Origin of the sequence: Aureitalea marina, assembly GCF_002943755.1 — a bacterium.
Lineage (GTDB): Bacteria > Bacteroidota > Bacteroidia > Flavobacteriales > Flavobacteriaceae > Aureitalea > Aureitalea marina.
Genome location: NZ_MQUB01000001.1, coordinates 1,273,187 through 1,734,559 on the forward strand (window position 1 = coordinate 1,273,187; position 461,373 = coordinate 1,734,559).

The following is a 461,373-nucleotide window of genomic DNA, read 5'->3' on the forward strand; positions in this document are numbered from 1 at the left end:
AGTGGATCAAGGCTAGCAAGAGGTAAATATCGTCCAGATAAAGTGGGTTCTAAAACGCTGTGATAGCGCTGGCGGATTTGATCCTTACTGTTCATCGTTTACAAAAGTAAATAAGAGTAAGTTTACAATTGTAAACATTAAATTGAACTAGTTTTGTGTACATATGTAAACAAATTCGCATTACGTTCATTATAAAATCACCATGTCAAATATTATTAATTATTATATAATTGTTTTTCAGTTATATAAATAACTTTATTTCAATTATAAGTTTATTTATCTAGGAGTGATTTCAGAGCATTACGCTAAAATACTCTACATTTGTAAACACAATTTGATCGATTTATAAATTACAATGGTCAACAGCCAGGATTTTGCCAAACGACTCCATATAATACTGGATTATTACCAGTTATCCGCCACCTCTTTGGCCGATAAATTGGAGGTAAATCGCTCTACCATTTCCCACCTGCTTTCAGGTAGAAATAAACCCAGTTTGGATTTTGTGATGAAACTCCTCTCCCACTTCCCCGAGGTAGACTTGTATTGGTTGATGAACGGGACCGGAAAATTTCCTGCTGAAAAAAATGAAGCTATCAGGTCTACCGATTCTATTTCCATGGATATGACCCCAACAGAATCCGAAGGAAACAAGTACCATCAAAAAAAAGAAGGACTGATCTCAGACTCCCAGATCGAGCGGATCGTCATCTTTTTCAAGGACGGCAGCTTTAAAGCCTACGATAGGGATTAAATTGTTCCAAAAAATTCGGAAATTCGTTTCCGATGAAACTCACACACGCTCTATTCGCTTCTGCTCTAATTTTTTTACTGGGCTCCTGTTACCAAACCGAGCGCAATTGTACAGACTTCAAGACCGGAACCTTCCAATTTGAGGCATTAGTGGGCACGGAAATGCTTACCACCACATTTGTGCGCAATGATAGCATCGAAATTGACTATTTCCAAGGAAAAGCAGACACCTCAGCTATTCGTTGGATCAATGATTGCGAGTACATCGTCAAGAAGAATAACCCCAGAAATATGGCCGAGGAGAAAGCCATACATATGAAAATCCTGTCCACAGACGGCCCTTTTTATACTTTCGAATACAATGTGGTGGGACAGGACCGTAAAGAGCGTGGCACCGCCCGCAAAGTGGATGAATCCCAGTCCAATCGGCCTGTCGACCAATAAATGACCGTAAATAGTACTATTTCTGAACAATACCATTAGTAATGTTTGATATTTTAGCCACTCCTGATGCCTTAATGGCCTTGCTGACCCTAACTTTCCTGGAGATCGTCCTGGGTATTGACAACATCATCTTTATTTCCCTGGCAAGCAGCAAGCTTCCCGCCAAGCAGCAAAAGAAAGCGACCAACATAGGATTGTTAATGGCCATGCTGATCCGGGTGGCCCTTTTATTTGGTATAACCTGGCTAACAGCCATGGAAGAGCCCTTTTGGTATATTGACCTATCCTGGATCACCGGAGGTATTAGCGGGCAGAGCCTGATCCTATTCGCAGGTGGACTTTTTCTGCTGTATAAGAGTACCACTGAAATTCATGAAAAGGTAGAAAACAAGGGCCATGACCAGCAGCAGGTTGAAAAAAAGCGATCGACCTCCCTTTTCCAAGCTATCGTGCAAATTACCTTGATAAACATCGTATTTTCCTTTGATTCCATCCTGACCGCTGTAGGTATGACTAACGGGATAGGAGAATCTCCTACAGACGCTCTGGTCATTATGGTAATCGCAGTGGTGGTGTCTGTGATCATCATGATGGTCTTTGCCCATCCCGTTGGCCGATTCGTCAACCAACATCCAACAGTACAGCTTCTGGGAATGGCTTTCTTGATCCTGATCGGATTCATGCTTATCGCTGAGTCTGCTCACCTGGCGCATTTGGTGGTCTTCGGGAACGAAGTAGGCGCCATTCCTAAGGGATATCTCTACTTTACTATTTCTTTCTCTCTGTTCATTGAATTTATCAATATGCGCTACCGCAAGAATAAGAACGGAGCTGAACCTCAGCCTCAGGCGGCGGAAATAGTGGAAAAACAGGCCGGTTAGTGTAATGAATATTGCTCTATTCCGTCCAAGTAAACGCCTTTTGTATATTTGAATATGCCCGACAACAATACCCTATCCATGGCTCGGACGCTGGAACTTTTTCAGCAGTTGGCCAACCTCATGCTTCAAAAAGAAGATCAATACGCGGTCGCTCCTTATTTGCCAGCCTCTGAATTATACGATCAATTGGACCTGAATCTATCCGAAGAACCCATGGCGGATGCGGATTATCAGGAATCATTAAGTCGTTTGTTGGAGTATACACCCAAGACCGCCACCCCGGGATTCTTCAATCAACTCTTTGGAGGCCGAAACCCCGATGCCGTTTTGGGGGATCTCCTGGCCGTAATGCTGAACAACAGTATGTATACCTACAAAGCTGCAGGACCACAGGTGGGTGTGGAGAAGGTGATCATCAACACCTTAAACCGTGTAATCGGCTGGGGTCAGGGAGGTGGTACTTTTGGCCCAGGTGGTTCTATGACGAACCTTATGGGGATGATCATGGCCAGGGACAGCCGTAATCCCAGTGTCCCATTTGATGGCATTAAGAACAAGATGACGGTCTACACCTCGGCCGAATCCCATTACAGCGTTCCCAAGAACGCTGCTTTCTGTGGTATTGGGCGGGAACAGGTACGCTACATCAGCTGCGACGAACAAGGCAGGATACAACCTAAGGCGCTAAAAGATCAGATTGAAAAGGATATTAATGCCGGTTATTTGCCTGTCCTGGTCAATTTGACAGCCGGGACCACCGTCCTGGGCTCGTTTGACCCTATAGAAGAGGTTGCCCAAACCTGCAGGGAGTACAATATCTGGTTACACGTGGATGGAGCCTATTGCGGATCGGTCCTTTTGAGTAAAAAATATAAGCATCTGATCCAGGGCATTGAAAAAGCCGACTCATTTAGCCTTAATGCCCATAAAATGCTAGGCACACCACTCTCCTGTTCCTTGTTGCTGGTAAGAGATCAGGACATGTTGTACAATTCCTTTTCCAACGATGCAGCCTATCTCTATCAGACGGATAGGGACGAATTTAACCTGGGCAAGACCAGTTTGCAATGCGGTAGGCGCAATGACGCACTGAAACTATGGACGCTCTGGAAACGAGTTGGAACCACTGGTCTTGAGCAGTTGGTGAACCATCAATTCGATCTCGCCGATCATGCCAGGAACTACATCGAGAACCACCCGGATTACACCTTATTCAGCTTCCCGGACTCCGTATCGGTCTGTTTTAACTATAAAGGGATCGATGCACCTACCCTGTGTACAGCCCTGTATGAGCAGTCCAGACTTTTGGTGGGATATGGCTCGTTTGATGGGGATGAATTTATTCGCTTAGTTACTGTAAATGGGCAGAATAGCATAGTTGACATCGACAATTTTTTTAATACAATTGAAGACTTCGTTCAGGACAACCAGGCTCTTTTTGGGCTCACTGATCCGCTGGTGAATCAAGACGATTTCTGACCCTGTTGCAGAATTTTGTTCTGCTCTTCCATTAAAGCTTCGATCCGAGACAGCAACTCGATCTCCTTGGGAGTTTTAACCTCCACATCAGTTGGATCTTCCGCCTTATTCCGAATACGATTCATGAATTTGATCACCAGGAATATCGCCAAGGCAATGATGATAAAATCCACTACGGCCTCCACGAAGACCCCATAACCAATGGCGATCTCACCATAGCTTTCCGTTGCCTCCTTTAAAACGATCTTTTGGTCCTCATAGTTGAGCTGACTGGTGAGGATCATTAGCGGCGGAGAGATGATATTCTTTACCAGGACACTGACCACTTTATTAAAGGCGGTACCAATAACAATACCAATGGCCATATCTACCACATTGCCTTTGATGGCAAACTCTTTGAATTCGTTGAAGAATTGCTTCATGAAATTAAGGATTAGAACAACTGGATCTGACCTTCAGGATCAGCTGCCGGAGGGTCGTCCGAGCCTTTATTGTCCTCTGCAGGAGCGGGACTCTCAATAGCTTCCTCGTCCACCACTTCAATATCCTCCATTTTAGGCGGCTCAGGCGGCTCATAAGGCAGGGAATCCTTTTGATTGATCTCCAAGACCTTGTATTTGGTCAACTGGTTCCCCATCGCACTTATTCCTTTGATCGAAATGAAATCCTCGATGACCACTTCCAGGTTGTCCCTTCTCTCCTTGCCTCTTTCTTTCACAAAGACGACCTCAACCACAGGCCTGTGATCTGTGTAAACCCCTTCCAGTTGAGATTTGGGGTGATCCGTGATAATCAGTTCGTCACGCTCGGGATTCTCGATCAAGAAGCGCTTGATGTAGAACAGTTGCCGATCCCCTTCCCAATAAATTGCTGAAACTGCTTTTGTTGGTTCCCATTTTTCCAAGACGATGAGATCATTGTCAAAGTGCATGGTCAGTTCCGGTATGGCCGTTTTAAGTATTCCATTTTGCCGGATCATCAACAGGCGATCCTCGCTGGTGAACTCGCCCAGTAATTCCCCTCTACCGTCCACATTTAAGCGTTGCACTGTATCGTCAAACCAGATCTTTCGGGGTTTCAAGGTAGAAAGTCCCTTTTCCTTCAATTCGATGCGCTTGATGGCATATTTGGTCACGATATTCCCCTTGACTCCTCTCCCTTTCACCATTAGATCGGCAAAATCCAGGTCAAATTTTAGTTTCTTAATGCTACCCGACTGCCTCAGGAGCACGGTAACGATCTCTGCTTCACCATTGGGGTTTGCCGTGAAGTATAGCACCCTACTGCCTTTATTCCCTGCCGTGAGGTTGTACTCCTTGTCCCTGGTGATTCCGGTTACAGCAAATCGCTTGACATAGGTAGAACCTCTTGTACCATCTTTGTAGATCATATTATAGATGGTGCGGCTATCCTTCTTCTTAAAGACGGCCACATGAATGATCCCTTTCCCAACAAAGGTCTTGGTATCCACCTTAGTAACCATCATCTTCCCATCCTTGGTAAACACAATGATATCATCTATATCACTGCAATCGGCCACGTATTCTTCCCGCCGCATGCTGGTTCCGATAAAGCCCTCCTCTCGGTTCACATAGAGCTTGGTGTTTCGGATCACAACCTTGGTCTTCTGAATGTCCTCAAACACCCTGACCTCTGTCTTGCGTTCCCGGCCGGCGCCATATTCCTTCTTCAATCGCTTGAAATAAGTAATGGAGTAGGCGATGATCTCCGCCAGGTTGTGCTTCACTTCTTCGATCTTCTCCTCCAGGGCCTCGATCTTCTGCTGGGCCTTATCAATATCAAATTTGGAGATCCGTTTGATCCTGATCTCCGTCAGCCGTACTATGTCCTCCTCTACTACAGGACGTTTCAGATGCTTGATATGAGGTTTCAGACCTTTGTCAATGGCTCTGATCACTCCTTCCCAGGTCTCCTCCTCTTCTATGTCCCGATAGATGCGGTTCTCGATAAAGATGCGCTCCAGGGAAGCAAAATGCCATTGGTCCTCCAATTCTCCTAACTGGATCTCCAGTTCCTGCTTCAGAAGCTGGACCGTCCGGTCGGTAGATCGGATCAGCATATCGGTAACCCCGATAAAGAGTGGTTTGTTGTCCTCTATGACGCAGCCCAAGGGTGAGATGGATACTTCGCAATTGGTAAAGGCATAGAGAGCGTCTATCGTCTTGTCTGGCGATATACCACTTGGTAGGTAAACCAGTATCTCTACTTCGGCAGCGGTGTTGTCCTCAATTCGTTTGATCTTGATCTTCCCTTTCTCGTTGGCCTTAATGATGGAATCGATCAGGGAGGATGTAGTGGTTGTAAAAGGGATCTCCGTAATGACCAGCGTATTCTTGTCTTTTTGTGCGATCCTCGCTCTGTTACGGATCTTCCCCCCTCTTAAGCCATCATTATAGGCAGTTGCATCCATGATCCCTCCGGTCGGAAAGTCCGGGATCAACTTGAATCGTTTGCCCTGCAGATGATTGACCGAGGCATCGATCAATTCGATGAAATTGTGAGGTAAGATCTTGGTAGAGAGCCCAACCGCTATCCCTTCTGCTCCTTGCGCCAGCAGCAACGGGAACATTACCGGAAGATTTATCGGCTCCTTTTTACGTCCATCATAAGAGGCCTGCCACTGCGTGATCTTGGGGTTGTAGACCACATCCAGGGCGAATTTGGACAATCGTGCCTCGATATACCGAGATGCCGCTGCACGGTCACCGGTCAGTATATTCCCCCAGTTACCCTGGGTGTCGATCAGCAGGTCCTTCTGCCCGATCTGAACCATTGCATCCCCTATACTGGCATCTCCGTGGGGATGGTATTGCATGGTGTGCCCAACAATATTGGCCACCTTATTGTAGCGCCCATCGTCCAGGTCCTTCATGGAGTGCATGATACGACGCTGTACGGGTTTAAAACCATCCTCTATGGCCGGCACCGCCCGCTCCAGGATCACATAACTGGCATAGTCCAGGAACCAATCCCGATACATACCCGTTACCCTGGTGATGGTTTCGGTAGGCTGGCCATTCAGATCACTTAGATCCTGCTCTTCCCCTTCCGGGGTCTCATGCTCCATTTCTTCACTCATGGATTATTCCTCAACTTTGTCCAGTTCTACTTTCAGATTATTGATAATGAATTCCTGTCGGTTCGGCGTATTCTTTCCCATGTAGAAACTGAGTAATTCCTCTATGCTCATGGCCTTGTCCAGCATGACCGGATCCAGGCGAATATCCTCCCCAATAAAGTGCTGGAATTCGTCCGGAGATATCTCGCCCAATCCCTTAAATCGGGTGATCTCCGGTTTGGGCTTTAGCTTTTCAATGGCGTCTATCCGTTCCTGCTCTGAATAGCAATAAATGGTCTCTTTTTTATTCCTGACCCGGAATAGTGGTGTTTGCAAAATGTACAAGTGCCCCTCTTTGATCAGTTCTGGGAAAAATTGCAAAAAGAAAGTGATCAACAGTAAACGAATGTGCATGCCATCCACGTCGGCATCCGTAGCGATCACGATGTTGTTGTATCTCAGGTCCTCCAGGGATTCCTCTATGTTTAGTGCGGCCTGCAACAGGTTGAATTCCTCGTTCTCGTAAACGATCTTTTTGGTTAGACCATAGCTGTTCAAGGGCTTCCCCTTAAGGCTGAAAACCGCCTGGGTATTCACATCCCGGCTCTTGGTAATACTTCCACTGGCGGAATCCCCCTCGGTGATAAAGAGGGTGGTTTCCAAACTCCTGTCATTTTTACTATCTCCCAAATGCACCCGGCAATCCCGCAACTTCTTGTTATGAAGACTCGCCTTTTTGGCTCTTTCCCTGGCCAGTTTGCGAATTCCACTAAGTTCTTTCCGCTCTTTTTCGGCCTGGACGATCTTTTTCTGGATCTTTTCTGCCACTTCAGGGTTCTTGTGAAGATAATTATCCAGTTGGGTCTTGATGAAATCATTGATGTAGGTCCTAACCGTAGGCAAACCTCCACCCATTTCTGTGGAACCAAGTTTAGTCTTGGTCTGACTCTCAAAGACCGGCTCCATCACTTTGATGCTTATGGCCCCAACAATGGATTTTCGGATGTCACTGGCATCGTAGTTACGGCCAAAGTACTCACGTACTGTTTTTACAATTCCCTCCCGAAAGGCCGCCTGATGAGTCCCTCCCTGGGTGGTGTGCTGCCCATTGACAAAGCTGTGATACTCCTCACTGTACTGGGTACGGCTGTGCGTGAGGGCTATTTCGATATCATTACCCTTTAGGTGAATTATGGGATAGAGCATTTGCTCTGCAGGCATATCATCTTCCAACAGATCTTTCAGGCCATTCGTACTCTGGAACTTCTCCCCGTTAAAATCGATGGTCAGACCGGGGTTCAGGTAGACGTAATTCTTGAGCATCTTTACCACATACTCAGGCCGATAGCGATAATTCTTGAAAATGCCGGGATCCGGCACAAAGGATACCTTGGTCCCTTTACGCTTGGAAGAATCCTCCACAGCCGGATCACTGATGAGCTCTCCCAATTCGAATTCTGCAACCTTGATCTGGTTGTCACGAACGGATTCTACACGAAAATTAGACGAAAGTGCGTTTACAGCCTTGGTTCCAACCCCATTCAATCCCACAGACTTCTTGAAGGCACGTGTATCGTATTTCCCCCCAGTGTTCATCTTGGAAACCACATCCACCACCTTGCCCAGCGGAATGCCACGGCCATAATCCCTCACCCGGACCTCATTGTCCTTGATCCGGATCTCGATGGTCTTTCCGGCGCCCATCACGAATTCGTCAATACAGTTATCTATGACCTCTTTCAGAAGAATGTAAATGCCGTCGTCCGGAGAGGACCCATCTCCCAACTTTCCGATGTACATACCGGGCCGCATCCGGATGTGTTCTTTCCAGTCCAGGGAACGGATGTTATCTTCGGTATATTGGGCTTTGGCCATAGATTAGGGGTATATGGGCTAATATAAAAGTTCGGTCAATAAATTAAAACGAACAAGCTCTAAAGTAATTAACAATGCAGCCCATTGAATTGTTAAGAAAATTAAGGGCTCGAATACACGCTTTTTCCTATTAAGAGAACGGAAAAAACCGATCAAATTTCATCAGCGAGACAAAAAAATCTTCACTGTGAAATGAACGTGAAACAAGAAAATAGGGCAGAATTAGGCCTTACAAATGGAAATATTAGACGTTAAAACGGAAGTGAACAACGTCGCCGTCCTGGACGATATAGTCCTTCCCTTCTACCGATAATTTACCGGCTTCCCTCACCTTTGCTTCACTTCCAAACTGCACATAGTCATCATAACCAATGACCTCAGCACGTATAAAGCCTTTCTCGAAGTCAGTATGTATAACTCCCGCAGCCTGAGGAGCTGACGCTCCCACAGGTATAGTCCATGCGCGCACCTCTTTCTCACCTGCGGTGAAATAGGTCTGTCGCTTCAGGAGCTTATAAGCACTTCGGATCAAACGGGAGGAACCAGCCTCCTCCAATCCTAGATCATCCAGGAAGATCTGCCTTTCCTCGTAGTCGTCCAATTCGGCAATATCAGCCTCAGTAGCTACAGCCAGAGAGATCACCTCGGCATCCTCGTGTTTCACAGCCTCTCGTACTTGTTCCACGTATGCATTACCAGAGGCAGCAGAAGATTCGTCCACATTGCAAACGTACATGACCGGTTTGTCCGTGATCAACTGAATGGGAGCTATGAACTCTTCCCTTTGCGAAGGAGTTAGCTCTATTGCCCGAACTGAGATCCCGGATTCCAATCCGGATTTGACTATTTCCAAGGCTTCTTTCTCTTTAAGCGCCTCTTTGTCGCCTGTCCTTGCCGCCCGAGTCGCCTTTTCCAGGCGTTTTTCGACCGTTTCCAAGTCTTTTAACTGTAATTCGATGTCTATCGTCTCCTTATCGCTGATCGGATCAACCCGGCCATCAACGTGAACCACATTGTCATTGTCAAAACATCTCAATACATGAATAATGGCATCGGTTTCCCTGATATTGCCCAGGAATTGATTACCGAGCCCCTCTCCTTTACTTGCACCCTTGACCAATCCAGCAATATCCACGATCTCTACTGTTGCAGGCACCACGCGCTGCGGGTTGACCAATTCCTCGAGTTTCAGCAAGCGGTTGTCTGGCACATTGACAACCCCAACGTTAGGCTCAATGGTACAGAAAGGAAAATTGGCGCTTTGAGCCCGAGCATTGGATAAACAATTGAACAAGGTGGACTTACCAACGTTGGGCAACCCAACAATACCTGCTTTCATGTGTTGAAATTTTGGCTGCAAATATACAGCTATCCTAGCGAATAGTGATGCCAATAGCCTTCTTAACAAATGGGATTTTGTAAATTAGTTGTATTCAACCTAATCAATAGCCAATAAATTAGTTATATATGAAAGCAACACTACTACTGCTGGTTGCCTCCGTGCTGTTCACCAATGGATGGAGCCAGGAAATTCAAGGTGTCCAAAAAGAAACAGTCACCAAGACCGTCGTAACTAAAGGAGTAACCACAGAGGTTAAGACCACTACTGAATCAAAAGAAACAGATTCGAAGATCATTTTAGAGAAGAACAAGTCGTCAGAGGATGCGAACTACGACTTCAAGGTCAATGATCCGGCAAGTACCACTACAGAGAATGCCAGCCAAAAAGTCAACGCCGAGAACGCCAAGGCCATAGAGGAACTTAAGCGCCAACAACAGCTGGAGATTGAACAGTCCAGAGCCATGCAACTTGAGAAAGCACGAAAGGAGAGCGAAGCGCGCAAAAAACAAATGGAGGAAGAAACACGGCTGCAAATGGAAAAGAACAAGCAGGAACTGGAGAAGCGGGGAGACAAAATGCAGAAATTGAAGAAAACGAAGAAGGACAACCGCTAAATCCTATCGCAATATTTGCCGGATTCGATCCTGGTAAATAGAGAACTCCGCCAGGTCATTGTGACCACCCTCTTCTATGAGGATGAATTCGCTGTTCTTTGGAAATTCTCGCCACAAGGCTTCACCTTGTTCCGACGGGACTACCCGGTCTTGTGTTCCGTGAAAAATCCGAATAGGACAACCCACTCCAGAAGCAAACGAATACGTCGGAAAATTATACTTTAAAAGCCTGTATACAGGTAAAATAGGATATTTATTCTTTACCAATGATTTAAGGCTATAAAATGGCGATTCCAGTACCAGACTTGACGGCGAGTTCCGAGCCGAAACATAGGTCGCGAAGGTGGTCCCCATAGAACGACCATAGACCAGCAACTGCTCCTCGCTGTACCAGTCCAAAGCTTTGACATAAATCAACTGGGCATCATCGTACATGGCCTCAGAGCTTCGCTCTCCGGTCGATTTCCCATAGCCGCGATAGTCCCAGACCAAAACGTCCCAACCTAACTCGGTAAAGGGCTGGGTCAGATCCTTCCAGCGTTCCAGGCTACCTCCATTACCGTGATAATACACAATGATCCCTCTCGGGTCTTCCGCCTTCAGTCTTAAGTAGTTCAGTCTGGCGCCATCCCTGGTAACCAGGAAGCCCTCCTCAAAAGGTGATTGCAGCTGGAAAAGATGATCCTCTTCCAGTGTTTGAGCAGGAAATATCAACGATTCCTGAAAAAAATAAAGACCTCCTAGTAGTATTCCCATGGTAATAACGCCAAAATAAATCCCTTTTCTGATCCTCCTAACCATACTGCTGATCTTGAGATTCCGGGTGGCTGGTAGATTTCAGATCGATCTGCTGCCTTTTGTAATTCATGATCTCGTGGATAACCCGGTGGTAGGATTCGAAGGTATGCAGGTTTTTATGCCCTCCACCTATAACCGGCCATAGCCTGGTCTTTTCCGAATTGATCCGCGACAACTTGACGCTGCTTTTAAAGGGAATCAGCTTATCATTGGTCCCATGGATGATATGGATCGGACATTTCACGTACTGTATCCATTTGTAGGTAGGCATAGGAAAGCGCATGATCAGGGACAAAGGCATGAAAGGGAGATAGCGTTTGGTGACCTTGGTCAGGCTGTAATAAGGTGCATCGAGAATCAACATACGAGGCGAGTTGGTCGAAGCCAGTTTCGTTGCAAAGCCGGAACCCAGGGAACGGCCATATAATATGATATACTCTTCTCTGACCCGTTCTCTGATCTTGTTATACACATATTGCAGGTCGTGTTTGATGTTCTTTTGTGTCCGCCTGCCTGTGCTCTTACCAAAGCCCCTGTAATCGACCATGATCACATCGTATTGATGCCGGGTAAAATCCACTGCAAATTTCCCCCATCCCTTGATGCTTTTTGAGTTTCCCTTTAAGTACAATACTACGCCCCTGGGGTTCTTCGCCTTAAAGTGCAAACCGTTGATCACAGCCCCATCCCGAGCCTCCAGGTTATATTCATCAACCTCCTGGTTTTCATAATAGAATTCAAATTCGGGTGGAAGTTTCTCCGGTTTGAACAGGAAATACTCCTGCAAATAGTACAACAGTATACTAATTCCGAGATAGACACTTAAAACTATGACCAATATGGAAAGCCACCAGACCACTGACCCTAAAATACAAAATGATGTACTTCAGCCGGCACGGCAATCAAAAAACTCGGAATTACGGGATGTGTTATTCGTTGTGCATGAATCGCTGCTTCCCCAGCAATTCTTCTTCAGTTTCCACATTATCCTCGTCAGGGACACAACAATCTACCGGGCAAACAGCAGCACATTGAGGCTCCTCATGGAAGCCCATACACTCGGTGCACTTATCTGGCACGATATAATAGATCTCGTCACTTACAGGTTCCTGGACTATATCCGCATTGACCTCATTACCATTGGGGAGAACGATCTGACCATTGAGGTCCGTACCATCGGAGTAACGCCAATCGTCTGCTCCTTCGTAGATCGCGGTATTCGGGCACTCGGGCTCGCAAGCCCCGCAATTAATGCATTCGTCGGTGATAATGATGGCCATAACTTTTCTTTTTCTTCTAACTTTGCGCAAATTTAAGACCTAGTCCTTCTATCTGCAAACACCTTATGGAATTACAACAAAGAATTAACGCCTTTTCCTTATTAGGCCAGCAGCTTAGAGATTATGTGGATGCCAACCAGGGCAATCATCGGGAGACTGATGAGAAACTAGACCTGGCCTTGGAGCGCTCTAGTCATGCCAATGGCTGGTTTAAGCGGGAAAGTTTACTGTTCGCCTTGAGGCAATGGGGTCAGCTACTCACCATTGACAACCTGGAAAATTGGACGGACCCTTATACATTTACTAAAACACCGCATTATAAGACGGTCGGAGTTGTAGCTGCCGGAAATATACCCTTGGTAGGTTTTCACGATCTGCTCGCCGTGTTGATCAGTGGATCAAACTTGAACATGCGGCAGTCCCGCAACGATAAGTTCTTGCTTCCAGCCCTGGTCAGTATACTGGAATCTGTAGAACCGGCTTTCAAAGGACGAGTAAAATTCACAGAAGATAAATTACAAGACTTCGATGCGGTTATTGCTACTGGCAGCAACAATACAGCGCGATATTTTGACTACTATTTTGGACGATACCCCCATATCATCCGGCGGAACAGGAATGGTGTAGCCGTGTTGGACGGAACCGAGACAAGTGAGCAGCTAGAAGGTCTGGCTGAAGACATCTTCCGTTATTTTGGCTTGGGATGCCGCAATGTTTCCAAGCTGTTCGTCCCTGAGAATTACAACTTTGACGCCTTCTTCCAGGCCATGTATTCCAAACGATCTGTGATCGATCATCATAAATACATGAACAATTACGATTACAACAAGGCTGTTTACCTGATGAGCGATATACCCTTGCTGGATAACGAATTCATGCTGTTAAAGCAGGACGAGGGCTACAGTTCTCCCATTGGCGTAGTATTCCATGAGAGCTACCAGAACCAGGATCAACTGGCGAATAAGCTTATGGAAGACAAGGAACACATTCAGTGTGTTGTCAGTGGTTTAAAACTGGATGGAGCCCTGGATTTTGGCCAGGCTCAGCAACCTGGACTGGATAATTATGCGGACGGGGTGGACACGGTTGATTTCGTGTTGAATACTTCCCGATAATTTCTCAATTTTCTGGCCCTTAATCGGGGGTAATTCACATCTTTGTATTTCCTAAATCGGGACACCTCATTAGGGCGGAATTCGCCGGAATGAAGTGATGGAAATTAAAAAACCAGAAAATGAAAAAGCATAATTTCAGTGCGGGCCCCTGCGTACTGCCGCAGTCGGTGCTACGACAAGCCTCAGAAGCCGTTCTTAATTTCAATGAACTGGATCTTTCCCTGATCGAGATCTCTCACAGAAGCAAGGAATTTGTAGCGGTAATGGAAGAAGCAAGGACACTAGCCCTTCAGCACCTTGGCCTGGAAGGAAAAGGTTACCAAGCTCTCTACCTTCAAGGTGGGGCAAGTACCGAATTCCTCATGGTAGCCTACAACCTGATGAAAAGTAAAGCGGCCTACCTGAACACAGGGACCTGGTCCTCCAAGGCGATTAAAGAAGCCGCCATTTTTGGGGAGGTAGCAGAAGTAGCTTCCTCTAAGCATCAAAACTTCAATTACATCCCCAAAGGATACGATATCCCTGCTGATGCGGATTATTTTCACTGCACCAGCAATAACACCATTTTTGGGACTCAGATCAAAGAATTCCCAAAGACTGATGCACCTTTAGTGTGTGACATGAGCAGTGATATATTCTCCCGGCAGTTGGATTTTGAGCAGTTCGATCTGATCTATGCGGGAGCCCAGAAGAATATGGGGCCGGCCGGGACCACCCTGGTTATTGTCAAAGAAGATATCCTGGGCCAGGTAGACCGGAAGATTCCTTCCATGTTAGACTACCAGGTGCATATAGGAAAGGATAGCATGTTCAATACACCCTCCGTATTTGCCGTCTACGTATCCATGCTAACCCTGAGATGGTTGAATGAACAGGGCGGGATTGCAGGTATGGAAAAGATCAACCAGTACAAAGCAGATCTGCTATATAAGGAGATCGATCGCAACCCCCTCTTCCAGGGCTTTGTCCAAAACAAAGAAGACCGGTCCCTAATGAACGCTACTTTCAACCTGGCCGAAGGCGCCAATAAGGAGATGTTCGACAGCATGTGGCAAGAAGCCGGGATCAACGGACTGAACGGACACCGCAGTGTTGGTGGATACCGGGCGTCGATGTACAATGCCCTAGAACCGGCCAGTGTCGCTGTGCTGGTGGATGTAATGAAAGAATTTGAACGTAAATCTTAATTGAATAATGAAAATACTGGCAAACGACGGAATTTCTCAAAGCGGGGTAGATGCCCTGGAGCACGCAGGCTATGAGGTGATCACAACCAAAGTGGCCCAGGAACAACTCGAAAATTACATCAACGACAATCAGATCGATGCCATTTTGGTGCGGTCTGCAACCCAGGTCAGACAAGATCTGATTGATGCCTGTCCTTCCCTTAAGTTGATCGGTCGTGGTGGTGTTGGAATGGATAACATCGATGTGGCTTACGCCCGGGAAAAGGGACTTCACGTGATCAATACCCCGGCAGCCTCGTCGGCCTCAGTCGCGGAACTGGTCTTTGCTCACCTGTTTGGCGGCGTCCGATATCTCTTCGACGCCAACCGAAACATGCCCCTGGATGGAGATACCAAGTTCAAGGATCTTAAAAAGAACTATGCGGGAGGCCTAGAGTTACGAGGAAAAACCTTGGGGATCGTAGGATTCGGACGAATTGGTCAAGAGGTTGCCAAGATCGCCATAGGCTGCGGAATGACAGTCTTGGCCCACGATCGCTTTGTCGATGAAGCTGCTATCGAATTGGACTTCTTCGATGGGCAATCTGCCACATTCAACATCAAAACAGTCGAATTGAACGAACTGCTTAATAAGAGTGACTTCCTTTCCCTGCACGTTCCAGCTCAAAAGGACTATGTGATCGGCCGGGAACAGATCGCTATGATGAAGGATGGAGCCGCTATTATCAATGCTGCTCGTGGAGGAGTTTTGGACGAGGTGGCCTTGGTGGAAGCACTTGAGAACAAAAAGCTGGCCTTTGCAGCCCTCGATACTTTCGAGAATGAGCCTAAACCAGCCATTCAGGTCCTGATGAATCAAAAAGTCTCTCTCAGTCCACATATCGGCGCAGCTACCAAGGAGGCACAGGATCGAATTGGAACGGAATTGGCCGGGCAGATCAAAGACCTTCTCGGTTAAAAAAAAACAGATATCATGAATGGAATTTTAGATCTATTACAAGGAAGTACTGGAGACATCATATTAAGTGGTCTGAGCCAGGAAAGCGGTCAAAGCAAAGATAATACTGCACAAGTCGTGCAGATGGCATTGCCCATTCTGCTCGGTGCAATGAAGAGAAACTCGAGCACGGAAGCCGGTTCCTCCGGTTTGTTGAGTGCCTTGGACAGCAAACACGATGGTTCCATCCTGGATCATTTAGACGGCTTCTTTTCCGGAGGTGTGGATGCCGATCAAATGGAAGACGGTAACGGAATTCTGGGACATGTTCTTGGTGGATCTCAAAATGGAGTAACCCAGGCCCTCTCCGCAAAATCGGGAATGGACACTGGTTCTATCGTCAAGATCCTGACTGTTCTCGCGCCTATCGTACTTGGATATCTTGGTAAGCAAAAGAGGCAGCAACAGGTGGCTGACTCCGGTGATCTAGGCGCTTTACTAGGCAGCCTGGGCGGCGATGGCAATCAACAGAGTATGATCGAGTCACTGCTGGATGGTGACAATGATGGCAGTATAATAGACGATATGGCCGGCATGTTTCTTGGAGGAGACAAAGGCAGCTCTAAAGGAAGCGGTCTTGGAGGTCTACTCGGTGGATTTTTGAAAGGCTGATCACAGCCTTCATCAGGATGTTAAATATTTCTTAGGATTTCCGCGTTCTTGTGCGGCCTGCTTACCTTTGTGCTATGCGATCCTTTCTGATAGTTCTGGGGGCCATCATAACCATGGCCAGTTGCAATTCTACCAAGAATACGGCTGCGCAATCCAATGAGCAGGTCAGCGATACCATTCGCATTGCTAACGATAGCCTAGAGTACGAGATCATCATCATCGAGAATGGTTTCTACAACTGGTTGGTGACCCAATTCCCGGAGGAGTATTACAGCCTTGGATTCCTAGAGAATCAGAACCGGTTTTACGTAGCGGAATACAATAGGCGGGTGATCAACCCTTTGAGCTTCGATAAGGACCTCTATATTTTCACCATCAATTACGACCCGAAGGTCAGTTATGGAAAGGAGGTTAATTACCTTCTGTATAACTACTTCCTGTATTTTGAAAGGACTTACGATCAGAAGTTGAAATGAAGAAGCTAAAGGCACGCTGGGGAATAGACAGCAATTGGCAGCTAACGGTTATTTTTATCGTATTTGCGATTACCGGGAGTACCTCGGCTAAGTTTGCCGCCCCAATTACAGAGGCTTTGGGAATGAACCCAGAAATGAACGGCTGGATCTACTGGCCGGTGAGAATTCTACTGATATTCCCACTTTATCAAATACTTTTGGTGTTTTTTGGTTGGTTATTCGGAGAATTTGCGTTTTTTTGGAACTTCGAAAAGAAAATGTTGAGATCCCTGGGTTTGGGATTTCTTCTAAAAGAATGAAAAAGAACAGTTTACATCCAATAATTGCTTGTCTGCTACTTGTAGTGCTAAGTTTACCATCGCTGATGGAGACTTATCACGCGACCTGGCATGATCACGCGGTTGTGGAGTGTGAATTAACTGATACCCATCTACATCAGGACCAGGTGGATTGTTCTCTGGACGATCTACAAATGAGTCCATATAACTCTTTTGTTTTCGCAAGTGACATTGAAGTCATCAATGTCGTCGAGTCTGCCGGTTTGATTCGGTACAACTCCAGGATCGAAAACACACTTCATACTCGTTTAAGGGATCGGGGACCCCCCGCGTTGCTTCTTGAGCACCGATTGTAATATTCCCTTAGAACGTAATAAATGAAACCCTTAATAATCGGGATGTTGTGCTTGTACACCACAGCCGGTCTTTCTCAAAACTGTAAGTTCACGCTCACTGGATCAGTGGTGGATTCCCATGATGGAGATCCGCTGGAAGGTGCTGTCATTACTGGTTTTTCAGAAGGTCAGGTCTTCTACACTGACCTGGATGGTCGTTTTTCCATCCCAAACTTGTGTGAGGGTACCTTGGGGTTACAAATCGCTCATCCCGAATGCAAGACACAGGTTTTCACTTTGGAAATTACTGGTGACAGGAGCCGTACTTTCAGGCTTGAGCATCATCTGGAATCGCTCAATGAAGTGATCATTACTGGTAAGTCCTACCAAACCCAGTCCGAAAGCATACTCAATAATGAAATACAACGAGATCAGATCGAGAGATACACCAGTGGGTCCTTGGGAGATGTACTGAAGACTGTTAGCGGGGTTTCCTCCCTTAATACGGGAAACACTATTGTCAAGCCGGTAATTAATGGCTTACATAGTAGTCGAATAACCATTGTGAACAACGGCGTGGTCATGCAAGATCAGGAATGGGGAGCAGAACATGCACCTAGCATAGATGTAAATACGGCCGGTAACATAACCGTTCTAAAGGGAGCATCAGCCCTACAATATACAGGAAGTGCAATTGGAGGTGTCGTTGTAGCTCAACCTCAGCGAGTCGTACTAAAAGACAGCATATACGGTCAAACGCTTCTAAGTGGCGCTACCAATGGCCGTGGAGGAAGCATTAGCAGCTCTCTGGTCTTGGGTACTGAGAAAGGTTGGTTCGCCGAAATTCAAGGTACCTTGAAACGTTTTGGAGATTTTGAAGCCCCGGATTACGTCCTAAGCAATACCGGAGTGTACGAACGGGATATTATGGTTCGTGGCGGAATCAATAAACTACACTATGGTGTGGAAGCCAGTTATTCCTACTTCAGAACAGAGATCGGTATACTTCGTGCCTCTCATTTAGGGGGAGCGGCCGACCAGGTTCGGGCCATAGAAAGTGACCGACCATTGATCATAGAACCCTTTACCTACGAGATCGATGTACCGAGACAAGATGTGACCCATCATACTGGTCGCATTTCATACTTCCAACGTTTAAAGGATATAGGGAAGCTGACGGTTCAGTACGACCTGCAAATTAATGAGCGATTCGAATTTGATGTACGACGAGGGGGACGAAGCGATCGGCCTGCCGTAGACTTATTGCTTACCACCCACCACCTGCATGCTGGCCTAGAAACTCGATTGGATGATCTCACTAGCCTGAATGTGGGATTAGAGGGACGATATCAAACCAATGAGGCAGATCCGTCCACAGGTGTACGCAGGTTGATACCCGATTATGACCAATACGATTTCGCGCTATTTGCCATTGCCGACCGACGCTTATCGGACCAATGGGTTGTCGAAGCTGGGATCCGTTACGATTATCGCTATATGGATGTGCTCAAGTTCTATCGCAAGTCCTTTTGGGAGCAAAGAGGTTATGACGAGGAGTTTCCAGAACTTGTTATTGAAGACTTCGGAAATCAGGTATTGACCAATCCCCAACCTGAATTCTCAAACTTTTCGGCAACAGCAGGAGCAAATTATAGTTTTGGTGACAGCTATGTGTTATTTGCCAACTATTCTTTGGCCATGAGGGCTCCAAATGCCTCAGAACTCTACAGTGAGGGACTACACCACAGTGCATCCAGGATAGAATTAGGTGATCTCCGTTTTGACTCGGAAATCGCAAATAGGATCAACATTACTCTTCAAAAGCAATCTGGACGCTTTAGATTCAGCGTAAATCCATTTCTGAATCTGATCGATGATTACATCCTAATCGAGCCAACTGAAGTGCAGCAAACCATTCGTGGAAATTTCCAGGTCTGGGAATATAGACAAACTAATGCATTCTTAGTTGGATTTGACCTGGACGCCCAATTCGACATCAGCGAAGCCTTTGCCTACAGTGGTCAGTTTTCATTCATCAAAGGATATGATCGAACCTTGGATCTGCCACTGATCAACATGCCCCCGGTAAACACATTGAATGAGTTGATTTGGACGCACCCTCAATTCCACGACTTAAGGATTTCATTACAAAGTCAATATGTTTTTGAACAAAATGAATTCCCGGATAACAACTTTGACGTCTTTATTCCTGAAACTGGTGAGAACGTCGAAGTGGATGTAAGCACCCCTCCTCCGGCCTATCACCTGATGCATTTGAGTGGTGATGCTACCTTTAGACTGAATGACCAGTCCAACCTAAACGTAGGACTTACCATAAATAACCTGTTCGATACCTCGTACAGAGACTACCTGAATCGACTGCGCTATTATGCAGACGACTTAGGACGCAATATTATTTTGAACCTAAAACTTAATTATTAATATTCTAAAATTTCATTCTTAAAATTATTGATTATGAAAACCCTTAAAACGCTTAGTTTAATTTTTGCATCAATCCTGGTAGTTGGATTGACCAGTTGTTCGAATGACGATGACAACACAGTAGAGCCTGTCAATGAGGAAGAAGTGATCACTACCCTGATCGTTACTATGACCTCGGCCGGTAATCCTGACATCACCCTTACGTCTGACGATCCTGACGGAGACGGACCAAATCCACCAGTTATCACTGTGTCCGGACCATTTGTAGCCGGTGCGACTTATCAGGGATCTGTCCGAGTAGAGAATCGAACAGAAGATCCTGCCGAAAATGTTACAGAGGAAGTAGAAGAAGAGGACGACGAGCACCAGTTCTTCTTTAACGCTACTGCTGGTCTGCAATTGACCACCACCTACGGTAACTTTGACGGAGACGGGAACCCACTAGGAACCCAGATCGAAACTGCAGCTGGAACTGCGAGCGCTGGAAGCTGGACCGTTACTCTTCGCCATGTGCCTAAGAAGCCTAACGATGGTACTTTGGCCGATGCAGGTGGAGAGACTGATATCCAGGTAATCTTCCCGGTAACCATCCAGTAATGGATCACTAACTAGCCAAAAAAAGCCTCCGAAATTCGGAGGCTTTTTTTAGTCTAGTATCTCTACTTCTAAAGTTTCAGTTGAAGTGTTCCTTTTCGGTGCCAGTACGAAGGTATACAACCACATCAGGGTAAAGGTTGGGATCACATCCAGACCGGGTAAGATCTCTTCCAGGAATACAACCATACTGGCTATTTTTCCACTGGTCCCGCTATACCAATCGTTCATCTTCTTGGCGGCAAAGGGAGCCCAAAACAGATCGATCACCATCCCTCCTACAGGAATGAACATAGTGGCCACACCAATGGCATCCATGATCAAACCATTTCTCAGTAATCGGTATTTATTTTCTTGCATTTATTTGTGTTTTGAGCTGATATAACGCAAGAAATGTACCAGAAATTATGATAAGTTACTGCCAATCAGTTTTAGGAACTCATTCCGTGTCTCGATCTTCTCAAACTGACCGCGGAAACCGGAGGTGGTCGTCGCACTGTTTTGCTTCTGTACCCCCCGCATGGCCATGCACATGTGAGATGCTTCAATCACTACTGCAACTCCTGCTGGTTTCAGGGTTTTGTTGATACATTCCAGAATGTCATGTGTCAATCTCTCCTGCACTTGAAGCCTTCGGGCGAAAACGTTCACTATTCTGGGGATCTTGCTCAATCCAACGATCTTTCCGTTTGGGATGTATGCTATATGGGCCTTTCCGAAGAACGGCAGCATATGATGCTCGCAAAGCGAATAGAATTCGATATCCTTGACAATGACCATATCGTGATAGTCCTCATCGAACATGGCACTTTCCAGGATCGCACCAGCATCCTGAATATATCCCGAGGTCAGGAACTGTATGGCTTTAGCTGCCCGTTCTGGTGTTTTCTGAATACCGTCCCGGCTGACATCCTCTCCGATGTCTGTCAGGATTCGGCTGAAACTTTCTTGTAGCTCTTCCGTTACTGGTTGAGCGTATTCTTCTAAGAATTTGTACGATGTCATAGCGTTATTTTTTTAGTTTATCGGAATAGAATTCCTTGATCTTTTCAATTTTCGGAGCTACTACAAATCGGCAATACGGCTGATCCTCATTGTCATTGTAATAGTTGTGATGCACTTCTTCCGCTTCGTAAAATTCATCCAGCGGAGTGACCTCTGTCACTATTGGGTCCCTAAAAACCCGACCTTCTGTCAGTAGTTGTATGAACGCCTCTGCCTCCTCGCGTTCAGTCTCGTCCGAATAGAAGATACCGCTTCTGTATTGGGTGCCCACATCATTCCCCTGTCTGTTTAGAGTAGTGGGATCATGGGTAGCAAAGAAAACTTCCAGTAAGGTCTGATAGGTGATCGCTTCTGGATCGTATTCGATGGCAATGGCTTCAGCATGCCCGGTTCTTCCACTACAAACTTCCCTGTAGGCGGGATTTTTAATATGGCCTCCAGTATAACCTGGTCGGACAGATAACACCCCTTCCAAACGTTGAAAGACTGCTTCTGTACACCAGAAGCAGCCATTCGCGAAAATAGTTTGTTTAACTCTTTTCATTAACCTTTAAACAAAATTAACAAATTTTATTTCAACTGTTTAACTCCTTAAGACATTTAACTTTTCATTAGTACGCCTGCCACACGGACTGATTTAGATTTGCGCGTAGCTTCTCATTTAGGGTAGCCTCAACCATTGCATTCATCGATCAATCCAGCAATATGCTCAAAATCAAGCTATTCGCTTTCTTATTTTGTTATTTAACCATCTGCCTGGGACAAGAGAAGAAAACGCTGGAAGCTACCCGCATAAGCACTCCCCCCAAGATTGACGGTATCTTAGACGACAAGATCTGGGAAACCTTACCCGCTTACGGGGATTTCAACATGTATCAACCGGGTAACGAAGGAGAGGTGGATGAAGGATACCAGACCGAGGTTAAGATGGCCTACGACGATAAGAATGTCTACTTCGCGGCCTTTATGTACGACCCCAACCCGGATGACATCCTATCACAATTTTCCCAACGAGATGAGGTCTTTGTGCAAGCCGACAACTTCGTGATCGCGCTAAACACTTATAATGACGGTCAAAACGAAACCCGCTTCTATGTCACCAGTGCGGGTACTATTGGCGATGCAATTGTAGGTCAGAACAATTTCGATTTCTCGTACGATGTGGTATTCGAATGCCGAACCTCCAAGGATCAAAATGGCTGGTATGCCGAATTCAGAATACCTTACAATGCCTTGCGTTTTCCAGAGGTCGAAGTTCAGGAATGGAGTGTCAACTTCTATCGTCGTCTAAACACTAAGAACGAGACTCACACCTGGAATTTCATCGATAATACCGTCGGCCGGGAAACCCAATTCAACGGCTTGGTGAGCGGTGTAAGGGATATTGACCCCCCTATCCGATTGCTGTTCTTCCCATTTGCACAAGGCCTTGTGTCTAGTTTCGACGGAGAAACCGAGACGGATTTCAGTGCGGGAATGGACCTTAAATATGGTCTGAGTGATAGTTTTACCCTAGACGCCACCTTAATTCCAGATTTTGGACAGGTTGCCTTCGATGCAGTCTCACTGAATCTCGGCCCCTTTGAACAGATCTTTGGAGAAAACAGGCCATTCTTCACGGAAGGGACCGAATTGTTTAACAAAGGGGACATCTTTTTTTCCAGAAGAATCGGTAACGGACCGACGGGAAGTATTGGTGAAATAGAAGATTCCGAGGAGATCGTAGAGTTCCCATCCAAAGTCAATCTCCTGAATGCCCTGAAGATTTCTGGGCGCACCCGGGACCAATTGGGAATCGGTATCCTCAATGCAGTGACGGAAGAAACCTTTGCGGTGATCAGAGATACTTCCACAGGAGAGAAAAGGCAGGTTTTGGTAGAGCCCCTAGCCAATTATAATGTCCTGGTGTTCGATCAGCAATTCAACGACAACTCCTCCATCTCTGTGATCAATACCAGCGTGATAAGAAGTGGGAGCGAATTCCGGGATGCCAATGTTACGGGATTTGTATTCGACATAGCGGACAAAGGGAATAAATACAGGGCCTCGGGCCGGGCCATCATGAGTAATGTCATGGAAGATGGTGTAACATCAGGCTTCTTGTCAGAATTCGATTTCTTTAAGACTCAAGGGAATTTCCGATGGCGAGTGGGACACGATTTCGCCAACACCACACTGGATATCAACGACCTGGGGCTGAATTTCCGAAATAACTTCAACAATTTTGTGGCCGGGCCTCCTATCAGATCTTTGAGCCCACCGAATGGTTTAATACCTATCGGATCAATGTTTCGGTGCGCCACCGACGTCTCTACGAACCCAATGTAAAAACCGGAAATAGCTATAACCTGAACTGGTTCTTCGCTACACCAGAGCGGTTTGCTTTTGGTGGATTCCTGAATTACAACGACGAGAATAGGGATTATTTTGAACCGCGTGTCCCGGGCGAATATGTCTTGATCCCAGAAAATCTTGGAGGACGAATCTGGGCTTCTTCGGATTTTAGAAAGAAATTTGCTTATGATGTTGGTCTGGGATGGCGAAACTGGTGGGACGACCCGCAGAGTGCGATCTTTATGGACTTCTCCCCTCGTTATCGTTTTTCGGATAAATTCCTGATGATCTTCTCCACCGATTTCTCTATCCGCGATGATAACTTTGGATGGATAGCCAACAATGAGGATGGGATCTTTTTTGGTCAACGGGATGTAACCTCTTTAGAGAATCAATTGACTGCCAGTTATAACTTCGACCCCTACAAGGCCTTCGACCTGCGTTTCAGGAATTCCTGGTCTACGGCAGACTACAGTGACGGCGTCTTTACAAGGCTGAACGAGGACGGCACTCGTACCCCTGTGGACTATGATATCAGCGAGAACGATCCCAACAGAAACTTCAATATTTGGAACCTGGACCTGAGCTTTCGCTGGCGTTTTGCACCTGGGAGTGAGGCTACCCTGCTTTATCGGAACCAGATCTTCAACCTGGACGCACAATCTACACTTGATTACGGTCAAAGCCTGGAGAATCTGTTTGATCAACCCGGGCAGCATACCGTGTCACTTCGCGTAACTTATTTTGTGGATTACAACAATATCAGGGGATGGTTCGCCAAATCCGAATCTTAATCTTGGCATTTCTGGTCCAATCTTGTAATTTCACCAGCTAAATGATGATCAAGGCAACCAATATCCAGAAGTATTTTGATGACCTTCACGTGCTGAAAGGGGTCGACCTCAATGTTAAGGAGGGCGAAGTGGTCTCCATTGTAGGGGCATCGGGGGCAGGAAAGACCACTTTACTGCAGATCATCGGAACCCTGGATACCTTCCAGGATGGCGAATTACTGCTAAATGGTCAGTCCATCAGGGGGATGAACCGAAAACAGCTGGCTAGGTTTAGAAATGAGAACCTGGGATTTATCTTTCAATTTCACCAATTATTGCCCGAGTTTACGGCCATTGAGAATGTCTGTATTCCGGCCATGATCAAAAAGACACCAGTTGCAGAAGCACAGGCTAAAGCCACAGAATTACTAAGCTTCCTAGGGCTATCGGACAGACTACATCACAAACCATCGGAACTGTCCGGAGGGGAACAGCAACGGGTTGCTGTTGCCCGGGCGCTGATCAACGACCCTAAGATCGTATTAGCCGATGAGCCTAGTGGAAACCTGGACAGTGAGAGTGCAGAGCAGCTTCACCGGCTATTCTTCCAGTTGAGGGAGAAATTTGGTCAGACCTTTGTCATTGTTACTCATAATAACGAACTGGCCGCCATGGCCGACCGTAAATTGGTGATGCAGGACGGCCGAATGAATGCATCCAACAATGGATAGCAAGGAGCTCAAAGATTTCCTGGATACCAAAGCGGACCAATACGAGCAGCCCCAATTTGTTCGGGATGACCCCATCCAGATCCCCCGCATGTTCCAATTAAGGCAAGATTGCGAGATAGCGGGACTACTATCCGCAACTATTTCCTGGGGGAATCGGAAAAGCATACTAAAGAGCGGTCACAGGATGATGGAACTGATGGATGGATCACCTTATGATTTTGTGATCAACCATAGCAAATCAGACCTGAAACCCTTGACAGGTTTTGTTCACAGGACATTCAACGGAGTGGACCTGATCACTTTCATACACTGTTTAAAACGAATGTATGTTCAATATGGTAACCTGGAAGCTGCCCTTCTCGCAAATTTGAAAGGAGATTCCTTACAAACGGCCATTCATCGCTTTAAACAGGACTTCTTTTATGAACATCCAGGCACAAGAACGCTAAAGCACTTGGGTGATCCGGCTAAGGGATCGGCCGCTAAACGGACCAATATGTTCCTACGCTGGATGGTCAGACCCGCTGATAAGGGCGTGGATCTGGGACTTTGGAAGAATATCTCTTCTGCTCATCTCTCCTGCCCCTTGGATGTACACAGTGGCCGAGTTGCTCGGAAGCTGGGTTTATTAGATCGGAAACAAAATGATGCTAAGGCTGTGATAGAATTGGATCATTCATTGAGGGAACTGGATGCGATGGACCCGGTACGCTATGATTTTGCCCTTTTTGGATTAGGTGTCTTCGAGAAATTCTAACAAGCAGGGTGTCATTTGTCTCAAAATGATAAATATTTCCTAAATGTGCCTCTCTCATTTCTGCTATCGGATAGGAAATAACGTCATTGATTATATTTGATCAATTCTACGCGGATGCAGTTTACTTACCCAACTCTTCTTTATGGCCTGTTTTTGCTGCTCATCCCTATTATCATTCACCTGTTTCAACTGAGGCGGTTCCAGCGTGTAAAATTTACCAATGTCGCCTTTTTAAAACGCGCGAAACTACAAACCAGGAAGAGTTCCGAGCTCAAGCGATGGCTAACCCTGATCACCCGCATGCTAGCCCTGGCTTGTATGGTCCTGGCCTTTGCTCAACCTTATTCTACCCAGAAAACAGATCGATCGGAACGAGAAAATACGGTCATCTACCTGGATAACTCCTTCAGTATGCAAGCCAAAGGAGAAGCCGGGAGTCTATTGGAGCGTGGAATACAAGATCTTTATGAGTCCGTCTCTCAAGCCGACGATTTTCAATGGTTCACTAATTCTGACACCTACACCAATGCCTCCGTGGACGATTTCAGAAGGCAAGTCCTGCAGGTTACTTATAGCTCAGCTCAAATGTCGACTGAACAGATGCTGCTAAAGGCCAATCAATTATTGGGATCAACAGCGGCTGGCAACAAGCGGCTTATCATGATCACCGACCTGCATCAGCCATTGGACCTTCCAGAGTCGATGCGGGACATACAACTCGATCTGGTAAGGCTGAGTCCAGTCAACAGAAACAATACGAGTATAGATACGGCATACTTGATGCGTTCGGAAGGTGAAGGAACTAGGCTTCGCGCCAAGGTTAGCCACCGTGGTTCAGAGCTAAGCGAAATACCTATATCCCTGTTCAAGGCCGATACCCTGATAGCCAAGACAGCCGTGTCGCTGAGCGATTCCGGCCCGGTATCGACCGGTGTTCAGAGCGGTTGGATCAACTTTGACCTGGAGCAGTATCCAAGCTTTATTGGGAGGTTGGAGATCAATGATGGCGGGCTGAACTACGACAACAGCCTGTTCTTTAACTGGGGAGCCCAAAACGAAGTGTCCGTTATGATCATTGAAGAATCCAATACGGATTACCTGCTACCCCTATATCAGCAGCAGGGATTTCAACTCAATCGACAGCCGGCAGACAATATCAACTTCAATGATATCAGTTCCCAGGATTTTATTGTCTTGCACGAATTGGAACAGATTCCCATGTCCTTGAGGAATTCGCTCATCGCCTATTATCAAAACGGTGGGCATCTGTTTGTGATCCCACCGGAACTGATGGATCGGGACCAGTATAACCAACTCTTGTCTGCATTAAATGCAGGAATTCTTTCTTCCTGGATCCCGGCCGAAAGGAACATTGCATCAATTAATTTTGACCATCCGTTGTTTAGCGGTGTTTTTGAGCGGGAAGTGTCCAACTTCCAATATCCTACTGTTAGTGGTTATCATCGATATAAGGGATCCAATATGTCCACTGTGATCAGTTATGAGAACGGGGACGACTTTCTGTTAGCGAAAGAAAGACTGTATGTATCCACTGCTCCGTTGAGTGCGGATTGGTCGACCTTTCAGTTTTCACCCCTTATTGTTCCGACCCTGTTCAATATGGCCCAGTTAAGCCTGCCGAACCCTGAGCTGTATTTCGAGATCGGCAGAACCAATTCCTTTGCCTTGGATATCAGTCTCTCTCAGGATGAGATCCTGAGCCTACAGGATAGCCTGGTCAATTTTATACCCCTGCAACAGGCTAAGGCCAACAGCGTTGTTTTGACGACCACAGATCAGCCCTCAAGGGCGGGAACGTATGGAGTTTATCAAAACGATGAGCGGCTGAAATCCGTCAGCTATGATTACAATAGAAATGAAAGTCTGTTGACCAATGCACAGTTACCGGAGATCGAGGGATTGAATGTCTTTGACTCTGTGCCGGAACTTTGGCAGGAGATCAACGAACGAAATCAGGTAACCGGCTATTGGAAATGGTTTGTTATTTTTGCAGTGGTCCTGTTGCTGATCGAGATGTGTATACTGAGATTCATCAAATGAAATCGGCTTTAAGCATTGTTTGATCTAGGGCACCACGAAGAAATAAAACGCATAGTCTAGATGAAATTACTCATCAAATCGGCCATCCTGGTGGATGCCAATAGCAAACACCACCTCAAAAAAAGGGATCTGCTGATTGAAAATGGGAAGATCTCCCGAATTGCTGCACAGATCAAGGACGATCAGATCAAGCAGCTCAAACTCGATAATTTACATATATCCCCAGGCTGGTTCGACCCCAGTGTATCTTTTGGAGAGCCAGGGTATGAAGAACGTGAGACTATTGCCAATGGCTTGAATGTTGCGGCCTGGAGCGGATTCACCACCGTTGGGATCAATACCAACACCAACCCGATTCCAGATACGAAATCTGGTATAGAATACATCAAGACCAAGGGCAGTAACCATGCGGTCGAGGTTTGTCCGGTAGGAGCCTTAACCGTGCAGTCCGAGGGGGTGGATCTCGCGGAGTTGTACGATATGCAACAAGAAGGTGCTTTGTGTTTTTACGACCATAAGAAACCTATTAGCAATCCCAATCTGCTGAAGATAGCCCTTCAATACGCGCACGATTTTGACGGTTTGGTTCAATCCTTCCCCCTGGAAGCAGGACTAGCCCGCAAAGGAGTTGCGAATGAACATGTCAATGCCACCAGGCTGGGATTAAAGGGAATACCGGCCTTGTCTGAAGAGGTTCAGCTAAGTAGGGATCTTCAAATCCTGGAATATACGGGCGGAAAGCTCCACATTCCTACCATATCCACAGCAGGTTCTGTAGACCTGATCAAAAATGCCCAAGCAAAGGGACTGCAGGTAAGTTGCAGTGTATCGGTGAATAACCTGGTGATGACGGACGAGGTTTTGGAGCAATTCGACACCCGCTATAAGCTGATGCCACCACTGCGCACGGAAAAGGATCGCAAGGCACTGATCAAAGGATTAAGCACCGGAGTGATCTCTGGGGTAACCAGCGACCACAATCCGATCGATGTGGAACACAAACAAACCGAATTTGACCATGCCTACTTCGGCAGCATTGGCTTGGAAAGTTGTTTCGGTGCACTAAACCGAGTCTTAGGCACAGAGGAAACTGTAAAATCATTAACAGGTCTTAAACAGGCTTTTGGTATACCGACCGTAACCTTGGATGAAGGGCAAAAGGCAGACCTGACCTTATTCAATCCGGATTCAGACTGGATCTTTGGCCGGCCAGACATTCGATCCGGCTCTTACAATGCCGCCATGATCGGCTGGCCCATGAAAGGGCGAGTTTATGGTGTTTACTGCGGCAAAAAGCTACTTCTTTCCCAATGAACCCTAAACCGAGGACTCTGGCGGTGATCTCCTATCTGACCTTTATAGGACTGATCATTGCCTACTTTATTAATCGAGAGGACAAATCCGAATTTGCCACCTGGCACATCAAGAATATGTTCGGTCTGGTTCTGATCCTCTTTTCCTCCCAAGCAATTGGTTACAGCAGTCCACTGCTGGGAACGGTACTGTGGTGGGTAGCCTTTGTGAGTTGGACCTTGTCCCTGGTGATGGCCGCTGCGGGAAAGAAGGCCGGCATACCCTGGCTAAGTGAGCAATTTCAGAAATGGTTCCTATTCCTAAATTGAAAGAACAGGCAGGCCAGAATTAATGGCTTTGAACTATCTTTAGTTACCAATCGACATGAATATGAATGCACCCGATCAGAAATCCAAGAATATTGGGATCATTGCCTATCTGACCATAATCGGATGGGTAATTGCCCTTGTGATGAACAATGAAAAACAATCCGAGTACGCCTCCTTTCACATCCGGCAAATGTTGGGCATCATGCTGACAGGCTTAGCCATCAATGCCATAACCTGGATCCAATTTGACTACGCCTATTTCCACTTTGCGGACCGGATCCTTCAGGCATTAGTCTTTGTGATTTGGTTATTCGGTTTTATTCCAGCCGTTCAGGGAGAGAAAAAACCCATCCCATTTCTGGGTGACTACTTTCAGGACTGGTTTAAAAGTATCGGTTGATCTGAATACAACCCTTTAATATGATCCTTCAATATTTGCATCGCCCCGCCAAGAATAAAGTAGGCTCCTCCCCTTCTATCTTCCTTTTGCACGGATACGGAAGTAATGAAGAAGATCTCTTTTCTTTTGCCAGTGAACTTCCGGAGCATTATGAAATATTCTCTTTCCAAGCGCCCATACCTATGGTACCATTTGGTTATGCCTGGTATTCCATCTATTTTGACCAGGACGATGGTAAATTTAGCGATGACGAGCAAGCGAAGACCTCTGCACAAGCTGTTCTCGAGAATATTGACCAGTTGGTCCAGAAATACGATTTGGACCCTGAAAGGGTTACCCTTGTTGGTTTCAGTCAAGGTGCTATACTTAGCCTGGCATTAGGATTAAATCATCCGGATCGTATCTGGCGTGTGGCAGCTATGAGCGGATATCTGAATACGGCACTGCTCACAGAAGACCGTTCTACTTTGAAATACGACCAACTGCGAATATTTGCATCCCACGGGCAGGTAGACCAGGTGATCCCGGTGTTATGGGCACGAAAGACCCAACCCTGGCTCGAAAATGAGAGCATAATATCGGAATACCACGAGTATCCTGTTGGCCACGGAGTTGCCCCACAGAATTTCTACGATCTGCTGGATTGGTTAAAACGTACCTATTAATTGGTGTACATCAACCAACTGACGGGCGTCAGATCCCATTGATTGTCTGCCGTGTAGAAGTATTCGATGATCATCTCCCCCCAATAGCGTCCATCGGTAAAATCGGCCTGTATCCAACGGTGATTCAGGAACTTGATCTTATTGATCCGCAGATCGCCATCCAGACCTTCATAGGGGATCAAGGGGTGCCCTCCGGGAGTTACATTTTGCTCGTATAAGGACTCTGCCACCAATTGCTGGACATCTGCCGCTTCAAACCCCAATCCTTCCAGGTAGCTCATGGCATTGTCGTTGGACATCAAACTGAAATAATTGGCTTCCGCCAGCTGATCCGTCAGCGAATCCATTTGTTGTTGCAAGGCCGTATTCTGTTGTCTGAGCTGATCAATATCCTTTTGCTGAGATTCGAAGATGGATTTCTGATTCATGTATTGGAACAGGATAAACAATACAGCAAAAAAGAAGAGGTACATGAAGATTTTGGAACGCATATCAAATAGTTATTGTCAGGCCGTCATAAGCCAGATTCACATGATCGGGTAATTCGTTATCCACCTGGGCATGAAAACCCATTAAATGGCTAATATGGGTAAAATAGGCTTGCCTTGGCTGTATGTCAGCGACAAATTCCAAGGCCTCATCCAGGTTGAAGTGAGTGTAATGAGGCTCCTTTCTCAGGGCATTGACTACCAAGACCTCGCAACCCCGTATCAACTTTCGCTGATCCTCACTCATGGTCTTGGCATCCGTCAGGTATACAAAATCTCCAACCCTAAATCCTAGAACTGGCAAATCCCCATGCAGCACCTCCACTGGGGTTATAGACATTTGATCTAGCTCAAAAGATTGCCCCTTAGCAATCAATTCCTCCCGAATGGCCGGTGCTCCCGGATATTTATTGACCGTCTCGAAAATGTAAGCAAATCGGTCGTGTAAGGCATCAAAAACGCGTTGTTCGGCATAAAAAGGGATCTCCCCCTGCCTGAAATAAAAAGGGCGAATATCGTCCAGTCCTGCTGTATGGTCACTGTGCTCGTGAGTAAGCAGTATTCCGTCTAATCGTGAGACACCAGTCCTTAGCATCTGCTGCCGGAAATCTGGGCCACAATCTACCACATAGGACTTATCCTTCCACTGCAATAAAACGGAAACCCGCAGGCGCTTATCCCGGAGATCCGTGCTCTGGCATACGGGATGATCACTACCTATAACAGGAATTCCCTGGGAAGTTCCGGTACCTAAAAAGGTAACAGTGAGACTGGGCTTCATTAACACAAAATTACAGTTATTTTCTTTGTTGCCCTCATGGTTTTCGTACCTTTGTAAGAGACACTTAAAGCCTTTAGAGACATGCCGGAAACCATCTCAGGGGATAAGGAATTTGAGAATATTCCTTCGATAAAGAGTAAAGCACTTCGGATAAACCTGAATACGAATATTTACGGAACCTTTGCCGAAATCGGTGCAGGACAGGAGACCGTTCGTAATTTCTTCCGGGCCGGGGCGCCTCCGGGACCATCGCCAAGACCATCTCTGCTTACGACAAGGATTTTAGTGACGCAATTTATGGTATTGAAGATGACGGTCGCTATGTAACCGAGGCTAGACTAGAGCGCATGCTTTCGCATGAGATCAACCTGATCGAAGAGCGAATTGACCGTTCCAGACACCCTGACAAGATTTTCTTTGCCTACGCTAACACCGTAGCCACTATCGATTTTGCCAAGAAATACAAGGGTCACGGCTGGTTGGGAATCAAGTTCCAGACCCACCCGGAGGAAGCCTACAGCGAGATCATTCTGCACATCCGTTTTAAAGAGAACGAAGCGGTCTTACAGCAAAACACCTTAGGTATACTAGGTGTGAATCTGATCTATGGTGCCTACTATAAGCACGACGAACCGCGTAAACTTTTGCGCTACTTATACGATCACATCGATCAGGATAAGATCGAGATAGACACCATTAATTTCTCAGGTCCTAAATTCGAAAATGTCGACAACCGTCTAATGAGCCTACAGTTGATCAAGAACGGGATGACAGAAGCGGTGATCTTTGGTCCAGATGGAAATAACATCTTACCAGCAAGAATTCTTTATAAGAAGAACGTGCTTGCACTTCGTGGAAGTTTTAGGCCGGTTACTAAGGTGAATATCGATATGTTCGAGAAATCCTATGAGATGTTCCTGGCCGAAAGTCGGGTTGATCCGAAACGTACCGTGACCATCTTCGAGATTACCCTCTCCAACCTGAGGGCTCAGGGAGAGATCGATGAGCAAGACTTTATGGATCGGGCAGAACTGTTGTGTTCGTTAGGGCATACGGTGATGATCTCCAATTTCCAGGAGTATTACAAATTGGTGGAGTATTTCTCCAAGTATACCAGGAATCGCTTAGGATTGACCATGGGGGTGAACAACCTTGTCGATATCTTTGACGAAAAGTACTACCGTCATCTCAGTGGCGGAATATTGGAAGCCTTTGGAAAACTGTTTTTCAAAGATCTAAAGGTCTACCTCTACCCCATGCATGACAGAAATAATGACATCTACATCAACTCGGAAAACCTAAAGGTTCATCCGCGAATGAAGGAACTGTACAAGTTCTTTAAGTACAATGGAAAAGTGGTGGACATTACCAACTTCAATCCAAATATTCTGGATATTTTCTCTAGAGAAGTATTGAGTCAGATCGAAACTGACGAGCCCGGATGGGAAGAAATGCTGCCGGAAGGAGTAGCTGAGATCATCAAGGAAAAGGGACTGTTCGGGTGGAGCACCAAAACAGCCCGAGTATAGTTTAGCCTAAGATCTGTGCAGCGTGATCCTTGGTCTTTACCTTTTCGATCACCTGATCTACAACGCCATTCTCGTCAATTAGAAAGGTCATACGATGGATTCCATCATATTCCCTGCCCATAAATTTCTTTGGGCCCCAAACCCCAAAAGTGTTGATTACCTCCTTTTCGGTATCGGCCAATAAGGGGAATGGAAATTCATACTTATTGCGGAAGTTGCTTTGTTTCTTTTCGGTGTCGGCGCTAACTCCCAGCAGGGAGTATCCTTGTGCTTGTAATTCCGAATAGTTATCTCTTAGATTACAAGCTTCTGCAGTGCATCCAGGAGTACTGGCTGCCGGATAGAAGAAGACGACCAATTTCTTGCCGGAATAGTCACTGAGACTTACCGGGTTTCCATCTTGATCGTTAACTGTGAAATTGGGAACCTTATCCCCTTTTTTGAGCGTGTTCATTAGCTTATTTTTGCCTAAAACTACACAAAATGACCAAATCGGAAAAGGTAGCTTTTGTTATAGATACGTTAAATGAATTGTTCCCGGAAGTTCCTATTCCGTTGGACCACAAAGATCCCTACACCCTTCTGATAGCGGTTTTATTGTCCGCTCAGAGTACCGATGCCAGGGTGAATGAGATCACACCCCTGTTGTTTGCTCGGGCGGATAACCCGTATGATATGGTAAAACTGAGTGTCGAGCAGATCCGTGAGATCATTAAGCCGGTAGGCTTGTCGCCCATGAAATCCAAGGGAATCTACGGATTGTCCCATATTCTAATCGATGAACATGAGGGAACGGTTCCAGCCAGCTTTGAGGCCTTGGAAGCCTTGCCAGCAGTCGGCCATAAAACCGCCAGTGTGGTGATGTCCCAGGCGTTTGGCATTCCTGCCTTTCCGGTTGACACACATATACATCGACTGATGTACCGATGGGGCCTTAGCAATGGTAAGAATGTAGTTCAGACAGAAAAAGACGCCAAACGTTTATTTCCTGAGGAGGATTGGAACAGACTTCACCTGCAGATCATTTATTATGGGCGAGCTTATTCCCCTGCCCGAGGATGGGATATAGAGAAAGATGTGATCACTAAGACCATTGGTCGAAAGACCGTGATCAACGAGGCGCTCAAGGCAAAAGCAAAAAAGAAGGCATAAAAAAAACCCGGGACAATCGACCCGGGGTTTTTCCAAAGTTTAGTTTAGAAGTGCTTCAAACTTCAAATTATGGTAATTATTAACACTCAAAGCCTTGGAGTAATCCAGAAGAAAACGAATGGTCTCTTCTTTCGGGAATCCTTCTTTTTTCACGCTTCCCCTACGTGATTTTTCAGAGTACAGTTTCGCCATATACGCTTATTTCAAGGTTCGTCTGGCTTAATAACGAGCGAAAATGTACTTTATTGTATCAATTGGTTAATATAATATTGTGCTTGTCAATTACTTTGCGCAAATTGATAAGTGCATAGCGCATTCTTCCTAGAGCAGTATTGATACTAACCCCTGTTTGCTCACTGATCTCCTTAAAGCTCATATCCTTGTACATCCGCATGATCAATACCTGTTTTTGATCTTCCGGCAACTCCTGGATCAGCCTTCTAACGTCCTCTTCTACCTGCCCTTTGATCATTCTCTTCTCGGCATCCATGGAATTATCACTCAGGACCGAGAAAATATTGAAATCGTCATTGTTCTCAAATCTAGGCAGCCGGTTATTCTTACGGAAATGATCGATCACCAAATTGTGCGAGATCCGCATGACCCACGGAAGGAATTTCCCTTCTTCATTATAGGCTCCCCGCTTTAGGGTCCTGATCACCTTGATAAAGGTGTCTTGAAAGATGTCCTCTGCGACATCCCTGTCCATCACTTTGGAATAAATAAAACTATAAATACGATGCTTGTGACGGGTTATAAGTGCACATAAAGAAGACTCATCTCCCTGGATGTAGGCACTAACTAGTATGGCATCGGAATTTCCACTGTGCTCCATATCATTACAACTTTAGATACTTAGCTGACAATTAGATTGCTAGCTTCGTTTTTGATTGATTATCTAACGTAATGATATGCTATAGGCAGCGGTTTAGTTGAAGGATTTAACGAGATAAATAAAGAACAATCTTTTTAGAAATGCAAGAATAATCTTCAATTTAACCATTAAAACTATTGCTGTACCCCTGCTAAAATCCTGCAAATGAAATAGTATCTTTGCAAAATTCTACCTCCTGATTTGGAAGAAAAAACAGCTCATATCACCGCCCAAAGACCACCTATCCGCATAGAAGGTGCACGCTTGCACAACCTGAAGAATGTAACCGTATCCATACCCAGGAACAAGTTGGTAGTACTTACAGGTTTGTCTGGCAGCGGTAAGTCCAGCCTGGCTTTTGATACCCTTTATGCAGAAGGGCAACGACGCTATGTAGAGAGTCTCTCGTCCTATGCCAGGCAGTTTCTGGGAAGGTTAAATAAACCCAAAGTAGATCATATTCGCGGAATAGCGCCTGCCATAGCCATCGAGCAGAAGGTGAACGCGACCAACCCGCGCTCCACCGTAGGAACCTCTACAGAGATCTATGATTATCTGAAATTACTCTATACCCGGATCGGGAAAACGATATCACCAATATCAGGAAAAGAAGTAAAGAAAGACAGGACCTCTGATGTGATAGACTATATCACCACCTTGGCCGATGGTGAAAAGCTCTTGTTAATGGCTCCTATCCATCTGGAAGAAGGCAGATCACTGGAAAATAAACTCAAGGCACTGGTTCAGCAAGGATATGCCCGTATCAAATACCAAGATGAAGTTCATCGAATTGATGATCTCGAACTGAATAGTTTGTCTGGCGATGTAATGCTGGTCGTAGACCGAGTGATCAAACGGGAAGATGAGGATTTCTACAACAGATTAGCTGACGCGGTAGAAATGGCATTTTACGAAGGCAAGGGAGAGATCTACCTGGAGCATTTGGCGGATGATCGCATCCGGGAATTCAATAATCGATTTGAGGCAGATGGAAAGTCCTTTGTAGAGCCTAATGTCCATCTGTTCAGCTTTAACAATCCGTATGGCGCCTGTCCTGAATGTGAGGGTTATGGGGACGTGATCGGAATAGACCCGGAATTGGTTGTACCCAATACAGGTTTATCTATCTATGACAATGCCATCTTTCCTTGGAGAGGTGAAAGTATGGGATGGTACCGTGATCAGTTGGTGAACAACGCATATAAGTTTGACTTTCCCATTCACAAACCGTGGTTTGAGTTAAGCGATGATCAAAAGCTTCTGGTTTGGGAAGGGAATGAATACTTTGAGGGCCTGAACGCGTTCTTTGCGGCCCTGGAAGCCAAGAGCTACAAGATCCAGAATCGGGTCATGCTTTCTCGTTATAGAGGAAAGACCAAATGCCAGACCTGCGGAGGAAAGAGACTTAGACCAGATGCCGCCTACGTTAAGGTTGGCGGTAAGTCAATTCAGGAACTGGTGGAACGTCCATTGGAAGAATTGCTGGAATTCTTTAGTGCTCTCCAGCTAAGCGATTACGATAAACAGGTGTCCAAACGTATCTTATTGGAGATCACCAATCGGCTTCGCTTTCTGACGGATGTCGGTTTGAGCTACCTAACACTGAACCGTAAATCCAATACCCTGTCAGGAGGTGAATCACAAAGAATCAATCTTGCCACCTCATTGGGGTCCAGCCTGGTCGGTTCCATGTATATCCTGGACGAACCAAGTATCGGCCTGCATCCCAAGGATACCGAAAGGTTGATCGGTGTTCTGGAATCCCTTAGAAACCTGGGTAACACTGTGATCGTTGTAGAGCACGATGAAGACATTATGAAGGCCGCAGATGAGATCATTGATATTGGTCCCGAAGCTGGCACCTTCGGGGGAGAGATAGTTGCCACAGGAAGCTTTGATGATATATTGGGGGCAAATACTTTGACCGCCGACTACCTGAGTGGCCGTAAATTGATCGAAGTGCCGAAAAATAGAAGGACATCCAATTCTCGCATCGATCTTATTGGTGCCAGACAGAATAATTTGAGGAATATCGATGTTCATTTTCCACTAGGTGTATTTACTGCCGTAACCGGAGTTTCAGGTAGTGGAAAAAGTACTTTGGTCAAGAAGATACTTTATCCCGCCCTCTTAAGGAAGATTGGTGGTTACGGAGACAAACCGGGTCAGTTTACAGATCTGCAAGGCGATCTGGACAAAGTAAAGACCGTAGAGTTCATCGATCAGAATCCCATTGGACGCTCCAGCCGTTCTAATCCTGTCACTTACATTAAGGCTTATGACGACATTCGCAATCTTTTTGCGAATCAAAACCTGAGTGAGATCAGAGGTTATAAGGCCAAGCATTTTAGTTTTAATGTTGATGGCGGACGATGTGAGACCTGTAAAGGGGAAGGCGAAGTGACCATCGAGATGCAGTTTATGGCTGATGTCCACCTGGAATGTGACACCTGTAAAGGAAAACGGTTTAAAAAGGAGATCCTGGAGGTTAAATTTGAGGACAAGAATATCCACGATATTCTCACACTTACCGTGGACGAAGCTGTTCGGTTCTTTGAAGAGCACAAGCAAAAGAAGATCTACACCAAACTACAACCTTTGCTGGATGTAGGACTTGGCTATGTACAGTTAGGACAGAGTTCCTCTACATTATCTGGTGGTGAAGCCCAAAGGATCAAATTGGCTTCTTTCTTGGTTAAGGGGAACAGTGCAGAAAAGACCGTTTTTATCTTTGACGAGCCTACAACTGGCCTACACTTCCACGATATACAGAAACTGCTTAATTCGTTCTACGCCCTCTTGGATAAGGGACACACTGTAATAGTTGTTGAACACAATCTGGATTTGATCAAATGTGCTGACCATCTCATCGACCTCGGACCTGAAGGAGGTGAAAAAGGAGGGCAACTCGTGGCCCAAGGAACGCCTGAAGAGGTGTTGCACGCAAAGGATTCCTATACAGCTCATTACCTATCGGAAAAACTTTAGTCCTAAAAGTCTTACACTTTTCAAATTAAACTTTGGCACGACTATTGAATCTAAGTTAATAGTTAGAATACAAAGTGAATTCCACTTCACTAAGTTCTTATTAGTTAAGCATTTTTGGTTGGTTAGTTTTTTTGTACAATCCACCGTCTGGCAAGTCCGGCGGTGGATTTTCTTTTGTAGGCTGAACAGTCAAATCACTTCAGCTTCAACTTTCTTCTTCAACCCTAACCCTTCACTTTTCACTCCGTATTCCTTGGGGGCCCCCAGGCCCCGTCCGGGACTAATATATCAAACGTACACCTCAGAGCCATTTGAATTTCGTTAAGGCAATCGTCATTCACGAATGGAATAACCGAGATTCACGGAGTCAAATTTTCTTATCATTGACAGGTGATTTAAAACATTTCGAATCACGATTCACCCCTCTCCTCTCTCCTCACTCTTTACCCCCCGCTCATTATCAGTTCATTACATTTTTGGCACGGTCGTTGGTTTATTTCATTCAGAACCAATCACCAAGAATGCAATGTTTAACCTAAAACCGCAAATTATGAAAATGATAACGACTTGGATAGCTCTTTTGTTCCTGGGAGGAATAACAGCTTATGGTTCTTCCATCCTGCCTATGGATGGATTTTGGAGATATGATTATAATCGCTCCTACATTTTTGTTGAAGGCGGCGTTGAATTCGCGGTTTATCCTGACGGGCAATTTGATTTTGCCTATGTTGGAGGTAACCGGGGCCGATTGAATGTGGACTACTACAATTCCGGATTGAACATTAGTTTCAATTCTGGTTATAATTACGATATGTATGTTCAGTATGACGATTATGGTGCAGTGATACAGGTAGAGAATATTCCGATCTATTACGACCATTTTGGTCGGATAGTGCGCGCCGGAAATGTAGATATTCAGTATGCAAATCGCCGTATCGTGCGGGTTGGAGGAATGAATATCTTCTATGATCGCTGGGGTTACTTCAGCTATTATACTGGTTACATAAGTCCGTGGTATCGTTTCTACATCTATCGACCATGGCACGTCTACTATGCCAGACCATTTTACAATAGCTGTATTGTTTACGATTATCCATACAGGCGATATTACAACCCCTATCGATATGAATACAATTATCACAGACGCAATTATCTGAACCGTGGACGTAGCTCTTATGCCAATGGCAGAAGGTCTTTCCACAAACCAGGAAGCCGTGTCCATTTCAAAGACGGACGAGTAGCTCGTAACAAGGACTATCGTGAGGGCCGTGAGAACACGATGATCGATCGCAAGGATAGACCAGCTCGCTCTGATCGATACGATCGCGGGGATGCTAAGACCAGACCCGTTGCCAGTAATCGAGGAGATCGTGTAGACCGGAAGGACCGCCCTGTTTCAGACAGTAGAATAGAGCGTGGTAACCGAAATACTCGCCCTGTGGCTAAGGTGGATAAGAATAAACAGAACAGAATGCGGCCTGCTGTAGATCGAAATGAGAGGCGAAATCAGGTGGATCGCAGAGATGCACGTGTGAATTCTCAGAGTAACAGATTTGGTAATGGTCGAACTGCAGAAAATGTAAGTCGCCCTAATGTAAAAAAGAACAATGCTACCCGATCAGGGAGCAATTCCAGGTCTAGGGTCACTACACCCAGAAATGACAGGAATTCAAGCTCCAGGGTAAGCAGCAATTCAAATAGATCCAAACAAAAGGCCAGAAGCAAGGCCCGATCTACTGCCTCTTCAGAGCGAAGCTCAAACAAAACGAGATCCTCCAGAGGCAAGAAACTATAACAAACTTTTGGTTGGTTGGTTAGAAACCCCTGTACTGGCAGTTGTCAGGCGGGGGTTTCGCTTATCATGGAACTTAAGATCGCGGCCATTCTTTTAGTCAGATCTTTTCGGGTGAACGCTTGAATATCGCCCTTAAAATCCCTGACTTCATCATTTTTGTAATTCAGGTATAGCGCGTAAATGTATTGTTTGATATCGTCCCCTTGTTCGTAATCAAAATATTTCCCTGCTCCAGTTTGCGCAAGGATCTCCCCTACTTCGCTTCCTTCAGGTCCCAAAGCAATAATTGATCTCTCAGCTGCCAAATATTCAAATAGCTTCCCAGGGATGATCCCTCTGGTCTCGGGCCTGTCCATTTCCACCAACAGCAAGGCGTGGGCCTGTCGTTGGGCACTCAAAACCTCTTTATGACTTACATACCCATAATCAATCACCAAATCTTGAGGAACATACTGCAGGATGGATTCCATCACTTCCGGGGATACTGCCCCATATAAGTGGAGCCTAAAATCTGTCCCAAATGAGGCGTCTTCTTTGACCAATTCGCCTATAGTCTTCCAAAGGGCGATTGGGTTTCGATCGGAGAGTAGGGTTCCCAGGTGGCTGATAACGAACTTTTCATCCTTTGAAACCTCTAAGCCATCAACTGGTTCAAATCCGTTGGTCACAACCTCAATTTCTCTCTTGCTTATAGCCTCAAACTCAGAAGCCGTAATCTTGCTGGTTGCAACTACTCTATCTGCTCTACACAAGACCTCTGATTCTAGATGTTCGTGCTTGGTTCGGGCTCTTTTATTCAGTCGCAGATCTTGGTGGTAATGGATGTTGGTCCAAGGGTCTCTAAAGTCAGCCAACCAAGGAATATGGAGCTCTTGCTTTAGTTTCATACCAATGAGATGCAAACTATGAGGGGGCCTGTGGTCACTATGGCCTTGATCTTAGCCTTAGGAATCTCTTGCTTCAAACGAGCCACCGACGGCTTAACCCAGCCTACCCTGGCATCAGGTACGAACAAGTTACCTCGTATATAGAGCATCATCTGTTCCACGGCAGAGGGAGAATCTGAGCTAATTATACCCTTGCTTAGCCTTGCAGTTTTTTTCGAGGACAATTTCCTTGCCAGACCATATGGTTCCCGGATCGGATGGGTGATCATATTGAGATCCTCCGGCACCAACTCAAGTAGATCATTGTCAGTTATGGGATAGGTTGGATTTTCCGGGATATAGACCCAGGGCTCTATCCCAAACTCCTTAAAATACCTGACAAAATGAAGCCAACGCTGAACACCCGGACCACCAGCGGGTGGCCAGTAATACGTAATGATCAACACCCTTTTCATGGAGTCGGATTAGCAGATTCTTCTTTTTTCCAGCGATAAACGGACCAGGCAAACAAGAGTACAAAGAGCACACTACTTCCTAAACTGATCATACCTCCTCGCTTGATCACCACAGGCTCAAACCTAAATTCGATCTGATGTTCACCAGCTGGAATCGCCAATGCCCTAAGCAAGTAATTCGCTCGAAAATGAGGGGTCAACTCTCCATCGATATAGGCATTCCAACCTTTTTCATAGTAGGTATCTGAAAAAACCGCCAGCTGATCCTTTTGAGCCTTAAAATCGTACACCATATGATCCGGGCGATAAGCCGTCAATTCGATGGTAGACAAGCTATCATGTAATCCTTTAACACCAGGCAAGAGCTCATTGTGTTCCTTTCGAACCACCGCGGTGGTTTTAGTATTTAAACTGTCCAAAGCCAGGATCTCCTGATCGGCATTATCTACAAGTTCTACCCTATCGACCAACCAGGCATTCCCATTAGCAAAAGGATTTCGCTGGGCTACTGCCCCACCGTTTTGGTTTTGAGCAATGATATACCGAACATTCAGCATATTGAGCACGCCAACATTACCTTCAGTGATGTAGAATTCATAGATGTCCTGCATTCTGCCGGGCTTGGCTGCGTGATAACCACCGATGGAATGATGGTAATAACTAGCCTGGGCACTATTCCAGGGATCATTAACATTGTCCAGGACCCGATAATAATCCTGATCATCTTCCAATATCTGCATATTGGCTCCATTTTGCTGAAAAGGCTCCTTCATCACCCTGGCAGCCACAAAGTCATCTTCATTGATGTAACGTCGGTCCACACCGATCAGGTCGATCAGTAAAAGCAGGGTCAATCCTCCGATCAACACTGGTTCTCTTACCTTCTCCTTGAGGAAAAACCAGAGCAGGGCAGCAACAGCCAACATCAATACCAGCGATCGCAGGGCATCCGTCTTCATTAGGCTTAGCCGGTCTTCTCGAACTGCATCCACAAACGGCAGGCCAATACGCTCAATAAAGAACTCATCATAAGGGCTACTAAAACTGAACAAGCTCCCTCCGGTCAAGTAGAACAGTGCTGTCAGACCCCCAAGAATAGCCGAGCTTCTGATCAAGGCTTTGCGTTTAAGCTCTGTGGCGATCTCTTCGGAGAACATCTTCATCAGCCCCAGTGTTCCCATGATGGGTAAAACCAGTTCCAGGATGACTTGGATAGAAGATACCGCCCTGAATTTATTGTAAAGTGGAACATAACTGATAAAGAAATCGGTCAGTATGGGGAAGTTCTTGCCCCATGATAGTAACAGACTTAGTAAGAAGCCGGATACCAACCACCACCTCATTGGGCCCTTAACCAGAAATAAGGAAAGTAAAGCGAGGAATACCACTACGGCACCCACATAGGCAGGTGCGGCTACGTAAGTCTGGTCACCCCAATACATGGGCACCTGACCAACGATCTGCCGGGCGTCCGACGGAGATGCCCCCATGGCCAGTAATTCATCGAATGCCTTCGATTTCTTTGGTGCCTCCTCCGCGGAACCTCCGCCCATAAAGCGGGAAATATAGAGGTTCAAACTTTCGGCAATCCCATAGCTATACTCCGTGATATAATCATAGTCCAGACCACTTGTCGATTGCTTGGTAGAACCGTCCGGGTTAATGGTCAATTCACTCTTGCCACGGGTAGATGTATCGGCATATTCCTTGGTGGCCATCAAATTGGTCGAATTCAATCCCGCCGCCAATATAGCCGCCCCTAAAAGAACACCCACCGATTTAAAGTATGGCTTGAGCTGTTTCTCTTTTGTTGCCTGGATAAAATAGGCCACTCCCACACAAACCAACAGTAATCCCAGGTAATAGGTCATCTGGAAGTGGTTGGCCACTAATTCCAAGGCCAAAGCAATGGTTGTTAACAGAAAACCCCACATCAAGCGACCCCTAAAACAAAGTAACACTCCACTAAGCACCAATGGCATGTAGGCAATAGCATGGGCTTTGGCATTGTGACCAACACCTAATATGATTATGAGGTAGGTGGAAAAACCAAAGGCCAATGCGCCAAGAGCAGCAAGAGGCATCTTCACTTTTAAGACTCTCATCAGTATATAGAAGCCGACAAAATATAGAAACAGATAGTCCGCTGGTCTCGGCAAGAATCTAAATAACAGATCCAGCTTCTTAATGTAATTGTGTGGGTATTTAGCACCCAGCTGATAGGTTGGCATCCCGGCAAAAGCACTGTTCGTCCAATAGGTTTCGTCCCCTGTAGCTTCCCGGAAATCGTTTTGCTCTTTGGCCATCCCGATATACTGGACGATATCACTCTGAAAGATGGTCTTTCCCTGTAGTACCGGGTTGAAATAGATTAGTGATGCCAGGACGAAAACAACTAGCACCAGCAAATGAGGCCAAAGCCCGCGTATTAAATTTTGCATGGGGTTATTCAGGATTTGAAGAGAAAATTAATCAATTTCCTCGTATTCGATGTACTCACCCTGATCGGCTTCCTTTTTTCGGGCTGCAGGACGTGGATCGACAGCTTTAGAACCTTGGAAAGACTCATCCTGGTATTGGGATTGATATGCCTCGAATTGTCTTTCGAATCGTCTGGCAAGACGACCAGCGAACCACTTGAGTATCAGTGGCCCATATAATCTGAACAATATCCTTAGCCCCAGGTATACCAGAAGTATGATTAGGAACGTTTTTAAGAATGATTCCATAAGTCGAATTGTATGTCAAAGGTAATCCAATTCGGTGGATCAGCTAAGCATTGAACCGATAAAGAAATGAAAAATCTCCTATCTTTGGCCTAAACCCATTTTGCATGAACAACCTTCGAATTCCTTTGCTACTGCTGGCTTTGCTTGTATCGCCCATGTTATTTGGTCAGTATACTGACCTGATCAACACCAACCAGCCCGGAGGATCACAAGGTGCATTCTCAGTTGGAACCCGTGTACTACAATTGGAAACCGGAGTTTCCTTCGGAAATGAAAAGCACGAACTACTGGTAACAGATACCGATGCCTTCAATTGGGATTACAGTATCCGTTATGGTGTCTGGAAGGAAGAGCTTGAAGTCAGCCTGATGGGTTCCCTGCAAAGCAATAATGTTGTGGATAGCAGAGGAGCTGTGCCGTTTGAGCAACGCCAGACCAATTTCAAGAGCAATACCCTAGGAGCCAAATACCTGATATATGATCCGTACCGAAAAAGGGATCTAGAAGGACCTAATCTGTATAGTTATCACGCCAACAACAGTTTTCAATGGAAGGATCTTGTCCCAGCCGTAGCAGTTTATGCGGGAGCTAATTTCGATTCGGCAGACAATCCATTTACCCAGGAGGACGACTTTTCCATAAGCCCTAAGGTTGTGATCGCTACCCAGAACAATTTTCTAAGTGGGTTTGTGTTAGTGACCAACCTGATTGCCGATCGTATCACTACAGATGCTCCCACTTATGGTTATGTGGTCACCTTGACCTATTCGACCAATCGATATTTTTCAGTTTTCCTTGAGAATCAAGGGTTTAAAAGTGATTTCTATTCCGATCAGCTGCTCAGGGGTGGTGCCGCTGTGCTGATCAATCAGGATTTTCACGTGGATCTTTCTGGAACCCTCAACTTTAAGGACACCCCTTCGCTGTGGTATGTTCGTGCGGGATTGGCTTATCGCCTGGATATGCACAACAAAGACGAATACATCGAGGACAAAGGTCGTTCTGGTCGAGATAAGAAACGAGAAGAAAAGGCGGCCAGAAAGGCCGAAAAGAAGAAAAAGAAGAACAAGCGCCGAGATGGAGTCCTGGAGGACGACGGTGGAAGATAGCTGATGGCCTATGATCGAAGTTGTACCCGTTTCCCCTACTAATAAGCGTCAGCTTAAACGATTTGTTACCTTTCCTTTTCAACTTTACAGGAACAATCCCTATTGGGTGCCTCCGCTGATCAAGGACGAGATAGCTACGCTCAATCCGAAGCAAAACCCTGTATTTCAAAATGCGGAGGCCCAGTATTTCCTCGCCTACAAGGACGGTACGATGGCCGGACGAGTAGCAGTGATCATCAATCATGTGGAGGTCCAGCAATTGGGCAAAAAGAAGGTGCGATTTGGTTGGTTTGATGTTATTGATGATATCGAAGTCACCCGGAGTTTGATGAACAAGGTTTTCGAGATCGGTCTTCAGCAAGGGCTGGAATATGCTGAGGGGCCGGTTGGATTCTCCAATATGGAAAAAGCTGGAATACTGACCTCCGGCTTTGAAGAGCGCAACACCATGATCACCTGGTATCATCACCCCTATTATGCTGAACATTTCAAAAAGTTAGGCTTTGACACCCAAGCTACCTGGGTAGAATATAAGATCAACGATCCGGAACAGATCACGGAGAAAGTGAGGAAGTTCTCAAAAATTGTCCGGGAAAGATATGGCTTGGAGGTCATTCGTTTTAAGAATAAGAAGGAGATCTTACCGTATGTCGATGCCATGTTTGAATTGCTCAATAATACCTACAACACACTACAGACCTTTGTTCCGGTTCAGCAATATCAGATCGACTATTACAAAGAGAAGTACTTTAGTTTTATCCACCCGGATTATATCACCTGTATCAAAGACAGCAGCGAACGTCTGATCGCTTTTTCCGTAGTCATGCCCTCCTTTTCCAAGGCTCTAAAAAAGGCCAATGGTCGCTTGCTCCCCTTCGGATGGTATCACATATTAAAAGCCCAGAAACGCAACGACACGGCTGCATTCTATCTGATCGGTATTGACCCTGAATATCAAGGGAAAGGAGTTACAGCCATCATCTTTGAAGAAATGCAGGACCTTTTCAGACAAAAAGGAATCAAAAAAGTAGAGACCAACCCTGAGTTAAGAGAAAATACGGCTGTGCAGTTGTTGTGGAAAGACTACAATCCCATTCTACATAAAGAACGCTCTACCTTCAGAAAACAACTATAGAAAAACCGCCCTCGAGAGGCGGTTTTTTATGGTACTATGCTCAGTTTATTTACTCACCCATGGCCTCGATCAAGGCCTTGGAAATTCTTTTATAGGTTCCGTTCTCCAATCGCTCCCTGATGGCCGAGAAGGCTTCAAGGGTCTGTTCGACATCCTCCGATGTATGAGAAGCGGTCGGAATCATGCGCAACAGAATCAATCCTTTTGGTATCACAGGATACACCACGATGGAACAAAATATACCGTGGTTCTCTCTAAGATCCTTAACCAAGGCCATAGCCTCCGGGATACTTCCTTGAAGATAAACAGGAGTCACACAACTTTGAGTAGTACCCAGGTCAAAACCACGCTTGCGAAGTCCACCCTGAAGGGCACGTACGTTCTCCCATAGCTTGTCCTTGAACTCGGTACTTGAACGCATCATGTCCAATCGCTTCAATGCACCTTTCACCAATTGCATCTGCAAACTCTTGGCGAACATCTGTGAGCGCAAGTTGTATTTTAAATAGTTGATGATATCCTCGTCTCCTGCGATAAACGCACCTGTACTTGCCATGGACTTGGCAAAAGTGGCGAAATAGACGTCAATATCGTCCTGAACACCTTGCTCCTCACCTGCTCCGGCACCTGTTTTCCCCAGGGTACCAAAGCCGTGTGCATCGTCTACGAACAGACGGAAATTGTATTTTTTCTTGAGTTCGACGATCTCTTTGAGTTTCCCCTGCTCTCCGCGCATTCCAAAAACTCCTTCGGAGATCACTAAGATCCCTCCACCGGTCTTTTCGGCTACTTTGGTGGCTCGCTTTAGGTTCTTCTCAATACTTTCTAAGTCGTTGTGCTTATACGTGAAACGCTGTCCCAGGTGAAGACGGACCCCGTCAATGATGCAGGCGTGAGCATCTACATCGTAAACAATCACATCATCCTTGGAGACCAGAGCATCGATGGTTGACACCATTCCCTGATAACCAAAATTAAGCAGGTAGGCAGCCTCCTTGCTTACAAATTCGGCCAATTCATTCTGAAGTTGTTCGTGCAGATCAGTGTGTCCACTCATCATTCTGGCTCCCATCGGGTAAGCAGATCCATATTCTGCAGCAGCCTCGGCATCAACTTTTCGTACCTCGGGATGATTAGCCAATCCCAGATAGTCATTTACACTCCAAGTGATCACTTCCTTGCCATTAAAAACCATTCGGTTACCAATTGGCCCCTCTAACTTGGGGAAAACAAAGTATCCCTCAGCCTGGTCCGCCCAGCGACCCAAAGGTCCTTTATCCTTGTAAATCCTATCAAACAAATCTCTCATCCAAACGCATTTTCAAATCAAGCCACAAAAATAGTTATTTTAAACTTCTGAGCACCTGATTTTTAGCACAAAAAAAGCCGATGTTCATAACACCGGCTTTCAAATACTTTATTATCAGTCTATTTGACAACCTGTACCGGTTTTTCAACCTCTTGTAGGGCATCGAAGAAACCTTGCTGTTCCATCCAACTATCGCTGTAAATCTTACTCATGTATCGCGATCCGTGATCGGGGAAGATCACCACAACAACATCGTTTGGTCCAAAGGTACCTTCTTCGTTTAATTGAGTGATTCCCTGCATGGCGGCTCCAGAAGTGTAACCGACAAACAAGCCTTCCTGCACGGCTATGGTCCGAGCCATGTGAGCACTATCCTCATCGGTTACTTTAATAAACCGATCGATGATCTTGAAATCCGTGGCCGATGGTATCAGGTTCTTACCCAGTCCTTCTATCCGGTATGGATAGATCTCGTCCTTATCTAATTTCCCGGTTTCGTGGTATTTCTGAAGTACGGACCCGTAGGCATCGATCCCGATGACCTCGATATCCGGATTTTGTTCTTTCAAATAACGAGCAGTACCCGAAATAGTTCCACCAGTACCACTACAAGCAACAAGGTGAGTAATTTGACCACCGGTCTGTTCCCAGATCTCAGGTCCTGTAGAGGCATAATGCGCCTCGATATTCAACTCGTTAAAATACTGGTTGATGTAAACTGACCCGGGAGTTTCTTTGTGTAAACGCTTGGCCACTTCATAGTAACTTCTGGGATCGTCCGCTGCAACATGAGCCGGGCATACATACACCTCCGCACCCATCGTCTTTAGCATATCGATCTTGTCGGCAGAGCTTTTTGAACTGACTGCCAAAATGCAACGATACCCTTTCAGAATACTCACCATTGCCAAACTGAATCCAGTATTACCACTGGTTGTTTCTATGATGGTGTCTCCGGGATTGATCAGTCCTTTCTTTTCGGCCTGCTCAATAATGTAAAGTGCTATTCTGTCTTTGGCGGAATGCCCTGGATTAAACCCTTCTACCTTAGCGTAAAAACGTCCGGGTATCTTCTCTGTCAAACGATTCAGTTTGATCAATGGGGTATTTCCGATAAGACTTAGGGCGTTTTCGTGGGCTTGAATGCTTTTCATACAAGGAGATTAGGTGTAGATTTCAACATGCCACTAACCATGTTAAAACGGGACAAAGTTAAAGCAAATTATTTAATTAGTCTTCTATTCCCTCCATATCAAGGAGAAAGGCAAAGTCTGTCGCAACTTCCTTCAAAGCCTCGAAGCGTCCCGAGGCCCCACCGTGACCAGCATCCATATTGGTATGCAGCAGCAGCAAATTGCTGTCCGTCTTCAATTCTCTCAATTTGGCCACCCATTTGGCTGGCTCCCAATATTGTACCTGAGAATCGTGCAAACCGGTGGTCACCAGCATATTCGGATAGTCTTTTGCGACTACATTGTCATAGGGAGAATAGGACTTCATATAGTCGTAGTACTCCTTGTCGTTAGGGTTTCCCCACTCGTCATATTCTCCTGTGGTCAGCGGGATACTCTCGTCCAGCATGGTAGTTACCACATCCACGAAAGGAACATCTGCGATCACGCCGTTGTATAGTTCCGGGGCAAGATTGACCACTGCACCCATTAACAGTCCGCCGGCTGATCCACCGCGGGCATACAGATGCTCGGCGGAGGTATATCCCTCTTCGATCAGGAATTTTGAGGCGTCTACAAAATCGGTAAAACTGTTCTTTTTGGTCAAAAGTTTACCATTTTCGTACCATTGGCGACCTAGGTACTGTCCACCTCTAACATGCACTATGGCATAGATAAAGCCTCTGTCCAATAAGCTTAACCTGGAATTGGAAAAATACGGTTCGATAGTGGCTCCATAAGAACCATAGCCATAAAGAAGTAGAGGGTTTTTACCATTGGGTTTCATGCCCTTTCGAAATACCATGGAAATTGGAACTGCGGTCCCATCGGCGGCAGTAGCCCATACACGTTTGGATTCATAATTGTTCTTATCGAAGGTACCTCCAAGTATCTCTGTTTCTTTCTTGATAGTCTTCTCCCTGGTCTCCATATTGAAATCAATGACCGAATTGGGCGTAGTCAAAGACTGGTAACCATAGCGCAAAAGCGGAGTGTCAAATTCTACGTTCTGTGTAGTATAAGCGGTGTAGGTCTCATTGTCAAAGGGAAGGTAATAATCTTCCTTCCCATCCCAGCGCATGATCCTCAACTGATTGAGGCCATTGTTGCGCTCGCTCACAACCAGGAAGTCCTTGAAGATGTCCACGTCCTCCAGCAATACATCGTCCCTATGGGGAATTACTTCTTCCCAGTTGTCCATTGATGTCTTGCCTTCTGGGGCTTTCATCAGTTTAAAATTAGAAGCCTCATCCTTATTGGTGACCACATAGAACGAATCATCATAATGGGCGATGCCGTATTCCAAACCTCGAGTTCTCTCCTGGAATACCTGGAATTCACCGTAAGGATCATCAGCCTTTAGGATTTGGAATTCTGAGGTAAGCGTGCTATAACTACCTATTACCAGGTATTTTTCTGACTTGGTCTTATAGATATAAGTTCCAAAGGTCTCATCTTCCTCAAAGTAGATCATCTCATCCTGATCCGAGCTCGTTCCCCTTTTATGACGGAAAATCTTGTCGGATCGAAGGGTTTGTTCGTCTTTGGTGGTATAAAACAGGGTCTCGCTATCATTGGCCCAAGTGGAACTGCCGTTGGTCAGCGGAATGGACTGAGGTAGTATCTCGCCCGTCTCCAGGTTTTTGATGTAAAGGGTGTATTTCCTTCGGCTCAGGGTATCTACTCCAAAGGCTGCCCATTTGTTGTCTGGGCTCACATTGATTCCTCTTAATTGGTAAAAGGCAAATCCCTCGGCCATCTGATTCACGTCAAAGAGGATCTCTTCCTGAGCTTCCAGCGAATCCTTCTTGCGGGAATAGATCGGGTAGTCCTTTCCAGTCTCGAATCGGGTCAGGTAGTAGTAGCCATTGTAGAAATAAGGAACAGATTGATCGTCTTCTTTGATACGCGATTTCATTTCCTGGAACAGATCATCCTTCAATCCCTTGGTATGGGCTGTCATCCGATCGTAATAATCGTTCTCCCTTTCCAAGTAGTCGATCACTTCTTCGTCATCCTTGTTGTTCAACCAATAGTAATTGTCCACTCGAACATCTCCGTGGATCTCCAGGTTCTTGGGAATCTTGTCTGCAAAAGGGGGGGTGATCTCGGTGGTTTCCACTGGTTTTTCGTTCTGGTTACAAGAGGCGGCAAAAATAAGAACTAATGCACAAAGCAAATAAGAATATTTCATAGTGTCGGTCAGAATTAGTCAACCGTGAATGTAGTAAATTTGCAACAAACAAAATTGTAACAGATGTTTGGAGATATTATGGGCATGATGGGTAAGCTTAAAGAAACCCAGGCCAAAGTAGAAGAGACCAAAAAGCAATTAGACCACGTTCTGATAGACGAGCAGTCTTCTGATGGACTGCTGAAGTTGACCCTGACGGCCAACCGGACGATCAAGACCATAGAAGTTGACCCGGAATTGATGCAGGACAAAGAACAGTTGGAGGACTATCTCATTCTGACGCTCAACAGGGCGATTGATCGAGCCACTGCCATGCAAGAGGCCGAATTGGCAGCAGTCGCAAAAGAAGGGATGCCCAACATTCCTGGTATGGACCTTTTTAAATAGAGTACAACTGGTCTAAAATAATGACAGACATCATGATAGGACCTATTCGTCTTAATTTCAAGCAGAAAAGCTTTTGGAATAGCCAAATTTTTGAGATATTTAACCACTCAACGATTATCTAACTTTTTTAATTAAAAACTATGTTCGAGGTAAAGAAAAGCGGGGACAAATATCACTTTGTACTAAAAGCAGCAAATGGTCAGGTCATTCTGTCCAGCCAGATGTATGCGTCTAAATCCGGCGCAATGAACGGGGTCGATTCGGTACGCAAGAATTGCGGAAACGATGACTGCTGGGAAAGAAAGACGGCCAAGAATGGTAAATTCCATTTCAACTTGAAATCCACAAATGGTCAGATCGTTGGAAGCAGCCAGATGTATGCCAGCGAGTCCGGTATGAACAACGGAATCCAATCTGTCAAAAATAATGCACCAGGTGCGGATGTGAAGGAAGTGGAATAATCCCCGAGCTACAAATAAAAAAGGCGCCAATAAGGCGCCTTTTTTATTTGTAGTTGTCCAATATTCCTAGGAATTTTTCGTGCATTTCCGGGCTATAATCCAAGTGGGTGACCAGGCGAAGTTTCCCTTCTCCCATGCTACTGAGCTTAACCTCCATCTCGGACATATCCGAAAGGAACTTTTCTTCTTTGACAGAATCCTCCAGGTAGAAGATCACAATGTTGGTCTCTGTCTCCTCCACCTTCTTTACGTACGGTCGGGATTTTAAAAGTAGGGCAATCTCCAGAGCGCGCTGATGATCCTCTGCCAAGCGTTCTATGTGGTTGTCTAAGGCATAGATGCCCGCAGCCGCCATATAGCCGATCTGCCTCATACCTCCTCCTAGTACCTTCCTGACGCGCATGGCTCCCTCCATCAGCTTGTTCTTACCAATGAGCACGGTTCCCATAGGCGCCCCCAGGCCTTTACTCAGACAAAGTGTGATGGTATCGAAAACCAGTCCATAATCCCCGGGGTCCTCATTCCTGGCAACCAGGGCATTCATCAGCCGAGCTCCATCCAGGTGCAGGCCCAGACCATTTTTGTCACAAACCGTACGGATCTTCTCAATCTCTTTCAAATCATAACAGGCTCCTCCACCCTTGTTGGTCGTATTTTCCAAGGTGACCAGGCTGGTCTGGGGACTGTGATAAAAATCCGGTGGATTGATAGCAGACTCTACCTGCTTAGCCGTCACCATGCCTCGATCTCCTTGCAATAGTTTACAGGAGACTCCACTGTTGAATGAAACGCCTCCACCCTCATAATTATACACATGAGCCCAGCGATCACAGATTAGCTGCTCACCGGGTTGAGTATGCAGCTTGATAGCGGCCTGGTTGGCCATGGTTCCAGTTGGAAAATAGAGTGCCTGATCCATCCCAAACAGATCAGCCACATACTTTTCCAGTTGATTCACTGTTGGATCTTCCTTATAGACATCATCTCCCGTTACCGCGTTAGCAATGGCTTCCAGCATACCAGGCGTAGGCTGGGTTACGGTATCACTTCTCAGGTCTATGATCATATCTTGTTATTGTTTTACCCGGTTTAGATTAGAAGTAGTCTGGTCAATTAATTGGTCCATCTGATCTTCTAATTTGATCAGGTTTAGATTCTTATTCATTTTGTAGTTCAGATTGGTATCCTCAACCAGATCAAATAGGTTGTACATCTTGTCTAATTGCTGTCCGTCTTTAGTCATAGACAATTTTCTACGGCAATTGTGGATAGCTGTTCTTAGCTCAGGATTTTCACTTCGGACTACCTCCTGGTAGGCTTTGACCTCCTCCCCTTCCAAACTTGACCAATTATCATTTAGTTGGACCAAGAGAGTGTCATCAGAGAAATCAAAAGGGTAGAATGTTCCACAGTTGTCAAATTTTTTCATGCGCATCTTACCCTCACTATGCGTGTAAAAAAGATACACTTCATAATATGTGCCCTTCGAAAAACAATTGGTCCCATCCGGCATCCGGAACATTTCTGTTCTTCCATCACAGTAGCGCATCGTCCAGATCCAGGTATCGATGCCCTGTAGGGCCAGCTCCTTGGTAAAGGCTTCTACTTGTTGGTTCACGAACGCCAAATCACGTTGAGCAAAAGCCCCATGAGCCATTAACAGTAAAACTAATAAACAGACTAGCTTTTTCATGATCTTTAGTCTTGATAACAACCGATCTCCCCGATGGGTGATCCATCAGGAATTTTCAATACAGGAATCACATTAAATTTATCTGGAGCCTTGTTAAAGGCCTCAATTTCTTTAACTACTTGTTTCGAAAATGAGTCCGTTCGATCGTTCAACATAGAACTGATCCTGCTCAAACCGGCATTGGCTTCTCCTTTTACTTGAGGTAAGGTGGCTTTGTGGGCAGCCAGATTCTTTAGATGCTCAACCACGCGGTAGGCCATCATATTGGTCACTTCTTGGTGATAGTCACTCCGGGATCGAGAGAATAAAAAGCCTTGATCGATAAGAGCATTTACTACTTCCTCTAATCCCAACTGACCGGAATCCAAGGCTTTTTGCTGGATCACGCGGTTGGCGCGCTGCGGATGCAACAATAAGCCAATGCTGAAATCTCCAGCAGTGGCGGCCGCGCTCAAGGCATCGAATGCAACTCCCATGGAGCTTTGAAAGGATTCCCGGTTGCGGTTATAGCCATAGGCCCGAGGTGGAAAGATGGCTAATAACTCCTCCGGAATGGCCAGGTTATTTGCATCTAATGTCGTTAATAAGGATTCTAAGGCACGCCGTTGTGTTTTTGCATCTACATAGGAGACTTCCTCTCCCGCTGTGCCTTTGACCCGATAATCGTATTCCATACCGCCGACCAATTTCACAGCGGCTTCCGCCTGGTAACGATGGAAGAAATACAGCGGAACAAAGACATCCTCCATTTGGGTATAGGGTTCTCCATTCCGGATATTATCCAATCCAAAGCGGTTCATAGCCTGCTTTCGGATCTGCATAACTTGATCTAATTCGGTCGCGGCATCACCGCCGTTGTCCCACAAATGAGCTTTAGCGTGTGCCCCCCCTGTGGTCTGGCATCCGGATCAGAAATGTAACGCAATCCATCGGCCTGTGCCTGGCTCAGCACGGCATCCAGGAAATCATCTTCAGATTGTCCTCCTGCTGGATCTCCGTATGAGTAATTGACGATCACCTTATCCCACTCTCCGATACCAGTATCGTAGGCCTGGGAGAAATCGATCTGCCCCCTATTCAGCCTCAAAGTTGGATGCGGGTAATCCATCACACTGGCCCTATTATTAGTACTAGCGGCAAAATTATGTGCAAACCCAAGTGTATGACCAACTTCATGAGCTGATAATTGACGTATTCTTGCCAGTGCCATCTCCAGCATGGGTTGGTAATTATCATCGCGCTCGGCAAATGGCTGATCCATCAATGCCTGGGCGATCATATAGTCCTGACGTATTCTGAGGCTACCCAGACTAACATGTCCCTTCAAGATCTCCCCTGTTCTTGGATCGATCACACTGGCTCCGTAGCTCCAACCCCGGGTCGATCGATGTACCCATTGGATCACATTGTAACGTACATCCATGGGGTCAGCATCGGCTGGCAACATTTTAACCTGAAAGGCATTGATATAGCCAGCTGCCTCAAAGGCCTGGTTCCACCAGCTGGCACCTTCTAGTAAAGCAGAGCGGACTGGCTCCGGGGTACCAGGGTCCAGGTAATAGACTATAGGTTCCACAGCTTCACTAGGGGAAGCACCAAGATTCTTTTTCTCCAGTCTGTGACGTGTAATGAACCGCTTACGGATAGGCTCCCAAATAGGGGTGGCATAATCCAGGTAATTGATCGAGAAACTGCCTGATCGAGGATCAAATTTGCGGGCTTGGTAATTATTATCCGGTAATTCAATAAAACTATGATGCTGTACGACCGAGACCGAACGAGAATCCGGGGTCACGGAACGAATATTCCTCCCAGTAGGCTCACCGGCAAAAGTCAACATGGCCTCAAATTCCACATTCTTGGGAAAGGCTTTGGTTCGCTCCATCCAAACAGCACTCCGCTTTTTATCCAGTTTGTAATTCCCCTCCTTGCGCTGTTTGAATCGCTGTGCCACTCCATGGGCATCCAGCAGGATAAAAGGAGTAAAGTCTACCAGGTAGGTGCCATTTTGGGTGTCCTTGATAGGAAATCCGAAGAGTACAGATTTAGCAAATGCTTGTTCTATAGATCTACGCTCCAGGGCATTATCCGAATTCGCTCTATAACCTAGGTTTCGTTGGATCAAAAGCAGTTTATCCCCTGCCTTTTCAAAGTAAACCACTACTTCATTTCCCAATTGGCCGCGGTCCAGCCCAATATCATTGGACCCTACGCCAGTACTGAGAGACTGCACATAAAGGAAGTCCTGATTCAGCTTGTCAACTTCCAAATAGATCTTGCCTTCGGCTTCCACATAGTGAAAGTCGAAGAATCCGTCGAATGATTGTTTCTCCGTCTTGTCGGTCAGAAATTGCGACCAGCCACAGATGCTCATCATCAAGGCAATCATTAATAGTGTAGTTCTTTTCATAAAATCGTTTTAATCATTGTAATACCAAAAAGGTATGCTCACCCTCCTGCTGTAAACCGTATCTCCTTTCTGAACCGATGGTCGTTCTATATACAAGACATGTTTTCCTTCGGGTATGCTATCCAGACTCACATAACTCTCAAATCCCAGTTTCTTCCGCTGGTTGGTAGTTGCCACAAATTGTGCCTGGACTATGGTAGTATCTATCCGGAGCCGATAGGTGGTATTGAAAGTATTGACAAATTCTCTCCTTAAACTATCCCGTCTCCGAGCGGAGCGGAATGGATTGAGCGTATTTCCGGTCAGGTTAATCTGGCTCTTTAATCCCCTGAGATCCTCATCAGGCTCCAAACCTTCATTCCAACGGATCAGGTAGTTTTCCACATTTTCTGTGTGAACCACAAACACCTTTAAGAAAGGATCCGTGATCACTTTGGCTGGAATGGTGGCTATCCTGGCAAAGACCGTCCGATCCGTTAGCATAGATTCGTAATTGCGTTGGTCTGCAAAGGAGGGACCTGAAGTGCGTTCGATATTGATAAAATTGGATTCTCTGTTCTCCAGGGTCGCCAAGAAGATGATTACAGCGTAAATAGGAACAAGTGCCCACAGCAACCGCTTCCCAAAACGATCGTCCAAGAAATTGTACACCATAGGGCGGTACATAAACGATAGCATCAGGAAAGAGAATACCCGATAGATAGGATAGTAAACAATGGCCAGGTATTTCTTCTTCTTAAACCATCCCAGAGTAAGAAAATCCAGAAGCATGATCAAGGAACCAAAGACCAAGAATAGCACGATAATTATTCCGAGCACATTTAGAAAACTCCCCTCTTCGTTGGCACTAATCAAAAATGTAGCTGTAGCCACCAAGGCCAGCAAGATCATGACGATACCAATAAAATAAAAGATGATCAAAAAACAGATCCCAAAGATGACGCTACAGTACTTTTCCAAGCGGGCAATGAAGCGATCAAAGGAGACTATCCGATTGCGGAGGAACTTATCAAAGAACTTGTGGTAGTTGAGCTTGTCAAAATCGATCTCCCCGGATACGTAACGAAGCCCAAGTGCGCCTATCCAAACTCCTCTTAACAATACGTGGAAGATCAGGTTGATCAACAGGACGGAACAGGCGATAAAGCCAATGCCATAAATAATCATATTGAAGAACTCCTGGTTGTAAAAGGCCCGATTCATCTCTACTTGTGCGGGCTCGAAGGCCTGCAACAACCCATAAATGGCGAAACCGGATATGATCAATTCCAACTGCCAGCTTTCCTGCTGCAATTTATCTAGCCAACTCTTAAAGGACGGGTCTCGGTAATCGTTACTCATACATACGTGGAAGGGAGCAGAAAGATAAGGCGTTTTCTACAATAACAGTAAGCTCTAGCAGGCTGCATTTCGTCCATACTAAATAAATTTTCGACCAAGTGCAGTCGGATCGAATTCGAACCTTTATTTTTGACAAAATTCTACACATGACCCCAACAGATCAATTGAAAGATCTACGAGATCGCCTGGTTGCGTTAAGGAGGTATCTTTGACGTCGATGGAAAGAAAATAGCCATCTCCAACGACGAAGAAAAAACCTTCGATCCCAACTTCTGGAACAACCCTAAGGAAGCTGAGGCTTTTATGAAGCAACTGCGAAACAAAAAGAAATGGGTGGAGGACTACGACCGATCGGTAAATCTGACAGACGAGGCAGAGGTCCTCTACGAATTCTACAAGGAAGGCGAAGGTACCGAGGATCAGGTAAAACAAGAATTGGACAAGGCACAGGAACTGATCGAAACCCTGGAATTCAAGAACATGATGAGCGACGAGGGGGACGACCTCAGCGCAGTACTTCAGATCACCGCCGGTGCGGGAGGGACGGAAAGCTGTGATTGGGCTCAAATGCTGATGCGGATGTACCTGATGTGGGCAGAACGTCAGGGCTTTAAGGTCCGGGAATTGAACTTTCAAGCCGGTGATGTAGCAGGAGTTAAAACAGTAACCCTCGAGATCGATGGCGAATACGGCTTCGGTTGGCTCAAAGGAGAGAATGGGGTTCATCGATTGGTCAGAATATCGCCTTTCGACTCAAACGCCAAGCGCCATACCAGCTTTGCCAGCGTTTATGTCTATCCCATGGTAGACGATAGTATTGCCATCGATATAAACCCGGCGGACATTTCCTGGGATTTTGCCCGCTCAAGTGGAGCCGGAGGACAGAACGTGAACAAGGTGGAGACCAAGGCAATCCTTACTCACCACCCTTCCGGAATCGTGATCCACAACAGTGAGACCCGTTCTCAGCTGGAGAATAGGGAAAAGGCCATGCAGATGTTGAAATCACAACTGTATGAGATCGAGCTTCGGAAACGCCAGGCAGCGCGTGATGCGATTGAAGACAGCAAGATGGCTATCGAATGGGGGTCACAGATCCGCAATTATGTGCTTCATCCCTACAAACTGATCAAAGACGTCAGGACCCAGCATGAAACAGGTAATACCGATGCCGTTCTAAATGGCGATCTGGATGGTTTTCTGAAGTCATTTTTAATGATGACGGGGCAGCCCGAAGAAGAGACCGAATTGTAGCCAAAAAAACGGGATTAATTGTTATTTTTGAGACTGGCCTTGTGGCCCGGACAAACGACTAATTCCATTTCATGAAACCATACAAAGTTGCCGTACTGGGGCCCATCCCCAGGGATACCATCACCACTCATCACGGAGAAGTGATCAAGAAGTACGGTTGCGCAACCCATACGGCCATTGCGATCTCCAACCTCTTGGGAAACAAGGGGACGGTATATCCCGTGACCCATGTCAGAAAGACGGATCATCCGGCTATCATAGAATTGCTTGAGCCCTATTCCAACATCAATACCGATTATATAAGCGACAAAGCAGATCGTGGAGATGTGATCCATTTGAAATTTGTGGACCAGAACAAAAGACTGGAGAAGCAGACCGCCTTTATGACTCCCATTCTACCTGCTGATGTTGAACCACTGTTGGACTGCGACGTATTCGTTTGTGTTCCTGTGACCGATTTTGAGGTTCCACTGGAAACCCTGAAATACATCAAAAAGAATAGTGATGCATCTATAGTATTTGATGCTCATGGCCCCACCACTGCTTTGACCAATCACGGTGAGCGAGTAACCAAGTTCTGGGTGGACCGGGATGTCTGGCTTCCGTATATCGATGTTTTGAAGATGAATAAGGAAGAGGCAAACCTGAGCTGGTTTGAGCATGAATACGATGAAGACGAACTGGAAGGTAACCACGAAATAGACGAGGCCCTTCTTCCACAATTTGCTATGCACAGCCTGAAGCACGGCTTAAAGTCGTTGTTTGTTACCCTGGATGCATATGGTGTTATGGTCTATACCATGGAAAATGGAGAGTTAAAGCAACAACATGTGCCTTCAGTTCCTGTGGAACACGTAATAGACACTACCGGTTGCGGAGATTCCTTTGCGGGTGGAGTGGCCTTTAGTCTGCTCCTTAACCCAGATGATAGCATCCGGGCAGCCCAGTATGGGAACGCTATGGGTGCACAACGTACCCAGGGAAAGACATTCGAGGTCTTTAAATCGCTGGAGGAAACCAATTTGATGTTGGAGCACGCCTATGGAAAGCCCTTATAAGACCGTCATCTTCGATCTGGGCGGAGTCCTGATCGACTGGAGCCCGGAATATGTTTTCCTAAAAGAATTCCGTGGAAATCGGGAAAAAATGGATTGGTTCCTCAACGAGATCTGTGCCTGGGACTGGAACGCTAACCAAGATGCGGGCTATCCCATTGTGCAGGCCACTGAAGATCGGGTAGCCATGTTCCCAGAGTACGAAAAATTGATCCGCATGTACTATGGCCGATGGAACGAAATGCTGGGCTATACACACGAAGACACCCTGGAAATCTTGAGACAATTGCATAGCCATCCGGATTATCAGGTATACGCCCTGACCAACTGGAGCGGTGAGCTTTTCCCAAGGGCACTGGCCAAGTTCGATTGGCTCAGTTGGTTTGAAGGCATAGTGGTTAGTGGGGATGAAAAAATGCGTAAACCATTCAGAGAGATCTACGAGCTTACCCTGAACCGCTATTCCATAGACCCGAAAATGGCTATCTTTATTGACGATAGCCCCAAGAATGTAGTGGGTTGTGAAGAAGTGGGCATTACTGGTTTACACTTTACCGGTGCCGATAAATTACGTTCGGACCTGATCCAGCTAGGAATATCAATATAGTTCGATGAAAAAATATCTACCGATCTTGGTGTTAGGGTTGCCTGGCATGGCAATAGGTCAAGACCTGAGCTTTGAAGATTATAACCCTGCCTCAGCGCCTGTTATCGGGGGCGAAGTGGTAAACCGAGCTAAATTCCCTGACTGATTTGGAAGAGATACAACAACTGGTCCAGCAACTAAGGCTACTTCCACACCCCGAAGGTGGTTATTACAGGGAGACTTACAGAAGTGATGGATTAGTTTCTGATTTTGATCTGGGCAATGGCCAGCAAGCCGTTCGCAATTACAGTACAGCCATTTATTTTCTGCTGACCCAGGGAAACTTTTCCGCATTTCACCGTATCCGGCAGGACGAGGTATGGCATCACTACAAAGGAGACAGCATTCGCTTGCATATGATCGACCCGCTGGGTGAGTATTCAGAGGTGAAAATTGGCAAGGACATAGCCAGTGGAGAACAGCTTCAATTTATGGTCCCGGCAGGCTACTGGTTTGCATCAGAAGTAGAACAAGATGGTCAATATGCTCTAGTTGGATGTACGGTGGCCCCGGATTTGACTTTGCGGACTTTAAATTGGCCAATGCCAAAGACCTCAACCAGAGATGGCCTCAACATTCCGAGATCGTCAACCGCCTGACCCGCTCCTGAATTTCGTAAATTAACGGGATGAAAGCAGCCTCGGTGGTCGAAATAAAGAAAGCCCTCAAATACAGTGACGAAACAGAGTTGATCGAACTGTGTTTGCGTTTGGCGAAATTCAAAAAAGAGAACAAAGAACTACTCACCTACCTCCTTTTCGAGTCCGGACATGAGGATAGCTATATAGCTGGAGTCAAGGAAGCAATGGATCTCTTGCTGGATCAGATCAACACAAGCAGTCCTTATTACATTCGCAAAAGCATGAGAAAGGTGTTGAGGGAGATCCGTAAATATGCCCGGTATTCAGGCAAGAAAGAGACCGAAGTAGAGCTTTTGCTCTTCTTTTGTGAACGGTTGATCCATTTTGAACCCTCCGTCAGGAATAATCGCAGCCTGATGAAATTGTATCAACGTCAAATGTTTGGCTTAAAACAAAAGATCAAAAAACTACATCCCGATCTGCAACACGATTACGAGCAGGAACTTAAAGGCCTACCTCATGCTTGACTTTAAACTGAATTTCCTGGATCACGTTGCCATTCACGTTAAGGATATAGAGACTTCTATTCGCTGGTATGAAAAGACCCTTGGCCTGAAAAGATATGAATTGCCCGAGTGGAAACCTTATCCTATTTTCCTGTTAGCTGGAAAGACCGGCATCGCCCTATTCCCAGCCGATCTGGATGATACTGAGGTGACCTTCCACAGCCGAAATGTAAAGATCGATCACTACGCCTTCCAAGTGAGCCGGGAAGATCTGGACCGGGCTATCCTGCACTATGAGCAGTTGGGATTGGAATACAATTTCCAGGATCATCATTATTTTCATTCGGTCTATACCAAGGACCCCGACGGACATACTGTCGAACTGACGGCAATTGTAGTTGCTGAAGATCAATTTTATCAAAAAGAACCATGACTACCATCTATCACAATCCGCGATGCCGAAAATCGCGAGAAACCCTAACCCTCTTACAAGAAAATGGGGAGGATCCTCAGATCATTCTTTACTTGGAGGAAGTGCCTTCTGAGGGAGAAATAAGGCAACTTCTGGACCAACTAGGAATTAGCCCTATGGAGCTGATCAGAAAGCAGGAATCCGACTGGAAAGAGAATTTTAAGGGCAAGGAATTAACGGATCAGGAAATCATTCTTGCCATGCACCAATATCCCAAACTAATTGAGCGTCCGGTCGTTGTGAAAAAGGGCAAGGCAGCCCTTGGCAGACCTCCCGAGAACGTTCTGAAAATCTTGTAATTTATTTAACAAAACTTTGGCGAAGCTCGCTTAAACCTATGGGTACTTTCGTGGTCGAACTACGAAAACCATCTTATGAGATTTTGCTTGCTATTGGCCCTCGCGCTACTGGGTCAATCAGGGATTTCACAGCGTGCTAATTCCGGAAGCACCGATCAGAAATATTCCGTCTCTGGTCAGATTATAGACCAGGAAACCGGCAATCCATTGGAGTATGCCACCGTTGCATTTATCAATTCTGAGGGTAGTATCGTAGAAGGCGGGATTACCGATCTGGACGGAAAATATAGTATAGACGTACAACGCGGAGTTTATACCATCCGATACGAATACATTTCCTACAATACCATTGAAAAGACCGAGCAGCGGATCTTTGAGAATACTCAATTACCCACCATTAGTATGTCCCTGGATTCAGAGAGTTTGGACGAGGTTGTTGTTCGGGCAGAAACTACGGAAGTCCAGATCAGACTTGACAAGAAGATCTACAACATCGGAAAGGACCTGACCACCAGTGGTGCCACTGTAGGGGACGCCCTGAGCAATGTGCCTTCAGTGACTGTCGATGTGGAAGGGGCCATTGCCTTAAGAGGGAATGAGAACGTCCAGATCCTGATCAATGGAAAACCTTCTGCCATTGCCGGTTTTGGAAGTACGGATGCCCTGACACAGTTACCCGCAGATGCTATCGAAAAAGTAGAGGTGATCACCTCGGCTTCGGCACGATACGATGCAGAAGGTACTGCCGGTATCTTGAATATCGTCCTGAAGAAAGAGAAGACCCTGGGCGTTAATGGTTCTGCCATACTGAACCTGGGTTACCCCTATTCTGCCCAATTGACCACTAACTTCAATGTTCGCACAGAGAAATTCAATTTCTTTAACACCACGGGGCTACAGTACAGAGAGGCTCCGGGTAATGGGCGCTTTGAGAATATCTTCTTCTCAAAGAATGTAGATAACCCGCTGGTTATAGAAGATCGTGATATTGAACGGATTAGACGAGGTTTCAACACCAACCTGGGAGTAGAATATTATATTGACGACAACTCATCGGTTACAGCCACAGGTTTCTATCGAAAGAGCAAAGACGACGACGAGACGGTTAACCTGACGGAGGAGTTCGATCCAAGTGGGCAACTGGACAAGTCCAGGGAACGCGTAGAATATGAGACCGAAGACGATTATACCTTTCAGTTCTCAGCTAATTATACCAACCGACTGGATGACAACGGGCAGTTATTAACCGCAGATTTCCAATGGGAGAACGGCAAAGAGACCTCTCCTGCCATTATACAGGAAGCCCAACTCTTTCCGACTCCAGAGCCCCTCCCTACCGAAGATATTACTGAGATCACGGAGGAGACCGAATACCTTGCCCAGGCAGATTACGTGCTACCCATTGGGGAGAATGCCCAGTTTGAAGCCGGATACCGAGGTAGATTTCAAAATGAGGTCACGGATTATTTATTGTTGCAACAGCTTGTCGCTGGAGGTCCATTTGTACGAAACGACAGTTTGAGCAACATTTTCGACTTCACCCAGAACATACATGCCCTTTATACCCAGTATGGGAATAAGTTTGGCAAGTTCTCTTTCCTTCTTGGTCTGAGGATGGAGACCACTAAATTGAAAGGCGAGGTTACTGGTGTGGATGTGACTTCAGAGAATGAGAATGCCCTTTTGAATCTGGGCTTCGATAAAGATTTTATCGGGCTTTTTCCCACGGTCAACCTGGTCTATGAGATCACAGAGGACGAAAATGTCACCTTTGGATACAACCGGCGTATCAATCGCCCAAGAGGATTCTTCATTAACCCCTTCCCCTCTCGCTCCAGTGAGGCCAATATCTTTCAGGGAAACCCGGATCTAAACCCGGCCTATGCCAGTGCCTTCGACCTGGGTTATCTGAAACGCTGGAGTAAAATGACCTTGACCTCATCTGTCTATTACCAATACGAGACGGACGCCTTCGAACGGATCCAGGAAGATACAGGCTTTGAAACACCCAACGGCATCCCAATCATTCGGACCATACCCATTAACCTGTCTACCAACCAACGAATGGGATTCGAGGCGGGGATGATCTACAACCCAAGCAGGAAGATCCAATTGAACGGTAGCTTTAACATCTTCCGCTTTATAAAGGATGGAGAATTCAATGGTGTGGTATACGATGCAGACGACACCAGCTGGTTTGCACGCTTAAGCACCAAAATTATGCTACCTGCGGCCATTCAATGGCAGACAAATGGCTTCTATCGGGGGCCAACCAGAAATGCACAGACTGAGAACGAAGGCATACTTTCGATCAACACGGCACTGAGTAAAGACATACTGAATGATAATGCTACCATCGTTTTCAATGTCAGGGATCTTTTCAATTCCCGGATCAGAAGAAGCTTTACAGAGACACCCACCTTCACTTCGGATAGCGAATTCCAATGGCGGGTAAGGAGTTTTAACTTATCCTTCACTTACCGATTCAATCAAAAGAAACGGCAATCAAGAGGTCGAGGAAATGATAACTTCGATGATGGTGAAGAATTTGGAGGCGGAGGAAGGGCTAATCCCTAGTCTTCATTTCAAATAAACCCATAAAAAAAGGAAGCCAAGCGGCTTCCTTTTTTGATATAGTTAAGGACGATTATCCTTCCATTTCCTTTTTCCGGGCTTCTCGTTTCATCTTCATCTTCTCGATCAATGCCCCACCTATCCAATACGGAATAAAGGAGATCAGGAAGATCATCAGCCAAAAACCGATGGTAAGTATGGTTAGGAAAGCTAAAAACCCGAGGTATTGATCAAATTCAAACATACTGGAACGATTTATTGCGCAAAGATAGGGTGAAACAAGGCTAACTTCCAACTCTAGTCCATAATTTATTCACCGGAAATTAACCGTCTCTTCCAGAGAAAAGAGGTCCGGTTTCAGTAAATTTGTAATCTAAAATTTCTATCCATGCAATACCGTATTGAGAAGGATACTATGGGCGAAGTCCAGGTACCGGCCGATAAGCTTTGGGGAGCTCAAACAGAGCGTTCCCGTAACAATTTCAAAATCGGCCGTCCGGCCTCCATGCCTCTGGAAGTGGTCTATGGATTTGCTTACTTGAAGAAAGCTGCTGCCTACACCAATTGTGACCTGGGTGTACTTCCTCAAGAGAAGAGAGACTTGATCGGGCAGGTATGTGATGAGATCTTGCAAGGTAAGCACGATGATCAGTTCCCGCTGGTTATCTGGCAGACAGGAAGTGGCACTCAGAGCAATATGAATGTGAACGAGGTCATCGCCAACCGGGCCCACCAGTTGGCCGGAAAGACCATCGGTGAAGGAGAGAAAACATTAGCCCCAAATGATGATGTCAATAAATCGCAATCATCCAACGACACCTTCCCCACCGGTATGCATATCGCTTCCTACAAGAAAGTTGTCGAAGTGACCTTGCCGGGGGTCAAGCAACTTTGGCACACGCTAAAGGCCAAATCTGAAGAATTTGCGAAAGTGGTCAAGATCGGGCGTACTCATCTGATGGATGCCACTCCCCTAACTCTGGGTCAGGAATTCTCGGGATATGCCTCTCAGCTGGAACATGGGATCAAAGCCCTGGAAAACACCTTGGATCACCTGGCCGAACTGGCCTTGGGTGGTACGGCCGTAGGTACCGGGATCAATACCCCTGAAGGTTATGATGTTAAAGTTGCCGAATATATCGCCAAGTTTACGGAACTGCCCTTCGTTACCGCTGAGAACAAATTTGAAGCCCTTGCGGCTCACGATGCCATGGTAGAGACTCATGGAGCGATTAAACAGCTGGCGGTTAGCCTGAACAAGATCGCCAACGATATCCGTATGCTGGCCAGTGGCCCTCGTTCCGGAATTGGGGAGATCATCATCCCGGCCAACGAGCCAGGATCTTCTATCATGCCAGGCAAGGTAAACCCAACGCAATGCGAGGCCCTGACCATGGTTTGCGCTCGAGTCATCGGGAATGATATGACGATGGCTGTTGGAGGCATGCAGGGTCATTATGAGCTGAATGTTTTTAAACCAGTCATGGCCGCTGCCTTATTGGAGTCGGCTCAGTTAATAGGCGATGCCTGTGTTTCCTTCGACCAGCATTGCGCCCAGGGAATTGAAGCGAATACCGCTGTGATCGAGAAGCAACTCAATAATTCTCTGATGTTGGTAACCGCCCTAAATACGAAGATCGGCTACTATAAGGCGGCAGAGATCGCTAACTGCGCCCATGCTAATGGTACTACCCTAAAGGAAGAGGCTATGCGCCTGGGATACCTTACATCTGAAGAATTCGATGCCTGGGTAAGACCAGAAGATATGATCGGTCACTAAAAATAGCGCTTCCTCGATTTGTAAGAAAAGTCAATAAACGAGACAATTTTATCGATAAAATGCATTTTTCTTAGATGAAATGTATTTTTTTCCTATATTGTCCATCCCAAATTGATTATCTTACTTATGAAGAGGTATACTATTCTACTGCTCTTAACATCCCTGCTTTGGTTAACGGGTAGTAACATCACAGGTCTGGCCAACGCCCCAAATTCTGGGCCGGATGTCCACTTATCCCAGTACAATCAGAGTATTGCGACTTATGGGGTCGTTGAGAAACCACCTGGATTCATTTCCTATTCGACGGAAGGATCTTTCGTTTCCCGCGACCAATTGACCCTATTGACCAATTCCTTTGACATGTCAAATGGAGGAGGTTCCTTTGATTCAAAATCAGTATTTTCTTACAATTTTATGGCTCCGGCCAATGCTGAATACAATAACCTGCAGCAAGAGGCATCACAATCTGGTGAAGTACTGTTTCGTCAAGGTATGTACTACGGATTCACCTTTATGGTGATACTGCTCAACCTGGTCTGTTTCTTTTTGTTCGATGAGAAAGTATTTCTCTACTACTTTCTTTCACTGACAGCTCTGACCTCGGTTTTCTTATTCAGTGATGGTCTGTTGACCCTCTTCGGAATGGAGAATTTTGCCAATGCCCGTGGTCTACAGTCTACCCTATTGATGCTGGCCATAGGATGCGCGGCCGTTTTCTCACACAATTTCTTAAGCTTACAGGACTTCTACCCTAAACTCAAATGGGTAAGCATGGTTCAGTATGGAACAGCCGGTCTTCTTATTCTAGCTTGTTGGGTTAGTGGACAGGAGATCTTTGCCAACTTGGCCAATGTGATCTTGTTCGGGATCATGGCGACCTATTTCTTTACAGGAGTCTTGTTATTTGGCCGTAAGAATTACGCTAAATTCTATGTGATCGCATATGCGATTCCCTTGTTGTTCGCAGTAGATTACTTTGTTTTGCGAAACCTGGGAATCGATTTCCTATTTACCCAATCCAGTCACGTAAAGGCGGCTGCCTTGGTTGAAATGCTGGTTCTTAGCTACGCAATCGTTTACAGAATGCAAGCTATTAAGGAAGAGAACCTGCTTCGTCAGACCGAGATGCGCATCTTCCTAAGACAACAAGAAGCGCTATCCAGCAGACAGAAGACCGAAAAACTGATAGAGGACGTATACCTGGAGAACTTGATCATGCACTACGACTTGGATGGTCTGGAGATCAAACTCCTGCAGTACATCTCTGAAGGAAAGGACAATACCAAGATCGCACGGAAGCTCAAGACAACTGAAGCCGATGTGGAAGAACTGACCAAAGAATTATATCACAAGCTGGAGATCAGCGAGCATATCAAGGAAGACTTCCGTATGGTCGAATCCCAGCCGGATTACATCTATAACTAACCCCGCGATTCAATTCGATTGTTTACTTAACTCATCGATGAAGTGACCTTAACGGGTCACTTCACGTTTTTTAGATAGAATTTTCTGTAGCGCCAGTAAGATAGCAGACTAAGCGCAATGAAGAATGAAAGGATATAGTAGACAAAGGTCGGAGTCACCGGAACATCTCCACTGGCATAACTGTGCAAACCGGTCAGATAGAAATTGACCCCGAAATAGGTCATCATAATGGAGGCATACGCAAAGATGGCCATTACATTGAAAGTCCATCGGCCTCTCAATCCAGGTACGAGCCTGGCATGAATCACAAAGGCATAGACCATGATACTGATCAGTGCCCAGGTTTCCTTAGGGTCCCAACCCCAGTATCTTCCCCAACTCTCATTGGCCCATTGACCACCCAGGAAATTTCCAATAGTCAGCATAACCAATCCAACAGTCAGGGCCATCTCGTTAATCACGGTCAGTTCCTTGATATTGAGGTCCATTTTGGCCTTATTTTTTGAATTGGTAAGTAGTATCAACAACAGGCTGGCCGCACCTAAGATCATCCCTAGGGTAAAGGGACCATAACTTGCTACGATCACGGCAACGTGTATCATTAGCCAATAACTATCCAAAACAGGTTGTAAGTTCGCGATAGAGGGATCCAGCCAACTTTGATGAGCAACCCACAATATAATGGCGGTAACAAAGGCTGTTGATGCTACTGTCAGTTCACTTTTACGACCAAATGCAAGACCAAAGAAGGTGGTCGCCCACGCCACATAAAGTATGGATTCGTAGGCATCACTCCAGGGAGCATGACCACTGATATACCAGCGCATGGCCAGACCAAGGGTCATCAAGATGAAAAAGATCCAGATGATCACCTTACACGACTTGATCAGCACCCGCATAGCCTTACTTTCTCGGAAGATCTTGATAATGATAAAAACGAACATCAACACCCCAAATAAGGCAAAATAACGGTACAGTTTATTAAAAATATCGGCCCGATTATAGGCGATCTCTGCTTTCACTTTACTGTCTGATAACATCACCTGTGAGCCAAATTTCCGCTGGAACCCCGCCAGTCCGTCAAGGATTTCTTCGGCTGTAGTATAATCTCCACTTGCCCGAGAAGTATTTAAGGTCTGGAAGTAGACCGGAAGTATATCTTTGGCCACCGTATCGGCCCCAACGTATTGGACCTGCCCAAGTTCCGGATAGGACACCCATCGGTTGTTGGGATCGTCGGGTACTGGAAACACCTTTAGGATGGTTCCGCTCAGGGCCTCATTGAGCAGATAGGATTTCTCATATAGTTTGATGAAATCCTTCTCAAACTGATTGGGATTGGTCTTGGACGTTGCCTCCTCCAGATAAGGTGCGATCTTACTGTTACCTTGCTGATCGAAAAGGTCCATAAGAGCTACCTCACTCGTCTCACTAGAGACACCGAGGATGGTCTTAATACTATCGTTACGCCAATCCAATTTAAGCAAAGGCACCTCCAACCAAAGACGGGGGAATTCTGTCATGGACATGAACACTTGGTTGGCATCCAGCCCCAGGTAGGAATTCTTCTTACTCACTTTCCTAAGCAGTTCGCTGGCAAAGGTGTTGACAGGCTTCATACGGCCATTATCTTGAATGACCAATTCTCCGAACCGAGCAGCGTGCTCAGCATCAACCGCATTGGCTACGATAATGGAATCCAACTGCTGGCCAGGTGCTCTGCTGTGGATCTCTTGAGAAATGCTGAGGGTGGGCATCAACATCAACAGAAAGACACCAAGCGCAGTCTTTTTCTTTTTGATCTTGTCCAGCATTTTCTTCAGTGATGCGAAGCGAGTGGCCCTGTCGAACAAGATGGCCATTAGCCCAAAATACAGCAGGAAGTATCCGATATAGGTGATCCATGTTCCCCAGAAATCGTGATTTACAGAAAGGACAGTTCCCAATTCGTCCGGATCAAATGAGGCCTGGAAAAACCGGTATCCCCTGTGATCCAGAACATGGTTCATATAAATGTCGTAGTCGTAGGAGCCCTCTTCGGCATCCACTACCGTCACCTTACTCTCAAATGCCGAATAGGCCCTTTCCGTACCTGGATAGCGCTCCGCAATAAAATCTCTAAGGGTTACACTGAAGGGCAATTGAATGGCCTGTGAACCATAGGCCAGGTAAACTGTTAAACCTCCAACCTCAACTCCAACCGGATCAGGGCTGGACCCTTTACCACCTACTAATGCGACCTCCTTCGTCTCTCCGCCAGACCGAACCTCCAATAGCAAGCCATCGGCATTGGTCTTTTCGGCTTCCGGAGCTTTAACCACTCCGTAGCTACCCCGGGTCAAGGTCTCGGGAATTACAAATGCCATATCGGCAAGCGTGTAGAGTGACCTCAACTGCAAGGGTTGAAGGCTATCTGCAGTTACATCTCCTCGAAATTGGTCGGCCATTCTCATGTAGTTTCCGCCAAATGCCGACTTGATCTGGTATCCTTCTTCTTCCGAATAGAAGATGTTGATAGCTCCGGGAGTCTCATTATTAAGCGAAAAGAGCATATTGTGAATATTGCTCACACCGCCTTCCTGCAGCCAATGATCGTGACGGCTGCCATCGCCTGCCTCGACGATCTTGAGATAGCGTTCTCCATTATCATCAGGGACCAGGTCCTCTTTCGCGTTTTGAATGAACTGCTTGTAAACGATCTGCACCGGCTGACCATTATAATCGCTTTCCAACACAAAATCATTATCCAAGCGCTCGGACAACATCAACTCCAGGGGTCTGACTTTTCGTCTTTGAGCAACCCCGTCAATTTCGTATTCACCATCGATGAACACATCCAGATAGGTCTTTTCTGAGAGCATGACATTAGAAGAATCCCCTTCCCGTATGTGCATCACCCCTTCGTACCCAATGTAACGGGTGACAAAGGCACCTAAGAGGATCAGAATGAATGAAAGGTGTAAGGTCAGGGTGGCCCATTTCTCCTTTTTGTACAGTCGAAATCGAAAAATATTCCCCAGGAAATTGATCACAAAGAAGACCATGATAGTTTCAAACCACCAGGCATTATAGATCAAGGTTCTGGAATAAGCCGTAGGGGAAGTTTCGGAAGAAGCGTCCAGAAATGTTCCCACGGCCATGGCCACGGCAAAAACGATAAATAGAATGGCGGTTAATCGGGTGGAAAACAGCAGCGAAGCCAGTTTCTTTTGCATCTAGCGAATTTTAGTGCAAAAATACTGAAAAGCCGAAAGAAAATTAAGGTATTGTCCTGTACTTTTCTAATCCTGATGGCTGTTGTACTTTTAAGCCGATGATACGAGTCAATCTTGTTGGAACTGGAAATTTGGGCTGGAATTTGGCCCAAGCATTACAGGATGCAAATGGAGTTGAATTGGTTCAGGTTGTGGACCGATCGGAAAGGCTAAAGGATCTGCAGGGATTGAATCGGATTGAAACTTTGGAAACAATGAACCCAGCGGACATCTGCCTGCTAGCAGTCCGAGACTCGGATATTGCAGGTCTTGTGCCTCAATTGAGGCAATTCGATATGATGATCGCCCATTGCTCCGGAGCAACTCCACTCTCCGAACTGGACGGTTTAAAGCGAGCCGGAGTTTGGTATCCTTTACAAACTTTTAGTAAAGACCTCCGTGCACCCTTAAAAAATATAACCGTCGCACTAGAATCTAATGACGATGATGATCTGGAGTTGCTCTCTGGCCTGGCCCTGGCCCTACATGCCAATCCTATTAGAGTAGACAGCGCCCAGCGCAGGGTTTTGCACCTTTCCGCCGTTCTGGTGAATAACTTTGTAAATCATTTGTTCACACTTGGTAAAACAGAACTCGACCAGGTCGGTCTGTCCTTCGATCTGCTACTACCCCTTATCCAAGAAACAGTGAGAAAGGCATCCCTCAATGGTCCTGAAGATTCTCAGACGGGACCCGCGGTGAGAAATGACCATGAAACCATCCAAAAACACTTAGATTTGTTGAGCGATCCCAAAACACGTGAGCTTTACATTCAACTAACCCAATCTATTCTCCAGCGGCATGGAAAAGAACTATAAAGAATATCTCAAAGACATCAGGTGCTTCATATTTGATGTGGACGGGGTGATGACAGATGGCCGAGTACTGATCACCACGGATGGTCAATTGTACCGGGCCATGAATATAAAAGACGGCTTTGCCCTGAAGACGGCTGTGGATAAGGGTTATGAAGTGGTCGCCATTTCCGGTGGCAACAATACCGGTGTCAAAAGCAGATTGGAAGGTTTGGGGCTCAGTGAGATCTATCTTGGGGTCTCGGACAAGATTTCCCTGATGTATGAGATCTTCTCTCGCAAGGAGATAGAAACGAACCAGGTGCTCTATATGGGAGACGATATTCCCGATCTACATGCCATGCAAGAGGTGATCTTACCCTGTTGCCCTCAGGATGCCGTGCCAGAGATCAAGGCGGTTTCCCGCTATGTATCCCACCGTAGTGGTGGGCAAGGTTGTGTTAGGGATGTGATCGAACAAGTCCTCAAGGTACAGGGCAACTGGGCTGTTAATGGCCCAACCAGCGCCAAGTACGATTAGAAAGTAAATGGCTATTCTCCAGCTGATCAGATTACCTAATCTTCTGATGCTGGCTTTCTGCCAGTTGCTGATCCGATATGGGTTCTATATTCCTATGGGAGCAGATTTCGGTTTGAGTGATCTGGACTATTTGATCTTGGTACTATCTACCTGCCTCGTAGCCGGCGGAGGCTATATAATCAACGACATTAACGATCTGGAGATCGATCGTATCAATAAGAAAAACAGGCCACTTGTCTCTGGGCTCATACAGGAGAAAACAGCTTTCAGCTTATATGTCATACTCACAATAGTCGGAGTTGGAGGAGGATTTTATTTAGCCAATTTGATTGGGCGCCCGGCCTTTGCGGGCATATTCGTAGCCGTGGCAGCTTTACTTTACTTATACGCCAGCATGCTGAATTCCATGTTGTTAGTAGGGAATTTGCTGATCTCAGTACTAGTGGGTGTAAGTTTGCTGATCGTTGTTGTCTTTGATCTTCTCCCAATAACAGATTGGAGCAATCAACAGAATCAGCAGTGGTTCTTCAGTGTGATCTTATTGTATTCGGCCTGGTCTTTTGTGATCAATCTTTTACGAGAATGGGTAAAGGATCTCCAAGACGTGGACGGCGATCGGAATGGAGGAAGACAGACCCTGCCCATTGTACTTGGAAGAAGTAGAACACGTTCTCTGGTGATTGCGGTAACCATACTGTTTATAATTAGCCTGCTGTATCAATTGTATTTTCATTGGTACAACAGGTCTTGGATGGTTCTGTACTTCCTCGCACTGGTGATAGGGCCATTGATCTTTTTCTGCATTAAATTACAGTCTTCCACCACCACGGACGATTATAGAAAGGCGTCAACAATCTTAAAGCTGATCATGTTCATGGCGATTTGTTCCATTCCGTTACTAAACCTTAACTGAAAGAACTTATGTTGAATCAATTATTGGGAGATAGAGAAGTTATCCTTGCCTCCGGATCTCCCAGGCGGGTAGAATTACTTTCTGGCCTGCTTTCCAATTTCAGGCAGGAAGTCAGACCGGTCGAAGAGGTCTATGACCCGTCGCTTAAAGGTCATCAGATCACCGATTACCTTGCACAGTTAAAGGCCGATGCCTTTCACGATATCTCTTCTAAACAGATCGTGATAACCAGCGATACCATTGTTTGGCATCAAGGCAAGGCCCTTGAGAAACCGGCCGATCACGGAGACGCATTCCGAATGATAAAAAGTCTGAGCAATGAGATGCATGAGGTCTTCACTTCGGTGTGTTTCAAGAATATCGACCAACAAATCACCTTTTACGACAGCACCAGAGTTTGGTTTGAAGAACTGACCGATCAGGAGATCGATTTTTATATAGACAACTTCAAACCCTTTGATAAAGCAGGGGCTTACGGGGTACAAGACTGGTTAGGTTATGCTGGAATCCACCGACTGGAGGGGTCCTATTTCACAGTAATGGGGTTTCCCACACACCTGGTTTATAAAAACCTTAAGGCTTTACTGGGGTCGAAATGACGTATTTTTGCCAAAAAAAGGCATGCATTCGTTTTTCCTCAATTGCTTCTTGATCATGGTTTTGATCATCGGTTTTTCTGCCTGTGATCAGGCTAGTTCGTCCGCGCCATACGGGCTGACCGATAACACAGTTCTCTCCCTACGAGATCTTCCCTCAGAATTTCAAGAGTATTGGTATTCCGGCCAGGCTGAGGTGACCAGTTATGAATTGGTACAGGAACGTTATGGAGAATTAAGGGAAGGAACCGCTGTAACCATATTTGTAACAGAAGATTTCAACCCGGAGAAACAAGTAAAGGCAGATGGTAGAGGTTCAGAAAATATTTCGGTACTAAAACTCAATCTAACTAAGAAGTTTATCACTGGAATCTACCCCTATTCCATTATGAATAGTAGTTTTCAGCCGGTTCAAAGACATGGACATGCGCTCAAACTAACACATAGTATGCAGGAGTGGTGTGGACAGGGTTTTGCTCAACTCAATAATCGGGAAGAATTTGAAATAGACTCCTATTCCTATTTTGAATCGGAATCGGATCAGGCCATCACCCTACCTAAGGTGTGGTTAGAATCTGAGCTCTGGAACCTGATGCGCATCAACCCCGGCGAATTACCTCAAGGGGATATTGATGCCATCCCTTCCTTTGAGTTTTTAAGGATGTATCACAGACCAATTAAAACCTATCGCGCCAAAACCCAAATGGATACGGCCCAGGGAATGATGCGCTATACCATTCGTTTCCCTGAACTTAAACACGCTATGAGCTGGTATGTGAATGGAAGTTTCCCTTACGAGATCATTGGCTGGGACGAGGAAAATCCGAACGGTCTTAAAACAAGGGCCATCCGAAAGAAGAAGTTGAAAACAGCTTACTGGAACCTCAATCAAAATGCGGATCAAGTTTGGAGGGATTCGCTGGCGCTCTAATGTTAAAGAATCGCTAATCCCCAGACCTAAGCAGGCATTTTGGGTATATTTGATCGTACGTCAAAAGCCATCTTCATGACCAAAAATTACCCTTGCCTGTGGCTGTTTATACTGCTGCTTTCTCCTGCAATTTGGGCACAATCACCAAACAAACCTTCAGCTTCACAGCTCTATGACGATCTCCAGAAACTGAATTTCCTGGGAACGGCCTTATATGTTGCCGCCCACCCTGACGACGAGAATACTCGCCTGATCTCATACCTTTCTAACCATGTGAAGGCCAGAACTGCCTATCTATCGTTGACAAGAGGCGATGGTGGTCAAAACCTGATCGGGCCGGAGATCCGAGAATTGCTGGGTGTGATCAGAACCCAAGAACTTTTAGCCGCTCGCAGGACTGATGGCGGCGAGCAATTTTTTACCCGTGCGAACGACTTTGGTTATTCCAAACATCCGGACGAAACCCTGGCTATTTGGAACAAAGAGGAAGTCCTTGGAGACGTGGTTCGAGCGATCAGACGATTCAAACCAGATGTGATTATCAACCGGTTTAACCATAGGAATCCAGGAACCACTCACGGACACCACACCTCTTCCGCCATGTTGAGTATGGAAGCCTTTGACTTGGTCGGAGATGCAACCAAATATCCCGAAACCGCTGAAGAATTTGGGACCTGGCAACCCAAACGATTGTTTTTCAATACGAGTTGGTGGTTTTACGGTAGCCAGGAGAACTTTGACAAAGCGGACAAGAGCAATCTGATCTCAGTGGATGCCGGCACCTACTATCCATCTACCGGCCTTTCCAATGGCGAGATTGCCGCCTACAGTCGGAGTATGCATAAATCACAGGGGTTTGGTAGCACCGGTAGTCGAGGAAGTGCAATAGAGTGGCTGGAATTCTTAAAAGGAGATCCGCTTTTAGAAAATAAAGGCATTTTCGATGGTATCGACACTTCCTGGAATCGAATACAAGGAGGACAGGCCATACTGGATATACTAGGACCTCTTGAGTCCGATTTCAACTTTGACGACCCCTCTTCCATGGTTCCAGACCTGATGCGCGCCAGGAAATTGATCATGGAGCTAGAGGACGCATATTGGGGAACCTTGAAATTGGAGCAGATCGACCAACTGATCGCTCATTGTTCCGGACTCTTTATTGAAGCAGTCGCAACATCTAATCAGATCAACCCAGGTGATGTGGCAAGTATCACCATCGAGGCCATCAACCGCAGTGAGCTCCAAATAGAGTTGATCGATGTATCTAATCTGCAAGGTGACAAACTTTTGGCCGTCAATTCGTCCTTAGGCAATAATGAGCGAAATCGACTGGAAACTTCAACGGAGACGGTTTTGCCGGAGGGTTTGGCCTATTCAGCACCCTACTGGCTCAACGAGAAAGGCAGCCTGGGGATGTACTCAGCCCCCAAAGATCTGATCGGTTATCCGGAAACTCCAGCTCCCGCTGTGATACAGGCTAACTTGACAATTGATGGTGAACCTTTCTCCCTTAGCAGAGAAGTGGTTTATAAATACAATGACCCCGTAGATGGAGAGGTCTATCAGCCCTTCGAGGTCCTGCCGGAGGTGACGGCTTCTATCAGTGAAAAGGTGATAATCTTTAGTACGGACCAAGCACATAACCTTCCAGTCAAAGTTAAAGCTGGCCGAGATAACATCAGTGGATTTATCAGTCTGCAACATCCTGAGGGATGGACCGTAGAACCGGCAGAGATTCCATTTAATATGGAACGTCAAGGTGAAGAGATTTCATTGAATTTCCGGGTAATTCCTCCAGCGGATCAGAGTGAAGGTACACTCCGACCATTGATTCGGGTGGGAGATCGTTTCCATGACCTGGAAATGATCACCATCGATTATCCTCATATTCCCTACCAACGGGTCCTGATGCCTTCCCAGGCCAAAGTGGTGCGAATTCCCATTCAAAAGAAAGGTGATTTGATCGGTTACATTGAAGGTGCGGGAGATGCTATCCCTGAAAGTTTGAAACAGATCGGTTATCGTGTAGAACGGGTTGATCCCAGCGAAATGACAATAGAGTCCCTGAAACAATACGACGCTTTGGTGGTCGGAATCCGGGCCTACAACACCGTACCTGAGCTTCAATTCAAACAAGATGTCCTCATGGACTATGTAAAACAAGGCGGCACCATGTTGGTACAGTATAACACCAACAGAAGATTGGTCACACAGAACCTTGCTCCTTTCGATCTGAAACTGTCCCGTGACCGGGTAACGGACGAGCAGAGCCCGGTGACCATACTGGCACCAGAGCATCCTGCACTAAACTATCCCAATAAGATCACCTTGAACGATTTCCATGGCTGGGTGCAAGAGAGAGGATTGTACTTTCCAAATGAGTGGTCTGCAGAGTTTACACCTCTTTTAGCCATGAATGATCCCAATGGGGATCCCAGCCAAGGATCACTCCTGATAGCGAAATACGGCAAAGGTCATTATATTTATACCGGCTTGAGCTTTTTCCGAGAGCTTCCCGCAGGTGTTCCCGGAGCTTATCGCCTATTTGCTAATTTACTCTCACTTGGAAAATAATCTTGAAGATCGACCTGTATACCGCTGGAAAGCCAGCTATACCTTGGTCCTGCTCTGTAACGCTATTTACATAGTTCTGTTTTACCTGTTGATGCAAAACTACGCCTGATATGGAGTTGATCGATTGGATCGTTCTGGGGGCGACTTTGCTCTTTATCGTGCTTTATGGCACCTACAAAAGTAGGGGTAGCAAGGATGTGACGGATTATTTGAAAGGCGGAAATAAAGCCAAATGGTGGACCATCGGACTCAGTGTCATGGCGACCCAGGCAAGCGCTATCACCTTCCTGTCTACACCTGGTCAGGCCTTTCACGACGGGATGGGCTTTGTTCAATTTTACTTTGGATTGCCCATAGCTATGGTAATCATCTGCCTGGTCTTCATTCCTATCTATCACAAGCTTAAAGTATTTACTGCCTATCAATTCCTGGAAGGTCGTTTCGATCTAAAGACACGCACCCTGACTGCCATCCTTTTCCTTATTCAGCGAGGACTGGCAGCCGGAATCACCATCTTTGCACCGGCAATCATTCTATCTGCGGTATTGGGTTGGAACCTGACCTTACTCAATATCATTATTGGTTTATTGGTCATAGTCTACACGGTCAGCGGCGGAACCAAAGCCGTATCCCTTACTCAGAAACACCAAATGGCCGTGATCTTTGCGGGAATGTTCATTGCCTTCCTACTCATACTGAATTATCTGCCCCTGGATATTACATTCGATAAGGCTTTGCAGATCGCCGGGGATAGTGGTAAGATGGAGATACTGGATTTTGGATTCAACCTGGATAATAGATATACCTTCTGGAGCGGGATCATAGGCGGAACCTTCCTGGCTTTATCTTATTTTGGAACCGACCAGAGCCAGGTACAACGATATCTGTCGGGAAGGTCAGTGAGAGAGAGTCAATTAGGATTGATCTTTAACGGTCTGCTGAAGGTTCCAATGCAGTTCTTTATTCTTTTAGTGGGAGTAATGGTCTTCGTATTCTATCAATTCAACCCCTCTCCCCTGCATTTCAATCCAACCTCGGTCAATGTGGTCAAGAATTCCAAGCAGGCAGAGGCTTATGTAGAATTGGAGAAGGAAAAGAAGCATCTGGATGAGTCCCTGATCTATGTCCAAAGTTTATTGGCGCAAACCCAAGATGAGACAGAAAGCACCAATTATAGGAAGGAAGCCTCACAGATCAGGGCCCAACAAGAACAATTAAGGGAACAGGCTCGCGAACTGATATCACTGGCCGATCCGGATGCGGAAACCAACGATAAAGACTATGTCTTCATCCACTTTATTCTGGAGAACCTACCCAGGGGTCTAATCGGGCTGTTATTGGCCGTGATCCTATCGGCAGCCATGTCTTCCACAGCTTCAGAGATCAATGCCTTGGCTTCTACCACCACCATCGATCTGTACCGCCGAAACCGGCAAGGAAGAGACGACCAGCATTATGTTCGGATTTCCAAATGGTTTACCCTTCTATGGGGATTATTAGCTATAGGGGTAGCCTGTGTTGCGAACCTCTTTGACAATCTGATCCAACTGGTGAACATCATTGGATCCATCTTCTACGGTAACGTGCTGGGAATCTTCTTACTGGCCTTTTTCATTCGATACGTCGGCTCGAAAGCAGTGTTTATTGCGGCCATCATTACCCAACTTATTATCATTGGAATCTGGTATATCGATCTGATGCCTTATCTGTGGCTTAACTTGGTTGGATGTGCACTGGTGATGATCTTGGCCATACTCCTTCAAGCCATTTTCGGTAAAACCAAGGCATAAAAGAAGGGGAGAGAATTCAGAATCCCCTCCCCTCGCAACGACTAAACGAAACTTAAAACCTAAATCCGGTCTTAATTTTGTAAGTATTCACCGCGCCGGCATCGGAAGTCAACACAAAGGTGTAGGTTCCGTTTACCGAATTGGTAAAATCAAACTGTTGTCCAATACTATTGGCACTCCCCAGTTCACCTTCGTACATTTGCTGCCCGTTGGGAGCGTAAATGACTAGGGTATAGTTGGATTCTTGAGTGTTCAGAACGGATAATTGTACCATTTGGCGATCTTCGGTAATGGTTACCTCTCCTTCTTTAGAGGTGATCACGCGTTCGGTATTGGCGTTCATGGCCAATGTACAGGTAACGGCTAGGGCTACTAGAATTCTTTTAACTGTTTTCATAACGAATGTTTTAAAGACTCAACAGTACAAAGATGCAACCAGCAACCCAGGGAAATTTCCATCTTTTTGTTCAATTTATGTACTATTTTAACCTAATTTGCCCACTTAATACACCCTGATGTTAAAATAACACATATTATGGTTAAATTTGTACCGATGGGTTCGTACAATCGAACGTAATTTTGTCTTGTGAAGAAGAAAAAACAACCTGTGCTTGAGGCGATTACACCCTCCCAGGGTGGGTCGATCAAAGTAGAACGGTATTCGGATTCTTGTAATGACTCCGCTGCGGCCTGGCATTTCCACCCGGAAATGGAGATCGTCTACGTGGATGGTGGCGCGGGTAAAAGGCACATTGGAAATCACATTTCCTATTACCAGGACGGCGACCTGATCTTTATCGGAGCCAATCTCCCCCATTTTGGCTTTACCGATCGATTAACGGGTAATAAAAGTGAAGTGGTCATACAGGCCCGGGAAGAACTCTTCGGCAATTCCCTGGAGACCATCCCTGAAATGGAACCCATCAATCGGTTATTCCGCAGAAGTCGTCAAGGGATCATATTTTACGGTGAGACCAAGAAGAAAGTAGGCGTCATGATAGATCGACTGCCGGAATTGCAGCCCTATGAGAGGCTTTTAGGATTTTTACAGATCCTGGGCGAATTGGCAGCCAGCAAGGAATACGAATTGTTAAACGTAGACCAGGTCATCCTCGAGACCAAACCTCAGGATACCCAGCGCCTGGATGGTATCTATGCCCTTGTTCGGAAAGAATTCACCCGCCCCATTGCCCTGGCAGAGGTTGCGGACCTGGTCAGTATGACCGAACAGGCATTTAGCCGATATTTCAAACAGAAAACAGGTAAGACCTTTACACAATTCGTCAACGAATATCGATTGGTACATGCCTGTAAATTACTGGCTGAAGAGAATATGAGTATTACGGACACGTGCTATGCCAGTGGTTTCAACAACTTCTCCCACTTCAACAAGAAATTCAAGGAATTCACCGGTAAGAGCCCTTCTAAATATCGGAACGAACTTCACAAAGTAGTCCAATAAAAAAGCCCGGATCACCGGGCTTAATACGTATAAGAAAGATCGTTTAAAGAGCTCCCCACTCCTTAAGTGACTTGGTGTTCAGTGAAACGTAATCGTTGTTGCCCGCCTCCTGGGCCAAACGCAAGGAAGTTTGAGCCGCTTTGATAGCTCCATTCTTATCGCCGGATTTGGCATAGATGAGGGATTGCTGACGATGATACCAGAACGCTGGGCTTTCCCTCATTTCGATGGCCTTGTCTATCCACATTTTAGCTTTTTCGATATCCTTGCCCGATTCCATATAATAAACAGCTGCCGCATAATAATCCGCCGAGGCAGGGCCGTTCATTACATTCTCAATACTGGCCATAACCGCATCGTCGGTCATAAATTTGATCGGTACAGCCACATAGGTACTCTCCCAAATGATTCCCATATTAGCGGAATCGCTCTTAAGATCGTCAAAAGTAATGGTAAAGGTCTCCACGTCCATGTTCATAGGAACAGTGCTTACCCGCACTCGTGCTGCTACCTTACTCTCATCCCATTCGGCTGGCGTCCCCCAATTGTTGGCATCGGAGTAGAACATCACTTCCCAGCTACCGGCCTCAGGCTTAGAGTAGATAGCATAAGACCCAGCCTTTAATACACCGTCGGCGATCATCACATCATTGCTAAAGGTGATCTTCGTATTGGCATTAGCTCCTGTTCTCCATACTTGCCCATAAGGAACTAGGTCCCCAAAAATGGCACGACCCTTCATGGATGGTCTTGAGTATTCCACAGTAACATCGGTCAATCCTACCTTTTGTTCGATCTTCTGAAAAGGCGAAGGTGCAGGAGTCTGTATCTGCCCATAAGTAGTAGAAATAAGCGCGGTCAGGGCAGCGAAAATGACGAATTTTTTCATAAGAAGTTGGTTTATTTTTACGTTTCCACGAATTTACGACAAGCCATCGGGCAAATCGTTAACAAAAACTTAAAATAGGATTGGCAAACTATCCTACTTTTGCAACATGAATTGGAAGGCATATACGGCAGAACTTATCGGAACTTTTGGACTGGTATTTTGCGGGACCGGGGCAATGGTGATCGATGAGTTTACCGGGGGAACAGTGACCCATGTGGGTATTGCCCTGACCTTTGGCTTCATTGTAATGGGGATGATCTATGCCTTCGGTGACATAAGTGGAGCCCACATCAATCCTGCTGTTACTATTGCCTTTGCCTATGCTAAGAAATTCCCCTGGAAGGAAGTTTTGCCTTATAGTGTTGCCCAATGTACTGGAGCCCTTTTGGCAAGCGGCCTTTTATTTTGGCTCTTCCCGGATAGCTCTACCTTAGGAGCAACCTTACCCGGTCTTGGTGTATGGAAGGTCTTTGTGTTGGAAATACTGTTGACCTTTTTCTTGATGGTGGTTATCATCAATGTTTCTACAGGGGCTAAAGAAATCGGGGTAATTGCGGGCTTGGCCATCGGTGGGATGGTCCTATTAGAAGCCATGTTTGCGGGACCCGTAACAGGGGCTTCCATGAACCCGGCTCGCTCACTGGCACCTGCAATTTGGTCTGGGAACCTAACCGATCTCTGGATCTACATCGCAGCCCCAATTATTGGAGCTCTTTTGGCTGTGGCAAGTTGTCGTTTGGTCAAGTTTGATGGCTGCTGCGACGAAGCTTGTTAATTTTTGTTTAAGCTTTTGGTATTTTTATTAAACAAAAAGTATTTTTGTGTCATAATCATGAAGATATACCAAGTTCATACCACACAAAGACTGCCCATAAACATGGACACGGCCTGGAATTTCCTGACAGATCCCAATAATTTAAAGACCATTACTCCAAATTATATGGGATTTGAGATCCTCAGTGGGGCAGACCGGGAAATGTATACGGGACAGTTGATCGAATACAATGTGACTCCGGTACTGGGAATTAAGACCAAATGGGTTACCGAGATCACTCATGTTGCTCAGAAGGAATATTTTGTGGATGAACAGCTATACGGGCCCTATGCCCTGTGGCACCACAAGCATTTCATTAGACCTGTTGATGGCGGAGTCGAAATGGAAGACCTCATCCACTACAAGATCCCCATGGGTTGGTTGGGACAGCTATTACACCCCATCCTGGTCAAGCCCAAACTGACACAGATCTTTGAGTACAGAAGAAAAAAACTAGCCGAGCTTTTCGGCGAATTACCAGCATAATGAAAAAGAATATTTTATTGATCGGCGGATCCTATGGCATTGGTCAGGGTATTGCCCAGCTCCTATCGAAAGAGAATCACGTAATTGTCGCATCCAGGACAGCAGATGGTGTTCCTCCCAATTGTCATCACTTGCCCTTCGATGCTACCCAGGATGATGTCAGTGACCTGGATCTCCCGGAATCCATAGACGGTCTGGTTTATTGTCCGGGTTCTATAAATCTCAAGCCCTTTCGTGCCCTGAAACCAGACGCTTTTCGCCGGGACATGGAGATCAACTTAATCGGTTTGGTGAGTGTTGTTCAAGGCATTCTTCCTAGGATCAAGAAGGCAGAACGTTCCAGCCTCGTCTTTTTTAGTACCGTTGCCGTGGACCTGGGAATGCCATTTCACACTTCCGTAGCTGCTGCCAAGGGAGCTGTTGAAGGCTTTGCCAGGGCACTTGCGGCAGAACTGGCTCCATCAGTGCGAGTGAATGTGATCGCTCCTTCTTTGACGGATACACCCTTGGCCGGTAAACTTTTGGCTACGGACGAGAAAAAAGAAAAAATGGCTCAGCGCAATCCATTGAAACAGGTAGGACAGATAGAAGATCTGGCTTCCATGGCCCAGTTTCTGATCGAAGATACCGGCAAGTGGATCAGCGGACAAGTCTTTCATGTAGATGGTGGGATGTCCAGTCTAAAAGTAGACTAATTGAGCATGGGGCAAGCGCTATTTTGGTTTCGACGTGATCTTCGATTAAACGACAATGTTGGCTTGTACCACGCCTTGAAGGGAGAATCGGCGGTCATCCCTATCTTTATTTTCGACCCCGATATCCTCGATGAGTTGGAACCACAAGATGCTCGTGTCACCTTCATCCACGAAAGGCTGGATCAACTCAGCAAGGAAATTGCAGCAAATGGAGGTCAACTCCAGGTCTTTTATGGAAAGGTGGAAGAGATCTTTCGGTCCATTTTTCGTGAACATGCTATCCAGGCAATCTACTCCAATAAGGACTACGAACCTTATGCCAGGCAGCGTGACGCACAAATAGCGGCAATGGCGGCTTCCGGTGACATAGCCTTCCGGCAGTTCAAAGATCAGGTTGTCTTTGAAGAGGACGAGATCGTGAAAGCAGATGGTTCACCCTATGTGGTATATACGCCTTACAGAAAAAAATGGGAAGAACGATTTGCGGTTGACAAGCCTGTTGTCTTGGGGCAACCCAATACACAAAATTGGCAAAAAGGACTCAAACCAAAACAGGTTAGCCTGAAGGAGATGGGTTTTGTAACAGCGGATATCAGTGTACCAGATTTCAGGTTGACTTCAGACCTGATCGATCAATATGAAGATCAGCGAAATTTTCCGGCCAAGGACGATGCGACCAGCCGTTTGGGCCCTCATTTGCGGTTTGGAACAGTTAGCGTAAGAGAATTGGCCAATTTTAGTAATTCCCAACGCAATTCTGTTTTTCTGCATCAATTGATCTGGCGGGATTTCTTTATGCAGATCCTGTGGCATTTTCCGCATACAACTGAACGATCGTTCAAACCAGCTTACGATCGGATCAACTGGAGGAACGATCCGGAGGAATTTGAACGATGGACAAAAGGAGAAACAGGCTATCCTATGGTCGACGCCGGAATGCGGCAATTGGTTCAGACCGGTTATATGCACAATCGGGTACGGATGGTTGTTGCTAGTTTCTTGTGTAAGCACTTACTGATTGATTGGCGATGGGGAGAAGCCTTCTTTGCGAAGCATTTGCTGGACTTTGAACTGGCTGCCAATGTAGGTAACTGGCAATGGGCCGCAGGCAGTGGAGTCGACGCTGCCCCCTATTTCAGGGTCTTCAATCCGACTACTCAGTTCAAGAAATTCGACCCGGATACTACCTATGTATCGACCTGGGTTCCTCATTGGCAGGAACTTAACTATCCAAGACCTATGGTAGATCATAAAATGGCCAGGGAACGATGTTTGACAACTTACAAGGCAGCACTACAATAATTTGTACGAATATTCCGATTTATTGCATTTTATCGACTTTTTCTATAAGTTTAACGACCAAAACAAATGCATTTTGCCCCTAAGCCCCAAATACTTATGTTATGGAAGATGCGAAAAATGTGTACAGTAATTCTGAGATCAAAGTAACCTACCACCCCGGGAAGTGTATACATTCGGGGAAATGCTACCAAGGACTTTCGGAAGTCTTTAGATCCTCCGTGATCCCTTGGGTCAAACTGGATGCGGCAGAAAGTGATCACATCATTGAGCAAATCCGTAAATGCCCATCCGGGGCGCTGCAATTTGAAAGACTGGGCTCTTTGAGCGAAGTAAAATAAGTAGCAGATCAAACAACCATGAGAAAAAAGACCCTCGTACTACTTTATATTTTCCTGATGTTAGGAGCCATTTTACTTGCCCAGGAAACTACTGAAACAGGGAACACTTTGGACGACCAATTCACCGATGTGATCGATAATTCCAATCGGTACCAAGATTACAAAGTGGTCAAGATCTATAAATTAAATGCGCTAAAGAAGAGCGTCATGGATTCTCTTGCGGCCATCGAAAAGGATCTCAATACAGCCCAGGATACCATAGCGGCTAAGGATAATACCATTGGCGGACTAAGTGCAAATCTCAAATCCACCCAGGACGAATTGGCTGTATCTCGAGAAAAAGAGAATGGAATTTCCCTGTTCGGCATACTGCTTACCAAATCCACTTACAATACCATAATGTGGTCTTCAATTGGTCTGCTGCTATTGCTTCTTGTAGTGACTGTAGTTCGCTTCAGACAGAGCAATGCTGTTACCAGAGAATCAAAACTGAAACTAGCTGAGGTAGAGGAGGAATATGAAGATTATCGTCAGCGAACCCTGGACCGAGAACAACAACTCCGAAGAAAGCTACAGGACGAGATCAATAAGCAAAAGAAAAACTAATCTGCGCTAGTCGATTCGTTCGATCTTAGCTCCGATTGCCCTGAGGCGCTCATCGATACGCTCATATCCCCTGTCGATCTGCTCGATATTGTGAATAGCGGATGTCCCTTTAGCCGACAAGGCTGCTATCAGCAAAGAAATACCTGCCCGGATATCCGGGGAAACCATGGTTGTAGCTTTTAGCTGAGAATGGAAATCGTGACCGATCACTGTTGCCCGATGCGGATCACAAAGGATGATCTTGGCTCCCATATCGATCAACTTGTCCACGAAGAACAGCCGGCTTTCGAACATCTTCTGATGGATCAACACACTTCCTCTGGCCTGTGTACAGACCACAAGAACGATACTTAAAAGATCTGGCGTAAAGCCAGGCCAAGGGGCGTCTGAAATGGTCAGAATAGAACCGTCCATATCGCTCTGGATCTCATAAGATTCCATGCTAGGAATGAAGATGTCGTCTCCTCTCCGCTCCAATTGGATGCCCAATTTGCGAAAGGTATCCGGGATAAGGCCCAGATCGTCCCAACTCACATCCTTGATGGTGATGGAAGAACGCGTCATAGCCGCAAGACCGATCCAACTGCCGATCTCGATCATATCCGGTAATACCCGGTGATTACATCCACCCAGGCTTTCAACACCTTCTATGACCAGCAGATTTGATCCTATTCCAGAGATGTTGGCACCCATCCGATTCAGCATCTTGCAGAGTTGTTGCAGATAGGGCTCACAGGCTGCATTGTAGATGGTCGTAGTGCCTTTGGCCATGACCGCCGCCATAACGATATTAGCCGTTCCTGTTACCGATGCCTGATCCAGCAGCATATAGGTGCCTCGCAAACCGTTAGGGGCCTCTACCCCATAAAAACGTTCCTCTCGGTTATATCGGAAATCCGCACCTAACTTGATAAAGCCCTCGAAGTGGGTGTCCAGTCTTCTACGACCGATCTTATCACCACCGGGCCGGGGAATATAGCCTTTGCCAAATCTTGCCAATAGCGGCCCTACGATCATAATAGACCCCCTAAGCGAACTGCCTTCTTGTTTGAAAAGTTCAGATTCCAGGTAGTCCAGGTCCAGATCGTCAGATTGAAAACTGTATTTACCGGCTGCGAGCTTTTTCACCTTAACGCCGAGATTACCCAGTATGCCGATCAGTTTGTTCACATCCCGGATGTCCGGGATATTCTCGATGACCACTTCCTCTGGAGTCAGAAGAACGGCGCATAAAATTTGCAGGGCCTCGTTCTTGGCCCCTTGAGGACGAATATCTCCTTGTAGGCTATGCCCTCCTTCGATCTGAAATGTACCCATGAAGTTGACTAATGCCGTTTACGACCTCGACCTCCTTTAAAGCTCTTTTTCGTAAATCGCTTTTTGTGTTGCAGTAAATCTTTAGAAGTGGTTAGATCCTCCTTGCTTTCACGCATATCGATCTTCCCTTCTGAGAGTTCGAACAAGTGCTCGAATATCACGCTATCCTCAACCGTATCTTTGTTCCAATTCAGGAAACTCTTTTTCATGTGGTTGGCTATGGTCAGAACCAGGCCATCCTTTTTATCTCCGTCTTCCCAAGAGTTGGCCACATCGATCATTCGCTTGATGTTATTGCCGTAAAAACGATATTTTGGGTGATTTTGTGGGTAATCCAATGGTTCCGGACGTTCGGCCAGTTCTTCCCTGGAAGGTTTTGGATACGGTGAATCCACATCCAGCTTAAAGTCTGAGATTATAAAGAGTTGATCCCAGAGCTTATGTTGAAAATCCGGCACATCCCGAAGATGGGGATTTAGGTTACCCATGACCGAAATGATGCTTTTGGCACATTTATTACGGGCTTCTCTGTCTTCCATGGCCACACATTGATCAACCATCTTTTGCATATGGCGTCCGTACTCTGGAATGATCAAATGAGGACGTTCTGTATTGTATTCTAGATCATCTATCAACATCGTAAAAAATAAATCGGAGATAAGTTAGGGCAGCGAAGTTGCTACGCCCCGCAAAATAAGAAATTTATAGGGAAATGACTCCTTCCACCTTAGAAACTTCCAGATATTTAGCGACAACGGCATCAGGGTTCTCCATGGTGACTTTAATAGAAACACTGGTGTAGGTCCCTTTGGCCGAATCCCTGGTGTTGATGGTTGCATCCAGGTCATCAAAAGCAGCTTTGATCTCGGCTATCTTTTCCTGACTGGATGGAACTATGAATTTGAACATGTAAGGTGAAGGCCAATCCGTATCAGCCTCCAACTGCTCTTTCAGTCGTTTGTAAAACTCTTCTGATTGCTTTTCCTGTGGGGTCATGGTATCATTCTTGAAGCGTCACAAAGATAGGGGTAATGGTTCAATATTATTTGCGAACTTTGTACAAAGTTCTCGAGTTTGCCCGAACGAATTGTGATCACCGGAGGACCCGGATCAGGGAAAACAAGCCTCATCAATGCACTAGGAGACAGCGGTTATTCCTTTCTTCCGGAAGTGTCCAGGGAGGTTACGGAAACGGCCCAAAGAGCGGGCATTGATCAACTCTTTCTCAAAGACCCCATTCAATTTAGTCAGGCCCTATTGGAGGCCAGAATAGAACAATTTCATTTAGGTCAGGACTGGAAATCCAACTATCTCTTCTACGACAGGGGAATACCGGATGTGATGGCATACCTGGATTATCTGGGCAGTCCCTATTCTCCGCATTTCAAGGAACTGAGCCAGAGTCACCGATATGATAGGATCTTGCTGTTACCGCCCTGGCCTGAAATCTACATCCAGGACCAACAACGGTATGAATCCTTTGATCAATCCCAGTCCATCCATGATCACCTAGTTAAGGTATACAAGAAACTAGGATACCAAAGTGTTGAGATCCCCAGGGGCAGTGTGGACCAACGTGTCGAATTTGTCAAGGATCTCTTGTTATGATCAGGGAGGAGCAACTGTATACAACCCTGACTCAAACCTGGGGTCACAAGGAATTCAGGCCCGGTCAGTTGGAGATCATCAATACTGTTCTAGCCGAAGAACATACCCTTGCGCTAATGCCGACCGGAGGTGGTAAATCTCTTTGTTTTCAACTACCCGCCCTGCTCACTGAAGGGATCTGTTTGGTGATCTCTCCCCTTGTTGCCCTGATGAATGACCAGGTCAGGCAACTTCAGAACAGGGGGATCAAGGCCATTTCCCTGGCTGGCGGTATCAGACAAGACAGGCTGACTGAACTACTGGATAATGCCCGTTATGGCAATTACAAATTCCTCTATCTGTCTCCCGAAAGACTCCGGCAGGAACAAGTTCAGCTGGCCATCAGGCAGATGAATGTCAACTACCTGGTGGTGGACGAGGCTCATTGTATCTCCCAATGGGGCCACGACTTCAGGCCAGCTTATCTCGAAATTGGGCAGATCAGGGAATGGCACCCGGGTATTCCCGTGATCGCTTTGACCGCTACGGCCACAGAGCGAGTGATGGCAGATATCAAGGAGAAACTGGTCATCTCAGAAGCTCAAGTTTATCGAACTTCATTTAACCGACCAAATCTGTCCTACCAGGTCAAAAACGAAACGGTAAAGGAAGAAGAGCTCAAAGCGTACCTCAAACAAGCAAATGGAAATTCTATTATCTATTTGCGCAATCGAGGGAAGACCATTCAATTAGCCGAACGTTTGAATAGATTAGGATTCAGGTCTACCTATTACCATGGTGGTATGGACAACAAGGATAAGGAAGCGAGCATGAGTTCCTGGATAAGTGGCGAAAACCCCATCATGGTGGCCACCAATGCCTTTGGAATGGGAATCGACCAAAGCAATGTGCGTTTGGTAGTCCACCTGCAGCTACCCGCTGACCTGGAGAGCTATTATCAGGAAGCTGGTCGCGCCGGTCGAGATGGTCATAATGCCATCGCTTTGATGCTGTTAAACGAAGAGGACAAGCAGATCGCTCGTACTCAATATGTTGAATCCATTCCCAAGTTCAAGGAGATCGTCAATATATATAAACGACTGAACAGCTATTTTCAGATCTCCTATGGTGAAGGAAGTTTTCTGGAATTCCCATTCAACTTTGCCCAGTTTTGTGCTGCCTATTCCCTGAAGCGGGGAAAACATATCAAGGATTACAAATATTAGATCGCTGCGGGATCATTCGGCTGAGTCAGCAATTTGAAAAACAGCTACGTATTCAATTCCTCTTGTCCTCTGATCGTCTGTTGGATTATTTCGAGAAGGACTTGGAAGCTTCAATGATCGGACAGTCCATACTCCGCATTTATGGGGGCATCCATGAACAAATGACGACCATCGACCTCCCTTTCCTAATGCGTAAGACCGGAGTTCATGAAGAGAAGATCCTCCAAATACTGGAGCGAATGGAGAGCCTTCAGTGCCTGCAAATGGAACTCAACAGGTCTGATGCTTCAGTAACTTATCTGTGCCCAAGAGAGGACGAACGAACTTTAAATCCCCACCGTAAACAAATTGAGAGACAGTATCAACTCAAAGAACAGCAATTGGAGCGAATGATCGAATTTGCCAATCAACACAACAGCTGCTTAAGTCAATACCTAATGTCTTATTTTGGAGATGAACAGGGCAAGCCTTGTGGAAAATGTTCCGTCTGTCTCGGTCGCATTGAAGATCGAGATAAGTACCCACCTTCGGATCTGATCACGGAGCTGAAGACACTTCTGAAAGATTCACCCCTGGACATCCACGGAATTCGAGAAAGACTTAATTTTGAGCCTCAACAAATACTGGACGTCCTGGATCACTTAACTGATCTGGGGCAACTATCACGTGATGAACAACAACGCTTTCAATTCAAGAAATGACCAATAGACCCCGGATCGTATTTATGGGAACTCCTGAATTCGCAGTTGGAGTCCTGCAACGTTTGGTCGAAGACGGGCAACAGATCGTAGGAGTGATCACGGCGGCAGATAAACCTGCCGGCCGAGGCCGAAAATTGCGGTCCTCTGCCGTGAAGCAGTACGCTTTAGAACAAGGCTTCCCAATACTTCAGCCAACTAACCTTAAGGACGAGACGTTCCTCCAGGAACTAAAGAGCTGGAAGGCTGATCTACAGGTGGTGGTTGCCTTCCGCATGTTGCCGGAAACAGTATGGAAATACCCGGAAATGGGAACATTCAACCTACATGCCTCCCTGCTGCCTCAATACCGAGGGGCCGCCCCGATCAATTGGGCCATTATTAATGGAGAAGAAGTCAGTGGAGTGACTACTTTCTTTATCGATGAGAAGATAGACACAGGTGCCATTATCGCCAGTGCGCAGATCAATTTAGACGAAGATGAGACCGCAGGTAGTTTACACGATAAACTCATGGAGTTAGGAGCAGATCTGGTGGTAAAGACCGTTGGCAGAATAGCAGCTGGTGATGCCATACCAAAACCTCAACCTGAAATACCTGATATCAGGAAAGCCCCTAAACTGACCCCCGACAATACCAGGATCGACTGGCAAAAAGATCCAATGACAATAGATTCTCTTGTAAGAGGATTATGTCCTTATCCCGCGGCTTGGTCCGAATTGGTTCAGGGAAATGATCGGTTAAAAGTGAAGATTTATCGAGGGCGATTTCAGCCAGAGGAACATCAGCTAAAAACCGGTCTTATTAGGCTAGAGAAAAAAGCCTTGGGGTAGCAGTGCAGAATGGATTCTATTGGCTGGAGGACTTGAAACTAGCCGGAAAACGCAGAATGGAAACCCAGGAGTTACTGAACGGATTCAGGCCAGAGCCAGATGCTAACTTTGAGTAATTTTTGGTCGATACGCTCCTTTTTTGATCATCGCCTGGAAATTGTTTTGTATCAAACTGAGTAGACCAATTCCAACCAGCTTGTGTATTAGGAAGTTGAACCAGCGTGAAGGCCCATAAATAGGGAATTCGCCCATTTTACTACAAATTGACGCCACCTTTATTAACAAAGGGTTGAAGTTATCAACAAAACCTCTGGATTTCCGCGCTATTCCTTGCGTGGCTCGATTATCCGTATAAATTTGTAGAGCAATTTATCGAAGTTTAACCAACATTTTAATTTTAAACTATGAACAAATCAGATTTAATCGATGGTATGGCGGAAGACGCCGGGATAACCAAAGCGGCCGCAAAAAAAGCATTAGAGTCCTTCCTTGGTAATGTAGAAGGATCCCTGAAAAAAGGAAACAGAGTATCACTTGTCGGTTTCGGTTCTTGGTCAGTATCTAAGCGTGCTGCCCGCGAAGGAAGAAACCCTCAGACTGGTAAAACGATCAATATTGCTGCGAAGAACGTTGTTAAGTTCAAAGCAGGAGCAGACCTTTCGAATAGCGTGAACTAATTGAAACTGTCATAAATTGTACAACCCTGCCAGTTGGCAGGGTTTTTTTGTTTCCAGAGTACAGAATTGTTAATTCCAAAATTAATACTTAGATTTAATACAAATCCTCGCCTTATGATCTCGCTAAAACCAGAAAAGGGAGTTCTTCTGGTAGCCGAACCATCGATCATCGGAGATGTGTCGTTCAATCGGTCCGTTGTCCTTTTGGCCGAACACAACGAGACTGGCTCTGTGGGATTCATCTTGAATAAACCCCTGGAATACAAACTGAGTGACTTCATCCCTGAGGTGACCTCTGCCCTGACCGTATATAACGGTGGGCCGGTAGAACAGGACAATCTTTACTTTATCCACCGCGTACCGGAACTGATCCCTGACAGTATCGAGATCGCCCAAGGCATTTATTGGGGAGGAGATTTCAACACCATCCTGGAGTTGCTTCAGGATAACAAACTAGTCGAGGACCAGATTCAATTCTTTCTGGGATACTCCGGTTGGGCCAGTGAGCAGTTGGACGAAGAATTGGAAGTCCAAAGTTGGGTGGTTGTCCGAAACCAGGACAAGGATCACATCATCGGCAAGTGCCAGAATGATTTTTGGAAGAAGAAGATGATCGAATTTGGCGGAGATTACCTTATCTGGTCAAACGCGCCAGAAAATCCCAATTATAACTAACCCAAACGCGCACGTGTATTGAGTTTGGCCAGGAATTCTCTTGCCACCTTATTCTCGTATTGCTTCTTTCTGTATTTACTAACCGGTTGGATTCCGACCCGGGTATTGGTAATGAACATTTCGTCGGCCTGCTGTAGCTCAAAAGGCGATACAGTTTCTTCTTCCAATACATAGTCGGGCAGTTGACCAATAATATCAACAATCTGTTTACGGATTATTCCCTTTAGACATCCATCCAGTAAAGGAGGTGTCTTGATCTTGTAACCCTTTACCAGAAATACGTTCCCGTTCAGGGCCTCGGTGACCATCTTATTTTCATTGAGCAACACGCAATTCTGGTAGTCATTCTCTTTAGCGTATATGCTACCCAAAACCGATATCAATCGATTGTTCGACTTTAGGGTAGAAAGCAGACCGGACAGCACATAGTGATCTTTGAAAAGTTCGATCTCGTAAGCTGCTTCGTCCAGGGTATAAAATGGCTGATCGATACCTTCTGCATGTATCAGGTACTCCACTTCTAGTGATTCCGGAGTGTATTTACCTCCAGGCTTTCTCCAGACCAAAATTTTAACCATATGAGCCGCCGCCTTTCCGCTTTCGGCTACCACTTGCTGGATTTGCTGCTCCAAGGATTCTGGTGTAAAATTCATCGGAATTTCCATCCGAAGAATCCTCATGCTGGACATGAGCCTGAAATAGTGGTCCTCCCAGAAGAGAACCTTCCCCGCGGACACTCTAATTGTTTCAAAAACACCATCCCCATAGTTCATGGCGCGGTTAAGCGGATGCGCTGCTGCAGAGCTGTCCTCTACCAATTGTCCATTGAGATTCATCATCATAAAAGCCCTCCGATTAGAGGGCTCAAATTTACGGCTTTCTCGGGTATCCTTAGATCAGGTTGAACCCAAAATATGTTTAAGATTGGAGATCATATTCTCCCAAAGCATTTTACCTTCATCCAATTCGTCTTCCTCTGCAAAATCGGTGACCATCAAGGAAACGTCCTTAGTGATCTCATCTACTTGTATCCGGAGTTCGAAATAGAAATCAGTATCCTCATCGGCCTCCCAACGGAATTTGATCCGTTCGTTACTCTTCTTGCCAAGTAATTTGGCACGTTCTTCACTTCCTTCCCAAATAAAGGTAAAGTACTCTCCCCTCGAATTGACATTATCGGCATACCATTCGCTCATACCGCTTGGTGTAGAAATGTATTGATAAAGAAGAGAGGGAGAGGCATGGATGGGGAATTCCATCTCGTATTTGATCTTCTCGTCCATAGGCTGTAGTTAGTTCGAGCCCAATATAGATTTTTTTTTAGTATTTGAAAACCAAAACAAGCGGGTAGTAACAAATAAACAAGAAACCAGTTGGTTCATTCAAGAAATAAGACTGTAATTAAGTCGAAAATAGGAGGCTACTGACGAAAAACTCGAAACTCAGCTCGCCGATACACACGCTGACTTTCCTCGGTGCAATTGTTGTTTTGATCCTTGCAAGGTAAACTGGCCGGATCTATACCTTTGGCCTCGCCCTGAATCCTGTTTCGGTCTACACCACGTTGCACCAGGTACTCAATGGTTCGCTCTAACCGATTATTTGCCAACCAGAGATTATAGGCCTCTTCTCCAGTTGAATCCGTGTAAGAATCGACTTCAAGGCGTAACTCGGGCTCAGAGAGCATCTTGAGCACCAATTCGTCCAACTTAACCTCTTCACCGCGCCCAAAGAAGGAAGAATTACGATCAAAATAAACTGACGAAACCAGTAATGGTAAGTCGGCCTGGGGTTCCACTTCCTCAGGCTCCTCGACAACCAGAGGGGTCACAACGACCGGTTCCGGAATCTCCTTGGGCGCCGGTTCTAAAATCGACTCCGGTTCAGACTCTGGTTCCGGTTTCGGTTTAGTTTTCAGACCCCATACCAGACCTACGCTGTGAACATAATGATTCCTGAGGGCCGACGTTCTATTCATGGCAAACTTAGCCATGGTCTGAATATTAAAGCCTACCTGATCTGATATCCAAAAGCGGAAGCCGGTGGCTCCATTCATGGAACCCTTGTCAATTAGCCCTTTTAAACTATAAATACCAGTTCCTGCGGAGAAATACCATTCTACATCGTCATTATTCCACAAATACTGATCGATGTAAAAATTAAGCATCGCATCGATACCGATGTAGAATCGACGACTTTGGTCCGCTTCTAAGTCTACTTCGTTTGACGTACCACTCAGGGATACACTCAAAGATTTATTGAACCTGCCTTCCGCGCTGAACAAGAAAGGGTTCTTGTAATTCAGGTCACTAAATGATGGGAAAGTACCAAGACCGATATCGTCTATGGCATTTGTACCAGCAGTAAGGGTAACAAAGCGATATTGCTGTGCAGTTGTAGTTGCGATACAACCTAAGATACCCAATATCATAATGGTGAGGCGCATGATGATCTATTTGAAAGAAAGTATGGCTGCATACTTTGGACATCGAAAGTATTACATTTTCTCACGTCCAATGCAGAAATCGACCAAATCTTCGATAAACGGCCTAAATATTTCGACAACAAGAAGTTAGCTCGACTATAATTGTAGGAAAATTTGCAGTATAGATGGAATCAATCCTTGGCGGAACGAACTTAATTCAACCTCTTACAGTATGTTATTGCTCAAATAATAAGAACTGTACTCGCCTATACTGACGCTGACTTTCTACCGAACAAGGTGAAGGTACATCCAGGCATTCAACACTTTCCGGATCAATACCTACAGAAATTCCTTCGATCCTGGACGCATCGATCCCTGCCGCTAACAGGTAGTCCGTCACTCGCTTCAGACGTCTATCTGCCAGCCATTGATTGTAGACGGCATCTCCACTGGCATCGGTGTAAGCCTCAGCTTTAACCCTGTATGCTCGATTAGCTTGCAGGGCAACTAATACACGATCTAGTTTCAGGGCCTCCTGTTTGTTATAATAGGAAGAGTTGCGGTCAAAATAAATAGACTCGAATTCCCTCGGTTTATTTTGGACTTCTTCTGGTTCCGGCTCAGGTACTACTGCAACTACCTCCTCTTGGGGTGGTTCTTCTGGAGTCAGGTCGACAATGGCTTTTTTACGCTCAGATGAAACAGCATCCTCTTCCAATATCTCCTGACTCTCCAGATAGGCATTTCGTTTTGGAGTTCTCGCTTTAGAGCCCCATACCACACCGAAGTTGTATTGGTAGAAATTATTGATCAACGGATCTTCTGAGAAACCAAAATTGGTTACTCCTTGAAAGCTAAACGCTATCCGTTCCGAAACCCAATAGCGAAAAATGGTATTAAACCCAAAAGTGCTTCTGGATTTCAATCGCTGTGGCTTGTATAAGCCAATTCCGGCACCTATTGACCATTCAAAATCTTCATTGTTAAAAATATACTGATCAAAATACCATTGACCACTGACCTGCCCACCGATCAGGAAAGGTTGTGTCCCGTCCTTGAGTTCAGGTTCATTTGTGTATAGACTGGCGTTAATAGCGAAAGCCTCTGTAAAACGGCCTTCGAAAATAAAGAAGAACGGATTCTTGAAATCCAGATCACTCAGGGTTGGTAGCTGCGAGCCATCGTTATTCTCCATTACGCTTAGTCCGCCCGTCATGGTAATATTTCGGAAAGACTGCCCCTGGAGAATTCCAATCGGCAACAACAATAATAGCAATAGCCCCAATTGCTTGCTTATCGTCTGCATCGATTAAGGGGTGGTTTGTAGTTGACTTTGATTAAATAATCATCCTAAATTATGAAATGTGACACACATTTCACCTCAAATATGGCAATAAATATAATAACCCACCCACGGCATTGCTTTTTTTAGTCGGGTTCAGAGCAATTTTAAATGGCCATTATTCAGTAGATAAAAGGTAAACGTATTGTCAGTCAACTCAATAGACAACTAATCGGGGCTCACTGTAGCTTGACCAAAAAAAAATGCCTTAGCATTGCCCTCACTCTAAATACTTCTTATCTTTGCGCCCGCTCAGGCACATTATGGCGAGGTAGCTCAGCAGGTTAGAGCGTCGGATTCATAACCCGGAGGTCGGGAGTTCAAGTCTCCCTCTCGCTACACCAAAAGCCCACACCGAGAAGGTGCTGGGCTTTTTTCTTTACCCACGTCAAAAACTCGTTTTTGTAAGTGGGTAAAGGAAAAAGAACAAAACAACGCGCAGCGTTGTGGGCTTTGGGATGTAGGCGACGCCCACTCAAGACTCGCGGTCGACCTTAGGGAGACCGCAATTCTCCACTCCGATTCATCCAACAGGGAAAGGAAAAAGCACATGACAGCGCAAAGCGCTGTGGGCTTTTGGAGTGTAGGCGACTCCCTTTTTAGACTCGCAGCTGACCAGAGGGAAGCTGCAATTCTCCCTTTTCAAAAATGCTACGAAAAAAGAACATGACAGCGCAAAGCGCTGTGGGCTTTTGGAGTGTAGGCGACTCCCCTTTTAGACTCGCAGCTGACCAGAGGGAAGCTGCAATTCTCCCTTTTCAAAAATGCTACGAAAAAAGAACATGACAGCGCAAAGCGCTGTGGGCTTTTGGAGTGTAGGCGACTCCCCTTTTAGACTCGCAGCTGACCAGAGGGAAGCTGCAATTCTCCCTTTTCAAAAATGCTACGAAAAAAGCACATGACAGCGCAAAGCGTTGTGGGCTTTTGGAGTGTAGGCGACTCCCCCTCAAGACTCACGAGCGAACAGAGTGAGCGAGTAATTCTCCCTTTTCAAAAATGTCACGATAAAAGCACATAACAGCGCGAAGCGCTGTGGGCTTTTGGATGTAGGCGACGCCCACTCAAGACTCTCGAGCGAACAGAGTGAGCGAGTAATTCTCCCTACGTTCAAACATAAAACCATAATCAGTGATTTGGAGACCAGGAAACTCTCTCACTTACTCGTACGTGAAAAGAGTTTTTGTGTCTACAACCGGTGCAAAGTACCTTGGTTTTATGTTTGAATCAATCCATAGAACAATCACAGTTGAACGAAGTGAAACTGTAAGTTAGAGATTGAGCAGACCTAAGATAGTCAATCCGAACATTTAGACAAGAAACCCATTTTGACTCAAAATGTTATTAGGAGAAGTCATTTATGAAGCTACCAACTTCTCCTTATCATACCATTCATCGAAAAGTTATTGCTTCCCTTATCCCCTGTTCTGGTTAGATTGGAAACCTCCAGACTGCCATTCATCGAAGAAATTGGTGGGAAACCCAAGGAGATTTAACAGTGAAAAAAATGGAACTGAGCTCGTATTTTGTAAATTGTAAGAAATTACTGATTACCCCATCGCGATGGCCGGTATCACTGGCTAAAAGAATATGCTTATCCCCATGAGCAATACGAATTGTTGCTAGAATTTAGACCTCAGTATCAACGTAAAAAAGGGTGAAATGGCCGATTTACTACAGCATCTACCAGAAAAACTGCCCAGAGTTCAAAGCCGGGTGGAACATCGTCAAACAAAAGATTTCCATGATTGGTTCTATCGGTTCCTCAAGGAACGTCTGAAGGAGAAATTCTGATCTTTAGGTTCTACCGAACGTTAGAGACGGCGTCTATGAGTTGGGTCAGATCCAATTGTTTCTGATCGCCTGTACGCATATCCTTTAAGGTAAACGTACTGCTATCAATCTCCGTAGATCCAGCCATGACAACATATGGGATATTCATCTTGTTAGCATAACCCATTTGCTTTTTCATTTTGGCAGCATCCGGATAGAGTTCGCAACTGAGCCCACCTTGTCTGATCTTGGCAATAGCCTTAGTTGCATAAAGCGCTTCATCCGGGCCAAAGTTGATAAAAAGCACACGGACAGATTCCGATAATTGTTCCGGGAAGAGCTCCAATTCTTCCAGGACCAGATAGATTCTGTCTAAACCAAAACTTATCCCTACTCCGCTCACGCCTTTAAGGCCAAAGATACCGGTCAGGTCGTCATAGCGACCTCCCCCACCAATGCTTCCCATTTTCACGGAATCTGGTGCGGCCACCTCCATGATAGCTCCAGTATAGTAGTTGAGACCCCTAGCAAGGGTGAGTTCGATCTCCAGATTGGCCGTACGCAATCCCAACTGGGTTATGGTGGTAATTAAAAAACGAAGCTCTCCTATGCCCTCTTGTCCGATCTCGGAATCGGCCAAAAGTCCTTCCAGGGAACCTAATTTGTCTACAGCGGAGCCACTTAGGTCAAACAAGGGTTGGAGTTTATTGATGGCCCCATCGGCTATCCCTTGTCCTCGCATCTCTTCGATGACCTTGTCCTGTCCGATCTTATCCAACTTGTCCAGAGCAACGGTAAATGGGATCAATTTGTCCTCTGCACCGATCATTTCGGCAAGACCGCTAAGAATCTTTCTGTTATTTAGCTTGATGGTAGTCCCTTCCAATCCCAGATTAGTGAATACCTCGTCATATAACTGGATCAGTTCTACCTCCTGCCACAAGGAATCTGACCCGACCACATCGGCATCGCACTGCACAAATTCCCGGAATCTTCCCTTCTGTGGCCTGTCCGCGCGCCAGACGGGTTGGATCTGGTATCGTTTAAACGGCAAGGTGATCTCATTTTGGTGTTGAACAACATAACGGGCAAAAGGAACCGTAAGATCATACTTTAGCGCCTTGTCGCTGATACTACCGGCTACAGCTTTGCTGTCTCTCTGGGCAAGTTGCTCGCTATCCGCTTTGGATAAAAAATCCCCACTGTTCAGGACCTTGAAGATGAGTCTATCCCCCTCCTCTCCGTATTTTCCCATCAGGGTTTGAGAATTCTCCATGGCCGGTGTGGCAATAGGTTTAAAACCAAATCGCTGAAAAGCAGACTCTATTACGCCTTGCATATAATTACGCCTGGCCATCTCGGATGGGGAAAAATCTCTGGTTCCTTTGGGTATGGAGGGTTTCAATATGTTGTTCTTTGAGGGTAAGGCTCCTATTTTCGAGCTAGGCAAATATCTGAATAATTGCCGACATCTTTGGTGTATTAATCAGAGTTAGAGAATGGATTATTCACCGCTCAAAGCAGACAAAATCAATCTGATCTGACCCAAGTGATAGATATCGTGATGCAAGACCCCCTGAAGCAACTCGGCGTAGGTCAAGTCTTTTTTGAAATCAGGATCTTGATACGTCCTTTCAAGGAAAGAATCATCCCGTTGTGACAGTTGTCCCAGATAGTCCTTCAAAACAGATGCGTATCTCAATCTGATAGCATTCCAACCCTCCACTTTTAACTGAGTGTTCGTTTTCCAATTATCCGGATCATTATCTCCTGCTTCAAATTGTCCATGGGCGATCTTGTCCAAGGCTTGTTTACGCCAAAACGTCAAATGATCCACTAATTGGGCAATGGATGGTGCTCCTTGTATTGGCTTGGAAAAGGAAACTTCCTCGTTTATTTGTAACCAGGTGGCATGAAAACTTCTTCCCATCCATGGTTGGCCGTTGTGTAAGGAATGATATTGTGCTATCAGCTCATCGATCTTACTGCTCATAAGTTGGTCGTTTTAATGGTTTTTCAAGTTAGAATAAAGTCTTGTAATTACGCTACAGATTTGACAAAGGCCGGATGATCATGAAAAAGTAGACCAATTGTGTAACTTTAACTTGAATTAATAGTCTAACTTCCCAACTACAGAACAGTTCTATGTTTGGCCTTTTTCGCGAAAACGTCCGTATAGCCCTCGATTCTATTCGAAGTCAGTTACTTCGGACCATTCTGACCATTGTGATCATGGGAATTGGAATTTGGGCCCTGGTCGGAATCCTCTCGGCCGTGAAAGCGCTGGAAAACACTATTTCCAGCGACTTTGCCTCCATGGGGGCAAATACCTTCAATATTCAACGTTACGATTTCAATGTGCAAAGAGGGGGTTCCGGAGAACGGGAAAAGATCAACCCGGTCATTTCTTATGATAACATCAGGGAATTCCAGGAGCGATACGAATTTCCTTATGCCAGAACTTCGGTGTCCTTCCGCGGTACCAGTCGGGCAGAGATCAAATACGAGAGCGAGAAGACCGACCCTGACATCCAAGTCTATGGGGTCAATGAGCATTATATTGAAAACACCGGTTCGGAGGTAACTCGAGGAAGGGAAATCAATTTGTTCGATGTACAGAACAATAATAAGGTATGTGTTCTGGGTTCAGATTTTGAAAGCGGGCTGTTTGAAGGAGCTAACCCTGTAGGCAAGACCATTAGTATCCGTGGGGTAAAATTCAAGGTGATCGGAATCTTGAAATCCAAGGGCTCAACCTTTGGAAATAACCAAGATCTAAAGGTTTTAATCCCGATCCAGGTAGCAAGGAGCTTATTTACACAACCCAATATCAACTACACCATTTCCATCAAGGTAGATGATAAAGAAATGATGGCAGGTGCCCAGGATGATGCCATTGTCACTTTCCGGAATGTCCGAAAATTAAGTCCCGTAGAGGAAAACAATTTTGGATTGGAGCGCAGCGACGACCTGATCAACCGGATTGGCAGCATTACCGAATATCTGGAATGGGCCGCCTGGATCATTAGCATTATCACCATTTTGGGATCTTCCATTGCCCTAATGAATATTATGTTGGTCTCAGTAACCGAGCGGACTCGGGAAATTGGGGTAAGAAAAGCTTTGGGAGCCAAGCGCTCGACCATTTCTACACAGTTCTTTATTGAAACAATAGTGATCGGTCAGTTTGGAAGTATACTGGGGATTATTCTAGGAGTAGCAACAGGGATCATCTTTGCATCCATATTCAGCTTTAAATTCTCCTTACCGATTGGAGCCATGATTTGGGCTACCATTATCACCTTCCTTGTGGCTATCATAGCCGGCTCATATCCAGCGCGGAAAGCAGCAAAGCTAGACCCTATCGAGAGTCTTCGATACGAATAATTATAGTATTCCCTTTAGCTGTTTGTATAGTTCTCCTGAGGTGAGAACAGCTCCTTTTTGGATAAGATCAAAGACATCGGCATGCGGGTCCTCACCGTAGGTCTTAGTCGACCTGTAAACCTGCACCTCCTCTTTGCCCAGATTTTGACCCAACCAGTCAAGTCCAGTACTGGTTGTTAGATCTACCGACGGATTAGTTACTCTAATCGCGATCAAGTGGATTTCACTGGTGTCCAGTTCAAATAAGAACAATTGTCCATTGGAACGATGTTCCAGAAATTTGGCGGCCTTCAGCACCCCTTCCCATACCAGGTCAGAAAAAACGTCCAGTTCCTGCTCGGCCACTTCGGGCTTGTCCCGCTTAATGGCTTCCCACTCCTGGGCAGTGATGGACTGAGCAGCCAGGAACCGACTGAACTCCATATGCAGTTCTTCCAATTGTTCTTTAGTGAGACGGGTGTATTTCATGGTGTATAAAAAACCCGGCGATTAAGCCAGGGTTTCCTTCTTTCTAATTAAAAATCCTATTTCTTGGCTTCCGCAACTACGTCAAATGACCATGCTGCGATAACATCCCGATGAAATCGGATTTTTGCTTCATAGGTGCCCAGTCGTTTGATGGATCCACCTGCAATGCTAATAAATTTCTTATCGATGCTCATACCAGCTTTCTCCAGGGCATCCGCAACATCCATATTGGTTACCGAACCAAAAAGCTTGTCACCCTCACCTACTTTGGCTGCGATCTTTACTTCGATCCCGGCCAATTGCTCGGCTTGAGCTTTAGCATCGTTAATGATCTTCTCTTCTTTATGAGCCCTTTGCTTCAGGGTCTCTGCAAGTACCTTTTTAGCAGAAGGGGTTGCCAAAACGGCAAATCCTTGAGGGATCAGGTAGTTGCGTCCATATCCACTCTTCACTTTTACCAGGTCGTCGGCAAAGCCAAGATTCTCTACGTCTTTCTTTAATATTAGTTCCATGATCCTAGCTGCTTATTTGTACAAATCGGTTACGTATGGCATCAGGGCCAGGTGACGGGCACGCTTCACAGCCACGGCTACCTTACGCTGATACTTCAAAGAGGTACCAGTTAGACGACGAGGAAGTAGTTTTCCTTGTTCGTTTACGAACTTAGACAGGAAATCGGCATCCTTGTAGTCGATGTATTTGATTCCGGACTTCTTAAAACGACAGTATTTCTTCGCTTTAGCAGTCTCAATGTTCAACGGGGTTAGATAACGAATATCCCCGTCTTTCTTTCCTTTAGCTTGTTGTTCAATTGAGGCCATGTCTTAAGCGTTTTGTTTGTTACGTTTTCTTCTCTTCTCTGCCCATTCGATGGCATACTTGTCTAACTTGACAGTCAGATAACGCATCACGCGCTCGTCACGACGGAAGGTCAGTTCCAGTCGGTTAATGGCATCACCTTCCACGGTGTACTCGAAAAGGTGGTAGAAACCACTCTTTTTGTTTTGGATGGGATAAGCAAGCTTTTTCAGCCCCCAATCCTCCTTGGAAATCATCTTGGCTCCACGAGTGACCAACAGGTCCTCGAACTTCTTAACTGTTTCCTTTATCTGCTCATCAGATAAAACGGGATTCAAGATGAAAACAGTTTCATAATGATTCATAAAATTTGAACTTTTTGTTATACAAAATCACGGTCCTCACCGCGAGCGTGCAAAAATACTATAATAATCACGAATATCAAACTAAGTTCAGGCCTTATTTTATTCCTACAAAAATTATCTATATACCTCATTTTTACCGACAAAAGTTAAAAAAAGTTGTAGTTCATCGATTTTTTAGTTAATATTGTTACCCTATATAAAGAAGTACAGCTTGGAGAAACCTATACTCAAATGTGCTATTGTAGATGATTCTACTTTGCAGCGTCTCTCTATAGTAAAGCTGATCGAAAATCATCCCTCGCTCGACCTGGTGGCGGAATACAACAATGCCATCGAAGCCAAATTGGGGTTGGCGAACAATGAGATCGATCTTGTCTTTCTCGATATTGAGATGCCCATCCTATCTGGTTTTGACCTGTTGGATGATCTGACCCATAAACCACAGATCATCTTTGTAACAGGCAAGACCAAGTATGCCTTTAAAGCATTTGACTACGATGCAGTGGATTATCTGCGAAAGCCAATTTCCAAGGAACGTTTCCTGAATGCCGTACACAAGGCGATCACCAATTACAAACTGAAGCACGACGATGGTTTTGACGATGAAGACTTCATCTTTGTCAAAAGCAATCTGAAAAAGCGGAAGGTATTCCTGAATGAGCTCTTGTATATAGAAGCCCTGGGAGACTATGTAAAGTTGGTTACCGAACACGACTCTCTGGTTGTCCTTTCCACCATGAAAGCCTTTGAAGCCCTGCTCCCATCGGATCGCTTCCTTCGTATTCATAAGTCCTACATTGTAAACCTGGACAAGGTACAACGCTACAACTCCAAGGTGATCGAACTGGAAACCACTCAACTACCCCTAAGCCGCAATCGCAAGGCCGACCTGGTCGAGGCACTGGCCTCCTCCATGAGGAATTAATACGGATCTACATCCATCACTATCCTGACCGTGCTGAATTCCTTCAGCCCTTTAAATCTATTCTCTGCCCTGTAAATCGTCTCTTTGATAGCATAGGCAGAAAGATCCCTATCAAATTTGATGAGTATATGGGTGAGATACTGATTACGGATTCGTCCGATCACTGGCACCTCCGGGCCTAAAATCTCTACCTGGAGTGCGTGCCTGAGCAAAGTCGCGAACCATCGTGAGGCTTGTTGCATCTTTTGACGATTTCGATCTTTGAAGGTCAATCTGATCACCCGATAGAACGGAGGATATTTGAATTGTCTCCGTTCTTCGGTCTCCTGGCTATACATAGCCGGATAGTCGTACTGGGTAACCTGCTGTAAGATGGTGTGATAAGGATTGAAGGCCTGGATCAAAACCAACCCCTGCTCGGATTGCCGCCCGGAACGCCCACCTACCTGCACCAAAAGCTGGAAGCAACGTTCGTGAGCTCTGAAATCTGGAAAGCTCAAAAGATTATCCGCATTCATGACCCCAACCAACTTGACACCTGCAAAATCTAATCCCTTGGCCAACATTTGAGTCCCGACCAAAATATCGATCTCCCGGTCTTCAAACTGGTTGATCAGCCGGCTATGAGCTTTTTTACCTCGAGTGGTGTCTTGATCCATCCTCGCCACACGATAATCCGGGAACAACTCCTTGACCTCCGCCTCAACCTGTTGGGTACCCAACCCCTTGGCATCCAGGGTCGCCGACCCACAGGCGGGACACTCCACCGGTACGGGCATGGAATAACCACAATAATGACAGCGCAATTGCTGCTGGTACTCGTGATAACTCAAACTCACATCACAGTTAGGACACTCGGAGACCACTCCGCAGGTGGAACAGGACAATACCGGAGAATACCCCCTTCGATTCTGGAACAAGATCACTTGAGAACCAGACTCCAGGCTCTCGCTCATTTGTTCAATAAGACGTTCGCTAAAATGACCGGTCATTCGCTTCTTCCGATAGCCTTCCCGGATATCGATCAACTCCATTTGGGGCATCAACATCTTATTGTAGCGATAAGGCATCTTGACCAGTCCGTAATTACCCTTATCAGCCAGATAACTGGACTCCAGCGATGGTGTTGCCGAACCCATTACCACCCTGGCTCCATGGTGTTGGGCCAAAACTAAGGCAGAGTCTCTGCCATGATATCGCGGTGCCGGATTGTGTTGCTTAAAAGATGGCTCGTGTTCTTCATCTATAACCACCAATCCTAGGTTCTGAAATGGCAAGAAGATGGCTGATCTCGCACCAATTATAAGACGGGCCTTTTGTTTCTTCGCCGCCACGTTATGCCAAACCTCTGCCCTTTCCTGCAGATTGTATCTGGAATGATAGACACCGAGAAATTCACCAAAAAAGGCTTGCAGGCGCTGGATCAATTGAGTGGTCAAGGCGATCTCTGGCACCAGGTAGAGCACTTGATTTCCCGCCTCCAACTGCCTGGCGATCAGATGAATATACAAGGCTGTTTTTCCACTACCCGTTACACCGTGCAATAGAACCGGTAATTCTTGCCCGTGATAATCCTCAATCTCCTCCAGAGCAGTCAACTGATGAGACGAAAGCTGAGGCAGGTTGGCGACTGAGCCCGGATAAAAATCCAATCGGTCCATCTGTTTTACATATTGCTCCATCAAGCCTTTGTCCAAGAGTGCTTTGATCACCCCCGGGCTGACTTCGCTGGCTTTCTGCAAATCCACCTGGCTGATGTCTTCTGTATTTGGATCTGCCGTTAGCAGATACATCTTCATCAGTGCAAGGCGCTGCGCATGTGCCCGGCTCATTTGCTCCAGTACCTCATTTAAAGCTGATTCCTGATGTAGATCCGCCCGTAGACGTATAAAGGTCTTTAAGCGAGGTTTGTAACGTTCCTGCACCTCTTCATGAATCAAAATACAGTCCTTCTCCAACAGCCCTTGCAGGACCTTGACCACAGAATGCCGATCCAGGATGGAGCGTATATCGTTTATATGAAGGGTTTGTTGATGGCCTAGAGCCTCAACCACCTGGAACTCGTCGTCATCCAGAATTGATTCGTCAATCAGCTCAGTTTCTTTTAAGCGCACCATGGTCTCACTTTCCAAAAGAAATAAGGACGGCAATGCTGCCCGCACCACCTCACCCAGCGTACACAGATAATAAGAGGCCATCCACTGCCAGTGTTTCAACTGATGTGAGTTGATCAGGGGTGCTTCATCAAGGATGTGATCAATAGATTTGGTTGGATAGCCAGGTTCTTGTGCAGTAGCGGACCTGAAGACTATAGCCGTATATACCTTGGACCGGCCAAACGGAACAGCCACTCGCATCCCGGGCTTCAGGAAGAGGGCCTCGTCCTTATTGACCGAATAAGTGAAGGCCTGACGGATCGGGATAGGAAGGATGACGTCAATGTAGTACACTGTGCTAAATTAAAAAAGGCTGTCTGAGAAACAGACAGCCCTTGATGTAGTTTATAAACAAAATTACTTGACCCGATGCCAGTATTGCGTTCGTCCTAATGCGGAGAATCCAATATAACCCCTGACTTTTAGGCGATCCGTATCTTCTAGCGCGATATAGCACTTATACAGCTTGCCGCTTTCAGGGTCCAGTATCTTCCCTCCATTGTATTCATCGCCATCGGCTTCTAGCCCCTTGATGATAACTAAACCGACAACAGGTTGATCCTTATCTGCCCCAGAACACTGCTCGCAGACAGCTTCTGCTTTGCTCGGATCAAGCAGCTGGACGATCTTTCCGTAAACCAGCCCTTCATCCTCATATATTTCAACGATAGAGCGGGCCTCCCCCGAATTATCGTCGATGGTCTTCCATTGCCCGACCACCTCCTGAGACCAGCTAGTCGCGTAGAGAAGGACAGACAAACTCAGTAAAACGATCTTTTTCATAGCAATTGAATTAATCTTTACCGAGCATTCCTTTCTTCAATTTCTTGTCTGCCGGGTCATCTCCTAACCAGATTCCAAACAAGGCTTTTTTAAAGTTCATACCGGCAATTACACCCAACTCCTTGCCATCCTTATAAGCTACAACACCTTTTCCTGTCTGGTAAGTGATGTCGAAGACGTTGTTCTCCACGATCTCATCGCTGAAGAAACTGATGAATTCCTTGATCTCGGTATCTAAGGAAGAAGTGTTTCCATTCATGGACGCATTGAAGCCATCATTTACCGCTTCCTGCATGGCTTCACTAGAAACAAAACCTGAAGTGATATGCAGTTTGATTGCCATGTTCTGGTCTGCGTTAATGATGTCTTCGGCCTTTGATGAAGGACTAGCCAGGTATAGCCCCCCTGAATAAAGCTTGAGAACCATGGCTTTCTTCCGAATACCTGCCCCATTCAGGGCTAGTTCCTGCCCTCCAAAATTGACACTATTGGGCAAGGTAACACTTCCAACTTCGGTCTGGGCCGTTAGGGGAAGAGAGGCAGAGATCATGAATAAAAGAATTAATAATTTTTTCATAACGGTTTGAATTAGTTTAAATTACGTGGATTATGTTAAGTTTCGCTTTAATTTCCTAAGAACTGCATTCAGCTCGAAACCGAGCAAAAGCAGATTGGAATTGATCCAAATATATAACAACATGATTAAAAGTGCACCTATAGAACCATACAACTCATTGTATCGCGAAAAATTGTTGATATACACCCCAAAAAGGTAAGTTGTTAAGAGGATCAATAGGGTGGTTGTTAGCGCTCCGACTGAAAAAAAGGAGGACTTGACTCCCGTCCTTACTCCGAAATAGTACAATGTTGCAACGATCACATAGATCACGACAACAAAAATGAAATACTGCAGTATACCGATCCATCTGAGCTCGTCGGCTGCAGTTGCATCCCCTTTCAACCGATTGATCAAGTATTCCCCAAAGATCTCAATTCCCACCGTAAAGAGCAATAACAGTGCCAGCATAATAGCAACCCCAAGGGAAATAAAAAACTGCCTGAAAAACCCTCGGTTGATCTCCACGTGATAGGAATACTCGAAGGCACTGAAGATATTGTACACTCCGTTTGCAGCCAGGATCATGGTCAGCGCAAATGTAACAGACAATAACTCGCTGCGGGGGTTGAGGGCGATGTCTTCAATGACCGGAAGAAAGAACTCCTGGGTCTGAGGAGGCAGTACAGTCTCCAGCAGATCCAGAAACTTCTGCTGAAAATTATCGATAATGCGGATGTAGGGAATCAGGTTGAGTATGAAAAGTAAGAACGGAAAGAGCGCCATAAAGAAACTGTAGGCAATTCCACTCGCACGGAACGAAAAGGTCCCTTCAACTATACCGACCACATAGGTCTCTATCAGATCATAGATGGAATAATCACCATAACCGGGTAATTTAACCCGTTTCAAACCTTTGACTATCCATCTAAGAATGGGGATTCGATCCAGAAAAGATTCGATCTTCTGGCTCATTCCATGGCCTTTAAACTGAGATCCATATTGTAAACCGAATGAGTCAGAGCCCCACTGGAAATATAGTCTACGCCACATTCGGCATAAGCTCGTGCAGTTTGAAGGGTGATTCCACCACTGGATTCCGTCTGACAATGATCACCGATAAGGGCTACGGCTTCTCTGGTCTGTTGGAAATCAAAGTTGTCAATGAGTATGCGGTGAACCCCTTGATGTTTTAGTATCTCCCTGATCTCTTCCATATTCCTCGCTTCGACGATAATCTTGAGATTCATCTTCTGGTCTTTCAGGTACTGCCTCGTCTTTTCGATGGCCGGACCCACCCCTCCGCAAAAATCGATATGGTTGTCCTTCAGCATGATCATATCGTAAAGGGCAAACCGATGATTAACCCCACCTCCTATCTTGACTGCCCATTTTTCCAATGCCCGGAATCCTGGTGTTGTTTTCCGCGTATCCAGGATCTGGGTACCCGTTCCTTCCAACAGATCTACATACTTCCTGGTCTTGGTAGCGATGGCACTCATGCGCTGCATGGCATTGAGAACCAGACGTTCAGCTTTTAATATCGATTGAGAAAGACCAGAAACATAAAACACCTCATCTCCAAATTTGACGGCTTCACCATCCTGGATTTTAATATCCATTTTTAGCCAGGGATCTACATAATCAAAGACCTGTCGGGCAAACTCGACTCCGGCGATGATTCCCTCGTCCTTGACCAATAAACGGGCTTTGCCTTTGGCTTCCTCAGGTATACAGGCCAGGGAAGAATGATCCCCTCCTCCCACATCTTCTCGGATGGCGTTGGCGATGATCAGGTCTATCTCTTCCCTAAATTGTTTCTTGGAGATCATTTGGAAATGTAATTTCGGCTAATTTAGCGGAAATTCGAAACTCCTCCGATGGAGTTGTTGAGTTTATATCGAGTACGTCCACCAAGCAAGACCCAAACAACAGTTGAAGATTTCTTTGATCGCCATAGGTAAAACGGATAAATCCGAACTAAACACACTGATCGACCAGTATCGGAACCGTTTGAAGCATTATGTGAATTTTGAACTACTTGTGATACCTGACATCAAGAACGTAAAGAATTTGTCCCGGGCTCAGCAAAAACAACAAGAGGGTCAACTCATATTAGGACAATTGAAGTCCGGTGATCGGGTTATCCTTTTAGATGAGAAAGGAAAACAGCTGGATTCTGTTGGTTTTAGTCAATTTCTGCAAAAACAAATGAACAGCGGTATTAAGCGTCTGGTCTTTGTGATTGGAGGCCCCTACGGTTATAGTGAAGATGTTTACCAAGCCGCTCATTCTAAGTTATCCTTGTCTGCCATGACCTTTTCCCATCAAATGGTCCGATTGTTCTTTACCGAGCAATTATATCGTGCATTCACTATCTTGAAGAACGAACCCTATCATCACCGTTAACCATGAAAAAGAACCTACTTCTATTAATGCTAATTATCGGGTCTCAAACTATCACATTTGGTCAATCAAAGGAGGAGAAACCTTTGCAGGTGGCCATTATCGGCTTGACCCACACTCATGTACACTGGATCCTTGGAAGAGAAGATTTGGGTGACATTGAGATCGTGGGAATAGTAGAGCCAAACACTGATCTGGCGGGGCGTTATATGACCCAATACAGCATGCCTATGGAGATGATCTACCGGGACATGGAAGCTTTGATGGAGGCGCAATCGCCCGAGGCCGTCTTTGCATTTGGAAGCATCTTTGATCATTTGAGTGTAGTGGAGTTCTTTGCCCCAAGAGGGATACACGTTATGGTAGAAAAGCCTTTGGCCGTAAGTATGGCGCATGCCCGCAGAATAGTGGAACTGGCAGAAAAGCACCAGATTCAAGTTTTTACCAATTATGAAACCACCTGGTACCCGACCAATCACAAAGCCAAGGAACTGCTGGACAACGAACAACTTGGTACACTGCGAAAGGTGGTGGTGCATGATGGGCATCAGGGCCCAGTGGAGATTGGAGTGAACCAGGAATTCCTAGACTGGCTTACCGATCCTATCCTAAATGGAGGGGGAGCTGTTACTGATTTTGGGTGTTATGGAGCCAATCTTTTGACATGGCTGGTGGACGGCAAGAAACCTTCTACCGTTTGGGCCATGACCCAAACCAACAAACCGGACATCTATCCGAAAGTCGATGACGAAGCTACGATCGTCTTGGGATACGATGGCATGCAAGGAGTAATACAGGCTTCCTGGAACTGGACCTTTTCCCGCAAGGATATGGAGGTTTATGGAACGGAAGGTTATGTGATAGCCGACAACCGAAATGATCTGCGCACACGTTTACAGGAGAATCTGCCAGCTTCCAAAGAAACCTTAGCAGAATTGGTCTATCCATACAATGATCCGTTTGCTCTTTTCGCCGCACAGATCAAAGGGGATGTGACCCCAGTTCCATATGAACTTTCGTCCTTGGAGAATAATATGATCGTGGTAGAAATACTGGATGCCGCCAAGGAGAGTGCGGCGAGCGGCACAGCAGTCACTTTGGATCCCGAATAAGCTTGCTTAGCGAACCATCAGCTTGATGGTCTTAACTGTTCGGCCGTCGTTCACCTCTAGTAAATACATACCAGAGTTCAGTCCATGTGGAATCCTGACCATTCCGGGATTTGCCAAAATGGTCTTATTCATCAGTAGTTTTCCACTTAAATCCAAAATTCGAATATTCACATTTGGACCGGCCACCTGTCCCAACTGGAGTTCGATTGGACCCCTGATCGGATTTTGAGCCAGGACAATCTTAGGAACTTTTAGATCTGCCTGTCCTAAGGTGGTCTCGAGGATCTCCTCTAAGGCGAAGGCCGCGCTTTCCTCAGTAACCGTAACGTGATCCTCATTGGAATCCGGAATGTAGAAATTGACAAATGGTGAATTGTGAATCCCTCCAATATCCGGGCTGGCATACCAATTGGGCTCGTTCTCAATGGCCAAAGCACTGATGGTAGGAATAAAGCAGAATAAATCCTGATCCAAGGCTTCAATGAAATCGATAATAACCTGGTTTCCCTGTCCATCGCCCAAGGCACTTGAAATCATAGAAGTACCTCCCGGAGCCGCATCGACCCCATCCGTTTCGCTTGAGGATTCGGAATCGGCCGAAAAATCGATTAAAGGAACCCCGATCAAAAACCCTTCGAAGAAGGTGACCTCATTAGTTTGGGATGCTGGAGGCGTAAATCGTAAAGTTACGTCTGCTGTTATTGAGCCCCCCAGGTCTAATTCAGTGCTCACCACCTGCATTCCTGATGTCCCGGTAGAAGTTCCGTTGCCGCTTCCATTGATCATAGCTACGTTTCGGACATTCTGGGGGAATCCCAAGGCGTCCAGCTCAGATTGGAAGGCATCGCGGAAATCCGGGGCACCTCCAGGTAAAAGCTTGTCCGGGTCCTGATCCGTGTCCGAGCCATCGGCCAGATGACCCAGGTAATGATCCACCAACATCTCCTTAGCGGCCGCGGAATTCAGCACATTCTCGACTACAGCAACAGCCGTTTCGTCTCCAAATTCACGGGCCAGGAAATTGATCAAGTATTGTAAACTAACTGGGATATTGGCGCCGCGGTGAGGAGAATCGAAACTGATGAACAACCTGGTCTGATGCTCCATATCATTCTGCTCCATGTAGGACAGGGCGTACTGTGCGATCAAGCCTCCCATACTTGGCCCCAGGACAACCAACTCCTCGTCTCCTTCTTTTTGCTGGTTCAGAAATTCGATCAACTCGATCAGGACAAAGGCATTGCGCTGAATAAAATCGGCTCCTCCATCGATCTGAACTCCCCCTGTACTGTAGACTGGAGCATTCAGTATCACAATATCATACCCTTCTTCCCTGACTACATCAGCAAGGTTTTCTCCACCAAACTCCAGGCGGTTGTACAAACCTGTAATATCCCTCGAATCTCCAGGATCAAATCCGTCTAGCACAATAATTGGGTTATCTAGGATGCCGTCTACCACGTCCAAGAAAATCTCGTATTCCCCTTGCCCAAAAAAGGCCTCCTCTTCGTCATATCCCTGGAAGGGTATACTCGCAGTTATCGAAGTGCTCCCACCTCGGTTCACGATTGATCTCTCACTTGATTTGGGAATGAAATAACTCTGGGCAGAGAGCGATGATACAAAGATTATAAACAGGAAGAGGGTCAAATTCTTCATTGTAGATTGGATTATTTAGTTGAAAATGAATTGTCCTTCAAGATCGAAAAAAAGCGAGGCAATCAAAAGAACTGATCAAGATTTCCGCTTACAGGCCTTCGCAAAGGGGTTGAATACCAGGCAGGCATCCAGCCAATAGGTCAGGTCTTTTTCCGAATCATATCTATCCGGAAGCACGAATACAAAGCCTTTTAACGGCCGGCCTGTAAAATCCATAGGCATACATCCCGGTCTTTGCAAGGCTTTTGAGTAGGCCTCATCACCGATTCGTGCCATGAGCAGATCGGTCTCTTTCTTCTTATTGTTCATCAGGCCACAGCACATCTTGTCCTCCACCATAAAGCAAAGTCAACCGAACATTTTTTTTTCGTAAAAATTGGTCTGTTTTTCCTGGAAATAGCGGCGAATGCGTTCCGCCATGTATTGGTCAAAGGCCATCAGCCCTTGTCTTTTCTGCGATTCAAAACCCGGTATTCATCATAACATTCTGAAATAGCGTCCAGGATCTGAAGGTCACTGGCCGAACGAATAAAATCTGCAGAGTAACTGCAGTTATTGAGGATCTCATCGATATCTATGCGTTCTAATTGCAGCACCGCCATCAAGGTCTCCCGATCGTATTTGGTCGACAACAAGTTGCGTATCTCATCGTCTTCCTTCATCTGCCTCAGTTTCTTCATCTGCTTGGGCCTCTTCCCAAAGATGTTGTAGAGGAAATCGGCAGGATTAAAGACAGCGCTCAGTACTTTGTTCACCGCAGAAGGAGATTTATTACCCCCTTCGTAACCAGTTCCCAATCCAGCAATACGGTAACGATAGTTGTCGTAGATCGGTATGGTCTTGGCATCAACTTCCACATAACCCGTCAGCTGAACAGGCTTAACAACCACCTCTTCCAAGGCAATACCCAACTCGGTCATTTTGACCTTGATATCACCGTATTTTAACCAGTCATTCGTTACCCGAACTCGAATCGATTTAAATCCAAGATATGAGAAGTAGAGGGTATCGTTTACAGCTGCCTTAACGTTAAACTCCCCGGATTTATTAGTGGTCGTACCGATAACCTGGTTCAGGTTAACGATGTTCACATTCTCCAAAGGAAGGTCATTGGCATCGTTCAGTACCTTACCACTAATGATCTGGCTTTCCTGGGACCAGGCCAAGCCGGATATAAGAAGGAACAGAAGTAGGTATACCGCTTTTCTCATAGCAAATCTTGTCAGTAAAACTAAGCATTTAGACGCGATAAACCTCTAAAAGTTTCGTTAAGTCGCTATGCCGCTATCCCCTACGTCTCCTTTTTCCTCCGGTACCTTGATTTCTGGGAGGTTTGGAACTGCGATCAAAGGATCTTCCACCAGATCTCGGCTTGCCCGATTTCTGCTTAAATTTCCGGCCCTGGGAGGTTCCTCCAAAGTCCTTACCATCTCTTCGCTTTCCGCCACCTTTCTTTCTTCCATCTTTGCTTACCTCCACAAAGACACGACGGCCGTTCATTTTAAAATCTTGGAAAGTCTCCAGTACCTTATCTAGGAATTTTTCATCTACACTGAAAAATGAGAAACTATTCATGACATCCACTTTGAAGATGTCGTCCTTGCCCAATTGCAGCATATCGCGTAGGAAGTCTTTCAACTCCATCCAATTGAACTGGTCCTTGGCTCCAAGATTGATAAAGAAACGGACACTTTTCTCCGCTTTTACCGGTCTGTCTGCGCCTGCAGTATTGAGGTCTTTTGCTCCCTTGTAGTAGTTGTAGAAACGACCGAACTCCACTGAAAAGAACTTCTTGACCAGGTCCTCTCTGCTAAATTCGTCCAGAACTTCGGTAATATTGGGTAAATAAGGGTCAATATCCGGATTGATGGGTGTATCCTTGACCGTATTGGCGAGGTGAAATAGTTGGATCTCACAGATCTCCATTCCACTGGGCACGTCCTTCTGAATAAAGGACTTCCCAATGATCTTTTCGATGGCCTGGATCTTGCGAAGATCAGATTTGACCACTATAGCCATGGATACCCCCGATTTACCTGCTCGTCCGGTACGGCCAGATCGGTGAGTATAGGTCTCTACCTCATCAGGCAATTGGTAGTTGATCACATGGGTGATATCGTCCACGTCTATTCCCCTGGCAGCAACATCAGTAGCAACCAGCATCTGGATCTGACGTGTGCGGAACGATTTCATAACCAGATCACGCTGGTTCTGGCTGAGATCACCGTGCAAGGCTGCCGCATTATAACCATCCTCGATCAATTTTTCGGCAACTTTTTGGGTATCGCGTTTGGTACGGCAGAATACCACGGAAAAGATTGACGGGTTAGCATCAGCCAAACGTTTGAGAGCCAAATAGCGGTCTCGAGCATTGACCAGGTAGTATTCGTGGGTCACATTCTCGGCTCCCACATTCTTTCGTCCCACCGTGATCTCGGCGGGATTATGCATGAATTTACGGGCAATGACCGCAACTTCTTTGGGCATAGTTGCGCTGAATAGCCAGGTGCTCTTATCCTCGGGTGTATGAGATAGAATATCGGTTATATCCTCATAGAATCCCATATTGAGCATCTCATCGGCTTCGTCCAATACACAATACTGTATCCTGGAAATGTCTACTGCTCCCCTTCCGATCAGGTCTTTCATCCTACCCGGTGTAGCCACAATGATCTGGGCTCCTTTCTTGATGGCCCTGATTTGCTCATTAACACTGGCGCCGCCATAAACGGCCACTACATTCAGACCCTGAACATGTTTTCCGTAATTGTGCATCTCCTGGGTGATCTGAAGACAAAGCTCCCGGGTTGGCGATAAGATCAGCCCCTGAGTTACCCGGCTTTCTGCCTGAATCAGTTGGAGCATGGGAAAACCGAATGCCGCGGTTTTACCGGTTCCGGTCTGTGCGAGGGCAACTAGATCCGTATTATCCTGAAGGAGAATCGGAATAGCCTGTTGTTGTACATCGGATGGGGTCTCGAAACCAAGATCGTTAATGGCATCAAGAAAGGGCTGGTCCAGCCCCAGTTGTTCAAAAGTATTCATATGTCCTGTTTGTTGTGTCTCTGGGAAGCTAACGACAAAACAAACCTGGCTTCTACTTGGACACTGGTTCCTTAAAGGGCGCAAAGATAGGGGATTTTTTAGGAGTGAAGGGTGAGGCTAAACTCCAAGTGCCAGATTAAAAGACCCAAAATCGAGCAGCTCACTGCTCACCGCTCACTGTTCATTGCCCACAGAATAATTCAAATAACGATTAACGAATCACGAATAACCAAATATACCTTGGGGGCCCCTATTCCCCTTCCTGGGATCAATCTATCCTAAAAAATAATTCGCTACAAATAATAATAAAGACCGTGTTGATGGTTCGTGAATGTGGATATGACCATTCAAGAATTACAAGTTGTTAGTCGGATACATTTCCCTCAGTCAATTGAAGAGTGAGCTACTTCAAGTAGAGTCCTGTAACTCTTTATCAGTTGGATTAAGTTATCTATCTTTAAGTCAGTCCCTATTTCAGGAACTTGCGAATTAAATTCTCCCTAAAAATGCCTATCACCAAAACAGCCCTTTTTCTCCTACGAATTACTATTATAATGGCAGTGGTATTGATTACGAGTTGTACCACAGATCAAGATACCGTTGATAGTTATTTTGGGTTTGACATCCCTAAAGAAACACTGGATCGTTACCTGGAAGATCAAATGGATTCTCTGAATATTCCGGGTATGGCAATCGCCTTTATCAATGACGGGAAGGTAGTCCACCATCGAACATTGGGTTACGCCAATTTGCAAGATCAGATTCCAGTGACCGAAACGACGATTTTTGAAGCAGCATCTCTATCCAAGCCGGTGTTTGCTTTCTTAGTGATGAAATACGTGGAGGAAGGCAAATTGGACCTGGATATTCCACTCTACACCTACCTTCCCTATCCGGACATCGCTTACGATGATCGTTACCAGAAGATCACTGCCCGAATGGCCTTAAGCCATAGAACGGGCTTCCCAAATTGGAGAGAGGACACCCCAGACGATCGGCTGATCATACAATTCGAACCCGGTACGGACTATTTCTATTCTGGTGAGGGTTATCAATACCTGGCCAAGGTAATCAATGAGATCGAAGGATTTGACTGGGAGGGGCTGGAATCGGATTTCCAAGCCAAAATTGCGGTACCAATGGGTGTGGACCACAGCGTCTTTATACAAGATGATTATAGCAAAAGGCATAAAGCGGAGCCCTATGACGAAGAGGGAAAATGGGTAGGTCCAGGTCGCAATCCGGATAGTCTCAGGCAATATCAATTTTGGGCACCAGCATCATTACATTCTGAGGCCCTGGATTTTTCCAAATGGATGATTGGCCTTATGGAGCGTAAGGTTTTAAAAGAAGAAAGTTATCAGGAACTATTCAAGCCACATTCCTATGTTGACGAATTCAATGGAATCAAGGTTGACTATACCTTGGGTTTTTTTAAGCCCCAATTACCGTTGACCAATCTCTACATGCATGGGGGCAATAACTTTGGCTTCACCTCCTCTTTTGCAGTAGATCCCAACAAAAAATGGGGGTTTGTTCTGTTTACAAATTCGGAATATGGTGAAGACCTGGGCAACGAATTAACTCTGTACATGCTGACCGGTCCGGATCTTACCAAGGTTTATGTTCTATTGGCGTTGGTAGCCATCAGTGTTATCCTAATTTTGGTCCTTTTGATAAGGTGGTTATTGAAGCAACGGAAAAAAATTAGAGCGTCAACTAAATAATCTTAATGTCTACCTTCTGAAATAATGATCATGATTAAAAAAATCCTCACAGCCGTTCTCACCATTTCGGTGCTCGGTATCGGGCTTATAGCCTTTTACAGCATGTATGTACGTAGGATCAAGCTATCTGATGTAAACCCTCCCATTGAGAAAACCAGGGAAGCCCAGGCGCTGTCCGCTTTTTTTGGATTGGATGCACTACCCGCCCAAAGCCTGTTACTCTACTGGCGAGGTCCGGGGAAAAACGGTATGCCATTGGTTCTTTCTCAGGAGGTAGACCCTTCCACTTTGGACAACACCGACTTTGAGGTGACCACCCAGAATGGTGTAACATTCAGTGTTGAATTCGTAACCCTAAAACCTGCCAACGAAGAATTCGAGCTTAGGACTATTCTCTTCATTGGTGAATACGGCGCTTACCCTGATAATCCGCCTGTGCGCGTAACCATAGTAGGTGACTTGATGAGTCGCTCTGGTCAAAACTACAAGGGCCAAAGCCTACCCGTAATTCCTTTACCCGACGGCCCCACCATTAGTTATGCCGAGCATTTTATTATCGACGATGATTATCCCTATGTAAAAAGTGGTGCCGGTTGCGACTGTCCTAAAGAAGAGACCGAACAAGTTGTACGAACGGTTTGGGCAGGTGGCGTGAGAGCGGCAAATGGAAAGGAATTAGGAGACAACGAATTAAATTCCTTTCAAATCACATTGGTAAGAGGAAAAGACACCACTCAGGTTCATCCTTTCAAATTGGCTGATCTTGGAGATGGCGACAATAATATCGATCTATGTTTAAAAGAAAAAGGAACTCCTGTTTTGGTGGAGGCCGAGGCAGGTATTGCGATAGATCCGAGAAATGACCTCAACCCGAAAACTAAAAAAGAGGTGGTCAGCAGGTGGTAAATTGGCACTTTTGAAGACCGATCATTTTTGAAATTCACTTTGGGGGCCCCCAAGCCCCGTCCGGGGGCAATCTAGCCCTTTTAATTACAATAGATAAAGTGAAATCCAAGCTCTTGTCATCATACTTGAATTTAGAACCGGAATTCAAGAATATTCGATCGAAATCCTGATGAAATTGCTGATTAGGGGATTGAATCTACAAACTTCTTAGGTATTCGAGTAATGCCCTGACCGCCTTTCCCCTATGACCGATATCCGCCTTTTCATCAGCCGTCATTTCTGCAAAGGTCTCCGATCTTCCATCGGGGAGAAAGACCGGATCGTAGCCAAATCCCTTTTCTCCTCTAGGTGTTTCAGTAATAATACCTTCACAAATCCCTGTAAAAAACTCCGTATGGTCTGGCAAGGCCAACGCAATGACCGTCTTGAAATGTGCCGACCGATCCTCTTTATCAGCTAGCTCTTTCAAGAGTTTACGAGTATTGTCCAGTGCATTTTTTTGAGGCCCGGCATATCGAGCACTGTAAACCCCGGGAGCCCCACCTAGCTCATCGACCAGCAGACCTGTATCGTCAGCAAAGCAAGGAAGTTTGTAATGATCTCTTACATAGGCGGCCTTGAGTTCGGCATTTCCCTCAATGGTATCTGAAGTTTCCGGAATTTCCTCATGACAACCGATATCTGTCAACCCCAAAAGATCTATACCTGAGGGCATAATAGACCTTACCTCTTGCAATTTATTTGGATTGTGAGTAGCAAATACCAGTTGCATCAGTTGTTGGAATGAAGTGCGATTCGATTACCTTCTGTATCCTCCATGAGTCCCATAAAACCATGTTCCGGAGAGATCCTTGTCTTTTGCTGTAAAACCTTGCCGCCGGCAGCTTCGACCCGTGATAATTCATGTGCTAAATCTTGGCAAGACAAATAGATCAGAGTCCCCTGGTAACTGGGTGTGTATTGCTCATGCTGTATCAGCGAACCAGTGGCTCCAGGCTTACTTACATCGCCCGGAAAGAATCCCATCTTGGTCCCATCCAGATCAACCATTTGAATATTGATCTCAAATACCTTGTCGTAAAACGACTTGGCCCTCTCAATATTGGAAACTGGTATTTCGAACCAGTTTATAGGATTACCTTCCATTAGATCCTATTAATTGCTTTCTAAAATGCTTTTCAATTCTGCCAAGCCTTCATTGAAGTCCTTGCCTACCGCCTTATCCATATTCATGAAGAGCATAAAGATGTTTGCCGGTACTTTGTGCCTACCTGAAAAACCCCATTCCACCTTGGTGCCAGATCCTTCATCTGAGCACGTAATATATGCATCACTTTGCGACTCCCAAGGCTTAAGAAAAGTTAATTTGGTACGCAGAGTCCGGCCATCAAGGATCTCTACGATCTCCTGCTGACCTGTTCCTACCTGCTTATTCCCTTCCCATTTGGAAACAAATCCTACGTCCCCGTCATTTCCAATGAATTCTTGTTTCATATTCGAATCTTTCTTTTTCCAAGGAGACCAATTATCCTGATTCTTGACATACCGGATGTAAGGGAAAACCTCACTCCTGGCCTTGTTGATGGTAATACTGCGACTAACATTGTAATTCTTAGGGGCAGCGATCGCCAAAATAACGACTATGGCGACTATGGCGCCAAGGATGTACAAAAAGATCATTGCGTCTAGGTTTGGTTGTTAACGAAAGTTACGAATTTTTCGACTCCTCAAAGCGCTGGATGATCTGATCCACAGACTTGATCGATCGCCTCATCCAGCTATCGATTAGTTGGAGTTGTTCTTCTTCAGCAAGTTTCCAAGGCAGATCGTGATCTCTTAATTGTTGACTGAGTTGATAAAGAATAATTGCCGCAGATACGGATACATTTAAACTTTCGGTAAAGCCATACATTGGGATCTTCAGGCACTCATCGCAACGATCCAAGACCTCTTGGCTAATTCCTTCTTTCTCCGTGCCAAAAATTAGGGCTATGGGTTGCTCCAACTTAAAATCCGAAAGATCCACGGACGATTGGTGAGGGCTGGTCGCCACTAGCTTGTATCCTTTGGACCTTAACTGATCCAAACAGGTATGAGTACTCTGATAACGGTGAAGATCGACCCACTTCTGGGCACCCATGGCGATCTCCCGATCCATTCTCTTCCCAAATCGCCGTTCTATCAAATGCAGGTCCTGAACCCCAAATACATCACAACTTCTCATGACTGCAGACGTATTGTGAGCCTGATAAAGATCCTCCATGACCACCGTTATAAAACGGGTTCGCTCCGAGGCTTTTTGACGCAATAACGTCTGACGTCTCTCCGTAAGAAAAGACTGCAGGTGCTCAAAAAGTTCTATGTTCATCTCAGCCAAACTAAATTCAGGGTTGGGTTTAAACCAGAAAAATAGATAATTTCGAACTCATACTCCGCTCACTGATTGCATTGGCCCTATTTCTTTTGAGTTCTGAACTGTTTTTTGGGTAGCAGGAAAAGATCATTTACCACAACCAACAGTTCTGGACCAGTCTGAACGTAACGGCTCGGACAACGGAAAGATGGGGTGCCATTGCAGACGTTCACATAAGGCGAAACAATTTCCTTAAAACTTCAGACTTTTACTTTCTCCGCCTAGGCGCAGCATACTGGGCTTCCAATGAATTTACCCTTGCAGGAGGATACGCTCACCTGTGGAAATCCCAGACTATCGACGGAAATCGGGTTGGATATAGCGATGAAAATCGAATTTATCAACAAGTTTTGTGGAGGAAACGCGAAGGCAAGATCACTTTTTTGTCCAGGTTTCGCAATGAGCAACGCTGGCAAGAAGTGTTGGACGCCAATGGGGATGTAGATCGGATTAGGTTCTCCAACAGAATACGATTTTTAATGTCGCTTAGTTGGAGAGTATTTACGAATCCCAAAATGCCGGCATTGGTTCTGTCTGACGAAATTCTCTTCCATTTTGGCAAAGAGATCGTCTTTAATGCCATGGACCAGAACCGGACCTTCATTGGGATCAACCAACGACTATCAAAGGATCTCACTTTTGACCTGGGCTACATGCTGGTCTACCAACAGCGATATTCTGGTTTCGAATATGACATGAACCACACATTTCGTCTTTTCTTCTACTATTCTCCGGATTGGCGTAAAGAGAAAGACAGACCTCATTATAGCATTCCGGGAGATGAGTAAGTCGTGAGTCGTGAGTCGTGAGTCGTGAGTCGTGAGTCGAAATTTAAGTACTTCGAATAACGAATCACCGTTTTTACCTTGGGGCCCCTATTCCCCTTCCAGGGTCCAATCTACAGATTTCAACCATCGACGCCTAACAAATTAATTCAGGCTTTTGATGATTCATAAAAGCGATGCCATATTCTCTAAAATCTGGTCCGTAAGATCTCGTGATTAGCTCAAGTCGCAACTCACTGCTCATCGCTCACTAAATAAATCGAATTAAACTCTAACTGCGAAAAATAGTACCTTGAGTGGCTTAAGCATCGGGCTTATGAAATATTAACAACACCAACCATGAAAAAATTATTGCGCATCATTGGATTAGCCATCTTGGCCCTCATCGCAGTGGTATTGGTAAAAACCTTTACCATGAGTTCCAAACAAGTCCCGGCAGGAAGTGTGGAAACCGTGAACCTACCCAATGACATCTACGAGAACTTAGCCGGAGCTATTCGTTACAAGACCATATCATTTAATGAGGAGACCGAACCAGATTCGACCGCTTTCTTTGGTTTGCATCGATACTTGGAGCAAACCTTTCCACTGACCCATTCAAGCCTCGAATTGGAAAAGATTAACGATTACAGTTTGCTCTATACCTGGCAGGGTTCTGATCCATCCAAAAAACCAATTATTCTCATGTCCCATCAGGATGTCGTTCCTGTTGATGAACCAACCCTCAACGATTGGGAAGCAGGGCCATTTTCCGGTAAAATCACCGCAAATGACATCATTGGCCGAGGGACTATGGACGATAAAGGAACCCTGGTCGCCGTGATGGAAGCCGTAGAGTTGATGTTGGAACAGTCGTTTCAGCCAAAACGCACTATTTATCTGGCCTTTGGACACGATGAAGAGGTTGGAGGGCCCAATGGTGCGGCTGCTATAGCTAAACATCTCAAATCCAAGGGTGTTCAAGCAGCCATGACGTTAGATGAAGGGGGCTTTGTAGCCGAGGGTTTGGTTCCTGGTACCGAAAACCCGGTTGCCATGATAAACCTGGCCGAAAAAGGGTTTGCCTCCTTTAAGCTTATCGTCGAGACGAATGGCGGTCACAGTTCTGCTCCACCAGAGGAAAATACCATAGGCATGCTGGCCCAGGCTATTGTAGACCTTGAAGGAAATCAACGACCCTATAAACTGGTCAAACCTATAGACTATCAACTCGAGTACCTAGGGCCTGAAATGCCTTTTATGCAACGGATGGCATTTGCCAATCCTTGGCTTTTTAAAAGTCTCATCCTCGAGGCGCTTAATGCCCACACCACCACCGCACCGACCATTGTAGATGGTGGCGTAAAGAATAATGTGATCCCTACTGTGGCCGAAGCAACCATAAACTTCAGGATATTACCGGGAGAGACTATTGCCACCGTACAGAAGCATATAGAGCAAACGGTATCAGATAAAATTAAGGTGGAGCCGGTTGGTTTCCTGACCAACCCATCTCCTGTTTCCAGTGTAGATTCTGAGAATTTCAAAATTCTGGAGCAAACTATCAGGGATATGTACCCTGACGGGATTGTAGTGCCTGGACTAGTAGGGGGTGGAACGGATGCTCGTTATTTCTATGAAATTTCAGATGATGTCTATCGCTTCTATCCGATCAAGCTTGCCCCGGATAGCATGGAACGATTTCACGGTATTGACGAGAAGATCAGCAAGGAAAACTACAAGGAAATTGTGGAGTTCGCCTATCACTTGATAAAGCGTTTTAATTGAGATCAATTTAAAGAAACAACAAGGTGAATTATGTCTAAGATCATCAGGACCTGGAAAGGATGGACTACCTTAGAGAATGCTCCAATTTACGAGGACATGCTGATCAATGAGGTTTTTCCCGAAGTCAAGAAAAAAGGCGTACATGGCCTCGAAAAAGTGAATATTTCCACCATTGAGAAAGAGGATGAGGTGGAGTTTTTCTTAGTCCTTCAGTTTGATTCCCTGGAATCAGTTAGGGAGTTTGCAGGCCACAATTACAAGGAGGCCTACATTCCGGACAATGCCAAAAAAGTTTTATCCAGGTATGATCAAACAGCACAACATTTCACACTTAAGAAAGAACTTATCCTGATTTAGAGCTAATTTTACAGCTATGAAGATAGTCGTACTCTCTGGTGCCGGTATGAGTGCAGAAAGTGGCCTAAAAACCTTTAGGGACAGCAATGGCCTTTGGGAAGGTCACGATGTGATGGAAGTGGCCTCACCTCAGGGGTTTGCCAGGAACCCGGATATGGTCCTGGATTTTTACAATGAACGGCGGCGTCAGTTGCTGCAAGTAGAGCCTAATTCTGGTCATTTTGCTTTGGCCGAACTGGAGCAAGACCACGAAGTCGAAATTGTGACCCAGAATGTGGACGACCTGCACGAAAGAGCTGGCAGTTCCAGGGTCACACATTTACATGGAGAATTGCTCAAAGTCCGCTCTACCAGAGATCCAAGTATAGTTAAAGAATGGCGCAAGGATATTGTAATGGGAGATCTATGTCCGGTAGGCGCACAACTAAGACCGCATATCGTCTGGTTTGGTGAGGCTGTACCCCTGATGGATAAGGCCATCGATATCGTACAAAAGGCCGAGGTCATGCTGGTTGTCGGAACTTCCATGCAGGTATACCCAGCAGCCGGGCTGGTCGACCTTTCTCCCTACACCACTCCCGTTTATTTTATCGACCCCAACCCTGCCCTCGATTCCAGCAGTAGAATTACGGTTATTGCAAAGACAGCGACCCATGGTATACCAGAGGCGATTAAACTGATCGGTCAAATCGATGCTCAATGACCTTAGCTGAAGTCCTGGATTACCGAACCGCTCATCGGGAAAACCGCATGAAAGCCGCTCAATGGGTATTGGCCAATCCGGACTGTTTTGAAGACTTGCTCAATTACAGCCTTCAACATGGAGAAAAGATTGCCATCAAGGCAAGTTGGGTCTTGGAATTTGTCTTCCTGGAAAGGCCGGAATTGCTTTATCCCCAAATAGATACCTTTTGTTCTCAAATTGGCGGTGCTACCCGGGAATCTGCCATTCGGCCATTTGCTCATATCTCCGAGGTGCTCTGCGTCAATTACTACAAGAAATTCGATCCAAAACTGAGATCAGTACTCAATGACACCCACAAACAGCAATTGGTAGAATGTTGTTTTGACTGGATGATCGGCGATCATAAGGTGGCTTGCCAGGCCAGGGCTATGCTATGTCTCTATTACCTGGGCAATGAGCAGGAATGGGTGCATCCGGAATTGGTACAGATTTTGAAAGAACGCATCCATCATGGCAGTGCCGGGTATAAGAACCGGGCACAGAAAATACTCGATAAACTCTCCTAGAAAGATGAAAAGTCTATACACCCTTCTATTTCTCAGCCTAACAATAACATCGCTATTCTCCCAAGATGTGATTGATCCTCTCGCCGATAAAACCTTGTCTACAAGCGAAATGAAGCAAGACCTGGATCTCTATGTGCAGTTGCTCACCGAGACCCATCCGGGACTATATCGCTATCAAAGCCAGGAAGAATTCCAGAAACAGGTCGGGGAAATACAAATGCGGATACAAGAAGAGATCAGCTTCTATGATTTTTATCGGCAGTTACAAGAACTGAGTTTCGCCATCCGGTGTGCACACACCCAATTATATCCCAAAGAGGATGTTCTAGGACATCTGCGGCGCAGCAGCAATGCCTTGCCTTTCTATGCCTATCCTACCGATGGTAAACTGTATGCCCTTTTCACCGGATTAGAGGGAGATGAGATATTACCGGGATACGAGATCCTGGGAATCAATGGAAGAACGGCCCAGGAGATCATAACAGAATTTGAGCGATTAAACTATCGGGACGGAAAAGTACAATCAGGCTTGACCAAATACCTCCAGGGCGCATATTTCTGTATGACCTATTACTATCAGATCGACCAGGGCCCCACTTATGACATTGAGCTTGATTTACCCGACGGAAGTAAAAAGAAGATCACTGTAAATGGTCAACCCTTCGGCCTGACCGAACGCAACCTGGCCGGCAATCCTGTAAACAAAGAAATACTGTTTTTTTACAACAAGTCAGACAAGAACTTCGACCTGGAAATATTAAAGGGTCTTCCGAATACCGCCAGGATCAGATTTTCTGGTTTTGCAGGTAGAAAAGTGAATTCCGAAGAACAAGCGGTGAAGAAAATGAGGCAATTCATGGACAAAAGCCTCAAGAAGATCAGGAAAGAGAAGATAGAGAACCTGGTCATCGAATTAAGAGGAAATGGCGGTGGCTGGGACATCATGGGAGCAGAACTGATCTCCTACCTGATCCCGGTGGGCACTCAGGTTGACTATTACCGAAAGCAAGTCGCCATTACTGCAGATTCTGAGTTTCTTCAATATTCGGACCTGGATCCCAATGATCTCGATTTGGTCGGCACCTACTTGATTGACCAGGGTGATGGAAGTTATATGGTTAACCCGGAAACCAATGCTACTTTGAGACCCATAACAGCTAAGCCCAACAGTTTTAAGGGTAACATCTATGTAATGACCGATGAGCTAACGGCCTCCAGTGCTGCTGAGTTCGTGGCAGTTTTCAAATCGAATAAACTTGGTACTATCATCGGTCGTGAAGCCGGCGGTGCCTACCAGGGTGGCAACAGTGGCAGTTTTATAAACTTCACCTTACCCAATTCAGGTTTCTACAGTAGAACGCCACTACTCAGATACGAAATGGGAGTCGAACCCATTCAGGACATGGAACGAGGTCCTTTACCAGATCACCCCACTTCCATCTCCCTGGAGAACTTGCTCACGGGGTCCAATCCGGAAGAAGAACTCCTGTATCAACTGATCCGGGAAGGGCAGGATTGATTCGAGAAGATGGCTGTTGTGCAGCCAAACCGAGCTAGTTAATCCGGCCCAAAATCGTATCTTTGCACCTTTAAATCTGCAAGCATGTCCGATTTTTCCCTTCAGGCAATTTCTCCCATAGATGGCCGCTACTCAAGACATACCCAGGCTTTGGTGCCTTACTTCTCCGAAGAGGCTCTGATCAAGTACAGGGTACATGTGGAAATCGAATACTTCATCCAATTGATGGAAATTCCTTTGCCTCAATTGGCGGGCATTGACCGCAGTATAATCCCTGCCTTGCAGGACATACACTTGCAATTCTCAACGGAAGATGCAAGACGAATCAAAGAAATTGAAGGGGTTACCAATCATGACGTAAAAGCCGTCGAATACTTCATCAAGGAGGAGTTTGACAAACTGGGGCTCTCAGATTACAAAGAGTTTATTCACTTCGGACTAACCTCCCAGGACATCAATAATACAGCCATCCCCATGTCACTTCGGGATGCCGTTCAGGAAGTCTATGTTCCTGCCTTGTTCGAAGTTATGGCCAAACTGAGAGAATTGGCCTTGGAATGGGACCAGGTATCCATGTTGGCACGAACTCATGGTCAACCGGCCTCACCCACCCGTCTGGGAAAAGAGATACGCGTGTTCAATGTTCGACTGCAAGAGCAATTAGACATCTTGAATGAGACCAAGTACGCCGCCAAATTTGGAGGTGCAACCGGGAACTACAATGCTCATCAGGTGGCCTATCCGAATATCGATTGGAAAGCATTCGGAACCTCCTTTGTCCAGCAGAAACTCGGTCTCTATCACTCCTTCCCCACTACCCAGATCGAGCATTACGACCATATGGCGGGATTATTCGATTGCCTGAAACGTATTAACAACATATTGATCGACCTGGACCGGGATATCTGGACCTATGTCTCCATGGATTACTTCAAGCAGAAGATCAAAAAAGGAGAGGTTGGTTCCAGTGCGATGCCACACAAAGTGAACCCGATCGACTTTGAGAACTCAGAAGGAAACTTAGGGATCGCCAATGCCATGTTCGAGCACCTGGCTGCCAAACTGCCTATAAGCCGTTTGCAGCGTGATCTGACGGATAGTACTGTGCTTCGAAACATAGGTGTTCCTGTTGGGCATAGCCTGATCGCCATGACTTCAACCCTAAAAGGACTGAATAAACTATTACTGAATGAAGAGAAGTTCCAGGCAGACCTGGAAAAGAACTGGGCGGTAGTGGCCGAGGCCATACAGACGATACTTCGCAGGGAGAATTATCCCAACCCGTATGAAGCTTTAAAAGGACTCACCCGCACTAATCAGGCCATCACAGAGCAAACCATCGGTGAATTCATCAATACGCTCGAGGTCAGTGACGGTGTAAAGGAAGAACTGAGACAGATCACCCCCTGGAACTATACCGGAATCTGATCTTCCAGTAACTGGAAACAACAAAAAACCCACCTTCTCGGTGGGTTTTCTGTTTTGAATGATGAATATAAAGAAACTACATACTCTGAAAAATCTCTCCGATCCCGTTGAATTGCGATATGTCCAGATCTCCGCTCTCAACAGAGTTCATAAGGCGCATCATCTTGGCGGGTTCCATCTTATCCCCGGTAATTCTGAATAAGGCAAAACCTCGTTCATCATCACTGGCAAAGATCACGATCTCATCTATGGCATCTTCCTCACCTAAATACTTCAAGGAAGCTCCAGACTTGTTGGATCCCATCTTCATCAGGGTCTTGTATTTCTCCTGTCCGATGATCTCCTTGACGATGGCCTTTTCGCTATCGTAATCAGCTACATTCTCTCCCTTATTGGGGTAGGCCACCACATTGACTTTCTCGATCGTATTCATGATCTCCTGCTGCTCGTCTGTCAGCACCTGATTCTCGGATTTCAGCAGACTGGCTGCCAAATCCACCTTCAGGAAGCGGTCATCGTCCTGCTTGTCTACATAGTAGCGCTGCAGAGACTTACCATCGCTGCAACTCACCAAGGTGAGTGCAGCGAGGATCAAAATGGTTATGTATTTAACGACCGTGGCCATTATCCTTTATTCTTATCGTCGATATTCTTCAGCTCTTCGCTTCCGGGAACATTCAGGTCCTTGGTCAGCTTGGAAACCTGCTTCAGATCGATATTTCCGGTGATGCTCATAATGATGGTGCCATCTCCTTTAATGGTATCGTCCATTTGGATGTCTTCCCCTTCCATGAACATCAACAGCTCGCTAACGTAGTTCTCACTGGCTCCTTCGCGGGAGTAGAACTTGATGTTCTTGCCTTCGTCCTTCACACGCATCAGCTCGGACAACTTGCTGTTCTTATTCACATATGCGGTTACATCGGCTTTCATCTGGGCAGAAACTTCCGGGTTGTCTGTGATAAAGATCTTGATGTTGTCCAGGTTATCTACTAGGTTCATGTATTCCTTCACCTCAGGGTCGTCACTATCAACATCGATCTGGGCCAACAACTTGAACATGTTCTTGGTCACGATGATGGAGGTGACATCGTTCACATCCTCGAACTTATCGAAGACACCCTGAGCCATCACCAAACAAGGTGTAATTAAAAGTGCTATTAAAACGGTTAACTTTTTCATTGTAGTTGTAATTAATTATTAATGATTATTTATTTCAAAACTTTATTCGTTGCACTGCTGAATTCGTTCAGTCGAGCTAGATGGGCTTGTCCCTTTTCAAATTCACCCAGGTGAGTCAGGGGTGCCTGCACCCGATCGATCTCGCCGAGGTAGGCTATAGACTCTGTCCCCTTATTCATGCTTTGAGAAAGTAAGATCAGACTGGAGCGGGCTTGCTCGTAGGCTGCCAAAGCTTCCTGCTCTTCTGCAGTTAGCCCATTGGCTCCACCCAGCATGAAGGAGGCGATCCCTAATCCCACAACCAGTGTAGCTGCTATTCCGTACCACCAGTTTCTGTTTGACCGAGTGATCTGAGGCAATTCAAGCTCCTGTTGCGATTGCTCAGTACGAGCTTGCTCAAACCCTTGGAACATGGGCACATATGCTGCCAGAGATGGATCTACGTCCTTTCCGGTGAAATAGCTACTCAGTTGCTGTTCTTCCTGCAAGCTGGTCTGCCCTTCGAAATACTTGTCCAATAAGGTTTCTATCTTAACTAACTCCATAGTTGTAATTTTTAATCAATTGTTCCCTCACGGCCTTTCTGGCTCGTGACAGGTTTACTCGGATGGCCGTTTCGTTCATATCCAACATTTCGGCGATCTCTGCAAACTCAAACTGCTCTACATCCCGTAATTGCAGTATCATTTTTTGCTGAGGTGGTAAGGTCTCCATGATCTTAAAAACCAGGCTGACACCGTCGTTGGCTTCCACCTGTCGCTCCATATTCTCCCTATTCTGATAGTTACTGTGAACGATCTTCAGGTTGGAGGCTTGCTTGGACTTCAATCTGTCCAGGCAATAATTCTTGGTCATGGTCATCGCAAAGGCCTCTACATTCTTGTATTTACCCATGGTTTCCCTTCCCTTCCACAATTTCAAATAAACTTCCTGAACGGCATCCTCTGCTTCCTCAGATGAGACGAGTAATCTCTTGGCCAAACGGTATAACTTATCCTTAAAGGGTAAGACGATAGCTATAAATTCTTCTTGTCTCATTTGGTTTGGTCAGCGTGGCTAATTGCCCGTTCTGTCCTTACGACGAACCACTTTATCTTTTGTTACAATAATATTTTAAATTCGCAATAAAGTTCCTCGGATGACAGTTTAGAAGGGGGACTGCGACTCATCTGTTATGACAAAACCTAAACTGCTTCTTCTGCTCTTCCTGGTCAGTCTGATCAGCACTTCCTGCTTTGACGACCTGGATGACAATCCACGTGAAGCTTCTACTCTGGATATTCAGAACTTTATTTGGAGGGGGCTTAATTTCTTTTACCTCTATAAAGATACCAATCCCAACCTGGCGAATAACGCTTTCGCTTCCCAAGGCGAATTGGATGCGTTCTTGAGCGAATTCGAAACGCCAGAAGAACTATTTGGCAATCTGAAGTTCACGGACGATCGTTTCAGTATACTGGTAGACGATTATATCGAATTGGAGAACAGCCTGGGTGGGATCACCCTGAATAACGGAATGGAATTTGGCTTGATACTTTACCCGGATGAAAGTGGTGATGTATTTGGCTATGTCCGTTATGTACTGCCCAATTCCGATGCTGCTGTCAAAGGTGTAGTGCGAGGTATGATCTTCAATACAGTCAATGGGGTTCAGATTGATGATCAGAACTTTAATCAGTTATTCACTCCAGAATCCTATACCATCGGTTTGGCCACCTTCGACGGGGAAAATGTCGAACCCACTGGCGAAAGTATCGAACTGATCAAATCCGTAATTGCAGAGAATCCCATCTTTATCAGCAAGACCTTCGACATAGCCGGGCGGAAGATCGGTTATTTGATGTACAATGGTTTCACCAACGAATACGACAGCGAGCTAAACGCGGTATTCGCACAATTTGCCGGTGAAGGCATTACGGATCTGGTCCTGGATCTGCGATACAATAGTGGCGGTTCTGTTCGTACGGCACGATACTTATCCAGCATGATAACAGGACAATTTACCGGACAGGTGATCTATCAGGAGGAGTGGAATGCTGACCGGCAGGAGGAATATGCTGAAAACGGCCTGTTCGTCAATAGTTTTATTAACGGAGGGGAGTCAATCAATAGTCTGAACCTGGACCAGGTTTACGTACTGGCCACCCGAAGAACAGCTTCATCCAGTGAATTGGTCATCAATGGACTTACTCCATATATCGATGTGGTGCAGATCGGAGAAAATACTACCGGTAAATACCAGGCATCTTTCTTGCTATACGACGCACCAGCGCCGAACTTCAGCAGAAGCCAGGCCAATCCTGACCACACCTATGCCATGCTACCCCTGGTGTTCAAACTGGTTAATGCAGACGGATTCACGGACTTTGATGATGGTTTGATCCCGGACATTAATTTCCCAGAGGACTACACCAATCTTGGTATTCTGGGACAAGAGGATGAACCCCTGCTGGCCAGGGCTATAGAGGAGATAACCGGGGTTCCGGCTCCTGGCGACAGAAGAGTCGTTCGATCGTTGGAGACTATCTCAGAAAGCAAATCATCCAGCCCTGCCTATCAGGTGATGTGGGACCTTCCAAGGCAATAAAAAAAGCCCGATACAAAGTACCGGGCTTGTTCAACCTCACAGGTCAAGACCAAAACCGAACCTGATATTTCTACCCGGAGTTTGGAAACGGTAAATTTCCTCATATTCAGTATCGGTAAGGTTAGTTAGCCCGGCAAAGAGCCTGAATTGTTCGCAAACGCGATAATTTACTCCCAGATCCAAAAGATTGAAGGAATCCAGGGTAACTATTTCGGAGGCAAAGGTCTCTGGATTGAAGAAGGAATCATCCCTCTCCCCTACGTATTGATAACTTAAACTCAGATCCAACTTTTCAATAGGCATCCAGCTCAATCTGGCATTGGCCTTGTGCTCAGGGATCCTCAGTGCAAAACGCTCGTCCGCATCCGTATAGGTATAGTTGGCCGTCACTCTCCATTTTTGACCAAAGTTCTTGCTGGCTTCAACCTCTACTCCGCTGCTGCTAAATTCATCAGCGATATTCTGGTATTGGAAAATGAACAGATCGGGATCGACGGTTACAAAATCGACAAACTGTTTATCCTTGCGGTCAAAATAGACCGCACTGAATCTCCAGTTTCCAGCCACCTGATATTCCAAGCCCCCTTCGATGGTTTGATTCTCTTCCGGCTGCAACTCGGTGTTCCCATAGAGCGGATCATAAAGCTGAAATAAGGAGGGGTAATGTATGCTGTGCTGTAGGACGCTAAAATCCGCATCACTCCGGATCCCAGATCAAATCGGTAAGAAGGATTGACCTGATACACCCAATTTTGACCGTAATCGCTGTGATTGTTCATCCGCACACCTGCATTGACGTTCAATCCAAAATCTGAGATATAGGTCAGGTTTAAATAAGGGTCTATGATATCGAAACGAGCCAAGTCGTCACTCACAGTTTCTTCCAGATCCGTTCCTCCAAAAAGAACACTGAATCCGCTAAATCGACTCCAGTTCGCATTAACTCCGACAAGAACGGTTAGAGACTGATGTACAGGATAACTGAAATAGGTGTCGAAGGTGCTGGAAGTTGACTCGAAGCGTGTTGGGAAGCCCGAATCTGTCTCCCGCTCTAACCAAGAATGACTATCATTCAATACCCAGGCCCCTTTGCCAAATTGCCAATTCAGATTACCTCCTGTACGCACCTGATCGGAGATCGTCCGATTATCGGCATCCACATAACTGAACTCATCGAAGTCCGCTTTAAACCGATCCTTGCTCACAAATCGGCTGATCTTGGGCCCGTTCTTAAACTGATATCCCAACTCCAAACGGGTGTTATATCGGTTAAAGATATCGGCCTCAAAAGCAGGCTCACCCTCCGGGGCCGCGACAGCAGATATCCCATCGGTAAAACGATGGTCCAACCGGATGTCATAGGAAAACCCACTACTGGTTCCACCAATTTGGGCCGAGTTGACGATCTCTGCCGGCCCATATCCGCCTTCTTCTGTCGATCTGTTCGATGCCAAGGTAGAAGCGAATTGCCCGGAAATAGGGTCCTCTCCTACCTTTTTGGTAGTAATGCTGATCACAGCGGTTGCTGCTCCAGAACCGTACAAAACACTGGAGGCCCCTTTAATGATCTCAATTTGCTCTACGCTACTCGCCGGTATCAGCCTCAGGTCAAAATCGTTCGAAATAGAGGAAGGATCGTTCAGTTGGACACCATCTAGCATAATAACCACCTGTCTGTTCCGACCACCACGAACATAATACCCCAGGTTTTGACCGGCATTGGAGCGTGCCCCATTGATCTCTATCCCCGCGACCTGATTGAGCACCTGCGCCAGGCTGTTTCCGGCTTGGGTAGATAGTTCCTCTTCTGAGATAATGGTTGTTACTCGTCCGCTATCCTGACGATCAAGATTGTTTTTAGATTCTATAAAAACAGAATCCAGTTGTTGAAGTTGGTTAATACTTTGAGACCAACCCAATTGAGCCACCACTAAGCAGGCAGCTGTCCATAATAAAGATTTCATGATTGTGCGTTAATACGGAAGAAAAGGCAGAATTATCCCGCTTCTGCTCTGGTAAGACCAGGAAGGTCACTTGACCCATCCCAGGCACGCCAACTTTTATCCCGAAAGTTAAACATGGTTGCGAAACGGGCAGGTCTCCTGGCTTACCTTTTGTCCTCCTTCCCATCCCTAAATTGGACAGTGGATGCAGTGGACGATCCGCCTCAGACGGAAGGCTTACAGTTGCGGGAACAGCTCCGGACTTTAACCGGATTCCCTTTTAAGACAACCAACAAATAGGCTGCCACCAGTTTGCGGGACGAAATTAACCATTTTGTTCAACTCAACGACCGGGAAAAAGGACTATTTTTGGTCATGCGCACGTTTTTACTGCTTAGTGTTTGTTGCTTATTTATAAGTAGCTGTCGTCAAACACCAGAAGACCAATCGGCTATCAACTCGGTAACGGAGACCGAATTGAAATTTGCCGAGTCCTTTTCCATCAACTCAAAAGAGGGATATACTGAAGTCACCATTAACCGACCTTGGCCCGGCGCCGAGGATGAGTTTCGCTATGCATTGGTCTCTGATCCATCTATTCTTGGGAACTTAGAAGGTTACGATGCCATTGTTCAAGTCCCTTTAAAAAACCTCGTGGTCACTTCTACGACACATATACCTTCCCTGGAAATGCTGGAGAGTGAGACCCAGTTACTCGGTTTTCCCAACCTGGATTATATCTCATCGGAAAAGACCAGAGCCTTGATCGATCAGGGAAAAATTACCGAATTGGGGATGAATGACGATCTAAATACAGAGGTGCTGATCGAGATTTCACCAGAAGTTTTGATCACTTTTGCTGTCAGTGGAGGCAATAAAGCGGTAGAAACCGTAGAGCGGGCTGGCATACCTGTGTTGTACAATGCGGACTGGACCGAGGTCCATCCTCTGGGTAAGGCCGAATGGATCAAATTCTTTGGATTGCTGCTGGGTAAATCGGAACAGGCCAATGCGCTATTCGATCAAATCGAGAAGGATTATTTGGAAGCTAAACAGTTGGCTTCTAAAGCAGCCGATCAACCAACGGTGTTAAGCGGAGCAATGTATAAGGATGTCTGGTACTTACCGGCGGGAGAAAGTTGGGCCGCCAGCTTTATAGCAGATGCTCACGGCACCTATCTTTGGGGAGACTCTGAAGGTAGCGGATCGCTCTCATTAAACCTGGAGAGCGTGCTCGAAAAAGGCCAGAGCGCCCAATTTTGGATCGGACCAGGTCAGTATATTGCAAGAACTCAATTAGCCGAAGCGCATAACGTATACACTCAATTTCAGGCTTTCGCAGAGGGTAATATCTATACATTTACCCAGAAAAAGGGACCAACAGGGGGAGTGATCTATTACGAATTAGCACCAAACAGGCCGGATCTGGTCCTAAAAGACATGATTCATATCCTCCACCCGGAGCTAATGCCAGAGCACGAGCTGTATTTCTTTAGTCCATTGGATCCATGATTTCTGACGGAACAAACAGGCGTTCGACTGTCCTACTTATCCTGGGTTTGCTCTTGTGCTTCCTGGCGAATATTTCTGCTGGGTCTGTTCATGTTCCTTTGGAAGATGTTTGGCAAGGATTGATTGGAGGAGAGACCAGTCGGCCCGCATACCGTTTCATCATCCTGGAATACCGACTCCCAAAAGCTATCACTGCCGTTTTAACCGGTTCTGGTCTGGCGGTATCCGGTCTCTTGATGCAAACCTTATTCAGAAACCCATTGGCCGGACCTTTTGTACTCGGACTGAGCAGTGGAGCTAGTTTGGGAGTGGCCATACTCATTTTAGGTGCTGGAACCTTTGGAGGTTGGTTGGGAGGTCTGCTGCTATCCAACTGGAGCCTGGTACTCGCTTCTGCATTAGGCAGTTTCCTGGTATTGATGGCGGTGCTTGCCGTTACCCTTCGAGTAAAGGACACCATGGCCATACTGATTATCGGGCTCATGTTTGGAAGCGTGACCGCCTCAGTGGTCGGGGTATTATCCTACTTCAGTCCGGCAGAACAATTGCAGCAGTATGTATTCTGGTCCTTTGGCAGCCTTGGTAATCTCTCCTGGCAGGCACTTGGAGTACTCACGCTGTGCTGGTTATTTGGAATGATTCTGGCCATCGGACGGATCAAATCTCTCAATTCATTGTTATTGGGTACACGTTACGCTCAAAGCATGGGCTTAAGAGTTAGACGAACCACGCTCCTGTTGATTGTAGCGACCAGCTTACTAGCAGGAGGAATAACCGCCTTTGCAGGACCAATCGCCTTTGTAGGGCTTGCGGTTCCCCATCTCACTCGCCAACTGGTTCCATCTGCCGATCACCGCCTGTTATTGCCGGCCGTTGTCTTATTTGGAGCTGCATTGATGTTGATCTGTGATACCATAGCTCAATTGCCCGGGAGCGAATTTACCTTACCTATTAATGCGATCACTTCCCTGGTTGGAGCACCGGTAGTGATCTGGTTATTGGTCCGGAAACGTAAACTGATGTTCTGATGAATGCTAATCAGCAAATACTAATAGAAGCTCGGAATCTTCAGATCGGCTATCGCGGTAGAAAAGGTCAAAAGCAGATCGGCGGTAAGATCGACCTAAGCATTCAAAGAGGAGAGCTTATCGGGCTTATCGGACCGAATGGTATAGGTAAATCTACCCTGATAAGGACGCTGATCGGAGTACAACCTAGTTTGGGAGGTGTCCTAACCCTTAAAGGTCGTCCTATGGAGGAGTTAAGTTTACCTCAGTTGGCCTTAGAGTTGAGTGTCGTCTTAACTGATGCTCCGGCAACACGGAATCTTCGTGTAAAAGAGATGGTCAGTCTGGGGAGACAACCCTATACCAATTGGCTGGGTAAACTGAGTGCTCACGACGTTTCAGTCGTCACGGAGGCTCTTACCAATACCGAGACCCTGGATCTGGCCGATAAACGCTGTGATCAGATCAGCGATGGTCAGTTTCAACGGGTTTCCATAGCCAGAACCTTGGCCCAGGATACCGACCTGATCGTTTTGGACGAACCAACCACTCATCTGGACTTGTACCACAGGGCCTATGTCTTTAAGCTCTTGCGCAAGTTATGCAGGGAACAGAAAAAGGCGATTCTATTCTCTACTCACGAGATCGAAATGGCCCTTTCCAATAGCGATAAGATACTGCTGATGTCTGCGCATGGCTGTCACTTCGGCACTCCTTCCGACCTTATTAACCAAGGTTATCTGGACCAACTTTTTGAAGGAGAAGGGATTGGATTTGATGTGGATTCCCGTCGTTTTACGTTTGACAAATAAGTATCTTTAAGCAAAGTTTCTTTATATGAGTGAGACCTTCCTTTTCTTGCTATTGGCTGCCATTTGTTTACTGATCGGCGCCTTTATCGGCAATCGGTTCGCCCGGCTAAAATTCCAGTCGGAAACCGGTCGGCTGCAGTCCAGGCTGGAACAGCATAAGGATCAGGAAGAGAAGCTGGCGGAACAACTGGCTCGGACAGAAGACGACTTGGAGAAGGTCAAACTGCACCGAGAGGATATCAACGAGATGCTGATTCGCCAACAGGAAGAGAATCGTTATCTACTGGCTAAACAGGAAGAGGCTCAAAAAGAGCTGGAAAAGATGCAGGAAAAGCTCAATAAAGAGTTTGAGCTAATGGCCAATCGCATCCTGGAGAGCAAATCGGAGAAATTCACCAAGCAGAATAAGGAACAACTGGACCAGGTGCTGAAACCCTTACAGCAAAAGATCGAACATTTTGAAAAGCGGGTCGAAGCCAGTGATAAGGAAAGTATTGGACGGCATAGTGAACTACGAGAACAGATCAAGAACCTGACCACCCTGAATCAGCAAATGAGCAAGGATGCAGACAACCTGACCCGTGCCCTTAAAGGGGACAGTAAAATGCAAGGGAATTGGGGCGAACTCATCCTAACTCGCGTACTGGAAAAGTCCGGTCTGGAAAAAGACCGGGAATACAGCCTGCAAGACAGCCATACGGGTGAGGACGGACAGCGGTTGCAGACGGATGTGCTGATCCACTTACCGGATGGTAAAAAGATGATCGTAGATAGTAAAGTATCTCTTGTAGCTTTTGAACGTTTCGTAGCAACGGAAGACGAGGCCGAGAAAAAGCGCTATCTCAAGGAACACATTCAGTCCATTAAACGTCATGTGGACCAACTTAGTGAAAAGAAATACCACTACCTGATGGATGAAAGCCCGGATACGGTCTTCATGTTCATTCCCATAGAACCAGCCTTTGCCTTGGCTTCTGCACAGGAACCGGGCTTGTACGAAGAAGCTTTTGATAAGCAAGTGATCATCGTGACTCCTGCAACCTTATTAGCGGCATTGCGATTGGTGGACAACCTCTGGCAGAACGACCGTCAGAAGCAAAACGCCCTGGAGATCGCTAAACAGGCGGGTGCATTATATGACTCCTTTACAAATCTCACTGATGAGCTGATCAAAGTAGGTAAGCAGATCGGTACGGTTCAGGGTACTTATGAGACTGCCATGAAGAAGTTGACTGGACGCGGTAATTTGATCACCCGGGTAGAGCGATTGAAGAAATTAGGGGCCAAAGCGAGTAAACAGATCGATCAGAAATTGATCCAACGTGCTAACGAAGAAGAAGAAACGGCAGAGTAATTAGCGCCTGACTAGTTTAACGGTCATCCTCCTATTCCCAGATTGTACTTCCAGCATATAGATGCCACTACTTAGATCTGAAGTATCTAACTCCAATTGTTTTAGCTGGCTACTACCTTCCCTAACTTGGGCTCCCAGGATATTGTAAATCCGGTAGGAATCAATAGATAGATTGGATGAGATCATCACTTTATCCGAAAACGGGTTGGGGTATACCTTTATCTGTAGGTTATCGGACTGATCCAGAACAGTTATTAGCTCACTTTTAGATACAGCAGTACTTGACTGAACCCCAGAATAAACGAGGCAGCTCAGTAGAAGGGCAAAACTAAAAATGGGTAATCTTCTGACCATTATTAGGTAATTAACACAATAAAGATAATAAAAATATCGTTTAAATGCATTTTTTATCGATTAACGACATGTAGTATATTACTTAAAAGACGAGTTATCCTACAGAATGTGACACTTCATTCGGTAATATTTGAGTCTATTTGGTAGGATATTACGCACTTAATCGAGTTTATCGCCTACCTCATCGTTTTTATTTGTAGGAATTTTCTTCCTATCATTTATTTGCCTCCAGAACCTCAAATTCTACGTAATGAAGAATCTAGTAATAGCGTTGGGGATACTACTAGTTATCCCCTCTAGTTTTTCTCAAGTGGGAATCAACGCAACAGACCCACAAAGAACAATAGATGTAAATGGTATGCTACGGGTTAGGGACCTAGTCCTGACCACGAATTACGAAAAAAACAACAATAGTGGATCGTTCGAACTATTCTACAATGGTACCCTGCAGTGTTGGGGGGTGATTAATAACACCAAGTAACAACCGCAAAACCAAGGAGATAATCGGGTCGTCGGAAGTTGACCTCATACAATTCTTACCGACGACTACCGATTATCGAGTTCTTAAGATTGGTCCACGACACATATTACTTTAATCATAAAATTTAAATTTTTTGCACAAAAGCAGTTAGGAGATGAAAAAGATTACACTATTAGCCGCTATCGGTCTCTATTCATTTTGTCTTACCGCCCAAGTAGGTATAAATACGACAAACCCTCAAAGAACCCTCGATGTCAATGGGAAAATAATGATACAAGATCTTGGCCGCTCCAGTACCGGTGAGACCGGGGTTAAAATGTTGCTCACAGAATCTGATGGAACCGTTCTGGGAGCTGATCTACCAGATGAATTCAGTCTGACAGACGGTGGTGAATTGAAAGTCAGTCTTGGTTCAGCAACGACAGAGAAAATTGTCCTTAGCGCAGAGACATTTGACACCAAAAACAACTGGGACCTGGACCTGGATGGCGACAATACTGATGTAACAATGATTATCATCCGTAAGGCATCCGGTGGAGGAGAACTCAAGATCCGAGGCATACAGGGAGGTACAGATGGACGCAGGATACAAATAATAAATGATTCTGGCTACAACATCAAGTTTGAAGAAGACAAAGCGGAAGCAGATCCTGGCAATAGAATCTATATCTATACGGATGATGACAAAATGGACGATTATGGGGCTTGTGTCTTGGTGTATTCGACCGCTATTTCCGATTCAGGAGGTCATTGGAACCTGATCCAACTGGATGAGAATAAAGACTAATTGAGATCTTCCTTTATACGCAGGTCTTAGAAAAACATGGTAACAGAATTCAGTGATTTCTTTCACTATGTAACCGTTAATCGTATTTATCCGCTCTTTAACCAAACCATTTAGTTATTTCATAACCAATTGCATAATTTTGAGTCAATAAGCAGTTGGGACATGAAAAATCTTTTGATTATCCCCATTTTAGGTCTCTGCACGTTTAATCTTATTGCCCAGGTAGGGATTAATACCACAAACCCACAGAGAACCCTAGATGTCAATGGGAAAATAATGATACAAGATCTTGGCCGCTCCAGCACGGGAGAGACCGGGGTTAAAATGTTGCTCACAGAATCTGATGGAACCGTTCTGGGAGCTGATCTACCAGATGAATTCAGTCTGACAGACGGTGGTGAATTGAAAGTCAGTCTGGGTTCAGCAACGACGGAGAAAATTGTCCTTAGTGCAGAGACATTTGACACTAAAAACAACTGGGACCTGGACTTGGATGGCCACAATAGTGATGTTACCGTTTTTATCATCCGCAAGGCGTCTGGAGGTGAACTCAAGATCCGGGGCATACAGGGAGGTACTGAAGGTCGACGGATTAGGCTCATAAATGATTCCGACGCCAAAATAAAATTCGAAGAGGATAAAGCCGAGGCGACCGATGGGAATAAGCTCTACATTTATTCTTCGGAAACAGAAATGAACAGATACGGTTCTTGCTTGCTCATATATTCTACCGCGATCTCCACCTCCGGCCATTGGAATATAGTACAAATGGAATCTACAGATTAAATAGATCTGCACCCTGTAGCCATTTTTAGATTTGCAAGTTGTATTCCTTTTATTATTGGGACCAAATCTTCTCCAACAAAACAGGGATGGTAAAAAGTAGTTACTTTTCCTACAAACCGCGGTATGTTTTCGTCTTTTTTTACACTTTAACGGATAAGTTATAACTCAAGAGATAATTCCCTTAAATTGCTATAAATAAAGCAGTTGGGAAATGAAATAATTTATGCTTTTGGCCGTAATCGGCCTCCTCTCGCTGGGTGGTACCGCCCAAGTAGGAATTAACACTACAGATCCTCAAAGAGACCTTGATGTGAATGGTAAATTAATGGTAAGAGACCTTCGCAGGACCAGCTCAGGTTTGACAGGTGTAAAAGCCCTTTTTACCGAAGCCGACGGTACCGTGGTAGGCGCCGAATTACCTTCTGAGATCAATATTACAGATGGGGGCGGGCTTGAGATAAATGTGAACTCAGGCGGAGCCAAGATGTATCCCATTGGGCGCGTAACCGTGTCAACCCCCAATGCTGCTAATGACACTTTTGATGACTTTGATCTCGAATTGGGCTCTACTAATGAAGATGCCGTGGTGTTTATACTGGATGGTGCTACACGCAATTTCTCCATTACGGGTATTGACGGAGGTACAGACGGTAGGCACATTATTATTGTGAATACGACAAGTCATCAAATGAACATAAGTAACCAAGACGGTGATTCGCAGGCGGCTAACCGCATAATCGTTCTGGGTGATGATAGAACCACACAAGAGGGATCGATGGAGTTTGTTTATGATAGTCTCGCCGGTCGCTGGTATCTTATAAGTGTGGAGAATTAGGACCTTACTTCTTTCCTGTTCCATCTTTTACCAAAAATCTTTACAGTGAGAAGTCTTCTCATCTAAGCTGAATTGCAATTCGTCTACACTTAATTACTCTTTAGCGACAATTGAGCACCCCCGTTCTTGTCCATCTTAATTTTGTACTGTATCTAAAAGTAGAGTCATTTCTGCTCGAGAGAGCTGAAAAAGAAAGCAGGAACAGCATGAAAAAAATCAACTTAATAAGCTTGTCGCTAATAATGAGTTCCTTTACTGCACTAGCTCAAGTCGGAATTAATACGACTGACCCTCAAAGGACACTTGATGTCAATGGTAAACTTCGTGTAAGAGATCTGGATCCAACCGGAGCCGGTTTTTCCGGAGGACGCTTTCTATACCAAGAAGCCGACGGAACAGTAGTTGGAGTTGGTGGTGGTAGCGATATCAGTATTGATAGCGGTGGAGACATTAATATCACCAATAGCGGAGGCGGCGGAAGCACCACATTCGTTGTGAGAGCAATCGATCTTGGTGGTGTGAGCGGCGATGTAGACGATTTGGATCTCGACCTAGATGGAGCAAATGCAGATGTGAATATGTTTATCCTACAAAATTCCAGTAATGATATAGATCTAACGGGAATTCAAGGAGGTACAGAAGGTAGGCACATCATTATATTGAACGATACCGATGACGATATTGATATCGAGTTCAATGACAACGGTTCGAGTTTAGGAAATCGAATACTCCGATTTATAGAGCACGATAAACTACGAAAAAATAACAGTTCCGGCAGAACCCGGGATGGACAAGGATCGGTCTCGCTGGTATACACAACTGAGGTAACGGGTTCAGGCCGTTGGATCGCTTACCAAATGGATCGCGGAGACGACTAGTCGCTTAAAAATATATTGCCTAATACAGCAACGAAAAAAAGGGACCGATTCGGTCCCTTTTTTTTCACTTCATTGGAGTCTTATTTACTCAAGTACATTTTTCTTCTGGAATAGAGTTCGTAGAATTCATCATCTCTTAATCCGTCTATAAAGAGTATGCTCTCTCCCGTACTCTTCATTTCCGGCCCTAATTGCTTGTTCACATTCGGGAACTTATTGAAACTGAAGACCGGCTGCTTGATGGCATAGCCTTCCAGCTCAGGGTTGAAGTCAAAGTCTGTGACCTTGTTCTCCCCTAGCATCACCTTGGTAGCGTAATTTACGTATGGCTCTCCATAGGCCTTGGCGATAAAAGGTACCGTCCGAGAGGCTCTCGGGTTGGCCTCAATGATGTACACCTTGTCATCCTTGATGGCAAACTGAATGTTGATCAGGCCAACCGTATTCAGGGCCAGTGCAATCTTCTTAGTGTGATCCTTGATCTGCTGCATCACAAATTCTCCCAGGTTAAATGGAGGCAGTGTTGCGTTGGAATCTCCGGAATGGATACCACAAGGCTCAATGTGCTCCATGATACCGATGATATAGACATTCTCTCCATCGCAGATGGCATCTGCCTCGGCTTCAATGGCACCATCTAGGTAATGGTCTAGCAGGAGTTTATTGTTTGGGATCTTTCTGAGCAGATCCACCACGTGGGCTTCCAGTTCCTTCTTGTTGATCACGATCTTCATCCCCTGCCCTCCTAATACGTAGGATGGACGGATCAGTAATGGGAAATCCAGTTGATCGGCCAGGGCTAGAGCCTCGTCCGTGGTTTCGGCAGTTCCGAACTCCGGGTAAGGAATATTGTTGTCCTTTAGAAGGGTTGAGAAGCTACCTCTATCCTCTGCCAGATCAAGTGACTGGAACGACGTTCCCATGATCTTGATTCCGTAACGATCTAGTTTCTCGGCCAGTTTCAAAGCAGTTTGCCCTCCCAACTGAACGATGACACCTTCTGGTTTTTCGTGGCGGATAATATCGTAAATGTGCTCCCAGAAAACAGGCTCGAAATAAAGTTTGTCGGCCACATCAAAATCTGTGGATACTGTTTCTGGATTACAGTTGATCATAATGGTCTCATAACCCACTTCCGAAGCGGCTAACACCCCGTGTACACAACAGTAATCAAACTCGATCCCCTGCCCGATCCGGTTTGGGCCAGATCCAAGAACAATGATCTTTTTCCGATCTGTCACCTCACTGTCGTTTTCCGAATAGCGTTCCCCGTCTGCTGTTTCCACCTCGCTTTCGAAGGTCGAATAGTAGTACGGTGTCTCGGCACGGAACTCGGCCGCACAGGTATCTACCAATTTGTAGACCCGTTGAATCTTCATTTCTTCCCGCAACTTGTATACCTGACTCTCCAGGCACTCCAGCATGTGGGCTATCTGTCGATCTCCATACCCTTTCTGCTTGGCTTCCAAAAGCAACTCGCGAGGTAAGGTTTCAATATTGTACTGTGAGATCTCCTTCTCCAACATGAATAATTCCTCATACTGTCTGAGGAACCACATATCGATTTTAGTGATCTCGTGGATACGACTCAGTGGAATTCCGATCTGAATGGCGTCGTAGATTACAAAAACCCTATCCCAGCTCGCGTATTGCAATTTCTCCAGGATCTGCTCGTAGTCGGTGTATCCCTTACCATCGGCTCCCAGGCCATTTCGTTTGATTTCCAGGGACTGAGTGGCCTTGTGAAGTGCTTCCTGGAAGGAACGCCCAATTCCCATCACCTCTCCCACAGATTTCATCTGTAGTCCCAGTGTACGCTCAGAACCTTCAAACTTGTCGAAGTTCCAGCGTGGTATCTTAACGATCACATAGTCCAAGGTGGGCTCGAAAAGGGCCGAGGTGGATTTGGTGATCTGATTCTCTAATTCGTCCAAGGTATAACCGATGGCCAGTTTAGAGGCTATCTTGGCAATTGGATATCCGGTTGCCTTGGACGCCAGGGCCGATGATCGGCTCACCCGCGGGTTGATCTCGATGGCAATGATATCTTCTTTCTCGTCCGGACTTACGGCGAACTGTACATTACATCCTCCGGCAAAGTCTCCTATACTTCGCATCATGTGGATGGCCATATCCCGCATCCGCTGGTAGGCCGTATCACTGAGGGTCATGGCTGGGGCAACGGTAATGGAGTCTCCGGTGTGGATCCCCATGGGGTCCATGTTCTCGATGGTACAGATAATGACCACATTGTCATTCTTGTCCCGAAGTAACTCCAACTCGTATTCTTTCCATCCCAAAAGCGCCTTGTCTATCAATACCTCGTGGATCGGAGATGCTTCCAGACCTCGGGTAAGCAGTGTCTGGAATTGGTCCTCGGTATGTACGAAAGATGCTCCTGTTCCTCCCAGGGTAAAGGATGGACGGATAACCAGTGGGAATCCGAATTCCTGGGCGATCTCTTTCCCGGTCAGGTACGAGTTGGCGATCTTGGCCGGTGCTACCGGAATGCCGATCTCCAGCATCAGGGCCTTAAACTGGTCCCTGTCTTCAGTGATGTTGATGGCATCGATATCCACTCCAATGATCTCCACATCAAAATCCTCCCAAATACCCTTTTCGTCGGCCTCTATGCAGAGATTCAATGCGGTTTGCCCTCCCATGGTTGGCAATACGGCATCGATCTGAGGGTGTTCCTTCAGTATCTTGACAATGGACTTGGTGTTCAATGGCAACAGGTAGACGTGATCGGCCATGGAAGGATCGGTCATGATGGTCGCCGGATTGGAATTGATCAGGATGGTCTCAATACCATCCTCCCGAAGTGAGCGAAGCGACTGCGATCCCGAATAGTCAAATTCACAGGCCTGACCAATGATGATAGGACCTGAGCCAATAATTAGAATGGATTTTAGATCGTTGTTTTTCGGCATGAGGATTTTTCTTTTTTAGCGCATTAAAAATAGGGCCATCAAGGCATAAAAAAAAGGTGTTGCTCTTAAAAACAACACCTTTTTATGTATCAGTTATCAACATTATTTCTTGTGGCGGAGCTCAGAAGATACGGACAATTTCTTTCGACCTTTCGCGCGACGCGAAGCCAACACTTTTCTTCCGTTTACAGAAGCCATACGCTCCCGGAAACCGTGTTTATTTCTTCTCTTTCTCTTAGAGGGTTGGAATGTCCTTTTCATTTTACTCTAACTAAATCTTCTGAATAATCGTTCGTTAACTCGACGGACCTTTTCTAAAAGTCGGGTGCAAATATACGACCATTTTTTACTTAGACAAGCAGCTTGAGCAAATTATTTCGGGTAGATTTTCATAACTTTGCTCCCCGCTTAACGCAGCATTATGTTCAACAAAAATATAAAACTTGTCCTTGCCATTCTGTCTATCGCCCTGGCAGTTTGGCAATTTGTGGAATCCGAGATTGGAAATGGGATCATGTTTATCCTACTAGCCGGAATGTTTGTTCTTCTTTACTTCAAGAATGAAATGATACTGCTGGCTTTCCTAAGACTCAGAAAACAAGATTTCGAAGGAGCCAAAAAATGGTTGGACAAAATTCCAAACCCTGAACAATGCCTGGTTAGAAAGCAACAAGGTTACTACTTCTACCTAAACGGGCTTATGGTCTCTCAGACCAATATGAACGAGGCAGAAAAACTCTTCAAAAAAGCCGTTAACCTGGGACTCTCGATGAGTGCGGATATGGCTATGGCTAAATTGAACCTGGCAGGGATAGCAATGAGCAAGAACCGCAAGCGGGAGGCTCAGACCTTACTCAGCGAGGCTAAAAAGCTAGACAAGCACAATATGTTGACGGAACAGATCAAAATGATGCAACAACAAATGAAGCGAGCCAATATGCCGCGACAGCAATTTGGTCAACCTCATCACCGTAGCAAGCGCATGCGCTAGGCTTATTTCCCAAAGAACAACTTAACCGCTGCGATCAGTAGCACAAAAGCGAAGATCTTCTTCAATAGGGTTTGGTCCAGCTTGATGGCTAATTTAGACCCCAACCATCCACCAACGACGAAACAAAGTGCAATGATCAGGGCGTACTTCCAATTGATCAAATGCCCTGCCTGGTGGTAGTTGTAAGCAGCAATAAAAGTGACCGGGACGGCCAAAACTGCCAAACTCATTCCCTGGGCCTGATGCTGGTTAAAACCTAGTAATAGTATCATCAGTGGGATCATGACTACACCACCACCAACACCCATAAACCCACTGAACATCCCAGCAAGTAACCCGATCAGGATGAGTGAGATCAGTATCGTTAAATTCATAGTCAATTATTTACCCGTGCTATAATACCCTTTTTCCGGTATCTCGATATAATATTCCTTTCCCGATGCATTCTTCAGGTAGGTTTCACGCAGCCAGGGATTGTGAATCTTCAGGATCTTATAATTGATATCAAACCTACGGGCAAAGGCGGCAAAATCAGTGACTGGGGTATCTACTTTGACCTTGTAGGTCGGCACAGCCCTGTAAAGGTCCTTGTCCCTGTAATTGAAACCATACTTGACCGGGTTGGACAGGATCTCTTTTAGTGCCAGAATTCGGAATACATAGCGACTGGTCTCATCGTTGAGCAGCAGGTCGTAATAATCTGAGGCATCTTGTCGCTCCATTTGTCTGGAAACACCAGCATTACCTGCATTGTAAGCTGCTGCGGCCAGTGTCCAGGTTCCAAAACGCTCCTTAGACTTTTTCAAATACTCAGCTGCAACCTTGGTAGAAAGCTCCAGGTTATAGCGTTCGTCTACATAAGAATTGATCTCCAGACCGTATTCCCTTCCCGTAGTTTTCATAAAATGCCAGAATCCCGCTGCACCTGCAGGAGAAACATTATTCTGTAAGGCACTTTCTGCAACAGCAAGATATTTGAAATCGTCAGGGATGCCGTATTTCTCCAATAGCGGCTCGATAATTGGAAAGTATTTATTGGCTCGTTTAACCAGTAACAGACCATTGGATTGCCAGTAGGTATTCACCAGTAGTTCCCGGTCCATACGCTCGCGGATGTCAGGATTGTCTAGCGGGACTGCCTCTCCGGCAAAATCCATCTTCTCCGGCAGTGGTAAGGCGTAGACGTTGTAGTCGTTTACGATCTTCTTTTCCAAAGTCTCATCAGTCGGGGGCTCTTGCACGGCATTTACAAACAACCAGACCGCCCCCAGTACAGCTGCCATCATGCCCAATTTCGATAAGGGGTTCATACGAATAGAATTTGAGATATAAAGATAGCGAATATCGTGCCGACAAACGGGAGCTTAAGACCACTAGTTTTCAACGATATCGCGTATCATGTTAGAGACCACCCTACCCTTGTTGATGATCATAACGTGAGTGCCATTCTCAACTGTTCGTACACCATCAATATTCTCAATTGGAAAGATCAGGTCGTGGTCACCGTGAATATGCACTACGGAAGGATCAGCCACGGTTCGCTTCCAACAGACCATATTGCGGATGGCCCAGTCTAGATAATACCGATTTCGGACCGACAAATACTCCTGATAAATGGCCAACCTTTTTTTGGTCCTGGGTCCTATGGCGAACTTTTTCAGATCCTTTGCACTGAGGACCGCCCGAGTGGGAATTAAGTAATAAGCACGTGTCATTCTAGCATAGTGTAAACGCCTGGGCATTTCTTGCCTGGTCTTAACACTGGAAATGATGATTAGTTTTCTGAGTTGGAGATAGCGGCTCATTTCCTGAGCCACCACACCGCCGAATGATACTCCTACAAGGACAGCATTCTCATGCTGGACTCGATTGGCCATGCGCTCCGCATACTCACTAAGTTTTTCTCGCTTGCCCGGGATCAGCCAGTCCAGAACGAACCACTGATAGGTATCCTCAGGTAATCGGATATTGCGGAAGATCTCCTCTCCGGCCGCAAGTCCAGGAACAAAATAAACCGGGATCTTATCCGGCTGGTCGTAAGCCTTTAACACTCTGTTATGTAGCTAAGCGGTTAAAAAAACGTACCTTTGCGGCATAAATATAGGACTATCTGGTCGTATAGAAAGTATCCTGATGAAGAAGATTTTTTATCCGGAAAATACAAGAGGAGCAGCTAATTTTGGATGGCTCCAAGCCAAGTATTCATTTAGCTTCGCGAATTTTTTCGATCCCAACCGCATTCAATTTGGGCAACTGCGTGTGCTCAATGACGACATTGTGGCTCCCGCCATGGGTTTTGGTAAACATCCCCATCAAAATATGGAGATCGTTACCATTCCCCGCTCTGGTGCACTTAGGCACAGGGATTCAATGGGTAATGAAGGAGTTATCGAATCTGGAGACATTCAGATCATGAGTGCCGGAAGTGGTGTGGAACATAGCGAAGTTAACGCCAGTACCAAGGAACCCGTAAAACTCTTCCAGATTTGGGTGATGCCAGAAGATCAAAATGTGGCTCCTCGCTACGATCAGCGCAAAATTGCTTCCCTGGTCAAACCCAACCAGATTTCAACTGTAGTCCACCCTAGATCCGAGGCGGGAGGAAATGACCTTTGGATCCACCAACAAGCCTACTTTAACCTGGGTAACTTTACAGAAGACACCCAGACTACTTACGCGGTAAAGCAGCCCGGACACGGGGTTTATTTACTGGTCATTGAAGGCCAGGTAACCTTGGGCGATGACATCCTGGAGAAACGTGATGCCATGGGCATCTGGGAAACCGGGGAGATTGAACTGAATGTATCCGCTGGCACCGAGATCCTGATGATCGAAGTACCCATGAATTAAATAATATTCCCATGATTGAAGATGTAGTGATTACGGACAATGAATTTTTGCGTCAATTCGAATTAGAAGTTGGAGATAATATGGCGAGGATCGAATATGCTTTGCAAGACCGGAAGATATTCCTGACCAAGTACGACATGCCTGAGGACATGGAGGAGCAGGGTTTTAGGGAAATCTTCATCCGCGCCGTTTTCGAACGAGTGAAGGACAGAGGGATAAGCCTGGTTCCTACCAGCCCTGAGATTGCTGGTTTTATGCGACGTAATCGTCGTACCTACAAAGCTTTGCTTCCCGTAGGGATCAATATCTAAGTATTAGAAAGGCCAAAATACCGGGACCAGTATCAAACTGGCAAAGAGGAAGAGGATCAGCAATGGACCTCCGGCCCGTAAATAATCCACAAACTTATATCCACCAGCACCGATGACCATGGCATTGGTCGTGGTTCCTATTGGGGTCAGAAAGGCCGTAGATGCGCTGATGGCAACTACAATCAGGAATGGCTCCGGAGAAGCGCCTATGGCCATAGCAGCCAATAAAGAGATCGGGGCCATCAGGACGGCTGTGGCTGAATTGTTGATGGTTTGACTAAACAAACTGGTCAACAAAAAGATACTGGCCAGGAGGTAGATCGGGCCCAATTCCCCTGCTGTAACAACCAGAGACTCTGCCGCCGTCTGAGCTGCACCTGTCTTTTGCAAAGCAATTCCCATGGGGATCATAGCCGCGATCATGACCACACTGGTCCAGCTAATCCCCTTGTACGCTACCGAAACCGGGACACAGCCACTGAGAATCATCAGTCCTGCACAAATCAAGGTAGTAATGGCACCCGGAAAAACGTTTAACACTAACATCACAATCATCAGCATCAGGATTCCCAAGGCCAGGTATGAGTTGAAGTTCAGTTGGATAACATTCTTTGCTAAACCTTCTGGGCTACCACAGACTACCAGATGCTTGTATTGCTTTTTAAGCTCGAATATACTCTCCCAACTCCCTCTAACCGGGAGAGCGTCACCCGCTCTCACCCGAATTTACTTATCTGTTAGCGGCTTGTTATTCCTTGAGGCGGCCAGCAACTGAATCTGAAAGCGTTCGAAAAAGCTGCCAAGACTCGTCATCCTTCCTGCAATGACCGATTTTGGGGTAACCATGAACTCTGTAATTCCGATCTCTCTGCTAAGTAAATTGGACTTGAGCTCCTGGTCCACGGCGCCAACTGGTAGCAGACCCAGGCGATATTTTAGCATGAGCTTATTGACCGTCTCTGGATTTCCCTTAACCATTAAGATATCGTGATACCGCAGTGTGGTATCACATATCGGCAACTCCTCGAAAGCCGGTACTCCCCTAAGTGGTTTGGGGTGTCTCCTCTTTATCCGGATCACAGCCAGATCGTGATCCTCCTTTAAATTCCACTCACCCAATTTTGTGTTGATCCAAGGCGAACCACTGCGCACGCGAAGGCGGAAATAATTATCCTCAATCTTATAAGCGTCCATCCACTTAACCATCTCGTCATCCAGGCTAACCGGACGATTCTTGGTCTGATAAGTGGGCAATAATCTAAAACCGATATAGCGAAAGTAGAGGATGGTGATCAACAGCAACGGAATACCGATCATGGCAAACTCGAAGAAACTGAAGCCCGCTCCCTGATAATCGATCAAGGCATCGTTAACAATTATATTGGGAGGCGTCCCCGTAAGCGTTAAAAGGCCACCAGTGTTAGACCCAAAGGCCATGGGAATTAGCATCTTGGAAGGTACTGTTCCAGCGTTCCAGGCCGCACCAATGGTAACAGGTAATAGCGTTGCAACCGTTCCAGTATTACTAACAAAACCGGAGAGTATCCCTGATCCTGCTGTGATAATAATCAATAATCTTGGAACTCGATTTCGCGCCCATTGGACGAATTTCTGTCCAGCCAATGCCGTCCAGCCCGTCCTGGAAAGCCCCTCACCGATAATGAAAAGCGCTGCGATCATCACAACGGTGGTATTGCTGAAACCGCTTAGGGCCTCACCTATATCGATGATCCCAAAGAGATAAAGGGAGATCATGGAGAGAAGGGCAACGATATCCGGTGGAAACTTACCGCTGATGAACAGTATAACGGTAATTCCCAGGATGATCAATAAAGTGGTCATGCAATCAGCTTAGAACAGTTTCCGGAACAAGGTTAAAACGAACAGCACCGTCTGCATCTATCTCCGTCAACTCTACCGGCAGTATGTTCCCTACCAAGGCTGGATCCCAAGGTGCCTTGACACGCACATAATTCTCGGTAAAACCCTGTATGTATCCTTTTTTGTTCTCTCCTTCGAAAATAACTTTGCGTGCAGTTCCCAACTGACTTTCGTAAAACGCACGTCTCTTCTTGACCGATAAGCCCCGTAGCATTTTAGAGCGTTTGTGACGTACATCCTTGGGAACAACGCCTTCCATATCTGCAGCTACAGTATTATCCCGCTCAGAATAGGTAAAAACATGCAGATAAGAGATATCTAATTCGTTGAGGAAATGATAGGTCTCCAGGAAGTGCTCGTCCGTTTCTCCCGGGAAACCGACGATCACATCTACCCCTATACATGCATCTGGCATCACCTTTTTGATCCTGGTCACTCTATCCAAATATAATTCTCGCTGATAGCGTCGGCGCATCAACCCGAGGATTTCATTGCTCCCGCTCTGCAGCGGAATGTGAAAGTGAGGAACAAAGGTTTTGGAGCCCGCTACAAAATCGATTAATTCGTTCTTGAGTAAATTCGGTTCTATGGAAGAGATCCGAAGCCGTTCGATGCCCGGAACCTCATCCAATGCCTTGCAGAGCTCCATAAAGGTATGTTCGTGCTTCTTATTGCCGAACTCTCCCTTACCATAATCCCCAATATTTACACCTGTCAGAACGATCTCCTTGATGCCCCGTGCAGAGATATCGGCAGCATTTTTCAGCACATTTTCAAGGGTATCACTTCTGGAAATCCCGCGAGCCAACGGAATGGTGCAGTAGGTACATTTATAATCGCAACCGTCCTGGACCTTTAAAAAAGCGCGGGTTCTATCCCCGATGGAATAACTACCCACATAGAAATCGGCCTCGCTGATCTCACAGGAATGTACCTCTCCGATGTCCTTCTTCGAAAGATCATTCAGATAATCGGTCAATTTGAATTTCTCTGTCGCTCCAAGGACCAGATCAACACCATCTACGGCGGCTAATTCCTCAGGCTTGAGTTGGGCATAACAGCCAACCGCAGCAATAAAAGCCTCAGGATTCACTTTCTGTGCCTGACGCACAGTGGTCTTAAAACGCTTGTCTGCATTGTCTGTCACACTGCAGGTATTGATCACGTAGATATCGGCCCACTGGTCAAAGGAAACACGTTGGAATCCTTCTTGCTCAAAGCCACGCGCAATGGTAGAAGTCTCACTGAAATTCAGCTTGCAACCCAGGGTGTGAAATGCAACTTTTTTTTGCCCGTTCATGCCTTGAAAATGAGGGGCAAAGGTAGGGAATTTTTGGGTGAAGAGCGTGACCCTCTGGCGGTTGAGCAGTGAGCAGTGCGTGGTGAGTGGTGAGTGGTGAGCGGTGAGTCGTTAGTCGTTAGTCGTTAGTCGTTAGTAGTTAGTCGTTAGTCGTTAGTCGTTAGTCGTTAGTAGTTAGTAGTTAGTAGTTAGTAGTTAGTAGTTAGTAGTTAGTAATATCGACGAATTCGACTTACCATTAGCGATTCACTCTACGTTGGGGCCCCTAACCCCTCCCGGGGTCAATTTAGCATCACAGATCATTCAAGCCAAACTGTTCATCTCTGGTCCATCGGGATTTAAGTATTCAATTACCAGATTCATAAAAGTCCACTTTGTTACCTGGTGGTGGATAAACAGTAAAACAAGTAAGTCGATTAACGAATAACGACTAACGATTAACCATAATCGCTTACCTTTGAATCGTGCCCTGTTTTCCCATTATTGTAGGATTGTTTAGAAAGTTAATTGCCTTACTGATTGTAGGTGTGATGCTGGCTGCATGTTCCGATCGTCCGAAGCCCATGCCCGATCATCTGGTGTTTAGGTATAACGAGCACAGCAACATCAGTTCTCTGGATCCCGCCTTTGCTAGAAATCCACAGAACATCTGGCCTTCCAATCAATTGTTTAATGGGCTGGTTCAGCTGGACGATTCCCTGAACATCCGACCCGATATTGCCTGGCGCTGGGAAATTGACGATAGCACACAAACCTATCGGTTCTTTCTACGAGAGGATGTCTATTTTCACAAAAACGCAGTTTTCGGTCCCGATTCTACACGCCTGGTCAAAGCGGCTGACTTTGTGTACAGTTTTGACCGTTTATTAGACCCCAAGGTCGCTTCACCTGGAAGTTGGGTGCTCAATAATGTACTGGACTACAAGGCAGAGGATGATTTTGTCCTTTCCATTCGCTTGAAACAGCCCTTCCCCGCTTTCTTGGGGCTCCTTTCCATGCGATATTGCTCGGTGGTACCCCGGGAAGCAGTTGAGTATTATGGCTCAGAATTCCGCAGTAATCCGGTGGGGACAGGCCCCTTTAAATTCAAGCTTTGGGAAGAGAACATCAAATTGGTTTTCCGAAAGAACAACGACTATTTTGAAACCGATGCAGTGGGGAATCAGCTGCCGTATCTGGAAGCCGTTGCCATTACATTCCTGCCAGATAAGCAAAGTGAATTCCTGCAGTTTGCCCAAGGCAAGATCGATTTCATTTCCGGTCTGGACAACTCTTATAAGGACGAGATCCTGACAACCTCAGGACAATTACAAGACCGCTACACAGAAGATGTCAATTTGATCACCTCTCCTTATCTAAATACAGAATACTTAGGCTTTTTCCTGGGTGCCAGCACACCAGAGATCCAATCTCCCCTTATCAGGCAGGCCGTTAATTACGGTTTCGACCGGGCAAAAATGGTAACCTACCTACGTAATGGCATGGGAATCCCTGCAACCGCTGGATTCATCCCTAAGGGCCTCCCGGGTTATTTGCCTATCCCCGGTTATGATTACCAGCCGGATAAGGCCTGGGAATTAGTAGAACAATACAAGCTGGAAACCGGCGACAATAAGCCAGAGATCGTGATCGGAACCAATAGTCAGTATTTGGACATCTGTGAATACATTCAGCGAGAACTGGAGAAGATCGGGATTGGAGTCAAGGTCGATGTAATGCCGCCCTCTACCCTCAGGCAAATGAAAAGTAGCGGAGAACTGGATGTTTTCCGTGCCAGTTGGGTTGCGGATTATCCGGATGCAGAGAATTACCTCTCCCTGTTCTATTCACCCAACTTTACCCCAAACGGTCCCAATTACATGCACTACCGAAATCCGGTTCTGGACAGTCTGTATCAGGAATCGCTGCTGGTGAACCAAATAGAAGAACGCCGTTTGCTGTACACCAAAATGGATTCCCTCATCATATCGGAAGCCCCTGTCGTTCCCTTATACTATGACATGGCCATCCGTTTTGTCCGCAAAGATGTAAGTGGATTGGGAATCAATCCGCAGAATTTCCTGTTTCTCAAGAGAGTACAAAAAAACCCAGCAAACTAGGGTAACTAAATCGAGCCTTGTACGACTAATAGTACAAATTCGTCTGGTAAACGATCCCATAGGATCCCTTCCAAGAACACAAATACCAATCGACTTACGATGGTCCCGTGATCTCCCAGACCACAGCATTTCATCATCAAATTATCGATCATCTCATTCCCTTTAGGGATTCAGAAGTATTCCTGACTATGGTCAGGACTCCATTAACCTTTCTGCAGTAGGTATCAAATTAGTGTTTAACCCATTAAAACTTAGAATTATGTTAGGTGGTTTTGTCAATGGGATGATCACATCCCTCAAGAATAACAAAAGAGAACGTACAACAGCTTTCGACAAGGAAAAGAAGAGGTTCAATCCGACATACGGTGATTTTGTGGATCACAAAAAAATGAGCCCTCGAGAATTCCAACGATTTAGAAAGCGGTTAGAAATGGGGCGTCAAAAGTCGGAAAGACACAATCGCATTTTGGTTGGAATTATGGCTTTCCTGTTCATTGGGCTATTAATTGCCCTGGCCCTGTTGTGAACTTAGATCAATAACGCCGATATCCGCTGGTCAATTCAAAGACATGACTCAGAATGTCGGCTTCTTTTTGGTCAAATTCCACATTTCTTCTCTCCATCATGGCCTTAGCAGTTTCAAAGGCCTTGGATGTTCGATATGCAGACATTCCGGCTCCACTGCCCCAGGAAAAACTCGGGATGAAATTTCGGGGGTAACCACTGCCAAATACATTACAACTAACTCCTATCACCGTACCTGTATTCAGCATGGTATTGATACCCGTCTTGCTATGATCGCCCATCATCAACCCACAGAACTGCAGACCTGTTGGGGCAAAACGACCTGAAGAGTAATCCCAAAGCCTGACCTCGGTATAGTTGTTCTTCATATTGGACGTATTGGTATCTGCACCCAGGTTACACCATTCGCCCAAAACAGAATTTCCCAGGAAACCGTCATGGCCTTTATTGGAATAGGCAAACAGCACCGAATTATTAACCTCTCCTCCTACTTTGGAGAATGGCCCTACGGTTGTACCGGTATAGATCTTGGCCCCCATCTTGAGAATGGCCCCTCACAGAGCGCAAACGGCCCTCTAATCAAACAGCCCTCCATGATCTCCGCATCCTTGCCAATATAGATCGGGCCATCCGTCGTATTTAATGAACATGATGGCAATTTGGCCCCGGCTTCAACAAAGACCGCGTGATCTCCCAGGCGGGTAACTCCATGTGGAATAGCTTGTGATTCCCGTCCTGAGGTGATGCGGTCAAAGTCCGCCGCAATGATCCCATGATTTTTGGAAAAGATATCCCAGGTATGTGCAATTCGGACAACCTCAGAGCCAGTATAGACGATTTGCTGATCAATTGCCTGGGTATCAAACACATCATTCCTAAACGCAATCAATTCATCCCCCAAATAGAGTCCCTGTCCTTTTTCCAGCGCAGAGACAGCCTCCGTCAAACTCTTATCCGGTACAAATGAAGGATCTACAAAAATATTGTCCGATGCTAATCGGATTGGCCACTTAGCACTCAAGTAATCCTCAGTTTGCGTCCAGGTGGTCTCCTCCAAATAGTCCTCCCACTTTTCCCTCAAGGTATCGATACCCACACGAATATCAGCCACAGGACGGGTAAAGGTAAAGGGCAACAGCTGGTCTCGGACTGCAGAATCGAACAGGACGTAATTCATGACAACGGATTGGGCTTTTTCATGACCAAAACTAACGAAAAAAGCCTTCGATAACGAAGGCTTTCTATACTTTCTGCTAAGTGAAAACGCGACTTACTCCTCAGTCTTAGGCGCTTTTTTGAACTTGGCGTATTTGTTCTTGAACTTATCGATCCGTCCGGCGGTATCAACCAATTTGTGTTTACCTGTGTAGTACGGATGAGAAGTACGGGAGATCTCTAGTTTGACCAGGGGATACTCAACCCCTTCGATCTCGATGGTCTCCTTGGTATCGGCAGTGGACTTAGTAATGAATACATCATCATTGGACATATCCTTGAAGGCAACTAGCCTGTAACTTTCGGGGTGAATTCCTGTTTTCATCTTTCGGGTGTTTTACTAAACCTCAAATTTTTGAGTGTGCAAATTTAAGTATTTCTATAAATACGGCAATAATTTATTTCAATTTTTAAAATTAAAAGTTGTGGCCGTAACGTTTTGCTATCTTTGTTTACTAACCAACCGAACAACTTCGGCCACTTTGGCCCACAATAAACGACTATCTCATGGAAACCAACAAAGCTTCTGTTAAAAAAATTGCATTGAATTATGGCCTGTATATGGCCTTGGGTACAATTGCCCTGTCTGTCATCGTTGACGTGATGGGTATGACCTACGAACAACCCTGGTGGCAATCAGTGGGGAATTTCGTGATCATGACCCTGGCCATCGTATATGGTCTCAAGGCGTTTAAAAGTACCGGTGATGGCTTCTTAAGCTTGGGAGATGCCCTTAAAACGGGTCTGGCCATATCGGTTGTTGCCGGGATCATCGGTATTCTATTTAATTACATATTTATAAACTTCATCGAACCAGACTTCGTAGTAAACATGCTGGAAAGAACTCGGGAAAATATGCTAGAGCAGAATCCAGAAATGACCAGTGATGAGGTAGAAACCGCCATGTCTATCACCGAGAAGATGATGAGTCCGGCTATCATGGCTGCCTTTGGCATTGTTGCCAGTTTGTTCTTTGGCTTTATCATTTCGTTGATCGCCGGTTTGATCATGAAACAAAATCGTCCGGAGAACTAAACCGATCTATGGATATTTCCATCGTCATTCCTCTTCTGAACGAAGAAGGATCACTGAAAGAACTGAACCATTGGATTGAATCTGTTATGCAGTCCAATGGTTTTTCTTATGAAGTACTTTACATTGACGATGGCAGCACAGATGACTCCTGGTCCCTGATCTGTGAAATGGCCAGGGAGGATGCCCATATCAAAGGGATCCGTTTCCAAAAGAACTTTGGTAAATCCCAGGCGTTGCACGCCGGGTTTGCAAGAGCCCAAGGTGATGTGGTGATCACCATGGACGCTGATCTGCAGGACAACCCGGAAGAGATACCGGAACTCTACCGCATGATCACCCAGGACAATTACCAATTGGTCAGCGGCTGGAAGAAGAAACGCTTTGATCCTTTATTGGGTAAGAATCTGCCGTCAAAACTTTTCAATTTCGCAGCTCGCAAGACCTCCAAGGTCAAATTGCACGACTTCAACTGCGGGCTCAAAGCCTATCAGAACGAAGTTGTCAAGAATATTGAGGTTACCGGCGAAATGCACCGCTATATACCTGTACTGGCCAAGACCGCCGGTTTTGACCGAATAGGTGAAAAAGTAGTCACTCACCAGGCGAGGAAATACGGCAAGACAAAGTTTGGTACTGAACGATTCATACGAGGTTTCCTGGACCTGATCACGATTTCCTTCCTTTCGCGCTTCGGTCGCCGGCCCATGCACCTGTTTGGTGCCTGGGGTGCTTTTATGCTCTTTATCGGTTTTGGATTCTCAGTTTATCTGGGAATAGACAAGCTCTTTCTGGACCCTACAGGTCGATTGATCACGGAGCGTCCGGAATTCTTCATCGCACTGACTGCTATGATCTTAGGAACTCAATTGTTCCTGGCCGGTTTTATTGGCGAGTTAATACTGCGCACCAAAAGAAGCGGTCCCAACTATCTGATCAACGAAACCCTTAACGTTTCAGGCTAAAATTACCCGTAACTGTTCTGCCATCATTGAGTACAATCCTATACCAGTAGTCGCTGGATGGCAAAGGGTTACCCAGGTAAGTACCATCCCAACCCATATTGTCTCCCCGCATCTGTTTGATCATTTTACCGAACCGATCGAAAATGGAGATCCGGGCATCTTGTAATTCCCTTCGGGCTGTTATCTGCCAGAGGTCGTGGAAGCCATCATTGTTCGGGGTAAAGAAATTGGGTGGTCCACCCACCAGGACAGTCTCCTCGTAGATCAGACAGCCCTCCCGCCAGACAAAGACTGTATAGGGTCCCACAGCCAGGTCGTCAAACACAGGACTGGATTGCAAGGCGTTATCATCCAGGCCATACTGATAGGCATCCGGCTGATCGATCTCTACTAATATCTGATTGTTATCGCTAAAATCACGGACAACAACCTCCAGGGACATCGGGACATCGGGACGTGTTACTTCGATTATTGCTGTGTCATCACAATCTGCTCCATTGAACACAGTAACTTCATAGGTTCCCGGCACCGATACATCAATACTAGGTGTAGTTTCACCGGTAGACCATTCATAACGCAAGAAATCGGGTCCAGGGGAAATCGTCACACTGGGCTCATTTGGACAAAGGACGACTTGCTGGTCTTCTATGTTCGGACTAAAAAGTATTTCGAGATCGATCTTTCCAATAAAGGCACAGGCATTGAGGTCTTCCACCCGAAAGTAGATCTCCGGAGCAGCGGTTATAGGGATGCGGAATTCGTCCGTGACCACCTCGGTTTCCAACAGCGCATCCTGGCGGGTTGGGAAGAAGGTGATATCCGAACCGGGGAATTCTTCTGACAAGGTCTCCAACAGATCACCCACTTCGATGATCACCACCAGTGGCCCTGCACTTCTGTTACAGGCAGGCATCACTCGGTCTTCTAATTGGGACATTGGCTCTACCAGAAGGCGGACCTCAGCGATCTCAAAACAGAGCGCATCCTGGAACACCCTGGCATAGATGATCTGACCATCCTCGGTATTGGCATATCCGATAGGGTCAATGTTCTGAGCGTTCTCGATCGCATCATCAAGGGTAAGAAAGAAATTGGCGGTATAACCTAATGGATTATCTACCAAAAGTGGGATTGCCTCATTGAGGTTGAAAATCGACCGACCGTCATCATTTCCGTCCACATCGCACTGCACCAGATCCACAAATGGATTCACCTGGGGCGAATCCGCGATCTCAATAAACTCGATAAAGGTCTTGGAAACTCCATTTTGAAAATTCACATCGATGGTGACCGTAAACACACCTGTAGAGCTAAATACATGGGTTGGCTCCAGCAAAGTTGAGTTATTGTTCGCTCCACTAGCCGGATCGCCAAAATTCCAGGAGATGCTATCAATGGGTTCGTCCGTCTCTATAAAGAATTGGGTCTCATCCCCAAAGCAGAATTGTTCTGCACGCACTACGCTCTCAAAGAATGATTGGATGTAAGGGGGTAGACCAAATTTTGACGTTCTGCCACCCAGGGTCACATCGAAAGCCCTGAAATCGGCATCAAGGCCGTAATTATTCGGAGAATTGATCACGCTTAAACTGACGGCCGGGATGGAGTGATAGATCTTCCGATTGATGGCAATTTGGAGACTTCCCGCCAGATCACCTTGGAAATTGTTCGTAATGCTGGCTTGTGTGAAAAGCGTACTCGTGATATTCGGGGCTGTAAGATCGAATTGCACCACATTGATCTGGGTGGTTCGGTCTTGTGCTGGATCGAAGATCTTACCACTGGCAAAAAGTTGCTTGGAATTAGAGGAAAACTCTACTCCGTAATACACCAGGCTCTCATCCACCAACAATTCGTTGGACAACACCCCTGTTTCCCGATCAAAATCATAGAGCCTTAATTCACCTCTGTAGGAGGGCTCGAAAATGGTATGGCATATAGCGATCCGGTCGCCTACAGGAGACGACTTCATGGCTCCGCGAAAATTGTTGAAATCGGATACATTGGGACCAATTACACTCACTACAGGGGTTTCGTTAACTCCATCCTCGGTGATCTCATAGGCATAAAAAGAATCGCGGTAGTGGGTTACCACCCAAAAATCCTGCCCATCTGCCTTCCCCACCGCGGTTACTTTCTCCGATCCGTTGTCCAGCAACTGGATATTCTTCTCCACCACATCCCCCAGGCCTCCGTTAAGGCTCATATCGACCACAGAATAATTGAATCCATCGCCATCCCCGTCATTAGTTTGATAAGAACGAACGTCGTCCGCAGTAAAAATGTAGTAGATGGAATTACTTTTTGGTTTTGGAACCACAAGGGCGGACTGGGTAGAACTTACACTTCCCAGCAATCCTTCTCCATTGGGCATGATCTGATGATTCCTGGTAAAGACCACTTTCCCATCGGTATAGAATTGCAGATCGCCATTGGCATTGGAGATAGATTCGCAACCCTCTAGAGTATCCAATTCTCCATCTAACAGTGGAACAGCCTCACCAGAATTAAAGGTCAGTCCTGCCTTGGTTCCAAAATACCAATTGGCCGCTTCCCGCTGAGCAAGCAGTTGCAGGGGAAATGCCAAAAGCAACAGTAACAAAGAGGTCTTAGAGGTTTTCAACATAGCAATAAACAAATATAAGAACTGCTTTACTGTTTCGTAAACCTTAAGCGGGAAGGTGCAGTACCGAATCCGCATTCACCGTCCCAACCTTCATATCCTTCTACCAGCCATAACTCGAACACACTGTCATCCAAGGGGTTGATCGGGGCATTCTCTTCATCAGGTCCCAGAAGAATTGGGGCTCCGCTGACACTACAATAAGCAATCACACTGGACAATTGATTTTTCCCAAAGACAGATTCGTCGCAGGCGATGGTGAAATAGTAATTGCGGGGTAGTTCGTTTGAAGGGTGAGAGAGGAGATGTTTCAAAGGGATATACCGAACATTGTTGGAATGTCCTTTAAATACCTCAACCAATCCTTCGGGAATAAAGGTTGGGCCTCCCAGCGGTCCATCTACCAGACTCTCATACCGGTAGGTTCCCAGATAGAGATCCTTATCTATGGGCTCTACTACATTGATGGTGTAGCAGTAAGGAGAACTGAAAAAGGTCTCGTAGGCGATGATGAATGAACTCGCGCTACCGGTAGAGAAACTTCGCCCGTCCGTCAGGACCAGATCCACACGAAGGAGGAATTGGTCCTTACACTGGATCTGCCCAACGGGTACGCCGACTATACCGGCCAGATCGGAGAATTGAAATTCCAAGGTCAGGTTGGGCAAGCCGTCATTGCCTTGACGTCCGAAATCTGAAGCAGGTATACTACCGGCAGAGAACTCCTGGCTGACCAAACTATTGGTCGTACCAGAATTATCTACAAAACTGACATAGAGGTCTAAGCGCTCCAGCAAACCTCCGTTGAGTTCATCCTGGATCTCGATGTCCACACTAAAAATACCGTCCGGTTGATTGACATAGAACTCTGCCTGATTGAATTGCAGAGTCCTGACCACTGCTCCGTACTCCACATCGTTCAGGACCTGATCGATGGGTTTGTCGTCCGTATTACAGCCAGCGGCCAGTAACAGGATGAGAAGTAATCGTTTATACATGACTGTTCGTTTTTCATAAAACTACCGGGAGCTAAAAGGGAATAAGTGAAAACCGACAAAAGATTACTTATTTCTGTAACATTTTGAGAGGATTTAGTCTGATTTATCGATATTGTTCTTGCTCTATTCACTATGCGATTACGTAACTTTGCCCTTATTTTTTCTCTATGAGATATATCGAGCCCGAATTGCTTGAAAAGGTCAACAAATGGTTGACCCCTACTTTCGATGAACTGACCCAGCTGCGTATTAAGGACATGATTGCCCTAGAGCCTGAGGAACTGGAAGATAGCTTTTATAAAAGCTTAGAGTTTGGTACAGGTGGAATGCGCGGTATTATGGGAGTTGGAGACAACCGGATCAACCGGTACACCCTTGGCAAGAATACCCAGGGATTGTCCCAGTACCTCAAGCAAGTATTTCCTGGAGAGTCGCTTAAAGTGGCTATCGCATATGACTGTCGTCACAATAGTAAAGAACTGGCCAGGGTTGTTGCCGAGGTCTTTTCAGCCAACAATATACAGGTCTATCTTTTTTCCGATCTGCGCCCCACTCCGGAATTGTCCTTTGCTGTGCGCCAACTGGACTGCCACTGTGGTATCGTCCTGACAGCTTCCCACAACCCACCGGAATACAATGGCTATAAAGTCTATTGGCAGGACGGTGGACAACTGGTACCTCCACAGGACGGGGAGATCATCCAAGTGATCAATACCCTGGATTATGAAGATGTGAACTTCCAAGCCAAGGAAGATCTGATCCAACTGATCGACAAGGAAATAGATGATGTCTTCCAAAAGGCCTCTGTTGCCCATGTCCGGTTTACTGAGCAAAAGAACAGGGAACAACTCAAGGTGGTCTTTACTCCACTCCACGGCACTTCCGTAACCCAGGTACCCCAAGTTTTAAAATTGGCGGGGTTTGAGCAGGTGCATCTGGTAGAGGCCCAGGCAGAACCTAATGGCGATTTCCCGACGGTAGAATCTCCAAATCCGGAAGAACCAGAAGCATTGAAAATGGCCCTGGAATTGGGAGAAGAGATAGGAGCCGATATTGTGATAGGAACGGACCCAGATTGTGATCGTTTAGGAATTGCGGTGCGGAACTCAAATGGTCAATTGCAACTCATCAATGGAAATCAAGCTATGGTGGTCATGGCTCATTATTTAATGCAGCAGTGGAAGGAAGCCGGTCGTATCGACGGGAAACAATTCATCGGATCGACCATCGTATCAACCCCAATGCTCAAGGCCATATGTGAAGATATGAATGTCAATTACCTCGAAGGATTGACCGGGTTCAAATGGATCGCTAAAATGATCGAGGATCACCCCAACCTGGAATTCATAGGAGGTGGCGAAGAGAGTTTTGGTTTCATGGTTGGTGAATTCGTAAGAGATAAGGATGCCGTCACAGCAAGCCTGCTGGCTTGTGAATTGGCCGCCGCCTTAAAAGCGCAAGATAAGACCATCTTTGATTACCTGCTGGATCTCTACGATCAGTACGGAGCCTATCTGGAACATCTTTCCTCCATGGTCAAAAAAGGAAAGAAAGGCGCCGAAGAGATCAAGACCATTATGGACGATCTGAGGAATTCTCCCCTGGAATCCTTGATCGGGGAAAAAGTGGTTCGAGTAGAAGATTACCAGGATGGCAGCTATACAGATCTGCTTACGGGAGAACAGGGCTCACTTGATCTTCCCAACTCCAACGTCTTGATCTATTATACAGAACAAGGCACCAAGGTTGCTGCCAGACCCAGCGGTACCGAACCCAAAATTAAGTTCTATATTAGTGTACGGTCGTCTTCCGGATCTTCAGATCTGGAGCGCCTGTCTGAAAAGATCGGGCAGCTTAAGACCCAATTGGATATTTAGTGGAATATTTCAGGAAAATCCTTCGTTACGCCCTGCCTTATAAGGGCTATGCCTGGCTCAATGTGATCTCCAACATCTTTTACGCCTTCTTCGGGCCTTGGCCTTTGTTTCCCTTATCCCTATGCTCAAGGTCCTCTTTGGAAATAAGGTGGTGGTATCTGAAAAACCAACCTATGAGGGGCTCCTACATCTTGGAGATTACCTGGAAGATTATATGAATTTATTTGTAAGTAGCCAGATCGAAAAGGATGGGCCCTTGTCTGCCCTGATCGTCATGATCGCACTTGTTCTGGGAACCTTTTTACTGAAGAATCTCTTTGGTTACCTGGCCATGTTCTTTATTACTTACTTGAGGAATGGAGTATTGAAGGACCTTAGAAATGATCTTTATTCTAAGACCATGGAATTACCGATCTCCTTCTATTCTGAAAAGCGTAAAGGGGATACCCTGGCACGGATCTCCAGTGATGTATTGGAAATTCAGCACTCCTTTCTGTCCATATTGGAACTGATTGTCAGAGAGCCCCTGTCCATACTGTTTACCATCCTATTCATGGTATTTATTAGTCCCAAACTGACACTTTTTGTATTTATATTCATTCCCATCTCAGGTTTTATTATTTCCCGTATCGGGAAAAGCCTGAAGCGACATTCGGACCGAGTACAGCAGGAACAGGGATTCTTCCTGTCCATCCTGGAAGAGACCCTCGGAGGCTTAAAGATCATCAAGGGATTTGGAGCCGAGGGACAGTTCAGCAAGAAGTTCGAACAATCCACCGATCGATTTTATAAGTATTCCAATTCCCTGCTCAACCGACAGAACCTAGCCTCTCCCGTGAGTGAATTCCTGGGGATCATGGTAATTGCCATTTTATTGTGGTTTGGTGGAAATATGGTCCTGGTAGAGAAGACCCTTGATGCCGAATTCTTTATTGCCTATATGGGTCTGGCCTATAATATACTGACACCGGCCAAGGCCATCAGTAAGGCCAGTTATGGAGTAAAGAAAGGAAATGCAGCAGCTGAACGGGTATTGGAGATACTTGAAACTGAGACCACGATCAAGGATAGCCCGGATGCGGTAGCTATGATGAGCTTCGATAAGGATATTAATCTGAAGAACATCAGCTTTGCTTATGAGGAGGAACTAGTGCTTCAAGAATTCGATCTGAAAGTGGCAAAGGGTGCCACCGTGGCCCTGGTGGGTCAGAGTGGTAGTGGGAAAAGCACCATTGCCAATTTACTGACGCGCTTTTACGATGTTAAGCAAGGTGCCATAGAAATAGATGGTACTGATATCCGGGACATCAGCAAGTCTTCCCTGAGAGGACTGATGGGTTTGGTTACCCAGGATTCCATCCTCTTCAATGATAGTGTGCAAGGCAATTTGCTTCTAGCCAAACCAAATGCTACCGAAGAGGAGATCGAGCAAGCCTTAAAGGTGGCCAATGCCTGGGACTTTGTAAGCGAACTACCGGAAGGAATACACACCAATATAGGAGATGGCGGTAATAAACTTAGCGGTGGGCAGAAACAACGTCTGAGTATTGCACGGGCAGTTTTAAAGAATCCTCCTATAATGATCCTGGACGAGGCCACCTCTGCCCTGGATACCGAAAGTGAGCGCCTGGTACAGGAAGCATTGGAGAATATGATGCGCAATAGAACCTCGGTGGTAATCGCTCACAGACTCTCTACCATACAAAACGCCGACACCATAGTTGTACTCTCTAAAGGCAGGATCGTCGAGCAGGGCGATCATCAGCATTTGATGAGTCAGAAAGGTATTTATCACAGCTTGGTAGAGATGCAATCTCTTTCCTAAGAAACTCCCTTAATCTCAATAAAAAAAGAGAGCGGTTGGGGCTCCGCTCTCTTCAATTTATCATGTCACTGCAGTTGGGGCTGAATGTGACATTGCAACACATAAGTGAATACCAAAGATACACATAGAATCGAGAAATGCAAGAATTACATACCTTTTATCGATGTATAAGTGCATTTAATCGGTTATTTTACATCTTATTGTAGGAATACCATGGGCTGGTAATGTAGGAAGAAATAATTACAATTAAAAACGGGCCCGCCCCCGCGATGGCCCGTTTTTGTTCAGTTCCTATTACAGTTGGGGCTATAAAAGGGAACCTATACATAAGAAGTATGGGTCTAAAGTAGTAAATATTTTCCTACAAATTCAATAATTATGTCTTTTTGTCGAATTTTTTTGTCTTTTATCGATGAAATACACTTTTAAGCCCTTCAAATATTTCTACATTTGATTAAACCTTATGGCCAAATAGGAGTCAAAGACAGTAAAACCATCGATTTGCAAGCCGAAGCTAAATTGATAAAAGCCCTTCAATCACCTAAGGACCGGGAAACGGCCTTTCGGGAGTTGGTCAGTTGTTATAAAGAGCGACTGTACTGGCATATCAGAAAGATCGTCCTGGACCACGAGGACGCCGATGATGTACTTCAGAATACCTTTATTAAGGTGTTTCGAAGTATCGACCGATTTAAGGGAGATAGTAAGTTGTACACCTGGATGTACCGGATCGCCACCAATGAGTCTCTCTCCTACCTAAAGGCCAAAGCCCGACGGAATAATGTCTCGGTAGAAGAATTGAAACAACAGCAGTTAGGACAATTAGAGAGTGATGTTTACTTTGAAGGATCTGCCATCCAGCTGCAATTGCAAAATGCCATAGCCAGTTTACCTGAAAAGCAACAGCTTGTCTTTAATATGAAATACTTTGAGGACATGACCTATGAAGAACTCTCCGGAATTCTGGAAACTTCAGTCGGCGGTCTGAAAAGCAGTTATCATATCGCAGTCAAAAAGATCAAGGCATTTCTGGATCAGAATGAAACCATTTAACTTAGAGTAAGTCAAAGGAGTAATGGAGAAAAGAAAACACGAACACGGATTTAAAGCACCGACGGACTATTTTGATTCCTTGGAGGAACGTCTGGATGCTTTAATGGGCCCGGAATCATTCCCAGATAAAACTGGATTCGATGTGCCATCTGGTTATTTTGATCAATTGGAAGATCGTGTGATGCAGCAACTCGAAAATGATGATAGCGCTCCTCAACCTCAGGTCATACCTTTATATCGTCGAAATTCATTTCGAATTGTAGCCTCAGTCGCTGCCCTGATCGTTCTGGCTTTGTTGGTGATTCGTCCAGGATCCGTTCCGGCGATCGAAATACAAGACATCGACCTGACCCAGATCGAGACATATATAGAAGAAGAAATGGACTGGGACGAGTATGATCTGGCCCAAATGATGGATGATACGGAATTGGAGGACCTGGAAACTGAAGACCTCTTTGACGATGAGCAACTCCAGGAATACCTGTTGGAAAATATAGACGACACATCTTTACTAATTGAATGAAATGATATGAATAGATTGATGATATTATTGCTGCTGATCGGATTCAGCAGTTTGGCACAAAATGGCCGAGGCGAGCGGATACGAGCGTATAAAACAGCCTTTATAACGGACAAATTGGATTTATCCTCAGAAGAAGCAGAACGTTTCTGGCCGGTGTATAACAAATACCAAGACCAATTGGAGGAAATACGCAAGGAAGAGCGACAGGAGATCTCTTCCGTAGTCAGCGACCTGGAGAATTTAAGTGAGGACGAAGCCAATTATCTCATCGACAAGGGGTTGGAATATTCCAAGCGCCGTGTAGATGTACAGGCTCTGATGGTGGATGAATTAAGGGTAGTGATCTCGCCTAAGAAGGTATTGAAATTAAGACGGGTTGAAGAATCCTTTAAACGGGAAATGCTAAACCGGTTTAGGGATAATAAACGCAAAAAGAACTGATTGTTTGTGACAGATTCTCATCTGTAAAGCAGTCCGCAATGGCTTGCCTTTTTTATTCAAACTTCAGTTTGACAATTCGATTTCGTCCGGAGGCAAACGCCAGGCTGTCATTGACAAACTCCAAGGCATAGAATCCCTCGTCGGAAAGTTCTATCCACCCTTCTCCCCCATCAGTCGAATAAGAAATGCCCGGGGATCCCAAAGCAACTATACCACGACCTTCTGTGCCCGGCACATACCGCACTGACGATCGGTAACCAGGCCCCATACCATCACTGACGAGTTTCCAGGTCTTACCTCCGTCTGAACTGATCGCTTTATTGGCTGTATTTCCATTTTTCTGTTCCCAATCTCCGCCAAAGATGATCCCATTCTGCCCATCCCGGAAATCTACACTGTAAATGCCCGTCATGGCACCACCTTGAACGATGGGCGTGTCAAAGACCTCCCAACTACTACCCTTATCCGGACTGTGAAATACACGAGCGTGATTTCCTCCTGTAACGATCCAGGCCTGCTGTCCGTATAAAGCAATATTACTATTACTGGCGGCAAATGCAGCCTCTCCTTCCTTTATTGGAGGGATTTCGGTACACTTTACTTTAGACCACGACTTTCCTCCGTCACTAGTCAGAATGATAGAAAGGCATCCGTCTACCGGATCTCCCATTGCAATTCCCTCCAAATCATTCCAAAAGGCCATGGCATCATAGAACACCCCTTCTCCGCTCTCTACGTAGACCTCTTCTATGGAAGTAGCCTCCACACCATCAAAACCAATTCGATACAAGACGGCAGGTGATCCAATGCTCAACACAAATGCAGCTTCTGAGGTGGCTGCTACCGAACGAAAATTCAGTAAACTGTCCTGGTATTTGATCGTCGCTAATTTTGGAACGCCCTTATCGATCAACCCTACCCTACCAGCATTGGCCGCAAACCAGACTCGATCTGCATCCAATGGTTCGATGGCCCTTATACTGAGCGAATCCAGGTAGACCGGCTCTATGGTGACCCGAGTGAACTCCTTGCTGTCTTCAGACATACAACCGATTAAGGTCAGGACCAACAAGAGTATGGTGAGCGGGTATCGCATGGTTGAAATTTTGCCAAATGTAACCAAAACTAGTCAAGAAGAAACAATAACTTTGCCGGCAGTTTCAACCTATGAGAGTACACCGAAATTTAGTCTTAGCGGTTATCGAAGCCTTAGAAAGTATACTGCTTGAAGATAGGCAGGCCGATAAGGTATTGCAGTACAGCTTGAAGAAAAATAAGCGCTGGGGATCCAGAGATCGCGCTTTTGTGGCCGAAACCACCTACGAGATTGTACGCTGGAAAAGATGGTATGGTCACCTGGCACAGCTTAAGGAGCCACTGCGAAAATCAGATATTCCCGGATTAGTGGCTGCTTATCTGATTCAAAAACTGGATCAATTACCTGCCTGGGAAGAATTTCATCCTTACCGCAACCTAAACCTGAGACTTAACAAAGAAGCATTGGAACTTCCTCGTACTATAACGGCATCCATCCCAGATTGGTTAGACCAGTTGGGTGAAGAAGAATTGGGTGCTGAATGGGACACCGAACTGAAGGCGCTTAACCAGCAGGCTCCGGTTATTTTGAGAACCAATAGCCTGAAGACTACACGGGATAAACTTCAGAGCGCATTAGAGGCTGAAGGAATCAGGACTGAAACACTGGATGACCTTCCGTTAGCCCTGCAGCTTGAAAAACGGACCAACGTCTTTCGAACCAAGGCCTTTAAAGATGGACTGTTTGAAGTCCAGGATGCTTCCTCCCAGATGGTCGCACCTTTCCTGGACCCGAAACCCGGCATGCGTGTTATTGATGCCTGCGCAGGTGCCGGAGGCAAAGCACTACACTTGGCCAGCCTGATGGAAAACAAGGGGCAGATCGTGGCCATGGATATTTACGACTTTAAGTTAAAGGAACTGAAGTTACGGGCAAGACGCAATGGAATTTTCAATGTGACTACCCGTTTGGTAGAAGGATCTAAATCCGTCAAGCGACTGCGGAATTCTGCCGATAAAGTACTGATCGATGCACCCTGCAGCGGCTTGGGTGTACTCAGGCGGAACCCGGATGCCAAATGGAAATTAGATTCTGACTTCCTGGATCGAATTCGAAAAACCCAGGCAGAGATTCTGGATCTGTATTCTGGCCTGGTCAAACCGGGCGGCCAACTAGTCTATGCAACCTGCTCCATCTTACCAAGTGAGAACCAACTGCAGGTTCAAGCCTTCCTTAAGCGAGAACAAGGTAAATCCTTTAAACTTTTGGAGGAAAAGAGCATATCGGTTGTACAGACGGGCTTCGATGGTTTCTACATGGCTCTACTCGAAAACCAGGTTTAATTCCATAAAAAAACCCCGGACCTGCCGGGGTTTCGTACATCTCACGATCGTTTACTATCGGATCGCGAATTTCTTAGATTGCTCAAATCGGTTTCCAACTACTTTCACCACGTAAATTCCTGAAGAAAGATTGGCACCAGAGATATTGCTTCGGTACAAAGAACCAGATTGGTCAAGTGTTCCGGCCGAAACATTTCGCCCGTTGATATCGTACACTTGATATTGAAGGGTTCCCAGTTCAACTTGACTCTTTACCACAATTTGATAATCATTGTTGTTCTGCGGTAATACATCCAAAGTTGCCAAATCAGGAATGTTCTCTTCTACACCCAATTCGTTGTCCAGGTTGAAAGAGAAGATGCGGGTACCCCAAAAGTTGGTTGAGATAAGATATTCGAAAGCACCCCAGAAGGTTTCTCCGTCTGGATCTAACGTCAACTGAGAGTAGTCACCAAAACGGTTGGTGTTTGTTTGAACGTTTTCTCCTTCGATCACAACTGTTTCTTCTAAGGTCATTTCTCCCAGCGGATCATCCGCCATACGTCCGGTAAATCTGATTCCTACCGGGGTTTCCGGTCCACCTACGTGGTAGGCAAGCCCAATGTTTCCGTTCGCATCCATTTGCATACTACCCATGAAGCGAGAGTTACCATCATCGATGGTGTAGGTTCCTTCCTGGAAAATGGTCCAGGGACCGTTGTCCACATTTCTCATCTCGTACCAGCGGATACCAGAGATAAGTCCTCCGAGGTCCACGTTAAAGTTGATCAACATAGAATTGTAACCCGGGAAGGTTCTGTAAGTGGTCATGTATGAGACTATGCTACCAATGTTGTCTAACCTTCTGGATGTTCCAGGTTGTTCCACATCACCTGAGCCAAATGGCCTGAAGGAAGCATCAAAAGGTGTAGTTGGAATAATGACAGGGCTCGAGATACTCGCATCACCGGGATTTTCCCAGTCAACGTCTATCTCCCAGATCTTAATGTGATCTTCTGTGATCGCACCGGACCAACCATCATCCTGCATGTATACAATGTAAGCCGGGGCATCCTCATCAAACTCATTTCCTACCAGGCTAACAGGACCCGATCCGAAAACATAGTTTGGACGACGGATCAAACCAGGTAGAGCAAAGCCCTGAAAACCAGGACTGGCTTCTCCATCAAGCATGGCTTGACGATCCATCACAAAGGTGGTTTGCCCTCCTTTGTTGGCTGTCAGCACATAGGAATTGTGCCAAATTGAATAATGTGGATAATCTGGAAAACTACCTGCATTAAAGCTGTAGATTGTGTAGGTGTCTGTTGGGTCTGGTGTGTCAGAGATAGCAATATAAACCAGATTGGTATTAATTCTAAACTGGGAAACAAACCAACGATCAGCCCTCTCGTCATATAACACAATTGGGTCACCACTATTGTTACCATCTCCAAAGAAGTTTCCTAAGAAAACAGGTCCAACTAAAGAATTTCCTTCTTTGTCAAAAATGCGCAAGGCAACGTTTACTGCATGCACATAATGATTTGGACCTACAGCTCCGGATGGATCTGGAGGAGTGGCTCCACCGGCATTATTTCGGTTCATCCCAGGAAAACTCTGTAGCAATTCACGACTAGAGCGGAAAGGAGCACGGTTTCTGGAAATCAATGGGTCTCCGTCTTGAGGCAAGGCCGCCGGGTTGGCCTTTGGAATGTTTTGGGTACGGTTTGGTATTAGCTTCAATTCGTTAGAGGTAGTTTCCGGCATCATAGGAAAATCCCTCAAAGGGATGGTTTGACCAACGTAGGTCAGGGAACCGGATTCTACCGGTCCAAAAGATGATTGAGCACTGGTAAGAGGCGCAACTAGCACAGCAAGTACCAGAAAATAGAGTTTTCTCATGGGTGAAAGTTTAGTTATAACTCCAAAGAGGGATATAGGGTACGCTGAAGTTAATCTGGTTTCGGTTAATTCAAAACTTTGAGTTTTGGTTGTTTGGGCGGTGCAAGATAGTCAATTTCACAAACAAAATCAAAGCGAAAACGTTTGAAAACGAACAATCTGCAAATTGGCCTTTTCGCGGAGTCAACTCAGTTGGAATCGCTGATTTTTTTTACCTTTGTGCTGTTGAAAAACCGCCCAAAAACCCAAGGAATGATCCATTTTTTCGGCCTGCCCACCAAACGAGTCTACGCCGTACAAGCCGACGATGAACTCGATAAGAACGATCTGACCAAACTAGAATGGCTATTCGGAGGTCAGCCCAAGATAGAACAATCCGCCCTGGCGGATTTTTTTGTAGGTCCTCGGGCCGCCATGATCACTCCCTGGAGTACCAATGCGGTAGAGATCACCCAGAACATGGGCATTTCCGGAATCCACAGAATTGAGGAATTCACTCGGGAATCAGAGGGGAATCATAATTTTGACCCTATGTTGAGTCAAGGATACCGCGGCCTTGGCCAAGGAATCTTCGATATTGATCTTAAACCCGAACCGGTAAAGGAGATCAAAGACATAGCGGCCTATAATCAATCTGAGGGGCTAGCACTTAGCGAAGATGAGATCGAATACCTGGAAGCACTGGCTGAAAAATTGAACAGACCGCTTACCGACAGTGAGGTTTTTGGTTTCAGCCAGGTGAACAGTGAACATTGTCGTCACAAGATATTTAATGGCACCTTTATCCTGGACGGAGAGGAAATGCCTTCCTCCCTTTTTAAATTGATCAAAAAGACCTCTCAAGAGAATCCGAATGATATTGTATCAGCTTACAAGGATAATGTAGCATTTATAAAGGGACCGGAGGCTGTTCAGTTTGCACCCAAAAGACCGGATGTGCCAGAATATTATCAAGAGTCGGACTTTGACAGTGTGATCTCTCTAAAAGCCGAGACACACAATTTCCCCACCACTGTAGAACCCTTTAACGGAGCAGCCACGGGAAGCGGTGGAGAAATTCGGGATCGCCTGGCCGGTGGAATAGGTTCGCTACCCCTGGCAGGAACCGCTGTATACATGACGGCCTACTCCCGATTGGAAAAGACTCGCCCTTGGGAAGTGGCCATGGATGCGCGGGAATGGCTTTACCAAACGCCTATCGATATTCTGATCAAAGCCAGTAACGGGGCTTCCGATTTTGGCAACAAATTTGGCCAACCCCTGATCGCGGGTTCGGTGTTGACATTCGAACACGAAGAAGATGCCCGTAAACTAGGATTTGATAAAGTGATCATGCTGGCCGGAGGAATAGGATACGGCAAGGCAGATCAGGCCTTGAAGAACACACCCAGGACGGGCGATGATATCGTGATCCTGGGAGGAGAGAATTACCGCATCGGTATGGGTGGTGCAGCTGTTTCTTCGGCAGATACCGGCGAATTTGAAGCCGGTATCGAGCTGAACGCCGTTCAGCGTTCTAATCCGGAAATGCAAAAACGAGCGGCCAATGCGATTCGCGGCTTGGTAGAGAACGATAACAACCCCATCGTCTCCATCCATGACCACGGAGCGGGAGGACACCTCAACTGCCTTAGCGAATTGGTAGAGGAAACAGGAGGGCTAATCGACCTAGATAAGCTGCCTGTAGGAGATCCAACCCTTTCTGCCAAGGAGATCATCGGGAACGAATCCCAGGAACGAATGGGACTGGTCATCGGCAAGGAGGACAAACTACTTTTAGAGCGTATTGCAGAGCGTGAAAGGTCACCTATGTATACTGTCGGTGAAGTAACCGGGGATCATCGGTTTACCTTCAAAAGTGCCACCACCGGCGAAAAGCCCATGGACTTCGAATTGGCAGACATGTTTGGCAGTTCCCCCAAGACCGTCATGCGAGATGAACGTATCCAGCGGAATTACAAGCCCATCGATTATTCCAGAGGGCATCTGAAAGTATACCTTTACCAAGTGCTTCAATTGGAAGCAGTAGGTTGTAAGGATTGGTTGACCAACAAAGTAGACCGCTGTGTAGGAGGGCGGGTAGCCAAACAACAGTGCGTTGGTTCGTTACAGCTTCCGCTGAATAACTGCGGGGTTATGGCCTTGGATTTTAAAGGAAAGGAAGGAATTGCCACCTCCATTGGTCACTCCCCTGTGAGTGCCCTGATCGATCCTGTGGCCGGATCCAGAAATTCGGTAACCGAGGCCCTGACCAATATTGTCTGGGCACCCTTGGCCGAAGGATTGCAGTCGGTATCCCTGTCCGCAAACTGGATGTGGCCCTGCAACAATCCCGGGGAGGACGCCAGGATATACGATGCCGTTAAAGGACTGAGCGATTACGCCATACAATTGGGCATAAACGTGCCAACTGGTAAGGATTCGCTTTCCATGAAACAGAAATACAAGGACGAGGAGGTCATTGCTCCGGGTACGGTTATCGTATCGGCTGCCGGACATTGTGACGATATAAATAAGGTGGTCGAACCAGTTCTAAAACATCAGAGTGGTTCTATCTATTATATCAACTTCTCACAGGACAGTTTTAAACTCGGAGGTTCATCCTTCGGTCAAGTACGCAATGCCATTGGAGAGGAAGCACCAACGGCCACAGATAGTGCTTTTGTCAAAAGAGCATTCAATGCCATCCAGGACGCCATTAAGTCCAACCTGATCGCAGCTGGACACGATGTTTCTTCTGGGGGGTTGATCACAACCCTTTTAGAGATGTGCTATGCAGATAACCAACTAGGTGCAGAGTTGCATATGGATGTCCTGGGCGAAGCTGACCTGGTTAAAATGCTATTCTCGGAAAACAGTGCAGTGGTGATCCAGGCCAAAAATGATTCGGCCTTCGAAAGCTTGATGCAAGATCGGGATGTGGAGATCTTTAAATTGGGTGAGGTCATTCCTAAGGATAAGATCGAAATGCAGCACGGCGGAAAAGAATATATCTTCTCGGTATCTCAGACTCGGGACGTTTGGTATAAAACCTCATACTTACTCGATAAAAAGCAGACAGCTGGAAAATTGGCAGACCAGCGATATGCCAACTATGCCTTCCAGCCACTTAACCTGGAATTTCCAAAAGCGTTTGACGGTAAACTGCCGCAAATAGATCCTAATAAACCGAGACCAAAAGCAGCCATCATCCGGGAGAAAGGCAGCAATAGCGAGCGTGAGATGGCCCATGCCATGTACCTGGCCGGCTTTGATGTGAAGGACGTCCACATGACGGACCTCATCAGTGGTCGGGAGACCTTGGAGGACATTCGATTTATCGGTGCCGTTGGAGGTTTCTCCAACAGTGACGTTCTAGGTTCGGCAAAAGGTTGGGCCGGAGCCTTTCTCTATAACGAAAAGGCCAATACCGCCCTCAAACGATTCTTTGAGCGCGAGGATACACTTTCTGTTGGCATCTGTAATGGCTGCCAATTGTTCCTTGAACTGGATCTGATCAATCCGGACCATGAGAAACTTTCCAAAATGCACCACAACGATTCCCACAAGCACGAAAGTTCCTTTACATCGGTTATCATTCCGGAGAACAAAAGTGTCATGCTTGCCGATCTGGCCGGAACAACACTAGGGGTATGGATTTCGCATGGAGAAGGAAAATTTAGCCTTCCGATGCCGGAAGACCAATACAATGTAGTTGCCAAATATGGTTACAATTCTTACCCGGCTAATCCGAATGGCTCGGATTACAATGTAGCCATGTTGTGCGACGACAGCGGTCGTCACCTGGTGACCATGCCTCATATAGAGCGGTCCATCTTCCAATGGAACTGGGCATATTACCCCAATGGACGTAAGGATGAAGTCTCTCCCTGGTTACAGGCTTTTGTCAACGCCAGGCAGTGGATAGAATCACACTAGCGATCAAAGCCTAACCACAAAAAGCCAAAAGCCGTATATTCACTCGTGGATGTACGGCTTTTTTTATTGGATTTTTTCCTAATTTGTGCATCGACTAATTCACGAACATGGACAGCATAAAACGACTTTTCGATTTCCCTTATTATCAACAAAAGACCTATCCCTTGACTCACTCCCTGGTGACCAAATACGATGGCCAATGGAAGGCCACATCTACCCAGGAATATATAGACAAGGCCAATGCAATGAGCCGGGGACTCATGGAACTTGGTGTAGGACCAAATGATAAGGTCGCTATTATCTCCATGAACAATCGGACAGAATGGAACATTTGTGATATAGGGATACTACAATTGGGTGCACAGGATGTGCCCATCTACCCCACCATATCTGAGGACGATTATCAATACGTCCTGGAACACAGTGAGAGCAAATATTGCTTTGTTTCCTGTACCGAGGTGCTCGAAAAAATCAATAAGATCCGTGACAAAGTCCCCACTTTAAAAGGAGTGTATAGCTTTGACCAGATCCAAGGATGCCCCAACTGGCAAGAGGTTCTGGACATGGGTATGAAAGCGGACACCCAGGAAGAGGTGGAAAAGATCAAAGCCGGGGTGAAAGAAGACGACCTGGCCACCATCATCTATACTTCCGGTACTACAGGGCGGCCAAAAGGGGTTATGCTAACCCACAAGAATATTGTAAGCAATGCCCTGAACAGTTCGGAAAGAGTTCCTGTAGAATTCGGAAAGTCAAAAGCGTTGAGTTTTCTACCGGTTTGCCATATTTATGAGCGAATGCTCCTATATATGTATCAGTTTACCGGAGTGTCCATACACTTCGCTGAATCCTTAGAGACCATCAGCGATAACCTGAAAGAGGTAAAACCGGATGTAATGACTGCCGTTCCCAGATTGCTGGAAAAGGTGTACGACAAAATCTACGCCAAGGGAGCTGATCTTACTGGTATTAAAAAGAAATTATTCTTCTGGGCAGTGGAATTAGGACTGAAATACGAGCCTTATGGACAGAATGGCTGGTGGTACGAAAAACAACTTGGATTAGCCAACAAGCTCATCTTCAGTAAATGGCGTGAGGCCTTAGGTGGTGAATTAAAAGTTATCGCCTCCGGTAGTGCGGCACTGCAGCCCAGATTGGCCAGAGTCTTTACAGCCGCCCAGATTCCCATCATGGAAGGATATGGTCTTACGGAAACCTCTCCGGTGGTTTCGGTAAACGATCAGCGCAACAAAGGTTTTCGTATCGGAACCGTAGGTAAAGCCATTGCCGATACCGAAGTTAAGATCGCCTCAGATGGTGAGATCCTGATCAAAGGACCACAGGTTATGGTTGGATATTACAAAGATCCGGAAAAAACTGCCGAAGTGCTGAAGGACGGCTATTTCCATACCGGGGATATCGGAGAATTGGACGCCGACGGCTTCCTAAAGATCACGGATCGGAAAAAAGAGATGTTCAAGACCAGTGGTGGGAAATATGTTTCCCCTCAATTGATTGAAAACGCCATGAAACAATCTCGCTTTATCGAACAGATCATGGTAGTTGGCGAAGGAGAAAAGATGCCGGCTGCCCTAATACAACCTAATTTCGAATTCATCCACGACTGGAACGAACGAAAGAACAAGAACCTGTCCGACGATCCTGCAGAGTTGGTCAAAAGCGAAGTATTGATCAAACGTATTCAAAAGGAAGTGGATCACTTCAACGAGCGATTCGGTAAGTGGGAACAGGTGAAGAAATTCGAGCTCACCCCAGACATTTGGAGCATAGAAGACGGACATCTTACCCCGACCATGAAGATGAAACGCCGTGCAATTAAGCAGAAGTACCAGCATCTTTACGATCGTATCTACGAACGATAATCTTCAATTTTAGGCCCTTAAAAACTGCTGTAGAGTTGTTCTCAAAAAAGTAATTATTTATTATGCATGCATAGTATTTTTTAGTATATTTGGAATCCTAAAAATTCCAACTTGAAAGAAAAGACTATTGACTACATCCTTCGCGCCACTTGGATGCAGGTACAAAAAATGTACAACGAAGAGGCCGGTAAGAAGGAATCGACCATGGCTACCGGGTTTGCACTGATCAGTATTGATCCTGAAGAAGGCACACCTTCTACCGCCCTTGGGCCCAAAATGGGAATGGAAGCTACCAGTTTGTCCCGAACCTTAAAGAACATGGAGGAAAAAGGTCTGATCGAGCGACGGCCCAACCCTGCTGACGGTAGGTCTGTACTGATCTGCCTCACGCCTTTCGGACGAGAGATGCGAGACTACTCTAAACAGGTCGTGCTTCGTTTTGACGAAGCCGTTCAGGAGGCAGTCTCAGAGGAAAAACTGCAGACCTTTAAGCAGGTGGCCAACACCATACTGGATCTGATACACTCCAAAAAAATATACCCTCAGGAAAAAATTTCGCAATGACAGAAAAGAGAAGAATTCAGCGTGTTGCTGTTATCGGCTCAGGGATAATGGGTAGCGGTATTGCCTGCCACTTTGCCAATGTAGGTGTGGAGGTGCTGTTACTGGACATTGTCCCACGAGAGCTGAAGGAAAAAGAAAAAGCTGCCGGCCTGAGCCTAAAAGACAAACGGGTTCGGAATCGGTTGGTGAACGATGCTTTGGCAGCAGCTATTAAATCCAAACCTGCCCCACTTTATCACAAAAATTTTGCCGCGAGGATCACTACAGGAAACCTGGAGGACGATCTGGCCAAGGTTACCGATGCCGATTGGATCATCGAAGTGGTCGTGGAACGTCTGGACATCAAACAACAGGTCTTCGAGCAGATCGAGAAGTATCGCAAACCGGGTACCCTGATCACCTCCAATACGTCCGGAATCCCTATTCAGTTTATGAGCGAAGGTCGTTCTGAAGACTTTCAGCAACACTTCTGTGGAACACATTTCTTTAATCCTCCACGTTATTTAAAACTTTTCGAGATCATTCCCGGACCGAAGACCAAGCCGGAAATACTCGAGTTCCTTAACGGTTATGGGGAACAATTTTTGGGTAAGACTTCTGTCCTGGCCAAAGACACTCCTGCATTTATTGGGAATCGAATTGGAATCTACGGTATCCAAAGCCTGTTTCACCTGGTTCAGGACATGGGTCTCACAATAGAAGAGGTCGATAAATTGACCGGACCCGTCATCGGTCGACCTAAGTCTGCGACCTTCAGGACAGTGGACGTGGTCGGTCTGGATACCTTGGTGCACGTGGCCAATGGACTGTATAAGAACTGTCCGGATGATGAGGAGCACGAGTTGTTCCAAATACCTGCCTTTATCAACACCATGATGGAGAATAATTGGTTGGGCAGTAAGACCGGACAAGGGTTTTACAAAAAGATCAAAGGAGAGAACGGTCGCAGTGAGATCTTATCGCTGGATCTGCAAACACTGGAATATAGAGGAAAGAAAAGAGCCTCCTTCCCTACCCTGGAAATGACCAAATCCATTGACAATGTGATCGATCGTTTCGCCGTATTGGTAGGTGGCAAGGATAAGGCGGGAGAATTCTACAGAAAGAATTTTGGGGCCATGTTTGCCTATGTCTCCAACCGCATTCCGGAGATATCCGAGGAGGTATACAAAATAGACGATGCCATGAAGGCCGGTTTTGGATGGGAACACGGGCCTTTCCAGATCTGGGACGCCGTCGGATTGAAAAAAGGAGTAGAACTGGCCGAGGCTGCTGGTAAAAGCGTTGCACCCTGGGTGACCGATATGATCGCTCAAGGTCAGACCTCGTTCTATACCGTTGAGCAGGGAGCTTCTTACTGCTATGACCTCAACAATGGGCAACAAGTCAAGATCCCTGGACAGGATGCTTTTATCATCTTGGACAACATCAGGGAAAGTCAGGCAGTCTTCAAGAATTCTGGTGTCGTGGTAGAAGATCTGGGCGACGGAATACTGAATGTAGAGTTCCGGTCTAAAATGAACAGCATAGGTGGAGATGTACTTGCTGGCCTGAACAAGGCCATCGACCTCGCTGAAAAGAGCTATGACGGACTGGTAATTGGGAACCAGGGAGCGAATTTCTCCGTGGGGGCCAATATTGGGATGATCTTTATGATGGCCGTAGAACAGGAGTATGACGAGCTGAACATGGCTATCAAATACTTCCAGGATACCGTGATGCGACTGCGCTATTCTGCGATTCCAACTGTTGTTGCTCCGCATGGGATGACCTTAGGGGGTGGTTGTGAAATGACCTTGCATGCCGACCGCGTCGTGGCCGCTGCAGAAAGCTACATTGGACTGGTGGAGTTTGGTGTTGGTGTGATCCCAGGTGGTGGTGGTAGCAAAGAAATGGCACTACGAGCTAGTGATGGTTTTATGAAGAACGACGTCGAACTGAACCGACTTCAGGAGTACTTCCTGACCATCGGAATGGCCAAGGTGTCTACCTCAGCCTACGAAGCCTTTGACCTGGATATACTAAAGCCGGGTAAAGACCTGGTGGTGGTCAATAAAGACAGACAGATAGCTACAGCTAAGTCCGTAGCTCGTCAAATGGCCGATATGGGTTATACCCAGCCTGTGAAGCGGAAAGATGTCAAGGTATTAGGAAAACAGGCCCTCGGGATGTTCCTGGTTGGGACAGATTCTATGGAAGCGGCCCACTATATCAGTGAACACGACAGAAAGATCGCTAACAAACTGGCCTATGTGATGGCCGGTGGTGACTTGAGTGAACCAAGCCTGGTCAGTGAACAATACTTGCTGGACCTGGAGAGAGAGGCCTTCTTGAGCCTTTGTGGAGAACGCAAGACCTTGGAACGCTTGCAGCATATGTTACAAAAAGGAAAACCCCTAAGAAACTGATCATGAACACAGCATATATAGTTAAAGCATATCGTACCGCCGTTGGCAAGGCCCCAAGGGGATTGTTCCGGTTTAAAAGACCAGACGAGCTGGCCGCAGAGACCATTGCCTATATGATGGCAGAGGTGCCTGAATTGGACAAAAAACGCATCGATGATGTAATTGTAGGGAACGCCATGCCGGAAGCGGAACAAGGCCTTAATATGGCCAGACTCATCTCCCTGATGGGACTGGAAATTGAAGATGTTCCCGGTGTGACCGTTAATCGCTACTGCGCCTCGGGTATTGAGACCATTGCCATGGCTACAGCCAAGATCCAAAGCGGAATGGCCGATTGTATCATCGCCGGTGGAGCAGAAAGTATGAGCTACATCCCCATGGGCGGTTACAAACCCACACCAGACTACCAGATCGCCAAGGAAGGGCATGAGGACTATTATTGGGGCATGGGACTGACCGCCGAGGAAGTGGCCAATCAATTCAAGGTAAGCCGGGAGGATCAGGATGAGTTTGCCTATAACTCCCATATGAAGGCCTTAAAGGCTCAGGCAGAAGATCGATTCAAAGATCAGATCGTCCCGATCAACATTGAGGAGACCTTTATCAACTCAGCTGGTAAAAAAGAAAGCCGCAATTATACGGTCCAAACAGATGAAGGTCCAAGGAAAGGTACCAACCTGGAAGCATTAGCCAAACTCAGACCGGTATTCGCCCAAGGAGGAAGTGTTACCGCTGGTAACTCTTCTCAGATGAGTGACGGAGCGGCCTTCGTATTGGTAATGAGTGAAGCCATGGTTAAAGAACTAAACCTGGAGCCCATTGCCCGCATGGTCAATTTTGCGGTGGCGGGTGTACCCCCTCGTATCATGGGAATAGGACCTGTAAAAGCAATTCCCAAAGCCCTGAAGCAGGCTGGATTGCAACAACAAAATATTGATCTGATCGAACTGAACGAAGCATTTGCTTCCCAATCACTGGCTGTGATCCGGGAATTGGACCTCAATAAAGATATCATCAACGTGAACGGTGGAGCCATTGCCCTTGGACACCCCTTGGGATGTACCGGGGCCAAGCTCTCCGTACAGCTCTTTGACGAGATGAGAAAACGAGAGATGAAGGGAAAATACGGTATGGTGACCATGTGTGTGGGAACAGGACAAGGAGCCGCCGGTATCTATGAATTTTTGAACTAAATCACGGCTAGCGGTTAACACTTAACGCCTAACGAAAAAGACTATGGAAACTTTAGACAACACCCAACAGGAGATCATACGCGGAGGTCAATTTATTGTGAAAGAGACTCCCTGTGAAGATATATTTACCCGGAAGATTTTTCCGAGGAACAAAAGATGATGCGGGATTCCGTACAGGAATTTATCGACCGGGAGGTTTGGCCTCACAAAGAGCGATTCGAAAAGAAGGATTATGCCTTCACCGAAGAAATCATGCAAAAGGCAGGAGAACTGGGATTGCTGGGCATAGCCGTCCCTGAAGCCTATGGCGGACTGGGAATGGGCTTTGTGACTACTATGTTAGTCTGCGATTACATTTCTGGTGCAACTGGTTCCCTGGCAACTGCTTTCGGAGCACATACTGGGATTGGCACCATGCCTATCACTTTATACGGAACGGAAGAACAGAAGCAGAAGTATGTTCCCAAACTGGCCACCGGCGAATGGTTTGGAGCCTATTGCCTCACAGAACCAGGTGCCGGTAGTGACGCCAATAGCGGAAAGACCAAAGCCGTACTTTCAGAAGATGGGAGCCACTATTCGATCAGTGGTCAAAAGATGTGGATCTCCAACGCGGGATTCTGTGATCTTTTCATCGTATTTGCCCGTATAGAGGATGACAAATATATCACCGGGTTCATAGTAGAGAACGACCCGGGCAATGGGATCACTCTGGGAGAAGAAGAGCAGAAACTGGGAATTCACTCCTCCTCCACCCGCCAGGTATTCTTTAACGAGACCAAGGTGCCAGTAGAGAATATGTTATCCGATAGAGGCGCTGGCTTCAAGATTGCTATGAATGCCTTGAACGTAGGACGTATCAAACTGGCTGCTGCCTGTCTTGATGCACAAAGACGAGTGATCGGAGAATCGACCAAATACGCCAACGACCGTATTCAATTCAAGACCCCTATCGCCAAATTCGGGGCGATCAAAGCCAAACTCGCGGAAATGGCCACAGCCATGTATGTGGGAGAAAGCGGATGTTATCGCGCCGCCAAGAATATCGAAGATCGCATTGCTATGCGAATGGAAGATGGTAATACTCACCAGGAAGCCGAACTCAAAGGTGTGGAGGAATATGCCATTGAATGTTCCATATTGAAAGTAGCCGTTTCCGAGGATATGCAGAATTGCTCGGATGAAGGAATCCAGATATTTGGAGGGATGGGCTTTAGTGCCGATACCCCCATGGAGGCTGCTTGGAGAGATGCCCGTATTTCCCGTATCTACGAGGGTACCAACGAGATCAACCGTATGTTGGCTGTGGGCATGTTGGTCAAAAAAGCCATGAAAGGGCATGTCAACCTTTTGGAGCCAGCCATGGCTGTAGGGAACGAACTGACCAGCATTCCCTCTTTTGAGACTCCGGACTATTCTGAACTGATGTCCCAGGAGAAGGCCATGATCGCCAAACTGAAAAAGGTCTTCTTGATGGTTGCCGGTAGTGCTGTGCAGAAGTTTGGACCTCAGCTGGAAGAGCATCAGCAACTTCTTATGGCTGCTGCAGACATTCTGATCGAGATCTATATGGCAGAAAGCGCCGTACTTAGGGCCGAAAAGAACGCCAAACGCTATGGCGAGGAAACCCAGAAAGAGCAGATCGCCATGGCCCAGCTGAATCTATACCATGCCGTGGACATCATTACCCGTAAGGCAAAAGAAGGGATCATCTCCTTTGCCGAAGGAGACGAGCAACGCATGATGCTTATGGGCTTAAAACGGTTTACCAAGTACCAGGAAATGCCAAATATTGTTGCCTTGAGGCATTTGATCGCAGACAAGGTAACTGCAGAGAACACCTATCCTTTCTAGGGACTATCGGATTCCAAAACGATAGATGATCTCGTTGTGATAGCACTGTCCCGGAAGTAAGACAGACGAAGGAAAAGCCTTTTGATTAGGGGCATCCGGAAAGTTCTGACACTCCAGGCAGATCGCAGGAAAAGCAACGGTCTCCATTTGATCTTTCAATTGGAGACCGTTTAGTTTTTTGGGAGTAAAGACCACCAATCCTGGTTGATTGGTCTCTGCCTGTATAAAAATCCCGGTATCCGGTGAATATATTTCCCCGGCAGCCCCCTCTTCTTCGAGCACAAAACAACTGTCCAAGACCGGATGACCTTCAAAGGTCCTTTTCTTCTGGAAATCGAATGGCGTATCGGTAACCTCCAACTTATTCCCGGTGGGAATTAGATTTTGGTCTGTTTCCAGATAGGTCGACGCATTTATCTTTAGTTGACAACCCTTCAATGAGATGGATCCACCCGGGTTAAAATAGGTGTGATTGGTGGGATTGATGATCATGGGGAGCTCCGTGGTCACTCGATAGTCGATCTTCACAGCGCTGTTTTCTAACCGGTAAGTTACCTCAGCAGTGTACTTTCCCGGGAATTCGAACTCCTTTTGGTCTGCTGATAAGCTCATGCGAACAAAAGGGATGTCCGCATCACTAATCTCTTCTATTTTCCACCTTCGATTCTGCCAGCCATCAGCTCCGCTATGCAGGCAGCTTCCATTTATAGAGGTCAAGGGGTATTTGTTGCCCATCAACTCAAATCCTCCGCCAGAGACTCTACCGGCGAAAGGACCTACGCTACTGCCCATACACCAAATGGAAAAACCAAAAGCGGGATCACTCAAGGTTTTTGCATCCTTAGGTCCGACCACCACATCAACCAAACGACCTTTGCGATCCGGAACCAACAATCGGTATACACTGGCTCCATAGGCTAGTAATTCTAATTGTACGCCATCCTTGTGTTGTAGAACTATCGGATTGTTCTCTTCCATCTTAAAGACTAAAGATAGGCCTATTGAAACAACTATCAAGCCTGTTAGTAAACCGCAATAAATTCTATCTTTAAGGCACATCAAAACAATTATGAAAAATTTTATTGTTCTGTTACTTTTTCTTGGATTTTGGCAACTCGGCCTGGCCCAACCAAATACGGATGTTTATCTCCTGGATTATCAATTGAAGGAATCCCAATTGACTGCAACGGGTTTCAAGAATTTGTCCAACAATATGGGCTATGACAATCAACCCTCCTGGTATGACGAGGATACAGTGGTGTATGGCCGCACACAAAACGGAGCTACAGAGATCGCCTTGCAGACGACCGATGGTTCTGAAGCCCGTACTCCCTTTCAACTGACCTCGGGTGGAGAATATTCTCCTCAACGTTTAAGCGTCGATTCCGAGGATGTACTAGCCGTCCGTTTAGATACAACCGGATACCAGGGTCTCTATCTGTATACCAAGGACAGTAACTCAACAGAACTGATAAAGGGGCTTCGGATGGCCTACTTCACCATAATAAACCCCAACGACCTCATTGGTTCTGTTCTTTCAGATAACCGGCTGGACCTGGTCAGGGTAGATCTTATGGCCAAACAGATCGACACCTTGTTCGACATTTCAGGTCGCTCCATAAACATACGCCCCAACAAGAAGGCCGTGAGTTATACCCTAGTCAATGAGGATGGCAACCACGAGATCTTCCAATTGGATCTGGATTCTGGGGAAAGTTTCTTTATTGCCCAATTACCTATTGGTATTCAGGACTACATCTGGTTAAATAACGATCAGATCCTGATCGGTAGTGGTCCAAGGCTATTTATTTACGACCTATTCGTGGGTGGGGAATGGAAACAAGTTGGGGACTTAAGTGATTTTGGCATTGATGAAATTACTCGAATGTCTAAAAATCCAGGTAAGGATCAGATCGCCATAGTCGCCATGCCAGTGATCAGTGCGACCGAACAGATCGTACAGCAACAATTGGATGCCTATAACAATAGGGACATCGATGGTTTTATGGCGACCTACAGTGACGATATCGCTCTTTATAACTTCCCGGACCAATTGATGGGAGAAGGGCAAGAATCCATGCGTAAACAATATGCGGGCTTCTTTGACAGCACCCCGGATCTGCACTGTGAGATCCAAAAGCGGATCGTTATCGGAAATCGCGTGATCGATCACGAACTGGTCACTGCAAATGGTCAGCAATTCACGGCAGTTGCCATTTACGAGGTGGAGAACGGAAAGATCGTTAAAGTGACCTTCCTCAGATAACGCAACCAACCAGACCGCAATACGTCTTTTGATAAAAGTTATGAAAAGACCTTTCCTCCTACTTTGTCTATTAGCCCTGATCAGCTGTGAATCCGACGATAGAGAACCCGATTGTTCCCTCGTTCTCCCGCCACCAAATTGGTTCGCGATAGGATTTATAGACCAGGCTGGCAATCCATTGATCGGAACAGTATTCACCCAAGATTCCTTTAAACTGGCAGGCGCGGGTAAGGTCATCTATCTGAGACCTGTGTCTTTTGGAACTAGAGAAACGTTGCTTGTACCCTTTCCCGATATACAGAACGGGGCAACCTATAACTTGGAATTGGATGCCGACAATACAGAAAGGTTGCGAGTCGATTTTGAGACCAGGGAATCCAGCTGTGGGAATAGTTATATCATATCGGCACTTTTTTACAATGGTAAGTTATTCTCCGAAGAAGACGAAGAGGTTTATCTGTTGCCTAAACAGATTGATCCCTAATTTTTACTTGATCCAGAAACCCACCCCGGCAGTGGGGCCAAAAAGAGAGATATCCATATCGAAGGTTTGGCCTCCTAATTCCTTGCGATAGTCGATATTATACCAAGCAGTTCCTAGGTGAACATCGATAAGTGGCGAGATCCTGTAGCGCACACTATTGCTCAATGCCCAGGTAAAATTGTTGTCCCAGGTACTGGCATCCAGGTGTGCCTCAATTCTGAAACGGCCCGGATCCAATGCAATTACAGCTCCTAACATAGGCTCAAAAAAAGAAGGTTCTACGTTGACCAGATCAGAACCACCCGGCAATTGAGAGAACAAGCTCATATTGATGTATCGAACTCCGAGATATCCGTATAATTTCCAGGGTAATTTTGGTTCGGGACCAGAATCCAATAAAGCATAACCGCCCATCAGGCGAACAATGCTTCCATTAACTCGATAATAGACTAGTTCTGTAGCCGAGCCATCCGGTCTTTGGAATTGAAACGAAGTGCCTATCCGACCGGTGAATCCGTCGGCATAGATCTGGAACTTGCCCAGATCCAATTGAAAGCGCGCTGAAAAGTAGAATTCCAATCCGGTATCCCCATTAAGCCGATCAAATTCTCTTTCGCTATCTCCACCTCCGGATGAAAATTCAAGTTCGCCATAAGCCAACTTGCCCCTGAGCCCCGGAATCCAAAGCGGCAGATCCAGTAACCAGCGTCTGTCGGACTCTGAATAGCGCTTGGTCTCCAGGGTGTCCTGTTGCTGCCCAATTAACTCGAAAGTTCCTGAGAATAAAGCAACTGCCAGCAGAAGCCAAAAGTGTAAATAGAGATTGTAAGTTCGAATTGTAGAATTCACCTATTGTCTTAGACTTGGATCTTAAAAGTATCAAATTCTTAAGAAACCGCTAAAGCGTTGCATGATCATAGATGACCGCTTGAGATTTCCTATTTTTAAAACAAAATACACACATGAAAAGCACACTGACATTTTTTACCATCATGTCTTTCGGTCTCCTCTTCGCACAATCGGACAGCCGGATTTATGACATCATCAATGACGTATCGGCAAATCGCATTGAAGCGGACATTACCACATTGGCCAACTTCGGCACCCGACATACCCTTAGCGATACCATCTCGGAAACCAGGGGAATTGGAGCGGCCCGAAGGTGGATCAAGGCGGAATTTGATAAGATCTCACAGGACTGCAATAACTGCCTGGAAGTTTTTTATCAAAGCAATCTCATCCCTAAAGGCGACAACAATCGCATCGTTAAAGACGTGAATATCGTTAATGTTGCTGCTGTGCTCAAGGGCAGTAAATATCCCAACCGCTACGTGATCATGAGTGGGGACATCGATTCCAGGATCAGCGATCCTACCAATTACACGGACGATTCTCCCGGCGCCAACGACAACGCTTCCGGCATGGCCGGAACCATAGAGGCAGCCAGAGTTCTTTCGAAATATCAGTTTGAGAGCAGTGTGATTTTCCTGGGTCTTAGCGGAGAAGAGCAAGGACTATACGGCGGTAAAGGATTTGCCCAATTTGCCAAAGACAAAGGCTGGGAGATCATAGGAGTACTGAACAACGACATGATCGGGAACATACAAGGGGTCAATGGGGTGATCAGCAACCGTGATTTCCGCATCTTTTCAGAACCTGTCCCCCTACCGAAACTGAACGGCAACGCCGAGGACGTCGTTTTTACGGGGGTGAAGTGGACGGCATTAGCCGACAACTGGCTCGGTACATACACAAGACCACCAAAACCTATATGCCAGAGATGAACCCCATGATGATCTATCGCCTGGACCGTTTTGGCCGAGGGGGACATCATCGCCCATTCAACGACCAGGGCTTTGCAGGGGTAAGGATCATGGAGGCCCATGAGAACTATACCCAGCAACACCAGGATATCCGGACGGAGAATGGAATTGAATACGGCGACAAACTCAAATTTGTCAACTTTGACTACGCGGCCAAACTTACGGCGGTCAATGCGATCAACCTGGCTAGCCTGGCCTGGGCGCCTACGGCTCCAACTGAGGTTGAGATCGGAGGTATTGTTGAACCTTCAGCCAAATTGCGTTGGAAGAAAGTAGATGGCGCTGTGGGTTATAAGTTGTACTGGAGAGACACTACCTCTCCTACCTGGGATCATCATATGGTTGTTGGGGATGTTTCGGAATACACCCTGGATGGTATTGTCATCGACAATTATTTCTTCGGTGTGGCTGCCATTGGTGCAGATGGGCACGAGAGCCCGGTTGTATTTCCGAGTGGAATTTTCAGATAAGTATGCGAATCAACCTAATCCTTTTGATCCTGCTGCTTTGGTCCACTTCTTTATTGGCCCAGACTTATACCAGGGAAGACAGCATCCGTGGGAGTATAACCCCAGAGCGGGCCTGGTGGGATCTGCAGCATTATGACCTGGAGGTCAAGGTCTATCCCCAGCAGCAATATATCAGTGGTACCAATGTGATCACCTTTAAAACCATCAGTACTTCCGATAAGATGCAGATAGACCTGCAAGCACCCATGCAGATCGATTCAGTTGTGTACAAGGGTCAAATAATCAAAGTGACGAACGAGGCTAGTGCCCATTATCTGGAATTGCCCGAGATCGACATCAGTGCAGAAGATCAGGTGACCATTTACTGGTCTGGGGAACCCAAAGTGGCCGTACGTCCGCCATGGGACGGTGGATGGACCTGGCAGCAAGACAGCAACGGTAAAGCCTTCATTGCGACCTCGAACCAGGGTATTGGTTCTAGTGTCTGGTGGCCCAACAAGGACCATCCGGCGGATGAGCCTGATAAGGGGGTTGACCTTAAGATCAATGTACCCGCTGGGCTAACTGCGGTAGGAAATGGCAGATTGCTCCGCAAATGGGAAGCGGCCGACCGAATCACCTATCATTGGAAGGTGGTCAACCCGATCAACAATTATGGAGTGAATGTGAACATCGGAGATTACGTCAATTTCCAGGAAACCTATGCCGGTGAGGCCGGCAATCTGGATCTGGACTATTGGGTACTTCGGGAAAATGAAGAAAAGGCCAGGGAGCAGTTCAAACAAACCCCCATGATGATGAAGGCCTTTGAACACTGGTTTGGCCCCTACCCTTTTTACGAGGATAGCTTTAAGCTGGTAGAAGTTCCATATTTGGGTATGGAACACCAAAGTAGTGTGACCTATGGAAACGGCTATCAGAACGGCTACCGCGGAACAGACCTGTCCGGTTCGGGCTGGGGTCTAAAGTTCGATTTCATTATCATTCATGAGGCTGGTCACGAGTGGTTTGCCAACAACATTACCAATACGGATGTGGCAGATATGTGGATTCATGAAGGGTTCACGGCCTATAGTGAAAACCTGTACCTGGATTACTATCACGGGACAGATGCTTCCGCCGACTATGTCATCGGAACGCGCAGGAATATTCAGAATCAGACTCCCATTATCGGAGACTATGGAGTGGCTCGATCTGGTGGTAACGATATGTATTACAAGGGAGCCAATATGCTACATACTCTCAGACAGTTAGTGGAAGATGATGAAAAGTGGCGGCAGATGTTGCGAGGGCTTAACAAGGAATTCTATCATCAAACCGTAAGTTCCAAGCAGGTAGAAGATTATCTCAGTGCCCAAAAAGGAGCCGATCTCTCCAGTTTCTTTGACCAGTATCTAAGGACATCCAAGATCCCTGTACTGAATTATTCGATTGAGGATAAGACCTTAGAATTCTATTACGAGAATATCATAGAAGGATTCGACATGCCAGTCATTGCCCTGATCAACGGAGAGGAACAATGGATCTTTCCCAAGGCAACTTTAGAGCAACTGGAATGGAAAGAGACAATTGAGAAATTCGAGATCAAGCGGGATTTCTACATCAATTCCGAGAATCATAAAAAAAACTAATGAAGGTCTGGGTGGGCTTAGTTCAGCAAGCTTCAGCTTTTTTCGATAAAGAGAAAGGCCTGGAACAATTAGCCCATTGGACTGCGGAATGCGCCAAGAATAAGTGCGACCTGGTTGTATTCCCCGAATCGTTCATCCCGGGTTATCCAAGGGGCTTCGATTTTGGAGCAGTTGTGGGAAGCAGGAATGATGAGGGCCGCGAACTCTACAATCAATATCACAAACAGAGCATGGACCTCAGTGGTGAGGACGGGGCCTTGCTGGAAGATCTGGCTAAAGAACACCAACAATACTTGGTTGTTGGAATAACTGAAAAAGAGCAGGATCACGGAAGTCTATATTGTTCTATGGTGTATGTTTCTCCGGAAAAAGGTATCATGGGAGTGCATCGAAAGATCAAACCGACGGGAACAGAACGCGTGATCTGGGCAGAAGCTGGTGCGGAAAGCCTGGTCAGTTTTCAGACTGAGATAGGACGTCTGGGTGGGCTTATTTGTTGGGAGAACTACATGCCCCTGGCCAGGATGAGCATGTATGAGAGAGGGGTGCAAATTTATTTGGCTCCAACAGCGGATGCACGCGACAGCTGGGTACGGAGTTTACAGCATATTGCCCTGGAGGGGCGTTGCTTTGTGATGGGTTGTAATCAGTATTTCACACCGGATATGTACCCGGAAGAATTGAGCTCTCAACTTAGAAATGAGGAAAGAGCAAAATGCCGCGGCGGAAGCGTGATCGTATCCCCCTTTGGAGAAATTATTGCGGGACCCCTATGGGATGAGTCCGGTCTGGTGGTAGCCGAAATTGACCTGGAAGACATTAACAGGTCCAAGCTTGACTTTGACCCCAAAGCGCACTACAACCGTCCTGATATCTTTAAGTTTGACGTTCCCGATCAACCTCCGACCTATGAAGAATAAGCCAGAATTTAGATTAGTAGGACCGCTCTTGATTTTGGTCCTAATTGGATGTCAAAACCGCCAGCAGCCTAGATGGGACTTGGCTTTAGAAGGAGGTCAAATCCTCGATCTCGATAGCGGAGTCTATAGCCAGGGGAACATCTACATCAAGGATGGCATCATTGACAGTATCAGCAGTGAGAGATTACCTGCTGATCGAGTGATCGATGCCACGGGTAAATTCATACTTCCCGGGTTCTGGGACAATCATGTCCATTTCAGAGGTGGGGATTCCCTGATCCAAGAGAACAAGGACTACCTCAGGTGGTTCCTGATCAACGGGATTACCAGTGTGAGAGATGCCGGTGGTGATCTGGGCCTGGAAGTCATTGGTTGGCGGGATTCCATCAATTCCGGCCTGCTGGATGGTCCCACCATCTATACGGCCGGACCTAAACTGGACGGCCCTAATGCCACCTGGGCAGGCTCCCTGGTAGTGGATTCTGATCCCTCGGTCAGTAAGGCCTTGGACTCCCTGCAAAGTCTTAAAGTGGATTTTGTCAAACTTTATGATAGTCGGATCTCACGAGAAGCCTATTTGTGGTCCCTGCAAGAGGCAGAAAATCGAGGATATATCAGCAGCGGACATATGCCTTTTACGGTCAATCTTGATGAAGCCGTAGCCGCTGGTCAGGATGCCATAGAACATTTGTATTATGTATTGAAAGGATGTTCTGCAGAAGAGGATCAGATCACTGAACAAGTCCAACTAGGCGAATTGGGTTTTTGGGGCTCCATGGATCAATTGATGGCCACTTACAGTGAGGATCAGATGAAGATGACCGCCAGGATGCTTATAGATAATAACACCGTTGTGGTGCCCACGCTATATATTGGGCAGACACTTAGTTACCTGGACGAAACAGATCACAGTCAGGATGCCTGGCTGAAACTGGTGAGTCCCAAGATGCAAGCAACCTACCAGGGAAGAATTGATCGATCACTCAATTCCAGTGAAGAAGCCAGGGAGGAGAGGAAGCAATTGGATAAGGTGTTCAGACAACTCACTGCCCGTCTTAATGAAGAGGGCGTAACCTTGCTCTCAGGATCAGATAGCGGTGCCTATAATTCTTATGTTTATCCAGGCACTTCGCTGCACGGTGAATTAAGGGCTATGGTGGACGTTGGTTTGGAGCCAATAGCTGCACTCAGAACCTCCGCTAGCAATGGCGCAAGATTTATGCGTGTTAACGATCAGGTTGGCAGCATACAAGAAGGCATGGTGGCGGATCTGGTCATTCTCACTGCCGACCCCTTGGAAGATATCAGTAACAGCCGAAAACTGGACAAGGTGATCAAAGTAGGACAGGTCTTCGACCCAGCACAAATGGCGAAGGAGATCGGTTGTGAATCATGTTTGGACTAAATGGAGAAGCCAGAGCTATATTTCCCCAGGGATGTGGAGTGGCGAGAATGGTTGGAGATCAATCACAACCGCTACCAGCAGGGTGTTTACTTGATCTTCAATAAACTGGAGACCAAGATTCCAACCATGCGCTGGGAAGAAGCGGTCAAGGTAGCTCTTTGTTTCGGTTGGATCGATGCGACGGTAAAGAGTCTGGGCGGTGGTAAACGACGACAATACTTTTGCCCCAGGCGAAAGAAAAGTGGCTGGAGCGCCCTCAACAAACAATATATTGAAGAACTTGACCTGGCTGGTCTTATGCATGAGAGCGGTTGGCAGCGGATTCAACAGGCTTTGGAAGATGGCTCCTGGACCAAGCTTGACGATATAGAAAAAGGCATAATTCCAGAACCGTTACAAGCTGCATTTCATCTCAATCCCATGGCCTATGAGAACTTCAATAATTTTAGTCCGGGCTATCGAAAATCATATATCCGCTGGGTCACTGAAGCCAAGCGAGAAGAGACCCGGAATAAGCGAATTGCTGAGGTTGTTCGTCTTTGTGCGGCCAATATCAAGGCGAGAAACTAAAAAAGGATAAAAATTCGACCAACGGGCCATTTCGTTAACACTTTCTAACTCTCCAACCCCTTTAAAATTGGTATTTTAGGGAGTTAAATTTCAACTTCATGTTCAACAAACTAACCTGGCTGTTCCTGGCTATTCTTTTGGTACAGCCTTCCCTCGCGCAACGCAAAAAGAAAAAAGAATCAACTACAGCATCTAAAGAATGGGAAGTTGCGAACCCCGGGATGGGTTTCAACTACCGTTCGCATCAATTCTCCACTGAAGAAGGCACTTGGATGAACCTGGATGTGAGTCCGGACGGGCAGACCATTGTATTCGATCTCTTGGGGGATATTTACAGCATCCCAATTGAAGGTGGGCAGGCAAAGGCTCTTGCCACAGGAATCCCTTATCAGCTTCAGCCTCGCTTTAGCCCGGACGGAAAAAAGATTCTCTTTACGAGCGATGAAGGCGGTGGGGACAACCTATGGGTGATGAATGCGGATGGAACTGACCCCAAACAGATCACCAAAGAGAGTTTTCGTCTATTGAATAATGGTGTATGGACACCGGATGGTCAGTACGTAATAGCCCGTAAGCATTTCACCTCGGGGCGTAGCCTGGGAGCCGGCGAGATGTGGCAATATCATATGACCGGAGGTAGTGGCGTTCAGATCACCAAACGAAAGAACGACCAACAGGATGTCAACGAACCATTTGTATCTCCCGATGGCCGATATCTCTATTACAGTGAGGACATGTATCCCGGGGGATTCTTTCAATACAACAAAGACCCCAACGATCAGATCTATGTGATCAAGCGATATGATTTCGAAACTGGTAAGACGATTACGGTAACCGGTGGACCCGGTGGCGCAGCCCGACCCACCATCTCAAGAGATGGTAAGAAAATGGCCTTTGTACGGCGGGTTAGGACCAAGACCGTTCTATTTGTTCACGACCTGGAAACTGGGCAAGAGTGGCCCATATATGACAACCTGAGCAAAGACCAGGCAGAGGCCTGGGCCATCTTTGGCGTTTATCCCAACATGAGTTGGACACCCAGTGGTCAATTGGTTTTTTGGGACAAGGGAAAGATAAAGATTATCGAAGCTAACTCGCTGTCTATCAATGATATTCCTTTTCAAGTTAATGTAAACATTCAACTGGCAGAAACGGTCAAATTCGATCTGCCTATGCCGGGAAGTGAGTTCTCACCCAAGGTGATCCGGCAAGCAATTACCTCTCCTGATGGGAACACCCTGGTCTTCCAGGCAGTTGGATATTTATGGAAAAAGCAACTGCCCAATGGTACACCGACCCGACTGACTAGCGGGGAAGATTTCGAGTTTGAACCCAGTTTCAGTCCCGATGGGCAACAGGTTGTATTTGTAAGCTGGAACGATGAAGAAAAAGGGAAGATCATGACCGTGTCACTTAACGGAGGTACCGCAAGAGCATTGACCAGCGGTAAAGGGACCTACAGGACCCCATCTTATTCCCGGGATGGCCGTATGCTGGTCTTCAGGAAAGAACGGGGAAACACGGATCAGGGATTCACCTTCACCAAGAATCCTGGTGTCTATACCATGCCCAGTTCTGGCGGAGAAGAAAAATTCCTCACTACAGAAGGGGAATATCCGATCTTCAGTGCAGATGGGGATCGAATCATTCTTCAAACAGGAGGAACCTATTTTGGTAGTCTGACCAAAAAGTTGATCAGTGTTAATCTAGACGGTATAGACAAAAGAGAGCACATTAGCTCCAAATATGCCAATAGATTGGTGCCTAGTCCGGATAATAAATGGATCGCATTCACCCATCTCCACAAATTGTTTGTTGCCCCACTGATGATGACCGGAAAATCGGTATCCCTTGACGACAAAAGTAAATCGGTGCCGGTATCCGCCCTGGCCGAAGACGCTGGGATCAACATTCATTGGTCCCGTGATTCTCAGAAGATCATGTGGACTCTAGGCAGCGAGTACTTCTCCAACAATCTCAAAGACAGATTTACCTTTTTACCCGGCTCTCCGGATAAGGTCGGAGCAACCACCAAGAACGGAACTGACATCGGCCTTAGCGTGCCCTGGAACAAGCCCACAGGAATAATTGCATTGACCAATGCGCGGCTAATCACCATGGAGGACGATCAGGTTATTGAAAATGGGACCATCATCGTGGAGAACAACCGAATAAAATCTATGGGAGTCCGTGATTTGGTCATCCCTCCCTCAGGGGCCACCGTCTATGACCTGAAGGGCAAGACCATCATGCCAGGATTGGTGGACGCCCATGCCCATATCGGTGCCTTCCGCTACGGCTTGACACCTCAGCAGAACTGGCAATTCATGGCCAACCTGGCCTATGGGGTAACAACAGCCCACGATCCATCTGCCAACACAGAGACTGTCTTCTCACTTTCAGAATTAGTTAAAAGTGGAGGTTTGACTGGACCACGACTCTACTCCACCGGCTTTATTCTTTACGGTGCGGATGGCGACTTTAAGGCAGTGATCAATAGCCTGGACGACGCCAGAAGTAATATCAGACGTACCAAGGCATTTGGAGCCGGAAGTGTGAAGAGTTATAATCAACCTAGAAGGGAGCAACGGCAGCAAGTACTGCAGGCTGCCCGGGAATTGGGCATCAATGTGGTACCGGAAGGTGGATCGACCTTCTATCACAATATGACCATGATCGTGGATGGACATACCGGAATAGAGCACAATATACCGGTAGCTCCGGTATACAAGGATGTCATTGAACTTTGGAAGACCAGCGGAACGGGTTATACCCCTACCCTGATCGTCAATTACGGCGGGTTAAACGGTGAATATTACTTCTACGAAAGAGACAACGTCTGGGAGAATGAGAAACTCTTGAGGTTTACCCCTCGTCGGATCGTGGATAGCCGTTCTCGCCATAGAAACAAAGCTCCAGCAGAGGAGTACGATAATGGACATATTTTGGTTTCCGAAACAGCCAAAACATTAAGCGATAATGGCGTTAAGGTCAATATGGGGGCCCACGGCCAATTGCAAGGTCTGGGCGCTCACTGGGAAACCTGGATGATGGCCCAGGGTGGGATGTCTAACATGGAAGCCTTGAAAACGGCTACCATCAATGCCGCCAATTACATAGGAGCCGGTAAGTTCGTCGGGTCACTAAAAGCCGGAAAAATGGCTGACCTCATTGTGCTGACCGATAATCCACTGGACAATATCGAGAACACCCAAAGCATAGAAATGGTCATGGCCAATGGTCGATTGTACGATGCAGATACCATGAATGAGATTGGTAATTCTCCAAAGGAGCGACCTCCTTTTTGGTGGGAGATCAGTGGTTACAACCAGGCCTTCCCCTGGCATGAGACCAGCCAGAGCTTTATGCGAGCTGGTTGTGGTTGTCACATTGGACATCAATAAGACAAAAGGGTGATCTATTGGCAGTACTTCAAAGGCATTGTCCTGCTATCGGTAGGAATAGGGGTGCTACTTACCGCCATCTTCGGTATGGCATGGGGATTTTTGTTCTTTGTGACCCTGGCCCCAATTGGAGCTCATCTGCTACACGGTCAATTTAGGCCGAATGAGCGAATCTTTTACTTGAACGCTGGTATAAGTTCGTGGAAATTGATGTGTGGATCACTCCTGATACAACTCATCATATCTGTGCCTGTCTTTCTTTTACTGATCGGTTTTTATAGCATGTTCTTCGGTGGTTTTTGAACTGCGTCACATCTCCAAGAGCTACGGCAGCAGGGCTATTTTAAACTCCGTTAGTCTGCAGGTCGACACTGGTGAGGTGATCGGGATCTTTGGGCGAAATGGTTGCGGCAAGACCACACTTTTTCAATGTATAGCCGGGCAGATATCCAGTTCGATCTCCATAGTAGTGGATGGTGAGTCAGTGCATCCCAAAAATTTGTTATTGAACGGGATCTTAGGGTATGTACCCCAGCAACCCTTTTTACCGGCCCACGTCAAAATACGAGACCTGATCCCGCTTTACCTTAAGGAAGAGGCCGACCAGGACCTGTTGTACTACGATCCTATATTATCCGGTTTAATGAATAACCGTCCGGGCGAATTATCCATAGGAGAACGAAAAATCACCGAATTATTGCTGGTCGGGAATTTGAGACGTCCAGTACTTATTTTGGACGAACCCTTTACCATGCTTGAACCCATTCAAATTGAGCGGGCCAAGGAATTGATCCTGCAATGGGCTTCCCATTCTGCCATATTGATTTCCGATCACTATTACCGAGAAGTAGAGGCCATCACCGATCGGAACATGGTCTTGGAAGAAGGTATAGGACACTGGATCAGGGACCAGTCAGATTGGAATAAGTTTGACTATCGGATAGACTGAATCGAAACAAATGTGATCACATAAATTATTTTTTATCTAAACCCTTGATAATAAACATAAATAGCTAACTTAAAACCTTCATACAAACACTAAACCATGGTTAAAGAAAAGTATCAAAGCGTCCTGGATCTGGGACAAAAATTAAACATACAGGACGGTGATGTCCAGGTAGATGGTGATGTTCTCAAAGTTTGGGGAACAGCTGCAACACCTCATGAAAAGGACCAGCTCTGGGACGAGATCAAACGAGTTGGTGGGGAAAATCCCTGTGATATAATGGCGGATATAAAAGTAGCTGACGATTCTGTCTATGCCCGGCATACTGTTGCTTCCGGAGAATCTCTTAGTCTGATCGCCAAAAATTATTATGGGGATGCCATGAAATACCATCAGATCTTCAAAGCCAATACAGATATTCTTAAGAACCCCGACCTGATTAAACCCGGCCAGGAACTCATCATTCCTAACCTCTGAATTGATCCGAGGAGATGATCGATCTTCCCTGGGACCTCTTACTGATTCTCTTTTCTCTTGGAGCTGCAAGCTTCACTTTGTCCACCATTAGTGGCGGTGGAGGAGCCATGATGCAGATCCCCGCGGTCAACTTCCTGATCGGGGCAGCACAGTCGGCCCGGTGATCAACCTGGGAGCTTTCTTGAGCCGGCCGGCCAGAGTGCTCATCTTTTGGAAGTATATCGACTGGCGGGTTTTCTGGTATTTCGTGCCTTCTGCCATGTTAGGGGCAATTTTGGCAGCCTGGTGGTTTAGCCGGGTGAATATCCCTTGGATACAACTGGCCGTAGGCCTGTTCCTGGTCAGTACGGTCTTTCAATACCGGTTTGGTAAACGAAAGGCGGCCTTTAAGACTGAACTTTGGCATTTTATACCCCTTGGATTCCTGGTATCTATGGTCGGTACATTTACGGGAGGAATGGGCCCCATTCTCAATCCATTTCTACTCAATGTTGGCATCACAAAAGAAGCTCTGGTTGGTACCAAGGGAGCTCAGTCATTTTTCCTGGGCCTGGCACAGGTGGGCAGTTATACCTTCTTCGGTTTATTGAGCCCGGAACTTTGGACTTACGGAATCGCATTGGGAATTGGAGCTTCGCTGGGAAATTGGATCGGGAAAAAGATCTTAAAACGAATGAGTGCCCGCAGTTTTCGTCAATGGGTCATCGCCTTTATGGTGATCAGTGGCCTGGTGCTGATCATAAGAGCCATACCAGAATTATTATAGTCCTGAAATATAGCTGCCGTAAACATCCTTAAAGTGAACTCCTTCGCTCATATGATGTTTACTCAGCTTATCGTATTCTGACAAAGCCCATAGCACAAATTCCTTAAAGAAATAGCGGTCCTCGGACGAAATATCCGGGGTGTACTTGGAAAGCAGACTATCTAACGGCTTGATGGTGTCCAGTTGTTCTTTGTAGGCAGCATTGGTCAAGCTGTCTGGCAATTCAAAGCCACTCTGCTCAAAGAACCAGGCCACTATGCCGTCATACGGATCAACATCGCTTTCTTTCTGTAGTTTCTGAATCTTCGGAAAATACGCCTCAAATTGGGTCTTTACGGCATTGGCGATCAGTTGCTCGGCCACTTCGGCGGCTCCCTCTTGCTCTCCTTCGTAGACCAATTCGACCTTACCGGTGATGGCAGGTATCACCCCCATAAAATCTCCTACGCGAACAGTAGTGTTCTCTTCGCCATTGATCAGGGCGCGACGCTCTGCCGTACTTAACAAATTTTCGTAGGCTGTAATACTCAAGCGGGCACTCACCCCACTCTTGGCATCAATGAATTCACTTCGCCTGGCCTCAAAACTGATCTGTTCCAAGAGATCCTTGGCCAGTTCCGGCACATATACATGACCCTTTTGCTCACTGGCCAGGGCTGTCTCCTGATCGGTAATAACCCGAGCAGTTTCCAGGTCTTCCGGATAATGCGTGAGGATCTGGGACCCGATCCTATCTTTCAGCGGGGTAACTATGCTTCCCCTGTTGGTGTAGTCCTCCGGGTTGGCCGTAAAGACAAACTGCATATCCAGCGGAAGTCTTAGTTTGAAACCTCTGATCTGTATATCTCCTTCTTGAAGAATATTGAACAGGGCTACCTGAATGCGTGCCTGAAGGTCGGGTAATTCATTGATCACAAAAATGCATCGGTTGGCCCTGGGAATCATTCCAAAGTGGATCACCCTATCGTCCGCGTAGGTCAACTTCAAATTAGCAGCTTTGATCGGATCCACATCACCGATCAGGTCGGCTACAGTTACATCTGGAGTGGCCAGTTTTTCGGCAAAGCGATCGTCTCTGTGTAACCACTCGATAGGAGTATCATCTCCTTGCTGTTCTATTATCTCTCTGGCATAGCGAGAAATGGGCTGAAAGGGATCGTCATTGATCTCACTTCCGGCGACAATCGGTATATACTCATCTAGCAATTGGACCATTTGCCTGGCCAAACGGGTTTTGGCCTGACCTCTTAGCCCAAGCAAGTTGATATTGTGCCTGGATAAGATGGCTGTTTCCAACTCCGGAATGACGGAATGATCATATCCGTGAATACCCGTAAAGGTGGGTGTTCCATCTTTTAACCTGACCAATAAATTATCTCTCAATTCATCCTTGATGCTTCTATGCTGATACCCGGCCTTCTTTAAGGCTCCGAAGGTGCTTATCTTCAATGGGGTGGTGGTACTCATATTCTTTTTCAATTTTTTTCAAGGTCTTAAGCGTTTTCTTCTGTTGTTCTCATAGTCGGTGAAGATCATTTCACCCAGTCCTTTGATACCGGTATAAAATGCCTTCCCTTGGTTGGCTGCAGTAAAATTGTCTACAAATTGCATCAGGTAAGGATCCTGTGCGATCATAAAGGTGGTAATTGGGATATGCAATTTCCGAGCTTGTCGGGCCATGGTATAGCATTTCCCGACAATTTCCGGATCGAGTCCAGCACTGTTCTTATAGTAACGTCCGTCTGGCAACTGAAGGCAACTTGGCTTCCCGTCCGTGATCATAAAGATCTGTTTGTTGGTATTGCGCTTTCGCCTGAGCATGTCCATCGCCAACTGCAAACCTGCCACTGTATTGGTGTGATAAGGCCCCACTTGCAAATAAGGCAGATCCTTGATCTTGATCGGCCAGGCATCATTACCAAAGACCAGAATATCCAGGGTATCCTTTGGGTAACGAGTTGTGATCAACTCGGCCAGGGCCATGGCAACTTTTTTGGCTGGGGTTATCCGATCCTCTCCATAGAGGATCATGCTATGGCTGATGTCTATCATCAAGACCGTACTCATCTGGGCCTTAAAGGTGGTCTCTTCAATAACCAGGTCGTTCTCTGTTAAATGAAAATCCCCTATTCCGTGGTTCACCTGGGCGTTACGCAGACTCTCTGTCATGGAGATCCGTTCTACCGGATCACCAAACTGGAAGGAGCGATACTCTCCGGCCTGCTCGTCTCCCCGGCCAGTATATTTTGTTTTGTGGTTACCGGCTCCGCTGCGTTTTAACTTACCGAATATCTGGTCCAAGGCACGTCGTCTCAAAACCCGTTCGGTCTTCTCAGTGATCTTCAGATTGCCTTCCCCTTTTCCGGATCCATCCGGTCGAATCTCTTCACGGATATAACCTTTCTCCTTCAGTTCTTCAATAAAGTCGTCAATGGTGTAATTTTCGTCTGTAAGATTGTACTCTTCGTCCAACTGCCTCAGCCAGTCTATGGCCTCGTCAAAATCACCAGAAGTATGAGTGATCAATTCCTGGAAGATATCCAGTAATTTATCGAAAGGACTAATCTCCTTGGCTTGATGTGAAGTGAACAAGAAGCCGGAAGCACTAATTTTCTTTTTCATTACTTAAAAATACGATGAATACTTGTAACCCTCCCTCTATTAACAGGCTTTTAAGAGTTGCCCGAGACCAATTCCATATATTTAAAAATTCAAAAAAAAATAACCATTCATAACATGAGAAAATTACTCGCGCTATTTCTGCTTCTCACGGCAATACCATTGTTATCACAATCCGTTTCCCAGGATTTACTAAAAAGCATGAAACCTCGGAATATCGGTCCTGGTGGGATGTCTGGACGGGTTACCGCAATAGATGTTCAACTTAGCAATCCCGATGTAATGTATGTCGGTACGGCGTCTGGTGGACTTTGGAAATCGACCAGTGGAGGGATCAAATGGGAGCCCATCTTTGACGATCAACCAACGGCTTCGATCGGAGCTGTTGCTGTCCAACAATCTAACCCATCGGTCATCTGGGTTGGTACCGGAGAAGGAAACCCACGAAACAGTTTGAACGGCGGTTTTGGGGTATACAAGTCCCTAGATGGTGGTAAAAACTGGATATCTATGGGATTGGAAAAGACAAGGCACATTCACCGCATCATTGTAGATCCGACCAATCCTGATGTAGTTTACGTAGGAGCAATTGGTTCACCTTGGGGAGAGCACCCGGAGCGAGGTGTTTACAAAACCACGGATGGTGGGAAGACTTGGAAGCAGATTCTGTTCAATAATATCAAGACCGGAGTCGCAGATATGGTCATGGACCCAAGCAACCCAAACAAATTGATCGTAGCCATGTGGGAGCACAAGAGAGACCCTTGGTTCTTTAAATCTGGCGGAGAAGGCTCTGGGATCTACATAACACACGATGGTGGGGACACTTGGAAAGAGATGACCGATGCAGAAGGATTACCAAAAGGGGACCTAGGACGTATCGGACTGGCCATAGCCCGCAACAAACCCAACGTGATATATGCACTGGTGGAAGCTAAGAAGAATGCACTATACAAGAGCACCGATGGCGGATTCAATTGGAGTAAGGTAAACGACAAGAACGATATTGGGAACCGCCCCTTCTACTACTCGGAGATCTATGTGGATCCAGAAAATGAGAATAGGGTTTTCAGCATATTTACCTATGTGAACGTATCCGAAGATGGCGGGAAGAACTTTGAACAGCTAATGCCAGCCTATGGAGTGAGCAATGGGGTTCACCCGGATCACCATGCCTGGTGGATACATCCGGAGAATGGCCAATTCATGATCGATGGTAATGACGGTGGGCTGAACATCACCAAAGATGGTGGAAAAACCTGGCGCTTCATCGGTAATCTGCCGGTGGGACAATTCTATCACATTGCCGTGGACAATGAATATCCCTACAATGTATACGGTGGAATGCAAGATAACGGTAGCTGGAGAGGGCCGGCTTATGTCTGGAGAAGCCAGGGTATCAGAAACCATTACTGGCAGGAAATCTCCTTTGGTGACGGATTTGACGTAGTTCCGGACCGGGATGACAGCCAATTTGGTTGGAGTATGAGCCAGCAAGGTTTTGTGAGCAGATACGATTGGAAGACAGGGAACAATTATTCGGTACGTCCTACCCACCCGGACCCGGATATGCTCCTCAGGTTTAACTGGAATTCCGCCATCAATATTGACCCATTTGACAACAATACGATCTATTTTGGAAGTCAATTTGTGCACAAGAGTACAGACAAGGGCCTGACCTGGGAGGTGATCTCACCGGATCTCACCACCAACGACCCGGAAAAGCAGAAACAGAGTGAAAGTGGTGGTCTGACCATGGACGCTACCGGCGCAGAGAATCACTGTACAGTTTTAGTTATAGAACCTTCCGAACTGGAGCAAAACATGATGTGGGCTGCCACCGATGACGGCCGCGTACATTACACCCGGGACGGCGGAGCCAGCTGGAACGAGGTGACTAAAAACATCAAAGGCTTGCCAGCAGGAAGTTGGATCGTGCAAATAAAGGCATCCAATAAAAGACAAGGAGAAGCCCTTTTGGTAGCCAACGATTATCGACGCTTCAACTACACGCCTTATGTGTACCGCACCACAGATTACGGAGCCAGCTGGACCCGTATAGTAGATCAGAACGATGTGATCAGCTATGCCCTATCGATCGTTGAAGACCCGATTGAGAAGAACTTGTTATTCTTAGGGACGGACGATGGCTTATATGTTTCTTTCGATGCTGGTGCCAATTGGGATAAGTGGACCAACGGTTTTCCAACCACCTCGGTAAAAGACCTGGTGATCCACCCAAGGGAGAACGACCTGGTCATTGGAACATTTGGACGAGCGGCTTGGATTTTAGATGATATTCGTCCGCTGCGTGCACTTGCGAAAGACAAGAGCATATTGGACGGTAACATCAAATTATTTGACCCGCCAACGGCTTATCAGGCCTCTTACCGGGAAGCCAGCGGAACTCGTTTTGGTGGAGACGCCTTATACAATGGCGAGAATCGGGATTACGGGTCCATCATGAAGTACTACTTCCAGAAAAAAGAAGAAGAGAAATCTGATGACAGTCAGGAAGAGGAAAACAGTGAAGCGGACAAGGACAAACCTTCTAAGGATTCATTGTATATGAAGATCTATGACGGCAGCCGCCTGATTCGCAGCCTGAAACGGAAGATCCCTGATACCACTGGTGTATTCACCTGGACCTGGTTTATGGACGAAGCCGGTGTAGACCGACCTAGTCGTACTATCCGGAAACGTCGAAACGAACCAGGAGGAACCAGCGTCAAGCCAGGAACATACCGGGCAGAGCTGTCCTATCTGGACCAGACCTCCAAAACCAATGTCACTGTAGCCAGTGATCCCCGATTGGATGTCACTCAGAAGGCGATTAATGAGTCCTATGACCGTTCAAAAGTATTGGAAGGCATGACTCAGACTGCGGCCGATGCTGTAAAGCAATTGGTAGAAAGTAAGAACGTGACTGAGGATTTCAACAAGCGCATGAAGAAAGAAGACAAGGATAAATACAAGGATCTAATCGACGAGTCCAAAGAGGTGACTAAGAAGATCGATTCTATAGTGGCCTTGTACCTCGGTAAAGTGGACGACAGGCAAGGAATTACCCGCAGTCCCTTACCCACAGTGATGAGTAGAATGGGCACAGCGCGTTTCTATGCCGCTTCTCGACCTAACGGGATGACCGCCACAGAGAACAGACTCTTACAGCAGGCTAGGGAAGCACTACAATCCGCATTGAACACCACCAATGGCTTCTTTACGGACGATTGGCCGGCATTCAAGGCGAAGTTGGAGGCGGTAGAATTGTCTCCTTTTAAAGAGACAGAAACCTTCCAAATCGATTAACTAAATTCAATCCATGAAGAGAATTACACTATTGTGCTGCTGTTTCCTGGGCCTGTTTCAAATACAGGCCCAGGAAACCGGTGAAGACAAGCTGGGAATCTGGGCCATGTACTTTGGTACGAATCGGGTGGCAGATAAATGGAGTATCCATACCGAGGTCCAGTACAGGGACTACCAGTTCTTTAGCAACTTCAACCAGCTTTTGCTCAGAACTGGGGCCAATTATCACATTTCTGAAAGCGCGATCGCCACCCTGGGATATGGATACATAATCACTGATCCCACTTTCGAGGAGCCTCCTGAAGGGAAAAATTCAACCGAGAACAGGATCTTTCAACAGTTCATACTGAAGAATAAGATTGGTAAATTTGGATTTATGCACCGTTACAGATTGGAACAGCGCTTCTTAAAATCTGGCGATGGAAGTACTGATACTCAGCACAGAGCACGATATTTCTTAAGGATTACCTTTCCCCTAAATGAAAAATGGTTCCTTGCGGCTTACGATGAGATCTTTATCAATCTGCAGGAGCCTCTTTTTGGCCAGAATCGACTATATGGAGCTATTGGCTACAAGATCAATGACCTGGTCAATATTCAGGCCGGTTATCTAAAAAATCACTTTAGTGGATCAAATTTCGACCGCTTGCAGTTAGCTATCTTTTGGGATACCGACTTACGTAAAAAGGAAACCGATAAAAACTGATCATGAACTTGGAAAAAGTCCAATTCCACAATGCCGAGGGTGAACGACTCACCGGCCGTCTGGAACTACCCGCCGACCAGCACCCCCACAGTTTTGCCTTATTTGCTCATTGCTTTACCTGCAATAAGAACCTCTCTGCCGTAAGATACATCAGCCGGGCCCTGACCTTCGCCGGATTTGGCGTATTGCGATTCGACTTTACCGGATTGGGAGAGAGCGAGGGCGATTTTGCCGACACCAATTTCTCGGGCAATGTGGAAGATCTGCTTGTGGCGGCGAAATTCCTGGAAGATAATTATCAGTCTCCTGCCCTTTTGGTCGGACATTCCCTAGGTGGAGCAGCCGTCATTTTTGCAGCCGATCAACTGGATTCGGTCAAGGCAGTTGCTACTATTGGAGCTCCCAGCAATCCGGAACATGTCAGTCATTTATTTACGGACGATCTACAGACGATTCAAGATTCGGGGCAAGCTACGGTGAAACTTAGTGGTCGCGATTTCACCATAAAAAAACAGTTCCTTGACGACCTGCAAAAGCATCGTTTGCCTCAGGTGGCCAAGCGGCTCAGAAGAGCCTTGTTGGTAATGCACTCACCTCAGGACACCACCGTGGAGATCAAGAATGCGGAAGAGATCTATATCGCTGCTCATCATCCCAAGTCCTTTGTGAGCCTGGATGGTGCGGACCACCTGTTGATGAACAAAGTAGATTCCACCTACGCCGGTGGAGTGATCGCCCAATGGGCATCGCGCTATATTGAGCGGGAAGAACAGGGATTGGTAAAAACCCAACACGATGTGGTAGCCAGTCTTGATGGGGATCAGGGATTTACTACCCAGATGAAGGTGGGTTCTCACTATATGACGGCAGACGAACCAGCCGATTATGGAGGAAACAACTATGGCCCAACACCCTATGAGTTGGTCTCAGCTGGATTGTCGGCCTGTACGGCCATGACCGTACAAATGTATGTCCGCAGAAAAGGATGGCAATTGGACAATATCCAGGTGCATACCTCTTACGACAAACAACATGCGGTAGATTGTGAGGCCTGCGAAACGGATAGTGCCAAGATCGATACCTTTAGCCGGGAGATCAAATTAACCGGAGACCTAGACGATAAACAAAAGGCCAGAATCCTTCAGATAGCTGACAAGTGTCCGGTTCACCGGACCTTACATAGCGAAACCCAGGTGATAACCTCACTTATCACTTAGATTTTGAACGAACCGAGCGCTTGGATAACCGTGTATCTGCAAGGAATGCACAGCCTGATCATACCAGACGATCTGGCCGTTTCCATGCTGGACGGCGGTAAAAAAAGAGTGGTGGTACATGGCCGGTATCAAGAAAAGGAAGTTGAGTTTCATGCAGCTTTGCAGCGGATCAAAGGTTCTTACCGCATCATGTTCAGCAAAAAACACCAAAAATCCCTCGGTGTAGGTCCAACTGATCCTGTAGAAATTCGATTAAGTCCTGATACCAGTAAGTATGGTGTTGAGGTCCCGGAAGAATTTCAAGCCGTTCTGGACAGCGATCCTGTGGCATATGCTCAATTTGAATCACTTAGCGATGGTTTAAAACGCTCATTGATCTACTATGTCAAACGATTTAAAAATAGTCAGACCAGGATCGATAAATCCCTGGTCATTGCAAATAACCTCGCTCTGGGCATTAGCAATGGAAAAGAGTTGGTGGTGGACAGACGATAAGCTTGTCTTTCCAGCTGAAAGGCCTTAACTTTCTCTCTTCATCTTAACTCGATTTACATGAAACAAATTCCCTTGACCTTATTTTCCCTATGTCTTTTGATTCTGATGGGTTGCAAGGATAATGCTAAAGAAACTCAAGAAACGGAAACAGTTGCCACAGAAAATAAATTGGTAGATCAGCCTTCGGATAGAATGGAGCTCGGTGGACGCCTAATACCGATCAACGATTCAGACGCCTATGGTAAAGTCAGAATCTCTGAGGCAAATGGACAACTTACTATGGTTGCCAAATTTGTTGGCCTAGATACTGGAACTACCTACAATCTTTACGTCTTCAACAGGGTATCAAACGATTCTAAAGACACAGGGCCAACCGGTAGGAGTTGGAGACCAAACCTAGGAATTGATGGTGACTGGGTAGTCGACACAAGCATCTTAACAGAGGAGTCTGGTATGTTTGAAGTGGATGCAAAAGGGAATGGAACACTAGAGTTCACCTCAGACAGGCTGTGCTTGGATTGCGACGACGATACCAAAAATATTTCAGGGAAAGCCCTGATCGTGCTTAAAACAGATTACGATCCTACCACTAGCGCATCAGAGGCCAGTTGTGGAGGAGTGATCCAATAACCAATTTTGTTTGATCAAACGAAAAGACCCTCCTTGTGAGGGTCTTTTTCGTATGTAAATGTTTCTTTTTAGGGACAACCTAAGCTTTGGTGTTTACTTTATGTTTCATTTACGGTAGACAAACAATAGGAAACAAAAAGGATGCCAAATTTCTGGAACTCCTTAGTGTGATTCCAGCTGTCTGACCCGATTGGGGCCAAGCTCGACAGAAGCATCTTTCAAGAGCTGTCGGAGCATGAATACCTCTTCCCGATTCCCCGCGTCCTTGTACAGCTTCGCCATATGATATAAAGTGATGGGTTCTGCAGATTGAACAGCGATCTTCTCCATTAGTTCTAAAGCCTCTTCCCGCTGTCCCTGACCAGATCTTATGGTTGCCAACAGAACAATGGTCTCATCGGTCTGACGTTGTTTAGTTTCGAGTTCTAGCAAATCTTCTGTCCGATCGAGGTTCTGTTCCAGAATCTCATAGGCATGAGGAATACGATATAGTCCACCCTGCTGATCTTCACCAGATATCATCAAGAATTTGTTCTTCAATCCCGAGACTTGGTCTGAATCCCCAACATAACGAGCCATATCCAATTGACGTAATACGTACTCAGGTGACTCGTTGACTGAAACAAGTGTATCCAGAATTCTAATTGCCTGATCGACGTCCTTTTCGACAGAATAGGCCAACCAGGCAAGTCCCTGCCAGGAATGGAAATGGTCCGGCCTAGATCTGATCACCTCGAGATAAAGCGCATAGGCCTCTTCCAATCGGCCGGCATGCACATAGAAATCCGCCAGGTTGGAGGTCGTCCATTCGATCAATTCCTGCTGGTTTCTGGATAGGGCAATCCTCCTGGCTTCTTCCAATTGCCTGATCGCAGCTGGTAGATCTCCCTCGCTATCGAGTAATTTGGCCAATCGGATCAAATAACCCATTTGGCTTCGGTCTTCTACTTCTTGCAGATGCGTGCGGGCTTGTTCTGACTTTCCGATCTCCAGATAGCAATCAAACAAGAGAAAATGATCCTCAACTTCCAGTGGGGTTCCTGCGTACTCCGTTGTAAAAACGGACAGGGCGTCACTAAATCGATGTTGTTTGATCAGAGTACGGGAGAGCGCCCGCACATAGGCTTTCTTATCTATAGCCGCAACAGAAACGGCCTTTTGCAACAAGGCTTCACTAGCTAGTAAATGATCGTAATCCGATTGGAAATCATATAAACGGGCGTAGGCGGAGGCCAAAGGAGCCAATTCGCCCAGACCTGAGCTGTCTGGTCTCAATCTGGAGGACCAGAATTCGATCTCTTCCTGGATATCCGTAGCCGTAGTCCAGCGGGAGGTATCCAGATATGCCGAATAATCTGCCGTCCTAATCAGAGGGGTTTCCTGCTGGGAAACACAGCTAATCAGGACGAGTAAGGCCAGTAAACCGATCCTGCCTGCTGTCATATAATAATGCTTGACTATTCCTGCTTGGGATCTTCCAAATACGGGAATGGCAGGCTAAAATCCCGGTCTCCGGAATCCACCCCATCACTCGTCAGTTGAGGCGTATCCGGCTCTCCATCACCATTTTGATCCGATCCGTCAAAACGGGTACCATCCTTACCTCCAAACATCAGGGTCAAGGAGATATCGATTACATCGTCGGCCAGCGTTCGTCCGGTCAACAGAACCCCTGTCCCTGGATCAAAATAGGTGGTCTGCCCTGTGGGTGCAACCTGCAGCGCATCAAACTGAGCTAAAACCGTTGTAAAGGTTGGCGCATCCCATCCCAGGATATTGGTCTCGTAATCGATCTCGATTTCCAGAGCATCCCCATACACATCGTGATATGCTTCCAACGTATTCTCGAAAATGGGTTGGAAGGCTGTACGTTCAGTGATTGCGGTAATATTGAATTCACTCTTGGTCACATTCTCTCCGCTAAAGACCGTATTGACACCCGGACGTCCTACCATGTCTTCCTGAGTGAAGGTACCACTGAAATCTGGTTCTGTACTTTCATCGCAGGGTGGACAGCTGCCACCGCAGTCAATTCCTTCCTCGTCGCCATTCTGTATTCCGTCATCACAGGTAGGCTGTTCAATTATATTGTTGTTATCGTCGTCGTCGGCGCAGTTAACTAGTAAGAAAGAACCTAGCACAAGACCGAAGAAAAGTATATATCGATTAAAATCTTTCATGTATTGAATTAAGAGATGGACAAATTATTCTTTGCGCTTGGCAGAAACCCAGACATTATATGCCGGTGGCAGATCTTCTAATCCGACCGCACTCCCTACATGGGGAGGAGCTGTTCCAAGCATGGCGTTAGGGACCTCCACGACTATTGCCAAAACATTCAGGTCCTCAAAAAAGTCAGTGGCTTCTTCAGGAGGAAAGAACCCGTCCGGAGCAGCCGTTCCGCCAACCACCTCGTTAAAGCGGTTAAAATCAAAGTAAAAGGCATCCCGTCTGGGACCAGCGAAGAACTTCATATTGCCATTGGTCTCTATAAAGGTCTCTTCAGTTGAGGAGATTTGAACCTGGTTCCGCTCCGCAAAGGTCAGAATTTCACTGGACAGCCCAGTATTGACAGGCTGTGCGGGCCCAAAGAAATACATGGTATCCTCTCGCTTGATGGCTTGGATGACCAGGTCCTCTATAAAATCCCCTGTATTGTCAATGTTGAATTCGATCAGGACATCCTCATCGAATTGCGCATTATTGGTTACGGCCCCTGGTGTCAACGGGCCTTGAAGAGTAGCAACAAAAACAGTGCTATTGGCATTGTCTCCTTCAAAGGCGTATAGATCCGCAATATCTGCCGAAGTGCCGGCGATATCGGGTGCATCCAGGTGGTCTGCGGACAGCAGCATCAAACTGCCAATTGCCACGACCAACACGGCCAGGGTTATAAATAAATTGGATTTTCTCATTCCTAAGCGGGTATAATCATTAATTTTAACAAGCAATCGAAAGATAAACGGGTGATATGCTTCGATATTTGAATTCGTTACTCAAATCAAGCTGTAAAGGTATTCAAATTTAAACTTTCTATGAACCCTTCTGCCAGCGGTTGGATATCGAAATTTCTTACACAATTTGGTCCTGATGAACTAGTTTTCGATGGGCCCGGTCACGACCGACTGTACGACCATTTGAGAAGCAGTGGATTCATCTATGGAGTCTCTGTCAGACCCATGCTTGAATCGCCTGTCAGCACCCTGAAATTGACCCAATTGGAATTGGCCAAGGTCAACCTGTTTCACGCTTTGATCTGGACCCTGGCCTCGGAAAGAGATGTGGACCAAAGGGAACTGGATCTGCAACAGATCATCGATTTTTACCACGCTATCGACCGGGGACGGACTGGCTGGCTCCAGCGCTTATCCATGGCACGCAAGCCTCAGAGCAAACTAGAGAACATTCTCAGCGCCAGACTACAGGAGCACAATAACCTGGCGAGTAATCGCTCTACCAGCCTACTGACCTATGCCCTGCTCTATGTCGATGTGCTGAGATTTGCCAGCTACCTGGATGACCCCGAGCAGGAATCCATCTATGCCGGCCAATTGGAAAACGCACTGATCAGCGTGGCATTACAAGCCTTACACGCCAAAAAGGATAAGAATAAATACGACCTGCAATTGTTGGAATTGGTGCGCGATTCCCTGGAGCACGCTCACGGATCAGAAGCAATAGGAAAATACCTGGAGTTGGAAGCTATGCCCTATTTGAAGCAAGCCAGTTACAGGGAAAAGAAATATGTCCTCGATATCGCCTTACTGGCCGTTTGGGAAGACCGGAAAATGGAAGAAGGAGAATATGCCTTCTTGTTGGAGTTAACACAGATCATGGAATTGGATCCGTCGGAACTGGATGGATCAATTGAGCACCTGGTCCATTTTTCAGAGGCTCATGCCAGTAAAATTTCCCTTTTTGATCATACCCACCCGGTGCGGCAGTTCTACAATCAGAGTACTTCTACAGTGCGATTGTTAATACTGAGAAACAGAAAACGGCTGGCCAAGGAATTGAGCGAAAGTGGTGAATTGATGGTCCTACTGGGACAATCGACCGTCCGCGAATTGAACCGGGAAGAAAAGAGACAGGTCAGAACCCAATTGCTGGATATGTGCAAATCCATCCCATCCCTGGCCATCTTCTTGTTGCCTGGGGGCACGGTTTTATTGCCTTTATTCATGAAGCTGATCCCACAGTTGTTACCTTCTTCCTTCGATGAGAACAGGATAGCCGATAAGGAATAAGGCTATTCCAACCAGATCTTAAAGTCCTTGACTTTCTCTCGGGCCACGATAACTGCTTGTTCCTTGTAGGAGTTGAGCTTTAGCTGCAGACGGGAATTCGTGTAGGAAATGATATCCTTAATGCTGTCGATATTGACATAGAACTTCCTGCTGATACGAAAGAACTTTTCTGGGGACAATTCTCCTTCCAGTTGCTCCAGGGTGGTATCCAGGAGGTAGCCCCTGCCATCGATGGTATGAGCATAAGTACCCTTGTTCTCTGAATAGAAGCACTCGATCTCGTCCACCGGTATCATCTTGATGTGTTGGCCGATCTTGGTGGTGAAACGCTTTTTGTATTCCCTGCCAACCGGGTTGACCAGCAGTTTTTTAATATCCTCAAAATTGAGCTGGACGTTGCTGGGTGAAGGGTTGCGTTCTTCGTACTCCTGAATGGCGCGACCCAATTCGTCCTCATCTATCGGTTTAAGTAAATAGTCAATGCTATTTAGCTTAAAGGCCTGTAAGGCATATTCATCAAATGCCGTGGTGAAGATTATGGCACTCTTGACCTCAACTTCATCAAAGATCTCAAAGGACAGCCCATCGCTGAGCTGAATGTCCAGGAAGATCAGATCCGGATGGGGGTTATTGGCAAACCATTCGATGGACTCCTCCACGCTGTGCAACATCTGATCAACCGCCACTCCATGGCGTTCTAACATCCGCTGCAATCTTCTTGCAGAGGGTTTTTCATCTTCTATAATAAGTACTTTCATCAAACTGTAAACGGTTTATTCCCAGCGGGAGGTTCGCTTGTAACCCTCATCCTCCTTGTCCATGTATTCTTTGATCTTGCGATCTTCCCATCTCTTGAAGAAACTGAAGTTCTTAGTAAAGACATTTAGTCCGTGAAAGAACAACCCAATTCCCCAGAAAAAAGGTGTGGTAAATACAGCCCATCCCGGGAACTCCAGGCCATACCAGCCTTGGCTAAACACCCCGATCTGTGCAAGGATGATAAAGATGTTAATTATGATATAGACAACCAAGTGAGTATAAAAGCCTTTGATCTCATCTACGCGCTTTTTGGCACGTTCATATCTTTCTTCTTGTGGATCTTCCATGATTACTGTATTTATGACCAGCGCTGATTGGATTCAGAATTCTCTTCTTCCATAATTTGGCGGATCTTGCGTTCTTCCCAATCTTTCAGGATGGGGATCTTATATCGGAACACCACCAAGCCGTGTATCGCCAAGGCGATACCCCAGAAAATAGGCATACCGAAAATATTGATGTCTATCCATCTCCAGGCGTCTGGCCCTATTTCCGGAACACCGATCACAATGGGTCCTATTAAGCGTCCCAGGATAAAGATCCCATTCACGATAATGTAAGCCTGCAGGTGTCCGTAGAAACCTTTGATTGCCTCTACCTTTTTCAACGCCCTTTGGTATCGGTCGTAGTCTTCAGGTCGTTCTGTTCTCATTATTTCCAACGTTGACGGGTTTGTTCTTCTTCGTCCATGAATTCACGGATCTTGCGCTCTTCCCAGTCTTTGGACATAAATGGCATCCAGCCAAAGGCCTTTAAGCCCTGGAAGACAATTCCTATCCCCCATCCAAAAGCTGCCCAGAGAAACCACATATATCTCCATCCGTTGGAATAGTAGTTTAACCAGCCCAGGAAAGCGATGAACACCACGTAGAACATCAGGGAAGTATAAAACTTCTTGATATTGGCCACTTTTTCCTTGGCCCTTAAATACTTGTTCTCTCGGTTATCTGATTCCATGATTAGAAAGGTTTTAGCTCGTCATCTTTGTCCATAAACTCCTTGATCTTGCGCTTTTCCCAATTTTTACCGAGGATCGGTGAGTAGTTGTAAGTTTCCATCCCGTGAAAGAATACACCGATCCCCCATCCCACGATTGGAAAGATGGCCCATGGAAAACTGCTCGAAAAAGAATTGATCCAAATAAAGATCGGAATGAAGATGATATAGATAAACAAATTGGCATAAAAGCCTTTGATCTCCTCTACCTTTTTCTTGGCTTGGTAGTAGCGCTCTTCTTGATTGTAAGTTGTCATTGTGTTTCGTTTTAATTGATTAACAGGGTAAAAGTACTTGCCGGGGACAGCTTTTGAAAAAGCATCTGACCGAACTGTCAAAACCGCTTACCCAACTGTCAAAATCAATCTTCTTCGTTCATGTACTTACGTATTTGCCTCTCTTCCCAGTTCTTCCCCAGTAAGGGATTGTACTTGAATACCTCCATGGCATGTCCTACCACTCCAGCACCCCATCCAACGATGGGAAAAATGGCCCAGGGGAACCCAGTACTACGATAATTGAGATAAATGAAAACAGGTACCATGATTATGTATATTGTCAAGTGGACATAAAATCCTTTCACCTCTTCGACCTGTTTTTTGGCCCTTTCATATTTTTTACTGGATAGGTAAACCTCTTGTGTAGTTGCACCTTTGCTTTGTCTGGTCAGCATTGGAATAGCCACCTTAAAAATCTTTTCGTCACCTTGTATCCTAACTGGCCTGTCACTGAGTAAATAGTAGCGCTGGCGGATATTTTGTAATCCTACCCCACTACTTTCCTTGACCACTTTTTTAGGCTGAACATTGTTTTCAATGACCAAGTTGTTATCCTTCTCATAGATGCGGATGTGCAATCTCCTGCTCGGAGTCACCTGGTTGTGTTTTACTGCGTTCTCCAGCAGTAACTGGAGCGATAAGGGTACCACTTTCGCATCCGGATTGGACAGTTGGGCAGGAGTCTCAAAGATGATACTATCTTCAAACCGCATTTCGATCAGGGACATATAGATCTTGGCAAATCGAAGCTCTTCCTCTACCGTCACCAGTTCCTTGTTCTTTTGCTCGAGTACATATCGATAAACCTTAGAAAGCGAAGTCGTAAAGCGGGTCGCCGCTTGCGGATTCTCCTCGATTAAGCTGGTCAAAACGTTCAAACTATTAAATAGAAAGTGAGGATCCAGTTGGTTCTTCAGCGCATCGAACTGGGCCGAGGCCGTACCGGCTATGATCTTTTGTTCCTTAACCTTTTTTTCGGAGGTATAACGGTAATAATAAAACAAAAAGAAAACGATGGTAACTACCAGGGAAATGATCATTCCGCCCACATAATCCTGCGGCCGTTCTCTCTCCAGGAAAGAAATGAGGGACTCCCCTCCCATAAAGACGATGATGATCAGTCGAGCTAGGAATATACCGATCAGGGTGACTCCCATTCCTCCTGCTAAAGAGCGGATCAGTAACCTGCTCTTGCGAAAGTCGGTACCGTACTTGCTCATGAGATATTGGAAAAAGTAGGCATTGGCCATATAGATGATCACGGTATAGATCTGGGTATGAATAAAATCGATCAGGATGTCTCCTGCATCCCCATATTGAACACCGTTGATATAACCGATAACCCCTCTCAGGATAAAGATTAGTACCCCAAGTAACAGTGCTTTTCCTATTTCTCTAAAGATCTGCATGTCCAATTATTGATTACACCGGGCTTCGGCAGCAGATCTGGCGTACTCTTCGCCTCCTTGCGGATAGAATTCCCCGGCAGGTTTAAAGTTAGCAAAAAGTTCCAGTGCCGCTTGCATCTTCTCGCAGAAGGGTTCGACCGGCTGGCCAAAGAATTGAGCCGTTCCCATATCCCATTCTACCTTCCCAAAAGCGGCCCTGGGATTGGTCGGATCCAGGCTCTGGGCATCTCCGTACAGCTCACCTATCTTCTGGGCGTATTGCATACCATAGGTCTGGCCGTCAAAGACCACCCAGGCACTGTACAATTGTGCTTGCAATAAAGGAATCTCTGCGTTGTCCGAAGTAAGGGCCTTGGCATCGTTCAGGAAATTCTGGGCCTTGGTCAATTGAGCGGTTAATTTGTCCTTGTCCTTTTCGTTAAAGCTGTATAGCACATTGATCTGGGCCACATAGAATGCTGGCAACCAATTATCGGTCTCCACACTGGCTATGCGTTCAAACATATTGGCCGCTTCCCAGGGTTTGTCCTGTTGCCAAAGTTCGAAGGCCTTGGTCATGCCTTGCTGGTATTTGTTTTGGGCCATCCCCACGATAGACAATAGACTAATGGTTAGGATAATGATCGTTCTCATGATGAATTTATTTTGTGGTTAATTTTTGTTCTTCTTGTCGTTTTACTTTGTAGATCCAATACCCGCCTGAGGCGATGATGGCCAGGCTGGAAACAACCACAGTCATCATAAAATATTCCCGAGGAACAAATCGGGTAGATATTTCAGCGGCCAGGGCTGCATAAAGCCCGACCACACTCCAACCCATTACCTTCAGGTGGATGATGTACCAATGTTTGATGTGTTTTCTCAACCAGGCCGGGATCATTCCCATGATCAGTGTAATGAAACTGATCAGCGCCAGGACATGAAATAATCCAAATCCTCCAAAAAGATTGTAAAGCCCAAAAGCGGTCCCGTTTACTAGAACCATACTTCCCACATAGGCATAACCGATCTTTTTGTGAAAGGCAGTTCCTTTCTTGTTCAGTAAGACCACTGTTCCGAAGATCAGGGCCAGTATGGCTGTGAGGGTGTGCACAATTCCGAGGGTTCCGCTAAACATGGTTCTTTCTTTTCGTTTAGAAGATCTGCATCAGTATGATGATGAAGATTAAGGTTAGATAAAGGATTACAGATTGCATGATTATTTATTTAATGTTCGTTTTTGATTGATTGATCTTGATGGTACAAATATCTTGAGGGGCTGCAGGCTTGACAATTGATTCAGACTGAACTGTCATATTTGATTACCCAATTGTCATTTCCCTATAAATTGTCCAGTTGATTGTCCGTTCCATCTTCGCTAAGCGTCCAGAAAAAGCCCACAAAGAAGAACTGATCTGCAGCCGGTAATAAGGGCCTTCTGGCAAAGTTTCCGTTCATATCTGGGGTATTGGCATATTGATATCCGTTCACATTGTTAAATCCAAAGACATTGTTAACTGATACGTAGAGGATCTTTTGTTGTGAGATCAGGTAGGCCCAGTTTACACTAAAACTGTTATACGACTTGGTGTTGCTTTGCAGAAAGCCGGGAATATTCGGATCCGTATAGGTCCTGCCAGAGCCAAACTGATAGGCACCACCAATCTGGCTCTTCCAGTCTGGTATCCACCATTTGACCACCAGGGACAGGTTGTGTGCATTTGCAAAAGGTGGCGTGGCCTCTTCCGGGTAATTCAGGTAGGTCCGTTTGCTGTCCAGGTAGGAATAGCTGGCCCAATAATCCACGTTCTGAATGGATTGGTTATCTCTCCAGAACAGATCCAGACCTTGGGCATAACCGTCGCCGGCATTACCAAAATTACTTCCAAACCCAGGGAATTCTCCATCGTAGGTAACCAGGTCCTTATAGCGCTTGTGGTAAAGCTCTGCCCGGAATATACGGTTATTGGCCCTCCACTGATAGTTGGCGATAAAGTGTCGGGTCATGGTCTCGGTGAAGTCTGTATTGAACTTTAGGAACTCGTTGCTTGGCTGCTGGTAAAAATCGCCATAGGCCAGAGACAACTGCCCATTGGGGTTGGTCTTGACAGCCATGGAAAGTCGAGGCGAAAGTGTGGTGGAATCAAACAGTCCGCTGTACTCTCCCCTCAGACCCAATTTAAAGGCCAGGCTACGGGAAAATACGATATCCGATTCTGCATAAAGCGCAGTGATGCTATTGTTAAAACCATAGCGCAGATCCACCTGATCGGCGTCGAATTCCTCAATAAAATCGGTCAAGAACTGCTCTGCACCAAAATTGAGCTTCACCTTGCTGTTAAACCGTTTTCTCAGGTTAACCTTCAGGTGACCGGAATTTTCAAGATCATCGACTTTAGACTGATCAAAGTTGACCTTGGTCCGCGCGTAGGTATAGCTACCCCAGCAAATAGATTCCATTTGTTACCCAAGTCTGTGCGATAGCTGGCATTGGTATAAAAGTTATTGTTGTTCAAACCAAAGTACACTCCTTCCGGGAAGTTGATGTCTTCCTGGGTTAGGGCGAAGTCGCTGTGATCGAATGCCGCATAGAACTTCAACAGCCCCTTCCCCAATTGCTGGCGCACCACCGTCTCGCCCGATGCCGTCTCGAAAGGTTTGTCCCAGTCGTTCCTGTCCGGATAGATGGCCAGGTAAGGTGCCAGGTTGATGTAGTTGGCATTCACACTGACCGATCCCTTATCCCATTTCTGGGTATTTCCCAGTCCGAGACCAACACTCATAATGGATATGTCCGTCTTCTCCTGAACCGGTTCGTCTATGGTATTAAGGAGCAGTACAGAAGAAAGCGCCTGACCAAACTCGGCGGAATACCCACCGGTAGAAAAGGTGATACCGTCAAATAGGAACGGGGAATACCGTCCACGGGTCGGGGCATTGTTGGTGGTAGGCGTGTATGGCGTAAAAACGCGGATCCCGTCAATGAAGATCTGGGTCTCACCGGCCTCCCCACCCCTAACGAAAAGGCGTCCGTCCTCCGCAACCGTAGTGGTTCCCGGCAAAGTCTGCAAGGCTCCCACAAAGTCGCCAAGCGCACTGGCTGTGGTGACCACATCCAATGGTTTAAGCACACTGATCTTGCTATTGTCCCCTGCCGAAAAACTTCCAGCCGAGATCACCACAGTTTCCAAAGAGTTCACGTCCTCGGTCAGCGCTACTTCCAAATCTTGCATTTGGGAGACATCGGCGCTCATACTAATTGGTTCATAAGAAACATAGCTTACCTGCAACAGTTGCAGGCCACTTTTGTTCGTTTCAAAGGAGAACCGGCCTTCCATATCGGAGGAGGCTCCATCGTATGTTCCTTCCAGATAAATATTGGCTCCCATGATGGGTTGGCCGGCCTTATCGGTGACCACACCCGAGATGGTGGTCTGGGCCACCGCCAATTGGGAGCATACAAAGAGAATGATTCGGATGATTAATTTGTTCATGATTGATGTTGATTTGAGGACAAAACTCGTATCGCAGCAGTTCCAACCATAAACTTTGAGACCCAATTGTCGAAATTTCGGGACCAACTGTCAAGCAATTTCCGTTGGCGTTCTAATCATACATTTTTGGCATATATGCGTATCTTTAGGAAAAAATCAACAACTATGAAACGAATTCTACTCTTATCATTTACCTTATTTACTGTCCTGGGTTTAAGGGCACAGGATACCTTTAGTATTATAGCCGTGGATCCCGAGACGGGAGAAGTGGGCTCGGCCGGAGCCTCCTGTGTTCAGGGTATAGGTGATGTCGATCTCAGTGACATCATTAGCGACATCATTCCAGGTCGTGGAGGAATTAATGCCCAAGCCCTGGTCTGTGTACCCAACCCTAATCTAGATAGCGGGATCGATTTGATGGATGGAGGAGCCTCACCCCAGGAAGTGATCGATTTCCTGTTGGCCAACGATGCCTGTGGGGCTGGCGGCCCTCAAGACCGGCAATACGGGGTTGTGGACTTCGATACGGAAGGCAATCCGCGCTCAGCCGGCTTTACTGGTAGTCAGAACCAAGCCTATGCAGAAGATCGTCAGGGCCCTACCTACAGCATTCAAGGGAACATCCTCCTGGATCAGTCTGTTCTGGACAATATGGAAGACAATTTCAACAATACCGAAGGGACATTGGCAGATCGACTCATGTCCGCCTTGCAAGGAGCTAATTTTGCCGGTGCAGATTCACGTTGTTTAGAAGAAGGAACATCCTCTACTGTTGCTTACATTATGGTGTATAAGGAAGATGATGCTCCCGGAAATCCCTACTTAAAACTGAATGTTGGAGAGCTACCTGCAGGAGAAGAACCCATCGATGCGCTGCAAGAGCTTTATGATGCATTCCTGGGAACGGACAACATTGCGCTCAGTCAGAACATTGGTTTGAGCCCTAACCCAGTAACTGACAGGTTGAACATTATGACGGTGGATGGTATCAGAGTAGATCAAGTCAGTGTTTTCGACATAAGCGGTAAACAACTCATGCAGATAAACAATTCGGGTAGCAGTCAGATCTACCTGGATACGGCCAGTCTTCCTGCCGGAGTATATTTTGCAAGGATATTGACCGATCAGGGATCCTTGACAAAACGCTTTATCAAGCAATAGGAGTTTATAACCACATCAATGAACCATCCTTAGGGATGGTTTTTTTGTTTTTAGTATCTTGATTTCTACTAAAACAACCACCATGAGCGACCAGGAAAAAGTAACGGCCTACATTGGCAAGCACGAGAGATGGAGTGAGCAACTGACGCAGCTTCGCAGTATTTTTGAGCGGACCGAACTGAAAGAGGAGGTCAAATGGGGTTCTCCTACCTACACCCTAAACGGCAAGCTGGTGGCGGGAATGGCAGCCTTTAAAAATCACTATGCCATCTGGTTCCACCAGGGGGTTTTCCTAAAGGATCCGGCTGGTGTTATGCACAACGCCCAGGAAGGCAAGACCAAGGCTATGCGCCAATGGAAGTTCTCGGAAACCGATACTATTGACGACAAGGTTGTTTTAGCTTATATCAACGAAGCCACTGAAAACTGCCGCCAAGGCAAAGTGGTTACACCTCAGCGAAAGACCGGGGTGGATGTCCCCCAGCAACTGCAGGATCAGCTGGATACAGATAATGATCTAAAAACCGCATTTGAAGGATTAACACCCGGTAAACAGCGGGAATATGCCGGTTATATTGCAGAAGCCAAGCGCGAAGCCACCAAGCAATCCCGCTTGGAGAAGATCATTCCTATGATACTGGCCGGAAAGGGACTTTACGATAAGTACAAGGATTGTTGAGATCTGGAATAGAATTTGTAGCCTCATTGGCTAAACAAAATCCTTTCCCTATGAAAACAGATCGCTACACCCGATTTATTCTTACGATAATCGCTATTTGCCTGAGTATTAACCTGACTTTGCAATTGGGATTGATTGAACCTGCTTTTGCAGCAACACCCGATTCTTATATTCCAGATGTTCCAGCATTGGAAAAGACGATTCCAGCAACCAACACCATCGATGTGCGCATCGTGGACATCAATACCTATGACGAACTCAACGTCAATATTAAGTCCATCGATAGTTACGAGGAGATGAAAGTGAATATCAAATCCATCGACACTCAAGATGAACTGGATGTCAACCTGGATGAGATCGGCGGTCAGTGGATCAGTTCAGGGGATCCCCTACCTGTGAAACTGGACTAGGAAATTGCTTTTCGCTTAAACGGACGGATGATCAACCGGGCTGCCCGGTCGTAATTGATGTAGTTATAGGTCCAATTAAAAAAGGTGATCACCCGATTTCGGAAACCAACGAGGAACCACAGGTGAACAAACATCCAGACCATCCAGGCAAAGAACCCGGAAAACCGGTATCTACCAATATCACAAACGGCCTTGTTACGTCCAATGGTTGCCATGGTCCCCTTGTCAAAATATCGGAAAGCCCTCATTGGTTTTCCGGCCAGGTGGCGAACCAGGTTCTTCCCCAGGTTCTTTCCTTGCTGAATGGCCGGTTGGGCCACTTGAGGGTGACCGTTCGGATAGCGCTCGGTCTTCATTAGGGCAACATCCCCTAGAGCATAAACCTGTTCCATACCTTCAATCTCATTGAAGGCGTTCACGGGATAGCGGTTGGCCCTGGGAACATAGGCCGACTCGTGCAGACCGGCTACACTATTCCCGGTGACTCCCGCTGACCAGATAAAGGTTGCGGCGGGGATCTCTTGTCCCGTTTGCGTCTTAACCACCTCTTGGTCATAGTCCGTCACCAAGGTGTTGAGCAAGACCTCTACTCCCATCCTTTCTAAAAATTGCTGGGATTTTTTAGAGGCAAACTCGCTCATGGCTACCAATACCCGTCCACTGCCTTCGATGAGCACAACACGCATATCGCTTCTGTCCAGGTATTGATAATCTTTTCCCAATATACCTTTCCGAAACTCGGCCAAAGCACCGGCTAGCTCCACTCCCGTCGGACCCGCGCCCGCTATGACAAAGGTGAGCAACTGTTTGCGACGGGAGGCGTTCTCCTCCCGATCTGCCTTTTCGATATTCTGTAGCATCAGACTTCGGATATCCAGTGCCTGAGCCACCGTTTTCATAGGCATGCTGTTCCGCTCGATCTGAGCATTCCCAAAATAATTCGTTTTTGTGCCCGTCGCAATGATCAGGTAATCGTATGACAGCGTTCCAATGTTGGTCAGGATAGTCTTCTTTTCAGGATCGATCCGTTCCACTTGGGCCATCCGAAAATGAAAGTCCTTATGCTTTCTAAAGACCTTTCGCAGGGGATAGGCGATGGAATCGGGCTCCAACCCTGCGGTAGAGACCTGGTAAAGTAAGGGTTGAAAGGTGTGGTAGTTGTGGCGATCGAAAAGAACGATCTGGGCAGGGACTCGAGTTAATTGCCGTATCGCAGAGATTCCGGCAAATCCTCCTCCGATGACAACGATCCTGGGAAGATCCGTGGCGGGTATATTCATACATTTGCCTTGTCTGTCAAAGGTACGATTTACCCCAATCCAAACCAGCTGCACGCCTTGAATTTTTTACCTATTTTGTAACAATTCCTACACTTAAAGCACTAACACAATAGTTAACCAAAGACCATTGACCCAAGAGCTGGAACATAGTTTCGTAACCCAACTGGAAGCGAATCAAAATATCGTGCATAAGATCTGCCGATTGTATACCCAGGACAGTGAATCGCATAACGATCTGTTCCAGGAGATTACCATTCAGTTGTGGCGAGCATATCCCAAGTTCAGAGGGGATTCCAAATTCAGTACCTGGATGTACCGGGTAGCGCTGAATACGGCCATTACGCTATACCGAAAAGGAAAGCGTAAGGTGCAAACCCAGGATTTCGAAGGGGTTAGTTTTAAGATCACCGCAGAGGAATACGACGATACCGTTGAGCAACAGCTCAAACTGATGTATAACGCGGTCAAAACCCTTAACGATATCGACAAGGCCCTGGTGTTCCTCTATCTGGAGGATAAGAACTACCGGGAGATCGCAGAAACCTTGGGAATCACAGAGGTCAATGCTCGAGTGAAAATGAATCGCATCAAGGAGAAGTTGCGCAAAATATTAAATCCGTAAACCACTATGGATCAGTTAGACGTTTTAAAGAAGGAGTGGCAAAACCGGGATCAGGAATTTCCTAAATTATCCTATCAGGATATTTATAAGATGTTGCTGAAGAAATCCAGCTCCATGGTCAAATGGATATTCTACATCAGCATTGGCGAACTCGTCCTTTGGACCGGTCTGTCCTTTGTCGTGCCAGATTCCAGCAAGGAGATCATACGCGATATGGGATTGGAACAGACCTTTGCCATCATCAATTACATTACCTATGCCGTTTTCATTGTATTCATCGTGCTCTTTTATCGCAACTACAAGCGGATACAAGTAACAGACACCATCAAGACACTAATGGAGAACATCATTAGTACACGTAAAACGGTCAAGTTCTTTGTTGGTTACAACATTGGGGCAGCCGTGTTACTGATGATAGGAACCAATATCTTCTATTACCTGAATAAGGATAAACTGTACGATCTGCTCAAGGATAGTTATGAAGGCTATGCCGCCATCCCGGCAGAGAGTTTTACCACGGTCTTCTTTTTAGGACAGGTAATTGGTGGGATCTTCTTTATAGGGGTACTGCTGCTGTTCTACCGACTGGTGTATGGAATTCTGATGAGAAGATTAAAAAGAAACTACAAGGAATTGAAGAAGATCGAGGTCTGATCTAGTAGCGCCACTGTCGCTGCTTATTCAGTTCTTCCTGGGCTTCCAACTCTTTTTGTGGGATCACCTTTAAAAAGGATGGATGTTGCTCTATGGCGTATTCTAGTTTCTCCACGATCGCTTCCACCGACTCATTTTCGTAATCGATCTCCAAGGGTTGTTTGATCTCCATACTCTGGAGAATCCCTTTCTTCTTGATCCGTATCCCTTTTTTGTCAAAAGAACGTCTGAATCCGTCGATCACGATTGGAACAACCAGGGGTTTGTTCTGTTTGATGATATGCGCTGTTCCGCGACGGATCGGTTTCCAGGGTTTAGTCGTCCCCTGTGGAAAGGTGACCACCCAACCATCGTTCAACGCTTTGGAGATGTTGCTCACATCACTCATTTTCACCTGTCGGTTCACTTCCTTGCCTTGGGCTCTCCAGGTTCGTTCAATACTAACGGAACCCGCATAGGCCAAAACCTTGGGTAAAAGCCCGGAGGACATGGTCTCCTTGGCGGCAACAAAGTAGATATTCAGTTTGGGGTCCCAGAGGTATCCGATATTCTTGATACTGTCCACCCGCCCGTGAAGACTGGCGTTAAAGACATGGAACATGGCCACTACATCGGCAAAATAGGTCTGGTGATTGGAAACGAAAAGCACATTGTTCTCCGGGAGATCCTTGATGATCTCGCTACCCACGATCTGCAATTGATTGAAGCCCTTAAAACGTCTGTGGGTCAAGGCGCCCATGATGCGAATCAACCAGCGCTTTAGAAACAATATATGTCCGAAAGGATTCTTTTTAAACAGCCCCATAAAAAATAGTTACCAACTTCATGCAATTCAGCCCGGGGCCAAATATAATAAATTAACCATGCAGCTAAAGCCGGCTTAACATTTCTCTGGCTTCATTGAGCATCATCGCTGTGGCTCCCCAAACAACATGTCCCTGGAGATCAAAGGCCGGTACTTCAATGGAACGGGCATAGGAGGTAGATAGCTTCCGAGTGATCAACGAACCCTGGTCCAACAGTTGCACCAAGGGAACTTCTATTACGTCCTGAACTTCCGATGGATCCGGTATAAAACGAGGTGTGTGGTCCAAAATCCCCATAAACGGGCTGACCATAAAGTTAGAGGGCGGAATATAGATCTGGGTGAGCTGCCTAACCACCTGAATGGAAGTTGCAGGGACTCCAACTTCTTCGTGAGTCTCCCGTAAGGCGGTGGTTTGCAGGTCACCGTCATTTTCCTCGAATTGCCCCCTGGAAATCCAACCTGGGCAGAATGAACTCCCGGATACGAGTTGCGGAGAATAAGGACGAACCTGGTTTGGGCATCGGAATCAGGATAAAAGAGTGCCAGGACTCCTGCCTGCTTGGCCGTATTCTGTTTTCTGGCTGTTGCCTTCAGTTCCTTGAGACGCTCGATAGGTGCCATGGCGTAATGCAACTCTTCTCCCGGAAGAGGCATTTTTGCTACATTTACCAACTCGTCTTTAAATGAAGAAAATGTCATTGAAATACCCGGTATTCAGTCTTTTATTACTCCTTGGTTTTTGGGCTTGTGAAGATACTAAAAAGGGAACAAGCGCAGAATCGGAAACCACTGCGATCACGCCCAAAGAAACCGTGGCCGCAGAACCGGTAGTGGAAGAAGTTGAGCCCAAGGAACCCGAGGAAACCTATCCCTTGATCACCAACGAGAACGCTGTGGAATTTCTGACTCAATATGGTAAGGACAACCCGGAGACCAAGGTTCGGATTTCCACTCAACATGGCGATATTGAACTGGAGTTGTACACCGACACACCCCTACACCGGGCCAATTTCATCTATTTGGTCAAGCAAGAGTACTTTGACGGAACCTTTTTTCATCGCATCGTTCCCAATTTCATCATACAAGGAGGGAATAGTGATAACAGAAATACGCCGAGGAAGCGGAACAAGTTGGGTAAAAAGTATATGATCCCAGCCGAATTGGACAACGGTCGAATTCATAAACGAGGAACAGTATCAGGTGCCAAGGAGTATCGGGAAAATCCGGATAAGAACAGTGCTCCATTCGAGTTCTTCATCTACCTGGGACCACCAGAGCACACGGCTCACTTAAATGGCAGCTATACCATCTTTGGCCAGGTCACAAAAGGAATGGATGTGGTCGATCTCATCTCGGAATTGCCACATGATGACGGAGACTGGCCGTTGCAAAATGTTTATATCAGTGCGGAGGTTATCGATTAGGGAATTTCCGGTAGACCGAAGGAAGCGACCAGTGAAAGATCACAGCCAGTAGACGGATCAGAAAAACAACGGCTCCGGATACGATCAACACCCAATTATCGCTGAGCGGTGTTTGCAAAAGCAAAAAATAGGTCAATCCTCCACCCAGACAGGCCGTTGCATAGATCTCTTTATGGAAGATCAGCGGGATCTCGTTACAAATCAGGTCTCGGATCACTCCCCCAAAAGAAGCCGACATCACACCCAAGGCCACGCAAATGATGGGCGGATATTCATAGGCCAGTCCTTTCTGAACACCCAGGACGGTATAAAGTGCGATTCCAATGGTATCGAACAAGAAAAGTGACCGCCTGACATAACCCAGTTTAGAGCGAAATAATATGGCCATCAAAGCAGCAAGTCCAATGACCCAGAGATAATTCAGATCCCGCATCCAGGTAATGGGTGCCTTCAGGAGAATATCCCGGAGCGTACCACCACCGACGGCTGTCACAAAGGCGATGATAAAGATCCCAAAAAGATCCAATCTCTTCTTCATGGCTACCAAAGCACCGGATATAGCAAAGGCGGTTGTTCCAAGCAGGTCGACGATCAGGATCAAATCCATATCACTGGGTGTAATAGTTATAGTCTTTGATCACCGTGGTCAGAAAATCCACGGCCTTTTCCTGAGGAGTGATCTCCATTACCGTGGCCACCCGCTCCGACAATTGATGAATGATGTTGTAATTCCTGTTGGCTCGGGAATCGTTGAGCACATTCTTGATGGTCTGGATCTCCCGATCCGTAAAAACAGTTACTTGAGGGTATTTAGGTTGATAATCCTCCGGCAAGTCCATCAGCAAGGTTCGGCCCAGATTTCCCGTCTGCTTTTCACTGATCACGGTTGTCGTAGCAGCAATATCACCCAATCGCTGCCCCCTTCCGTTCATCAGTATGGTAACCAGGGCAACGGCTCCACTGGAAATGCTTACATCGATAAACCTCAGCAACCACCTGAGCAGGAAATTTGAGAAGGCCGGGCGAGAACCATCTAATTTGACCACTCTGAGCTGCATAGCAGCCTTTCCAGGAGACCGTCCATTCCAGAGGCTCTCCCAGAGTAAGTGATATAACAGTATAGGTAATCCGATGGATAAGATAAAAACCCAGACCATATCGTCGGGTAAGTCTATGGACCCTAAAATGTAGAGCGTCGCAATGCTGTAGGCCGCAATGATCAAAGAGTCGATCAGGAAGGCGAGTATGCGTTCTCCTACTCCCGCGGCATCCTGCTCGATCCGTACATTTTGGGCGGTCTCTATTTGAAAATTATCCACGAAAACTGTTTCTTTACTCGTTCCAATACCCCAACAATGCGCGAGGCTGCTTTTGCGAAGCAAAATAAGGATAAATGGCTCAGATTTGAAAACCTGCTCAGAAGCAGTGAGGACATTGATCCGGACGAATTGACCAAGCTCTACATAGAAGTTACCGATCACCTCAGTTACGCCCGTACTTTTTATCCCGAAAGCCAGACCTTGAAATACCTCAACCGCTTATCGGTTCTGGCCCACCAAAAGATCTATACCTCCAAACGAGAGTCCAGAAATCGGTTTGTCCGTTTCTATACCCATGAGTTTCCGTTGTTCTTCGCCAAGTATCAAAAACAACTGATGTTTTCGTTTTTGACCTTTGTTTTGTTCGCTATCATCGGAGCCTTTTCGGCGGCCACCGATACCACCTTTGTCCGATTGATCATGGGCGATGGGTATGTGAACATGACTCTGGAGAATATCGAGAATGGCGATCCTATGGCGGTGTATAAGGATATGACCGAACTCAATATGTCGTTGGCCATTACCATCAATAATATCCGGGTGGCCTTGTTTGCCTTTGTCTTTGGCATCTTCCTGGGCATAGGAACCTTGTTCATGCTGATGAGAAATGCCGTGATGTTGGGGTCCTTCCAGTATTTTTTCTACCAACACGATCTGTTGTGGGAATCGGCCAGGACCATTTGGATCCATGGAACCATTGAGATCTCGGTGATCATTGTAGCCGGCTGCGCCGGATTGGTTTTGGGTAACAGTTTGCTATTTCCGGGGACCTATACCCGGATACAGTCCTTTGTGCGAGGAGCCAAGGACGGTTTAAAGATCTTGATCAGTACCATTCCCTTTTTCATCATAGCCGGATTTTTAGAAGGATTTGTTACTCGTCATACAGAAATGCCGGACTGGCTGGCCATATTCATTATTGGGGGTTCTTTGGCGCTGATCCTGTTTTACTACGTTATTTACCCCATACGATTAAAGAAACTACATGAAAGAGACCATACAATTTAGAAAGCAACGCGAACTAGGTGATATCCTGAGCGACACTTTTAAATTCATCCGAATGGAATGGAAGCCCTTGGGAAGCCTTATCATCAGGATACCGGGAATCGCCTTACTAGCCGTTGTTCTATCCTATATCTATTATATCCGAAGCACAGTGGGAAGTTTTGGCCTCAACGATTCGAGTTGGCCCGGTAGTGCGATTACCAGTGGTTTCGAGGCCGTGATCGCGGTCTTCCTCCTTTTGGGTTCGGCCCTTATCTTTTATAGTTTGTTGTATGGTACCATCTTATTTTACATCAAAGAGTATGTACAGCAGGATGGTGAAGTGGACCCCCGAAAAGTAGAACGCCAACTACGCGATGGAATTTGGGACCTGTTCGGTCTGAATTTCCTCAATGCCATAATCATAGTTGCCGGTTCTATCTTCTGCCTGATCCCAGGAATTTATTTTGCCGTGGTCCTGGCCTCTACATTTTCCATCATGATCATGGAAAAGCGAGATATTACGGATAGTATCGGATATAGTTTTAAGCTGATCAAAGGGGAATGGTGGATCACCTTCGCTACCCTTTTGGTCGTCGGGATATTGTATTACATCATTGCTTTGATCTTTCAGGTACCACAGTATCTCTACTTCTTTGTTCGAGCGTTTACCTCAAGTGCAGAGATCTCAGGTGATCCCGGCGAGATGTTCGATTGGATCTATGTGGCGCTAAGTTCAATAGGAATGATGGCCCAATATCTCTTGCAGACCATCATGGTCGTTGCAACCGCCCTGGTTTATTTCAACCTTCACGAGAGAAAATTCCATACGGGCACACTGGAGACCATAGAATCCATCGGCAAAAGGGAGCGTTGAGATGCAGAAGGCGCTGCTTGTCATCATACTTTCCGTTTTCCTGGCCTCATTCAGTTGGGCCCAGGACAGTTTGGATAATTCCCAAAGCGAGGAATTGATTCTGGATGACCGAAGCGGCTTGCAACCCTTAGACTGGAACGAGCAACAATTAAATGATTACCGCGAGGATTCCAGTTACGATTACACCGAAAAACAGCCACAAGACAATTGGTTGACTCGCTTCAGAACTTGGTTGGGCCGAATGTGGGATAGTTTCTGGCAGTGGTTGTTGGGCGACGGGGAGATTAGTGGTTTCTGGCTTCAACTGATAAAGGCCCTGCCCTATTTGATCGTTGCTGGAATCATTGTCTTTATGGTCTGGTTACTGATCCGACTCAATCCCGGGCCAAGGTATTGGCCAGCCCTCCAGACCCGCAAGTCATTCTTGCCGATGACGAAAAACTGATCCGCGATGCAGATCTGCAAGCGCTCATTGATCAGGCCATCGCTTCAGGTGAATACCGCTTGGCGCTGCGTTATTACTACCTGCAGATTCTAAGAGGTTTAGGGAAGGTTGGTTGGATCAAGTACGAGTCCGATAAGACCAATCGGGATTATTCCAAAGAACTCAGGCCACGGACAATCCACAGTCGTTTTGACCAAGCGACTTATTGGTACGAATACATCTGGTACGGAGGATTTCTGATCGATGAAGGACAATTCCGTCAGGCCGAGATCTTATTTCAAGACCTGAACCATCAAATAGAAAGCGGGCATGAATAGGACACAGAAAATTGGATGGAGTATCCTTATCCTGGCTACTGCCGGTCTCATTTTCCTGGAGGCTACCAAGCCTGTTCCCGTCAGTTGGTTTCCGTCCTATTACGAAGATTCGACCATTCCACTGGGCACCAAGGTGCTGTTTGAGTTGATGGACAATGAACCATCGACACAGCTGGTCAATTTCCAAGAACCTCCCTTCCAAGTGCTCACCGACTCCAGCATCAACGGCAGTTATTTCTTCCTGAATGACTACATCAACATCGAGGAAACAGAAGGAGACAAACTCCTGGATTGGGTCGCTTCTGGCAACCAGGTTTTTGTGGCTGCGAAAAGTCCCGGGGGATACTTACTAGACAGCTTAGGTCTGGAGATCGAGACCGCCTTTCTGACCAATCGACTGGTTACAGAACCAGTTTTGGAATTGGTAAACCCAGCATTGACAGAGGCCGAACCACGCTACATCCAGCGCGATCTTACGGTAAACTATTTTGGCCAAGTAGATACTGCGACCCACAGAGTACTAGGCCAAGTGCAATTGATGAAGGACAGCCTGTCCGATCTGGACTACCGTCCTAATTTCATTGAAGTACCTCATGGAGATGGCAGACTGCTGTTTCATTTACAACCAGAGGTATTTAGCAACTACTTCTTGCTAGAGGAAGACAATGTCGAGTTCACAGCTAAAGTACTCAGTTACTTGGAGCCCAAAGCGACTTGGTTTTGGGATGGTTACTACAAGAACGGAAAGCCCGTCAACATATCCCCTTTGCGACAACTTTTGGACACACGCTCCCTAAAATGGGCGTATTATATCCTGCTGTTTGGGATTTTGATCTATGTACTGTTTCAGGGAAAAAGAAGACAGCGCCCTATCCCCATAGTCCAACCACCAGCGAATAAGACGTTCGAGTTCACGCAGACCATTGCGGGTGTGTACTGGGACAAAAAAGCATTTGGTGCAATTGCGAATAAACAGATCCTCCTCTTCCTGGAATTTATCCGGATGCGGTTTAGAATTCCAACCGAAAATCGAGATCGTTACTTTATGCGACAGCTATCAGAACGCAGTGGCAACAGTCTGGAAGACACTGAAAATCTATTTACATTTATTGGACAGGTTGAAACTTCTCAGCAGCTAAGTCAACAGGATCTGATCCAACTCAATAAACGAATCACTCAATTTAAATCGACTACAGATGGAAACTCCTGAATCCAACGAATCGCTCAACTTTGACAACCGCATACCCCTCAACCAACTTCGGGAAGCGGTAGACGCCGTAAAAAAACAGTTAAGTCAGATCGTTATTGGTCAGGACGAATTCATAGAACTGTTACTGGTCAGTCTTTTAGCCAATGGCCATGTATTGATAGAGGGGGTACCCGGAATTGCCAAAACCATCACGGCCAAACTGTTTGCCCGTAGCCTGGACACCGATTTCAGTCGGATTCAATTTACGCCTGATCTCATGCCTAGTGATGTATTGGGGACCTCTGTGTTCAACTTAAAAAGCTCTGAATTTGAATTTAACCAAGGACCTATCTTTTCCAATGTGATCCTGATCGATGAGATCAACAGAGCACCAGCCAAGACGCAAGCTGCATTATTTGAGGTGATGGAGGAAAGGCAGATCACCATGGATGGTCAAACCTACCCCATGGAGTTCCCCTTTGTGGTGATGGCCACGCAGAACCCCATAGAACAAGAAGGCACCTATGCCTTACCGGAGGCCCAACTGGATCGATTCCTATTTAAGATCACGGTGCATTATCCGCAGGTAGAAGATGAGATACAGATATTGAAGACACATCATCAGCGTAAAATGGAATCCCCAGAGAATACCATTAAACCTATACTGAAACCGGAAGATCTCAGAGTATTCCAGGACCAGGTCCAACAGGTGGTCATCGAAGACAAGCTTTTTGGTTATATCGCTCAATTGATCGACAAAACCAGAAATCACCCCCATCTCTATTTAGGTGGGTCACCGAGGGCCTCCCTGTCCGTCATGAATGCGGCTAAGGCATTTGCTGCAATACAAGGACGTGATTTTGTGATTCCAGAGGATATCAAAAGGTCGCTGATCCCGGTGCTCAGACATCGAATCATTCTTTCACCAGAGCGAGAAATGGAGGGAATGAGCCCAGAGACCGTTATCGATATGATCACTCATGCTGTAGAAATACCCCGATAGGTGATCCGACTGATCAAATCCCTGTACTTCAAGAGGCGGTTCTATTATGCCCTGGCTGTTATTGCCGTGGTTTTTCTGATCTCTTATTGGTCCGCTAGTTTTTACGGACTTGCCTGGATATTGATCTATTTGATGGGTTTATTGCTTTTGGTAGACCTACGGATGCTCTATGCCAAAGCTGGGTTGCTGGCTAGCAGAAAGCTTCCGGAACGCCTATCCAATGGGGATTCTAATGAGATTGCTATCGAGATCAACAATGCCTATTCTTTTCCTATCCAGTTGACGGTTATTGACGAGCTCCCCATACAATTTCAGCGCCGTGACTTTCATTTGGAGAGCAACCTATCTGGCAAGCAAGCTATCCGACTGAACTATTTGCTCAGGCCGGTTTCCAGGGGGGAATATAGCTTTGGACAGTTGAACTGTTACAGCAGTTCACCCATCGGATTGGTAAGCAGGCGCTATAAGTTTGACAAAGAACAGGGAGTCAAAGTATATCCGTCCTATATCCAGATGAAACAGTATGATTTCCTGGCTATGGACAACAAAGTGGGAATGCACGGCCTAAAGAAGATCAGGAGAATTGGACACACCATGGAGTTCGAACAGATCAAGGAATATGTGCGGGGAGATGATGTTCGCACCGTAAACTGGAAAGCCACGGCCAAACAAAATCAACTGATGGTCAATCAGTATCAGGACGAAAAGATGCAGCCCATCTATTCGGTGATCGATACCAGCCGAACCATGAAGATGCCCTTTGAAGGGTTAAGCCTCTTAGACTATGCCATTAATAGTTGTCTGGCTTTTTCCAATGTAGGACTGAAGAAAGGCGACAAGGTGGGACTAGTCGAATTCTCTTCTCAATTAGGCGCGTTCCTTCCTGCCACGGCCAAAAAGACGTATCTCAATGTGATCATGGATGCCCTGTACCGGGTAGATACTGCCTATACGGACACGGATTATGGTCTGTTGCAAACCATCATTAAAAAACGAATCAATCACAGAAGTCTGATCTTCTTGTACACCAATTTTGAGCATCCGTCTTCTTTGGAGCGTCAACTTCCATATCTCCAAGCGATTGCCAAAAGGCATGTCATGGTGGTGATCTTCTTTGAAAATACGGAACTCCAGGAGTTGAGTATGCAGGAGGCCCAAAGTGGTCGAGAGATCGTGGAGCAGACAATCGCCCGACAATTTGAACACGACAAACGACTCATGGTACGCACCCTGCAACAACGAGGAATTCAAACCATACTTACAGCGCCTTCGGAACTAACCGTCAACACCATTAACAAGTATCTGGAGATCAAGGCACGAGGACTGATTTAACGTAACAATTCTCCCACCTAATCGTCTTCCTACTGTGGAACAGCTTCTCCAAAAAATACATCAATACACGCCACTACGCTACCTTTATTGGATCACCAAGATCATGCTTGGTCTGGGATTTGTACTTTCCGGACTTCGGAAATTACCCGGAGTCAAATTTACCCAGCTGCCAACCTCCAACCCGGTGGGCTTGTTCTTTGAAGGCATGTATGTCACAGGGTTCTATTGGAACTTCATCGGATATTACCAAATCCTGGTGGGACTGCTGTTAATGACTCGCTGGTGGCGAGCCTTGACACCACTTTTGATACTACCGGTGTCCGTGAATATATTTTTAGTTTCCGTGTCACTCCACATGCGTGGAACTCCGGTGATCACCGGACTTATGCTGATGGGGAACCTATTTCTAATTTTCTGGCACTGGGAAAGTTATCGGTCAATTTTAAGGCGAAACGGCTAATCTTACAATTGGTCCCCCATTATTGACATTTCAGTCAATCTAATTGTGCCTCAAGGGGGCGAGTGTTCATCTTTGTGGTGTACTAATCAAAAAACACACAGTATCATGAAAACTCTCATTATCCTTATCACATTAACCTTAAGCACAATTTTGGTCCGAGCTCAAAGTCCAGAGGCTGTTGCAGTAGATGGAACGACCATTACGGTAACTGTACCAGTTCAATCCAATGACGGTACCATCTATGTTGGTCTATACGACGAATCAACCTTTATGAAGTCAGAACCAATTAAAGCATTGGACAGTGAGATCGTCGATGGAAAGGCAACTGTTACTTTCACTGATATCGCGGCAGGCGAATACGCCATTACCTTATTCCACGATAAGAATGGAAATAAGCAGATGGATTTTGAACCTAACGGAATGCCCAAAGAAATGTATGGTGTATCTAACAATGTGATGAGCTATGGTCCTCCACAATGGAGTGACGCCAAATTTGAAGTCAATGGTAAGCCTATCTCAATGGAGATCAGAATGTAAGGTTCGTGAGGCGTGAAGCTTGAAGCGAAGTTTAAAACAGATCGCAAAGAACAATTCACCACTAACGAATAACCACTAAAGGTCGGCTGAGGAATGTCGACCTTTTTTCTGTGAAGAGTGAGGCGTGAGACGTGAGACGTGAGGTGTTAGGAGAAATTTAAAGTAATTGAATTACGAATCACCACTAACAAATCACGATTTCTACCTTGGGGCCCCTATTCCCCTACCGGGAGCAATCTATTACTCTCATCATTAGGTTCCTAATCAATTTAGCATAGGTATTGATAATTCATATATATCAATCTAGAATTACATGAAAACTATCGAAATTCAGGATGGAACGATGAATTCTCAGATCAGCGAAACTTTAAACACTATAAACAATTCTGATTATTTTTTATATTTGTATAAGCACTACAAATATGACCATTACTCAACTCAAATATGTCATCGCGGTAGCGGAGCATCAAAATTTCACCAAGGCGGCCGAAAAGACCTTTGTAACTCAGCCAACACTCAGCATGCAGATCCAGAAATTGGAGGAAGAACTGGACATACTCATCTTTGACCGGACCAAAAAACCCATAGAGCTGACCACCGTAGGGCAACAAATAGTGGACCAAGCCCGCAATATTGTGAATGAGGCTGACCGGATGCAGGATATAGTCGATCAGCAGAAAGGTTTCATTGGCGGCACCTTCAAATTGGGCATAATCCCCACTATTATGCCAACCCTCTTGCCGATGTTTTTAAGGACCTTCACCAACAGGTATCCTAAGGTTCAATTGAGAATTGAAGAATTGACCACGGATGAGATCATCCACAAACTCAATGACGGCCATATTGATGCGGCGGTAGCCGCGACACCCTTGGGACAAGATAAGATCAAGGAGAGGCCGCTGTACTACGAGCCCTTTGTGGGTTACATTCCAGAGAATCACCGTTTGTTCAATAAGAAGAAGATTGAACGTACCGATCTGGATCTTGACGATATCTTATTGTTAGAAGATGGACACTGCTTTCGAGACGGAGTGATCAACCTTTGCAAGGCGCACCATCTGGCCACTACCGAGTCCTTTCAATTGGAGAGTGGCAGTTTTGAGACCCTGATCAAACTTTCAGATGAAGGACTGGGAATGACCCTCTTGCCTTATATGCATACCCTGGACCTTCCAGATAAGCAGAAGAAATACCTACACTATTTTGAAGAGCCTTCCCCAGCCAGGGAAGTCAGTCTAATTTACCCCAAGAGTGAGTTAAAAATGCAGATCATAGAGGCGCTTCACGATGTGATATCCGGTGTGATCAGGGGAGCCATAGCTTTTCAGGACGTGCAGATCATTTCACCGACCAAAAAGAAATCTGCATAAAAAAACCTCCGTTTCCGGAGGTCTTTATTTATTCTTTCAAATAGATTAAACACTGATTTAATTGGGGGTTCTGTTGGAGAAGACCGTGAATCCAAATCTTGAGTTCTTCGATTTCGTGAGGAAGTAATCGCTTTAAGGCCTTTTTCAACTCTTTACAGAACAAGTTCACATCAAAGCTAACTTTATTGAGCACCGCTTTGGTGTAATCAAACATTGCTCTCGCCATAGTAAACTAAATTAAGATTAGGTTAAGTAACGTTCTGCAATAGGCAAATTGTTTAAGGTTTACGACCTTGAATATAACGAAAAAAAAGTGAATTTATGGTAAAATGTAGGGCGATTCCGATGTTAATTTTAAGCCAATCTTAATTAACATATGGCATAAATTATTGTCTTACAATTACTTAATTGTTACCACTTCGTTTAAGACTTCGGTTTAATGGTCCAGACGAACTCAAACTCCGAAACCACCTCATTTTCTGAATTACGGCCGGTGGAACGGATTCTACAAAGCTGACCTTCACCTGTTTCCAGAGCTTTATTTAGTCCTTCACGGACCTCTTTGCCAGATTCGCAACTGAAAAGAATCTTACCCCTGGCTTTCTTTACAAATGAACCATGAGACTCTAATAACAGCATAGAAATAGGCCGGTTTTGTTCCTGTATAGCCGACATTAGTAAGGCGCCTGTACTCAATTCGGCCGCCATTCCCTGCACAGCCCAAAACATGGACCGAAAAGGATTCTGATTGATCCAGCGAAATCTTACCTTAGTTATACAAGTTTCACTATTAATGGATGATACTCTAACTCCCGTAAACCAGGCAGCGGGTAATTTGAATAAAAGATACCAGTTGATCTTGGATGGGGACATATGTTGAGATTTAGCCGAGTCGAAGATAAGGATATATGGTGAAGGGTGTGAAGTTAGGCGTGAGTCGTGAGTCGTGAGTCGTGAGTCGTGAGTCGTGAGTCGTGAGTCGTGAGTCGTGAGTCGTGAGTCGTGAGTCGTGAGTCGAAACTTAAGCACATCGAATAACGAGTCACCAATAACGAATCACCATTTTTACCTTGGGGCCCCTATTCCCCTACCAGGGGCAATCTACCAATCTCGGAACTATACTCCTAGCGAACTGACCAGTGGTTATGATCATTCATGTAATAAGGTCAATACATTCATGAAACGATCTTAGCCAATATAAGTCGGGTCCTTACCATCTGCGGTCTGTAGCCGGATCTCACAATCTCTATTGACGAAAAATGAGAAACATATAGCAACACCGGAAATGTTAACACATTGTTAAATTTTAGTACTATGCGTAACATAATACCTTCTTTTAGACATATATTTGCATAAGAAATTATTAGACAATGGAAACTAATCCTTCAGAAAACGAAAAAAACATTGCGGCTTTGACGCATTTGTCCACCTTTTCAAAGTTCTTATTTCCCTTTGGAAATTTTGTGGCTCCCCTCCTACTTTGGACCATTAATAAGGACAAGCCCTTTGTGAACGAACACGGACGCCAAGCAGTCAATTTTCAGTTGAGCATCCTGATATATACCTTACTGATCGGTATTATCTGTCTACCGTTCTTCGTGATCTTTGCCCCGGATTTCGTTTCCCTTGTAGACGCCATCGATGACCATTGGCACAGAGTGACTGTGAATAATATCACCAACCTTTCGGGTTATGCTGTCTTATTCCTGATCGTCGCTTTACTGCTTTTAGGACTATTCGTATTTGAACTTTATGCTGTGATCAATGCAACTGTTCACGCAAATAAAGGGGAACTGTATAAGTACCCACTATCTATACCATTCATCAAAACAACCATCGAAAATCAATCAAGCAATGAGCACATTAGTTAGTATTTTATTGAGTGTGGTACTAAGCGTACTACCTATTGGAACGCTTAAAAAAGATACCGCTCAGCAAACAACAGGAATTGAGGTACTTGGATGTCAGGACGACATTCCAGGGCTTAACCCTCAATACCTGATCACCGAAAACGAACTGTTATCTGTAAATAAGTAACCGTATGAAAATCGAAAACACAAAAGCACAGATGCGTAAAGGGGTACTGGAGTACTGCATCTTGTCCATTCTAAAGGATGGCGAGGCCTATACTTCGGACATATTAGATACCCTTAAAGACGCCAAGATGCTTGTGGTTGAAGGTACGGTCTACCCGCTGCTTACCAGGCTTAAAAATGCGGGCCTACTGACCTACCGCTGGGAAGAGTCTTCCAGCGGCCCCCACGCAAGTATTACGAGCTTACCGAGACCGGTAAGATCTTCCTGAAAGAATTAAACACTACCTGGGATAATTTGCAACAAGCTGTAAATAGCATAACCAGCGAAAAAACAACGAAATGAACAAGACAATCAATATAAATTTAGCCGGCACATTTTTCCATGTGGACGAGAACGCCTATGGAAAATTATCACGCTATCTGGATGCGATCCGAAAGTCGCTGAGCAGCGATGCTCAGACCGGCGATGAGATCATGCGAGATATCGAGGCAAGGATCGCCGAATTGTTTTCGGAGAAACTCGAGTCCAGCACACAGGTAGTGACTGTAAAAGAATTAGACGAGGTGATCGCAGTAATGGGTCAGCCCGAAGACTATATGGTAGACGAGGAGATCTTTGACGATCAGCCACAAAAAACCAAAAGCAGCAGTTCTACCTCTGGCAAGAAATTGTATCGGGATCTGGACGATAAGTTCATCGGAGGAGTCTCCGCGGGACTTGCACACTACTTTGGTGTGGATGCCTTGTGGATTCGACTCACCTGGGTAGCCCTTGTCCTGCTTGGTTTCGGTACGCCCATTCTGATCTATATCCTGTTGTGGATATTGATTCCAGGAGCGGAGACCACAGCCGAGAAACTTCGAATGACCGGAGAACCGGTCAATATCTCCAATATTGAAAAAAAGTTCAAGGAAGGATATGAGAATGTCGCTGATCAAGTAAAGAACGCCGACTATGACAAATACGGGCAAAAAGTTAAGAAAGGAGCCTCTGGTTTCTTCGATACGCTCGGTAATATCCTTCTGGTTATCTTCAAGATATTTGTCAAATTCTTAGGTATCCTATTGATTATCATCTCCTTGTCTACGCTAGTAGGCCTTATAGTTGGGCTGTTCACTGTTGGAACGGTCGACTTCTGGGGAGCAGGTGAATTCACCGATTACATATCCTTGGTGGATACGTCCAATGCGCCAATCTGGCTGGTCTCACTAATGGTCTTATTTGCCGTTGGAATTCCATTCTTTGTGCTGTTCATACTGGGGCTGAAGTTGCTTATCGACAACCTGAAATCCATTGGAACACCTGCCAAAATCTCCTTGTTGGTCGTCTGGATAGCTTCCATCATCGGGTTGGGTATCTTAGGATTACGTCAGGCCAGTGAGACGGCCTTCGAAGGTGATGTGAAGACTTCTCAGACCTTGCCTGTCAAGGCCGGAGATACTCTGAATATGGCCATGAGCTTCAACACTCAATACGAATATAGTTCTAGACGTAGTGGCGGATTGGAGATCATGTACGACGAAGACGATAACAAAGTGATCTATTCCAATGACATCAGACTGATCGTGCGATCGACCAATGACTCAGTTGGAAAGGTGACCGTCGAGCGACGTGCCGAGGGACGTAACTTCCAGGCTGCCCGAGACCGGGCCCGCGCCATTGATCACAACTATTCTTACAGTGATGGACAATTGACTATAGACGGTTATTTCACGACCGACTTTGCCAACAAGTATCGGGATCAGGAAATGGAGATCGTGGTCTACCTTCCAGTAGGCACCATTCTCTATGCCGATCAGAACACTTATACCTTCCACCGTAACGATTCCTACTACAGGGACATCCTTAACAATGGGGACGAAGAGCAGTATTTGCTCATCGAAGATGGCTCGACCAGCTGTCTGGATTGCCCAGAGGGGGAAGACCAGGAATGGAGGAATGTTGACGAAGACGACCGCTATTATGACGATGACGACGGAATCATCTACTTCAAAAATGATGAAGGAGACTGGATCAAGGTCGAAAAAAGACCTGGAAGATTGGAGATTCGAGCCAGTGATGGCGACCAGATCATTGTCGGTAAGGATCGGGAAGAGCGCAGAAGTCGCTCCGAACGTCAGCAAGAATCTGAACGAACCATTAAAGCAGATACTATCGTCCTGGACAGTATAAACAACAATTAATCATACACAAAACCATAACATCATGAAATCAATCAAAATTTTATTCGTCGCTTTACTGGCTGTAACTGCAACCAGTTGTATGGGCGACTGGAGCTTTGGACAAGTAAACGGGAACGGTGACGTGGTCGTTGACGAGCGTAACGTCGGTTCCTTTGACGGAGTAAAAGGTAGTTCCGGACTGGATGTCTACCTGACCGAAGGTGACGAAGAGAAAGTGGTCGTTGAGGCCGACGAGAATCTGCAGGAGATCATCACTACAGAGGTAGTTGGTGGTGTACTGAAGATAGGCGCCGATAAGAATATTGGACGTGCCAAGTCGAAAAAGGTTCATGTTACCTACCGCAAGTTGACCAGTATTGGCGCTTCTAGTGGTTCTGACGTGATCGGAAACTCCTTGATCGAAGCCGAAAGCATTAGCCTGGACAGTAGCAGTGGTGCCGACCTCGAGGTGGAGGTTGCTGCCCGTGAAGTGTACCTGGAATGCAGCAGCGGTGCTGATATCAAAGTATCCGGACGTACAGATAACTTGGTGGCCAGTGCCAGCAGTGGTAGTGATATCAAGGCCCGCGAATTGGAAGCCAAAACCTGTTCGGCCAATGCCAGCAGTGGTGCCGATATCACCGTTAATGTGAGCGAACGCCTCAACGGAAAAGCCTCCAGCGGAGGAGATATCAAATACTACGGAGATCCGGAAGCAGTTTCTGCTAAGGATGGTTATTCTGGTAGTGTTAGAAAGATGTAAATCGATTTATTGCGATCGACCAACCAACCATGAGAGGATGATCCGGGGTACGGTCTGTTAGACAGTCCCCGGATCTTTTGTTAATATCATCACTATGAGATCAATCCAACTCTTTTTCGCATCGGCTTTGAGTCTACTGCTAACTACGACTGCACATGCTCAAGTTGATCAGAAATCTGAACTATTTTTGACGCTAAAAGCAAATGACAGCCTGCTGTTCGATATCGGATTCAACACCTGCGATATGGACCAATCTGCAGCCCTGCTCACCGAAGACCTTGAATTCTATCACGATCAAGGCGGCATAACCAATTCCAAAGAAGAGTTTGTACAGGTTATGAAATCTGGCATCTGTAGCGGAGGGGAATACACCTCTTGCAGGGAATTGGTCGAAGGAAGTCTGGAGGTCTTTCCACTCTACCAGAACGGCCAACTCGATGGCGCCATCCAAAATGGGGTTCACAAGTTTTATCAGCGCAAAGGCGATGGACCAGAACGAGCCGGAAGTACGGCACGCTTTACCCATCTGTGGTTGATCACCGACGAGGGATGGAAAATAAAACGGGTGCTCAGTTTTGATCACCGACCACCCGATTCTGAATAAGTTAAATCTAGTTAGGCTTAAGCTTCTACCGTTTCCTTGCTTTCAACTGATGCCAGGTAACGTTCGGCATCCAAGGCTGCCATACAACCCGTACCAGCAGCAGTTACAGCCTGACGGTATTCCTTATCTTGAACATCCCCACTGGCGAATACACCGGGGACATTGGTTTTTGTCGATTTACCTTCGGTGACGATATAGCCAGTATCATCCATATCGATCTGACCTTTGAAGATATCTGTATTGGGCTTGTGTCCAATGGCGACAAAGAAGCCGGTGATTGGAATTTCCTCCTTCTCTCCTGTTTGGTTATTCACCATTCTCAAACCCTCTACCACCATATCACCTAAGATCTCATCGACCTCGGTGTTATATCTCAGGTCAATGTTCTCCATGGAGTGTACCCGGTGTTGCATGGCCTTTGAAGCTCGCATGTGATCCTTTCTAACCAGCATGGTTACCTTTTTACAGATATTGGCCAAATAGGTCGCCTCTTCCGCGGCAGTATCTCCACCACCCACTATAGCAACTTCCTGTCCTTTGTAAAAGAACCCGTCACAGACGGCACAGGCAGAAACCCCTCCCCCTCTCAAGCGTTGTTCGCTAGGCAGTCCTAAGTACTTCGCGGTTGCCCCGGTGGATATGATAATGGTTTCAGCCTCTATTTCTTTGGTATTATCCACAGTTACTTTGTGAATACCACCATATTCCGTCGCTAGCTCGACCGATGTGACCATTCCGATCCTCACCTCAGTTCCAAAACGCTCAGCCTGCTGCTGCAGCTGAACCATCATGGAAGGTCCATCAACTCCTTCAGGATAGCCCGGGAAGTTATCCACCTCTGTGGTAGTGGTCAATTGTCCACCAGGCTCCATTCCGGTATAAACAACAGGTTTAAGATCGGCTCTGGCCGCATAAATGGCCGCCGTATACCCAGCTGGTCCCGATCCGATAATTAGGCACTTTATTCGTTCTATAGCTTCTGACATAGTTTCGGTTATTTCTGGTATAAAAGTAGGTTGTTCTGGCTTTTCCTTACATTAAAAGTTATCAAGAGTTATTATCATATTATTAAGCCCCATTATCCTATTTTGGGCAGGAATCTTCCCGTATTTCTCTTGTACTCTTCGTAGTCCGGAAACCGATCAGTCAAATAGTTCTCTTCTCGTTCGGTTTTCAGATAAAAAAGCAGCCAGATCAAGAGCGTAAAAAAGAGCTTCCATCCAGAAGCCAGGTAGATACTGCCTCCAGCCATTCCAAATAGAATTCCCGCATAGAGGGGATGACGAATAAAACGATAGACTCCATGAGTCACTAATTCTCCATTTGTTTTTGGACGGGGTAAGGGAGTTAGGTTATCCCCTAAAGTGAAGAGACCGGCCAAAAGGATCAGTATGCCCAGAACCAGATCGATAAGTGCCAAATACCTCAGCCATAACGGTAGGTCCCAGCTGTACCAACCAGGGTCGAGGGCATAGCATAAAATAATTCCAATCTGGGCGATCACCAGGAACAGATCCAGTTTCATTGAGCCGCTTTTGGTCAAATTTACAGAATAGTCGTTCCGGCGCAACTGGATATGAATCCATTTTTTCAGATATTGCAGGTAGAAACTTTCTTTATGCGCATCAAACTACTTATTGTCCTCGGGGCATTCCTCCTTATCTCACCATCAGTCAACTCGCAAGTCTTACTCTCTCTGATCTTCGGAGAAAAACTCAATTCCGATGGGATAGAATTTGGTTTGGAGGGAGGCTATAACTTCTCCGATCTGGGGACTTTGGATGCCGATGGCACCCTTTCGGCCTTCAATCTTGGTTTCTATTTTGACATTCGATTGAAAGATCAGTGGAGATTATATACGGGAACCCTAGTCAAAATGAGGATGGGAGATTCCGACCTCAGCGATGCAGACCTGGCCTTTCTGGGCGTTGAAAAGGAAGATGAGGAAGGAACGTACCAACAACAGGTAGGTTATTTCCTCGTTCCTGCGCTACTCAATTACCGTTTCGACAACCGACTTTATGTAGAGATTGGTCCGCAGTTTGGATTACGTCACCAGGCTAAAGTGGTTTTCGAGGCCGAGGATGGAGACCGCTCTACGCGCGTAGAGATCAAGAACAAGGATGCGACCAATCCCATTGAAGTCGGAGCCTCGGCCGGATTTGGCTATCGGTTCCGAGAGAAGAACAGCATGAGTATTGGGGTCCGTTACTTTTACGGATTTACCAATGTCTACAAAGGTGTTAATGGCAGCAATAACCGCTCTTTATTCATAAAACTCAACGTGCCCATAGGCGCCGGAAAGAAAAAAGAAAAAGAAGAGGAAAAATCCGCAACTGATGGAAGCTGATACACCACGGAAAAATTCAGCGGGTCCTATCGTATTTTGGACCTGTGTACTTTCTTTTGCCTACGCAATCCTGCGTTACCATGTGTTAGGTCCAGTACCTTGGGACGATTTTCCCATGTTCATTTTCAATAAAGGCACTTCGCTGGCAGCATTTATTTTACTGACCTTCAACTTCAGCTTTGGCCCCATGAATAATGTTGGGGTAACGATTCCATCCAGTTGGTTAAATGCGCGGAAAGCATTGGGCATGACGGGATTTCTGCTGGTACTGATCCATGCTTTTATCAGTTTTCTTTTGTTTAGACCGGCTATTTACGCCCAATTCTTTGAAAGTGATGGAAGCCTCACGGCTATCGCGGGTATCAGCATGCTGGCCGGTATATTTGGATTGGTGGTCTTATGGGCCTATAATCTTAGTTTTCAGACGCACATGCGAGAGGATAAGAAGTTCATCAGCTTTATTACATCCAGGAAATTTCTGCTCTTTGCGCTGACCCTGGGCATCATCCATATCTTCTTTATGGGATACAATGGTTGGCTAAACCCCGACGGCTGGCATGGTGGCCTGCCTCCCATCAGTCTGGTTGCCTTCACATTCTGCCTAATTGGATACATATTCAATTTGATTGGGCGGAAATAACTGGTTTATGTCCAATGACCTGAGGCTATCCAAAGTTCACTATCTTTAAGCAACAGCATGAACTCGTGATCTACGACCTTACTACCATTGGCGGGGTAATCGCACTGATCTTTCACTTATGTGTTGTCATCTGGTCCTTGTACACGTTGATCAAAGATGGCAGCCGTCCAGAGCGCGTTTGGGCCTGGATAGTTGTTATCCTGCTGATCCCTATTTTCGGAGTTATTTTCTATTGGTTCTTTGGGATGAACTTGAGAAAGAAAAAGATCTTCGATCTCAAACAATCCATAGATGAAAAGGCCCTGGAGGAATTTGTCCTGACTTATTCGGCCAAGGCCGAACAAATGATCGCGCATCGGGAAGATCAAACTCAGACCTATATTCACTTGATCCGCTTATTGACCAAGACGAGTCTATCGCTGATCTCCTTCAACAACAAAGTGAATCTGCTTCACGATGGACCGGACACCTTTAAGTCTATTTTTGAAGCTTGTGAACGAGCGGAAAAGTATATCCACCTACAATACTATATATTTATTGACGGTGACCTGATCGATCGATTCTTGGAATTATTCGAGAGAAAGATCAAAGCCGGGGTTCAAGTGAGGTTGATCTATGATGGATTAGGTAGTTGGGATCTTTCCCGCAAGAACATCAGACGATTCAAAGAGGTTGGAGTTAAGGTGGAGCCCTTTATGCCGGTCAAGTTTGGACAGTTGGCCCGGGTGAACTACCGCAATCACAGAAAGATACTCATCGTCGATGGGAAGGTTGGGTTCACCGGTGGGATCAATGTAGACGATAAATACATTTACGACGACCCACTTCTGGGACATTGGACCGATACACATCTAAGGATAGAAGGAATGGCCGTCAATTTCCTTCACTTTGTCTTTTTGACGGATTGGCTCTTTGTTTCCGGAGAAAATCTGATCCAGGATGGAATCCTGGTGGATCCTCCACATATTGGGAATACTCCCTTACAGATCATTGCCAGCGGGCCAGATACTGACTATCCCGGTATTTTACAACAGTATTTATATGTGCTCTACCAGGCCAAGAAGTATGTCTACATCGTGAACCCCTATATCGTTCCGGACGCAACACTATCCATGGCATTGAAGACCGTTGCGCTTAGTGGTGTAGAGGTTCGGATCATTGTACCAGCAAATTCTGAATCGGCGGCCATTCACTGGACAGTTCAGTCCTATTTTGGTCGTTTCTTAAAAGCAGGCGTTAAGATCTATCTGTTCCAGGAAGGCTTTATTCATTCCAAGGTCATCTTGAGTGACGATGTGGTCTGTTCGGTGGGTACGGCCAATATGGACATCCGCAGTTTTGAGCAGAATTTTGAGGTGAACGCCATGATGTACGATAAGGAGGTTACTATGGAGATGAAGAAGCAATTCAACTATTTCCTTTCCAAGAGCAAACTTTTGACGCTCGAAGAACATGACAAGCGACCTGCATCAGACCGTGTCAAGGAGCGCTTGGCCCGCTTGAGCAGTCCATTGATGTGATGAATTGAAAATACCAGGGATTTAAACTTTCTTCTGCACAATGGTTCGGTAAGGATAGGGAATCTCAATACCTTCACGATCAAATCGTTTTTTGATCGACTCCAATAACTCACAGTATAAAATAAAGGCATCAGAAGGGTCTTTTCCCCAGACCCATGCTCTGAGCGTGACAGAAAAATCTCCTAATTGTACCACTCTGACCGGAACTTCAAGTTCGCCGGCTTCAATCTGTTCGTCGGTTCTGGCATCAATTCGTAAAGGATGATTTAATGATTCTTCCATCATTATATGCTTGGCAAGGTCAATATCACTATCATAGCTTATCCCTATTTCTATCCAACGCGTTGTGCGGCTATCATTTAAATTGGAATTGACAATAAATTCAGAACTGATCACAGAATTAGGAACTACGATACGCTGATTACTGAAATTTTTCAATATTGTATGCCGAAGAGTAATGTCTTCGACAACCCCAACAAATTCTTTAACCTGTATCCTTGAATTTATTCTAAAGGGTTTAAATATTATAATGAAAACTCCACTCACGATGTTTGAGAATGCATTTTGGGCTGCAAAACCTATTACTACTGCCATTATTCCGGCTCCCGCTAACATGGATTGGGCAAGTGTTCGCAGACTGGGGATCATGTAGATCGCAATTCCAAAACCAATTAAATAAATCATTGCCAAACCTATATGTCCAATGAATTTGTATTTGGTAGGATCTTCGGATATCCTTGTATTGGAATTCTCTATTAAGCGATTATATCCACGCTTGAAAAGGACTCCGACAATAAAGGTGATGACCAAAACGATCCCTGATGAGATCAAATATCCGCCTTCAGAAGAAAGTAGTTCCATATGTTAATCTAGCTAATCGATGATTCTTTATTTTACCCTGATCCCCTCAAATTGAAAGCTGATACCTTGTCCATAGGTCGAGATCATCACAGCATCAAATCGCGGTTCAATTCCCAAGGGTTGAGTGGACCAGTCAAAGATGAAGTTAGCTCCGGTACCTCCGGAATTGTCCTCATGTACAATGATCAGTTGTAGCGTTTCAAGCGGCTGCATCAAGATGGGCGCATCTATATAGGCCTTCACCAATTTTCCCGCTGTATCGTATAACTGAATACTGTTTAACTGTATCTCCCGTTCCGGGTCCAAATTCCTTAAACTCACCGTGGTCGTCAGGTTGATCAGGCCCGTATTGGACTGATCGTAGATACTGGGGTTTACCGCCAAGTAGGTCTTACCATTATTCAGCAGACCGGATTTCAAACTAGCCGTAGGACGCTGCATCCATTCCATATCCGGTTTGACCGACCGATCCGCACGCAACTCACAGGAGGTCGTCAATACCAAGAAACTAATCCCCGCTAAAATGATGTACTTTAATTTCATATGTCCTGTTTTTGTATTTAACGAATCTTATTCAGCGAGACCGGCAACTATATCATCGATCTGTTGCTCGCCATATCGCTTACCCAATTCGTATAACTCATCCATACTGCTCATCGAGAATGTACCGTAATCTATTAATTCTTCAGGATTCACCAGCCAGTCACAATCCTTGAATTTCTCCATGGAATCTGCCCGGTTTGAAATACGATAAATCCGATCCAACACCGTAAAGGTATTTTTAAAATCATCCTTGCCCATAGCCCTGAGCGGACTCACATAAAGCCCTAAGGTTTTATCTACATGGGGTTCCACCTGTTCCACCGGAAAATTATTGATGATTCCTCCATCGGCAAATAGTACGCCATCGATCTCTACCGGGCTGAAAACGCCCGGAAAGGCGCAGGATGCCAGTAAGGGTTTGACCATAGGGCCGCTATCAAATATCTGCGCACGACCTTCGATCAGGTTGGTAGTAACCACAGATACTTTTATGGGGAGGGTCTCAAAATTCTTACCGGAAAAATGAGGCTCAAAATCCTTGGCAACAGATTCCATATCCAACATACCGGCCTTGGTCCAGGTAATAGAAGAGAGTGAATATATCTTGATTCCTTTAAAGATCTCCAATACTTCCTTGGCTGGATAACCAAGTGCATAAAAAGCGGAGGCCATTGCTCCTGCACTGGTCCCTGATACATGAGTAGCTTGAATTCCATGTCGCTGCAACACCTCAACAAAGCCCATGGAAAATGTAACCTTCACCCCTCCACCGGCAAATGCAATACCGAGTGTTTTGTTCATGAAATAAAGTTAAGGGTATTTATTCAGGTATACATGCATGAAAGCAAACCTGTTTGAGGCTGACTTTAATCATTGAATTTATTTGGATTGATTAAGACATTTGGGGTATGAATAAAGAACAGATGGATCAAAGGTTGATCCCGTGGACCTGCCCATCTTGAGAGAATTCGAACTTGGCAGCGTTAAAGGAAGGTGGACCAAAAGTCCCTTTTTTTCCATGAGAAAAACCATAGGGTTCATTAGGAATACCTAGGCCATTGGTATCTAGTTCCCCATTGTCATTAATATCGTGAAAAGCACCTATGGCATATTCTCCAAAAGGAATCTTTACCGTAATGGTCAGACTTCCTGTTTTGGTCACAACGCCTTCAGCTGCAATAGCATACTCAGAATCCAGGTAATGTTCTTTATCCGAATAGATGGCCAAAAGGATCTTCCCTTTGGCTTTATTTATATTCCTGATCTCAATGTTCAATTTATGATCCGTTGTTTCAGTCACTGGCATGGCTGCCATCATCAAACCCATTAGAAGAAGTAACCCGATCTTTTTCATTCTTTTTTAATTTATCTCAAGTTACGAAGGTTTGAGCTATGATTCCATTGGCCCGGATATTTAGGGAACAGTTGGTCATTCAATAAAAAACCATGTCTTTACCTTGGGGGCCCCTAGCCCCCTGCCGGGATCAAACTAAGTGATTTTTACCAACCATCACAATATTCTAGAAGTCCTTCCTGATAACTCTTGAAACAGCCAACGGGATTCAAGTATTCAGAGGCCCCCAGAATCTATTCTGGGTGGGTGACAACAACAGTGTTCAGCATCCTATGGCCTCAATCATCATCTTTCATTATGTTAAGAAAATCGTAAAATTGATGTTCCTTTCGCATTTTAAAGAGGAGCTATTGGATAATGTTATACTTTTAACCGATGCACAATAAGTACCGCAAAAGAATTGGTCTTATTTCCCTCCTCCTGTTTTTATTTCTGCGGGTTGGAAACGTGCATGCGTTCTCGCATTGGTCGGACGACCAAAACAGTCCACATTGTGAACTGTGTGATATGTTATCCTTTGCGGAGGAATTAACCCCTGCGCTTGGAAGCGAGGAAACGACCATTTCGGATCAGCCCGCTCTCTTAACTGTAGATAAGGATCCCATTACTGGCTACACCGAACCCTTATTCTGTTTTGTATCTCCGAAATACATTTTGAACAAACCGCCTCCTGCCCTCTAATCGGGCGCATTTACTGCGATCATTCAATCGCAAACCACCATGTATATTTTGTTATCCAGTACTGATCAATGTTGATCGGACGCCATACTGAAGGCTATTAAACGATTATTGAATATCAGATCGTGATCTACGGGTATATAAGCCAAAATCCACTATAACTGATTTCATGGGCAACTTGTCTGTTGCTTGAGGAAGAATCACACAATCCATCGATATGATCGAAACCAGCAAATTAACCAAGAAATATGGGGATCTAACGGCACTTGACCAATTGGATCTCCAAGTACAAGGCGGAGAGATCTACTGCCTGCTAGGAGCTAATGGAGCAGGGAAAACGACTACCATCAATCGTTTACTCGGCTTTATCTCTCCAACTTCTGGCAGCGCTTTCATCAACCAACTTAATATACAGACAAACGGGAAAGCCACTAAGAGATTCCTGGCTTATATCTTTCTCGTTTTTAACGACACCAATATCGACGCATTTGACCCTGTGTAACAGACCACACAATTCATCAGTAAGATTATATTCTTAACGCAATTTTGACTATGAATATCCAACAACTGGACACAAAATCGGATTTAGTAGGGGCATTTGCCAGTGGACTCTGCATGCTGCATTGTTTGGCGACTCCATTCCTATTTACCCTGCCTACGGCGGGACATGGAGAACATGCCCATCCGGATAATTTTTGGTGGGGAATACTGGATATCTTATTCCTGGTAATCTCAGCTTTTGCCGTTTATCATTCTGCCAAAAATACGTCTAAGTCCTGGGTAAAATATGCTATGACGATCTGCTGGCTAGGATTGGCAGCGATTATTTTAAACGAGAAACTATCGGTGGTTCACATAGCTGAATTTGCCATTTATATACCCGCACTGGCGTTAGTGACCTTGCATCTCTACAACCAAAAATATTGCCAGTGCCAAGAAGAAAACTGTTGCGTTTGAGAGTAGCGCAACACACCTGCGAGCGTTAAGGTTAAGGCTTCTTTTCATGTCCTCGGTGTCATTGACACCGGGGGCACGCAGGTGGTTTAAATTGCGCATTTCTTCAAAGTTATTGAATAAAACCATTGAATGGACAGTCGAAAATCAGATCGGCTCTTGGTATAATCTGGTCCCAGAAGGGACGATTCTGACCTTGGGGGCCCCTAGCCCCCTGCCGGGACCAAACTAGGGATCTCTTCGAAAGCATCCCAGTGACAACCAGGCCTTGTATTTTGATTCATGAATTTGATTCAAGGGATTCACGAATACATGTGTTACTTGACGGAAGTCTAAGTTGTAATCCTCGAATAACGAATAACGACTCACGGATTTGTAGAATCCCAACACATCCCTCAGTCCAAATGAAAAAAGGCAATTTATGCAATCATACATTGCAGCTTTTTCAGTTTCCGAACCCACCTCAAGCGAGCTTGGGTGGGTTCTTGAAACTGAAAAAGGCAACGATCTTCATCGTTGCCTTTTTTCGCTTCGTCGGGATGACAGGATTTGAACCTGCGACCCCTTGCACCCCATGCAAGTACGCTACCGGACTGCGCCACATCCCGAAACGGTTCGCAAAAATAAGGAAAATAGGAGTACTGACAAACGCCCTAAAAGCTTTTACAATGACTTAGTGAGGCACATATATAGCGGCATTCCCGGTATATTATTGAAGGGGAATTACTGAGTACAATCAAAATCTCGGTGGTTTCCATCGGCAAATACTTGATAACATATTTCCTGTCTGGGATTACCTGGTGGCATATTGGTGTCGACCTGGTGATAGACCGTCAAAAGATAACATCCAAAAAGATTTTTTCAGACTACCCTTTACTCTTTCGAGAGCAAGTTTCGGCCACCAGAAATGCGATGAAGACCTTTATCCGGAAGCAAAACCTGCCCAGCTACAAACAGATGACCTTAACCAGTAATGAGGCCTTAAAACAGGCGGTAATAGCCGGCCTGGGATACTCCATCATGCCATCGGACTTAAGAACGCCTTACAACAAGAGGATATCCGGATCATTCCGTTTAAAGGCCTGCCCAGAACCACCCACTGCAACCTTATCTGGCTTAAGTCCAAGAACCTCTCTCCTACGGCCCTCGCCTTCTTGGAGTACTTGGAAGAGAACAAGGCCAACATCATCGATGAATCATTTGATTGGTTTGAAGCCTATTAGCGTACTTCTGGATGTAAAATGATATCTTTAATCATAATCGCTCGCTATGCAACTGACCAAACGACAGAAAAAAATCAAAAGTAAGAGAGTCATATTCCGGACCCGTGCTTCGGCGTTTGCAATTTTGCCCGAGCCATAACGCTTTTTTCGGTTAAATGTCCCGATGGGCAACTGGGCAGAACAAAGTATGATCTCCAATTAACGACAACTAATCTTTGTTTTACGGTCACTCGTCTACGTTTAATCACCTATCGCCGACAATTGACATAGGTCCATTAACCAGTAACTTACTTTTAAATTTTTCAAATAAAAAAATAGCCGGAATCTAAACCGCACAACAACGACATACATTTAATCATATTTACCTGTGATGCAACTGACCAAACGAAAGAAAAAAATCCTAAAAATTGCCATGTTCGCCGGGATTGGGGTTGTAGTGATCTCCATTGTTATCAACCTGGTTGCCCAAAGCAGTATCAAGAAATTCCTGAATGAAGAATTAGTCAAGTTGAACTCCAATGCCGACTACACCATGTCGGTATCGGATGTAAGCGTTGGGGTATTGCAGGGGAATATAACCCTCAGAGAGCTGGCAATTCGGCCAACAGATTCCCTCAGGCAGGCCATGCAGGATAATGATAACAACCTGAGATCCGTCCGTGAAGCCACGTTTTCCTCATTAAAGCTCCGTGGTTTCAGTATACTGGGGTATCTACTAAATAAAGAGGTGAATCTGAGTGGTATCCGCTTGGACCGACTTAAATATCGTGTAGAAGAAAACTCCAATATTCGCCTGAACAAGGCGAAAAAGAAGAAAGGCAAGTTCGCACTGGACTCATTGCAGATACCGGGAATTGTTGGGATTGATCCCGGAAAGATCGAGATCGATAATTATACCATCGAGGTAATCGAATCGGGTTCTGGTGATACCTTGACCAACTATGTGGCCAAATCACTCATGATGTCCGATGTCAAACTAACTTCCTTGGGCGAGGGATCAGACTATTTGCAGTTCGATACTTCCGATCTGCGCATGGAACTAGACGACCAGGAGTATACTTTTTCAAATGGGCTATACAGCATTGCTTTTGACGAATTGGTCTTCTCCAGAAAAGAGGAATTACTGACCATTTCCAATTTTAAATATGGACCCGTGGCCTCGGCCCGGGAAACCGCCAATAAATATACTTTCACCAATGATATCTATGACGCGAAGATCGAGACCTTGAGCGTGAGCGGGTTTGATCTGAGAAAATTGATCGTTTCTGGTGTAATGACCGCCAATTATGTCGAATTAGACAGCCTGAACCTGACCATCTTCAAAGACAAACGCCTGCCCTGGAATTACGATAAGCGGCCTCAGCTACCCAACCAAAGTTTACAGACCTTAAAACTACCCTTGAAAATAGATAGTGTTAGAGCTAAACGAGCCTACTTGGATTATACCGAGCAATTGGCCGAGGACGATAAGATGATCCACATCTTTATAGATGATCTTCAACTTGGGGTAGATCATATTACATCCATCAAATCGGAGTTCGACAATTCGGAACCCCTCGGTATGCATCTTACCGGGGACCTGCTAAACACCATGCCTTTTGAGGTCAACCTGGAAATGCCTTATACCTCTACTACCTTTAGATATTGGGGTAAAACGGGCGCCATGACCACTTTCGAGTCCATCAACCCCATTATTTATCCGGCCATCAATATGAAGTTTGAAGGAGGTGAATTAAACGGTATTGACTTTGCTGCTGTTGCTACACCTACCCTGATGGAAGGAGAAATGACCATGTCCTACAAAGACCTGGAAGTACAGGTATTCACCAACGAAAAGAAAAGGGATAAGAACAATACCGTCTCCTGGCTGGCCAACTCCTTTGCTAAGCAATCTAACCCCAAGAAGAACGGCAAACTCAGTGTTGCAAGGATGGACTTTGAACGAGTTATGTACAAGGGAATTGGTAATTACCTCTGGAAGGGATTACAATCCGGGATCATCAATTCTATTATTCCGTTTGGGAAGAGGAAGAAACAATGAGCCTCTTCAAGCAGGTATTTCTGCGTGATTTTCCTAACTTTAGGGAACATCAACCAGCAACCATATGCCTCTAAAGAACTACGCTTTACTCTGGTTTTTTTACTGTCCTTTAATTGTGTCCTTTATGGACAGGATAATTACAACTACGAGAATTTTGGCAATCGATCAATCCTACTGAACGGAAATGGGACTCGATGAATGATCTCGAAAAAAATCATTGTCACATTAATTAACTTCCATCAAATGAAACCTATCAAATTACTTTTCTTAATAAGTTGCTTTTTGCTTCACGGATTTTTCAATGCTCAGGAAAAAGTTGATCGCTACACCCTGATCCAAAATGTGAACATCTTTGACGGTGTAACTTCTCAACTAAATACGAATCAGCAGGTTTTGATCAAGAACAATCTCATCGATCAGATATCTGCTAACATCAGCGCACCCAGGGGTGCAACAGTTATCGATGGACAAGGGATGACGCTGATGCCTGGATTGATCGAAGGGCATGGACATTTGCAAATGAACGGGAGTTCGATCAGTGACATTGAAAATAATCGAAACTGGGAAGAACTGGCCGTACGTTCAGTCGTCAATGCGGAAAATGCCTTGATGTCGGGCTTTACCTCTTGGAGAGATGCCGGGGGAATGGGAGCAGGTCTGAAGAAGACCATTGACGCAGGCCTATTGGCCGGACCAAGGATCTACCCCTCAGGAGGCTTTATTGGTCCTACAGGTTCTCATGCCGATTTCAGGAACTTCAACACACCGAATGAGACCATGAATGGTGTCCTATCCAATGGTGGAAGATTGGGAATGACCCTTACCGCGGATGGCGTTGATGCCATTAAAGCAGCTGCCAGGCAAAACTTTATGCAGGGTGCATCTCAAATTAAGATCATGTCCTCTGGCGGGGTAGTTTCACAATTTGACCCTTGGCAACTGGATGCTTATTCCGAAGAAGAGATCCGCGCGGCCGTTGAGATCGCCGACGCCTATGGTTCTTATGTTTTATCACATGCTTACAGTAAAAAATCCATAATGCGTTGTCTTAAGAATGGCGTGAAGACAATCGAGCACTGCTTTATGTTCGATGGAGACGTTGCCCGTTTAATGGAAGAGAAAGGTGCCTATATGACCACCAATATGCAGGCCTTCTCTCCTGCCCTGAGCCAGGTTTCGGCCATATCGGCCAGTCCTGCCTCAGCCCGTAAGGCCAATTCTGCACAAAAAGCCTTTGAAAATTATTTAGACAATGTACGACAGTACCGCCCTAAGCTTGGATTTCAAGGTGATTGCGTAGGAATGCCGGAAGCCTGCAACAAGCAAAACGACCACCAGATCTATTTAGGGGCAGAATTCTTTGGAAATCACTATTGGTTGAAAGCACTCACCTCAGTGAACGGTGAAATACTGAAACTATCCGGAGAGGTACTGGATCCGTATCCAGAAGGGAAACTCGGTGTGATCGAAGTGGGAGCCTATGCGGACATCCTGATCGTGGATGGAAATCCATTAGAGGACATCACGGTCATCGGTGGGAACGAAAAATGGTTTGACGCTCCGGTCCGTGATGGAATTGAGACCATGAAGGTGATTATGAAAGATGGAGTAATCTACAAGAACACCCTAGATTAATCCATGCAGGTCTCAAAGCTTATTTGTAAGGTCCTTGTATCTGTTTCGCTTTTATTGGCATGGGGAATACATGCCCAGGACAAAGAACAAGTAAAAGACAGCCTAGGCAACTTCGGCGGTCCCGATCAGGTAGATAACCGAATTCAGCGGGATAAGGATGTGGTCAAGGCCTGGTTGGAATTTCCTTTCCTGGATGGCTACTTCAGTTTTAAAGAGCGATTTGCCGAGAAAACCGATATCAGCTTTGGGCTGGACTATTCCAATACCTTCATTGGCACCAATTCCGATGTGGGCGAAGGCAATGCAAGCAGCGGTGTCTTTCGTTTATACGGTTCCTGGGAACCCGTGGGTAAAAAATCCGGCAATTCCGGAGCCCTGGTCTTTAAGGTAGAGCACCGCCACAAATACGGCGATATTCCTCCTAAAAGTTTGGGTCTGGATATGGGCTATGCGGGGTTTATTGGTGCAGCCTACAACAACGATGGTTGGCGCGCGACTAACTTATATTGGAGACAGCGTTTTGCCGATGGCCGGGTTGCCTTGGTTGGTGGATTCCTGGATGTGACGGACTTTTTCGATGTCTATGGTTTGGCGGTACCCTGGATGCACTTTTCCAACCTGGTCTTTTCTACCGGTGTGGCCGCTGTAAATCTTCCTAACGATGGCTACCTGGGTTTTGCTGCAGGTGGCTGGATCAGTCAGAAGGTCTATGTCATCGCCGGTATTGGTGACATTAACTCCGACCCCACCGATATCTTCAACGGCTTTGACACCTTTTTCAATAAGAACGAATATTTCAAACACCTGGAAGTTGGAGTGGCCGGCTCACAGGACTATCTGTTCCTGGACAACATCCACCTGAGTCTGTGGCAACGGGATGCAACTTCGGCTACCGGGGACCCCAATGGCTGGGGATTAGTCTTATCGGCATCCAAATACATCAATAAGATTTGGTATCCATTCTTGCGCTATGCTTACACCGAGGATGCGGGCAGCCTTCTGCAAAATTCCTTGTCCACCGGCTTTGGTTACCAACCCGTGCAGGGGCGAGACCTATTAGCCTTGGGGCTGAACTGGGGACAGGTGAACGAGACCACCTTTGGCTCAGGTCTGGACGATCAGTTTAGTTTCGAATTGTTCTACCGCTTTCAGCTATCGACCAGGGTGGCGATCACACCGGATATCCAATACCTGATCAATCCGGCTTTGAACCCTCAGCAGTCATCTCTATTTTTATACAGTATTCGGGGAAGGATCGCCCTCTAAAGATGTAAATCCTATTTCATTTTTGTAGCTTCGTTTAAAACTCAATTAGATGACCAAAAAAATAAGCCTTTGTGCCGGCCTGATTATAGTTCTTCTTTTCTACGGAAACGCTTTTTCCCAAGTACAGGATAGCACGGAGACAAGAGGAGAATACCCTTACGTTCTTCCCATATTGGGAAAGAAGGCTTACGCTAAAGGATATAACCTTCCCCTACCCTTTAGTGCTTCTATCGGTACCATCTTTAACAAACAGGGGATCATCCTGGAAGACTTTTCCATGGCCTTTACCCAAGGGAATGAAGAGCCAGACTTCGATAGGTTACAACCCATCTCAGATCTTATCGTTTTTGGACCTTCAGAAGGGCGTATCAATACACTATTTGCCCGGGTAGAAGCCTGGGTACTACCCTTCTTGTCAGTAGGTGGATACTTTGGTAAGGTCTGGGGAGAACAGACGGTTACTTTAACGGCCCCAATTGAAATATCATCCGTGACAGATATAGACGGGCAGTATTATGGACTAAATCTGGTTGGAGTTGTACCCATTGGACCGGTAGTCCTGCAGGCGGATTATTCATGGGCATGGACCACCAATGACCGGCTGGATAAACCGGTATTGGTCAATGTAGCGGGTGCACGGGTGATCAAACGCTTTGTGAACAAAACCAACCCGGAACGGTTCTGGGGTGTCTGGGCAGGGGCCCAATCGCAGAAACTAGACAGTGAGACCTCCGGTAATATTCCGTTGGGAGAAGCACTTGGTCTGGACGAAACGGCTTTGAATGATCTGGATCAACGTTGGGAAACCTATACCATGTCTCCTGAGTTTACCGAATTACCACGCTTTAGACAGGAACTAATTCGTCGGGCCTACGAAGAGATCATCCGACCCGGTCTGGAAGGCTTGGCAGGAACAACGGTGTATTACAAGTTCAAAAAACGTTTGGAATTCGAATGGAACATGCTGATCGGTGGGACCTATCAATTTAATAGACATTGGGCAGCTCGCGTAGAATACGGCTTTCTGCAGAGCAAGCAACAACTCACCTTTATTGCTACCTACAATTTTGGCTTATAAGTTCGACAGTTATGTCTAAAGTCTACATCAAGTTTTATGGTACCCGCGGATCCATCCCGGTCTGTAGCAGAGATGTGGCTTTATTTGGTGGGAACACTACCTGTATTGCGATCTACCGGGAAAAGACCAAACGCCTATCCATACTGGATGCTGGTACAGGAATTCGAAATTTGGGCAAGGATATGAAACGCTTTTATGGCGATCAAAAGGACCTGAGCATCACCTTTAGTCATTTTCACTGGGATCACATACAAGGTTTTCCCTTCTTTGACCCGGCTTACGATCCGAAAATGAACATCAATATCCAGGTCTTTGGGAAGAAGATGGAAACGGGTGCTTTAAGGCAGATCTTTGCACAACAAATGCGGGAAGATTATTTCCCGGTTTCCTTAGACCGGATGGGTGCCACCTTCCACTTTGAATCGACAGCTGACGAAATCGTCAGCGCAGATGGACTGAAATTGACCTGTATTGAACAAAACCATCCAGGGGGTTCCTTTGGGTTTCGCGTAGATGTAGACGGGGTGAGTTTTGTGATCTGCACCGACCATGAGCACGGGGAGGAGGTCGAAGAAAAATACGTCGACTTTGCCCGAGGTGCCGACCTTTTGATACACGATGCCCAATATACTACAGGGGAATTGGCCACCCATAAAGGCTGGGGCCACAGCAGCTACGATCAATGCATGGAACTGGCGGAGCGGGCCGGAGTCAAGAGACTGGTTTTTACCCATCACGATCCAGATCACAATGATGAATTCCTGATCAAAATGGAAATGAAATGTCAGGACCGGTTTAAGGATAGCTTTATGGCCAGGGAAGGCATGAAAATATCAATCTGATCAAGATGAAACGATCTGGACTAATCGTATTTAGTTGTCTAGTGTTACTTGGCACCCCGGCCATCGCTCAAGTGACTAATCTAGATTTTAACGAGGAAACCGATAAGAAAGATTGGAGTTTTAGTTTTACTCCCTATGCGCTTTTAGCTGCCCAATCCACCGATGTGGGCGGAGAAAAGATCCGTCAGTCCTTCAATGACCTCTCATCCATTACGAATGCCGGCTTCCAGTTTGTTTCGACCGTTCGTTATAAGCGGTTCTCCTTCTCAGTAGACGGAACCTTTGCTACCCTGGGTATTGAAGAGGAATCGGGGCCCGTTAGTATCGAAGTTGGCATCAAGCAGAATATAATTGACCTCCGCGGAGGCTACACTTTTTACAGCACCTTCCAATCGGAAGAAACAGATATTGCTAAGGGATGGTCTATAGAAGGTACCCTGGGGGGTAAGAATTGGGTGAACAACCTGGTGATCGATCTGAACATCGACCTGGGCCCCATCGGGTCCATACAGGAACGTATACGTGAGCCGTTGAGCTGGTGGGATATGATGGTCGGAGTAAGAACCAACATCCTGGTATCGCCAAAGGTTCTGCTAGGTGCATCATTCAGTGTTGGCGGATTTGGTATTGGAGATTCTTCAAAATTCACGCACGATCTCACTTACATTAACGCCTTCCGGGTCTGGCGATACATGACTATCAATGCAGGCTTTAGGAGCTTCAAATATAAGCGCATAGATAACGGCCTGGAAACTAAGGTCAACGTACTTGGGCCTTTGCTGGGTGTTTCTTTTATCCTGAATTAAGAAATCGTTCACAACTTAGCTGCCCTACCTTTCCTATTTTTGGGCTGTATGCATATAAGAATTGCACTTTCCATCTTATTACTGACAGGAATTCACCTGATTTCCTGCGCCCAGCGAGGCAATGAATCTGTTGGTCTGGTCACTCCTTCGCGGGATTATACCATACAAACAGTCGTACCCGATCTGGACAACCCCTGGGGTATGGATTGGCTTCCCGATGGCAGCATGCTGATCACGGAGAAGTCTGGAGATCTGATCCACTGGGTGGATGGACAAAAGAGAATGATTGCGGGAGTTCCGGATGTCTATGTTCGTGGTCAAGGTGGATTTATGGATGTGGCTGTTCATCCGGATTATGCAGACAACGGTTTTATCTTTTTTACCATGGCCTCCTCCGAGGGGCCCGGTGACGGCGGAAACACCCAATTGGTGCGAGCCAAATTATCCGGAAATAGTCTAACAGAAGTGACCGTATTGTATAAAGGAACTCCCAACTCCAGGATAAGCAGGCACTGGGGTTCCAGGATCGATTTTGACGATGAAGGGCATGTATACTTTTCCATAGGAGATCGGGCAGATCGGGATACCAACCCCCAGGATATTACTCGGGATGGTGGTAAGATCTACAGGCTTAATCTGGACGGCAGTATTCCCTCAGACAACCCCTTCGTAGGAGAAGCAGGTGTCAAAGAAGCTATTTATTCCTATGGCCACCGAAACCCTCAGGGCATGGCAAGGCATCCCGAAACCGGGCAGATCTGGACGCACGAGCACGGGCCCAAAGGTGGGGATGAGGTAAATGTTATTCAAGCTGGAAAGAATTACGGCTGGCCGGTGATCTCATATGGGGTCAACTATAGTGGCAGCAGGTTTACCGATATCACCAAAAAAGAGGGCATGGAACAGCCTATTTACTACTGGGTGCCCTCCATTGCCCCCTGCGGAATGGATTTTGTGACCGGAGATAGATATCCTGATTGGAAAGGAGATCTGCTGGTAGGTTCACTGAAATTCAACTATGTAGAGCTTTTGCGCTTAGATGGCGACCGGGTGATCGGTCGTGAAAAGATCGCCGAGGACATCGGACGAGTCCGCAATGTGCGCATGGGACCGGATGGTTATATTTACATCGGCGTTGAAGGCCAAGCCATCCTGCGCATTGAACCCAAATCCTGACTATGAAAATGACCTTTAGTTTACTCATATCCCTGCTGCTGATCGGTTGCGGAAATACAGAAAATAAAACAGAAGATCAACCCATTAAGATCCAGCAAGGCGGACAGCAAACTTCTCTGGAAGACAGTATGGCAAGGGGAGTTGTATTGTATGAGGATTTCTGCATTCAATGCCATATGCCAAATGGACAAGGGGTAACCGGGACCTTCCCCCCTCTTGCGGGCTCCAATTGGCTAACCGAAAAAAGGACGGCAAGTATTCACTCGGTGAAGTTTGGACAGCAGGGCAAGATCGAGGTCAACGGGGTCACTTACAATGGCATCATGACGCGCATGGGCCTGAGCGATGACGAAGTAGCCGATGTGTTGAACTACGTAATGAACAGCTGGGGAAACACTCAATCGGAAATGGTCACTCCTCAAGAAGTGGCCCAGGTAGAGAAATAGACCCCCCGAACTGCCAAGAATAAGCTATTCTGATTAACTTTGCGGAAACCTGATCGCTCATGCTTGTAATTGGTGTTGCCGGAGGTACCGGAAGCGGGAAAACCACTGTGGTCCAACAGATCGTAAACGATCTACCCGCAGAAGAAGTCGGCGTGATCTCCCAAGACTCCTACTATAAGGATCTCAGCCAGATGAGCTACGATGACAGATGCCAGATCAATTTTGATCATCCGGACTCTATCGACTTCCAAATGCTGATCCAGCATATTAAAAGCCTTAAAGGAGGTAAGTCCATTCAACAACCGGTATACTCTTTTGCAGTTCACAATCGTTTGGAAGAGAGTACAACTATCGAACCACGAAAGGTTTTGATCGTGGAGGGAATCCTCATCCTGTCCCAACCTGAGCTAAGGAAATTGCTGGATCTGAAACTCTATGTATATGCCGAAAGTGATGAACGACTTATCAGGAGATTAAAACGTGATATAGTAGAGCGAGGAAGAGATCTGGAGGAAGTCATCGATAGGTACCAAAATACCTTGAGGCCCATGCATAATGAGTTCATTGAACCGTCCAAGGAGTTTGCCGATGTGATTATCCCGACACACAGAAGAAACCGAGTAGCTGTCGAACTGATCCGCGATATCATCGACCAAAGAATAGCCCAGGATCAATGAAAAAACTAAAGGAGATAGGTAAAAATAAGTGGGTAAAATACCTGGGAAACACCTATGTGATTATTCTCATTCTTTTTATCGTTTGGATGTTGTTCTTTGACACCAATTCCTACTTGATCCACAGCGAGCTGAATGACGATATCAAGGCCCTGGAGGAAAATGCGGAATTCTATCAGCAAGAGATAGACAAAGACACGGAATTCATTGAAAAAATGGAGGACAGCAACGAGATCGAGCGCTATGCTCGGGAAAAGTATTACCTGAAACGCGAGAACGAGGATATTTTTATCATCGAAGACGCCGACAGTTTGAAAACCGATACCGAAAATGAGTAAAGCTCTTTTTGACTCCTTTCAACCAGTCAGTTCTGCTGGTTGGAAACAGAAGATCCAAGCCGATCTAAAAGGCGCCGATTACAATAATACCCTGATCTGGGAAAGCCCGGAAGGTATAGACGTAAAGCCTTTTTATCACCGGGACGAAAATGATAAACCCTGGGACGGTATCCCGGGCCAACCGGAACAATGGAAGATTGTCCAGTCCTATTTCATAGACCAGGAAGAGGTAGTGAACCACCTTGTGAAAGACAGCCTGAAACGAGGAGCAGACGCCATATGGTTGAAAGCCGAAAATTCATTTGATTGGTCCAAGCTACATCATGAAATTGATCCAAATGGTCATACACTTTACCTCCAACTCGATTTTGCGGACGCAGATTTTGTTCAACAACTAAACGTTGAATCGAAAAGAGTCAAGACAAATTCCCATTTGTTGCTCGACCCATTGGGCCATCTAATATCCAATGGGAACTGGTATAAAGGTCAGCAGGAAGATGTGGCCTTGCTGGAACAAATCGGAAAAGGCGATTGGCTCAGCAATCTGACGGTAGATAGTCGTGTCTATGCTGAAGGCGGAGCCCATGCAGTACAGCAGTTGGCCTATGCTATTGCACATTTGGTTGAATACCTGCAGCAGCTGGAGTATAGTGCTAATTTGAAACCACTTTTTATTGTTGGGTTAGGTTCAAATTACTTCTTCGAGATTGCCAAGATCAGGGCTATGAGATGGCTCTATGCGACTGTGGCCAAGGAGTTTGGCCTTTCCCAGGAATGTCATATCCTGGCCCAACCCGCAAGACGCAACAAGACCCTATACGATTACAATGTCAATATGCTGCGCACCACCACCGAGTGCATGAGTGCCATTTTGGGAGGAGCGGATGCCATCTGTAATTCCCCCTACGACTCTATTTACCACAAAAGCAACGAATTTGGTGAGCGCATTGCCCGCAACCAGCTTTTGATCATGAAGGCCGAGAGTTACCTGGATCAGGTATCCAATGCTGCCGATGGTGCGTATTATATCGAACGCCTCACCCAGCAGCTGGCCCAATCGGCATTGGAAATTTTCAAAGAGATCGAGCAAAGCGGAGGACTACTCAAGCAGCTCAAAGATGGTACCATCCAACGAAAGATCAGAGAATCGGCAAAGGGGGAACAGACTCTTTTTGATGAAGGAGACAAGACCTTGATCGGGACCAATAAATATCCTAATCCACAGGATAAGATGAAAGATGAACTCCAACTCTATCCCTTTCTAAAAAGAGATCTAAGAAAAACAGCTATCGAACCGGTCCCTGCCAAAAGACTGGCCGAAAAATTAGAAAAAGAACGCCTCAAAAATGAAGAAGATGCTTAAGTACCTATCCCTTTTAATACTAACTCTTGCCGTTGTAAGCTGCGGTCCTGAATTAGAAATGAAATACCAGGAAAACCCGCAACCGGTAGAATGCCCTGGAGCAGATAAGGCGCTATTACATGAGGCTCTGTATAGTTTCCAGGAAGATATTGCCAAGGCCTACAATTACAAGCGGTTTGATCCCAAAGAACCACTGTATATCGTGAATGGATACCGCTATTTTGTTCACAAAGGCGGTTTGGGTGAAGCCGATTTCGCAGAATTGATGTCCAGTCATACCAAGGCTGTGCTCCAGGAACTTCGGAAAGAACCTATCTGGTCCGATGTAGAAGGTTACAGCAACCTGGACTACCAAAGCGAGTTTGTGGTCTGTGTTTTGGACAACATCAAGAACAGGGACATGCAGGAGACCTTCGCATCCTTGAACGAGATCAATTCCATGTCTCCCAAATTGACGGCAGAACCGCTACGTAGAAACGTCAACCAGGTAGCCAATGACCCCTACCTGGCCATGTATATCGCCCTGGACTATTACTACAACTATCTATTAGACCTGGAAAGCGAATAGGTATGAAGCGAAAAGCACTGCAACACCTGGAGCTTGTTCCACGCCCGGCCAATTCACAAGACAGGTCCGAAAAGATGACGACCGCCGAAGGAATTGCTATCAAGGCCAGTTACAAGGCTCAGGACCTGGATGGAGCGGAACACTTGGATTTCATTGCCGGTATCCCGCCTTACCTCCGTGGTCCCTACAGTACGATGTACGTTCGACGACCTTGGACCATCCGGCAGTACGCGGGATTCTCTACAGCGGAGGAAAGCAACGCCTTCTACCGAAGGAATTTGGCAGCGGGTCAGAAAGGTCTCTCTGTCGCCTTTGACCTGGCGACACACCGCGGTTACGACAGCGACCACGAACGGGTGGTTGGAGATGTTGGAAAGGCCGGAGTGGCCATCGACTCTGTTGAAGATATGAAGATCCTCTTCGATCAGATACCCTTGGATAAAATGAGTGTTTCCATGACCATGAACGGTGCTGTTCTGCCCATTATGGCATTCTACATAGTAGCCGCGGAAGAACAAGGGGTGGAACCTAAAGCCTTGGCCGGGACCATACAAAATGACATCCTTAAGGAGTTTATGGTGCGGAATACCTACATCTACCCTCCTACGCCCTCCATGCGGATCATCAGTGATATTTTCGAATTCACTTCCAAGAACATGCCGCGTTTCAACTCCATTTCCATTTCGGGTTATCACATGCAAGAAGCAGGGGCGACCTGTGATATCGAATTGGCGTATACCCTGGCAGATGGATTAGAGTACATCAGGACAGGATTAAAGGCCGGAATGGACATAGATTCCTTTGCACCCAGGTTATCCTTTTTCTGGGCCATCGGTATGAATCATTTCATGGAGATTGCCAAGATGCGCGCAGCTCGTATGCTTTGGGCCAAGATCGTAAAGCAATTCGACCCAAAGAATCCAAAATCCCTGGCACTGAGAACACATAGCCAGACTAGCGGTTGGAGCTTGACCGAACAGGATCCCTTTAACAATGTGGCCCGAACCTGCATTGAAGCGGCAGCAGCGGCATTTGGCGGGACCCAGTCATTACACACCAATGCCCTGGACGAGGCCATAGCACTACCAACCGATTTCTCGGCCCGTATCGCTAGGAATACCCAGTTGTACCTGCAGGAGGAGACTGAATTAACGCGGACCACAGATCCTTGGGCAGGAAGTTATTATGTGGAATCCCTCACCCGCGATATCGCAAACAAGGCCTGGGAATTGATACAGGAGGTAGAAGACCTGGGTGGAATGACCAAGGCCATAGAGGCGGGAATCCCCAAGTTGAGGATCGAAGAAGCAGCTGCCCGGAAACAAGCCAGGATCGATAGTGGGCAGGATGTGATCGTCGGTGTGAATAAATATCGCCTGGAGAAGGAAGACCCCTTGCATATTCTGGATGTAGACAATCAAAAGGTAAGAGAATCCCAATTGGCCCGCTTAAAGAGCCTGAAAGAAGGGCGAGACGAGCAAAAGGTGCAAGCCTGCCTGCAAGCCCTGACCAAATGTGCTGGTAGTGGAGAAGGAAATTTGTTAGCTTTGGCCGTAGATGCCGCCCGACAGCGAGCTACCCTGGGAGAGATCAGCGATGCCTTGGAAAAAGAGTTCGGTCGTTACAAGGCCCAGATCAAATCCTTTAGCGGAGTTTACAGTAAAGAGATCAAACAAGACCCTACATTCGAAAAAGCCCGTGAAATGGCCGACACCTTTGCCGAACAGGAAGGTAGACGGCCCAGGATCATGATCGCTAAAATGGGACAGGACGGTCACGACCGGGGAGCTAAAGTTGTAGCCACAGGATATGCCGATGTTGGTTTTGACGTCGATATCGGGCCTTTGTTCCAGACGCCTTCAGAAGCTGCCAAACAAGCTGTAGAGAACGACGTCCATATACTGGGTGTCTCTTCCTTAGCCGCAGGCCACAAAACCCTGGTGCCCGAGGTGATAGAAGAATTAAAGGGATATGGTCGTGACGATATCATGGTGATAGTAGGAGGGGTAATTCCCGCCCAGGATTATCAGTTCTTATTCGATGCCGGTGCTGTAGCGGTTTACGGACCGGGTACACGGATCAGTGAAGCAGCTGTAGAAATACTGGAAATTCTCATTGAAAGCAATAAGTAACAATTTAGTTACTTAGTGTTTTGTTACTTATTGATTTAAATTCGTAACTTGCCCTTGTGCAAATGCCTTTCAAATTTGGTAAAGTTGTTCAGGACGACTTTTTTGTAAACCGGGAATCGGAGATACATCATATCTCCAATCTCCTGGGATCCGGCATTAATGTTACCCTGATCTCACCGCGCCGCTGGGGCAAGTCGTCCTTGCTCTTTAAGATCGGACGGGAAATGGAAAAGAAGAACCCCGGGGTACGATTTTGTTTTATCGACCTGTTCCAAACCCGTTCGGAGGAAGAATTCTACGCCTATTTTGCCACCGAAGTGATCCGTGCCTCCTACAGCAAGTGGGATGAGCGCATGGAACAGACCAAGAATTTCTTTAAACAGATCATCCCCCGCTTCAGCTTTGGCCTTGACCCCCAGGAACAATTTTCGCTTTCATTTGATTGGGAAGAGGTCAAAAGACATCCCAACGAGATACTGGACCTGCCGGAGAAGATATCCATCCAAAAGAACATCAGGCTCATTGTGTGTCTGGACGAATTTCAGAATATCGCTCATTACGACGAAGACCTCGCTTTTCAGAAAAAACTGAGGGCTGTCTGGCAACGGCATCAACATTGCACTTATGCGCTATACGGGAGTAAGCAACACATGATGGCGGAGTTATTCGAAAATAAGTCCATGCCCTTCTACAAATTTGGGGAGATCCTCTTTTTGGATAAGATAGATAACGACCATTGGAGGCGCTACATCAGCCGGAAATTCAGGAAAAGTGACAAGAAGATATCGGCAAAACTAGCTGGTAAAGTTGCCGACCTAGTAGACAATCATCCCTACTTTGTACAACAATTGGCCAACGCGGTCTGGTTACATACGGATGAAGTTTGCACAGAGGATGAGATCAAACAGGGGTTAAATCATCTGCTAACTCAATACGATATGTTCTTTAGCCGGGAGGTAGATATGCTCTCCAATCTGCAGTTGAACCTGCTGAAGGCAATTGCCTGGGGAGAGGATCAACTGACGGCAAAATCGACCATAAAAAAATACAAACTATCCTCCTCTGCCAGTGTGATCCGGTCACGGGAAGCATTGGTACAAAAAGAGGTTATCGATATATTTAATCAACGAATCGAATTTTTGGATCCCCTTTTCGGACTATGGATCCGTTCGACCTATCAAAAACCATAACAATGAAATATACAGAGGGAATGCTTAAAGCCGATGCGCTAAAGGGAAAGAATATCATCGTTACCGGTGGTGGAAGTGGTCTGGGAAAGGCTATGACCACTTATTTTCTGGAATTGGGCGCCCAGGTGGTGATCACATCCCGAAACATGGACAAGCTGCTTACTGTAAAAGAAGAACTGGAAAGTCAGACCGGAGGGACCGTGTTGCCGGTGGCCTGTGATGTAAGGAATTATGAAGAGGTAGTTAAAATGAGAGACAAGGCCATCGAGGCTTTTGGACGGATCGATGTGCTGCTGAACAATGCCGCAGGAAACTTTATCTCGCCTACCGAACGCCTGTCTGCCAATGCCTTCGATACCATCATCGATATTGTCCTTAGGGGAACCAAGAACTGTACCCTGGCCCTGGGAAAACACTGGATAGACAGCAAACAGGAACAGGCCAATGTGCTCAATATAGTGACCACCTACGCCTGGACCGGATCGGCCTATGTGGTACCGAGTGCCTCAGCCAAGGCGGGGGTACTGGCCATGACGCGTTCACTGGCCGTAGAGTGGGCCAAATACGGTATCCGAAGCAACGCCATTGCACCAGGCCCCTTCCCTACTAAGGGAGCCTGGGACCGACTGCTACCAGGTGAACTGAAGGAAAAGTTCGACCCGGCCAAGAAAGTGCCGATTGCCCGTGTAGGGGACCATCAGGAATTAGCCAATCTGGCAGCCTACGTAGTTTCTGATTACGCTGCCTATATGAATGGTGAAGTACTGACCCTGGATGGAGGAGAATGGCTGAAAGGAGCCGGACAATTCAACCTACTGGAAGCGGTACCGGAAGAGATGTGGGACATGCTGGAGATGATGATCCGCTCCAGGAAAAAATCCTAAGGGTTTTCCCACGCAAGATTTCTACAGGCGATTACGTTTTATCAAGAACCAAGAGCGCTCTATAATCCTTCGTTAGGCCTAGAATATACGGGGGTTCCTGAGTAGAATTGACCATTGATAAATTGGCTTGGTGTTAACAAATTTGATTTTCTATCCACATAATTAATCGTACTTTTAGAACCATAAAATTGTAGGAAACGGATGGGTAAGATCATTGCGATTGCCAACCAGAAAGGAGGAGTAGGAAAAACGACCACGTCAGTCAATCTGGCTGCCGGGCTCGGTGTGCTGGAGAGACGGGTTTTGCTTATCGATGCAGACCCACAGGCCAATGCCACTTCGGGCTTGGGTGTAGATGTGGATCAAGTAGAGAAAGGCACCTATCAATTGTTGGAGCATACGGCTAACGCTGATGAGGTCATTATCGGGACCAATTCACCCAATGTGGATATCATACCGGCCCATATAGACCTGGTAGCCATCGAGATCGAACTGGTAGACAAAGAAGCCAGGGAATATATGTTGAAGGAGGCTATAGGTTCGCTTAGGGATCAATATGACTTTATCCTGATCGACTGTGCCCCTAGCCTGGGCTTACTTACGCTAAATGCCTTGACTGCGGCAGATTCCGTCATTATACCCATACAGTGCGAGTACTTTGCTCTGGAAGGCTTAGGGAAACTGCTCAATACAATCAAAAGTGTACAGCGGATCCACAACCAGGACCTGGATATCGAAGGCCTGTTACTGACCATGTACGATTCCAGGCTCAGATTATCTAACCAGGTGGTGGAAGAGGTCAAGAAACACTTTGACGAGATGGTTTTTCAGACCATTATTCAACGAAATGTGCGCCTGGGAGAAGCACCCAGTTACGGGGAAAGCATCATTACCTACGATGCAGGTAGTAAGGGAGCCAATAATTACTTAAGTTTGGCTAACGAATTAATCGAAAAAAACGCTGCCGTTCATGGCCAAAGCGACTAGAAAACAAGCACTTGGACGTGGTTTGTCCGCCTTACTCAAGGACCCGGAGAACGATATCCGATCGGTGGAGGACCGGCATGCGGACAAAGTTGTTGGGAACATCATTGAGCTGGATCTGGCGCTTATAGAGACCAACCCATTTCAGCCAAGGACTTCCTTCAATGAAGAATCCCTGCGGGAACTGGCCACCTCCATCAAAGAATTGGGGGTCATTCAACCGATTACGGTTCGAAAGGTAGATACTGACAAATTCCAGCTGGTTAGTGGAGAGCGACGCTTTCGGGCGTCTAAACTGGTTGGTTTGGAAACCATACCTGCCTATGTCCGTCTGGCCAACGACCAGGAATCCCTGGAGATGGCCCTGGTGGAAAATATCCAGCGTCAGGATCTGGATCCAATCGAGATCGCCTTATCCTATCAGCGGCTTATCGATGAGATCCAACTGACCCAAGAGGAACTCAGCGAACGAGTAGGCAAGAACCGCTCTACGATCGCAAACTACCTGAGGCTGTTAAAGCTGGACCCTATCGTTCAGACAGGAATGCGTGATGGCTTTATAAGCATGGGACACGGAAGGGCCCTGATCAATGTAGATCAATTGGAGGATCAACTAGACCTCTATGAAAAGATACTGAGCCAAAATCTGTCAGTGAGGGAAACGGAAGCCATGGTGCGCAGTTACAAGGATCCGGGAGCCTCACCTGCAAAAGTGAAGCGGGAGACTCCGCAATTTGCCTTGGACGCAGCCCAGGAACTCAAAGATCGCCTGGGTGTAAAGGTTAAGGTGAAGGTAAATCCATCTGGCAAGGGTCAACTTGCTATTCCCTTTGGCAGTAAGCAGGAACTGCTCAGATTACTCCGGCAAATGAGTGGTGAGGACTAATTGGGTACATATCATCCTATTCCTTTTCGGTTTTGGGGCTACAGCACAGGTCAGCGATTCGGTCCAGGTGGCCAAGGACGACCAGGTTGAAGTAGTAGCCGAAGACCTGATCAAAGAACCGTATAACCCTTTGGCCCCCTCTACTGCAGCCTTCTATTCTGCAGTCCTACCCGGGCTTGGACAGGCTTATAACAAACGCTATTGGAAGATTCCCATCATCTATGCCGGGCTGGCAACGGGAGTCTATTTCTACATTCAGAATGACAACGATTACAACCGGTTCAGGGATGCCTATAAAAGGCGATTGGCCGGGTTTACTGACGACGAATTCTATGGTCCGGGAGATAATCCCATTATATCGGATGATCGTTTGATCGATGCCCAGAAGTCCGCTCAGAAGAATAAGGATTACAGCCTGATCGTTGTCCTCGGCTTTTATGTACTCAATATCATTGATGCTAACGTAGATGCCCATCTGAGGCAATACAACGTGAGTAAAGATCTTAGCTTAAGCCCTGGCGTACAGCTGGACCCGATAAATGCCCAACCCAATTATTCACTTTCCTTTACCTGGGATTTCTGATGAAGATTGCACTAATCGGTTATGGAAAGATGGGCAAGACCATCGAACGCCTGGCCCTGGAAGACGGTCATCAGATCACCCATCGCATCCACAAGCTGGAACGCAATGAAGATCTTTCCCTAGCCGATGTGGCCATCGAATTCTCCATACCCGAAGCTGCACCGGACAATATTTTATATTGCCTGGAGCAAGGTCTTGCCGTGATAAGCGGGACAACCGGCTGGTTAGATCGCTACCAGGAAGTGATAAATAAATGTGAAGCCTGTAACGGATGCTTTGTCTATGCGTCGAATTTCAGCATTGGCGTGAATTTGTTCTTTCACCTGAACCGTCAATTGGCTCAGATCATGAACAGCTACCCACAGTATGATGTTAGCATGGAAGAGACCCATCACATACATAAACTGGACGCACCGTCCGGAACTGCTTTGACCCTGGCTGAATATATAATTGAGGCCCGGGATGAGCTGAGCGGATGGACCCTAGAGAATGGACAAGACAATAATCTGTTTATCAATGCGATACGGGAAGGCGAGGTGAACGGAATACACGAGATCACTTACGGCTCTGAGGTAGACCGGATCAGCATTAAACATCAGGCAGATAGCAGGGATGGTTTTGCAAAGGGTGCTATCTTAGCGGCCCAATGGTCATTAGGGCGTCAAGGGGTGTTCTCTATGACCGATGTATTAAATTTAAACACCGCCCCTGGCGGAGAAAACAACTAATCGAATATGAGTGTTACCACCTGGTTGATCATCTTTCTGATCATACAACTGATCCACGGTGCCGCAACCTGGAAAATGTACGTCAGTGCCGGTAGAAAAGCCTGGGAGGCTTTTGTACCTGTGTACAATGCTGTGATCCTGATGAAAATCATCAACAGACCATGGTGGTGGGTGATCTTGCTATTCATTCCGATTGTGAATCAAATCATGTTCCCGGTTATTTGGGTAGAGACCATTCGTAGTTTCGGATTTAACTCGTCCAAGGATACCTGGGCCGTCATATTGACATTGGGCTTGTATATGTTTTACATCAATTACACCCAAGAGCTCAATTATATTGAAGACCGTGATCTAAAGCCGCGAACAGCAGCCGGAGAATGGGTCAGTTCTATCCTATTTGCCGTGGTGGCCGCCACTATTGTGCACACCTATATCATGCAGCCCTTCACCATTCCAACCTCTTCCCTGGAGAAAACATTGTTGGTGGGTGATTTCCTATTTGTGAGTAAATACCACTATGGTGCTCGGGTTCCCATGACCCCAATCTCTATGCCCATGGTACACGATAATATCCCCTTGCTGAACAAACGTTCTTATCTAAATACCAATGGATATCCCTATATGCGATTTCCAGGTTTCCAGAAGATCAAGCGGAACGATATTGTAGTGTTCAGTTGGCCGGTGGATACCCTCGTGGATATTTTAAATCCTTACGGGGAGGTGTTGATCAAACCGATTGATAAAAAGAGTAATTACGTAAAGCGTTGTGTAGGATTGCCGGGAGATTCCCTCGAGGTAAGGGACGGATTGGTTTACGTGAACGGAGAGCAAAATGAGCTGCCAGATCGAGCCAAGCTACAGTTTTCCTATGGCTTTAAGACCAGTGGCCCCTTGAGCCCCTCCTATTTTAAGCGATTGGATATCACCGATGGTGTTGGAGTGGACCCGGAGTCAAAGTCTTTTTATTATGTGCCTGCGGCCACCCCGGAGGCCATAGAACAATTGGAAGCCAACCCCAATGTGACCGAAGTATTTCGCTATGGTGCAGAGGCCGGAGAATGGGATCCCAACGTATATCCACAGGATGACCGATATCCATGGAACCACGATTTCTTCGGGCCCATCTACATCCCGCAAAAAGGCGCAACAGTAGATATCAACCTCAACACCATTCCTCTCTACAGAAGGATCATCGAGGTGTATGAAGGCAGTGAGCTGGGTATCGAGAACAAGATCTCTTTCAGCGGTAACCAAGTCTTGCTAAATGGTGTTCAATTAACGGAATACACCTTCAAAATGGACTACTACTGGATGATGGGAGACAATAGAAATAACTCCCAGGATGCCCGCAATTGGGGTTTGTCCCCTTCAATCACGTAGTGGGTAAGCCGGTATTCATCTGGATGAGCATAGACGGTATCAACGATGGCATGTCTAACTGGAAGTTCAAATGGGAGCGATTCTTTACCACAGTTGGCGGAACAGGTAAGCCGGTCTCTTACTTCAAATACTTCCTGATCGTCGTTGCCGGATTGTGGATCTTCAGTTTTGTTCGTAAACGAAGAAAGAAGAAGGCCCAGCAATAGTCGGTAATGTTATGGGACCTCTTTTAGTACATCCCACCTACTGGCCCTCCATTGCTCAGATGGCCTATGTCATACGAGCAAATGAAGTTGTATTTGAACGCTGGGATAATTACCAGAAACAAACCTATAGAAACAGGGCGTATATCGCTCATGCCAATGGTAAATTGAGCCTCAATGTCCCCGTGCTTCACTCGGTGGATGGAAGAAGGCAGACCAGCCGTGAAGTTAGGACGGACGGACGGTTTCCCTGGGCAGAACAGCATTGGAAGTCCCTACAATCTGCCTACAGGTCCAGTCCTTATTTCGAATACTACGAAGACGAACTCATCGATCTCTTCTCGGAGATGGATGTCAATCTAATGGACCATAACATGCGGGTCTTCCAGCGGGTCTGTGAATTACTGGGAACGGAAATTAATTGGCGCTTCTCAGATTCTTATCAGATGGAAGCAGATGAATTCTATGATAAGCGGAATCTGGTTGTCGCCAAGAAGGCGCCGACCTACTCCCTAACCCCCTACACCCAGGTACTGCAACCGCATGGAGAATTCCTCTCCAATTTGAGCATACTCGATCTACTCTTCAACGAAGGCCCTAATACCTTGTCTTATCTGATGGAGCAGAATCTAGATATCTAGGGTAACTTCAAAGTAGCCATCACAGGATAGTGATCCGAGAAGGTTCTGTCCAGGGTCTGAAAGTCGAGGAATTTCAGCGAGGAATCGGCGAACAAATAATCGATCCGAAGTGGGTAAGAGTCAAATCGGAAGGTAGTTCCCAATCCGCGACCCTCTTCCCTAAATCCGTCCACAAGCTGTTTGTTAAGTTTCCTGTAGACATAAGAAAAGGGGGTGTTATTCAGGTCTGCACCCACTAGGATAGGATATGGGGAATTGGTCATATGCTCCAGGATCACCTCCAGTTGTTCCTGTTGTCTGGCAAAACCATCGGCCATGCGTTTGCGGGTCCGCTCGGAATCGTTGTTCTGCAAATAATCCACAGTCGGTAGAATTCCCAGGGATTGCAGGTGAAGATTATAGAGACGCAATTTGTTCCCTCCTACTTCCAGATCAGTATAGACACTGTTGTTCCCGGTATCGTCAAAGTCAAAAGACCCTTTGGCAGTCATGGGATATTTGGAAAATATAGCATAGCCCAAGGCACTGCCATCACGGAAATGTGTGAACTGATAGGGATATTGGCTAAAATCTACCGGATGCTCCTTATAATATTCCTGTATACAGATCACATCCGGTTGATGTTCTTGAATGAGTTCGTCCAGGAGATGATCAACCACATCACCCGGTTCCTCTTCATAGGCGTTAAAAAGGCGAACATTATAGCTCATCACTTTCAAATGCGGTCCGTCTATGGCGAGTTCCGTATTGGAACCAAAGCGATACAAGGGGCCATGCAATAAAAATCCGAGTAAAAGTACAGTTCCAGACAACCAAGACTGCCTTCTGAATCCAACCAACCAATACAATAGGAATAACAAATTGATGACGATCAAGGGAGATACGGCCAGGCCGATCAACGAAATAGAAGGAAAACGAGCAGGGGGTACATATGGTACCAGGTAGGAGATCAGTAATAAGAGGGCCGCCAGGATATTGATCCCGTAGATGATTCTCCCCAAAAAACCACTGCGTCTCTTGCTCATGGATTAATCGTCCTTACCGGCCCGAAACAAGAAATCCTTTTCCGATTTACTCAGGCTCTCATATCCGCTTTTACTGATTTTATCCAGGATGGCATCTACCTTTTTCTGCTGATCACTCTTTTGATCCCGCATACTTTTACCCTGGGCCGATTTCGTCTTGGTATTCCTATGTACCTTCTTAAATGGACGCTGTTTACGACTTTTAAACAGATTGGCCACACCGTCCATCATACGCTCAAATCCAAGGCCGATATCCTTCCCCCGGATCAATTGAACGGCATACACATACCCAAGTATGGCTCCACCCAAATGGGCCAGTAATCCTCCGGCATTACCGGATGAGGGCAAGCGAACCAGATCCAGTAAGACCAGGAATACGGCTACCTGCCAGATCTTCAGGTTAAAAGTGAAGATGCGGATGGCGGTATTGGGCGCATAGGCCGCGATAAAGACCATCAGGGCAGTAACGGCACCCGATGCCCCTAATAGATAGCCACGAGCATTTTCAAATACAGGAAACAGCCCATAGGCCAGTACAAACAACAAACCTCCACTGATCGCTCCCATCAGGTAAACGGTCAAGAGCCGCTTTGCCGAGAACAGGTTGAGTATCATCTGGCCAAACCAATACAGCCAGAGCATATTGATCAGAATATGGAAAAAACCATAATGCACAAAGCTGTAGGTAATAAAGGACCAGGGTTGCAGCACAAATTCCGACCAGGTATCCGGCAGAACGAACCACTTGGTCAATTCGTAGGGGTCTGTAAGAGTGAAGAACCCAAGCAATCGAACCACCAGGAAGATGGCCACATTGATCACGATCAATTTGATCAGAATATTGGCCGTCTTGTACTGTTGTATGAGGTTGGTCTGCGGCATAATCAGTTCCAGCGGGTGTCGTTAAAACTATTCTTTTTCCAGTAGTAAGCCATGATAAACCCAAATAAGGCACCCCCAATATGTGCCCAATTGGCAATATTCTGACCAAAGACCGAGAAGCCAGTTACCCCAGAGAACAGATCCAACAGGATCAGGGCTGGGATAAAATACTTGGCCTTGATCGGTATGGGCAGGAAGATCAGCATCAGCTCTACATTGGGATACATCAACCCAAAGGCCACCAGTATACCATAAATAGCACCGGATGCGCCAACCGCAGGCACATTGAACGCCTGAAACATTGTATAAACGCTATTACTCGGGTCAGATAAGAATGATTCTATTTGTTCCGAACTCATACCTGACGAAACTAATATTTCTAAACCTTGGTGATAATTGTAGTAGTTAACAAAAGAGTGTACAAACGCCGCACCCAAGCCCGCAGAAAAATAGAAAAACAGGAACTTCTTCCTTCCCCATTGCATTTCCAGGGGTGTACCAAAGGCCCAAAGCGCATACATATTGAAGAGGATATGCATAAACCCTCCATGCATGAACATATGCGTGACGGGTTGCCAGAACCGAAAATTGGGATTCTCAAAATAATAGAGTGAGAACAACCGATAAGATATCTCTTCGGCCAACAATGTTCCCCCAAAAAAGAGCACATTGACAATGATTAGAACCTTTACGGTCTCGGTAATTCTTCCCATAATTAACTAAACTGCTTATCGAAAAATTTGTTGTCCAAGGTGATCAGTACGGGCCGTCCGTCCGGGGCCCTGTCCGGCTCTTTGCATGCAAAGAGTTCGTGGACCAATTGCTCCCGCTCTTCTGCCTCTAGTATTGTTCCAGTCCTTATGGCCATGGAAGCGGCCAGGGACCTGGCCATACGATCATTGATGCTATAGCCCAATTCGGGTAATTCCTGATCCAAATCGTCTATCAATTGCCCCAATACCCTTTCTACCTGAACTTCTTCCATCTCAGCAGGTAGGGCTTGAATGGAAATCCCATCCGAATGCCAATCGGCAAATTCAAAGCCCATTTGCTCCAAGCCCTCCCGTATATCTTCCAAAAGGGTCAATTGTTTGTTGTCATACTCGATCTTCACGGGAAATAACAATTGCTGAGAACCTCCCCTTTCCATAGTCAGTCGAGAAAGATAAGACTCGTACAGGATTCGCTGATGGGCCCGAGCCTGATGCAACATGATCATTCCATTTCGGATCCTGCATGCAATATACTTGGCTCCGACCTGGAAGGTTTCCTGCTTGCTTTCTACCGTATCCTGGTCAAATAGCCGGCTCTCCAGTTCCTCAGATTCTTCTAAGGGAAACTCTGCAGGGTCGTGAAATCCTTGTGGATCGCTTATGGCTGTGCCTGAATAGAGAGACTCCCATTTTACTTCAGGTTTAGGCGGTTTTCCCGAAGAGTATCCTGCTTTACCCTCCTTTTCACTGAATGGGTTGAAGTGTCTATCCACCTCGATCTTTGGTGAGACCGGGACTTGCTTGGTGCTCTCATAGCTTGGATTCAGATCCAGGGAATGATCAAAATCCAAAGATGCTGCTACCCTGTATTGACCCAGGCTGTGACGAATGGTGGACCGCAACATGGCATAGATCGCGTGTTCATCTTCAAATTTGATCTCTGTCTTTGTTGGGTGGATGTTAATATCGATAGCATTCGGATCAACCTCCAGGAAAATAAAAAAGCCCGGATGGGCACCCTCCTTGACTATTCCTTCAAATGCCATTCCCACAGCGTGATTGAGGTAAGCACTCTTTATAAAGCGATCGTTCACAAAGAAGAACTGCTCTCCCCTGCTTTTTCTGGCGTATTCTGGTTTAAGGACAAAACCACTGATACAGACGATCTCTGTTTTTTCTTCCAGGGGGACCAGTTTCTCATTGGTCTTTGGCCCAAAGATCCCGACGATACGCTTACGCAGGTTAGCCGATGGCAGATTGAAAAGATCATTGCCGTTGCTGATCAACTTGAAGTGAACCTTGGGGTGAGCCAAAGCCACCCTATGGAACTCATCCAAAATGTGCCTCTGTTCTACGGCATCGCTTTTCAGGAAGTTTCTCCTTGCTGGAATGTTGTAAAAGAGATTCTTAACAGAAATGGTTGTGCCAACAGGACCAGTAACCGCTTCGGCAGCTTCCATTTCGCCTCCGGATATCCGGATCTGAATGGCTAGTTCGTCCTCAGGCCTTCTGGTCCGCATTTCCACTTGGGCAATCGCCGCAATGGAGGCCAGGGCTTCTCCCCTGAATCCTTTAGTGGATAAGCTGAAGAGGTCATCAGCTTCTTTTATCTTGGAGGTTGCGTGCCTGGAAAAGCTCAATTGAGCGTCGGCCTTACTCATTCCACAACCATTGTCTATCAGTTGGATCAGGGTCTTGCCGGCATCCTTAACAACCAGCTGCACCTGGGTCGCACCAGCATCAATAGCGTTCTCCATCAGTTCCTTGACAACGGAAGCAGGACGTTGGACGACCTCTCCTGCCGCGATCTGGTTGGCTACATGATCCGGTAATAGCGTAATGATATCCGCCATTTAGTTAGGCTGGGTAAAGATGGATAAATCGAAATCGATCAGGTAAAGGAAGATTAGCACCAAAATAGCAATTATGATAAGGATCCGCCGGTTGGCATTCTTATCGGAACGATCCCGAAGGTCGTCCCAGGCAGCTTTGAATTTATTCTTTAAGCCTCGGTTAGATCCCACCGTCTTACGGAACTGATCGAATTTCTGTTCCATCCGGTAGGGACTACCCTCTTTCTCAGACGAATAATAACGAGGCGAATAGTTGAATTTCTTGTTCTTTTTGGTCTTTAATATTCCCATAATCCCTGTATTTCAAAGGTAGGTAAAAACAAAAACAATGCCGAGAAGGAAATCTTAAAAAGTGAGGGGTGTAGGGTGAAGGGTGAGGAGTTGGTTAGTCGTTAATAGTTAATGGTTAATCGAGTCAAATAACGAATAACGATTCACGCTTAACCCTTATAAAACTTGGCGTCCCTTCGCAGCTGGGCCATCTTGATAGCCGCTATGGCAGCCTCCGTACCTTTGTTGCCGTGCTCACCGCCACTCCTTGCCAAGGACTGCTCTATGTTGTTGTCCGTCAGTACACAAAAGATCACCGGAATGTCACCACGTACATTGAGGTCCTTAATTCCCTGAGAAACGGCCTCACAGACAAAATCGAAGTGTTTGGTCTCCCCCTGGATCACACTTCCTACCGCGATCACAGCGTCCAGCATATCGAAGGCCTCGGTCATTTTCTTAGACCCATAGACCAATTCGAAACTACCGGGAACATTCCATCGTACGATGTTCTCCTTTAGCGCACCACAATCGATAAGGGCATCGAAGGCACCCTGAAATAAGGCTTGGGTAATCTGATCGTTCCATTCAGAGACGACCAAGCCAAATCGCATGTCCCGTGCAGATGGAACATCTTTGGGATCGTAAGCAGAGAGATTATTTCCTGCAGTAGCCATGATTATTGCATAGCTTCGGCCCGGCCTTTGAAGCTGCGGGCATTGCCCGATTCGGCCGAGTTAGGATATTCGTCAAGTATACGCTGAAAATAGGATACAGCATCTGCAGAATTCCCTAATTCAAGGGCCGTAACTCCGGCTTTTAATAAAAAGCGTGGAGTAGTCAGGTTATTGTTCCGCAAATTAGCTGCCTGTACATAATAACCCAAGGCCTCATCCATTTGACCCAATTGGGCAAAGGCATCTCCAATGGCTCCTTTAGCTAACGGTGCAAGTACATCGTCCTCTCCATTGAACTTATCCAGATATTGAATGGCATCCTGATAACTTCGTGTATTCATATAGGCCATACCCGCATAGTAGTGCGCGAGATTAGCTGCATCTGTTCCTCCGTAATTATCGATAATATCCAGGAATCCGTATTTACCGGCACCCCCGTTTAGAGATAGATTGTACAGCGAATCTTTTTGCTGAGCAGTCATGGCAAGCTCGAAATAGTTCTGAGCCTGGAACATCTCGTTCATGGCTTCCTCTTCCTTGGGAGCCTGCACAAATTCCTGGTAGGCCAGGTATCCCAAAACCACCAGGGCGATACCTCCAACAATCCCCAGGATCAGGTTCTGATTCTTCTCGATCCAGGCTTCGGTCTTAGATGCCCCTTCATCCAACGACTTAAATACCTCCGCCGTTGCACTTCCGTCTTCCAGAACCTCCTGCTTTTCAGCTTTGGTCTTAGGCTTATATCCTCTTTTCTTGTAGGTGGCCATAATATCGGTTTAATGTCGCGCAAAAATATAATTTTTATTCAAAAGTAAAAGCCAATTAAGTTGTTATTTTTGGCCGTTCAACCCGGTGTTTTTGTAACTTCAAGCCACCGTTTTGGTCCATTATTCACCCTGCTCAAAATGAGATTGGAATCCCTGGCCTTACTGAATTATAAAAACTTTGAAACCCAGCGTTTTGAGTTCGACCCGCGTATCAATTGCCTAGTGGGCAACAACGGGGTTGGAAAAACCAATGTCTTAGACGCCATCTACCACCTGTCCTTTGGCAAGAGTTACTTCAACCCGGTCACCAGCCAGAACATTACCCATGGCAAAGATTTTTTTGTCATTGAGGGTGATTTCGAGAAATCGGATCAGCCAGAAAAGGTCGTGGTCAGTGTAAAGAGAGGTCAGAAAAAGATCATCAAGAGAAATGGCAAGATCTACGAGCGTTTCAGGGATCACATCGGCTTCATTCCCCTGGTGATCATCTCCCCTTCGGACCGGGACCTGATCATAGAAGGCAGTGAGACCAGGCGCAAATTCATGGACGGGGTCATCTCCCAAGGGGATGCCGATTATCTGCGAGCCTTGCTGTCTTATAACAAACTATTGGTACAGCGAAATTCCCTGCTCAAATACTTTGTAGCCAATAGAACCTTCAAACCGGATACCCTGGCCGTCTATGATGACCAGATGGATGCCCTTGCAGCAGTGATACACGGTAAAAGGAAGGATTTTATACAGGCGTTCACCCCCATCTTCCAAGGCCGTCACAAGGCAATAAGTTCTGGTAATGAAGAGGTTGCATTAATTTATCAAAGCCAATTGGACGAGGCTCCACTGCATCAATTGATGCAGGCCAGCCTGGAGAAGGATCGCTTCACACAATTTACCAATTACGGTATCCATAAAGATGATCTGCTTTTTCGGATAGGGGATAAACCCATCAAAAAATTTGGTTCACAAGGGCAGCAGAAATCCTATCTGATCGCCCTGAAACTAGCCCAGTTCGATTTCTTGAAAGGACAGACAGGGGTCAACCCTATACTTTTACTGGACGATGTCTTTGACAAGCTGGACGAGGAAAGGGTTGCCCGTATCATTCAATTGGTGGACCAGGAAGACTTCGGGCAGTTATTTATCAGTGACACCCATGCAGACCGGACAGAAGAGGTGGTCAAGCAGGTGCATCAATCCTATAAAATGATCCGCTTATGAGAAGGTTATATCTCTTATTGATCACCGCCTGCCTGATGGCTTGTACAGGGCAGGATACGGATCAGATGTTGGCCTCCCTTCAAGGCTATTGGGAGATCAAAAAAGTGGAGTTGCCAGATGGGCAAGTCCGGGAGTTCTCCATCAACACTACGGTCGACTATATTCAATGGGATGGTGAAAATGGGAAACGAAAAAAGTTGAGTCCAGCCTTGGACGGCAGCTTCAGCACCTCAGATATCACCGAGACTTTTACAGCTGTGATTCGATCAGGGAAGTTGTTCCTGATTTACAAAACCCCTATAATGAATGGGAGGAGCAGGTCCTTCAGGCAGATGACCAACAACTGGTGGTCCGCAATCAAGAGGATAAGATCTATACCTATCAACCCTTTGAATCCCTTACCCTGGACTGATATGGCCAAGAGAAAACGATCTGAACAATCTATGGGCGATGCCCTCAATGAGATTCTCGGCAAAGGACCACTGTCGCGAGGATTGGACAAGGTCAGGGTAGCCGAGGCCTGGAATGCGGTCATGGGGCCGGCCATCGAAAAATATACCGATCGGATCTACCTGGAGAACCAGACGCTATACGTTTCCTTAAGTTCTTCCGTTTTGCGGGAGGAACTGAGTTATGGCCGAGAAAAGATCGTTCGGCTGCTGAATGAACAGCTTGAGAAAGAACTGGTAAAAGAACTTGTACTGCGCTAATAAAAAAAGCCGATCCAACTGGATCGGCTTTTTATATATTGTTCGAACGTCAGTTAGAAGATCTCACGACCGGCAAAGTGAAACTGCCCTTCGATCTCGGCATTCTCGTCCGAGTCACTTCCATGAACTGCATTTTCCCCAATAGAATCTGCGTACAATCTGCGGATGGTACCTTCGGCAGCTTCGGCAGGATTGGTAGCCCCGATCAGGGTGCGGAAATCCTCCACCGCATTGTCCTTTTCCAGGATGGCTGCTACAATAGGACCTCTAGTCATATACTGAACCAACTCTCCAAAGAAGGGACGATCCTTGTGGATAGCGTAGAATTCCTGGGCATCAGCCACGGTCATCTGGGTTAATTTCATAGCGGCAATACGAAAGCCTGCTGCTGTGATCTTCTCCAGGATAGGACCGACATTTCCTTTTTCGACACTATCAGGTTTTAACATGGTAAACGTTCTGTCTGTTCTCATCGCTTAAAAAAATTTTTGCAAAAATAGTCCTTTTCGAACCACTGGCAAGGGGTTAACGCTAACTTAATACAGTCAGACATTTGACTCTTTAACTAGCAAGTGCTCCTAACCGATCTAGTCAGACCAAAAAGCCCCTATTTAGAGCCTGACTCTGCTATCGCCTATACGATTAAATTGTATCTTCGCATCGCTCATGAATCAAGATCAAATCAGCTTATTGCAGCAACTGCTGGACAGCCCTAAAAAGATAGTGGTGATTGGCCATAAAAACCCGGATGGCGATGCCGTGGGTTCATGTCTGGGACTGAGCGGTTATCTGAATTCCTTGGGACACAATAGTCGGGTGATCATGCCCAATGACTTTCCGAAATTCTTAAAATGGCTTCCGGATTGCGATAAAGTGATCATTTATGAACAGCAGCAGGAACGGGCGCAGCGTATGCTAACTCAGGCTGATCTCATCTTTACATTAGATTTTAATGCCTTGAACCGAACAGGGGATCTGGGAGTTTTATTGGAACAGGCACAGGCGGATTTTGTGATGGTAGACCACCATCAGCAGCCAGATGACTATGCCAAGGTAACGATCAGCGATCCTACGATGAGTTCTACTGCAGAGATGGTCTTCCACCTGATCCATGCCCTGGAAGGGGAATCCTATATAGACGCTGATCTGGCCACTAATCTCTACACGGGGATTATGACCGATACCGGATCGTTCAGATTTCCTTCGACCACAGCGGTTACGCATAGGGCTATTGCAAGCCTGATCGAAAAAGGAGCAAATGGATCGGACATACATCGGGCCATCTATGACACGAACAGACCAGAGAAGTTGAAATTACTCGGAACGGCTCTGGAGAACATGGTTCACCTGCCAGAGTTCAGAACGGCTTATATCACCCTGAGTCAAAAAGAACTGGACGATCACAATTTTAAAAAGGGAGATACCGAAGGTTTCGTCAATTATGCCCTGTCCCTGAACGAGGTTATTTTGGCGGCCATCTTTATAGAAAATAAACAGGAGAGTATCACCAAGATATCCTTGCGCAGCACTGGTTCGTTCTCGGTGAACGAAATGGCCAGGACCCACTTCAATGGCGGAGGGCATATCAATGCCGCAGGTGGTCGATCTGTTAAATCACTACCGGATACCGTAGCCGACTTTTTAGCTATCTTGCCCACCTATCAAAATGCCCTGAATGACACCAATTAGATTCATGCTAATGCTCCTGCTGATCATTGGGATCGGCAGTTGTGGCAAACCCGAAGCCAGGAAGCCGGTTTCCCGCGCAACAGGAAGCTATATTCAGCAGTCCGCAGAGCGCAATAAAGAATTGTACGCCCAGGAAAAACTTCAACTACAGCAATTGGTTGCTCAGGACAGCAGCAGAAATTATCAGAGTTCTCCAAATGGTTTTTGGTATACCCTTATCCAGCGGGATACCACCCAGAGCGGATCACCTCGAGTAGGAGATTTGGTCAGTTTTAGCTACGATATTCTGTCCTTGGAAGGAGACACCTTGATATCGCGATCGGAAAATGGGGTGATCAGTTACAGCATAGACCAAAGCAACCAGGAACTGATATCAGGTATTCGGGAAGGCCTCAAAGTCATGCAAGCAGGCGATGTGACCCAATTCCTATTCCCTTCTTACCTGGCCTATGGGTATTATGGGTCTCAGGGTGCGGTCAACCCCAACCAAATGGTCAGATCGACCATAGAACTGTATAGCATAGAAAAAAAAGAATCCAATAATTAATACTCAATACATGAAAAATCTATTGATCATTTTACTAGTACTACCCTTTGCCCTGGGTAGTTGTCAGGATAAATATTCAGACTTGGAACCCGGAATCTACGCGGAGTTCCAGACGAATAACGGAACCTTCGTAGCCAAGCTCTACGACGACGCCACTCCACTTACAGTAGCCAACTTTGTGGCCCTTGCAGAAGGGACAAACGAGATGGTAGACAGTACCTATAAGGGTAAGAAATATTATGACGGGCTGGTCTTTCACAGGGTGATCAAGGATTTTATGATCCAGGGAGGATGCCCTCTTGGTAACGGAACTGGGAGCCCAGGTTACCGATTTCCAGATGAATTCGTGGACAGCCTTAAACACGACCGAAAAGGAATCTTGTCCATGGCCAATTCCGGTCCTGGAACCAATGGCAGTCAATTCTTCGTTACATTAAAGGAGACACCTTGGTTGGATGGCAAACACACGGTCTTCGGAGAAGTGGTCGTTGGTCAGGAAATTGTTGATGCCATTGGCTTAGTTGCCACTTCCAAGCCCGGAGACAAGCCTGTTGAAACAGTGGTTATGGAACAGGTAAACATTATTAAACGTGGAAACGCAACCGTTCCCTCCTTCCAGGAGCAAATGGAGATCGCCGAGCGGGAAGCTCAGGAAAAGCGAGATCGCATCTTGAAGGTAGCCATGGATACCAAGTCTCAACTTGAGGCTGATATTGCCCAGGGAGAGGAACTGGAATCCGGTGTAAAGATCTTCTGGAATCGTCGCACCAAGGGAATCAAACCGGTTGAAGGATCTACCATCATGATCAATTATGCAGGATACTTTGACAACGGCTTGATGTTCGATACCAGCTATCTGGAGGTCGCCGAAAAATACGATGCTGTCGATCCGCAGCGACTGGCCTACAACCAATACGGGCCAAGCCAGACCACCTACAGCCCGGAAGCACAAATGATACCCGGACTTAGAGAGGCTATGCTGATGATGAACGCAGGAGAGATGATAACCGTTTATATCCCATCCCATTTGGGATATGGTCCAACCGGTTATCCACCGGTGATTCCGCCTAACCAAGACCTCTATTTCCAATTGGAACTGGTCGATCTGGTACAGGACTAAAGAATAAGGCCTCCGCGTTTGGAGGCCTTTTTTATTTTGTCGGGGTCCGTTGCAGGGCCTGTTGAAGAAAGGGCCAGAATTTCTGCATGGACGAGATACTGGCGCGTTCATCTGGTGAGTGCGCACCGCGGATGGTAGGTCCAATGGAGATCATATCCATACCCGGGTAATTCCTCCCTAGGATACCGCATTCCAGCCCGGCGTGACAAGCGGCTACATGAGCAGATTTACCATTGAGTTCCTGATAGAGATTATCCAGGACCTTTAAAATAGCACTGTCCATATTGGGTGCCCATCCCGGGTACTCCCCTGAGAATTGGACTGTATATCCGGCTAGTTCGAATACAGCCCTCAGACTGTTAACCAGGTCCCCTTTGGAAGACTCCACCGAGGATCGAGTCAGGCAATCCAATCGGACAGAACCATTCTCCGAATGAACCCTGGCCAGGTTGTTCGAGGTTTCCACCAGATCGGCAATAGCGGGACTCATTCTGTACACACCATTGTGAATGGCCTCTATAACATTAAGTAGTGTAGCCTGCTCCTGAACCGGCATCACCGATCCGCCTTCCTGTCCAATTTCTTCCCACTGAATCTGAAGATCAGGCTCCAGCAGGTGATACTCATCCTTGATTTCCTTCTTGATCCCATCTAGCAGCTTCTCTATCTCATTTAGCATCCCAGGATCAAAACTAACCCAAACACGGCTTTCCCGCGGTATGGCATTTCGCAGGCCTCCCCCATCGATCTTCTGTATTCGGATATGATCGCCCAAAGCCAGCAAGCATCGATTCATCAATTTGTTGGCGTTACCCAATCCCTTGTGGATATCCATCCCACTATGACCTCCTTGAAGTCCTTTTACGGTGATCAAAGCAGACTTTGACCCTTTTGGAGCTGATTCTGTTGCATAAGTGGCAGTAGCCGAAACATCTATCCCTCCGGCACAACCTACCCCGATCTCGTCGTCCTCTTCAGTATCAAGGTTGAGTAATATATCGCCGGTCAACCAGCCTCCTTCAAGCCCCAAAGCTCCAGTCATTCCCGTTTCTTCATCTATGGTGAACAAAGCTTCGATGGCAGGATGAGGAATGTCTGCGGAAGACAACACCGCCATGATACAGGCCACCCCTAATCCATTGTCCGCACCTAGTGTGGTCCCCGTGCCTTAACCCAATCCCCATCAACATACATTTCAATCCCCTGGGTATTGAAGTCGAAGATTGTGTCGGCATTTTTTTGATGGACCATATCCAAATGCGCCTGCATGACCACCGTCTTCCTATCCTCCATCCCTGAGCTTGCCGGTTTTCTGATCAGGACATTGCCAACCACGTCTATCGCTGTTTCCAAACCGAGGTCCTTGCCAAAATTGACCATGAAATCAATAACTCTTTCTTCCTTTTTCGAGGGCCTTGGGACGGCATTGAGGTCTGCGAAGTGGTTCCAGACTGATTTTGGGTCCAGTTCTCGTATTGTTTGATTCATGAATTCGTTTTTCACAAAGCTACCAAATTAAGGTCTGGCTCTAAAAAGATTTGTAAGTTTGAAAGATGCTCAAAAAAGGCCTCTTTTCGCTATTTGTTTGCTTGCTGCTAACTCCTTTTTCTTTCTGCCAATCTCTGGAAGAACAGTTGTTCCAGATCTTTGAAGAGAATGAGCTGATGGGGCTTTCGGTTGCGATAAAAACAGATCAGCAACTGCTGGATTTTCACTTTGGCCAGCGGGATTATTCGAGGGATCTGGCCGTTACCTCGCAGACCAGGTTTAGAATTGCCTCAATTTCCAAGACCTTCACTGCTTTGGGGTTAATGAGACTTCACGATCTGGGACTATTCGAGCTTGATGAGGACGTTTCGGGTTACCTGGGTTTTCAAGTCCGAAATCCAAATTTCCCCCAGCAGCCAATAACATTTAGGATGCTCCTCAGTCATCAAAGCAGCTTGCAAGACGGATCTGGTTATCCTGATTTCTTAAATGCTACCTACCAGGAATCACCGGTACCAACAATAGACGAACTATTGTTACCAAGTGGTGCTTATTACACAGAGAATTTGTGGCGTTCAGAATCTCCCGGGAGCTTTTTTGCCTACAGTAACCTGAATTTTGGTCTGATAGGCGCACTGATCGAGGCCCTGAGCGGCCAACGCTTTGACGTCTATATGAAGACACAGATTTTGGAACCCCTTCAAATTGGCGGGAGTTATAATGTCCTGGACCTAGACGATATCGATCAAGTTGCCGTGCTGTATCGATTCAATGAAAAGTGGGAAGCACAATTTGATCACTACAAAGGGGTTTATCCTCCTCCTAGGGATTTACAAGATTACCAACCAGGAACTAACGGACTCATTTTTGCGCCTCAGGGAGGGTTACGGGCTTCTGCCTTGGAAGTAAATCGAATGTTGCATCTGTTTTCTGCAGGTGATGCCACATCAATCGGAATTTCTTCTCAGACGCTGGAGGAGATTACCTCCGCTCAGTGGTCCTACAACGGCAAAAACGGTGACAACTATTTTGGCCTTTTCAACAAATGGGGCCTTGGATTACACTTGGCAAACAACTCTGAAGATGATGCTATCTGCCAATCGATCAGCTGGGGCCCATTTCTGGGTCATCCTGGAGAGGCTTATGGCCTGGTAAGCGATGCTTACTTCGATCCTGAACAAGGGACAGGGCTGGTTTTGATCATCAATGGAAAACAAAGCGGTTATCAAAGCGGGGAGAATTCTTCTTTTTACCAAATAGAGGAAGTTATTTTCGAGACAGTTTGCTCATACTGGGATGATCTTCTATCTGTGCAGACATCTGCCGTTAACGAATTGAGTATATCGCCTAACCCGGCCAGTGACCGAATCCTGCTTCACAATCCTGGAACGAGTGTCTATAGCTTGCACATCAAGGATATTCATGGCCGTATCAGCTTATCTTCATGGGAGATTAACCCGGGAAATCGGCATATTGAGCTTCCTGATCTCTCAGCCGGATTGTATTTTGTTGAAATCGTTGGGAACAATGACAAAAAGGTCATTAAATTGCTGATTCAACAATGAAGCGATCCCGAAGCGACCTGTTATTAACCCTTTTCCTTCCCGTGCAGTTTCTTTTGCTCTGGTGGATCAGGCATTATCCGGAATGGATCGAATCTTGGTATAGCACGGGGGTTTATCCTTACATCTCGGTTTTACCTCGTTACCTGTTCGGATGGATCCCATTTTCGGTGGGTGATATCTTTTATCCATTGATCGGAATTATAGCCCTGCGCTGGGTGTATAAGAATTTTAGGCGACTTCGCTACGATACCCTCAATGTATTGTTTAGAATAGGTGCTGCAACCTCAGTTATCTATTTTGTCTTTCATATCATTTGGGGGTTGAACTATTACCGAGTTCCTCTCAATGAAAAACTCGACCTGGACCGGGACTATACCACGGCAGAACTGATCGATCTGACCAAGCGGTTTATCCAAAAGTCCAATGAGGTCCATGTAGCTCTGGGCTATGCCGACACGGCCAAGATAGACCTCCCCTACTCCAACCGGGAGATCATGGATTCTGCGGTACTCGGCTATGATCAATTGAAAGAGCAATACCCCAACTTGTCTTACGCTCCGATCAGCGTAAAACAAAGTGGATGGAGTCTTGGTTTGACTTATATGGGCTACAGTGGTTATTACAATCCCTTTTCCGGGGAGGCACAGGTGAACAGGCTGATCAAATCCTACCGTTTCCCAGTGGTGAGCAGCCATGAGATCGCTCATCAATTGGGCTATGCGGCAGAGAACGAGGCCAATTTCCTCGCTACTTTGGCTACCATTCACCATCCTGACCCCTATGTACAATATACCGGCTACATCTTTGCCTTGCGATACCTGGTCAACGAAGTAGCCCGCCGGGACCTGGATACCTATCGTGAATTGGTGGAAGAGATCCACCCCGGGATCCTCAAAGGGTATAGGGAGATGAGGGAGTTCTGGGAATCCTATGAAAACCCCCTGGAGGACATCTCCAAGGCCTTCTGGAATCAGTTCCTTAAGGCCAATAACCAGGACAGAGGGATCATGAGCTATAGCTATATGGTCGCCTTGGTGATCAATTATTTTGAGGATAGGCCGTTATAGGGTAGAATCGCCCCTCTTTTCACTGTGTTAAAGCCTTTTTGAGTGCACCTTTTTGCGCTTAAGATTCTTATCTTATTCCAATTTTTTAACCAGATACGCAAATGAAAAGAACTACTCTCCTTGTTCTCTGGCTCTTAGGCCTGGGAACAGTTTGCGCCCAGGATTATTTTCCGAACAATAGTGGCGTAAAAGAAAAGAATTCCAATTACACGGCCCTGACCAATGCGACCATCTACATCAGTCCTGGTCAGGTAGTGCAGAACGGGACACTACTGATCCAAAATGGTAAGGTTGTGGCCTCGGGGCGAAATGTTAGCGTCCCGTCCAATTCGGTCTCCATCGACCTGGATGGTAAGACCATTTACCCATCCTTTATCGATGCCTACACCGGCTTTGGAGTGGAAAAACCCAAAAGAGCCCCTGGCTCCGGTCGATCCCCTCAGTATGAGGCAACCAGACAAGGTTTTTATTGGAATGATCATATCATGCCGGAGAACCGGGCAATGGATAAGTTTAAATACGATTCTAAAGCCGCAACCGAAATGCGCAAGGCGGGCTTTGGGGTGGTAAACACCCACATCATGGATGGGATCGCCCGTGGGACCGGTGTCCTAGTGGCCTTGAATGATGATGGCAGCGATGCGGATCGGGTGCTTAATGACGACTCCGGTCAGTTCTTCTCTTTTTCCAAGAGTGTGACCAGCCGGCAATCATATCCGGGTTCCCTCATGGGGTCCATTGCTTTGCTTCGCCAAATGCACTACGATGCGGATTGGTATGCCAAAGGAAATTCGGAAACCAAGGACAGAAGCTTGGAAGCCCTGATCGCCAGTCGTGGCCTGACTTCTTTCTTTGAAGCAGGGAATAAGGGCAATGACCTGCGAGCCGATAAGATTGCGGACATGTTCAACCTGAACTATGTCATCGTCGGTGGTGGGGACGAATACGAAATGATGGATAAGATCAAGGCAACCAATGCCCGTTTCATCATCCCGATCAATTTTCCGGATGCCTTCGATGTAAGCGATCCCTATGCTGCTGACTTTGTTTCCCTGGCCGATATGCGCGAATGGAACCAAGCTCCGATGAACCCAAAAAGCCTCTCGGATGCCGGGGTCACTTTTGCATTGACTACTCACGACTTGAAAAAGGCGGGAGACTTCCACGGCAAATTGCGCAAAGCCCTGGAATATGGTTTTGATAAAACAAAGGCCTTGGAAAGTCTGACTACTGTTCCGGCGGCTATTTTGGGTCAGAGTGATGCCCTGGGTACCCTGGAAAACGGTAAAATGGCCAATTTCCTGATCACTTCGGGTGATATCTTTGACAAGAGTACCACCATTTATGAGAACTGGGTACAAGGAAAGAAACATGTGATCAACTCCATGGACCAGCGAGATATCCGGGGACAGTACAACCTGACCGCCGGTGGTAAGACCTACCAGGTGAAGATCGAAGGTAGTTATGGCAAGCCGAGCATGAGCACCACCATAGGAGAGACCAAATACCCTTCCAAACTGACCTACAGTAACGACTGGATCACCTTCTCTATTACTGACGATGCCACCAAAGCGGTGAGTCGCGGTTCCGGATTGGTTCCTGCCAGCGGAAATACGATCAGCGGTAAGCTGGTCCTACCCAGCGGAATGGAAAGCAACTTTACTGCCACCCGAACCGGAGACCTGGAGAAGGACGAGAAAAAAGCAGAATCCGGAGCATCTCCCGAAATTATGCCAATGACCTATCCCAACATGAGCTATGGCTGGACGGCCCTGCCTACCGCTCAGAATATGCTTTTCCGAAACGCCACAGTATGGACTGGTGAGGCAGACGGAATACTGGAGAATACCGACGTCCTGATCCAAAATGGAAAGATAGCAGCTGTTGGTCAAAACCTGAATGCACGAGGAGCTCGGGTGATCGACGCCACGGGTAAACACCTTACGGCAGGGATCATTGACGAGCATTCGCATATCGCGGCTCTGTCTATCAACGAAGGTGGGCACAATTCTTCGGCAGAAGTTAAGATAGAAGATGTGGTGGATTCGGAGGATATCAACATCTACAGGAACCTGGCAGGTGGAGTAACTTCCATTCAGATCCTACATGGTAGTGCCAACCCCATCGGTGGCCGCTCTGCCATCATCAAACTGAAATGGGGGATGGAGGCTGATGACCTCATCTATGACAACAGTCCAAAATTCATCAAATTCGCCTTGGGGGAGAACGTCAAGCAATCCAACTGGCAGAGTTACTCCCGATTCCCACAATCCCGTATGGGTGTGGAGCAGGTCTTCGTGAACTACTTCAACCGGGCCAAGGAATACGATGCCATCAAGAAAAGTGGTAAAAGCTACCGCTATGACGAAGAACTGGAGGTATTGGCAGAGATCCTGAACGGTGAGCGCTTTATCTCTTGTCACTCCTATGTACAAAGTGAGATCAACATGCTGATGAAAGTAGCGGAGAGCTTCGATTTCAGGGTAAACACTTTTACCCACATCCTGGAAGGCTACAAAGTGGCGGACAAGATGAAGCAGCACGGCGTAGGAGGATCTACCTTCTCCGACTGGTGGGCTTATAAATTCGAGGTGAATGATGCTATCCCATACAATGCGGCCATCATGGCGGCCGAAGGGGTAACGGTAGCCATCAACAGTGACGATGGGGAAATGTCTCGAAGACTGAACCAGGAAGCTGCAAAAAGTGTGAAATACGGCGGTATGAGCGAAGAGGAAGCCTGGAAGATGGTGACCATCAACCCGGCCAAGCTATTGCATTTGGACGAGCGTGTGGGAAGTATAGCTGTTGGTAAGGATGCTGATCTGGTCCTTTGGACCGATAATCCGTTGTCTATTTATGCCAAGGCAGAAAAGACCATCATTGAAGGTACTGTATTCTTTGACCTGGAAACCGATAAAGCCAAGCGGGAAGCCATCAAGGCAGAACGATCCAAGTTGGTCAATATGATGTTGTCCGAAAAGAATGGAGGCGGCAAGACACGGGCGCCTAAACGAAAAGAAAACAGGCATTTCCACTGCGAATCCTTAAACTAAGCCATCATGAGAACATTAAAGAATTATATAGGAATATTTATTGTGCTGGCCGGTTTGCAAGCCTGGGCTCAGCAAACACCGGCTCCTGCTCAGCAGGGAGTCATAACCATTAACGGGGCAACTGCTCACGTAGGAGATGGTAATGTAATTGAGAACAGCGTGATCGTCTTTGAAAATGGGGTGATTACGGCTATTGGTGGTGCAGGAACTGCCACCCAAGGGATCGTTGTGGACGCAAGCGGCAAGCATGTTTATCCCGGCATAATCGCGCCTGGTAAATCCCTCGGTTTGGTTGAGGTGAATGCCGTGCGAGCCAGTGATGATGAAGAGGAAATTGGGGATATCAAGCCTCATATCCGCTCCATCATTGCCTACAATGCAGAGAGTAAAGTTGTGGAAAGCATGCGGCCAAATGGAGTGCTGTTGGCCCAAAGTACACCCAAAGGCGGGACAATTTCCGGCACCTCGAGTATTGTACAGTTTGATGCCTGGAACTGGGAAGATGCCATAGTAAAGGAAGATGACGGTATTCATATGAACTGGCCAAACAGCTACCGACGCGGACGTTGGTGGTTGGGTGAGGCCAGAGGATGGCGACCTAATAAGGATTACGCTAAGCAAGTTGGGAATATCGACGAGTATATGAGCCAGGCCTTTGCTTATGGAAAAGGAGGAGCCGATAGTCGAAATGAGGCCTTTGAGGCCATGCAAGGACTTCAGGACGGTAATAAGCGACTATACATCTATACCCATGGGCAGAAAGAGATCATCGATGCGGTAACTACGGCAAAAGCACATGGAGTGCAGCATGTGGTGATCGTGGGAGGTTATGAGGCCTATAAGGTGATCCCTTTCCTGAAGCAAAACAATATCCCGGTATTGGTCAGACAGACTCATGCCTTACCCTTTAGGGATGGCGACGATTACGACCTGCCGTATAAATTGCCGATGTTGCTTGCAGAAGGTGGCGTAATGGTAGGGATTCAGAATGCAGACATGTCCAACTTCCAGACTAGGAACCTACCCTTTTATGCAGGACAGGTAGTAGGTCAGGGAATGGATAAAGAGGAAGCCTTGAAACTGATCACCTCCAACACAGCGAACATATTAGGAATAGGTGACCATTACGGAACCCTCGAAGTTGGCAAAAGTGCCACTCTTTTTGTGAGCGAGGGAGATGCCCTGGACATGCGGACCAATCAATTGACCCATGCCTTTATCGATGGTCGGGAAATTTCCCTGGAAACGCATCAGACCAAACTTTGGAAAAGGTATTCTGAGAAATACAATCAGGACTAATACTTCAAGCCTATAAAAACAAAAAGGCAGCCGGCTCAGGCTGCCTTTTTTTACACAAATAAAACTAACTTACAACGTAAACTGTAGTTTGATAGAAATAGATTAGGTAATCTAGAACAATCCGAAATTACCGATTAGAGTGGGCGTAAACGTAAATCCTGATAATAGTTTACCCCTTACCTCTGGATAATTTCTGCGGAAGATGGACGGGAAAAAAGATCATCTCCCAATTGAGCTTCACTGACGGCTACCTTCTCAAATAATAATTCATTTCGGGGTTCCGTAGGCTGATCATCTTCTACCTGATACCATGTTAATGTCTCCGGCAAGGTCAATCCGTTTATCGGGCTCCATTTCGAATATTTAATATATCGCCAATTGTCACTACTCTCATTTGTTTTGAAGGTGACCGTATAGGCCAACCATTTCATCACATAGGTTTCGGGATCGTAATACAGTACATATTCATCCTTGTCGGAATCTCCTATTCCCAATTCATAGCTGATCCGGACACCGGGATAACTCACCCCGTCCAATTCCTTGGGCTCCACATCTTCGTATACAATCCCTTCGTCACCTAACACAAAGGGCATGGCGTAGAAATAAAAATACAGGTTATGGTAAAAACGGGCGTTGCCGCCATATGCGGAATCCACGGCCTGTTCCAGCCACACATCCTGTCCATCTGAACCTATGGTCCAATCTGGCCCGTCTATCCGGGTTCTTCGGTCCTTCAGCGAAACCTGGTGAACTTCTCTGCCGGATTCTTTGTTCAATTCGAAACGGAGTTCGTTCATTTTATTCCATTGATCCATTCCTCCATGTACCTCCATAATCCTGGCGAGGTTTTCGGGATATTGGACGGTATCTTCGGCAGGAGCCTTCTCGTTAAAGGTGGTAATGTCATCCACAGATGCTTCTTCCTGCTTGTTCTTACAAGCCAGGACGATCACGCTGAAGAGCAATAGATAGGTGATTTTCTTCATGGTAAAGTTAATTTGGTTAAGTGGTCGTTTGATTTTACAATTCCTTAAACCGATCGGAAAAAATTGGAGATAAATGATAGAAATTTTCTGATAGGCCAGCTGAAGTTACAAATTATTTAATAGGATTATCTTTGATCGGCATGAAGACAATAAGCAGCACAGCCAACCCATTGGTCAAAGATTTAGCCTTGTTGCAACGCAAATCTCGGGAACGAAAACAGCGAGGCATCTTTATCGTAGAGGGCCAGCGGGAGCTCTCCCTGGCACTGCAAGGAGGCTATGAACTGGACAAGTTGCTCTTTTACCCTGACCTGATCAACTTACAAGATCTGCAGATATTGGTCGGCCCTCTGCCCGAGGAAACAATCGCAATCAGCAAAGATGTTTATGAGAAGCTGGCATACCGGAATTCTACAGAGGGGGTCATTGCCTGTTTGAAGATCAAAGAGCATTCCCTAAGCTCGGCCGTTCTCACCAACGAAGATATGCTCCTACTGGTTGCCGAGGCCCGGAAAAACCAGGCAATATAGGTGCCTTACTACGTACCGCTGACGCTGCAGGCCTGCATGGGGTTATTATAGCCAATCCGCGGTCTGATCTATACAACCCAAACATCATCCGATCTAGCGTAGGCACCGTCTTCACCATGAAGGTCTTTGAAGGATCGACCTCAGAGATCATTCATTGGTTAAAAGAGCAAAAGATAAAAGTTTACTGTGCAGCTCTTCAGGCCTCTGAATCCTATTGGGAGACCGATCTTAGAGGTCGAACGGCCTTGGTGGTCGGTACGGAGGCAGATGGCCTTTCTCAAGAATGGTTGGACAATAGCGATCAGAATATCGTCATTCCGATGGCAGGCGCGATCGACTCCATGAATGTATCCGTGGCAGCCGGAATCCTTATCTTTGAGGCCAAGAGACAAAGAAGCGCTCGTTAAACATGCAACCCACTACACTTTTCTACTTATTGATCGGGATCATTTTGCTCAGATTTTTGTTCGATCAATGGCTTAATGGACTAAACAACAGCTACTTCGACAATCCAATCCCAAAAGAGTTGGAGAATGTATACGACCAGGAACAATACCAGCGTTCCCAGGCCTACAAAAAGGAAAAAAGTCATTTTGGCACCCGTTATGCCGTGGTCAGTCTGATCGCAACCCTGGCCTTTTTCCTTTTGGACGGCTTTGCCTGGGTAGATGAATGGGCCAGAGATATGGTTGAAAATGAGATAGCGGTTGGATTGATCTTCTTCGGGGTGATCGGTCTGGGAAATGATCTGCTCAGTTTACCTTTTTCCTATTACAACACCTTTGTCATCGAAGAGAAATACGGCTTTAACCGCCGGACCAGGAAACTGTTTGTACTGGATAAATTAAAAGGCTATTTCGTGGGAGGATTGATCGGTGGGGGCTTGTTGGCTCTCATCATCTGGATCTACCAAAACTTCGGATCGAATTTCTGGTGGTACGCCTGGATCGCCATAGGGTTATTCACCGTCTTTATGAATATGTTCTATGCGCGTTTGATCGTGCCCCTGTTCAATAAACAAACCCCACTGGAAGAAGGAGAGTTAAAGCAAAGCATAGAAGAATATGCGAAAAAGGTGGGATTTAAACTGAATAATATCTTCGTAATTGATGGCTCCAAACGCAGTAGCAAGGCCAATGCTTATTTCTCCGGTTTTGGGCGCGAAAAAAGGATTACCCTTTTTGACACCCTGATCAATCAACTGGACACTCACCAGATCGTAGCGGTTTTAGCCCACGAAGTGGGCCATTACAAGCGGAGACACATTATTTATAATTTGACCACATCTTTATTGCTTACCGGATTTACCTTATGCTTATTGGGCTCATTGGTAGGCAGCCCGCTGCTTGCCGAGGCACTGGGGGTACAAATACCTTCCTTTCACATTGGTCTGATCGCCTTTGCGGTTATCTTCACCCCGATTTCGGAACTGACTGGTTTGATCATGAACCGAATCTCCCGCAAATTCGAATATCAGGCAGACCACTATGCCTCCAGCACCTACAAGGGTGAACCCCTTGAAGAAGCGCTAATCAAAATGTCTCGTGAGCACCTGGCCAACCTTACCCCTCATCCCACCTATGTAAAGGCCCACTACAGCCACCCTCCACTCATCGACAGGATCCGCCACCTGCGGTCCCTTCGCCATAATTGACAGAACGTCAGACCTGGACAAGATTTCTAACTTTGGTATTGGTTTTGCGGTGATGTAAAAGCAATATTGTACTTTTAATTAATGACTGAAAAAGTTCTAGAAGCGGAAAACAAGGAAATTGCCAAGCAATACAAAGAGCTGCTGAAGATCAGTTACAGAACCCTCACTGCAGAGGACAAAAAACTGATCCGGTCTGCCTTTGATGTTGCGGTCGATGCCCATAAAGAGCAAAGACGTAAGAGTGGCGAAGCCTATATCTTCCATCCGATTGCGGTTGCCAAAATTGTGGCTTCGGAGATTGGCCTGGATGCTATTTCCATTGCTGCCGCTTTGCTGCACGATGTGGTAGAGGATACTGCCTACACCCTGGCAGATATCGAGCAGATGTTCGGTGAGACAGTCGCCCGCATTGTTGATGGTCTGACCAAAATCTCCAACATGCCCCTGGACGGAGATGTTTCCCTCCAGGCCGAGAATTTCCGCAAGATGTTACTCACCCTGCATGAGGACATCCGGGTGATCATCATCAAGATCGCGGACCGGCTCCACAATATGCAGACCATGGATTCCATGCCCCATCACAAGCAGGTGAAGATCGCATCGGAAACCCTGTATATCTATGCCCCCCTGGCCCACCGACTGGGATTATATAACATCAAGACAGAATTAGAAGACCTGGGTCTGAAATATACCGAACCCGATGTGTACGAGGATATACTATCCAAGATCAATGAGAGTAAAAAGGAGCAGGATGCTTACATCCGGTCCTTCGCCAAGGTGATCAAGGATTCTCTCAATGCCGAGAAACTCAATTACACCATCAAGGGTAGGCCTAAGTCCATTTTCTCCATCCGCCGAAAAATGATCACTCAAAATGTGAGTTTCGACGAGGTCTACGACAAATTCGCCGTTAGGATCATCTATAAGAGCGATGCAGAGAACGAAAAATTCCTGGCGTGGAAAATCTATTCCATCGTTACTGATCACTTTAGGCCAAATCCACATCGTCTGAGAGATTGGATATCTTCTCCTAAGTCCACAGGATATGAAGCCCTTCATATAACTGTGATGGGCCCCAAGGGACGATGGGTGGAGGTGCAGATACGTTCCGAACGCATGAACGAGATAGCCGAAAAAGGCTATGCAGCACACTACAAGTACAAGAACGACGAAAAAGAAGATGCCGGGCTGGACGAATGGCTAAACAAACTGCAGGAATCCCTGGAGAATTCTGAGGTCAATGCGGTAGACTTCGTGGAGACCTTCAAGCTGAACCTGTACTCCAAGGAGATCTTTGTCTTTTCTCCCAAAGGAGATCTGTATTCCTTGCCAAAAGGAGCTACTGCCCTGGATTTTGGCTTCCACGTACATACCGAAGTAGGTCTGCATACCCGTGGGGCCAAGGTCAACGGAAAATTGGTTCCGCTCAGTTATGAGCTAAAAAGTGGGGACCAGGTGGAGATCATGACCTCAGACAAGGCCAAACCGTCCAATAACTGGTTGGATTATGTGACTACCGGACGGGCACGTTCCAAGATCAAATCCTCCCTCAAGGAAGAGCAAAAACAAATTGCCGCAGAAGGAAAGGTGGTCTTGACCAGAAAATTGAAATCCCTCAAGATCACCCTGGACGAAAGGACCGTTAACCAATTGGTGGTCTATTTCAAACTGAAGACCAGCCTGGACCTATTTTACCGGGTGGGAGCCGGAATTATAGACAATTCCATGCTCAAGGATTTTGCGGCCTCTCGAAACAATGCCTTTGTCAGTTTCTTTAAGAACAGGATCAGAAGGCCATCAGCACCAGAAGATGTGAACCGGGAAGAGCTGACGGTGAAGTACGACCAACTCGTCTTTGGTAAGGACGAGGACAAGTTGGAATACAAGATGTCCAACTGCTGTAATGCCATCCCGGGAGATGATGTCTTTGGATTCCTGACCGTCAATGACGGTATCAAGGTGCATAAACTGAGCTGCCCCAATGCCCTGCAGTTGCAAAGTAATTACAGTTACCGCATCATGTCGGCCAAATGGATAGACAGCACACAGTCCGAATTCAAGGCTGCGTTGCAGATCACAGGGATCGATCAGATGGGATTGGTGAACGACCTTACCAAAGTGATTTCTAACAACTTACATATCGACATGAAAAGCGTTCATTTCGATACAGATGATGGTACCTTCAAAGGGAAGATCACCGTTGTTGTCAAGAACAAATCCAGCCTGGACAACCTGGTCCGAAATATTAAAAAAATTAACGGCATAGAGAAGGTATCACGGGTGTAAATCCTTGGATTTTCAGTATCTTTGCCACTTCGATATGAACAACAAGACCGAGTCCAGTAATCAAGCCATCGTGCACAATGTCTTTACCTCCTTTTTGGAGGAAAACGGGCATCGTAAAACACCGGAACGATACGCTATTCTTCAGGAGATCTACGATCATGAGGATCATTTCGACATAGAGTCGCTTTATATCCTTATGAAGAACAAGAACTATCGGGTGAGCCGGGCAACGCTGTACAACACAATCGAGCTTTTACTGGATTGCGGATTGGTCAGAAGACATCAGTTTGGACAAAACCAGGCTCACTACGAGAAGTCTTATTTTGACAAACAGCACGACCACGTGATCCTAGAAAGCGGAGAAGTGATCGAGTTTTGTGATCCGCGCATACAGTCTATCAAAAAGACAATTGAGGAAGTCTTCAATATCGAGATTACCAACCACTCGCTGTACTTTTACGGCAATCGTAAATCAACCAAGGCTTAGTATATGGCAGTAGATTTGCTACTGGGGCTCCAATGGGGAGACGAAGGGAAAGGAAAGATCGTCGATGTTTTGACCCGAAACTACGACATCATTGCTCGTTTTCAGGGCGGACCAAACGCAGGACACACCCTGGAATTTGACGGGATCAAGCATGTATTACACACCATCCCCAGCGGGATCTTTCACGACAATGCGGAAAACCTTGTCGGAAACGGCGTGGTCATCGATCCAGTCATCTTTAAAAAAGAACTGGATAACCTGGCTCAATTCAACCTGGATCTGAGTAAAAAGCTCAGGATCTCGCGTAAAGCTCACTTGATCCTTCCAACCCACCGCTTATTGGACGCTGCCTCAGAAGCTTCTAAGGGTAAGGCGAAGATCGGTTCGACACTAAAGGGAATTGGCCCAACCTACATGGACAAGACCGGACGCAACGGTATCCGTGTGGGGGACATCGAACTGGAGAACTGGAAAGAGAAATACCGGGCATTGGCCAATAAGCATGAGGCCATGATCGACTTTTACGGGGTGGACCTGCAATACAATCTACCCGAATTGGAAGAAGAGTTCTTCCAAGCGGTAGAGGTGTTAAAACAATTGCCCATCATCGATTCTGAGGAGTATATGCACCAGGCACAGCTTAAAGGAAAGACCATATTGGCGGAAGGTGCTCAAGGATCCTTACTGGATATCGACTTTGGGACCTACCCCTATGTAACCTCGTCTAATACCACGGCAGCTGGAGCCTGTACTGGTCTCGGAATTGCTCCGGGAAAGATCGGTGAGGTATTCGGGATCTTTAAAGCCTACACCACCCGGGTAGGTAGCGGCCCCTTTCCTACCGAACTCTTTGACGACTATGGTAAGACCATGGCCAAGGTTGGAAACGAATTTGGTGCTACAACAGGACGACCCAGACGTTGTGGCTGGTTGGATCTTGTAGCCCTTAGATATGCCGTCCAGGTGAATGGAGTGACCCAGTTGATGATGATGAAAGGCGATGTACTTAGTGGCTTTGATCACCTGAAGGTATGTACGGCCTATCGCTATAAAGGCGAGGTCATTCAGCACCTTCCCTACAACATCGAGGCGGAGAATGTGGAACCCATCTACACCGAAATGGCAGGATGGGAAGAAGATCTGACACAGATGAGTTCCGAGGATCAGTTCCCGGATGCCCTGAATGCTTATATTACCTTCCTGGAGAAGGAATTGCAGGTTCCGATCAGCATAGTCTCTGTTGGTCCTGACCGCAAGCAGACCATCCACCGCTAGAGCGGCGGAAATACCATTGAAAAACTGTTAGAAGGAGTGATCCGAATCATCCTCATTGTAGCGATATCCTTCAGCCTGTTCAATTTACAGGCTCAGGATAGCCGTTCTGAGGGCACGACCAAGGTCTCTGTTAAATCCGGATACTTAGAGAAGAAACCGGAATTCCCAAACGCTGTAATCTATACCAAGGATAATTCCGGCCAGGTCTATATTGTACACGAAGGCATAGAGATGTGGTGTGATCAGGCCTATGTCTATCTGAATGACAACTTTGTCAAGGCCTATGGAAATGTCCGCATTACCCAGGGCGATACGGTAACCATGCGATCCAAATACGGCGAATACAACGGAAACACCTCCTTTGCCTTTGCCAGTGGCAATGTGGTCCTGACGGAGCCCCAGACCACCTTACAGACCGACACCCTTTACTTTGACCGCATCAAACAGCAGGCCTATTACCGGTCTGGTGGCACAGTGAGGGATACAGCCAGTGTACTGACAAGCCGGGTAGGTCGCTATTTTGCCGAGACCAAGAAATACCAGTTCCTCTCCAGTGTGAAGATCGTCAACCCCAAGTATGTGGTGCGATCACCCCAATTGGATTTCTACTCCGAATCTGGTGGAGCCTATCTTTATGGAAAATCAACCATAGAAGGAGAGACCAGTACGGTCTATTGCGAAAGAGGCTATTACGATACACGGCGGGATGTGGGTTACTTCATCAAAAATTCCCGGATAGATTACGACAACCGGACACTTTATGGAGATTCCATCTATTTTAACCGCAACATTGGTTTTGCTTCGGCCACCAACCACATCAGGGTCTTGGACACCCTCAATCAAAGTGTGATCCGCGGACATTATGCAGAAGTATATAGGGATCAGGATTCTGTATTTATTACGAAGCGAGCCGTTGCCGTTACCTTGCGAGACAATGATTCGGTCTATGTCCATGCCGATACCCTGAGAGTAACCGGTAAACCGGAAGAACGAATTATACGGGGTTTTTACCGCGCACGTATGTTCAAACCCGGGCAACCGGGAGAAGAGCCCACCAGCGGAAAATGCGATTCCATCTTTATGGACCAACAAGCCGGCATCACCAAACTGATACGGGAACCGGTGCTGTGGAGTGGAGAGAATCAGATGATAGGAGATACCATCCACATCCTGTCCAACAAACAGACGGAACAACTGGATACCCTGAAGGTCTTTAACAACGCCTTCCTGGTCCAAAAGGACAGTGCTGGCTATAACCAGGTCAAAGGACAAAGACTGATCGGTTTGTTTACGGACAATGAACTGGACACGGTCAACATCATCAAAAATGCCCAGGTCATCTACTACAACCGCAACGATAGCGGAGAATTAGTAGGGATAGATAATACCGTCTCTAGTTCCATTCAACTCTACCTGGAAGAGCAGCAGATACAGGGGATGCGCTTTATCAAGAAAGTTCCGGGCAAGGTCTATCCGCCGTCAGAATTCCCGGAAAATGCCAGAATACTGCCGGGCTTCCAATGGAGGGGAGATGAAAGGCTGATGACCATAGACGATCTTTTTTTAGGTAAACCGGAACCCGTCCTTCCCAAGATTAGAGGTATCCCCCTACCCAGTGATCAGGGTGCCTTCTTTGATCCCATACCGGAAGAAGAGATTCAGATCGCGCCTCAATCCAAGTTGCAGACCAAGGATCTGCAATCCCGAGAAGGCGAACCCTTGCCTTTATCACAACCCAAGGACGAAAAGGACAGTGAAGCACTTAGAAACAGGAGGGTCAGGGACAGTTTGATTCTGAACTCTACGCGAAAGAAGGACAACGGGTGAAATCTGACTTTTTAAAATACCAGGCACAGACCACACCTCATCCTCTGGCCATGACCGTGAAGCGGGCTAAAGGCTCTTATATCTACGATGAGCAGGACAAGGCCTACCTGGATTTTGTGGCGGGCGTATCCGCTTGTACACTGGGGCACAGCCACCCCGCAGTGGTGAAGGCCGTAAAAGACCAAATGGATAAATACGCCCATGTGATGGTTTATGGCGAATATGTGCAGCAACCGGCCCTTGAGCTGTGCAAATTGTTGGCGGATCAGTTACCACCAGAATTGTCTACTACCTATTTGGTAAACAGCGGAACCGAGGCCATGGAAGGGGCCATGAAGTTGGCCCGGCGGGTAACTGGCAGAAGTAAATTCCTTTATGCAGACAAGGCCTATCACGGTAACACTTATGGCTCGTTAAGCATCATGGGATACGAACCCAGGAAAGCACCTTTTGAACCCATGCTCCCTGATTGCCATGCCATTCCTTTCAACGATAAGGAGGCGCTGGATAAGATAGATGAGAATACTGCAGCTGTGATCCTGGAAACCATACAGGGTGGAGCTGGCTTCATTCTGCCGGAATTGGGTTACCTGGAGGCGGTCAGGAAACGATGTGACCAAGTAGGTGCGATGCTGATCCTGGATGAGATACAACCTGGATTTGGCCGAACCGGGAAATTATTTGGCTTTGAACATTACGGCATTCAACCGGACATCCTGGTTATTGGCAAGGGTATGGGCGGTGGCCTGCCCATAGGTGCATTCATCGGTTCCCACGATGATATGCAGTTGCTGGCTGACAATCCGAAACTGGGTCATATTACCACTTTTGGTGGCCATCCGGTCATCGCAGCCGCGGCTCTGGCCACGCTAAAAGAACTATTGAATACAGATCTTATCCCAGGAACACTGGAAAAGGAAATACTCATTAGGGAGCAATTAAAGCATCCTCTTATTAAAGAGGTCCGAGGCCGGGGCCTTATGCTGGCTTTTATGCTGGAAGATCCAGAACAAGTGAACCGCCTGATCCTGACTTGCCAGGACCGTGGATTGATCCTTTTTTGGCTGTTATTCGAGCCTTGTGCGGTCCGCGTGACCCCACCACTTACCGTTAGCGAAGAAGAGATCATGGCGGGTTGTCAGCTTATTCGTACCGTTTTGGACGAAATTGCAGCCTCCAGCTAAATTGATTTAAATCACTTTATATCAATTACTTACAAAGTTTTTCCGTGTTGATAACCCCGTTAACAAGAATAGCGGCACGACTCTTGAACTCCTCTTTAGGTTACTATCTTTAAGAAGAAGAACCTGTTAACGCCCCGCGTATGCAACTAAGCCCTAACGAGCATAACGACTTCTCTCTTTCCAAATTCGAATCCATGCTGAAAACGAATGATGTCTACTTCTTCGACTCCGAAGAGTTTGAGAACATCATTCAGTATTATTTGGAGAATGGAAAGATCGCCTTGGCCAAAAAGGCTACCAAGATGGGTCTGGAACAACATCCTTCGAGTACCAACTTGAAACTGTTCCAGGTTGAGATGCATATATTCGAGAACGAACTGGACACAGCCGAGATACTTTTGGATGAGATCTACATCCTGGAGAAGTCCAACGAGGAGGTTTACATTCAGAAGGCAAATATCTGTTCCCGCCGGGACAAGCACAATAAGGCCATTAAGCTGTTGGAAAAAGCCCTTAGCATTACCGACGACCAGGCAGATGTACTTTCCCTATTGGGTATGGAATACCTCTTTATCGAGGATTTCGAAAACGCCAAGTACTACTTTATGAAGTGCCTGGAACAGGACGACTCGGATTATACGGCACTATACAATATCATTTACTGCTTTGAGTACCTGGAGCAGCATGAGGCAGCCATCGATTATCTGAATATATTCCTGAACAAAAACCCCTACAGCGAAGTGGGCTGGCATCAGGTAGGTAAGCAATATTACATACTAAAGCAGTATCAAAAAGCGCTGGCCGCCTTTGATTTTGCCGTTATCAGCGACGATCGCTTTATTGGCGCTTACCTGGAGAAGGGTAAGACCTTGGAAAAATTAGGGCGCTACCAGCAAGCTATCGATTGTTATAGTATCACCCTAGGGCTGGACGACCCCACCAGTTTTGCCTTATTGCGGATCGGGAAGTGCCACGAGCGGTTAGGCCACCTGGACAAGGCCTTACAATTCTATAACAAATGTGTGGAAGAGGATGGCTTATTGGATAAAGGATGGATCGCTATAACAGACTTCTACTTCAGGCAAAAAAATTATCAGAAAGCCCTGTATTACATCGACAAGGCCATCAATATAGACAGTGAAAATGTCTTGTACTGGAAACGCTATGCCAAGATCAATAACCGCTTAAATCTGTTCGAAGAGGCCGAACACGGTTATCGTCGGGCCCTAGAGCTGGGAAATTATGAACAGGACACCTGGCTGGTACGATGTGATATCCTGTTACAGTTAGGTGAGAACCAGGCAGCGGTGAACAATCTCTTCCAGGCAGCAGAATTCTACCCGGAAAGCCCGGAGATCGAATTCCGCTTAGCCGGACTGTTCTTTACCCTGAACGAACCTTGCAAGGCCGAGTTTCACCTCAAGAATGGACTGGACCTGGACCCCGATTTCACCATAGTGATTGAGGAACTATTCCCCAGGTTTACGACCGGGATACAGTCCAGCAAATTATCCGATCCCACCAAAAGCCTTCCCTATAATTTCGCTACTTTTGAGGTTTACTCAATAGTCTATGCCGGGTAGGAATTTCAGACAGTATTTTCTGTTAAGTTTAAAGGGTATTGCTATGGGGGCCGCCGATGTGGTCCCGGGTGTATCTGGTGGTACCATCGCCTTTATTAGCGGGATCTACGAAGAGTTGATCGAGACCATACACGGTCTGGATCTGGGCTTTTTTAAGAGCTGGAAGAAGGATGGGATCAAAGCAGCCTGGAGCAAATATAATCTTGGATTTCTTACGGCCTTATTCGGGGGGATATTGGTGAGTATACTGTCTTTGGCCAAAGCAATTGCCTGGCTCTTGGAGCACCACCCTATCGCCGTCTGGTCCTTTTTCTTTGGCCTGATTCTGGCCAGTATTATTTACGTAGGAAGAGACATCGGCAAATGGAATATTCCCGTGGTGGTAGCTATTTTGTTGGGAGCTATCATTTCCTATATGATCACCATCACGGAACCCATTGGAAGCCCCGAAAGCACTTGGTTCCTATTCCTGGCCGGTTTTGTGGCCATCATCGCCATGATATTACCCGGTATTTCTGGAGCCTTCATCCTCCTACTGATCGGCGCCTATACGGCCGTCATCGGGACGGTAAATGATTTTACGGCAGCCCTGGGGTCGGGAGACAGCAGTGCAATGGGCAGTGCAGGCCTAAAATTGACGGTCTTTGCGATAGGTGCGGTCATCGGACTCAAGGTATTCAGTGGTGGGCTCAACTGGATGTTCAAAAACTATAAGGATTTGACCCTAGCTGTGTTGACTGGATTTATGATCGGGGCCCTGAACAAGATCTGGCCCTGGAAGCAGGTGATCAGTTATCGCACCAACAGCCATGGTGAAGAAGTTCCTTTCCTGGAGCGATCGGTTTGGCCTGCGGACTATACCGGTGAGCCTAAGCTTATGTTGGCGATCGGTATGACAACAATCGGTTTTGGGATCTTGTTTGCAATCGAGTTCCTCGCAGCATCCAGAAAATCCCCAGACTAAATGGAGCAGACCCGGACATTAAGCGACCGGATCTGGTTGTTCCTAAAAGGCCTCGCCATGGGGGCAGCCAACAAGGTGCCCGGTGTTTCGGGTGGTATGATCGCTTTTGTTGCCGGTTTCTATGAGGAGTTCATCTACTCCCTGCAGAAGATCAATAGCAAAGCCTTCAAATTGCTCATCAATGGCCGATTCAAAAGTTTTTATCAGTACATCAACGGTCGGTTCCTGGGATTGCTTTTCCTGGGGATGATCGTCAGTTACTTCAGTGTTTCCAAACTTCTAGACTACTTTTTGGTGCATTACGAACTCTATGTCTGGAGTGCATTCTTCGGTATGATCATCGGCTCCATATACTATGTGGCCAAGGATTTTGGAGATTGGACCCGGGCCAACATGGTCTATTTGCTACTCGGGGTCATGGTGGGTATAGGTATCAGTTTCCTCGAACCCGCTACCGAGAACAGGAACCTGATCTTTGTCTTCTTTTGCGGAATGATCTCGGTGTCAGGGATGACCTTACCCGGACTCTCCGGTTCCTTTATCCTGATCCTGATAGGAAATTATGTGCTGCTATTGGTCGATGCGGTAAATGCGCTTTACGATACCATGGCCGAACTCATCGGTGGTAGTACCGCGTTTATGGACAATCCAGAGCGGATCGACCTGCTGATCATCCTGGTGGTCTTTTCTCTAGGATCACTGGCCGGATTGATCTTCCTTTCCCATATGCTGGCCTATGTATTAAAACGATTCCATCAGCCTACCTTCGCCGTGATCATCGGGTTCATTACCGGTTCTCTGGGGGTGGTTTGGCCTTGGAAGAACACCATCTACGACCTCAAGCCAGACGGAACACCCATGCTGGATTCCAGCGGTAAACCTATTATCGATAATTACGAGAGATACTGGCCCAGTTCCCTGGATGCTGAGAACTTGCTGGCCATACTCTTCATCTTGTTAGGGATAGGCATCGTACTGGGACTGGATATCTATCAAAGAAGAAATAAGCAATTAACGGATGGCTAGATTTGGACTGATAGGCAGGAACATAGACTACTCCTTCTCTCGTGGCTATTTTGCGAAGAAATTCGAGGAAATGGAGTTGGACCACAGTTATGAGAATTTTGATCTGCCTGGTGAAAGTGAATTGCAGCCGGTATTGCAAAATCTGACCGATGTTAAAGGATATAACGTAACCATCCCCTACAAGCAGGCTGTCATTCCCTTATTGGATCGACTGGATGAAGATGCCGAACAGATAGGTGCAGTTAACACCATTAAACGGACAGTTTACGGGGAATTGCACGGTTACAACACCGATCACATCGGTTTTGCTCGCGCATTGGAGAGTTACTTACCGCTGTCTTCCGATAAGGTCCTGGTCCTTGGAACAGGCGGAGCTTCCAAAGCTGTAGTTTACGCGCTAAAAATCATGGGTTATAATGTAAAGGTGGTCTCTCGCTCAATTGAGGCTGACCTGACCTATAGCGAGCTAAACGCTGACATGATTGCTCACTTTGGGATGATTGTCAACTGTACCCCTTTGGGAACCCATCCAGAGGTTGATCGATACCCTGATATACCCTACGAAGGATTAAAACCCAAGCAACTCCTTTTTGACCTCATTTACAACCCAGCCATAACCCAGTTTATGGCCAAGGGCGAGGAAATGGGGTGCCAAACCAGCAATGGTTATCAGATGCTGGTGGAACAGGCAGAAGCCGCCTGGGCCATCTGGAATCCCTAAGAACTTATTAAGAAATAGTAAAAACAAGCCTCTTCCTTTGCGATTAAGGGGGTTGTTAGTATCTTGACCCAAGCTTCAAGAACCTAAACATAGCCCGCTATGTCCGACGAAAAATTGCCAGAAAAAGACAAAGAGATCACATCCAGTGATCCTAAAGAAGAAACCACTCCTACACCAGAGGTACCTGAGACTCCAGAACCCGAGGCCGCTGAAACTCCCGCCTCGCCCGAACCGGAAAAATCCGAAGAGCCGGTAGCAGAGGCTGCTTTAAAAGCCGAGGAAAAAGGTGCCGAGGAGACAGAACCGGCTGAAGATCCGGTCACTGAAAAGACCGAAACCGCTGAGCCTGAAAAGGAGGAAAAGCCTGCAGAAGCTACTGCCGATCCAGAAAAGGCGGCAGATACTCCAGAAGACAAAGCCGAAGAATCTCCAGAGGAAAAACCTGAGGAGAAAAAGGTGGAGATCGACTACGGTAAACTGTCCCAGCTGGAACTTATTGAAGCATTTAGAGGCCTGCTGAAAGCAGGTAATATGGGGCAGATCAAAAATGAAGTGGACCAGATACGGTCGTCATTTAATGGTAAATTCCAGGCAGAACTGGATGCCGAAAAGGAAAAATTCCTGGCCGAAGGTGGGAACGAGATCGACTTCCACTATACCACTCCCCTGCGGAAGCAGTTCAATTCGGTCTATTTTGAATACAAGGAGAAACGGGCAGATCATTACAAGAAGGTAAAAAAGGATCTGCAGGCCAACCTGGAAAAAAGGCAAGAACTGATCGAAGAGCTGAAAGGATTGCTCAGTGTAGACGAGAACATCAACACTACCTATAAACATTTCAAGGAAATACAGGACCAATGGCATATAGCTGGCCCAATCCCGCGTGACCAGTACAATACCGTATGGAATACCTACCGGCATCATGTGGAGAATTTCTATGATTTCCTTCACTTGAACCGGGAATTCCGGGACCTGGACTTCAAACATAACCTGGAAAAGAAATTACGTCTGATTGGACGGGCCGAAGAGCTTGGACAAGAAGAAAATGTTCCCAAGGCCTTCCGGGAACTGCAAACCCTTCACAAGGTATGGAAGGAAGAGATAGGACCTGTGGCCAAGGAACATCGTGAGGAAATCTGGAAGCGTTTTAGTGATGCTACCCAAAAGATTCACGACCGGCGAGAAGCTTTCTTGAAGGACCAGGATGTCATCCTGGAGGCCAATTATGAGAAGAAACAGGCGATAGTGGATCAGATCTCAGATCAGCAACCCAAGGCTGGCTCCAGTCACCAGGCCTGGCAGCAGGCCATCAAGCGGGTACAGAAATTAAGGGATGAATTCTTTGAACTGGGCCCTGTACCGCGCACCAAGAACAAAGAACTGTGGAATCAGTTTAAGGATGCCACCAGGGACTTCAACCGTCAGAAGAACAACTTTTATAAAGATCAAAAGAAGGATCAGTTCGTGAACCTGGAGAAGAAAAGAGAGTTGGTGAAGATCGCCCATGACAACAAGGATAGTGATGACTTTGAGACCACTACCGCATTGATGAAGAAGATCCAGCAGGATTGGAAGAAGATCGGACATGTACCTCGCAAGGAAAGTGATAAGATCTGGAAGGAATTCAAGGAAGCCTGTAACAACTACTTTGACCGAGTTCATGGGAAGCGCAACCAGGCCAGCAAACAAGAAGAAGAAAACCTGGTGACCAAACAAGCCATGCTGGAGGAGATCAAAGGCATGAAACTGTCTGGTGAGAAGGAGGCGGACTTGGAAACCATTCGAGAAAAAATGGACCAGTGGAAGGCCATTGGCCGGGTACCTATCAAAAAGAAGAATATCGACCAGCAGTTTAACAAAGCGATCGATGCTCACCTGAACACCTTAAAGCTGGATAAGCAACAGTCGGAACTGTTTAAGTTTGAAGCCAAGGTAAATACACTGGTAGCCGAGGCAGACCAGCGTAAACTGAACAACGAGGAGATCTTCTTGCGCAAGAAAATAGACGAGGTCAAAAAAGAGATCGGGCAATTGGAGAACAATCTCGGTTTCTTCCAACATGTTGCAGACGACAACCCCTTGGTGGCCGAAGTGCATAAAAATATCGGGCAGCATAAGACCGAATTGGAAAAATGGAAGGATAAACTAAAGACCTTCAGAGTATTGACCCGTCCTCCCAAGGAAGAACCAGCAGCAGCAGATACCGCCGAAGAGAGTAGTGAAGATTAGAGTTGCTTAGCCTCTTCCCAGAATACGTCCATCTCGGCCAGGGTCATATCCCTTAACTGTTTACCGCTCTCGCGGGCCTTGCCTTCCAGGTATTGGAAGCGTTTGATGAACTTTTTATTGGTGCGTTCCAGGGCATTTTCCGGATCCACCTTTAAGAAGCGGGCATAATTGATCATGGAAAAGAGCACGTCGCCAAACTCTTGCTCAATACGATCGGACTGACCCATTTTCACCTCTTCTTGAAGTTCGGACAGTTCTTCCTGCAACTTTTGGAACACTTGCTCCGGTTGCTCCCAGTCAAATCCAACCCCGGCTACCTTGTCCTGTATCCGATTGGCCTTGACCAGTGCCGGTAAAGACTTGGGTACGCCCTGCAGAACACTTTTCTTACCCTCCTTGAGTTTGAGATTCTCCCAATTCTGTTTGACCTCCTCCTCGTCGGCCACTTCTACATCTCCATAAATGTGGGGATGGCGGGCAATGAGTTTCTCACAGATATCATTGGCTACATCGGCAATGTCGAAATCTTTGGTTTCACTACCGATCTTGGCGTAAAAAACGATGTGCAACAGTAGATCCCCCAGTTCCTTTTTAACCTCTTGCAAGTCATTCTCCAAAATGGCATCTCCAAGTTCGTAGGTTTCCTCTATGGTCAGGTGGCGTAAAGACTCCATGGTCTGCTTGCGGTCCCAGGGACATTGCTCTCTGAGCTCGTCCATGATGGTCAACAGGCGGTCCAGTGCCTGCAATTGGGCATTGCGATTGTTCATAGGATAAATCTAATCGAAATTAAGGGGAATCGGGCATCAATTTATCAACAATGCAGCCCGTGAAAAGCTCAGCCTATTCTTCCTCTTCTGCTGCTACTTCTTCTGAAAGTGAAAAGTCGGTCAAGTCGTTCTTCACCAGTAAATTATACCACTGCACAACCTTCTTGATATCGCTGGCGTAGACACGATCTTCGTCATAATCTGGCAAGACCTCGAAGAAATACTCTTCCAGTTGATCTTTGCTGGACTTATGACTAATGGCCTCCTTGCCTTCCTCCTTGTCGTAGATCTTTTGGAAAACGTCTCCCAGTGGCACCTCTTCTGTGAGTGTATAGATGGCGATCTCGGACAACAGGCTTACACTGTTATGCCCATTGACATTCAGCTTCTTACCATCCAGTAACGATTGGGCCAAAAACCCGGTACGGGTCTGGGTGATCAATTGGTAAAGTCCTGGTTTACCGGAAATCGAAAGAATTTTATCCAAACTCATGTGTTATGCTTTGAGGTCATTGGCTTATTGGCGGCAAAGATGAAAACTTTCTCTACAACGGACAATCGAATTAACGTTTCTTTTTAGCCTGAGGAAACCGCATGCGGTATTCAATGTTAATCTTCCCCTTGGAGATATTGGCCAATTTCCCTTTGATCAGCCTCTTCTTTAAGGCGGAGAGTTTGTCGGTAAATAAAATACCCTCGATGTGATCGTACTCATGCTGGATAACCCGGGCGGCGATACCGTCATAGGTTTCCCTGTGCTTCTTGAAATTCTGGTCGTAGTACTCGATGGTAATGGTATCCTGACGGAACACGTCCTCCCGGATGTCCGGTATACTGAGGCAACCCTCATTGAAGGCCCACTCGTCACCGGTTTCCTCTATCATCCTGGCGTTGATAAAGACCTTCTTAAAACCAGTTAACTTTTCTTGTTCTTCCGGGCTTAGGTCCGGATCGTCAGCAAAAGGATCTGTGTCCACTAGAAAGATCCGAATAGGTAAACCTACCTGTGGAGCAGCCAAACCTACCCCATTGGCTCCATACATGGTCTCCCACATATTGGAGAGGATGTCGTCCAACTTAGGGTGATCTTGTTCAATTTCCTTGGCCTTCACCCTTAAAACCGGGTCGCCATATGCTACTATTGGGTAAATCATTGTTTTCTTTCTAAATAATCCTGCAGGATAATGGTGGCGCTAACTTTGTCTACCAAGCCCTTGTCGGCCCGCTTCTTCTTCCTCAAACCACCATCGATCATCGCCTGGAAGGCCATTTTACTCGTAAACCGTTCGTCCGCCCGCTCAACCGGGATTTGAGGTATTTCCTGCCGTAACCTCCGTACGAATTTCGCGATCCTCTCTTCTATATCGCTAGCCGAACCATCCCGCTGCTTGGGTTCTCCAACCAGGATCAACTCGACCTCCTCCTGCTTGATGTACTCCTCAACAAAGGCGAACAATTCTGCTGTAGGAACCGTGGTCAGGCCAGATGCGATGAGTTGTAAAGGGTCGGTAACCGCTAATCCGGTTCGTTTTCTTCCATAATCTATCGCCAAAACTCGTGCCATTGTCGGTGCAAATTTACGGCTTTGCCAAATAGTAAGCCAAATCCAATTTACTTCCCAACTGCCTTAAGTATCTTTGCATCTCCAAAATAAACTGAAGCCTGATATGAACGATCTTCGGAACTTAATTGAAGCCGCCTGGGACAAGCGGGAACTACTAAACCAAGCTGAAACACAACAAGCCATCCGGGAAGTGGTTCGTCTTTGCGACCTGGGAGAACTGCGCTGCGCTGAACCCACTGAAAATGGTTGGCAAGTGAATGAATGGGTCAAGAAAGGGATCGTACTTTACTTCCCCATTCAACAAATGGAGACCAGCGAGGTTGGCATTTTCGAATACCACGATAAAATTCCGCTGAAGACAGGCTACAAAGAGAAAGGAATCCGGGTGGTACCCCATGCTGTTGCTCGTCATGGAGCATTTATCGCTCAAGGTGTGATCATGATGCCGAGTTACGTCAATATTGGCGCCTACGTAGACAGCGGAACCATGGTGGACACCTGGGCAACCGTAGGTAGCTGTGCCCAGATCGGTAAAGGGGTTCACCTGAGTGGTGGTGTAGGAATTGGCGGGGTCCTGGAACCCCTGCAGGCAGCCCCTGTGATCATTGAGGACAATGCCTTTATCGGTAGTAGGTGTATCGTAGTTGAAGGCGTACGGGTCGAGAAAGAAGCCGTATTGGGAGCCAATGTAGTACTGACAGCATCGACCAAGATCATAGATGTGACCGGACCGCAACCTTTCGAGACCAAGGGGGTGGTTCCTGCCAGATCCGTAGTGATACCAGGGAGTTATACCAAGACCTTCCCTGCCGGAGATTATCAGGTGCCCTGCGCCCTGATCATCGGAAAGCGCAAGGAAAGTACGGACAAGAAGACTTCCCTGAATTCTGCATTGCGGGAATATGGGGTGTCGGTTTGATGCGTTAGTCGTTAGTCGTTATTAAAAGTTAAAATTTACGAATCACCAATCACGATTCACGAATTACTGCTCGCCCGCAAGAGGTAGGATTATCCACACTTAAGGTTTAATACTTAACGGCTAACTCAGTTCTACCTTGGGGCGTTGTTCCCCTCCCGTTGTAAGTTAGTCCTTAAAAATCGGTTCCCAGGCAAAGATCAGAGCACCCTTTTGTGAATACTTGAATCCCGAGTCAAAATGCCGCAACAGAAATTTAACTTCTTCTTCTGCGCCTTCTGACCTTTTTCGCAGTGATCTTCTTCTGAAATTGGCCACTGTACCTGAGCATAAGCTCGTGAATGTGGTCTGTTGATTCGCCATACAATTCAGCATAGACAGGAGCCATCACCTTGATCATTGCTTTGGACAGCCAGAGCCTCCGGAAATTTCTCATCCTGTTTTCCAGGTTCATGGTTCCAAATCGCATGCGGTTCAGGTCGATCAGATAGAAATGATAGTCTTCCCCAACTTTAACGATGAGCGTATTCCCAGGAGAATGATCCAGGAATTGAATGCCTTGTTGGTGAAGGTCGTAGGTGAACTTTGTAAACTGCCGCAGGATCTTCTTTCGATCCGGATAGAGCGGTTTGTGGATCAGCACCCTGAAATCCAGATCATAGTCCAAATGACGGCTGATGTAAAAGCTCTGCTTCAGACCGAGACCGAATTGCTCCAAATAAGCTACCGGGGTTGGTGTACCCAGATCGGCAGCCAGGAGTTTCATTCCGTAGAGATAAGAACGTTGCGCCTTGGACTTGCGCAGAAAGCGATAAACCAGGGATTGAAAGGCATTGGGTATCTTAAAGCGTTTGATGGAATACCAACTTCCGTTTATCTCTACTTTTCGGATGGTGTTGCGGTCTCCCGCCACGATGAGTTCCCCTGTCTGGTCAAACTGAGCCACGGCTTGCCTAAGCTGCTTGTTGAGCTCTTTGAATTCCGGGGCCACCACCCAATTTTCGCGCATAGCTGCTCTGATTTTGGATAAAAAAAGATACTTTGCGAAGGTAAAGGATATGAAACAAATACTGGTGATACAGAATAAGCGGATTGGCGATGTACTGATCAGTTCAGTGCTTGCCAATAACCTGAAAAAGGTCTTCCCCGACAGCCATATCACTTATTTTGTCTATGATTATACAGTCGGTGTTTTACAAGGCAATCCCAACATTGATCACATTGAGGTCGCTAACGATAAAGAGCTGAAGAAATTTGGGGTGCTGATATCCACCATCCGACAAATTCGAAAGAAGAATTACGATATCATCTTTGACCCTTACGCTAAATTACAAAGCCGCTTGATGTGCCTGTTCTCCGGGGCTGATTATCGGATCGGGTTTGTGCGTCCCGGCAAGAGATTACCTCTGCCCTTTTACACTCATCCAGTTCCCTTTATCAAAACTCACAGCCGGGCCTGTGGCAAGGCTATCGAAAACAGAATCAACCTCATCGACCAAGTATTTCCCCTGGAAATGATAGACGATGTGCCGCGCATCCACCTCGAAGCAGAAGAACGTCAATATCGAGGACTGAATGAGATAAAACCGCCAGTTGTCATGGTTGGAGTCCTGGGTAGTACCGCCATAAAATCGATGCCATATGACTACATCGTGCAACTTATCGATGGGATTTGCGAACGCTATGCAGTGACCCTACTTTTCAATTATGCCCCTCATCAGAAAGAGGAGGCGCTCAAGATCTACCAGGCTTGTCGCTACCCCGATCAGATCAATATGGAGATCTACGAGGACAGTATTCGGGGATTTGTCAAGCTGATGAACCAATGCGATCTGCTGGTGGCCAACGAAGGTGGTAGTGTTCATATCGCCAAAGCACTGAATAAACCGACTTTTACTATCTACTCACCCTATATTGAGAAAGTGGACTGGAACAGTTTTGAAGATGGGATCATCCACAATTCCATGCATCTTCTGGACGAAAAACCCGAACTTTACGACGGCTTCACCCGAGAGCAACGCAAGGCCATCGAACAAAACCCGGAAACCATGTACCGTGAACTGACCCCGGAAATGATAGCAGAAAAACTGACTCCCTTCCTGGACAATCACCTTAAGGCTTCGAGAAAGTGAATTGGCTAGACAAGTTTCATCATTGGAGAAGACGGCGTCGGTGGAATAAACAATACCGCAAAGGACGTTGGAAAAGCTTGCAAAGTGAACGAGAAGCCACCCGCTATCTGCAGATCGTAGATTTCTTTAGGAAGTACGGGAAGTACAACCCTTCCATCCTGGATATCGGGTGTGGGGATGGAGTGCTTAACAGGCGGATGACGGATTTTGAATTCCATCATTTCACCGGGGTGGATTTCTCCTCAGAATCCATCCGGCAGGCACAAGCCATGGATTACCCTAAGGCCGAATTTGTAACAGCCGATGCCATCGAATACCAGCCGGAACAATCGTACGATATCATCATTTTTAACGAGGCCTTTTACTACATCCCGGATTCTAAAAAGCCAGCCGTCATGGACCGCATGCTGGCCCATCTGAACCCAGACGGATTACTGATCGTTTCCATTTTTCGGGAAGGTGTTGGTTGTTGGGAGTATTTCAAAGAAGAACCCCGCCTGGCCGAACTGGACTTTGTGACCGTGACCACAGACAAAGAGACTACTTATTGGAAGATCGGGGCGTATCGGCTGAAATAATGCTAAGGAAGCTTCTGTTCCCTTTTCTTCTTAAAGATCTTATACCCAAAGGCCAGCTTGGCCTGGGCAACGTTCAGGCGTTCGTAGAGATTGTCTGTGATGTCTGTGCCGTAGAAGCCCAATTCCATGGAAAGATTGAGGTAATACTGCTCCCGGACATAACCCAAGACACCTACCCCATTTAATTGGAAGAGCCAGGCACCGGGATCATAGCTGCGACCGTCCAGGCCTTCCACTTCCTTGAACATAAGCCCTAGCCCCGTGTTAAACGTGACTGACGAATAGAAATTCCCGCCTAAGGAAAAGAAACCACCTACACCACCCAGTGCTCCAGCTCCCAACCCAAATACCCGATCTATCCCATTGGCTTCATTCTCCGGGTAGATCCCCTGGCCCAATATGGGCTGGTCTCCTTGGTGGGAGATCAGCAAGGTAAAACCTCCGGCTCCATAACTAAAGGCCGTGCTTATCTCTTTGGAAATCACCCTGCGGACTGGACCGGCCTGGTAGTCTTTCTCATTAAAGAGATACAGATAATTGATACCGTGAGTGACCGAGACCACATCGGGCCGAAAGACCGTAGGTTGTCCTGATACACGCTGGTCGAACCCTTTATAACGCTGAAAAAAGAAGTCGAAGAAATGCTGTTTGGTCTTATAAAAGGCCCTTAGGTCGAAGCGCTTGGTCGGGTTCTCTGTATCGGTTCTCAGGTTGAAGGCAATATCGATGAGCAATTTGGAGGAGGCCATCCCTATCCCGACCCCAAAACGATTATTGGGTGTATACTTGACCGTGGAGTTTCCATCGCCAAACCAGAAGCTCTGATTCTTGAAATTGGTAAATACTCGCAGCGAATAGTTGGCCGGGTTCCGGTCGATGAATAACGAGTCGATCACAGCCGGGGCTTGTATGCTGTCCAGGGAGATCCGGTCCTGGGCCCTCAGGTTCATACTTATGGGTAGCACGAAAATAAGGACCAATACACATCTCAAGTACAGATTCATATCAGAAAAATAGCTAAACTTTCAGGAATGCGCATCTTTTATTTCTGCTGATAATCAGCGAGTAACAACTTCGACAAAAACGGTAAGGGAGATTTTACAGCCAAGAGCCCAAATCTGTCCTCTTTTTTGATTAATTTGAAGTCACAAATAAAAACACCGGAACCGTCTCCCTCCGGATTATAGAGTTAGATAATGAAGTGGAGATATAATAGGTGATCTAGGGGATGAGCCCTTGGCGAGAGTTAGGAGTTATCCCCTTTTAGGGCCCAGCCGCCGTCATTTCTTTCCCCGTATTTTTTTCGTTAGTCGTTATTCGAGTGATGGCACTGTGTGCGTTAGCAGTTAGCCGTTAAGTGTTAGCCGTTAATTTTAGTGTGCCGGTAGTATGTAGTTAGTAGTCGGTAGTTGTTGAATTGTACTACAGACTCAGGACTAAAGTCTACGTACTCAGATAATGGGCGCTATGCGCGTTAGCCATTAGCAGTTAAGGGTTAAGCGTGGGGTATTTTCAAGATCGTGGTTACGGAAATCCATAAGGAAATGTAGGTGTAAAGAACTAGTTTTCTGGAATCTGAGTACCTGGTAAACATGCCCACGGCTAACCCTTAACCGTTAACCCTTTTTTATCCCATACTCCGTCCAGACCTTCTTTTGATCCTTAACTTCTTTGCGGATGGCCAGGTTTCGATCCAAAGACTCTTTGGTCTTGTAACCACGGGCGTGATCTAGGTGTAGAACAATGGCTTGATGGCGGATTTGTTTGGACTTCAGACCGTAGTTCTCCAGGCGTTCGCCCAGTTCCCTATCAGGACCTCCGTATTGCATGCGCTCATCGTAACCGTTGATAGCGATCAGATCCTCTTTCCAGGCCGAGGAGTTGCAATTGTTGAAGCTGGCATTGGTCGGAGTGATGAAATCCAGGAGACTAGATACAGTCGGTCCGGAATTCAGCTTTAGCGCTTGTGTCCCCTTAAGAGTACCTTGCTGTTTTAACCATTTCACATCGAAACAGCGCTCCGCGGCAATGTCTTCCGGAACTATGGCCTTACTGGTATCCATGGGCAGCTTGCAGTAACCCCCTGATAGAAAATATCCTTCTTCTGCAAATTTGGCGTGGGTTTCCACAAAATCCTTTCGTGGGATACAATCCCCATCCGTAAAGAGGATATATGGCATATTGGCCTCGGTAATGGCTATATTCAGGATCCGCTGGCGTCGGTAGCCTTCATCTTCGTGCCAAACATGCAGCAAGGGTACGGGATAATCTGCCCGGAAGGAATCGATCAATTCCTTGGTAGACGCTCTGGAACCATCGTCGGCCACCATGACCTCAAAATTCTCATAGGTCTGGTATTTATAACCCTCCAATACTTTGGCCAGCCATTCCTCATTGTTGTAGGTGCTGACCACCACGGTTATTCCTAATCCTTGCATACCCCTAAATTGGACTGCAAATTTACGGTGTTTTCACAAAAGCCCCTACTTTTGTGCTATGTCTGGTTTGACCGTCATCATACCCACCTTCAATGAGGAGGACTACCTCCCGGCGGCTTTACGTTCTGTTCGATTTGCCGATCAGATAATAGTCGTGGATTCTTTCAGTACAGATCGGACACCAGAGATTGCCAAGCAGGTTACCGATGTATTCTTGCAGCGAGAATTCGACAATTTTTCGGCCCAAAAGAATTTCGCCCTGGAACATGCCACGGGGGATTGGATCCTTTTCCTGGATGCTGACGAGCGGATCACCTACCCCCTCCAGCAAGAGATCAAGTCGGCCATGGAGAGTGATCGTTATGGGGGATATAAGTTGAATTTCCCACATTTCTACATGAATCGTTTCCTGTATCATCACAGCAACGATGTGCTTAGATTAGTTAAAAGGGAAGGTTGCCATTACACCGGCCTTGTTCATGAGAAATTGCATTACGAGGGTCCCATTTCCAAGTTAAAGAATCCCGTTCTGCATTTTACGTATAAAGGCCTGGAACATTATATCCGTAAAAAAGAAAGCTATGCCTGGTTCCAGGCAGAGCAACTTCAGCAAAAAGGAAAGAAACCCAGTCTAGGCCTGATGTTCATTAAACCGACATACCGATTCTTCAGTTCCTATTTCTTAAAGGGTGGATTCAAGGATGGTATTCCCGGCTTGGTCATTTCTGCCATTAATGCGTACGGGGTCTTTTCGCGCTATGCCAAATTGATGCTGCTACATAGAGGATTGCGCTAGCTTAGAAGAATTTTCCGAATCTCAATTTACGTGCAAACCGACCCAGGGAGTATTCCCCTTTTATGTCCAGACGCTGTATTTGGTAGGGATCTTTAAAGGGAAAGCGATTCACCCGGTTTCCGATACGAAGCCCCCATTTGATGCCTTTGTCTTTTAGTATATCCTTAAAATTCTGGAATTCAGGACTGGTCCGTGGGAACTTCCCATATGGATATGCAATGGCCGGACTTAACCGCAACTGACCTTTAACTGAGGTTTGTATTGCCTGATCCAGGTCCGCCCATATTTCCTCCCGTTCCATTTGATCAAAAGGTTGATGGGCAAAGGAGTGGTGGGCTAGTTCGATCAGCTGCTGGTCCAATGAGCGCAACTCATCGGCCGAAAGTATATCAACCTCACCCTTGTTCCAGCTATCGGTTTTCCCTAGATGTCCCAGTGGCACAAAGAAGGTAGCCTTTAATTGCAATTCGGTAAGTAGCGGTGCCACCAGTTCCTGGTGGTCCTCCGTAGCATCATCAAAGGTGATCACCACATGCTTGCCGGAAGGCAGCTCATCCAATTCCATAAGCTCGCTCAGATGCCAGGTCTGATACTTGTTGTCCCTCAAATAATTCAGCTGCTGTCGCAGATCATCAACAGATATGGTCAGGCCCTTACCGGGAGAACGGCTTACACGGTGGTACATTAAGATGGGGAGTCGGGCCATGGCCTTACACAAGCTTATCAGGTCAAAATTATTACTTTTACCTCAATAATCGGACGGTTGGACACTACTCAAAAAATCTCGGCCCTGGCCATCACCTTTAACGAGGCCGCCCATATAGAAGGATTCATCAGGAGCCTGGATTTTGCCGACGAGATCATCATCGTCGACTCTTACAGCCAGGACGACACCGTAAAGATTGCCAAAGGGTTTGAGAATGTGAAGGTAATTCAGCGCCCATTCGAAGATTTTAGCGACCAGAAGAATTTTGCTATCCAACAGGCCTCCCACCCTTGGGTCCTTTTCTTTGACCCGGATGAGGAGGTCACACCTCCCTTAAGAGAGGAGATCTTAAACGCGGTTGCCAATCCAAAGGCCGATGCCTACCTGGTGCGTAGACAATTCTATTTTATGGGCAAGAAGATTCGCTACAGTGGCTTCCAAACCGATTGGGTGGTCAGGTTGTTTCGGGCAGAAAGTGGACGCTACAACGGTCGGCTTGTTCATGAGACCCTGAATGTAAGGGGCACCACTGCCAGGTTAAGGACCCGTGTACCTCATCACACCTATACCGGCATGGACGACTATACGGCAAAATTGCACCGATATTCTGCCCTGCAGGCGCAGATGCTTTACGAACGGAAAAAACGGCCCAATCTGTTCCATTTTCTTTTCCGACCTTTTTACAGATTCTGGCACCAATACTTACTTCGATTGGGCATTCTAGATGGAAAAGAAGGATTTATCCTGGCTTACATTAACGCCTTTTCAGTCTTTAAACGCTATACCAATCTGTGGTTGCTCTATCGAAAAATTGATTGATGAACAAGCAAGTTTTTATAGAGGCGCACAATTTGAAGAATCCCTACGGGGGGCTGGGGCAGTTCAACCTCAATTTATTGGATGCCATGAGCAAAGAGGATCTTACGGGCCTGGAGATCGTCCTGAACGTAAAAGATCCGGATAAATGGAAAGCAAGATGGGGGAGTATTTTTCAATATCGCAAATACAGCTCGCTTCATCGACACAAGCCTTTCAGGATTAGAAAGCGCTATGGCCTTTGGCACAGTTTGAACCAGAATATTAAGATCGAGCCAGCCAGGCCACTTCCCTACATTTTGACCATTCACGACATTCACTTCATGCATGAAGGGTCCCCTGGAGAGCGAGAGCGAATGCGGCTGCTCTTCCAGGATAAGATAGACCGGGCAGATATCATTGTCTTTATTTCAGAATTTGCCCGTCAGGACACCCTGACCCATTTTGATCTGATAGGTATTCAGCATGAGGTGGTCTATAACGGCAATACCATCAATGACCCGGAGGTGCCAGCAGAATATGTACCGGAAATACTGCCCGATCTCCCTTACTTGTATAGCATAGGTGATTTTTCCGAGCGGAAGAACTTTAAAAGCCTGGTCAAGATGATGGCAGATCTACCGGGGATCGGCTTAGTGCTCTCAGGAAATGACAATACTAGTTACGCCAATGAAATCAGGGATTTAGCCAGGGAAATCGGAGTGGAAAAGCGTCTTTGGATCACGGGAAAGGTCGACGAGCTGCCCAAGAAATATTACCTGAAGAATTGCAAGGGTTTTGTATTTCCATCTCTTCGTGAGGGCTTTGGGATTCCGCCCATTGAAGCCATGACCTATGGCAAACCCATCTTCCTGAGCAGGCTGACCTCTTTGCCAGAGATCGGGGGCGATCAGGCCTTTTATTGGGACGATTTCGAGCCAAAGTCCATGTCGGAATTGGTTGAAAAGGGCTTGGCAAAATACGATGAAGACCCCAGTGCGCATTCTAAAGCTGCGAAGCAAAGAGCTGCTTCATTTGACTGGGGCAAGGCTGCCAGGGCCTACCTGAAATTGTATCGGCAAATTTTGAGCTAATTTAGAGACATGCCAACCGTCGCCCTTATCCTGATCAATTACAATTCCGCTCGCTACACCCTGGAGTGCCTGGAGTCGGTTCTGGAAAAGACAGCAAAGAACCTGGATTTCGAATTGGTGGTGGTAGACAATAACTCCAAGGAAGAAGACTATCAATATCTACTGGACAATTGGCCCCAGGATCACAGGATCAATTTGGTCCGATCTGACATCAACACAGGATTTGGCGGTGGCAACATGCGCGGCCGGATAGAAGTCAGCGGGAAATACCTGCTCTTCCTAAACAACGACACCCAACTCTTGAATGACGGTCTGAGTCTCCTAAGTCAGTATATGGACGAACATCCCGAGGTTGGGGTCTGTACAGCTCAGAACTACGACGAACACGGGCAATTTGTACCCTCATTTGATCACAATAAAGGGTTGAGGAAATTACTTTTTGGTCGGGGTTTTTTACAGGCCTCTAATCCCAAGCGCTATCCGGACCGGAAGAAGGAATACGATCAACCTGTGGTGGTCAATTGGGTAAACGGTGCCTTTATGTTCTTCCGCAGCTCAGATTTTGACGCTATAGGAGGATTTGACACCAATGTGTTCCTTTATTTTGAAGAAATGGACCTGGGCCATCGCCTCAGGAAGATCGGCAAACAGTGTGTGCTGCATCCCGGTGCCAGGATATTGCATTATCAGGGCGTTAGTATTGGCCGTTCCCGGGAAATAGACAAAGAAGCGTATATTTCCTATCTCTATGTGGTCCGTAAGAACCGAGGATGGGCCTATGCGTTGATGATCAATTTGTATCTGATCCTGGTCTGTCTGATCAAACCCAAAAAATGGTATTTATTACCAACCCTATTAAGGGGCGGATCACTCAAAAATTCACTAAAGAATAAACAAACGGCACGAACGAAGGATGCAAGCAGAAATTGACAAAGCCTTAAAAACACTGAAATCCGGGGGGATCATTCTCTATCCAACTGATACCAGTTGGGGCATTGGCTGTGATGCAACCCATGCGACGGCTGTCGACCGTATCTTCGAACTCAAAAAAAGGCCTGGGGACAAGGCCATGATCTGCTTGGTCAATGACTTTCGCATGCTCTCCCAGTATTTGAACCAGGTACCGGAAATGGCATACGACGTTCTGAAATACGCCAATAAACCTACTACAGTTGTCTATGATGATCCAATTCGTGTGGCCGAAAACCTGGTCGCTGCAGACAACAGCTTGGCCATCAGGGTGGTTCGAGATACCTTTTGCGGAGAACTGATCAAACGCTTGAAAAAACCACTGGTCTCGACCTCAGCCAACCTCAGCGGAGCGCCTACACCGGCTAAATTCAAGGATATTGACAAGGCCATTGTGCAGGGAGTTGATTATGTGGTCAATTGGAATCGAGACAAGGTGAATAAGAGGTCCTCCTCCATCATAAAAATTAAAAATGACGGAACCGTCAAAGTGATAAGAAGCTAAGCCTATGAGCAAGACAACCGGGATGGATTACGAAAGTAAGCCACGCGACTATTACGAAAACGAGCGGGAAGAAATGTTGGAATTCTTGCCAGCCCAGGTGGAACACGTATTGGACGTAGGATGCAGCAACGGGAATTTTGGTCGTATGGTCAAAGAAAAGACCGGTGCCGAGGTACAGGGGATAGAACCCATGAAAGAGTTCGCCGACCTGGCCAGTGAACAACTTGACAAGGTTTATACGGCCACAGTCGAGGACGCCATCGCTCAACTACCCGATAACTATTTTGACGTGATCTATTGTAACGACGTGCTGGAACATCTGGTAGACCCATACTCGGTTCTGAGATCATTTAAGGCTAAACTTAAACCCGGTGGACGGGTCATCAGTTCCATCCCAAACATGCGTTATTTCAGGTCTTTTTTCAAGCTCTTGTTCCAAGGCGAATGGAAGCATGAGGATGAAGGGATCATGGACCGAACCCACCTGCGTTGGTTTACCCAAAAAAGCATGGTCCAGTTATTCGAAGATCAAGGATATGAGGTTTTCGAGCAAAAAGGTATCAACGCCAGTAAATCGCTTAAACCACGTCTGATGAATCTACTGATGCTGGGAGGAGCCGCCGATATGAAGTATATGCAATTTGCTACTGTGGGCGTACTAAAATAAAGGCTACTTGCTTGATTGTAGACTGGGGTAGTCGTACCTTTGCAAAAGCAAAAGCAAATGGCAAAAACATATCCCAAAGCGATCCATCATCCTGTCTTCAAGGATATTTCTTCCGCGGCCAGCGAGCTTCGTCTGGATGCTTATGTTATCGGTGGATTTGTACGGGATTTCTTCCTGGACCGAGGTACGCACAAGGATATTGATATAGTGGCCATTGGAAGCGGGATCGACCTGGCCAAGAAGGTCTCTTCCAAACTTTCTGGAAAACCCAAAGTGACCATTTTTAAGAATTATGGCACGGCCATGATCAAGGCCGGTGACCTGGAATTGGAATTTGTGGGCGCCCGCAAGGAATCCTATCGCAAGGATAGTCGAAATCCGGCGGTGGAAAACGGGACCCTGGAGGATGATCAGAATAGGCGGGATTTTACCATAAATGCGCTGGCCATTAGTTTGAATCCGGACAATTTCGGGGAATTACTGGACCCATTTGGAGGGATGACGGATCTGGAGAACAAACTGATCCGTACGCCACTGGACCCGGATACCACCTACAGCGACGACCCGCTAAGAATGCTCAGGGCCATCCGTTTTGCTACACAGCTGGGTTTTACCATAGAAGAAACTTCCCTGGAGGCCATCGGCCGGAATGCGGAACGGATACGGATCGTATCCAAGGAACGCATAGTCGATGAGATCAATAAGATCCTGGCTACAGATAAACCTTCTGTGGGTTTTGCTATCCTGCATAAAACCGGGCTGTTACCGGAGATATTTCCAGAGCTGTCCGCCTTGGAAGGGATAGAGGAAATGGAAGGTCAGCGCCACAAGGACAATTTCTGGCATACCCTGGAAGTGGTGGATAACCTGGCGGCTACCTCAGATGACCTCTGGCTCCGATGGGCAGCACTATTGCACGATATTGGCAAGGCACCGACCAAACGCTTCGATAAGAAGATCGGCTGGACCTTCCACGGGCACGAATTTGTTGGCGGGAAGATGGTTTACAAACTCTTCAAGCGCTTGAAGATGCCGCTGAACGAGAAAATGAAGTTTGTGCAAAAGATGGTGACCATGAGTTCCCGTCCGATCGTTTTGGCATCTGATGTAACCGATAGTGCCGTTCGCAGGCTGGTTTTTGATGCGGGTGACCACGTAGACGATCTGATGACACTATGCGAGGCAGATATCACAACCAAAAATCCGAAACGATTTAAGCGTTATCACCAGAATTTCAAACGTGTCCGGGAGAAGATCGTCGAGGTAGAAGAGCGAGACCATATCCGAAACTTTCAACCACCGGTCAGCGGGGAAGAAATCATGGCCACTTTTGGCATAGGACCCTCCCGGGAGATTGGGATCATAAAAGAAGCTATAAAAGAAGCCATACTCGAAGGACAGATTCCCAACGAGCATCAGGCGGCATATCAATTCATGCTGGAAAGGGCAGCCAGCCTAGGTTTAAAACCGGTTTAATCATCATGAAGGATCACAAAGGAGTTATCTATTGGCTGTTAGCGGGCTGCGCGCTAATCTTCACCATGGTCATAGTTGGCGGAATAACCCGTTTAACACATTCGGGTCTTTCCATGTCCGACTACAATCTCATCACGGGCACCATTCCTCCCATGAATGAGGCCGAGTGGCAGGCTGCCTTTGAACTGTATCAGCAGTACCCGGAATTTCAAAAGATCAACTTTAATTTCACGCTGGAGGACTTCAAACAGATCTATTTCTGGGAGTGGATACACCGAGTGATCGGACGACTGATCGGCGTGGTTTTCATTATACCATTCCTTTATTTCCTGGTGCGTAAGCAACTCAGTAAAGCGACTATCCGCAAATGTTTGGTTCTACTTTTTTTAGGTGGTTTTCAAGGTTTCCTGGGTTGGTATATGGTAAAAAGCGGCTTGGTAGATCGACCGGATGTCAGTCACTATCGACTCGCCATGCACCTGACTACTGCCTTCATTACCTTTGCTTACACCCTCTGGGTTGCCCTTGATCTGATCTTCCCGGACAAAAAACCAATTGATCGCTCCATGCGTAAACTGATCCGCTGGGGTCTGGCGCTGTTACTGGTGCAGATCGTGTGGGGAGCCTTTGTGGCCGGCCTGGACGCCGGTTGGATCCACAATCACTGGCCCAAGATGAGCGATGGCAAATGGATACACGAAACAGTGACCATAGAGCAGGATCCGGTATGGAAGAATTTCGTAGAAGGTAAGAGTGGTGTGCAATTTGTGCACCGATACATGGCTTACGCTGTTGTGGGAATTATCATCGCGATTTGGTTAAAAGGAAAGAAACGAGTCATGACGACATTCCAAAGTCGAGGTCTGAATGTCCTCCTTGGTTTGGTATTTATACAATTCGTTCTAGGTGTACTAACCCTTCTGATGCAGGTTCCAGTCTGGTTGGGTGTGCTCCACCAGGTCTTTGCATTCTTGTTGTTGGCTGCCATGACTTTTTCCCTGCACAGGTACTCAAAATAAGCCTGGCTTAAAGTATATTTGCACCCTAATTGAAGATGGAGATGATATATCGATTTCGCGTAATTCTGGATACTCACGAAGATGTCTTTCGCGACCTGGAGATCAATGCGGAGGATACCCTGGAGGACCTTCACAATGTGATCGTGCAAAGCTTTGGTTTTGGCGGTCAGGAAATGGCTTCATTTTACCTCAGCGATCCCGAATGGGTACAAGGTGAAGAGATCCCGATGTTCGACATGAGTGAAGTTCCTGGGGAGATCAAAGTGATGAACGAGACCTTCCTGGAAGATGTGGTCAATGAGCAAAGTCCGCGCTTGATCTATGTGTATGACTTTTTAAACATGTGGACTTTTCTAGTCGAGCTGGCAGAGATCGCAGAGATCGAAGAGGGTCGCACCTATCCCAACCTCATCTTTGCTCACGGGCATATTCCGGAAGAGGCACCCGAAAAAGAGTTCATCGCCGAACCGGAATCAGGCTCCCAGGATGCCCTGGACCGGGACTATGATACGGACGATTATCAGGACCTGGATTTTGACCAAAACTGGAACTAGGATTTCCATCCACGACTAACCACAAATACACCATTCACTAAGTGATCAATCTTTACAGTACCCAAATCGACCAGTTGTCCATCCATCGGGTTGGAAACAAGAGTCGGGCTGAAGGACTTTTTCTTTCCGCCACACCCTGCCAGATGAATGACGAACTCCACGCCTTATTGAAGGAATATTTCTTTAAACCCTTTCGCGAAAAAGATGAGGACTACCTCCGTTTTGCTCACGAGGTGGATCTGGAGTTTCACACCCTCCAACAACTCGTTAAACGGGCTTTCGCAAAACAGGAGAATTTTACCAATATCGCCCAGGATATCACCCGTTGTCTATACGAACAATCTGATCATCCGCACATCAAAGGTGGAGAGGTCTACGTGACCTACCTTGAGGGAATCGTGCACGACAATGAGAAAGTTGATGGAATCGGGATCTTCAAATCGGAGTTGACCCAGGATTTTCTGCAATTTGACCAGGGTGAGACTCAATTGGTACCCCGCTTGGAACAAGGGATAAACCTCAGTAAACTAGATAAAGGAGCCCTTATCCTGAACGTGGATGGTGAAGACGGCTTTAAACTACTATCAGTAGATAGCAATCGATACGATACCCGTTATTGGTTGGAGCGTTTCCTGGGGGCCGAACCGCTTGCTGACGAGAATTTCAAGACCAAGCACTACCTGAAAATGTGCCAGGATTTTGCCCGTCAGGTTGTTTTACCGGCTGAGGACAAGAAAGAGGAAGTTTTGTTCATGAATCGCGCTGTGAATCACTTCGCCAAGAACGATACTTTCGAAGAGACGCAGTTCATGAACGACGTGATCGAAAATCCGGATCTTATCCCGGAATTCCGTCATTTTAAAACGGAACAGGCTCCTAAGTACAAGATCGAGGATCTGACGACCTTCCCCATCGCCAATACAGCCGTGACCGCTGCCCGAAAGAAGATTCGCAACACCATCGAGTTGGATACCAATATCCAGATCAAGATGGATTTCATCAACCCGGAGAGTGCAGAGCGCTTCGTTGAAAAAGGTTGGGACGAAGAAAAACAGATGTACTACTACCTGGTCTATTTCAACCAGGAGCGCAAGAGCTAAATTCGGTTTGCTTGTAACAATTCCGGGGCAGGATCGTCATATTTCCAGCTAATCACCAAAATCCATTCTGTGGAACACATCCTGACGATCAACAACCTGACCAAGCGATTTGGTCCCATCACGGCAGTCGATAATCTTTCCTTCACCATAGAAAAAGGCAACGTCTATGGGATACTTGGACCAAACGGGAGTGGTAAGTCCACCACCCTAGGTATCGTGCTCAATGTAGTCAACCGGACGGCCGGGGAATTTTCCTGGTTTGATGGTGCCATGGACACACACGAAGCATTAAAACGTGTTGGAGCCATTATTGAACGGCCCAATTTCTATCCCTATATGACGGCGGTACAAAACCTGGAATTGGTCTGCAAGATCAAAGGGGTGGACACGGATAAGGTCGATGAAAAATTGGAAGCTGTGGGTTTGCTGGATCGTAAGGACAGTAAATTCAGAACCTTTTCGCTGGGGATGAAACAACGTCTGGCCATTGCGTCTGCCTTGCTGAACGACCCGGAGATACTGATCCTGGACGAACCCACAAACGGATTGGACCCACAGGGGATTCATCAGATCCGTCAGATCATCAAAGAAATCGCTGCTCAGGGTACCACCATATTACTTGCTTCACACCTGTTGGACGAAGTTGAAAAGGTGTGTACCCATGTGGTCATTCTTAGAAAAGGAGCCAGTTTGTATAGCGGCCGGGTAGATGGTATGAACGCCAGTCATGGCTTCTTTATCCTGGAATCGAACGATATGGAGCAGTTGAAGGCCACCTTGGAAAGTTTGCCTTCCATCGATAAGATCAAATCCGAAGGAGAACAGTTAGTTGCTTACCTGAACCAGCCCATGGATGCCACAGAACTGAACCAACTGATGCATCAGAAAGGCATTGTCCTTTCACATCTGGTCAAACGAAAAGAAAGCCTGGAAGAGCAATTCCTGGAGATCACCAACAACCTAAATTAAGCCATCATGTTACGACTTTTAAGTATAGAAGTACAAAAGCTTCGATACAATAAATCGGCCCGAGTGATCTCTATTGTCTACTTCGTGCTGATCACCTTTATTGCCCTTATCGCCTCTATTGAATTCAATTTTGGGGATATCAATTTCCGTGTTGCAGACCAGGGAATTTTCAATTTTCCATTCATCTGGCACTTCAATACGTATATAGCAGCCATACTAAAAATATTCCTGGCCATTGTCATCGTTTCCATGATGGCCAATGAGTACAGTTACCGGACCCTAAAACAGAACCTGATCGATGGGATCTCGAAAAAGGAGTTCGTTTTGTCCAAATTCATAACTGTTGTAGGTTTCGCAGCCGTATCCACTGTCTTTGTGTTTGTGGTTTCCATGATACTGGGATTGTCCTTTTCAGATTATATGGAGATCGGCATCATCTTTAGTGACCTGGAATACCTTTTGGCTTATTTTATCAAATTAGTTGGATTCTTCTCCTTCTGTCTTTTCCTGGGAGTGCTGGTTAAGCGATCGGCATATGCTATCGGATTCCTGGTGATCTGGTGGTTAGCTGAGGGCTTACTATACTTACTGATGAAATGGCGTTTCTTTAGGGATACGGATATAGCCGAAAACGTGATGCAGTTCTTCCCATTGACTTCAATGTCTAACCTGATCATCGAACCAGCTACCCGACTGGGAGCCGTCCAGAGCGCGGCCAGTCAGTTAGGTGAAAATCTGGATAAGGACTATGAGGTAGGGATCTTACCACTGCTGATCGTCTCTGCATGGATCTTCCTATTTGTTTATTGGTCCTTCCTGATACTGAAGCGCAGGGACTTGTAAAATTAGATCGGTCCTATCCGCATTGCTGGCTAAATTCGATATATTTAGCCTCCTATGCGCCTAGCTGGAATTTTTGCCACTATCCTATTGCTAATCCCACTGACCATGAGGGGTCAGCAAGTCGAGTTATTTACCCAACACAACGGTAATTATGACTATTTAGCGTTTGGGAACACCTTAAACCCAGCTGAAAATAGTGATGGCATATGCGAGATCCTGACCGAGAGCTCGGCCAATTTCTCCCTGCTTGCAGGGCAATCCATCATTGCTGCCTATCTGTATTGGGCCGGATCAGGAACCGGGGATTTTGAAGTAGAGCTGAACGGTATACCTATTGAAGCTGAGCGTCAGTTCTCATTTAATTTTGATAGCCAGGGAACGAACTATGAATTCTTCGGGGCCATGGCCGAAATTACCACTTTGTTGCAGGAGTCGGACACCAACGACTATTTGTTCACTGAACTGGACCTGACCGACGTGATCGAGCCCTTTTGCGCTAACCAAACCAACTTCGGAGGATGGTCGGTAACAGTAGTCTATGAAGATCTTGGGCTGCCGTTGAACCAAGTGGCCATATTTGATGGCTTCGAGGCCGTATCAGGAGGAAATACCACCTTGAACATCGAACTAAATAACCTGGATGTCCTGGACAATATCGGGGCCAAGATCGGTTTCCTGGCCTGGGAAGGAGATTCCGGCCTTGCCGTGGATGAGACGCTCAGGATCAATGGGGCCATTTTGAGTAATCCCCCTTTGAACCCTGCCAATAACGCATTTAATGGGACAAACTCATTCACCAACTCCTCTGAACTTTACAACATGGACATCGATGTGTACAGCATCGAGAATAATATCGACCCCGGAGATACCCAGGCATTGATACAACTTACCTCTGGCCAGGACCTGGTACTGATCAATAATATAGTGACGGTGCTCAACACAGAATTGCCTGATGCAACAATCGAGATCTCACTGCGGGATCCCATCGTTTGTGGAGATACAGATTTCACCTTGGACTATACCGTATTTAACCTGAACAGTACGGGAGAACTAGTGGCAAAAACTCCTATTGCTTTTTACATTGACGATGTCTTAGTCGGCCAGGCTCAGACCTTGAATGAGATCCCGATCGACGGCTCGGAAAGTAATAGTATCGTCCTGGATTTTCCCGCAGACCTTACCGAACTGTTTGAACTCAGGGCGGTAGTAGATGATGATGGAACCGGTGAAGGCCTTTCCCTGGAACTGGACGAGGACAACAATGAAGATAACCTGGAACTACAGCAGCTGATCAATCCGGAGATTATTGGGGTGATCGACCTGGAGGAATGCGATCTGGTGCAGACGGAGATCTTCGACCTGACCCTGGCTACGGCCCAGATCGATGCGGCTAACGACATTTCGTTTCACCTCAGTTTTGAAGATGCCGATGAAGACGAACGGCCAATAGAAAATCCAGAGGAATACGAGAATATCTCAAGCCCCCAAACCATATGGATTCGTGTAGAGAACGAACAATGCTACCTGGTAGATAGTTTTACCATAACCGTGGTTTTTTGTCCATATCCGGATGCGACCATAGAGGTAGACAACCAGATCAATGCATGCAGACAGCGGGACAGCGAGATCGAATACACGGTGTACAATATCGACGGTCGGGGGCCATTACCTTCCGGAACACCCATTGCGTTTTACGCTGAAGATGAACTGATCGGGCGATCCACTACCATCAATACGATACCCATAAACGGGAGTGAAAGAGGATTTACCGAAGTGGAATTGCCTATGAGTTTGCCTGAAGAATTCCCCATCAGGGTTGTGGTAGACGATGATGGCTCGGGCACAAGTACTGTACTGGAACTGAATGAGGAAAATAATGATTTCACCCAAGTAGTCATCTTTGTGAGTATTCCCCCTATTGGTCGCTTGAACGATCTTTTGCTTTGTGACGAGGGATTTCAGTCTGCCGTTTTCGACCTGACTCAGCTCAATGACCTGGTCTCAACGGATCCTAACGATAGTATCACGTATTACACCTCTGAAACCGACGCCATCGAAGGCGATAATTGGATACTAAATCCAGAAAGTTTTAGCAATACATCCAATCCGCAGGCCATCTATGTCCGGCTGGAAAATGAGATCTGTTTTGCTACCGCCGTCTTTGAGATAGAAACGGAAAAGTGTCCGGTGAGTGTTTCCCAGGGGATTTCACCCAATGGTGACAACCTAAATGATGAACTCGAGATTCCCGGTCTATTGGATATATTTTTGGACTTCGAACTCGATATCTATTCCCGCTATGGTAACCTGGTTTACCAGGGGGGAAACGAGGACGGTTTTTGGGACGGAAAACCCAATAAAGGACTGTTCGGGAATCCAGGTACCCTTGTCCCAACCGGCACCTATTATTATGTCCTTAAACTGAATGATCCACTCTATCCCGAACCGCTGATCGGCTATGTCTATGTGAATTATTGATTGAGTGAATTTTCCTGCCTTAAGTTGCTTATTATCAGCATCTTAACTACTTGTAAGAGTTCGGCTACATTTGACACTCACTCTAAGTTATTGTCCCTCAATTGGTTAATTTTTTTTTGAAGGATTATGCTTACTATAATATATCTTCGTAAGCAGATTTAATACTGTTGGCATGCTTAGACTCCTTGGTTTTTTAGTATGTCTGGTATGGATCGGGTCCGCCTACGCTCAGGACACAGACATACAGGTCAATTCGGACCGTTTACAACGCAATATGAGGGCGTTGGCCGAATTGGATGAAGCCCCCAAAGAAACCAAACGAATTGCTGTAACCGAGACCACTTTGAACGGTCGTGCCTTCATCATGTCATTGATGAGAGAAGCAGGATTAAAGGTCTGGGTAGATTATGCCGGTAATATAGTAGGCACAAGAGCTGGATGGAATCCGGCCAACAAACCCATCTCCATTGGTTCCAGGATGAACACCATGAAGGAACAAGGAGACTACGAGGGTTATATCAGTTCGCTCGCCGCCGTAGAGGTCATCCAGACCTTTATGGATCACGACATTTTTACGGATCACCCTTTGGAGATCATCATCTTTACCGATGAGGAAGATGGTATTTCTGGAAGTCAGGCCGTTTTAGGAGATTATGACAATGAGTCCCTGAAATCCGTTAACGCCCGCGGAATAACCCGGGAAGAAGGGATCATCGAACTAGGTGGAGACCCCAAGAAGCTGGATAAACTGGTTCGACCAAAAGGAGCCATGGCCGCCTTTGTAGAATTACATGCCGATCCCATCGGAATTTTAGAGCGGAATAATATTGATATTGGGGTGGTAGACCGCATCATCGATAAGCGCAGTTGGGATATTCGTATCACCGGATTACCCACGCACGCTGGTATTACCGGAACTGAATTGCGGAATGAGACTTTGATGGCAGCCTCCAATCTGTACATTAAACTTAAGGAGATCACTGGCAGTTATGATAGCCGACCTATCGGTTTGCTGAGTGATCCGGTACAGGCCGAGAAAAATCCTGAAGGACGGGTTACCATGAATGCTACCCTATCGATCAGTGATTCATCCATCGAGCGGATCAACGAGATTTACATGCTTCTCAAACAATCTTCCTACGATATTGCCCATCAGGAAGGAGTAGAGATCAGTTTTAAACAAGTCATGGATGACGACACGGACGGTCTGATCGACCCTACCCTACAGCGAGTGATCGATAATGCTGCTTCCACACTGGGACTTTCAACACGAAAGGTTCAATCTGGTACCGAGTACGATGCCGGTGGAATTGCCTCCATAGCTCCTACCGCTATGATCTTCTTGCCTGCGGCCGAAGCATCGGATTTGGCCTTTGTGGACCACCAAGGCGGAGATGACATTGCCAATGGAGCCAATGTCTTGCTACTGACCTTGTTGGCCTTGGATAAGGAACTACAAAAAGATGAGATGCCCGTCGGAGGAAATTAATCCTCGCTTACTGTAACCGTTTTGGGAGAAGGACTATTTCAAGAAGTAGCCACGATCACATTTTTGATTTATCTTTAGGTGATAAGCCCAATGTATGTGTTATGACATAAAGGCCAGCTTGGAAACTCAGCTTCATCGAGCCAAGCGTAGAGGAGATCATCGTGCGGTAGAGGAGATCATGGAGAAATTGCTGCCGTGGACAGATCTACCCATCCATCACGCCTCGGGATTTAGCCATCCACGTATGTTCATTTACACAGACGAACGTCCGGATCTGCCAACCGTATCCATTTGGGGCCTGATCCCACATTGGGTTCGAGATCGCGAGCAGATGAAGAAACTATGGAATCAAACCCTGAATGCCCGGGGAGAGACCATCTTCGAAAAACCTTCCTTTCGCGATGCGGCCAGGTATCATCGTTGCCTGGTATATGTGGATGGTTTCTACGAACACCAACACCACAAGGGTAAGACCTTTCCCTATTTCATCCATCGGGAAGATGGTGAACCCTTGATCATGGCCGGACTTTGGAGTATCTGGGAGGATCCCGAAAACAGAGAACTGATCAACAGCTTTAGCCTGGTCACCACCCGGGGAAATGAGTTGCTCTCTGAGATCCATAATAATCCGAAAATTGCTGGTCCCAGAATGCCTGTCATATTGCAAGCAGATCAAGCGGATGAATGGTTAAGGCCCGTGGATGATCCCCTGGATCAAAAACTTCTTGAAGAACTCATTCAACCCCTTCCCGATAAAGAGCTTAAAGCTCATACCGTAAGACGTCTTAGAGGAAAAGAATACACCGGAAATACGGAAGGAATCGAGCAACCATTTTACTACCCGGAATTGGCCCAGGGAGGTCTTTTCGACGATTGAAATGACTAACTTTGTCAGTCTGATTTTAAGCCATGAAATTCAAGATCGTATCCGACTTTAAACCTACGGGAGATCAACCAGAAGCCATTCAAGACCTGGCCGAAGGGATCAATTCCGGAGAAAGGTATCAGACCCTGCTCGGGGTTACTGGTAGTGGAAAGACCTTTACAGTGGCCAATGTCGTGGAGTCTGTTCAGCGACCGACCCTGGTACTAGCACATAATAAGACCCTGGCCGCCCAATTATACAGTGAGTTCAAACAATTCTTCCCGGACAATGCGGTGGAATATTTTGTCTCCTACTACGATTACTACCAACCGGAAGCCTATCTGCCCACCTCCGGAACCTATATCGAAAAGGATCTGTCGATCAATGAAGAGATCGAAAAACTAAGACTTAGTACTACCTCTGCCCTGCTTTCCGGACGACGGGATGTGCTGGTAGTCGCCTCAGTGTCCTGCCTTTATGGTATCGGAAACCCTGTTGAATTTCAGAAAAATGTGATCCAACTGGAACAAGGTCAGATCATATCCCGAACCAAGCTTTTACATCAATTGGTGCAAAGTTTGTATTCCAGGACGGAGATGGATTTCCACAACGGACGTTTCCGTATAAAGGGAGATACCGTTGATGTGTATCCCGGTTATGCCGATCACGCCTTTCGCATTCACTTCTTTGGGGATGAGATCGAAGAGATCGAGGCCTTTGATCCCAACACCAATGAGATCATTGAGAAATACGACCGCCTGAACATCTATCCGGCCAATATGTTTGTTACTTCACCGGATGTTCTTCAAGATGCGATTCGTGATATACAAGATGACCTGGTCAAACAAGTGGATTATTTCAAGGAGATTGGAAAGCATTTGGAGGCTAAACGTTTGGACGAGCGAACGAATTTTGACTTGGAAATGATCAGAGAACTGGGCTACTGTAGCGGCATTGAGAACTATAGCCGGTACCTGGACCGAAGAGCACCCGGAACTCGACCATTCTGCCTGCTGGACTATTTCCCGGACGATTACCTGATGGTAGTTGACGAGAGTCACGTTTCCATTCCCCAGGTTTCGGCCATGTACGGAGGAGATCGCTCCAGGAAAGAGAACTTGGTGGAATACGGATTCCGATTACCGGCTGCAATGGATAATCGACCGCTCAAATTTGAAGAATTTGAGGTCTTACAGAACCAAGTGATCTATGTAAGTGCGACACCGGCCGATTACGAATTGGAGAAGACCGGAGGAGTCTACATCGAACAGATCATCCGACCAACAGGACTACTAGACCCGCCCATCGAAGTACGCCCTAGTTTGAACCAGATCGATGATTTATTAGAAGAGATCCAGAAACGAGTGGAACAAGATGAACGCGTTCTGGTTACTACCCTCACCAAACGAATGGCTGAAGAACTTACGAAGTACATGGCCAGGATCCAGGTCAGATGCCGGTACATACATTCAGACGTGGACACCTTGGAGCGAGTGGAGATCATGCAAGACCTGCGTTTGGGATTATTCGATGTACTGGTGGGAGTCAACCTGCTAAGAGAAGGACTGGACCTGCCCGAAGTCTCACTGGTGGCCATACTGGATGCAGATAAAGAAGGATTCCTGAGAAGCACGCGCTCCTTAACTCAAACTGTTGGTCGTGCAGCGAGGCACATAAACGGAAAGGCCATCATGTATGCCGATAAGATCACCAGGAGCATGCAAGAGACCATGGACGGAACAGATTATCGCAGAAGTAAGCAGATCGCGTACAACGATGCTCATGGCATTACCCCAAAAGCGATCAAGAAGTCTCTGGAAAACGCACTGACCAAAGCCAAAACAGAGGCCTATACTCTAGATACCGCAGAAGATTTGCTCGCCGAAAAGGAAGGCGAATACCTGAGCAAAGAACAATTGGAAAAACGGATCAGGGATACGCGCAAGGAAATGGAAAAAGCAGCCAAGGAACTGGATTTCCTGATGGCTGCCAAACTCAGAGACAAGATCAAATCCCTCCAGCGCGAATTGGAAACCCAACACTCCTAGGCGAATATGAGTCAACATCACCCGGATTCCGTCAGACTAAACAAAGCCATCAGCGATAGCGGCTACTGTTCCCGCAGACAGGCGGACAAACTGATCGAACAAGGACGTGTCCAGATCAACGGCGAGCCGACCGGCTTGGGGCAACGTGTGATGCCACAGGATGTAGTTACCGTAGATGGCAAACCGATCAAGAGTCAAGAGAATCTGGTCTATATCGCCCTGAATAAGCCTGTAGGTATAACTTCAACAACGGATCAACGAGTAAAAGGTAATGTGGTGGACTTCATCAATCACCCGGAAAGGATCTACCATGTAGGGCGGCTGGACAAACCCAGCGAGGGCTTATTATTGATGACCAACGATGGGGACATTGTTAATAAAATACTCCGTGCAGGGAACCGGCATGAGAAAGAATATATTGTTACGGTGGATCGGCCCATCACTCCAGAATTTTTAAAGCGTATGTCCAGTGGAGTTCCTATCCTGGACACCGTGACCAAACCCTGTCAAGTTGAGAAAATAAGCCGCTATGTTTTCAGGATTATTTTGATCCAAGGTTTGAACCGACAGATCAGGCGCATGTGTGAATACTTTGAATATGAGGTCGTCAAATTGAAGCGGATCCGTATTATGAACATCGCTTTGGGAGATCTTCCTACTGGTGCCTGGAGAGATTTGACTACCAGAGAGTTAGAGGATCTAAAGAAAGAACTTAAAGATTCTGACAATCAGTCTTTTAAGCCCCAATAATTTCATTTCCAACAGGGCTAACAACTTGAGTATATTCCAAAAGAAAACCGCGTGCCGATTGAGTAGCACGCGGTCGTTTTCAACTAACTAACCAAATTAAATTTCAATTATGAAATCTCAACCATCCGTTTAATATCTTGCTCCTCTTCCTTTTTGGGAAGGGTGATACTCAAAATCCCACTTTCATAATTTGCTCCGATCTCATTTATGTTTACCGTTTCAGGTATTTTGAAAGACCGGGTAAATTCTCCGTAGTTAAACTCCTTACGGTTAAATTTACGCTTAATTTCGGACTCAGAATCATCCGCCGGATGATTTTTTGAAGAGATTGTTAACACCTGTTTATCAAGCTCAATGGAGAAATCCTCCTTCTTCAAACCTGGGGCCGCAATTTCGATTGCAAAGATGGAAAAATTCTCGCTAATATTGACAGCGGGAATGCTAAATGTTTCATAATCTTGCCTGTCCAATCGATTCTCAATAAACCAGTCGTCAAACAAGCTGGGAAACAATCCGGTATTTCGTTTTATCATTCTCATAACCAATGTGAATTAAAGTTGTTTTCCACATCAATTGCAAATAGGAAGCCAATTCGAATTTAGCGACATTTTGTCCTGAAACAACTCATTTTCAAGGACATTTTGTCGGAATTCAAGAATGATAACCCGCTATTTATTAATTGTAATAGGTCTGGAAGATCTTGACCAATTCTTCAGATGGGATCAGTTTGTGTTCATAGTCGTTCAAGCGATTGAGAATTCGATCGATCGCCGCGGGCCGGATACCCATCTTTAGACCAAACTCCTTGATGGTCTCCACCTCTTTCTCGTGGATCTCCCCATCTACATTCATGACCAGTAACAGCTTGTGGAAATGGATGATCCGCTCTAACTCGGAGAATATGGGTTTGGAAGGCAGTGGATGCTGAAATAGAGCATCAACCTCCGCCTGGGTGATATCCATCCTTCTGGCCAGGCGTTGAATAAAATCGTACTCCGAGGCCGTTACTTTATCATCGGCGTGGGCCAGAACGATCAGGTCACTGATCAGGGCTTGTTTCTTTAGGGAACTCATTGGTTTATTACGTGAGACAAAAATAAGAATACTTCAGATATTAAATTAAAAAACCCGGTCACAAGGACCGGGCAACCAAATTTACTACTCTCACTTAATTAACTCGCGGCAACGATCCGCACGGGAACGTTGTACTGTTTACCCTGCTCAAGGTTAGTAGCGATCTCTTGATAATTCAAGCGAGCTTTTACAAAACGCTCTACTTGTTGATTCTCGGTCTCCACGTCAAGAACTACGATCTCGTTATCATCGTTCAACATGAAGGTTACATAGGCAGAGATCTCTGCGTCAACTTGAAATTGAGGGTTTTCAAGCAGTTCTGCGATTTGCTCAGAACATGACTTGTTTAATTCCTTTACTGGTTCGGTGGCTGCAGATAATACGGTTCCAGTCAAAAGTGCAAGTGCCAGTGCGATTGATTTGATTGTTCTCATGATGTTCGTTTTTAATGATTGATAAATGATTGATAAATGATTGATATGCTTTATAGACGTATCAAAATCAATTATGTTACTCAACGTTTTAGTTTTTAACGGTTTATTAACCAAACTTAACGTTGCTTAACACTAAACGCTCAACATGAAGTATTTAGGTAACACAGGATCAAGGTCCAGCAAGGATGTGGGTTATGCGAGAACCGCCTGCACCTTATCGGCTGCTTCCTGGAAGGCCACCGCCGATTGAACATCCAGGCCACTGTTGTCTATCAGCTCCTTGGCGATGTCAGCATTAGTTCCCTGCAGACGCACAATGATAGGAACATCTATGCTTCCCATGTTCTTGTAGGCATCAACGATTCCCTGGGCAACGCGATCACAACGAACGATCCCACCAAAGATATTCACCAGGATGGCTTTTACATTAGGATCCTTCAAGATGATATTAAAAGCTGTTTCTACTCGTTCAGCATCAGCAGTACCTCCAACATCTAGGAAGTTGGCTGGCTCTCCCCCAGCTTGTTTGATCAGGTCCATGGTGGCCATAGCCAATCCGGCACCGTTAACCATACATCCTACATTTCCGTCCAGATCAACATAGTTCAGTCCAACCGCTTTGGCTTCCACCTCTATCGGGTTTTCCTCCCGGATATCCCTCATGGCCGCATAGTCCTTGTGACGATAAAGAGCATTGTCGTCCAGGGTGACCTTAGAATCTACGGCGATCACACGATCGTCACTGGTCTTCAAAACCGGGTTGATCTCAAACAGAGAAGCATCCGAAGATATATAGGCTTTGTATAGCGCCGATACGAATTTGGTCATTTGCTTGAATGCCTGTCCACTCAACCCCAGGTTGAAGGCCACTCTTCTAGCTTGGAAAGGTAGCAGTCCGACCGCCGGGTCCACCTCCTCGGTAAAGATCAGGTGAGGGGTCTTTTCGGCAACTGCCTCGATGTCCATTCCACCTTCAGTAGAATACATGATCATATTCTTCCCTTTGGCACGGTCCAGCAAGACACTCATATAATATTCTTCCGGTTCACTGTCTCCCGGATAGTACACATCTTCTGCGATCAGCACCTGATGTACTCGCTTCCCTTCAGGTGGGGTCTGAGGAGTGACCAGATCCATCCCGATGATCTGTCCGGCAATGTCTCTGACCTCATCCAGAGACTTGGCCAACTTTACTCCACCGCCTTTACCACGGCCTCCGGCATGTACTTGTGCCTTGATCACGTGCCAACCCGTTCCGGTCTCCTCGGTCAGTTTCTTTGCCGCCTCAACAGCTTCTTCCGGGCTAGTCGCTACCATCCCTCTTTGTATCTCTACTCCGAAACTATTTAAGATCTCTTTTCCCTGATATTCGTGTAAGTTCATCGATGCTGATTTTTAACCCGACAAAAATAAGGATTGTCCCATCAATTGCCGAATTTTTATAGGTAGAAATCAAGTCTCCCTCCTCCCTGGCCAACCGGGCAAAAAAACAGGGCTCTTGTTCGGTTTACGAATCGAAATTCCAATTAACTTTACCCGCTTAACTTTTTGGACCATGACACATCAGGATCTACTCAATGCAGTCGAAGAATTTGGAAGCCCTTTATATGTTTACGATGCCGATAAGATCAAATCCCAGTACAAACGGCTGACCGATGCTTTTAGATCGGTAGATAAGCTAAAGATTCATTATGCAGTCAAAGCCCTGTCCAATCTTTCCGTCCTGTCCTTGCTCAACAAATTGGGAGCGGGAATGGATACTGTGAGCATACAGGAAGTGAAACTAGCACTTGAGGCTGGAGTGCTCCCACAGGACATCATTTATACACCCAATGGAGTGTCTTTGGAGGAGATCGAAGAAGCGGCTGAATTAGGCGTTAAGATCAACATCGATAACCTCTCTATCCTGGAGCAGTTTGGGACTCGTCATCCGGCTATTCCGGTTTGCGTGCGGATCAACCCGCATGTCATGGCAGGTGGGAATACGAATATTTCTGTTGGTCATATCGATTCGAAGTTCGGAATCTCCATCCATCAGCTTCCTCATATCAAGCGTATCGAATCCAATACCGGAATGATCATCAACGGAATCCACATGCACACAGGCAGTGATATTCTGGATATCGATGTGTTCCTGTATGCCTCTGAGATCTTGTTCGAAGCAGCCACCCATTTCGAGAACCTGGAATTCATCGATTTCGGAAGCGGCTTTAAAGTTCCTTATCGCGAAGGAGATATCGAGACCAATCTCGAAGAGATGGGAGAAAAACTTTCCAAGCGCTTCAACAAATTCTGCGCCGAACGAAACAAGGACCTGACCCTGTCCTTTGAACCTGGGAAATTCCTGGTTAGCGAAGCAGGAAAGTTCCTGGCAAGGGTCAATGCGGTGAAGCAAACTACATCTACGGTCTTTGCCCAGATCGACAGTGGTTTCAATCATTTGATACGCCCTATGCTATACGGCAGCAGGCATGAGATAGCGAATATCTCTAACCCCGAGGGAAGGGAACGCTTTTACAGTGTGGTAGGTTATATCTGCGAAACAGACACTTTTGGTAACAACCGCCGCATTTCAGAGATCCGGGAAGGGGATATTTTGTCCTTTGGCAATGCCGGCGCCTATTGCATGACCATGTCCAGCAATTACAACAGCCGGTATCGACCGGCCGAAGTATTGATGGTCTACGGTAAGGCCCATCTGATCCGTGAGCGCGAAGATTTTGAGGATCTAATCCGCCGCCAAAAATTGATCGAGATGGAGGCTTAAAAAAGAATGGTATGGTTGTTGGATTAGAGCAGAATGTTCAATCTTAAATCCAAAGTATCCCATGAAAACCATCATCAGCACCATCATTTTCAGTATCGCTATCATCTCCGGCGCCTATTTACTGGGTTCCTCCTATGTAGACAGAAGCCGTCCGGAAGGTAACATCAGTGTAACCGGGCTTGGAGAGACGAATTTCAGCTCTGATCTCATCGTCTGGCAAGGCAGTTTTTCCGTAGATAATATGAATATGCAGCAGGCCTATGGTCAGCTTAAGGACCATCAAGCCCTCATTGAGCAATACTTGATCTCCAAAGGGGTATCGGCCAGTGAGATCGTTTTCAACGCGGTTAGCACCAACCGGATGACCAGGCAGAAATACTCCTCCAGCGGCGATTATATGGGAGAGGAATTCAGTGGTTATCGATTGAGTCAGACCGTACAGATCGAGTCTGGAGCTGTAGAGCGGATAGAATCCATTTCGAGGGAAGTTACCGAACTCTTGAACCAGGGGGTACAATTCTATTCCCAGGCCCCGCGATACTACTACACCAAACTAGCTGATCTTAAGATCGAATTGATCTCCAAAGCCTCAGAGGATGCCCGGATAAGGGCCGAAAGAATGGCCGAACAATCAGGGAGCGACCTGGGTGAGCTGCAGACCTCCAGGATGGGAGTTTTCCAGATCACCGGGCAGAATGCCGATGAGGACTACTCCTGGGGAGGCACCTTCAATACTTCCGCCAAACACAAGACTGCATCAATAACCGTCAAATCTGTCTTTAAGGTGGATTGATCCATTTAGAATCGCTCTAAGTTATTTATGATCATCTGGAGGTAACACCTTGGTGATAATCGAGCCGAATAGCAGAATTATCGCTAACTTAACTCTCATGAAAACCAAGAGATTACTCGTGTTTTGCCTCTTTCTGGCATTTGGGATATTTACGGATTTAGTGATTGCCCAAGACTATTCCCTCTACAATAAGGCTAGCCTGGTGGTGGGGAAGGACACCCTACCCTATCGGATTATGTTCCCCGAAAACCTGGAGCCCGACAGGAAATATCCCTTGATCCTGTTTTTACATGGTTCGGGAGAGCGAGGCAATGACAATGAAGCTCAACTCACTCATGGAGCCGACCTCTTTATGAGAGGAGATGTCCGGGCCAATTATCCTGCCTTTGTGGTATTTCCTCAATGCCGTAAAGGAGTAAAATGGAATAATTCTGTCTGGAAACCCGGACCAGCAGCCAGGCAATATACCCTTCCTGAGGGTATTGAAAAAAATCTCCATCAAGACCTTTTAAAGGCATTAATGGAACGACTGGAGTCCAGTCTCCCTTTAGATAAGGATAGGCTCTATGTTGGTGGGCTTTCCATGGGGGTATGGGCACCTTCGAGATCGTTCAACGCAATCCGGGAAAATTTGCGGCAGCCTTTGCCATATGTGGGGGAGCACATCCTGCATCGGCTGGCCGATTGAAAGGACTTTCCTGGTGGGTCTTCCACGGGCAGGCAGATAATGTAGTGCCTCCAATACACAGTGAAGAGATTGTCAAGGCCATGCGCGATATGGGTATTGATGTCCGGTTTAGTCTGTACCCCGATGTGAAACACGATAGCTGGAACCAGGCCTTTGCAGAGCCGGACCTCTTACCTTGGCTATTTAGCCATAAACAATGACAATGATTCTAGCTCCCATTGTTGAAGTGCATCCAATATATTTGAAAAAACTGGCCCACGGCCTCAATTGTAATTGTAATGAAAAAGAGATTGATTTACCTCCTTTTGATCGCCCTGATGGGTTGGTCCTGCTCCTCGGATAGCAATGATCCACCTATTATGAACGATGACGACCAGGGAGGATCCAACGATGATGACCAGGGGATAGAGCTGACAGCTATTCCGGATGAGGCTTTTGAGCAGGCCTTGATCGACCTTGGATTTGACGATGTTCTGGATGGCAGTATCCGGACTGCGAGTGCCCAGAATATCCTGGAACTTGTACTGAATGAAAAAGGAATTGCCGACCTGACCGGTATCCAGGATTTCACAAATCTTGAGAATTTGTGGGTCCAGGATAACGAGCTCACCGCCATAGATGTTACCCAAAACAGCAACTTGAAATTCCTGTTCTTTGATCAGAATCAGATCTCCGAACTGGATGTAAGCAACCTGGCTGTCCTGGAGAAGATCGGTGCGATCGATAATTCACTCACCGAACTGACAGTAAGCAACAACCCCGTATTGAACCTACTCAACCTGACGAACAATGCGTTAGACGCGATCGATGTATCGGCCAACAATGAGTTGTTCCAATTTAATATAGTCGGCAATCCCTTGACCTGTATCAAGGTCAATTCCAATCAGCTTGCGGATATCCCAGATGGCTGGGAGAAGGATCCGGAAGATGAATATGCCATCAAGTGTCAATAAAAAAATCCCGCCACCAAGGCGGGATTATATTATAAATCGCTACATATAATTGCCCAAGTGGTCCAACTTAACCCGCATGGTCTTGTCGCCATTCTTCATCTTGATCTTGTAGATCTTCTTGGCTCCCTTGTCCTTGGTGTATGACACCATATAGACGTCCTTGACAACTTCCCAATTCGGGAAACGCGATTTGAGCGATACCCTTACCTCTTCAGGTAATTGGACATTCTCAAACTTCTCGATGGTCTTGACAATTTCTCCCTTCTCATTGTAGGCAGCCACAATCTTCCCGTCAGGGATGTAGAAGGAAACATTGTAAGTAGCGTAATCGTCAATGTACAGGTCTTGCTCTTCAACGTTGAATCGGGCAGCCTGTCTCTCTAGGGTTTGAACAGGAATGGCGGCTTCGGAATTATCCACCGCACTCAAGTATTTATAGTTGATTGCGGTTACCACTACTTCTTTAAGTTGTTCCACGTCCTGTGCAAACAGCTGGCTGGTTAGGCCTAACAAGAATACGACCATAATAACTTTTCTCATGATACAGGATTTAAGATTAATAAAGCGAATGTACCCAGTTGATAATCAACCAACAATGATAAAAGTCATAATTCCTATAATTCCTATAGGATTATTTTTATAAAAATAAAAAATAAAAAAAATCCCGCCTTACAGCGGGATTCTCTTTCATAGCAATTTACCGATGCTTACTTCGGCATAACAACGTCTCCAATGATGTGGATCACACCATTGCTCGCCATCACATCAGTTTTGATGATCTCACTGTAAGCTCCGTTTTGGTCTTTCAGCCAGATCTTTCCGTCTTTCTGTACAACAGTCAAAGTCTGTCCATTCAAAGCCTTCACTTCGGCTTTTCCATTTCCTTTTTTCAGTGCACCTACTACATCAGAGGCGTTCAATTGTCCGCTTACTACGTGATAAGTCAATACGTTGGTCAGAGCTTTTTTGTTTTCTGGTTGTAGCAAACCATTCAAGGCATTCTTGTCTACTTTGGAGAAGGCAGCGTTGGTCGGGGCAAAAACGGTGAAAGGTCCGTCACCTTGAAGGGCACCTACAAGGTCGGCCGCTTTAAGGGCAGTAACAAGCGTAGAGAAGTCCTTGTTGGATACAGCGATATCTACGATGCTCTTTGAACTTTGAGCCACCATTTGCTGAGCTCCTGAGAATACTAATACAGTAGTTAGAATAAAAATGATCTTTTTCATGATTCTTTTTTTATGATTATAGATTACAATTTTTTGGCGCGCTTACATTCTTATATACACCGGATTTGCATTTTGGATGAGCAGCAGGGCATTTTTTTTTATTTTTAAGGGATCGCTAAATATAGATGCCCGTAAATTCCACCATCATCCAACGCTTTCTTGAGGGAGACCAGCAAGCTCTTTCCCACCTCTACGACCAGTACTCGGGCGCGATCTACGGTGTTTTACTGAGGATGTGTCGGCAGGAAGATATCGCACAGGACGTTTTGCAGGAAACATTTATCACGATTTGGGAGAAAAGGAACTCTTACAATCCTGAAAAAGGCCAATTCTATACCTGGGCATATCGAATTGGGCGAAATAAAATGTTAAATTTTTTAAGAAATTCACCTGACCTCATCCAAAAAGAGGATTTAAGTGTATATGATAATAAAGGGGCCTCCGAGGAACAGCCTCTTGACCGTGAGGCATTAAACGGGGCAATCGCCAAGTTGGAACCTCACCACAAACAAGCCCTGGATCTGGTATACTTTAGTGGGATGACCCACAGAGAGGCCCACCAGGAGATGAATGTAGCTCTGGGCACCTTTAAATCCTACATTCGCCAGGCACTGAAGAAGTTGAGAGAAAATTATCAGGTGGTAACTGCACTGCTGATGATGATGATCGACAAGATGTTATGATGAAGCGAGAAGAAATAATTGAAGCTGGCCTGCTTGAGCGCCATGTCCTGGGGGAACTTAGCCAGGAGGAGCTTATGATGCTGGAATCCCAGCTAGAAGCCGACGGTGAATTACGTGCCCAACTTTCACAATTGGAAGAGGACTTGGAGTCCATGGCCTTGGAAAATGCGATTGTCCCCCCTGCCGCCATTAAGGCTGCCGTGATGGAAGCTAGCGATCCTAAACAGAAGGTTATACAGTTGAAGCGAAACGAGCGCAATGCGTATTTCGCAATCGCGGCTAGTTTGGCCGCTGTATTTATGTTGACTTCTGGATGGTTATTCAAGGAAGTTCGACAGATGGAGAATCAGGTCGAAGTAGTTCAGACTGAAAATTCAGAATTACAGACCGAGCTGGAAAAGATCAATGATCAATACGATCGGACCCAGCAATGGTATACCGCTATTAACGATCCCAATACGGAACGTTATCTTATGAAAGGTAATTTGAAATCTCCACAGACCGAGGTGATCTCCTATGTGAACCACACCGAGAAAGAGGTTTATCTCAATACCGTTGGACTACCGGAACTAAGCGACGAAGAAGACTACCAGTTATGGGGTGACGTAGATGGTGAAATGATCGATATGGGAGTTATACCTAAAGGCGAGTCCATGGTCGCCATGAGATACCTGGACGAGGCAGAATCGCTGAATATCACTATTGAACCAGCCGGAGGTAGCGACCACCCAACGGTCACCCGTCTCATTACGAACGTTTACCTGAATTAAGCCCTTATCTTTTGGGCCTAAATTGTATTTTTAGGCCATGCGCTTCCTTCTTCTCTTTTTACTCATTTTGTTGACGGCCTGTTCCGGACCCGACCTTGATCCCATTCAACATGTGCTTAGGAGCAGCCATCCGGCCATGCTCAATGTGCTGCACGATGTAAAGAAATATGAGATCCAGATCATCTATACCCGAATAGATACCTTGGAAAATGGAGCGATCAGTTTCCAGGACTATACCTTCAGAACAAGGGACAGCAGTTATTTCTACCCCGCGAGTACCGTAAAGTTCCCTGTTGCGGTCTTGGCCTTGGAATATGCCGATGCCCAGCCTGAAATAAATTTGAAAAGTTCATTTCGCTCCAGCCCGGACAGCATTTGGCATTCTATAGATGATGATGTTCGGCAGATCTTTGCCGTTTCAGACAATGCCGCCAATAACCGATTGTATGAATTAATGGGCAGGGACCAGATCAACAATAGGATGGCAGATCTGGGTGTAGGCGCGTTCAGGATGGCTCATCGATTATCGACCCCTGACTCAGACCGGGCTAGGAGAGACACATTGTGGTTTGAAGAAAATGGAGACACACTCCAACTCGGCGGAGGGATGGATCAGGAGATCGTGCCACTTCAGCTGGATCTTATAAAAAAAGGCAAAGGATTTATACGAGATGGTAATATAGTCAATGAGCCAATGGACTTTAGCCGGAAGAACTATTTTCCACTGGCTACCCAACATGCACTGATGAAAAGAATCATTTTCCCGGACAATTTTAAGCAAGAGCAATTGCCACAAATCAGTGCGGAAAGCAGGAAGTCTCTCCTGCATCATATGCATACCTTGCCGAAAGATGCAGGCTACGACCAGACTGATTATTACGACAGTTATGGGAAATTCTTTCTTTACGGAGACAGCAAGGAGCCTATACCGGATCATATCAGCATCTACAACAAGGTGGGTTATGCCTATGGCACCTTATCGGAGACGGCTTTTATTCACGACCGCAAAACGGGTATCGGTTTTATGCTTTCGGCTACCATACTGGTCAATGAGGACGGTATCTTTAACAATGATAATTACGAATACGACAAGATCGGGATTCCATTTATGGCCCAGTTAGGACGGGAACTATACGTCTATGAAAGCGCTACTCGTTAGAGTTTCCAGGAAGAGAACTCTCCTACCGCAGCTCTAAATTCGGACATCATATCGGAAACGATCTGGGCGGCTGGTTTAATCTCGTGTATAAGCCCGGAGATCTGCCCGATCTCTAACTCACCCTCGATCAGGTCGCCTTCAAACATCCCTCTTTTCGCACGGGCACGGCCAAGGAGTTCTTTCAATTGTTCTACGGTCGGCCCCTCCTTATACAAGTCCTGTACATCCTGATAGAACTTATTTTTGATCAAACGTACCGGCGCAAGTTCCTTTAAGGTCAATTGCGTATCACCCTCTTTGGCATCTACAACGACCTGCTTAAATGCTTGATGTGCACTGGATTCTTCTGAAGCCACAAACCGACTTCCTACCTGCACTCCGTCCGCTCCCAATACCATAGCAGCCAACATCCCTCTACCGTTAGCTATACCGCCAGCGGCAATCAAGGGCACATCCAGCTTCTCCCTTACCATCGGGATCAGCGTAAAGGTTGTGGTCTCCTCTCTTCCGTTATGACCACCAGCTTCAAATCCTTCCGCCACCACGGCATCTACACCGGCATCCTGTGCCTTCAGAGCAAATTTCACGCTGCTTACCACATGCACCACCGTGATTCCGGCCTCTTTCAAGCGAGGAGTAAAGGTTTTGGGGTTTCCCGCCGATGTAAAGACTATAGGTACTTCATAACGCAATATGAGATCCATGATCTCTTCCAGGTTGGGGTAGAGCATGGGCACATTGACCCCAAATGGCCGGTTTGTTGCAGCCTTGCATTTTTGAAGGTGTTCTTCCAGAATATGCGGGTACATTGATCCTGCCCCGATCAATCCCAATCCGCCTACATTGCTGACGGCAGAGGCCAATTTCCAACCACTGTTCCAGATCATTCCGGCCTGAACTATGGGTAGATCAATATTAAAAAGTTGAGTTATTCTGGTCTCCATTAACGCTTGATCAATTTCAGCGATTGGCGCAGATTATTGCCTTCCAGGCTAAGAATATACATCCCTTGACCCAAACGACTAATATTGAATTGAGGGGTATTTGCGTTGACGCTGCTCCGCAAAATTACCTCCCCGAGTACGTTATAAACGGTCAGTTCTGCTCCTTGGATCCCCTCAGGAAAATTGATCATCACCACATCTGTAGCCGGGTTTGGCCAAATACCAAAACGAGTCCGTTCCAGATTGTCTTCTACCGCCAATGTCTGAAGTCGCTGATAGGCTTCTTCAAAATCCGGGATTCCATAACCCATTTGATCAGTTGGATCATCAAATAAGGAGGATGATTCTCTGATGATCTGCATCAGCTCGGCATTGGTTGTTTCTGGCCTGAACTGCCAAAGACTGGCCACAGCACCAGCTGTAATTGGAGAACTAAACGATGTGCCGCTACTGAAGTCCAGGTTACCGTTTCCGTTGATTACGGCCGCCTGAGATCCCTGGGCCATCACATCTGGTTTCACACGTCCATCCACGGTAGGTCCAATGGAACTAAAACTGGCATATTCACCGGAGGCCGTTACCGCTCCTACCGTCAAAACTCCAGGTGCATCTGCCGGAGTGCCTACAAAGGTGAAACCGCCACCGTCATTCCCGGCGGAAGTGACCAATAGCATCCCCTTTTCGAAGGCTATATTAGCTCCTCTGGCAGAGAATGTAGTCTCTCCGTCCAGGTCCTCGTAACTGTGATCGTAATTCGGGTTGTCATAATCCTGATATCCCAAAGAAGTATTTACAACATCCACACCTAAACTATCGGCTCGTTCCAGAGCTTCCACCCAATACGCTTCTTCCACCGGAACCTCGGTCGGGGCAAATTCTGTTCGAAAAAGATAGTAAGAGGCTCCTGGAGCCGTACCTACGATCTGCCCTTCTAACAAGGCCCCCATATCGCTGAAGGTACGGGTCCCATGAGAACCAGTTCCCGTTACACTTACCTGGCGTTCCACAAAGTTATAGGTACCCAGCAATCGTCCATCACTGACGATGTGATCGAAAGCCTGGATGGAATTGACATTTGGAAACCCACTGTCCAATACGGCAATGATCATGCCCTCACCAGTAAGTTCTTGTTGGTGCAGGAAATCTGCACCTATCATGCTGATCTGATTCTCGGCGGCACCATAGTCATATGTTACTCTTTGGAAGCTATCTTCTAATTCGAATTTGTTGTTCCGACCTGATGGGGCAGGAAGAAGATTGAGGTCCTTATCAGCAAACTCTAACTGTTGTACCATGGGCAGATCCAAAAGGGCTTCCAAATCCTCTTGAGTTCCTTGAACATAAACGCAATTCAACCATTTTGATTTGGCCAGAACCAGCACTCCGGTTGCCGCCTTAACCTGGTCGATATAGCCCTGATCAACTGGGACATCCCTAAGATCAATGGAGACATTGTGCAAGGCCTTTCGGTCTAAGGACTCCTGGGTCAATATGGAAAGTGGATCCTCTAAGGCCTCCTCAGAGCCGGGTTTATCGGTAAAATAGACCCAGGCATCCTGAATTTGTGCTTGAGAAGTAAATGCTGATACCAGCAAAAAAAGGAGTAAATATGTTTTCATAGCTGTGGATAGAACCGTTCACTGATCAGGAGATCACACCGCTGCCTACAAGCTCATCTTCCAGATACCAGGCTACAAACTGCCCTTCGGTTATGGCCGACTGCGGCTTATCAAAGATAACATAAAGTCCTGAATACGTCCGGTGTAGGCGAGCCGTCTGCAAGGGCTGTCGATATCGGATGCGGGCCATCACCTCCATGGTCTGGTCTTCCTCCAAGGCCAGGTCTTCCCTAACCCAGTGAAGTTCTTCTTCACGGACAAATAAGCCTCTTCGATAGAGTCCTGGATGATCCTTTCCCTGTCCTGTATAAATAATGTTTCGCTCTACGTCAGTCTCGATCACAAACAGCGGTTGCTGCTTCCCTCCTATGGCAAGACCTTTCCGTTGCCCTTTAGTGAAGTAATGTGCCCCTTGGTGGGTTCCCACCACTTCTCCATCTTCTGGCTGATAGACTGGTTTTTTGGACAGATAGGCCCATTCTTCTTGAGGTGATTCAAAGCTGGATGGTCCGCTTTGATAACCCCCAAAATTCTCAGGAACTTCAACTACTTGTCCCTCCTTAGGCGCCAATTGCTGTTGCAGGAATTCGGGAAGACGGACTTTACCGATAAAACACAAACCTTGAGAATCTCGCTTTTCTGCTGTGATCAAACCCTGTTCTGAGGCAATCTCCCTCACCTGGGGTTTGAGCAGTTCGCCAACAGGAAATAAGGTCTTTGATAATTGCTCCTGGGACAATTGACAGAGAAAATAAGACTGATCCTTGTTAGGGTCCTTGCCGGTCAATAGCCGGTAAAACTTCTCACCGTCCTTCTCTACCACATCTTTACGACAATAGTGACCGGTTGCCACGTAGTCGGCTCCCAGGTCCAGGGCGATCTTGAGGAAAACGTCAAACTTGATCTCCCGGTTGCACAATACATCGGGATTCGGTGTACGACCCTGCTCATACTCCCGGAACATATAGTCCACTATACGCTCTTTGTAGGTTTCGCTCAGATCGATAGTCTGGAAGGGTATACCCAGTTTATCCGCAACAAGCATTGCATCGTTACTGTCGTCCAGCCAGGGGCATTCGTTGGAAATGGTAACCGAGTCATCGTGCCAGTTTTTCATGAACAGGCCGATAACCTCGTAACCTTGCTCCTTTAGCAAATAGGCCGCCACGGAAGAATCGACTCCTCCGCTCAAACCAACAACTACCCGCTTCTTTTCCATCAGTGATAAAATTCAGTGCAAATTTACGACAATTCCGATTTTCTGGTGCATCGGAAGGATTAGCTAAGTCACCATGAAGGAGGTCTCCTTACTGCTTTTTCTTGGGTTTGGGAAAGCGTTCTTCCGAGATGAGTTTCCCATCGGCATAATTGGTCCAAAGGCCGTGCTTCTTACCATTCTTGTAAAAACCCTTGATGACCACATCCCCTTTGGCGTTGTAGTAGATGGCCTCGCCCTGCAACTCATCCTGCACATAGGCAAGGTCTTTCAGGAGTACACCTTCTGGCGAGAAATACTGGTTTGGGCCTTCCTTGATACCATCTTTGTAGGTGATCTTTTCGGTAACCTGCCCATTGGGATAATAGGTTTCCCAATTCCCATCCAACTTCCCATTGGTATAGAACTCCCTAGTCATCACCTGGTCCGTACCCTTGTGAAAGAACAGCCATTCTCCTTCCCTGGCTTTGCCCACCATCTTACCGGTGGAAACTAATAATCCATTTGGGGTAAAATAACTGACCTCAGTCGTGTTGGAATTCTTCTGAAACTGTTTGATCACCGAAGGCTGATCCCCGCAATCCCCGCAATAGAAACGAAATTCCCCCACTTCCTTACCATGCTCAAAGCTTCCTTGGTATCTCAGTTGCTGAGTGCCTTCGTAGTATTTCCGCCAGGGACCATGACGCTCTCCGGCCTTATCCACCTGATTGAATTCCTGGGCAGAAAGGTTTCCGACTACGATAAGAATAAAAACAGTTAATAAGCGCTTCACTGGATTGATTTTAGAACAAAAACGTCCAAACCATCGCCATAATTGTGTAATACGAACAAACAGGCTATTTCCTTGCCCGTTGTTGGTTCTTTTTCTGTTGCTCGGCCTGCTCCATCATCTCACTCATTTTACGCTGAAACTTGCTTTGCTTCTTTGGTTTCTTCTTGTTCTCCTGGATCTTGGCGTGGATCTTATCCTCGTCCAGGATCATGTTTTTGATGACCAGCATAATACTAATTGTCAGCACATTAGAGGTAAAGTAATAGAGTGAAAGACCACTAGCATAGTTGTTAAAGAAGACCAGCATGAATAAAGGAGACAAGTACATCAGGAACTTCATATTAGGCATTCCCGGTTGCTGTTGTGCCTGCATGGACTGCCCCATGGTCATTCGCATATAGATAAAGATCGCAATTGAAGCCAGGATGGGGAACAAACTCACGTGATCTCCATAGAATGGAATGTGAAATGGTAATTCGTACACCACATCATAACTGGAAAGATCATCCGCCCAGAGGAAACTCTTCCCCCTGAGGTCGTAGGCCATGGGAAAGAAGGTAAATAGGGCATAGAAGACCGGGATCTGCATCAAGGCAGGCAAACATCCCTTTAGAGGACTGGCGCCGGCGATGTTCTGCAACTTCATGGTCTCCTGCTGGATCTTCATATTGTCACCTTCGTATTCTTGACGGATCTCGTCCAGTTCCGGCTTGAGTATCTTCATCTTGGCCTGGGCCACATACTGCCTGTACTGAACAGGGGAAAGCATGATCTTGATGATGATGGTCAAGACGATGATGGCAATTCCTGCAGGTAGGAATCCACTTAAGAATCCAAATAATGGGATGATGAAATATTTGTTGATCACACCAAAGATTCCCCAGCCCAAAGGCATAGCTTCGTCCAGGTTACGGCCATATTCCTTGAGAATCTGGTAATCCGTCGGGCCGTAGTACATGTTCATGTTGTAGCTCAGGGCTCCCCCCTTCGGCTCCAATAACATCTTAGCTCCATAACGTTTGGTATAAAGCGTATCTACTGTTTCATCCTCAACCAAGTCTGTCGAAGTGAACTGAACTTCCGGGAATGCCTCATCAGTAAGTAACATCGAACTAAAGAAATGCTGTCTGAAGTTCATCCAGCTGACATCTTTCTCCAATTCGTCATCTTCTCCACCAGGAGACAGTTTACTGTGCTTATCCCCTTCGTACTGGTAGGTCAGACGAGTATATCGATTTTCATAAGTAATACTTCGCGCGGTGCGATAGGCCTGTAACTGCCAGTCCAGGTTAATGGGACGGCTGGTATCCATGATCCCTTCCATACCCTGGGTCCGCAGGTTGAAATCCAACATGTACTCTCCTGGTCTCAGTTCATATCGATATTCGAGAAAACTGTTCGCAGAAGTCTTCAATTTCATGGAAAGTACCGGGTTATCCCCGTTCTGTGTCAGTTCTGGTTCAAAGAAAAGATCACGGCTGTTTAGTAATCGGTTCTCGGAAGAGAACTGCATGTTCAAGTCCGCATTGCCATCCTTGATCAGGTAGATAGGTTCTCCCAGGTAATTGCTTTCGTTCTTTACCAGGGCCTCAGTAATATACCCCCCTTTGTTGCTCACGGTGAGCTTCAGCACATCATTTTCGATCACGGTGGTTCCTCCTTGTGCTGATGGCAGGCTGGCGGAGTAGGCAAATGATCCCAACTTGTTTTGGGCGTCGGCCATGGCAACGGAATCGTTACTACTAACCACTATTTGCTCTGTTGCCTCATCGAAACTGATGGCTTGCTTGGTACTATCTTCTGCAGCCTGTTCTGCTTCCTCTTTGGCAGCCTCTATACGGGCAGCCTCCAACTCTTCTTCAGTTGGTTGATTCTGATAGAGCATGAACAACAGTATGGCTCCGATCAGTACAAAACCGATTATCGAGTTGATATCAAATTTCTTTTCTTCCATATGTCAAACCGACTCTAAGCCGGTGATTATTAGTATTCCCACAGTGGCAATAATCCTACCCCTTTTCTATTTTCAGACAAATTGTCTTATTTCTTTTGGGCAAATTCGTAGGCCGCGGCCACAAAGGCAACAAACAGCGGGTGCGGATTGGCAACCGTACTTTTATATTCCGGGTGGAACTGCACCCCAACAAACCACGGATGGTCGGGAAGTTCAACCACTTCGACCAATCCGGTATCCGGATTTACTCCAGTTACCTTTAAGCCGGCATTAACCAGATCCTCGCGATATTTATCGTTGAATTCATAGCGGTGACGATGCCGCTCTGATATGTGTTTTTTGCCATAGGCCTCAAAACTTTTGGAGTCCTCGATCAGATCACATTTCCAGGATCCTAATCGCATGGTACCGCCTTTATGGGTAACATGTTTTTGATCTTCCATCAGATCGATCACGGGATGAGGAGTATTTTCATCCATCTCCGTAGAATTGGCTCCTTCCAGATTAAGGATGTTCCTGGCGTATTCTATTACCGCCATTTGCATCCCCAGACAGATCCCCAGGAATGGAATTCCTTTTTCGCGGGCATATCGAACCGCATCGATCTTGCCTTCAATCCCTCGCTCACCAAAACCAGGAGCCACCAGAAGACCATCCAGGCCTTCCATCTGCTTATCCATATGGTCTACATCGATATGCTCGGAATGGATGGATCTGACGCGTACCTTGATCTCGTTCGCCGCTCCTCCGTGTATAAAGGATTCCAGTATGGATTTGTAACTGTCCTGTAATTCGACATACTTGCCGATCAGACCAATACAAACCTCCCCTTTGGGATTTTTATGCCGTTGCAGGAACTCGTTCCAAGGCTCCATTTGAGGTTCCTTTTTACTTTCCAAGCGCAGTTTCTTCAAAGCTACTTGATCCAAACCTTCGTCAAACATCATATTGGGAACATCGTAAATGGTCGATGCATCGATGGACTGAACCACTGCCTCTTTCTCCACATTACAGAATAGAGCCAGTTTAGATTTCAGGTCATCAGAGAGTTCGTGTTCTGTACGGCAGACCAGGATATCGGCCTGCAAACCACTTTCCATCAAGGTCTTTACCGAGTGTTGGGTTGGTTTGGTCTTTAGCTCTCCCGCAGCAGCCAGATAAGGGATAAGGGTCAGGTGGATCACCAGGCTGTTGTGCTCGCCCAATTCCCACTTCAATTGTCTGACGGATTCGATATATGGTAAGGACTCAATATCCCCTACCGTTCCACCGATCTCTGTAATGACTATGTCGTAATCGCCATTCTTTCCCAGGATCTGTATACGATCTTTGATCTCGTTGGTAATATGCGGGATTACTTGAACGGTTTTTCCAAGGAATTCCCCCTTACGCTCCTTTTCGATCACACTTTGGTAGATCCGCCCCGTTGTTACATTGTTGGCTTGGGAAGTTGGCACGTTCAGAAAGCGCTCGTAATGTCCCAGGTCTAGGTCAGTCTCCGCCCCATCATCGGTCACATAACACTCTCCGTGCTCATAAGGATTCAAAGTGCCGGGATCCACATTGATATAAGGGTCCAGCTTCTGAATGGTCACACGAAATCCGCGTGCCTGAAGCAGCTTGGCCAGAGAGGCCGCAATGATACCTTTACCTAATGATGATGAAACCCCGCCCGTAACGAAGATATACTTAGTATTGCCCATGAAGAAGAAGCCTTGTTGTTACCTATACGGGAGGCAAAGTTACGGAATATTCGCTTGGAATCGGCTAAGAAATTTCCAAAACATTGTCTTGAAAAAGCGAACGATTAAGAGGGTGAACAAATTACTCAAAGGAGCCCTAAAACTGCTTATCTCCAGCGCTCGAATTCGGCCATACGATCTCCCACATAACGCACCCAGCGCTCTTCAGCTTCCCGAATATTGGAATGATCTGTCTCCTTATCGTAGAGTTGTTGCATGGCCCGTCTGGCCTGCTCTACCTCTTCATACAGATCGGATAGTTCATCCTGGGGATCCAGATCAAAGGCTGTTTCGGACAGTACTTTGCGGAAAATACGGGCATGCAATTCGGAAATATCAAAATGGGTTTGTTCGTGACGCAGAATGTAGTCATTGACCTCATCAGGATTATACCAGGAAGATTGCGGATAGAAATTGCTCTCTACAGAATACTTCAGATCCAGTTGCCCACCTCTGACTCCAATAGAATAAGAAAATGAGATCCCACTGCTGGTACTAGCCACATAAGTACCCCAACTTTGAGGAGTCCCCCTGAAATCCTCCCAGGTCAGTTTCCGCTCCTCACTCCAAAGGATTTTGTCTTCGTCCCCCGTTGGGGTTTGATTAGGAAGAAATAATAAGATGGTGAGTACGAGGAATTTCATTGAGGTTAGAACGGAATATCCCTCATTTTATTGGGGATCCGATCAGATTATCCCCATAGGAACTCGATATCCTTTTGAATCTCCGGATGTAAGCTGTGGTGTACGGGGCAGGTCATTCCGGTTCTCTCCAGAATAGTTCGATCTTTTGGACTGATCCCTGCTGGCATATGCAGGGTCACTTCAATTCGGGCGATCCGTCTGGGATCTGATGCCATGGTCTTGGTTACTTCCGCGGTGGATCCTTTCAGTTCCACTCCCATATCCCTGGCTTTTATACCCATTACAGTGAGCATACAGTTAGCCAATCCGGTTGCGACCGTATCGGTAGGCGAAAACGCTTCACCTAGGCCATGATTATCCAATGGAGCATCGGTCAGGTATTCGTTTCCAGAAGCCAGGTGTTGGCAATTGGTCCTCAGACCTCCCAGATAGGTTACTTTGGAAGTAGGCATTATTTGATGATCTCTAAATTTAGGTCCTGATTGTATTTCAGCAGAAAAAAGGCCTGATTCCGATAGCCTGAGAACATTTTCTTGTTATACTGGAATCTGTTCTCCACATATTCCGTGGCCACATTAGGCCCACTGCCATCATAGATGTCATCTGCCGTTCCCAGGCGCAGTAGAATATCGTAAGTCAGGTCGAAACCACGTACCGCATATCGGTTGGGCAGGACCCCGTATCTATTCTGATAACTGACCAAAAAGGCATTCTTATCTTCAAAATCGTAAGGCTTGCTAACCGCAGGAAAAGTGAAATTGAGATTGGCCAGGTGCATATTGGACACATCGTCAAACTCAAAGACATCTCCTTTATTCAGCGTAAACAGCCTAATGGCATATTCCTCGGTAGGCATGCCGTTGAGCAACCCGATCACATTGCTGACCAGTATAGGATCGGTCGATTCAATAATGACCCAATTCTCCAGTAACTCCTTGGCTAGTTTCTCTTCCAGGTGAACCTGGTATATAAAGCCTTCCTCCTGGGGAGTGATCAGTTGGATTCCAGGCAGCGCGGCTTGTATGGCCGCAACTTGGTTTGCCCGGCTACCATCCGTGATCAGGATCATCTTTTTACCAGCCGATTCTGCTACGATGTAATCCAGCATGGCCTTTTCCATGATTCCCTGATCAGGGAGTGTCTGGAAGGTGTTAGAGGTCAAATCGATTCCCCGATTACTCAGCGGTGAGAACACGGGTGTTCCCTCCGATCTCAGCTCACGGGCTACGTATTCAACATTTCGCTTTAACAGCGGTCCGATCACGGCCTGAGTGCCGTCAAAACTGTTGGAGGACATGATCTGGCTAACTGCATTTACACTTCCCTCTGTATCGTACACATCCATGCGGACAGCTATCCCTTTATCTTTGGCAAAATCGACCGCCATCAGGGCCCCACTGTAGAAATCAAGGGCTACCCTTGCAGCATTGTTTCTGGGATCCTGCATGATCGCGTTTCTCAGTTCTACCGAATCGGTTTCGAACTTCGGAACCTGGAAAGGCAACATCAGGGCCAGCCTCTTGGCATCCCGGTTGTTGATATAAGACTCCAGGTCTGTAGATTCGAACGCCGTAGCAGCACCTTCCTCTTCCTTGGGAATCTTTAAGATCATTCCCTCCTTGAGGCCGTCTGCCGCATATGGATTGAGGGCAACGATCTCTTCCTGGCTAAGCCCCAGCTTGATCTTTAACCGAAAGAACCCCTCTTTGGGCTGGACTTCGTAAAAATCAAATCGATCGTCTTCGATCACAGACTCTTCAGTTACTTTTTCTTCCGGGACAATAAGCTCCATTCCGATAGGAAAATTCTCTGGCATCCCTGGATTCAATGCTTCCAATTCGGCAACGGTTATTCCGTACATCCTGGCTATACCATAGCGTGTTTCCTTGGGCTCGACAAGATGCTTTGCCTGATTAGCCGTATTGGATTCTGATATTTCCGTATTCACCTGGTTTTCAGAAGCCTTGGGAAGGCCGATGGGAATCTGGAGCCTTTCACCCTTTTTCAAAGGTTTGGAATAGAGGTGCTTGTTGTAGCGCTTGAGATCATCTTCCGTGATGTCGTATCTCTGAGCAATGCTGAACAAGGTCTCCTTCTTCTTGACTTTGTGCTTACGGAATCTGACAGGTTGCTGTTCCGGGATCACCAACACCTCACTCAGGCTAACACCAGAGCGCGCTTCGGGATTGAGTTCGTAGATGGAAGCCGTACTTACATTGTATTGCTTAGCAATACTGTAAACGGTTTCACCCGCTTGGACCGTATGACTGCGGTATTGCGCCAGGAGTTTACTTACAAGAAGAAGACTACAGGCCAGTAAGCGTAATGATCGTGTGTTTTTGATTATTCCCATTCGATGGTAGCAGGTGGTTTGGAGCTGATATCGTATACTACTCTATTAACGCCTTTCACCCGATTTATTATATGATTGGAGATCTCCTGCAGGAATTCATGCGGCAGGTCAACCCAATCTGCGGTCATCCCATCCGTACTTTCTACGGCTCTCAGGGCGACGACTCGCTCGTAGGTCCTTTCGTCTCCCATTACACCAACACTCTGAACGGGAAGCAAGATGGCCCCAGCCTGCCAGATATCATCATAAAGATTCCATCGTCTCAAGCCAGAAATGAACACATCGTCCACTTCCTGTAGTATACTCACTTTCTCTTCGGTTATGGTCCCTAATATCCTGATCGCCAGACCGGGACCCGGGAATGGATGACGACCCAATAACTCAGAATCGATGCCCAATTCGTGACCCACTCGTCTTACCTCATCCTTGAACAGCATCCGGAGTGGTTCCACTATTTTCAATTTCATATAGTCCGGTAGTCCTCCAACATTGTGGTGCGACTTGATGGTCACAGAAGGCCCATTAACCGATACACTTTCGATCACATCCGGATAAATGGTCCCTTGACCTAACCACTCTACGTCTTCCAGTAAATGTGCCTCGTCGTCAAAGACTTCGATAAATGTCTTACCGATCGCCTTTCTTTTGAGTTCCGGATCGCTCAGTCCGGAAAGGGCTCTCAAGAAGCGTGCCGAAGCATCAACTCCCTTTACATTCAATCCCATTCCTTTGTACTGCTCCAGTACGCTATCAAATTCGTTCTTCCTAAGCAGTCCGTTGTTTACAAAGATGCAATACAGGTTGTCCCCTATGGCCTTATTGAGTAGTACAGCAGCAACAGTCGAGTCTACACCTCCACTTAATCCAAGGACTACTTTCCCGTCTCCGACCTTGTCTTTCAGGTCCTGAACGGTCTCCTCCACAAAATGAGCCGGAGTCCAATTGCGTTTCAGACCAGCTACGTGAATCAGGAAATTCTCTAATAGGAGTTTGCCGTGTTCTGTATGATAAACTTCCGGGTGAAATTGGATCCCATAGGTCTCTTCTCCACCAATCCGGTAAGCTGCATTCTTGACATCATTGGTACTGGCCAATCGAATTCCCCGCTCCGGCAATTGGGCGATGGTGTCGCTGTGGCTCATCCAGACCTGAGTCTCTTCCGGTATACCTGCAAATAGTACTTCTTCTCCAATGATGGTGGAAAGGTTTGCCCGTCCGTACTCCCGGATATTGGAGGGCTCTACGCTACCTCCGTAAAACTGGGCCAGATACTGGGCTCCATAGCAAACTGCTAACAGAGGAATTTCTCCTTTGATATTTTCCAGCTTGGGATGAGGAGCGTCTTCAGACCGGACAGAAAACGGGCTTCCCGAAAGGATTACAGCCTTAAAACTTTCCAGATCTTCCGGAATATGGTGGTAGGGATGGATCTCACAGTAGATATTTAGCTCACGTACTCTCCTGGCAATCAGTTGAGTGTATTGAGATCCAAAATCGAGAATCAGAACATTGTTTTGCATAGGCAAAAGTAGCTTAAAATTTAATTGGAATCCCAGCGCCGGGATCAAAATTTACAGATCGGATTCAGTCCTCCAGCACCACTATACTGAATTGCTGCAACAAGGGATCTAGATCCGATTTTAATCGGTCCATCAGGGCCTGATCCCACAGCATATAGAATTGAGAGAAATTGACCCCTCTCTCCTGCAAGGACCCTCCGGGAAATAACTCATTCCAAAGTGCCATTAGACGTTGAATGCTATCTGAGAATTTTCTTTTCTGCGCCTTGAGTAGTCTTTTCTCCAATCGGTCCAAACCGTTCAATTGCTTTTTCTCTTGGGCTGCCACAGCCCCTCGAATGAGCGGTCGGTCTGTGTTGCCAATTGGTGAAGAGCTTTGAATTGTTCGACCAAATGTGCCCGTTGTGGTTCAAAATCAATTTTAATTTCCGAATGCTGATGGGTATAATCATTGATCAATTGCTCCCTTCCGGAGAAAAATGAGGCTATAGGGATATCGAAGGATTCGAATTTTTTCCACTGTTTCTCAGTGGCCAAAAGAGCCGAATTACGGAGCATAACCACAGGAAATGGTACCTGGAAAGACTCAAAACAACTTCGAAGTTGCAACCAATAGGCCAATTCTCCTCCTCCACCGATATAACACAGATTGGGCAGAATGACCTCCTGGTATAACGGTCTGAGCAGGGCATTGGGTGAGAACCGTTCAGGGTACTCATCTAATTGGTTAAGCAGCTGCTCTTTGGACCACTGTTGCTGACCATCGGACAACCCAAAACCTTCCTCGTGCTCTACAATACGGACTCGATTGCCTTGCCCCAGGTAAAAAAGATTGATCTCTCTGGGATTGACCTGACGTTTATACCCCAACTCCTCCAATTGTCCAGAAGTATGACCAACCGTCTTATGAGTAGGTTGTTCAAGCAGTTCTTTTTTAAAGTATGGGATCATCCACTTCTTCAAGGCTGCAGAATTACCGTCCACTATAACCAGTCCATAGGCCGAAAACAATTCATTGGCCAGATAGCGGGTAGCAGCGCTCAGATCATTGTGCTTCGTATAAGCATTAACAAAGAGATCCGATAAATACTTTCCGTTGGTAGACTTTCCCAGTTCGGACTCCAACAGTTTGGCAACTCGATCCAAGCCTTGGGTGTCCAGGTCGCCAACTGCTCCTCCGGCCTCGTGCTCCCACTTGAATTTCTTGCCGTGGAGGTTGAAATAGTTGATCTCCTCAAAATCGTGATCCTCACTGGCCATCCAAAACACAGGTACGAAATTCTTGGCAGGATGCTCTTCCTTTAAACGTTCACACAAGTTGATGACGGAAAAGATCTTATACAGAAAATAGAGCGGCCCACTAAACAAATTCAGTTGATGTCCCGTAGTAATGGTAAAGGTATTGGACTCCTTAAGTGCTTTTAGGTTAGCCCTGGTGATGTCGCTAAACTCTAGGCCTTTGTACTGATTTTCCAGTTCGGTAGCCAAAGCCTTTCTGATCGCAGGATCATACTGAGCCTCACGATCCGCAAGCTGATCACTTAGACCCTCGAGGCTTGGAAATCGACCGTAAAACGAATTCAATTCAGGCCTTTGTTGTAAATAATCCAGAATGATGGCAGAAAAGTAACCAGCCTCGGAATAAGGGAGAGTAATGGTGGGCATAAACAACGCGAATGGTAAACAAAAATAACCCAATTGGGCCCGATAAGTTCTAAAGATAAGTTAATTTGATCACAGGCCACAGGAGCTTCCCAATTCCCTCATAAAATTGGCTTAACCAGCCATTCTCTTCAGACTTATTTTAGTAGTTTTAGCCGAATTTATAATAACCAACTATGAGATTAATTCTTACCGGCCTGTTACTGTTTATCGGGCTATTCGCGCAAGCCCAGTTGCAGTCTCCATCAGATTTCCTGGGATACACCATCGGGACCGAATTTTCGAGACATGCAGACGTAGTCCGCTATTTTGAGCATGTGGCGTCCAATAGCGATATGGTCACTTACCACCAATACGGAAAGACCAACGAAAGGCGTCCTTTAACCTATGCCATTGTTTCAACTTCAGCCAACCTGGCCAAGATCGAACAGATCCGGACAGACAACCTAAAAAGTATCGGGTTGGAAAGTGGAAGCGCCCAACCAGATGTTGCCATTGTTTGGTTAAGCTATAATGTACACGGGAACGAAGCTTCGTCTACAGAAGCCTCCATGCAAACCCTCTATGAACTCATCACTCAAAAGAAAGCCTGGTTAGAGAATACCGTAGTGATCATAGATCCGTGTATCAACCCTGATGGTCGGGATCGGTATGCTAATTGGTATAACCAGGTTAAAGCGACACCCTACAACTCTGCTCAAATTGCAACAGAACACAATGAACCCTGGCCAGGTGGTCGCCCTAATCACTATTTGTTCGACCTGAATCGAGATTGGGCGTGGGCCTCGCAGGTTGAGACTCAACAACGGCTGGTGATCTATAACCAGTGGATGCCTCACGTACATGTAGACTTCCATGAGCAAGGGATCAACGAGCCATACTATTTTGCACCTGCAGCAGAACCATATCACGAGATCATATCTCCCTGGCAGCGAGAGTTTCAGACCCAGATCGGGAAGAATCATGCCAAGTACTTCGATGCAGAAGGTTGGTTGTTCTTCACCCGAGAGCGTTTCGACCTGCTCTATCCAAGTTATGGGGACACCTACCCTACCTATATGGGGGCAATTGGAATGACTTACGAGCAGGCCGGACACGGTCGAGCTGGTTTGGGCATTGACACCGACGAGGGCTACGAACTCACCCTGGTAGATCGAGTGGCTCATCACAACACCACAGGATTATCTACCGTGGAGATCTCTTCTCGCAATGCCGCACGTTTGAATGAGGAATTCCGCAACTTCTTTAACGACAACAGCGGGATGAAGTATAAAAGTTATGTGCTGAATGGCCACCCAGATAAGATCGCCGCTCTGGCCGCTCTGTTGGATAGGCACGAAATACGGTACGGGTATGGCTCCGGCGGTTCAGTTAGTGGATTCAGTTATACTGAGAATGGATCGGGCAGCGTTTCGGCTTCCGGGGCATTGATCGTTAGTACCAATCAACCCAAGGGAAAAATGGTCAAGGTTTTGTTCGATCCGGATGCGAAACTTAGCACTCCGCTAACCTATGACATTACTGCCTGGAGTATACCACACGCCTACGGTTTGGAATGTGTGGCCAGCACTTCCCTGGTCTCTGCCAATGGAACAGCTCCAATTGCCAACGTGATCAACCAGGTAGTCATTGGGACACCGGGTTATATACTACCTTGGAATAGCATGCAGGATGCCGCATTCCTCTCGGACCTGCTGGCAAATGATGTGAAGGTCCGGTTTTCTGAGAAAGACCTCAGCTTTGCTGGCAGGCAGTTTAAGAAGGGAAGTTTAGTCATCACAAAGAGTGACAACAGGCAAAACCCGGATTTCGACGCCTTGGTAACCAGCATGGCCAATAAACATGGACGAGCTCTCTTTGCATCACCAACCAGCTTTTCGGACAACGGAACCGATTTTGGTTCTCCGGATATCAAATTGGTACCCAAGAACAGGATCGCCGTTCTGAAAGGAGATGGAACCTCCTCCCTGAGTTATGGGGCCACCTGGCATTATTTTGAGACTCAATTAAATTACCCCATCACTTCCATTGATACTGACGATTTCAGCACCGATGCACTGGCGAACTTTGACATTTTGGTCATGCCCAGCGGGTGGTATGGTCGAATGCTGAATGGGAATAACCTGGATGGGCTAAAATCCTGGATCAGAGATGGCGGAAAGGTCATTGCCATTGGAGGAGCAGCTGGTGCCTTTGAAGGTAAAGATGGCTTCGGAATTGCATCGAATGAGACTAGTGACGATGAAGATGAAGACTCATCTAAACTGTTACCCTATGATCAACGAGAGCAGGATTATGTGAAGAACATGATCACAGGAGCCATTTACCAGGTAAGTGTAGATAATACACACCCCATGGCTTTTGGCTATGACAAGGACTACTTCAGTTTGAAGTTGGGCGGCACTTCCTATAAATTGCTGGACGGTGGATTTAATGTCGGTCATATCGGGGAGGAACCGAATAGCGTTTCTGGATTCTCCGGAGAGAAAGCCAAGGCCGGACTTAAAAATTCCCTTGTCTTCGGAGAACAGCGTATGGGAAGAGGATCAGTGGTTTACCTGGTAGACGATGTACTCTTCCGTTCCTTCTGGGAAAACGGGAAGCTGTTTATGGCAAACAGTATCTTCTTTGTGAACAGTAACGTCTTTAGGCTGTAAACAGAATTAAAATCAAAAAGCCGGGCTCTCAAGCCCGGCTTTTTTTGTTTAGTCCAGTCTTTTGGCGGTCATTTGCTGCCCTCCCTGGTTCAGGGTGACGGCATCCGCCTGGCCGTCATTTCCAACGTCGAATACCAGGTTGGCTTCTACTACCTTTAGAAAGAAGGTATGTTCCTTTTCCGGGAAAATGGGAAAGGTAGGTTGCCCTGTGATCTGAGCCATAAGCTGATCTCCCTCCTGGCTGACCTCCAGGTTCATTCCGGGTTGCATCTGGTAAGTCCCGATATAGTTCTTCAATAATGCAGGATCTATGTCTATGGCCACCTTCTCTTTCTTCTTGGGAATATTTGCCTCGACTCCCTCCGCTTTATCGATTCGGTTGATAAAGGTCACCTTCTTCTTACCCTCCTCCATTCGGAATTGATACCTGGTCGTGCTACCTTCGAATATGAATTCGTTCTCGCTGATTGCCATGATCGGCAATTTTGAACTGCCTCTTCTTTGACTGTATAACTGACCATCTTCCAGGGTAATATCCCGAATAACATCATTTTTGTACTGATAGGTGCCTACCCATCTGTTGAGCTGCTCCTGGTTTAGCTGAACAAAACCTTTGGTTTGATAGGGTTTCCCGATGGCCTCGGCGGCAATTCGAATGGTCACATCCGTAGGAGAATTTCCATTGCTATTGGCAAAAACAGCCACGTATAGATCTTCTTCGGGAATGTGAATGGCGTAGGTCGTATAGCCAAAGATCCCTCCCCCGTGCTCGATAGATGGAACATCAGAAATTTCATTAATAGACCAGCCGTAACCATAGTTAGTCAGACTTCCGTCATTTAGTGCGGTGTTGGTCCAGGCCTTTTTTAACTGGGAAGCCGAAATCAATTTGTTTCCGCTCAATGCCTGTTGCCATTTATACAGGTCTCCTACCGTAGACATAAGCGAGCCAGCTGCATAGGGCAAGGTCATACTCAAGTAGTCGGCATTTCTGAAACCACCTTCTACGGGCTGATAACCATTGGCCCGATTAAGTATGATCTCAGAATGGCTCCCGTAACGAGAATTTTTCATTCCGGCTGGGGCAAAGAGTTTGGTCTCCACGAACGCTTCATAACTCATTCCGCTCACTCGCTCGATGATCTCTCCCAGGATAATGTACCCGGAGTTGTTATAATTCCATTGGGTTCCCGGGTCAAACTCCACAGTTTCGTTCTTAAAGACGTCGATAAGTTCGTTGGGAGTCATATCTGTCCGAGCCTCAGACATAAAACTGGGCATATTGGTATAGCTCTTTATTCCTGAAGTATGATTCAGCAAATGTTGGAGTGTAATAGTCTTCCCTTGTGTTGGATAATCCGGGATGTACTTGGTGATATTATCGGAAACTTTGAGTTTCCCCGCTTGCTCCAGCATCAAAATGGCGACGGCTGTAAATTGTTTGGTTATGGACCCGATCTCGAAGACACTTTCCGGTTTAAGCGGGATCTGGTGTTCCAAATTAGCCAGCCCGAAAGCCGCCGTATAGATCACCTGGCCATCTTTGGCCACTAGCGCCGAGACGCCGGGGCCGTCTGCAGGATATTGCTCCGACAGTATGGCGTCAATCTTTTGATCCAGAGATTGTCCCCAGATCAATTGGGTCAGCATAAGTGCAAATAACAAGAGGAAATGATTCAATTTTGACATGATCGATGATTTAGTTTTTCCTAAGACGAGCAGCACATCATTTTGGTTACATAAAAATGGAATGAATCACTGCTCTTGTTCGAAAAGATATTTTCTCTAATTTTCAACAAATTAATTGGCCCATGCTATCACGTATTCAACCCGTCATTCTCCTAATCTTGATCACTCTATTACATGCCTGTAAGAAGAAGGAAGCAACCAATGATTTGGTTAACGATCAAACGATTCAAACGGAAATAGCAGAAGAACTTGAATCCCAAGATTACCAGGCCATATCTCTTTTGGGGGACACCCTGATCCCGGCAGAACCATCCGAGAAACTATTGAATCAGTTAAAAGAGAAAAGGGAAGCATTCCAGCAAGATCCCATGAACCTAGAAAATATCATTTGGTTTGGACGCTTTACCGCTTACAGTGGTCAGTACCGGGAAGCGATCAATATTTATTCGGAGGGATTGCAACAATTTCCCGATGAATCCAGACTGCTTAGGCACAGGGGCCATCGCTGGATCACCTTGCGTGAATTCGACAAGGCCATCGCGGACCTTGGACGCGCTGCAGAATTGATAAAAGGGAAAGAGAACATGGTCGAACAGGATGGCATGCCCAATGAATTGGGTATACCGGTCAGTAGTATGCATGGAAATATCTATTACCACCTTGGGCTGGCTTATTACCTGAATGGTGAATACGAGCAATCACTTATGGCCTATCAAAAATGCCTGGAGACTTCGCCCAACCCGGACAATGTGGTGTCTGCCACCCATTGGATCTATATGAACCTCCAGCTCCTGGGCCGGCCGGACGAAGCCAATGAAGCCTTGAACAGGATCAGCCCGGATATGAAGATCATAGAGAATCAGGCCTATTTCACCGCCTGTCTTTTCTATCAGGGAGAACTCAAACTACAGGATATCTACGACCCACAGCAAGAAGCTAGTCCTTCTGGTTCTGCCTTACTTTATGGTATCGGTAATTGGTATATGTATAACGGTATGAACCAGGAAGGCAGGCGGATCTTTGAGGAAATGGTTAGCCGGCCGGATTGGGCCTCCTTTGGCCATATTGCCGCCGAGGCCGATCTGGCCCGTCAGAACTTTAATCCTGGAAACGGAGGTCGAATGTAAGCGGTGGTTTGCTTAAGTGCGGCTTTAATTGGTTGCGTACCGACTGATGCAGGCTATCAGAATCGTACTGTGCCAGGGCTTTCTCATCTTTAAAATATACCCGCAGTAATAGGTCGTAATCCAAGGCTCTTTCGTCTCCTACATCCAAGCGGGAAAATACTTCCACCGCTTCTACACCTTCCACTTGCTTCAAGGTCATTAGTTGATCGATCACCTCTTCCTGCATTGAGCTATCGTTGATAGCCAGGTAGACTTGGTGCTCCAATCCGATATCGAGCGGCTTTGGCATGTGTTTACAGCTCACCACTAGGAGCGCAATGGACAGGAATAACAACTTGATCAGTCCTTTGATTCTCGATTCTTTTCTTCTATCCATTTGCTCATGTATCTTGTGCTTTGCAGACTTTGATGCTGCAAAATATCAATAATGAAATGTTTCTTTCTATGAGATGCAATTTCCGCTTCAGTCTTCTCTAGTGTGGCAATGAACAATTCCCTGTAGTGATCGGCATCAAAACGGTCTTCCAGCAAACGTTTGGCCTGATCCGCAGCCTGCTCCCAGGACGGTTTACGGCTATAAAGATCATGTGCTGCTTGGGCGAAGTCGGAGGGAATATCCGCAATACGGCCTGGAAAATTTTTAGCATCGCCTATACCTTCTGCTCCTACGCTAGTCGAAATACTGGGAATACCGTACTCCATCGCATCTAGTAGTTTGACCTTTAACCCGGCACCAAAACGGACCCCACAGAGATTGATCCTGTATTGAGGCATTACTGCAGACAGATTGTCCATCCAACCTTTAAGGTGAAATCCATTATCCGGTTGATGATACTCAGTAAATTTACCGTTGTCGTAAGCCCCATATACATCCAGGCGGGCATCTGGCATCAAACGGCGGATCTGCGGCCAGATTTCGATAGCGAGGTAGCCAATTGCATCCGCATTAGGTGGATGCAACAGATTTCCTATCGTCACAAAGTGCTGACGTTTTTCAAAGGAAGGTAAATTGAGCCGTTGTCCTTCAGACCAAAGTGGCAGATACAATAGCTGACCAACATCCACATTAAACTGTTGCTGTAGCAGCTTCATCTCAAATTCTGAAATGATCAGAGAGATATCCGATCTGAGAATGGCTGCTAATTCCCTTTTGGCGGTATCTGAATAGAGAGCCTCATTTAATGTCAACCCCTCCTGCTCTTTTTGTCGTGCCTTACGCAAGAAATGTAGATCTTCTGTATCCAATACCCGCAGGGCCAGAGGGCAATTCTGGGTTACCCGCCAACCGAACTGTTCTTCGGTCATAAAGCGATCAAAGATGACCACCTGCGGAGCCAATTCGGATATCCAGGAGTCAAAGGACGAATCGTTCAGGAGAATCTCATGTAAGCGTTCCTCCGGAAGCGGATCAGTATAAGCAGTTTTCTGGGCAGTTGAGGCCAGATGCCAATCTGCGCCCGCCCTATCCAGGGTTTGGATCAGTTGCAGCATCCTTCTGCCCGCTCCAGTAGTTCTGGACTCCGGATAAGTATGACCAATAATCAGAACGCGCCTACCCTTCATTTGTCTCAATGAGTTGAAACGGCATTGTGGCTATTCGTATCTCAGTGCCCATCTCCATCAATTCTGTCCAGGCAAAGATCAGTTGTTGTTGGTAAAGGGCCAATTGTGGAAAACCACTGGCCCGTTCCGGACTGGTCTCGGAAATGATCTGATCGACCAGGATACTTCCAAGCCTGTCCACGATCTTTAACCGAATGACCTCCATTTCTCCTTGGGGTTCCATCCAGATTACGGCTGCGGTATTGGCATCCAGGAGCTCAAGATCGACACGCCCTGTTGCCTCGCCTGCATCTAGTCGGACATACGATTGAAAGTTAGCTCCAGAATCTTCAGAAAAACTCAATCTGACCTCTCCCTCACCATTGGCTGCTGTAAACCAAGCCAAGGCTACATCTGAACCAATAGCGTCTAAAGCCGGACCGTTCACCGGACAACCGGGAATCTCCCAATTGTCATCATTGACAATTACTGGAGTAGTCCAACTTCCATTTACTTCCCGGACAACAGATATGTCCCGGATTTCAAACTCGGTTCGGTCCCTGTAGGCGACAATAGGACCTAGGTCAGTCATGGCAACGGCCGTATTACAACAGTCGCACACACGAGGATCAAGTTCGGTGTCTTCTATTAATTCTCCATTTGGCCCGATCTTGGCCCCACGCAGGGTCATGGCTCCACCGCCTCCGTGATCGTGATCATGGGAACCTCCTGTATTGCGGCCATCCAGCCAGGTCAGGAAAAATGAATCCTGCCCTAAGGGTATTATGGAAACAAATCCATGCTCACTCTGGGTGGTGTCTTTATTCACTTTGAGGTTTTCGGTCCAGCCATTGGGGCCATTATGGTTCAATTTGATGTCGTAGGTGAATTTTCCATCGGCAGATCGTTGCAGGTAGGTCCCTACCCTGTACTCATTATTTACGGCTATCTGAGGGAAATCCGCCCAATTGTTGAACCAATCTGTGCCTTGGGCCACTGTGTCGATTTTCTCCCACCGACCTTCAACCCATTTGCCGTGAAATAAGGTCGCCAGGGAGTCATTTTGTTCTACCCAGGACAGCCACAATCCACTTTCAGTGGGGTACAATCGCACCAGAGATGAATTCTTCCCGGAAGGAGGTGCTAAACTTTGTAATGAAAGCTCGGTGTCCGTGGGCACAGAACGGGTAGGAGACTGACAAGATAATAAGAGGGCTAGTATCCCTGAAATGAAAGGAATAGCGTACTTCATAGTGGTCGTTTTGTAGTCCGCCCTCGGAATAGATGAAGCTTATAAGACCTTTCCGTAAAGGTCGAAATCTTCTGCAGCACCAATGCGGACCTGGTAAAAATCTCCGGTTCTCAAATACCCATCAGCTGTTGGGATCAGCACCTCGTTGTCAACATCAGGGCTGTCAAATTCCGTACGTCCAACGTAGTATCCGCCTTCCTGACGATCAATCACAACGCGAAACTCCTGGCCGATCTTCTGTTGGTTCAGCTCCCAGGAGATCTGGGATTGTACCTCCATGATCGCATTAGCTCGCTCCATCTTGACTTCTTCGGGCACATCGTCCTCCAACTGATACGCATGGGTGTTCTCCTCGTGGGAGTAGGTAAAGCATCCCAAGCGTTCGAAACGCTGGTCGGTCACCCACTGTTTAAGCAATTGAAAGTCTTCTTCGGTCTCCCCGGGATAACCTACGATTAAGGTGGTACGGATAGCCATACCTGGAACAGCCTCGCGGAACTGATCCAGTAAGCGATTGGTCTTGGCCATGGTAGTTCCCCGGCGCATGGATTTCAAGATCGGATCGGCTATATGCTGTAAGGGAATGTCAATGTAATTACACACCTTGTCCTCCTCACGCATCACTTCCAGTACATCCAAGGGGAAACCGGTCGGAAAAGCGTAGTGTAAACGGATCCACTCTATGCCTTCAACCTGGACCAAGGCCCTTAAAAGGTCCGCCAGTTTACGTTCCTTGTAGAGATCCAAACCATAGTAAGTCAGGTCCTGGGCGATCAAGATCAGTTCCTTGACCCCATCCGCAGACAGTTTTTCGGCTTCGGTCACCAGATCTTCAATGGGCTTGGACCTGTGCTTACCCCGCATCAAAGGGATGGCACAAAAAGAACAGGGCCGGTCGCAGCCTTCGGCTATTTTGAGATAAGCGTAATTCTTAGGAGTTGTGGTCAATCGTTCACCTACCAATTCGTGTTTGTAGTCAGCACCAAGTGCCTTCAGTAAAGATGGTAGCTCCGTAGTGCCAAAATACTGGTCCACATCCGGAATTTCTTTCTGCAGATCGGGTTTGTAGCGCTCAGACAGGCAACCCGTCACAAAGACTTTATCCACTAGCCCTTCTTCCTTCTTTTGAACATACTCTAGGATGGTGTTCACACTTTCTTCCTTGGCATTGTCAATGAACCCGCAGGTATTGATAACTACGACCTCTCCTTCTTGCTCATGTACCACGTCCATGTCGTTGGCACGAAGCTGCCCCATAAGGACCTCAGAATCGTATACATTCTTACTACATCCTAAGGTAACAACATTGATCGTGTTCTTCTTTAAAGTTTTGGTCCTCATACGATTATCTTGTCTTTTCCAGCAATTGTATTCATTGTCTCTAAGAGCGTAAAGATACCTAACATAAGCTTGACCAATAAAAAATACAAGGATAACCTTCAGGAAATTATTTGAAGATCTGCCAAAAAATCAGACTATTAAACAGCGGAGATCCCATCATCATACCGGTTTATTTAAACCATAAAATCACACAAAAAATTAACAAGTTGAAATCGCATTCATGGTAACTATTTGAATCACATAAACTTACATAATCGTATCATTAATACTATTCACCGATAGATATGTGTAGTTTCATCGAAAATTTTCTACTGATTAACTGTATTGAAATAATTTCATTTCAGTTCTCTAATATCTTTTCTTATGAAACACATTTTAGCTTTCTTAATGTTTAGCTGCTCATTCTTAATGGGTCATGCACAAAACACAACAGTCGAAACGACCAAATGGAAATTAGATCGAACAAAGCTACCTATTGTCCCCCCTCCAGCACCGAAGTTCACAGAACTAGATGCCCGGAATACAAAGCAGCCCGAAGCCTTTGATGTTGCAGCACCAGAAGGTGCGCCAAATGTCTTGATAGTCATGCTTGATGATGTGGGTTATGCCCACTCAAGCACCTTTGGTGGACCAGTAAACATGCCTACCGCTGAGTTGATAGCACGAAACGGTTTAAAATACACGCACTTTGGAGTAAATCCCATGTGTTCGCCATCAAGGGTGGCATTGATGACCGGAAGAAACGCGCATACAGCACATCAAGGGGCTGTCTCTGAAGTAGCTACGTCCTATCCAGGTTATGATGGCAAACGCCCAAAGAGTGTTGCATTAATGGCCGAAATGCTACAAATGAATGGCTATGCTACGGCATACATAGGAAAAAATCATGAAACTCCTGCTTGGACAGTAAGTGCTGCGGGCCCCTTCGACTATTGGCCTACTCAAAATGGATTTGACAAGTTTTACGGCTTTATAGGAGATGAGCAAAACCAGTGGTATCCAGCTATTTTTGATGGCACTTCAGCTGTGGATATCGATTATGAAGATCCTAACTTTCATTTACAAGAAGATTTTGCAAGAGAGGCTACAGAATGGATCCAAAGTCAAAAATCATTGAATCCGTCAAAACCATTTTTCATGTACTTTTCAACAGGTACAGCACACGCACCGCATCAGGTACCTCAAGCCTACATCGATAAATACAAAGGTAAGTTTAATGGAGGATGGGATGAATTGAGAAAAACCACCTTGATGAATCAAAAGGAATTAGGTGTTGTTGATGAAAATACCGTGCTGGCTGAAAAAGATCCTTACATCGTAGATTGGGAAACCCTAAGTACTCCGGAAAAAATGGTTCATGAAAAAGAAATGGAAGTAGGTTCAGCCTTTATAGAACACGCAGACGCACAAGTCATGAAGGTTGTGGAAGCCATCGATAAGCTGGGTGAACTAGATAATACAGTCATCATCTATATCATGGGTGATAATGGCGCAAGTGCTGAAGGAACCATAAGCGGTTTAGTGAATATCAACTACTACTACAACAATATACTAGACAATACAGCTTCAAGAGCCGGGCAAATAGAAAGCTTCGGTGGAAAAGATTATAATGGCATTTATTCATCAGGATGGGCAGTAGCTGCTAACACGCCCTTTAAATGGACAAAACAAGTAGCCTCTGGTGGTGGAACCTTTGTTGGAGCAATTGTTAGCTACCCTGAAAAAATAAGGTCTAAAGGTGAAGTGCGACACCAATTTCACCATTTAATTGACGTAGCACCCACCATACTCGACTTAGCCGGGCTCCCAGAGCCAACCCATGTAAATGGGGCTAAGCAAATTCCAATGCAAGGAAAAAGCATGGCTTATTCCTTTGATGATGCCAATGCAACAAGTAACCACCAGACCCAGTATTTTGAAGGTTTTGGCAACAGATCGATCTACCATGATGGCTGGTATGCACAAGTGGTTCACAAGGCTGCATGGGAACAAAAACCGAGAAGATCATTTCAAGATGACATATGGGAGCTGTACGACTTTAAAAATGATTTTTCAATGAGTCGAGACCTGGCGCAAGAGATGCCTGATAAGCTCGAAGAAATGAAGAAGTTATTCGACCAAGAAGCTATTGCTAACAACGTGTATCCCTTAGATGACAGGGTTGTGGAACGGATTAACCCAAAAATAGCTGGGCGCCCAGATCTCATGTTTGGCCGAAAAGAACTAACCGTTTATCCGGGTATGGATCATTTATTTGAAAATGCCTTCATCAATACCAAGAATACAAGCTTCAAAATCACATCTGAAGTCACTGTAACAGATAAGGCCGAAGGGGTAATTTTAGCCATGGGTGGACGTTTTGGTGGATACGCTTTGTACGCAAAGGATGGTAAACTATGCTACACGTACAACTATCTAGGTGATGAAAAATATGAAACTTTAGCGACCTCAAGATTGAAAAAAGGACGACAATTGGTTGAAATGCAATTTGACTATGAAGGCGATGGTGTTGGCAAGGGTGGACAAGTCACTTTAAAAATAAATAATGAAGTGGTAGGCCGAGGATCAGTAGGTAAAACCATGCCCTATGTTTATGCCACTTCTGAAGGTGCTTCTGTGGGATGGGATGATTCTAGTCCTGTGAGTGAAGATTACGTTGTAGGACCAAAGAACAAATTTAATGGTACAATCGATTATGTAAAAATCGCTATAAATGATTAAGACACTTTTTATAAATCACTAAAAATATTGAAGAGGAGTCCATTAATTTGACTCCTCTTTATTTGTACACAAATGTACATCCAAGGACGAACTTATAAAACGACACCATCCTTTGAACACCCAAGAATACTACATTGATGGTATTCTTCCTAAGGGATTTGGTCCGCATGGATTAATTAAAAAAGGAATCGACGAATTCGTGCTTATTGAAGACCTGCAGATCTTCTATACCTTCTCCTACCCCAATATATTTGACCGGTATCTGGAATTGATCCGATATTCCTATAACGACACCACCTTTAGCGGTACCGTCCAGTTTTGTCACCGCCAGAGCGTTGACCTCGGTAGCCGCTGTGAACTGCTTGGCCTGTTCGAAGGCATTTTGACCCGTCGAGCCATCTAGCACTAGTAGAACTTCCTGAGGTGCATCCGGAACTACCTTCTGCATGACCCGTTTGATTTTGGTCAGCTCGTTCATCAGGTTGACCTTGTTATGCAACCGCCCTGCGGTGTCGATGATCACCACATCGGCCTGCTGGTTAACAGCGCTTTGAAGGGTGTCAAAAGCCACACTGGCCGGATCGCTGCCCATATCCTGTCGGACGATAGGCACATCGGTACGATCTGCCCATACCTGCAGTTGGTCGATCGCCGCTGCGCGGAAAGTATCCGCTGCTCCCAGCACTACCTTATATCCTTTAGCCTTGTACTGATTGGCCAGTTTACCTATGGTGGTAGTTTTCCCAACACCATTCACCCCAACAACCATGATCACATGAGGTCTGCTCCCTTCCGGCAATGCGATCTCACTATCCTCTCCGGTATTGGATTCACTGAGCAAACCAGCGATCTCTTCTCTAAGGATCTGGTTTAATTCTTCTGTGCCCAGGTATTTGTCTCTGGCAACTCGCTCCTCTATCCGCTCGATGATCTTTAGCGTGGTATTGACACCTACATCGCTGGTCACCAATACCTCCTCCAGGTTATCCAACACATCGTCATCGACCTTGCTCTTACCGGCTACCGCCTTTCCTAGTTTTTCGAAGAATGAAGATTTGGATTTCTCCAAGCCCTTGTCGAGGGTCTGTTTCTTCTCTTTGGAAAATATTCGCTTAAATACGCTCATGTGCTGATTTTAGATAGAAGCTCTTGTGCAATGATCTCATGCTTCCCAAGCTCTGCAAAAATAAGGCCTCATTAGTTGCTTTGCAAGCCACTGACAACCATAAAAAAAGCCACCCTGTACAGGTGGCTTTATTTCACAAATCTGTGAAATTATTTTTTACTCAACCATTCGTTCACCTTGTCTGGTGCCATAATGGATTCTACAAATGTGTAAGCGCCAGTTTTCTCTGATTTTACCATCTTGATGGCCTTGGTCAGACGCTTGGATCCGGTTTGTAACGATGCTACTGATTTCTTTGCCATGACGCTAAATTATTTGATTTCTTTATGAACGGTCATTTTCTTCAGGATCGGGTTGAATTTCTTCAACTCCATACGATCCGGAGTGTTCTTTTTGTTCTTGGTGGTGATATAACGGGAAGTTCCTGGCATACCAGTCGCTTTGTGCTCTGTACACTCTAGGATCACCTGAACTCTGTTACCTTTCTTTGCCATTGTAACCGATCTTTTACTTTATAGTGCTTACTTGGTTAAGTATCCGTTTTCGCGGGCCTCTTTAATAACCGCAGAAATTCCTTTCTTGTTGATATTCTTCAAGGCCGATGTCGATACACGTAAAGTGATCCACTTGTCCTCTTCTGGGATGTAGAATCTCTTCTTTACCAGGTTTACGTTGAACTTGCGCTTAGTCTTGTTCATCGCGTGGGAAACGTTGTTCCCAACCATGGCTTTCTTTCCGGTAAGTTCGCAAACTCTTGACATTTCTGCTAGGTTTTAATAGTAGTTTTTAAACAGGGTGCAAATTTAAACAATAAATTCGGTACCCACAACAAAACAATTTCAGTTTTTTAATATTTCTGCCAGCAGCATTTCAAAGGCCTTGTTCACAGCTTTGCGAATGATCCGTTCCCTGAGTTGTCCGAATAGGAAACGCTCGGAAATTACGCCCTTGGGCGATGCTATGGCAATGCATACAGTTCCGACCTCGTCTGTGCCATCTCCTTTGGAGGGACCGGCAATTCCCGTTGTCGCTAAGGCATAATCAGATTTGAATACCTGCTGGGACTGAACCGCCATAGATCGAGCAACCTCTTCACTGACCACGTTGTACTTTTCTATGAGTTGAGCAGGAACGCCAAGTATGCTGGTTTTCAGTTCTGTGGCATAAGGCACCACCGAGCCCCTGTAAAAGGCTGAGGATCCCGCATGCTGAGTTATTTCTTCTGTAATTGCCCCACCGGTGCAGCTTTCGGCCAGACTGAGTGTTTGACCTCGTTCTTTCAGCAAGGCACCTATCCTCCTGTCGATGCTGGTCTCTTCTTCATAGCCAACCGCTATATCATCGTTCATCTTCCACAGTTCCTCCATCAATCCATCTACCTCTTCTTGCAGCGCACGCTGGTCTGGACCTTTGGCAGAAAGACGTAATCTAACCTTACCCAGGTTTGGTAAATAGGCAAGTTTTACATGAGCAGGAAGGGCTATTTCCCAAGACTCGATGCGTTCCGCAATACTGCTTTCCCCCATCCCGTAGGTCAGCAAGGTCTTGTGATAAATATGCGGACGGTTAAACCGGGATACGACCCGAGGAATAACCTCGTTACGCATCAAATGCTTCATTTCGTAAGGGACGCCAGGCATGGATACATAGACGATGTTGTTCTTTTCCATCCACATTCCAGGTGCTGTCCCGTGCAAATTTTGGAGCACGGTAGAAGAGGATGGTACCATGGCCTGGTGCAAATTGGTCGGTGAAGGTTCCCTCTTGAAATACTTTTGGAACAAGTGATGAATATTGTCCAGCACATCCTGATTCTCAACCATTTTGTCTCCCAGGTATTCACAGAAGGTCAGCTTGGTAATGTCGTCCTTGGTAGGACCCAATCCTCCTGTAACCAAAACCAATTGGGCTCGGCCAGCAGCTTCATCCAGGGCCTGGAGGATATGCTCCCTGTCGTCCTGAACCGAGGTGATCTGGAAGACCTGAACACCGATCTTGTTCAGTTCCTTGCTGATGAAGGCGGAATTGGTATCAATTATCTGGCCGATGAGGATCTCATCGCCAATGGTAATGATCTCAGCGAGCATCTATACTTGGAAATCGGCCCTGAGCTCTTCGAAGACCTGGTTCACGGTGTTGACCACTTCTGCAACCATACCGCTAACCGCCGATTTATTTTTGGAAGTACGGGTCCAGGCCTCGATCCCGGTGATCTCTTTCAGCACCGGAACACCAAACATTTCCAAATTCGGCTTCATTTTATGGGCAAACTGGTAGGCCAACTCTTTATTGTCGTTTTCTACCGCCTCTTCCAGAGCTGCGAGGTCCGGGGGATTTCGTTTAGAAAGGTCTGCGCCAAAATTCCCATGAAATCTTCGTCACCTCCGGCTAGTTCGTTCAGACTCTCTATTGAATAACTCTTAGACATATTGATTTACTTCACTTTGATGGAAAACATCTCCCGCTGCCCGATAAAACCCTTTAACTGGTCATTTGTCGAGACTTTTCCGACGCCTGCGGGGGTGCCGGTAAAGATAATGTCTCCGATCTTCAATGTAAAATATTTGGAAATATATTCGATCAACTCATCGATCTTCCAAAGCATAAGGGCTGTGTTACCCTCTTGAACAACTTCTCCATTGCTTTCCAAGCGAAAATCAATATCGTTCACATCCTGGAATTCGGACTTATCCACAAACTCACCAATCACGGCAGCCCCATCAAAACCCTTGGCCTTTTCCCAGGGCAAACCCTTGGCTTTCAATTGAGACTGCAGGTCCCTGGCGGTAAAATCGATACCCAGCCCGATCTGGTTATAGTACTTATGAGCAAATTTCTTATCTATATGTTTACCAATACGGTCGATCTTAACCAGTATCTCGACCTCATGATGGACATCCTGGCTGAACTCTGGGATAATAAACGGATTCTTCTTGAGTAAGATGGCCGTATCAGGCTTTAAAAAAATGACTGGGTCCTTAGGCCTTTCATTGGCCAATTCTTCGATATGGGCAGCATAATTGCGGCCTATACAAATGATCTTCATAGCATTAAAGTAGCTTGTTGTTTAGCTTTCGCAGTTTGACGCGGGTCAGGACTTTCTTCGTATACAGTGGAAAATCAGCATTCAGCAGCCAACCAAAGTACCCTGGCTCTTTTTCCAGTATCTCGGATACCCGGCTGCCTTTGTGCTTCCCAAAGGTGAATACCTCTTCCCCTTCTTTATCGAAACCAACAAACCCGGCATAGTCCGCAAACTGCTTATGTGAACTAAATCCAGCCAACCAGCCCATGTCATTCTGAAGATCGTCATATCTGTCCAACTGGGACTTAAGGACCTCGTAGGTGGCTATGGTATCCGCCTCAGCACTGTGAGCATTCTCCAGGGTCTTGCCACAATAGAACATGTACGCGGCTTCCAGGGTACGCTTTTCTTTCTTGTGAAAAATGGTCTGAACATCGACGGAATTGGCTTTCTTAAGGTCAAGATCAACCCCTGCCCGTTCAAGTTCTTCCGCTAATATTGGAATATCAAAACGATTGGAATTATAACCTCCCAGGTCACTGTCCTTCATTAAGGCAACAACTTTCGGTGCCAGTTCGGCAAAGCTGGGCTCATTGGCAACCATGTCATCGGTTATTCCATGAACTGCACTAGCTACCTTGGGAATAGGAATTCCCGGATTGACCCTCCAGGTATGCCCTTCTTTGTTGCCGTTGGGAAATACTTTCAGAATGGATATTTCAACGATCCGATCGGATGCCAATTGTATTCCGGTAGTTTCGAGATCGAAAAAACAAATAGGTTTCTTCAGTTGTAATTCCATACTGAGTGCGGATTTATTTTTTTTTCAGTCCCATTCAGGGACTTACAATTGGGTTATCTCTAGATCTCGCGATCCATATCCCAGGCCTCCAGATAATCTGCTACGGCCTTGACGAACTGGCCCCCTAAAGCTCCATTGACCACTCTGTGATCATAGGAATGAGAAAGGAACATCTTGTACCGTATGCCGATAAAATCGCCGTCAGGGGTCTCGATCACTGCGGGAACTTTTCGAATAGCACCTAATGCTAATATTCCAACCTGAGGCTGGTTGATAATGGGTGTCCCCATCACACTGCCAAAGGTACCAACATTGGTTACTGTATATGTTCCTCCCTGGATCTCATCCGGTTTCAGTTGATTATTCCTTGCCCTGTTTGCCAGATCATTCACCGCTTTGCTCATACCTACAAGATTCAACTGATCTGCATTCTTGATCACGGGAACGATCAAATTACCATCTGGGAGAGCTGCAGCCATTCCCAGGTTGATCTGTTTCTTTTTGATGATGCGATCTCCATCTACGGAAATATTCATCATCGGATATTCCTTCAGCGCACGAGCAACAGCCTCCAGGAAAATTGGGGTGAAGGTAAGCTTCTCACCTTCCCTTTGCTGATAGGCATTCTTGATCTTGTTCCGCCAATTCCATATGTTGGTCACATCGCATTCCACAAAGGACTGTACATGTGCCGATGTGCTTATACTATCAACCATATGATGGGCGATAAGCTTGCCCATTCTGCTCATCTCGATAATTTCATCTTCTCCATTCACCGAGACTGCCGGTGTTTCTGCCTTAGTTGGAGCTGGGGCTGCCACCGGAGTAGGCTGTGGAGTTTCTTGCACCACTGGAGCAGCAGATGAACCTCTATTCTCCAGGTAGTTCAACATATCTTGTTTGGTCACACGATTGTCCTTTCCAGTACCGGGAATTCGGTCTAGTTCTTCCTGGTTGATTCCTTCCGTGGAGGCTATGTTCCTGACCAAAGGAGAATAGAATCTTCCTTCTGTGCTTGATACTGTTTGGTGAACCTCTTCTACCGCTTCTTCCACCCGCTGGCTTACCTCTTGAACGACTTCAGGTTGTGGGACGCTCTCTGGTGCGGATTGTGGTTGCACTGCTGGCGCAGGAATTTCAACTTCAACATCAGCCTCCGTTTCAATAATGGCTACGGTCTGCCCTACCTGTATAACATCGTCCGCCTGGAACAGCTGTTCTACCAGGACTCCATCTACCTCACTGGGAACTTCACTATCTACCTTATCGGTGGCGATCTCCAGGACAGCCTCATCGGCCTCTATGGTGTCACCAACCTGCTTCAGCCAGTTAGTCAATGTAGCTTCGGCCACACTCTCACCCATTTTGGGTAATTTCAGTTCGAATTTTGCCATAATTGTTACCGCGGTTTAAACGGATGATTTAGGGTTGCTTAGCAGCCGCAAAATTAATCAAAATTTCAGCGAAATCGTTTTCAAAGATCAAAAAACAAGTACCTCACCTTTCTGATCGCTTCTATCACTGCCTAAACAAAAAGAAGCCCCAGAAGGTCTTATACGGAACCTGTTACCCTGACCTTTATGTCGTTCCATCAGCATAAAGACCTGATTGTAATCAATATAGTCCAAGTCAAAAAGAAAGAGAGTCTGGGTGTAGGTCTCGCTCCCGACTTCAGACTTGGATACGGTTTTGACCCGATCAGGATATGAGGCCGACAATTTCTTGAGAAGAGGCAAGTTCTCTGTCAGCACAAGGATCTGATCATCCTGCTGATGTGCTGTCTGCACAGGGTTTGACCTGGAACGCACAGATTTCAGCGCTCCTATACCCATATTAACCATGGCGTTGGCCAACCACTGACCACTAAAGTGTTTTTTATAGAAGATGGACATAGCACCATAAAAACGATCCAGGTAGGCCGAATCTTTGTCCGTGCTTTCTCCTTTGTAGTGCAAGGTGGTCACAGACCCCAGGTAATAATTCCGATAGCCGGCCTTGTTCAATTTATAGGATAGATCGATGTCTTCACCGTACATGAAATAATCCTCGTCCAAACCACCAACCTCAAGGTATCTGTCCTTGCGCATCAACATAAATGCACCAACCAGCACAGGAACTTCACCCTGCTGGAATTCGGCCAGCTTATTGAAATAATAAGACTCTTTTCCTCCCAGACCAAGCAACTTTCTCAGGGCCCTCCAGGGAGTTGGAACATATCGTTTGGATTCTGGCAAATAATGGCCGGTACCATCCATAAGACGCACACCCAGGGCACCCAGATCCTCTGCGGACTCAGCAAAAGAGAGCACCTTGACAAAGGTGTCCTGGCTTACCGCAGTATCCGGATTCAGCAAACAGACGTACTCACCCTTGGCTTCCCGAACCGCAAGATTATTGGCCTTACTAAATCCCAGATTCTCTGAATTTGCTAAAAAGGTCACCCCCGGAAACAACTGGGACATCATCTGACCACTGCCATCTGTGGAGGCGTTATCGGCCACGATGATCTCGGCATCCAAGCTTCGCAAGGCATCCTGTACACTGCGAACGCACTGCTCCAGATAATACCTCACATTGTAATTGAGGATGATGACGGATAGTTTCAAAACCTTAGTTGCGTTTTAGTGAGGATTCAAAGGGAATACGGTCCTGCAGGCTGCGACCAAGCGTGACCTCATCGGCATACTCTAGTTCGTCTCCCACAGGTATTCCTCTGGCAATGGTGGAAATGTCGACCTCAGTTCCCTCCAACTGCCTGTAGATATAGAAATTAGTTGTGTCACCTTCCATGGTCGCACTCAGTGCCAGGATCAATTCCTTGACCTCTCCCTGCCTGACCCGTTCTACCAAGGACTGAATTTTAAGCTCCCCGGGGCCCACACCGTCCATAGGGGATATCTTCCCGCCCAATACATGATATTTCCCTTTGAACTGGCCGGTTGCCTCTATGGCCATGACATCACGTATATCCTCCACAACGCAGATCAGTTCCGAGGAACGATTAGGGTTGGAGCAGATCTCACAAACTGGAGTGTCTGAGATATTATGACATTGCTCGCAAAAGATGATATGACTCCGCAAATTGGTCAGAGACTGGCTCAATTGCTCAGTTTGATGCTCTGGTTGTCGCAATAAATGTAAAACCAGACGAAGGGCGGTCCTTCGTCCTATTCCAGGAAGTTGGGACATTTGGTCCACTGCCTGCTCCAGTAGTTTAGAAGAGAATTCCATATTGGGGTCTGTTGGCAAGATAAAAAAAATGCTTCAGAAACCCTTTCGAATCCCTGAAGCATTCAGCGGTAAAACCAGCTTAATTATTTTACGATCAGCCGCTTGGTAACCGATCCTTTTGCCGTACTGACCCGCACAAAATATACACCAGCAGCCAGGCCGGATACATTGACCCGGTGAGGCCCGTTCACATCCACATCGGCCTGATAGATCAACTGCTGACCGGAGAGGTTGAAAACTCGTATATCCGTCTGGTCCGGCTCTGAGAGCACCAAGGTAAATTCATCCTGAGCAGGATTTGGGAAAAGGGCTACGGTGGCATCGTTAAGGAATTGCTCCGCTGCCAATTGAGAATCGTACTTCTCTGACGCCCATAGACCTCGCCCATACGAACCGGCATAAATCTTGCCATCAGCCTGGTTGATCTCTAATTCGGTAATGATGACGTTAGGCAGGTTATTATTAAATGGTTGCCACTCGCTAAAGGTATCGTCAATATAATAGATCCCGTAGTTCATTCCCACATACAGACCATCATCGCCATTGTCATCCCAAAGAACACACTGTGCACTGAAATTAGGTAAGTTCAGGCGCAGGTTCTCCCAGGTTTGTCCTCCGTCTTCGGTCACAAATACACGGGCAGTACTGGTTGTGGCCACCGCTACACGGTCAGGATCTGAAGGATGGACAGAAATAAAGTTGATCGTTCCGCCAGGTACGGTCAACTGCTCCCACTCTGTAGCTCCACCATCGGTTGTACGCCAGATTATGCCTCCCCTGGAGGCATAGATCACCTGGTTATTACTGGGGCTACTTTCATTTCGTCCAGATTCCCTCCGAAATTCTGAGAAATCGCGCTCCAGCTGCCACCAGCACCGTTGTTGGTAGATCGATAAACGATGTTATATCCTACATAAATGGTCCCGGCTACAGAAGGATCTTGTTCAAAAGGTGAAACCCAGTTTCCTTGACCCTGGCCAGGTTCGGGTAAGCCCGAGTATGAGTTTCCACCGTTGGTGGAGCGGTAAAGCTGACCAAATTGAGTTGTCCCAAACATCAGGTTATTGCTGCTTAGGGCGATAAAGCCTTCCATCCCGTCCGCACCGAGCCAGTCTCTCCATCCAACTGCCTCGGTATACCAGGTACTTCCATTGTCCTGTGAACCGGTAGTAATTTTTACATCAGCGGTCTGAGATACTCCTATTCTGTAGAGTTGGCGAATACCCAAACCAGCAGTCAGATCTTCATAATAGTTAGCATTCAGATTCTCCGTGTCTGTGGCTTTAAATATTCCTCCGTCAGAACCTACGTAAAGCGTAGAACCAACAAACTCCAGAATGTCCACATCGGCATGGTGATATCCTCTACCCGCACTGGCTGCTTGCCCAGGGATCCAATCTGAGGTACAGATAAAGTTTTCACCACCGTCCAAGGATCTCCAGGTAAGTACCCCTGCAATATGAACCTCGTCCACGTTATTCGGGTTTACGGCAATATCCATGTCCCTAGGTGCCTGTCCTCCACTTTCAAATCCGGCTGTATCGTAACCAAAGTAATTCCTGTTGGAGTGCCCCATGCTGATGTAAGACAGACCTGAGTCAGTCGACTTGTACAAGTCTCCAAAACCACCGTTATCCTCATCAACCACGTAAACTACCTCCGGATCATCTGGGGAAACTCCGATCATTTTGGCCTCTCCATTCCACGATCCAACTTGTGCAAAGCTAGCTCCTCCGTCAGTTGAGCGCCATACGGATTGGCTTCCCGCATACATCACGGAAAGATCACCAGGCTTGTATTCTACATCATAAGCATTCCCTGAGATCACCTGTGTCCAGTTCACTCCGCCGTCAGTAGTACGGTATAAGCCGGCATTCTCAGAACAGGCAAAGATGATATCAGAATTCGAAGGGTTGATCAGGATCTTGATCACACGAGAGTTGCTAAGATCAGCCAATTGAGTCCAAGTGGCACCTGCATCGGTCGATTTGTAGATCAATCCACTATTGGATCCGAAGAAATAGGTATCGGAATCGGCAGGGTCCACCGCAATGGAATAAACACTTAGGTTAGAAAAATAGTCAGATAATGGGGTCCAGTTCTCTCCTCCATCAAATGTGTTCCAAACACCACCGGTATTTGCTCCGACCACAATGCGATCTGTATTGTTGGGATCCACGTGGAATCCGGTGATACGTCCAACACCCGGGCTCCAGGCAGAGGTCGCATTCCAATCGTCTGGACCTAATTCGATCCAATTGTCTCCTATGGCACCACGGTTATTAGCCGTGTTGTTCAGGTAGGCCTCATATCGGGCCAGTTCTTCCATGTTCTCTGTCAAGGAGACCAGGTAACCCGCTTCATTCTGAAGCCGGTTGGCCATATACTCCCAACGTTTAAATTGTTTGTAGCCGCTTCCACGGCCCTTATCCCGATCGGCAAAATAAGCCTCGGCACTTTCAACAATTTCATCGACCCGATAGGATCCATCCTCGATCATTTCGAGGTACTCCTGAGCATAGGTCCCGGAAAGGGAAAGACTCAAGATTCCAAATAGTAATAGTTTAATTTTCATAGCTTTAATTATTAGCATAAGTGGTTAGAACATTTGGCGACGCTAAATTTACTAAAAAATGTAAGGTATTGGGAATCCAAACTTTGTATTTTTACCCAAATCCCTTCCATAAAGGCCTATGAAGCCACTCCACATTCTCCTGCTGATCGCTGCTTATTTCCTGGTTCTTTTGTTTATTTCTTATATCACCGGCCGGGACGACAGTAATGAGAACTTTTTTAAAGCGGGAAGACAGTCTCCCTGGTATGTGGTGGCCTTCGGTATGGTTGGCGCCTCCCTCTCTGGGGTGACATTTATCTCGGTTCCTGGGTGGATAGGCGACTCTCAGTTCAGTTACTTACAAGTGGTCTTAGGCTATTTGGTGGGATATTTTGTGGTAGCCCTGGTGTTAATGCCTATCTATTATCGGCTTAATGTAACCTCTATCTATCAGTATTTGGACCAACGTTTCGGTACAACCAGCTACAGGACCGGAGCCTTTTATTTCTTTATTTCCAGGATCCTGGGAGCCGCCTTCAGACTATATCTGGTGGCTATTGTACTGCAGCAATTTGTTTTTGACAGCTACGGTATACCTTTCGAAGTGACCGTGATATTGTCAATCCTGCTGATCTGGATCTACACGTTCAGAGGTGGTATCAAAACAATAGTCTGGACAGATACCTTACAAACCTTTTTTATGATCCTGGCGGTGATCATGGCCATTTACCTGATCACGGACAATCTGGACTGGAGTTTTGGGCAATTTCTGGCATCGGAGGAATTTGGGGAGTATAATAAAGTGTTTTTCACTGAAGACTTTCTTGCGCGAAATTATTTCCTGAAGTCCTTTATCGGGGGTATGTTCATTACCATCTGTATGACTGGATTGGACCAGGATATGATGCAAAAGAACCTGACTTGCCGCAATTTGAAGGATGCCCAAAAGAACATGATCAGTTTCAGTTTTGTCCTGGTTGGAGTCACTGTCCTTTTTATGATGTTGGGAGCCCTGCTTTACATCTTCGCGGCCAAGAATGGTATCGGTATTCCGTTGATGGATGGTAAACCCAAGACCGACCTACTCTTTCCTGAAATAGCTTTGAACAGTGGGCTGGGGCTCACTCTGGCTGTTAGTTTTATGCTTGGACTGATCGCTGCAGCTTACAGCAGTGCAGATAGCGCATTAACCTCTCTGACCACCTCTTTCTGTGTAGATTTTCTGCAGATCGACAAAAAGGATGAGATCAAACAGAAAAAGATCAGAAAGCGGGTTCACTTAGGTATGAGTGCACTCTTGGTGGTGGTTATAATCGTATTCAAATACGTACTAACCAGTAATGTGATAGACAGTCTACTGGTCATTGCTGGTTACACTTATGGCCCGCTGTTGGGTTTGTTCGCCTTTGGGATCTTCACCAAGTTCCAGGTCAGGGATAAATACGTATGGATAGTGACTGTGATCTCCGTGGTATTGATCGCACTTATTGCACAGATCCCGGCAGAAGCCTTGGGTGGGTACCAGGTGGGTTATGAACTATTACCCCTGAACGGCTTGATCACTTTCCTTGGTCTAATATTGCTCCGTACCAAGAAGAACTAAGGTACAGGCTACCTCCACATCAATATCGGCTTCCAACAACTTGGCATAGAGCGAAGGGTTCTCTGAGCCAGGATTAAAAATGACACGCCGTGGTTTTAAACTGAGTATATAATCCGCAAAAAGGTATTGGTTAGTGGGATTCACATAGATGGTCACCGTGTCAATCCCCGCAACGGGCTCTAAAGTGGAGCTAATATGAACTCCAAGGACTTCAGCCTCATCTCTCCCAACGCCCACTACCTGGTGGCCATGCTCAAGCAATCGTTTAATCGCTAAATAGGAATATCGGTTAGTATTGGTACTTGCTCCTAAGACGAGTGTCTTTGCAGCTTCGGAGATAGATCGGGATAGGTTCATCGTTGTTAAACTACGTTAAATTGACAAGGAGGTGTAACATCAGTTTCAACTTCTCGTCTATCAAATAGAAATGTTTCTAACTCTTTACTGTGAAATTTTTACGTTGATGGTTAGTGTTAATAATAGCAGTAAAGATAGGCCCGGGGTTCTAGACTCCGGGTCTTTTTTGTTAAGAAATGTTAAAAAGAACATTTTCTGTAACAGCATTTCTCCTGATTCGTCCTATTAACAAGTCCAATTTTGCGGAAAACTGCGTTTTGGATTTAGGTTATACAAAGTAATGAGTATAACCAACATCAATCAAAAAAAGAACAACCAATCAATCAGAAAATGAGACAGTTATCTATTCTCCTGTTCCTACTATTACCCTTATTTGCCTTTTCCACCACCGATCCGGACACCGATGTGCCTCGAAAGATCAGTGGTACTGTGATCGATCAGGCCCTCAACCAACCTTTACCTTATGTGACTGTTGCCATAAAAAATACTGCCGGTGAAATTTTGACCGGTGCAGTAACAGACGACGACGGAAATTTTGAAATTAAGGAGGTCCCGGACGGAACTTTTACCGTCAGTGTCCAATATATTGGATATAAGACCTACAACGCCGAAGTGGTCATTGAGCGAGGTAGCCGAAATATAAATTTGGGGCAAATCTTCCTGGAAGAAGATGTGGAAGCCCTGGACGAGGTTACGGTTACGGCAGAGAGAACGACAATCGAGCAAAAGTTAGACCGTAAAGTGATCAATGTCGGAAAAGACCTGACCACGGCAGGACCAACGGCCTCGGATATCATGAACAACCTGCCTTCCGTCTCCGTAGATCAGCAAACCGGAGTCCTTGCCCTGAGAGGAAATACCAACGTACGGGTAATGGTAGATGGTAAATTCACCAATGTTCCCGTAGCGCAGTTGCTCAAGCAGATACCATCGACAGCCATCAAACAGATCGAACTCATCACCAATCCTTCGGCTAAATACAATCCGGAAGGGATGAGCGGGATCGTCAATATCATCCTTCATAAGAATACACAAGTTGGCTTTAATGGAAGCACTAACGTAGCCCTAACCTATGACAAGCAGCCTAAGTTCAACGCCGGTGTGGATATGAACTACCGAAACGGAAAAGTGAACCTCTTCGGCAATTGGGCTCACAATACATCCAAAAACGAGAATTACGGAAATATCTTCCGACCAGACGAGAATTCAGAGCAGTTTTTTTTCTTCCTGGACGACAGTCAGTCTAACTTGTTTAAAGGAGGCCTGGACTTTTATCTGGATGATAAGAATACGATCTCTGTCTTTACCAACCAGAATATCTTTGACGGTGGAACGGACGGAACCACCGACATCGTGTTGTATAACGACCCATTTGCGGGTGAAGTACAACTATTCTCCAACTTCAGGGACAATATGTCCTCTCAATACAACTTTGATTACAAGCGCGATTTTGACAAGGACGGTCACAACATCGAGCTGGAAGCCGATTACAACATTTTTAATGGAGAAGAGGATGCGACCTTCCTTTTTAGAGGAAATATGCCTACCATTGAGGACTATGTGGATGCCATCGATACAGAAAGAGATCGTTTGACCATTAACCTGGATTATGTCAACCCACTTTCTGAGTCGACCAAATTGGAACTGGGAGCTGAAGCACGGCTGTTCAACTCTGATATTGGCCGAATGACCAATCAGCAGGTCATCAATCCATTTGATGTCAGCGGACCGCTGGTCAATGGACCGAGTACAGACTTCGATTACAGTCGGGACATCTATTCCCTCTATGCTACTTTCGGAAAGAACTGGGAGAAATGGAGTGTTCAGGCCGGGTTGCGTGCGGAATTTGTCGATGTGATTGCTAATACCATTGAGACCTATCAACCAGGTGTGGTCACCGACGACCTGACCAATGTTGATACCGATCCTGACGTCACCGTGACCAGAGATGGAGACAACATCCTGAAGAATTTCGTGAATGACTACTACCAGGTATATCCATCAGCCTTTGTGACCTACACGCCTTCAGAGAAGAACCAATTCCAGGTAAGTTATAGCCGCCGCGTAGACCGACCAGGTTTAGAACAGGTTAATCCTATCAGGGAGTGGGCAACTCCAAGGATCAGTTCTTTTGGAAAAACCAGCCTATTACCTCAGTTTACCAACTCCATGGAGATCAACTATACCCGCTCACTGGAAAAAGGAACCATTACCGCTGGAGTTTTCTACCGAATGATCGAGGACGAGATCAACAGGGCCTTGTTCGTAGACCGTACAGACCTCAACAAAGTGATCCTGACTTACGACAACTTTGAGAATACGAATGCCTACGGGCTTGAGATCTCTAGTAACTATCGTCCTACCAAATGGTGGAACTTCAACGCCAGTTTCGATATGTTCAGTCAAACCCAGAAAGGGGTGAGTGAAAGGCTGGCCGATGTGGAGAACCCAACCGAGGCAGATATTATACAGGAGTCTTTTGAGGTGGACAACACAGCCTGGAACCTGAGGATGATCAATAACTTCAAGGCCACCAAAGACCTGACCTTTACCGCCTTTGCCATGTACAGGGGAAGAGCGAGGACCTTGCAGTTCACCATAGACCCTATGTTCATGTTCAATGTGGGAGCCCGCTATTCCGTATTTGATGGCCAGGGAACCTTCAGCCTGAACTACAACGACATCTTTGACACCATGTACTTTGCTTTCGACGGAGAACTACCCTACAGACAAGTAGGAGCCTTCAATTGGGAAAGTCAAACCTGGAACGTAAGTTTCAACTACCGATTTGGTGGTGGGAAGTACCGGGCCAAGTCCAGAAAACGTCGTGACGATAACGAAAAATCCGGTAGCGGAGGAATTTTCTAGACCATTGACAATCACTCTGTTATATTTTAGTTAAATCGGTTAGGCTCATGCAACAAATGAGCAAAAACAGAGTCTATATAATAGTCTACCTAAAGTTTATAATTTATTTGAATTAGCCATTCCGGATAAATACAAAACCATTAGGTTCCATATACACCCCTCCCGGCCGGAGGGGTTTTTTTATACCCAGCGGATAATGGCGCTCCCCCAGGTAAAACCGCTTCCAAAAGCCGCAAGAACAACCAGATCTCCGGAATTGATCTTACCGGTCTCCCAAGCTTCCGTTAAAGCAATGGGAATGGAGGCTGCTGTAGTATTGCCGTACTTCTGAATATTGTTATAGACCCGATTGTCGTCGAGACCAAATTTTTTCTGAATGAATTGAGCAATTCTCAGATTAGCCTGATGAGGGATTAACATATTGATGTCGTCCACGCTGAGATCATTGGCCTGTAAGCCTTCTGCGATAACTTCTGAAAATCGTACCACAGCGTGTTTAAATACAAACTGTCCGTTCATATACGGGTAATAAGGAATATCATCCTGTGGATCATCTTGCATGATCTCCGGCACCCAATAACGTGTACTGGGTCCTTGTAGGGCTAGTTCATTCTTATGCTTTCCTTCGCTGTGCAAATGGGTTGAGAGAATACCTCCTTTGCCCGTCTCATTTCGACTTATGACAGCTGCGCCGGCACCATCGCCAAAGATAACGGACACACCCCTTCCGCGTGTGGTCATGTCCAATCCACCGCTGTGATTCTCGCTGCCGATTAGCAGCACATGTCTGTACATTCCGGTCTTCACAAACTGATCCGCCACCGATATTCCATAGACAAATCCACTGCATTGATTGCGAATATCAAGCGCCGGAATGGTCTTCATGTCCATCATCTCTTGTACTTCAACCCCTCCTCCTGGGAAATACATGTCGGGGCTCAAAGTGGCAAAGACTATGAGATCTATATCGTCCTTGGTGAGGCCAGCCCGCTCAATGGCGATCTTGGCGGCCTTCACACCCATTACCGAAGTGGAGTTCCCATCGCCCGGAAGAATATGCCGTCTTTCTTTGATCCCTGTCCGTTCGGTGATCCATTCGTCGTTGGTATCCATGACCTTGGAGAGGTCTTCGTTGGTCACCACATTTTCGGGCACATAATAACCCAAACCACTGATCTTGGAACTGTACATGTTGTTTCAATTTAATCGTGGGCAATATAGCCATAATATTAGGTACAGCCCCGTGCTCTGAGGCCTAGTTACTATGCATGCATAGCGGTTTTTGGTGAACTGAAATGCTGCGCCTATTTTAGTATCTTATTGCAAAAAATAAAACCATGCGACGCTACATCATTACGCTTTTCTTTATTGCCTGTTCCTCCCTGACTTTCGGACAGGAAAAGGTAACCTATCAACAACCTCCTCAGGAGATCATGGATCTGGTGAATGCACCCCTAGCTCCTGCCGTTCAAATGGACGACAAGGGTGAATATGTGGTGCTGATCTATCGCAACACATTTAAGACCATAGCCGAACTATCTGAAACGGAAATGAGGCTAGGTGGATTGCGGATCAATCCCCAGACCAATATTGGAAGCCGAACTACCTTTTACAACAACCTAAAGGTCAAATTGGCCACTGAGGAAGAGGCCAGGCAGGTCAAAGGTCTACCCAAGAATCCACGTTTATCCGGATTCGTCTGGTCCCCAGATCAAAAAAGGATTGCTTGTCTCAATACCACACGCGAAGGAGTTGAGGTCTGGGTATTGGAATTGGAGAACGCCAGGGTCAAACGATTGACCGGGGCTCAGGTAAATGCTAACCTGGGGGGAGCCATCAGTTGGTTCAAGGACAGTCAGTCCTTGTTGGTCAAAATGTTACCATACAGTCGCAAAGACCTCATCAATACAGCTCAGGCCATTCCAACCGGACCCACCATCTCTGTAAGTGATGGAGCAAAGGCCCAAAATAGGACATACCAGGATCTGCTAAAGAATCCGAACGACGAGTTCAACTTTGAGCAGTTGGCACATTCTGAGATCAAGCGGGTAGATCTTCAAGGACGAGGTACTAACTTTTTACCAACCGCCATGTACCGTGGGATGAGTTTCTCACCGGATGGGCGCTTTGTATTGGTCACCCGCATTAAGAAACCCTTCTCCTATATAGTCCCCTATTCTCGTTTCCCTTATGATCAGTCTGTCCATGATCTTTCTGGAAATCGCGTAAAAATGATGAACGACGTACCCTTAAACGAAGTACAACCCAAAGGTTTTATGGCGACTCGCGAAGGTAAACGGAACATGGCCTGGAGAAGTGATAGACCAGCCACCCTTTATTGGGTAGAAGCCCAGGATGGTGGAGATCCGGAGAACAAGGTTGCTCACAGGGATGCAGTTTATGAGGTTGGCGCCCCATTTGAAAAGGAACCGACCATGCTGATGCAGACCATTAATCGCTTCGCAGGAATAGACTGGGGAACAGACAATATGGCTGTGGCTTATGACTATTGGTGGAATGACCGAAATACCAAAACCTATGTCTTCGATCCGTCAGATAACACCAAAGAACCCGTTTTGATCACCGATAGGAACTACCAGGATCAATACAGTGATCCCGGAGATTTTGTGACTGAACGCAATGAATTTGGCCGATCGATCCTAGTTGTAGATGAGGGCAAACTCTATCGGATGGGAGCCGGATATACGGATAAAGGACAATTCCCTTTCGTAGATAGTTTTGATCCATCAGACAAATCTTCTGAACGAATCTATCAATCCACTTATACAGACAAATTGGAAAATTTGTATTCGGCCATTGACATTAGAAATGGAAAAATATTGGTGCGTATCGAATCCCAAAACGAGTATCCCAACTATTACTTCAGGAACATCAAGTCTGATGGGAATGACCTTAGCCCGGTGACCCAATTTGAGAACCCATTTAAGAGTTTACAAGATATTCACAAAGAGGTCATAACCTATAAGCGGGATGACGGCCTGGAACTGGAAGGTACGTTATATCTGCCTGCGGGATACGATATGGCCGCTAAGGAAAAAATGCCTATGATCTTGTGGGCCTATCCCCGGGAGTATAAGGACAAGAGCTCTGCCTCTCAAAGTACTACCAACCCCAACGAGTTCATTTATCCGTATTACGGTTCTCCCATTTATTGGGTGACTCGTGGTTATGTTGTACTGGACGATGCCGCTTTCCCTATAGTAGGAGAAGGCGATGAAGAACCCAATGATACATTCCGGTCGCAATTGGTTGCCAATGCAAAGGCCGCCATTGATGCAGTTGACGAATTGGGATATGTAGACACCAACCGTGTAGGTGTGGGTGGACACTCTTATGGCGCCTTTATGGTTGCCAACTTGTTGAGTCATTCAGATCTATTTGCGGCCGGGATAGCCAGGAGTGGGGCATACAACCGTACACTGACCCCTTTTGGTTTCCAAAGCGAACAGCGCTCGTATTGGGATTCTCCTGAGACCTATTACACCATGTCTCCCTTTATGCATGCCGATAAGATGAAAACACCCTTATTGCTGGTTCATGGTGAGGCGGATAATAATTCCGGGACTTACCCTCTTCAGAGCGAACGATATTTCAATGCACTAAAAGGGCTGGGTGCTACCGCAAGATTAGTAATGTTACCTAAAGAAAGCCATGGTTATCGCGCCAAAGAAAGTATCATGCATTTGCTTTGGGAACAGGACAACTGGCTGGAGACCTATGTGAAGAACAAACCCGCCAATATTCCTAAGGAAAAAGAGACCATTAAGAAATAGCATAAAAAAAGCTGAGGCGTGATAAACACGCCTCAGCTCAAACAACCTAACCAATAAAATAATAGATAAATTAGATTTTCATAGCAATCTCTATTATCCCACTTTGATAGAACAAATATACAACTTTGTTTAATATTTTTAAAAAAAGATTAAACATTTTAGTGTTAAACTTTTCTTAAGTCCACCTCATTGTGGATTAACACCTTGGCTTTCAGGTCGTGCAGTAAATTGTACAGACCGAAAAAAGTTCGGTTAATGTAAAGAAAGTGCTTCGAACCGCGGTTCCCGTTCATTTTTCGAAGCTGTGTATCCTTGGCATAGCGCTCACCTAGCTCGGCTATTCGACCGAAATAGTCATCGTCCGCAAAGTCAAATTCGTCACAATGGAATGGCTGAGTAAAAAGACTCAGTAGTTCGTGGAACATCTGGGCAAAGAATTCGATCTCTTTTGGACTGTCGTCTGCCCGTAAAATTTCCAGTTCCATCAGTTTTTGACGGAATACTTCTTGATTGTTAATATTTTCTGGCCTGGCCAATTCGAAATAGGGCTGATAGAATTCTGGCGGAACTACCTTAATACAACCAAAGTCGATGGCGATCAGTTCACCTTGGTCACTAATTAAGAAATTCCCTGGATGTGGGTCTGCATGAACACGTTTGAGTTCGTGCATTTGATACATGTAGAAATCCCATAGAGTTTGCCCTATCCTGTTGGCTAAATCCTGATCTGGATTACCGGCGCAAAACTCGGACAAATGTACCCCCTCCATCCAATCCATGGTGATGATACGTTCACTGGAAAGTTCCGGGTAATATTTCGGAAATCTCAAATTTTCAATGTGAGCGCATTGAGCTGTGATCTCCTGACTCTGACTTAATTCGAGCAAATAATCCGTTTCCTCGATCAGTTTACCCTCAATTTCCTTAAAGTATTTCTCCGAATCCTTGCCTTTGAGGTTGAACATCTTGACCGCAACAGGTTTCACTAATGCAAGATCGCTTTGAATACTGGCTGCGACACCGGGATATTGAATTTTTACAGCAAGCTGTTTGCCGTCTTTGGAAGCTCTGTGTACCTGCCCAATGCTGGCAGCCGCTACAGATTCCGGGTCAAAATCATCGAATAGCAAATCGGGATCTGTTCCTTGATATCGAATAAAGGTCTTTCTGACCAAAGGAGCCGACAAAGGTGGTACTTGGAATTGGGCCAGTGAGAATTTCTCGACATAGGCTTTGGGCATAACATTGCGCTCCATGCTCAACATTTGAGCCACTTTCAACGCAGACCCCTTCAGTTGCTTTAATCCGTCATAGATGTCCTCTGCGTTGTTCTCGTTGAGCTTTTCCCGAGCGTCCGGGTCATTAACCAATTTGTCACCGTAGTATTTCAGGTAATTTCCACCTACCTTGACACCTGTTGTGACTAATTTGGTGGCTCGTTCTAGTTTAGATGTTGGGATTCTATCAATTGTCTTCATGCATCAAGCCATTCTGTCCTTCCAAAGGAATTTACCCAGATCAAAAACACTTTCCAGCGGTGTCGTTTCAAAAAGATCGAACACAGCCCGTATCGATTTTTCGATGAATGCGTCTGTTTCTTCAAATTTCGGAGAGTCATCGCGCATCCAGAATTTCAAGATCATTATGGTCTCTGCCCATGCGCCTTCTGAAAAAAGCTCTACCGGATGCTTGAAAATACCAAGTGTTTTTCCATCATTAGCATCCTCTATAAGTTCCTTTGCAAAAGACTTAACTCCCTTTCTAAGTCCGCTGAGCTGTTTCATCCTGTCCGACCAGGCCTCTGACCGGTCTAGGGCAAATAGCACATAACTTCGGTTGGCTGTGAGCAACTCGAATAAGGTGAAATAGTAAGTCAGTAACTTTTCCTTAGCAGCCATCTTCCCATATCCCCTGGCCTTTTGAGTTAATCCCAGAGCCATGTGATGAAATTGTCCCCAAATAGCTTGTCTTAAGCTTTCCAGGGAACCAAAATGGTTGTAGAATTCCGCCTCATCGATTTTTTGCTCCTGGCAAAACTTGTAGACGTTAGTTGGAAATTCGCTCTGCTCCAGGACTGCATTCATGTATAGAGCCACAATGTCCTCCCGGCTTAGCTTCTTTGTTTTTGTTCTGGCAGTCTTTTGCTTTGTACTCATACCTGTGGGTTTGAAACAAAGATACATTTTGTTTAACTTTTATTTTATATCATTAAACAAAATAATTGTTAAAGTTTAAACTGACAGCTTGTCACAATCTTATTCTTGGTATTCAATTTGATTTGACTAAGACAAATAAAAAAATCACACAAATGAGTTCAGGAACCATAAATGTCTCTGTTGAGAACATCTTCCCACTGATCAAAAAATTCCTTTACAGCGACCATGAGATCTTCTTACGCGAGCTGATATCCAATGCCACGGACGCAACCCTAAAGTTGAAACACTTACACAGTATAGGTCAGGCCTCCGGGGAATATGGCGAACCACAGATCGAGGTAAGCATAGATAAAGAATCTAAAACACTGACTATCAGTGATCAAGGTATCGGAATGACGGCTGAAGAGGTTGAAAAATACATCAATCAAATTGCCTTTTCTGGTGCCGAGGAATTCATCGAGAAATACAAGGACCAACAAGGCGAGGAGGCCGGGATCATTGGTCATTTTGGCCTCGGATTCTATTCCGCTTTTATGGTGGCCGATCGGGTTGAGATCATCACTAAAAGTTATCAGGACGAGCCAGCTGCACACTGGAGCTGTGACGGATCTCCAAACTACACCTTGGAAGAAGCGGAGAGAACGGAAAGAGGGACGTCTATAATTTTACATATAGCTGAAGACTCTACGGAGTTCTTAGAGGAGAGCCGAATCAGTGAACTGCTGCGCAAGTACAACAAATTCATGCCGATACCGATCAAATTCGGTACCCGTACAGAAACACTTCCGAAGCCGGAAGATGCCAAGGAAGATGACCCTGCTCCTACCCAGGAGGTTGACAATATCATCAACAATCCCAACCCGGCTTGGACTCGCAAACCGTCAGACCTGGAAGAGGATGACTACAAACAATTCTACAGGGAACTGTACCCCATGCAATTTGAGGAGCCATTGTTCAATATTCACCTGAACGTTGACTACCCGTTTAACTTGACCGGTATTTTGTATTTCCCCAAGTTGTCGAACGACCTTAACATGCAAAAAGACAGGATTCAACTATATCAGAATCAAGTCTTTGTGACTGACAACGTAGAGGGGATCGTACCTGAATTCCTGACCATGTTACGCGGAGTCATCGACTCACCGGATATCCCCTTGAATGTTTCCAGGAGTTACCTGCAAGCGGACGGGGCGGTGAAGAAGATTTCAAGCTATATCACACGGAAAGTGGCCGATAAGCTTAAATCAATTTTCAATGACGATCGGGATGCTTTTCAACAGAAATGGGACGACATCAAGATCGTTGTCGAATACGGGATGTTGACCGAGGATAAATTCTTTGAAAAGGCCCAGAAATTTGCGCTTTACCCAACCGTCGATGGTGATTATTTTACCTTCGAGGAATTGACCGAAAAGATCAAGGAAAACCAGACTGATAAAGAGGACAAACTGGTTGTTCTTTACGCCTCAGATAAGGATCAACAGCACAGTTATATAGAAGCTGCGAAAGGCAAGGGTTACGAAGTGTTGCTACTTAATTCTCCAATTGTTTCTCACCTGATCCAGAAACTGGAATCGGAGCATGAGAATACCACTTTTACAAGAGTTGATTCAGATCACATCGATAAACTGATTCAAAAGGATGAAGAAATCGCTTCCGTTCTCAATGAGGAAGAAAAGGAGCGCCTTAACAGCCTGATGAGTGAAGTTATTCCAAGTGAAAAATTCACACTCCAGCTAGAGGCGATGGATCAGGAAGCCAGTCCTTTTACCATCACCGAGCCCGAATTTATGCGCCGAATGAAGGAAATGCAGAAATCAGGTGGTGGCGGTATGTTTGGGATGGGTAACATGCCCGATGTTTACAATGTGATAGTCAATACAAACCACGAGTTGATTGGTAAGATTTTAGCTACAAAAACTCGTAAAAAACAGGAAAGATTGATCAATCAATCCCTGGATTTAGCCAGATTGAGTAAAAATCTACTCCAGGGTGAGGAGCTAACTAGGTTTATCCAACGAAGTTACGACCTCATAAAATAATAATTATCAGTTACTTACATCCAGCCGGCGTTAACTTACTGTTACGCCGGTTTCTTTTTTAAAAAAACTTGTCCAAGTGGTCGATTTTACTGTATTTTTGATATCATTAAGATTCAATTAACTAAAATTTCGATTATGAGGAAAATTACTTCGACGTATTTTGGATTTTTCTTGTCTTTGTTTGCACTAGTTGGGGTGCACGCTCAGACGACCCTCCAAAATACAAATCAACCTGTAAGGAACATACGGGTGGACGCAAGTGCATTGAGCAATCTCGCGTCTGCCAACACGAGAATGCTATCATGTGATGCCATTCTGCCTACTTACAGTAACTTGACATTTGATGGAAGTGGGATAAGCTCCCAGGATTTCGATCCTGTAAATGACGCCTTGGATAACCAGGCTGCTGATGATTTTATCGTTCCTGGTTCGGACGATGCATACATCTGTGAAATGGATGTTTATGGTGTTTACGGTGGAGCCGGAGCAGCCGCTGATCCCAATGCCCGTTTCCGATTCCGCATCTGGACGGATAACGGAACTGGTGTTCCTGTAGCCGAAGTCTACACTGAGAATTTCTTAGCTTCTGACGTAGACCCTGATAATGATGGTAGTTTCACCTTGAGCCCCTCTGTAATTGTTCCCCTGACTGGAGGTACGAAGTATTGGGTCTCGGTTCGTTCGGTGATGGACTTAGCTTTGGGCGGACAATGGTTCTGGTCGACTACGTCCGATGGAAATGATGACGTTTACGCATGGAGAAACAACGGTGATGGTTTTGGAACTGGTTGTACAAACTGGACTCCACATACAAGTTGTGCGGGATTGGGCGCGACCAACGACTTAGGAATGGAATTCAGATTCAACCTGATCAATAACCCACCTGTTGCGGTTTGTCAGGACATCACAATTCAACTGGACGCGGCCGGAAATGCAACAATTGTGGCTGCTGACATCGATGGCGGATCTACTGACATTGAAGATGGTGTACCTGTAAGTCTAGTTGCTTCTCAGACAGCATTTACCTGTGCAGATGTCGGAGCAAACTCCGTGACGCTGACAGTAACGGATTCTGGCGGATTAACGGATATGTGTACTGCAACAGTAACCGTAGAAGACAATGTAGCGCCAGTGCTAAGTCCTGTGGCAGATGGTGCCTTCACCGTCATCCTGGATGGAAGTGGATCAGGAACAATTACCTATGCTGATGTAACCACGGCTGCTGCTACCGATGCTTGTGGTATTGCCAGTGAAGGTTTGGTTGGAGGAACACCAGATATCGCAGTTGATTGTTCTGACATTGGAACAGTGACTGTAACGATCGAAGCGACCGACGCCAATGGAAACCAAACTACTGCTGATATCGATGTAAATGTAGTGGACGACCTTCCACCTGCAATTGCGTGTCCAATGGATGTTACGGCATCTGTTGAAGCCGGAACTTGTGGAGCTACAGTAACTTTTGCTGATGCTGTTGCTATTGATGCCTGTGGATTGGCATCAGTTATTCAAACTGCTGGTCCCGCCAGTGGAACTGTGTTCCCTGTGGGTACAACATTTATCGAATTCACAGCTACGGATAACGGTGGAAACGTTTCTACCTGTAGCTTCAATATTACTGTAGTTGATGATGAAGACCCAGTTGCCGTATGCCAGGACATCACTGTCGAGCTTGATCCTGTGACCGGCATGGCCATGATCACACCAATGGATGTGGATGGTGGTTCTTCTGATAACTGTTCTATTGACACCATGACACTGGACATCGACACCTTCGATTGTTCTAACATTGGTGCTAACACGGTTACATTGACAGTTACTGACCCTTCAGGAAATTCTGCTCAGTGTACTGCGACAGTAACTATTGAAGACAATACTGCTCCGAACATTGTATGTATCGGACAGCCTGCAGCGGTCACCGATTTTGTTGATGCTAGTCCAGGCAGTACAATCGATGGGTCCGCCGATGTTGTTAGTGTGATTAATGTGTCTGACGATGAAACCATCACAGACATTAATGTTGTTCTTAACGTTACTCACACTTGGGTAGGTGACCTAGTCGTTACACTTGAATCACCGAGTGGAACTGTGGTGACCCTAACAAGCGAGCCTGGAAATCCAGATGCAGGTCCATTTGGATGTCCTGGAGACGATATAAATGCTACTTTCGACGATGATGCTGCCAACCCAGCTGACGATGAGTGTAATAATCTTCCTGCAATTGGTGGTTTAGTTTCTCCAACAGATATGCTATCTGCCTTTAATGGCGAAAGCACACTGGGAGATTGGACATTGACAATCACCGATGTCGAACCAGCATTTGATTCTGGTGTACTAGACAACTGGGGAATTGAGTATACGTATGACGTACCAGCCACTCCATTGGATGTTATTTTGGATGCCTCTGGTATGGCAACAATTGACGCCTCTGATCTTATCCTCGTTATAGACGACAACTGTGGTACTTCAGTCACTGTTGGTGGAGATGTGAATCCATGTGAGCAAAACAACCCAAGTAACGCCTTCGAAAATGGCGCCATCAAGGATCCAGCTTCTGGATTCCGTGCAGCTAACGACCTGGTAGTTTCTATGGGAAGTGATTTCGAACTAACTGGTATCACAGCCAACTTGTTCCACGAAGTAGGAGCGACTATGGCCTCTGTTGACTTCTTCTTCTACGAAGATGCAAGCGGAGTACCTGGTGCTCAGATCGGAAGTCAATTGGGTGTTGTGCCTACTGCTCAGGCTGTCGTTGGAAGCAACTTCGGATTTGATGTTAGTGAAGTGAGCTTCGATTTGGCCCCATTCACATTTGTCAGTGATCCTGGTTCCGATACGACTTATTGGATCGCTATGATCTGTTCTTCTTCTACCGCAGGACTGACTGCTTGGGAGATGACTTCAGCTTCTATTCAGGGTAATGAGACCCTTAGCTCTTCTGATGGAGTTAACTGGACAGCTGTTGGAGGTGGTGGATTTGACGGAGTATATACCTTCTCTGGTAACTGCATCACTCCAGTTGAGTCAACCATCAGCTTTGACTGTTCACAACTGGGTCAGAACCAAGTGAACGTAACAGTTACTGATGCTGCCGGAAACGAAGCTACTTGTACAGCTACCGTTAACGTCATTGACGAAACTGCTCCGATTATCACTTGTGGACCTCAGGATCAAGAACTTATCGGCAATGGAAGTTTCGAAACTGGAGACTTCTCTGGTTGGACGGTAATAGAATTAACCAGTCCATTTGTCCCATGGGGCGTATTCACTTCCTTTACACCTGGATTTGGAATACCGGAAGCATTCCCTACTGATGGTGGATTCCTTGCCGGTAATGGATTTGACGGCGTAGGTCCGGATGAGACCGTTCTTTACCAAGATGTAAGTATTCCATCTGGTGTAGGTGCGGTTACCCTGAGCTGGGATGAGGATATCGATTACGTATTCTTCTGCGGAAGCTGTGCCGACAGAATATACGAGGTTCAGGTGCGCGATATGGACGACAACGTATTGGAGGTACTCCACCAAGTTGTAGCCATTGGAGGTGATGTGAACGACGATGGGTTGTGGAGCAGTCTTTCGGCAGACTTGAGTGCTTACGCTGGTCAGGACATTAGAATCGCGTTCTGGCAAAATATCCCAGAAGCCTTTACAGGTCCCGCCAAATTTGCGCTTGATAATGTCTCACTGATTGCATCTCCAACTAGTACTGAAGTGATCATCGAACTCGATGAGAACGGAGAAGCTGAGATCGATGCATTTGATATCATCTCTTCTGTAGATGAGGCTTGTGGTATCTCTACCTCGGCTGTAGACATTGACGAGTTCACTTGTGCCGATATCGGTACGCCTATCGTCGTGACTGCTTTCGTTAGCGATGCCAGTGGTAATATCGCAGCTTGTTCAGCTACTGTATTGGTAGTGGACAACCTGGCGCCAGTACTGACCTGTCCGGAAGACCAAACTGTCGATCCAGGTACAGACTCGCTGTTCTACACGGTGCCAGATTACTTCGGTAATGGTGAGGCTACAGTTTCTGATAACTGTACAGATCCGATCACGATCACAACGCAAGATCCAGCTCCAGGTACTGAACTGCCTGATGGTGTCTACACTGTGACCCTGACCGCTGAAGATGAAAACGGTAACGTAGCTACCTGTTCCTTCGAACTGACTGTTGAAAGTATCCTAGGTACCAACAACAACCCATTCGATGTAGGTATTAGCGTTTATCCTAACCCTGCCGTGAATAACATCACCATCGATAACAGAACAGGTGTCAACCTGGAATCTGTAATGATCTTCGATATGAACGGAAGGGCCGTGATCAACCAATCACTGAATAATATGGCCCAAGGACAACGAACAATCGATGTCTCTGCTCTGGCCTCCGGTGTATACATGGTTCAGATCCAAGGAAACGACCAAACAGCTGTCAAGAGACTGATCAAGCAATAAGCAAACATCAGATCCTTATAAACCAAAACCCCCTCCGTTTGGAGGGGTTTTTTTATTGGCAGATTCTTGAGTAATTTTCCAATCTAAAATTGACTCCATGCTTCCTATCGATCAATACATGTTGGGGATTGTAATGATTGTGGCCGGAATTACCCACTTTAAAAAAACGGGTATCTATCTTAAGGTCATGCCCAACTATCTGCCTGCCCACCAAAGTCTGGTTCTACTGAGCGGAATCATAGAGATGATACTAGGCTTAATGCTGCTCAATCCAGAAACACAATCCGCAGCAGCTTGGGGCATCATTGTAATATTGATCTTATTTCTTAGCGTTCATATCCACATGATACTGCATAAGGAGGCTTCATTGAACCTACCCCAATGGTTCCTATGGCTCCGCTTGCTCCTTCAATTTGGACTCATCTATTGGACGCTTCAATACACCTAAAGTCAGGATGAAGTTGATCGACCCGCATAACCCGCCTGCTCTACCTGATCTGGAAATATACTATGAACCTGAGTTCATACACCCAAATCGGAGCGAGCAACTATACAATTATTTATTAAAGGAAGTTCGGTGGCAACACGACAAGATCCGGGTATTTGGAAAAGAATACGATCAACCGCGCCTAACTGCATTATACGCTAAGAAAGGACTCTCTTACGGTTACTCAGGAATTCGGATGGCAAGTCATGAAATGCTTCCGGAAATGAGGTTGATCAATCGGCGGCTTCAGAAAGAACACCAGCAGACTTACAATGCCATATTGCTGAATCTTTATCGGACAGGAGCAGACAGCAATGGTTGGCATAGCGATGACGAACCCGAACTAGGTAAAAATCCGAGCATAGCTTCCATCAGCCTGGGAGAGAGGCGCATATTTCAGATGCGCCACAAACAGCATAAGGAGATGCGATTTAAATTTTGGCTGGAGACAGGAAGCCTGCTGATCATGAGCGGAAGCACACAACATCACTGGCAGCATCAACTACCAAAAACGAGCAAAGCGATCGGGCAACGCATCAATCTTACCTTTCGATACCTTATCGACCAATCCACAAAGGGATAGATAAGGTCATAGGGCCCGGAAACTAACTATTTTATAGGTAATCCATGTCTGGAAATTCCAGATTTGAATAACCCTAAGCGCTTCCCTACTCCGGCCTAAGTTTACTCTTATCAGCAAATTACCCTAAGAACAGTTTGGAATTTTCGAAAAAAATACCTTATATTTGTTTAATATCATTTTAATATCAATATAAACCTTATACCCATGTCAAACGAAAGAAACAACGATGCCTCTAATGGCTACCTGATGTTATTCCTGTTTCTCATACTCTTCTTCGGAAGTATAGCTGGCTTGGTCGCTGTTCGGATGCCTTTATTCGTTCTTGGCCTAATCGTGGCTATGTTCATGCTACCCGGATTTGTACTGGTCAATCCAAATGGGTCCAGAGTATTGCTTTTATTCGGAAAATATATGGGGACTATAAAAAAGAATGGGCTGTTCTGGGTAAATCCACTTTACGTCAAAAAGAAAATCTCCCTGCGGGCGCGCAACTTCGACAGTGAGCGGCTAAAGGTGAACGACAAACTAGGGAATCCCATCAACATTTCCACCATACTGGTTTGGCGAGTAAGGGATACCTTCAAAGCTGCTTTTGATGTGGACGATTACGAAAACTTTGTTCGGGTACAGACCGATGCAGCTGTACGGGAATTGGCCAGCAAGTATCCATACGACAATTTTGCTGATGAAGGTATGGACGAAGAGATCACTTTGCGTTCTAGTATGAAGGAGGTAAATGAAGCCCTGGAAGCCGAATTGGAAGACCGATTGGCTATAGCGGGCATAGAGGTTTTGGAATCCCGAATTGGATATCTCGCCTATGCCAATGAAATAGCCAGTGCCATGCTAAAACGACAACAAGCCACTGCGATCGTTGCTGCTCGTCACAAAATAGTTGAAGGGGCAGTCAGTATGGTGGAAATGGCTTTAGAAGAACTGAGTAAAAAGCAAGTCGTCGACCTCGATGAGGAGCGCAAAGCGGCCATGGTCAGCAACCTGATGGTTATCCTTTGTGGCGACAAAGACGCCGCACCTGTTGTCAATACCGGAACCCTGAACACCTAATATGAGGGTACTTACGGAGACACAACGTTTTGATCAATGGTGGTTTCGGCTGCTTATGGCCATTGTGATCGGGATAACAATCATGCCCGTCGCATTGAGCTATGACGAGCTCAAGGACGACTCAACCGCCTTGCTCATAGTTAGTCTGGCCTGTGGTATCAGCTTATTATTGGTGGTTTTGCTTCTATTCTACTTTAAATTGGAAACCAGGATAGACGAAGCAGGCATTCATTATTCCTTCTGGCCTTTTCATCTAACCATGCGCAATGTACATTGGCACGAAATGACGGCTTGCTATGTGCGCAAGTACAACCCAATCGCAGAATACGGAGGTTGGGGATATCGCATCCGATTGGGTAAAGGAGGTCGTGCGCTTAATGTAAAAGGTAACATCGGGATTCAATTGGAGTTGACCAATGGCAAAAAGATTATGATTGGAACACAAAAAGAAGCAGAAGTACGTTCTGTTCTAAGACAGTACGAACAAAAATTAGCTAAACCATGATTGCAAGAATCTTCATCTATCTCCTGATCAGTGTTTGTATTTGGAGCGCCCAGGCCCAGGAAGTGACATTCACCCAAACTGAAATGTCCATCAACCCCTTGATAAAGGGCAGTTTAATGATGCCCTCTGATAATGGTGCTTCTCCCCTGGTCATTCTAATAGCCGGATCCGGACCAACCGACCGTAACGGCAATCAGAATATGATGAAGAACAATTCCCTGCGTTTTTTGGCAGAGGGACTCTATCAAAATGGCATATCCACCTTTAGATATGACAAGAGAATTGTATTGCAACTTCAAAACCGCACCCTCAATGAAGAACAGATTCGATTTGACGATTTCATAGAGGATGCTATTGCCGTGGTAGACCACTTCAAAGATGATGAGCGGTTCTCTGCCATATATGTTGCAGGCCACAGCCAAGGTTCACTGGTGGGCATGGTTGCTGCTCAAAATCGGGCCAATGGGTTTATTTCGATTGCAGGAGCAGGCCAGGAGATCGATGATGTGATCGTTGATCAATTGCAGAAACAAGCTCCGGGACTTGTAGACAATGCCCGACAGTCTTTCGACGATCTTCGGGTAAATGGAGTTGCCCAAAACTACAGTCCGGGACTGGCCTCAATTTTCAGACCAGCCATACAACCTTTTATTCTCACCTGGATGCAATACGATCCTAAAGCCGAGATCACGAAGCTGGATATACCGGTTCTCATCATTAATGGCGGTAAGGACCTTCAAGTACAGGAATCGGAAGCCCAGGCCTTGCATGAGGCCAAACCGGATGCCCAGCTGGTCATCATTCCCAAGATGAATCACATATTCAAGAAAATAGAAGGTGATGACCTGGAAAACTCCAAGTCCTATAATGAGTATAATCGACCAGTAATCCCTGAACTGATCGAAACTGTTGCTGCCTTTGTAAACAAATAATAATGGCGAAAAAGAAAGCATTCGCACTTCGGGTTAACGAAGACATGATGAAAGCCATCGAAAAATGGGCGGCGGATGAATTCCGCTCTACCAATGGCCAGATCGAATGGATGCTTCACGATGCCTTAAAAAGAGCTAAAAGACTCCCCAAGAACAGGAATTGATTAATAGTTGTATTTTGCGTCAAATCACGAATTAAATGACCGAATCAACCCCCTTTTTCACCCAAGATACCATCGTATTTGGGGTGCTAATGCTCTGTCTGGGTGTTATCTTTTTTACCTCATCCCGAAAATCCGGCTTCTGGCATAGATTCTATAAGATTGTTCCCGCCTTATTTATGGCCTATTTTGTACCGGCCATTTTAACCACAACCGGTTTGATCGCTCCGGAATGGACCACTACTAACGAAGCAGGAGAGACAGTTAAAGAGAGTACGAATCTCTATTATATGGCCAGTAGGTATCTATTGCCAGCCGCCTTGGTCCTGATGACTCTGAGCATAGATCTTAAAGGGGTATTCAATCTTGGGCCCAAGGCCCTGATCATGTTCTTTGCAGGGACAGTCGGGATCATACTGGGTGGTCCGATAGCGGTCGTTATAGTCGGTACCATTTCACCGGAAACTGTTGGAGGCGAAGGAGCCGACGCTGTATGGAGAGGCCTTTCCACTTTGGCTGGAAGCTGGATCGGTGGAGGCGCCAACCAAACTGCCATGTTAGAGATCTACGGATTTAACCAGAAACTGTTTGGGCAATTCGTCTTTGTCGACATAGTAGTAGCTAATATTTGGATGGCCTTGATACTGATCGGGATCGGAAGAGCCACTAAGTTTGATAGCTGGCTTAAGGCAGATACCACAGCCATTGAAAGCCTAAAGAATAAAATGTCATCCTACACTAAAAAGGTCAGCAGGATTCCGGACCTCAAGGATCTGATGATCCTAGGAGGTATTGCCTTCGGCTCGGTTGGACTGGCGCATTGGGGCGCCGGTTATCTGAGTTCCCTCTTTGCTGATTTTGTCAATAATCTGTCCGCTGGGATTACGAGGAACATGTTTACCTTCCTCAGTTCCAGTTTCTTTTGGATGATCTCTATAGCTACTTTGATCGGAATAGTTCTGTCCTACACTAAGCTCAGAGCTTTTGAAGGCGCAGGGGCAAGTAAGATAGGAAGTGTATTTATTTACATCTTGGTCGCCACCATCGGCATGAAGATCGATATCATGGATATTTTTAATAACAAAGGGTTGATCGCGGTCGGACTGATCTGGATGGCTATACACGCTGGAATCCTCATCCTGGTAGCCAAACTGGCAAGAGCACCTTATTTCTTCCTGGCTGTGGGAAGTCAGGCCAATGTGGGAGGAGCAGCATCTGCTCCGGTTGTCGCCTCAGCTTTTCACCCGTCTTTAGCAACCGTAGGTGTACTGTTGGCCGTATTTGGATATGCCATAGGGACTATAGGAGCTATACTTTGTACGGTCCTAATGCAATTGGCTGCGACCGCTTGACCTTAAGCCGATTTTTCGCATATTTGCGCGATCAATACAGTTAGCATGAAGAAGTACTTTTGGATATTGTTGATAGGGCTCACGTGGTATGGTTGTACAGAAACCGCTTCGGAGGGTGAAATGGACCTCACCGGTGAGATCAGTGAATTGAAGAAAGGAGTTCTCTTATTGCAAAGAGTAAATGACACCCTTTTAGAAACCATTGATTCTGTAGAGATTTCCGGCGATCCTACTTTCCAGTTCATTACTCCGGTAGAAAGTCCTGAGGTATTTTATTTGTATTTAAAGAAGGATGGCTCCATATGGGAGGACCGCATAGCCTTCTTCGCAGAACCAAAACCTATTCAGATTCGTTCTTCCTTAAAGAATTTTGGCCTGGATGTAAGCATTACAGGATCAGTCAATCAGGAAAAGATGGACGAGTATGCTTTACTTATCAAACGATATACGGACAGGAACCTGGATCTGATCGAGTCCATTTTCAAAGCACAGACTTCGGGTCAGAGCGAAGCTATGGACTCGCTGCAACAGCAACAAAACAGGCTACTGGCGGGTAAATATTTGGCCACTGTCAATTTTGCCTTGAACCAGAAAGACCTGGAGGTGGCTCCTTACTTAATGTTAACCGAAGCCTACGACATCAATCCGAAATACATGGACACAGTCTACCAGGCTTTGACCCCAAGGGTGAAAGAATCTTATTACGGTAAAAAACTAGAGGCCTTTATCCAGGGCCGAACGGAGGATTAAAGGGCGTTGATCTTATCGATCAGGGCACGACCCCTGGTCTCAAGCTCGGCATTAATGGCCTTGAAGTGGGCCTTTTTATTCTCTACATCCCGCTGATTAACCTTAGCGATCAGATCGTCGAAGGTTGCGATTGCCTCGTCGATGATCTTCTCGGAATCCTTGGTTCCTTTATCCGGATTAGTGGCTTCCCAGATATATACAGCCTCGATGATATCCCCAAGTATGTAATTGATATCCTGTTTGAGATGTTTTATGCTCGCCATGGTAATTCAGTTATAATTTGAGTTGTAATGTACAATATTTAGGGGACATGAATTTCCAATATCCGTCCTCCATCACTTTTTAAAACCAGCTGATTAATGGAAGCAGGTATGAGTATTGTTTCTCCCATATTCAGCCTAAACTTCTGCCCCTCGCAATCAATTTCTATTTGTCCCTCAGAACACATATAGACCACAAAAGAATCAACATTGGTCAGATCTCTGTGCTGATCATTTTCAAGTTCCATTAAGCGTACGTCAAAGTATTTAGTGCGCTTTAAATTGTGCCAGCAGTCTTTTTCTTTACCAAATTCCAGAGCCTTCGCACCAGACTTGAACTGGATCACATCTAAGGCTTCTTCGGTATGCAACTCCCGCATCTTACCATCGGTTCCGGGGCGGTCCCAATCATATAACCTATAGGTAATATCAGATGATTGCTGAATCTCTGCTAACAGGATACCACCGCCAATGGCATGTACGGTTCCTGGCGATATAAAGTAAGAATCTCCTGCTCTTACCGTGACCTCTCCCATGACCTCAGATAAGGTACCTAACTCAAGATGTTGCAGATAATCTTTCTTGCTGATCGGTTTATCGAAATCTATGATCAGTCTGGACCCTTCATCCGCCTGCATGATATACCACATCTCAGTCTTCCCCAGGCTTCCATGACGACTGCGCGCTATTTCATCGTTGGGATGCAGCTGGATAGACAGATCTTGTTTGGCATCGATGAATTTAAACAACAATGGAAACTCTTCGCCATAGGTTTTCCAAACGGAATGTCCCAGTAGTTCTGGACCATACTTTTTGATCAATTCATTTAGATCACTGCCCGATAGAGGACCATCACTTACAACAGATACATGACCTGGAACACCGGATAACTCCCAGCTTTCACCGGCATTCTCCGTGGCAGGCTTCCCTAATATTTCATGAAGTTTATTTCCACCCCATACCTTGGACTGAACGATAGGATGAAATTTAAGCGGATAGAGTTTAGACCCGGGCATGTGATTTGATCAATTTGACCGCCTTTCTGATGTGTGGGTCCGCGGCCATGGACCTGAGACGGAAGATTAACTTCCCATCCGGGTCAAAAATAAAGGTTTCCCGCCCGGGAAGTAGGCCCATCATGGTATTTTTTACACCAAATTTCTTGGCGATCTTGCCTTTGGCATCAGATAATAGAATGAACGGTAAGTGGTAACGTTTGGCAAACCGCCCATGAGAACTAACAGAATCCTTACTAACTCCAACCACCCTGGCACCAGCTTCGGCCAGATCGTCAAACTGGTCCCGAAAGCCACAGGCCTCACGAGTACATCCTGGAGTAAAGTTCTTTGGATAAAAATAGATCACCAAGAAGTTTCCGTCTAAAAGGTCTTCTGACCTTAGCAGTTGATCATGTTGATCCTGGGCTTCAAATCGAGGCAGTAAATCTCCAACCTTCATCTTGTGCTAGTTACCCGTGTAAATGACATAATTACGGTCAGTCTCATAGAGTTTCACCGTGATCTTATACTTAGGATCCAGTCGATTTCTCAAGCGGTTATAAATAACGATCGCAATATTCTCGACAGTTGGATTCAAGTTGGCAAAATCGTCCACTTCTAAACTCAGATTTTTGTGGTCGAAACGCTCTTCGACTTCTTCTTTTATATAATCCTTTAATATCTTCAGGTCGATCAGGTAACCAGTTTCAGGGTCCACCTCTCCAGTCAATCCAACCTCGAGATTATAATTATGACCGTGAAAGTTAGGATTACTGCATTTTCCAAATACTTCGTAATTCTTCTCGTCCGACCAATCTGGTCGGTACAAGCGATGAGCTGCATTGAAATGCGCTTTTCTATAGACAGTTAGGCTCATTGTTCCAGGAATTGTGCGTATTTGTCAAAAATGATCTTGAACCAGGCCGTATATTGATCTGGGTGGCGATCCATATCCTTGCGGATCTCGCTCATCGCCATCCATTTCCAGGACTCCACTTCCTCCGGATTGATCTCCGGCTCACCTTCATACTGTCCAATAACCACATGGTCAAATTCGTGCTCGGTCAATCCATTATCAAATGGTGCCTTATAAATAAAGGAGGTAGCCTCCTTGAGTGGGGTAGAAAATCCCATCTCTTCCTGTAGCCTTCTTTTACCAGCTTCCAGGGTTGTCTCCCCATCCCGTTGATGACTGCAGCAGGTATTGGTCCACAATAAAGGGGAATGGTATTTATGGGCAGCGCGTTGCTGGAGCATCAATTCGCCCGCCTCATTAAAGATAAAGACAGAAAATGCCCGGTGAAGCACCCCTTTGATATGGGCTTCCTGTTTAGGCATCAAACCAATGGCTTCGTCTTTTTCGTTGACCAGGATGACCTGTTCTTCTTTCATTCAATTGCAATTTTGATCAAAATTACAAAATGAGATGTTAAGAAAAATACAAGTCCAAGATGCGATTTAGAAGAATCTTGGCGATAGTACCCGTTCTGATTTGTTTAGGATGTCAAATCTGAGGAAGACCTCATAGGATCCATCACTGTAGTCCTCCAACTCTTGAGTGGTGTAATCATACCCCACTCCAAGGAAAAAGCCATCACTCACCTGGAAGCCAACCATCGCACTGACCGCTGCACTCCAGCGATAGGACGCACCCAAGGTCAACTTGTCGTACAACAGGAAGTTGGCAGACAGGTCCCACTGCAAGGGTGAACCACTGACCATCTTGACCAGGGTAGCCGGCTTGAACAGTACATTCTCACTCAGATCGAACACATAACCCATGATCAGAAAATAGTGCAAACGCTCCGCTGCTATCGACTCCGAACTACTACCAGCACTCAAACTACTCTCATCAAAGTGCTTGGTGGTTAGAAAGTTCGGTACCGAAAGCCCCGCATAGAAGCGCTCGGTGTTGTAGTAGATCCCTGCTCCTACCTGAGGCTGAACCTTGTTGTCGATATTGTTCTGAAACCTCGGGTCGGAGATATCGAAGATGTTCAACTTGGTAAAGTCTACATCCAATACGTCGATACCGGCCTTCAGTCCAAAGGACAGCTTACTGGCGTTGGCCAAAAACAACGAATAGGAATAATCCACATTGATGTTGGACTCCACTGCAGGTCCCAACTCGTCATGAACAATCGACAACCCAAGACCCATGTTGTCCAAGGCCCCTATCGGACCATTGACCGTAAAGGTCCCTGTCTTTGGTGCCCCATCGATATTGACCCACTGGGTACGGCCCAGTAAACCAAAACTCAATACCTCCCGATTGCCCGCATAGGCCGGGTTGACCACCTGAGTGTTGTACATGTATTGGGTATACTGTGGGTCCTGCTGGCTAAAACCATCGAACTGAACCAGTATCACCAAAATCACAAAGGCAATAAAACTATTTCTCATCGTGCGATATTTTTAATTCCCGGCCAGGGGAAAAACCCCTGACCAGAGAAATCCTTTATCTATTAGTTTCTATTGATATATAAGTATCCTTGGTAGGCTGACTGTCCTGGGTTATCGCCCGGGAAGGTCAACACATAATAGTACGTACCACTTGGCAAGCGCTTGCCTTGCTGTATCGTCGTACGACCCTCAGATATACCTTCAAAACGTCGGCTGTTGTTGTCGTATCCATCCACCTCGAAGACCTGAACACCCCAGCGGTTGAACACCTTGAAATTGTTCTGTGGATAATCCTCGATTCCCTGGATCACCATGAAGTCATTCAATCCGTCTCCGTCTGGTGATATGGCATTGAAGATCTCGAAGGTTGGCTGAGAACTGTTATCATTTAGGACCCGCGGTAAGATCACCACGGTAGGGTCGTCCGGATTGCCATCTCCGTCCAAATCTCTATTGGTTGGGTCGTTAGGGTCATCCGAAAGTACCCGAATCTCATTTCCGTATTCGTCTGTGGCGATCACCTCGATCTGGGCTTCAACCATTAAGGCCTCGAGATCAGATTCCGTGATCAGATAGGTGATCACAAAAGTATCCTCATCTACCGTCCCAGGTGGAAGTTCTTCGATAGGACCACCGCTATAGGATAAGCCAGGGCCTCGGAACCCTAACTGAATATCGAACAAACTTGAATCCCCGGTGTTACTGACCGTTACTTGAAAACGGACTTCCTCATCCACCTCACTGTTTCCATTGTTGTTATTGTCCATCCAGCGTCCCTCCATCTCAACTTCGAAAGAGGCGGTCTTATCCTCCTCTTCTTCTTGCTCTTCCTCTTGCTCATCCTCTTGCTCGTCCTCCGCACAGAAACCTTCGAAAACGGTAGGATCGTCCTGGGCAAAATCGTCATCATCCGAAAAATCCAAGATCATATTTCCCGAAATATCAACCGCAGTTACTTCTGCCTGGTTAATAACAAGACCCGCAGCCATATCTTCCGCTGTAATGACATAATCGGCCGTAAAATTGCTGCTATTCTCTTCACCGACCAGCAGACTTATTGCTTCTCCATTTACTGCAGCCAGAGGATCATTAATAGATACTTCGAACAGGGTGACATTTCCGGTATTGGCCAGCCGGAAATTGTACTGCAAGGTCTCACCCGGATCGGCGCATCCATTCTCGTTAAGATCCAACAGACTTACGGTTTTGATCAGCGCAATAGATGGGTCTTGGCAGAGATCGGTCACTGTGACCTCGTCGGTATCCACGGTGGACCCGGAGATATCACCGACCACGGTCTGATCCGGCGCCGTGGCTGTTACAGTAGCCTGATTGGTCACTGTTCCAACTTCGATATCATCTTGAGTTATCGTATAGGTGGCTGTGTATATCCAGGTTTCATCGATATTCAACAATCCGTCACTATCGGTATCTCCACTATCCGGTCCGGCCAGTTCTCCACCCAAGAGTGGGTCATTGACCACCACATTACTCATTGACTGATTTCCGGTGTTGCTCAGCTGAAGGGAAAACGCAATGGGCTCGCCAACTTGACTACAAGCTTCCGTTTGGTTGTATTCTGACGTCATGACCAACACAACGGCAGCTTGTTGGCAGATGTCCGTTATGGTAGGATCGTCTGTTTGCAGGGAGGTTCCCGACTCATCGTTAACCTCTGTAAAATTTGGAGTTTTTGCGATGACTGAAGCCTGGTTGACTACAGCTCCATAATCGATGTCTTCCTGGCTGAGGGAGTATCTTGCTTCATAGGTCCATTGTTCGTCTACATTCAGTTGACCATCCTGATTCACATCACCGGATATAGGACCTGAAATTTCACCTCCCAACATAGGATCTGATAGCGCAACCTCACTCAATGTTACCTGTCCGGTATTAACTACAGTAAATTCATACCCTATTTTTTGGCCAGGTAAAGGACAGGGAGCACTTTGGTCCAAGAGATCCTTTTTAACCAAGGCGATCTCGCCGGTAGAACACAACATGGACTGAACCGTATTGCTCACGGATTCTAATCGTCCTTGAGCACTTGTTCCCGAAGAGAAAGCTGTATTTTCTGCATATCCGCGATCTAAATCCTCCTGACTCAGTACGTAAGAACCTCTAAAATACCATCGCTCTCCTGGATTCAGTATACCGGGATCGGACTCATCTCCAGCAAAAGGAAGAGCCGAAAGTTCAGGAATCAATGGATCCATTAAGTCGATGTCAAAAATGGGAAGATCACCAGTATTGGTTAAACTGAATTCGTAATCGATTTGATCTCCAGCTACCAGATCGAAACACGAAGTGGGCTGATCTACCGTACATTTCTCTAGACGCATTTCTGCCCGATTGCAAAGAGCAACTATCTCCTGGTCCGAAGAGTTTAGATCAAATATCTCCTCTGTACCCACAAAATGGGCCTCAACCAAGGCTTGATTTATAACCTCTCCAGCGGTCACATCCTCGGCCTGAACCAAGTAAGCGGCTTCGAACACCCAGGTCTCGTCCGGGTCCAATCGTTCATCAGAGTTCGTATCGCCGGATAAAGGGCCTTCCAACGGCTGATCTGCAGCTATCAGAAAATCGGTCAGGCGAACCTGATCCAGGGGAACGTTTCCGATATTCTGCAGATTGAACCGATAGTTTATCATTTGTCCGGCCTGAATGGCATTACAGTTATCCGGATCTACATCAAGGGCTTGTTTATCCAATGAAATTCCACAAGAATAGATGGTGAGGTTAATAGCTGTTCGCTCATCACTCACACATCCGCTAACAGGATCATAGGTTTCAGCATAGAAGGTTGTCATTCCCGGATCAGACCAAGAAGGGTCGGTAATGTTCTCTCCTCCAACGGCCTGTAAATACCACCTTAATGACATACCGTCCGCCACTTCTGCAGACGGATAAAGTGTGATTTCTGCCTGACCTGTATCACAGGCAACCTGGTCGCCCATGCTCAAAGGCATTTCAGGAGATTCCTTGAGGATGATCGTCACTTCCTCACTGCCACCTGCAACAAAACAATCGTCGTAAGTACCTTCGTAGATCAGTACGACCTTAAATTGACCCGAGAATGCCAGGTCACCTGGATAGGAATAACTACCCGATAGTTGATCGATCTCCTGTCCTGGTATCGTTTCAATCAGGTCTTCGTTCAGGTAGAATTGCCACTGATAGTCCAACAGGAAAGGTTCGCAACCACTCATGTCCAGATCGGCTGAATAATTTATGGTGGAACTGCAATCCGGCTGGGTGATACTGAGGTCACTCATGTTCAAACAAGGAATACAGATATCGTTATTCGGAAATTGCAGTTCCGTCTCCTGACAAAAGACATCCGTGAATTCGACCTTACCCTGCTCAAAGGCTTGAGAACCACAAAGGTCAGTCGAAGCTAGCGTGAGATTATAAGAAAGCTGAAAGTTTTGAGATCCAATATCCCCAATATTCCAGCTGATTTCGCGGAGCTGTTCATCATAGTTTATTTCTTCGGAACCAAAATCCGTGTCCACCAGTTCGAAGCCCGCGGGTATCGTTTCTATTAATGTCGCATCGTATGCAGCAATTGGAAGTTGCCCTAATATATCGTCATAGATTTCCATGAGTTCGGCGGCACTTTCAGTAAGATATAACCCTTTGTTCTGAATCTGATCCAGGGTAAAAATGGCCGCCTCCTCTGCATTTCCAGACAAAGCACCTAACAAGCCAACAGAATAAATGGACTGTTCAAACTCACCATCTGCGGTCTCAATGACCAAAGCTTCCTGACCCTTCTCGATAGCATCCGTCATGCAGTCCGTAGAGTTCTGAGGAAAAGGCGGAGTAGGATTGCTGGTACATGGAACGTTGTTTAAAAATCGTCGATTGGTGACCCCATCTGACAGCAAAACAAAGCTCCTGGATGTTATACAGTCCAGGCTGGCTCCATCGAGATCTCCTGGCACCTCTGAGATATCATTGTATATATCCCCATCATCCAAAGTACCTTTCATTAGTTCGCTACCTGCATTCAAAGCCATAGAAATATTGGTACCCCCGCTTGCAAAGAGCGAATTGACTGCCTCAATTAGCTCCTCCTTCTCATCGGAGCCTGCAAATCCATAATTGGCCCAAGCGTAGATAGAATAGGAGATCACAGCTACCCGGTTCATCCCCGTAGGGTTATTCTCCTCGGAAAAAAGATTTTCGATGAAGTAGATGGCGGCATCTTTCGCATAATCCATAGGTTCCAAGTCATCACCGGGAATGTCCAATGCCATACTACCGGATCGATCGATAAGCAGGACTACTTCCTGCGGAATATCATCAGGTACTCCGGTAACTTGAAGATCCACCACATATTCATTACATCCCTCCACGCTGTTCATGTTGCGTTCCAGCAGCAGGTTCTGACTATTGCTATCAACTGTAGACAGGCAGAGAACCAGTCCCACAAACATGGACCTAAACAAACTTTGATATGTAGTCGGATTGGAGATCACTGTGTATGCTTAATTGTCAGATTGATCCGGTTCCATCCAAAGACGGAGATTAATGTGGCTATTGGATGAGCACTGTTTGCTTTGAGCCTTTACAGTAATACACTGCCAGGAAGCACGACTCAAAGTCTGTCTGAGACTCACTAACATGGATATAGATTCCGATTGTCCTGGTTGAACCAAGACTCGGTTAGCTGAATTCTGAGAAGTCTTCCATGTAGTAGTAAACAGATCAGGATCTGTTCTGCGCTCGGATTCCAGATCTCCGAGGGAACATGAATCAGGACCGACATCAACAGATAACAGATACTCCTGAACCTGGTCTGAATGATTGGTCAACTGTAAATAAAAGCGGGTGGGATCCTCCGATGTAACGGTGCGCGTATGCCTGTTCTTAACCACAGTCAAAGTGCTCTCGCAGCTCTGACCCCAACTTAACTGGCTAAAAACAAGACACAATAGTGCCCATAGCATTGAGCGTTCCCCAACTGATCTCAAATGCATTTCTTCGCAATTTATGCGAGTAGAATACCCAACTGTAATTTCAACTCTAGTCGAAAGGTAAGTAGGAAATTTCTTTCGTCATAAAAACCCTGTGTATATTAGGCAAAGACCGTATATTCTCGACGAACAACCCTTTTTTGGTTAAAAAATTCGCTTGTGGAAGGTAAATCTTACATTTAATTTCATAAAAAAGGGTGCTCAAATTGATGAGCACCCTTTGTTAAAGGCGGGAAACGATCCGGATTAATTCTGGATGATAAACATGGAACGCCGGTTGAGTTGGTGTTCCTCCTCCGTACAATCCGAACCGTTACCGCACCGATTAGTTAGCTGATATTCACCATATCCCTTAGCGCTTAATCGACCTGGGTCGACACCCTGGTCAATAAGCCACTTCATAGTCGATTGAGCTCTACGCTCGGACAAGTCCTCATTGTAGAGATCGTCTCCTCGGGAATCAGTGTGAGATTCAATATGAATGATCAGTTGGGGGTACTCATTCAACGCAGATAGAATCTTTGCTAACTCTATTTCCGCATCTGGGCGGATATAATCTTTATCAAAATCAAAATAAATGGGTTGTAAACTTAGGCGACATCCAAGATCATCGGCAGGACATGGATCACATGGCAATAGTACAGGCACTTCCATAATCTGGCTCTCTTTCGGAGTTTGGACCAATCTTTCCTGAGGATCACAACCCTCAAAATTGGCACGTACCAAATATGTTTCGTCACATCCCAATATATCACCAAAAGTGTATCGGCCACTTATATCAGTAACTGTGGTAGCAATTACCTGGTTATTGGCATCGAGCAGAGTTACTGTGGCTCCCTCAATATACGCTCCAGTTTCCTGGTTTGCGACGGAACCGGCAATGGTGACTTCACAGAACTTCAGGAAATAAATATCATCGGACAAACTCCCGGCACTCCCCGATCGGTTAGAGGAGACATAGGCCATCCGTTTCTCCGGATCAATGATAAAACCAAAGTCGTCCAAACCAGAATTTACTGGCTCTCCCATATTCTCTATACTAGTTGGCATGCCACCGGCATCGAGTTCGGTAAAGAAAACATCCATTCCACCAAGACCTGGGTGACCATCGCCTGAGAAATAAAGTATGTTCTCGTTGGAAATGAAGGGGAAGGATTCACGGGCTCCAGTATTGATCTTAGGTCCCAAATTGACTGGCGAACCAAAACTACCATCATCATTGATGGAGACATACCAGATGTCCGAAGCTCCATAGGTTCCTTCTCGGTCGGAGGCAAAGTACAGACGTTTACCATCCAGACTTAGTGTTGGATGAGCAAAAGAAACTGATTTTTCGTCCCCTTCCAGTTCCAGGCGTTCTACCTCACCCCAACTGCCACTTTCTTGCATCCGTGCGCGAAAAAGTTTCAATGTAAGCGTCTTATCACTTCCGTATTTCTTTTTCCCTTCCACCACATTGTTTCTGGTAAAGTACAGCGTCTTTCCATCGGCAGAAAGAGCGGTTGAAGACTCGTGATAAGGACTGTTGACCTCACCAGGTAAGGCCCGTGCATTGGAAAGCTCCCCATTTTCATCAATGTCGGCTATATAAAGATCGAGGAAACCATCGTTGGTCCACTCGTACACCTTAGCACCGGTACCATTGGATGTTGAGGCGAAAAGGAGTTGGTCTCCATAGAAACTAGATACAAAGTCCGAACCGTCCGTATTGATCCCAACCGCGTTAACATTAAAATCCTTGGCATTGGCCCTTATGTCCTCCAGATAATTCTTACTGTCCATATAATTCTTTACGATCAGGCTATCCCCACCATTTTCTGAATAGAGCATCATGAGTTCGTCTGCCCTTTCGAAATCTCCCATACTTTTGGCAGATTGGGCAGCTCGGAAATAGTAATCGGCAGCTAGTGGATCCGGATAATCTTCATTGGGGAAGATCTCCAATAATTGATCATAATATTTAGCCGCATCCTCATACTGCCCATTGAAGTAATAGGTATCTGCGAGGTTTTGGTATAATTGAGGAGAACTGTATCCTTTCTCGATCACCTGCATATAGATCTCTCGGGCGTCGATAAAAGAAAAACGATCGTAGATCTTATCGGCCTTCTTGATCTTAGGTCTTGTCTGACCAATAGAAACAGTGGTCATCAACCCCACTATGGCAACAAGGAAAAGACGTGTAATGCTAACGGATGTCTTCATAATCATGCTTATTTTAGGAAGGCCTGGACCAATTTAGGGTCCCCTCCCATTGCCGAGTATTGACCGATCAATTCTACGGCGAGTTCTTTATTTGATATAGCCTTGGCCGATCTAGCGGCACGTAAATAATAGTCTTCAGATAAGGTCTCTGGATAAGCCTCATTCGGATAACTGCTGAACAATTCCTGATACCAACGCAATGCTTCCGCATACTCAGATTTAAAATAATAGGAATCTGCCAGTTTCTGCAGGACTTGCGGAGAACGATATCCTCTTTCCACCACGTCCAGATAAACCTTACTTGAATCGATATAGGCATAAGGGTCTTTGGAAGCTTTTTCTTCTGATACTTCCTCCTGGGCCTGAAGATTTCCTAAACTGACCAGGAAGATCATCAGACCGAGAATCATAATATGATTGTTGTTAAAGCTCAAACTAGTCGTGTTTTAGAAGAATCTTGGCGATAGTACCCGTTCTGATTTGTTTAGGATGTCAAATCTGAGGAAGACCTCATAGGATCCATCACTGTAGTCCTCCAACTCTTGAGTGGTGTAATCATACCCCACTCCAAGGAAAAAGCCATCACTCACCTGGAAGCCAACCATCGCACTGACCGCTGCACTCCAGCGATAGGACGCACCCAAGGTCAACTTGTCGTACAACAGGAAGTTGGCAGACAGGTCCCACTGCAAGGGTGAACCACTGACCATCTTGACCAGGGTAGCCGGCTTGAACAGTACATTCTCACTCAGATCGAACACATAACCCATGATCAGAAAATAGTGCAAACGCTCCGCTGCTATCGACTCCGAACTACTACCAGCACTCAAACTACTCTCATCAAAGTGCTTGGTGGTTAGAAAGTTCGGTACCGAAAGCCCCGCATAGAAGCGCTCGGTGTTGTAGTAGATCCCTGCTCCTACCTGAGGCTGAACCTTGTTGTCGATATTGTTCTGAAACCTCGGGTCGGAGATATCGAAGATGTTCAACTTGGTAAAGTCTACATCCAATACGTCGATACCGGCCTTCAGTCCAAAGGACAGCTTACTGGCGTTGGCCAAAAACAACGAATAGGAATAATCCACATTGATGTTGGACTCCACTGCAGGTCCCAACTCGTCATGAACAATCGACAACCCAAGACCCATGTTGTCCAAGGCCCCTATCGGACCATTGACCGTAAAGGTCCCTGTCTTTGGTGCCCCATCGATATTGACCCACTGGGTACGGCCCAGTAAACCAAAACTCAATACCTCCCGATTGCCCGCATAGGCCGGGTTGACCACCTGAGTGTTGTACATGTATTGGGTATACTGTGGGTCCTGCTGGCTAAAACCATCGAACTGAACCAGTATCACCAAAATCACAAAGGCAATAAAACTATTTCTCATCGTGCGATATTTTTAATTCCCGGCCAGGGGAAAAACCCCTGACCAGAGAAATCCTTTATCTATTAGTTTCTATTGATATATAAGTATCCTTGGTAGGCTGACTGTCCTGGGTTATCGCCCGGGAAGGTCAACACATAATAGTACGTACCACTTGGCAAGCGCTTGCCTTGCTGTATCGTCGTACGACCCTCAGATATACCTTCAAAACGTCGGCTGTTGTTGTCGTATCCATCCACCTCGAAGACCTGAACACCCCAGCGGTTGAACACCTTGAAATTGTTCTGTGGATAATCCTCGATTCCCTGGATCACCATGAAGTCATTCAATCCGTCTCCGTCTGGTGATATGGCATTGAAGATCTCGAAGTTATTACTCAGAACGATTGGCAGTACAGTCACCGTTGGATCATCTGGATCACCATCGCCCTCCTCGTCAATGTCGGTAGAGTCGTTAGGATCATCTGAAAGATCAGTTATCTGCTGTCCAAGAATATTCTCGGCAGTGGCTGTCGCCTGGTTGACAACTTCACCATTGATGATATCTTCTTGTGTGATCACATAAGACCCTTCAAAGGTATCATCGTCGGTTTCACCCGGAAGTAACTCTTCAATTGGACCTCCAGTAATGACAACACCTGGAAGTGGGTCATCCAGCTGGATGTTGTACAACGGAAGTGAACCAGTGTTGGTCACCGCAAAGTTGAACGTAATGGTCTCTCCAACCTGCGTATTTCCGTCACCGTTCTCGTCATTGAAAGTTCCCGTCTTCTCAACCTCCAGAGTTCCTACAGATAGTGTAATCACACAACCTGTGCTGAAAATGGTCGGATCGTCTTCCAGGAAGCTGTCGTTATCCGACAGATCACTAACATCTTGGCCGTCAGTAGTTGTTCCTGTAGCCGTTGCCTGGTTCACAACTTCTCCATCGATAAGGTCCTGCAGCGTGATCTCGTACTCGGCCGTAAAGGTCATCGTATCGATCTCACCTATATCCAGGTCGATCGGTCCGCCCACCACATCCACAAGTGGATCGGTAATGGTAACGTTTGTAAGCGCCTGATTACCTGTATTGGCAACTTGGAAGCTGTACAATAGCAGATCTCCTGGAGTAGGACAATCATTATCATCCAGATCGATAAAGTCGAATTCTTTGATCAAGGCTATACCTGGATTCTGACACAGTTCGGTCTCAGTTGGATCGTCGTTATCCACGGCAGATCCGGACAGATCACTAACCTCAGTCTGATCAGGTGCGATAGCCGTTGCAGTAGCCTGGTTGGTCACTGTTCCAACTTCGATATCATCCTGGGTAATGGTGTAGGTTGCTGAATAGATCCAGATCTCATCCAGATCCAACAGTCCGTCGCCATCTGTGTCTCCACTATCTGGTCCGGCAAGTTCACCACCCAATAATGGATCGTTCACCACCACATTACTCAAGGTAACATTGCCTTCATTACTCACAGCAAAGGTGTAGATGATCGGCTTACCTGCTTCACTACAGTCACCACCATCGTCATAACTAGCTGTCTTCACAATTGCAATAGCAGGTTCCTGACATAGATCGGTCTCAGTGGCATCATCCGTGTCTACTGTTGTACCGGACTGATCGCTGACCTCTGTCTGATCTTGAGTCAGACCAGTAACAGTTGCTTGGTTCACTACCTCTCCGGCGTCTATATCATCCTGGGTAATGGTGTAACTAGCTTCGTAAATCCACTGCTCCGTTACATCCAATTGCCCATCATTATCGGTGTCACCAGATATAGGTCCTGCGACCACACCTCCAAGGAGGTCGTCGATCAATTCAATATCGCTCAAGGATACATTACCCTTGTTGGACACCAGGAATTGATAGTTGATCGTATCGCCTATAGACGAACATTCATCCGGGTTCTCCAATTCACCGATCTTGACTACGGCAATATCAGCTTGTTGACATAGTTCGGTTTCTGTTACATCGTCCGTATCGATAGCCGATCCAGACAGATCACTAACCGGTGACTGATCTGGTGCAATCGCACTGGCAGTAGCCTGGTTCAGAACAACTCCGGCATCTATGTCCGCTTGAGTGATTAGGTATGATCCGGTATAGATCCATTCCTCGTTCACATCCAGTAGTCCGTCATTATCATTGTCACCACTGTCCGGTCCGGCAAGAATTCCGCCTAATAGAAGATCTTCTACCTCCACATTTGAAAGACTCACATTTCCGGTATTGTATACCGTAAAGGTGTAGGTGATCTCGTCTCCTACAGAGCTACAATCTCCTCCGATATCATAATCAGCCTCTTTCACTATGGCTAGATCTGCGATTTGACATAGATCCGTAATGGTAGTCTCATCGTCATCGACAGTTGCTCCGGAAAGATCACTGACCTCAGACTGATCAGGGCTGTTCCTGTAGCAGTTGCTTGGTTGGAAACAGATCCTGTGTCTATATCATCCAGACTAATTCCATAGCTTGCCGTATAGGTCCATACTTCGTCTATATCCAGAAGTCCGTCATTATTGGTATCACCACTATTTGGGCCGGAGATTACTCCACCCACCAGCGGATCTTCCACTACAATATTGGACAAGGTTACGTTTCCAGTATTATATACCTGGAAAGTATAGTCAATTATATCACCTATAGCACTACACTCGCCATTAGGCTCGTAACTGGCTGTCTTTACAATTGCGATAACAGGAATCTGACAGATCGGTGTGATCGTCTCTTCGTCATCAGATATCGTAGCACCAGAGGTGTCACTTACTTCGTTGTCTTGTGGATCATCGGCAGTTACCGTGGCCGTGTTGGTCACAGAACCAGCGTCGATGTCAGCCTGCGTAACCGCATAGCTACCCTCGTAGATCCATACCTCGCCTACACCAAGGATATCATCATCTCCAGCATCGCCACTTACATAAGCAGCATCGGCTACCAGTGGGTCATCCAGTACAACATTATCCAGCGATACATTACCCTGGTTGCTCACCTCGAAGCGATACGTGATCAGTCCGCCAACAGTTACATCGTAACAGTTGTCTGTCGGATCCAGATCCACAGTAGCTGTCTTCACCAAGGCAATGGCAGCATCCTGACAGATCGGAGTCACCGTCTCTTCGTCATCAGATATCGTAGCACCAGAGGTGTCACTTACTTCGTTGTCTTGTGGATCATCGGCAGTTACCGTGGCCGTGTTGGTCACAGAACCAGCGTCGATGTCAGCCTGCGTAACCGCATAGCTACCCTCGTAGATCCATACCTCGCCTACACCAAGGATATCATCATCTCCAGCATCGCCACTTACATAAGCCGCATTGGCTACCAGTGGGTCATCCAGTACAACATTATCCAGCGATACATTACCCTGGTTGCTCACCTCGAAGCGATACGTGATCAGTCCGCCAACAGTTACATCGTAACAGTTGTCTGTCGGATCCAGATCCACAGTAGCTGTCTTCACCAAGGCAATGGCAGCATCCTGACAGATCGGAGTCACCGTCTCTTCGTCATCAGATATCGTAGCACCAGAGGTGTCACTTACTTCGTTGTCTTGTGGATCATCGGCAGTTACCGTGGCCGTGTTGGTCACAGAACCAGCGTCGATGTCAGCCTGCGTAACCGCATAGCTACCCTCGTAGATCCATACCTCGCCTACACCAAGGATATCATCATCTCCAGCATCGCCACTTACATAAGCAGCATCGGCTACCAGTGGGTCATCCAGTACAACATTATCCAGCGATACATTACCCTGGTTGCTCACCTCGAAGCGATACGTGATCAGTCCGCCAACAGTTACATCGTAACAGTTGTCTGTCGGATCCAGATCCACAGTAGCTGTCTTCACCAAGGCAATGGCAGCATCCTGACAGATCGGAGTCACCGTCTCTTCGTCATCAGATATCGTAGCACCAGAGGTGTCACTTACTTCGTTGTCTTGTGGATCATCGGCAGTTACCGTGGCCGTGTTGGTCACAGAACCAGCGTCGATGTCAGCCTGCGTAACCGCATAGCTACCCTCGTAGATCCATACCTCGCCTACGCCAAGGATATCATCATCTCCAGCATCGCCACTTACATAAGCAGCATTGGCTACCAGTGGGTCATCCAGCACAACATTATCCAGTGATACATTACCCTGGTTGCTCACCTCGAAGCGATACGTGATCAGTCCGCCAACAGTTACATCGTAACAGTTGTCTGTCGGATCCAGATCCACAGTAGCTGTCTTCACCAAGGCAATGGCAGCATCCTGACAGATCGGAGTCACCGTCTCTTCGTCATCAGATATCGTAGCACCAGAGGTGTCACTTACTTCGTTGTCTTGTGGATCATCGGCAGTTACCGTGGCCGTGTTGGTCACAGAACCAGCGTCGATGTCAGCCTGCGTAACCGCATAGCTACCCTCGTAGATCCATACCTCGCCTACACCAAGGATATCATCATCTCCAGCATCGCCACTTACATAAGCCGCATTGGCTACCAGTGGGTCATCCAGTACAACATTATCCAGCGATACATTACCCTGGTTGCTCACCTCGAAGCGATACGTGATCAGTCCGCCAACAGTTACATCGTAACAGTTGTCTGTCGGATCCAGATCCACAGTAGCTGTCTTCACCAAGGCAATGGCAGCATCCTGACAGATCGGAGTCACCGTCTCTTCGTCATCAGATATCGTAGCACCAGAGGTGTCACTTACTTCGTTGTCTTGTGGATCATCGGCAGTTACCGTGGCCGTGTTGGTCACAGAACCAGCGTCGATGTCAGCCTGCGTAACCGCATAGCTACCCTCGTAGATCCATACCTCGCCTACACCAAGGATATCATCATCTCCAGCATCGCCACTTACATAAGCAGCATCGGCTACCAGTGGGTCATCCAGCACAACATTATCCAGTGATACATTACCCTGGTTGCTCACCTCGAAGCGATACGTGATCAGTCCGCCAACCGTTACATCGTAACAGTTGTCTGTCGGATCCAGATCCACAGTAGCTGTCTTCACCAAGGCAATGGCAGCATCCTGACAGATCGGAGTCACCGTCTCTTCGTCATCAGAGATCGTGGCACCAGAGGTGTCATCTACTTCGTTATCCTGTGGATCGTCAGCTGTTACCGTGGCCGTGTTGGTCACAGATCCAGCGTCGATGTCAGCCTGCGTAACCGCATAGCTACCCTCGTAGATCCATACCTCGCCTACACCAAGGATATCATCATCTCCAGCATCGCCACTTACATAAGCAGCATCGGCTACCAGTGGGTCATCCAGCACAACATTATCCAGTGATACATTACCCTGGTTGCTCACCTCGAAGCGATACGTGATCAGTCCGCCAACCGTTACATCGTAACAGTTGTCTGTCGGATCCAGATCCACAGTAGCTGTCTTCACCAAGGCAATGGCAGCATCCTGACAGATCGGAGTCACCGTCTCTTCGTCATCAGATATCGTAGCACCAGAGGTGTCACTTACTTCGTTGTCTTGTGGATCATCGGCAGTTACCGTGGCCGTGTTGGTCACAGATCCAGCGTCGATGTCAGCCTGCGTAACCGCATAGCTACCCTCGTAGATCCATACCTCGCCTACACCAAGGATATCATCATCTCCAGCATCGCCACTTACATAAGCCGCATCGGCTACCAGTGGGTCATCCAGCACAACATTATCCAGTGATACATTACCCTGGTTGCTCACCTCGAAGCGATACGTGATCAGTCCGCCAACAGTTACATCGTAACAGTTGTCTGTCGGATCCAGATCCACAGTAGCTGTCTTCACCAAGGCAATGGCAGCATCCTGACAGATCGGAGTCACCGTCTCTTCGTCATCAGAGATCGTGGCACCAGAGGTGTCATCTACTTCGTTATCCTGTGGATCGTCAGCTGTTACCGTGGCCGTGTTGGTCACAGATCCAGCGTCGATGTCAGCCTGCGTAACCGCATAGCTACCCTCGTAGATCCATACCTCGCCTACACCAAGGATATCATCATCTCCAGCATCGCCACTTACATAAGCAGCATCGGCTACCAGTGGGTCATCCAGCACAACATTATCCAGTGATACATTACCCTGGTTGCTCACCTCGAAGCGATACGTGATCAGTCCGCCAACCGTTACATCGTAACAGTTGTCTGTCGGATCCAGATCCACAGTAGCTGTCTTCACCAAGGCAATGGCAGCATCCTGACAGATCGGAGTCACCGTCTCTTCGTCATCAGAGATCGTGGCACCAGAGGTGTCATCTACTTCGTTATCCTGTGGATCGTCAGCTGTTACCGTGGCCGTGTTGGTCACAGATCCAGCGTCGATGTCAGCCTGCGTAACCGCATAGCTACCCTCGTAGATCCATACCTCGCCTACACCAAGGATATCATCATCTCCAGCATCGCCACTTACATAAGCAGCATTGGCTACCAGTGGGTCATCCAGCACAACATTATCCAGTGATACATTACCCTGGTTGCTCACCTCGAAGCGATACGTGATCAGTCCGCCAACAGTTACATCGTAACAGTTGTCTGTCGGATCCAGATCCACAGTAGCTGTCTTCACCAAGGCAATGGCAGCATCCTGACAGATCGGTGTAACTGTCGGATCATTCTCCAAGTTGGAGTCATCATCCGAGTCATCCGTTACATTCGGGCCACTCGGTGGTGTTCCCGTAACCATCGCCTGGTTAGAGAAAGTACCCGCATCGATATCAGCTTGGGTTACCTCATAGGTAGCCGTATAAGTCGTATTGTCTACAGCGTTAGGTGCCAGAGAAGCAATTGGGCCTCCGCTCAGCACAACACCAGTGGCATTGTCACTGACCACTACATTGGTCAAGGTCACATTACCCGTGTTGGTGACCGTAAAGCTGTAATTGATGATACTACCTACAGATAGATCAACACATCCCGTAGTCGGATCAGCCTGTACATCGGCCGTCTTGATCAGTGCAATACTAGCGCTGGTACAGATCGGTGTAACTGTCAGATCGTCTTCCAGATTCGAGTTATCATCAGAGTCATCCGTTACATTAGGGCCACTCGGTGGTGTTCCCGTAACCATCGCCTGGTTAGAGAAAGTACCCGCATCGATATCAGCCTGGGTTACCTCGTAGGTAGCCGTATAAGTCGTATTGTCTACAGCGTTAGGTGCCAGAGAAGCAATCGGACCACCAACAAGTACTACACCAGCAGCATTGTCACTGACCACTACATTGGTCAAGGTCACATTACCCGTGTTGGTTACCGTAAAGCTATAGTTGATCACACTACCTACAGATAGATCAACACATCCCGTAGTCGGATCAGCCTGGACATCAGCCGTCTTGATCAGTGCAATACTTGCACTGGTACAGATCGGTGTAACTGTCGGATCATCCTCCAGATTCGAGTTATCATCAGAGTCATCCGTTACATTAGGGCCACTCGGTGGTGTTCCCGTAACCATCGCCTGGTTAGAGAAAGTACCCGCATCGATATCAGCCTGGGTTACCTCGTAGGTAGCCGTATAAGTCGTATTGTCTACAGCGTTAGGTGCCAGAGAAGCAATTGGGCCTCCGCTCAGCACAACACCAGTGGCATTGTCACTGACCACTACATTGGTCAAGGTCACATTACCCGTGTTGGTTACCGTAAAGCTATAGTTGATCACACTACCTACAGATAGATCAACACATCCCGTAGTCGGATCAGCCTGTACATCGGCCGTCTTGATCAGAGCTATACTGGCAGAAGTACAGATCGGTGTAACCGTAGGATCATCCTCCAGATTACTGTCATCATCAGAGTCATCCGTTACATTCGGGCCACTCGGTGGTGTTCCCGTAACCATCGCCTGGTTAGAGAAAGTTCCCGCATCGATATCAGCTTGGGTTACCTCATAGGTAGCCGTATAAGTCGTATTGTCTACAGCGTTAGGTGCCAGAGAAGCAATTGGGCCTCCGCTCAGCACAACACCAGTGGCATTGTCACTGACCACTACATTGGTCAAGGTCACATTACCCGTGTTGGTTACAGTAAAACTATAATTGATGATACTACCTACCGATAGATCAACACATCCCGTAGTCGGATCAGCCTGTACATCGGCCGTCTTGATCAAGGCAATACTGGCACTGGTACAGATCGGTGTAACCGTAGGATCATCCTCCAGATTACTGTCATCATCAGAGTCATCCGTTACATTCGGGCCACTCGGTGGTGTTCCCGTAACCATCGCCTGGTTAGAGAAAGTTCCCGCATCGATATCAGCTTGGGTTACCTCATAGGTAGCCGTATAAGTCGTATTGTCTACAGCGTTAGGTGCCAGAGAAGCAATTGGGCCTCCGCTCAGCACAACACCAGTGGCATTGTCACTGACCACTACATTGGTCAAGGTCACATTACCCGTGTTGGTTACAGTAAAACTATAATTGATGATACTACCTACCGATAGATCAACACATCCCGTAGTCGGATCAGCCTGTACATCGGCCGTCTTGATCAAGGCAATACTGGCACTCTGGCAAAGGGGTGTAACCGTCGGATCATTCTCAATAACAGAATTGTCATCTGAAAAATCATTAGTCAGGCCTCCAGGTCCAGCCCCTGTTGTTGATGCAACAACTTCTGCTTGATTCGATACTTCTCCAGCATCAATATCGGCCTGAGTAATGGTATAATCTGCTGTATAGATCCACTCCTCGTCAACTTGAAGGAATCCATCATTATTATCGTCTCCGCTGTCCGGTCCAGTAATAATACCACCCAGCATCTGATCGGTCAACTCAACATTGGTCAAAGTAACAGTACCCTCATTAGATACCGTAAAAGTATAGGTAATGGTCTCCTGCGGATCACTACACTGATCTCCATTCTCATCATTGAGTACTCCGGTCTTGATCACGGCTATACTGGCCAGGTTACAAATTGGTGTAACCGTGGGCTCATTCTCAGTATAGCTATCATCATCCGATTGATCAGTCACATCCTGTCCACTAGGTGGAGTACCCGAGACCGATGCCTGGTTGGTAAACTGTCCGGCATCCAGATCATCCTGGGTGATTACATAGGTAGCTGTATAAGTCGTCGTGTCTTCTTCCCCTGGATCAAGAGAAGCTATTGGACTTCCAACCAATACTACACCCGGGGTATTATCAACCACAGTTACATTGGTCAAAGTCGTATTTCCGGTATTCCTAATACTAAATGTATAGTTGATCACATCGCCAACTGAGGCAATACAATTTCCGTTATTGTCAAAGTTGGTAAAATCAGAAGTCTTGATCAGAGCTATACTGGCAGAAGTACAGATCGGTGTAACTGTCGGATCATTCTCTAAGTTGGAGTCATCATCCGAGTCATCCGTTACATTCGGGCCACTCGGTGGAGTACCGGTAACCATCGCCTGGTTGGAGAAAGTACCAGCATCAATGTCTGCCTGGGTAACCGTATAACTAGCCGTATAGGTCGTATTGTCAACCTCGCCCGGATCGAGTGAAGCAATCGGACCACCAACAAGTACTACACCAGCAGCATTGTCACTGACCACTACATTGGTCAAGGTCACATTACCCGTGTTGGTTACCGTAAAGCTGTAGTTGATGATACTACCCACGACCAGATCAACACATCCAGTCTGTGGATCAGCCTGGACATCAGCCGTCTTGATCAAGGCAATACTGGCACTCTGGCAAAGGGGTGTAACCGTCGGATCATTCTCAATAACAGAATTGTCATCTGAAAAATCATTAGTCAGGCCTCCAGGTCCAGCCCCTGTTGTTGATGCAACAACTTCTGCTTGATTCGATACTTCTCCAGCATCAATATCGGCCTGAGTAATGGTATAATCTGCTGTATAGATCCACTCCTCGTCAACTTGAAGGAATCCATCATTATTATCGTCTCCGCTGTCCGGTCCAGTAATAATACCACCCAGCATCTGATCGGTCAACTCAACATTGGTCAAAGTAACAGTACCCTCATTAGATACCGTAAAAGTATAGGTAATGGTCTCCTGCGGATCACTACACTGATCTCCATTCTCATCATTGAGTACTCCGGTCTTGATCACGGCTATACTGGCCAGGTTACAAATTGGTGTAACCGTGGGCTCATTCTCAGTATAGCTATCATCATCCGATTGATCAGTCACATCCTGTCCACTAGGTGGAGTACCCGAGACCGATGCCTGGTTGGTAAACTGTCCGGCATCCAGATCATCCTGGGTGATTACATAGGTAGCTGTATAAGTCGTCGTGTCTTCTTCCCCTGGATCAAGAGAAGCAATTGGACTTCCAACCAATACTACACCCGGGGTATTATCAACCACAGTTACATTGGTCAAAGTCGTATTTCCGGTATTCCTAATACTAAATGTATAGTTGATCACATCGCCAACTGAGGCAATACAATTTCCGTTATTGTCAAAGTTGGTAAAATCAGAAGTCTTGATCAGAGCTATACTGGCAGAAGTACAGATCGGTGTAACCGTAGGATCATCCTCCAGATTACTGTCATCATCAGAGTCATCCGTTACATTCGGGCCACTCGGTGGTGTTCCCGTAACCATCGCCTGGTTCGAGAAGGTTCCAGCATCAATATCAGCCTGAGTTACCTCGTAGGTAGCACTATATGTCGTATTGTCTACCGCTCCAGGGGCCAGGGAAGCAATTGGGCCTCCGCTTAGCACAACACCAGCAGCATTGTCACTGACCACTACATTGGTCAAGGTCACATTACCCGTGTTGGTTACCGTAAAGCTGTAGTTGATGATACTACCCACGACCAGATCAACACATCCAGTCTGTGGATCAGCCTGTACATCAGCCGTCTTGATCAAGGCAATACTGGCACTCTGGCAAAGGGGTGTAACCGTCGGATCATTCTCAATAACAGAATTGTCATCTGAAAAATCATTAGTCAGGCCTCCAGGTCCAGCCCCTGTTGTTGATGCAACAACTTCTGCTTGATTCGATACTTCTCCAGCATCAATATCGGCCTGAGTAATGGTATAATCTGCTGTATAGATCCACTCCTCGTCAACTTGAAGGAATCCATCATTATTATCGTCTCCGCTGTCCGGTCCAGTAATAATACCACCCAGCATCTGATCGGTCAACTCAACATTGGTCAAAGTAACAGTACCCTCATTAGATACCGTAAAAGTATAGGTAATGGTCTCCTGCGGATCACTACACTGATCTCCATTCTCATCATTGAGTACTCCGGTCTTGATCACGGCTATACTGGCCAGGTTACAAATTGGTGTAACCGTGGGCTCATTCTCAGTATAGCTATCATCATCCGATTGATCAGTCACATCCTGTCCACTAGGTGGAGTACCCGAGACCGATGCCTGGTTGGTAAACTGTCCGGCATCCAGATCATCCTGGGTGATTACATAGGTAGCTGTATAAGTCGTCGTGTCTTCTTCCCCTGGATCAAGAGAAGCTATTGGACTTCCAACCAATACTACACCCGGGGTATTATCAACCACAGTTACATTGGTCAAAGTCGTATTTCCGGTATTCCTAATACTAAATGTATAGTTGATCACATCGCCAACTGAGGCAATACAATTTCCGTTATTGTCAAAGTTGGTAAAATCAGAAGTCTTGATCAGAGCTATACTGGCAGAAGTACAGATCGGTGTAACTGTCGGATCATTCTCTAAGTTGGAGTCATCATCCGAGTCATCCGTTACATTCGGGCCACTCGGTGGAGTACCGGTAACCATCGCCTGGTTGGAGAAAGTACCAGCATCAATGTCTGCCTGGGTAACCGTATAACTAGCCGTATAGGTCGTATTGTCAACCTCGCCCGGATCGAGTGAAGCAATCGGACCACCAACAAGTACTACACCAGCAGCATTGTCACTGACCACTACATTGGTCAAGGTCACATTACCCGTGTTGGTTACCGTAAAGCTGTAGTTGATGATACTACCCACGACCAGATCAACACATCCAGTCTGTGGATCAGCCTGGACATCAGCCGTCTTGATCAAGGCAATACTGGCACTCTGGCAAAGGGGTGTAACCGTCGGATCATTCTCAATAACAGAATTGTCATCTGAAAAATCATTAGTCAGGCCTCCAGGTCCAGCCCCTGTTGTTGATGCAACAACTTCTGCTTGATTCGATACTTCTCCAGCATCAATATCGGCCTGAGTAATGGTATAATCTGCTGTATAGATCCACTCCTCGTCAACTTGAAGGAATCCATCATTATTATCGTCTCCGCTGTCCGGTCCAGTAATAATACCACCCAGCATCTGATCGGTCAACTCAACATTGGTCAAAGTAACAGTACCCTCATTAGATACCGTAAAAGTATAGGTAATGGTCTCCTGCGGATCACTACACTGATCTCCATTCTCATCATTGAGTACTCCGGTCTTGATCACGGCTATACTGGCCAGGTTACAAATTGGTGTAACCGTGGGCTCATTCTCAGTATAGCTATCATCATCCGATTGATCAGTCACATCCTGTCCACTAGGTGGAGTACCCGAGACCGATGCCTGGTTGGTAAACTGTCCGGCATCCAGATCATCCTGGGTGATTACATAGGTAGCTGTATAAGTCGTCGTGTCTTCTTCCCCTGGATCAAGAGAAGCAATTGGACTTCCAACCAATACTACACCCGGGGTATTATCAACCACAGTTACATTGGTCAAAGTCGTATTTCCGGTATTCCTAATACTAAATGTATAGTTGATCACATCGCCAACTGAGGCAATACAATTTCCGTTATTGTCAAAGTTGGTAAAATCAGAAGTCTTGATCAGAGCTATACTGGCAGAAGTACAGATCGGTGTAACCGTAGGATCATCCTCCAGATTACTGTCATCATCAGAGTCATCCGTTACATTCGGGCCACTCGGTGGTGTTCCCGTAACCATCGCCTGGTTCGAGAAGGTTCCAGCATCAATATCAGCCTGAGTTACCTCGTAGGTAGCACTATATGTCGTATTGTCTACCGCTCCAGGGGCCAGGGAAGCAATTGGGCCTCCGCTTAGCACAACACCAGCAGCATTGTCACTGACCACTACATTGGTCAAGGTCACATTACCCGTGTTGGTTACCGTAAAGCTGTAGTTGATGATACTACCCACGACCAGATCAACACATCCAGTCTGTGGATCAGCCTGTACATCGGCCGTCTTGATCAAAGCAATACTGGCAGAAGTACAGATCGGTGTAACTGTCTCTGTATCGTTACTGGCATCAGTACCAGAAGTATCATCCACCTGCTGGTTCAGATCGTCAATAGCCGTAACTTCGGCTTGATTGACAACCTCCCCGACGTCAATATCATCTTGATCTACTGTGTAGGAACCTCCATAGGTCCAAGTCTCGTTGGTATCGAGGAAACCGTCGTTATTAGTGTCACCAGAAACAAAGTTGATCGGCGAAACTTTAGGGTCGGTCACTTGTACGCTGGACAATGGTACGTTACCGGTATTGGTAACCGTAAAGATGTAATCGATGCTTCCGTTCACTGTAATATCCACACAGTTTCCATTCGGGTTCAAGGTCACGTCGGCAACCTTAACCAAGGCAATTCCTGGTTGGTTACAGCTAATTGTAATAGTATCCGTGAACTCACAACCGTTCTCGTCGGTCACAGTCACACTGTGACTACCTGTCGGCAGATCTGTGGCCGTGGCCGTAGTTTGACTTCCGGCACTGGCACTCCACTGATAGGTATAATCTCCTGTTCCGCCTGATGGATTTACAGTAGCAGATCCATCTGAACAATTATTTGCAGCAGTTGCATTAACGGTGGTAATGGTAGCCGTAACTGCCTCTGCAGGTTCAGTGATCGTTATATTTAATTCCTTGGTCAGTCCAATGAAATCTGTAATCAATACAGTATAGGTTCCGGCGGTCAGTCCGGTCTGGTCTTCTTGTCCGTCTACAATTCCTGAACCATCGTTGGTTGACCAAGCAAAGGTAAATGGTGCAACACCACCGCTAACGGTCACATCTATCTGACCAGTCGCATCATCCGTACAAAGTACATCGACCTGAGTGAAATCGGCGTCTAATCTAGGTCCGGTCACACAGAACGGTGATGACGGTGGATAAGAAACCTGTATGGTCTGAGTTGGGTTAATACTGAATCGAACTGTTGCTGTTGGACGGAAATCGAGGAATCCATCATCTGTCTCTATCCATACTCCACCTACAAATTCCCATCCTGGCCAGTCTGTTGGATTTCCTTGTCCATCAACTTCAGCTCCAGGCCAAAGAATCCGATCACTGATAATTGTATTTCCATTTGTCGGGAAGATATCGGTCTGAACCACCTGATTATTAGAATCCAGCCACTCAACTACCAGATCTTCGTTAGAGGTAAAATTATCCAAGGTGACCGTGAAATCCAGATACGGGGTATCATTATCACAGACTTCTTGTGCGTTAATAATGATCACAGGCGCAACAACAGTCACAGTCACCACAGCGGTATCACAAACGTCCGGATAATCAACACTACAGATCTGATAGGTCAGTTGATATTGACCAGGAGGTGTATTTGCTGCAACATCGACACTACCATCTGAATTTAGTTCCAGATAACCATTTGGCTCTGCAACAGTTTCCGTCAAGGTTACGTCCTGTGGATCCACCGGTGATCCGTTAAAGGTATCATTGTCAAAGACATTTAAAACATCTTCGATCTCCACGTTCACACCGGCCAATGGTCCAGCAGAATCATCCACTGCGTCAATAATTGGACAAGTATCAAATGAAGTAGTTGTTTCTCCATCCAATGTGATGTCCGTGGGGTGTGAATCGTCAGATACCGGAGCATTACCTGGACCCATTCCGCTTGCCGTGGCCGTATTCAATACCTGCCCGGCATCCAGATCAGTCTGGGTGAGGTTATAATTTGCTGTGAAGATCCAGGTTTCTCCGACATCAAGAATATCATTATCGTTATCGTCTCCACTGTTCGGAACAGTGAGTAATGCATTGAGTAGTGGATCACTGATTCCTACTGAGGAAACAGTAACATTTCCTTCATTAGATAAAGTAAAGGTATAGGTGATCGATTCTCCAGGTTCGAGACATCCATTTTGGTTGTCATCGTTCAATTCTCCAGTTTTCAGCAGGGCAATAACCGCTTCTTGACAAACAGGAGTAATGGTCTCATCGTCATCCGATATGGTCGCACCCGAAGTATCCTCTACTGTCTCTCCAATCGATTCTCCACTAACAGTAGCGGTATTGGTAACGCTACCTGTTTGTAAATCCGATTGGGTTACCTGATAACTACCTAAATAAATCCAGGTCTCATCCAGCTGTAAGATCCCATCGCCATCATCACCGGAATCATAAGCAGCATTGGCTACGAGTGGATCGTCGAGAACGATATTGGAGAGCTCTACATCACCCTGATTAGTGACAGTAAAGATGTAATTGATGGTTCCGTCTACGGGAACAGCAACGCAGCCATTAACTGGGTCTAGAACCACATCGGCTTCTTTCACCAAAGCGATGGCCGGGTCCTGACAAATTGGAGTAATGGTTGGATCATCATCGCTCACGGTTGCTCCGGAAACATCTCCAACGGCATCGCCATTAGGAGCTTCCCCAGTTGCAGTGGCGGTATTTTCAATCTCTCCGGCTTCTATGTCATCTTGAGTAACGGTATGACTAGCCGTGTAGATCCATGTTTCGGTTACGTCTAGCTTGTTATCATTATCAGCATCACCACTCGCGGGTCCTGTAATGACACCACCTAAGAAAGTGTCTTCCAAGACAACCGCAGAGATACTGACGTTCCCTTGGTTGGTCAATGTGAATTTATAATTGATTGTACCATCAACAGCTATGTCCACACATCCATCGTCCGGATCTAAGGTCACCTCCGCCTCTTTAACCAAGGCGATCTCAGGCCGCTGACACAACTGAATGATGGTCGGATCATCTTCGGGTACCAATAATGTGAGGTAGAACCCTTCATCATTACAATCCTGAGGATTGATCAATCCACAGTTTTCTGGTATGGGTAGATTGACCCCATTTCCGTTAGCGGTACACCAATTTATAGTATTGCTAAAAAAGCCACTATTCGCATTGACATTCTCGATATTTCCGTTGCGGGCATAGATGTAACCGGTTCCGAAAGTACCGACACTATTGTCAGTGGTTTCGTCCTTATAATTATTATCACAGATCTGGACTGCACCATCTATAAAGTTGATGGTACCGGCTTTGTTCGTTACATTTCCGTTTGGCAACCGAAGTAATGCCGTAGTTATGTTGACGACGTTACCAGAACTTTCGATGGTAAGATCTCCATTTGAAATAACCAATATCTCATTGATATTCAAGATTGCATTACCATTCATCAGTACCCCCCGGAGGTCAATTCTACCCGGGTATTGATATTAACTACATCCGTATTGTTCAGATTGATCGGAGGAACATTACCGCCAGACCATGTATTAGGATTGGTCCAGGAACCAGGATTGATACTTGTATAAATTGGAGTCCGAGTAGTTCCGTACATGTTTTTAGGTCGTAGCGGATTAGGTGCGTTGACGCTAATATCATCAGAAAGGTCAGAGGTAATCTGTCCATTCCCTACTCCCGTAACAGTTGCCTGATTCTCTACCTGACCTAGATCGATATCATCTTGAGTGATAATGTAATTTGCGGAATAGGACCACATTTCATTAATGTCCAATTTACCGTCGTTATCAGTGTCACCTGATATTGGGCCAGGAATGTCCCCACCGAGAAGTGGATCATTAACGACAATATTTTCGATCTCCACTGAGCTCAGGTTTCGAACTACGAAATCATAGGTTATGGTTTCACCGGCATCAGAACAATTGTCCTGATTCTCGTCATTCAGGGTTCCTGCCTTCGTAATTTCTATACGAGGAGCCGGAGGCTGAATACAAACAGGATAAGTATTGAACGATCGTCTTCCACATTCGTCAGTGATCTCTACTTGGATAACACAGCATTCAACATCCGATACTATACCGGGATTGAATATGGGCATAGAACTCGTGGGGTTGTCGAAAGTCCCGAAGGAACAAGAAGTGGTCCATTCGAAACTAAGGGTTCCGCTTCCTGTAGAACCAGACAGATCGAACTGAATAGGTTCTCCGCTTGAAATCGTTGATGGAACAGTTCCCGTATCATCAACGATGGTTGGAACCTTGGAATTAGGTGCTAAAAGAGAGAAGTTCAGGAATGCCCTGATTGCAGCAACCTGTCCGTTTTCTCCACCGTTATCATCTGGATCATCGTTCTTATCCTTGAATTCGTGACCGGCTTCGTACATGACCATACCTCGGTCGTCATCACCAAACGCCCGACCATACGCTAAGAGCGCGGCAGGACCGTCAATATCCAAACCTCCGATACCATTAATTACATCGGGCTGGTTTGGATCATATATCGCGACTGTTGTTGAACTTCTCCAACTACCGGTTGGAAATAGGACATAAACGCGTTCTGCTCCCTCGTCAAATATCTTTCCAGGTTTACCCAAAAATTGCATAAAAGGATCCGCGGGGAATCCCTGCACATAATTGTCAAAATCGTTGGATGCATCCTCATGGGCTCCGTCGTAGATCAGGGAGTATCCAAAGTCCTCTTGAGCTTGAGTGGGAGGCACTGTAGGGTCATTAGCCAGAAAATTTGCTCGGACACTGGAGTCGTTTGGATCCACTAAGTTCTCCAAACCTGATACAGCCTTACATCCGGTCCATATCCAACCTGCACTACCACCATCGGCGATGGGGGAGTTCCAATTGATCAGATTACCGTGCTTGTCCCATGTGACATCCGCGTGAGGTAATAAATAAACGTCATCACAAGAAGTTAGATCGTCCGCTTCGGCCTCTCTGAAGTCCGTGTTTGGAATACCTGCTGCATCTAGGTACTTCTTGGTGATCTTTACCCCGTTCTGAGGGTCTAAGACCCAGTTTCCGTAATAATTGATCTCCTGGTAAACCGGAATGATCTTATCGGTCAGTGTTGTATAGGTAACTACACCCTCATCCTCCCAGTCGCTGATCTCATCCAGTACGGCTTGGGTAAGTGAGCCTTGCTCGATAATGAATGGACCACCTCTGAATGTTTTCCCGTCTACCGTAAAGTCAGTGCCACCACTTATCTTGGTCGGTTCTATAGACCAGATCACAGTTACATTGTAATTCTTGATCAAGGAATAAACCAACCCGTAAGGTTTGACTCCATTGTCTATGGTCTGAGGGGATATACCCATGTCGATGATCACCGATCCTGAAGGTATCTCCTTGGTTTGACCAAAGGCAAAAAACGAAAATAATAATGCAACCGTGACTGAGTAAAGCGCTCGCTTGATCTCAACAATCGTAAACTTTTGCATGTCCATATATTTTAGTTAATCCAGAGGGGGTTAAACCCCACGTCATATCAATTTCAATATTGACCGTGAAGCGCCTGTTTTGGCGACTTAACGGTAAATCGAATGAAATCCTACAAGTTGAGGATCAACTAATTTTCGGAACAGGCAATAGAAATCCTAGCCGTGGTCTGCGAACCACAACCCGCACGATAACTTAAAACCTTGTGGTCAAAATTGAAGTGCAGCGTTTGTCCTGCAGTGAAAGATGTACTGCTGTCAAAGCGAATTTCATGATTGGTTGTTCAAATAAGAGAAGAATGCCCCAACTGCAATTTTCTCGATTCTTATCTCAAATATAAGTAGGAAAATGCGTTCAAATAAAAAGTTAAACAAACTATTAGTTGAACTGATGAATTTTCTCGATGAACTACTCAATTAAAAACAAAAATGACTGAATTTTTGTAGGAATTAGTTATACGTATTTATACTTACATGCCTATTTTACAAGGGTTAAATGAACATCTCCTTGTAGGTAATCCTGTTCCGCAAACCTCTATTGCATCCACTGGTATGTGCGTCAAAACTACCGTATATTTGCGCCGAAAAACCAGACATTCCATGTCCTTATTGACAGAAATTGACAGACGAAAGACCTTCGGGATCATCTCTCACCCGGATGCGGGAAAGACTACATTAACAGAAAAGCTTCTGTTGTTTGGTGGTGCCATCCAGGAAGCTGGAGCTGTTAAAAGCAACAAGATTAAAAAAGGTGCTACGAGCGATTTCATGGAGATAGAGCGACAAAGAGGAATCTCTGTAGCCACATCTGTTCTAGCCTTTGAATATCAAGGAATTAAGATCAATATCTTAGATACTCCTGGTCACAAGGATTTTGCCGAAGATACCTTCCGAACATTAACTGCAGTAGACAGCGTAATTGTGGTTATAGATGTGGCTAAGGGTGTGGAGGAGCAGACCGAAAAATTGGTAGAGGTCTGTAGAATGCGAAACATCCCCATCATTGTATTTGTAAATAAACTGGACCGGGAAGGAAAGGATGCCTTCGATCTTTTAGACGAGATCGAGCAGAAATTACATCTTAGAGTTACGCCTTTGAGCTTTCCGATTGGAATGGGATATGATTTTAAGGGGATCTATAACATCTGGGAGAAGAATGTCAATCTTTTTGAGGGCAGTAAACGGCAGGAGATCGAGGATTCAATTCACATAGAGAATTTAGAATCCGAGGAATTGGATCAATTGGTAGGTTCTGATGCTGCCGATCAACTCCGTGAAGAGCTAGAATTGGTATACGAGGTTTACCCTAATTTTGACCGGGAAGCTTATTTAGAGGGGGCACTACAGCCTGTTTTCTTTGGCTCTGCCCTGAATAATTTTGGGGTTCGCGAATTGCTGGATTGTTTTGTAGAGATCGCTCCAAAGCCGCGTCCGAAGGAAAGTAGTACCCGTCTGGTCAAACCAGAAGAAGAGGACTTCAGTGGATTTGTCTTTAAGATCCACGCCAATATGGACCCCAAACACAGGGATAGATTGGCTTTTGTCAAGATCGTTTCGGGCACTTTCGAAAGGAATACGCCTTATCTTCATGTGCGCAATCAGAAAAAACTCAAATTTTCCAGCCCGAATGCCTTCTTTGCCGAAAAGAAACAGATCGTGGACGTTTCATACCCTGGTGACATAGTCGGCCTTCACGATACCGGTAACTTCAAGATCGGTGACACCCTCACAGAAGGGGAACAAATGGAATTCAAAGGCATTCCCAGCTTTTCTCCTGAGCATTTTAAATACATCAATAATGCCGATCCGATGAAAAGCAAACAACTGGAAAAAGGGATCGACCAATTGATGGATGAAGGTGTAGCTCAGTTGTTCCGATTGGAATTGAACGGAAGAAAGGTGATCGGTACCGTGGGCGCGTTGCAGTTTGAAGTGATTCAGTATCGTCTGGAACATGAATATGGCGCAAAATGTAGTTACGAACAGCTCAATGTACACAAAGCGTGTTGGGTAGACCCAGAAGATGCAAACAGTGAGGAATTCAAGGAATTCAAACGGGTGAAGTCTAAATTCTTAGCCAAGGATAAACAGGGACAACTGGTCTACCTCGCAGATTCTGCCTTTACACTCCAAATGACTCAACAGAAATACCCTTCGGTGAAATTGCATTTTGTAAGTGAGTTTGATTCGGTGGAGAACGGTTAGTCGTTAGTCAAAGATTCAATTTTTCCAATCACTCTTAACGATTCACGATTAACCAATTTTACACTGGGGGCCCCATGACCCGTCCGGGAACAATCTACCCCCATTTTTCCTCAATCCAAAAGGAAATTCCACATGATCCTTCCATTTCTTGAATGCTATATCGTTGATTCAAGAATATCTTCTCATCAAGTCAGTAGATTTTTGACCGCAGTACAATTTGTTAAATTGACTCATGATCAACCACAAAAAAAACCGGCATCTGCCGGTTTATGTTATGCTTCACCAGTAGGCCCGAAATTGATCGGGATAGGTGGTTGCTGATAATCCTTAATCTCACCGTGCGTCTGTTCAAAACGACCTACATTGTCATGCAACGCCTTTAAAAATCGCTTGGCGTGCTGAGGCGTCAAAATTATACGGGACTTCACCTTACTTTTGGGAACTCCCGGCATAATGGCAACAAAATCAACCACAAACTCAGATTGCGAATGATTGATAATAGCCAGGTTACTGTAAGTTCCCTGAGCCATGGATTCGTCCAATTCGATATTGATCTGGGCTTGCTTCTTGTTGTTCTCTTCTGCCATATTCGATCAGCTTATAAAGAACTTGCGCCCCCGATGGGAGCGCAAGTTTATGATTAATTAAAGTTTACTTCTTGCTTCTCCATGGTGAGTTCTTCCAACTCTTCTTTGGAGCCTACAATGATGGTATCGTAACTACGCATACCTGTTCCGGCTGGGATTCGGTGACCTACGATCACGTTCTCCTTCAGACCTTCCAAGGTATCTACTTTACCGCTAACAGCAGCCTCGTTCAGTACCTTCGTGGTTTCCTGGAAGGAAGCCGCAGAGATAAAGGACTTAGTCTGAAGCGAAGCACGTGTGATACCCTGAAGTATTGGCGTAGCCGTAGCAGGTACCGCATCACGAGCTTCCACCAGAGCCTTGTCTTCTCGACGCATGATAGAATTCTCATCTCTCAAATCACGAGGAGATACGATCTGACCTTCTTTCAGATTCTCGCTATCACCAGCATTCTCTACTACTTTCATACCGAAGATCTTATCGTTCTCCTCCATGAAGTCGTATTTGTGAACTAACTGATTCTCCAGGAAGACCGTGTCTCCCGGATCAACGATCTGCACCTTGCGCATCATCTGACGAACAACTACTTCAAAGTGTTTGTCATTGATCTTCACCCCTTGCAGTCGGTAAACCTCCTGCACCTCGTTCACCAAGTATTGCTGAACGGCAGATGGACCTTCAATTCGAAGGATGTCGACTGGAGTGATTGCTCCATCCGACAGTGGCATTCCGGCCCGTACGTAGTCATTTTCCTGAACAACGATCTGGTTGGACAGTTTGACCAGGTACTTTTTGATCTCACCGATCTTAGACTCGACGATGATCTCACGGTTACCACGCTTGATCTTACCAAATGACACTACACCGTCAATTTCTGATACAACCGCAGGGTTAGATGGGTTACGAGCCTCGAATAGCTCGGTCACTCGTGGAAGACCACCAGTAATATCACCAGCCTTGGCGGATTTACGTGGAATCTTAACCAGGATCTTACCTACCTTGATCTTCTCATTGTCATCCACCATTAGGTGGGCTCCAACGGGCAAGTTATATGAACGGATTACCTCTCCTTTAGTTCCAAGGATCTGCAGGGTAGGAATCTTCTTTTTATCACGTGATTCGGAAATAACTTTTTCCTGGAATCCGGTCTGTTCGTCTATCTCTACTTGGTATGTTATACCTTGTTCGATATTTTCATATTGGATCTTACCGGCAAACTCGGAGATAATAACACCATTATAAGGATCCCATTGACAAACTACATCCCCAGTCTTCAGCTTCTGACCATCTTTCACAAAAATGGTAGAACCATAAGGAATATTGTTTGTGCTCAGGGTAATACCAGTCTTCTCATCGACCAACTTGATCTCAGAAGTTCGGGAGATTACGATATCTACCTTCTTACCTTCTGCATCTTCTCCCTTAACTGTTTTCAGATCCTCGATCTCTGCTTTACCATCAAATTTGACAACAAGCTTGTTCTCTTCAGAGATGTTACCCGCAATACCACCCACGTGGAAGGTACGCAGAGTTAGCTGTGTTCCGGGCTCACCAATGGACTGGGCAGCAACAACGCCAACAGCTTCTCCTCTTTGAACCATCTTGTTAGTAGCCAGGTTACGTCCGTAACACTGGGCACAGATTCCTTTCCTGGCCTCACAGGTCAGGGCAGAACGCACTTCGATAGATTCTACTGGAGAGGCGTCGATGATCTCGGCTATCTCGTCTGTGATCTGCTGACCAGCAGAAACCAATAGTTCCTCGGTCAACGGATCGTATACATCGTGCAGAGAAGTACGGCCCTTGATTCGCTCGGCCATACGTTCAACGACTTCGTCATTTTTCTTCAATGCAGAAACCTCAATACCTCTTAACGTGCCACAGTCCTCCTCATTGATGATCACATCTTGTGAAACATCTACCAGACGACGGGTCAGGTAACCTGCATCAGCCGTTTTAAGGGCGGTATCGGCAAGTCCTTTACGAGCACCGTGAGTAGAGATAAAGTATTCCAGAATCGAAAGTCCTTCTTTAAAGTTAGACAGAATCGGGTTCTCAATGATCTCCCCACCTCCGGCACTGGATTTCTTAGGCTTGGCCATCAGTCCACGCATACCGGTCAACTGACGAATTTGCTCCTTGGATCCCCTTGCACCGGAATCCAGCATCATATATACGGAGTTAAACCCTTGTTGATCTTCCCGGATACGCTTCATGGAAAGCTCCGTGAGCTCAGCATTAGTAGCGGTCCAGATATCGATCACCTGGTTGTAACGCTCGTTATTGGTAATCAGACCCATGTTGTAATTCCCGATGATCCCGTCAACCTGTTGGTTGGCGTCATCGATCATGGTCTGTTTCTCGGCCGGGATAATGATATCACCCAAGCTAAAGGATAGTCCTCCTTCAAAGGCGAATTTGTACCCCAGGTCCTTGATCTCATCCAGGAACTCGGCGGTCTCCGGTACAGAAGTAACCTTCAGGATGTTACCGATAATATCACGAAGTGACTTCTTAGTCAGTACTTCATTGATGTAACCGGCCGCCTCAGGCACCTTGTCATTAAAGATCACACGACCAACAGTTGTTTCGATCAATTGGTTGACCAACTCGCCTTCTTCATTGAAGTCCATGGTGCGAACACGGATATTGGCATTCAGATCTACCTTTCTCTCGTTGTAGGCAATAAATACCTCTTCGGGAGAATAGAAGGTCAAGCCTTCACCTTGAACTACGTGATTCTTAGTCGACTTACGAGACTTGGTCATATAGTACAGACCTAGTACCATATCCTGAGATGGAACCGCTACCGGAGATCCGTTAGCAGGGTTCAGGATATTGTGAGAAGCCAGCATCAACAATTGTGCTTCTAAGATCGCTTCTGGTCCAAGCGGAAGGTGTACTGCCATCTGGTCACCATCGAAGTCGGCGTTAAAAGCCGTACAAACCAATGGGTGAAGCTGGATGGCCTTACCTTCGATCAGTTTAGGTTGGAAAGCCTGAATCCCTAATCTGTGCAGGGTTGGGGCCCGGTTCAATAATACCGGATGTCCTTTCAGGACATTCTCCAGGATATCCCAAACTACAGGTTCCTTCTTGTCGATGATCTTCTTGGCAGACTTAACTGTCTTAACAATACCACGCTCGATCAGTTTTCTGATCACAAATGGCTTGTAAAGCTCAGCCGCCATATCTTTTGGAATACCGCATTCATACAGCTTCAGCTCTGGACCTACAACGATCACAGAACGCGCTGAATAATCTACACGCTTACCGAGTAGGTTCTGACGGAAACGTCCTTGCTTACCTTTCAATGAATCGGAAAGGGATTTCAACGGACGGTTGCTGTCGGTCTTCACGGCAGAAGACTTACGGGTATTATCGAACAGGGAGTCTACGGACTCCTGCAGCATACGTTTTTCGTTTCTCAAGATCACTTCCGGAGCCTTGATCTCCATCAATCGCTTCAGACGATTGTTACGGATGATCACTCGACGATACAAGTCGTTAAGGTCGGAAGTAGCGAATCGACCACCATCCAGTGGTACCAATGGACGCAATTCTGGTGGAATAACCGGCACCACTTTCATGATCATCCATTCTGGGTTGTTCTCTCGGTTGTGCTGAGCATCTCGGAAAGCCTCTACCACTTGCAGACGCTTCAGGGCCTCAGTCTTCCTTTGTTTGGAAGTTTCGTTATTGGCCTTGTGGCGCAACTCGTAGGACAACTCATCCAGGTTGATACGTTGCAACAGATCGATCAAACAATCGGCACCCATCTTGGCGATGAATTTGTTTGGATCGCTGTCTTCCAGGTACTGATTCTCTGCCGGAAGGGCATCGATGATATTCAAGTACTCTTCCTCAGTCAGGAAGTCCATCTTCTGAACAGGCTCTCCTTCCTCGTTAGTAGCGATACCCGGCTGAATGACCACATAACGTTCGTAATAAATGATCATATCCAGTTTCTTGGATGGCAATCCAAGCAGGTAACCGATCTTATTTGGTAAAGAACGGAAGTACCAGATATGCGCTACAGGGACAACCAGGTTGATGTGGCCTACGCGATCGCGACGTACCTTCTTCTCGGTAACCTCGACACCACAACGGTCACAGACGATTCCTTTATATCGGATTCGCTTATATTTTCCACAGGCACATTCATAATCTTTCACGGGACCAAAGATCCGCTCACAGAACAAACCATCTCGTTCTGGCTTGTGAGTACGGTAGTTAATGGTCTCCGGCTTAAGCACTTCCCCTTGTGACTCGGCCAGGATGGACTCCGGAGAGGCCAACCCGATTGAGATCTTGTTGAACTTAACTGCTGTGTTTTCCTTATTTCTAGCCATAATAATATAAACTATCTTGTTAACTATTTGAGGCATTCCCTCGCTGCCTCAGGCGAAAACAAACTGTGAAACAGTCGCTACTCTTCGAAGCGAACATCAAGACCAAGGCCTTTCAGTTCGTGCATCAATACATTGAAAGATTCTGGCAATCCAGGTTCTGGCATTGGCTCACCTTTTACGATAGACTCGTAAGTTTTAGCTCGTCCAACAACATCATCTGATTTTACCGTCAGGATCTCACGTAGTGTGCTGGATGCACCATAGGCCTCGAGAGCCCAAACCTCCATCTCACCAAATCGCTGACCACCAAATTGTGCCTTACCTCCTAGAGGTTGCTGAGTGATCAGGGAGTATGGTCCGATAGAACGTGCGTGCATCTTATCGTCTACCATGTGACCCAGTTTCAACATATAGATAACTCCTACGGTAGCCGGTTGATCAAATCGATCTCCCGTTCCACCATCATATAGATAGGTATGTCCGAATTGAGGAATACCGGCTTCTTCTGTCAGCTCGTTGATCTGATCCAGAGAAGCTCCATCAAAAATTGGAGTGGCAAACTTGCGACCCAGTTTTTGACCTGCCCATCCAAGTACGGTCTCATAGATCTGACCGATATTCATACGCGATGGTACCCCTAGTGGGTTCAACACGATATCGACAGGAGTTCCGTCTTCCAGGAATGGCATATCCTCTTCCCGAACGATACGGGCAACAATACCCTTGTTACCGTGACGTCCGGCCATTTTATCTCCAACCTTCAGTTTTCGTTTCTTGGCGATATACACCTTGGCCAACTTCAGGATACCAGCAGGAAGCTCATCTCCAACAGAGATGGTGAACTTCTCACGTCTGAGGTTACCCTGCAGATCATTCTCCTTGATCTTATAGTTGTGCATCAGGTCTGCAACCAAGGCATTGGTCGCTTTATCTGTTGTCCAGGTTCCTCCGGTCAGGTGGGTGTAATCATCCACCGCGTTAAGCATCTTCAGGGTGTATTTCTTTCCTTTCGGGAAGACAACTTCACCTAGATCATTGCTTACTCCCTGAGCAGTCTTACCACCAACGATACTGAACAATTTCTCGACCAAAACATCCTTCAATTCCTGGAACTTGGTCTCGTATTTCAGTTCCAGTTCGGCGATATCCTCTTTATCCTTGGCTCGTTTGCGCTTGTCCTTGATAGCACGGGCAAACAGCTTCTTATCGATCACCACACCATTCAAAGATGGAGAGGCTTTCAAAGATGCATCCTTTACATCACCAGCCTTATCACCAAAGATGGCACGAAGAAGTTTCTCTTCCGGCGTTGGGTCGCTTTCTCCTTTTGGAGTAATCTTCCCGATCAGGATATCTCCAGGCTTGACCTCTGCACCAATACGGATCATACCGTGCTCGTCCAGATCCTTGGTCGCTTCTTCAGAAACGTTAGGGATGTCGTTGGTCAATTCTTCATTACCCAATTTAGTGTCTCGCACTTCGAGTGCGTACTCGTCAATGTGGATGGAGGTAAAGATATCCTCACGAACCACTTTTTCAGAGATCACGATAGCATCCTCGAAGTTATACCCCTTCCAAGGCATAAAGGCTACCTTCATGTTTCTACCCAGAGCCAGCTCACCACTTTCGGTAGCATAACCCTGACAAAGCACCTGACCCCTGTTCACTCGGTCACCCTTGCGGACGATCGGTTTTAGGTTGATAGAGGTACTCTGATTGGTCTTGCGGAATTTGATCAGATCATAAGTCTTGGAATCTCCATCAAAGCTCACCATACGCTCCTGGTCTGAACGATCGTAGCGAATGATGATCTTATTAGCATCCACATACTCAACTTCCCCATTTCCTTCTGCGTTGATCAGTACTCGGGAATCCGAGGCGACCTGACGCTCCAATCCGGTTCCAACGATAGGCGAATCGGCGATCAACAGTGGTACCGCCTGACGCATCATGTTGGATCCCATCAGGGCCCGGTTCGCATCATCGTGCTCCAGGAATGGGATCAAGGATGCAGAGATGGACGAGATCTGGTTGGGAGCAACGTCTGTATAGTGAACTTCTTTTGGATCGACCACAGGGAAGTCACCTTCCATACGGGCAATTACCCGGTCAGAATCGATGGTTCCATCTTTCTTTAACGGGATGTTCGCCTGGGCGATCAGTTTTTCTTCTTCTTCCTCTGCAGACAGATAGATCGGCTCATTCTTCAGATCGATCTTACCTTCCTCCACCTTGCGGTAAGGCGTCTCGATGAATCCGAGGTTATTCACCTTGGCGTATACAGATAATGAAGAGATCAGTCCAATGTTCGGCCCTTCAGGGGTCTCAATTGGACAAAGTCTTCCGTAGTGAGTATAGTGAACATCACGTACCTCGAAACCGGCACGCTCACGGGACAGACCTCCAGGTCCAAGGGCAGAAAGACGACGCTTGTGCGTGATCTCGGCCAAGGGGTTGGTCTGATCCATGAATTGAGACAACTGGTTGGTACCGAAGAAGGAGTTGATCACCGAAGACAATGTCTTGGCGTTGATCAGATCGATCGGGGTAAATACCTCGTTGTCACGAACGTTCATACGCTCACGAATGGTTCGGGCCATACGGGCCAAACCAACACCGAACTGAGAACTTAACTGCTCACCAACGGTACGAACACGTCGGTTGGAGAGGTGATCGATATCATCGATCTCTGCCTTGGAGTTGATCAGCTCGATCAAGTATTTAATGATGGTAATGATATCTTCTTTGGTCAGGATCTGCTTGTCCATTTCGATATCAAGACCTAATTTTTTGTTCATTCGGTATCGTCCTACCTCACCCAGATTGTATCGCTGGTCTGAGAAGAACAGTTTGTTGATGATACCACGAGCAGTCTCTTCATCGGGCGGCTCGGCATTACGCAACTGACGGTAGATATGCTCAACCGCTTCTTTTTCCGAGTTGGTTGGATCCTTCTGCAGGGTGTTGTGAATAATGGCATAGTCAGCCTGCAGGTTATCCTCCTTGTGAAGCAGGATGGTGGCCGAACCAGAATCGAGAATCTCCTCGATGTGCTCTTTTTCCAGAACAGTATCCCGATCCAGAACTATCTCGTTCCGTTCGATGGATACAACTTCTCCCGTATCCTCATCTACGAAGTCCTCATGCCAGGTCTTCAAGACACGTGCAGCAAGCTTGCGTCCCATGAACTTCTTCAGTCCGGTCTTAGTGGCTTTCACCTCCTCTGCCAGGTCGAAGATCTCCAGGATATCCTTATCCCGCTCAAATCCGATAGCACGGAAGAGTGTGGTAACAGGTAATTTCTTCTTACGATCGATATAGGCGTACATTACGCTGTTGATATCGGTCGCAAATTCTATCCAGGATCCTTTGAATGGAATTACCCTGGCTGAATAAAGCTTGGTTCCGTTGGCGTGGAATGACTGGCCAAAGAAAACCCCCGGTGAACGGTGTAACTGGGAAACAACTACACGCTCTGCTCCATTGATACAAAATGTACCACTTGGAGTCATGTAAGGGATGGTTCCCAGGTAAACGTCCTGCACGATGGTTTCGAAGTCTTCATGCTCCTCATCGGTACAGTAAAGTTTTAATCTTGCCTTAAGCGGCACGCTATAGGTTAACCCTCGTTCTATACATTCCTGGATGGAATATCTTGGCGGATCTACAAAGTAGTCCAGAAATTCAAGTACGAACTGATTGCGGGTGTCTGTGATTGGGAAGTTTTCCATGAAGGTCTTGTAAAGCCCTTCATTGCCTCTCTCCTCTGATTTGGTCTCCAGTTGAAAAAAATCCTGGAAGGATTTGATCTGGATGTCTAAAAAGTCGGGGTAATCCGGCCTGTTTTGTACTGAGGAAAAATTCAGTCTTTCTGTTTGCGTTGCGGACATCGATGGACGGAAATTTAATTTATTACTCGGTGAGTGCGTATACTCGAAAAAATAGAAACCTTTATATACGCAAAATGGTTTAGGTCTTTTCCCGCTTGGGAGAAAGACCTAAACCTTAAGGTTTGGTAGCCAGGAGCTTATTTAAGCTCAACCTCGGCTCCAGCTTCTTCCAGCTGAGCTTTCAGTGCCTCAGCCTCGTCTTTGGCAACACCTTCCTTGATTGGAGATGGAGCGTTGTCAACAAGGGCTTTAGCATCTTTCAGACCTTGACCAGTAAGTTCTTTAACCAGCTTTACAACAGCCAGTTTAGAGGCACCAGCGGCCTTCAGGATTACGTCGAACTCAGTTTGCTCCTCAGCAGCGTCACCACCACCAGCAGCACCACCACCAGCAGCTACAGCAACTGCAGCAGCAGCAGGCTCGATACCGTACTCCTCTTTCAGGATATCAGCTAGTTCGTTAACCTCCTTTACGGTCAGGTTAACCAATTGTTCTGCGAAATCTTTTAAATCTGCCATTTTCTATCGTTTTAATAAAATTTTTATCTCTTGTTAATTAGTGCTTAATGCTATCCTTCCTTTTCGGAAAGTGTCTTTAGAATACCAGACAGTGTTCCTCCTCCTGATTTCAGGGCAGAGATAACATTCTTGGCCGGAGACTGTAGCAATCCGATGATCTCACCGATCAGCTCTTCACGCGACTTGATCTCAACCAGGGTCTCTAGTTGATCATCACCAATGAAGATGGCTTCTTCGATAAAAGCACCTTTCAATAGGGGCTTTTCGGATTTTTTACGGAACTCCTTGATTACTTTGGCTGGTGCATTACCAGCCTCTGCGATCATCAGGGAGGTGTTTCCTTTAAGTACGGTGCTCAAGTCACCAAAGTCCTTATCGGAACTCTCCATGGCCTTGGCCAATAGGGTATTCTTTACTACGCTTAGACTTACACCGGCTTTAAAACAAGCACGACGCAAGTTGGAAGTTGTACCTGCATCCAAACCTGAAATGTCCGCCAGATAGATGTTCTGGTTATCGGCCAGGGTTGCAGTCAACTGCTCAATTACTTTTGATTTTTCTTCTCTAGTCATAATCGGTCAATGTTACTGCTTAGTTATTCAGGTCTTTAGCATCGATTTGAATCCCTGGGCTCATAGTGCTTGACATGAAAATACTCTTGATGTAAACACCTTTTGCAGCCTGAGGCTTCATCTTTACCAATGTAGATAACAACTCTTTCGCATTTCCGGCGATCTTCTCAGCATCGAATGATGCTTTTCCGATAGCGGCGTGAACGATACCGGTCTTGTCAACCTTGAAATCGATCTTACCTGCTTTTACGTCAGAAACAGCCTTAGCGACGTCCATGGTCACCGTACCGGTCTTTGGGTTTGGCATCAAGCCACGAGGTCCCAGGATACGTCCCAGGGGTCCTAGTTTACCCATTACACTCGGCATGGTCACGATCACGTCGACATCGGTCCATCCTCCTTTGATCTTATTGAGGTATTCGTCTAGTCCAACATAATCTGCACCTGCAGCCTGAGCTTCGGCCTCCTTATCTGGAGTTACCAGAGCCAAAACCTTTACGTCTTTACCAGTTCCGTGAGGAAGGGTCACAACTCCACGTACCATTTGATTGGCTTTACGTGGGTCAACGTTAAGACGTACGGCCAGGTCAACAGAGGCATCGAAATTTACGTTGGTAATTTCCTTGACTAAAGCAGAAGCCTCAGAAACGGAATAAGCCTTACCAGCCTCAACCTTTCCTTTGGTCTCCTTTTGCTTTTTAGTTAATCTTGCCATTTTAATAGTTACTTTTCTCGATTAAAAAGGTGCACTACCTTTTACTTTAACTCCCATAGAACGCGCCGTACCTGCAACCATTTTCATGGCAGACTCTACAGTAAAGGCATTCAGGTCAGGCATCTTGTCCTCAGCAATCGCTTTTACTTGATCCCAGGTAATTGTTCCTACCTTTCTCGCATGAGGCTCACCAGAACCTTTTTTGAGTTTGGCAGCTTCAAGGATCTGCACTGCAGCTGGAGGGGTCTTAATGACGAAGTCGAAAGACTTGTCCTTATAGACCGTGATCGCAACTGGAAGCACTTTACCTTGCTTATCCTGAGTTCGAGCATTGAACTGCTTACAGAACTCCATGATGTTAACACCGGCAGCACCTAAAGCGGGTCCAACTGGAGGAGAGGGGTTAGCCGCACCACCTCGGACCTGTAACTTCACGACTTTGTCTACTTCTTTTGCCATTGTTTAATAATTAACATTCGGTCGATTCTATTTTGGAAGCTTAGAACTAACCTATTATATAGCGTAACAACTAAATTTTTTCTACCTGCATATAGCTGAGCTCCAATGGAGTCTTCCTACCGAAGATCTTCACCATCACTTCCAGCTTACGCTTCTCCTCGTTGATCTTCTCTACCGTTCCGTTAAAGCCATTAAATGGCCCATCGATAACTTTGACGGTCTCGCCGATCACATAAGGGATATTAATATTATCGTCCTGAACAGCCAATTCGTCAACCTTACCTAACATACGGTTCACTTCTGATTGTCTCAGCGGCACCGGATCACCTCCCTTGGTTTCTCCCAGGAATCCGATCACTCCGTTGATGGACTTGATGATATGAGGGATCTCACCAGCCAAACTGGCCTGGATCATGATATATCCAGGAAAGTAGACACGCTCTTTGTTGATCTTCTTTCCGTTACGGATCTGTATCACTTTCTCTGTAGGAACCAGCACCTGCTCGATGTAATCTTCCAGGTTCAGACGCTTGACCTCATTCTCGATGTAGGACTTGATCTTGTTCTCCTGGCCGCTTACCGAGCGAACCACATACCACTTTTTTGTACTCTTTGTTTCGGTCATCTTGGTGTTTACTTAGGATTTGATCCAATCAAAGTAAAGACTGATCACTCGACTGAAAACGGTATCAACTCCCCATACAGCCAAAGCCAAAATAACGGAAAAGGCCGCAACAACTACGGTCAGTTTCTGAGCTTCTGCCCAACTTGGCCAGCTTACGTGATTTCTCAGTTCGTTGTATGATTCCTTGATATATTCTACCATCTTCTTAATTTTTATTCGGGAGTCATTCCGGTATCTCTCCCGGCCGATCTCCTTTGCACGGGTTGAGAGACTCGAACTCCCGACACCTGGTTTTGGAGACCAGTGCTCTACCAACTGAGCTAAACCCGTAAACAAAAGTCAAGGCGCCTTGCTTTGGCAAGGCACCTTTGGACTGTTATATATAAACTGTTATTAGTCTAAAATTTCAGTTACCTGACCAGCTCCTACAGTACGTCCACCTTCACGGATAGCGAAGCGAAGACCTACGTTCATAGCGATAGGTTGGATCAGGTCAACAGTAATGGTCAGGTTGTCACCAGGCATTACCATCTCAACTCCGTCAGGCAGGTTGATGTTTCCTGTTACGTCAGTTGTACGTACGTAGAACTGAGGACGATAGTTGTTGTGGAAAGGAGTGTGACGACCACCTTCTTCTTTCTTCAGGATATACACCTCAGCTTTGAACTTGGCGTGAGGAGTAACAGAACCTTGCTTACAGATAACCATTCCACGACGGATATCAGTCTTCTCAATACCACGCAGTAGGATACCTACGTTATCTCCAGCTTCACCACGGTCTAGGATCTTACGGAACATCTCAACTCCAGTAATAGTAGAAGTCAGTTTCTCAGCTCCCATTCCGATGATGTCTACAGGATCTCCGGTGTTAGCAACTCCAGTCTCGATACGACCAGTAGCAACTGTACCACGTCCAGTAATAGAGAATACATCTTCGATTGGCATCAAGAAGTCTTTGTCAACTTCACGAAGAGGCTCTTCGATCCAAGTGTCAACAGCTTCCATCAACTCAAGTACGGTATCAACCCACTTCTGCTCCCCATTCAGGGCACCAAGTGCAGATCCAGCGATAACAGGACCGTTATCTCCGTCGTACTCGTAGAAGTTCAATAGATCACGAACTTCCATCTCTACCAGCTCGATCAATTCTTCGTCATCAACCATATCCACTTTGTTCATGAATACAACGATACGAGGAATACCAACCTGACGTCCAAGAAGGATGTGCTCGCGAGTTTGTGGCATTGGTCCATCTGTAGCAGCAACAACCAGGATTGCACCGTCCATCTGAGCAGCACCAGTTACCATGTTCTTTACATAGTCGGCGTGACCTGGACAGTCAACGTGAGCATAGTGACGATTTTGAGTCTGATACTCAACGTGTGAAGAGTTGATAGTGATACCACGCTCTTTCTCTTCTGGCGCGTTGTCGATCTGGTCGAACGAACGGGCTTCAGAGTAACCTGCATCTGCCAAAACTTTTGTGATAGCAGCGGTCAAAGTAGTTTTACCGTGATCTACGTGTCCGATAGTACCCACGTTTAAGTGAGGCTTCGACCGATCGAATGTTTCTTTTGCCATTTTAGTATTAATTTAATCTTAGTTATATATCAGTGTTTAATCGATTGAGCCAATGACGGGATTTGAACCCGTGACCTCTTCCTTACCAAGGAAACGCTCTACCCCTGAGCTACACCGGCTTTCAGGTCGCAATTGCGGGCCAAACGATTCGTTTAGCACCAAAAACTCCAAGGCTGCAACCGGAACAATCCTTGAAGTTTTTTAGAGCGGGAGACCGGGTTCGAACCGGCGACATTCAGCTTGGAAGGCTGACGCTCTACCAACTGAGCTACTCCCGCTTATGCTGTTCCTGAACTTGTCAGAAATACCTTCAATATTTCAAATAATTTTCACGCCAATGCCTGAAAAATGCGTGCAAAGATAATGAATAATAATGACGTCTCAAAATTAGACAGGGGTTTTGCACGAGGTGATTTCTCACCCTGTTCACTGTAAAGTGAACAGCGTTCAAGCACTCTCAGGATTACCTCGCTAGCGCTCGGTGATCCGTTCGGGTGCCCCGAACGCAAAATCAAAATCGTTTCCTTACATGAGCGAGCTCCTGACAGAAACTACTTTTGATTTTGTGTGGGGAGAGCAGGATTCGAACCTGCGAAGGTAAAAACCAACAGATTTACAGTCTGTCCTCGTTGGCCGCTTGAGTATCTCCCCAAATATGTTAAAGAACTTTATAATTCTGAGCCGATGGAGGGACTCGAACCCACGACCTGCTGATTACAAATCAGCTGCTCTAGCCAGCTGAGCTACATCGGCATTTTTATGACTTTTCAGACATAAAAAAGTCCGCTTTTTCAAACGGACTGCAAATGTATATAAATTATCATTCGAAAAAAACTTTTTTCGAAAAATTTGCCCTTCAGAATCCTAGGAGTATGTGCGTTGCTTTTGCTTGCGTTTCTTAAGTTGGCGCTCCAGTGAACTGGCTGCAAGATCCGTTCCTTCCTCGAAGGTCCTGGCTTCTTTTTTAATCATGATATCTTCTCCCGGCATACTGAGTAGTATCTCGACCGATTTATTTTCCTTTTCCCTAGGTTTAATCACTTTGAGATAAACCCTGGCGGAGATTATACGATCGTAAAAAAGTTCGAGTTTGGATAAGCGCTTTTCAACAAACTCAATCAACTTGGCATCGGCGACAAAATTCGGTGTTTGAACATTTACTCTCATAGATCGTGGATTTTGGGTTAATGAAAGGGGGAGGTGCAGTTGGTGGCCAACATGGGCCTCATGTAAGATTATCTCATAGTCAAATATTTTAGTCTTCAGAGTTCCTTGGATGAGCCTTCTTATGAATGGACTTAAGCTGGGCTATACTGTTGTGGGTATAAACCTGGGTAGAAGCTAGGCTGGCGTGCCCTAAAAGTTCCTTCACCGCATTGAGATCAGCTCCTTCGTTCAGCAGGTGAGTTGCAAATGTATGCCTGAGAATATGTGGGCTGCGCTTCACCTTTTCCGAAGTCGTACTAAAATAAGAATTTATGACCCGGTAAACAAGTGATTCATAAATTTTTCGCCCTTTTTCAGACAGAAATAAATAACTCTCATCCTGTATACTCTCAAGCCCACTTCTCTCTTTCAAATACTGATTCAAGGAATCAAAGACTGCGGGTAATAAGGGAATGATTCGCTCCTTGCTGCGTTTTCCAAGGACCTTTATGCTTTTAGTGTCCCTGGAGATATCTCTCAACTGTAGATTGACCAGCTCTGCTCTCCTCATACCGGTAGCATAGAACAACTCTACCATCAATCTGTTCCTAGTTCCCTTGAATCCCGCTTCGGCATTTAACAACCCCATGACCTCCTGCATTTCTTCTTTGGAAAAAGGCACCTGCAACTTCACTGCCGTTTTCAATGCTTTATGCCTGGCCAGTGGATTCTGATCTATGCTTCCCGTTTTAAGTAAAAAACGATAGTAGGCTTTCAGTGAAGATATCTTCCGATTGATACTGCGGTTACTAATGCCGGAATCTACCAGGTGGACGATCCAATTTCTAATGAGGGAGTAATTGACTTTCTCCAGCCCTAAGGTCGGGTCAGTATCTTGGATGAAATCTGAAAAAAGCTCAAGGTCACGGCGGTATGCCAGCACCGTATGGGGTGAATAATTCTTCTCCAGATCGAGGAATTCGATAAAGGCCTTTTGGGACATAAAAAAAACCGTTGTCGGATTAAAGATAACCCAAACAACGGATTTATTATTGTATTGACGGGGGCCAGCCCCTATTTATTACAGATTTTCCGCGTCGCGTAGAGATTGGATGTACTGCGCTTTCTGGACTTCTGCACGTCTTTTGACAGACGGCTTTGTGTATTGCTTACGAGCACGTAACTGACGCATTGTTCCCGTACGGTCAAACTTACGCTTGAAACGTTTTAGAGCTCTCTCGATATTTTCTCCGTCTTTAACTGGTATGATTAACGTAGTCTATACACCTCCTCTCTTTTGGGACGGCAAATTTACGGACAAAAATTAGAAATATTGAACAGTTCTTTAAAAAATAAAGTAATTCCAAAAAGATCACTGCTTAAAAAGCGTAGCACGTCGGGTCAGATCTTCGATCAACTTCTCCTCTTCCTCGCTTTCTAAAAGCAAGTTATAGCTCTTCCAAAAAGCCTCATTGTAGGGACGGTTCTGGAAGATATCGTCGGACCATTGCTGTGCTCTTGCCTGCTGAACGAGTAAAGAATCTTGCACCACTTCTGTAAATAGGATCTCCTGGACAGTATAGTAGAATTGCTCTTCTTTACTTTCCTTGGTCTCTTCCTCTTTGTTTCTATCCGAAGACCGATTCCCAATATTGACCAATTTGGGCGTTTCATAATAGATGTAGTTGGGATACATCTTACCTTCAAACTCCCTGTAGGTCATTAGTAATTTGTGATTGACCAGGGTGTCGAAGAGGCTTCTACTGCGCCGGATCTGTATCTCTGAGGCAGCGACCAATTCGTACTCTATCTTCTTGATGGCATAATTATCCCAATTGATATACAACCAGCCATTTGCCTCGAAACCTTCGTTATAGGCATTTCGAGTGTCCAGCCCGACATACTCTGTACTCTTATCGATCCGGATCTTATACACTTTTTGCCCATCATCAACCAACACGGTATCCAAAGTAAACTGATGGTTCTCTAAAACGTCCGGGCCGAATAACGCATTCTTGGTATTGGCATTGCGAACAAGATTAAGCTGACCCTGGAACAACTTATCTAGTCCATTAATACGCTTGTCATTCCAACGAATGGCATTGATCAGGGATTGGGTCTCTATGGTGTCCCGGTTCAATTTCTGATAGCGTCGGTCTATCTCATATCCCTTGCTTTTTAGATAGGAGGTGTAGGCGAACAAGCTATCAACTTCTCTCAGATCATAACTTTTCCGGATCTCATCTATATTGACCATCAGATTATCCGCTGCACCAGAAGCAAAACTGGAATCATACACGGTCAAAGCGCTTTCAATCAACCATTTGTACTGCCTTTTGTTTCGTTCTTTATGCCTCAGAAAGCCCTTTTGAAGATAAGGTCCTTCTGGCAGATTATCCTCTAATTCTTCAATAGCTCGTAAAACGATATCATTCCCCGTCTTTGGCCTGGTCTCTGCGATCAGCAAGACCTCATCCAATGAAGCAATGTCCTCTTCTAAGAATACATCCTCGCTGCCATCAAATTCACTGACCTTAAACTTCATGCTTTTATACCCGATGGAGGAAATCACTAAGGTATCATTAGCCCACTTACCAGGGACCACCAAAGAGAACTTCCCATCGGAATTACTAATGGTTCCAATGGTTGAATTCTTTACGTAGACGCTGGCACTCTCCAGAGCCTCAAAAGTGGCAAAGTCAACGACTTTACCTTCCATTACATACTCGGATTGACTAAAGCTTACAGCCGATAATCCAAGTAAAAAAAGAAAGACAAAACTGGATTTTAGGTTGTTCATCATTTGGGAACTATTGTTAGTGACCGTTAGCCGTTAGCCGTTAGCCGTTAGCCGTTAGCCGTTAGCCGTTAGCCGTTAGCCGTTAGCCGTTAGCCGTTAGCCGTTAGCACAATTTAAAACTTTTCAAGTCAACCATAAGCTACACTGCCTCTGGTTGATCCAACTCGCTTAACGCTTAACTCTTAACGCATAACTATACTCTTTGGGGTATTAATCCCCACCCGAGACAATTTACATAGTCTACTAATCAGTCACAAATCTTTCGATTCACGATGCATACGATTCATAAATCACAGTATCGGGATTCATGAATTAAGAGAGGTTAAAGGCAATGTCCTCTCTTCAGACCGCCCGATAGCTATCGGGTCTCTTCACTCTTCACTTTCAAGTTGCCGGCTTATACTCCTTGCCATCGATCACCATCTTTGCGATGATCTCCCTGAGGATCTCAGATGTACCCCCACCAATTGGTCCCAACCTGCTATCCCTCAAGTTTCGAGCCAAAGGGTATTCTTCCATATAACCATAACCACCCAGCATCTGCAGGCAGTCATAAGCTACCTGGTCTGATACCCTGGTAGAAACCAATTTGGCCATACTGGCCTCCTTTACTACATATTCCTTCTTGCCCAATTTCCGGGCTGTTTCGTAATTAAAGGTCTTGCACATTTCGACTTCTGCCGCCAGATCTGCGATCTTGTGCCGTAATGCCTGGAATTTATCGATGGTCGTACCAAAAGCCTGCCGATCTTTCATATACTGAATGGTGTACTCCAATGCCCATTCACTGCGGGCGTGGGCATTTACAGCCATGATCAGTCGCTCCAGAGCTAAGTGTTGCATCAAATATCCAAACCCTTGCCCTTTTTCACCCAATAATTGATCCTTGTGAATGCGAACATTGTCGAAGGCGATCTCTCCGGTGTCACTGGCACGCCATCCAAGTTTATCCAATTTGGTAGCCGATATACCCGGGGTATCTCTGTCCATAATGAACATACTTATCCCTTTACTTCTGGCAGCTGGATCCGTTTTAGCCGCGACCACCAAATAATCACTGTAGACTCCATTGGTGATAAAGGTTTTGGATCCATTAATGATATAATGGTCTCCCTCTAAAACCGCCGTCGTACGCATACCAGAGACATCACTTCCCCCAAAAGGTTCGCTTATACACAGACAACCCATCAATTCACCTGAAATACTTGCGGGCAGGTAGCGTTCCTTAATGGCATCGCTTCCCTCCGCCAAGACATGCGTCATTGCCAAATAGGGATGAACCCACATGGCCGCAGCAAACCCTCCGCTATTGACCCGTTGCAGTTCTTCCAAGTAAATAACCAAATAGAAGATATCCAGGTCCAATCCTCCATACTTCTCGGGATAAGAGATTCCA

The 461,373-nt window shown here is 46.3% G+C and carries 420 protein-coding genes, 7 tRNA genes, 12 pseudogenes and 1 riboswitch (2 of these 440 only partly in view); of the genes and pseudogenes, 236 read left to right on the forward strand and 203 right to left on the reverse strand.

Annotation, left to right across the window (positions count from 1 at the left end; translation table 11 throughout):
- Positions 1-95 carry the start of a M14 family zinc carboxypeptidase gene (locus tag BST85_RS05790; protein ID WP_104812388.1) on the reverse strand. It extends 1,066 nt beyond the left edge of the window, so the window shows 95 of its 1,161 coding nt (coding positions 1-95); it begins with the start codon at positions 93-95; its stop codon lies off the left edge, out of view.
- Between the two features lie 260 nt (positions 96-355).
- Here BST85_RS05790 and BST85_RS05795 point away from each other — a divergent pair, with 260 nt between their 5' ends.
- The 4 genes from BST85_RS05795 to BST85_RS05810 all read left to right on the forward strand — a co-directional run bounded on the left by BST85_RS05795 (position 356) and on the right by BST85_RS05810 (position 3,557).
- On the forward strand, positions 356-754 hold the full coding sequence (locus tag BST85_RS05795; RefSeq protein WP_104812389.1) for a helix-turn-helix domain-containing protein: 399 nt from the start codon (positions 356-358) through the stop codon (positions 752-754).
- A 32-nt stretch (positions 755-786) separates the two neighbouring features.
- Positions 787-1,197: a DNA topoisomerase IV gene (locus tag BST85_RS05800; protein ID WP_104812390.1), complete on the forward strand. Its 411-nt coding sequence runs from the start codon at positions 787-789 to the stop codon at positions 1,195-1,197.
- A gap of 41 nt (positions 1,198-1,238) precedes the next feature.
- On the forward strand, positions 1,239-2,078 hold the full coding sequence (locus tag BST85_RS05805; RefSeq protein WP_104812391.1) for a TerC family protein: 840 nt from the start codon (positions 1,239-1,241) through the stop codon (positions 2,076-2,078).
- Between the two features lie 78 nt (positions 2,079-2,156).
- Positions 2,157-3,557 carry a pyridoxal phosphate-dependent decarboxylase family protein gene (locus BST85_RS05810; protein ID WP_104813918.1) on the forward strand — a complete coding sequence of 467 codons (1,401 nt, stop codon included), beginning with the start codon at positions 2,157-2,159 and terminating at the stop codon, positions 3,555-3,557.
- On the opposite strand, the gene mscL is transcribed toward BST85_RS05810, so the two are convergent.
- From mscL to ychF, 4 genes are all read right to left on the reverse strand, one after another.
- On the reverse strand, positions 3,542-3,979 hold the full coding sequence (mscL, locus tag BST85_RS05815; RefSeq protein ID WP_104812392.1) for a large-conductance mechanosensitive channel protein MscL: 438 nt from the start codon (positions 3,977-3,979) through the stop codon (positions 3,542-3,544). The genes BST85_RS05810 and mscL overlap by 16 nt on opposite strands.
- Before the next feature lie 11 nt (positions 3,980-3,990).
- Positions 3,991-6,657: a DNA gyrase/topoisomerase IV subunit A gene (locus tag BST85_RS05820; RefSeq protein ID WP_104812393.1), complete on the reverse strand. Its 2,667-nt coding sequence runs from the start codon at positions 6,655-6,657 to the stop codon at positions 3,991-3,993.
- Positions 6,658-6,660: 3 nt separating this feature from the next.
- Positions 6,661-8,511: a DNA topoisomerase IV subunit B gene (locus BST85_RS05825; RefSeq protein ID WP_104812394.1), complete on the reverse strand. Its 1,851-nt coding sequence runs from the start codon at positions 8,509-8,511 to the stop codon at positions 6,661-6,663.
- Positions 8,512-8,755: 244 nt separating this feature from the next.
- The gene (gene ychF, locus BST85_RS05830) at positions 8,756-9,850 is read right to left on the reverse strand and encodes a redox-regulated ATPase YchF (protein ID WP_104812395.1); all 1,095 of its coding nucleotides are present in this window, start codon (positions 9,848-9,850) and stop codon (positions 8,756-8,758) included.
- A gap of 128 nt (positions 9,851-9,978) precedes the next feature.
- Between ychF and BST85_RS05835 the strand changes: the two genes are divergently transcribed.
- Positions 9,979-10,467 (forward strand): hypothetical protein, encoded by a 489-nt coding sequence (locus BST85_RS05835; protein ID WP_104812396.1) that lies wholly within the window; start codon positions 9,979-9,981, stop codon positions 10,465-10,467.
- A gap of 3 nt (positions 10,468-10,470) precedes the next feature.
- Here BST85_RS05835 and BST85_RS05840 read toward each other — a convergent pair whose 3' ends face one another.
- From BST85_RS05840 to BST85_RS05850, 3 genes are all read right to left on the reverse strand, one after another.
- Entirely contained in the window at positions 10,471-11,268 is a 798-nt protein-coding gene (locus BST85_RS05840) for an alpha/beta hydrolase (RefSeq protein ID WP_104812397.1), read from the reverse strand.
- Positions 11,261-12,124 (reverse strand): alpha/beta hydrolase, encoded by an 864-nt coding sequence (locus tag BST85_RS05845; protein ID WP_104812398.1) that lies wholly within the window; start codon positions 12,122-12,124, stop codon positions 11,261-11,263. The genes BST85_RS05840 and BST85_RS05845 overlap by 8 nt, the downstream gene beginning before the upstream one ends.
- Positions 12,125-12,194: 70 nt before the next feature.
- A complete protein-coding gene (locus BST85_RS05850; RefSeq protein ID WP_104812399.1) occupies positions 12,195-12,545 on the reverse strand; it encodes a 4Fe-4S dicluster domain-containing protein in 351 nt (116 codons plus the stop codon).
- 65 nt (positions 12,546-12,610) lie between these two features.
- On the opposite strand from BST85_RS05850, the gene BST85_RS05855 reads away from it, so the two are divergent.
- From BST85_RS05855 to BST85_RS05880, 6 genes are all read left to right on the forward strand, one after another.
- A complete protein-coding gene (locus tag BST85_RS05855; protein ID WP_104812400.1) occupies positions 12,611-13,660 on the forward strand; it encodes an acyl-CoA reductase in 1,050 nt (349 codons plus the stop codon).
- A gap of 119 nt (positions 13,661-13,779) precedes the next feature.
- Complete coding sequence (serC, locus tag BST85_RS05860; protein WP_104812401.1) at positions 13,780-14,847, forward strand: 3-phosphoserine/phosphohydroxythreonine transaminase; 1,068 nt, start codon at positions 13,780-13,782, stop codon at positions 14,845-14,847.
- A 7-nt stretch (positions 14,848-14,854) separates the two neighbouring features.
- Positions 14,855-15,805, forward strand: a complete 951-nt coding sequence (locus BST85_RS05865) for a D-2-hydroxyacid dehydrogenase (RefSeq protein ID WP_104812402.1) — start codon at positions 14,855-14,857, stop codon at positions 15,803-15,805.
- Positions 15,806-15,820: 15 nt separating this feature from the next.
- The gene (locus BST85_RS05870; protein WP_104812403.1) at positions 15,821-16,456 is read left to right on the forward strand and encodes a DUF937 domain-containing protein; all 636 of its coding nucleotides are present in this window, start codon (positions 15,821-15,823) and stop codon (positions 16,454-16,456) included.
- A 74-nt stretch (positions 16,457-16,530) separates the two neighbouring features.
- On the forward strand, positions 16,531-16,932 hold the full coding sequence (locus BST85_RS05875) for a DUF6146 family protein (RefSeq protein WP_104812404.1): 402 nt from the start codon (positions 16,531-16,533) through the stop codon (positions 16,930-16,932).
- On the forward strand, positions 16,929-17,231 hold the full coding sequence (locus tag BST85_RS05880) for a DUF6787 family protein (protein WP_104812405.1): 303 nt from the start codon (positions 16,929-16,931) through the stop codon (positions 17,229-17,231). Before BST85_RS05875 ends, BST85_RS05880 begins: the two co-directional genes overlap by 4 nt.
- Here the strand turns inward: BST85_RS05880 and BST85_RS14230 are convergent.
- Positions 17,220-17,414, reverse strand: coding sequence for a hypothetical protein (locus BST85_RS14230; RefSeq protein ID WP_146090665.1), 195 nt, complete (start codon positions 17,412-17,414; stop codon positions 17,220-17,222). The two genes, BST85_RS05880 and BST85_RS14230, sit on opposite strands and share 12 nt — an antisense overlap.
- A gap of 173 nt (positions 17,415-17,587) precedes the next feature.
- Here BST85_RS14230 and BST85_RS05890 point away from each other — a divergent pair, with 173 nt between their 5' ends.
- The gene (locus BST85_RS05890; RefSeq protein ID WP_104812407.1) at positions 17,588-19,987 is read left to right on the forward strand and encodes a TonB-dependent receptor; all 2,400 of its coding nucleotides are present in this window, start codon (positions 17,588-17,590) and stop codon (positions 19,985-19,987) included.
- A gap of 33 nt (positions 19,988-20,020) precedes the next feature.
- Positions 20,021-20,584, forward strand: coding sequence for a type 1 periplasmic binding fold superfamily protein (locus BST85_RS05895; protein WP_104812408.1), 564 nt, complete (start codon positions 20,021-20,023; stop codon positions 20,582-20,584).
- 48 nt (positions 20,585-20,632) lie between these two features.
- Here BST85_RS05895 and BST85_RS05900 read toward each other — a convergent pair whose 3' ends face one another.
- The 3 genes from BST85_RS05900 to msrA are packed head-to-tail and all read right to left on the reverse strand — an operon-like array spanning position 20,633 to position 22,130.
- Positions 20,633-20,941, reverse strand: a complete 309-nt coding sequence (locus BST85_RS05900; protein ID WP_104812409.1) for a hypothetical protein — start codon at positions 20,939-20,941, stop codon at positions 20,633-20,635.
- A 45-nt stretch (positions 20,942-20,986) separates the two neighbouring features.
- Positions 20,987-21,586 carry a GTP cyclohydrolase I FolE gene (gene folE, locus BST85_RS05905; RefSeq protein WP_104812410.1) on the reverse strand — a complete coding sequence of 200 codons (600 nt, stop codon included), beginning with the start codon at positions 21,584-21,586 and terminating at the stop codon, positions 20,987-20,989.
- 4 nt (positions 21,587-21,590) lie between these two features.
- Complete coding sequence (gene msrA, locus BST85_RS05910) at positions 21,591-22,130, reverse strand: peptide-methionine (S)-S-oxide reductase MsrA (protein ID WP_104812411.1); 540 nt, start codon at positions 22,128-22,130, stop codon at positions 21,591-21,593.
- A 326-nt stretch (positions 22,131-22,456) separates the two neighbouring features.
- On the opposite strand from msrA, the pseudogene BST85_RS05915 reads away from it, so the two are divergent.
- The 8 genes and pseudogenes from BST85_RS05915 to BST85_RS05950 all read left to right on the forward strand — a co-directional run bounded on the left by BST85_RS05915 (position 22,457) and on the right by BST85_RS05950 (position 30,929).
- Positions 22,457-24,714 (forward strand): annotated as a pseudogene (locus BST85_RS05915) (DUF5916 domain-containing protein).
- Between the two features lie 44 nt (positions 24,715-24,758).
- Positions 24,759-25,424 carry an ABC transporter ATP-binding protein gene (locus BST85_RS05920; protein WP_104813919.1) on the forward strand — a complete coding sequence of 222 codons (666 nt, stop codon included), beginning with the start codon at positions 24,759-24,761 and terminating at the stop codon, positions 25,422-25,424.
- Positions 25,417-26,181, forward strand: coding sequence for a TIGR02757 family protein (locus BST85_RS05925; RefSeq protein WP_104812412.1), 765 nt, complete (start codon positions 25,417-25,419; stop codon positions 26,179-26,181). The genes BST85_RS05920 and BST85_RS05925 overlap by 8 nt, the downstream gene beginning before the upstream one ends.
- A 114-nt stretch (positions 26,182-26,295) precedes the next feature.
- Positions 26,296-28,242, forward strand: a complete 1,947-nt coding sequence (locus BST85_RS05930; RefSeq protein WP_104812413.1) for a BatA domain-containing protein — start codon at positions 26,296-26,298, stop codon at positions 28,240-28,242.
- Positions 28,243-28,302: 60 nt separating this feature from the next.
- Positions 28,303-29,556: a dihydroorotase gene (locus BST85_RS05935; protein WP_104812414.1), complete on the forward strand. Its 1,254-nt coding sequence runs from the start codon at positions 28,303-28,305 to the stop codon at positions 29,554-29,556.
- Positions 29,553-29,864, forward strand: coding sequence for a hypothetical protein (locus BST85_RS05940; RefSeq protein WP_104812415.1), 312 nt, complete (start codon positions 29,553-29,555; stop codon positions 29,862-29,864). The genes BST85_RS05935 and BST85_RS05940 overlap by 4 nt, the downstream gene beginning before the upstream one ends.
- A gap of 61 nt (positions 29,865-29,925) precedes the next feature.
- Positions 29,926-30,264: a DUF4870 domain-containing protein gene (locus BST85_RS05945; protein WP_104813920.1), complete on the forward strand. Its 339-nt coding sequence runs from the start codon at positions 29,926-29,928 to the stop codon at positions 30,262-30,264.
- Positions 30,265-30,284: 20 nt separating this feature from the next.
- A complete protein-coding gene (locus tag BST85_RS05950) occupies positions 30,285-30,929 on the forward strand; it encodes an alpha/beta hydrolase (protein ID WP_104812416.1) in 645 nt (214 codons plus the stop codon).
- Here BST85_RS05950 and BST85_RS05955 read toward each other — a convergent pair.
- A complete protein-coding gene (locus tag BST85_RS05955) occupies positions 30,926-31,420 on the reverse strand; it encodes an aminotransferase class I/II-fold pyridoxal phosphate-dependent enzyme (RefSeq protein WP_104812417.1) in 495 nt (164 codons plus the stop codon). The two genes, BST85_RS05950 and BST85_RS05955, sit on opposite strands and share 4 nt — an antisense overlap.
- A 1-nt stretch (position 31,421) precedes the next feature.
- Entirely contained in the window at positions 31,422-32,198 is a 777-nt protein-coding gene (locus tag BST85_RS05960) for an MBL fold metallo-hydrolase (RefSeq protein WP_104812418.1), read from the reverse strand.
- Positions 32,199-32,279: 81 nt separating this feature from the next.
- Here BST85_RS05960 and BST85_RS05965 point away from each other — a divergent pair.
- Positions 32,280-33,727: pseudogene (locus tag BST85_RS05965) on the forward strand (TonB-dependent receptor).
- 1 nt (position 33,728) lies between these two features.
- Here BST85_RS05965 and bcp read toward each other — a convergent pair.
- Entirely contained in the window at positions 33,729-34,181 is a 453-nt protein-coding gene (gene bcp, locus BST85_RS05970; protein WP_104812419.1) for a thioredoxin-dependent thiol peroxidase, read from the reverse strand.
- 29 nt (positions 34,182-34,210) lie between these two features.
- Between bcp and BST85_RS05975 the strand changes: the two genes are divergently transcribed.
- A complete protein-coding gene (locus BST85_RS05975) occupies positions 34,211-34,879 on the forward strand; it encodes an endonuclease III domain-containing protein (protein WP_104812420.1) in 669 nt (222 codons plus the stop codon).
- Between the two features lie 250 nt (positions 34,880-35,129).
- Here the strand turns inward: BST85_RS05975 and BST85_RS05980 are convergent, their stop codons facing one another.
- A complete protein-coding gene (locus tag BST85_RS05980; RefSeq protein ID WP_104812421.1) occupies positions 35,130-35,714 on the reverse strand; it encodes an RNA polymerase sigma factor in 585 nt (194 codons plus the stop codon).
- Positions 35,715-35,954: 240 nt separating this feature from the next.
- Between BST85_RS05980 and uvrA the strand changes: the two genes are divergently transcribed.
- Both uvrA and BST85_RS05990 read left to right on the forward strand, forming a co-directional pair.
- Positions 35,955-38,741, forward strand: coding sequence for an excinuclease ABC subunit UvrA (gene uvrA, locus BST85_RS05985; RefSeq protein WP_245917643.1), 2,787 nt, complete (start codon positions 35,955-35,957; stop codon positions 38,739-38,741).
- 550 nt (positions 38,742-39,291) lie between these two features.
- A complete protein-coding gene (locus BST85_RS05990) occupies positions 39,292-40,536 on the forward strand; it encodes a hypothetical protein (protein ID WP_146090666.1) in 1,245 nt (414 codons plus the stop codon).
- Positions 40,537-40,580: 44 nt separating this feature from the next.
- Here BST85_RS05990 and BST85_RS14470 read toward each other — a convergent pair whose 3' ends face one another.
- Genes BST85_RS14470 through BST85_RS06005 form a run of 4 tightly spaced genes read right to left on the reverse strand, consistent with a single transcriptional unit; the run spans position 40,581 to position 44,607 of the window.
- A complete protein-coding gene (locus BST85_RS14470) occupies positions 40,581-41,423 on the reverse strand; it encodes a glycosyltransferase family protein (protein WP_245917644.1) in 843 nt (280 codons plus the stop codon).
- Positions 41,420-41,878 (reverse strand): hypothetical protein, encoded by a 459-nt coding sequence (locus BST85_RS14475; protein ID WP_245917645.1) that lies wholly within the window; start codon positions 41,876-41,878, stop codon positions 41,420-41,422. The genes BST85_RS14470 and BST85_RS14475 overlap by 4 nt, the downstream gene beginning before the upstream one ends.
- Complete coding sequence (locus tag BST85_RS06000; RefSeq protein ID WP_104812423.1) at positions 41,875-44,319, reverse strand: YfhO family protein; 2,445 nt, start codon at positions 44,317-44,319, stop codon at positions 41,875-41,877. The genes BST85_RS14475 and BST85_RS06000 overlap by 4 nt, the downstream gene beginning before the upstream one ends.
- Before the next feature lie 27 nt (positions 44,320-44,346).
- The gene (locus BST85_RS06005; RefSeq protein ID WP_104812424.1) at positions 44,347-44,607 is read right to left on the reverse strand and encodes a DUF4834 family protein; all 261 of its coding nucleotides are present in this window, start codon (positions 44,605-44,607) and stop codon (positions 44,347-44,349) included.
- Positions 44,608-44,711: 104 nt separating this feature from the next.
- Between BST85_RS06005 and BST85_RS06010 the strand changes: the two genes are divergently transcribed.
- Together BST85_RS06010 and BST85_RS06015 are read left to right on the forward strand one after the other, a co-directional pair.
- Positions 44,712-45,716, forward strand: coding sequence for a transporter (locus tag BST85_RS06010; RefSeq protein WP_104812425.1), 1,005 nt, complete (start codon positions 44,712-44,714; stop codon positions 45,714-45,716).
- A gap of 10 nt (positions 45,717-45,726) precedes the next feature.
- Positions 45,727-46,851: a GNAT family N-acetyltransferase gene (locus BST85_RS06015; protein ID WP_104812426.1), complete on the forward strand. Its 1,125-nt coding sequence runs from the start codon at positions 45,727-45,729 to the stop codon at positions 46,849-46,851.
- Between the two features lie 49 nt (positions 46,852-46,900).
- On the opposite strand, the gene capB is transcribed toward BST85_RS06015, so the two are convergent.
- The 3 genes from capB to BST85_RS06030 form a co-directional block, all read right to left on the reverse strand.
- Positions 46,901-48,160, reverse strand: a complete 1,260-nt coding sequence (gene capB, locus BST85_RS06020; protein WP_104812427.1) for a cysteate-C-fatty acyltransferase — start codon at positions 48,158-48,160, stop codon at positions 46,901-46,903.
- Positions 48,161-48,279: 119 nt separating this feature from the next.
- Positions 48,280-49,314 carry a cysteate synthase gene (gene capA, locus BST85_RS06025; protein WP_104812428.1) on the reverse strand — a complete coding sequence of 345 codons (1,035 nt, stop codon included), beginning with the start codon at positions 49,312-49,314 and terminating at the stop codon, positions 48,280-48,282.
- A 76-nt stretch (positions 49,315-49,390) separates the two neighbouring features.
- Positions 49,391-51,526 carry a S9 family peptidase gene (locus BST85_RS06030; RefSeq protein WP_104812429.1) on the reverse strand — a complete coding sequence of 712 codons (2,136 nt, stop codon included), beginning with the start codon at positions 51,524-51,526 and terminating at the stop codon, positions 49,391-49,393.
- A gap of 63 nt (positions 51,527-51,589) precedes the next feature.
- Here BST85_RS06030 and BST85_RS06035 point away from each other — a divergent pair, with 63 nt between their 5' ends.
- Both BST85_RS06035 and BST85_RS06040 read left to right on the forward strand, forming a co-directional pair.
- On the forward strand, positions 51,590-51,913 hold the full coding sequence (locus BST85_RS06035; RefSeq protein ID WP_104812430.1) for a YbaB/EbfC family nucleoid-associated protein: 324 nt from the start codon (positions 51,590-51,592) through the stop codon (positions 51,911-51,913).
- Positions 51,914-52,053: 140 nt separating this feature from the next.
- Positions 52,054-52,374 (forward strand): YegP family protein, encoded by a 321-nt coding sequence (locus tag BST85_RS06040; protein ID WP_104812431.1) that lies wholly within the window; start codon positions 52,054-52,056, stop codon positions 52,372-52,374.
- 43 nt (positions 52,375-52,417) lie between these two features.
- Here the strand turns inward: BST85_RS06040 and BST85_RS06045 are convergent, their stop codons facing one another.
- Genes BST85_RS06045 through BST85_RS06060 form a run of 5 tightly spaced genes read right to left on the reverse strand, consistent with a single transcriptional unit; the run spans position 52,418 to position 57,818 of the window.
- Complete coding sequence (locus BST85_RS06045) at positions 52,418-53,440, reverse strand: threonine aldolase family protein (RefSeq protein WP_104812432.1); 1,023 nt, start codon at positions 53,438-53,440, stop codon at positions 52,418-52,420.
- Between the two features lie 6 nt (positions 53,441-53,446).
- A complete protein-coding gene (locus tag BST85_RS06050) occupies positions 53,447-54,067 on the reverse strand; it encodes a hypothetical protein (protein ID WP_146090667.1) in 621 nt (206 codons plus the stop codon).
- 5 nt (positions 54,068-54,072) lie between these two features.
- Positions 54,073-54,933, reverse strand: a complete 861-nt coding sequence (locus BST85_RS14765) for a zinc-dependent metalloprotease (protein ID WP_425427883.1) — start codon at positions 54,931-54,933, stop codon at positions 54,073-54,075.
- Positions 54,897-56,477 (reverse strand): DUF5117 domain-containing protein, encoded by a 1,581-nt coding sequence (locus BST85_RS06055; protein WP_425427884.1) that lies wholly within the window; start codon positions 56,475-56,477, stop codon positions 54,897-54,899. Before BST85_RS06055 ends, BST85_RS14765 begins: the two co-directional genes overlap by 37 nt.
- Positions 56,478-56,486: 9 nt before the next feature.
- The gene (locus tag BST85_RS06060) at positions 56,487-57,818 is read right to left on the reverse strand and encodes a hypothetical protein (protein WP_104812434.1); all 1,332 of its coding nucleotides are present in this window, start codon (positions 57,816-57,818) and stop codon (positions 56,487-56,489) included.
- A 146-nt stretch (positions 57,819-57,964) separates the two neighbouring features.
- Between BST85_RS06060 and prfB the strand changes: the two genes are divergently transcribed.
- The 8 genes from prfB to BST85_RS06100 all read left to right on the forward strand — a co-directional run bounded on the left by prfB (position 57,965) and on the right by BST85_RS06100 (position 65,208).
- Positions 57,965-59,072, forward strand: a protein-coding gene (prfB, locus tag BST85_RS06065) for a peptide chain release factor 2 (protein WP_146090668.1) whose coding sequence is annotated in 2 segments (ribosomal slippage) — positions 57,965-58,027 and positions 58,029-59,072 — 1,107 coding nt in all. Because the reading frame shifts where the segments join, the coding sequence is not laid out codon by codon here.
- 71 nt (positions 59,073-59,143) lie between these two features.
- Positions 59,144-60,130, forward strand: coding sequence for a carbohydrate kinase family protein (locus BST85_RS06070; RefSeq protein WP_104812436.1), 987 nt, complete (start codon positions 59,144-59,146; stop codon positions 60,128-60,130).
- Complete coding sequence (locus BST85_RS06075) at positions 60,114-60,734, forward strand: HAD family hydrolase (RefSeq protein ID WP_104812437.1); 621 nt, start codon at positions 60,114-60,116, stop codon at positions 60,732-60,734. The genes BST85_RS06070 and BST85_RS06075 overlap by 17 nt, the downstream gene beginning before the upstream one ends.
- A 146-nt stretch (positions 60,735-60,880) precedes the next feature.
- Positions 60,881-61,372: a cupin domain-containing protein gene (locus BST85_RS06080; protein WP_342750402.1), complete on the forward strand. Its 492-nt coding sequence runs from the start codon at positions 60,881-60,883 to the stop codon at positions 61,370-61,372.
- A 29-nt stretch (positions 61,373-61,401) separates the two neighbouring features.
- Entirely contained in the window at positions 61,402-61,881 is a 480-nt protein-coding gene (locus BST85_RS06085) for a hypothetical protein (protein ID WP_104812438.1), read from the forward strand.
- Entirely contained in the window at positions 61,874-62,293 is a 420-nt protein-coding gene (locus tag BST85_RS06090; RefSeq protein ID WP_104812439.1) for a VOC family protein, read from the forward strand. The genes BST85_RS06085 and BST85_RS06090 overlap by 8 nt, the downstream gene beginning before the upstream one ends.
- Complete coding sequence (gene arsC, locus BST85_RS06095; protein WP_104812440.1) at positions 62,290-62,631, forward strand: arsenate reductase (glutaredoxin); 342 nt, start codon at positions 62,290-62,292, stop codon at positions 62,629-62,631. The genes BST85_RS06090 and arsC overlap by 4 nt, the downstream gene beginning before the upstream one ends.
- Before the next feature lie 75 nt (positions 62,632-62,706).
- Positions 62,707-65,208, forward strand: a complete 2,502-nt coding sequence (locus BST85_RS06100) for a TonB-dependent receptor (RefSeq protein WP_104812441.1) — start codon at positions 62,707-62,709, stop codon at positions 65,206-65,208.
- 70 nt (positions 65,209-65,278) lie between these two features.
- Here the strand turns inward: BST85_RS06100 and BST85_RS14315 are convergent, their stop codons facing one another.
- A complete protein-coding gene (locus BST85_RS14315; protein WP_181039969.1) occupies positions 65,279-65,449 on the reverse strand; it encodes a hypothetical protein in 171 nt (56 codons plus the stop codon).
- A gap of 144 nt (positions 65,450-65,593) precedes the next feature.
- Between BST85_RS14315 and fumC the strand changes: the two genes are divergently transcribed.
- Together fumC and BST85_RS06110 are read left to right on the forward strand one after the other, a co-directional pair.
- A complete protein-coding gene (fumC, locus tag BST85_RS06105) occupies positions 65,594-66,985 on the forward strand; it encodes a class II fumarate hydratase (RefSeq protein WP_104812442.1) in 1,392 nt (463 codons plus the stop codon).
- A 126-nt stretch (positions 66,986-67,111) separates the two neighbouring features.
- Positions 67,112-68,410 carry a 7TM diverse intracellular signaling domain-containing protein gene (locus BST85_RS06110; protein ID WP_104812443.1) on the forward strand — a complete coding sequence of 433 codons (1,299 nt, stop codon included), beginning with the start codon at positions 67,112-67,114 and terminating at the stop codon, positions 68,408-68,410.
- A gap of 56 nt (positions 68,411-68,466) precedes the next feature.
- Here BST85_RS06110 and BST85_RS06115 read toward each other — a convergent pair whose 3' ends face one another.
- Positions 68,467-71,625, reverse strand: a complete 3,159-nt coding sequence (locus BST85_RS06115) for a cytochrome c biogenesis protein CcsA (RefSeq protein WP_104812444.1) — start codon at positions 71,623-71,625, stop codon at positions 68,467-68,469.
- 98 nt (positions 71,626-71,723) lie between these two features.
- Between BST85_RS06115 and BST85_RS06120 the strand changes: the two genes are divergently transcribed.
- From BST85_RS06120 to BST85_RS06150, 7 genes are all read left to right on the forward strand, one after another.
- Positions 71,724-72,482, forward strand: coding sequence for a Rossmann-like and DUF2520 domain-containing protein (locus tag BST85_RS06120; protein WP_104812445.1), 759 nt, complete (start codon positions 71,724-71,726; stop codon positions 72,480-72,482).
- Positions 72,466-72,999, forward strand: a complete 534-nt coding sequence (locus BST85_RS06125) for a KdsC family phosphatase (RefSeq protein ID WP_104812446.1) — start codon at positions 72,466-72,468, stop codon at positions 72,997-72,999. Before BST85_RS06120 ends, BST85_RS06125 begins: the two co-directional genes overlap by 17 nt.
- A 7-nt stretch (positions 73,000-73,006) precedes the next feature.
- Positions 73,007-73,912 (forward strand): geranylgeranylglycerol-phosphate geranylgeranyltransferase, encoded by a 906-nt coding sequence (locus tag BST85_RS06130; RefSeq protein WP_104812447.1) that lies wholly within the window; start codon positions 73,007-73,009, stop codon positions 73,910-73,912.
- 8 nt (positions 73,913-73,920) lie between these two features.
- Positions 73,921-74,511, forward strand: a complete 591-nt coding sequence (locus BST85_RS06135) for a Maf family nucleotide pyrophosphatase (RefSeq protein ID WP_104812448.1) — start codon at positions 73,921-73,923, stop codon at positions 74,509-74,511.
- 22 nt (positions 74,512-74,533) lie between these two features.
- Complete coding sequence (locus BST85_RS06140) at positions 74,534-75,439, forward strand: immunoglobulin domain-containing protein (protein WP_104812449.1); 906 nt, start codon at positions 74,534-74,536, stop codon at positions 75,437-75,439.
- A gap of 75 nt (positions 75,440-75,514) precedes the next feature.
- Positions 75,515-78,016: a PIG-L family deacetylase gene (locus BST85_RS06145; RefSeq protein WP_104812450.1), complete on the forward strand. Its 2,502-nt coding sequence runs from the start codon at positions 75,515-75,517 to the stop codon at positions 78,014-78,016.
- A gap of 110 nt (positions 78,017-78,126) precedes the next feature.
- Positions 78,127-79,806 carry a sodium:solute symporter family protein gene (locus BST85_RS06150; RefSeq protein ID WP_104812451.1) on the forward strand — a complete coding sequence of 560 codons (1,680 nt, stop codon included), beginning with the start codon at positions 78,127-78,129 and terminating at the stop codon, positions 79,804-79,806.
- A gap of 52 nt (positions 79,807-79,858) precedes the next feature.
- On the opposite strand, the gene BST85_RS06155 is transcribed toward BST85_RS06150, so the two are convergent.
- The gene (locus tag BST85_RS06155; RefSeq protein WP_104812452.1) at positions 79,859-80,203 is read right to left on the reverse strand and encodes a hypothetical protein; all 345 of its coding nucleotides are present in this window, start codon (positions 80,201-80,203) and stop codon (positions 79,859-79,861) included.
- Positions 80,204-80,392: 189 nt separating this feature from the next.
- Here BST85_RS06155 and BST85_RS06160 point away from each other — a divergent pair, with 189 nt between their 5' ends.
- Positions 80,393-81,268 carry a helix-turn-helix domain-containing protein gene (locus BST85_RS06160; protein ID WP_104812453.1) on the forward strand — a complete coding sequence of 292 codons (876 nt, stop codon included), beginning with the start codon at positions 80,393-80,395 and terminating at the stop codon, positions 81,266-81,268.
- A 43-nt stretch (positions 81,269-81,311) separates the two neighbouring features.
- Here the strand turns inward: BST85_RS06160 and BST85_RS06165 are convergent, their stop codons facing one another.
- Positions 81,312-82,157: a DUF2911 domain-containing protein gene (locus tag BST85_RS06165; protein WP_104812454.1), complete on the reverse strand. Its 846-nt coding sequence runs from the start codon at positions 82,155-82,157 to the stop codon at positions 81,312-81,314.
- A 106-nt stretch (positions 82,158-82,263) separates the two neighbouring features.
- Here BST85_RS06165 and BST85_RS06170 point away from each other — a divergent pair, with 106 nt between their 5' ends.
- From BST85_RS06170 to BST85_RS06195, 6 genes are all read left to right on the forward strand, one after another.
- A complete protein-coding gene (locus BST85_RS06170) occupies positions 82,264-82,932 on the forward strand; it encodes an MIP/aquaporin family protein (RefSeq protein ID WP_104812455.1) in 669 nt (222 codons plus the stop codon).
- 57 nt (positions 82,933-82,989) lie between these two features.
- Positions 82,990-83,457 carry an SRPBCC family protein gene (locus BST85_RS06175; protein ID WP_104812456.1) on the forward strand — a complete coding sequence of 156 codons (468 nt, stop codon included), beginning with the start codon at positions 82,990-82,992 and terminating at the stop codon, positions 83,455-83,457.
- A complete protein-coding gene (locus BST85_RS06180) occupies positions 83,457-84,152 on the forward strand; it encodes an SDR family NAD(P)-dependent oxidoreductase (protein WP_104812457.1) in 696 nt (231 codons plus the stop codon). Before BST85_RS06175 ends, BST85_RS06180 begins: the two co-directional genes overlap by 1 nt.
- 6 nt (positions 84,153-84,158) lie before the next feature.
- Positions 84,159-85,454 carry a cryptochrome/photolyase family protein gene (locus BST85_RS06185; RefSeq protein ID WP_104812458.1) on the forward strand — a complete coding sequence of 432 codons (1,296 nt, stop codon included), beginning with the start codon at positions 84,159-84,161 and terminating at the stop codon, positions 85,452-85,454.
- Positions 85,455-85,555: 101 nt separating this feature from the next.
- Positions 85,556-85,792 (forward strand): (4Fe-4S)-binding protein, encoded by a 237-nt coding sequence (locus BST85_RS06190; protein WP_104812459.1) that lies wholly within the window; start codon positions 85,556-85,558, stop codon positions 85,790-85,792.
- An 18-nt stretch (positions 85,793-85,810) separates the two neighbouring features.
- Positions 85,811-86,398, forward strand: coding sequence for a tRNA (guanine-N1)-methyltransferase (locus tag BST85_RS06195; protein ID WP_104812460.1), 588 nt, complete (start codon positions 85,811-85,813; stop codon positions 86,396-86,398).
- 6 nt (positions 86,399-86,404) lie between these two features.
- On the opposite strand, the gene murA is transcribed toward BST85_RS06195, so the two are convergent.
- The 3 genes from murA to BST85_RS06210 form a co-directional block, all read right to left on the reverse strand.
- Positions 86,405-87,715 (reverse strand): UDP-N-acetylglucosamine 1-carboxyvinyltransferase, encoded by a 1,311-nt coding sequence (murA, locus tag BST85_RS06200; RefSeq protein ID WP_104812461.1) that lies wholly within the window; start codon positions 87,713-87,715, stop codon positions 86,405-86,407.
- An 8-nt stretch (positions 87,716-87,723) separates the two neighbouring features.
- Positions 87,724-88,350 (reverse strand): DUF4290 domain-containing protein, encoded by a 627-nt coding sequence (locus BST85_RS06205; protein ID WP_104813922.1) that lies wholly within the window; start codon positions 88,348-88,350, stop codon positions 87,724-87,726.
- Between the two features lie 67 nt (positions 88,351-88,417).
- Positions 88,418-88,711 carry a DUF493 family protein gene (locus tag BST85_RS06210; RefSeq protein ID WP_104812462.1) on the reverse strand — a complete coding sequence of 98 codons (294 nt, stop codon included), beginning with the start codon at positions 88,709-88,711 and terminating at the stop codon, positions 88,418-88,420.
- A 78-nt stretch (positions 88,712-88,789) separates the two neighbouring features.
- Here BST85_RS06210 and BST85_RS06215 point away from each other — a divergent pair, with 78 nt between their 5' ends.
- The 6 genes and pseudogenes from BST85_RS06215 (at position 88,790) to BST85_RS06240 (ending at position 93,411) form a co-directional block, all read left to right on the forward strand.
- Positions 88,790-89,323 carry an AAA family ATPase gene (locus tag BST85_RS06215; protein WP_104812463.1) on the forward strand — a complete coding sequence of 178 codons (534 nt, stop codon included), beginning with the start codon at positions 88,790-88,792 and terminating at the stop codon, positions 89,321-89,323.
- Positions 89,320-90,528 (forward strand): RecQ family ATP-dependent DNA helicase, encoded by a 1,209-nt coding sequence (locus tag BST85_RS06220; protein ID WP_104812464.1) that lies wholly within the window; start codon positions 89,320-89,322, stop codon positions 90,526-90,528. The genes BST85_RS06215 and BST85_RS06220 overlap by 4 nt, the downstream gene beginning before the upstream one ends.
- Before the next feature lie 62 nt (positions 90,529-90,590).
- Positions 90,591-91,229 (forward strand): RecQ family zinc-binding domain-containing protein, encoded by a 639-nt coding sequence (locus BST85_RS06225; protein WP_104812465.1) that lies wholly within the window; start codon positions 90,591-90,593, stop codon positions 91,227-91,229.
- Positions 91,226-92,175, forward strand: a pseudogene (fmt, locus tag BST85_RS06230) (methionyl-tRNA formyltransferase). The gene BST85_RS06225 and the pseudogene fmt overlap by 4 nt, the downstream one beginning before the upstream one ends.
- A gap of 288 nt (positions 92,176-92,463) precedes the next feature.
- On the forward strand, positions 92,464-92,736 hold the full coding sequence (locus BST85_RS06235) for an HU family DNA-binding protein (protein ID WP_104812466.1): 273 nt from the start codon (positions 92,464-92,466) through the stop codon (positions 92,734-92,736).
- A 114-nt stretch (positions 92,737-92,850) separates the two neighbouring features.
- Positions 92,851-93,411, forward strand: a complete 561-nt coding sequence (locus tag BST85_RS06240; protein WP_104812467.1) for a YqgE/AlgH family protein — start codon at positions 92,851-92,853, stop codon at positions 93,409-93,411.
- On the opposite strand, the gene BST85_RS06245 is transcribed toward BST85_RS06240, so the two are convergent.
- The 4 genes from BST85_RS06245 to BST85_RS06260 form a co-directional block, all read right to left on the reverse strand.
- On the reverse strand, positions 93,408-94,253 hold the full coding sequence (locus tag BST85_RS06245; protein ID WP_342750403.1) for an aminotransferase class IV: 846 nt from the start codon (positions 94,251-94,253) through the stop codon (positions 93,408-93,410). The two genes, BST85_RS06240 and BST85_RS06245, sit on opposite strands and share 4 nt — an antisense overlap.
- Before the next feature lie 54 nt (positions 94,254-94,307).
- Positions 94,308-94,694: an START-like domain-containing protein gene (locus BST85_RS06250; RefSeq protein WP_104812468.1), complete on the reverse strand. Its 387-nt coding sequence runs from the start codon at positions 94,692-94,694 to the stop codon at positions 94,308-94,310.
- Between the two features lie 137 nt (positions 94,695-94,831).
- The gene (locus tag BST85_RS06255; RefSeq protein ID WP_104812469.1) at positions 94,832-95,857 is read right to left on the reverse strand and encodes an OmpA family protein; all 1,026 of its coding nucleotides are present in this window, start codon (positions 95,855-95,857) and stop codon (positions 94,832-94,834) included.
- 214 nt (positions 95,858-96,071) lie between these two features.
- Positions 96,072-97,142, reverse strand: coding sequence for an OmpA family protein (locus BST85_RS06260; protein WP_104812470.1), 1,071 nt, complete (start codon positions 97,140-97,142; stop codon positions 96,072-96,074).
- Positions 97,143-97,443: 301 nt separating this feature from the next.
- Here BST85_RS06260 and BST85_RS06265 point away from each other — a divergent pair.
- A tRNA-Met gene (locus BST85_RS06265) sits at positions 97,444-97,517 on the forward strand.
- 1,462 nt (positions 97,518-98,979) lie between these two features.
- Here the strand turns inward: BST85_RS06265 and hisS are convergent.
- Both hisS and BST85_RS06275 read right to left on the reverse strand, forming a co-directional pair.
- A complete protein-coding gene (gene hisS, locus BST85_RS06270; RefSeq protein ID WP_104813924.1) occupies positions 98,980-100,353 on the reverse strand; it encodes a histidine--tRNA ligase in 1,374 nt (457 codons plus the stop codon).
- A gap of 99 nt (positions 100,354-100,452) precedes the next feature.
- Positions 100,453-100,941: a DinB family protein gene (locus BST85_RS06275; RefSeq protein ID WP_104812471.1), complete on the reverse strand. Its 489-nt coding sequence runs from the start codon at positions 100,939-100,941 to the stop codon at positions 100,453-100,455.
- Positions 100,942-101,093: 152 nt separating this feature from the next.
- Between BST85_RS06275 and BST85_RS06280 the strand changes: the two genes are divergently transcribed.
- Complete coding sequence (locus tag BST85_RS06280) at positions 101,094-102,335, forward strand: ABC transporter permease (protein ID WP_104812472.1); 1,242 nt, start codon at positions 101,094-101,096, stop codon at positions 102,333-102,335.
- On the opposite strand, the gene BST85_RS06285 is transcribed toward BST85_RS06280, so the two are convergent.
- From BST85_RS06285 to rpsF, 4 genes are read right to left on the reverse strand one after another with little or no spacing between them, the layout of a single operon-like run.
- Entirely contained in the window at positions 102,336-102,803 is a 468-nt protein-coding gene (locus tag BST85_RS06285; protein ID WP_104812473.1) for a DUF6495 family protein, read from the reverse strand.
- Between the two features lie 56 nt (positions 102,804-102,859).
- Complete coding sequence (gene rplI / locus BST85_RS06290; RefSeq protein ID WP_104812474.1) at positions 102,860-103,315, reverse strand: 50S ribosomal protein L9; 456 nt, start codon at positions 103,313-103,315, stop codon at positions 102,860-102,862.
- Between the two features lie 12 nt (positions 103,316-103,327).
- The gene (gene rpsR / locus BST85_RS06295; RefSeq protein WP_104812475.1) at positions 103,328-103,624 is read right to left on the reverse strand and encodes a 30S ribosomal protein S18; all 297 of its coding nucleotides are present in this window, start codon (positions 103,622-103,624) and stop codon (positions 103,328-103,330) included.
- Positions 103,625-103,627: 3 nt separating this feature from the next.
- Complete coding sequence (rpsF, locus tag BST85_RS06300; RefSeq protein ID WP_104812476.1) at positions 103,628-103,966, reverse strand: 30S ribosomal protein S6; 339 nt, start codon at positions 103,964-103,966, stop codon at positions 103,628-103,630.
- A 211-nt stretch (positions 103,967-104,177) separates the two neighbouring features.
- Between rpsF and BST85_RS06305 the strand changes: the two genes are divergently transcribed.
- Entirely contained in the window at positions 104,178-104,891 is a 714-nt protein-coding gene (locus BST85_RS06305; RefSeq protein WP_104813925.1) for a LytR/AlgR family response regulator transcription factor, read from the forward strand.
- Here BST85_RS06305 and priA read toward each other — a convergent pair.
- The 5 genes from priA to nadC form a co-directional block, all read right to left on the reverse strand.
- Positions 104,888-107,341: a replication restart helicase PriA gene (priA, locus tag BST85_RS06310; RefSeq protein WP_104812477.1), complete on the reverse strand. Its 2,454-nt coding sequence runs from the start codon at positions 107,339-107,341 to the stop codon at positions 104,888-104,890. The genes BST85_RS06305 and priA overlap by 4 nt on opposite strands.
- A 63-nt stretch (positions 107,342-107,404) precedes the next feature.
- Positions 107,405-107,830: a DUF2147 domain-containing protein gene (locus BST85_RS06315; RefSeq protein WP_104812478.1), complete on the reverse strand. Its 426-nt coding sequence runs from the start codon at positions 107,828-107,830 to the stop codon at positions 107,405-107,407.
- A gap of 10 nt (positions 107,831-107,840) precedes the next feature.
- The gene (locus BST85_RS06320) at positions 107,841-108,407 is read right to left on the reverse strand and encodes a chalcone isomerase family protein (protein ID WP_104812479.1); all 567 of its coding nucleotides are present in this window, start codon (positions 108,405-108,407) and stop codon (positions 107,841-107,843) included.
- 30 nt (positions 108,408-108,437) lie between these two features.
- Positions 108,438-109,361 carry a YihY/virulence factor BrkB family protein gene (locus BST85_RS06325; RefSeq protein WP_104812480.1) on the reverse strand — a complete coding sequence of 308 codons (924 nt, stop codon included), beginning with the start codon at positions 109,359-109,361 and terminating at the stop codon, positions 108,438-108,440.
- Complete coding sequence (gene nadC, locus BST85_RS06330) at positions 109,358-110,218, reverse strand: carboxylating nicotinate-nucleotide diphosphorylase (protein WP_104812481.1); 861 nt, start codon at positions 110,216-110,218, stop codon at positions 109,358-109,360. Before nadC ends, BST85_RS06325 begins: the two co-directional genes overlap by 4 nt.
- A gap of 103 nt (positions 110,219-110,321) precedes the next feature.
- Here nadC and rlmH point away from each other — a divergent pair, with 103 nt between their 5' ends.
- Complete coding sequence (gene rlmH, locus BST85_RS06335) at positions 110,322-110,795, forward strand: 23S rRNA (pseudouridine(1915)-N(3))-methyltransferase RlmH (protein ID WP_104812482.1); 474 nt, start codon at positions 110,322-110,324, stop codon at positions 110,793-110,795.
- Between the two features lie 2 nt (positions 110,796-110,797).
- A complete protein-coding gene (locus BST85_RS06340; RefSeq protein ID WP_104812483.1) occupies positions 110,798-111,904 on the forward strand; it encodes a Gfo/Idh/MocA family protein in 1,107 nt (368 codons plus the stop codon).
- A gap of 6 nt (positions 111,905-111,910) precedes the next feature.
- Here the strand turns inward: BST85_RS06340 and BST85_RS06345 are convergent, their stop codons facing one another.
- From BST85_RS06345 to BST85_RS06360, 4 genes are all read right to left on the reverse strand, one after another.
- Positions 111,911-113,563: a T9SS type A sorting domain-containing protein gene (locus BST85_RS06345; protein WP_104812484.1), complete on the reverse strand. Its 1,653-nt coding sequence runs from the start codon at positions 113,561-113,563 to the stop codon at positions 111,911-111,913.
- 75 nt (positions 113,564-113,638) lie between these two features.
- Positions 113,639-113,902, reverse strand: coding sequence for an RNA methyltransferase (locus BST85_RS06350; RefSeq protein ID WP_245917646.1), 264 nt, complete (start codon positions 113,900-113,902; stop codon positions 113,639-113,641).
- Positions 113,903-114,000: 98 nt separating this feature from the next.
- Entirely contained in the window at positions 114,001-114,774 is a 774-nt protein-coding gene (locus BST85_RS06355; RefSeq protein WP_104812485.1) for a carboxypeptidase-like regulatory domain-containing protein, read from the reverse strand.
- A gap of 73 nt (positions 114,775-114,847) precedes the next feature.
- On the reverse strand, positions 114,848-116,608 hold the full coding sequence (locus BST85_RS06360) for a DEAD/DEAH box helicase (protein WP_104812486.1): 1,761 nt from the start codon (positions 116,606-116,608) through the stop codon (positions 114,848-114,850).
- 554 nt (positions 116,609-117,162) lie between these two features.
- On the opposite strand from BST85_RS06360, the gene BST85_RS06365 reads away from it, so the two are divergent.
- Both BST85_RS06365 and BST85_RS06370 read left to right on the forward strand, forming a co-directional pair.
- Positions 117,163-118,335, forward strand: a complete 1,173-nt coding sequence (locus BST85_RS06365) for a serine hydrolase domain-containing protein (protein WP_245917647.1) — start codon at positions 117,163-117,165, stop codon at positions 118,333-118,335.
- Between the two features lie 30 nt (positions 118,336-118,365).
- On the forward strand, positions 118,366-119,241 hold the full coding sequence (locus BST85_RS06370) for a hypothetical protein (RefSeq protein ID WP_219842112.1): 876 nt from the start codon (positions 118,366-118,368) through the stop codon (positions 119,239-119,241).
- 196 nt (positions 119,242-119,437) lie between these two features.
- On the opposite strand, the gene BST85_RS06375 is transcribed toward BST85_RS06370, so the two are convergent.
- The 4 genes from BST85_RS06375 to BST85_RS06390 are packed head-to-tail and all read right to left on the reverse strand — an operon-like array spanning position 119,438 to position 121,609.
- Positions 119,438-120,013 carry a non-canonical purine NTP diphosphatase gene (locus BST85_RS06375; protein ID WP_104812488.1) on the reverse strand — a complete coding sequence of 192 codons (576 nt, stop codon included), beginning with the start codon at positions 120,011-120,013 and terminating at the stop codon, positions 119,438-119,440.
- Positions 120,013-120,387 (reverse strand): VOC family protein, encoded by a 375-nt coding sequence (locus BST85_RS06380; RefSeq protein WP_104812489.1) that lies wholly within the window; start codon positions 120,385-120,387, stop codon positions 120,013-120,015. The genes BST85_RS06375 and BST85_RS06380 overlap by 1 nt, the downstream gene beginning before the upstream one ends.
- A gap of 9 nt (positions 120,388-120,396) precedes the next feature.
- A complete protein-coding gene (locus BST85_RS06385; protein WP_104812490.1) occupies positions 120,397-120,921 on the reverse strand; it encodes an SRPBCC family protein in 525 nt (174 codons plus the stop codon).
- Positions 120,922-120,949: 28 nt separating this feature from the next.
- Positions 120,950-121,609 carry a TrmH family RNA methyltransferase gene (locus BST85_RS06390; RefSeq protein WP_104813927.1) on the reverse strand — a complete coding sequence of 220 codons (660 nt, stop codon included), beginning with the start codon at positions 121,607-121,609 and terminating at the stop codon, positions 120,950-120,952.
- A 134-nt stretch (positions 121,610-121,743) separates the two neighbouring features.
- Here BST85_RS06390 and BST85_RS06395 point away from each other — a divergent pair, with 134 nt between their 5' ends.
- The 7 genes from BST85_RS06395 (at position 121,744) to purB (ending at position 128,761) form a co-directional block, all read left to right on the forward strand.
- Positions 121,744-122,442: a DUF2490 domain-containing protein gene (locus BST85_RS06395; protein ID WP_281259726.1), complete on the forward strand. Its 699-nt coding sequence runs from the start codon at positions 121,744-121,746 to the stop codon at positions 122,440-122,442.
- Positions 122,443-122,778: 336 nt separating this feature from the next.
- Positions 122,779-124,206 (forward strand): M20 family peptidase, encoded by a 1,428-nt coding sequence (locus tag BST85_RS06400; RefSeq protein ID WP_104812492.1) that lies wholly within the window; start codon positions 122,779-122,781, stop codon positions 124,204-124,206.
- Between the two features lie 30 nt (positions 124,207-124,236).
- Complete coding sequence (locus BST85_RS06405; protein ID WP_104812493.1) at positions 124,237-124,563, forward strand: antibiotic biosynthesis monooxygenase; 327 nt, start codon at positions 124,237-124,239, stop codon at positions 124,561-124,563.
- 16 nt (positions 124,564-124,579) lie between these two features.
- Positions 124,580-125,266, forward strand: coding sequence for an SIR2 family NAD-dependent protein deacylase (locus tag BST85_RS06410; protein ID WP_104812494.1), 687 nt, complete (start codon positions 124,580-124,582; stop codon positions 125,264-125,266).
- The gene (locus BST85_RS06415) at positions 125,263-125,814 is read left to right on the forward strand and encodes an adenylosuccinate lyase (protein WP_104812495.1); all 552 of its coding nucleotides are present in this window, start codon (positions 125,263-125,265) and stop codon (positions 125,812-125,814) included. Before BST85_RS06410 ends, BST85_RS06415 begins: the two co-directional genes overlap by 4 nt.
- A gap of 4 nt (positions 125,815-125,818) precedes the next feature.
- The gene (locus BST85_RS06420; protein WP_181039970.1) at positions 125,819-127,333 is read left to right on the forward strand and encodes a S41 family peptidase; all 1,515 of its coding nucleotides are present in this window, start codon (positions 125,819-125,821) and stop codon (positions 127,331-127,333) included.
- 84 nt (positions 127,334-127,417) lie between these two features.
- Positions 127,418-128,761 carry an adenylosuccinate lyase gene (gene purB / locus BST85_RS06425; RefSeq protein WP_104812497.1) on the forward strand — a complete coding sequence of 448 codons (1,344 nt, stop codon included), beginning with the start codon at positions 127,418-127,420 and terminating at the stop codon, positions 128,759-128,761.
- Between the two features lie 76 nt (positions 128,762-128,837).
- Here purB and BST85_RS06430 read toward each other — a convergent pair whose 3' ends face one another.
- From BST85_RS06430 to BST85_RS06445, 4 genes are read right to left on the reverse strand one after another with little or no spacing between them, the layout of a single operon-like run.
- Positions 128,838-129,386: a DUF4252 domain-containing protein gene (locus BST85_RS06430; protein WP_104812498.1), complete on the reverse strand. Its 549-nt coding sequence runs from the start codon at positions 129,384-129,386 to the stop codon at positions 128,838-128,840.
- On the reverse strand, positions 129,386-129,943 hold the full coding sequence (locus BST85_RS06435; protein ID WP_104812499.1) for a DUF4252 domain-containing protein: 558 nt from the start codon (positions 129,941-129,943) through the stop codon (positions 129,386-129,388). Before BST85_RS06435 ends, BST85_RS06430 begins: the two co-directional genes overlap by 1 nt.
- A 29-nt stretch (positions 129,944-129,972) precedes the next feature.
- Positions 129,973-130,488, reverse strand: a complete 516-nt coding sequence (locus BST85_RS06440) for a hypothetical protein (RefSeq protein ID WP_104812500.1) — start codon at positions 130,486-130,488, stop codon at positions 129,973-129,975.
- The gene (locus BST85_RS06445) at positions 130,475-130,981 is read right to left on the reverse strand and encodes an RNA polymerase sigma factor (protein ID WP_104812501.1); all 507 of its coding nucleotides are present in this window, start codon (positions 130,979-130,981) and stop codon (positions 130,475-130,477) included. Before BST85_RS06445 ends, BST85_RS06440 begins: the two co-directional genes overlap by 14 nt.
- Positions 130,982-131,117: 136 nt before the next feature.
- Here BST85_RS06445 and BST85_RS06450 point away from each other — a divergent pair, with 136 nt between their 5' ends.
- Positions 131,118-132,530, forward strand: a complete 1,413-nt coding sequence (locus BST85_RS06450; RefSeq protein WP_104812502.1) for a S41 family peptidase — start codon at positions 131,118-131,120, stop codon at positions 132,528-132,530.
- 36 nt (positions 132,531-132,566) lie between these two features.
- Here the strand turns inward: BST85_RS06450 and BST85_RS06455 are convergent, their stop codons facing one another.
- A complete protein-coding gene (locus tag BST85_RS06455; RefSeq protein ID WP_245917648.1) occupies positions 132,567-133,145 on the reverse strand; it encodes a TonB-dependent receptor domain-containing protein in 579 nt (192 codons plus the stop codon).
- The gene (locus BST85_RS06460) at positions 133,028-134,494 is read right to left on the reverse strand and encodes a TonB-dependent receptor plug domain-containing protein (protein ID WP_104812504.1); all 1,467 of its coding nucleotides are present in this window, start codon (positions 134,492-134,494) and stop codon (positions 133,028-133,030) included. The genes BST85_RS06455 and BST85_RS06460 overlap by 118 nt, the downstream gene beginning before the upstream one ends.
- A 111-nt stretch (positions 134,495-134,605) precedes the next feature.
- Positions 134,606-134,800, reverse strand: a riboswitch (cobalamin riboswitch).
- A gap of 48 nt (positions 134,801-134,848) precedes the next feature.
- Between BST85_RS06460 and BST85_RS06465 the strand changes: the two genes are divergently transcribed.
- From BST85_RS06465 to BST85_RS06480, 4 genes are read left to right on the forward strand one after another with little or no spacing between them, the layout of a single operon-like run.
- Positions 134,849-135,985: an ABC transporter substrate-binding protein gene (locus tag BST85_RS06465; RefSeq protein ID WP_104813928.1), complete on the forward strand. Its 1,137-nt coding sequence runs from the start codon at positions 134,849-134,851 to the stop codon at positions 135,983-135,985.
- On the forward strand, positions 135,982-137,013 hold the full coding sequence (locus BST85_RS06470) for an iron ABC transporter permease (protein ID WP_104812505.1): 1,032 nt from the start codon (positions 135,982-135,984) through the stop codon (positions 137,011-137,013). The genes BST85_RS06465 and BST85_RS06470 overlap by 4 nt, the downstream gene beginning before the upstream one ends.
- Positions 137,013-137,804 (forward strand): ABC transporter ATP-binding protein, encoded by a 792-nt coding sequence (locus tag BST85_RS06475; RefSeq protein WP_104812506.1) that lies wholly within the window; start codon positions 137,013-137,015, stop codon positions 137,802-137,804. Before BST85_RS06470 ends, BST85_RS06475 begins: the two co-directional genes overlap by 1 nt.
- A gap of 25 nt (positions 137,805-137,829) precedes the next feature.
- Positions 137,830-139,158, forward strand: coding sequence for a DNA recombination protein RmuC (locus BST85_RS06480; protein ID WP_104812507.1), 1,329 nt, complete (start codon positions 137,830-137,832; stop codon positions 139,156-139,158).
- On the opposite strand, the gene BST85_RS06485 is transcribed toward BST85_RS06480, so the two are convergent.
- A complete protein-coding gene (locus BST85_RS06485; protein WP_104812508.1) occupies positions 139,159-139,512 on the reverse strand; it encodes a T9SS type A sorting domain-containing protein in 354 nt (117 codons plus the stop codon).
- 250 nt (positions 139,513-139,762) lie between these two features.
- Between BST85_RS06485 and BST85_RS06490 the strand changes: the two genes are divergently transcribed.
- From BST85_RS06490 to BST85_RS06510, 5 genes are all read left to right on the forward strand, one after another.
- Complete coding sequence (locus tag BST85_RS06490; RefSeq protein WP_104812509.1) at positions 139,763-139,993, forward strand: hypothetical protein; 231 nt, start codon at positions 139,763-139,765, stop codon at positions 139,991-139,993.
- A gap of 154 nt (positions 139,994-140,147) precedes the next feature.
- Entirely contained in the window at positions 140,148-140,780 is a 633-nt protein-coding gene (locus BST85_RS06495) for a hypothetical protein (protein WP_104812510.1), read from the forward strand.
- A 276-nt stretch (positions 140,781-141,056) separates the two neighbouring features.
- The gene (locus tag BST85_RS06500; RefSeq protein ID WP_146090669.1) at positions 141,057-141,566 is read left to right on the forward strand and encodes a hypothetical protein; all 510 of its coding nucleotides are present in this window, start codon (positions 141,057-141,059) and stop codon (positions 141,564-141,566) included.
- Between the two features lie 223 nt (positions 141,567-141,789).
- Positions 141,790-142,401, forward strand: a complete 612-nt coding sequence (locus BST85_RS06505; protein WP_104812512.1) for a hypothetical protein — start codon at positions 141,790-141,792, stop codon at positions 142,399-142,401.
- 242 nt (positions 142,402-142,643) lie between these two features.
- Complete coding sequence (locus BST85_RS06510; protein WP_104812513.1) at positions 142,644-143,279, forward strand: hypothetical protein; 636 nt, start codon at positions 142,644-142,646, stop codon at positions 143,277-143,279.
- A gap of 80 nt (positions 143,280-143,359) precedes the next feature.
- Here the strand turns inward: BST85_RS06510 and carB are convergent, their stop codons facing one another.
- Entirely contained in the window at positions 143,360-146,212 is a 2,853-nt protein-coding gene (gene carB / locus BST85_RS06515) for a carbamoyl-phosphate synthase large subunit (RefSeq protein ID WP_104812514.1), read from the reverse strand.
- Positions 146,213-146,314: 102 nt separating this feature from the next.
- Positions 146,315-146,473 carry a 50S ribosomal protein L34 gene (gene rpmH / locus BST85_RS06520; protein ID WP_104812515.1) on the reverse strand — a complete coding sequence of 53 codons (159 nt, stop codon included), beginning with the start codon at positions 146,471-146,473 and terminating at the stop codon, positions 146,315-146,317.
- Between the two features lie 160 nt (positions 146,474-146,633).
- Between rpmH and BST85_RS06525 the strand changes: the two genes are divergently transcribed.
- On the forward strand, positions 146,634-147,203 hold the full coding sequence (locus tag BST85_RS06525) for a tetratricopeptide repeat protein (protein WP_104812516.1): 570 nt from the start codon (positions 146,634-146,636) through the stop codon (positions 147,201-147,203).
- A 2-nt stretch (positions 147,204-147,205) separates the two neighbouring features.
- On the opposite strand, the gene BST85_RS06530 is transcribed toward BST85_RS06525, so the two are convergent.
- The 3 genes from BST85_RS06530 to BST85_RS06540 form a co-directional block, all read right to left on the reverse strand.
- Positions 147,206-147,577, reverse strand: a complete 372-nt coding sequence (locus BST85_RS06530) for a sulfite exporter TauE/SafE family protein (RefSeq protein ID WP_104812517.1) — start codon at positions 147,575-147,577, stop codon at positions 147,206-147,208.
- 6 nt (positions 147,578-147,583) lie between these two features.
- On the reverse strand, positions 147,584-148,513 hold the full coding sequence (locus BST85_RS06535; RefSeq protein ID WP_104812518.1) for a lytic transglycosylase domain-containing protein: 930 nt from the start codon (positions 148,511-148,513) through the stop codon (positions 147,584-147,586).
- Positions 148,514-148,576: 63 nt separating this feature from the next.
- On the reverse strand, positions 148,577-149,254 hold the full coding sequence (locus tag BST85_RS06540; protein WP_104812519.1) for an alpha/beta fold hydrolase: 678 nt from the start codon (positions 149,252-149,254) through the stop codon (positions 148,577-148,579).
- A gap of 82 nt (positions 149,255-149,336) precedes the next feature.
- Between BST85_RS06540 and BST85_RS06545 the strand changes: the two genes are divergently transcribed.
- Positions 149,337-150,053 (forward strand): pirin family protein, encoded by a 717-nt coding sequence (locus tag BST85_RS06545; protein WP_104812520.1) that lies wholly within the window; start codon positions 149,337-149,339, stop codon positions 150,051-150,053.
- Positions 150,054-150,064: 11 nt separating this feature from the next.
- Entirely contained in the window at positions 150,065-150,364 is a 300-nt protein-coding gene (locus tag BST85_RS06550; RefSeq protein WP_181039972.1) for a GNAT family N-acetyltransferase, read from the forward strand.
- Between the two features lie 3 nt (positions 150,365-150,367).
- Here the strand turns inward: BST85_RS06550 and BST85_RS14480 are convergent, their stop codons facing one another.
- Genes BST85_RS14480 through mtaB form a run of 3 tightly spaced genes read right to left on the reverse strand, consistent with a single transcriptional unit; the run spans position 150,368 to position 153,545 of the window.
- Entirely contained in the window at positions 150,368-151,084 is a 717-nt protein-coding gene (locus BST85_RS14480) for an SLC13 family permease (RefSeq protein WP_245917649.1), read from the reverse strand.
- A 6-nt stretch (positions 151,085-151,090) separates the two neighbouring features.
- Positions 151,091-152,206: an SLC13 family permease gene (locus BST85_RS14485; RefSeq protein WP_245917650.1), complete on the reverse strand. Its 1,116-nt coding sequence runs from the start codon at positions 152,204-152,206 to the stop codon at positions 151,091-151,093.
- A gap of 4 nt (positions 152,207-152,210) precedes the next feature.
- On the reverse strand, positions 152,211-153,545 hold the full coding sequence (gene mtaB / locus BST85_RS06560) for a tRNA (N(6)-L-threonylcarbamoyladenosine(37)-C(2))-methylthiotransferase MtaB (RefSeq protein WP_104812521.1): 1,335 nt from the start codon (positions 153,543-153,545) through the stop codon (positions 152,211-152,213).
- A gap of 530 nt (positions 153,546-154,075) precedes the next feature.
- Here mtaB and BST85_RS06565 point away from each other — a divergent pair.
- Positions 154,076-155,644 (forward strand): ABC transporter substrate-binding protein, encoded by a 1,569-nt coding sequence (locus BST85_RS06565; protein ID WP_104813930.1) that lies wholly within the window; start codon positions 154,076-154,078, stop codon positions 155,642-155,644.
- Positions 155,645-155,649: 5 nt separating this feature from the next.
- Here BST85_RS06565 and BST85_RS14320 read toward each other — a convergent pair whose 3' ends face one another.
- Positions 155,650-155,796 (reverse strand): hypothetical protein, encoded by a 147-nt coding sequence (locus BST85_RS14320; RefSeq protein ID WP_181039973.1) that lies wholly within the window; start codon positions 155,794-155,796, stop codon positions 155,650-155,652.
- Positions 155,797-155,903: 107 nt separating this feature from the next.
- Between BST85_RS14320 and BST85_RS06570 the strand changes: the two genes are divergently transcribed.
- Positions 155,904-156,170: a hypothetical protein gene (locus tag BST85_RS06570; protein ID WP_104812522.1), complete on the forward strand. Its 267-nt coding sequence runs from the start codon at positions 155,904-155,906 to the stop codon at positions 156,168-156,170.
- Positions 156,171-156,177: 7 nt separating this feature from the next.
- On the opposite strand, the pseudogene BST85_RS06575 reads toward BST85_RS06570, so the two are convergent.
- Both BST85_RS06575 and BST85_RS06580 read right to left on the reverse strand, forming a co-directional pair.
- Positions 156,178-157,346, reverse strand: a pseudogene (locus tag BST85_RS06575) (GlmU family protein).
- Positions 157,347-157,439: 93 nt separating this feature from the next.
- Positions 157,440-157,709 (reverse strand): type B 50S ribosomal protein L31, encoded by a 270-nt coding sequence (locus BST85_RS06580; protein WP_104812523.1) that lies wholly within the window; start codon positions 157,707-157,709, stop codon positions 157,440-157,442.
- 182 nt (positions 157,710-157,891) lie between these two features.
- On the opposite strand from BST85_RS06580, the gene BST85_RS06585 reads away from it, so the two are divergent.
- Positions 157,892-158,419: a DUF4199 domain-containing protein gene (locus BST85_RS06585; protein WP_104812524.1), complete on the forward strand. Its 528-nt coding sequence runs from the start codon at positions 157,892-157,894 to the stop codon at positions 158,417-158,419.
- 8 nt (positions 158,420-158,427) lie between these two features.
- On the forward strand, positions 158,428-159,381 hold the full coding sequence (locus tag BST85_RS06590; RefSeq protein WP_104812525.1) for a glycosyltransferase family 2 protein: 954 nt from the start codon (positions 158,428-158,430) through the stop codon (positions 159,379-159,381).
- Here BST85_RS06590 and BST85_RS06595 read toward each other — a convergent pair.
- Both BST85_RS06595 and BST85_RS06600 read right to left on the reverse strand, forming a co-directional pair.
- Positions 159,365-162,007 carry a T9SS type B sorting domain-containing protein gene (locus tag BST85_RS06595; RefSeq protein WP_181039974.1) on the reverse strand — a complete coding sequence of 881 codons (2,643 nt, stop codon included), beginning with the start codon at positions 162,005-162,007 and terminating at the stop codon, positions 159,365-159,367. The two genes, BST85_RS06590 and BST85_RS06595, sit on opposite strands and share 17 nt — an antisense overlap.
- A 26-nt stretch (positions 162,008-162,033) precedes the next feature.
- A complete protein-coding gene (locus BST85_RS06600; protein WP_104812527.1) occupies positions 162,034-163,002 on the reverse strand; it encodes a hypothetical protein in 969 nt (322 codons plus the stop codon).
- Positions 163,003-163,169: 167 nt separating this feature from the next.
- On the opposite strand from BST85_RS06600, the gene BST85_RS06605 reads away from it, so the two are divergent.
- The 5 genes and pseudogenes from BST85_RS06605 to BST85_RS06625 all read left to right on the forward strand — a co-directional run bounded on the left by BST85_RS06605 (position 163,170) and on the right by BST85_RS06625 (position 168,721).
- Positions 163,170-164,879, forward strand: coding sequence for a phospho-sugar mutase (locus BST85_RS06605; protein ID WP_104812528.1), 1,710 nt, complete (start codon positions 163,170-163,172; stop codon positions 164,877-164,879).
- Positions 164,879-166,704, forward strand: a pseudogene (locus BST85_RS06610) (ABC transporter ATP-binding protein). Before BST85_RS06605 ends, BST85_RS06610 begins: the two are co-directional and overlap by 1 nt.
- Positions 166,705-167,205: 501 nt before the next feature.
- Positions 167,206-167,757, forward strand: a complete 552-nt coding sequence (locus BST85_RS06615) for an RNA polymerase sigma factor (RefSeq protein WP_104813931.1) — start codon at positions 167,206-167,208, stop codon at positions 167,755-167,757.
- A 22-nt stretch (positions 167,758-167,779) separates the two neighbouring features.
- Entirely contained in the window at positions 167,780-168,280 is a 501-nt protein-coding gene (locus BST85_RS06620; RefSeq protein WP_104812529.1) for a hypothetical protein, read from the forward strand.
- A gap of 6 nt (positions 168,281-168,286) precedes the next feature.
- Positions 168,287-168,721, forward strand: a complete 435-nt coding sequence (locus tag BST85_RS06625; protein WP_104812530.1) for a hypothetical protein — start codon at positions 168,287-168,289, stop codon at positions 168,719-168,721.
- A 52-nt stretch (positions 168,722-168,773) separates the two neighbouring features.
- On the opposite strand, the gene BST85_RS06630 is transcribed toward BST85_RS06625, so the two are convergent.
- Complete coding sequence (locus BST85_RS06630; protein WP_104812531.1) at positions 168,774-169,817, reverse strand: oxidoreductase; 1,044 nt, start codon at positions 169,815-169,817, stop codon at positions 168,774-168,776.
- 71 nt (positions 169,818-169,888) lie between these two features.
- Here BST85_RS06630 and BST85_RS06635 point away from each other — a divergent pair, with 71 nt between their 5' ends.
- On the forward strand, positions 169,889-171,100 hold the full coding sequence (locus BST85_RS06635) for an RsmB/NOP family class I SAM-dependent RNA methyltransferase (protein ID WP_104812532.1): 1,212 nt from the start codon (positions 169,889-169,891) through the stop codon (positions 171,098-171,100).
- A 54-nt stretch (positions 171,101-171,154) separates the two neighbouring features.
- Here BST85_RS06635 and BST85_RS06640 read toward each other — a convergent pair whose 3' ends face one another.
- Positions 171,155-172,984, reverse strand: coding sequence for a T9SS type A sorting domain-containing protein (locus BST85_RS06640; protein WP_104812533.1), 1,830 nt, complete (start codon positions 172,982-172,984; stop codon positions 171,155-171,157).
- A gap of 252 nt (positions 172,985-173,236) precedes the next feature.
- On the opposite strand from BST85_RS06640, the gene purL reads away from it, so the two are divergent.
- From purL to BST85_RS06670, 6 genes and pseudogenes are all read left to right on the forward strand, one after another.
- Positions 173,237-176,902 carry a phosphoribosylformylglycinamidine synthase gene (purL, locus tag BST85_RS06645; RefSeq protein ID WP_104813932.1) on the forward strand — a complete coding sequence of 1,222 codons (3,666 nt, stop codon included), beginning with the start codon at positions 173,237-173,239 and terminating at the stop codon, positions 176,900-176,902.
- Between the two features lie 107 nt (positions 176,903-177,009).
- Positions 177,010-178,785 (forward strand): AMP-dependent synthetase/ligase, encoded by a 1,776-nt coding sequence (locus BST85_RS06650; protein ID WP_104812534.1) that lies wholly within the window; start codon positions 177,010-177,012, stop codon positions 178,783-178,785.
- A gap of 111 nt (positions 178,786-178,896) precedes the next feature.
- Entirely contained in the window at positions 178,897-179,349 is a 453-nt protein-coding gene (locus BST85_RS06655; protein WP_104812535.1) for a MarR family winged helix-turn-helix transcriptional regulator, read from the forward strand.
- Positions 179,346-181,757 carry a 3-hydroxyacyl-CoA dehydrogenase/enoyl-CoA hydratase family protein gene (locus tag BST85_RS06660; protein WP_104812536.1) on the forward strand — a complete coding sequence of 804 codons (2,412 nt, stop codon included), beginning with the start codon at positions 179,346-179,348 and terminating at the stop codon, positions 181,755-181,757. The genes BST85_RS06655 and BST85_RS06660 overlap by 4 nt, the downstream gene beginning before the upstream one ends.
- 2 nt (positions 181,758-181,759) lie before the next feature.
- A complete protein-coding gene (locus tag BST85_RS06665) occupies positions 181,760-182,950 on the forward strand; it encodes an acetyl-CoA C-acyltransferase (protein WP_104812537.1) in 1,191 nt (396 codons plus the stop codon).
- A 43-nt stretch (positions 182,951-182,993) separates the two neighbouring features.
- Positions 182,994-184,804, forward strand: a pseudogene (locus BST85_RS06670) (acyl-CoA dehydrogenase family protein).
- A 3-nt stretch (positions 184,805-184,807) separates the two neighbouring features.
- Here the strand turns inward: BST85_RS06670 and BST85_RS06675 are convergent.
- The gene (locus BST85_RS06675; RefSeq protein WP_181039975.1) at positions 184,808-185,782 is read right to left on the reverse strand and encodes an aldose epimerase family protein; all 975 of its coding nucleotides are present in this window, start codon (positions 185,780-185,782) and stop codon (positions 184,808-184,810) included.
- A 91-nt stretch (positions 185,783-185,873) separates the two neighbouring features.
- Here BST85_RS06675 and BST85_RS14390 point away from each other — a divergent pair, with 91 nt between their 5' ends.
- Positions 185,874-187,070, forward strand: coding sequence for a nuclear transport factor 2 family protein (locus BST85_RS14390; protein WP_219842113.1), 1,197 nt, complete (start codon positions 185,874-185,876; stop codon positions 187,068-187,070).
- 40 nt (positions 187,071-187,110) lie between these two features.
- Positions 187,111-187,554 carry a hypothetical protein gene (locus BST85_RS06685; RefSeq protein ID WP_104812539.1) on the forward strand — a complete coding sequence of 148 codons (444 nt, stop codon included), beginning with the start codon at positions 187,111-187,113 and terminating at the stop codon, positions 187,552-187,554.
- 3 nt (positions 187,555-187,557) lie between these two features.
- On the opposite strand, the gene BST85_RS06690 is transcribed toward BST85_RS06685, so the two are convergent.
- Complete coding sequence (locus tag BST85_RS06690) at positions 187,558-188,403, reverse strand: hypothetical protein (RefSeq protein WP_104812540.1); 846 nt, start codon at positions 188,401-188,403, stop codon at positions 187,558-187,560.
- A 113-nt stretch (positions 188,404-188,516) separates the two neighbouring features.
- Here BST85_RS06690 and BST85_RS06695 point away from each other — a divergent pair.
- From BST85_RS06695 to BST85_RS06740, 11 genes and pseudogenes are all read left to right on the forward strand, one after another.
- A pseudogene (locus BST85_RS06695) lies at positions 188,517-189,847 on the forward strand (M28 family peptidase).
- A gap of 2 nt (positions 189,848-189,849) precedes the next feature.
- Positions 189,850-191,478 carry a M1 family metallopeptidase gene (locus BST85_RS06700; RefSeq protein ID WP_104812541.1) on the forward strand — a complete coding sequence of 543 codons (1,629 nt, stop codon included), beginning with the start codon at positions 189,850-189,852 and terminating at the stop codon, positions 191,476-191,478.
- Entirely contained in the window at positions 191,478-192,398 is a 921-nt protein-coding gene (locus BST85_RS06705) for a carbon-nitrogen hydrolase family protein (RefSeq protein WP_104812542.1), read from the forward strand. The genes BST85_RS06700 and BST85_RS06705 overlap by 1 nt, the downstream gene beginning before the upstream one ends.
- Positions 192,388-193,803: an amidohydrolase family protein gene (locus BST85_RS06710; RefSeq protein WP_104812543.1), complete on the forward strand. Its 1,416-nt coding sequence runs from the start codon at positions 192,388-192,390 to the stop codon at positions 193,801-193,803. Before BST85_RS06705 ends, BST85_RS06710 begins: the two co-directional genes overlap by 11 nt.
- Entirely contained in the window at positions 193,804-194,373 is a 570-nt protein-coding gene (locus tag BST85_RS06715) for a YdeI/OmpD-associated family protein (RefSeq protein ID WP_104812544.1), read from the forward strand.
- A 98-nt stretch (positions 194,374-194,471) separates the two neighbouring features.
- Positions 194,472-197,777: an amidohydrolase family protein gene (locus BST85_RS06720; RefSeq protein ID WP_104812545.1), complete on the forward strand. Its 3,306-nt coding sequence runs from the start codon at positions 194,472-194,474 to the stop codon at positions 197,775-197,777.
- A gap of 9 nt (positions 197,778-197,786) precedes the next feature.
- The gene (locus BST85_RS06725; RefSeq protein WP_104812546.1) at positions 197,787-198,080 is read left to right on the forward strand and encodes a hypothetical protein; all 294 of its coding nucleotides are present in this window, start codon (positions 197,787-197,789) and stop codon (positions 198,078-198,080) included.
- Positions 198,070-198,726, forward strand: a complete 657-nt coding sequence (locus BST85_RS06730) for an ATP-binding cassette domain-containing protein (RefSeq protein ID WP_181039976.1) — start codon at positions 198,070-198,072, stop codon at positions 198,724-198,726. Before BST85_RS06725 ends, BST85_RS06730 begins: the two co-directional genes overlap by 11 nt.
- A gap of 96 nt (positions 198,727-198,822) precedes the next feature.
- On the forward strand, positions 198,823-199,200 hold the full coding sequence (locus tag BST85_RS06735; protein ID WP_104812548.1) for a LysM peptidoglycan-binding domain-containing protein: 378 nt from the start codon (positions 198,823-198,825) through the stop codon (positions 199,198-199,200).
- 14 nt (positions 199,201-199,214) lie between these two features.
- On the forward strand, positions 199,215-199,364 hold the full coding sequence (locus BST85_RS14395) for a hypothetical protein (protein WP_219842114.1): 150 nt from the start codon (positions 199,215-199,217) through the stop codon (positions 199,362-199,364).
- Complete coding sequence (locus BST85_RS06740) at positions 199,361-199,966, forward strand: sulfite exporter TauE/SafE family protein (protein WP_219842115.1); 606 nt, start codon at positions 199,361-199,363, stop codon at positions 199,964-199,966. Before BST85_RS14395 ends, BST85_RS06740 begins: the two co-directional genes overlap by 4 nt.
- On the opposite strand, the gene BST85_RS06745 is transcribed toward BST85_RS06740, so the two are convergent.
- Both BST85_RS06745 and BST85_RS06750 read right to left on the reverse strand, forming a co-directional pair.
- Positions 199,961-201,433, reverse strand: coding sequence for a MoxR family ATPase (locus BST85_RS06745; protein ID WP_104812549.1), 1,473 nt, complete (start codon positions 201,431-201,433; stop codon positions 199,961-199,963). The genes BST85_RS06740 and BST85_RS06745 overlap by 6 nt on opposite strands.
- A gap of 18 nt (positions 201,434-201,451) precedes the next feature.
- On the reverse strand, positions 201,452-202,588 hold the full coding sequence (locus tag BST85_RS06750) for a vWA domain-containing protein (protein WP_104812550.1): 1,137 nt from the start codon (positions 202,586-202,588) through the stop codon (positions 201,452-201,454).
- A gap of 114 nt (positions 202,589-202,702) precedes the next feature.
- On the opposite strand from BST85_RS06750, the gene BST85_RS06755 reads away from it, so the two are divergent.
- The 5 genes from BST85_RS06755 to BST85_RS06775 are packed head-to-tail and all read left to right on the forward strand — an operon-like array spanning position 202,703 to position 208,942.
- Positions 202,703-205,894 carry a WD40/YVTN/BNR-like repeat-containing protein gene (locus tag BST85_RS06755; RefSeq protein ID WP_104812551.1) on the forward strand — a complete coding sequence of 1,064 codons (3,192 nt, stop codon included), beginning with the start codon at positions 202,703-202,705 and terminating at the stop codon, positions 205,892-205,894.
- Between the two features lie 13 nt (positions 205,895-205,907).
- Complete coding sequence (locus tag BST85_RS06760) at positions 205,908-206,600, forward strand: DUF2490 domain-containing protein (RefSeq protein WP_104812552.1); 693 nt, start codon at positions 205,908-205,910, stop codon at positions 206,598-206,600.
- Between the two features lie 2 nt (positions 206,601-206,602).
- Positions 206,603-207,817: a bifunctional alpha/beta hydrolase/OsmC family protein gene (locus BST85_RS06765; RefSeq protein ID WP_104812553.1), complete on the forward strand. Its 1,215-nt coding sequence runs from the start codon at positions 206,603-206,605 to the stop codon at positions 207,815-207,817.
- Between the two features lie 3 nt (positions 207,818-207,820).
- Complete coding sequence (locus BST85_RS06770) at positions 207,821-208,312, forward strand: YdeI/OmpD-associated family protein (protein WP_146090670.1); 492 nt, start codon at positions 207,821-207,823, stop codon at positions 208,310-208,312.
- A gap of 57 nt (positions 208,313-208,369) precedes the next feature.
- Positions 208,370-208,942: a hypothetical protein gene (locus BST85_RS06775; protein WP_146090671.1), complete on the forward strand. Its 573-nt coding sequence runs from the start codon at positions 208,370-208,372 to the stop codon at positions 208,940-208,942.
- A 162-nt stretch (positions 208,943-209,104) separates the two neighbouring features.
- Here BST85_RS06775 and BST85_RS06780 read toward each other — a convergent pair whose 3' ends face one another.
- Genes BST85_RS06780 through BST85_RS06790 form a run of 3 tightly spaced genes read right to left on the reverse strand, consistent with a single transcriptional unit; the run spans position 209,105 to position 211,857 of the window.
- On the reverse strand, positions 209,105-210,385 hold the full coding sequence (locus tag BST85_RS06780) for a tetratricopeptide repeat protein (protein WP_104812556.1): 1,281 nt from the start codon (positions 210,383-210,385) through the stop codon (positions 209,105-209,107).
- A 14-nt stretch (positions 210,386-210,399) separates the two neighbouring features.
- Positions 210,400-211,122 (reverse strand): hypothetical protein, encoded by a 723-nt coding sequence (locus BST85_RS06785; RefSeq protein WP_181039977.1) that lies wholly within the window; start codon positions 211,120-211,122, stop codon positions 210,400-210,402.
- Positions 211,123-211,146: 24 nt separating this feature from the next.
- On the reverse strand, positions 211,147-211,857 hold the full coding sequence (locus tag BST85_RS06790) for a DUF4331 family protein (protein ID WP_104812557.1): 711 nt from the start codon (positions 211,855-211,857) through the stop codon (positions 211,147-211,149).
- Between the two features lie 120 nt (positions 211,858-211,977).
- Here BST85_RS06790 and BST85_RS06795 point away from each other — a divergent pair, with 120 nt between their 5' ends.
- Positions 211,978-213,189 (forward strand): LETM1-related biofilm-associated protein, encoded by a 1,212-nt coding sequence (locus tag BST85_RS06795; protein WP_104812558.1) that lies wholly within the window; start codon positions 211,978-211,980, stop codon positions 213,187-213,189.
- A 2-nt stretch (positions 213,190-213,191) separates the two neighbouring features.
- Here BST85_RS06795 and BST85_RS06800 read toward each other — a convergent pair whose 3' ends face one another.
- The 10 genes from BST85_RS06800 to BST85_RS14695 form a co-directional block, all read right to left on the reverse strand.
- Positions 213,192-213,947 carry a LytR/AlgR family response regulator transcription factor gene (locus BST85_RS06800; RefSeq protein WP_104812559.1) on the reverse strand — a complete coding sequence of 252 codons (756 nt, stop codon included), beginning with the start codon at positions 213,945-213,947 and terminating at the stop codon, positions 213,192-213,194.
- Between the two features lie 15 nt (positions 213,948-213,962).
- Positions 213,963-214,295, reverse strand: coding sequence for a 2TM domain-containing protein (locus BST85_RS06805; RefSeq protein WP_104812560.1), 333 nt, complete (start codon positions 214,293-214,295; stop codon positions 213,963-213,965).
- Between the two features lie 11 nt (positions 214,296-214,306).
- Entirely contained in the window at positions 214,307-214,660 is a 354-nt protein-coding gene (locus BST85_RS06810; protein WP_104812561.1) for a 2TM domain-containing protein, read from the reverse strand.
- Complete coding sequence (locus tag BST85_RS06815) at positions 214,660-214,965, reverse strand: 2TM domain-containing protein (protein WP_104812562.1); 306 nt, start codon at positions 214,963-214,965, stop codon at positions 214,660-214,662. Before BST85_RS06815 ends, BST85_RS06810 begins: the two co-directional genes overlap by 1 nt.
- A 2-nt stretch (positions 214,966-214,967) precedes the next feature.
- Positions 214,968-215,261 (reverse strand): 2TM domain-containing protein, encoded by a 294-nt coding sequence (locus BST85_RS06820; RefSeq protein WP_104812563.1) that lies wholly within the window; start codon positions 215,259-215,261, stop codon positions 214,968-214,970.
- A gap of 104 nt (positions 215,262-215,365) precedes the next feature.
- Positions 215,366-216,691 carry a 2TM domain-containing protein gene (locus BST85_RS06825; protein WP_104812564.1) on the reverse strand — a complete coding sequence of 442 codons (1,326 nt, stop codon included), beginning with the start codon at positions 216,689-216,691 and terminating at the stop codon, positions 215,366-215,368.
- A 6-nt stretch (positions 216,692-216,697) separates the two neighbouring features.
- Positions 216,698-217,324 carry a hypothetical protein gene (locus tag BST85_RS06830; RefSeq protein WP_104812565.1) on the reverse strand — a complete coding sequence of 209 codons (627 nt, stop codon included), beginning with the start codon at positions 217,322-217,324 and terminating at the stop codon, positions 216,698-216,700.
- Between the two features lie 7 nt (positions 217,325-217,331).
- Positions 217,332-217,808, reverse strand: coding sequence for a DUF2306 domain-containing protein (locus tag BST85_RS06835; RefSeq protein WP_104812566.1), 477 nt, complete (start codon positions 217,806-217,808; stop codon positions 217,332-217,334).
- Between the two features lie 203 nt (positions 217,809-218,011).
- The gene (locus BST85_RS14690) at positions 218,012-219,130 is read right to left on the reverse strand and encodes a TonB-dependent receptor plug domain-containing protein (protein WP_342750405.1); all 1,119 of its coding nucleotides are present in this window, start codon (positions 219,128-219,130) and stop codon (positions 218,012-218,014) included.
- Positions 219,034-220,164, reverse strand: coding sequence for a TonB-dependent receptor (locus BST85_RS14695; protein WP_342750406.1), 1,131 nt, complete (start codon positions 220,162-220,164; stop codon positions 219,034-219,036). Before BST85_RS14695 ends, BST85_RS14690 begins: the two co-directional genes overlap by 97 nt.
- 165 nt (positions 220,165-220,329) lie before the next feature.
- On the opposite strand from BST85_RS14695, the gene BST85_RS06845 reads away from it, so the two are divergent.
- The 3 genes from BST85_RS06845 (at position 220,330) to BST85_RS06855 (ending at position 222,414) form a co-directional block, all read left to right on the forward strand.
- Positions 220,330-221,325, forward strand: coding sequence for a DUF1028 domain-containing protein (locus BST85_RS06845; protein ID WP_181039978.1), 996 nt, complete (start codon positions 220,330-220,332; stop codon positions 221,323-221,325).
- 82 nt (positions 221,326-221,407) lie between these two features.
- A complete protein-coding gene (locus BST85_RS06850; protein WP_104812568.1) occupies positions 221,408-222,004 on the forward strand; it encodes a YdeI/OmpD-associated family protein in 597 nt (198 codons plus the stop codon).
- Between the two features lie 50 nt (positions 222,005-222,054).
- Positions 222,055-222,414, forward strand: coding sequence for a hypothetical protein (locus BST85_RS06855; RefSeq protein WP_104813934.1), 360 nt, complete (start codon positions 222,055-222,057; stop codon positions 222,412-222,414).
- On the opposite strand, the gene BST85_RS06860 is transcribed toward BST85_RS06855, so the two are convergent.
- Positions 222,411-223,694: an NAD(P)/FAD-dependent oxidoreductase gene (locus tag BST85_RS06860; protein WP_104812569.1), complete on the reverse strand. Its 1,284-nt coding sequence runs from the start codon at positions 223,692-223,694 to the stop codon at positions 222,411-222,413. The two genes, BST85_RS06855 and BST85_RS06860, sit on opposite strands and share 4 nt — an antisense overlap.
- A gap of 127 nt (positions 223,695-223,821) precedes the next feature.
- Between BST85_RS06860 and BST85_RS06865 the strand changes: the two genes are divergently transcribed.
- Both BST85_RS06865 and BST85_RS06870 read left to right on the forward strand, forming a co-directional pair.
- Positions 223,822-224,316, forward strand: coding sequence for an RNA polymerase sigma factor (locus tag BST85_RS06865; protein WP_104812570.1), 495 nt, complete (start codon positions 223,822-223,824; stop codon positions 224,314-224,316).
- Positions 224,317-224,322: 6 nt separating this feature from the next.
- Positions 224,323-224,970: a hypothetical protein gene (locus BST85_RS06870; protein ID WP_104812571.1), complete on the forward strand. Its 648-nt coding sequence runs from the start codon at positions 224,323-224,325 to the stop codon at positions 224,968-224,970.
- Between the two features lies 1 nt (position 224,971).
- Here the strand turns inward: BST85_RS06870 and BST85_RS06875 are convergent, their stop codons facing one another.
- Together BST85_RS06875 and BST85_RS14700 are read right to left on the reverse strand one after the other, a co-directional pair.
- The gene (locus BST85_RS06875; protein WP_104812572.1) at positions 224,972-225,775 is read right to left on the reverse strand and encodes a lysophospholipid acyltransferase family protein; all 804 of its coding nucleotides are present in this window, start codon (positions 225,773-225,775) and stop codon (positions 224,972-224,974) included.
- 64 nt (positions 225,776-225,839) lie between these two features.
- Positions 225,840-226,232: an NUDIX hydrolase gene (locus BST85_RS14700; protein WP_342750439.1), complete on the reverse strand. Its 393-nt coding sequence runs from the start codon at positions 226,230-226,232 to the stop codon at positions 225,840-225,842.
- Positions 226,233-226,461: 229 nt separating this feature from the next.
- Here BST85_RS14700 and BST85_RS06885 point away from each other — a divergent pair, with 229 nt between their 5' ends.
- Positions 226,462-227,202 (forward strand): peptidylprolyl isomerase, encoded by a 741-nt coding sequence (locus BST85_RS06885; protein ID WP_104812573.1) that lies wholly within the window; start codon positions 226,462-226,464, stop codon positions 227,200-227,202.
- On the opposite strand, the gene BST85_RS06890 is transcribed toward BST85_RS06885, so the two are convergent.
- The gene (locus BST85_RS06890; RefSeq protein ID WP_104812574.1) at positions 227,192-227,809 is read right to left on the reverse strand and encodes a trimeric intracellular cation channel family protein; all 618 of its coding nucleotides are present in this window, start codon (positions 227,807-227,809) and stop codon (positions 227,192-227,194) included. The two genes, BST85_RS06885 and BST85_RS06890, sit on opposite strands and share 11 nt — an antisense overlap.
- Before the next feature lies 1 nt (position 227,810).
- Positions 227,811-228,521 (reverse strand): RDD family protein, encoded by a 711-nt coding sequence (locus tag BST85_RS06895; RefSeq protein WP_104812575.1) that lies wholly within the window; start codon positions 228,519-228,521, stop codon positions 227,811-227,813.
- 36 nt (positions 228,522-228,557) lie between these two features.
- On the opposite strand from BST85_RS06895, the gene BST85_RS06900 reads away from it, so the two are divergent.
- The 10 genes from BST85_RS06900 to BST85_RS06940 all read left to right on the forward strand — a co-directional run bounded on the left by BST85_RS06900 (position 228,558) and on the right by BST85_RS06940 (position 237,035).
- A complete protein-coding gene (locus tag BST85_RS06900; RefSeq protein ID WP_104812576.1) occupies positions 228,558-229,529 on the forward strand; it encodes a stage II sporulation protein M in 972 nt (323 codons plus the stop codon).
- Entirely contained in the window at positions 229,507-230,382 is an 876-nt protein-coding gene (locus BST85_RS06905) for a YciC family protein (protein ID WP_104812577.1), read from the forward strand. Before BST85_RS06900 ends, BST85_RS06905 begins: the two co-directional genes overlap by 23 nt.
- A gap of 1 nt (position 230,383) precedes the next feature.
- Positions 230,384-230,827, forward strand: a complete 444-nt coding sequence (locus BST85_RS14325; protein ID WP_181039979.1) for a DUF4349 domain-containing protein — start codon at positions 230,384-230,386, stop codon at positions 230,825-230,827.
- The gene (locus tag BST85_RS06910) at positions 230,776-231,144 is read left to right on the forward strand and encodes a DUF4129 domain-containing protein (protein WP_181039980.1); all 369 of its coding nucleotides are present in this window, start codon (positions 230,776-230,778) and stop codon (positions 231,142-231,144) included. The genes BST85_RS14325 and BST85_RS06910 overlap by 52 nt, the downstream gene beginning before the upstream one ends.
- Entirely contained in the window at positions 231,137-232,354 is a 1,218-nt protein-coding gene (locus tag BST85_RS06915; RefSeq protein WP_104812579.1) for a DUF4350 domain-containing protein, read from the forward strand. The genes BST85_RS06910 and BST85_RS06915 overlap by 8 nt, the downstream gene beginning before the upstream one ends.
- Positions 232,341-233,336: an AAA family ATPase gene (locus BST85_RS06920; protein WP_104812580.1), complete on the forward strand. Its 996-nt coding sequence runs from the start codon at positions 232,341-232,343 to the stop codon at positions 233,334-233,336. Before BST85_RS06915 ends, BST85_RS06920 begins: the two co-directional genes overlap by 14 nt.
- Positions 233,337-234,668: a DUF58 domain-containing protein gene (locus BST85_RS06925; RefSeq protein WP_342750407.1), complete on the forward strand. Its 1,332-nt coding sequence runs from the start codon at positions 233,337-233,339 to the stop codon at positions 234,666-234,668.
- Positions 234,669-234,702: 34 nt separating this feature from the next.
- A complete protein-coding gene (locus BST85_RS06930) occupies positions 234,703-235,128 on the forward strand; it encodes a hypothetical protein (RefSeq protein WP_146090673.1) in 426 nt (141 codons plus the stop codon).
- Positions 235,129-235,233: 105 nt separating this feature from the next.
- Positions 235,234-235,665: a DUF2141 domain-containing protein gene (locus BST85_RS06935; RefSeq protein WP_104812582.1), complete on the forward strand. Its 432-nt coding sequence runs from the start codon at positions 235,234-235,236 to the stop codon at positions 235,663-235,665.
- 422 nt (positions 235,666-236,087) lie between these two features.
- Positions 236,088-237,035, forward strand: coding sequence for a LysR family transcriptional regulator (locus BST85_RS06940; RefSeq protein ID WP_104812583.1), 948 nt, complete (start codon positions 236,088-236,090; stop codon positions 237,033-237,035).
- A gap of 28 nt (positions 237,036-237,063) precedes the next feature.
- Here BST85_RS06940 and BST85_RS14490 read toward each other — a convergent pair whose 3' ends face one another.
- Both BST85_RS14490 and BST85_RS06950 read right to left on the reverse strand, forming a co-directional pair.
- A complete protein-coding gene (locus tag BST85_RS14490) occupies positions 237,064-237,261 on the reverse strand; it encodes a hypothetical protein (protein WP_104812584.1) in 198 nt (65 codons plus the stop codon).
- 197 nt (positions 237,262-237,458) lie between these two features.
- Positions 237,459-237,908, reverse strand: coding sequence for a DUF4442 domain-containing protein (locus BST85_RS06950; protein ID WP_104813936.1), 450 nt, complete (start codon positions 237,906-237,908; stop codon positions 237,459-237,461).
- Between the two features lie 497 nt (positions 237,909-238,405).
- On the opposite strand from BST85_RS06950, the gene BST85_RS06955 reads away from it, so the two are divergent.
- The 6 genes and pseudogenes from BST85_RS06955 to BST85_RS06975 all read left to right on the forward strand — a co-directional run bounded on the left by BST85_RS06955 (position 238,406) and on the right by BST85_RS06975 (position 242,601).
- Complete coding sequence (locus BST85_RS06955) at positions 238,406-238,906, forward strand: DUF4870 domain-containing protein (RefSeq protein WP_104812585.1); 501 nt, start codon at positions 238,406-238,408, stop codon at positions 238,904-238,906.
- The gene (locus BST85_RS14235) at positions 238,890-239,072 is read left to right on the forward strand and encodes a hypothetical protein (RefSeq protein ID WP_146090674.1); all 183 of its coding nucleotides are present in this window, start codon (positions 238,890-238,892) and stop codon (positions 239,070-239,072) included. Before BST85_RS06955 ends, BST85_RS14235 begins: the two co-directional genes overlap by 17 nt.
- 4 nt (positions 239,073-239,076) lie before the next feature.
- A pseudogene (locus BST85_RS06960) lies at positions 239,077-239,414 on the forward strand (PadR family transcriptional regulator).
- Positions 239,411-241,255, forward strand: coding sequence for a PspC domain-containing protein (locus BST85_RS06965; RefSeq protein ID WP_104812586.1), 1,845 nt, complete (start codon positions 239,411-239,413; stop codon positions 241,253-241,255). The pseudogene BST85_RS06960 and the gene BST85_RS06965 overlap by 4 nt, the downstream one beginning before the upstream one ends.
- A gap of 22 nt (positions 241,256-241,277) precedes the next feature.
- Positions 241,278-241,997 (forward strand): head GIN domain-containing protein, encoded by a 720-nt coding sequence (locus BST85_RS06970; protein WP_245917651.1) that lies wholly within the window; start codon positions 241,278-241,280, stop codon positions 241,995-241,997.
- A gap of 94 nt (positions 241,998-242,091) precedes the next feature.
- Positions 242,092-242,601 carry a nuclear transport factor 2 family protein gene (locus BST85_RS06975; protein ID WP_104812588.1) on the forward strand — a complete coding sequence of 170 codons (510 nt, stop codon included), beginning with the start codon at positions 242,092-242,094 and terminating at the stop codon, positions 242,599-242,601.
- A gap of 17 nt (positions 242,602-242,618) precedes the next feature.
- Here BST85_RS06975 and trxB read toward each other — a convergent pair whose 3' ends face one another.
- Together trxB and BST85_RS06985 are read right to left on the reverse strand one after the other, a co-directional pair.
- Positions 242,619-243,587 (reverse strand): thioredoxin-disulfide reductase, encoded by a 969-nt coding sequence (gene trxB / locus BST85_RS06980; protein ID WP_104812589.1) that lies wholly within the window; start codon positions 243,585-243,587, stop codon positions 242,619-242,621.
- A 92-nt stretch (positions 243,588-243,679) separates the two neighbouring features.
- Positions 243,680-244,126: a methyltransferase family protein gene (locus BST85_RS06985; protein WP_104812590.1), complete on the reverse strand. Its 447-nt coding sequence runs from the start codon at positions 244,124-244,126 to the stop codon at positions 243,680-243,682.
- Between the two features lie 93 nt (positions 244,127-244,219).
- On the opposite strand from BST85_RS06985, the gene BST85_RS06990 reads away from it, so the two are divergent.
- From BST85_RS06990 to cls, 3 genes are all read left to right on the forward strand, one after another.
- Positions 244,220-244,951: a porin family protein gene (locus tag BST85_RS06990; protein ID WP_245917652.1), complete on the forward strand. Its 732-nt coding sequence runs from the start codon at positions 244,220-244,222 to the stop codon at positions 244,949-244,951.
- Positions 244,941-245,591, forward strand: a complete 651-nt coding sequence (locus BST85_RS06995) for a hypothetical protein (RefSeq protein WP_146090675.1) — start codon at positions 244,941-244,943, stop codon at positions 245,589-245,591. The genes BST85_RS06990 and BST85_RS06995 overlap by 11 nt, the downstream gene beginning before the upstream one ends.
- 65 nt (positions 245,592-245,656) lie before the next feature.
- Complete coding sequence (gene cls, locus BST85_RS07000; protein WP_181039981.1) at positions 245,657-247,111, forward strand: cardiolipin synthase; 1,455 nt, start codon at positions 245,657-245,659, stop codon at positions 247,109-247,111.
- 21 nt (positions 247,112-247,132) lie between these two features.
- Here the strand turns inward: cls and BST85_RS07005 are convergent, their stop codons facing one another.
- From BST85_RS07005 to BST85_RS07020, 4 genes are all read right to left on the reverse strand, one after another.
- Positions 247,133-247,972: a mechanosensitive ion channel family protein gene (locus tag BST85_RS07005; protein WP_104812593.1), complete on the reverse strand. Its 840-nt coding sequence runs from the start codon at positions 247,970-247,972 to the stop codon at positions 247,133-247,135.
- A gap of 27 nt (positions 247,973-247,999) precedes the next feature.
- Positions 248,000-248,515 carry a DUF3124 domain-containing protein gene (locus BST85_RS07010; RefSeq protein ID WP_104812594.1) on the reverse strand — a complete coding sequence of 172 codons (516 nt, stop codon included), beginning with the start codon at positions 248,513-248,515 and terminating at the stop codon, positions 248,000-248,002.
- A 27-nt stretch (positions 248,516-248,542) separates the two neighbouring features.
- On the reverse strand, positions 248,543-249,316 hold the full coding sequence (locus tag BST85_RS07015) for a patatin-like phospholipase family protein (RefSeq protein WP_104812595.1): 774 nt from the start codon (positions 249,314-249,316) through the stop codon (positions 248,543-248,545).
- A gap of 127 nt (positions 249,317-249,443) precedes the next feature.
- On the reverse strand, positions 249,444-249,869 hold the full coding sequence (locus BST85_RS07020) for a DUF2141 domain-containing protein (RefSeq protein ID WP_104812596.1): 426 nt from the start codon (positions 249,867-249,869) through the stop codon (positions 249,444-249,446).
- An 895-nt stretch (positions 249,870-250,764) separates the two neighbouring features.
- On the opposite strand from BST85_RS07020, the gene BST85_RS07030 reads away from it, so the two are divergent.
- The gene (locus tag BST85_RS07030; protein WP_104812598.1) at positions 250,765-251,049 is read left to right on the forward strand and encodes an ATP-binding cassette domain-containing protein; all 285 of its coding nucleotides are present in this window, start codon (positions 250,765-250,767) and stop codon (positions 251,047-251,049) included.
- A gap of 50 nt (positions 251,050-251,099) precedes the next feature.
- A complete protein-coding gene (locus tag BST85_RS07035; protein WP_104812599.1) occupies positions 251,100-251,504 on the forward strand; it encodes a MerC domain-containing protein in 405 nt (134 codons plus the stop codon).
- Positions 251,505-252,035: 531 nt separating this feature from the next.
- On the opposite strand, the gene BST85_RS07040 is transcribed toward BST85_RS07035, so the two are convergent.
- Positions 252,036-252,109, reverse strand: a tRNA-Pro gene (locus tag BST85_RS07040).
- 160 nt (positions 252,110-252,269) lie between these two features.
- Between BST85_RS07040 and BST85_RS07045 the strand changes: the two genes are divergently transcribed.
- The 22 genes and pseudogenes from BST85_RS07045 to BST85_RS07150 all read left to right on the forward strand — a co-directional run bounded on the left by BST85_RS07045 (position 252,270) and on the right by BST85_RS07150 (position 274,568).
- Positions 252,270-252,746 carry a LysR substrate-binding domain-containing protein gene (locus BST85_RS07045; protein WP_181039982.1) on the forward strand — a complete coding sequence of 159 codons (477 nt, stop codon included), beginning with the start codon at positions 252,270-252,272 and terminating at the stop codon, positions 252,744-252,746.
- Between the two features lie 348 nt (positions 252,747-253,094).
- Complete coding sequence (locus tag BST85_RS07050; RefSeq protein ID WP_104812601.1) at positions 253,095-254,765, forward strand: hypothetical protein; 1,671 nt, start codon at positions 253,095-253,097, stop codon at positions 254,763-254,765.
- Positions 254,766-255,008: 243 nt separating this feature from the next.
- Entirely contained in the window at positions 255,009-256,400 is a 1,392-nt protein-coding gene (locus tag BST85_RS07055; protein WP_104812602.1) for a metal-dependent hydrolase family protein, read from the forward strand.
- A gap of 3 nt (positions 256,401-256,403) precedes the next feature.
- Positions 256,404-257,666, forward strand: a complete 1,263-nt coding sequence (locus BST85_RS07060; RefSeq protein WP_104812603.1) for a carbohydrate porin — start codon at positions 256,404-256,406, stop codon at positions 257,664-257,666.
- A 49-nt stretch (positions 257,667-257,715) separates the two neighbouring features.
- Positions 257,716-258,744: a hypothetical protein gene (locus BST85_RS07065; RefSeq protein ID WP_104812604.1), complete on the forward strand. Its 1,029-nt coding sequence runs from the start codon at positions 257,716-257,718 to the stop codon at positions 258,742-258,744.
- Positions 258,745-258,755: 11 nt separating this feature from the next.
- Entirely contained in the window at positions 258,756-259,586 is an 831-nt protein-coding gene (locus BST85_RS07070; RefSeq protein WP_104812605.1) for an MBL fold metallo-hydrolase, read from the forward strand.
- A gap of 5 nt (positions 259,587-259,591) precedes the next feature.
- A complete protein-coding gene (locus BST85_RS07075; protein WP_146090676.1) occupies positions 259,592-260,392 on the forward strand; it encodes a hypothetical protein in 801 nt (266 codons plus the stop codon).
- 48 nt (positions 260,393-260,440) lie between these two features.
- On the forward strand, positions 260,441-261,568 hold the full coding sequence (locus BST85_RS07080) for a PQQ-dependent sugar dehydrogenase (RefSeq protein ID WP_104812607.1): 1,128 nt from the start codon (positions 260,441-260,443) through the stop codon (positions 261,566-261,568).
- 2 nt (positions 261,569-261,570) lie between these two features.
- Entirely contained in the window at positions 261,571-262,014 is a 444-nt protein-coding gene (locus tag BST85_RS07085; protein WP_245917653.1) for a c-type cytochrome, read from the forward strand.
- A 59-nt stretch (positions 262,015-262,073) separates the two neighbouring features.
- Positions 262,074-262,691, forward strand: coding sequence for a uridine kinase (udk, locus tag BST85_RS07090; protein WP_104812608.1), 618 nt, complete (start codon positions 262,074-262,076; stop codon positions 262,689-262,691).
- Entirely contained in the window at positions 262,688-263,026 is a 339-nt protein-coding gene (locus tag BST85_RS07095; protein WP_104812609.1) for an FtsB family cell division protein, read from the forward strand. The genes udk and BST85_RS07095 overlap by 4 nt, the downstream gene beginning before the upstream one ends.
- Entirely contained in the window at positions 263,019-264,389 is a 1,371-nt protein-coding gene (locus BST85_RS07100; protein ID WP_104812610.1) for a methylmalonyl-CoA mutase subunit beta, read from the forward strand. The genes BST85_RS07095 and BST85_RS07100 overlap by 8 nt, the downstream gene beginning before the upstream one ends.
- A complete protein-coding gene (locus tag BST85_RS07105) occupies positions 264,382-264,957 on the forward strand; it encodes a hypothetical protein (RefSeq protein ID WP_146090677.1) in 576 nt (191 codons plus the stop codon). Before BST85_RS07100 ends, BST85_RS07105 begins: the two co-directional genes overlap by 8 nt.
- A 2-nt stretch (positions 264,958-264,959) precedes the next feature.
- Positions 264,960-267,089: a methylmalonyl-CoA mutase gene (scpA, locus tag BST85_RS07110; RefSeq protein ID WP_104812612.1), complete on the forward strand. Its 2,130-nt coding sequence runs from the start codon at positions 264,960-264,962 to the stop codon at positions 267,087-267,089.
- A 62-nt stretch (positions 267,090-267,151) separates the two neighbouring features.
- Positions 267,152-268,279: an AAA family ATPase gene (locus BST85_RS07115; RefSeq protein WP_104812613.1), complete on the forward strand. Its 1,128-nt coding sequence runs from the start codon at positions 267,152-267,154 to the stop codon at positions 268,277-268,279.
- A 2-nt stretch (positions 268,280-268,281) separates the two neighbouring features.
- A complete protein-coding gene (locus tag BST85_RS07120) occupies positions 268,282-269,163 on the forward strand; it encodes an SDR family oxidoreductase (protein ID WP_104813939.1) in 882 nt (293 codons plus the stop codon).
- A gap of 201 nt (positions 269,164-269,364) precedes the next feature.
- Positions 269,365-270,150, forward strand: a complete 786-nt coding sequence (locus tag BST85_RS07125) for a ParA family protein (protein ID WP_104812614.1) — start codon at positions 269,365-269,367, stop codon at positions 270,148-270,150.
- Positions 270,134-271,033 carry a ParB/RepB/Spo0J family partition protein gene (locus BST85_RS07130; RefSeq protein WP_104812615.1) on the forward strand — a complete coding sequence of 300 codons (900 nt, stop codon included), beginning with the start codon at positions 270,134-270,136 and terminating at the stop codon, positions 271,031-271,033. Before BST85_RS07125 ends, BST85_RS07130 begins: the two co-directional genes overlap by 17 nt.
- Entirely contained in the window at positions 271,023-271,616 is a 594-nt protein-coding gene (locus BST85_RS07135) for a DUF5683 domain-containing protein (RefSeq protein ID WP_219842116.1), read from the forward strand. The genes BST85_RS07130 and BST85_RS07135 overlap by 11 nt, the downstream gene beginning before the upstream one ends.
- Positions 271,616-272,344 (forward strand): 4-hydroxy-tetrahydrodipicolinate reductase, encoded by a 729-nt coding sequence (dapB, locus tag BST85_RS07140; protein ID WP_104812616.1) that lies wholly within the window; start codon positions 271,616-271,618, stop codon positions 272,342-272,344. The genes BST85_RS07135 and dapB overlap by 1 nt, the downstream gene beginning before the upstream one ends.
- 6 nt (positions 272,345-272,350) lie before the next feature.
- Positions 272,351-273,930 (forward strand): annotated as a pseudogene (lepB, locus tag BST85_RS07145) (signal peptidase I).
- 11 nt (positions 273,931-273,941) lie between these two features.
- Positions 273,942-274,568, forward strand: a complete 627-nt coding sequence (locus BST85_RS07150; protein WP_104812617.1) for a WbqC family protein — start codon at positions 273,942-273,944, stop codon at positions 274,566-274,568.
- On the opposite strand, the gene BST85_RS07155 is transcribed toward BST85_RS07150, so the two are convergent.
- The 7 genes from BST85_RS07155 to BST85_RS07185 all read right to left on the reverse strand — a co-directional run bounded on the left by BST85_RS07155 (position 274,565) and on the right by BST85_RS07185 (position 280,755).
- Positions 274,565-275,593, reverse strand: coding sequence for an endonuclease/exonuclease/phosphatase family protein (locus BST85_RS07155; RefSeq protein ID WP_104812618.1), 1,029 nt, complete (start codon positions 275,591-275,593; stop codon positions 274,565-274,567). The two genes, BST85_RS07150 and BST85_RS07155, sit on opposite strands and share 4 nt — an antisense overlap.
- 3 nt (positions 275,594-275,596) lie before the next feature.
- Positions 275,597-276,475: a rhomboid family protein gene (locus tag BST85_RS07160; RefSeq protein WP_104812619.1), complete on the reverse strand. Its 879-nt coding sequence runs from the start codon at positions 276,473-276,475 to the stop codon at positions 275,597-275,599.
- Between the two features lie 2 nt (positions 276,476-276,477).
- A complete protein-coding gene (locus BST85_RS07165) occupies positions 276,478-277,188 on the reverse strand; it encodes a rhomboid family intramembrane serine protease (RefSeq protein ID WP_104812620.1) in 711 nt (236 codons plus the stop codon).
- Positions 277,189-277,190: 2 nt separating this feature from the next.
- The gene (gene mutL / locus BST85_RS07170; protein WP_104812621.1) at positions 277,191-279,041 is read right to left on the reverse strand and encodes a DNA mismatch repair endonuclease MutL; all 1,851 of its coding nucleotides are present in this window, start codon (positions 279,039-279,041) and stop codon (positions 277,191-277,193) included.
- A complete protein-coding gene (locus BST85_RS07175) occupies positions 279,042-279,332 on the reverse strand; it encodes a riboflavin synthase subunit beta (protein ID WP_104812622.1) in 291 nt (96 codons plus the stop codon).
- Positions 279,333-279,481: 149 nt separating this feature from the next.
- Positions 279,482-279,988, reverse strand: a complete 507-nt coding sequence (gene ribH / locus BST85_RS07180) for a 6,7-dimethyl-8-ribityllumazine synthase (RefSeq protein WP_104812623.1) — start codon at positions 279,986-279,988, stop codon at positions 279,482-279,484.
- A 2-nt stretch (positions 279,989-279,990) separates the two neighbouring features.
- Entirely contained in the window at positions 279,991-280,755 is a 765-nt protein-coding gene (locus BST85_RS07185) for a tetratricopeptide repeat protein (protein WP_104812624.1), read from the reverse strand.
- Between the two features lie 138 nt (positions 280,756-280,893).
- On the opposite strand from BST85_RS07185, the gene recF reads away from it, so the two are divergent.
- Together recF and BST85_RS14705 are read left to right on the forward strand one after the other, a co-directional pair.
- Positions 280,894-281,973 carry a DNA replication/repair protein RecF gene (recF, locus tag BST85_RS07190; RefSeq protein WP_104813941.1) on the forward strand — a complete coding sequence of 360 codons (1,080 nt, stop codon included), beginning with the start codon at positions 280,894-280,896 and terminating at the stop codon, positions 281,971-281,973.
- Positions 281,970-282,683 (forward strand): DciA family protein, encoded by a 714-nt coding sequence (locus tag BST85_RS14705; protein WP_342750408.1) that lies wholly within the window; start codon positions 281,970-281,972, stop codon positions 282,681-282,683. Before recF ends, BST85_RS14705 begins: the two co-directional genes overlap by 4 nt.
- Positions 282,684-282,736: 53 nt before the next feature.
- On the opposite strand, the gene BST85_RS07200 is transcribed toward BST85_RS14705, so the two are convergent.
- Positions 282,737-283,156, reverse strand: coding sequence for a nucleoside-diphosphate kinase (locus BST85_RS07200; protein ID WP_104812625.1), 420 nt, complete (start codon positions 283,154-283,156; stop codon positions 282,737-282,739).
- 193 nt (positions 283,157-283,349) lie between these two features.
- Here BST85_RS07200 and BST85_RS07205 point away from each other — a divergent pair, with 193 nt between their 5' ends.
- The 3 genes from BST85_RS07205 to BST85_RS07215 are packed head-to-tail and all read left to right on the forward strand — an operon-like array spanning position 283,350 to position 286,039.
- Positions 283,350-284,372, forward strand: a complete 1,023-nt coding sequence (locus BST85_RS07205) for a DHH family phosphoesterase (protein ID WP_104812626.1) — start codon at positions 283,350-283,352, stop codon at positions 284,370-284,372.
- Positions 284,359-284,919 carry a gliding motility-associated peptidyl-prolyl isomerase GldI gene (gldI, locus tag BST85_RS07210; protein WP_104812627.1) on the forward strand — a complete coding sequence of 187 codons (561 nt, stop codon included), beginning with the start codon at positions 284,359-284,361 and terminating at the stop codon, positions 284,917-284,919. The genes BST85_RS07205 and gldI overlap by 14 nt, the downstream gene beginning before the upstream one ends.
- A gap of 10 nt (positions 284,920-284,929) precedes the next feature.
- Positions 284,930-286,039, forward strand: coding sequence for a peptidylprolyl isomerase (locus BST85_RS07215; RefSeq protein ID WP_104812628.1), 1,110 nt, complete (start codon positions 284,930-284,932; stop codon positions 286,037-286,039).
- Between the two features lie 31 nt (positions 286,040-286,070).
- Here BST85_RS07215 and BST85_RS07220 read toward each other — a convergent pair.
- Positions 286,071-287,527 (reverse strand): annotated as a pseudogene (locus BST85_RS07220) (aminoacyl-histidine dipeptidase).
- Positions 287,528-287,592: 65 nt separating this feature from the next.
- Here BST85_RS07220 and BST85_RS07225 point away from each other — a divergent pair.
- The 4 genes from BST85_RS07225 to BST85_RS07240 all read left to right on the forward strand — a co-directional run bounded on the left by BST85_RS07225 (position 287,593) and on the right by BST85_RS07240 (position 294,514).
- Positions 287,593-289,092, forward strand: coding sequence for a serine hydrolase domain-containing protein (locus tag BST85_RS07225; protein ID WP_104812629.1), 1,500 nt, complete (start codon positions 287,593-287,595; stop codon positions 289,090-289,092).
- Positions 289,089-290,159: a DUF3810 domain-containing protein gene (locus BST85_RS07230; protein WP_104812630.1), complete on the forward strand. Its 1,071-nt coding sequence runs from the start codon at positions 289,089-289,091 to the stop codon at positions 290,157-290,159. Before BST85_RS07225 ends, BST85_RS07230 begins: the two co-directional genes overlap by 4 nt.
- A 101-nt stretch (positions 290,160-290,260) precedes the next feature.
- Positions 290,261-293,215 (forward strand): amidohydrolase family protein, encoded by a 2,955-nt coding sequence (locus BST85_RS07235; RefSeq protein WP_104812631.1) that lies wholly within the window; start codon positions 290,261-290,263, stop codon positions 293,213-293,215.
- Between the two features lie 6 nt (positions 293,216-293,221).
- Complete coding sequence (locus BST85_RS07240) at positions 293,222-294,514, forward strand: amidohydrolase family protein (RefSeq protein WP_104812632.1); 1,293 nt, start codon at positions 293,222-293,224, stop codon at positions 294,512-294,514.
- Positions 294,515-294,690: 176 nt separating this feature from the next.
- Here the strand turns inward: BST85_RS07240 and BST85_RS07245 are convergent, their stop codons facing one another.
- Positions 294,691-295,500 (reverse strand): DUF6503 family protein, encoded by an 810-nt coding sequence (locus tag BST85_RS07245; protein ID WP_104812633.1) that lies wholly within the window; start codon positions 295,498-295,500, stop codon positions 294,691-294,693.
- 140 nt (positions 295,501-295,640) lie between these two features.
- Here BST85_RS07245 and BST85_RS07250 point away from each other — a divergent pair.
- From BST85_RS07250 to BST85_RS07305, 12 genes and pseudogenes are all read left to right on the forward strand, one after another.
- Positions 295,641-296,437: pseudogene (locus BST85_RS07250) on the forward strand (TrmH family RNA methyltransferase).
- 2 nt (positions 296,438-296,439) lie between these two features.
- Complete coding sequence (locus tag BST85_RS07255) at positions 296,440-297,684, forward strand: M48 family metallopeptidase (RefSeq protein WP_104812634.1); 1,245 nt, start codon at positions 296,440-296,442, stop codon at positions 297,682-297,684.
- Positions 297,685-297,765: 81 nt separating this feature from the next.
- Complete coding sequence (locus tag BST85_RS07260) at positions 297,766-299,970, forward strand: RelA/SpoT family protein (protein ID WP_104812635.1); 2,205 nt, start codon at positions 297,766-297,768, stop codon at positions 299,968-299,970.
- Positions 299,971-300,004: 34 nt separating this feature from the next.
- Entirely contained in the window at positions 300,005-300,457 is a 453-nt protein-coding gene (locus tag BST85_RS07265) for a Fur family transcriptional regulator (protein WP_104812636.1), read from the forward strand.
- A 3-nt stretch (positions 300,458-300,460) separates the two neighbouring features.
- On the forward strand, positions 300,461-301,732 hold the full coding sequence (locus BST85_RS07270) for an adenylosuccinate synthase (RefSeq protein WP_104812637.1): 1,272 nt from the start codon (positions 300,461-300,463) through the stop codon (positions 301,730-301,732).
- A gap of 36 nt (positions 301,733-301,768) precedes the next feature.
- A complete protein-coding gene (locus BST85_RS07275) occupies positions 301,769-303,559 on the forward strand; it encodes an OstA-like protein (RefSeq protein WP_104812638.1) in 1,791 nt (596 codons plus the stop codon).
- Entirely contained in the window at positions 303,556-304,743 is a 1,188-nt protein-coding gene (locus tag BST85_RS07280) for an aspartate aminotransferase family protein (protein ID WP_104812639.1), read from the forward strand. The genes BST85_RS07275 and BST85_RS07280 overlap by 4 nt, the downstream gene beginning before the upstream one ends.
- Positions 304,744-304,883: 140 nt before the next feature.
- The gene (locus BST85_RS07285; protein ID WP_104812640.1) at positions 304,884-306,326 is read left to right on the forward strand and encodes a tetratricopeptide repeat protein; all 1,443 of its coding nucleotides are present in this window, start codon (positions 304,884-304,886) and stop codon (positions 306,324-306,326) included.
- Positions 306,316-307,290, forward strand: coding sequence for a DUF368 domain-containing protein (locus BST85_RS07290; protein WP_104812641.1), 975 nt, complete (start codon positions 306,316-306,318; stop codon positions 307,288-307,290). The genes BST85_RS07285 and BST85_RS07290 overlap by 11 nt, the downstream gene beginning before the upstream one ends.
- Positions 307,291-308,316: a DUF368 domain-containing protein gene (locus tag BST85_RS07295; protein WP_104812642.1), complete on the forward strand. Its 1,026-nt coding sequence runs from the start codon at positions 307,291-307,293 to the stop codon at positions 308,314-308,316.
- Positions 308,309-309,037 carry a shikimate dehydrogenase family protein gene (locus BST85_RS07300; protein ID WP_104812643.1) on the forward strand — a complete coding sequence of 243 codons (729 nt, stop codon included), beginning with the start codon at positions 308,309-308,311 and terminating at the stop codon, positions 309,035-309,037. Before BST85_RS07295 ends, BST85_RS07300 begins: the two co-directional genes overlap by 8 nt.
- A gap of 99 nt (positions 309,038-309,136) precedes the next feature.
- Entirely contained in the window at positions 309,137-311,266 is a 2,130-nt protein-coding gene (locus BST85_RS07305; RefSeq protein WP_104812644.1) for a DUF349 domain-containing protein, read from the forward strand.
- On the opposite strand, the gene mazG is transcribed toward BST85_RS07305, so the two are convergent.
- The 4 genes from mazG to ruvX form a co-directional block, all read right to left on the reverse strand.
- Positions 311,263-312,036, reverse strand: a complete 774-nt coding sequence (mazG, locus tag BST85_RS07310; protein ID WP_104812645.1) for a nucleoside triphosphate pyrophosphohydrolase — start codon at positions 312,034-312,036, stop codon at positions 311,263-311,265. The two genes, BST85_RS07305 and mazG, sit on opposite strands and share 4 nt — an antisense overlap.
- A 73-nt stretch (positions 312,037-312,109) precedes the next feature.
- The gene (locus tag BST85_RS07315) at positions 312,110-312,529 is read right to left on the reverse strand and encodes a DUF5606 family protein (protein WP_104812646.1); all 420 of its coding nucleotides are present in this window, start codon (positions 312,527-312,529) and stop codon (positions 312,110-312,112) included.
- A gap of 70 nt (positions 312,530-312,599) precedes the next feature.
- On the reverse strand, positions 312,600-313,190 hold the full coding sequence (gene def / locus BST85_RS07320) for a peptide deformylase (protein WP_104812647.1): 591 nt from the start codon (positions 313,188-313,190) through the stop codon (positions 312,600-312,602).
- Positions 313,187-313,600, reverse strand: coding sequence for a Holliday junction resolvase RuvX (gene ruvX / locus BST85_RS07325; RefSeq protein ID WP_104812648.1), 414 nt, complete (start codon positions 313,598-313,600; stop codon positions 313,187-313,189). Before ruvX ends, def begins: the two co-directional genes overlap by 4 nt.
- Before the next feature lie 103 nt (positions 313,601-313,703).
- On the opposite strand from ruvX, the gene BST85_RS07330 reads away from it, so the two are divergent.
- Positions 313,704-314,519, forward strand: coding sequence for a 2,3,4,5-tetrahydropyridine-2,6-dicarboxylate N-succinyltransferase (locus BST85_RS07330; protein WP_104812649.1), 816 nt, complete (start codon positions 313,704-313,706; stop codon positions 314,517-314,519).
- 253 nt (positions 314,520-314,772) lie between these two features.
- Here BST85_RS07330 and BST85_RS07335 read toward each other — a convergent pair whose 3' ends face one another.
- The gene (locus BST85_RS07335) at positions 314,773-315,525 is read right to left on the reverse strand and encodes a lipopolysaccharide kinase InaA family protein (protein WP_104812650.1); all 753 of its coding nucleotides are present in this window, start codon (positions 315,523-315,525) and stop codon (positions 314,773-314,775) included.
- A gap of 49 nt (positions 315,526-315,574) precedes the next feature.
- On the opposite strand from BST85_RS07335, the gene BST85_RS07340 reads away from it, so the two are divergent.
- On the forward strand, positions 315,575-316,648 hold the full coding sequence (locus BST85_RS07340; protein ID WP_104813943.1) for a glycosyltransferase family 9 protein: 1,074 nt from the start codon (positions 315,575-315,577) through the stop codon (positions 316,646-316,648).
- 77 nt (positions 316,649-316,725) lie between these two features.
- A complete protein-coding gene (locus tag BST85_RS07345) occupies positions 316,726-317,226 on the forward strand; it encodes a class I SAM-dependent methyltransferase (RefSeq protein ID WP_245917654.1) in 501 nt (166 codons plus the stop codon).
- Between the two features lie 2 nt (positions 317,227-317,228).
- On the opposite strand, the gene BST85_RS07350 is transcribed toward BST85_RS07345, so the two are convergent.
- Entirely contained in the window at positions 317,229-318,230 is a 1,002-nt protein-coding gene (locus tag BST85_RS07350; RefSeq protein ID WP_104812652.1) for a DUF4421 family protein, read from the reverse strand.
- Between the two features lie 612 nt (positions 318,231-318,842).
- Positions 318,843-319,664 carry a glycosyltransferase family 2 protein gene (locus BST85_RS07355; RefSeq protein ID WP_104812653.1) on the reverse strand — a complete coding sequence of 274 codons (822 nt, stop codon included), beginning with the start codon at positions 319,662-319,664 and terminating at the stop codon, positions 318,843-318,845.
- 58 nt (positions 319,665-319,722) lie between these two features.
- Between BST85_RS07355 and BST85_RS07360 the strand changes: the two genes are divergently transcribed.
- Positions 319,723-320,460, forward strand: a complete 738-nt coding sequence (locus BST85_RS07360; protein ID WP_104812654.1) for a glycosyltransferase family 2 protein — start codon at positions 319,723-319,725, stop codon at positions 320,458-320,460.
- Between the two features lies 1 nt (position 320,461).
- Here BST85_RS07360 and BST85_RS07365 read toward each other — a convergent pair whose 3' ends face one another.
- The gene (locus tag BST85_RS07365) at positions 320,462-321,166 is read right to left on the reverse strand and encodes a polysaccharide deacetylase family protein (RefSeq protein ID WP_104812655.1); all 705 of its coding nucleotides are present in this window, start codon (positions 321,164-321,166) and stop codon (positions 320,462-320,464) included.
- A gap of 57 nt (positions 321,167-321,223) precedes the next feature.
- On the opposite strand from BST85_RS07365, the gene BST85_RS07370 reads away from it, so the two are divergent.
- The 16 genes from BST85_RS07370 to rluF all read left to right on the forward strand — a co-directional run bounded on the left by BST85_RS07370 (position 321,224) and on the right by rluF (position 338,787).
- The gene (locus tag BST85_RS07370; RefSeq protein ID WP_104812656.1) at positions 321,224-321,985 is read left to right on the forward strand and encodes a glycosyltransferase family 2 protein; all 762 of its coding nucleotides are present in this window, start codon (positions 321,224-321,226) and stop codon (positions 321,983-321,985) included.
- The gene (locus tag BST85_RS07375; protein WP_104812657.1) at positions 321,985-323,055 is read left to right on the forward strand and encodes a glycosyltransferase family 4 protein; all 1,071 of its coding nucleotides are present in this window, start codon (positions 321,985-321,987) and stop codon (positions 323,053-323,055) included. Before BST85_RS07370 ends, BST85_RS07375 begins: the two co-directional genes overlap by 1 nt.
- 9 nt (positions 323,056-323,064) lie before the next feature.
- Positions 323,065-323,985: a glycosyltransferase family 2 protein gene (locus tag BST85_RS07380; protein ID WP_104812658.1), complete on the forward strand. Its 921-nt coding sequence runs from the start codon at positions 323,065-323,067 to the stop codon at positions 323,983-323,985.
- Positions 323,969-324,529, forward strand: a complete 561-nt coding sequence (locus BST85_RS07385) for an L-threonylcarbamoyladenylate synthase (RefSeq protein ID WP_104812659.1) — start codon at positions 323,969-323,971, stop codon at positions 324,527-324,529. The genes BST85_RS07380 and BST85_RS07385 overlap by 17 nt, the downstream gene beginning before the upstream one ends.
- Positions 324,530-324,533: 4 nt before the next feature.
- Complete coding sequence (locus tag BST85_RS07390) at positions 324,534-325,196, forward strand: class I SAM-dependent methyltransferase (protein ID WP_245917655.1); 663 nt, start codon at positions 324,534-324,536, stop codon at positions 325,194-325,196.
- A 57-nt stretch (positions 325,197-325,253) separates the two neighbouring features.
- On the forward strand, positions 325,254-326,672 hold the full coding sequence (locus BST85_RS07395) for a CCA tRNA nucleotidyltransferase (RefSeq protein ID WP_104812660.1): 1,419 nt from the start codon (positions 325,254-325,256) through the stop codon (positions 326,670-326,672).
- A gap of 5 nt (positions 326,673-326,677) precedes the next feature.
- Positions 326,678-327,691, forward strand: coding sequence for a COX15/CtaA family protein (locus tag BST85_RS07400; RefSeq protein ID WP_104812661.1), 1,014 nt, complete (start codon positions 326,678-326,680; stop codon positions 327,689-327,691).
- A gap of 41 nt (positions 327,692-327,732) precedes the next feature.
- A complete protein-coding gene (locus tag BST85_RS07405; RefSeq protein ID WP_104813945.1) occupies positions 327,733-328,245 on the forward strand; it encodes an IS1096 element passenger TnpR family protein in 513 nt (170 codons plus the stop codon).
- Positions 328,246-328,286: 41 nt separating this feature from the next.
- Entirely contained in the window at positions 328,287-329,345 is a 1,059-nt protein-coding gene (locus BST85_RS07410; protein ID WP_104812662.1) for a nucleoid-associated protein, read from the forward strand.
- Positions 329,346-329,414: 69 nt separating this feature from the next.
- Complete coding sequence (locus tag BST85_RS07415) at positions 329,415-330,314, forward strand: ABC transporter ATP-binding protein (protein WP_104812663.1); 900 nt, start codon at positions 329,415-329,417, stop codon at positions 330,312-330,314.
- Positions 330,315-330,320: 6 nt separating this feature from the next.
- Positions 330,321-331,157 carry an ABC transporter permease gene (locus BST85_RS07420; protein ID WP_104812664.1) on the forward strand — a complete coding sequence of 279 codons (837 nt, stop codon included), beginning with the start codon at positions 330,321-330,323 and terminating at the stop codon, positions 331,155-331,157.
- A gap of 54 nt (positions 331,158-331,211) precedes the next feature.
- A complete protein-coding gene (locus tag BST85_RS07425; protein WP_104812665.1) occupies positions 331,212-333,635 on the forward strand; it encodes a T9SS type B sorting domain-containing protein in 2,424 nt (807 codons plus the stop codon).
- A 172-nt stretch (positions 333,636-333,807) separates the two neighbouring features.
- Positions 333,808-335,124, forward strand: a complete 1,317-nt coding sequence (locus tag BST85_RS07430; protein ID WP_104812666.1) for a hydantoinase/carbamoylase family amidase — start codon at positions 333,808-333,810, stop codon at positions 335,122-335,124.
- A gap of 94 nt (positions 335,125-335,218) precedes the next feature.
- The gene (locus BST85_RS07435) at positions 335,219-336,001 is read left to right on the forward strand and encodes an SOS response-associated peptidase (RefSeq protein WP_104812667.1); all 783 of its coding nucleotides are present in this window, start codon (positions 335,219-335,221) and stop codon (positions 335,999-336,001) included.
- A 32-nt stretch (positions 336,002-336,033) separates the two neighbouring features.
- On the forward strand, positions 336,034-338,037 hold the full coding sequence (uvrB, locus tag BST85_RS07440; RefSeq protein ID WP_104812668.1) for an excinuclease ABC subunit UvrB: 2,004 nt from the start codon (positions 336,034-336,036) through the stop codon (positions 338,035-338,037).
- 6 nt (positions 338,038-338,043) lie between these two features.
- Positions 338,044-338,787, forward strand: coding sequence for a 23S rRNA pseudouridine(2604) synthase RluF (gene rluF, locus BST85_RS07445; RefSeq protein WP_104812669.1), 744 nt, complete (start codon positions 338,044-338,046; stop codon positions 338,785-338,787).
- 107 nt (positions 338,788-338,894) lie between these two features.
- Here rluF and BST85_RS07450 read toward each other — a convergent pair whose 3' ends face one another.
- From BST85_RS07450 to sucC, 4 genes are all read right to left on the reverse strand, one after another.
- Complete coding sequence (locus BST85_RS07450; RefSeq protein WP_245917656.1) at positions 338,895-339,257, reverse strand: Hsp20/alpha crystallin family protein; 363 nt, start codon at positions 339,255-339,257, stop codon at positions 338,895-338,897.
- Between the two features lie 205 nt (positions 339,258-339,462).
- Complete coding sequence (locus BST85_RS07455) at positions 339,463-339,861, reverse strand: tellurite resistance TerB family protein (protein ID WP_104812671.1); 399 nt, start codon at positions 339,859-339,861, stop codon at positions 339,463-339,465.
- Positions 339,862-339,959: 98 nt separating this feature from the next.
- Positions 339,960-340,295 carry a hypothetical protein gene (locus tag BST85_RS07460; RefSeq protein WP_104812672.1) on the reverse strand — a complete coding sequence of 112 codons (336 nt, stop codon included), beginning with the start codon at positions 340,293-340,295 and terminating at the stop codon, positions 339,960-339,962.
- 192 nt (positions 340,296-340,487) lie between these two features.
- The gene (gene sucC, locus BST85_RS07465; protein WP_104812673.1) at positions 340,488-341,678 is read right to left on the reverse strand and encodes an ADP-forming succinate--CoA ligase subunit beta; all 1,191 of its coding nucleotides are present in this window, start codon (positions 341,676-341,678) and stop codon (positions 340,488-340,490) included.
- Positions 341,679-341,850: 172 nt separating this feature from the next.
- Here sucC and lysA point away from each other — a divergent pair, with 172 nt between their 5' ends.
- From lysA to BST85_RS07485, 5 genes are all read left to right on the forward strand, one after another.
- The gene (gene lysA / locus BST85_RS07470; RefSeq protein ID WP_104812674.1) at positions 341,851-343,062 is read left to right on the forward strand and encodes a diaminopimelate decarboxylase; all 1,212 of its coding nucleotides are present in this window, start codon (positions 341,851-341,853) and stop codon (positions 343,060-343,062) included.
- 61 nt (positions 343,063-343,123) lie between these two features.
- A complete protein-coding gene (locus tag BST85_RS07475) occupies positions 343,124-343,855 on the forward strand; it encodes an SIMPL domain-containing protein (protein WP_104812675.1) in 732 nt (243 codons plus the stop codon).
- A 97-nt stretch (positions 343,856-343,952) separates the two neighbouring features.
- Positions 343,953-344,543 (forward strand): carboxylesterase family protein, encoded by a 591-nt coding sequence (locus BST85_RS07480; RefSeq protein WP_104812676.1) that lies wholly within the window; start codon positions 343,953-343,955, stop codon positions 344,541-344,543.
- Positions 344,540-344,743 (forward strand): prolyl oligopeptidase family serine peptidase, encoded by a 204-nt coding sequence (locus BST85_RS14240; protein ID WP_181039983.1) that lies wholly within the window; start codon positions 344,540-344,542, stop codon positions 344,741-344,743. Before BST85_RS07480 ends, BST85_RS14240 begins: the two co-directional genes overlap by 4 nt.
- Before the next feature lie 78 nt (positions 344,744-344,821).
- Positions 344,822-345,496: a leucine-rich repeat domain-containing protein gene (locus BST85_RS07485; protein WP_104812677.1), complete on the forward strand. Its 675-nt coding sequence runs from the start codon at positions 344,822-344,824 to the stop codon at positions 345,494-345,496.
- A gap of 39 nt (positions 345,497-345,535) precedes the next feature.
- Here the strand turns inward: BST85_RS07485 and BST85_RS07490 are convergent, their stop codons facing one another.
- The gene (locus BST85_RS07490) at positions 345,536-346,036 is read right to left on the reverse strand and encodes a nicotinate-nucleotide adenylyltransferase (protein WP_104812678.1); all 501 of its coding nucleotides are present in this window, start codon (positions 346,034-346,036) and stop codon (positions 345,536-345,538) included.
- A gap of 167 nt (positions 346,037-346,203) precedes the next feature.
- Positions 346,204-346,722 (reverse strand): fasciclin domain-containing protein, encoded by a 519-nt coding sequence (locus BST85_RS07495; protein ID WP_104812679.1) that lies wholly within the window; start codon positions 346,720-346,722, stop codon positions 346,204-346,206.
- Between the two features lie 125 nt (positions 346,723-346,847).
- On the opposite strand from BST85_RS07495, the gene BST85_RS07500 reads away from it, so the two are divergent.
- Genes BST85_RS07500 through BST85_RS07510 form a run of 3 tightly spaced genes read left to right on the forward strand, consistent with a single transcriptional unit; the run spans position 346,848 to position 349,334 of the window.
- The gene (locus tag BST85_RS07500) at positions 346,848-347,405 is read left to right on the forward strand and encodes an RNA polymerase sigma factor (RefSeq protein WP_104812680.1); all 558 of its coding nucleotides are present in this window, start codon (positions 346,848-346,850) and stop codon (positions 347,403-347,405) included.
- On the forward strand, positions 347,405-348,175 hold the full coding sequence (locus tag BST85_RS07505; RefSeq protein WP_181039984.1) for an anti-sigma factor: 771 nt from the start codon (positions 347,405-347,407) through the stop codon (positions 348,173-348,175). The genes BST85_RS07500 and BST85_RS07505 overlap by 1 nt, the downstream gene beginning before the upstream one ends.
- A gap of 37 nt (positions 348,176-348,212) precedes the next feature.
- A complete protein-coding gene (locus BST85_RS07510; RefSeq protein WP_104812682.1) occupies positions 348,213-349,334 on the forward strand; it encodes a serine hydrolase in 1,122 nt (373 codons plus the stop codon).
- On the opposite strand, the gene BST85_RS07515 is transcribed toward BST85_RS07510, so the two are convergent.
- The 11 genes and pseudogenes from BST85_RS07515 to bshC all read right to left on the reverse strand — a co-directional run bounded on the left by BST85_RS07515 (position 349,331) and on the right by bshC (position 363,766).
- The gene (locus tag BST85_RS07515) at positions 349,331-350,278 is read right to left on the reverse strand and encodes an NAD(P)H-dependent flavin oxidoreductase (RefSeq protein WP_104812683.1); all 948 of its coding nucleotides are present in this window, start codon (positions 350,276-350,278) and stop codon (positions 349,331-349,333) included. The two genes, BST85_RS07510 and BST85_RS07515, sit on opposite strands and share 4 nt — an antisense overlap.
- On the reverse strand, positions 350,278-351,897 hold the full coding sequence (locus tag BST85_RS07520; RefSeq protein WP_104812684.1) for a S8 family serine peptidase: 1,620 nt from the start codon (positions 351,895-351,897) through the stop codon (positions 350,278-350,280). The genes BST85_RS07515 and BST85_RS07520 overlap by 1 nt, the downstream gene beginning before the upstream one ends.
- Positions 351,898-351,922: 25 nt before the next feature.
- Positions 351,923-353,116 (reverse strand): tRNA 2-thiouridine(34) synthase MnmA, encoded by a 1,194-nt coding sequence (gene mnmA / locus BST85_RS07525; protein WP_104812685.1) that lies wholly within the window; start codon positions 353,114-353,116, stop codon positions 351,923-351,925.
- Positions 353,117-353,204: 88 nt separating this feature from the next.
- On the reverse strand, positions 353,205-353,888 hold the full coding sequence (locus tag BST85_RS07530; RefSeq protein ID WP_104812686.1) for a toxin-antitoxin system YwqK family antitoxin: 684 nt from the start codon (positions 353,886-353,888) through the stop codon (positions 353,205-353,207).
- A 64-nt stretch (positions 353,889-353,952) separates the two neighbouring features.
- A complete protein-coding gene (gene yidC, locus BST85_RS07535) occupies positions 353,953-355,842 on the reverse strand; it encodes a membrane protein insertase YidC (protein WP_104812687.1) in 1,890 nt (629 codons plus the stop codon).
- A gap of 86 nt (positions 355,843-355,928) precedes the next feature.
- Positions 355,929-357,545: a CTP synthase gene (locus BST85_RS07540; protein WP_104812688.1), complete on the reverse strand. Its 1,617-nt coding sequence runs from the start codon at positions 357,543-357,545 to the stop codon at positions 355,929-355,931.
- Positions 357,546-357,691: 146 nt separating this feature from the next.
- Positions 357,692-358,228, reverse strand: coding sequence for a DUF922 domain-containing protein (locus BST85_RS14330; RefSeq protein ID WP_104812689.1), 537 nt, complete (start codon positions 358,226-358,228; stop codon positions 357,692-357,694).
- 47 nt (positions 358,229-358,275) lie between these two features.
- Positions 358,276-358,680 (reverse strand): OsmC family protein, encoded by a 405-nt coding sequence (locus tag BST85_RS07550; protein ID WP_104812690.1) that lies wholly within the window; start codon positions 358,678-358,680, stop codon positions 358,276-358,278.
- Positions 358,680-360,581 (reverse strand): LysM peptidoglycan-binding domain-containing protein, encoded by a 1,902-nt coding sequence (locus tag BST85_RS07555; protein WP_104812691.1) that lies wholly within the window; start codon positions 360,579-360,581, stop codon positions 358,680-358,682. The genes BST85_RS07550 and BST85_RS07555 overlap by 1 nt, the downstream gene beginning before the upstream one ends.
- Positions 360,572-362,101, reverse strand: a complete 1,530-nt coding sequence (guaA, locus tag BST85_RS07560; protein ID WP_104812692.1) for a glutamine-hydrolyzing GMP synthase — start codon at positions 362,099-362,101, stop codon at positions 360,572-360,574. Before guaA ends, BST85_RS07555 begins: the two co-directional genes overlap by 10 nt.
- 64 nt (positions 362,102-362,165) lie before the next feature.
- Positions 362,166-363,766, reverse strand: a pseudogene (bshC, locus tag BST85_RS07565) (bacillithiol biosynthesis cysteine-adding enzyme BshC).
- A 173-nt stretch (positions 363,767-363,939) separates the two neighbouring features.
- On the opposite strand from bshC, the gene BST85_RS07570 reads away from it, so the two are divergent.
- Positions 363,940-366,420, forward strand: a complete 2,481-nt coding sequence (locus BST85_RS07570) for a M14 family metallopeptidase (RefSeq protein WP_104812693.1) — start codon at positions 363,940-363,942, stop codon at positions 366,418-366,420.
- Positions 366,421-366,468: 48 nt separating this feature from the next.
- Here BST85_RS07570 and BST85_RS07575 read toward each other — a convergent pair whose 3' ends face one another.
- Positions 366,469-368,109 (reverse strand): serine hydrolase, encoded by a 1,641-nt coding sequence (locus BST85_RS07575; RefSeq protein WP_104812694.1) that lies wholly within the window; start codon positions 368,107-368,109, stop codon positions 366,469-366,471.
- A gap of 122 nt (positions 368,110-368,231) precedes the next feature.
- Here BST85_RS07575 and BST85_RS07580 point away from each other — a divergent pair, with 122 nt between their 5' ends.
- Entirely contained in the window at positions 368,232-369,236 is a 1,005-nt protein-coding gene (locus tag BST85_RS07580) for a tetratricopeptide repeat protein (protein WP_104812695.1), read from the forward strand.
- On the opposite strand, the gene BST85_RS07585 is transcribed toward BST85_RS07580, so the two are convergent.
- Genes BST85_RS07585 through rimO form a run of 4 tightly spaced genes read right to left on the reverse strand, consistent with a single transcriptional unit; the run spans position 369,208 to position 373,371 of the window.
- The gene (locus BST85_RS07585) at positions 369,208-369,525 is read right to left on the reverse strand and encodes a Dabb family protein (RefSeq protein ID WP_181039985.1); all 318 of its coding nucleotides are present in this window, start codon (positions 369,523-369,525) and stop codon (positions 369,208-369,210) included. The two genes, BST85_RS07580 and BST85_RS07585, sit on opposite strands and share 29 nt — an antisense overlap.
- A 50-nt stretch (positions 369,526-369,575) precedes the next feature.
- Complete coding sequence (locus BST85_RS07590; RefSeq protein WP_104812697.1) at positions 369,576-370,799, reverse strand: glycosyltransferase; 1,224 nt, start codon at positions 370,797-370,799, stop codon at positions 369,576-369,578.
- A complete protein-coding gene (locus BST85_RS07595; protein WP_146090680.1) occupies positions 370,789-372,030 on the reverse strand; it encodes a hypothetical protein in 1,242 nt (413 codons plus the stop codon). The genes BST85_RS07590 and BST85_RS07595 overlap by 11 nt, the downstream gene beginning before the upstream one ends.
- Before the next feature lie 39 nt (positions 372,031-372,069).
- On the reverse strand, positions 372,070-373,371 hold the full coding sequence (gene rimO, locus BST85_RS07600) for a 30S ribosomal protein S12 methylthiotransferase RimO (protein ID WP_104812699.1): 1,302 nt from the start codon (positions 373,369-373,371) through the stop codon (positions 372,070-372,072).
- A 363-nt stretch (positions 373,372-373,734) separates the two neighbouring features.
- Here rimO and BST85_RS07605 point away from each other — a divergent pair, with 363 nt between their 5' ends.
- Positions 373,735-376,092 carry an arylsulfatase gene (locus tag BST85_RS07605; RefSeq protein ID WP_104812700.1) on the forward strand — a complete coding sequence of 786 codons (2,358 nt, stop codon included), beginning with the start codon at positions 373,735-373,737 and terminating at the stop codon, positions 376,090-376,092.
- Positions 376,093-376,264: 172 nt separating this feature from the next.
- Here the strand turns inward: BST85_RS07605 and ftsY are convergent, their stop codons facing one another.
- The 14 genes from ftsY to BST85_RS07665 all read right to left on the reverse strand — a co-directional run bounded on the left by ftsY (position 376,265) and on the right by BST85_RS07665 (position 386,851).
- Positions 376,265-377,218, reverse strand: coding sequence for a signal recognition particle-docking protein FtsY (ftsY, locus tag BST85_RS07610; protein WP_104812701.1), 954 nt, complete (start codon positions 377,216-377,218; stop codon positions 376,265-376,267).
- Between the two features lie 149 nt (positions 377,219-377,367).
- Entirely contained in the window at positions 377,368-377,520 is a 153-nt protein-coding gene (locus tag BST85_RS07615; protein WP_104812702.1) for a DUF4295 domain-containing protein, read from the reverse strand.
- Between the two features lie 9 nt (positions 377,521-377,529).
- Positions 377,530-377,712 carry a 50S ribosomal protein L33 gene (gene rpmG, locus BST85_RS07620; protein ID WP_104812703.1) on the reverse strand — a complete coding sequence of 61 codons (183 nt, stop codon included), beginning with the start codon at positions 377,710-377,712 and terminating at the stop codon, positions 377,530-377,532.
- A 27-nt stretch (positions 377,713-377,739) separates the two neighbouring features.
- Complete coding sequence (gene rpmB, locus BST85_RS07625) at positions 377,740-377,979, reverse strand: 50S ribosomal protein L28 (RefSeq protein ID WP_104812704.1); 240 nt, start codon at positions 377,977-377,979, stop codon at positions 377,740-377,742.
- A gap of 78 nt (positions 377,980-378,057) precedes the next feature.
- On the reverse strand, positions 378,058-379,305 hold the full coding sequence (locus BST85_RS07630; RefSeq protein ID WP_104812705.1) for a competence/damage-inducible protein A: 1,248 nt from the start codon (positions 379,303-379,305) through the stop codon (positions 378,058-378,060).
- The gene (locus BST85_RS14335; RefSeq protein ID WP_181039986.1) at positions 379,306-379,476 is read right to left on the reverse strand and encodes a hypothetical protein; all 171 of its coding nucleotides are present in this window, start codon (positions 379,474-379,476) and stop codon (positions 379,306-379,308) included.
- A 41-nt stretch (positions 379,477-379,517) separates the two neighbouring features.
- Entirely contained in the window at positions 379,518-379,646 is a 129-nt protein-coding gene (locus BST85_RS14580) for a hypothetical protein (protein WP_281259698.1), read from the reverse strand.
- 6 nt (positions 379,647-379,652) lie between these two features.
- Positions 379,653-380,264: a fumarylacetoacetate hydrolase family protein gene (locus tag BST85_RS07635; RefSeq protein WP_104812706.1), complete on the reverse strand. Its 612-nt coding sequence runs from the start codon at positions 380,262-380,264 to the stop codon at positions 379,653-379,655.
- A 4-nt stretch (positions 380,265-380,268) separates the two neighbouring features.
- The gene (locus BST85_RS07640; protein WP_104812707.1) at positions 380,269-381,045 is read right to left on the reverse strand and encodes a 3'-5' exonuclease; all 777 of its coding nucleotides are present in this window, start codon (positions 381,043-381,045) and stop codon (positions 380,269-380,271) included.
- A gap of 59 nt (positions 381,046-381,104) precedes the next feature.
- Positions 381,105-382,439 carry a dihydrolipoamide acetyltransferase family protein gene (locus BST85_RS07645; RefSeq protein WP_104812708.1) on the reverse strand — a complete coding sequence of 445 codons (1,335 nt, stop codon included), beginning with the start codon at positions 382,437-382,439 and terminating at the stop codon, positions 381,105-381,107.
- A gap of 87 nt (positions 382,440-382,526) precedes the next feature.
- Positions 382,527-383,651, reverse strand: coding sequence for a glycosyltransferase family 2 protein (locus BST85_RS07650; protein WP_104812709.1), 1,125 nt, complete (start codon positions 383,649-383,651; stop codon positions 382,527-382,529).
- A gap of 4 nt (positions 383,652-383,655) precedes the next feature.
- Positions 383,656-384,276: a recombination mediator RecR gene (recR, locus tag BST85_RS07655; protein ID WP_104812710.1), complete on the reverse strand. Its 621-nt coding sequence runs from the start codon at positions 384,274-384,276 to the stop codon at positions 383,656-383,658.
- 83 nt (positions 384,277-384,359) lie between these two features.
- Positions 384,360-385,070 (reverse strand): T9SS type A sorting domain-containing protein, encoded by a 711-nt coding sequence (locus tag BST85_RS07660; RefSeq protein WP_104812711.1) that lies wholly within the window; start codon positions 385,068-385,070, stop codon positions 384,360-384,362.
- Positions 385,067-386,851 (reverse strand): VPS10 domain-containing protein, encoded by a 1,785-nt coding sequence (locus tag BST85_RS07665; protein ID WP_181039987.1) that lies wholly within the window; start codon positions 386,849-386,851, stop codon positions 385,067-385,069. The genes BST85_RS07660 and BST85_RS07665 overlap by 4 nt, the downstream gene beginning before the upstream one ends.
- Positions 386,852-386,969: 118 nt before the next feature.
- On the opposite strand from BST85_RS07665, the gene BST85_RS07670 reads away from it, so the two are divergent.
- Positions 386,970-388,433: a sodium:solute symporter gene (locus BST85_RS07670; RefSeq protein WP_104812713.1), complete on the forward strand. Its 1,464-nt coding sequence runs from the start codon at positions 386,970-386,972 to the stop codon at positions 388,431-388,433.
- Here the strand turns inward: BST85_RS07670 and BST85_RS07675 are convergent.
- Positions 388,404-388,790, reverse strand: a complete 387-nt coding sequence (locus BST85_RS07675) for a CoA-binding protein (protein ID WP_104812714.1) — start codon at positions 388,788-388,790, stop codon at positions 388,404-388,406. The genes BST85_RS07670 and BST85_RS07675 overlap by 30 nt on opposite strands.
- Before the next feature lie 330 nt (positions 388,791-389,120).
- On the opposite strand from BST85_RS07675, the gene BST85_RS07680 reads away from it, so the two are divergent.
- Positions 389,121-391,658 (forward strand): TonB-dependent receptor domain-containing protein, encoded by a 2,538-nt coding sequence (locus tag BST85_RS07680; RefSeq protein WP_104812715.1) that lies wholly within the window; start codon positions 389,121-389,123, stop codon positions 391,656-391,658.
- Between the two features lie 180 nt (positions 391,659-391,838).
- Here the strand turns inward: BST85_RS07680 and BST85_RS07685 are convergent, their stop codons facing one another.
- Entirely contained in the window at positions 391,839-392,849 is a 1,011-nt protein-coding gene (locus BST85_RS07685) for a 3-oxoacyl-ACP synthase III family protein (protein WP_104812716.1), read from the reverse strand.
- A gap of 146 nt (positions 392,850-392,995) precedes the next feature.
- Between BST85_RS07685 and BST85_RS07690 the strand changes: the two genes are divergently transcribed.
- Positions 392,996-395,452 (forward strand): alpha/beta hydrolase family protein, encoded by a 2,457-nt coding sequence (locus BST85_RS07690; protein ID WP_104812717.1) that lies wholly within the window; start codon positions 392,996-392,998, stop codon positions 395,450-395,452.
- Between the two features lie 164 nt (positions 395,453-395,616).
- On the opposite strand, the gene BST85_RS07695 is transcribed toward BST85_RS07690, so the two are convergent.
- Together BST85_RS07695 and BST85_RS07700 are read right to left on the reverse strand one after the other, a co-directional pair.
- Positions 395,617-396,930, reverse strand: coding sequence for an ABC1 kinase family protein (locus tag BST85_RS07695; protein ID WP_104812718.1), 1,314 nt, complete (start codon positions 396,928-396,930; stop codon positions 395,617-395,619).
- 3 nt (positions 396,931-396,933) lie between these two features.
- On the reverse strand, positions 396,934-397,608 hold the full coding sequence (locus BST85_RS07700; protein ID WP_104812719.1) for a TetR family transcriptional regulator C-terminal domain-containing protein: 675 nt from the start codon (positions 397,606-397,608) through the stop codon (positions 396,934-396,936).
- Between the two features lie 152 nt (positions 397,609-397,760).
- On the opposite strand from BST85_RS07700, the gene htpG reads away from it, so the two are divergent.
- The 10 genes from htpG (at position 397,761) to BST85_RS07750 (ending at position 409,943) form a co-directional block, all read left to right on the forward strand.
- On the forward strand, positions 397,761-399,650 hold the full coding sequence (gene htpG, locus BST85_RS07705; RefSeq protein WP_104812720.1) for a molecular chaperone HtpG: 1,890 nt from the start codon (positions 397,761-397,763) through the stop codon (positions 399,648-399,650).
- Between the two features lie 135 nt (positions 399,651-399,785).
- On the forward strand, positions 399,786-404,108 hold the full coding sequence (locus BST85_RS07710) for an HYR domain-containing protein (protein WP_104812721.1): 4,323 nt from the start codon (positions 399,786-399,788) through the stop codon (positions 404,106-404,108).
- A 97-nt stretch (positions 404,109-404,205) separates the two neighbouring features.
- Positions 404,206-404,556 carry a DoxX family protein gene (locus tag BST85_RS07715; RefSeq protein WP_104812722.1) on the forward strand — a complete coding sequence of 117 codons (351 nt, stop codon included), beginning with the start codon at positions 404,206-404,208 and terminating at the stop codon, positions 404,554-404,556.
- Between the two features lie 7 nt (positions 404,557-404,563).
- A complete protein-coding gene (locus BST85_RS07720; RefSeq protein ID WP_104812723.1) occupies positions 404,564-405,178 on the forward strand; it encodes an alpha-ketoglutarate-dependent dioxygenase AlkB family protein in 615 nt (204 codons plus the stop codon).
- Between the two features lie 204 nt (positions 405,179-405,382).
- On the forward strand, positions 405,383-406,243 hold the full coding sequence (locus BST85_RS07725) for an SPFH domain-containing protein (protein ID WP_104812724.1): 861 nt from the start codon (positions 405,383-405,385) through the stop codon (positions 406,241-406,243).
- Between the two features lies 1 nt (position 406,244).
- Entirely contained in the window at positions 406,245-406,748 is a 504-nt protein-coding gene (locus BST85_RS07730; protein WP_146090681.1) for a hypothetical protein, read from the forward strand.
- Entirely contained in the window at positions 406,745-407,680 is a 936-nt protein-coding gene (locus tag BST85_RS07735) for an alpha/beta hydrolase (RefSeq protein ID WP_104812726.1), read from the forward strand. The genes BST85_RS07730 and BST85_RS07735 overlap by 4 nt, the downstream gene beginning before the upstream one ends.
- A gap of 2 nt (positions 407,681-407,682) precedes the next feature.
- The gene (locus BST85_RS07740) at positions 407,683-407,844 is read left to right on the forward strand and encodes a type II toxin-antitoxin system antitoxin (RefSeq protein WP_104812727.1); all 162 of its coding nucleotides are present in this window, start codon (positions 407,683-407,685) and stop codon (positions 407,842-407,844) included.
- Between the two features lie 35 nt (positions 407,845-407,879).
- A complete protein-coding gene (locus BST85_RS07745; RefSeq protein WP_104812728.1) occupies positions 407,880-409,193 on the forward strand; it encodes a DUF819 family protein in 1,314 nt (437 codons plus the stop codon).
- Between the two features lie 45 nt (positions 409,194-409,238).
- Entirely contained in the window at positions 409,239-409,943 is a 705-nt protein-coding gene (locus tag BST85_RS07750) for a DUF4369 domain-containing protein (RefSeq protein WP_104812729.1), read from the forward strand.
- Here the strand turns inward: BST85_RS07750 and BST85_RS07755 are convergent.
- From BST85_RS07755 to BST85_RS07820, 14 genes are all read right to left on the reverse strand, one after another.
- The gene (locus BST85_RS07755; RefSeq protein ID WP_104812730.1) at positions 409,940-410,206 is read right to left on the reverse strand and encodes a hypothetical protein; all 267 of its coding nucleotides are present in this window, start codon (positions 410,204-410,206) and stop codon (positions 409,940-409,942) included. The two genes, BST85_RS07750 and BST85_RS07755, sit on opposite strands and share 4 nt — an antisense overlap.
- A 38-nt stretch (positions 410,207-410,244) precedes the next feature.
- Positions 410,245-411,219, reverse strand: coding sequence for a type I phosphomannose isomerase catalytic subunit (locus BST85_RS07760; protein WP_104812731.1), 975 nt, complete (start codon positions 411,217-411,219; stop codon positions 410,245-410,247).
- Positions 411,206-411,661 carry a peroxiredoxin gene (locus BST85_RS07765; protein WP_104812732.1) on the reverse strand — a complete coding sequence of 152 codons (456 nt, stop codon included), beginning with the start codon at positions 411,659-411,661 and terminating at the stop codon, positions 411,206-411,208. Before BST85_RS07765 ends, BST85_RS07760 begins: the two co-directional genes overlap by 14 nt.
- A gap of 6 nt (positions 411,662-411,667) precedes the next feature.
- Entirely contained in the window at positions 411,668-412,078 is a 411-nt protein-coding gene (locus tag BST85_RS07770; RefSeq protein WP_104812733.1) for a 6-pyruvoyl trahydropterin synthase family protein, read from the reverse strand.
- On the reverse strand, positions 412,075-412,593 hold the full coding sequence (gene idi / locus BST85_RS07775) for an isopentenyl-diphosphate Delta-isomerase (RefSeq protein WP_104812734.1): 519 nt from the start codon (positions 412,591-412,593) through the stop codon (positions 412,075-412,077). Before idi ends, BST85_RS07770 begins: the two co-directional genes overlap by 4 nt.
- 66 nt (positions 412,594-412,659) lie before the next feature.
- The gene (locus BST85_RS07780) at positions 412,660-413,604 is read right to left on the reverse strand and encodes a PorP/SprF family type IX secretion system membrane protein (protein WP_104812735.1); all 945 of its coding nucleotides are present in this window, start codon (positions 413,602-413,604) and stop codon (positions 412,660-412,662) included.
- Positions 413,605-413,666: 62 nt separating this feature from the next.
- Entirely contained in the window at positions 413,667-418,049 is a 4,383-nt protein-coding gene (locus tag BST85_RS07785; RefSeq protein ID WP_104812736.1) for a DUF7507 domain-containing protein, read from the reverse strand.
- 51 nt (positions 418,050-418,100) lie between these two features.
- On the reverse strand, positions 418,101-418,592 hold the full coding sequence (locus BST85_RS07790) for a hypothetical protein (RefSeq protein WP_146090682.1): 492 nt from the start codon (positions 418,590-418,592) through the stop codon (positions 418,101-418,103).
- 243 nt (positions 418,593-418,835) lie between these two features.
- Positions 418,836-420,794 carry an OmpA family protein gene (locus BST85_RS07795; RefSeq protein ID WP_181039988.1) on the reverse strand — a complete coding sequence of 653 codons (1,959 nt, stop codon included), beginning with the start codon at positions 420,792-420,794 and terminating at the stop codon, positions 418,836-418,838.
- Positions 420,795-420,802: 8 nt separating this feature from the next.
- Positions 420,803-421,204: a tetratricopeptide repeat protein gene (locus BST85_RS07800; RefSeq protein WP_104812739.1), complete on the reverse strand. Its 402-nt coding sequence runs from the start codon at positions 421,202-421,204 to the stop codon at positions 420,803-420,805.
- Between the two features lie 36 nt (positions 421,205-421,240).
- Positions 421,241-422,185, reverse strand: a complete 945-nt coding sequence (locus BST85_RS07805) for a PorP/SprF family type IX secretion system membrane protein (protein ID WP_104812735.1) — start codon at positions 422,183-422,185, stop codon at positions 421,241-421,243.
- A 62-nt stretch (positions 422,186-422,247) separates the two neighbouring features.
- Positions 422,248-424,482: a DUF7507 domain-containing protein gene (locus BST85_RS07810; protein WP_104812740.1), complete on the reverse strand. Its 2,235-nt coding sequence runs from the start codon at positions 424,480-424,482 to the stop codon at positions 422,248-422,250.
- A gap of 5 nt (positions 424,483-424,487) precedes the next feature.
- A complete protein-coding gene (locus tag BST85_RS07815) occupies positions 424,488-438,512 on the reverse strand; it encodes a beta strand repeat-containing protein (protein ID WP_104812741.1) in 14,025 nt (4,674 codons plus the stop codon).
- Positions 438,512-440,530, reverse strand: coding sequence for a DUF7507 domain-containing protein (locus BST85_RS07820; protein ID WP_181039989.1), 2,019 nt, complete (start codon positions 440,528-440,530; stop codon positions 438,512-438,514). The genes BST85_RS07815 and BST85_RS07820 overlap by 1 nt, the downstream gene beginning before the upstream one ends.
- Before the next feature lie 597 nt (positions 440,531-441,127).
- Here BST85_RS07820 and BST85_RS07825 point away from each other — a divergent pair.
- Positions 441,128-442,732, forward strand: coding sequence for a peptide chain release factor 3 (locus BST85_RS07825; protein WP_104812743.1), 1,605 nt, complete (start codon positions 441,128-441,130; stop codon positions 442,730-442,732).
- A 272-nt stretch (positions 442,733-443,004) separates the two neighbouring features.
- Here the strand turns inward: BST85_RS07825 and BST85_RS07830 are convergent, their stop codons facing one another.
- The 20 genes from BST85_RS07830 to BST85_RS07925 all read right to left on the reverse strand — a co-directional run.
- Complete coding sequence (locus tag BST85_RS07830) at positions 443,005-443,319, reverse strand: DUF3467 domain-containing protein (protein WP_104812744.1); 315 nt, start codon at positions 443,317-443,319, stop codon at positions 443,005-443,007.
- A gap of 53 nt (positions 443,320-443,372) precedes the next feature.
- Entirely contained in the window at positions 443,373-447,671 is a 4,299-nt protein-coding gene (gene rpoC / locus BST85_RS07835) for a DNA-directed RNA polymerase subunit beta' (RefSeq protein ID WP_104813946.1), read from the reverse strand.
- A gap of 77 nt (positions 447,672-447,748) precedes the next feature.
- A complete protein-coding gene (gene rpoB / locus BST85_RS07840; RefSeq protein ID WP_104812745.1) occupies positions 447,749-451,561 on the reverse strand; it encodes a DNA-directed RNA polymerase subunit beta in 3,813 nt (1,270 codons plus the stop codon).
- Positions 451,562-451,698: 137 nt separating this feature from the next.
- A complete protein-coding gene (gene rplL / locus BST85_RS07845; RefSeq protein WP_104812746.1) occupies positions 451,699-452,079 on the reverse strand; it encodes a 50S ribosomal protein L7/L12 in 381 nt (126 codons plus the stop codon).
- Between the two features lie 50 nt (positions 452,080-452,129).
- On the reverse strand, positions 452,130-452,651 hold the full coding sequence (rplJ, locus tag BST85_RS07850) for a 50S ribosomal protein L10 (RefSeq protein WP_104812747.1): 522 nt from the start codon (positions 452,649-452,651) through the stop codon (positions 452,130-452,132).
- Between the two features lie 19 nt (positions 452,652-452,670).
- Complete coding sequence (gene rplA, locus BST85_RS07855) at positions 452,671-453,366, reverse strand: 50S ribosomal protein L1 (protein WP_104812748.1); 696 nt, start codon at positions 453,364-453,366, stop codon at positions 452,671-452,673.
- A gap of 21 nt (positions 453,367-453,387) precedes the next feature.
- On the reverse strand, positions 453,388-453,825 hold the full coding sequence (rplK, locus tag BST85_RS07860) for a 50S ribosomal protein L11 (protein WP_104812749.1): 438 nt from the start codon (positions 453,823-453,825) through the stop codon (positions 453,388-453,390).
- Positions 453,826-453,895: 70 nt separating this feature from the next.
- A complete protein-coding gene (gene nusG / locus BST85_RS07865) occupies positions 453,896-454,450 on the reverse strand; it encodes a transcription termination/antitermination protein NusG (RefSeq protein WP_104812750.1) in 555 nt (184 codons plus the stop codon).
- A 12-nt stretch (positions 454,451-454,462) separates the two neighbouring features.
- Positions 454,463-454,651: a preprotein translocase subunit SecE gene (secE, locus tag BST85_RS07870; RefSeq protein WP_104812751.1), complete on the reverse strand. Its 189-nt coding sequence runs from the start codon at positions 454,649-454,651 to the stop codon at positions 454,463-454,465.
- Positions 454,652-454,707: 56 nt separating this feature from the next.
- A tRNA-Trp gene (locus BST85_RS07875) sits at positions 454,708-454,780 on the reverse strand.
- Between the two features lie 63 nt (positions 454,781-454,843).
- Positions 454,844-456,031, reverse strand: coding sequence for an elongation factor Tu (gene tuf, locus BST85_RS07880; RefSeq protein WP_104812752.1), 1,188 nt, complete (start codon positions 456,029-456,031; stop codon positions 454,844-454,846).
- 47 nt (positions 456,032-456,078) lie between these two features.
- A tRNA-Thr gene (locus tag BST85_RS07885) sits at positions 456,079-456,150 on the reverse strand.
- Between the two features lie 86 nt (positions 456,151-456,236).
- Positions 456,237-456,309 (reverse strand) — tRNA-Gly (locus tag BST85_RS07890).
- A gap of 290 nt (positions 456,310-456,599) precedes the next feature.
- A tRNA-Tyr gene (locus tag BST85_RS07895) sits at positions 456,600-456,682 on the reverse strand.
- Positions 456,683-456,710: 28 nt separating this feature from the next.
- A tRNA-Thr gene (locus tag BST85_RS07900) sits at positions 456,711-456,784 on the reverse strand.
- A gap of 111 nt (positions 456,785-456,895) precedes the next feature.
- Entirely contained in the window at positions 456,896-457,198 is a 303-nt protein-coding gene (gene hpf, locus BST85_RS07905) for a ribosome hibernation-promoting factor, HPF/YfiA family (RefSeq protein ID WP_104812753.1), read from the reverse strand.
- A gap of 88 nt (positions 457,199-457,286) precedes the next feature.
- Positions 457,287-458,180 carry a tyrosine-type recombinase/integrase gene (locus BST85_RS07910; protein ID WP_104812754.1) on the reverse strand — a complete coding sequence of 298 codons (894 nt, stop codon included), beginning with the start codon at positions 458,178-458,180 and terminating at the stop codon, positions 457,287-457,289.
- A 78-nt stretch (positions 458,181-458,258) separates the two neighbouring features.
- Positions 458,259-458,447 (reverse strand): 30S ribosomal protein S21, encoded by a 189-nt coding sequence (gene rpsU / locus BST85_RS07915; protein ID WP_104812755.1) that lies wholly within the window; start codon positions 458,445-458,447, stop codon positions 458,259-458,261.
- A gap of 102 nt (positions 458,448-458,549) precedes the next feature.
- A complete protein-coding gene (locus BST85_RS07920) occupies positions 458,550-459,980 on the reverse strand; it encodes a carboxypeptidase-like regulatory domain-containing protein (protein ID WP_104812756.1) in 1,431 nt (476 codons plus the stop codon).
- A gap of 381 nt (positions 459,981-460,361) precedes the next feature.
- A protein-coding gene (locus tag BST85_RS07925; protein WP_104812757.1) for an acyl-CoA dehydrogenase family protein crosses the window boundary here: on the reverse strand, positions 460,362-461,373 show its 3' portion. Its footprint extends 146 nt past the window's final position; only the last 1,012 of its 1,158 coding nucleotides appear in the window; the start codon falls outside the window, past its right edge; its stop codon occupies positions 460,362-460,364.

Bases quoted from the DNA above. Each gene is read 5' to 3' on its own strand.
- BST85_RS07295 (WP_104812642.1), top strand. From the start codon at position 307,291: ATGGAGCAGACCCGGACATTAAGCGACCGGATCTGGTTGTTCCTAAAA.
- tuf (WP_104812752.1), bottom strand. From the start codon at position 456,031: ATGGCAAAAGAAACATTCGATCGGTCGAAGCCTCACTTAAACGTGGGT.
- BST85_RS06060 (WP_104812434.1), bottom strand. From the start codon at position 57,818: ATGAGTAACGATTACCGAGACCCGTCCTTTAAGAGTTGGCTAGATAAA.
- BST85_RS06315 (WP_104812478.1), bottom strand. From the start codon at position 107,830: ATGAAAAAGATCGTTTTACTGAGTTTGTCTGTCCTTCTCTACGCGACT.
- BST85_RS06810 (WP_104812561.1), bottom strand. From the start codon at position 214,660: ATGAGAACAGAACGACCTGAAGACTACGACCGATACCAAAGGGCGTTG.
- BST85_RS07015 (WP_104812595.1), bottom strand. From the start codon at position 249,316: ATGAACAAAACACTCGGTATTGCATTTGCCGGTGGAGGGGTGAAGGTT.
- BST85_RS06875 (WP_104812572.1), bottom strand. From the start codon at position 225,775: ATGGGGCTGTTTAAAAAGAATCCTTTCGGACATATATTGTTTCTAAAG.
- BST85_RS07760 (WP_104812731.1), bottom strand. From the start codon at position 411,219: ATGCCCGGGTCTAAACTCTATCCGCTTAAATTTCATCCTATCGTTCAG.
- BST85_RS06325 (WP_104812480.1), bottom strand. From the start codon at position 109,361: ATGAGCCAGAAGATCGAATCTTTTCTGGATCGAATCCCCATTCTTAGA.
- BST85_RS06750 (WP_104812550.1), bottom strand. From the start codon at position 202,588: ATGAAAAAGAAAATTAGTGCTTCCGGCTTCTTGTTCACTTCACATCAA.
- BST85_RS07505 (WP_181039984.1), top strand. From the start codon at position 347,405: ATGAAGCGAGAAGAAATAATTGAAGCTGGCCTGCTTGAGCGCCATGTC.
- BST85_RS06050 (WP_146090667.1), bottom strand. From the start codon at position 54,067: ATGAAAAAGCTAGTCTGTTTATTAGTTTTACTGTTAATGGCTCATGGG.
- BST85_RS07290 (WP_104812641.1), top strand. From the start codon at position 306,316: ATGCCGGGTAGGAATTTCAGACAGTATTTTCTGTTAAGTTTAAAGGGT.
- BST85_RS06620 (WP_104812529.1), top strand. From the start codon at position 167,780: ATGGAGAAAAGAAAACACGAACACGGATTTAAAGCACCGACGGACTAT.
- BST85_RS06350 (WP_245917646.1), bottom strand. From the start codon at position 113,902: ATGGTGGAGGACAAGATGTGCTGTGGCCTGATGAACAATAAGAAGAAA.
- BST85_RS05945 (WP_104813920.1), top strand. From the start codon at position 29,926: ATGAATGCACCCGATCAGAAATCCAAGAATATTGGGATCATTGCCTAT.
- murA (WP_104812461.1), bottom strand. From the start codon at position 87,715: ATGGGTACATTTCAGATCGAAGGAGGGCATAGCCTACAAGGAGATATT.
- BST85_RS07120 (WP_104813939.1), top strand. From the start codon at position 268,282: ATGAAATATACAGAGGGAATGCTTAAAGCCGATGCGCTAAAGGGAAAG.
- BST85_RS07395 (WP_104812660.1), top strand. From the start codon at position 325,254: ATGGCAAAAACATATCCCAAAGCGATCCATCATCCTGTCTTCAAGGAT.
- BST85_RS07615 (WP_104812702.1), bottom strand. From the start codon at position 377,520: ATGGCAAAGAAATCAGTAGCATCGTTACAAACCGGATCCAAGCGTCTG.
- BST85_RS06235 (WP_104812466.1), top strand. From the start codon at position 92,464: ATGAACAAATCAGATTTAATCGATGGTATGGCGGAAGACGCCGGGATA.
- BST85_RS06715 (WP_104812544.1), top strand. From the start codon at position 193,804: ATGGAGAAGCCAGAGCTATATTTCCCCAGGGATGTGGAGTGGCGAGAA.
- BST85_RS07805 (WP_104812735.1), bottom strand. From the start codon at position 422,185: ATGAGAAATAGTTTTATTGCCTTTGTGATTTTGGTGATACTGGTTCAG.
- BST85_RS07800 (WP_104812739.1), bottom strand. From the start codon at position 421,204: ATGATTCTCGGTCTGATGATCTTCCTGGTCAGTTTAGGAAATCTTCAG.
- BST85_RS05800 (WP_104812390.1), top strand. From the start codon at position 787: ATGAAACTCACACACGCTCTATTCGCTTCTGCTCTAATTTTTTTACTG.
- BST85_RS06835 (WP_104812566.1), bottom strand. From the start codon at position 217,808: ATGTTTAGCGGAACCCTCGGAATTGTGCACACCCTCACAGCCATACTG.
- BST85_RS06955 (WP_104812585.1), top strand. From the start codon at position 238,406: ATGGAAACTAATCCTTCAGAAAACGAAAAAAACATTGCGGCTTTGACG.
- BST85_RS06170 (WP_104812455.1), top strand. From the start codon at position 82,264: ATGAATTGGAAGGCATATACGGCAGAACTTATCGGAACTTTTGGACTG.
- BST85_RS07300 (WP_104812643.1), top strand. From the start codon at position 308,309: ATGGCTAGATTTGGACTGATAGGCAGGAACATAGACTACTCCTTCTCT.
- BST85_RS07715 (WP_104812722.1), top strand. From the start codon at position 404,206: ATGCTTCCTATCGATCAATACATGTTGGGGATTGTAATGATTGTGGCC.
- BST85_RS06220 (WP_104812464.1), top strand. From the start codon at position 89,320: ATGATCAGGGAGGAGCAACTGTATACAACCCTGACTCAAACCTGGGGT.
- BST85_RS07265 (WP_104812636.1), top strand. From the start codon at position 300,005: ATGAACAACAAGACCGAGTCCAGTAATCAAGCCATCGTGCACAATGTC.
- lysA (WP_104812674.1), top strand. From the start codon at position 341,851: ATGACACATCAGGATCTACTCAATGCAGTCGAAGAATTTGGAAGCCCT.
- BST85_RS06970 (WP_245917651.1), top strand. From the start codon at position 241,278: ATGAAATCAATCAAAATTTTATTCGTCGCTTTACTGGCTGTAACTGCA.
- BST85_RS06905 (WP_104812577.1), top strand. From the start codon at position 229,507: ATGAAAGAGACCATACAATTTAGAAAGCAACGCGAACTAGGTGATATC.
- BST85_RS07050 (WP_104812601.1), top strand. From the start codon at position 253,095: ATGCAACTGACCAAACGAAAGAAAAAAATCCTAAAAATTGCCATGTTC.
- BST85_RS06175 (WP_104812456.1), top strand. From the start codon at position 82,990: ATGAAGATATACCAAGTTCATACCACACAAAGACTGCCCATAAACATG.
- BST85_RS06685 (WP_104812539.1), top strand. From the start codon at position 187,111: ATGAAAAGACCTTTCCTCCTACTTTGTCTATTAGCCCTGATCAGCTGT.
- BST85_RS07155 (WP_104812618.1), bottom strand. From the start codon at position 275,593: ATGAGCAAGAGACGCAGTGGTTTTTTGGGGAGAATCATCTACGGGATC.
- BST85_RS07240 (WP_104812632.1), top strand. From the start codon at position 293,222: ATGAGAACATTAAAGAATTATATAGGAATATTTATTGTGCTGGCCGGT.
- BST85_RS06100 (WP_104812441.1), top strand. From the start codon at position 62,707: ATGAGATTTTGCTTGCTATTGGCCCTCGCGCTACTGGGTCAATCAGGG.
- uvrB (WP_104812668.1), top strand. From the start codon at position 336,034: ATGAAATTCAAGATCGTATCCGACTTTAAACCTACGGGAGATCAACCA.
- BST85_RS06030 (WP_104812429.1), bottom strand. From the start codon at position 51,526: ATGAAATATTCTTATTTGCTTTGTGCATTAGTTCTTATTTTTGCCGCC.
- BST85_RS07175 (WP_104812622.1), bottom strand. From the start codon at position 279,332: ATGGGAATATTAAAGACCAAAAAGAACAAGAAATTCAACTATTCGCCT.
- BST85_RS07675 (WP_104812714.1), bottom strand. From the start codon at position 388,790: ATGAACCTATCCCGATCTATCTCCGAAGCTGCAAAGACACTCGTCTTA.
- BST85_RS07390 (WP_245917655.1), top strand. From the start codon at position 324,534: ATGAGCAAGACAACCGGGATGGATTACGAAAGTAAGCCACGCGACTAT.
- BST85_RS05930 (WP_104812413.1), top strand. From the start codon at position 26,296: ATGCAGTTTACTTACCCAACTCTTCTTTATGGCCTGTTTTTGCTGCTC.
- BST85_RS07085 (WP_245917653.1), top strand. From the start codon at position 261,571: ATGAAAATGACCTTTAGTTTACTCATATCCCTGCTGCTGATCGGTTGC.
- BST85_RS06845 (WP_181039978.1), top strand. From the start codon at position 220,330: ATGAAACGAATTCTACTCTTATCATTTACCTTATTTACTGTCCTGGGT.
- mnmA (WP_104812685.1), bottom strand. From the start codon at position 353,116: ATGGAAAAGAAGCGGGTAGTTGTTGGTTTGAGCGGAGGAGTCGATTCT.
- BST85_RS06760 (WP_104812552.1), top strand. From the start codon at position 205,908: ATGAAGAGAATTACACTATTGTGCTGCTGTTTCCTGGGCCTGTTTCAA.
- BST85_RS05870 (WP_104812403.1), top strand. From the start codon at position 15,821: ATGAATGGAATTTTAGATCTATTACAAGGAAGTACTGGAGACATCATA.
- BST85_RS06490 (WP_104812509.1), top strand. From the start codon at position 139,763: ATGAAGAATCTAGTAATAGCGTTGGGGATACTACTAGTTATCCCCTCT.
- BST85_RS07480 (WP_104812676.1), top strand. From the start codon at position 343,953: ATGAAAACCAAGAGATTACTCGTGTTTTGCCTCTTTCTGGCATTTGGG.
- BST85_RS06150 (WP_104812451.1), top strand. From the start codon at position 78,127: ATGGAGTTGATCGATTGGATCGTTCTGGGGGCGACTTTGCTCTTTATC.
- BST85_RS14335 (WP_181039986.1), bottom strand. From the start codon at position 379,476: ATGAAGCCGAATTTGGAAATGTTTGGTGTTCCGGTGCTGAAAGAGATC.
- BST85_RS06595 (WP_181039974.1), bottom strand. From the start codon at position 162,007: ATGTTGAAAACCTCTAAGACCTCTTTGTTACTGTTGCTTTTGGCATTT.
- BST85_RS06345 (WP_104812484.1), bottom strand. From the start codon at position 113,563: ATGAAGAATTTGACCCTCTTCCTGTTTATAATCTTTGTATCATCGCTC.
- BST85_RS05850 (WP_104812399.1), bottom strand. From the start codon at position 12,545: ATGGCCATCATTATCACCGACGAATGCATTAATTGCGGGGCTTGCGAG.
- BST85_RS07340 (WP_104813943.1), top strand. From the start codon at position 315,575: ATGAAACAAATACTGGTGATACAGAATAAGCGGATTGGCGATGTACTG.
- BST85_RS06275 (WP_104812471.1), bottom strand. From the start codon at position 100,941: ATGAGCAGTAAGATCGATGAGCTGATAGCACAATATCATTCCTTACAC.
- BST85_RS14485 (WP_245917650.1), bottom strand. From the start codon at position 152,206: ATGACCACTTTATTGATCATCCTGGGAATTACCGTTATACTGTTCATC.
- BST85_RS07665 (WP_181039987.1), bottom strand. From the start codon at position 386,851: ATGAAAATTAAACTATTACTATTTGGAATCTTGAGTCTTTCCCTTTCC.
- BST85_RS07795 (WP_181039988.1), bottom strand. From the start codon at position 420,794: ATGAAGACATCCGTTAGCATTACACGTCTTTTCCTTGTTGCCATAGTG.
- BST85_RS05920 (WP_104813919.1), top strand. From the start codon at position 24,759: ATGATCAAGGCAACCAATATCCAGAAGTATTTTGATGACCTTCACGTG.
- BST85_RS07630 (WP_104812705.1), bottom strand. From the start codon at position 379,305: ATGCTCGCTGAGATCATTACCATTGGCGATGAGATCCTCATCGGCCAG.
- BST85_RS07690 (WP_104812717.1), top strand. From the start codon at position 392,996: ATGCGACGCTACATCATTACGCTTTTCTTTATTGCCTGTTCCTCCCTG.
- BST85_RS07115 (WP_104812613.1), top strand. From the start codon at position 267,152: ATGCCTTTCAAATTTGGTAAAGTTGTTCAGGACGACTTTTTTGTAAAC.
- BST85_RS07695 (WP_104812718.1), bottom strand. From the start codon at position 396,930: ATGAAGACAATTGATAGAATCCCAACATCTAAACTAGAACGAGCCACC.
- BST85_RS06240 (WP_104812467.1), top strand. From the start codon at position 92,851: ATGATCTCGCTAAAACCAGAAAAGGGAGTTCTTCTGGTAGCCGAACCA.
- BST85_RS06400 (WP_104812492.1), top strand. From the start codon at position 122,779: ATGAAAAAATTATTGCGCATCATTGGATTAGCCATCTTGGCCCTCATC.
- BST85_RS07580 (WP_104812695.1), top strand. From the start codon at position 368,232: ATGCTATCACGTATTCAACCCGTCATTCTCCTAATCTTGATCACTCTA.
- BST85_RS07575 (WP_104812694.1), bottom strand. From the start codon at position 368,109: ATGTCAAAATTGAATCATTTCCTCTTGTTATTTGCACTTATGCTGACC.
- BST85_RS06460 (WP_104812504.1), bottom strand. From the start codon at position 134,494: ATGAAATCTTTATTATGGACAGCTGCCTGCTTAGTGGTGGCTCAATTG.
- BST85_RS06135 (WP_104812448.1), top strand. From the start codon at position 73,921: ATGTTGAATCAATTATTGGGAGATAGAGAAGTTATCCTTGCCTCCGGA.
- BST85_RS06280 (WP_104812472.1), top strand. From the start codon at position 101,094: ATGTTTGGCCTTTTTCGCGAAAACGTCCGTATAGCCCTCGATTCTATT.
- BST85_RS07755 (WP_104812730.1), bottom strand. From the start codon at position 410,206: ATGGCGAGCATAAAACATCTCAAACAGGATATCAATTACATACTTGGG.
- BST85_RS06990 (WP_245917652.1), top strand. From the start codon at position 244,220: ATGCGCATCAAACTACTTATTGTCCTCGGGGCATTCCTCCTTATCTCA.
- BST85_RS06250 (WP_104812468.1), bottom strand. From the start codon at position 94,694: ATGGACGAGAAGATCAAATACGAGATGGAATTCCCCATCCATGCCTCT.
- BST85_RS06480 (WP_104812507.1), top strand. From the start codon at position 137,830: ATGAGTGAGACCTTCCTTTTCTTGCTATTGGCTGCCATTTGTTTACTG.
- BST85_RS07315 (WP_104812646.1), bottom strand. From the start codon at position 312,529: ATGAGTTTGGATAAAATTCTTTCGATTTCCGGTAAACCAGGACTTTAC.
- BST85_RS06370 (WP_219842112.1), top strand. From the start codon at position 118,366: ATGATTAAAAAAATCCTCACAGCCGTTCTCACCATTTCGGTGCTCGGT.
- BST85_RS14230 (WP_146090665.1), bottom strand. From the start codon at position 17,414: ATGGACTCATTTGTAGATCGTCCAGAGAACAATCCACCTGGTCCTGAT.
- BST85_RS06565 (WP_104813930.1), top strand. From the start codon at position 154,076: ATGCTGGCTGCATGTTCCGATCGTCCGAAGCCCATGCCCGATCATCTG.
- BST85_RS07590 (WP_104812697.1), bottom strand. From the start codon at position 370,799: ATGAAGGGTAGGCGCGTTCTGATTATTGGTCATACTTATCCGGAGTCC.
- nadC (WP_104812481.1), bottom strand. From the start codon at position 110,218: ATGATCTCCAAGAAACAATTTAGGGAAGAGATAGACCTGATCATCGCC.
- BST85_RS06125 (WP_104812446.1), top strand. From the start codon at position 72,466: ATGGAAAAGAACTATAAAGAATATCTCAAAGACATCAGGTGCTTCATA.
- BST85_RS06470 (WP_104812505.1), top strand. From the start codon at position 135,982: ATGATTTCTGACGGAACAAACAGGCGTTCGACTGTCCTACTTATCCTG.
- BST85_RS07645 (WP_104812708.1), bottom strand. From the start codon at position 382,439: ATGGCAAAATTCGAACTGAAATTACCCAAAATGGGTGAGAGTGTGGCC.
- BST85_RS07215 (WP_104812628.1), top strand. From the start codon at position 284,930: ATGAAAAATCTATTGATCATTTTACTAGTACTACCCTTTGCCCTGGGT.
- BST85_RS06885 (WP_104812573.1), top strand. From the start codon at position 226,462: ATGAAGAAAATGTCATTGAAATACCCGGTATTCAGTCTTTTATTACTC.
- BST85_RS06285 (WP_104812473.1), bottom strand. From the start codon at position 102,803: ATGAAATACACCCGTCTCACTAAAGAACAATTGGAAGAACTGCATATG.
- purB (WP_104812497.1), top strand. From the start codon at position 127,418: ATGTCCGATTTTTCCCTTCAGGCAATTTCTCCCATAGATGGCCGCTAC.
- BST85_RS07185 (WP_104812624.1), bottom strand. From the start codon at position 280,755: ATGGCCACCTACAAGAAAAGAGGATATAAGCCTAAGACCAAAGCTGAA.
- BST85_RS06935 (WP_104812582.1), top strand. From the start codon at position 235,234: ATGAAAACTCTCATTATCCTTATCACATTAACCTTAAGCACAATTTTG.
- BST85_RS06260 (WP_104812470.1), bottom strand. From the start codon at position 97,142: ATGCAGACGATAAGCAAGCAATTGGGGCTATTGCTATTATTGTTGTTG.
- BST85_RS14580 (WP_281259698.1), bottom strand. From the start codon at position 379,646: ATGTCTAAGAGTTATTCAATAGAGAGTCTGAACGAACTAGCCGGAGGT.
- bcp (WP_104812419.1), bottom strand. From the start codon at position 34,181: ATGAACACGCTCAAAAAAGGGGATAAGGTTCCCAATTTCACAGTTAAC.
- BST85_RS05825 (WP_104812394.1), bottom strand. From the start codon at position 8,511: ATGGCCAAAGCCCAATATACCGAAGATAACATCCGTTCCCTGGACTGG.
- BST85_RS07255 (WP_104812634.1), top strand. From the start codon at position 296,440: ATGCAACCCACTACACTTTTCTACTTATTGATCGGGATCATTTTGCTC.
- BST85_RS06780 (WP_104812556.1), bottom strand. From the start codon at position 210,385: ATGACAGCAGGCAGGATCGGTTTACTGGCCTTACTCGTCCTGATTAGC.
- BST85_RS05810 (WP_104813918.1), top strand. From the start codon at position 2,157: ATGGCTCGGACGCTGGAACTTTTTCAGCAGTTGGCCAACCTCATGCTT.
- capB (WP_104812427.1), bottom strand. From the start codon at position 48,160: ATGAGAGATTTGTTTGATAGGATTTACAAGGATAAAGGACCTTTGGGT.
- BST85_RS07425 (WP_104812665.1), top strand. From the start codon at position 331,212: ATGCGCCTAGCTGGAATTTTTGCCACTATCCTATTGCTAATCCCACTG.
- yidC (WP_104812687.1), bottom strand. From the start codon at position 355,842: ATGGAAGAAAAGAAATTTGATATCAACTCGATAATCGGTTTTGTACTG.
- BST85_RS06410 (WP_104812494.1), top strand. From the start codon at position 124,580: ATGAAGATAGTCGTACTCTCTGGTGCCGGTATGAGTGCAGAAAGTGGC.
- BST85_RS06365 (WP_245917647.1), top strand. From the start codon at position 117,163: ATGGCAGTGGTATTGATTACGAGTTGTACCACAGATCAAGATACCGTT.
- BST85_RS14395 (WP_219842114.1), top strand. From the start codon at position 199,215: ATGATCGATCTTCCCTGGGACCTCTTACTGATTCTCTTTTCTCTTGGA.
- BST85_RS07770 (WP_104812733.1), bottom strand. From the start codon at position 412,078: ATGAGCCTAACTGTCTATAGAAAAGCGCATTTCAATGCAGCTCATCGC.
- BST85_RS07200 (WP_104812625.1), bottom strand. From the start codon at position 283,156: ATGAGAACAGACAGAACGTTTACCATGTTAAAACCTGATAGTGTCGAA.
- BST85_RS07555 (WP_104812691.1), bottom strand. From the start codon at position 360,581: ATGGGAATAATCAAAAACACACGATCATTACGCTTACTGGCCTGTAGT.
- BST85_RS06720 (WP_104812545.1), top strand. From the start codon at position 194,472: ATGTTCAACAAACTAACCTGGCTGTTCCTGGCTATTCTTTTGGTACAG.
- BST85_RS05840 (WP_104812397.1), bottom strand. From the start codon at position 11,268: ATGGTTAGGAGGATCAGAAAAGGGATTTATTTTGGCGTTATTACCATG.
- BST85_RS07540 (WP_104812688.1), bottom strand. From the start codon at position 357,545: ATGGGCAATACTAAGTATATCTTCGTTACGGGCGGGGTTTCATCATCA.
- rpoC (WP_104813946.1), bottom strand. From the start codon at position 447,671: ATGGCTAGAAATAAGGAAAACACAGCAGTTAAGTTCAACAAGATCTCA.
- BST85_RS07585 (WP_181039985.1), bottom strand. From the start codon at position 369,525: ATGCCAAAGCCGCTCGATATCGGATTGGAGCACCAAGTCTACCTGGCT.
- BST85_RS05875 (WP_104812404.1), top strand. From the start codon at position 16,531: ATGCGATCCTTTCTGATAGTTCTGGGGGCCATCATAACCATGGCCAGT.
- BST85_RS14330 (WP_104812689.1), bottom strand. From the start codon at position 358,228: ATGAAATTCCTCGTACTCACCATCTTATTATTTCTTCCTAATCAAACC.
- BST85_RS06380 (WP_104812489.1), bottom strand. From the start codon at position 120,387: ATGGAAGGTAATCCTATAAACTGGTTCGAAATACCAGTTTCCAATATT.
- BST85_RS07910 (WP_104812754.1), bottom strand. From the start codon at position 458,180: ATGTCCCAAAAGGCCTTTATCGAATTCCTCGATCTGGAGAAGAATTAT.
- BST85_RS05940 (WP_104812415.1), top strand. From the start codon at position 29,553: ATGAACCCTAAACCGAGGACTCTGGCGGTGATCTCCTATCTGACCTTT.
- BST85_RS14235 (WP_146090674.1), top strand. From the start codon at position 238,890: ATGAGCACATTAGTTAGTATTTTATTGAGTGTGGTACTAAGCGTACTA.
- BST85_RS06765 (WP_104812553.1), top strand. From the start codon at position 206,603: ATGAACTTGGAAAAAGTCCAATTCCACAATGCCGAGGGTGAACGACTC.
- BST85_RS06860 (WP_104812569.1), bottom strand. From the start codon at position 223,694: ATGAATATACCCGCCACGGATCTTCCCAGGATCGTTGTCATCGGAGGA.
- capA (WP_104812428.1), bottom strand. From the start codon at position 49,314: ATGAAAAGCATTCAAGCCCACGAAAACGCCCTAAGTCTTATCGGAAAT.
- BST85_RS07435 (WP_104812667.1), top strand. From the start codon at position 335,219: ATGTGTTATGACATAAAGGCCAGCTTGGAAACTCAGCTTCATCGAGCC.
- BST85_RS05865 (WP_104812402.1), top strand. From the start codon at position 14,855: ATGAAAATACTGGCAAACGACGGAATTTCTCAAAGCGGGGTAGATGCC.
- BST85_RS06805 (WP_104812560.1), bottom strand. From the start codon at position 214,295: ATGGAAGATCCACAAGAAGAAAGATATGAACGTGCCAAAAAGCGCGTA.
- BST85_RS07070 (WP_104812605.1), top strand. From the start codon at position 258,756: ATGTCTAAAGTCTACATCAAGTTTTATGGTACCCGCGGATCCATCCCG.
- BST85_RS06660 (WP_104812536.1), top strand. From the start codon at position 179,346: ATGACAGAAAAGAGAAGAATTCAGCGTGTTGCTGTTATCGGCTCAGGG.
- BST85_RS14390 (WP_219842113.1), top strand. From the start codon at position 185,874: ATGAAAAATTTTATTGTTCTGTTACTTTTTCTTGGATTTTGGCAACTC.
- BST85_RS07485 (WP_104812677.1), top strand. From the start codon at position 344,822: ATGAAAAAGAGATTGATTTACCTCCTTTTGATCGCCCTGATGGGTTGG.
- BST85_RS06920 (WP_104812580.1), top strand. From the start codon at position 232,341: ATGGAAACTCCTGAATCCAACGAATCGCTCAACTTTGACAACCGCATA.
- BST85_RS06385 (WP_104812490.1), bottom strand. From the start codon at position 120,921: ATGATCTTTTTGTACATCCTTGGCGCCATAGTCGCCATAGTCGTTATT.
- recR (WP_104812710.1), bottom strand. From the start codon at position 384,276: ATGGAATTCTCTTCTAAACTACTGGAGCAGGCAGTGGACCAAATGTCC.
- BST85_RS06110 (WP_104812443.1), top strand. From the start codon at position 67,112: ATGAAGAGGTATACTATTCTACTGCTCTTAACATCCCTGCTTTGGTTA.
- BST85_RS07055 (WP_104812602.1), top strand. From the start codon at position 255,009: ATGAAACCTATCAAATTACTTTTCTTAATAAGTTGCTTTTTGCTTCAC.
- BST85_RS07160 (WP_104812619.1), bottom strand. From the start codon at position 276,475: ATGCCGCAGACCAACCTCATACAACAGTACAAGACGGCCAATATTCTG.
- BST85_RS07065 (WP_104812604.1), top strand. From the start codon at position 257,716: ATGACCAAAAAAATAAGCCTTTGTGCCGGCCTGATTATAGTTCTTCTT.
- BST85_RS07420 (WP_104812664.1), top strand. From the start codon at position 330,321: ATGTTACGACTTTTAAGTATAGAAGTACAAAAGCTTCGATACAATAAA.
- BST85_RS07080 (WP_104812607.1), top strand. From the start codon at position 260,441: ATGCATATAAGAATTGCACTTTCCATCTTATTACTGACAGGAATTCAC.
- BST85_RS06710 (WP_104812543.1), top strand. From the start codon at position 192,388: ATGAAGAATAAGCCAGAATTTAGATTAGTAGGACCGCTCTTGATTTTG.
- BST85_RS06735 (WP_104812548.1), top strand. From the start codon at position 198,823: ATGGTTAAAGAAAAGTATCAAAGCGTCCTGGATCTGGGACAAAAATTA.
- BST85_RS06505 (WP_104812512.1), top strand. From the start codon at position 141,790: ATGCTTTTGGCCGTAATCGGCCTCCTCTCGCTGGGTGGTACCGCCCAA.
- BST85_RS05925 (WP_104812412.1), top strand. From the start codon at position 25,417: ATGGATAGCAAGGAGCTCAAAGATTTCCTGGATACCAAAGCGGACCAA.
- BST85_RS07570 (WP_104812693.1), top strand. From the start codon at position 363,940: ATGAGATTAATTCTTACCGGCCTGTTACTGTTTATCGGGCTATTCGCG.
- BST85_RS07260 (WP_104812635.1), top strand. From the start codon at position 297,766: ATGACTGAAAAAGTTCTAGAAGCGGAAAACAAGGAAATTGCCAAGCAA.
- BST85_RS06040 (WP_104812431.1), top strand. From the start codon at position 52,054: ATGTTCGAGGTAAAGAAAAGCGGGGACAAATATCACTTTGTACTAAAA.
- BST85_RS05900 (WP_104812409.1), bottom strand. From the start codon at position 20,941: ATGCAAGAAAATAAATACCGATTACTGAGAAATGGTTTGATCATGGAT.
- BST85_RS06165 (WP_104812454.1), bottom strand. From the start codon at position 82,157: ATGAAAAAATTCGTCATTTTCGCTGCCCTGACCGCGCTTATTTCTACT.
- trxB (WP_104812589.1), bottom strand. From the start codon at position 243,587: ATGTCAGAAGCTATAGAACGAATAAAGTGCCTAATTATCGGATCGGGA.
- BST85_RS07685 (WP_104812716.1), bottom strand. From the start codon at position 392,849: ATGTACAGTTCCAAGATCAGTGGTTTGGGTTATTATGTGCCCGAAAAT.
- BST85_RS07605 (WP_104812700.1), top strand. From the start codon at position 373,735: ATGAAACACATTTTAGCTTTCTTAATGTTTAGCTGCTCATTCTTAATG.
- rplL (WP_104812746.1), bottom strand. From the start codon at position 452,079: ATGGCAGATTTAAAAGATTTCGCAGAACAATTGGTTAACCTGACCGTA.
- BST85_RS07740 (WP_104812727.1), top strand. From the start codon at position 407,683: ATGGCGAAAAAGAAAGCATTCGCACTTCGGGTTAACGAAGACATGATG.
- BST85_RS06210 (WP_104812462.1), bottom strand. From the start codon at position 88,711: ATGACCCCACAGGAAAAGCAATCAGAAGAGTTTTACAAACGACTGAAA.
- BST85_RS05880 (WP_104812405.1), top strand. From the start codon at position 16,929: ATGAAGAAGCTAAAGGCACGCTGGGGAATAGACAGCAATTGGCAGCTA.
- htpG (WP_104812720.1), top strand. From the start codon at position 397,761: ATGAGTTCAGGAACCATAAATGTCTCTGTTGAGAACATCTTCCCACTG.
- BST85_RS07130 (WP_104812615.1), top strand. From the start codon at position 270,134: ATGGCCAAAGCGACTAGAAAACAAGCACTTGGACGTGGTTTGTCCGCC.
- BST85_RS06825 (WP_104812564.1), bottom strand. From the start codon at position 216,691: ATGCAGATCTTTAGAGAAATAGGAAAAGCACTGTTACTTGGGGTACTA.
- BST85_RS05975 (WP_104812420.1), top strand. From the start codon at position 34,211: ATGACCAAATCGGAAAAGGTAGCTTTTGTTATAGATACGTTAAATGAA.
- def (WP_104812647.1), bottom strand. From the start codon at position 313,190: ATGATTTACCCAATAGTAGCATATGGCGACCCGGTTTTAAGGGTGAAG.
- BST85_RS06795 (WP_104812558.1), top strand. From the start codon at position 211,978: ATGAACCCTTCTGCCAGCGGTTGGATATCGAAATTTCTTACACAATTT.
- BST85_RS06000 (WP_104812423.1), bottom strand. From the start codon at position 44,319: ATGCAAAATTTAATACGCGGGCTTTGGCCTCATTTGCTGGTGCTAGTT.
- msrA (WP_104812411.1), bottom strand. From the start codon at position 22,130: ATGAAAAGAGTTAAACAAACTATTTTCGCGAATGGCTGCTTCTGGTGT.
- BST85_RS06195 (WP_104812460.1), top strand. From the start codon at position 85,811: ATGAGAAAAAAGACCCTCGTACTACTTTATATTTTCCTGATGTTAGGA.
- BST85_RS06485 (WP_104812508.1), bottom strand. From the start codon at position 139,512: ATGGTCAGAAGATTACCCATTTTTAGTTTTGCCCTTCTACTGAGCTGC.
- BST85_RS06510 (WP_104812513.1), top strand. From the start codon at position 142,644: ATGAGTTCCTTTACTGCACTAGCTCAAGTCGGAATTAATACGACTGAC.
- BST85_RS07020 (WP_104812596.1), bottom strand. From the start codon at position 249,869: ATGAAAAAGATCGGGTTACTTCTTCTAATGGGTTTGATGATGGCAGCC.
- BST85_RS14690 (WP_342750405.1), bottom strand. From the start codon at position 219,130: ATGGAATCTATTTGCTGGGGTAGCTATACCTACGCGCGGACCAAGGTC.
- BST85_RS06590 (WP_104812525.1), top strand. From the start codon at position 158,428: ATGGATATTTCCATCGTCATTCCTCTTCTGAACGAAGAAGGATCACTG.
- BST85_RS07230 (WP_104812630.1), top strand. From the start codon at position 289,089: ATGAAGCGATCCCGAAGCGACCTGTTATTAACCCTTTTCCTTCCCGTG.
- BST85_RS07335 (WP_104812650.1), bottom strand. From the start codon at position 315,525: ATGCGCGAAAATTGGGTGGTGGCCCCGGAATTCAAAGAGCTCAACAAG.
- BST85_RS06870 (WP_104812571.1), top strand. From the start codon at position 224,323: ATGGATCAGTTAGACGTTTTAAAGAAGGAGTGGCAAAACCGGGATCAG.
- guaA (WP_104812692.1), bottom strand. From the start codon at position 362,101: ATGCAAAACAATGTTCTGATTCTCGATTTTGGATCTCAATACACTCAA.
- BST85_RS06430 (WP_104812498.1), bottom strand. From the start codon at position 129,386: ATGGCCACGGTCGTTAAATACATAACCATTTTGATCCTCGCTGCACTC.
- BST85_RS07285 (WP_104812640.1), top strand. From the start codon at position 304,884: ATGCAACTAAGCCCTAACGAGCATAACGACTTCTCTCTTTCCAAATTC.
- mazG (WP_104812645.1), bottom strand. From the start codon at position 312,036: ATGAACAATCGCAATGCCCAATTGCAGGCACTGGACCGCCTGTTGACC.
- BST85_RS06995 (WP_146090675.1), top strand. From the start codon at position 244,941: ATGGAAGCTGATACACCACGGAAAAATTCAGCGGGTCCTATCGTATTT.
- BST85_RS07550 (WP_104812690.1), bottom strand. From the start codon at position 358,680: ATGCCTACTTCCAAAGTAACCTATCTGGGAGGTCTGAGGACCAATTGC.
- BST85_RS06545 (WP_104812520.1), top strand. From the start codon at position 149,337: ATGAAGAAGATTTTTTATCCGGAAAATACAAGAGGAGCAGCTAATTTT.
- BST85_RS06010 (WP_104812425.1), top strand. From the start codon at position 44,712: ATGAACAACCTTCGAATTCCTTTGCTACTGCTGGCTTTGCTTGTATCG.
- BST85_RS06145 (WP_104812450.1), top strand. From the start codon at position 75,515: ATGACCAAAAATTACCCTTGCCTGTGGCTGTTTATACTGCTGCTTTCT.
- hpf (WP_104812753.1), bottom strand. From the start codon at position 457,198: ATGAGAGTAAATGTTCAAACACCGAATTTTGTCGCCGATGCCAAGTTG.
- BST85_RS06630 (WP_104812531.1), bottom strand. From the start codon at position 169,817: ATGCGATACCCGCTCACCATACTCTTGTTGGTCCTGACCTTAATCGGT.
- BST85_RS06965 (WP_104812586.1), top strand. From the start codon at position 239,411: ATGAACAAGACAATCAATATAAATTTAGCCGGCACATTTTTCCATGTG.
- BST85_RS06180 (WP_104812457.1), top strand. From the start codon at position 83,457: ATGAAAAAGAATATTTTATTGATCGGCGGATCCTATGGCATTGGTCAG.
- BST85_RS06755 (WP_104812551.1), top strand. From the start codon at position 202,703: ATGAGAAAATTACTCGCGCTATTTCTGCTTCTCACGGCAATACCATTG.
- BST85_RS14490 (WP_104812584.1), bottom strand. From the start codon at position 237,261: ATGGCGAGAGCAATGTTTGATTACACCAAAGCGGTGCTCAATAAAGTT.
- BST85_RS06605 (WP_104812528.1), top strand. From the start codon at position 163,170: ATGAGATATATCGAGCCCGAATTGCTTGAAAAGGTCAACAAATGGTTG.
- BST85_RS07100 (WP_104812610.1), top strand. From the start codon at position 263,019: ATGAGTAAAGCTCTTTTTGACTCCTTTCAACCAGTCAGTTCTGCTGGT.
- BST85_RS07305 (WP_104812644.1), top strand. From the start codon at position 309,137: ATGTCCGACGAAAAATTGCCAGAAAAAGACAAAGAGATCACATCCAGT.
- BST85_RS07920 (WP_104812756.1), bottom strand. From the start codon at position 459,980: ATGATGAACAACCTAAAATCCAGTTTTGTCTTTCTTTTTTTACTTGGA.
- BST85_RS06985 (WP_104812590.1), bottom strand. From the start codon at position 244,126: ATGAAACTGGATCTGTTCCTGGTGATCGCCCAGATTGGAATTATTTTA.
- rplI (WP_104812474.1), bottom strand. From the start codon at position 103,315: ATGGAACTAATATTAAAGAAAGACGTAGAGAATCTTGGCTTTGCCGAC.
- BST85_RS07095 (WP_104812609.1), top strand. From the start codon at position 262,688: ATGAAAAAACTAAAGGAGATAGGTAAAAATAAGTGGGTAAAATACCTG.
- BST85_RS07235 (WP_104812631.1), top strand. From the start codon at position 290,261: ATGAAAAGAACTACTCTCCTTGTTCTCTGGCTCTTAGGCCTGGGAACA.
- BST85_RS07400 (WP_104812661.1), top strand. From the start codon at position 326,678: ATGAAGGATCACAAAGGAGTTATCTATTGGCTGTTAGCGGGCTGCGCG.
- BST85_RS06650 (WP_104812534.1), top strand. From the start codon at position 177,010: ATGGACAGCATAAAACGACTTTTCGATTTCCCTTATTATCAACAAAAG.
- BST85_RS07005 (WP_104812593.1), bottom strand. From the start codon at position 247,972: ATGGAACTACTTTCTTCTGAAGGCGGATATTTGATCTCATCAGGGATC.
- BST85_RS07735 (WP_104812726.1), top strand. From the start codon at position 406,745: ATGATTGCAAGAATCTTCATCTATCTCCTGATCAGTGTTTGTATTTGG.
- BST85_RS06900 (WP_104812576.1), top strand. From the start codon at position 228,558: ATGCGCGAGGCTGCTTTTGCGAAGCAAAATAAGGATAAATGGCTCAGA.
- BST85_RS06705 (WP_104812542.1), top strand. From the start codon at position 191,478: ATGAAGGTCTGGGTGGGCTTAGTTCAGCAAGCTTCAGCTTTTTTCGAT.
- BST85_RS07750 (WP_104812729.1), top strand. From the start codon at position 409,239: ATGAAGAAGTACTTTTGGATATTGTTGATAGGGCTCACGTGGTATGGT.
- BST85_RS07820 (WP_181039989.1), bottom strand. From the start codon at position 440,530: ATGCAAAAGTTTACGATTGTTGAGATCAAGCGAGCGCTTTACTCAGTC.
- BST85_RS07635 (WP_104812706.1), bottom strand. From the start codon at position 380,264: ATGAAGATCATTTGTATAGGCCGCAATTATGCTGCCCATATCGAAGAA.
- fumC (WP_104812442.1), top strand. From the start codon at position 65,594: ATGCAATACCGTATTGAGAAGGATACTATGGGCGAAGTCCAGGTACCG.
- BST85_RS07165 (WP_104812620.1), bottom strand. From the start codon at position 277,188: ATGGGAAGAATTACCGAGACCGTAAAGGTTCTAATCATTGTCAATGTG.
- BST85_RS06420 (WP_181039970.1), top strand. From the start codon at position 125,819: ATGAAAAGTCTATACACCCTTCTATTTCTCAGCCTAACAATAACATCG.
- ftsY (WP_104812701.1), bottom strand. From the start codon at position 377,218: ATGAGCGTATTTAAGCGAATATTTTCCAAAGAGAAGAAACAGACCCTC.
- BST85_RS05960 (WP_104812418.1), bottom strand. From the start codon at position 32,198: ATGAAGCCCAGTCTCACTGTTACCTTTTTAGGTACCGGAACTTCCCAG.
- BST85_RS06015 (WP_104812426.1), top strand. From the start codon at position 45,727: ATGATCGAAGTTGTACCCGTTTCCCCTACTAATAAGCGTCAGCTTAAA.
- BST85_RS06635 (WP_104812532.1), top strand. From the start codon at position 169,889: ATGAGAGTACACCGAAATTTAGTCTTAGCGGTTATCGAAGCCTTAGAA.
- BST85_RS07330 (WP_104812649.1), top strand. From the start codon at position 313,704: ATGAACGATCTTCGGAACTTAATTGAAGCCGCCTGGGACAAGCGGGAA.
- BST85_RS06815 (WP_104812562.1), bottom strand. From the start codon at position 214,965: ATGGAATCAGATAACCGAGAGAACAAGTATTTAAGGGCCAAGGAAAAA.
- BST85_RS05950 (WP_104812416.1), top strand. From the start codon at position 30,285: ATGATCCTTCAATATTTGCATCGCCCCGCCAAGAATAAAGTAGGCTCC.
- idi (WP_104812734.1), bottom strand. From the start codon at position 412,593: ATGAAAGAAGAACAGGTCATCCTGGTCAACGAAAAAGACGAAGCCATT.
- mscL (WP_104812392.1), bottom strand. From the start codon at position 3,979: ATGAAGCAATTCTTCAACGAATTCAAAGAGTTTGCCATCAAAGGCAAT.
- rplA (WP_104812748.1), bottom strand. From the start codon at position 453,366: ATGGCAAGATTAACTAAAAAGCAAAAGGAGACCAAAGGAAAGGTTGAG.
- BST85_RS06830 (WP_104812565.1), bottom strand. From the start codon at position 217,324: ATGAGAACGATCATTATCCTAACCATTAGTCTATTGTCTATCGTGGGG.
- BST85_RS07075 (WP_146090676.1), top strand. From the start codon at position 259,592: ATGAAACGATCTGGACTAATCGTATTTAGTTGTCTAGTGTTACTTGGC.
- BST85_RS06390 (WP_104813927.1), bottom strand. From the start codon at position 121,609: ATGAACATAGAACTTTTTGAGCACCTGCAGTCTTTTCTTACGGAGAGA.
- BST85_RS07785 (WP_104812736.1), bottom strand. From the start codon at position 418,049: ATGTTTGTGGGACTGGTTCTCTGCCTGTCTACAGTTGATAGCAATAGT.
- purL (WP_104813932.1), top strand. From the start codon at position 173,237: ATGATCCATTTTTTCGGCCTGCCCACCAAACGAGTCTACGCCGTACAA.
- BST85_RS06055 (WP_425427884.1), bottom strand. From the start codon at position 56,477: ATGAAAAGAACTACACTATTAATGATTGCCTTGATGATGAGCATCTGT.
- BST85_RS07455 (WP_104812671.1), bottom strand. From the start codon at position 339,861: ATGAGTTCCCTAAAGAAACAAGCCCTGATCAGTGACCTGATCGTTCTG.
- BST85_RS06950 (WP_104813936.1), bottom strand. From the start codon at position 237,908: ATGTCCCCATCCAAGATCAACTGGTATCTTTTATTCAAATTACCCGCT.
- arsC (WP_104812440.1), top strand. From the start codon at position 62,290: ATGACTACCATCTATCACAATCCGCGATGCCGAAAATCGCGAGAAACC.
- BST85_RS05805 (WP_104812391.1), top strand. From the start codon at position 1,239: ATGTTTGATATTTTAGCCACTCCTGATGCCTTAATGGCCTTGCTGACC.
- BST85_RS06465 (WP_104813928.1), top strand. From the start codon at position 134,849: ATGCGCACGTTTTTACTGCTTAGTGTTTGTTGCTTATTTATAAGTAGC.
- BST85_RS06500 (WP_146090669.1), top strand. From the start codon at position 141,057: ATGATACAAGATCTTGGCCGCTCCAGCACGGGAGAGACCGGGGTTAAA.
- BST85_RS07745 (WP_104812728.1), top strand. From the start codon at position 407,880: ATGACCGAATCAACCCCCTTTTTCACCCAAGATACCATCGTATTTGGG.
- rluF (WP_104812669.1), top strand. From the start codon at position 338,044: ATGAGTCAACATCACCCGGATTCCGTCAGACTAAACAAAGCCATCAGC.
- BST85_RS06115 (WP_104812444.1), bottom strand. From the start codon at position 71,625: ATGCAAAAGAAACTGGCTTCGCTGCTGTTTTCCACCCGATTAACCGCC.
- rimO (WP_104812699.1), bottom strand. From the start codon at position 373,371: ATGAGGACCAAAACTTTAAAGAAGAACACGATCAATGTTGTTACCTTA.
- BST85_RS05890 (WP_104812407.1), top strand. From the start codon at position 17,588: ATGAAACCCTTAATAATCGGGATGTTGTGCTTGTACACCACAGCCGGT.
- ruvX (WP_104812648.1), bottom strand. From the start codon at position 313,600: ATGGCACGAGTTTTGGCGATAGATTATGGAAGAAAACGAACCGGATTA.
- BST85_RS06495 (WP_104812510.1), top strand. From the start codon at position 140,148: ATGAAAAAGATTACACTATTAGCCGCTATCGGTCTCTATTCATTTTGT.
- BST85_RS06340 (WP_104812483.1), top strand. From the start codon at position 110,798: ATGAAAAAGAACCTACTTCTATTAATGCTAATTATCGGGTCTCAAACT.
- BST85_RS07475 (WP_104812675.1), top strand. From the start codon at position 343,124: ATGAAAACCATCATCAGCACCATCATTTTCAGTATCGCTATCATCTCC.
- BST85_RS07515 (WP_104812683.1), bottom strand. From the start codon at position 350,278: ATGGAGACCAGAATAACTCAACTTTTTAATATTGATCTACCCATAGTT.
- BST85_RS07225 (WP_104812629.1), top strand. From the start codon at position 287,593: ATGCTCAAAAAAGGCCTCTTTTCGCTATTTGTTTGCTTGCTGCTAACT.
- BST85_RS05990 (WP_146090666.1), top strand. From the start codon at position 39,292: ATGAAAATGATAACGACTTGGATAGCTCTTTTGTTCCTGGGAGGAATA.
- BST85_RS07035 (WP_104812599.1), top strand. From the start codon at position 251,100: ATGAATATCCAACAACTGGACACAAAATCGGATTTAGTAGGGGCATTT.
- BST85_RS07375 (WP_104812657.1), top strand. From the start codon at position 321,985: ATGAACAAGCAAGTTTTTATAGAGGCGCACAATTTGAAGAATCCCTAC.
- rplJ (WP_104812747.1), bottom strand. From the start codon at position 452,651: ATGACTAGAGAAGAAAAATCAAAAGTAATTGAGCAGTTGACTGCAACC.
- BST85_RS06070 (WP_104812436.1), top strand. From the start codon at position 59,144: ATGAAACCATACAAAGTTGCCGTACTGGGGCCCATCCCCAGGGATACC.
- rpsF (WP_104812476.1), bottom strand. From the start codon at position 103,966: ATGAATCATTATGAAACTGTTTTCATCTTGAATCCCGTTTTATCTGAT.
- BST85_RS06530 (WP_104812517.1), bottom strand. From the start codon at position 147,577: ATGAATTTAACGATACTGATCTCACTCATCCTGATCGGGTTACTTGCT.
- BST85_RS06035 (WP_104812430.1), top strand. From the start codon at position 51,590: ATGTTTGGAGATATTATGGGCATGATGGGTAAGCTTAAAGAAACCCAG.
- folE (WP_104812410.1), bottom strand. From the start codon at position 21,586: ATGACATCGTACAAATTCTTAGAAGAATACGCTCAACCAGTAACGGAA.
- BST85_RS14320 (WP_181039973.1), bottom strand. From the start codon at position 155,796: ATGATCGATAATTTGATGATGAAATGCTGTGGTCTGGGAGATCACGGG.
- BST85_RS06185 (WP_104812458.1), top strand. From the start codon at position 84,159: ATGGGGCAAGCGCTATTTTGGTTTCGACGTGATCTTCGATTAAACGAC.
- BST85_RS06800 (WP_104812559.1), bottom strand. From the start codon at position 213,947: ATGAAAGTACTTATTATAGAAGATGAAAAACCCTCTGCAAGAAGATTG.
- BST85_RS14470 (WP_245917644.1), bottom strand. From the start codon at position 41,423: ATGAAACTAAAGCAAGAGCTCCATATTCCTTGGTTGGCTGACTTTAGA.
- rpmG (WP_104812703.1), bottom strand. From the start codon at position 377,712: ATGGCAAAGAAAGGTAACAGAGTTCAGGTGATCCTAGAGTGTACAGAG.
- BST85_RS06355 (WP_104812485.1), bottom strand. From the start codon at position 114,774: ATGAGAAAAGCGGTATACCTACTTCTGTTCCTTCTTATATCCGGCTTG.
- BST85_RS06665 (WP_104812537.1), top strand. From the start codon at position 181,760: ATGAACACAGCATATATAGTTAAAGCATATCGTACCGCCGTTGGCAAG.
- BST85_RS06360 (WP_104812486.1), bottom strand. From the start codon at position 116,608: ATGAATACTTTTGAACAACTGGGGCTGGACCAGCCCTTTCTTGATGCC.
- nusG (WP_104812750.1), bottom strand. From the start codon at position 454,450: ATGACCGAAACAAAGAGTACAAAAAAGTGGTATGTGGTTCGCTCGGTA.
- BST85_RS07790 (WP_146090682.1), bottom strand. From the start codon at position 418,592: ATGCATTTGAGATCAGTTGGGGAACGCTCAATGCTATGGGCACTATTG.
- BST85_RS06255 (WP_104812469.1), bottom strand. From the start codon at position 95,857: ATGCGCCTCACCATTATGATATTGGGTATCTTAGGTTGTATCGCAACT.
- BST85_RS14705 (WP_342750408.1), top strand. From the start codon at position 281,970: ATGAGAAGGTTATATCTCTTATTGATCACCGCCTGCCTGATGGCTTGT.
- BST85_RS07365 (WP_104812655.1), bottom strand. From the start codon at position 321,166: ATGGCCCGACTCCCCATCTTAATGTACCACCGTGTAAGCCGTTCTCCC.
- BST85_RS07710 (WP_104812721.1), top strand. From the start codon at position 399,786: ATGAGGAAAATTACTTCGACGTATTTTGGATTTTTCTTGTCTTTGTTT.
- BST85_RS06625 (WP_104812530.1), top strand. From the start codon at position 168,287: ATGAATAGATTGATGATATTATTGCTGCTGATCGGATTCAGCAGTTTG.
- rplK (WP_104812749.1), bottom strand. From the start codon at position 453,825: ATGGCAAAAGAAGTAGACAAAGTCGTGAAGTTACAGGTCCGAGGTGGT.
- BST85_RS06580 (WP_104812523.1), bottom strand. From the start codon at position 157,709: ATGAAAACAGGAATTCACCCCGAAAGTTACAGGCTAGTTGCCTTCAAG.
- ribH (WP_104812623.1), bottom strand. From the start codon at position 279,988: ATGGCTACTGCAGGAAATAATCTCTCTGCTTACGATCCCAAAGATGTT.
- BST85_RS07030 (WP_104812598.1), top strand. From the start codon at position 250,765: ATGATCGAAACCAGCAAATTAACCAAGAAATATGGGGATCTAACGGCA.
- BST85_RS07460 (WP_104812672.1), bottom strand. From the start codon at position 340,295: ATGAGAACAATCAAATCAATCGCACTGGCACTTGCACTTTTGACTGGA.
- BST85_RS05795 (WP_104812389.1), top strand. From the start codon at position 356: ATGGTCAACAGCCAGGATTTTGCCAAACGACTCCATATAATACTGGAT.
- BST85_RS07725 (WP_104812724.1), top strand. From the start codon at position 405,383: ATGTCAAACGAAAGAAACAACGATGCCTCTAATGGCTACCTGATGTTA.
- recF (WP_104813941.1), top strand. From the start codon at position 280,894: ATGAGATTGGAATCCCTGGCCTTACTGAATTATAAAAACTTTGAAACC.
- BST85_RS14695 (WP_342750406.1), bottom strand. From the start codon at position 220,164: ATGAACAAATTAATCATCCGAATCATTCTCTTTGTATGCTCCCAATTG.
- BST85_RS07270 (WP_104812637.1), top strand. From the start codon at position 300,461: ATGGCAGTAGATTTGCTACTGGGGCTCCAATGGGGAGACGAAGGGAAA.
- udk (WP_104812608.1), top strand. From the start codon at position 262,074: ATGCTTGTAATTGGTGTTGCCGGAGGTACCGGAAGCGGGAAAACCACT.
- rpoB (WP_104812745.1), bottom strand. From the start codon at position 451,561: ATGTCCGCAACGCAAACAGAAAGACTGAATTTTTCCTCAGTACAAAAC.
- BST85_RS06085 (WP_104812438.1), top strand. From the start codon at position 61,402: ATGAAAGCAGCCTCGGTGGTCGAAATAAAGAAAGCCCTCAAATACAGT.
- BST85_RS05955 (WP_104812417.1), bottom strand. From the start codon at position 31,420: ATGCGTTCCAAAATCTTCATGTACCTCTTCTTTTTTGCTGTATTGTTT.
- BST85_RS06320 (WP_104812479.1), bottom strand. From the start codon at position 108,407: ATGAAAAAATTATTAATTCTTTTATTCATGATCTCTGCCTCTCTTCCC.
- BST85_RS07060 (WP_104812603.1), top strand. From the start codon at position 256,404: ATGCAGGTCTCAAAGCTTATTTGTAAGGTCCTTGTATCTGTTTCGCTT.
- BST85_RS07205 (WP_104812626.1), top strand. From the start codon at position 283,350: ATGAATCAAGATCAAATCAGCTTATTGCAGCAACTGCTGGACAGCCCT.
- BST85_RS14325 (WP_181039979.1), top strand. From the start codon at position 230,384: ATGCAGAAGGCGCTGCTTGTCATCATACTTTCCGTTTTCCTGGCCTCA.
- BST85_RS07680 (WP_104812715.1), top strand. From the start codon at position 389,121: ATGAGACAGTTATCTATTCTCCTGTTCCTACTATTACCCTTATTTGCC.
- BST85_RS07500 (WP_104812680.1), top strand. From the start codon at position 346,848: ATGCCCGTAAATTCCACCATCATCCAACGCTTTCTTGAGGGAGACCAG.
- BST85_RS06245 (WP_342750403.1), bottom strand. From the start codon at position 94,253: ATGATGATGAATCTCAATGGACAATTGGTAGAGGACAGCTCTGCAGCA.
- BST85_RS06775 (WP_146090671.1), top strand. From the start codon at position 208,370: ATGAAACAAATTCCCTTGACCTTATTTTCCCTATGTCTTTTGATTCTG.
- BST85_RS06700 (WP_104812541.1), top strand. From the start codon at position 189,850: ATGCGAATCAACCTAATCCTTTTGATCCTGCTGCTTTGGTCCACTTCT.
- BST85_RS07825 (WP_104812743.1), top strand. From the start codon at position 441,128: ATGTCCTTATTGACAGAAATTGACAGACGAAAGACCTTCGGGATCATC.
- BST85_RS06445 (WP_104812501.1), bottom strand. From the start codon at position 130,981: ATGAGACAAGAAGAATTTATAGCTATCGTCTTACCCTTTAAGGATAAG.
- BST85_RS06415 (WP_104812495.1), top strand. From the start codon at position 125,263: ATGACCTTAGCTGAAGTCCTGGATTACCGAACCGCTCATCGGGAAAAC.
- BST85_RS06525 (WP_104812516.1), top strand. From the start codon at position 146,634: ATGTTCAACAAAAATATAAAACTTGTCCTTGCCATTCTGTCTATCGCC.
- BST85_RS06975 (WP_104812588.1), top strand. From the start codon at position 242,092: ATGAGATCAATCCAACTCTTTTTCGCATCGGCTTTGAGTCTACTGCTA.
- BST85_RS07385 (WP_104812659.1), top strand. From the start codon at position 323,969: ATGCAAGCAGAAATTGACAAAGCCTTAAAAACACTGAAATCCGGGGGG.
- BST85_RS05980 (WP_104812421.1), bottom strand. From the start codon at position 35,714: ATGGAGCACAGTGGAAATTCCGATGCCATACTAGTTAGTGCCTACATC.
- rpmH (WP_104812515.1), bottom strand. From the start codon at position 146,473: ATGAAAAGGACATTCCAACCCTCTAAGAGAAAGAGAAGAAATAAACAC.
- BST85_RS06940 (WP_104812583.1), top strand. From the start codon at position 236,088: ATGACCATTACTCAACTCAAATATGTCATCGCGGTAGCGGAGCATCAA.
- BST85_RS06140 (WP_104812449.1), top strand. From the start codon at position 74,534: ATGCATTCGTTTTTCCTCAATTGCTTCTTGATCATGGTTTTGATCATC.
- BST85_RS07595 (WP_146090680.1), bottom strand. From the start codon at position 372,030: ATGAAGTACGCTATTCCTTTCATTTCAGGGATACTAGCCCTCTTATTA.
- BST85_RS06585 (WP_104812524.1), top strand. From the start codon at position 157,892: ATGGAAACCAACAAAGCTTCTGTTAAAAAAATTGCATTGAATTATGGC.
- mutL (WP_104812621.1), bottom strand. From the start codon at position 279,041: ATGGCGGATATCATTACGCTATTACCGGATCATGTAGCCAACCAGATC.
- BST85_RS06450 (WP_104812502.1), top strand. From the start codon at position 131,118: ATGACAAAACCTAAACTGCTTCTTCTGCTCTTCCTGGTCAGTCTGATC.
- BST85_RS05820 (WP_104812393.1), bottom strand. From the start codon at position 6,657: ATGAGTGAAGAAATGGAGCATGAGACCCCGGAAGGGGAAGAGCAGGAT.
- BST85_RS07520 (WP_104812684.1), bottom strand. From the start codon at position 351,897: ATGAAAACATATTTACTCCTTTTTTTGCTGGTATCAGCATTTACTTCT.
- BST85_RS07640 (WP_104812707.1), bottom strand. From the start codon at position 381,045: ATGGAATTACAACTGAAGAAACCTATTTGTTTTTTCGATCTCGAAACT.
- BST85_RS06785 (WP_181039977.1), bottom strand. From the start codon at position 211,122: ATGAAAGATTTTAATCGATATATACTTTTCTTCGGTCTTGTGCTAGGT.
- BST85_RS06045 (WP_104812432.1), bottom strand. From the start codon at position 53,440: ATGATCATAGACCTGAGAAGTGATACCGTAACCCAGCCTACGCCTGGT.
- BST85_RS06440 (WP_104812500.1), bottom strand. From the start codon at position 130,488: ATGGAGTTAGTTAAGATAGAAACCTTATTGGACAAGTATTTCGAAGGG.
- BST85_RS05835 (WP_104812396.1), top strand. From the start codon at position 9,979: ATGAAAGCAACACTACTACTGCTGGTTGCCTCCGTGCTGTTCACCAAT.
- BST85_RS06790 (WP_104812557.1), bottom strand. From the start codon at position 211,857: ATGAGAAAATCCAATTTATTTATAACCCTGGCCGTGTTGGTCGTGGCA.
- BST85_RS07350 (WP_104812652.1), bottom strand. From the start codon at position 318,230: ATGAATCTGTACTTGAGATGTGTATTGGTCCTTATTTTCGTGCTACCC.
- BST85_RS07245 (WP_104812633.1), bottom strand. From the start codon at position 295,500: ATGAAGAAAATCACCTATCTATTGCTCTTCAGCGTGATCGTCCTGGCT.
- gldI (WP_104812627.1), top strand. From the start codon at position 284,359: ATGACACCAATTAGATTCATGCTAATGCTCCTGCTGATCATTGGGATC.
- BST85_RS06155 (WP_104812452.1), bottom strand. From the start codon at position 80,203: ATGAAAACAGTTAAAAGAATTCTAGTAGCCCTAGCCGTTACCTGTACA.
- BST85_RS07765 (WP_104812732.1), bottom strand. From the start codon at position 411,661: ATGAAGGTTGGAGATTTACTGCCTCGATTTGAAGCCCAGGATCAACAT.
- BST85_RS06090 (WP_104812439.1), top strand. From the start codon at position 61,874: ATGCTTGACTTTAAACTGAATTTCCTGGATCACGTTGCCATTCACGTT.
- carB (WP_104812514.1), bottom strand. From the start codon at position 146,212: ATGCCGAAAAACAACGATCTAAAATCCATTCTAATTATTGGCTCAGGT.
- BST85_RS05935 (WP_104812414.1), top strand. From the start codon at position 28,303: ATGAAATTACTCATCAAATCGGCCATCCTGGTGGATGCCAATAGCAAA.
- BST85_RS07720 (WP_104812723.1), top strand. From the start codon at position 404,564: ATGAAGTTGATCGACCCGCATAACCCGCCTGCTCTACCTGATCTGGAA.
- BST85_RS06915 (WP_104812579.1), top strand. From the start codon at position 231,137: ATGAATAGGACACAGAAAATTGGATGGAGTATCCTTATCCTGGCTACT.
- ychF (WP_104812395.1), bottom strand. From the start codon at position 9,850: ATGAAAGCAGGTATTGTTGGGTTGCCCAACGTTGGTAAGTCCACCTTG.
- BST85_RS07830 (WP_104812744.1), bottom strand. From the start codon at position 443,319: ATGGCAGAAGAGAACAACAAGAAGCAAGCCCAGATCAATATCGAATTG.
- BST85_RS07510 (WP_104812682.1), top strand. From the start codon at position 348,213: ATGCGCTTCCTTCTTCTCTTTTTACTCATTTTGTTGACGGCCTGTTCC.
- BST85_RS14315 (WP_181039969.1), bottom strand. From the start codon at position 65,449: ATGTTTGAATTTGATCAATACCTCGGGTTTTTAGCTTTCCTAACCATA.
- BST85_RS07815 (WP_104812741.1), bottom strand. From the start codon at position 438,512: ATGAATGGTAATGCAATCTTGAATATCAATGAGATATTGGTTATTTCA.
- BST85_RS06675 (WP_181039975.1), bottom strand. From the start codon at position 185,782: ATGGAAGAGAACAATCCGATAGTTCTACAACACAAGGATGGCGTACAA.
- BST85_RS07730 (WP_146090681.1), top strand. From the start codon at position 406,245: ATGAGGGTACTTACGGAGACACAACGTTTTGATCAATGGTGGTTTCGG.
- rpsR (WP_104812475.1), bottom strand. From the start codon at position 103,624: ATGGCCTCAATTGAACAACAAGCTAAAGGAAAGAAAGACGGGGATATT.
- BST85_RS14475 (WP_245917645.1), bottom strand. From the start codon at position 41,878: ATGAAAAGGGTGTTGATCATTACGTATTACTGGCCACCCGCTGGTGGT.
- mtaB (WP_104812521.1), bottom strand. From the start codon at position 153,545: ATGAACGGGCAAAAAAAAGTTGCATTTCACACCCTGGGTTGCAAGCTG.
- rpmB (WP_104812704.1), bottom strand. From the start codon at position 377,979: ATGTCAAGAGTTTGCGAACTTACCGGAAAGAAAGCCATGGTTGGGAAC.
- BST85_RS06190 (WP_104812459.1), top strand. From the start codon at position 85,556: ATGGAAGATGCGAAAAATGTGTACAGTAATTCTGAGATCAAAGTAACC.
- BST85_RS06005 (WP_104812424.1), bottom strand. From the start codon at position 44,607: ATGGAATCATTCTTAAAAACGTTCCTAATCATACTTCTGGTATACCTG.
- BST85_RS06570 (WP_104812522.1), top strand. From the start codon at position 155,904: ATGTTAGGTGGTTTTGTCAATGGGATGATCACATCCCTCAAGAATAAC.
- BST85_RS07780 (WP_104812735.1), bottom strand. From the start codon at position 413,604: ATGAGAAATAGTTTTATTGCCTTTGTGATTTTGGTGATACTGGTTCAG.
- secE (WP_104812751.1), bottom strand. From the start codon at position 454,651: ATGGTAGAATATATCAAGGAATCATACAACGAACTGAGAAATCACGTA.
- BST85_RS05855 (WP_104812400.1), top strand. From the start codon at position 12,611: ATGGAATTACAACAAAGAATTAACGCCTTTTCCTTATTAGGCCAGCAG.
- BST85_RS06855 (WP_104813934.1), top strand. From the start codon at position 222,055: ATGAAAACAGATCGCTACACCCGATTTATTCTTACGATAATCGCTATT.
- BST85_RS06745 (WP_104812549.1), bottom strand. From the start codon at position 201,433: ATGAGTACCACCACCCCATTGAAGATAAGCACCTTCGGAGCCTTAAAG.
- BST85_RS07430 (WP_104812666.1), top strand. From the start codon at position 333,808: ATGCTTAGACTCCTTGGTTTTTTAGTATGTCTGGTATGGATCGGGTCC.
- BST85_RS07670 (WP_104812713.1), top strand. From the start codon at position 386,970: ATGAAGCCACTCCACATTCTCCTGCTGATCGCTGCTTATTTCCTGGTT.
- BST85_RS07495 (WP_104812679.1), bottom strand. From the start codon at position 346,722: ATGAAAAAGATCATTTTTATTCTAACTACTGTATTAGTATTCTCAGGA.
- BST85_RS06535 (WP_104812518.1), bottom strand. From the start codon at position 148,513: ATGAACCCCTTATCGAAATTGGGCATGATGGCAGCTGTACTGGGGGCG.
- BST85_RS07490 (WP_104812678.1), bottom strand. From the start codon at position 346,036: ATGAGAAAAGTTATTATGGTCGTATTCTTGTTAGGCCTAACCAGCCAG.
- BST85_RS06120 (WP_104812445.1), top strand. From the start codon at position 71,724: ATGATACGAGTCAATCTTGTTGGAACTGGAAATTTGGGCTGGAATTTG.
- BST85_RS06075 (WP_104812437.1), top strand. From the start codon at position 60,114: ATGGAAAGCCCTTATAAGACCGTCATCTTCGATCTGGGCGGAGTCCTG.
- BST85_RS07405 (WP_104813945.1), top strand. From the start codon at position 327,733: ATGATATATCGATTTCGCGTAATTCTGGATACTCACGAAGATGTCTTT.
- BST85_RS05895 (WP_104812408.1), top strand. From the start codon at position 20,021: ATGAAAACCCTTAAAACGCTTAGTTTAATTTTTGCATCAATCCTGGTA.
- dapB (WP_104812616.1), top strand. From the start codon at position 271,616: ATGAAGATTGCACTAATCGGTTATGGAAAGATGGGCAAGACCATCGAA.
- BST85_RS07355 (WP_104812653.1), bottom strand. From the start codon at position 319,664: ATGCAAGGATTAGGAATAACCGTGGTGGTCAGCACCTACAACAATGAG.
- BST85_RS06820 (WP_104812563.1), bottom strand. From the start codon at position 215,261: ATGACAACTTACAATCAAGAAGAGCGCTACTACCAAGCCAAGAAAAAG.
- BST85_RS06550 (WP_181039972.1), top strand. From the start codon at position 150,065: ATGATTGAAGATGTAGTGATTACGGACAATGAATTTTTGCGTCAATTC.
- serC (WP_104812401.1), top strand. From the start codon at position 13,780: ATGAAAAAGCATAATTTCAGTGCGGGCCCCTGCGTACTGCCGCAGTCG.
- BST85_RS07105 (WP_146090677.1), top strand. From the start codon at position 264,382: ATGCTTAAGTACCTATCCCTTTTAATACTAACTCTTGCCGTTGTAAGC.
- BST85_RS06475 (WP_104812506.1), top strand. From the start codon at position 137,013: ATGAATGCTAATCAGCAAATACTAATAGAAGCTCGGAATCTTCAGATC.
- BST85_RS07380 (WP_104812658.1), top strand. From the start codon at position 323,065: ATGCCAACCGTCGCCCTTATCCTGATCAATTACAATTCCGCTCGCTAC.
- sucC (WP_104812673.1), bottom strand. From the start codon at position 341,678: ATGAACTTACACGAATATCAGGGAAAAGAGATCTTAAATAGTTTCGGA.
- BST85_RS06405 (WP_104812493.1), top strand. From the start codon at position 124,237: ATGTCTAAGATCATCAGGACCTGGAAAGGATGGACTACCTTAGAGAAT.
- BST85_RS06130 (WP_104812447.1), top strand. From the start codon at position 73,007: ATGGCTATTCTCCAGCTGATCAGATTACCTAATCTTCTGATGCTGGCT.
- BST85_RS07150 (WP_104812617.1), top strand. From the start codon at position 273,942: ATGGGACCTCTTTTAGTACATCCCACCTACTGGCCCTCCATTGCTCAG.
- BST85_RS07010 (WP_104812594.1), bottom strand. From the start codon at position 248,515: ATGAAATTAAAGTACATCATTTTAGCGGGGATTAGTTTCTTGGTATTG.
- BST85_RS06640 (WP_104812533.1), bottom strand. From the start codon at position 172,984: ATGAGAAAACTCTATTTTCTGGTACTTGCTGTGCTAGTTGCGCCTCTT.
- BST85_RS06435 (WP_104812499.1), bottom strand. From the start codon at position 129,943: ATGAAAAAGTTAACCGTTTTAATAGCACTTTTAATTACACCTTGTTTG.
- BST85_RS07700 (WP_104812719.1), bottom strand. From the start codon at position 397,608: ATGAGTACAAAGCAAAAGACTGCCAGAACAAAAACAAAGAAGCTAAGC.
- scpA (WP_104812612.1), top strand. From the start codon at position 264,960: ATGAAGCGAAAAGCACTGCAACACCTGGAGCTTGTTCCACGCCCGGCC.
- BST85_RS06600 (WP_104812527.1), bottom strand. From the start codon at position 163,002: ATGTATAAACGATTACTTCTCATCCTGTTACTGGCCGCTGGCTGTAAT.
- BST85_RS06375 (WP_104812488.1), bottom strand. From the start codon at position 120,013: ATGCAACTGGTATTTGCTACTCACAATCCAAATAAATTGCAAGAGGTA.
- BST85_RS06850 (WP_104812568.1), top strand. From the start codon at position 221,408: ATGAGCGACCAGGAAAAAGTAACGGCCTACATTGGCAAGCACGAGAGA.
- BST85_RS07125 (WP_104812614.1), top strand. From the start codon at position 269,365: ATGGGTAAGATCATTGCGATTGCCAACCAGAAAGGAGGAGTAGGAAAA.
- BST85_RS06890 (WP_104812574.1), bottom strand. From the start codon at position 227,809: ATGGATTTGATCCTGATCGTCGACCTGCTTGGAACAACCGCCTTTGCT.
- BST85_RS07360 (WP_104812654.1), top strand. From the start codon at position 319,723: ATGTCTGGTTTGACCGTCATCATACCCACCTTCAATGAGGAGGACTAC.